General features: G+C 50.1%; 390 protein-coding genes, 4 tRNA genes and 3 pseudogenes (2 of these 397 cut by a window edge). 197 read left to right on the forward strand and 200 right to left on the reverse strand.

Annotated elements, in window-relative coordinates:
* Together DESTI_RS11340 and DESTI_RS11345 are read right to left on the reverse strand one after the other, a co-directional pair.
* Nucleotides 1-1,612, reverse strand: the 5' portion of a protein-coding gene (locus DESTI_RS11340; protein ID WP_014810101.1) for an efflux RND transporter permease subunit. 2,252 nt of this gene lie to the left of the window's left edge; only the first 1,612 of its 3,864 coding nucleotides appear in the window; its start codon is at nucleotides 1,610-1,612; its stop codon lies off the left edge, out of view.
* A complete protein-coding gene (locus tag DESTI_RS11345) occupies nucleotides 1,612-3,138 on the reverse strand; it encodes an efflux RND transporter periplasmic adaptor subunit (protein ID WP_014810102.1) in 1,527 nt (508 codons plus the stop codon). The genes DESTI_RS11340 and DESTI_RS11345 overlap by 1 nt, the downstream gene beginning before the upstream one ends.
* A gap of 898 nt (nucleotides 3,139-4,036) precedes the next feature.
* Between DESTI_RS11345 and DESTI_RS11350 the strand changes: the two genes are divergently transcribed.
* Nucleotides 4,037-4,750 carry a Stp1/IreP family PP2C-type Ser/Thr phosphatase gene (locus DESTI_RS11350; protein WP_014810104.1) on the forward strand — a complete coding sequence of 238 codons (714 nt, stop codon included), beginning with the start codon at nucleotides 4,037-4,039 and terminating at the stop codon, nucleotides 4,748-4,750.
* Nucleotides 4,751-4,808: 58 nt separating this feature from the next.
* Here DESTI_RS11350 and DESTI_RS11355 read toward each other — a convergent pair whose 3' ends face one another.
* The 3 genes from DESTI_RS11355 to DESTI_RS11365 form a co-directional block, all read right to left on the reverse strand.
* A complete protein-coding gene (locus DESTI_RS11355; protein WP_014810105.1) occupies nucleotides 4,809-6,845 on the reverse strand; it encodes a bifunctional serine/threonine-protein kinase/formylglycine-generating enzyme family protein in 2,037 nt (678 codons plus the stop codon).
* A 147-nt stretch (nucleotides 6,846-6,992) separates the two neighbouring features.
* Nucleotides 6,993-7,235 (reverse strand): hypothetical protein, encoded by a 243-nt coding sequence (locus DESTI_RS11360; RefSeq protein ID WP_014810106.1) that lies wholly within the window; start codon nucleotides 7,233-7,235, stop codon nucleotides 6,993-6,995.
* Between the two features lie 309 nt (nucleotides 7,236-7,544).
* Nucleotides 7,545-7,985, reverse strand: coding sequence for a hypothetical protein (locus DESTI_RS11365; protein ID WP_041286148.1), 441 nt, complete (start codon nucleotides 7,983-7,985; stop codon nucleotides 7,545-7,547).
* Between the two features lie 324 nt (nucleotides 7,986-8,309).
* On the opposite strand from DESTI_RS11365, the gene DESTI_RS11370 reads away from it, so the two are divergent.
* Complete coding sequence (locus DESTI_RS11370) at nucleotides 8,310-8,561, forward strand: hypothetical protein (protein WP_157212141.1); 252 nt, start codon at nucleotides 8,310-8,312, stop codon at nucleotides 8,559-8,561.
* 419 nt (nucleotides 8,562-8,980) lie between these two features.
* Nucleotides 8,981-10,006: a hypothetical protein gene (locus tag DESTI_RS11375; protein WP_014810109.1), complete on the forward strand. Its 1,026-nt coding sequence runs from the start codon at nucleotides 8,981-8,983 to the stop codon at nucleotides 10,004-10,006.
* A gap of 146 nt (nucleotides 10,007-10,152) precedes the next feature.
* Here the strand turns inward: DESTI_RS11375 and DESTI_RS11380 are convergent, their stop codons facing one another.
* The gene (locus DESTI_RS11380; RefSeq protein ID WP_014810110.1) at nucleotides 10,153-11,010 is read right to left on the reverse strand and encodes a pentapeptide repeat-containing protein; all 858 of its coding nucleotides are present in this window, start codon (nucleotides 11,008-11,010) and stop codon (nucleotides 10,153-10,155) included.
* A 268-nt stretch (nucleotides 11,011-11,278) separates the two neighbouring features.
* Here DESTI_RS11380 and DESTI_RS11385 point away from each other — a divergent pair, with 268 nt between their 5' ends.
* The 7 genes from DESTI_RS11385 (at nucleotide 11,279) to DESTI_RS11415 (ending at nucleotide 16,430) form a co-directional block, all read left to right on the forward strand.
* Nucleotides 11,279-11,845 (forward strand): cob(I)yrinic acid a,c-diamide adenosyltransferase, encoded by a 567-nt coding sequence (locus tag DESTI_RS11385; RefSeq protein ID WP_052316035.1) that lies wholly within the window; start codon nucleotides 11,279-11,281, stop codon nucleotides 11,843-11,845.
* A gap of 138 nt (nucleotides 11,846-11,983) precedes the next feature.
* On the forward strand, nucleotides 11,984-12,301 hold the full coding sequence (locus DESTI_RS11390; RefSeq protein WP_014810112.1) for a hypothetical protein: 318 nt from the start codon (nucleotides 11,984-11,986) through the stop codon (nucleotides 12,299-12,301).
* A gap of 567 nt (nucleotides 12,302-12,868) precedes the next feature.
* A complete protein-coding gene (locus DESTI_RS11395; protein ID WP_014810113.1) occupies nucleotides 12,869-13,828 on the forward strand; it encodes a GntR family transcriptional regulator in 960 nt (319 codons plus the stop codon).
* 175 nt (nucleotides 13,829-14,003) lie between these two features.
* Entirely contained in the window at nucleotides 14,004-15,086 is a 1,083-nt protein-coding gene (locus DESTI_RS11400) for a 4Fe-4S binding protein (protein ID WP_014810114.1), read from the forward strand.
* A gap of 94 nt (nucleotides 15,087-15,180) precedes the next feature.
* On the forward strand, nucleotides 15,181-15,498 hold the full coding sequence (locus tag DESTI_RS11405) for a cupin domain-containing protein (RefSeq protein ID WP_014810115.1): 318 nt from the start codon (nucleotides 15,181-15,183) through the stop codon (nucleotides 15,496-15,498).
* Nucleotides 15,499-15,846: 348 nt separating this feature from the next.
* Nucleotides 15,847-16,110 (forward strand): type II toxin-antitoxin system Phd/YefM family antitoxin, encoded by a 264-nt coding sequence (locus DESTI_RS30710; RefSeq protein WP_014810116.1) that lies wholly within the window; start codon nucleotides 15,847-15,849, stop codon nucleotides 16,108-16,110.
* The gene (locus tag DESTI_RS11415; protein ID WP_014810117.1) at nucleotides 16,110-16,430 is read left to right on the forward strand and encodes a type II toxin-antitoxin system RelE family toxin; all 321 of its coding nucleotides are present in this window, start codon (nucleotides 16,110-16,112) and stop codon (nucleotides 16,428-16,430) included. Before DESTI_RS30710 ends, DESTI_RS11415 begins: the two co-directional genes overlap by 1 nt.
* A gap of 689 nt (nucleotides 16,431-17,119) precedes the next feature.
* Here the strand turns inward: DESTI_RS11415 and DESTI_RS11420 are convergent.
* Nucleotides 17,120-17,824 (reverse strand): hypothetical protein, encoded by a 705-nt coding sequence (locus tag DESTI_RS11420; RefSeq protein WP_014810118.1) that lies wholly within the window; start codon nucleotides 17,822-17,824, stop codon nucleotides 17,120-17,122.
* A 607-nt stretch (nucleotides 17,825-18,431) separates the two neighbouring features.
* Between DESTI_RS11420 and DESTI_RS11425 the strand changes: the two genes are divergently transcribed.
* The 6 genes and pseudogenes from DESTI_RS11425 (at nucleotide 18,432) to DESTI_RS11445 (ending at nucleotide 25,938) form a co-directional block, all read left to right on the forward strand.
* Nucleotides 18,432-19,232: a type IV toxin-antitoxin system AbiEi family antitoxin domain-containing protein gene (locus DESTI_RS11425; protein ID WP_014810120.1), complete on the forward strand. Its 801-nt coding sequence runs from the start codon at nucleotides 18,432-18,434 to the stop codon at nucleotides 19,230-19,232.
* Nucleotides 19,214-19,606 (forward strand): annotated as a pseudogene (locus DESTI_RS31755) (nucleotidyl transferase AbiEii/AbiGii toxin family protein); the annotation flags it as partial. The gene DESTI_RS11425 and the pseudogene DESTI_RS31755, both read left to right, overlap by 19 nt.
* Before the next feature lie 82 nt (nucleotides 19,607-19,688).
* Nucleotides 19,689-20,195 carry a nucleotidyl transferase AbiEii/AbiGii toxin family protein gene (locus DESTI_RS31590; RefSeq protein WP_272913402.1) on the forward strand — a complete coding sequence of 169 codons (507 nt, stop codon included), beginning with the start codon at nucleotides 19,689-19,691 and terminating at the stop codon, nucleotides 20,193-20,195.
* Between the two features lie 101 nt (nucleotides 20,196-20,296).
* On the forward strand, nucleotides 20,297-20,719 hold the full coding sequence (locus tag DESTI_RS11435) for a GNAT family N-acetyltransferase (RefSeq protein WP_014810121.1): 423 nt from the start codon (nucleotides 20,297-20,299) through the stop codon (nucleotides 20,717-20,719).
* 623 nt (nucleotides 20,720-21,342) lie between these two features.
* Nucleotides 21,343-21,981, forward strand: a complete 639-nt coding sequence (locus DESTI_RS11440) for a helix-turn-helix domain-containing protein (RefSeq protein WP_014810122.1) — start codon at nucleotides 21,343-21,345, stop codon at nucleotides 21,979-21,981.
* Between the two features lie 18 nt (nucleotides 21,982-21,999).
* Nucleotides 22,000-25,938 (forward strand): phage tail tape measure protein, encoded by a 3,939-nt coding sequence (locus tag DESTI_RS11445; RefSeq protein WP_014810123.1) that lies wholly within the window; start codon nucleotides 22,000-22,002, stop codon nucleotides 25,936-25,938.
* A gap of 2 nt (nucleotides 25,939-25,940) precedes the next feature.
* Here the strand turns inward: DESTI_RS11445 and DESTI_RS31070 are convergent, their stop codons facing one another.
* From DESTI_RS31070 to DESTI_RS11460, 4 genes are all read right to left on the reverse strand, one after another.
* Nucleotides 25,941-26,108, reverse strand: a complete 168-nt coding sequence (locus DESTI_RS31070) for a hypothetical protein (RefSeq protein WP_014810124.1) — start codon at nucleotides 26,106-26,108, stop codon at nucleotides 25,941-25,943.
* Between the two features lie 65 nt (nucleotides 26,109-26,173).
* The gene (locus DESTI_RS11450) at nucleotides 26,174-26,566 is read right to left on the reverse strand and encodes a hypothetical protein (RefSeq protein WP_014810125.1); all 393 of its coding nucleotides are present in this window, start codon (nucleotides 26,564-26,566) and stop codon (nucleotides 26,174-26,176) included.
* Nucleotides 26,567-26,613: 47 nt separating this feature from the next.
* Nucleotides 26,614-27,330, reverse strand: a complete 717-nt coding sequence (locus DESTI_RS31075; protein WP_014810126.1) for a hypothetical protein — start codon at nucleotides 27,328-27,330, stop codon at nucleotides 26,614-26,616.
* A gap of 57 nt (nucleotides 27,331-27,387) precedes the next feature.
* Nucleotides 27,388-27,588 (reverse strand): hypothetical protein, encoded by a 201-nt coding sequence (locus DESTI_RS11460; RefSeq protein ID WP_014810127.1) that lies wholly within the window; start codon nucleotides 27,586-27,588, stop codon nucleotides 27,388-27,390.
* Nucleotides 27,589-28,576: 988 nt separating this feature from the next.
* Here DESTI_RS11460 and DESTI_RS11470 point away from each other — a divergent pair.
* The 4 genes from DESTI_RS11470 to DESTI_RS11485 all read left to right on the forward strand — a co-directional run bounded on the left by DESTI_RS11470 (nucleotide 28,577) and on the right by DESTI_RS11485 (nucleotide 31,114).
* A complete protein-coding gene (locus DESTI_RS11470; protein ID WP_014810129.1) occupies nucleotides 28,577-28,798 on the forward strand; it encodes a hypothetical protein in 222 nt (73 codons plus the stop codon).
* Between the two features lie 365 nt (nucleotides 28,799-29,163).
* On the forward strand, nucleotides 29,164-29,817 hold the full coding sequence (locus tag DESTI_RS11475; protein ID WP_014810130.1) for a hypothetical protein: 654 nt from the start codon (nucleotides 29,164-29,166) through the stop codon (nucleotides 29,815-29,817).
* 6 nt (nucleotides 29,818-29,823) lie between these two features.
* Nucleotides 29,824-30,210 (forward strand): helix-turn-helix domain-containing protein, encoded by a 387-nt coding sequence (locus DESTI_RS11480; protein ID WP_014810131.1) that lies wholly within the window; start codon nucleotides 29,824-29,826, stop codon nucleotides 30,208-30,210.
* Between the two features lie 133 nt (nucleotides 30,211-30,343).
* On the forward strand, nucleotides 30,344-31,114 hold the full coding sequence (locus DESTI_RS11485; RefSeq protein ID WP_014810132.1) for a recombinase family protein: 771 nt from the start codon (nucleotides 30,344-30,346) through the stop codon (nucleotides 31,112-31,114).
* A gap of 433 nt (nucleotides 31,115-31,547) precedes the next feature.
* Here DESTI_RS11485 and DESTI_RS11490 read toward each other — a convergent pair whose 3' ends face one another.
* From DESTI_RS11490 to DESTI_RS11510, 5 genes are all read right to left on the reverse strand, one after another.
* Entirely contained in the window at nucleotides 31,548-32,249 is a 702-nt protein-coding gene (locus DESTI_RS11490) for a hypothetical protein (RefSeq protein WP_014810133.1), read from the reverse strand.
* Nucleotides 32,250-32,324: 75 nt separating this feature from the next.
* Complete coding sequence (locus DESTI_RS11495) at nucleotides 32,325-32,834, reverse strand: hypothetical protein (protein ID WP_014810134.1); 510 nt, start codon at nucleotides 32,832-32,834, stop codon at nucleotides 32,325-32,327.
* Between the two features lie 310 nt (nucleotides 32,835-33,144).
* Complete coding sequence (locus DESTI_RS11500; protein ID WP_014810135.1) at nucleotides 33,145-34,707, reverse strand: DNA primase family protein; 1,563 nt, start codon at nucleotides 34,705-34,707, stop codon at nucleotides 33,145-33,147.
* Entirely contained in the window at nucleotides 34,707-35,690 is a 984-nt protein-coding gene (locus DESTI_RS11505) for a toprim domain-containing protein (protein WP_014810136.1), read from the reverse strand. Before DESTI_RS11505 ends, DESTI_RS11500 begins: the two co-directional genes overlap by 1 nt.
* A 198-nt stretch (nucleotides 35,691-35,888) precedes the next feature.
* Nucleotides 35,889-36,122, reverse strand: a complete 234-nt coding sequence (locus DESTI_RS11510; RefSeq protein ID WP_014810137.1) for a helix-turn-helix domain-containing protein — start codon at nucleotides 36,120-36,122, stop codon at nucleotides 35,889-35,891.
* 1,370 nt (nucleotides 36,123-37,492) lie between these two features.
* On the opposite strand from DESTI_RS11510, the gene DESTI_RS29955 reads away from it, so the two are divergent.
* Nucleotides 37,493-37,924 (forward strand): helix-turn-helix domain-containing protein, encoded by a 432-nt coding sequence (locus tag DESTI_RS29955; RefSeq protein ID WP_014810138.1) that lies wholly within the window; start codon nucleotides 37,493-37,495, stop codon nucleotides 37,922-37,924.
* Nucleotides 37,915-39,072, forward strand: a complete 1,158-nt coding sequence (locus DESTI_RS11530) for a tyrosine-type recombinase/integrase (protein WP_014810139.1) — start codon at nucleotides 37,915-37,917, stop codon at nucleotides 39,070-39,072. The genes DESTI_RS29955 and DESTI_RS11530 overlap by 10 nt, the downstream gene beginning before the upstream one ends.
* Before the next feature lie 96 nt (nucleotides 39,073-39,168).
* Here DESTI_RS11530 and DESTI_RS11535 read toward each other — a convergent pair.
* A tRNA-Ala gene (locus DESTI_RS11535) sits at nucleotides 39,169-39,243 on the reverse strand.
* A gap of 87 nt (nucleotides 39,244-39,330) precedes the next feature.
* On the reverse strand, nucleotides 39,331-39,831 hold the full coding sequence (locus DESTI_RS11540) for a peptidylprolyl isomerase (protein WP_014810140.1): 501 nt from the start codon (nucleotides 39,829-39,831) through the stop codon (nucleotides 39,331-39,333).
* Nucleotides 39,832-40,062: 231 nt separating this feature from the next.
* On the opposite strand from DESTI_RS11540, the gene DESTI_RS11545 reads away from it, so the two are divergent.
* Nucleotides 40,063-41,487, forward strand: coding sequence for a metallophosphoesterase (locus DESTI_RS11545; protein ID WP_014810141.1), 1,425 nt, complete (start codon nucleotides 40,063-40,065; stop codon nucleotides 41,485-41,487).
* A 154-nt stretch (nucleotides 41,488-41,641) separates the two neighbouring features.
* Complete coding sequence (locus tag DESTI_RS11550; protein ID WP_014810142.1) at nucleotides 41,642-41,911, forward strand: hypothetical protein; 270 nt, start codon at nucleotides 41,642-41,644, stop codon at nucleotides 41,909-41,911.
* 53 nt (nucleotides 41,912-41,964) lie between these two features.
* On the opposite strand, the gene DESTI_RS11555 is transcribed toward DESTI_RS11550, so the two are convergent.
* The 4 genes from DESTI_RS11555 to DESTI_RS11575 all read right to left on the reverse strand — a co-directional run bounded on the left by DESTI_RS11555 (nucleotide 41,965) and on the right by DESTI_RS11575 (nucleotide 47,765).
* Nucleotides 41,965-42,858 carry a formate dehydrogenase accessory protein FdhE gene (locus DESTI_RS11555; protein ID WP_014810143.1) on the reverse strand — a complete coding sequence of 298 codons (894 nt, stop codon included), beginning with the start codon at nucleotides 42,856-42,858 and terminating at the stop codon, nucleotides 41,965-41,967.
* A 136-nt stretch (nucleotides 42,859-42,994) separates the two neighbouring features.
* Entirely contained in the window at nucleotides 42,995-43,642 is a 648-nt protein-coding gene (locus DESTI_RS11560; protein ID WP_014810144.1) for a 4Fe-4S dicluster domain-containing protein, read from the reverse strand.
* 10 nt (nucleotides 43,643-43,652) lie between these two features.
* Entirely contained in the window at nucleotides 43,653-46,685 is a 3,033-nt protein-coding gene (fdnG, locus tag DESTI_RS11565) for a formate dehydrogenase-N subunit alpha (RefSeq protein ID WP_014810145.1), read from the reverse strand.
* A 498-nt stretch (nucleotides 46,686-47,183) separates the two neighbouring features.
* The gene (locus DESTI_RS11575) at nucleotides 47,184-47,765 is read right to left on the reverse strand and encodes a hypothetical protein (protein ID WP_014810146.1); all 582 of its coding nucleotides are present in this window, start codon (nucleotides 47,763-47,765) and stop codon (nucleotides 47,184-47,186) included.
* A 320-nt stretch (nucleotides 47,766-48,085) separates the two neighbouring features.
* Between DESTI_RS11575 and DESTI_RS11580 the strand changes: the two genes are divergently transcribed.
* The 7 genes from DESTI_RS11580 to DESTI_RS11610 all read left to right on the forward strand — a co-directional run bounded on the left by DESTI_RS11580 (nucleotide 48,086) and on the right by DESTI_RS11610 (nucleotide 52,583).
* Nucleotides 48,086-48,586 (forward strand): Spy/CpxP family protein refolding chaperone, encoded by a 501-nt coding sequence (locus DESTI_RS11580; RefSeq protein WP_014810147.1) that lies wholly within the window; start codon nucleotides 48,086-48,088, stop codon nucleotides 48,584-48,586.
* 422 nt (nucleotides 48,587-49,008) lie between these two features.
* Nucleotides 49,009-49,494: an RNA polymerase sigma factor gene (locus DESTI_RS11585; RefSeq protein WP_157212145.1), complete on the forward strand. Its 486-nt coding sequence runs from the start codon at nucleotides 49,009-49,011 to the stop codon at nucleotides 49,492-49,494.
* A gap of 2 nt (nucleotides 49,495-49,496) precedes the next feature.
* On the forward strand, nucleotides 49,497-49,754 hold the full coding sequence (locus DESTI_RS11590) for a hypothetical protein (protein WP_014810149.1): 258 nt from the start codon (nucleotides 49,497-49,499) through the stop codon (nucleotides 49,752-49,754).
* Complete coding sequence (locus tag DESTI_RS11595; protein ID WP_014810150.1) at nucleotides 49,751-50,230, forward strand: hypothetical protein; 480 nt, start codon at nucleotides 49,751-49,753, stop codon at nucleotides 50,228-50,230. The genes DESTI_RS11590 and DESTI_RS11595 overlap by 4 nt, the downstream gene beginning before the upstream one ends.
* A gap of 10 nt (nucleotides 50,231-50,240) precedes the next feature.
* Complete coding sequence (locus DESTI_RS11600; protein WP_014810151.1) at nucleotides 50,241-50,885, forward strand: TIGR04282 family arsenosugar biosynthesis glycosyltransferase; 645 nt, start codon at nucleotides 50,241-50,243, stop codon at nucleotides 50,883-50,885.
* 16 nt (nucleotides 50,886-50,901) lie between these two features.
* A complete protein-coding gene (locus DESTI_RS11605) occupies nucleotides 50,902-51,567 on the forward strand; it encodes a TIGR04283 family arsenosugar biosynthesis glycosyltransferase (protein ID WP_272913410.1) in 666 nt (221 codons plus the stop codon).
* Nucleotides 51,568-51,599: 32 nt separating this feature from the next.
* Nucleotides 51,600-52,583, forward strand: coding sequence for an NAD-dependent epimerase/dehydratase family protein (locus DESTI_RS11610; RefSeq protein WP_014810153.1), 984 nt, complete (start codon nucleotides 51,600-51,602; stop codon nucleotides 52,581-52,583).
* Nucleotides 52,584-52,598: 15 nt separating this feature from the next.
* Here DESTI_RS11610 and DESTI_RS11615 read toward each other — a convergent pair whose 3' ends face one another.
* The 5 genes from DESTI_RS11615 to DESTI_RS11635 all read right to left on the reverse strand — a co-directional run bounded on the left by DESTI_RS11615 (nucleotide 52,599) and on the right by DESTI_RS11635 (nucleotide 59,073).
* Nucleotides 52,599-53,960 carry a LutB/LldF family L-lactate oxidation iron-sulfur protein gene (locus DESTI_RS11615; protein WP_014810154.1) on the reverse strand — a complete coding sequence of 454 codons (1,362 nt, stop codon included), beginning with the start codon at nucleotides 53,958-53,960 and terminating at the stop codon, nucleotides 52,599-52,601.
* Entirely contained in the window at nucleotides 53,957-54,679 is a 723-nt protein-coding gene (locus DESTI_RS11620; RefSeq protein ID WP_014810155.1) for a (Fe-S)-binding protein, read from the reverse strand. Before DESTI_RS11620 ends, DESTI_RS11615 begins: the two co-directional genes overlap by 4 nt.
* 17 nt (nucleotides 54,680-54,696) lie before the next feature.
* Nucleotides 54,697-55,122, reverse strand: coding sequence for an HIT family protein (locus DESTI_RS11625; RefSeq protein ID WP_014810156.1), 426 nt, complete (start codon nucleotides 55,120-55,122; stop codon nucleotides 54,697-54,699).
* A 78-nt stretch (nucleotides 55,123-55,200) separates the two neighbouring features.
* Complete coding sequence (gene cysK / locus DESTI_RS11630; RefSeq protein ID WP_014810157.1) at nucleotides 55,201-56,160, reverse strand: cysteine synthase A; 960 nt, start codon at nucleotides 56,158-56,160, stop codon at nucleotides 55,201-55,203.
* A gap of 228 nt (nucleotides 56,161-56,388) precedes the next feature.
* Nucleotides 56,389-59,073, reverse strand: coding sequence for a penicillin-binding protein 1A (locus tag DESTI_RS11635; protein WP_014810158.1), 2,685 nt, complete (start codon nucleotides 59,071-59,073; stop codon nucleotides 56,389-56,391).
* 135 nt (nucleotides 59,074-59,208) lie between these two features.
* Between DESTI_RS11635 and DESTI_RS31080 the strand changes: the two genes are divergently transcribed.
* From DESTI_RS31080 to DESTI_RS31760, 3 genes and pseudogenes are all read left to right on the forward strand, one after another.
* On the forward strand, nucleotides 59,209-59,388 hold the full coding sequence (locus tag DESTI_RS31080) for a hypothetical protein (protein ID WP_041286159.1): 180 nt from the start codon (nucleotides 59,209-59,211) through the stop codon (nucleotides 59,386-59,388).
* Between the two features lie 731 nt (nucleotides 59,389-60,119).
* Nucleotides 60,120-60,395 carry a hypothetical protein gene (locus tag DESTI_RS11645; RefSeq protein ID WP_014810160.1) on the forward strand — a complete coding sequence of 92 codons (276 nt, stop codon included), beginning with the start codon at nucleotides 60,120-60,122 and terminating at the stop codon, nucleotides 60,393-60,395.
* A gap of 159 nt (nucleotides 60,396-60,554) precedes the next feature.
* Nucleotides 60,555-60,739, forward strand: a pseudogene (locus DESTI_RS31760) (hypothetical protein).
* Between the two features lie 52 nt (nucleotides 60,740-60,791).
* Here the strand turns inward: DESTI_RS31760 and DESTI_RS11650 are convergent.
* Nucleotides 60,792-61,331 carry a pentapeptide repeat-containing protein gene (locus DESTI_RS11650; protein ID WP_014810161.1) on the reverse strand — a complete coding sequence of 180 codons (540 nt, stop codon included), beginning with the start codon at nucleotides 61,329-61,331 and terminating at the stop codon, nucleotides 60,792-60,794.
* Between the two features lie 305 nt (nucleotides 61,332-61,636).
* Here DESTI_RS11650 and DESTI_RS11655 point away from each other — a divergent pair, with 305 nt between their 5' ends.
* Nucleotides 61,637-62,461 carry a DUF169 domain-containing protein gene (locus DESTI_RS11655; RefSeq protein WP_014810162.1) on the forward strand — a complete coding sequence of 275 codons (825 nt, stop codon included), beginning with the start codon at nucleotides 61,637-61,639 and terminating at the stop codon, nucleotides 62,459-62,461.
* Between the two features lie 23 nt (nucleotides 62,462-62,484).
* On the forward strand, nucleotides 62,485-63,189 hold the full coding sequence (locus DESTI_RS11660) for an HAD family hydrolase (RefSeq protein WP_014810163.1): 705 nt from the start codon (nucleotides 62,485-62,487) through the stop codon (nucleotides 63,187-63,189).
* A gap of 206 nt (nucleotides 63,190-63,395) precedes the next feature.
* Here the strand turns inward: DESTI_RS11660 and DESTI_RS11665 are convergent, their stop codons facing one another.
* From DESTI_RS11665 to DESTI_RS11685, 5 genes are all read right to left on the reverse strand, one after another.
* Nucleotides 63,396-63,701: a hypothetical protein gene (locus DESTI_RS11665; protein WP_014810164.1), complete on the reverse strand. Its 306-nt coding sequence runs from the start codon at nucleotides 63,699-63,701 to the stop codon at nucleotides 63,396-63,398.
* 101 nt (nucleotides 63,702-63,802) lie between these two features.
* The gene (locus DESTI_RS11670) at nucleotides 63,803-64,492 is read right to left on the reverse strand and encodes a pentapeptide repeat-containing protein (protein WP_014810165.1); all 690 of its coding nucleotides are present in this window, start codon (nucleotides 64,490-64,492) and stop codon (nucleotides 63,803-63,805) included.
* 380 nt (nucleotides 64,493-64,872) lie between these two features.
* A complete protein-coding gene (locus tag DESTI_RS11675) occupies nucleotides 64,873-66,813 on the reverse strand; it encodes a solute symporter family protein (RefSeq protein ID WP_014810167.1) in 1,941 nt (646 codons plus the stop codon).
* A gap of 13 nt (nucleotides 66,814-66,826) precedes the next feature.
* Nucleotides 66,827-67,177: a DUF485 domain-containing protein gene (locus tag DESTI_RS11680; RefSeq protein ID WP_211213777.1), complete on the reverse strand. Its 351-nt coding sequence runs from the start codon at nucleotides 67,175-67,177 to the stop codon at nucleotides 66,827-66,829.
* 182 nt (nucleotides 67,178-67,359) lie between these two features.
* The gene (locus tag DESTI_RS11685; RefSeq protein ID WP_014810169.1) at nucleotides 67,360-67,767 is read right to left on the reverse strand and encodes a hypothetical protein; all 408 of its coding nucleotides are present in this window, start codon (nucleotides 67,765-67,767) and stop codon (nucleotides 67,360-67,362) included.
* A 696-nt stretch (nucleotides 67,768-68,463) separates the two neighbouring features.
* Here DESTI_RS11685 and DESTI_RS11695 point away from each other — a divergent pair.
* Nucleotides 68,464-70,365 (forward strand): propionyl-CoA synthetase, encoded by a 1,902-nt coding sequence (locus DESTI_RS11695; RefSeq protein ID WP_014810170.1) that lies wholly within the window; start codon nucleotides 68,464-68,466, stop codon nucleotides 70,363-70,365.
* 239 nt (nucleotides 70,366-70,604) lie between these two features.
* Nucleotides 70,605-72,566, forward strand: coding sequence for an acetate--CoA ligase (locus DESTI_RS11700; protein WP_014810171.1), 1,962 nt, complete (start codon nucleotides 70,605-70,607; stop codon nucleotides 72,564-72,566).
* Between the two features lie 171 nt (nucleotides 72,567-72,737).
* Here the strand turns inward: DESTI_RS11700 and DESTI_RS11705 are convergent, their stop codons facing one another.
* The 3 genes from DESTI_RS11705 to DESTI_RS11715 form a co-directional block, all read right to left on the reverse strand.
* On the reverse strand, nucleotides 72,738-73,442 hold the full coding sequence (locus DESTI_RS11705; RefSeq protein WP_014810172.1) for a 3'-5' exonuclease: 705 nt from the start codon (nucleotides 73,440-73,442) through the stop codon (nucleotides 72,738-72,740).
* A gap of 217 nt (nucleotides 73,443-73,659) precedes the next feature.
* Nucleotides 73,660-75,591, reverse strand: a complete 1,932-nt coding sequence (locus tag DESTI_RS11710; protein ID WP_014810173.1) for a DUF294 nucleotidyltransferase-like domain-containing protein — start codon at nucleotides 75,589-75,591, stop codon at nucleotides 73,660-73,662.
* Between the two features lie 113 nt (nucleotides 75,592-75,704).
* Entirely contained in the window at nucleotides 75,705-77,633 is a 1,929-nt protein-coding gene (locus DESTI_RS11715; protein WP_014810174.1) for a DUF294 nucleotidyltransferase-like domain-containing protein, read from the reverse strand.
* 830 nt (nucleotides 77,634-78,463) lie between these two features.
* Between DESTI_RS11715 and acs the strand changes: the two genes are divergently transcribed.
* The 4 genes from acs (at nucleotide 78,464) to DESTI_RS11740 (ending at nucleotide 83,824) form a co-directional block, all read left to right on the forward strand.
* Nucleotides 78,464-80,428 (forward strand): acetate--CoA ligase, encoded by a 1,965-nt coding sequence (gene acs, locus DESTI_RS11725; RefSeq protein ID WP_014810175.1) that lies wholly within the window; start codon nucleotides 78,464-78,466, stop codon nucleotides 80,426-80,428.
* Nucleotides 80,429-80,497: 69 nt separating this feature from the next.
* The gene (locus DESTI_RS11730) at nucleotides 80,498-80,986 is read left to right on the forward strand and encodes a GNAT family N-acetyltransferase (RefSeq protein ID WP_014810176.1); all 489 of its coding nucleotides are present in this window, start codon (nucleotides 80,498-80,500) and stop codon (nucleotides 80,984-80,986) included.
* A 9-nt stretch (nucleotides 80,987-80,995) separates the two neighbouring features.
* Nucleotides 80,996-82,036, forward strand: coding sequence for a histone deacetylase family protein (locus tag DESTI_RS11735; RefSeq protein WP_014810177.1), 1,041 nt, complete (start codon nucleotides 80,996-80,998; stop codon nucleotides 82,034-82,036).
* Between the two features lie 66 nt (nucleotides 82,037-82,102).
* Complete coding sequence (locus DESTI_RS11740) at nucleotides 82,103-83,824, forward strand: AMP-binding protein (RefSeq protein ID WP_014810178.1); 1,722 nt, start codon at nucleotides 82,103-82,105, stop codon at nucleotides 83,822-83,824.
* 48 nt (nucleotides 83,825-83,872) lie between these two features.
* Here the strand turns inward: DESTI_RS11740 and DESTI_RS11745 are convergent, their stop codons facing one another.
* The 6 genes from DESTI_RS11745 to DESTI_RS11770 all read right to left on the reverse strand — a co-directional run bounded on the left by DESTI_RS11745 (nucleotide 83,873) and on the right by DESTI_RS11770 (nucleotide 89,719).
* Nucleotides 83,873-84,649 (reverse strand): dihydropteroate synthase, encoded by a 777-nt coding sequence (locus tag DESTI_RS11745; protein ID WP_014810179.1) that lies wholly within the window; start codon nucleotides 84,647-84,649, stop codon nucleotides 83,873-83,875.
* Nucleotides 84,650-84,881: 232 nt separating this feature from the next.
* Nucleotides 84,882-85,460, reverse strand: a complete 579-nt coding sequence (locus DESTI_RS11750) for a cyclodeaminase/cyclohydrolase family protein (protein WP_014810180.1) — start codon at nucleotides 85,458-85,460, stop codon at nucleotides 84,882-84,884.
* 28 nt (nucleotides 85,461-85,488) lie between these two features.
* Nucleotides 85,489-86,550, reverse strand: coding sequence for an SPFH domain-containing protein (locus DESTI_RS11755; RefSeq protein ID WP_014810181.1), 1,062 nt, complete (start codon nucleotides 86,548-86,550; stop codon nucleotides 85,489-85,491).
* Nucleotides 86,551-86,958: 408 nt separating this feature from the next.
* Nucleotides 86,959-87,495: a rhodanese-like domain-containing protein gene (locus DESTI_RS11760; RefSeq protein ID WP_052316038.1), complete on the reverse strand. Its 537-nt coding sequence runs from the start codon at nucleotides 87,493-87,495 to the stop codon at nucleotides 86,959-86,961.
* A gap of 243 nt (nucleotides 87,496-87,738) precedes the next feature.
* On the reverse strand, nucleotides 87,739-88,341 hold the full coding sequence (locus DESTI_RS11765; protein WP_041286165.1) for a rhodanese-like domain-containing protein: 603 nt from the start codon (nucleotides 88,339-88,341) through the stop codon (nucleotides 87,739-87,741).
* A gap of 1,291 nt (nucleotides 88,342-89,632) precedes the next feature.
* Nucleotides 89,633-89,719 (reverse strand) — tRNA-Leu (locus DESTI_RS11770).
* 288 nt (nucleotides 89,720-90,007) lie between these two features.
* Between DESTI_RS11770 and DESTI_RS11775 the strand changes: the two genes are divergently transcribed.
* From DESTI_RS11775 to DESTI_RS11785, 3 genes are all read left to right on the forward strand, one after another.
* A complete protein-coding gene (locus tag DESTI_RS11775; RefSeq protein WP_014810183.1) occupies nucleotides 90,008-92,674 on the forward strand; it encodes a CBS domain-containing protein in 2,667 nt (888 codons plus the stop codon).
* Between the two features lie 162 nt (nucleotides 92,675-92,836).
* Nucleotides 92,837-94,171 carry a pyruvate carboxylase subunit B gene (locus DESTI_RS11780; RefSeq protein ID WP_014810184.1) on the forward strand — a complete coding sequence of 445 codons (1,335 nt, stop codon included), beginning with the start codon at nucleotides 92,837-92,839 and terminating at the stop codon, nucleotides 94,169-94,171.
* Nucleotides 94,172-94,253: 82 nt separating this feature from the next.
* The gene (locus DESTI_RS11785) at nucleotides 94,254-94,715 is read left to right on the forward strand and encodes a PaaI family thioesterase (protein ID WP_014810185.1); all 462 of its coding nucleotides are present in this window, start codon (nucleotides 94,254-94,256) and stop codon (nucleotides 94,713-94,715) included.
* Nucleotides 94,716-94,773: 58 nt separating this feature from the next.
* Here the strand turns inward: DESTI_RS11785 and DESTI_RS11790 are convergent, their stop codons facing one another.
* From DESTI_RS11790 to DESTI_RS11800, 3 genes are all read right to left on the reverse strand, one after another.
* Nucleotides 94,774-95,679 (reverse strand): DMT family transporter, encoded by a 906-nt coding sequence (locus DESTI_RS11790; protein ID WP_014810186.1) that lies wholly within the window; start codon nucleotides 95,677-95,679, stop codon nucleotides 94,774-94,776.
* A gap of 92 nt (nucleotides 95,680-95,771) precedes the next feature.
* Complete coding sequence (locus tag DESTI_RS11795) at nucleotides 95,772-96,614, reverse strand: hypothetical protein (RefSeq protein WP_041286166.1); 843 nt, start codon at nucleotides 96,612-96,614, stop codon at nucleotides 95,772-95,774.
* A 77-nt stretch (nucleotides 96,615-96,691) separates the two neighbouring features.
* The gene (locus DESTI_RS11800) at nucleotides 96,692-97,831 is read right to left on the reverse strand and encodes a thermonuclease family protein (RefSeq protein ID WP_014810188.1); all 1,140 of its coding nucleotides are present in this window, start codon (nucleotides 97,829-97,831) and stop codon (nucleotides 96,692-96,694) included.
* Nucleotides 97,832-98,231: 400 nt separating this feature from the next.
* On the opposite strand from DESTI_RS11800, the gene ku reads away from it, so the two are divergent.
* Nucleotides 98,232-99,059, forward strand: a complete 828-nt coding sequence (gene ku, locus DESTI_RS11805) for a non-homologous end joining protein Ku (RefSeq protein ID WP_014810189.1) — start codon at nucleotides 98,232-98,234, stop codon at nucleotides 99,057-99,059.
* 138 nt (nucleotides 99,060-99,197) lie between these two features.
* Here ku and DESTI_RS11810 read toward each other — a convergent pair whose 3' ends face one another.
* Nucleotides 99,198-99,596, reverse strand: coding sequence for a DinB family protein (locus tag DESTI_RS11810; protein ID WP_211213779.1), 399 nt, complete (start codon nucleotides 99,594-99,596; stop codon nucleotides 99,198-99,200).
* Nucleotides 99,597-100,162: 566 nt separating this feature from the next.
* On the opposite strand from DESTI_RS11810, the gene DESTI_RS28775 reads away from it, so the two are divergent.
* Entirely contained in the window at nucleotides 100,163-100,789 is a 627-nt protein-coding gene (locus DESTI_RS28775) for an RNA polymerase sigma factor (RefSeq protein WP_157212148.1), read from the forward strand.
* Nucleotides 100,786-102,078, forward strand: a complete 1,293-nt coding sequence (locus DESTI_RS28780) for a zf-HC2 domain-containing protein (RefSeq protein ID WP_014810191.1) — start codon at nucleotides 100,786-100,788, stop codon at nucleotides 102,076-102,078. Before DESTI_RS28775 ends, DESTI_RS28780 begins: the two co-directional genes overlap by 4 nt.
* A gap of 584 nt (nucleotides 102,079-102,662) precedes the next feature.
* Here DESTI_RS28780 and DESTI_RS11820 read toward each other — a convergent pair.
* Nucleotides 102,663-104,123: an MFS transporter gene (locus DESTI_RS11820; protein ID WP_014810193.1), complete on the reverse strand. Its 1,461-nt coding sequence runs from the start codon at nucleotides 104,121-104,123 to the stop codon at nucleotides 102,663-102,665.
* Between the two features lie 455 nt (nucleotides 104,124-104,578).
* The gene (locus DESTI_RS11825) at nucleotides 104,579-105,775 is read right to left on the reverse strand and encodes a lipocalin-like domain-containing protein (RefSeq protein WP_014810194.1); all 1,197 of its coding nucleotides are present in this window, start codon (nucleotides 105,773-105,775) and stop codon (nucleotides 104,579-104,581) included.
* A gap of 279 nt (nucleotides 105,776-106,054) precedes the next feature.
* On the opposite strand from DESTI_RS11825, the gene DESTI_RS28785 reads away from it, so the two are divergent.
* From DESTI_RS28785 to DESTI_RS11845, 4 genes are all read left to right on the forward strand, one after another.
* Nucleotides 106,055-107,305 (forward strand): metallophosphoesterase family protein, encoded by a 1,251-nt coding sequence (locus DESTI_RS28785; protein ID WP_014810195.1) that lies wholly within the window; start codon nucleotides 106,055-106,057, stop codon nucleotides 107,303-107,305.
* A gap of 28 nt (nucleotides 107,306-107,333) precedes the next feature.
* Nucleotides 107,334-110,543, forward strand: coding sequence for an AAA family ATPase (locus tag DESTI_RS11835; RefSeq protein WP_014810196.1), 3,210 nt, complete (start codon nucleotides 107,334-107,336; stop codon nucleotides 110,541-110,543).
* Between the two features lie 10 nt (nucleotides 110,544-110,553).
* Nucleotides 110,554-111,564: a trypsin-like peptidase domain-containing protein gene (locus tag DESTI_RS11840; protein WP_014810197.1), complete on the forward strand. Its 1,011-nt coding sequence runs from the start codon at nucleotides 110,554-110,556 to the stop codon at nucleotides 111,562-111,564.
* A gap of 127 nt (nucleotides 111,565-111,691) precedes the next feature.
* Nucleotides 111,692-112,147: a hypothetical protein gene (locus tag DESTI_RS11845; RefSeq protein WP_041286167.1), complete on the forward strand. Its 456-nt coding sequence runs from the start codon at nucleotides 111,692-111,694 to the stop codon at nucleotides 112,145-112,147.
* 72 nt (nucleotides 112,148-112,219) lie between these two features.
* Here DESTI_RS11845 and DESTI_RS11850 read toward each other — a convergent pair whose 3' ends face one another.
* Together DESTI_RS11850 and DESTI_RS11855 are read right to left on the reverse strand one after the other, a co-directional pair.
* Nucleotides 112,220-112,786 carry a cob(I)yrinic acid a,c-diamide adenosyltransferase gene (locus tag DESTI_RS11850; RefSeq protein WP_014810198.1) on the reverse strand — a complete coding sequence of 189 codons (567 nt, stop codon included), beginning with the start codon at nucleotides 112,784-112,786 and terminating at the stop codon, nucleotides 112,220-112,222.
* Nucleotides 112,787-113,041: 255 nt separating this feature from the next.
* Nucleotides 113,042-113,407 carry a hypothetical protein gene (locus tag DESTI_RS11855; protein ID WP_014810199.1) on the reverse strand — a complete coding sequence of 122 codons (366 nt, stop codon included), beginning with the start codon at nucleotides 113,405-113,407 and terminating at the stop codon, nucleotides 113,042-113,044.
* 417 nt (nucleotides 113,408-113,824) lie between these two features.
* On the opposite strand from DESTI_RS11855, the gene DESTI_RS28790 reads away from it, so the two are divergent.
* From DESTI_RS28790 to DESTI_RS11870, 3 genes are all read left to right on the forward strand, one after another.
* Nucleotides 113,825-115,390: a response regulator gene (locus DESTI_RS28790; RefSeq protein ID WP_014810200.1), complete on the forward strand. Its 1,566-nt coding sequence runs from the start codon at nucleotides 113,825-113,827 to the stop codon at nucleotides 115,388-115,390.
* Nucleotides 115,391-115,523: 133 nt separating this feature from the next.
* Nucleotides 115,524-116,567, forward strand: a complete 1,044-nt coding sequence (locus tag DESTI_RS11865) for a type IV pilus twitching motility protein PilT (RefSeq protein WP_014810201.1) — start codon at nucleotides 115,524-115,526, stop codon at nucleotides 116,565-116,567.
* Nucleotides 116,568-116,576: 9 nt separating this feature from the next.
* Nucleotides 116,577-117,647 carry a type IV pilus twitching motility protein PilT gene (locus tag DESTI_RS11870; RefSeq protein WP_014810202.1) on the forward strand — a complete coding sequence of 357 codons (1,071 nt, stop codon included), beginning with the start codon at nucleotides 116,577-116,579 and terminating at the stop codon, nucleotides 117,645-117,647.
* 239 nt (nucleotides 117,648-117,886) lie between these two features.
* On the opposite strand, the gene DESTI_RS29965 is transcribed toward DESTI_RS11870, so the two are convergent.
* The 8 genes from DESTI_RS29965 to DESTI_RS11915 form a co-directional block, all read right to left on the reverse strand.
* Nucleotides 117,887-118,813 (reverse strand): glycyl-radical enzyme activating protein, encoded by a 927-nt coding sequence (locus tag DESTI_RS29965; protein WP_014810203.1) that lies wholly within the window; start codon nucleotides 118,811-118,813, stop codon nucleotides 117,887-117,889.
* Between the two features lie 402 nt (nucleotides 118,814-119,215).
* Nucleotides 119,216-119,662: a hypothetical protein gene (locus DESTI_RS11880; protein WP_014810204.1), complete on the reverse strand. Its 447-nt coding sequence runs from the start codon at nucleotides 119,660-119,662 to the stop codon at nucleotides 119,216-119,218.
* A 47-nt stretch (nucleotides 119,663-119,709) separates the two neighbouring features.
* Nucleotides 119,710-122,268: a pyruvate formate lyase family protein gene (locus DESTI_RS28805; RefSeq protein ID WP_014810205.1), complete on the reverse strand. Its 2,559-nt coding sequence runs from the start codon at nucleotides 122,266-122,268 to the stop codon at nucleotides 119,710-119,712.
* Nucleotides 122,269-122,853: 585 nt separating this feature from the next.
* A complete protein-coding gene (locus DESTI_RS11890) occupies nucleotides 122,854-123,732 on the reverse strand; it encodes a bifunctional 5,10-methylenetetrahydrofolate dehydrogenase/5,10-methenyltetrahydrofolate cyclohydrolase (RefSeq protein WP_014810206.1) in 879 nt (292 codons plus the stop codon).
* A gap of 114 nt (nucleotides 123,733-123,846) precedes the next feature.
* A complete protein-coding gene (locus DESTI_RS11895) occupies nucleotides 123,847-124,614 on the reverse strand; it encodes an ATP-binding protein (RefSeq protein WP_014810207.1) in 768 nt (255 codons plus the stop codon).
* 72 nt (nucleotides 124,615-124,686) lie between these two features.
* Entirely contained in the window at nucleotides 124,687-125,331 is a 645-nt protein-coding gene (locus DESTI_RS28810) for a DUF3786 domain-containing protein (protein WP_014810208.1), read from the reverse strand.
* Nucleotides 125,332-125,352: 21 nt separating this feature from the next.
* Complete coding sequence (gene serA / locus DESTI_RS11905; protein WP_014810209.1) at nucleotides 125,353-126,933, reverse strand: phosphoglycerate dehydrogenase; 1,581 nt, start codon at nucleotides 126,931-126,933, stop codon at nucleotides 125,353-125,355.
* A gap of 566 nt (nucleotides 126,934-127,499) precedes the next feature.
* On the reverse strand, nucleotides 127,500-128,483 hold the full coding sequence (locus DESTI_RS11915; RefSeq protein ID WP_014810211.1) for an AAA family ATPase: 984 nt from the start codon (nucleotides 128,481-128,483) through the stop codon (nucleotides 127,500-127,502).
* Nucleotides 128,484-128,821: 338 nt separating this feature from the next.
* On the opposite strand from DESTI_RS11915, the gene DESTI_RS11920 reads away from it, so the two are divergent.
* A complete protein-coding gene (locus tag DESTI_RS11920; protein ID WP_014810212.1) occupies nucleotides 128,822-130,558 on the forward strand; it encodes a hypothetical protein in 1,737 nt (578 codons plus the stop codon).
* 73 nt (nucleotides 130,559-130,631) lie between these two features.
* On the opposite strand, the gene DESTI_RS11925 is transcribed toward DESTI_RS11920, so the two are convergent.
* From DESTI_RS11925 to DESTI_RS11950, 6 genes are all read right to left on the reverse strand, one after another.
* Nucleotides 130,632-131,567 carry a glycosyl hydrolase gene (locus DESTI_RS11925; protein WP_014810213.1) on the reverse strand — a complete coding sequence of 312 codons (936 nt, stop codon included), beginning with the start codon at nucleotides 131,565-131,567 and terminating at the stop codon, nucleotides 130,632-130,634.
* A gap of 30 nt (nucleotides 131,568-131,597) precedes the next feature.
* Nucleotides 131,598-132,422 (reverse strand): TIGR04290 family methyltransferase, encoded by an 825-nt coding sequence (locus tag DESTI_RS11930; RefSeq protein ID WP_014810214.1) that lies wholly within the window; start codon nucleotides 132,420-132,422, stop codon nucleotides 131,598-131,600.
* A 121-nt stretch (nucleotides 132,423-132,543) separates the two neighbouring features.
* Nucleotides 132,544-133,671 carry a CgeB family protein gene (locus DESTI_RS11935; protein ID WP_014810215.1) on the reverse strand — a complete coding sequence of 376 codons (1,128 nt, stop codon included), beginning with the start codon at nucleotides 133,669-133,671 and terminating at the stop codon, nucleotides 132,544-132,546.
* 176 nt (nucleotides 133,672-133,847) lie between these two features.
* Entirely contained in the window at nucleotides 133,848-135,179 is a 1,332-nt protein-coding gene (locus DESTI_RS11940) for a TIGR04295 family B12-binding domain-containing radical SAM protein (RefSeq protein WP_014810216.1), read from the reverse strand.
* Nucleotides 135,176-136,342, reverse strand: a complete 1,167-nt coding sequence (locus DESTI_RS11945; RefSeq protein WP_014810217.1) for an NAD-dependent epimerase/dehydratase family protein — start codon at nucleotides 136,340-136,342, stop codon at nucleotides 135,176-135,178. The genes DESTI_RS11940 and DESTI_RS11945 overlap by 4 nt, the downstream gene beginning before the upstream one ends.
* 1,114 nt (nucleotides 136,343-137,456) lie before the next feature.
* On the reverse strand, nucleotides 137,457-137,660 hold the full coding sequence (locus DESTI_RS11950) for a DUF2795 domain-containing protein (RefSeq protein WP_014810218.1): 204 nt from the start codon (nucleotides 137,658-137,660) through the stop codon (nucleotides 137,457-137,459).
* A 289-nt stretch (nucleotides 137,661-137,949) separates the two neighbouring features.
* On the opposite strand from DESTI_RS11950, the gene DESTI_RS11955 reads away from it, so the two are divergent.
* Together DESTI_RS11955 and DESTI_RS11960 are read left to right on the forward strand one after the other, a co-directional pair.
* Entirely contained in the window at nucleotides 137,950-139,044 is a 1,095-nt protein-coding gene (locus DESTI_RS11955) for a CgeB family protein (RefSeq protein WP_014810219.1), read from the forward strand.
* 234 nt (nucleotides 139,045-139,278) lie between these two features.
* Nucleotides 139,279-139,887 carry a histidine phosphatase family protein gene (locus DESTI_RS11960; RefSeq protein WP_014810220.1) on the forward strand — a complete coding sequence of 203 codons (609 nt, stop codon included), beginning with the start codon at nucleotides 139,279-139,281 and terminating at the stop codon, nucleotides 139,885-139,887.
* Between the two features lie 86 nt (nucleotides 139,888-139,973).
* Here the strand turns inward: DESTI_RS11960 and DESTI_RS11965 are convergent, their stop codons facing one another.
* From DESTI_RS11965 to DESTI_RS11985, 5 genes are all read right to left on the reverse strand, one after another.
* Entirely contained in the window at nucleotides 139,974-140,453 is a 480-nt protein-coding gene (locus tag DESTI_RS11965; protein ID WP_014810221.1) for a CBS domain-containing protein, read from the reverse strand.
* Nucleotides 140,454-141,038: 585 nt separating this feature from the next.
* Nucleotides 141,039-143,450, reverse strand: a complete 2,412-nt coding sequence (locus tag DESTI_RS11970) for a xanthine dehydrogenase family protein molybdopterin-binding subunit (protein ID WP_014810222.1) — start codon at nucleotides 143,448-143,450, stop codon at nucleotides 141,039-141,041.
* 2 nt (nucleotides 143,451-143,452) lie between these two features.
* A complete protein-coding gene (locus DESTI_RS11975; protein ID WP_014810223.1) occupies nucleotides 143,453-143,950 on the reverse strand; it encodes a (2Fe-2S)-binding protein in 498 nt (165 codons plus the stop codon).
* A 28-nt stretch (nucleotides 143,951-143,978) separates the two neighbouring features.
* Nucleotides 143,979-144,848 carry an FAD binding domain-containing protein gene (locus tag DESTI_RS11980; protein WP_014810224.1) on the reverse strand — a complete coding sequence of 290 codons (870 nt, stop codon included), beginning with the start codon at nucleotides 144,846-144,848 and terminating at the stop codon, nucleotides 143,979-143,981.
* A 491-nt stretch (nucleotides 144,849-145,339) separates the two neighbouring features.
* Entirely contained in the window at nucleotides 145,340-146,770 is a 1,431-nt protein-coding gene (locus tag DESTI_RS11985) for a sigma-54 interaction domain-containing protein (RefSeq protein WP_157212149.1), read from the reverse strand.
* A 391-nt stretch (nucleotides 146,771-147,161) separates the two neighbouring features.
* On the opposite strand from DESTI_RS11985, the gene DESTI_RS11990 reads away from it, so the two are divergent.
* Complete coding sequence (locus DESTI_RS11990) at nucleotides 147,162-148,025, forward strand: methyltransferase (RefSeq protein WP_014810226.1); 864 nt, start codon at nucleotides 147,162-147,164, stop codon at nucleotides 148,023-148,025.
* A 145-nt stretch (nucleotides 148,026-148,170) separates the two neighbouring features.
* Here the strand turns inward: DESTI_RS11990 and DESTI_RS11995 are convergent.
* Nucleotides 148,171-148,246: transfer RNA gene (locus tag DESTI_RS11995), tRNA-Phe, on the reverse strand.
* Between the two features lie 157 nt (nucleotides 148,247-148,403).
* Here DESTI_RS11995 and DESTI_RS12000 point away from each other — a divergent pair.
* The 3 genes from DESTI_RS12000 to DESTI_RS12010 all read left to right on the forward strand — a co-directional run bounded on the left by DESTI_RS12000 (nucleotide 148,404) and on the right by DESTI_RS12010 (nucleotide 152,341).
* Nucleotides 148,404-150,347: a PAS domain-containing sensor histidine kinase gene (locus DESTI_RS12000; protein ID WP_014810227.1), complete on the forward strand. Its 1,944-nt coding sequence runs from the start codon at nucleotides 148,404-148,406 to the stop codon at nucleotides 150,345-150,347.
* Nucleotides 150,348-151,502 (forward strand): hybrid sensor histidine kinase/response regulator, encoded by a 1,155-nt coding sequence (locus DESTI_RS12005; protein WP_014810228.1) that lies wholly within the window; start codon nucleotides 150,348-150,350, stop codon nucleotides 151,500-151,502.
* Nucleotides 151,503-151,675: 173 nt separating this feature from the next.
* On the forward strand, nucleotides 151,676-152,341 hold the full coding sequence (locus DESTI_RS12010) for a hypothetical protein (protein WP_014810229.1): 666 nt from the start codon (nucleotides 151,676-151,678) through the stop codon (nucleotides 152,339-152,341).
* A 52-nt stretch (nucleotides 152,342-152,393) separates the two neighbouring features.
* Here DESTI_RS12010 and DESTI_RS12015 read toward each other — a convergent pair whose 3' ends face one another.
* Entirely contained in the window at nucleotides 152,394-152,690 is a 297-nt protein-coding gene (locus DESTI_RS12015) for a hypothetical protein (protein WP_014810230.1), read from the reverse strand.
* Between the two features lie 298 nt (nucleotides 152,691-152,988).
* Between DESTI_RS12015 and DESTI_RS12020 the strand changes: the two genes are divergently transcribed.
* Nucleotides 152,989-153,459: a hypothetical protein gene (locus DESTI_RS12020; protein ID WP_014810231.1), complete on the forward strand. Its 471-nt coding sequence runs from the start codon at nucleotides 152,989-152,991 to the stop codon at nucleotides 153,457-153,459.
* 91 nt (nucleotides 153,460-153,550) lie between these two features.
* Here DESTI_RS12020 and DESTI_RS30730 read toward each other — a convergent pair whose 3' ends face one another.
* Entirely contained in the window at nucleotides 153,551-153,793 is a 243-nt protein-coding gene (locus DESTI_RS30730) for a hypothetical protein (RefSeq protein WP_157212150.1), read from the reverse strand.
* Nucleotides 153,794-153,998: 205 nt separating this feature from the next.
* Here DESTI_RS30730 and DESTI_RS12025 point away from each other — a divergent pair, with 205 nt between their 5' ends.
* A complete protein-coding gene (locus tag DESTI_RS12025; RefSeq protein WP_157212151.1) occupies nucleotides 153,999-155,771 on the forward strand; it encodes a sulfatase-like hydrolase/transferase in 1,773 nt (590 codons plus the stop codon).
* Nucleotides 155,772-155,832: 61 nt separating this feature from the next.
* Here the strand turns inward: DESTI_RS12025 and DESTI_RS12030 are convergent, their stop codons facing one another.
* Both DESTI_RS12030 and DESTI_RS12035 read right to left on the reverse strand, forming a co-directional pair.
* Nucleotides 155,833-156,765: a hypothetical protein gene (locus DESTI_RS12030; RefSeq protein ID WP_014810233.1), complete on the reverse strand. Its 933-nt coding sequence runs from the start codon at nucleotides 156,763-156,765 to the stop codon at nucleotides 155,833-155,835.
* A 26-nt stretch (nucleotides 156,766-156,791) separates the two neighbouring features.
* Nucleotides 156,792-157,358 carry an OsmC family protein gene (locus DESTI_RS12035; RefSeq protein ID WP_014810234.1) on the reverse strand — a complete coding sequence of 189 codons (567 nt, stop codon included), beginning with the start codon at nucleotides 157,356-157,358 and terminating at the stop codon, nucleotides 156,792-156,794.
* Between the two features lie 201 nt (nucleotides 157,359-157,559).
* On the opposite strand from DESTI_RS12035, the gene DESTI_RS12040 reads away from it, so the two are divergent.
* Nucleotides 157,560-157,817, forward strand: coding sequence for a hypothetical protein (locus DESTI_RS12040; protein WP_014810236.1), 258 nt, complete (start codon nucleotides 157,560-157,562; stop codon nucleotides 157,815-157,817).
* A 185-nt stretch (nucleotides 157,818-158,002) separates the two neighbouring features.
* Here DESTI_RS12040 and DESTI_RS12045 read toward each other — a convergent pair whose 3' ends face one another.
* Both DESTI_RS12045 and DESTI_RS12050 read right to left on the reverse strand, forming a co-directional pair.
* Nucleotides 158,003-159,514 (reverse strand): ankyrin repeat domain-containing protein, encoded by a 1,512-nt coding sequence (locus DESTI_RS12045; protein ID WP_014810237.1) that lies wholly within the window; start codon nucleotides 159,512-159,514, stop codon nucleotides 158,003-158,005.
* Nucleotides 159,515-159,532: 18 nt separating this feature from the next.
* Nucleotides 159,533-161,131, reverse strand: coding sequence for an ArnT family glycosyltransferase (locus tag DESTI_RS12050; protein ID WP_014810238.1), 1,599 nt, complete (start codon nucleotides 161,129-161,131; stop codon nucleotides 159,533-159,535).
* Between the two features lie 135 nt (nucleotides 161,132-161,266).
* On the opposite strand from DESTI_RS12050, the gene DESTI_RS12055 reads away from it, so the two are divergent.
* Together DESTI_RS12055 and DESTI_RS28815 are read left to right on the forward strand one after the other, a co-directional pair.
* The gene (locus DESTI_RS12055) at nucleotides 161,267-161,821 is read left to right on the forward strand and encodes a PadR family transcriptional regulator (RefSeq protein ID WP_014810239.1); all 555 of its coding nucleotides are present in this window, start codon (nucleotides 161,267-161,269) and stop codon (nucleotides 161,819-161,821) included.
* A 32-nt stretch (nucleotides 161,822-161,853) separates the two neighbouring features.
* Nucleotides 161,854-162,927: an NAD(P)H-dependent oxidoreductase gene (locus DESTI_RS28815; RefSeq protein ID WP_014810240.1), complete on the forward strand. Its 1,074-nt coding sequence runs from the start codon at nucleotides 161,854-161,856 to the stop codon at nucleotides 162,925-162,927.
* 25 nt (nucleotides 162,928-162,952) lie between these two features.
* Here DESTI_RS28815 and DESTI_RS12065 read toward each other — a convergent pair whose 3' ends face one another.
* Nucleotides 162,953-163,906: a cation diffusion facilitator family transporter gene (locus DESTI_RS12065; protein ID WP_014810241.1), complete on the reverse strand. Its 954-nt coding sequence runs from the start codon at nucleotides 163,904-163,906 to the stop codon at nucleotides 162,953-162,955.
* A gap of 330 nt (nucleotides 163,907-164,236) precedes the next feature.
* Here DESTI_RS12065 and DESTI_RS12070 point away from each other — a divergent pair, with 330 nt between their 5' ends.
* The 5 genes from DESTI_RS12070 (at nucleotide 164,237) to DESTI_RS12090 (ending at nucleotide 167,600) form a co-directional block, all read left to right on the forward strand.
* Nucleotides 164,237-164,809: a manganese efflux pump MntP gene (locus DESTI_RS12070; RefSeq protein ID WP_014810242.1), complete on the forward strand. Its 573-nt coding sequence runs from the start codon at nucleotides 164,237-164,239 to the stop codon at nucleotides 164,807-164,809.
* Between the two features lie 48 nt (nucleotides 164,810-164,857).
* Entirely contained in the window at nucleotides 164,858-165,370 is a 513-nt protein-coding gene (locus tag DESTI_RS12075) for a hypothetical protein (protein WP_014810243.1), read from the forward strand.
* A gap of 326 nt (nucleotides 165,371-165,696) precedes the next feature.
* Nucleotides 165,697-166,146 carry a DUF2889 domain-containing protein gene (locus tag DESTI_RS12080; RefSeq protein WP_014810244.1) on the forward strand — a complete coding sequence of 150 codons (450 nt, stop codon included), beginning with the start codon at nucleotides 165,697-165,699 and terminating at the stop codon, nucleotides 166,144-166,146.
* A gap of 13 nt (nucleotides 166,147-166,159) precedes the next feature.
* The gene (locus tag DESTI_RS12085) at nucleotides 166,160-166,786 is read left to right on the forward strand and encodes a PHP domain-containing protein (protein ID WP_014810245.1); all 627 of its coding nucleotides are present in this window, start codon (nucleotides 166,160-166,162) and stop codon (nucleotides 166,784-166,786) included.
* A gap of 22 nt (nucleotides 166,787-166,808) precedes the next feature.
* Entirely contained in the window at nucleotides 166,809-167,600 is a 792-nt protein-coding gene (locus DESTI_RS12090; protein ID WP_014810246.1) for a DUF169 domain-containing protein, read from the forward strand.
* A gap of 75 nt (nucleotides 167,601-167,675) precedes the next feature.
* Here the strand turns inward: DESTI_RS12090 and DESTI_RS12095 are convergent, their stop codons facing one another.
* The 7 genes from DESTI_RS12095 to DESTI_RS12120 all read right to left on the reverse strand — a co-directional run bounded on the left by DESTI_RS12095 (nucleotide 167,676) and on the right by DESTI_RS12120 (nucleotide 175,926).
* The gene (locus DESTI_RS12095; protein WP_014810247.1) at nucleotides 167,676-167,978 is read right to left on the reverse strand and encodes a hypothetical protein; all 303 of its coding nucleotides are present in this window, start codon (nucleotides 167,976-167,978) and stop codon (nucleotides 167,676-167,678) included.
* Nucleotides 167,979-168,146: 168 nt separating this feature from the next.
* Nucleotides 168,147-169,127 carry a hypothetical protein gene (locus DESTI_RS12100; RefSeq protein ID WP_014810248.1) on the reverse strand — a complete coding sequence of 327 codons (981 nt, stop codon included), beginning with the start codon at nucleotides 169,125-169,127 and terminating at the stop codon, nucleotides 168,147-168,149.
* 121 nt (nucleotides 169,128-169,248) lie between these two features.
* Entirely contained in the window at nucleotides 169,249-170,664 is a 1,416-nt protein-coding gene (locus tag DESTI_RS12105) for a protein kinase domain-containing protein (protein ID WP_014810249.1), read from the reverse strand.
* Between the two features lie 182 nt (nucleotides 170,665-170,846).
* On the reverse strand, nucleotides 170,847-171,062 hold the full coding sequence (locus DESTI_RS12110; protein ID WP_157212152.1) for a hypothetical protein: 216 nt from the start codon (nucleotides 171,060-171,062) through the stop codon (nucleotides 170,847-170,849).
* 126 nt (nucleotides 171,063-171,188) lie between these two features.
* A complete protein-coding gene (locus DESTI_RS30735; RefSeq protein ID WP_014810251.1) occupies nucleotides 171,189-171,350 on the reverse strand; it encodes a hypothetical protein in 162 nt (53 codons plus the stop codon).
* Between the two features lie 124 nt (nucleotides 171,351-171,474).
* Nucleotides 171,475-174,423, reverse strand: a complete 2,949-nt coding sequence (locus DESTI_RS12115; RefSeq protein ID WP_014810252.1) for a UvrD-helicase domain-containing protein — start codon at nucleotides 174,421-174,423, stop codon at nucleotides 171,475-171,477.
* A 54-nt stretch (nucleotides 174,424-174,477) separates the two neighbouring features.
* Nucleotides 174,478-175,926, reverse strand: coding sequence for a tetratricopeptide repeat protein (locus DESTI_RS12120; protein WP_083846722.1), 1,449 nt, complete (start codon nucleotides 175,924-175,926; stop codon nucleotides 174,478-174,480).
* Between the two features lie 285 nt (nucleotides 175,927-176,211).
* On the opposite strand from DESTI_RS12120, the gene DESTI_RS12125 reads away from it, so the two are divergent.
* The 4 genes from DESTI_RS12125 to DESTI_RS12140 all read left to right on the forward strand — a co-directional run bounded on the left by DESTI_RS12125 (nucleotide 176,212) and on the right by DESTI_RS12140 (nucleotide 179,708).
* Nucleotides 176,212-177,513, forward strand: a complete 1,302-nt coding sequence (locus DESTI_RS12125) for a hypothetical protein (RefSeq protein WP_014810254.1) — start codon at nucleotides 176,212-176,214, stop codon at nucleotides 177,511-177,513.
* Nucleotides 177,510-178,085, forward strand: coding sequence for a hypothetical protein (locus tag DESTI_RS12130; protein ID WP_014810255.1), 576 nt, complete (start codon nucleotides 177,510-177,512; stop codon nucleotides 178,083-178,085). The genes DESTI_RS12125 and DESTI_RS12130 overlap by 4 nt, the downstream gene beginning before the upstream one ends.
* Before the next feature lie 26 nt (nucleotides 178,086-178,111).
* A complete protein-coding gene (locus DESTI_RS12135) occupies nucleotides 178,112-179,125 on the forward strand; it encodes a lysozyme family protein (RefSeq protein ID WP_014810256.1) in 1,014 nt (337 codons plus the stop codon).
* 205 nt (nucleotides 179,126-179,330) lie between these two features.
* The gene (locus DESTI_RS12140) at nucleotides 179,331-179,708 is read left to right on the forward strand and encodes a cereblon family protein (RefSeq protein ID WP_041286171.1); all 378 of its coding nucleotides are present in this window, start codon (nucleotides 179,331-179,333) and stop codon (nucleotides 179,706-179,708) included.
* 2 nt (nucleotides 179,709-179,710) lie between these two features.
* Here DESTI_RS12140 and DESTI_RS12145 read toward each other — a convergent pair whose 3' ends face one another.
* The 5 genes from DESTI_RS12145 to DESTI_RS28820 form a co-directional block, all read right to left on the reverse strand.
* Nucleotides 179,711-180,016: a hypothetical protein gene (locus DESTI_RS12145; protein WP_157212153.1), complete on the reverse strand. Its 306-nt coding sequence runs from the start codon at nucleotides 180,014-180,016 to the stop codon at nucleotides 179,711-179,713.
* Nucleotides 180,017-180,037: 21 nt separating this feature from the next.
* Entirely contained in the window at nucleotides 180,038-180,391 is a 354-nt protein-coding gene (locus DESTI_RS12150; protein ID WP_157212154.1) for a hypothetical protein, read from the reverse strand.
* A 72-nt stretch (nucleotides 180,392-180,463) separates the two neighbouring features.
* Nucleotides 180,464-181,876 carry an NADPH-dependent glutamate synthase gene (gene gltA / locus DESTI_RS12155; protein ID WP_014810260.1) on the reverse strand — a complete coding sequence of 471 codons (1,413 nt, stop codon included), beginning with the start codon at nucleotides 181,874-181,876 and terminating at the stop codon, nucleotides 180,464-180,466.
* Nucleotides 181,876-182,736, reverse strand: a complete 861-nt coding sequence (locus tag DESTI_RS12160) for a sulfide/dihydroorotate dehydrogenase-like FAD/NAD-binding protein (RefSeq protein WP_014810261.1) — start codon at nucleotides 182,734-182,736, stop codon at nucleotides 181,876-181,878. Before DESTI_RS12160 ends, gltA begins: the two co-directional genes overlap by 1 nt.
* Nucleotides 182,737-182,992: 256 nt before the next feature.
* Nucleotides 182,993-185,206 carry a tetratricopeptide repeat protein gene (locus DESTI_RS28820; protein WP_014810262.1) on the reverse strand — a complete coding sequence of 738 codons (2,214 nt, stop codon included), beginning with the start codon at nucleotides 185,204-185,206 and terminating at the stop codon, nucleotides 182,993-182,995.
* A 219-nt stretch (nucleotides 185,207-185,425) separates the two neighbouring features.
* Between DESTI_RS28820 and DESTI_RS12170 the strand changes: the two genes are divergently transcribed.
* The 4 genes from DESTI_RS12170 to DESTI_RS12185 all read left to right on the forward strand — a co-directional run bounded on the left by DESTI_RS12170 (nucleotide 185,426) and on the right by DESTI_RS12185 (nucleotide 187,780).
* On the forward strand, nucleotides 185,426-185,719 hold the full coding sequence (locus tag DESTI_RS12170; RefSeq protein WP_014810263.1) for an antibiotic biosynthesis monooxygenase family protein: 294 nt from the start codon (nucleotides 185,426-185,428) through the stop codon (nucleotides 185,717-185,719).
* A gap of 164 nt (nucleotides 185,720-185,883) precedes the next feature.
* A complete protein-coding gene (locus DESTI_RS12175; RefSeq protein ID WP_014810264.1) occupies nucleotides 185,884-186,276 on the forward strand; it encodes a hypothetical protein in 393 nt (130 codons plus the stop codon).
* A gap of 72 nt (nucleotides 186,277-186,348) precedes the next feature.
* Nucleotides 186,349-187,005, forward strand: coding sequence for a site-2 protease family protein (locus DESTI_RS12180; protein WP_014810265.1), 657 nt, complete (start codon nucleotides 186,349-186,351; stop codon nucleotides 187,003-187,005).
* 4 nt (nucleotides 187,006-187,009) lie between these two features.
* The gene (locus DESTI_RS12185; RefSeq protein ID WP_014810266.1) at nucleotides 187,010-187,780 is read left to right on the forward strand and encodes a segregation and condensation protein A; all 771 of its coding nucleotides are present in this window, start codon (nucleotides 187,010-187,012) and stop codon (nucleotides 187,778-187,780) included.
* A 39-nt stretch (nucleotides 187,781-187,819) separates the two neighbouring features.
* Here the strand turns inward: DESTI_RS12185 and DESTI_RS12190 are convergent, their stop codons facing one another.
* Nucleotides 187,820-188,035 carry an ATP-binding protein gene (locus tag DESTI_RS12190; protein ID WP_014810267.1) on the reverse strand — a complete coding sequence of 72 codons (216 nt, stop codon included), beginning with the start codon at nucleotides 188,033-188,035 and terminating at the stop codon, nucleotides 187,820-187,822.
* 328 nt (nucleotides 188,036-188,363) lie between these two features.
* On the opposite strand from DESTI_RS12190, the gene DESTI_RS12195 reads away from it, so the two are divergent.
* Both DESTI_RS12195 and DESTI_RS12200 read left to right on the forward strand, forming a co-directional pair.
* Nucleotides 188,364-188,897 carry a bifunctional nuclease family protein gene (locus tag DESTI_RS12195; RefSeq protein WP_014810268.1) on the forward strand — a complete coding sequence of 178 codons (534 nt, stop codon included), beginning with the start codon at nucleotides 188,364-188,366 and terminating at the stop codon, nucleotides 188,895-188,897.
* 91 nt (nucleotides 188,898-188,988) lie between these two features.
* Nucleotides 188,989-189,651 carry an endonuclease III domain-containing protein gene (locus DESTI_RS12200; RefSeq protein ID WP_041286174.1) on the forward strand — a complete coding sequence of 221 codons (663 nt, stop codon included), beginning with the start codon at nucleotides 188,989-188,991 and terminating at the stop codon, nucleotides 189,649-189,651.
* A gap of 427 nt (nucleotides 189,652-190,078) precedes the next feature.
* Here DESTI_RS12200 and DESTI_RS12205 read toward each other — a convergent pair whose 3' ends face one another.
* A complete protein-coding gene (locus DESTI_RS12205) occupies nucleotides 190,079-190,498 on the reverse strand; it encodes a secondary thiamine-phosphate synthase enzyme YjbQ (RefSeq protein WP_014810270.1) in 420 nt (139 codons plus the stop codon).
* A 94-nt stretch (nucleotides 190,499-190,592) separates the two neighbouring features.
* On the opposite strand from DESTI_RS12205, the gene DESTI_RS12210 reads away from it, so the two are divergent.
* Nucleotides 190,593-191,042: a CBS domain-containing protein gene (locus DESTI_RS12210; protein WP_014810271.1), complete on the forward strand. Its 450-nt coding sequence runs from the start codon at nucleotides 190,593-190,595 to the stop codon at nucleotides 191,040-191,042.
* A gap of 288 nt (nucleotides 191,043-191,330) precedes the next feature.
* The gene (larB, locus tag DESTI_RS12215; protein WP_014810272.1) at nucleotides 191,331-192,086 is read left to right on the forward strand and encodes a nickel pincer cofactor biosynthesis protein LarB; all 756 of its coding nucleotides are present in this window, start codon (nucleotides 191,331-191,333) and stop codon (nucleotides 192,084-192,086) included.
* Nucleotides 192,087-192,440: 354 nt separating this feature from the next.
* Here the strand turns inward: larB and DESTI_RS12220 are convergent, their stop codons facing one another.
* The gene (locus tag DESTI_RS12220) at nucleotides 192,441-193,880 is read right to left on the reverse strand and encodes an IS1182 family transposase (protein ID WP_014808019.1); all 1,440 of its coding nucleotides are present in this window, start codon (nucleotides 193,878-193,880) and stop codon (nucleotides 192,441-192,443) included.
* 552 nt (nucleotides 193,881-194,432) lie between these two features.
* A complete protein-coding gene (locus DESTI_RS12225; RefSeq protein WP_014810273.1) occupies nucleotides 194,433-194,936 on the reverse strand; it encodes a hypothetical protein in 504 nt (167 codons plus the stop codon).
* Nucleotides 194,937-195,070: 134 nt separating this feature from the next.
* On the opposite strand from DESTI_RS12225, the gene DESTI_RS30740 reads away from it, so the two are divergent.
* On the forward strand, nucleotides 195,071-195,232 hold the full coding sequence (locus tag DESTI_RS30740; RefSeq protein WP_014810274.1) for a hypothetical protein: 162 nt from the start codon (nucleotides 195,071-195,073) through the stop codon (nucleotides 195,230-195,232).
* A 43-nt stretch (nucleotides 195,233-195,275) separates the two neighbouring features.
* Here the strand turns inward: DESTI_RS30740 and DESTI_RS12230 are convergent, their stop codons facing one another.
* Nucleotides 195,276-195,689 (reverse strand): Zn-ribbon domain-containing OB-fold protein, encoded by a 414-nt coding sequence (locus DESTI_RS12230; protein WP_014810275.1) that lies wholly within the window; start codon nucleotides 195,687-195,689, stop codon nucleotides 195,276-195,278.
* Between the two features lie 37 nt (nucleotides 195,690-195,726).
* Complete coding sequence (locus DESTI_RS12235; protein WP_014810276.1) at nucleotides 195,727-196,881, reverse strand: thiolase domain-containing protein; 1,155 nt, start codon at nucleotides 196,879-196,881, stop codon at nucleotides 195,727-195,729.
* A gap of 410 nt (nucleotides 196,882-197,291) precedes the next feature.
* On the opposite strand from DESTI_RS12235, the gene DESTI_RS12240 reads away from it, so the two are divergent.
* Nucleotides 197,292-198,143, forward strand: coding sequence for a 3-hydroxybutyryl-CoA dehydrogenase (locus tag DESTI_RS12240; protein ID WP_041287068.1), 852 nt, complete (start codon nucleotides 197,292-197,294; stop codon nucleotides 198,141-198,143).
* Between the two features lie 99 nt (nucleotides 198,144-198,242).
* Nucleotides 198,243-199,415, forward strand: a complete 1,173-nt coding sequence (locus DESTI_RS12245) for an acyl-CoA dehydrogenase family protein (protein ID WP_014810278.1) — start codon at nucleotides 198,243-198,245, stop codon at nucleotides 199,413-199,415.
* 272 nt (nucleotides 199,416-199,687) lie between these two features.
* On the opposite strand, the gene DESTI_RS12250 is transcribed toward DESTI_RS12245, so the two are convergent.
* A complete protein-coding gene (locus tag DESTI_RS12250; RefSeq protein ID WP_014810279.1) occupies nucleotides 199,688-200,095 on the reverse strand; it encodes a hypothetical protein in 408 nt (135 codons plus the stop codon).
* A gap of 96 nt (nucleotides 200,096-200,191) precedes the next feature.
* Entirely contained in the window at nucleotides 200,192-201,136 is a 945-nt protein-coding gene (locus DESTI_RS12255; protein ID WP_014810280.1) for a trypsin-like serine peptidase, read from the reverse strand.
* Nucleotides 201,137-202,462: 1,326 nt separating this feature from the next.
* Here DESTI_RS12255 and DESTI_RS31595 point away from each other — a divergent pair.
* From DESTI_RS31595 to DESTI_RS12285, 7 genes are all read left to right on the forward strand, one after another.
* Nucleotides 202,463-202,597 carry a hypothetical protein gene (locus DESTI_RS31595; RefSeq protein WP_272913403.1) on the forward strand — a complete coding sequence of 45 codons (135 nt, stop codon included), beginning with the start codon at nucleotides 202,463-202,465 and terminating at the stop codon, nucleotides 202,595-202,597.
* A gap of 250 nt (nucleotides 202,598-202,847) precedes the next feature.
* Complete coding sequence (locus DESTI_RS12260; protein WP_014810281.1) at nucleotides 202,848-204,059, forward strand: radical SAM/SPASM domain-containing protein; 1,212 nt, start codon at nucleotides 202,848-202,850, stop codon at nucleotides 204,057-204,059.
* 161 nt (nucleotides 204,060-204,220) lie between these two features.
* Nucleotides 204,221-205,111, forward strand: coding sequence for an amidohydrolase family protein (locus DESTI_RS12265; RefSeq protein ID WP_014810282.1), 891 nt, complete (start codon nucleotides 204,221-204,223; stop codon nucleotides 205,109-205,111).
* A gap of 69 nt (nucleotides 205,112-205,180) precedes the next feature.
* Nucleotides 205,181-205,687 carry a hypothetical protein gene (locus tag DESTI_RS12270; RefSeq protein ID WP_014810283.1) on the forward strand — a complete coding sequence of 169 codons (507 nt, stop codon included), beginning with the start codon at nucleotides 205,181-205,183 and terminating at the stop codon, nucleotides 205,685-205,687.
* Nucleotides 205,688-205,948: 261 nt separating this feature from the next.
* A complete protein-coding gene (locus DESTI_RS12275) occupies nucleotides 205,949-207,376 on the forward strand; it encodes a mechanosensitive ion channel family protein (RefSeq protein WP_014810284.1) in 1,428 nt (475 codons plus the stop codon).
* Between the two features lie 236 nt (nucleotides 207,377-207,612).
* The gene (gene treZ, locus DESTI_RS12280) at nucleotides 207,613-209,463 is read left to right on the forward strand and encodes a malto-oligosyltrehalose trehalohydrolase (RefSeq protein ID WP_014810285.1); all 1,851 of its coding nucleotides are present in this window, start codon (nucleotides 207,613-207,615) and stop codon (nucleotides 209,461-209,463) included.
* Nucleotides 209,463-211,892: a DUF3536 domain-containing protein gene (locus tag DESTI_RS12285; protein WP_014810286.1), complete on the forward strand. Its 2,430-nt coding sequence runs from the start codon at nucleotides 209,463-209,465 to the stop codon at nucleotides 211,890-211,892. Before treZ ends, DESTI_RS12285 begins: the two co-directional genes overlap by 1 nt.
* Nucleotides 211,893-211,902: 10 nt before the next feature.
* Here DESTI_RS12285 and DESTI_RS12290 read toward each other — a convergent pair whose 3' ends face one another.
* Nucleotides 211,903-212,745, reverse strand: coding sequence for an amidohydrolase family protein (locus DESTI_RS12290; protein ID WP_014810287.1), 843 nt, complete (start codon nucleotides 212,743-212,745; stop codon nucleotides 211,903-211,905).
* A gap of 423 nt (nucleotides 212,746-213,168) precedes the next feature.
* Between DESTI_RS12290 and DESTI_RS12295 the strand changes: the two genes are divergently transcribed.
* The 8 genes from DESTI_RS12295 (at nucleotide 213,169) to DESTI_RS12330 (ending at nucleotide 222,670) form a co-directional block, all read left to right on the forward strand.
* A complete protein-coding gene (locus DESTI_RS12295) occupies nucleotides 213,169-216,585 on the forward strand; it encodes an IscS subfamily cysteine desulfurase (RefSeq protein ID WP_014810288.1) in 3,417 nt (1,138 codons plus the stop codon).
* A gap of 56 nt (nucleotides 216,586-216,641) precedes the next feature.
* Complete coding sequence (gene egtD / locus DESTI_RS12300) at nucleotides 216,642-217,646, forward strand: L-histidine N(alpha)-methyltransferase (RefSeq protein ID WP_014810289.1); 1,005 nt, start codon at nucleotides 216,642-216,644, stop codon at nucleotides 217,644-217,646.
* A gap of 419 nt (nucleotides 217,647-218,065) precedes the next feature.
* Nucleotides 218,066-219,214 (forward strand): molecular chaperone DnaJ, encoded by a 1,149-nt coding sequence (gene dnaJ, locus DESTI_RS12305; protein ID WP_014810290.1) that lies wholly within the window; start codon nucleotides 218,066-218,068, stop codon nucleotides 219,212-219,214.
* A gap of 39 nt (nucleotides 219,215-219,253) precedes the next feature.
* Complete coding sequence (locus DESTI_RS12310; protein ID WP_014810291.1) at nucleotides 219,254-219,565, forward strand: chaperone modulator CbpM; 312 nt, start codon at nucleotides 219,254-219,256, stop codon at nucleotides 219,563-219,565.
* A 55-nt stretch (nucleotides 219,566-219,620) separates the two neighbouring features.
* Nucleotides 219,621-221,213 (forward strand): tetratricopeptide repeat protein, encoded by a 1,593-nt coding sequence (locus tag DESTI_RS12315; protein ID WP_014810292.1) that lies wholly within the window; start codon nucleotides 219,621-219,623, stop codon nucleotides 221,211-221,213.
* A complete protein-coding gene (locus tag DESTI_RS12320) occupies nucleotides 221,210-222,001 on the forward strand; it encodes an HAD-IIA family hydrolase (protein ID WP_014810293.1) in 792 nt (263 codons plus the stop codon). The genes DESTI_RS12315 and DESTI_RS12320 overlap by 4 nt, the downstream gene beginning before the upstream one ends.
* 89 nt (nucleotides 222,002-222,090) lie before the next feature.
* Entirely contained in the window at nucleotides 222,091-222,345 is a 255-nt protein-coding gene (locus tag DESTI_RS12325) for a glutaredoxin family protein (protein ID WP_041287073.1), read from the forward strand.
* The gene (locus DESTI_RS12330) at nucleotides 222,338-222,670 is read left to right on the forward strand and encodes a ferredoxin-thioredoxin reductase catalytic domain-containing protein (RefSeq protein ID WP_014810295.1); all 333 of its coding nucleotides are present in this window, start codon (nucleotides 222,338-222,340) and stop codon (nucleotides 222,668-222,670) included. The genes DESTI_RS12325 and DESTI_RS12330 overlap by 8 nt, the downstream gene beginning before the upstream one ends.
* A gap of 316 nt (nucleotides 222,671-222,986) precedes the next feature.
* On the opposite strand, the gene DESTI_RS12335 is transcribed toward DESTI_RS12330, so the two are convergent.
* The 3 genes from DESTI_RS12335 to DESTI_RS12345 all read right to left on the reverse strand — a co-directional run bounded on the left by DESTI_RS12335 (nucleotide 222,987) and on the right by DESTI_RS12345 (nucleotide 224,618).
* The gene (locus DESTI_RS12335) at nucleotides 222,987-223,262 is read right to left on the reverse strand and encodes a hypothetical protein (protein WP_014810296.1); all 276 of its coding nucleotides are present in this window, start codon (nucleotides 223,260-223,262) and stop codon (nucleotides 222,987-222,989) included.
* 237 nt (nucleotides 223,263-223,499) lie between these two features.
* Entirely contained in the window at nucleotides 223,500-223,778 is a 279-nt protein-coding gene (locus DESTI_RS12340) for a hypothetical protein (protein ID WP_014810297.1), read from the reverse strand.
* Between the two features lie 30 nt (nucleotides 223,779-223,808).
* Nucleotides 223,809-224,618, reverse strand: a complete 810-nt coding sequence (locus tag DESTI_RS12345; protein WP_157212155.1) for an energy-coupling factor transporter transmembrane component T family protein — start codon at nucleotides 224,616-224,618, stop codon at nucleotides 223,809-223,811.
* 170 nt (nucleotides 224,619-224,788) lie between these two features.
* Between DESTI_RS12345 and queF the strand changes: the two genes are divergently transcribed.
* The 4 genes from queF (at nucleotide 224,789) to DESTI_RS12365 (ending at nucleotide 228,817) form a co-directional block, all read left to right on the forward strand.
* Nucleotides 224,789-225,229, forward strand: a complete 441-nt coding sequence (gene queF, locus DESTI_RS12350) for a preQ(1) synthase (RefSeq protein WP_014810299.1) — start codon at nucleotides 224,789-224,791, stop codon at nucleotides 225,227-225,229.
* 6 nt (nucleotides 225,230-225,235) lie between these two features.
* Nucleotides 225,236-225,886, forward strand: a complete 651-nt coding sequence (locus tag DESTI_RS12355) for an ABC transporter ATP-binding protein (RefSeq protein WP_014810300.1) — start codon at nucleotides 225,236-225,238, stop codon at nucleotides 225,884-225,886.
* Between the two features lie 12 nt (nucleotides 225,887-225,898).
* On the forward strand, nucleotides 225,899-226,702 hold the full coding sequence (locus tag DESTI_RS12360; protein WP_014810301.1) for an ABC transporter permease: 804 nt from the start codon (nucleotides 225,899-225,901) through the stop codon (nucleotides 226,700-226,702).
* 438 nt (nucleotides 226,703-227,140) lie between these two features.
* Nucleotides 227,141-228,817, forward strand: coding sequence for a long-chain-fatty-acid--CoA ligase (locus DESTI_RS12365; RefSeq protein ID WP_014810302.1), 1,677 nt, complete (start codon nucleotides 227,141-227,143; stop codon nucleotides 228,815-228,817).
* Nucleotides 228,818-228,834: 17 nt separating this feature from the next.
* On the opposite strand, the gene DESTI_RS12370 is transcribed toward DESTI_RS12365, so the two are convergent.
* Both DESTI_RS12370 and uvrA read right to left on the reverse strand, forming a co-directional pair.
* Entirely contained in the window at nucleotides 228,835-229,566 is a 732-nt protein-coding gene (locus DESTI_RS12370) for a DNA alkylation repair protein (protein ID WP_014810303.1), read from the reverse strand.
* An 8-nt stretch (nucleotides 229,567-229,574) separates the two neighbouring features.
* On the reverse strand, nucleotides 229,575-232,535 hold the full coding sequence (gene uvrA / locus DESTI_RS12375) for an excinuclease ABC subunit UvrA (RefSeq protein ID WP_014810304.1): 2,961 nt from the start codon (nucleotides 232,533-232,535) through the stop codon (nucleotides 229,575-229,577).
* A 371-nt stretch (nucleotides 232,536-232,906) separates the two neighbouring features.
* Here uvrA and DESTI_RS12380 point away from each other — a divergent pair, with 371 nt between their 5' ends.
* Complete coding sequence (locus DESTI_RS12380; RefSeq protein ID WP_014810305.1) at nucleotides 232,907-233,335, forward strand: hypothetical protein; 429 nt, start codon at nucleotides 232,907-232,909, stop codon at nucleotides 233,333-233,335.
* Between the two features lie 21 nt (nucleotides 233,336-233,356).
* Here DESTI_RS12380 and DESTI_RS12385 read toward each other — a convergent pair whose 3' ends face one another.
* The gene (locus DESTI_RS12385) at nucleotides 233,357-234,445 is read right to left on the reverse strand and encodes a DUF362 domain-containing protein (protein ID WP_014810306.1); all 1,089 of its coding nucleotides are present in this window, start codon (nucleotides 234,443-234,445) and stop codon (nucleotides 233,357-233,359) included.
* 16 nt (nucleotides 234,446-234,461) lie between these two features.
* The gene (locus DESTI_RS12390) at nucleotides 234,462-235,460 is read right to left on the reverse strand and encodes a zinc ribbon domain-containing protein (protein WP_014810307.1); all 999 of its coding nucleotides are present in this window, start codon (nucleotides 235,458-235,460) and stop codon (nucleotides 234,462-234,464) included.
* Nucleotides 235,461-235,837: 377 nt separating this feature from the next.
* Here DESTI_RS12390 and DESTI_RS12400 point away from each other — a divergent pair, with 377 nt between their 5' ends.
* Together DESTI_RS12400 and DESTI_RS12405 are read left to right on the forward strand one after the other, a co-directional pair.
* Nucleotides 235,838-236,392: an ankyrin repeat domain-containing protein gene (locus DESTI_RS12400; RefSeq protein ID WP_014810308.1), complete on the forward strand. Its 555-nt coding sequence runs from the start codon at nucleotides 235,838-235,840 to the stop codon at nucleotides 236,390-236,392.
* A gap of 221 nt (nucleotides 236,393-236,613) precedes the next feature.
* Nucleotides 236,614-236,689: transfer RNA gene (locus DESTI_RS12405), tRNA-Lys, on the forward strand.
* Nucleotides 236,690-237,240: 551 nt separating this feature from the next.
* On the opposite strand, the gene katG is transcribed toward DESTI_RS12405, so the two are convergent.
* The 3 genes from katG to DESTI_RS12420 form a co-directional block, all read right to left on the reverse strand.
* On the reverse strand, nucleotides 237,241-239,454 hold the full coding sequence (gene katG, locus DESTI_RS12410; protein ID WP_014810309.1) for a catalase/peroxidase HPI: 2,214 nt from the start codon (nucleotides 239,452-239,454) through the stop codon (nucleotides 237,241-237,243).
* A 218-nt stretch (nucleotides 239,455-239,672) separates the two neighbouring features.
* On the reverse strand, nucleotides 239,673-241,418 hold the full coding sequence (locus DESTI_RS12415) for a sensor histidine kinase (protein WP_041286178.1): 1,746 nt from the start codon (nucleotides 241,416-241,418) through the stop codon (nucleotides 239,673-239,675).
* A gap of 21 nt (nucleotides 241,419-241,439) precedes the next feature.
* On the reverse strand, nucleotides 241,440-242,261 hold the full coding sequence (locus DESTI_RS12420; protein WP_014810311.1) for a cytidylate kinase-like family protein: 822 nt from the start codon (nucleotides 242,259-242,261) through the stop codon (nucleotides 241,440-241,442).
* 571 nt (nucleotides 242,262-242,832) lie between these two features.
* On the opposite strand from DESTI_RS12420, the gene DESTI_RS12425 reads away from it, so the two are divergent.
* Nucleotides 242,833-243,993, forward strand: coding sequence for a M20 metallopeptidase family protein (locus DESTI_RS12425; protein ID WP_014810312.1), 1,161 nt, complete (start codon nucleotides 242,833-242,835; stop codon nucleotides 243,991-243,993).
* Between the two features lie 317 nt (nucleotides 243,994-244,310).
* Here the strand turns inward: DESTI_RS12425 and DESTI_RS12430 are convergent, their stop codons facing one another.
* The 19 genes from DESTI_RS12430 to DESTI_RS12520 form a co-directional block, all read right to left on the reverse strand.
* Entirely contained in the window at nucleotides 244,311-245,900 is a 1,590-nt protein-coding gene (locus DESTI_RS12430) for a hydrogenase iron-sulfur subunit (RefSeq protein ID WP_014810313.1), read from the reverse strand.
* Nucleotides 245,901-246,968, reverse strand: a complete 1,068-nt coding sequence (locus DESTI_RS12435) for an FAD-dependent oxidoreductase (RefSeq protein ID WP_041286179.1) — start codon at nucleotides 246,966-246,968, stop codon at nucleotides 245,901-245,903.
* Nucleotides 246,969-247,214: 246 nt separating this feature from the next.
* Nucleotides 247,215-247,895 carry a CBS and ACT domain-containing protein gene (locus DESTI_RS12440; protein WP_014810315.1) on the reverse strand — a complete coding sequence of 227 codons (681 nt, stop codon included), beginning with the start codon at nucleotides 247,893-247,895 and terminating at the stop codon, nucleotides 247,215-247,217.
* A 426-nt stretch (nucleotides 247,896-248,321) separates the two neighbouring features.
* Nucleotides 248,322-249,482 carry a hypothetical protein gene (locus tag DESTI_RS31230; protein ID WP_014810316.1) on the reverse strand — a complete coding sequence of 387 codons (1,161 nt, stop codon included), beginning with the start codon at nucleotides 249,480-249,482 and terminating at the stop codon, nucleotides 248,322-248,324.
* A 74-nt stretch (nucleotides 249,483-249,556) separates the two neighbouring features.
* Nucleotides 249,557-250,483 carry a YybH family protein gene (locus DESTI_RS12450; RefSeq protein WP_014810317.1) on the reverse strand — a complete coding sequence of 309 codons (927 nt, stop codon included), beginning with the start codon at nucleotides 250,481-250,483 and terminating at the stop codon, nucleotides 249,557-249,559.
* Between the two features lie 76 nt (nucleotides 250,484-250,559).
* The gene (locus tag DESTI_RS31235; RefSeq protein ID WP_014810318.1) at nucleotides 250,560-252,314 is read right to left on the reverse strand and encodes a mechanosensitive ion channel family protein; all 1,755 of its coding nucleotides are present in this window, start codon (nucleotides 252,312-252,314) and stop codon (nucleotides 250,560-250,562) included.
* Nucleotides 252,262-252,675 (reverse strand): hypothetical protein, encoded by a 414-nt coding sequence (locus tag DESTI_RS12460; protein ID WP_014810319.1) that lies wholly within the window; start codon nucleotides 252,673-252,675, stop codon nucleotides 252,262-252,264. Before DESTI_RS12460 ends, DESTI_RS31235 begins: the two co-directional genes overlap by 53 nt.
* Nucleotides 252,676-253,036: 361 nt before the next feature.
* On the reverse strand, nucleotides 253,037-254,458 hold the full coding sequence (locus DESTI_RS12465) for a DUF1254 domain-containing protein (protein ID WP_052316129.1): 1,422 nt from the start codon (nucleotides 254,456-254,458) through the stop codon (nucleotides 253,037-253,039).
* Between the two features lie 385 nt (nucleotides 254,459-254,843).
* Complete coding sequence (locus DESTI_RS12470) at nucleotides 254,844-255,497, reverse strand: MarC family protein (RefSeq protein WP_014810321.1); 654 nt, start codon at nucleotides 255,495-255,497, stop codon at nucleotides 254,844-254,846.
* 100 nt (nucleotides 255,498-255,597) lie between these two features.
* The gene (locus DESTI_RS12475; protein ID WP_169316380.1) at nucleotides 255,598-256,005 is read right to left on the reverse strand and encodes a hypothetical protein; all 408 of its coding nucleotides are present in this window, start codon (nucleotides 256,003-256,005) and stop codon (nucleotides 255,598-255,600) included.
* A gap of 149 nt (nucleotides 256,006-256,154) precedes the next feature.
* The gene (locus tag DESTI_RS12480; RefSeq protein WP_014810323.1) at nucleotides 256,155-256,517 is read right to left on the reverse strand and encodes a hypothetical protein; all 363 of its coding nucleotides are present in this window, start codon (nucleotides 256,515-256,517) and stop codon (nucleotides 256,155-256,157) included.
* Between the two features lie 23 nt (nucleotides 256,518-256,540).
* Complete coding sequence (locus tag DESTI_RS12485; RefSeq protein ID WP_014810324.1) at nucleotides 256,541-259,042, reverse strand: arylsulfatase; 2,502 nt, start codon at nucleotides 259,040-259,042, stop codon at nucleotides 256,541-256,543.
* An 80-nt stretch (nucleotides 259,043-259,122) separates the two neighbouring features.
* A complete protein-coding gene (locus tag DESTI_RS12490) occupies nucleotides 259,123-261,663 on the reverse strand; it encodes an arylsulfatase (protein ID WP_014810325.1) in 2,541 nt (846 codons plus the stop codon).
* A gap of 22 nt (nucleotides 261,664-261,685) precedes the next feature.
* Complete coding sequence (locus tag DESTI_RS12495; RefSeq protein WP_014810326.1) at nucleotides 261,686-262,189, reverse strand: hypothetical protein; 504 nt, start codon at nucleotides 262,187-262,189, stop codon at nucleotides 261,686-261,688.
* A 159-nt stretch (nucleotides 262,190-262,348) separates the two neighbouring features.
* Nucleotides 262,349-263,908 (reverse strand): cyclic nucleotide-binding domain-containing protein, encoded by a 1,560-nt coding sequence (locus DESTI_RS31885; RefSeq protein ID WP_435051217.1) that lies wholly within the window; start codon nucleotides 263,906-263,908, stop codon nucleotides 262,349-262,351.
* Nucleotides 263,909-265,290: 1,382 nt separating this feature from the next.
* A complete protein-coding gene (locus DESTI_RS12505) occupies nucleotides 265,291-266,982 on the reverse strand; it encodes an arylsulfatase (protein WP_014810328.1) in 1,692 nt (563 codons plus the stop codon).
* 141 nt (nucleotides 266,983-267,123) lie between these two features.
* Nucleotides 267,124-268,140, reverse strand: a complete 1,017-nt coding sequence (locus DESTI_RS12510) for an HAD family hydrolase (RefSeq protein WP_085930232.1) — start codon at nucleotides 268,138-268,140, stop codon at nucleotides 267,124-267,126.
* Nucleotides 268,141-268,247: 107 nt separating this feature from the next.
* On the reverse strand, nucleotides 268,248-269,963 hold the full coding sequence (locus DESTI_RS12515) for an arylsulfatase (RefSeq protein ID WP_014810330.1): 1,716 nt from the start codon (nucleotides 269,961-269,963) through the stop codon (nucleotides 268,248-268,250).
* Between the two features lie 168 nt (nucleotides 269,964-270,131).
* Nucleotides 270,132-272,540, reverse strand: coding sequence for a tetratricopeptide repeat protein (locus DESTI_RS12520; protein ID WP_014810331.1), 2,409 nt, complete (start codon nucleotides 272,538-272,540; stop codon nucleotides 270,132-270,134).
* Between the two features lie 466 nt (nucleotides 272,541-273,006).
* Here DESTI_RS12520 and DESTI_RS12525 point away from each other — a divergent pair, with 466 nt between their 5' ends.
* Together DESTI_RS12525 and DESTI_RS12530 are read left to right on the forward strand one after the other, a co-directional pair.
* Nucleotides 273,007-273,939 (forward strand): hypothetical protein, encoded by a 933-nt coding sequence (locus DESTI_RS12525; RefSeq protein ID WP_014810332.1) that lies wholly within the window; start codon nucleotides 273,007-273,009, stop codon nucleotides 273,937-273,939.
* 362 nt (nucleotides 273,940-274,301) lie between these two features.
* Entirely contained in the window at nucleotides 274,302-274,697 is a 396-nt protein-coding gene (locus DESTI_RS12530) for a hypothetical protein (RefSeq protein ID WP_014810333.1), read from the forward strand.
* Nucleotides 274,698-274,999: 302 nt separating this feature from the next.
* On the opposite strand, the gene DESTI_RS12535 is transcribed toward DESTI_RS12530, so the two are convergent.
* Entirely contained in the window at nucleotides 275,000-275,260 is a 261-nt protein-coding gene (locus DESTI_RS12535) for a hypothetical protein (protein ID WP_014810334.1), read from the reverse strand.
* Between the two features lie 605 nt (nucleotides 275,261-275,865).
* Between DESTI_RS12535 and DESTI_RS12540 the strand changes: the two genes are divergently transcribed.
* Nucleotides 275,866-277,296 (forward strand): hypothetical protein, encoded by a 1,431-nt coding sequence (locus DESTI_RS12540; RefSeq protein ID WP_014810335.1) that lies wholly within the window; start codon nucleotides 275,866-275,868, stop codon nucleotides 277,294-277,296.
* Nucleotides 277,297-277,310: 14 nt separating this feature from the next.
* Here the strand turns inward: DESTI_RS12540 and DESTI_RS12545 are convergent, their stop codons facing one another.
* Nucleotides 277,311-280,376 (reverse strand): DEAD/DEAH box helicase, encoded by a 3,066-nt coding sequence (locus DESTI_RS12545; RefSeq protein ID WP_014810336.1) that lies wholly within the window; start codon nucleotides 280,374-280,376, stop codon nucleotides 277,311-277,313.
* A gap of 294 nt (nucleotides 280,377-280,670) precedes the next feature.
* On the opposite strand from DESTI_RS12545, the gene DESTI_RS12550 reads away from it, so the two are divergent.
* Nucleotides 280,671-281,144 (forward strand): DUF192 domain-containing protein, encoded by a 474-nt coding sequence (locus DESTI_RS12550; RefSeq protein ID WP_014810337.1) that lies wholly within the window; start codon nucleotides 280,671-280,673, stop codon nucleotides 281,142-281,144.
* A 217-nt stretch (nucleotides 281,145-281,361) separates the two neighbouring features.
* On the opposite strand, the gene DESTI_RS12555 is transcribed toward DESTI_RS12550, so the two are convergent.
* Together DESTI_RS12555 and DESTI_RS12560 are read right to left on the reverse strand one after the other, a co-directional pair.
* The gene (locus DESTI_RS12555) at nucleotides 281,362-282,171 is read right to left on the reverse strand and encodes a TIGR02757 family protein (RefSeq protein WP_014810338.1); all 810 of its coding nucleotides are present in this window, start codon (nucleotides 282,169-282,171) and stop codon (nucleotides 281,362-281,364) included.
* Nucleotides 282,172-282,376: 205 nt separating this feature from the next.
* On the reverse strand, nucleotides 282,377-283,060 hold the full coding sequence (locus DESTI_RS12560; RefSeq protein ID WP_014810339.1) for a Crp/Fnr family transcriptional regulator: 684 nt from the start codon (nucleotides 283,058-283,060) through the stop codon (nucleotides 282,377-282,379).
* A 223-nt stretch (nucleotides 283,061-283,283) separates the two neighbouring features.
* On the opposite strand from DESTI_RS12560, the gene DESTI_RS12565 reads away from it, so the two are divergent.
* From DESTI_RS12565 to DESTI_RS12585, 5 genes are all read left to right on the forward strand, one after another.
* Nucleotides 283,284-284,114 carry a 4Fe-4S dicluster domain-containing protein gene (locus tag DESTI_RS12565; protein WP_014810340.1) on the forward strand — a complete coding sequence of 277 codons (831 nt, stop codon included), beginning with the start codon at nucleotides 283,284-283,286 and terminating at the stop codon, nucleotides 284,112-284,114.
* Nucleotides 284,115-284,241: 127 nt separating this feature from the next.
* Complete coding sequence (gene hcp, locus DESTI_RS12570; RefSeq protein ID WP_041287082.1) at nucleotides 284,242-285,870, forward strand: hydroxylamine reductase; 1,629 nt, start codon at nucleotides 284,242-284,244, stop codon at nucleotides 285,868-285,870.
* A gap of 56 nt (nucleotides 285,871-285,926) precedes the next feature.
* The gene (locus tag DESTI_RS12575; RefSeq protein WP_014810342.1) at nucleotides 285,927-286,688 is read left to right on the forward strand and encodes an HD domain-containing protein; all 762 of its coding nucleotides are present in this window, start codon (nucleotides 285,927-285,929) and stop codon (nucleotides 286,686-286,688) included.
* A 33-nt stretch (nucleotides 286,689-286,721) separates the two neighbouring features.
* Nucleotides 286,722-287,468, forward strand: a complete 747-nt coding sequence (locus DESTI_RS12580; protein ID WP_014810343.1) for an ATP-binding protein — start codon at nucleotides 286,722-286,724, stop codon at nucleotides 287,466-287,468.
* A 405-nt stretch (nucleotides 287,469-287,873) separates the two neighbouring features.
* Nucleotides 287,874-290,150, forward strand: coding sequence for a nitric-oxide reductase large subunit (locus tag DESTI_RS12585; RefSeq protein ID WP_014810344.1), 2,277 nt, complete (start codon nucleotides 287,874-287,876; stop codon nucleotides 290,148-290,150).
* A gap of 128 nt (nucleotides 290,151-290,278) precedes the next feature.
* Here the strand turns inward: DESTI_RS12585 and DESTI_RS12590 are convergent, their stop codons facing one another.
* Both DESTI_RS12590 and DESTI_RS12595 read right to left on the reverse strand, forming a co-directional pair.
* Nucleotides 290,279-292,132, reverse strand: coding sequence for a TraB/GumN family protein (locus DESTI_RS12590; protein WP_014810345.1), 1,854 nt, complete (start codon nucleotides 292,130-292,132; stop codon nucleotides 290,279-290,281).
* The gene (locus tag DESTI_RS12595; protein WP_014810346.1) at nucleotides 292,101-292,943 is read right to left on the reverse strand and encodes an AAA family ATPase; all 843 of its coding nucleotides are present in this window, start codon (nucleotides 292,941-292,943) and stop codon (nucleotides 292,101-292,103) included. The genes DESTI_RS12590 and DESTI_RS12595 overlap by 32 nt, the downstream gene beginning before the upstream one ends.
* Before the next feature lie 729 nt (nucleotides 292,944-293,672).
* On the opposite strand from DESTI_RS12595, the gene DESTI_RS12600 reads away from it, so the two are divergent.
* The 7 genes from DESTI_RS12600 (at nucleotide 293,673) to DESTI_RS12630 (ending at nucleotide 300,478) form a co-directional block, all read left to right on the forward strand.
* The gene (locus tag DESTI_RS12600; protein WP_014810347.1) at nucleotides 293,673-294,866 is read left to right on the forward strand and encodes a homocysteine biosynthesis protein; all 1,194 of its coding nucleotides are present in this window, start codon (nucleotides 293,673-293,675) and stop codon (nucleotides 294,864-294,866) included.
* A gap of 91 nt (nucleotides 294,867-294,957) precedes the next feature.
* A complete protein-coding gene (locus DESTI_RS12605; protein WP_014810348.1) occupies nucleotides 294,958-295,701 on the forward strand; it encodes a UPF0280 family protein in 744 nt (247 codons plus the stop codon).
* 39 nt (nucleotides 295,702-295,740) lie between these two features.
* Nucleotides 295,741-296,187 (forward strand): NIL domain-containing protein, encoded by a 447-nt coding sequence (locus tag DESTI_RS12610; protein ID WP_014810349.1) that lies wholly within the window; start codon nucleotides 295,741-295,743, stop codon nucleotides 296,185-296,187.
* Between the two features lie 218 nt (nucleotides 296,188-296,405).
* A complete protein-coding gene (gene coaE / locus DESTI_RS12615) occupies nucleotides 296,406-297,020 on the forward strand; it encodes a dephospho-CoA kinase (protein ID WP_014810350.1) in 615 nt (204 codons plus the stop codon).
* A gap of 115 nt (nucleotides 297,021-297,135) precedes the next feature.
* On the forward strand, nucleotides 297,136-297,636 hold the full coding sequence (locus DESTI_RS12620) for a hypothetical protein (protein WP_014810351.1): 501 nt from the start codon (nucleotides 297,136-297,138) through the stop codon (nucleotides 297,634-297,636).
* 33 nt (nucleotides 297,637-297,669) lie between these two features.
* Nucleotides 297,670-297,945, forward strand: a complete 276-nt coding sequence (locus DESTI_RS12625; RefSeq protein WP_014810352.1) for a hypothetical protein — start codon at nucleotides 297,670-297,672, stop codon at nucleotides 297,943-297,945.
* A gap of 199 nt (nucleotides 297,946-298,144) precedes the next feature.
* The gene (locus tag DESTI_RS12630) at nucleotides 298,145-300,478 is read left to right on the forward strand and encodes a GumC family protein (protein WP_014810353.1); all 2,334 of its coding nucleotides are present in this window, start codon (nucleotides 298,145-298,147) and stop codon (nucleotides 300,476-300,478) included.
* Between the two features lie 48 nt (nucleotides 300,479-300,526).
* Here the strand turns inward: DESTI_RS12630 and DESTI_RS12635 are convergent, their stop codons facing one another.
* Complete coding sequence (locus DESTI_RS12635) at nucleotides 300,527-301,759, reverse strand: acetate/propionate family kinase (RefSeq protein WP_014810354.1); 1,233 nt, start codon at nucleotides 301,757-301,759, stop codon at nucleotides 300,527-300,529.
* A 166-nt stretch (nucleotides 301,760-301,925) separates the two neighbouring features.
* On the opposite strand from DESTI_RS12635, the gene DESTI_RS12640 reads away from it, so the two are divergent.
* Together DESTI_RS12640 and DESTI_RS12645 are read left to right on the forward strand one after the other, a co-directional pair.
* A complete protein-coding gene (locus DESTI_RS12640; RefSeq protein ID WP_014810355.1) occupies nucleotides 301,926-304,655 on the forward strand; it encodes a phosphate acyltransferase in 2,730 nt (909 codons plus the stop codon).
* A 283-nt stretch (nucleotides 304,656-304,938) separates the two neighbouring features.
* Nucleotides 304,939-305,229, forward strand: a complete 291-nt coding sequence (locus tag DESTI_RS12645; protein ID WP_014810356.1) for a PxxKW family cysteine-rich protein — start codon at nucleotides 304,939-304,941, stop codon at nucleotides 305,227-305,229.
* A gap of 148 nt (nucleotides 305,230-305,377) precedes the next feature.
* Here the strand turns inward: DESTI_RS12645 and hslU are convergent, their stop codons facing one another.
* The 4 genes from hslU to DESTI_RS28835 all read right to left on the reverse strand — a co-directional run bounded on the left by hslU (nucleotide 305,378) and on the right by DESTI_RS28835 (nucleotide 310,857).
* Nucleotides 305,378-306,748, reverse strand: a complete 1,371-nt coding sequence (gene hslU / locus DESTI_RS12650; protein ID WP_014810357.1) for an ATP-dependent protease ATPase subunit HslU — start codon at nucleotides 306,746-306,748, stop codon at nucleotides 305,378-305,380.
* Nucleotides 306,749-306,769: 21 nt separating this feature from the next.
* On the reverse strand, nucleotides 306,770-307,312 hold the full coding sequence (hslV, locus tag DESTI_RS12655) for an ATP-dependent protease subunit HslV (RefSeq protein ID WP_014810358.1): 543 nt from the start codon (nucleotides 307,310-307,312) through the stop codon (nucleotides 306,770-306,772).
* A gap of 37 nt (nucleotides 307,313-307,349) precedes the next feature.
* Entirely contained in the window at nucleotides 307,350-308,300 is a 951-nt protein-coding gene (gene xerA / locus DESTI_RS12660; RefSeq protein ID WP_014810359.1) for a site-specific tyrosine recombinase/integron integrase, read from the reverse strand.
* 151 nt (nucleotides 308,301-308,451) lie between these two features.
* On the reverse strand, nucleotides 308,452-310,857 hold the full coding sequence (locus tag DESTI_RS28835) for a glycosyltransferase (protein WP_052316045.1): 2,406 nt from the start codon (nucleotides 310,855-310,857) through the stop codon (nucleotides 308,452-308,454).
* Between the two features lie 451 nt (nucleotides 310,858-311,308).
* Here DESTI_RS28835 and DESTI_RS12670 point away from each other — a divergent pair, with 451 nt between their 5' ends.
* Nucleotides 311,309-312,502 carry an ABC transporter permease gene (locus DESTI_RS12670; protein WP_014810361.1) on the forward strand — a complete coding sequence of 398 codons (1,194 nt, stop codon included), beginning with the start codon at nucleotides 311,309-311,311 and terminating at the stop codon, nucleotides 312,500-312,502.
* 122 nt (nucleotides 312,503-312,624) lie between these two features.
* Here DESTI_RS12670 and DESTI_RS12675 read toward each other — a convergent pair whose 3' ends face one another.
* The 5 genes from DESTI_RS12675 to DESTI_RS12695 all read right to left on the reverse strand — a co-directional run bounded on the left by DESTI_RS12675 (nucleotide 312,625) and on the right by DESTI_RS12695 (nucleotide 316,871).
* Nucleotides 312,625-313,536: a thiamine pyrophosphate-dependent enzyme gene (locus DESTI_RS12675; protein WP_014810362.1), complete on the reverse strand. Its 912-nt coding sequence runs from the start codon at nucleotides 313,534-313,536 to the stop codon at nucleotides 312,625-312,627.
* 191 nt (nucleotides 313,537-313,727) lie between these two features.
* Nucleotides 313,728-314,915, reverse strand: coding sequence for a transketolase C-terminal domain-containing protein (locus DESTI_RS12680; RefSeq protein ID WP_014810363.1), 1,188 nt, complete (start codon nucleotides 314,913-314,915; stop codon nucleotides 313,728-313,730).
* Complete coding sequence (locus DESTI_RS12685; RefSeq protein WP_014810364.1) at nucleotides 314,902-315,204, reverse strand: 4Fe-4S binding protein; 303 nt, start codon at nucleotides 315,202-315,204, stop codon at nucleotides 314,902-314,904. The genes DESTI_RS12680 and DESTI_RS12685 overlap by 14 nt, the downstream gene beginning before the upstream one ends.
* Nucleotides 315,205-315,380: 176 nt before the next feature.
* Entirely contained in the window at nucleotides 315,381-315,977 is a 597-nt protein-coding gene (locus DESTI_RS12690) for a 2-oxoacid:acceptor oxidoreductase family protein (RefSeq protein WP_014810365.1), read from the reverse strand.
* 171 nt (nucleotides 315,978-316,148) lie between these two features.
* Complete coding sequence (locus tag DESTI_RS12695; protein WP_272913405.1) at nucleotides 316,149-316,871, reverse strand: DNA-methyltransferase; 723 nt, start codon at nucleotides 316,869-316,871, stop codon at nucleotides 316,149-316,151.
* Between the two features lie 477 nt (nucleotides 316,872-317,348).
* Here DESTI_RS12695 and alaS point away from each other — a divergent pair, with 477 nt between their 5' ends.
* Together alaS and DESTI_RS30750 are read left to right on the forward strand one after the other, a co-directional pair.
* Nucleotides 317,349-319,976 (forward strand): alanine--tRNA ligase, encoded by a 2,628-nt coding sequence (alaS, locus tag DESTI_RS12700; protein ID WP_014810367.1) that lies wholly within the window; start codon nucleotides 317,349-317,351, stop codon nucleotides 319,974-319,976.
* 66 nt (nucleotides 319,977-320,042) lie between these two features.
* Nucleotides 320,043-320,213 carry a hypothetical protein gene (locus DESTI_RS30750; RefSeq protein ID WP_014810368.1) on the forward strand — a complete coding sequence of 57 codons (171 nt, stop codon included), beginning with the start codon at nucleotides 320,043-320,045 and terminating at the stop codon, nucleotides 320,211-320,213.
* 695 nt (nucleotides 320,214-320,908) lie between these two features.
* Here the strand turns inward: DESTI_RS30750 and DESTI_RS28840 are convergent.
* The 3 genes from DESTI_RS28840 to DESTI_RS12715 form a co-directional block, all read right to left on the reverse strand.
* Entirely contained in the window at nucleotides 320,909-323,275 is a 2,367-nt protein-coding gene (locus DESTI_RS28840; RefSeq protein WP_014810370.1) for a protein kinase domain-containing protein, read from the reverse strand.
* A 122-nt stretch (nucleotides 323,276-323,397) separates the two neighbouring features.
* A complete protein-coding gene (locus DESTI_RS12710) occupies nucleotides 323,398-325,080 on the reverse strand; it encodes a 4Fe-4S binding protein (RefSeq protein ID WP_014810371.1) in 1,683 nt (560 codons plus the stop codon).
* A complete protein-coding gene (locus tag DESTI_RS12715; RefSeq protein WP_014810372.1) occupies nucleotides 325,077-326,012 on the reverse strand; it encodes a DUF362 domain-containing protein in 936 nt (311 codons plus the stop codon). Before DESTI_RS12715 ends, DESTI_RS12710 begins: the two co-directional genes overlap by 4 nt.
* Before the next feature lie 211 nt (nucleotides 326,013-326,223).
* Here DESTI_RS12715 and DESTI_RS12720 point away from each other — a divergent pair, with 211 nt between their 5' ends.
* A complete protein-coding gene (locus DESTI_RS12720) occupies nucleotides 326,224-326,844 on the forward strand; it encodes a LemA family protein (protein WP_014810373.1) in 621 nt (206 codons plus the stop codon).
* Between the two features lie 336 nt (nucleotides 326,845-327,180).
* Here the strand turns inward: DESTI_RS12720 and DESTI_RS12725 are convergent, their stop codons facing one another.
* Nucleotides 327,181-328,182, reverse strand: a complete 1,002-nt coding sequence (locus DESTI_RS12725; protein ID WP_041286187.1) for an SH3 domain-containing protein — start codon at nucleotides 328,180-328,182, stop codon at nucleotides 327,181-327,183.
* 539 nt (nucleotides 328,183-328,721) lie between these two features.
* Between DESTI_RS12725 and glmM the strand changes: the two genes are divergently transcribed.
* The 12 genes from glmM to DESTI_RS29975 all read left to right on the forward strand — a co-directional run bounded on the left by glmM (nucleotide 328,722) and on the right by DESTI_RS29975 (nucleotide 336,249).
* Nucleotides 328,722-330,077 (forward strand): phosphoglucosamine mutase, encoded by a 1,356-nt coding sequence (gene glmM, locus DESTI_RS12730; protein WP_014810376.1) that lies wholly within the window; start codon nucleotides 328,722-328,724, stop codon nucleotides 330,075-330,077.
* On the forward strand, nucleotides 330,055-331,056 hold the full coding sequence (locus DESTI_RS12735; RefSeq protein WP_014810377.1) for a KpsF/GutQ family sugar-phosphate isomerase: 1,002 nt from the start codon (nucleotides 330,055-330,057) through the stop codon (nucleotides 331,054-331,056). The genes glmM and DESTI_RS12735 overlap by 23 nt, the downstream gene beginning before the upstream one ends.
* Before the next feature lie 110 nt (nucleotides 331,057-331,166).
* Nucleotides 331,167-331,535, forward strand: a complete 369-nt coding sequence (gene dksA, locus DESTI_RS12740) for an RNA polymerase-binding protein DksA (protein WP_041287092.1) — start codon at nucleotides 331,167-331,169, stop codon at nucleotides 331,533-331,535.
* A 229-nt stretch (nucleotides 331,536-331,764) separates the two neighbouring features.
* Nucleotides 331,765-332,457 carry a hypothetical protein gene (locus DESTI_RS12745; protein ID WP_014810379.1) on the forward strand — a complete coding sequence of 231 codons (693 nt, stop codon included), beginning with the start codon at nucleotides 331,765-331,767 and terminating at the stop codon, nucleotides 332,455-332,457.
* A gap of 69 nt (nucleotides 332,458-332,526) precedes the next feature.
* A complete protein-coding gene (locus DESTI_RS12750) occupies nucleotides 332,527-333,081 on the forward strand; it encodes a DUF4416 family protein (RefSeq protein ID WP_014810380.1) in 555 nt (184 codons plus the stop codon).
* Nucleotides 333,033-333,944 (forward strand): YicC/YloC family endoribonuclease, encoded by a 912-nt coding sequence (locus DESTI_RS12755; protein WP_014810381.1) that lies wholly within the window; start codon nucleotides 333,033-333,035, stop codon nucleotides 333,942-333,944. Before DESTI_RS12750 ends, DESTI_RS12755 begins: the two co-directional genes overlap by 49 nt.
* A gap of 11 nt (nucleotides 333,945-333,955) precedes the next feature.
* Complete coding sequence (gene rpoZ, locus DESTI_RS12760) at nucleotides 333,956-334,201, forward strand: DNA-directed RNA polymerase subunit omega (protein WP_014810382.1); 246 nt, start codon at nucleotides 333,956-333,958, stop codon at nucleotides 334,199-334,201.
* Nucleotides 334,188-334,967 (forward strand): 23S rRNA (guanosine(2251)-2'-O)-methyltransferase RlmB, encoded by a 780-nt coding sequence (rlmB, locus tag DESTI_RS12765; protein WP_014810383.1) that lies wholly within the window; start codon nucleotides 334,188-334,190, stop codon nucleotides 334,965-334,967. The genes rpoZ and rlmB overlap by 14 nt, the downstream gene beginning before the upstream one ends.
* Nucleotides 334,967-335,356 carry a hypothetical protein gene (locus tag DESTI_RS12770; RefSeq protein ID WP_014810384.1) on the forward strand — a complete coding sequence of 130 codons (390 nt, stop codon included), beginning with the start codon at nucleotides 334,967-334,969 and terminating at the stop codon, nucleotides 335,354-335,356. The genes rlmB and DESTI_RS12770 overlap by 1 nt, the downstream gene beginning before the upstream one ends.
* A 110-nt stretch (nucleotides 335,357-335,466) precedes the next feature.
* A complete protein-coding gene (locus tag DESTI_RS28845) occupies nucleotides 335,467-335,817 on the forward strand; it encodes a hypothetical protein (RefSeq protein ID WP_014810385.1) in 351 nt (116 codons plus the stop codon).
* Between the two features lie 9 nt (nucleotides 335,818-335,826).
* Nucleotides 335,827-336,015: a hypothetical protein gene (locus DESTI_RS12780; RefSeq protein ID WP_014810386.1), complete on the forward strand. Its 189-nt coding sequence runs from the start codon at nucleotides 335,827-335,829 to the stop codon at nucleotides 336,013-336,015.
* Between the two features lie 15 nt (nucleotides 336,016-336,030).
* Nucleotides 336,031-336,249 carry a hypothetical protein gene (locus DESTI_RS29975; RefSeq protein ID WP_014810387.1) on the forward strand — a complete coding sequence of 73 codons (219 nt, stop codon included), beginning with the start codon at nucleotides 336,031-336,033 and terminating at the stop codon, nucleotides 336,247-336,249.
* On the opposite strand, the gene DESTI_RS12785 is transcribed toward DESTI_RS29975, so the two are convergent.
* On the reverse strand, nucleotides 336,224-337,012 hold the full coding sequence (locus DESTI_RS12785; protein WP_014810388.1) for a LolA family protein: 789 nt from the start codon (nucleotides 337,010-337,012) through the stop codon (nucleotides 336,224-336,226). The two genes, DESTI_RS29975 and DESTI_RS12785, sit on opposite strands and share 26 nt — an antisense overlap.
* A gap of 337 nt (nucleotides 337,013-337,349) precedes the next feature.
* On the reverse strand, nucleotides 337,350-339,485 hold the full coding sequence (locus DESTI_RS30755) for a FecR domain-containing protein (protein WP_014810389.1): 2,136 nt from the start codon (nucleotides 339,483-339,485) through the stop codon (nucleotides 337,350-337,352).
* A 501-nt stretch (nucleotides 339,486-339,986) separates the two neighbouring features.
* Here DESTI_RS30755 and DESTI_RS12795 point away from each other — a divergent pair.
* From DESTI_RS12795 to DESTI_RS12805, 3 genes are all read left to right on the forward strand, one after another.
* Nucleotides 339,987-340,532, forward strand: coding sequence for a hypothetical protein (locus tag DESTI_RS12795; RefSeq protein WP_014810390.1), 546 nt, complete (start codon nucleotides 339,987-339,989; stop codon nucleotides 340,530-340,532).
* 313 nt (nucleotides 340,533-340,845) lie between these two features.
* Entirely contained in the window at nucleotides 340,846-341,997 is a 1,152-nt protein-coding gene (locus tag DESTI_RS12800; protein ID WP_014810391.1) for an exonuclease SbcCD subunit D, read from the forward strand.
* Nucleotides 341,994-345,053 carry an AAA family ATPase gene (locus DESTI_RS12805; RefSeq protein WP_014810392.1) on the forward strand — a complete coding sequence of 1,020 codons (3,060 nt, stop codon included), beginning with the start codon at nucleotides 341,994-341,996 and terminating at the stop codon, nucleotides 345,051-345,053. The genes DESTI_RS12800 and DESTI_RS12805 overlap by 4 nt, the downstream gene beginning before the upstream one ends.
* A gap of 944 nt (nucleotides 345,054-345,997) precedes the next feature.
* On the opposite strand, the gene icmF is transcribed toward DESTI_RS12805, so the two are convergent.
* Nucleotides 345,998-349,261, reverse strand: coding sequence for a fused isobutyryl-CoA mutase/GTPase IcmF (gene icmF, locus DESTI_RS12815; protein ID WP_435051218.1), 3,264 nt, complete (start codon nucleotides 349,259-349,261; stop codon nucleotides 345,998-346,000).
* A gap of 103 nt (nucleotides 349,262-349,364) precedes the next feature.
* Complete coding sequence (locus DESTI_RS30760; RefSeq protein WP_014810395.1) at nucleotides 349,365-349,631, reverse strand: hypothetical protein; 267 nt, start codon at nucleotides 349,629-349,631, stop codon at nucleotides 349,365-349,367.
* A 328-nt stretch (nucleotides 349,632-349,959) separates the two neighbouring features.
* Here DESTI_RS30760 and DESTI_RS12825 point away from each other — a divergent pair, with 328 nt between their 5' ends.
* The gene (locus DESTI_RS12825; RefSeq protein WP_014810396.1) at nucleotides 349,960-350,826 is read left to right on the forward strand and encodes a hypothetical protein; all 867 of its coding nucleotides are present in this window, start codon (nucleotides 349,960-349,962) and stop codon (nucleotides 350,824-350,826) included.
* Nucleotides 350,827-350,919: 93 nt separating this feature from the next.
* Here DESTI_RS12825 and DESTI_RS12830 read toward each other — a convergent pair whose 3' ends face one another.
* The 6 genes from DESTI_RS12830 to DESTI_RS12855 form a co-directional block, all read right to left on the reverse strand.
* Nucleotides 350,920-352,194, reverse strand: coding sequence for a competence/damage-inducible protein A (locus DESTI_RS12830; RefSeq protein ID WP_014810397.1), 1,275 nt, complete (start codon nucleotides 352,192-352,194; stop codon nucleotides 350,920-350,922).
* Nucleotides 352,194-354,860, reverse strand: a complete 2,667-nt coding sequence (gene polA, locus DESTI_RS12835) for a DNA polymerase I (RefSeq protein WP_014810398.1) — start codon at nucleotides 354,858-354,860, stop codon at nucleotides 352,194-352,196. The genes DESTI_RS12830 and polA overlap by 1 nt, the downstream gene beginning before the upstream one ends.
* An 80-nt stretch (nucleotides 354,861-354,940) precedes the next feature.
* On the reverse strand, nucleotides 354,941-357,913 hold the full coding sequence (locus DESTI_RS12840) for an AAA domain-containing protein (protein ID WP_014810399.1): 2,973 nt from the start codon (nucleotides 357,911-357,913) through the stop codon (nucleotides 354,941-354,943).
* Nucleotides 357,914-358,004: 91 nt separating this feature from the next.
* The gene (locus tag DESTI_RS28855) at nucleotides 358,005-358,748 is read right to left on the reverse strand and encodes a sugar phosphate isomerase/epimerase family protein (RefSeq protein ID WP_014810400.1); all 744 of its coding nucleotides are present in this window, start codon (nucleotides 358,746-358,748) and stop codon (nucleotides 358,005-358,007) included.
* Nucleotides 358,749-358,902: 154 nt separating this feature from the next.
* On the reverse strand, nucleotides 358,903-360,087 hold the full coding sequence (gene ahbC, locus DESTI_RS12850) for a 12,18-didecarboxysiroheme deacetylase (RefSeq protein ID WP_014810401.1): 1,185 nt from the start codon (nucleotides 360,085-360,087) through the stop codon (nucleotides 358,903-358,905).
* A gap of 186 nt (nucleotides 360,088-360,273) precedes the next feature.
* Entirely contained in the window at nucleotides 360,274-360,738 is a 465-nt protein-coding gene (locus DESTI_RS12855) for an NUDIX domain-containing protein (RefSeq protein WP_014810402.1), read from the reverse strand.
* Nucleotides 360,739-360,961: 223 nt separating this feature from the next.
* Here DESTI_RS12855 and groES point away from each other — a divergent pair, with 223 nt between their 5' ends.
* Nucleotides 360,962-361,249, forward strand: coding sequence for a co-chaperone GroES (gene groES / locus DESTI_RS12860; RefSeq protein ID WP_014810403.1), 288 nt, complete (start codon nucleotides 360,962-360,964; stop codon nucleotides 361,247-361,249).
* 68 nt (nucleotides 361,250-361,317) lie between these two features.
* The gene (gene groL / locus DESTI_RS12865; protein ID WP_014810404.1) at nucleotides 361,318-362,949 is read left to right on the forward strand and encodes a chaperonin GroEL; all 1,632 of its coding nucleotides are present in this window, start codon (nucleotides 361,318-361,320) and stop codon (nucleotides 362,947-362,949) included.
* 341 nt (nucleotides 362,950-363,290) lie between these two features.
* Here groL and DESTI_RS12870 read toward each other — a convergent pair whose 3' ends face one another.
* From DESTI_RS12870 to DESTI_RS12895, 6 genes are all read right to left on the reverse strand, one after another.
* The gene (locus DESTI_RS12870; protein ID WP_014810405.1) at nucleotides 363,291-363,779 is read right to left on the reverse strand and encodes an aspartate carbamoyltransferase regulatory subunit; all 489 of its coding nucleotides are present in this window, start codon (nucleotides 363,777-363,779) and stop codon (nucleotides 363,291-363,293) included.
* A complete protein-coding gene (gene pyrB, locus DESTI_RS12875) occupies nucleotides 363,776-364,714 on the reverse strand; it encodes an aspartate carbamoyltransferase (RefSeq protein ID WP_014810406.1) in 939 nt (312 codons plus the stop codon). Before pyrB ends, DESTI_RS12870 begins: the two co-directional genes overlap by 4 nt.
* 79 nt (nucleotides 364,715-364,793) lie before the next feature.
* Entirely contained in the window at nucleotides 364,794-366,110 is a 1,317-nt protein-coding gene (locus DESTI_RS12880) for an amidohydrolase family protein (RefSeq protein WP_014810407.1), read from the reverse strand.
* A 50-nt stretch (nucleotides 366,111-366,160) separates the two neighbouring features.
* A complete protein-coding gene (locus tag DESTI_RS12885; RefSeq protein ID WP_014810408.1) occupies nucleotides 366,161-366,685 on the reverse strand; it encodes a type 1 glutamine amidotransferase domain-containing protein in 525 nt (174 codons plus the stop codon).
* Between the two features lie 39 nt (nucleotides 366,686-366,724).
* Entirely contained in the window at nucleotides 366,725-367,081 is a 357-nt protein-coding gene (gene hypA / locus DESTI_RS12890; protein WP_014810409.1) for a hydrogenase maturation nickel metallochaperone HypA, read from the reverse strand.
* A 134-nt stretch (nucleotides 367,082-367,215) separates the two neighbouring features.
* Nucleotides 367,216-367,575, reverse strand: a complete 360-nt coding sequence (locus tag DESTI_RS12895) for a hypothetical protein (RefSeq protein WP_014810410.1) — start codon at nucleotides 367,573-367,575, stop codon at nucleotides 367,216-367,218.
* 272 nt (nucleotides 367,576-367,847) lie between these two features.
* On the opposite strand from DESTI_RS12895, the gene DESTI_RS12900 reads away from it, so the two are divergent.
* The 4 genes from DESTI_RS12900 to DESTI_RS12915 all read left to right on the forward strand — a co-directional run bounded on the left by DESTI_RS12900 (nucleotide 367,848) and on the right by DESTI_RS12915 (nucleotide 371,893).
* Complete coding sequence (locus DESTI_RS12900) at nucleotides 367,848-368,360, forward strand: DUF6125 family protein (RefSeq protein ID WP_014810411.1); 513 nt, start codon at nucleotides 367,848-367,850, stop codon at nucleotides 368,358-368,360.
* Between the two features lie 63 nt (nucleotides 368,361-368,423).
* A complete protein-coding gene (locus DESTI_RS12905; protein WP_014810412.1) occupies nucleotides 368,424-369,947 on the forward strand; it encodes a DnaB-like helicase C-terminal domain-containing protein in 1,524 nt (507 codons plus the stop codon).
* Nucleotides 369,948-369,960: 13 nt separating this feature from the next.
* A complete protein-coding gene (locus DESTI_RS12910; protein WP_014810413.1) occupies nucleotides 369,961-370,680 on the forward strand; it encodes an AAA family ATPase in 720 nt (239 codons plus the stop codon).
* A gap of 49 nt (nucleotides 370,681-370,729) precedes the next feature.
* Nucleotides 370,730-371,893 carry a two-component system sensor histidine kinase NtrB gene (locus tag DESTI_RS12915; protein ID WP_014810414.1) on the forward strand — a complete coding sequence of 388 codons (1,164 nt, stop codon included), beginning with the start codon at nucleotides 370,730-370,732 and terminating at the stop codon, nucleotides 371,891-371,893.
* A gap of 15 nt (nucleotides 371,894-371,908) precedes the next feature.
* Here DESTI_RS12915 and DESTI_RS28860 read toward each other — a convergent pair whose 3' ends face one another.
* Nucleotides 371,909-373,141: a sensor domain-containing diguanylate cyclase gene (locus tag DESTI_RS28860; RefSeq protein WP_052316047.1), complete on the reverse strand. Its 1,233-nt coding sequence runs from the start codon at nucleotides 373,139-373,141 to the stop codon at nucleotides 371,909-371,911.
* 162 nt (nucleotides 373,142-373,303) lie between these two features.
* Between DESTI_RS28860 and DESTI_RS12925 the strand changes: the two genes are divergently transcribed.
* The 5 genes from DESTI_RS12925 (at nucleotide 373,304) to cobA (ending at nucleotide 378,949) form a co-directional block, all read left to right on the forward strand.
* The gene (locus DESTI_RS12925; protein WP_014810416.1) at nucleotides 373,304-373,984 is read left to right on the forward strand and encodes a precorrin-2 dehydrogenase/sirohydrochlorin ferrochelatase family protein; all 681 of its coding nucleotides are present in this window, start codon (nucleotides 373,304-373,306) and stop codon (nucleotides 373,982-373,984) included.
* 18 nt (nucleotides 373,985-374,002) lie between these two features.
* Nucleotides 374,003-374,854, forward strand: a complete 852-nt coding sequence (gene ccsB / locus DESTI_RS12930) for a c-type cytochrome biogenesis protein CcsB (RefSeq protein WP_014810417.1) — start codon at nucleotides 374,003-374,005, stop codon at nucleotides 374,852-374,854.
* Nucleotides 374,851-376,185, forward strand: coding sequence for a glutamyl-tRNA reductase (gene hemA / locus DESTI_RS12935; protein ID WP_014810418.1), 1,335 nt, complete (start codon nucleotides 374,851-374,853; stop codon nucleotides 376,183-376,185). Before ccsB (DESTI_RS12930) ends, hemA begins: the two co-directional genes overlap by 4 nt.
* The gene (gene hemC / locus DESTI_RS12940) at nucleotides 376,151-377,107 is read left to right on the forward strand and encodes a hydroxymethylbilane synthase (RefSeq protein ID WP_014810419.1); all 957 of its coding nucleotides are present in this window, start codon (nucleotides 376,151-376,153) and stop codon (nucleotides 377,105-377,107) included. Before hemA ends, hemC begins: the two co-directional genes overlap by 35 nt.
* Before the next feature lie 243 nt (nucleotides 377,108-377,350).
* The gene (gene cobA, locus DESTI_RS12945; protein ID WP_014810420.1) at nucleotides 377,351-378,949 is read left to right on the forward strand and encodes a uroporphyrinogen-III C-methyltransferase; all 1,599 of its coding nucleotides are present in this window, start codon (nucleotides 377,351-377,353) and stop codon (nucleotides 378,947-378,949) included.
* A 169-nt stretch (nucleotides 378,950-379,118) separates the two neighbouring features.
* Here the strand turns inward: cobA and DESTI_RS12950 are convergent, their stop codons facing one another.
* The 6 genes from DESTI_RS12950 to DESTI_RS12975 form a co-directional block, all read right to left on the reverse strand.
* Nucleotides 379,119-380,558 carry an IS1182 family transposase gene (locus DESTI_RS12950; protein ID WP_014808019.1) on the reverse strand — a complete coding sequence of 480 codons (1,440 nt, stop codon included), beginning with the start codon at nucleotides 380,556-380,558 and terminating at the stop codon, nucleotides 379,119-379,121.
* A gap of 316 nt (nucleotides 380,559-380,874) precedes the next feature.
* Nucleotides 380,875-382,041: a glycosyltransferase family 4 protein gene (locus tag DESTI_RS12955; protein WP_014810423.1), complete on the reverse strand. Its 1,167-nt coding sequence runs from the start codon at nucleotides 382,039-382,041 to the stop codon at nucleotides 380,875-380,877.
* Between the two features lie 135 nt (nucleotides 382,042-382,176).
* Nucleotides 382,177-382,971, reverse strand: a complete 795-nt coding sequence (locus DESTI_RS12960) for a glycosyltransferase family 2 protein (RefSeq protein WP_014810424.1) — start codon at nucleotides 382,969-382,971, stop codon at nucleotides 382,177-382,179.
* Between the two features lie 112 nt (nucleotides 382,972-383,083).
* Nucleotides 383,084-383,455 carry an ATP-dependent Clp protease adaptor ClpS gene (locus tag DESTI_RS12965; protein ID WP_014810425.1) on the reverse strand — a complete coding sequence of 124 codons (372 nt, stop codon included), beginning with the start codon at nucleotides 383,453-383,455 and terminating at the stop codon, nucleotides 383,084-383,086.
* On the reverse strand, nucleotides 383,452-383,844 hold the full coding sequence (locus tag DESTI_RS12970) for an OsmC family protein (RefSeq protein ID WP_014810426.1): 393 nt from the start codon (nucleotides 383,842-383,844) through the stop codon (nucleotides 383,452-383,454). The genes DESTI_RS12965 and DESTI_RS12970 overlap by 4 nt, the downstream gene beginning before the upstream one ends.
* A gap of 29 nt (nucleotides 383,845-383,873) precedes the next feature.
* Nucleotides 383,874-384,368, reverse strand: a complete 495-nt coding sequence (locus tag DESTI_RS12975; RefSeq protein ID WP_014810427.1) for an ACT domain-containing protein — start codon at nucleotides 384,366-384,368, stop codon at nucleotides 383,874-383,876.
* A gap of 284 nt (nucleotides 384,369-384,652) precedes the next feature.
* Between DESTI_RS12975 and DESTI_RS12980 the strand changes: the two genes are divergently transcribed.
* The 3 genes from DESTI_RS12980 to ubiE are packed head-to-tail and all read left to right on the forward strand — an operon-like array spanning nucleotide 384,653 to nucleotide 387,968.
* Nucleotides 384,653-385,915 (forward strand): magnesium transporter MgtE N-terminal domain-containing protein, encoded by a 1,263-nt coding sequence (locus DESTI_RS12980; RefSeq protein ID WP_014810428.1) that lies wholly within the window; start codon nucleotides 384,653-384,655, stop codon nucleotides 385,913-385,915.
* Nucleotides 385,916-385,937: 22 nt separating this feature from the next.
* Nucleotides 385,938-387,218 carry an Nramp family divalent metal transporter gene (locus DESTI_RS12985; protein WP_041286191.1) on the forward strand — a complete coding sequence of 427 codons (1,281 nt, stop codon included), beginning with the start codon at nucleotides 385,938-385,940 and terminating at the stop codon, nucleotides 387,216-387,218.
* A 3-nt stretch (nucleotides 387,219-387,221) separates the two neighbouring features.
* A complete protein-coding gene (gene ubiE, locus DESTI_RS12990; RefSeq protein WP_014810430.1) occupies nucleotides 387,222-387,968 on the forward strand; it encodes a bifunctional demethylmenaquinone methyltransferase/2-methoxy-6-polyprenyl-1,4-benzoquinol methylase UbiE in 747 nt (248 codons plus the stop codon).
* A gap of 580 nt (nucleotides 387,969-388,548) precedes the next feature.
* Here ubiE and DESTI_RS12995 read toward each other — a convergent pair.
* From DESTI_RS12995 to DESTI_RS13025, 6 genes are all read right to left on the reverse strand, one after another.
* Entirely contained in the window at nucleotides 388,549-389,250 is a 702-nt protein-coding gene (locus tag DESTI_RS12995) for a succinate dehydrogenase/fumarate reductase iron-sulfur subunit (protein ID WP_014810432.1), read from the reverse strand.
* A 28-nt stretch (nucleotides 389,251-389,278) separates the two neighbouring features.
* Nucleotides 389,279-391,000 carry a succinate dehydrogenase flavoprotein subunit gene (gene sdhA / locus DESTI_RS13000; protein WP_014810433.1) on the reverse strand — a complete coding sequence of 574 codons (1,722 nt, stop codon included), beginning with the start codon at nucleotides 390,998-391,000 and terminating at the stop codon, nucleotides 389,279-389,281.
* Between the two features lie 76 nt (nucleotides 391,001-391,076).
* On the reverse strand, nucleotides 391,077-392,261 hold the full coding sequence (locus DESTI_RS13005; RefSeq protein ID WP_014810434.1) for a citrate/2-methylcitrate synthase: 1,185 nt from the start codon (nucleotides 392,259-392,261) through the stop codon (nucleotides 391,077-391,079).
* A 100-nt stretch (nucleotides 392,262-392,361) separates the two neighbouring features.
* Nucleotides 392,362-392,865: a rubrerythrin family protein gene (locus DESTI_RS13010; RefSeq protein WP_014810435.1), complete on the reverse strand. Its 504-nt coding sequence runs from the start codon at nucleotides 392,863-392,865 to the stop codon at nucleotides 392,362-392,364.
* A 167-nt stretch (nucleotides 392,866-393,032) separates the two neighbouring features.
* On the reverse strand, nucleotides 393,033-394,766 hold the full coding sequence (locus DESTI_RS13015) for an acyl-CoA carboxylase subunit beta (protein WP_014810436.1): 1,734 nt from the start codon (nucleotides 394,764-394,766) through the stop codon (nucleotides 393,033-393,035).
* 590 nt (nucleotides 394,767-395,356) lie between these two features.
* Nucleotides 395,357-396,151 carry a DUF2225 domain-containing protein gene (locus DESTI_RS13025; RefSeq protein ID WP_157212157.1) on the reverse strand — a complete coding sequence of 265 codons (795 nt, stop codon included), beginning with the start codon at nucleotides 396,149-396,151 and terminating at the stop codon, nucleotides 395,357-395,359.
* 159 nt (nucleotides 396,152-396,310) lie between these two features.
* Here DESTI_RS13025 and DESTI_RS13030 point away from each other — a divergent pair, with 159 nt between their 5' ends.
* The 4 genes from DESTI_RS13030 (at nucleotide 396,311) to DESTI_RS28870 (ending at nucleotide 403,132) form a co-directional block, all read left to right on the forward strand.
* Entirely contained in the window at nucleotides 396,311-398,239 is a 1,929-nt protein-coding gene (locus tag DESTI_RS13030) for an ATP-dependent helicase (RefSeq protein ID WP_014810438.1), read from the forward strand.
* A gap of 232 nt (nucleotides 398,240-398,471) precedes the next feature.
* A complete protein-coding gene (locus DESTI_RS13035) occupies nucleotides 398,472-401,132 on the forward strand; it encodes a cyclic nucleotide-binding domain-containing protein (protein WP_014810439.1) in 2,661 nt (886 codons plus the stop codon).
* A gap of 217 nt (nucleotides 401,133-401,349) precedes the next feature.
* Nucleotides 401,350-402,594: an HD domain-containing phosphohydrolase gene (locus tag DESTI_RS28865; protein ID WP_014810440.1), complete on the forward strand. Its 1,245-nt coding sequence runs from the start codon at nucleotides 401,350-401,352 to the stop codon at nucleotides 402,592-402,594.
* A gap of 34 nt (nucleotides 402,595-402,628) precedes the next feature.
* Nucleotides 402,629-403,132: an LUD domain-containing protein gene (locus DESTI_RS28870; protein WP_014810441.1), complete on the forward strand. Its 504-nt coding sequence runs from the start codon at nucleotides 402,629-402,631 to the stop codon at nucleotides 403,130-403,132.
* A gap of 36 nt (nucleotides 403,133-403,168) precedes the next feature.
* On the opposite strand, the gene mnmG is transcribed toward DESTI_RS28870, so the two are convergent.
* Nucleotides 403,169-405,055: a tRNA uridine-5-carboxymethylaminomethyl(34) synthesis enzyme MnmG gene (gene mnmG / locus DESTI_RS13050; protein ID WP_014810442.1), complete on the reverse strand. Its 1,887-nt coding sequence runs from the start codon at nucleotides 405,053-405,055 to the stop codon at nucleotides 403,169-403,171.
* A gap of 371 nt (nucleotides 405,056-405,426) precedes the next feature.
* On the opposite strand from mnmG, the gene DESTI_RS13055 reads away from it, so the two are divergent.
* Nucleotides 405,427-405,885: a hypothetical protein gene (locus DESTI_RS13055; RefSeq protein ID WP_014810443.1), complete on the forward strand. Its 459-nt coding sequence runs from the start codon at nucleotides 405,427-405,429 to the stop codon at nucleotides 405,883-405,885.
* A 105-nt stretch (nucleotides 405,886-405,990) separates the two neighbouring features.
* Here DESTI_RS13055 and DESTI_RS13060 read toward each other — a convergent pair whose 3' ends face one another.
* On the reverse strand, nucleotides 405,991-406,647 hold the full coding sequence (locus tag DESTI_RS13060; protein WP_014810444.1) for an LOG family protein: 657 nt from the start codon (nucleotides 406,645-406,647) through the stop codon (nucleotides 405,991-405,993).
* Nucleotides 406,648-407,013: 366 nt separating this feature from the next.
* Here DESTI_RS13060 and DESTI_RS13065 point away from each other — a divergent pair, with 366 nt between their 5' ends.
* The 4 genes from DESTI_RS13065 (at nucleotide 407,014) to nagZ (ending at nucleotide 410,914) form a co-directional block, all read left to right on the forward strand.
* Nucleotides 407,014-407,478 (forward strand): hypothetical protein, encoded by a 465-nt coding sequence (locus DESTI_RS13065; protein WP_014810445.1) that lies wholly within the window; start codon nucleotides 407,014-407,016, stop codon nucleotides 407,476-407,478.
* A 168-nt stretch (nucleotides 407,479-407,646) separates the two neighbouring features.
* Entirely contained in the window at nucleotides 407,647-408,996 is a 1,350-nt protein-coding gene (locus tag DESTI_RS13070; RefSeq protein ID WP_014810446.1) for a cytochrome c biogenesis ResB family protein, read from the forward strand.
* Between the two features lie 22 nt (nucleotides 408,997-409,018).
* A complete protein-coding gene (ccsB, locus tag DESTI_RS13075; protein ID WP_014810447.1) occupies nucleotides 409,019-409,837 on the forward strand; it encodes a c-type cytochrome biogenesis protein CcsB in 819 nt (272 codons plus the stop codon).
* A 27-nt stretch (nucleotides 409,838-409,864) separates the two neighbouring features.
* Nucleotides 409,865-410,914, forward strand: coding sequence for a beta-N-acetylhexosaminidase (nagZ, locus tag DESTI_RS13080; RefSeq protein WP_014810448.1), 1,050 nt, complete (start codon nucleotides 409,865-409,867; stop codon nucleotides 410,912-410,914).
* 18 nt (nucleotides 410,915-410,932) lie between these two features.
* Here nagZ and DESTI_RS13085 read toward each other — a convergent pair whose 3' ends face one another.
* A complete protein-coding gene (locus tag DESTI_RS13085; RefSeq protein ID WP_014810449.1) occupies nucleotides 410,933-412,801 on the reverse strand; it encodes a histidine kinase dimerization/phospho-acceptor domain-containing protein in 1,869 nt (622 codons plus the stop codon).
* A gap of 298 nt (nucleotides 412,802-413,099) precedes the next feature.
* Between DESTI_RS13085 and DESTI_RS13090 the strand changes: the two genes are divergently transcribed.
* Nucleotides 413,100-413,567 carry a hypothetical protein gene (locus DESTI_RS13090; RefSeq protein WP_041286195.1) on the forward strand — a complete coding sequence of 156 codons (468 nt, stop codon included), beginning with the start codon at nucleotides 413,100-413,102 and terminating at the stop codon, nucleotides 413,565-413,567.
* A 576-nt stretch (nucleotides 413,568-414,143) separates the two neighbouring features.
* Here DESTI_RS13090 and DESTI_RS13095 read toward each other — a convergent pair.
* From DESTI_RS13095 to DESTI_RS13115, 5 genes are read right to left on the reverse strand one after another with little or no spacing between them, the layout of a single operon-like run.
* Nucleotides 414,144-414,425 carry a hypothetical protein gene (locus DESTI_RS13095; RefSeq protein ID WP_014810450.1) on the reverse strand — a complete coding sequence of 94 codons (282 nt, stop codon included), beginning with the start codon at nucleotides 414,423-414,425 and terminating at the stop codon, nucleotides 414,144-414,146.
* Between the two features lie 52 nt (nucleotides 414,426-414,477).
* Nucleotides 414,478-416,214 carry a sensor histidine kinase gene (locus DESTI_RS28875; RefSeq protein ID WP_014810451.1) on the reverse strand — a complete coding sequence of 579 codons (1,737 nt, stop codon included), beginning with the start codon at nucleotides 416,212-416,214 and terminating at the stop codon, nucleotides 414,478-414,480.
* The gene (locus tag DESTI_RS13105; RefSeq protein WP_014810452.1) at nucleotides 416,211-417,854 is read right to left on the reverse strand and encodes an ASKHA domain-containing protein; all 1,644 of its coding nucleotides are present in this window, start codon (nucleotides 417,852-417,854) and stop codon (nucleotides 416,211-416,213) included. The genes DESTI_RS28875 and DESTI_RS13105 overlap by 4 nt, the downstream gene beginning before the upstream one ends.
* Entirely contained in the window at nucleotides 417,817-418,830 is a 1,014-nt protein-coding gene (locus tag DESTI_RS13110) for a uroporphyrinogen decarboxylase family protein (protein ID WP_014810453.1), read from the reverse strand. Before DESTI_RS13110 ends, DESTI_RS13105 begins: the two co-directional genes overlap by 38 nt.
* The gene (locus DESTI_RS13115; RefSeq protein ID WP_014810454.1) at nucleotides 418,827-419,465 is read right to left on the reverse strand and encodes a cobalamin B12-binding domain-containing protein; all 639 of its coding nucleotides are present in this window, start codon (nucleotides 419,463-419,465) and stop codon (nucleotides 418,827-418,829) included. The genes DESTI_RS13110 and DESTI_RS13115 overlap by 4 nt, the downstream gene beginning before the upstream one ends.
* On the opposite strand from DESTI_RS13115, the gene DESTI_RS30765 reads away from it, so the two are divergent.
* Nucleotides 419,464-419,610, forward strand: coding sequence for a hypothetical protein (locus tag DESTI_RS30765; protein ID WP_157212158.1), 147 nt, complete (start codon nucleotides 419,464-419,466; stop codon nucleotides 419,608-419,610). The two genes, DESTI_RS13115 and DESTI_RS30765, sit on opposite strands and share 2 nt — an antisense overlap.
* A gap of 678 nt (nucleotides 419,611-420,288) precedes the next feature.
* Entirely contained in the window at nucleotides 420,289-420,642 is a 354-nt protein-coding gene (locus tag DESTI_RS13120; protein ID WP_014810455.1) for a hypothetical protein, read from the forward strand.
* A gap of 580 nt (nucleotides 420,643-421,222) precedes the next feature.
* Here the strand turns inward: DESTI_RS13120 and DESTI_RS13125 are convergent.
* Complete coding sequence (locus DESTI_RS13125) at nucleotides 421,223-423,139, reverse strand: FAD-dependent oxidoreductase (RefSeq protein ID WP_014810458.1); 1,917 nt, start codon at nucleotides 423,137-423,139, stop codon at nucleotides 421,223-421,225.
* Between the two features lie 497 nt (nucleotides 423,140-423,636).
* Here DESTI_RS13125 and DESTI_RS13130 point away from each other — a divergent pair, with 497 nt between their 5' ends.
* From DESTI_RS13130 to DESTI_RS13145, 4 genes are all read left to right on the forward strand, one after another.
* Nucleotides 423,637-424,728 carry a polysaccharide biosynthesis/export family protein gene (locus tag DESTI_RS13130; protein WP_014810459.1) on the forward strand — a complete coding sequence of 364 codons (1,092 nt, stop codon included), beginning with the start codon at nucleotides 423,637-423,639 and terminating at the stop codon, nucleotides 424,726-424,728.
* Between the two features lie 511 nt (nucleotides 424,729-425,239).
* A complete protein-coding gene (locus tag DESTI_RS13135; RefSeq protein WP_014810461.1) occupies nucleotides 425,240-425,557 on the forward strand; it encodes a hypothetical protein in 318 nt (105 codons plus the stop codon).
* A 233-nt stretch (nucleotides 425,558-425,790) separates the two neighbouring features.
* A complete protein-coding gene (locus DESTI_RS13140; RefSeq protein WP_014810462.1) occupies nucleotides 425,791-426,024 on the forward strand; it encodes a hypothetical protein in 234 nt (77 codons plus the stop codon).
* Nucleotides 426,025-426,072: 48 nt separating this feature from the next.
* A complete protein-coding gene (locus DESTI_RS13145) occupies nucleotides 426,073-427,185 on the forward strand; it encodes an MBL fold metallo-hydrolase (protein WP_014810463.1) in 1,113 nt (370 codons plus the stop codon).
* Between the two features lie 22 nt (nucleotides 427,186-427,207).
* On the opposite strand, the gene DESTI_RS13150 is transcribed toward DESTI_RS13145, so the two are convergent.
* From DESTI_RS13150 to DESTI_RS13160, 3 genes are read right to left on the reverse strand one after another with little or no spacing between them, the layout of a single operon-like run.
* Nucleotides 427,208-429,304 carry a transglutaminase TgpA family protein gene (locus DESTI_RS13150; protein ID WP_014810464.1) on the reverse strand — a complete coding sequence of 699 codons (2,097 nt, stop codon included), beginning with the start codon at nucleotides 429,302-429,304 and terminating at the stop codon, nucleotides 427,208-427,210.
* Complete coding sequence (locus DESTI_RS13155; RefSeq protein ID WP_014810465.1) at nucleotides 429,285-430,361, reverse strand: DUF58 domain-containing protein; 1,077 nt, start codon at nucleotides 430,359-430,361, stop codon at nucleotides 429,285-429,287. The genes DESTI_RS13150 and DESTI_RS13155 overlap by 20 nt, the downstream gene beginning before the upstream one ends.
* The gene (locus DESTI_RS13160; RefSeq protein ID WP_014810466.1) at nucleotides 430,327-431,265 is read right to left on the reverse strand and encodes an AAA family ATPase; all 939 of its coding nucleotides are present in this window, start codon (nucleotides 431,263-431,265) and stop codon (nucleotides 430,327-430,329) included. Before DESTI_RS13160 ends, DESTI_RS13155 begins: the two co-directional genes overlap by 35 nt.
* 206 nt (nucleotides 431,266-431,471) lie before the next feature.
* On the opposite strand from DESTI_RS13160, the gene DESTI_RS13165 reads away from it, so the two are divergent.
* From DESTI_RS13165 to DESTI_RS13190, 6 genes are all read left to right on the forward strand, one after another.
* Nucleotides 431,472-432,089 carry a hypothetical protein gene (locus DESTI_RS13165; RefSeq protein ID WP_014810467.1) on the forward strand — a complete coding sequence of 206 codons (618 nt, stop codon included), beginning with the start codon at nucleotides 431,472-431,474 and terminating at the stop codon, nucleotides 432,087-432,089.
* 42 nt (nucleotides 432,090-432,131) lie between these two features.
* Nucleotides 432,132-433,307 (forward strand): efflux RND transporter periplasmic adaptor subunit, encoded by a 1,176-nt coding sequence (locus tag DESTI_RS13170; RefSeq protein WP_014810468.1) that lies wholly within the window; start codon nucleotides 432,132-432,134, stop codon nucleotides 433,305-433,307.
* Nucleotides 433,308-433,311: 4 nt separating this feature from the next.
* Nucleotides 433,312-436,392, forward strand: a complete 3,081-nt coding sequence (locus DESTI_RS13175) for an efflux RND transporter permease subunit (protein WP_014810469.1) — start codon at nucleotides 433,312-433,314, stop codon at nucleotides 436,390-436,392.
* Between the two features lie 174 nt (nucleotides 436,393-436,566).
* The gene (locus tag DESTI_RS13180; RefSeq protein ID WP_014810470.1) at nucleotides 436,567-436,962 is read left to right on the forward strand and encodes a guanyl-specific ribonuclease; all 396 of its coding nucleotides are present in this window, start codon (nucleotides 436,567-436,569) and stop codon (nucleotides 436,960-436,962) included.
* An 8-nt stretch (nucleotides 436,963-436,970) separates the two neighbouring features.
* Nucleotides 436,971-437,411, forward strand: a complete 441-nt coding sequence (locus DESTI_RS28880; protein WP_014810471.1) for a barstar family protein — start codon at nucleotides 436,971-436,973, stop codon at nucleotides 437,409-437,411.
* Nucleotides 437,411-438,415, forward strand: a complete 1,005-nt coding sequence (locus tag DESTI_RS13190; RefSeq protein ID WP_014810472.1) for a P1 family peptidase — start codon at nucleotides 437,411-437,413, stop codon at nucleotides 438,413-438,415. The genes DESTI_RS28880 and DESTI_RS13190 overlap by 1 nt, the downstream gene beginning before the upstream one ends.
* Nucleotides 438,416-438,631: 216 nt before the next feature.
* On the opposite strand, the gene DESTI_RS13195 is transcribed toward DESTI_RS13190, so the two are convergent.
* Nucleotides 438,632-439,012, reverse strand: a complete 381-nt coding sequence (locus tag DESTI_RS13195) for a hypothetical protein (RefSeq protein ID WP_014810473.1) — start codon at nucleotides 439,010-439,012, stop codon at nucleotides 438,632-438,634.
* Between the two features lie 505 nt (nucleotides 439,013-439,517).
* A complete protein-coding gene (locus DESTI_RS13200; RefSeq protein WP_014810474.1) occupies nucleotides 439,518-440,606 on the reverse strand; it encodes a cation diffusion facilitator family transporter in 1,089 nt (362 codons plus the stop codon).
* 228 nt (nucleotides 440,607-440,834) lie between these two features.
* Between DESTI_RS13200 and DESTI_RS13205 the strand changes: the two genes are divergently transcribed.
* Entirely contained in the window at nucleotides 440,835-441,191 is a 357-nt protein-coding gene (locus DESTI_RS13205; RefSeq protein WP_014810475.1) for a hypothetical protein, read from the forward strand.
* A gap of 36 nt (nucleotides 441,192-441,227) precedes the next feature.
* Here the strand turns inward: DESTI_RS13205 and DESTI_RS13210 are convergent, their stop codons facing one another.
* The 3 genes from DESTI_RS13210 to DESTI_RS13220 are packed head-to-tail and all read right to left on the reverse strand — an operon-like array spanning nucleotide 441,228 to nucleotide 444,309.
* Nucleotides 441,228-441,929 carry an endonuclease/exonuclease/phosphatase family protein gene (locus tag DESTI_RS13210; RefSeq protein WP_014810476.1) on the reverse strand — a complete coding sequence of 234 codons (702 nt, stop codon included), beginning with the start codon at nucleotides 441,927-441,929 and terminating at the stop codon, nucleotides 441,228-441,230.
* Between the two features lie 11 nt (nucleotides 441,930-441,940).
* Nucleotides 441,941-444,109, reverse strand: a complete 2,169-nt coding sequence (locus DESTI_RS13215) for a VTT domain-containing protein (protein WP_014810477.1) — start codon at nucleotides 444,107-444,109, stop codon at nucleotides 441,941-441,943.
* A gap of 17 nt (nucleotides 444,110-444,126) precedes the next feature.
* A complete protein-coding gene (locus DESTI_RS13220) occupies nucleotides 444,127-444,309 on the reverse strand; it encodes a hypothetical protein (protein ID WP_041286198.1) in 183 nt (60 codons plus the stop codon).
* 42 nt (nucleotides 444,310-444,351) lie between these two features.
* Here DESTI_RS13220 and DESTI_RS13225 point away from each other — a divergent pair, with 42 nt between their 5' ends.
* Together DESTI_RS13225 and DESTI_RS13230 are read left to right on the forward strand one after the other, a co-directional pair.
* Complete coding sequence (locus tag DESTI_RS13225) at nucleotides 444,352-444,756, forward strand: class II SORL domain-containing protein (RefSeq protein ID WP_014810478.1); 405 nt, start codon at nucleotides 444,352-444,354, stop codon at nucleotides 444,754-444,756.
* Between the two features lie 147 nt (nucleotides 444,757-444,903).
* A complete protein-coding gene (locus DESTI_RS13230; protein WP_014810479.1) occupies nucleotides 444,904-445,806 on the forward strand; it encodes an AMIN domain-containing protein in 903 nt (300 codons plus the stop codon).
* A 485-nt stretch (nucleotides 445,807-446,291) separates the two neighbouring features.
* Here DESTI_RS13230 and DESTI_RS13240 read toward each other — a convergent pair whose 3' ends face one another.
* The gene (locus tag DESTI_RS13240; RefSeq protein ID WP_014810481.1) at nucleotides 446,292-447,722 is read right to left on the reverse strand and encodes a DUF362 domain-containing protein; all 1,431 of its coding nucleotides are present in this window, start codon (nucleotides 447,720-447,722) and stop codon (nucleotides 446,292-446,294) included.
* A 254-nt stretch (nucleotides 447,723-447,976) separates the two neighbouring features.
* On the opposite strand from DESTI_RS13240, the gene DESTI_RS13245 reads away from it, so the two are divergent.
* The 7 genes and pseudogenes from DESTI_RS13245 (at nucleotide 447,977) to DESTI_RS13265 (ending at nucleotide 452,216) form a co-directional block, all read left to right on the forward strand.
* Nucleotides 447,977-448,252: a hypothetical protein gene (locus tag DESTI_RS13245; protein WP_014810482.1), complete on the forward strand. Its 276-nt coding sequence runs from the start codon at nucleotides 447,977-447,979 to the stop codon at nucleotides 448,250-448,252.
* Nucleotides 448,253-448,311: 59 nt separating this feature from the next.
* Nucleotides 448,312-449,466 carry a baeRF3 domain-containing protein gene (locus DESTI_RS13250; protein ID WP_014810483.1) on the forward strand — a complete coding sequence of 385 codons (1,155 nt, stop codon included), beginning with the start codon at nucleotides 448,312-448,314 and terminating at the stop codon, nucleotides 449,464-449,466.
* A 52-nt stretch (nucleotides 449,467-449,518) separates the two neighbouring features.
* The gene (locus tag DESTI_RS13255) at nucleotides 449,519-450,277 is read left to right on the forward strand and encodes a DUF72 domain-containing protein (protein ID WP_014810484.1); all 759 of its coding nucleotides are present in this window, start codon (nucleotides 449,519-449,521) and stop codon (nucleotides 450,275-450,277) included.
* A gap of 66 nt (nucleotides 450,278-450,343) precedes the next feature.
* The gene (locus tag DESTI_RS13260) at nucleotides 450,344-450,838 is read left to right on the forward strand and encodes a rhodanese-like domain-containing protein (protein WP_014810485.1); all 495 of its coding nucleotides are present in this window, start codon (nucleotides 450,344-450,346) and stop codon (nucleotides 450,836-450,838) included.
* Between the two features lie 58 nt (nucleotides 450,839-450,896).
* Nucleotides 450,897-451,058 carry a hypothetical protein gene (locus DESTI_RS30770; protein WP_157212161.1) on the forward strand — a complete coding sequence of 54 codons (162 nt, stop codon included), beginning with the start codon at nucleotides 450,897-450,899 and terminating at the stop codon, nucleotides 451,056-451,058.
* 30 nt (nucleotides 451,059-451,088) lie between these two features.
* Nucleotides 451,089-451,334: pseudogene (locus tag DESTI_RS31890) on the forward strand (HEAT repeat domain-containing protein); the annotation flags it as partial.
* Nucleotides 451,335-451,394: 60 nt separating this feature from the next.
* The gene (locus DESTI_RS13265) at nucleotides 451,395-452,216 is read left to right on the forward strand and encodes a HEAT repeat domain-containing protein (protein ID WP_435051219.1); all 822 of its coding nucleotides are present in this window, start codon (nucleotides 451,395-451,397) and stop codon (nucleotides 452,214-452,216) included.
* Nucleotides 452,217-452,730: 514 nt separating this feature from the next.
* Here the strand turns inward: DESTI_RS13265 and dsrP are convergent.
* Genes dsrP through DESTI_RS13295 form a run of 6 tightly spaced genes read right to left on the reverse strand, consistent with a single transcriptional unit; the run spans nucleotide 452,731 to nucleotide 458,296 of the window.
* Entirely contained in the window at nucleotides 452,731-453,897 is a 1,167-nt protein-coding gene (dsrP, locus tag DESTI_RS13270; protein WP_014810489.1) for a sulfate reduction electron transfer complex DsrMKJOP subunit DsrP, read from the reverse strand.
* A gap of 7 nt (nucleotides 453,898-453,904) precedes the next feature.
* On the reverse strand, nucleotides 453,905-454,696 hold the full coding sequence (gene dsrO / locus DESTI_RS13275) for a sulfate reduction electron transfer complex DsrMKJOP subunit DsrO (protein ID WP_014810490.1): 792 nt from the start codon (nucleotides 454,694-454,696) through the stop codon (nucleotides 453,905-453,907).
* Nucleotides 454,696-455,103 carry a sulfate reduction electron transfer complex DsrMKJOP subunit DsrJ gene (dsrJ, locus tag DESTI_RS13280; RefSeq protein WP_014810491.1) on the reverse strand — a complete coding sequence of 136 codons (408 nt, stop codon included), beginning with the start codon at nucleotides 455,101-455,103 and terminating at the stop codon, nucleotides 454,696-454,698. The genes dsrO and dsrJ overlap by 1 nt, the downstream gene beginning before the upstream one ends.
* Nucleotides 455,104-455,105: 2 nt before the next feature.
* On the reverse strand, nucleotides 455,106-456,719 hold the full coding sequence (gene dsrK / locus DESTI_RS13285) for a sulfate reduction electron transfer complex DsrMKJOP subunit DsrK (RefSeq protein WP_014810492.1): 1,614 nt from the start codon (nucleotides 456,717-456,719) through the stop codon (nucleotides 455,106-455,108).
* A 2-nt stretch (nucleotides 456,720-456,721) separates the two neighbouring features.
* A complete protein-coding gene (gene dsrM / locus DESTI_RS13290; RefSeq protein ID WP_014810493.1) occupies nucleotides 456,722-457,726 on the reverse strand; it encodes a sulfate reduction electron transfer complex DsrMKJOP subunit DsrM in 1,005 nt (334 codons plus the stop codon).
* Nucleotides 457,727-457,750: 24 nt separating this feature from the next.
* On the reverse strand, nucleotides 457,751-458,296 hold the full coding sequence (locus DESTI_RS13295; RefSeq protein ID WP_041286199.1) for an RsbRD N-terminal domain-containing protein: 546 nt from the start codon (nucleotides 458,294-458,296) through the stop codon (nucleotides 457,751-457,753).
* A gap of 482 nt (nucleotides 458,297-458,778) precedes the next feature.
* Between DESTI_RS13295 and DESTI_RS13300 the strand changes: the two genes are divergently transcribed.
* The 3 genes in view from DESTI_RS13300 to DESTI_RS13310 are tightly spaced (each overlapping or abutting the next) and all read left to right on the forward strand, a layout consistent with a single transcriptional unit that may run on beyond the window.
* Nucleotides 458,779-459,390, forward strand: coding sequence for a VOC family protein (locus DESTI_RS13300; RefSeq protein ID WP_014810495.1), 612 nt, complete (start codon nucleotides 458,779-458,781; stop codon nucleotides 459,388-459,390).
* On the forward strand, nucleotides 459,383-459,877 hold the full coding sequence (locus tag DESTI_RS13305) for an HD domain-containing protein (protein WP_014810496.1): 495 nt from the start codon (nucleotides 459,383-459,385) through the stop codon (nucleotides 459,875-459,877). Before DESTI_RS13300 ends, DESTI_RS13305 begins: the two co-directional genes overlap by 8 nt.
* Nucleotides 459,877-461,373, forward strand: partial view of a PD-(D/E)XK nuclease family protein gene (locus DESTI_RS13310; protein ID WP_014810497.1) — the start only. 1,638 nt of this gene lie beyond the right edge of the window; the window shows 1,497 of its 3,135 coding nt (coding positions 1-1,497); the start codon lies at nucleotides 459,877-459,879; its stop codon lies off the right edge, out of view. The genes DESTI_RS13305 and DESTI_RS13310 overlap by 1 nt, the downstream gene beginning before the upstream one ends.

Below are 461,373 nucleotides of genomic sequence, written 5' to 3' on the forward strand. Positions count from 1 at the left end.
GGGTCTTATTCTTGAAGTTTCTCTTGGTAAAGAGAATGTGAGCCAGAGGCGGGATTATTGAGAGGGCCAACAACAGAGATGCTGCAATAGCAAATGTCTTGGTGAACGCCACGGGCTTGAAAAGCTTCCCTTCAGGTCCCGTTAGAGTGAACACAGGAAGAAACGCTATGATCGTAGTGGCCGCCGACGTCATCACCGCTCCACCGACTTCGGTTGCAGCCTCATGGACTATTTGAAATCGGCTTTTTCCCTGTGGCTCATGCTCTATGTGCCTCAGAATATTCTCGCAGAGAATGATGCCCATATCGACCATTACGCCGATGGCAATGGCTATACCGGAAAGGGCCATAATATTGGCATCAACCCCGAACGTCTTCATGGTCATGAACGTCATTAGCACTGCCAAAGGCAGAATCAGCGAAATGAGGCCAGAACTCACCAAATGGTTGACCATCACCACGACGACGATAATGGCCACTAGGATTTCGTCGGTAAGAGCATTTTTCAGTGTGCCCAGGGTCTCATGGATCAGTTGAGTGCGATCGTAAAATGGGACAATTTTGACCTGAGAAACGCTTCCGTCCGGCAATGTTTTTTTAGGCAGGAAAGGAGCGACCTCTTCGATTTTTGCTTTGACATTCTTAATTACCTGAAGCGGGTTTTCGGCAAAACGAACTACTACGACCCCACCTACTGCTTCTGCCCCCGCCTTATTGAGAGCACCCTGTCTGAAAGCAGGGCCTAAAGAGACCTTGCCCACATCCTTCACATAGAGAGGAACATTGTTAGTTACCTTCACGACTGCGGTCTCGAGGTCCCCGATCGAACGGATAAATCCTAAACCACGAATCATGTAGTCCACGTTGTTCAGTTCTATGGTGCGCGCACCAACGTCCAGGTTTGATTTCTGCACTGCTCTGTACACATCCTGGAGCATAACACCGTGGGCCCTCATCGCGTTCGGATTGACATCTATCTGGTATTCTTTCACATATCCACCCACGGACGCGACTTCGCTCACGCCTCTGGCAGACTGCAAGTAGTAGCGCACGTACCAATCCTCTATGGTGCGAAGCTCCTCTCGGCTGAATCCCTTGCCTTCGACCGTGTACCAAAATACCTGCCCTACGGCTGTAGCATCCGGGCCGAGCGCAGGCTGGACCCCTACGGGCAAAACGCCGGGCTGGAGGGAGTTGAGCCGCTCCAATATTCGGGTGCGTGACCAGTAGAACTCGATGTTCTCCTCGAACACCACATATATGGTAGAGAACCCGAAGTACGAATAGCTTCTGATTGATTTGACCCCAGGGATTCCCAACAACTGCACGGTCAGAGGATAGGTAATCTGATCCTCAACGTCTCTTGGTGACCGACCGGTCCAATTGGTGAAGACAATCTGCTGATTCTCACCTATGTCCGGGATCGCGTCCACAGGTACAGGATTTCTTGGGACCAGGGGGAGCTCCCAGTCAAACGGAGCTACCGCTAGGCCAACGAACAGGAGTGTTATAAGGCCCACAAATACAAGAAGCTTTTGTGTCATCCAAAAGCGCATCATTCTCGAGAAGAATGTGTGCGTTGCAACTTCGGTTTCACTATTCTGTGTTGACATCACTGTCCCTCCTTCCCATGGGCGGAATGGGGATCTGCCTCAGGAGCCTTCTCAACGGGAGCCTTCGGCTCCTTCTCAGGTGTTCCATGGCCCGCGTGATCTTCTTGGGGTTCAGGTTCCTCAGAAATTGCCTCTCTCGCGGATGGAGTGGCTTTCTCAGGCTCAGCGGGACTCATCATGCTGGGCTGGCCGGAAATCTGAACAGAACTGTCGATCTCGAAATTCCCATTGACAACAACGCGTTCCCCTTCCTTCAGGCCGTCGGAAATCACATATTTATTTCCCGCCCTGGGCCCCAAAACTACATCCCTCTGTTCGTACGTCGGCTGATCCTGATTCGGTACTTCCACGTACACCAGGGATCGCCTTCCGGTAAAAAGTACCGCTGTCTCAGGAACCACAAGAGGAAGATGCGGATTCTCGACACCGGAATATCCGTATGCTGTAGCAGGCTGTAAAGGTTGTTTGGTTTTGGGGCAAGTTCCTGGAACGTCGCTGACTTCTTTGGGATCAAATGGGCAGATATATTTTCCAACCCATTCCGGTTTTATTACCCTGCCCTGGTCGTCTATTTCCGCTTCCAGCTCGGCATTGACGAACATATGCGGTTTCAACTCATAGTCCGGGTTTTCTGCATCAACCCTTACCTTGACCGTACGAGTCTCCATTTCTAGCACAGGCTCTATGAATATGACTTTGCCCTTGAAAGTCTTTCCAGGAAACGATGGTGTCGTAAAGGTGACCTCTTGTCCGTACCTTATCCATGGGAGGTCCGGCTCATAAGCATCCAGCTTCACCCACACATGGGACAGGTCATTGATGACGAACATGTCCTGACCTTCCTTCACGAATTGGCCAAGAACCGCCATCTTCTTCATTACGATGCCGCTGATGGGAGCTCTAAGGGTTACGTACAGCTCGGACTTCATGCTCTCTCGAATCCGCTTCACCTGCTCGTCAGTCATCCCGTATTGCTTGAGCTTCTCTTCTGCCCCGCGGATAACGCCTTCAACATCTCTGCTCCTGATGCTCTCGAACAATTCCACCTGGCTCTTGATCAGCGTCGGGCTCCATATTGTCACCATGGGATCGCCTTTGTTTACTTTTACCCCGGTAAAATCTATAAATACCTCGTCAAGCCGCCCGTCGATCCGTGCGGTCAGAGTTGCGACTCTCGTCTCAGCGTCGATGACCATCCCCACCATTCTCAACTTCTTTACGGCCTTCTCTCTCTTCACTTCCGTGGTCTGCACTTGCGCCAGCATCTTGGCTTCTTCGGACATGGCGTAGCGGACGGGGCCTCCGCCCGTGGATTCTACCCTCGCGGGCAAACCATGGGCATGTCCCCCGGAAGCAGGACTCTGTGTCTGCTGTCCCGTCTGACTGGATTTAGTCTGAGATTCAGTCGGCGCCTGCTCGTGTCCTGAGCCCTTGATCAAGTAGATCGCCAATGCGACAACGACGATCAGCGAACCCAATAAGACTCTCTTCAAAGTCTTCTTTGAAATGGACACTGTGTCATTCATGTTTTCCCCCATTGAACAGCGTTTCTTCTCTTTGGACACGTCGTGGCGAATATGCCGGCACCACTTACTCGCGAGAGTCAGTTTTCACCATTTGGTCTTAGTTACCACCGAGGAGATGAGCCCGGCTACGTGCCAAGATAATCTTCTGTACTGGAGGAATCAAGAAAGGAAAGAGCAGGTCTGTAAAAGAAGTGACACAGGTTTCTCCGGACGAGAAACGGATGTAAGCGGATTTGACCACGCAAATCTCAGAAACCGGCCGGTATTGTCAACCGCTATAGGCAGGGTCAAAACCTGGTGTTGTGTCAGAAGCGTCTCAGGTTCAGCCAGTTTCGCTGGAGTAGGGCCCTGAGCGCATCCAAAAGACGGACACCCATTGTCATGGTTTGCCACACTTTTTTGATTGCAGGAGGAACCGTGCCGATCGGTTTGACAATCATCACAGGAACACTTCATCATGTCCGGAATATCAACTGGGCAACAGCATATCGCGGACAGTCCGAAAGCTGTATTTGCCCAGAAGAATAATAGCATGATTATACCTGTAACTGGACGATTCATCCTGTAATCTCCATTTTTCCTATAATCATGGTGTTCCTTTGAAAAGTCAAGGTCTGCTCGATTCTTTATAGTAGAACTCAAAAACAACTGAGAAAAAACCGATTTCAACCCCAATCAGGCCGATTACAGTCGCAAACTGCAATTACGTGTCTGCTGAAAGACCAAGTTTCTCGAACGCCGGTTCAGGGCTTTATTCGTTGTTCACTCCGCTGCCTGACTCCATGCTACCTTGCCAAGTTGACCCTGGGGCCTATCGTATGTATATCAATAAGAAACCGTGATCAGAATGACGTGAAATCATGCCAAATCCTTTCTGAGAGCTTTGCAGGGAGTAAAAGTGAGAATCGGGCATAAGACAGTCCCAGGTAAACATAGATCGACCAATGAGGATAATCTGTTTGTGGACAGCAATGTGGGATTATTCATAGTTGCTGATGGCATGGGCGGCCACAACGCCGGGGAAGTGGCCAGCAGAATAGCCGTGGACGTGACTGTAAAGTCAGTTCTTGAAGGACTCAGCGCCGGAAAGGAAGCGGAGCAAACCGTTCGGGATGCTTTTTCAAACGCCAACAGATCAATCTACGACAAATCCCTAAATAACCCTGCGTGGGAAGAAATGGGGACCACTCTCTTGGTGGCCCTCATAAATGCTTACGAGGTGATAATCGGTCATATCGGCGACACTCGAGCCTATTTGATAAGAAACGGCAGGATAGAGCAACTCACAGACGATCATACATTCGTGTCCGAGTGGCTGAAAGAAGGGCTCATAACTAAGGAAGAGGCTCGATCGCACCATGCTCGCCACGGATTGACCGAAGCGGTAGGTATAACTGATGAGGTGGAGCCGGAGGTTGCGGTTTGGCCGTGGGATGGCAATACGTGCCTGCTTCTATGCTCCGACGGCCTGACAGACGTGCTCGAAGACAAAGAAATCCTTGCGATTGTGGAGACTTCTTCAGAACCTCAACCAGCCTGTGACTCATTAGTGAGTGCCGCCCAGCTAGGACGGGGGCAGGATGATATTACCGTCATACTCATCTGTAATTAAAGGAGGAGAGTCTCCTTTATCCGCGAGAAGAAATTGTCCGAACGGCAAGACATTTCAACTACCTGCCGCTTTCATCGATATTTTTCGCACAACGAAATCCCACGTCTTCGAAAGCCATGGACGGGTCCTGAGCAATGCCTGGAATCGGGGTCGATCCAGCCAGCATGGTGCCCCTCATCCCGCCCAGCACCACGAATTGAGGCTTTGCGTTGGGCGCCACCCCAAGTCTCACACCCCATTCACTTACGTTTCTCATCAGGCCTCTGATCCCGTCCACATTCGGTTCAAAGCTGAGCACAGGGTAGGGAATGGTCGAAGCGCCCTGGTTCTCAGACGAATCCGGCAGTCCTTCGTTCTTTGGCGAAATCGATCGACTCCGCTCTGGAGAAGCATCGCCTGAGCTGGTTTCCTCTTTGAATGCTCCTGCCCAGGCTTCCATTTCCTTTTCGAGATTGTCAGTATCGCGGGCTGGGTCAGCACTGGTTTGAGTAGGCTTCTTCAATGCATCTTCCGGCCGACTCGCTGCACGAAGCCATTCTGTTTCCGTTGGAAGTCGCTCACCATAAAATGTGGCATAGGCAGCGGCTCCAAAACCTGTAACTTTCACAACCGGATGCGAAGCTCCACCTTCATCTTGCAATAAGAATCTGCCGTTTCTGTACACGATCGGCTCGTACCCACTGTAGACAGGCCCCAGAACTAGCCATGGCTGCCCATCGACACGAACGATACCGTCCTTGACCTCGACCTTTGAAAGCACCTGGTTCAGAAATTCCACGTACTTGAAGTTGGTAACCTCCGTCTCGTCTATATAGAATGGAGGAACTTCAACAACTTTGCCTCCCTCGGCTCCAACATAACTCGGCAGCTTGACCTGGCCTGCCGGGACCAGGTGCATAATAGTGCCGTCCTTGGCTGTTAGGGTGGGGACTGCGGGCTCATATTCTGGAATTGCGCGTTCGGACGTCTTTTCCGATTCTGTGGGTTGTGTGACTTCTGGCGTCGAAACATGCGAAGGCATGGAGACTTCATGGGTCATTATAAAATGGTGGTATATATTCGACACGGCCACAATGATGAATAACACGACAATGATGGCAATTATCTGCTTGCGGTGCAGACCCCTGAATAATGGGCGCTCCGAAGCCTCCGTTTTCTCCAGAAGCCTTTCCAGAGACTCTCGTAACGCGCTAACAGAAGGAATTCTCTTTTCCTTATCCTCTGCTGTGGCCTGTTGTATGATGGGGTCCAATTCTTTCAAGAAAGGGGTGGAGGGATTTGCAAGGCACACACCCTTCAGGGGACACGCTGTTTTGCTGTCCACCATCTTCCCCTGAACCGCTTCATAGAGCATCTTGCCTAATGCGTACACATCGGCCCGACCGTCAGTCTCCGCGAGATCCATAAATTGCTCTGGTGCCATATAGGTAATAGTGCCCTCGACGTGGTGGCTTTTGGTGAGCTGCGACCACGCAGGACCCCCTGCAATTCCAAAGTCGATAATCTTTGGGGTCTGGCCATCCAGGAGAACATTTTCGGGCTTCATGTCCCGATGCACGATGCCAAGAGCATGGACTGTCTCCAGCCCATCAAATATGGGGAGAAAGTACGTTCGAATCCATTGCCGGAGATCTCGTTCATCTCTATACCCTTCAAAGGGCATTGTATGGCGGAGTGTGCGGCCGCCAGGCACGTATTCCATTACGACGTATTGGACTGTGATTTCTTCCCCATTCTTGCTTATCACCGCCGCATCCTGGTCATACACTTGAGCAACGTATGGATGCCGTATCTGGGCCATAGCCAGAGCTTCTCGATGGAACCGCTGAATTTCGGTGTTCACTTCCTCCGGATCGTCTCCGAACTCGGCCAGATACTCGACTGAGACTATTTTTACCACCACTTCTCGATTCAAATTGGTCTGTCTGGCTCTATAGACTTCTCCCTTTCCTCCCGTAGCAATGTGCTGCAGGATCTCCCATTTCTCATTAAGAACCGTCCCTACTTTCAGGAGCGGCTTTTTGGTTCTGGAACTGGTTGTAGCGCTCACCGACTCCTTCGTTCCGGAAGTGGTTCTCGTTGTCGTGGAATTCATATCAAATTCCTTCAACCAATGCTCATACGTCCAACCAATTTAGACAACAATGAAGTGGACTGAGCGACGAGAAACCACCAGCAAAATGATGGTTCCTCTCGCTCAATTTAATTCTTCGATTTCACGTTTGTTCTTGTCGCAGCCAGATTAGCGCATCGGTGACCCGGTACCGTGATGCACAGGGATTCTTTTGGTCCTTCCCGGAAAACCGGAAACTACTGCGGAGGTTTCCAACTCAAATGCCCTGAGCTTGGATAGATCCTGCCGTTCTTTCACTTGCTGAGCGTTCCACTCACTGCGTAATACGTCCCGGTTGGCATCTCTGGCCATAACGGATGGTACAGCGATAATTGAGACAAGAAAAGCCACTAGCAAGGTTACTTTTTTCATGACTTTTTCTCCTCAGCGTCCCGCGACGCTCTGTGGGAAGGATTCCAAGTTTATTACGCGGCCGCTCTTCAACCTCTTTGACCTTCTCCGGCTGCACGTGCCGAACCTTTGATGCACTAGCCTGCGGACAGACCGTGTATCGAAGAGCGACTCCGGCTGACTCAAAAAGGATCGAGGTCAAAAATGCAATAGCGTCGGCCGTTCCAACCAGCTTCTTCATCGTCTAGCCTCCACTTGTCATGGAAACAACTATGAAAAGGCACGCATGGTTTTAGAGCCACAATAACGCGATGGATTGCTGCGAAATTCTCAAATCAGGAGAATTATCGTCCGAAGAAGGGTGGTCTGGAGTCTCGGATGGACGAGAAAAGGCGGGTCTCCGCTATTGATGGCGGCCCCTATAGTTAACAATGAGGCATTCGGCAGGGTTCCAATCGTCATGCTCTTGCTTTGAGCTGACATCTTCTCCGGAGGATTGGCTATGTGGGGTCGTGGGCCTTGAACAAGAAGGGTGAGGCAATGACAACAATGGGCTGAGATTGATGCATGGTCGAGCACACCGAGACGATCGTGAGTACCTGCGGAAAGCTTCGCAGAGTCGTGCGAGCAACTGTGAGTCACATGACGCTTTTCGCCTTGCTCCCCAACCATACGGCAAGAACATCTGAGAGCCACATTTGTCACCATGAGGGCAATATACGGCACGAGTATCGCGTATCCGAGGATTCTCATTGTTGCCGATGCTCTCATCCGTCGACTCTTGTTGGCCACGTTTCCTTTACAAAAAGGATAGGAGATTATGATATTGATGTCAACTGTTACTTGAGAAAAGTTATCAAGAATAAGCGGTTCGCCCACCCTGTCGTTGCAAAAAAAGCATTCTGAGGAGCGTATTAGAAGTCGATAGTACTCAGATCTTCTCATTATGTTAGAGCGAGATTGTTTATATGATCAGTCATGAACAGTATGAATTGCGTTGACTTTTCGCTAAAAACTGGCATCCTAAAATATATTGCAAGGGGCGTCCACCTCACATGAACGTAAGGTGATTTTTGAAAGACAAAGGGGAGTATCATGATGAAACGTTTCTCAGCTAGCATTGTTCTGGTGATTCTGCTTGTGACGGTTATGCTGGTTTCCGGAACTGTCGTCCTGGCCGCGGACGTGACCGGGGAAGGGCGAACTAAGCCTCACATCAACTGCTGCTTCCAGGACGGCCAATGCCTCAAAACCAGGAAAGACAATTGCGCTCTTAAGAAAGGCATTGTCGTGCAGGATTGTAGCGAGTGCCCTGGCGTGTGGGGCAAAGGCAAGAAAGAGAAATAGACTTTCGGAAACGGATAGCAGCACGAGCAGGTGCCCTATCCGTTTTTTCTCTACCAATCCGTGATTTTTCCAATCCTGCGAGCATGCTTTCCTGGAGATGCTCGTCCGCTCGATCTTTCCCTCTAATCTTACACGTCTGATCCTGTTTGTCCCTCCTGCTTTGAACGCCGATGATCGTATAGATGATCATTGCAGCACGTGGTATTCAGGACCGTCATCAAGACGCAATGCGACGGACTCACTGGAGATTTGTTATAAAAATAGCCATATTTCAATGTATTGATAAGAATACCTCCAGTATATATAATCCTATTTCTAAGTTATAAATCTAATTATTTGAAGCAATAGTCATTTTTGCCTTGACATTCTCTGAGCCCCCTGTAAAAGGGCTGTCAGAAACTTCACTCGGGAGGGCGGGTATGTTGAGAAGGACCCAAACGCTATTGGTATGCCAAATTCTCGTGATCGCATTCGTGGCGCTGTCTGCTCACGCTGGAAACCCCACACAACCTTCTTTTCAAGCCGACGGGGGTGTTGCTCTGGTGACTTCCGCCACCTCACACGCCTCAGGCTCGCAAATCGCCTCAAAACAAATTGTGAAATGTCGTCCCGCCATTGAACAGCATTTAGCGGCCCGGCTCTTCGACAGGCACTCAAGTTCGGCAACATCAGAGCACGGGTTGGAGTGTGCCCTTCTTGAGCACCCCACGAAAGGATGGGAATTGGGTGGAGATGTTTTCTTTGCAAGAACAAAAGGCAAGGTGCGTTTCTCCAGAGGAATGACCGGGGGATATTATGGTTTGGACGATGTGGATCTTAATGCTGATATGGGGCTTGACGACCATGGTGCGATGGGTTCGTTCATGGCAATGTACAAGTTTAAATCGAAATGGGCACTTCGATATTCTGTTATGCCCATGATGATGATGGGGTCAGGACAGCCGGGAAAATCCTTTGTGTTTGGAAATTCTCAATACACAACGGGCCAAAGAGTGAACATAGAATGGGAACGTCTGGAACAACGTCTGGGACTTGTTTACGATGCTGTTCACACCCATTCCTCCAGAATTAGCCTTTTCGGTGATTACGTTAGGATAAACGACCGGATAAAGCTCATGCAAATGCAAATGGGAATGGGCGGCGACGTCATGGACAATGATTTGAACATGGCCATGGCAGGCCTGGAATTCGAGAAATGTCTGAAATCCACTCGCACAAAGGCAGTTCTCTCTTTGGCGTGCAAAGCCAGCGGGGCTTTCCTGGACGATGCCGTCGGTGGTGAGGCCGAAACCGCCTTGAAATACAGCATACCAATGAACAACGGCCGATGGGGATTCGTAAAAGGTGGTTACAGGTATGTGACATACAAGAAGAAATCTGATGATGCCCGGGTATTCGATATGGCGATGGAAGGAGGTTTTCTCCAGATGGGCCTGGTTTTCTAATCGAACCGGACAAACACCATTTATTGTTCTTTGAGGCCCCCCCTCCTTCTTAGCTCGACCGCGCTGTACCTGATTCCCAGCTCTGCAGTGGTCGGGCTTTCTTTTGGGTGCATTTTCCCGATGAATCAGCTCACAACCGGCTTCAATCACCTTTTCACCCCATCCAGTTTTGTGCCATCTAGATTGGCCCCATTCAAATTTGCTCCAGACAGGTCCGAATCCGTGATATCGGCTCCTTGCAGGTTGGCTCCAGACAGATCTGCGCCGGACAGGTCACTTCCCGGCAGGTATGCTCCTGTTAGATTAGCCGCGGATAAATTGGCTCCCGAAAGGTGGGCTCCGGATAGGTCAGTAAAGGACAGGTCCACTCTGGACAGATTAGCTCCGTTCAATCTCGCTCCGCTCAGGATTGCTCCGGATAAATCGGCTCCGGAAAGGTCTGCGCCCGAAAGATCGGCCCTGGAAAAATCCACAGCAGACAACGCTGCCTTCTTAAGCTTTGCACCAAACAGGTCTGCGCCTGAAAGATCGGCGAACGGCAGAAGCGCTTTCGAAAGATTTGCCCCCGACAGAATTGCTCTGGACAAGTCAGCCTGAGAGAGATTGGCTTTAGAAAGATCGGCACCACACAAGTTGGCTCCGCACAAGTTCGCTTGAGTGAGGTTGATCTCCACGAGTTTTGCAGCCGCTAACCTGGCGCCCAATAGACCTGCACAGGAAGCATTTGCGTTAGACAGATTGGCCCTATCCAGTTTGGCCACTGTTAGATGTGCTCGATCCAGACTGGCTCCAGACAAATTCGCCTCCGACAGGTCTGCTGAGCTCAGTTTTGCATTGGATAAATTAGCGAAGGACAAGTCTTCGCCAGACAATTGAGCCAGCGTTAGATCCACCCCAGCATCTATAGCGGATTCTATCAATTCCTTGACAGAGTTTGCCTCTCCGCTGAATATGCATTCATTCGCGCCCGCACCCAGACCCTTTATGTTAATCTTTTTGGGCATTTTCACTCCTATTGCTGTTGAACTCCGCTGACTCCGTTGTTAAACCGGTACTCGTGTGAGACATCCGGAAACATGAAAATTTCCAAGCGACTCAGCAATCAGGCAATTTAAGGTCCGCAATCGCATGTCGTTTAGGCTGCAAAAGGAATTCAAACCTGTTGATTCAATTTTTCAGGTTCTCTCGACCGTCTCTCGGCGCAATGATGGACATTTCCCGTGGCAATCCTTATGTTATCTTGAAGGAAACGTGACGAAGTGTAAGAAGAGCATGAACGAATCAGAATTGCAGATGCTGGAACCAAAGGAACAGGTAGGCCTTGTTGTGGTCATTACAGGACATGGAAAGGGTAAAACGACTTCAGCTCTCGGCACTATTGTGCGAGCTGTAGGTCATGGTTTGCGAGTATGTCTGGTACAGTTTATGAAAGGTGACATGTATGCCGGAGAAATCGACGGATTGAAAAAATTGGCTCCTTATGTGGAGCATCATCTCATTGGGAAGGGATTTGTAGGACTCAAAGGAGACCCAGTGCCGCCAGCCGAACATCGTGCTCATGCCCAAGAAGCAATTAAACTTGCCGAGGAGAAAATGTTGTCAGGGGAGTTCGATATCCTCATATGTGATGAAATCAACAATGCACTAAAACTAAAGCTTGTCGATCTTCCCCAGGTGCTGGATCTTATCCAAAATAAGCCGGCGCTGATGCACCTTGTCCTCACGGGTCGAGACGCCCATCCCAAAGTGATTCAGCGAGCGCACACAGTATCCATAGTCCAAGAAATGAAACATGCCTATCGTGAACGGATAGCACCTCAGAAAGGGATCGATTACTGACGGCCTCCCGTGCCTGTCATATTTCGTAAACATACGCTTTAAAGACCTCTCGATTGCTTTTAGACAGACGCAGTCTCACGGCGGCACTACAGGGACGACTGATGAAGCCACAGCGAAGCCGATAATTAAGGAAGACGCATGAAAGAAGTGAGTTTGAGGCTATGGCACCGTCAGTTGGGGATAATACTGGCGATTTTCATTATCATCCAAGCTGGAACCGGTTTCGTCCTGAACCTCGGGCAACTGGCTGCTCCCCACACCCATGAACAAGACGTACATGAACAGCCAAGTAGAATGAGTAACGTTGCCATCACGATCCATCACGGAGGCGGTATAATCGGCACTCTCTACCGATTATTATTGGGGGCAGGGCTTGTGATTCAGGCGTTTTTGGGGATCCTGATCTTCATCAAAATCCGGTCTCGTTCCAGGGGGCTCTCTGTACGAAACCAATGAGCCCGAACCGAAGGTTCATGACGCCATCCATTCAGATTCAGGCTTCGGTGATGCTTTTGATTTCCGCTATCCAGAAGTTTTAGGGCTAAGTACCGCTACATCCTGTGCTTGAAGACAGTCAGGAATCCATGGCCCAGAGCGTGCGAAGCATTGGCGCTTAAGAAGCCCTGGCCTCGTTTTCACGATCTGCGTCACACGTGAAAGACGAATGTCCGGCGATCGTGAAAGGACCCGGAGATTCGTGAGGCAATCCTTGGCCGTTCTTCCAAACAGAACGCCCTGCCATCAGGATAGCAACCCCGGTGGGGATTGCACAAGAGTTGTCCAAAATAAAGTCCGATTGATTTCTTCAGGGTGTCGGAGCATCCCATTCACTTCGAGCGACGCAAGGCCGTCGAATCTTCGATCACGGGATCTCCCGCCACCCTTCAAAAGACGTCGATTGTGTCAGAACTCTTTTTACAACTGCTATATCAGCCAACCTTGATTCTTGAGTGGAGCAGGTCTACGCGCGAATTCGTCTTTGGTACTTGACAACAGCATAGTGGCATAGTAGTATATTACACTATGTCAGTTGTGCTGCACAAGAAAAGCCCCTTCGGGATAAAGGACCAAATCAAGCGCCAAATTCGAATCATGGTCGATAGCGGCGAACTGTCGGTTGGGCAGTCTCTTCCTTCAGCAAGAGACATGGCCAAGACCTTGAATATAAACAGGAACACAGTGTTGGCGGCCTATCGCGAGCTAGTCACCGAAGGGATTCTCGAAACGGTAGTTGGTTCCGGGACCTTCATCAAGGAGAGGAAAGTGCAACGCGAAACGGAAGCGCTCAAACAAATCGTGGACGAAGCTTTTGAAAAGGCGCTTCACGCTGGCTTCAGTCCGGATCAAATCACTGATTTCTTGCTCAACCAGGCTACCAGTTATTTTCAAGACACGGAAGGCGCCCGGGTCCTCGTGGTGGAATGCAACAGCGACGCTCTTGATGACATCTCGACTACCTTGCGGCGAGATCTTTCCGTCCGGACGACAAACGTGTTCATTCAAGATCTGGAGTCTGATCCACGGCTGGCAGCAAATCTACTCTCCGACATAGATCTGATCGTTTGCGGGTTTAATCACGTTGAGGAGCTGAGAAACGTCATGCCATCACCCCCCGTGGAAGTGGTGGCTGTGCTCCTTAAGCCGGAAATTCGCATAATGAACGAATTGCTGCAACTTCCTCCCGGCACTTCAGTCGGTTTTACGTGCGCCACCCAACGTTCAACGGAGACTTTCTATAGAGAAGCCATTTTGTCGGCAGGCTCCTCACTCATCAAGATCTGGGCAGGTCTGGATCAAGGACCCGAACTCCAGAAACTGCTGGAGAAGTGCTCGGTGATATTCGCATCGCACTATGTGTACGATCGAATAATTCGTATGACAGATGCTGACAGGCGCGTGATCAAGGTGGAGCTGACCATCGACCGGAATAATATCGAGCTGATACGAGAGAGACTTGCTGTGAGCCGGGCACTTAGACGGTGAACGAGTCCACGCATGGCAAGCAAGAAGATCGCGTGACGCAGCAGAACCAAAGCTCTCTGGCGAAGTGGTTATAGGGCCCGGAACGCTGAATTTCGGTAAGGAAGATTCTTGTGGCTGTTACTGATTTGAGCAAGCGTGTCAGACCAAGTCTTATTTCAACCGGAGGTTAATCCCAATGGATAATTACGAAAAGCTGCGAGAAATCCTGCACAAGAACCCGATCGGCGCTCCGCCGTCAAGGGCCTTTGACGAGATTCTCCGAATTTTGTTCACGCCCGAGGAAGCGGAAGTTGCGGTTGGCATGACATTCGTGCCCCAGAGTGTCGAGCAGATCGCGAAATTTTCAGGCGTTTCAAGGGACAAGGTTGAAAGCGTTTGCGAATCGATGGCCACGAAAGGCATCGTATTTAGCCGGCAGAAGAAGGGACAAATGGGTTATTCATTGCTGCCGACGATGCCCGGCCTATTCGAGTTTCCTTTCATGGCCGGCGGCGGAACTCCGGTGCACGACCGGTTGGCCAAACTTTGGACGGCTTATCACGAGGAGGCTCTCAGCCACGAATTCGGAGGAAGCAAGACCCCGGTCATGCGCGTGATACCGATCGAGCAGACCATCAATGCCCACTCCGAAGTACTGCATTTCGAGCTTGTTTCAAAGATGCTGGAAAAGGCCGAGACGTTCGGGCTGGCTCACTGCGCGTGCCGGGTCAGTGTGGGTGCGTGTAACAAGCCCAGGGAAACGTGCCTGATGTTCGACAGCACTGCCCGATTCCTCATCCACCGCAAGTTGGCTCGCGAGATCACCAAAGAGGAGGCTATCGAGGTCCTACGGCTCTCAGAAGAGGCGGCCCTTGTCCACACGTGCACCAACAGTCAGGATCGCCTCGCTGTAATCTGCAACTGCTGCCCGTGCTGTTGCATGGTGTTGAGGGGATGGACCCGACTCAAGAATCCCAATGCGTTCGCAAAGAGCCGGTGGCACGCGTCCGTCGATGCTGAACTGTGCGCTGGTTGCGGTACGTGCCGGGACGAGCGATGCCCTGTTTCCGCAATTGAACTCATCGACGAAACAGCCCGGGTTGAGAATGAACGGTGCATCGGATGCGGTCTCTGCGTGAGCGCGTGCCCTGAACAGGCCATTAGTATGCTCCCTCGAAAGGATCCCGTCTTTCCGTCGGCTACTATCCAGGAGATGGGCGTGCGCGTGTTGACGGAAAAAGGACGCCTTGAAGATTACCTGTCGCTGAACAAGCGATAGTCGCCCCTCCGGACCACGGAGGACCGGGGAGATGATTGTCCCAACGAGAGCCGCAGGATTTCGCACTGCATGTTACGGATAGGAAGGAAAGCACATGATCGTCACATCGCAAGAGGCCAAAAGAAGAAGTTTTCTCGGAGTCGATTTTGTCGTCCTGGCTCATGGTCCGGAGACGATGGTAACAAAGATGCTCTACAAGCAGTCAGACCATGTCCCCTTTCATAAGCACCCAAATGAACAGAGTGGATACGTGATTTCCGGAAAATACAGAATAGTATTCGGAAAGAATGACCAAGTGATCGGTCCGGGCGATTCCTATTCCATTCCGCGAGATACCGACCATCGCATTGAAATAATTGAAGCAGGGGAAGTAATAGACTGCTTCAGTCCTCCAAGACAGGATTATTTGTAGTACATGACCGTCTGTGGCACCTGTCGGCAGCGCAGTTTCCGCTCATGTGCGTCGTTTCTTCTGGAGGCCGAAGATGTCAGCGAGTCAGGCGAGGTGGTCGTTTGCTTTGAGCAAGCCCGGATAGAGGTCTTAAGGGATTCCTCTGCGATTGCATCAGACCTTTGCTCTGTGGAAATTGCTTCAGCGGGCATCAGGTTCCAGGCCTATGGATTTCGGACCGAGCAAATTAGTCGTGCTTGCCGTCGCCCTGGTCATGAAACAAGAATGCCATGTTACGGCATCAACCGAAAGGCTGCACTTGCAAGATTCTGTGCTAAACTATCAGTGAAATCCTTGGAGGCGGGAACCATGCCCCACACACCAGCAACGATAGAAGAAAGCAATCTTTCTGACGCGATTGAACGGGTAAGCACTGAGAGTGAGCGGTTAATTATTGTCCGAGAGGGTAAGGGAGTTGCCGCAATAGTCCCGCTCGATGACTTGGAATCGCTGGAAGAGCTTGACGAGATACTTGACCAGGCGGACATCCCGGAGCTTGAAGTTGCTCGCAAAGAAGCCCAGGAGAAGGGCACGCTTCCATTGTCTGAATTCATGGCCAGACTCGGCCTCTGATGTCCCCGGAGCCATACCAGGTTGAACTCTCGCCGGCAGCTCAACGCCAGCTCGCAAAGCTTCCCCTTGAAGAGCAAGCCCGCCTCGGCCTTGCTATCAAACCTCTTGCAACGGACCTCCGTCCGCAAGGTTCAAAGAAGCTGAAAGGCCAGGCCAATACCTACCGACTCCGTGTAGGCAAATACCGCATTCTTTATGATGTCTATGATCGAGTGTTGTGGGTCCTGATTCTCAAAGTAGGGCATCGAAAGGAAGTCTACCGAGGCGAATCGATCAGCAAGTCCCTGAGAGACCTGATAGAGCGCAAGCTCGTGAAATAGATCATTTGTGGAAACGTGAACAAACTGGGGTCGAGTCTACTCTGGACTCATCTCCCGAGACTCGCTGCATTCGATAGCAAGCACGCCATGAGCGAAGACGAGACTTAACTCATAGGCCTTGACGAGCAACGCCGGCTTCGGTCTGCCGCGACCTTAGAGGTCGCTCTCAGACAGAACTGTCGTTCGAAGCCCACGGAGCGAAGGAATAAGGTTCGCAGGGAGCCGCAAGAAGGAAAGGGGAGATGAAAAAGTGAAAAGAGTTCAAACCTGCCCTTCACTCATGTTGCGGTGGACATACGATGGCATCTGCCTCAGAAATTTACTTCTGAGGACACTATACTCAACTGGTTTGACTTTGGCTGCTGGTGCGGACCCTCTCGCCCGAACTACACAAAGACCAAATGCTGAACAGTCGCTCCCCTGTGCTTGTTGAAAATCATGGGGTCAGATCGAATAAATCAGGATGTCAATCCAACATGCTGTCCAAGAATTCATTGGTGGAGATGAAGGAATTTTCATGAGATCGGGTATTTCCTTCTAGAGCGATTTTATAGATCGTCCTGGCAAAAGGGTTGCCTGAAGATTCACAAGAGAAAATTCTAGCCAAGAAACAAGGCAAGGTGCATTAAGTATGGTGTGCCCAGAATTACAGAATTACAGAATTAGCCGGAATTGACGGAATTGCCATTTCATTGTATTCGACACATTACAATAAACCAATGTGGCTCAATTTGTTTGTAAAGACAGTCGTATTGGCCAAATTCTTGTGGATAATTGTTCAGGGATTCTGTTATCCGGTTATAACCTGCCATGGGAGTAGTGGGGAAAGACAGATTCCTGTTAGTCACTTTGGGGACAAAAGGAATGTAGTAATATTTCTTGGAGATCAGATTACCTTCAATAGTAATTTTCTTGCCATATGTGTAGCCTAATAGGACTCCAGAAAGTTTTCTACTTTGCGCATCATAGTGCAGGTAACCACCTCTTTGAAAACATTTTGGTGACTTGCGTTTTATAATATCGATATCTCTGGAGTATGGATCGGGAGGAATCCATTGGTAGCCGTCGGCGCTCACTGAGCTGACATTAACTCTTCTCATAATCGTATTGATTTCCGGTGTAGGAATCAATGAGTTAAATTCTACGGGAACCCGTGAGTCTTGCTGATAAATCCAGACTAATCGTTCGAATTCCGTCCGATGATCCTGGAAATTTGCAATCATCTCTTCATCACTGGGAAGAGGTCTGAACAATAGCGGCAAGTCTGCAAAGGAATAGAAAGCGAGAAAGAATAACAAATAGCATGCCGTAAACAGCAAAAAGATGCTAAGTCCCAAACAAAGGAGTACTTTCAACCAAGTAAGTCTCTGTTTTGCATGCGCATCTTGACTCATATCACTATCTTTGATGCATTTGACGAAGCCTGAGGGTATATCCCGTTTTGATTTGTTAACTTGCCGGAGACCCCACAAAAACCTAGTTAGCTATTTGCTAGCTAGAACGAAAAAAGCAGGACACTTCCGAAATGGATATCCCGCTAAGTAGTGATCTTGTGGTGGAGATGAAGGGATTTGAACCCTCGACCCCCGCGTTGCGAACGCATTTCAGGGGGCAGCAGTATCAGCTACTTGTGGCAAATCCCTATAAGTGTCAACCACTGTCGTCACGTTTGGTTACGTTTCGTGACACGTCGTTTCGAAATTTGTTAGCTAATGTTAGCTGAAATTCTGACCGCCGACAAGCTAATTGGATTAGACTACCCTTACACAGACCCCTTTGATGGAACCTTGAAAGAGAGAATATAAGCTCTCCGGCGCGCACCCTCTTGTGTCCACCGCGCCAGACACGTTCGATGGACCCAGTAAATTCCCGGAATGAAGAATACGCATAGGCTATATCGGGAATGCTTATGTCTCCCACCACGAATTGACTTGACAACAGCAAGCATAACCCCTAATACGTTTAGGGGTATTGGTTAAATATGTCAAATCAGCCGTGACCATGAAACTCTTGGATTTCTTCGCCCGCCGACCGATATTCACCTACGAGGAGTTCGCTGCGTCCCTCGATGCCGATGGACCTCGAAGCATAAAGACCCGTGACTCGCTCCTTGCTCATCACATGAAAACCGGGCGCATACTCCGTGTCAAGCGGGGGTTATATGCCTCGGTTCCCTTTGGAGCCTCTCCTGATACCTTCCCTGTGGATACATTTCTCCTCGCTGGAAAAATGGCGGACGATGCCGTGATTGCCTACCACACGGCTCTTGAGTTCCACGGTAAGGCTCACTCAGTTCGGGAAGAACTCCTCTTCCTCACCGGGAAGGCGATACGTCCCTTGAGTTTCCGAGGTTACGAGTTCCGCGCGGTGCGCTTTCCCAGTGCCCTGGTGGAAGAGAAACAAGAGTCCTTTGCCGTTGATACGGCTGAAAGGGCGGGGCTTGCGGTCAGAGTCACGAGCCTGGAACGTACCCTGGTAGATGTCCTGGATCGTCCCTCGCTCGGAGGAGGATGGGAAGAGATATGGAGGTCTCTGGAAAGCGTTGAATTCTTCAACGTGGATAGGGTTTTGGACTACGCGCTCCTTCTGGCGAATGCCTCCACAGCAGCCAAGGTTGGATTCTATTTGGAACAGCACCAGAAAGAATTGATGGTGGACGACGCTCATTTGGACCGTATCCGGCGACATGTCCCAAAACAGCCCACGTATATGGCGCGGAATGCCAAGGGGCGTCTGGTGAAGCAGTGGAACCTGGTGGTTCCCTCACAAGTCGTTGACCGGGCGTGGGAGGAAATCTCTTGAAATTTTCCAGAGAATTCCTCCTTGCCGAGTCAGAGTCCACAGGGTTCCGTCCAGAGATTCTGGAGAAGGTCATTCACCTTATCGGTCTTCTGAATGGCTTCAACGTCCATCCCTTCCTCAAAGAACGGCTGGCTCTCAAGGGAGGGACGGCTTTGAACCTGTTTCTTTTTGATCTTCCCCGACTTTCCGTGGACATTGACCTCAACTACGTCGGCTCTCCCGATAAAGAGACGATGCTGTTCGACCGTCCCACAATAGAGGAGGCGATCAGGGCAGTATCGAGCAGGGAAGGCTTGAGTGTCCGCCGTGCAGCGAGCGAACACGCAGCCATCACCTTTTTTCTTCGCTACGACAGTGTTCTTGGTCAAGGCGGTGATCTGAAGGTTGACCTGAATTTCATGTTCCGGATTCCCCTTTGGCCCTTGGTCAAGATGGACTCGCTGCGGATCGGACCCTATGAGGCAGGAGGTTGTTCCTGTCCTGGACATCCACGAACTTGCCGGAGGCAAACTGGCAGCGCTGCTCGCACGAAGGGCAAGTCGCGACTTGTTCGATGTCCATGCACTTCTGACAGGGAGCGGCCTGCATCCACACCGTCTGCGTTTGGCTTTCGTTGTCTATGGAGCCATAAACCGGAAGGATTGGAGAACCGTTCAATTATCCGACGTGGATTTCACCGAGAGTGAGTTGAAGAGAGTACTGATGCCTCTATTGAGAAAAGATGCCGAGGGGTTGGAGCCCATCACTCGTTGGGCTGAACGTCTCGTGGAAGAGACGAAGAACGCTCTGGAATCGTTGCTCCCATTCACAGAGCCAGAGAAAGAATTTCTGGACAGGCTTCTGGATTATGGTGAAATCAAGCCAGCCTTGCTCACTGAGGACGAGGGTCTCGTGGAGCGGATCAGACAGCACCCCGGTCTTGAGTGGAAAGCCCTCAATGTCCGTGAGTTCAAGAGAAGGTAGTCGTCGACGATGTGCGGAAGCCAATGGTTATCATGAATAAGTGTGAATGGTAGGATCGCGACCTGGGAGTTTTTTTAAGATGAGCTAAAGGACGTTGCGAGATGGCAGAAGAGCAAGGATCAGAGTGCAAGATTCGGAAGGCCGAATCGAGAGATTTGGAGGGGATTGCGGAATTGTTGACTGTCGCTGGCTTATGCCGACGAGAAGGCCTGATCCCTCGTTTGGAATACATGTTGCGCAATAGCCCCGGCTTGTGTTTGGTTGCGGAACGGCACGACAAAGTAATCGGAACGATTCTAGGCAGCTACAACGGTTTTCATGTTCTACTAAGCCACGTAGCATCTGACAATTCCGGGTCTCGCGCCGGGATCGGAGGAAAGCTGCATCACGCTTTCGCTCAACAAGCCAGTGCGTTGGGAGCTGTGGGGATTATCGCGGACTCGTGGCTAACCGCAGCGGGATTCTTCTACAAGCTTGGCTACAGGATACCAGGGGCAGTTTTTCTAATAAAAGACCTGGCTTGATGATATCCAGAAAAGAATCCTTTTCCCGACGCAAGGTCGGAACGTAATTCTTGCAGCGGGCGCCGGGGAGGGCGCTGAGGGTCGCCTGGTCTTCTCCGGTTTCATTTCGTGGGTCATTGTGTGTATGAACTCGGTGGCGTTGAAACCGAAGACACAGATCGTTTCGAAACCTGTGAGCTATTTTGTTAGCTATACACGAAAAACAGGATATTCAACGTCGAGAATATCCTGCTAAGTAGGTGATTTTATGGTGGAGATGAAGGGATTTGAACCCTCGACCCCCGCGTTGCGAACGCGCTAAGTTGTAAAATGATTTCAACGCCTTAAACGCTTTTCCTTAGTGATTCCAGTTACCTTTTGTCTCGATTCGTCCTGTTTGGTCTTGATAAAACTGGATAGTTTCGACCAAAATGGTAACTAGATGGCAACTAATCTATGTGACACATTTTGGTCTCTTGTCACTTTAAAAAGGCGTCCTTTTTCCCCTTTTCTCCTTCCCTCGTTTCCCCGTATATGTTAGTAAACCTATTTAGTTAAGCGGCTGAAACCAGCCTCCGGCACTCATTTTTTCAATGATACAAAGACGACACGGCACACAGAAATTGATAGGACAGGCTACATACATGATAGCAGACCAGACGACAGGCGCGCAGTCTCTCACACCCACTAACACACCATCACACACACCATCTCTTCACGACCAGTTTTACGGAACAGACGTTTCCGAAAATGACCGGCTCTCATTCAGTCTACTACTTGAAAAAGTGTGCGATGGGCTCGGCCATTGGTATCTAGGGATTGACAGCGAATTCCAGAAAGACATATTGGCAGGTAGCAAGTTGTTTTGGGAGCGGCAAAGCAAACAGGCCGATGTGAAGGGTGAAACGGATAGCCGCACGACGGACACGAACGACCAGACAGCCGCTACCGTCAAAATCCAATGTGCAACAGAGCAGGTATGGACCGATCCGACACCTAATCATTTTGAAAAAATGGATGCTGGACCAGAGAAGCCGCGTTCGCGTAGACGGTCCAAAACAACGCAGAATCTCACACCGACAAGACTCAAACGTCTTCGCGAACAGATGGGTATTTCACAGTATCAGTTGGCGAATATGGCAGGGTGCATGCAACCCAGCATTTACAGGTTTGAGTATGGTCAAGTGAAAAACATTCGGAAAATAGAACCATCGGTTAGAGAGAAAATTGAACAGATTTTCAACACTCCATTTGCAGAATTGATGCAACCGTGTTCGGAATAACGGGAGGGAATTAGTATTATGGCAGATAACAATATTGGTATCAGTCTCATCATTAAAGCGGTTGACGCGGGAAGTCCTATACTTGAGAAGATCTCGGGTGCATTGGACAAGATCGGACTGAGTTCGACCAATGCGGGACAAAAAGCGGGCACGGCTGGCAATCAAATCAAGAATGCGTTTTCAGCGATCCCCGATCACCTGGACAAAATGAACAAAGCGGTTGAGAGCTTTTCAAACAAACTGGCCAGTATGGGCGCATCATTGACCGCCCTTGGCGCATCAATCACCGCGCCAATGGGTCTTGCAGTCAAAACCGCTGCTGATTTTGAAAACGAGATGAACAAGTTGCAGGCGTTTGGTGAGATTGATGTCAAGACGGACGCGGGACAGAAGGCGTTCAAGGCGTTATCTGATAAGGCGAGAGAATTAGGCGCGGCGACGCAGTTCACTGCTGCCGAAGTTGCGGCAGGTATGGGTGAGCTTGCAAAGGCGGGTTATTCTACAGAGCAGATTATCGCGTCGATAGGGCCGGCGCTCAATCTCGCATTTACTGAAGGGCGGTCCATGAAGGACACGGCCGAAGATTTGGTGAAGGTCTTGGCGTCTTTCGGTATGGGGGCGGATCAAGCGGGACGGGCTACGGATGTGTTGTCAAAGACGTCGCTTGCTACTACCACATCAATGTCAGGTCTGGTTGAAGGTCTCAAATACGTGGCATCCATGGCCAACAATGTTGGCATGAACATCGAGGAGACATCGGCGTACCTCGGCATATTCGCGCAAAACGGTGTTGATGCGTCTATGGCAGGAACCGGACTCCGGCGCATCCTGGGAGATCTATCAAACCCGACAAAAGAGGCGCGGGGCGCATTAGCAAACCTGGGAGTAGAGATCGCCAAGAATTCGGACGGGTCCGTCAATCTGACTAAGACGTTTGAACGGCTTGCAAAGAGCGGATTATCCACCGCGGACGCATTCAAAATCTTCGGCGACCAGGGCGGAAACGTTGCGATCACGGCAAGCAAGAATATCGATGCGATTAAGAAACTGACCGTTGAAAACGAAAATGCCAAGGGCAGTCTCGATAAGGTTGTCGGTATCATAAACAAAGGACTCGGCCCGGCCTGGAAGAATTTTTTGTCGGCGCTTCAAGAGGTAGCAATCGCATTGGCGGGCCCGTTTTTGGAGGCCTTAAAAGGAGCGCTTGATCAGGTATCCGCGTTTCTCAGGGGCGTGAGCGAATTTTCAAAGGCCCATCCAATCATAACACAGGCGATTACTGCCATAGTTGCGTCGTTTGGTCTGTTTGCCGCGGCTGCAGGAACTATCAGCCTGTCAATTGCTGGTGTCGGTTATGCTCTGGGTGGTCTGGGCACGGTGTTTGCGGGTAGCGGAATCTTGTCGATAGGATCCACTGTTGCATCCCTTATTCCCTCATGGGCGGGGCTTACCGCTGCAATCGGATCGTTTGTTTCAGCGCTCGGGACGGCAGGCACAGCAATCGCGGCATTCGCAAGCGGTCCTGTTGCCATTATAGCCGCGGCTGTTGCTGCGATTGTTGGTGCGGTTGCGGGCGGATATAAAATACTAAGTGACCGAGCAGAAGCAGCGGCAATCCAGGCGGAAACACTGAAGAAATCACAGGACGATTTACAACGTGCTATTGATGAAGGATTCGACCCCAAGGCTGCTATTAAAAGAGTTTCCGGAGCAGATCTGCAAAATGATCCGTATGTGGATTTAGTGGCAAAACGCAAACAGGCTGTTGCGGAATTCGTTGGTATTGGCGAACAGCTCACGCAAGCCAGAGAAAAAGACGCTCAAAGCTGGTTGCCCGGGAAATCTTCGGACACAAAGGCGGCTGAGAGAAACTTTGTCTTGGCGCGCCAAAACCTGGACGCGATTCAGGCGGAAATTAACGGGCGGATCGATCAGAAAGCGGCGGTTGAGGGGTTGGTGGTCGCTCACGAGAAGCTCGTCAATGCCCAAAAGCAAGAAGTTAAGACAAGCGAGGAACTCTTACAGCTTACCAAAAACCGATCTGAGGTTGAGTTAAAGCTCATTGGTGATTCTTTTAAGGACAAAGAGAACGCTTTCAAGTTGGAATTGGACCAGCGCAAAGTCGCTATTGAAGAGAGCACGAAGAGCACCGTTTTAACAGAACAACAGATCAATAATCTCATCACTTCAAGCTCACAGCAAAGAATACGGATTGCTGAAGCCGAGTATGCGGCAACACGTGCTGCGCGCGAGAAGAGCTTTAGCGAACAGCGTAGCATCTACGAAAACATGTTGAAAAGCGGCGAAGATGTCGCAAGTGCGAAAAAAGGCTTAGCGGAACTTGAAAAAGCGCAAACAGAAGCGCAGATTGCCGACCAGCGGCGACTCTCTGAAGCTGTGATGCAAGAAGCCCACACTCAACTCAATGCAAAATCGGACGCTATCAAAAAAATCAAGGATCTTGAAAAAGAATTGCAGTCCGAACAAGACTCCACTCAAGAAGCCCTGAAGGGGATTAGTGGAGCGTATCTCAATGAATACGGCAAAATAGAAACTAAACTTTTTGACATTAATGAAAAATTCAAACAAGCCACCAAATTAATTCCAACCATGCCTGAAAAGGCACTCGAGCTATTTAAACAAGTGAAGAGCGAAAGTGCCGGAATGGTCAATAATCTCGAGCAGTTCAATGATAAACTGCAAAAAGTCGCAAACAATACTCAGGATGCCTTGCGCCGCGTGAATCGATTTGGGGAGGAAGGGGCTGATAAATATAAACAGGCGGCCGGAGATGCCCGGTGGTTGGCAGAGCGGGCAAATCAAGCGATTGCCGGAGGAAAATTTCAGACGGCTGAGGGTTTATTCAACACACTTATGGCTACAGCAGAATCCCTACCTAGTGCCGTTAAGAAGACTGGGGATGCTGAAGTTGACAAAAGAAATCTTGAGGACGCAAAGCAAACCGCACGCGATTACATAGCCCTAGCAAGTGGCGGTTTAACAGATGTCATTAACCTTCAGAAATTACAAGCAGAAAAGACAAATGAGCAAGCGAAAAAGAACCTTGAGGCGGCTCAGAAACAAATCGAAGATCTGATTAAATCGCAAATTCAGAGTTCAAAAAACTTAATCACTGCGCTGAATGAAAATACCGCGGCACTGCGCGGGACGTCTGGAAACAACCAACAAGGCGGACAAGATGGTCCCGGGCAGGGGGGCGAGTCTGATTTACCCCCCAATTATACGCCGAGCGATTACACTCCACGTTATGACACCGGCTCGACAAACCTGGGGTACGATTACGGTTTTGGCGGCAGCTTGGGCGGCGGCTTGGGCGGTTATGATGGTTCCATGTCCGGGATGACCAAATATGCAGTGAACTCCCCCGAAGTTGGACGGTTGCTTGCTCAAACCGACAAGCTACTTGCAAAATCTCATGCGGAGAGTCAAACCATGGCAGCGCGTATGGATGCGCTAAGATACCTGGAAAGCGCCGCGAAAAATCTCGATTACAAAGAAAGAATGGGTTATTTCGGGACGTTAGGTCCGCAAGATGCGGCTGACCCTGAATTTGGTATGGGAGATAAAGACATCTCCGATGCGTTATATAGAATTTTGGGACGCGACACTTTCGATTTTGACGCAATGCGTGGGAATATAGATCGCATGTTGGGAGGCGCGTACGAGCGGGCAAAAACAACCGTTGACGGGGCGAAGGAAGCCCTTGACCCCCAAACCCAATTGAATAATCAAATCGGAGACATGACCCAAAGACTGGAAACCGTTTTTGACAATTTTAGCAACAAGTTTGAGTCAGTTATGGATGACGCTGGGGGCAGATTCGCAAGTACCACTGAACGTTCAATCGAAGACGCCTTTGGCAAGGGCATGCTCATGGAAGTCAACTTGAGCAATGACGACGGCGCCTCTCTCGGCAGTGTCCGGAGGATTATATAGGGTTAACTGAGTGTTATATCGTCTTTTACCGACTCTTTCGCTGTGTCTAACCACGCGTCAATCGTTTCAAAAAGCTCGGCGGTTTTCTGCAGCGCTTCAACCATTGTGGAGAATCCAGCGGCCATATTACGGACCAGCTCTTGCATTGCGGTAATCTCTTCGATCTTCATAAAAATACTCCGATAAGGATAATGGGGAGCGCGAAACACTCCCCTTGTTCATTTTCAACCCCACACTACCAAGCTCCGGTGAAGGTCCCGACAGGTGCATCAAATTTCTTCACGGGCTCGGATTCGGGAGAAACGTCAACACTGATTGAGCCACTCGTGAACAGACCATCAAATTTGCCCGCGATTTTCTGGAAATCGTAAGATGCTTGCTCGGATTTCGTGGTGTAAGCTGTCTCGCGGGGCGGTTCCGGTTCGGCCTGCTTCACTTCCGGCTTGACTTCCGGGAACATTGAGCTGATTCGAGTCTCAATCAACCCCAAGTCTTTACGCAGTGTCAACAATTCCGGACTCGGAAGAGGGGCGTTGCCACTCTTTTGCTTCAATTCCCGAATGCTGTCTCTTACACTCTGCATATTCTTTACTGCTGCAGACAAAGCGGTCATTATCGGGCCTTCCATGTGTATTCTCCTATCGTTTTTTACTATTTGAAAAAGACGCTGACGCACTATGCCACGTCAGCCACTAACGCTTGTTCTGTCCCGTCCACGGATGGGGAGAGGGGAGAATCAAGCGCATCATTAGCGGCGCGTTTCTCTTTGTTCCTTTTTTTTTCGGTCTCGGGTAGCCGATGTTTGCGAGGGTCCCGATTGCCGGTAATCTCGCACATCAAGTCTTCCCAAGATAGCTTCACACCACATCGATCTGTGAAAAATCTCTCGAAGACCTCGACAAATCCGCTTTTCCGACTTTCGCGGTGCGGTCGGGTGCGTTCGATTAGTTGAATATCATCAGCGCCAATGTTCCGAATGTTCGGCTGCGGATGGTCGCGTTCCCACTGTTCCAGGGATCTCACATTGAGATTGTTCATTTTCCACATTTTGAAGTCAGACGGGCGTAACATTGAAGCTGCAAAACGCTCGCGCTCAGAGCGCCACTCGACAGTCTGTTTGGAAACATCCAGCCGATGGAACTTGGAGACCTCCGCGGCAAGTTCGGCCTGGGACAACCCAAGTTCCGACCGTATTTTCTGCCAGAGACAAGGGGCCTTGGCCGTCTTTTGCGTGCAACGATGATACTGCAGACTAAAGCACGTCCCGATAACCTGTTCCAATATGGCGGGCTCCATGGCGTCACATGCGGCAAGTGCTTTGTGGAATCCCTTGTCTAATAACGCACATCGCAGCTCGTGTCTGTCTCTCGTGTATGCCAAAATACTTTCCATGTGAAATATTTCCTCTCTTACTATTGCAAAAGTGTCGTCAAGATCGTTTTCAAGTGACTACCATCCACGCAACGGGCGCCTGCGTTGTATGGCTGGCCTGTCTTGTCGATCTCCGGTAGACCGCAATCCTGCATCGATCAAATTGCGGATATACGCAGAGACTGTAATACCCCTCTGGGCGGCCAGATTGGCCAAAAGATCAGCAATGCTATTGCTCACCTTAACTGCAATGGTCTGATTGAATCCTTCGCGCTCCATAACATTTTGTCCTTGTGTGTTCGGCCTGTTTTGTAAGCAATTTGCCGGTCATCAGATATTTGAAATTGTGTCGTACCAAGCTCCCCATATATTGGGGTTCAATTCGAGAAAAGGTTTACCAAACTACGGACGGTTTGCAAACAAAAATATGCAGAATATGAGCGGATCCACGTAAGATTCCACATTCCATGATGCGCGCACAAAATCACATTGCCACACATCCACCGTTTCTTATACCCCAAAATGCCGCCAAAATGTGACAATTTACGTCAACCACTATCAACAAAGTTTACAGAACCACACGTCAAAATGTGTAAGCATAAATAGAACATATGCACCATGTGACAATAAATGTCATACTGCTGACGTCAAATGTCATTAATTGTGCCAAAGAGTGTCATAATACACATTGAGCACACATTAAACGCACAGTGAAATGTGGCCTGATACATTCTACTTAACTCTAACAACATTCATATCACACTTACCACACATTTTGGCATATCTTTTGCTCTATAAAACGACAACAGCGACACACAAATGGAAAAGGGAAGGATAGAAACAGACAAACAGAACGCAGCCAAACAGAGCAAAAAAGGACAGCGAAAGGCAGTAAGAGGCTGCCGACCCCGAAACACCGGAGAGGGAACAAAATCCCCTGGACACGGCGAGGAGAAGGGGGAAAGAGAAAACCGGACAACAATAAAAATCAGAAAGGATCTTCACCATGCGCCACACATACCATAGAGCATGGCACCTCACCGCCCCATGGAAACGAATCTCAAAGGAACACCTAACAACAGCACTGAGACAACTGTTTCCACCTCACGAAGTGCCCCACATGATAGACAAGATTGACCGCGGAGACATCCTCGAGACGCAGCACGCTTTTTATAAATGCGAAATGTGCAGATAATCACCAACACTCTATACCGGGGGGACTTCTCATACCCCCCGTTTACCCAACACATCCAAGGGAGACACACCCATGCCACACACGTTATACGCTGCAGACACCTACCGGGCCGCGCTAATGATGGACGATATACAGAACATCGTTGACTTGCTCGGCAAGGAACAAATCGACCTCGCGCGCCTGAAGTGCACCTACCACCTACGCGCAAACCTCCGGACCAATGAGCAAGATAAATACCGCAATATTGCCGCTGCAATTTGGAGCCGGGGTTATATGTGGCGGATAGCAGATTGACGGGAGAACGCGGCGCGCAAGCGCGTATGCCTGGGCATTTGAAAAGGATGGGAGAGGGGAGAGACGACAAGATCGCGCGACGTTATTCCGACTTCATAACGACTTCATAACGACTAGAGAGAAAGCTAGTCGCGCGAAATGCTTACGCTTTCAGAACGCGCCAATAAAACGAAAAGCCGGACTGGTGCTAAAAAAGCACTATGTTGGGCTTACTTATTTTTTGTCAAATCCGCTAAATTTAGTTTGACAGTGAGAACGCGCAAGAGTTACCATTTCATTAACCCCAAAACGGAATCGGGTGACTAAAAGACTGGTACTCTTTCAGTCACCCTAAGCCGCAAAACCTAACAAGGAGGCATTGCAGCATGGCCAAATCTTATTCTGCCCAAGACAAGAAATCAACAAGCGAAACAACTTATCAACAGGGGACGGGTCAGCCCGCTACCCTCGCGGAAACGTCCCCACTCACCGACCAGCTATCAACAGACGATGATATCGAGATCACGTTTGCCGACGAAACAAACCCCTCTCTTGATGATCCCACGTGCTCCGATTCTGTTTCCCTCACCATGGACACTGACAAACCCCTCACCCTGGACGATCCCGACGACGACATAACCACCCTGGACCACGAACCCCGAGATGTTCCCGACGACGAAAACGATCCCGACATCTCCATCGAATGGAACGATGAATCTTTCCCTTGGCCTACAGCCAAACCACTATCCGAACTCGAGCTTGCTGTCTGGAAAACATACCACATCCCGCTCCCCATCCTACCCGAAACAGGACTCCCCCCGTTGAACCATCTAATCGCCCCCCTCACTGAATGGGCTGGACCCGTTAAGGCCCTGATTGCGACTGCTACAGATTTGAATCTCGAAAGTATCGATTCAGACGATCTTGAAGCAGGAAAACGGGCTGAACGAGCCTTTTGCACTCTCAAAGCTGTGGAGCGGTTGTTTTCGGACCTGGACGTTTTGTTCGACGTATGGGGGAAGGCGCTGCACAAGAGGTAATCTATTATGACTGACGACGCTGCCCATGACCCCAAATATTCCACGTTCGTCAAGCGACTCGTCTCGTTTAAGAAGCGCAAGACGAACGGACAGAAAGCTGAGACTGACGAACAATTCTGCGACCGCCTGGGAATATCCATTTCCCGGTTCAGGTCTTGGCTTTACAAAGGCACTGAACCAGATATCCCAAGTCTACTGCATCTCTCGGAAACTCTCGACGTGTCTCCCGATTGGCTCTACCTAGGACGCGGCCACTCCGTCGAATATCTGAGAGACGAAGGGCTGAGAGTCACACGGATCCCAAGAGAACCGCTCGAGATTGTCGAAGAAATCGAAGCGGAAGAAGCGGCAAGAGAGACAGAGCCCCACAAAAAGAGGCGAAAAATTTCGTAGAAATTGGTGACAGGTACCCAACCACCCCATAGGGGCAACACTTTTCAAAAAAAAATGAAGCTGAACCCGGGGGGGGGTGACCATAGAAGGTCCGCTCCCCTCGGGCTTTCCACTCGAAAGGATGTGCGACAATATGAAGCGAGCTGCCATATATACTCGAGTCAGCACAGAAGATCAGGCTGAGAACGGAGTCAGTCTCGAGAACCAATCCGAGAGGATTCGGGAATATTGCTCATATAAGAATCTCGAGATTGTGGTTGAAATCGAAGATGCTGGTGTGTCTGGCGGTCTGAACAAAAGCCGTGAAGGATTCATGAAACTCCTGGATCTTGCAGAGAACGGTCAAATCGATTGCATCGTCTTCTATTCCCTGGAAAGACTCTCGAGAGACATGTTGACCATGCTTACCCTCGAGCGCCTGTTTGAAGATCATAATGTAGAGCTACATACCGTTGATGGACAGGTTGATACATCCACTCCGGACGGATTCATGCAGTTCGCAATGAAGAGTTTTCTCGGGGAAATGGAGCGCAGGCAAATCAAATACCGGACCAAGAAAGCCATGCAGCACAAGAAACAGAATGGACACGTAACAGGCGCCGTATGCTACGGTTACACTGAGAAGATCGTCAGTATCAATGGACGTGAGAAGCCGCTGAGAGTTTTACAACTGTATGAACCAGAACAGGAAATCATCCGGTCCGTCAACACGATGTATCAGACCGGGAAACGTCTGTCTCAGATCGTATGCTCATTGAACAGCAATGGAATCACGACTCGAGAAGGAAAAGGCTGGACACCACAACAGGTCAAGCGGCTCATACCTGGATATGAGAACTGCTTCAAGAAATCCAAGACACGGATTTCCGTTGCCGCTCGAGCCTTCATCGAAGCTATAGCATGATCGAAAAATAACACGGGGTGCGCCTCGTTATTTTTTTGAGACATCATGTCGAATTCCAAACAAAGAAAACCCCGTGGAGAGCGGGGTTTTTCCCATTAAGGGGAAACAAATATGGAAAGAAACTGACATCTTTCTTATCCGCTTTTCCGGTATTTTGCCAACAAATAATGAGTAATCGTGAAGAAATTCCCGCTGTTCCTGCACTCTCTCACCCGGGTCTATGCCAGGTTGTCACCCGTCTTTTACCCGACAGTCACCTGACGATCACTCCAATGCTACCCATGCCGCACTCACGTCTCACCTACCAGACACCCAAGGTCCAACAGGGGAGGTGTCACAGCAATTGGTGAGCGGGTGTCACTGTGTTACATTTACGCCAATTGCGCCACATTCACAAATAAGAATCATTACTATTTAGATATTTGTGGCACTTTTAATTAATGTGTGCCATTTCAACAGAATCGCCTTGATGATCGAACCGCCACCAAGGATCGGGTTGTTTGTTCCAATCGAATCCGTTGAGACTGAGTATTCGGAATCGATTTCTTTGGCTCAATCTCACCCATCCAGGACCGGATTGACGTTTCCACCTCGTGAAGGTGGACTCTGTGACACCGATAGGTTGTCTCCGTGAGTCATCACACACAGAATGTCGTTTCGTAACACTCACAAGGAATCGTGCCAAGTGTTCGTCTGTGAAGCACTCAATGGATTCAACACAGAGCCAGTTGGCGTTTAGTGGATCATCTCCGCACATCCACGACTCTTTTTGTGCCAGGTGAGCCATGCGAAAGACGAGATTGTTATAGATGTGTGGAGCAGGATCAATGATTGTGCGGGACGTGGACAGGTCACAGATCACAGTGCTCCACCGGTTGCGTGCCATGACACAGATGAAGGGGATTTGGTTGTCTGTGCAATACTGATAATACGTGGAGATTTCTGGAATGTCTCGGGACGTTCGATGTCCAACAATCGAATAGAGATAATCATTGTGGGTAATCGCACGTTCGATTGTTCGGCGTCCACGATAGTCCAGGTGAGTGAAGCGAGGGTCCGAATCTGCCCATCTATGAACAGGTTCGTTGCGGGCATTCAAGGGGATAGCATTCGACAAAGCCGCGTAAGTTTTCATAGTGACTCCTGGTAATAATTACGTTCAAATCCTCGAAATTCGAGGTAAGGCAATTCAAGTAATAAATTTGAAAAGTTAGCTGTTCCCTTTCTCTTCTTTGTTTTCACATCCGTTGAGCCACTCGAGCCGTTCGGGTTTGCCGGACTTCATGCAAAAATTGCCGGTCGGGACCTGGGGAGTGCGTAAGTGTGTGCAGTAGAGGCATGATGTTTGCGGGGCGTCGGGAAAGGGATTGATTCCGAGTTTTTCCATGAGCGTGAAATAGTCAATAAAGCCGAGTCTACATTTTTTTAAAAGTCCTTCTAATTCTGGTTGTTCCTCGATTCTTCGCCTTACCTCTTCCCGCCGATCTTCCGGGATAAGGAAGAGGGCGGAAGCTGGGGTTGTTTTGTGTGCGTTAATTTGGGTTGTTTTTGGATTGGGATGCTGTTGTTCTTGCTCGTTTTGGTCTGGTTTTTCTGTTTCTGTTTCCGATTCTGTCTCTATTTTTGTTTCATTTGGCACAAATTCATGTTTTGTGGCACGACCATTAGGTGCTGATTGCATGCTGCTTTTGTCTTTGAATAACTCGAATACGTTGACCATTTTAGACCTCGTTTTGGCTCGTTTCTACATTTCTACATTGAATCTACATAAGTTCCTACATGTATAAGTTACTGTAATTCCGTTGCAATTCGCTTTTTATGTAGAAATGTAGAAACACTTCTAGTTTTAAATAGGGGGGGGGTAGTTATTATTTTTGTCTCAAAAAAAAATCCGTAAAAAGAAAACTGGCATCCTTTCTACATTTCTACATAATGTCCGAATTGTGGTGTCATTGTGGTTGTTTAGGCATGTCGGAAGCCATGTAGAAAGAAAATCTCGTTCTACATTTCTACATAAACCCGCTTCTGGACTAGGCGGCAAACTTAACTCCTTTAAAAAACACGCCAAATTGGTCACGGTCTTTAACAAAGGGGCCTTTGTTGTTTTTAAGGGACTCCAGATGCTTCGACAGTGTTCGTTTTTTCACGGGGAACTTGATCCCGTTGTCTTTGCTCCAAGCCTGATAGTCGGAGTATATACTTGTTAGGCTTAGGTGTGCTCCTTCACAGTAGGATAAACGGTCTCTAGCATAAGCGGCAATGGGGTTGATGTCTTCAAGGTAATCGTCAAGTTTCTCTTGAGATGAGGCTGGTTCGGTAAATTTTTTTTGGGCTTGGAGCTTCATGAATCCTTGGATTGCCCAATTAAAGACCCCACTGAGTTCATTTTGGATTATATCCCGGTTGATGCCGATAATCTTAGGCTTCTCGTATGGGTTGTCAGGGTCCACTGAATCGGGGTCTTTAAATTTCACGCGGAAGTTTATAATGCAGAGGCGCCGGGCGAATCCGTATGAAGTGTCATTTGTTCGGGGGAGAGTGTTACAAGCAACGATCATCTTCACGAAGAGCCGGACCTTCTGGGGGTCCTTCCCTTTGCGCTCAATGACTTGGGGTTCTCCTGACACGATGTTTTTAAATTTGCCGTTTGACAGCAGGCGCCTTCCATCGTTGTCGTACGTGATATTGACCAGTTTCCCTTGAAGCTGTTCAAGGCGGAATCGCTCCGAGAGATCATCAAGGGAAAGAGCGGAGCAATTGTCCGGTCCAAGCATGTGTTCAATTATCTCGAGAATAGTGCTTTTCCCGTTTGCGCCGTCTCCGGTGAGAATTAAGCATTTTTCATAAACTGGTTTAGTGCAAAGCAGGTACCCGATGAATTCTTGCAACAACAGTCTTTGATCATTCTCGGGCAATGCTGTAGTAAGCAGTTGTAACCATTTCGGACACTCTGCGTTTGGGTCAAACCGGACATTCGCCATGATTGTGGAATAGTTCTTAGGCGAGTGTTGTTCGGTGAAATCGCCCGTTTCGAGGTTCAAGACGCCATTTTGCAGCGTAATCAGTCCAGGCTTATTCACCTTTTCGGGACGCACAAAACGGTCGATTGCCAAGAGCTTCCGGACCTCCGACACCTGGGAGAGATAGACCTCTGTGTTGAAATCCTTTTGTAACTCGGTAATGATCAGCTTATCAACTTCCTGATCGTAAAGGTGTTGATATATTTTCCCATCCCACTGATAGAATTGTTGTCCGTGGTTAATAAAAAAACCTTTGGATGTGATACGGGCAACGAATTCGAGCGGATGATACGGCGGTTTTTCGTCCCGTTTCCGGGATTCTTTCGCCTTAGCAATGGCTTGTTCAATTTTGTTTGCGGGTGGAATTTTGAATCCGAGGTTGTACCTCAAGGCCTTATCGTAAAGGACTTGAGAAAGGGTTCCCCAAGAGGAGCCTTTTCGGCGGGATATCAAATCAATGATCTTGTCGTGAAACGCTTCCTCACGCTTTGAAATGGATTCGATTGTGAGCAATTCGTTGAGCAGGGCGTCAAAAATATGCTGTCTGGGTAGTTTATCGAAAAACGGTATCATTACAGGTTCCTCTGAAAAAAGCTGTTAATATCGACCTTATCTTCATCGTCTAGTAATGGCAGCGTAATAATTTCGACATCGAATCCGGCCGCGAACAAAGCTTTTCCCTTGTCCAGGGCGGCGGCTTGTCCGGATCCACTTTGCCGGTCGGTATCCATGGCCATGATGATTTTTTCGGCCTTGGTTTTCTTGAGTTCTTTTATTCTTGCGGGCGTCAAGCCTTGCGTTCCGAATGTGGAGACGGCAGGATATCCATGTGCTTCAAGTGTCCACTTGTCTGTCACCCCCTCGACCAAATAGACCTCTGATTCGTTCCGGACGTCATCTAATCCATAAAGGGTTTGGGGCATCTCGGGATCTGTTGCGGCTGTACACATGTATTTGGGGTTAACATCGGGATTTGTGGTTCGGCCAAGGATGGAAACGATTTGATCACCGCGGACAATCGGTATTATGATGCGGCCTTTGAAAAGGAAGAATGTGTCGTTTTTATTAATCAGTCCGGCATTGCGCGACTCGTCCCAATTCGAGGGATCAGAGCCGGACGTGATATACCCCACCTTTCCTTTGATGACCGATTCGGGAATGCCACGGCCGGCGAAATACTTATGCGCTATATCTGCGTTTTTCAATGATGACCGAAACAAAAATTGATATTCTTTAGAGATTCGTTCCTGTTTGGCGACAATCTCCATTTTTGCAGGGTCCATGTTAAACTCGGGCAAGCTAAACAGTGCTGTGAATTTTTTGAGCGCTTCGGACCGGCTACATTTCAGAATTTTTTGGATAACGTCTAATTTACCGATCCACTCTCCGGGGCCATAGTCATAACAGAAGTGTTGATTAACGTGGACAGAGGGCTCTGTTTCTTCACGGTCGAATGCTGCGGTTTTATTCCCGCGAATCTGTTTTCCGAGTTTTTCCAGTAATTCAGGCATAGAGACTTCATCTAGATAGTCTATCAATTCCTTGCTTTTCGACATTGGCTATTCCTCGTATACGGCAATGCTCCGCGCAACGCTGCACGGGCAGAAAAAAATTCTCTGACTAGGGGGAAATGTAAAAAAATTCGCTTGATTTTGGGGATTGGAAAGGCTAATCATTAGACACCCTTTAAAAATTTACCACTTACCCGTTCAAAGCTTGAGGCTGACACCTCAAGTTTTGCTTTGTTGGGCCTATTACGCGACGAGTTTCAGCAATTTCTCGTGGTCCACTCCGGCCAGCAATTTCTTGATGGGCACTCCGAAAAACTCTTCCAAGCGTCGGACTGTCTCCCGTGTCAAAAATCGGTTCTCTCCGATCACCGGATTGCGTTCAACATGGCAGATGACGGCCGGGTCCAGGTCAATGAGTTTTGCAAGTTGACGTTGGTTCAAGCCCTTCGACACTCTAAGAACCCTCATGAGAATCATTGTTGTTACCTCTCTAACATGTGCTCTATTGTTGTGGTGTTCGTTTGGGTTGCTCTCATAAATACCTATTTTGATATACTAATCTATTCAATAATGTCTCTTTGGGGGGTAAGCCCCCCGTAATTGATGTTTCAGTATCACATCAAAAATTGCGTTTCAAGGAAAATGACGATATTGATGAAAATAGTTTAGAAATGGTCTGTGTGTGGCTCTGGTAGCTCTTGCACCCTCTCTTGTCGTCCGACAAAAAGTAGGCTGTAGGCTACACCCTATTTTTCTGGTTGAATTTTACAACCGTAATGTGAGTTTAAAATGACAGTCTGAGAGGCACAATATTTAAGTCTGTTGATGTCTTTTACGCGTCTGTTGGTGACAATGTGAGGTTGTTCATACATTTGGAGGGGAGTGAATATCGGCACAGCATGTGTGGACAGATTAGCGAACCTGTGGATAACTTTGCCGGGCGGCTGTGGAAGCTGGTTTGAGATTTTTTAAAGTGTGGCTTGGGTGGTTTGTATAACACATCCCTTTTGCCATACGTACGACAACAAACCCATGCAAAACTTGTGCTGAAATAAAAATACGGGCTGAACGGAAAGCGGGCGAGATGTTGGAGGTAATGGATAGACAAGGACCAACACGTCCAAAAGAAAAAGTGTCGCACGATGAAACACTTTTTACTCCAAAACTTTCAGACTTCGGAATCTCTCGCTCTTCTTCCTCCCGCTGGCAATCGGTGGCGGCGATTCCGGAAGAACGTGCAGATATTCCCCATTATCGGTCAGGTACGGGCACTCGTTTTCATCATCATCTGCGTCGGCCGTTCCGGTATAGTGGGGGCACGTGGACGGGTTGCGGGGGCAGACAGACGATGCATCTTCACTTCTTCCTGATTTCGGGAAAAGGTTGTCGTTAAGATCGTTGCGTGTTCCTTGTTGCTCTTTTGCCACTTCCCGCACAATCTCTTCGAGTTTGAGAGCCAGTTCGGCCCTTTGGAATGCCTGTAAGTTCCTTCTCCCAAACTGGTTATTGATGATCCATATTTTGGCTTCATTGCGGGTCTTGAAGCTGACCGTTGTCGTGTCGAACGGTATGTTACGGCCAATTCAGGAACTGGTTCCTGAATTATGTAAAATCAGCACCTTAACTTCCGAAAACAGTTTCGGAAGTTGAAAAAAGGTAATGATTTGTCAAATGAGGTTCCGGAACCTCATTTAAACCCATGCCGGCAAGAAACAGTTGACACCGTGTGCACGCCTTTGATACTGAACGATCAATCCCCGGCAGATTAGGTGCTTTGCACGCTACCGACAAAATGAGGAGAAGAAAATCATGTGGATCTCTGACACGTGATGTAATTCGAGGGCTAAATGCCTCGAAAAAATGGTGCTGGTCGCGATGACCGCGACTTGAGAAGAGAAGACGAACGTAATCAGTCCACCACCTCACCATCCACACAACCATTCCAGCTCTTAACGCCCGCGCAAGTTGCGGGAATGCTGCAGATCCCCGTCAAATCTGTACACGCTCTGTGTAGAGCGGGGAAGCTGGGCTATATTCGGATAGACGGCAAATCCCGGCGCTTCACCCTGGAAGATGTTGAGACATTCCTGAATGAGCGGCGAGTTTCCGGCCAATCTGCGCGAGTAACAGCAAAAAGCGGTCTCTCTTCCCATGTACGCAATCATCCTGTTGACAGATCTCCAAAACCATCCGTAGTATCCAGCAAAGGGGGCAAACAACAGGAATCAGGAAAAGCGTTTAGGGCATCTCTTCGGCGGGAGATGCAAGCATGGGAGTAGTCAAACGGAATGGATCGTTCTTTGTCTATTTCAGGCCGTTCAGGAAAGAAAAGATCGGCTTAAAACTTGATTTCTGCGATTCAAAGCGGGATGCGGAACACGTTGAGACTTTGCTGGTTCGCGCATGTCGGACGGGAGAATATGGGATATTGGACCCTGTTACAAAAGAAGTTGCTATACGGATGTTTGAAAATAGGGGCTGGCAACTTCCACCAGGCTTATGTCCACCACAAACGCCCGAAAACGATGTGACTCTCTGGGAAGCTGTTGAGATCTTCCTGAAATACCCAGAGATACGGCGGCGCTCATGCAAAGATCGTTATAAGATGTGCATTACGCATCTTGTCGAATTTTTCGGGAAGAGTCGGCCAATGAAGTCAATTCGTGTTCCTGATATAAGGCGTTATCAACTTGAGAGGACTGATGCCAAAGCTTCACCTTCAACGGTGAACTGGGAAAAAGGCACGCTCTCAAAGATTTTTCAAGCCTTATGTGAACTCGAATACGTGGAAATCAACCCTGTGAGACAGGTCAAGAATCTGTCTCAGAAGAGTGAAGAGAGGCGAGTGTATCTCTCTTATCAGGATGTGATTCGGATATCGGACGCAACGCCCGTATGGTTTAGGTCTATGATCATTGTGAGCTATTATTCTGGTTTGCGTCGCGGTGAAATCATGAATCTGTCCAGGAAACAGGTTCATCTTGCAGACCGGATGATTTATCTCGGGCCTAAAGATACTAAAGAGTTCGGGTGGAAACGTGTGCCGATCAGGCAAGAACTTGTACCTGTCTTTGAAGAGGCGCTAAAGGTCACGGCTATAAAGTCCGACCAGGTGTTTCTCTTAAAAGACAAGAGCGGAACACGTTCACTGAACCTGGAAGCAACAAAGAATCCTTGGGGGCGAGCTATCCAATCATTGGCTTTTCAAAAACCTTGGCCTCGTTTCCACGATCTGCGGCATACATGGCGAGCAAACGCCCGACGGTCTGGCATGGACCCTGCTTTGGCTGAATCTATCCTCGGGCACTGGCAACGGGGTAGAAATGTCAATGAACGATACGGGTATGTGTCTGATGAAGAACTTTTGCGGGCCGTGGATTCAATGACGTTCGACAACGGACAGACAAACATCCTTATAGCAAAGTGAAAAAGAATGGCTCTTTTGTGGGTAACTGAATGGCAACTGGAAGCGGCGCAACAAAAAAACCATGTCTTGCAACATGGTCTAAGTTATTGTTTTCTTTGGTGGAGATGAAGGGATTTGAACCCTCGACCCCCGCGTTGCGAACGCGGTGCTCTCCCGCTGAGCTACATCCCCATCCGGGGCACATTAGCACCCGTGTTACGGTCTGTCAAGGTTACAAACCACCGGGTTCGGCCCGAACGCTGAATCCGGAAAGACAGATTATTTGCTGTCCAGAATCTTGTTCCATGAGTCGAGATCACTCTTGGTCTTTGCAAACAGGTCGGTCGTATCTCCTTCGATGATCACGGATTCAATTTTGTCGCCTTGTCGTATACTATCCACTACGGCTTGATCCTGTTCGCTTACCACTTCACCGAAAACCGAATGCTTTCCGTCAAGCCAGGGAGTCGGAACGTGTGTGATGAAGAATTGACTGCCATTAGTGTTTGGCCCGGCATTGGCCATGGAAAGAATTCCCGGTTTGCTGTGCTTTAGCTGTGAAGCAAACTCGTCCCGAAATTTGTATCCAGGCCCGCCAGTGCCTGTACCAAAAGGACATCCGCCTTGTATCATGAATTCCGCGATAACTCGGTGGAATTTGAGTCCATTGTAGTAGCCCCTCTTGGCTAGATTTACAAAATTGGCCACCGTGACAGGTACGAGTTCATCAAAGAGCGTTAAATTGATGGGGCCTTTGTTGGTGTTGATCGTTGCTTTCATTGTGCGTTCTCCCGGAAAATCTTTTCACGTTTCACAAAACTAGTGATATCAGAAAATCGGGAGAGAATCGAGAGATCGGTTTGCATTGTCCGGTTTGGACGATTCCATGCAACAGTAAATTCTGTACATCGATTTGAGAACCAACCCCATCCGATTCTTTCAGTGCTGTAGCATTTTCCGCTATAATGCGAGTGCGATTTAGCCATAGCGTTTTCGGAGTCTCAGTTAAACATGAGTAAAACTTTCTTGTTTTTTGTAGCGATTTGCACATTTGCGATGCTCTGCCAATGGTTCGTTTTCAGCAGAACACGCCAGTATCTTTTTTCCAGGTATTCTCCGGTCACAAGAAAAGTAGCCTATGGAGTGCTCTTAGGGTTCGCCATCGCAAATCTGATGGGAGTGACATTCGGTCTGGATCCGGAACTGTTACCAGGAGCATTTGCACAACAGTTCGCTGTTGTCGGCTATTTTTCGTATCTCGGGATTATTCTCGGGCTCTGCATTGTTTTCCTTCTCATAGGGCTGGTTTCCACGGCACTCGATTTGCCTGCATTGCTCGTGCGAACTGCCGGGAACATGAAGCAACGCGTCATGAACTTTGGTCGAGACGAAACGGGATGCGTGCATTCCCCTTTGAAACAAGGCCTCAGAGAGTCTTCGTCGTCATCACCAACCAACGACTCTCAAGAACAGAATGCAACCACTGAAAAGGGAATGCCCCGGGGCGACTCAGACGGCCCTTCTTTGGGCAGGAGGACGTTTCTCAAGTGGTCTTCTGCCACGGGTTTTTGTCTGATTGGAGCAGGTGCGACTCACGGGATTGTGGAAGCCTATGAGGAACCTACCATAGAAGCTTTTGACGTGCTGCATCCGAAACTCGACGGCCTGTCCCAACCAATAACTGTCCTGCAGGTAACTGATTTCCATTTTGGATTGTTTCTCAACGATTCGGAACTCGAGTATCTTGTAGAAAGGCTCAATACGTTGAATGGCGATGCTGTCCTTCTCACCGGCGATCTATTCCATTCGCCTTTGACTCCGGTAAGTGTTGCCGCACCGATTCTGAGAAAATTAAAGCCCAGAAGCATAGGGAATTTCGCAGTTCTGGGAAATCATGACTTTTATGCCGGAATTTCGCGTTCGCTGGAATGCATTCATCAGAGCGGGATTACTCTCCTCCGGAATGAATGGATTACCTTTAAGAGCGGGAATGGTTTTCTTCATCTGGGGGGCATCGACGATCCGCTCGGCAACTGGATGTGGGGAACCGAATTTCCCAAGTTCAATGAACTCACAGAACAGACGCCTGACATTCCCGGATTCAAGCTCTTGCTTTCTCACAGGCCCACAGTCATGCCCTATGCTGCAGAAGGTTTTGCCGATATGGTCCTGGCGGGCCACGTTCATGGAGGTCAGATCGTTTTTCCGGCAGGAGGGCAGGGCAGAGGTGTCAGTATTGCTCGAGTCGCCTACGAATACACCCACGGATGGTACAAAAAGAACGACGTCTCCATGTATGTGAATCGAGGTGTCGGGCTGACTTTTCTCCCGTGGCGAATTAATTGCTCGCCGGAAATATTGGTACTGCATCTGAAACCATCACAAGACGGAGAATCAAAGATCGTAGATTCCAGGAATAGGGTTATTAAGATGTAATACCTATTCGCTTTTATGAACCCAATTTTGGCCGGCACGGAGGCACGGCCACTACTGGCTGATGCTAGGGTCCGGCGTCTCTGCCGGACCTCTCGGTTTTATTAAATTTATCGGGGGTTGGTATAAGGCGGAGACAGACTCGACTGGAGACAAAATGGACGCGAAGTCCATGAAAGAACTTCGAAAGAAACTCGCTGATGAAGGCTGGATCAGGAGATTCACAGCAGAAGAGCCGCGTCTCTCCGAAATGAAAGAATTGTACGAATCACTCGGATTCGAGGTTCGCGTAGAGGCCGCTTTGCCTGAAGAAAGTCAAGATTGCCGGAGTTGCTTCGATGCGGGCGAATTCAGTGGCAAGTACAAAACCATTTTCACCCGAGGAGAATCCTTTCACGACAACAAAGACGACGATCTGTACGAATAAGGGGCTGTGCGGTCGTTCGAAACCAACTTATTGCGGAAGCAGGCGGCAGCCGCTCATCCGGAAGCTAAGAGCGTGGCGGACATGGAAGCAGGGGAGAATCCTTTTTCCTGGGCCAATATATCAAGGTACACGAGTCCGAGCGATGCCACTTCCCTGACCACGTCATCAGCGAGATCTCGCAAATCGATGCTCACCAGGTATCTCATGCATTGATAGCAGAGCTCGGCGCGTTCATGTGACCGTTCCTCGGAAAAATAGAGCTCCATTTTTTCATGATCGTCAGTCTCGCAAAAAGGACATTTTGTTCTCATGAAAGTCCATTCATGGCTGCAGAATGAACACCGGAGCCATCTTCGCCCTTCCTTGCCTTCCAGAAATCCCAGCTCGGGCCAGGAACCGCAGACCGGGCAGTATCCTTTTTGCCAGCTCAGTGCATCCAGACTGACTGCGGCCATTTCCGCCTGTTTTGCGGCAAAAGGTTTTACCAATTGCAGCATGGTAAACTTGAGGATGCCGGAATCCATTTGCAGTCTCGCAGCCAGTGTTTCCAGTTCAGTATCGGTCCCTACAGGCATGACAGCCAAAGACTTCAGCAGAAAAGAGTCATTTCGACGTAGAGCCTTGTCGAGAAGCTCTAATTGCTGCTGGATTGAAGGAAACCCTTTTATCATGGCCGGTATCATCCGATCGGCAGCTTGTCGCAAGTAACTGAAATCGACCGTGAAATCTTCTTTTCTCAACAGAGGCAAACCATCCCGAAACTGTCCCGGATCTATTACGTATTCCTTCTCATTGTTATTCGGCAATATTGTCCTGAATGCTTCCTGCTCCGCGGAAAGATCCTCGAAAGCATCAAAAATCTCGGACAATTGGGGCAATTCTTTTCTCATACGGTCAATAGCGCGTCTGATACGAGTAGCCTGATCGGAAGAAGTGGAACCGGTCATTCATTTTCTCCTGTAAGTTCCTGCATGATTGTCTGGCATCATCGCATCTTAGTGAGAATTTTTCCAGTGGTTCGAAACGAAAGACCGCCCCGAAAAAAATCGGGACGGTCTCTGTTAGATCCTCGCAAGAGAAGGTTTACTTTGGAGTAGCGTATTTGAAATACTTCTTTGGATCGTCCGTGACAATATAGATTACGCGCACATCGTCGGCATTCAGAGCCTCTGCTTTGGGATAAGACTTCTTGAGCTCGTCAACCCGCGCTTTGGCCGCTGTCAGTATTTTGTCACGTTCACCGAACGCAAGGGCTCCTGTCGGACATGTCGTCACGCAGGACGGCTGCTTACCGTTCGTAATGCGGTCAAAACACATGGTACATTTGGCCATTTCTTTCGTCTTCGGATTTTGACGTGGCACGTTGTACGGACAACCTTCGAGAGTCTCTTTGAAATTCAAATCCTTTGTCTTTGGCGTGAAGAGCACTGCTCCGGTCTTTTCGTCCTGAACAATCTCTTCCTTTTCAACGGCAGCCATACAGCCGGGAGACAAGCAATGACGGCACTGCTCGCTAAAGAAATACCAGTATGGCTTTCCGTCACCGTTCTTGCCTTCCGAGAATCGCACGACCTTATACGTGTCGAACGACAGATCCGGTGGATTCTCATGTGAGCCCGAGTTCTTGGTCTCGGTCCCCGGCAGTTGATTCCACTGCTTGCATGCTACCTGACACCCCCGGCAAGCGGTGCACTTGGAGGTGTCCATAATTATTGAATATCCGTCAGCCATGTCGCACCTCCTATGCCTTCACGACGTTCACCATGAACGCCTTGGATTCAGGGATCATGGTATTGGGATCCCCCACGGTCGGGGTGAGAAGATTTGCATTATCGCCACCGTTTTTCGGAGCAACCCATCCGAAGCACCAGGGCATTCCCACCTGATGAACTGTTGTGTTCCCTATTTTGAAAGGCCGGAATCTGGTGGTTACCATGGCAACACACTCCACCTCTCCTCGGGTTGACGATACTTTGACTTTTTCACCGTTCTTGATTCCCCGTAGTTCAGCAAGCTCCTCGCTCATTTCGACGAACATCTGGGGCTCCGCTTCCACCAGCCAGGGCTGCCACCGTGTCATACACCCGGTCTGCCAGTGCTCGGTGACACGATACGTTGTACCCACAAAGGGGAACCTGGGATCGCAGGTGAGATGCTTATCCATCTCGCCTTTGAATATCTTGATCGTAGGGTTAATGTACTGTCCCGACATCAAATTATTGGGAAGAGGACACTCGAGCGGTTCATAATGCTCCGGGAACGGACCGTCGTTGAGCCCGGGGCCAAAAAGCCTGCCGAATCCTTCAGCGGTCATGATAAAGGGGTGCTTCCCTTTTTCGTCGCCGAACGGTGGGGCAGGACCATCAGGAATATCACCGACCCACTTGCCGTCTTTCCACGTAAGGAGGGCCCGCTTGGCATTGAAGGGTTGTCCGTTCTTGTCAACTGAAGCCCTGTTATAGAGAATACGTCTGTTTACAGGCCAGGCCCAGGCCCATTTGGGATAGAGGCCGAGCCCTGTCGCGTCTTCCTTTTCTCTGCGAGCCATCATATTGCCTGCGTTCGTATAGCTCGCGCTGTAAATCCAGTTACCGCAAGACGTGCTTCCGTCTGCCTGGAGCATCGGGAAAGCCGGGACAAGGTCGCCTTTCTTGAACTCTTTGTCACCGACTTTGGTATCTTTAAGGAAATACCCGTTGATCTCTTTTGCCACTTTATGCGGATCGAAATGGCCTTTTGCGTCCGTGTAGTCCCATTTGAGCTTCAGGATCGGTTCAGGGAATTTCCCGCCTTTCTTGTAAAGGCCGCGAATCTTGTCCATAAGCTCAACTGCTATATCGCCGTCAGGCTTTGCATCTCCCGGCGGATTTGCAGCTTTGTAGCGCCACTGAGCCCATCGACCGCTATTCGTGATACTCCCTTCTTTTTCAACCGAAGCGGCGCAGGGCAGCATGAATACTTCGGTCTTGATCTTCTTTGGGTCCATGCCCGGACCTTTCCAGAACGATCCTGTTTCATTGTCGAAAATATTCACGTTTACAAGCCAGTTCAGTTTTGTCAGAGCCTGTCTGGTCTTGTTCGAATTTGCGCCACTGCAGGCAGGATTCTGTCCCCAGGCAAAGAAGCCCTTGATCTTTCCGTCGTACATGGCGTCAAACAGGTTCAACCAGGAGCAGTTCTGACCTGGATCGAGTTTGGGCAGCCAGTGAAAACCGAAGTCGTTTTCAGGTGTAGCCGCATCGCCCCAGAAGGATTTTAGCAAGCTCGTTGAATACTTCGGATAGTTCGACCACCAGTTCACGGATCGAGGATCGTTCGTTTTGGGAGCCAGATCATTGTACTCTTTGAGGCTTTTCTGTCCTGCAGCCGGTGCTCTGAGGTAGCCGGGAAGCAAGTGGAACAGAAGAGCCTGGTCTGTCGACCCTTGAACGTTAGATTCACCGCGTAGAGCATTGACTCCGCCACCCGGGATACCGATATTCCCCAGGAGTAGCTGAATAATAGACATAGCACGAATGTTCTGAACTCCGACCGTATGTTGCGTCCATCCCATCGCGTACATGATGGTTCCGGCTTTGTCTTTCGCTCCGGTTGCAGAATACATTTCGTACACTTTGAGCAGGTCCGGGACAGGGGTTCCGGTGATCTCGGAAACCTTTTCCGGCGTGTAGCGAGAGTAATGCTTCTTGAGTTGCTGGAAAACACACTTCGGATTTTCAAGTGTCGGGTCTTTTTCGATTGCGCCCTTGTCGTCTTTCTTGTAAGCCCAAGCACTCTTGTCGTACGCTCTCTTTTCCTTGTCGTACCCGGCAAACAGGCCGTCTGCAAAGTCGAATTTGTCACCGATAATAAAAGAGGCGTTCGTGTAATCGACAACGTAGTCCTTGAAAATCTTGTTGTTATCGATGATGTACTTGATCATTCCGCCCAGGAAGGCGATATCAGTGCCGGATCTGAGAGGAGCATAAAGATCCGCTTTAGAGGAGGTCTGAGTGAAACGGGGATCGACGGAGATAAGCTTCCCTCCGTTATCCTTGGCTTTTTGTACCCATTTCATGGATATGGGATGGTTCGATGCAGCATTGCTGCCCATCACGAGAATGCAGTCACTGTTTCTGAGGTCGATCCAGTGATTCGTCATAGCACCGCGCCCGAACGACTCTGCCAGAGCCGCAACAGTGGCGCTGTGTCATATTCGGGCCTGATGTTCGATATAAACCAGACCCAAAGCTCTCATCATAGCCTGAAGAGGCCAGAGTTCCTCGTTATCCAGAGCAGCGCTTCCAATGTGGGCAATTGACTCCAGGCGGTTTACGGTATCGCCCTTTGCATTCTTTTCCATGAAATCGGCATCTCTGACTGCCTTGACGCGCTTCGCGATCTCGGACAAAGCCCAATCCCAGGACTTCTCCTGCCATTTGTCGCTGTTTGGAGCCCTATACAGCACTTTTTTCAGTCGATTGGGATTATTGCCGCTGGTTTGAAACAAAGAGGCGCCCTTAGCACATAATGCGCCTTCATTGACGGGATGATCGGGATCTCCTTCGATATTGATGATCTTACCCGCTTTGGTGTCCGTGCTGCAGATGAGACCGCACCCAACTGCACAATATGAGCAGATAGTTGTGGACTGCTTGGCTGTCTTCATCTTGTCAGCTTTTAATTCCGCGGCATATGCCCGGGTCGGGCCCATATCCACGCCCAAGGATGACAAAGCCAACCCTGCACCGAGGGCACCCGAGATCACGAAAAATTCTCGGCGTGTCACACTCATGACGCTTGCTCCTTTCTTAGATTAATGAGAGGTGTTTCCTAGCGACGAACAAAGAGACTCAAATCCAGTTCTGAAGAACAAAAGAAAAAACACCTATTTCAGGACCTTGCTCTCCATCTTGGATAGGTAGCGTTACCCGAATAGGGGTTTTAAATCCGGATATTATGTTCGTACTAGATCAGGAATAGGTTCAGCCGTCAATGACGATTTAATTTGTAGGAAATATAGGTGCTGGGTGTTATTACGTATAATTGCAATGAGGAATCGGATGCACCCATGTCAAACGAGACATAACGAGAAAATATTGTCGTATGTTATGCTGGGAAAGACAGTGCGACTCTTCCGATTAAGTCCTACTGTAGAACAGTAGATTGACTCCGGGTGATCAATGGCATTGGAAAATCATTCAAGTCAATCGAGATCTCGACAATACAACCAGGGACGGAGTGTACATACGAATGCTGGCCGGATTTCTCCGTCCCCGGATAGATTACGTCTTTAGGCGAGCACGCTCCAGTCCCATGGCTCGAGGTATCCTACGTAATCATACGAAGATAGATTGAATGAAGCGTATCCCCAGTTTTGAGAGTTGTCTTCAACCAGGTATCCATCATAGACCCCGGAGTAATAGTAAGTGAACGTTCCACTTTGCCAGATCCAGATATCCGGCCCAAATGTGGTATCTCCGACGTAGTACCATTCACCGACAGGCGCCCAGACTCCGGTATTGTCATCCCACTGCCATGTAGCCGCATTGATCAAGTAGATCAGCGGATCACCTCCATTATTTTCTTGCCATTCGACATAATACCAGAGTTGTTCCCCAAACCAGTCTTGATACCACCACTGGGTATCTTGATTATACCACCAGTCGGAATCCCAATCGTACCACCAACCGTTGCCGATAAACTGCCAATTTGTCAGCGGATCTACGGTGGCACCCGCTTCTGCTTGCGCATTATTTGCTGCCTCTTCAGCTAATGGCGCACCATCCAGGACGATCCTTTGCTCGAGTTCTTCGCAGAGAAAGCTTCTGTCGAAGGACCTGCCGGCGTCCATAGTTGTAGAAAGTGCATTCATATGCTCCCCCCTTTTCTTTTGTGGCCAGCAAACACCATTGACGCTGTAGACCGGCCACATCATTTTTTTGTTCCAAAAGGTAAGTCTCTTCTTTCAAGAGCAGCTCAGAATGAAGGTTTTTGCACATCAATTCTTCTAAGTAGAAGCGAGAAAAATTGTTAAGTTTTCGAAGCATCTACATTCAATGGATGGCTCGCACTATCCTTGGAAAAAATCTTCTGCAAGGTGTAACCGGGGAGTCTCTGCAAACACTTTCTGTTTAAAGAGGCAGATACGATCGATCGAGCCTGTCCTGGTTCACATGATTACTGGAGGCAAAAATGGTCAGAAAAACAATTCTTATCGCAGCAATGATGTTTTTTGCGGCAGGTCTCATGTCCATTCCGGCGCAAGCAGCCGATACACAAACGCATTCTGAGACAATCGGTGCATCTCCCCTAGGCAAGCTTATTATGGGAAAGATCGGGCGCCTACTGGTGCTCCGGTCGGAACTGAACATTACCGGCGATCAGCGCAAACAAATTGCAGCTCACCTAAAGAAGCACGCGAATGAAATCAGACCTGTTGCCAAAGATGTCTTCGACAAACGCGTGGCATTGCGAGAAACCGTCCTGAACAAGCCCGGAGATGAGCGAGCGATCATGGCTGCTGCGAATGATCTGGGGACAGCCATAGGGAAAGCCGCTGTGCTTGCATCCACAATCGTAGCGGATATCAAGCCGGTGCTGACACCTGAACAGCAGGAACACATCAAGAATTTCAAAATAGGCTCCGATCAAGCAGTTTCACAGTGGATCGACCAGATCGGCAGTCGAAAATAGATTCACGTACGTCCGAGACTTCCCCTTATGAGCAGTCTCGGACATCGGTTCGTTTCTTCCTGGTGAGTTGAGGAATAGACAACTTCTTGAGGGTCTACTAGGATAACGACAGATTCCGACGAGAGCATGCATGCAACGGCAGAATCTCAGAGTCAGAGGAACAGGTTCCACGGAACGGAGGGAATCGACTTTCGAGGCGAAGAGCTTCGCGTCTCCCAAAATAGCCGTGTGAAGACAGTGTATTAAGACAATGTATGATGAATAATGTGTGTCCCATCGGTATTGAAGAACGCTTGATCACGGATGCCGCATTACAGTAGACGGGAATCGGGGAAGACGATATCCGGCGGAGAGAGAGCACATCCCGAGATCTTGAAGACATCCGGCAGACCCTGGCTGGTGACGGCACTGCGTACGCCAGATTGGTCGAACGGCATCAGGAGAAGGTTGCAGCCCGCATGTGGCGCTTCACCCGAAATACATCCGTGCACAAAGAATTGGTCCAGGACGTGTTCGTCGAAACATTCACGAGCCTGCGAACGTACAAAGCGAAAGCTCCGTTCGAACACTGGCTCGCCAAAATTTCAACAGCAGTAGGATATCGTTACTGGCGGAAGAAAAGCCGGGAACGTGTCAACCCTACGATTCCCATCGAAGACTGGGATCAGGTCCTCGCTGTGGAACCTGATTCTCTTGATCCGGAAAAGGCGGCCGGGATTTTGCACACGCTCATGGAGCAACTTCCGCCTCGGGACAGACTGGTCCTTATGCTGCGATACATCGAGGACCGAAGTGTCGAAGAAACTGCCGAACTTACCGGATGGACTCAAACTATGGTCAAAGTTCAAGCCTGGCGGGCCAGGAGCAAGCTGAAACGGCTGTTCGAGACTTCAGGTTTGGAGGTGTAAGCATGAAACATATCGAAATCCTCCAAAAACTTGCCAAATCCGCGAGCAGAGAAGAATATCCGCAGGTAGATGTCTCACGGACAGTGATGGCGGCCATCCTGCAAACGGAAGAGCCTGACATGAAACCTTTGCTGTGGATTGCAGGTGTAGCATCTGCATGTGCGTTGACTGCATGTGTGTTGGGAGTCCAGGCATGGGATCCCTGGGTCGATCCCTCACTGATCAACCCCTTTTCTCTTGTCGCGTGGGTGATACTATGAATGATACGATGTCCAAAGAACCTGATATCACGTCGGATGTCGAATCTCCCGGACTTCCGCCGAAAAGAAGACGCTGGCGAGTAGTTCTGTTAGGAATTATTATCCTGGTGTGCGGAGTAGCCATTGGTGCCGGTGGTACTGTTGTTATCATGAGACATACGGTTCTCCATGCAATTCAGCATCCGGAAGAAGCGCCCCAGCGTATTGCAGATCGCGTTCGAAAGAAGTTGGGCATTTCCGACGAGAAAGCTGTCAGGATAGAAGAAATTCTTTCGGAGCGGCAAAAAAAGATTCAGGCATTACGACGTCAAGTACAACCTCAAATCGACGACGAGTTAAACCAAGCGCGGGAAGAGGTAGCCGCTCTCCTCAATCCCGAACAGGCCGCAAAATGGCGGGAACGATTTGATAAGCTGAGGATGTGGTTTCCAGCGCTTCCCATGGAATCCAATTCTGGCAAGACGAAAAAGAACTGATGGTTGCGCCATGCTTCAGAGAATTATCGTTTTCGCCCGCTATCCCGAGCCCGGTAAAACAAAGACTCGCTTGATTCCAGCTATCGGACCGGAAAAAGCTGCAGCTCTGCAACGATTTCTCGCGGAGCACGTATTATCGGTGATTAAGACATGGGGTGCTCGGCGGTCCGTTTCCGTCGAGGTCCGCTATGAAGGGACGGATGAGACCTGCATGACGGAATGGTTAGGCTCCGGATTCGTGTACAACGTACAGCGAGGAGCCGACATCGGTGAAAAAATGCATAATGCCTTTGAAGATGCATTCAATGAACAATTCGATCGTGTCGTCATTGTCGGCACCGATCTCCCTTTCCTCGATTCGGAAATCCTGGAATCGGCTCTTAACCTTTTGATTACACATGATTTGGTTCTTGGCCCGGCCAATGATGGTGGTTACTACCTAGTGGGTCTCAAAGCACCTGAGCCGGAGCTGTTCCGGAATGTAGCCTGGGGAACCGATCTGGTGCTCGATCAGACGGTGCATGCCGCTTCATCTCTTGGTATGACTCCCGGGTTTGTGCGGGCTCTCGATGACGTGGATCGACCGGAAGACCTGCAAAAATTAAAGTCTCTCTCCGAATTCGTGAGGAACCCTGCGTTTCAGGGTCTGTTGTGACGTCTTGACTATCTCAGTGATAATTCCCACCTTGAACGAAGCGGAATATCTGCCGCGTACCCTGGAAAGACTCGCCAATAAGGAGGATCTCGACATCATTGTCGCTGACGGGGGAAGCACCGATGGAACCAGAGAAATTGCTCGGAGTTTTACGGTGACTTTCATGGAATGTCCGAAGGGCAGGGCGCTCCAAATGAACAGTGCTGTACGATCTGCTTCGGGAACTGTCTTGCTCTTTCTTCACGCTGATACTCTTTTGCCCGACAATTGGGAAAAGGAAGTCTGTAACGTTCTTTCCCACAATACCGTCTGTGGAGGTGCATTTTCGCTGAGAATCCGGGGAAACGGCATAGGTTTACGCATAGTAGAGGCTCTTGCCGATTTCCGATCTAAAGCTTTTTCTCTTCCGTACGGCGATCAGGCGATTTTCGTAAAGAGAGAGATCTTTGACGATTTGGGAGGCTTCGCTGAAATACCCATCATGGAGGATTTCGAGTTCATGCGCCGATTGCGCATGAGAGGGAAAATTCGTATTCTGCCGGACAGTGTTATTACGTCGGGTCGTCGTTGGGAGAAACTCGGGGTACTGCAGACTACCATGATCAACCAGATGATGATTATGGGGTATTACCTGGGAGTGGCTCCGGAGAGCCTCGAGAAATTCTATCGGAAGCCTCGATAAGGGCTTCTTCCGAAAAGTGCAAGGTTTGAGCAATGAGATTCCTGGTCACAGGAGGAACCGGATTCATCGGCAGCCACATGGTGGAATTTCTGGCCGGCCGCGGTCACGAGGTGGTGTGTCCGGTTCGAGATGTCACAAAACTGCGGCATTTGAAGGGTCTTCCCGCACGAATAGTCCTCTTCAGTGAACTTGAAAAGGAAGTTGGAAGCAGTGACGGAATTGATCATGTGATACATCTAGCAGGCGCAACCAGGGCCAAAGATTTGGCTGCTTACCGATCGGCGAACGTGGAACGCACACGGGACCTCTTGATGATGTTTTCCAGTGGGTTGTGCAGGGATCGTATCAAAAAGTTCGTGCTCGTGGGATCACAGGCAGCCGCAGGCCCATCCTTGGATGGGATCACACCGACACGGGAATCCGACGTTCCCCGTCCGGTGTCTGATTATGGCCGTTCCAAGCTGGAAGCCGAGCAGTTAGTGCTGCAATTTCAGGACGTATTACCGGTTTCTGTTATCAGGCCTCCCACAGTGTTTGGCCCCAGAGATGCAGATGTCTTGGACGTATTCAGGTTGGCCAAGTACAGGATTGCGCCGTGTCTTGCCGGGCCTGACCGCTATGTGAGCATCGTATACGTAGAGGATCTGGTGGAAGGTATTTACGCTGCCTGCGTATCGCCTCGGTCCTGCTCAAATGTCTATTTCATCTGTAATGCGGAACCGGTTATCTGGAAACGCTTCGCAGTGGATGTTGCGCGAATATGCGGATATTCTGCCGTTTCTTTTCCGGTGCCGTTGCTCCTCATGAAGGTAGTGGCTGCTGCAGGAGATCTGAGAAGCAAACTTACCGGTTCCGTGCCGCTGCTCAGATCGGAAAAACTTGACGAAATGCAGCAGACAGCATGGATCTGTTCACCGGAAAAAGCATACTCGGAACTCGGCTGGCAACCGAGGACTTCTCTCGACAAAGCAATCGAGAAAACTGCCATATGGTATGCCGAGAACGGTTGGATATGATTGTCGTCCCTACCCCTACGGATTCATCTTACTTCGAAACGTCCGAATTGCCGGTTTGGGCAGCCGCTGGACAGCTCCTTTGACAAAGCGTTGGATCAAAGGCCACGAAACCCGGGCCGCAGCTTGCCCGAGTGAAAAGAGTGCAGGACTTCTCACCGCAAGGCCGTACGCTTTCATGGCCACTTGCTCTTCCTGCGGTGTAAATCCTTCGCGAACACGGCGTTCCCTCAGCTTGTAGAGTATGTCCCGAAGCGGTACTCGCACGGGGCAGACTTCATTGCATGCCCCACACAAAGTCGTTCCGTCGAGCAGCGGGTATGAGTTTTCCATTCCTTCCAGCAGCACTGTCAGAATTATCCCCATAGGTCCGGGATATACCGAACCGTATGCATGACCTCCAATGACCCTGTACACAGGACATACATTCAAACAAGCGCTGCATCTGATGCATTTCAGGATTTCACGATATTCGCTCTGATTGATCTGAGTGCGACCGTTATCGAGGAGCACAAGATGATGCTCCCGGGCTCCGGTGTTTTCTCCTTCTTTTCTCGTACCCGTAATCACCGACAAGTAGCTCGAAAGCCCCTGGCCCGTAGCCGAGCGAGGAAGCAGCCTAATGAAGGTCGGAAGATCCGCGAAGGAAGGGATGATCTTTTCCAGAGTGAATACCGATATATTGAGCGGAGGCAACGTCGTAACCATCCGGCCGTTACCTTCATTCGTGAACATGCAGATGCTGCCGGATTTCGCCAGCGCGAAATTGGCGCCGGTAATGCCCGCGTCTGCTCGGAGAAACTCTTCCCTGAGAGCGGCTCGTGCAATCTTCGTCAGGACGGTGGGATCGTCCGAATATTGGACCTTGAGCTTTTCAGCGAATAATCGTCCAATCTGGAATCGATCCTTGTGAATGGCTGGAGCCAGTATATGAGATGGAGTCTCCCCTGCCAATTGTACGATGTACTCGCCCAAATCGGTCTCGACAACTCGCATTCCCCGCTGTTCGAGATACGGATTGAGATGAATCTCCTCTGTGACCATGGACTTTGCTTTGACAATATTCTTGACCTTGTGGTCTCGGAGTATTCCGTGCACGATGTCCCTAGCGGCCTGGGCGTCATGAGCACGATGGACCGTTGCACCTGCAGCTTCCGCATTTCTCACGAACAAATCCACATAATCACTGAGATGATCCAGCACTTCCAAGCGGATTTTCGATGCCCGATCGCGCCATTCGTCCATAGGAACCGAGGCAACACCGATCGCACGTTTCGTCGTGAACGTATCGGTGGAGGTCTTTATGGCTCCTCGGAGTTGTCTATCGCGTACCGCTTCTGCGGTGTTTTCCCGAAAATGTAAACGTGATTTGCCGCTCATAAACCCTCCGCAAGCACTTGTGCAAGGTGCTTCACTTTGACCTCGCTACCGGCTCTCGTGAGTGCATCCTTGATATTCATGAGGCATCCCATGTCGCACCCGGTCACGACATCAGCTTTCGTATCGATAATGTTCTGCGCTTTCTCTTCTGCAACCGCCAAAGAGACCTCGGGTAATTTGCCCATGAAAGTACCGCCGAAACCGCAGCATCGGTCGGCGTGTGGGAGATGGACGAATTCCGCTCCGCGTAATGATTCCAGAAGAAGCAGCGGCTCCTCTTTTACTCCCAATTCGCGGGTTAGCTGGCAAGACGCGTGATAGGTTATCCGGCCCGAGGCTTCCAATCCTGCTTCGTGAACCTTCAGCACGTGAACCAGAAACTGGCTGAGCTCATAAGTTCTTGCCGCCACTTTCTGGGCTTTTGCTTTCATCTCGGGTTCATTCTCGAAAAGAGCCGGATAGTGCGTTTTGACCATCGAAGCACATGATCCCGAAGGTATCACTATCGGATCGTCAGCCTTGAACACGGAAAGAAAACGACGTGCCGCGTGCCTGCTCTCCTCTACGTATCCTGCGCTGTTGGGAGGTTTTCCGCAGCAGGTTTGGCCTCTCGGAAAGACGATTTCGACTCCAAAATGTCGCAAGAGTTTTACGACTGCCTCACCAGCCTCAGGGAAGAAAGTGTCAACGAGGCATGTACCGAATAATTGAACTCTCATATGGATATGTGACCTTCTTATTGCAGAGCGTCTTTAATTTTGGACGCGTTTTGGGAAATCTCGTTCTTGTCTCCCGGAACCGGTTCCCACGCACAGATCGTCAGCCCGTCCTCATTCCATCGAGGCACAAGATGCATGTGAACATGTGGAACCACCTGATTGCCGGCTTTACCGTTCAGTTGCAGGATGTTCAAACCGTCCGGTTTGAGACTTCGGTTGGTAGCCTTAGCAAGTATGCATACGGTCGATGCCAGCCTTCCAAAGAGCTGGGGGTCCATATCGGCTATGGTTTCAAAATGCTCTTTGGGAACGACCAAAAGATGCCCAGGGGTCAAAGGACTTATGTCCATGAACGCTAGAACGGAATCGTCTTCGAAAACTTTTGTGCTGGGAATCTCGCCGGCAACAATCCTGCAAAAAATACAGTTCTTGTCGGATCTCATCGACACACCTCCCTGGCTGTATTACTTCCGCTCGGGTATAGTAATATACCTTACCGCTTCTTCCAAACAACCCAACGATCAAGTCTGGATTCCTTCAAAAAGAGCCGAACTAAGGTAACGCTCCGCGGCACTGGGAAGCACCACCACAATAGTCTTACCTTGAAATTCCTCACGCTTCGCAAGTCTGACCGCCGCAGCTACAGCAGCTCCCGAAGAGATACCCCCGAGAATTCCTTCTTCTCTTGGCAGACGGCGCGCAAACTCCAGTGCTTCATCGCTGTGTACCTGCTGAACTTCGTCAATCAACTCCAGATCGAGAATCTCAGGAATGAAGCCTGCGCCGATTCCCTGAATTTTGTGAGGCCCGGGCATGAGTTCCTGACCCTGGAGCTTTTGGCTTATCACAGGGCTTTCTGCAGGTTCCACGGCCACAGAATACAATGACTTTCCCCTCACTGCTTCAAAATAGCGGGAGACTCCTGTAATAGTCCCGCCTGTTCCTACTCCGGATACGAGAACATCGACATTGCCATCGGTATCGTTCCAAATTTCAGGTCCGGTGGTCGATTCATGTATTTTAACATTCGCGGGATTTTGGAACTGCTGGGGCATGTAGAATTTGCCAGAGTTTTCCTCTACCATCTCTTCAGCTTTCTGCACCGCTCCCTTCATTCCCTTCGATCCTTCGGTGAGAATCAGGCGGGCACCGAGCATCTTCAGGATTTTCCGGCGCTCAAGACTCATAGTTTCAGGCATGGTTAGCGTGAGAGGATATCCGCGTAATGCGCATACATAGGCCAAAGCAATACCGGTATTACCACTCGTGGGTTCGATAATTTCAATTCCCTCATGAATCAGCCCCTGTGCTTCGCCTGCCTTTATCATCGATACCCCAATCCGGTCTTTTACCGAAAACGCAGGGTTTCTCGCTTCCATTTTGGCAAGCACCAGTGCTCGAGCATGATCGACTATCTTATTGAGCCTCACGAGCGGTGTTCGACCAACTGCTTCGATGCTGTCGGAAAAATAAGCTGTCATGCTATCCTCCCTCACAAAAATAACGTCTCACCTTTGAAAGGTAATTACCCGTGGAACCATTCGGAATGAGGTACTCTGACACTTCCCTTGGAAGATAGGAATCTGTGTACCACAAAAATGAATCAAAGAATCGAATTTTATCGTAAAGCCCGTTTTGTAGCCGTCAACTGAAACGCTGAATTTCTCGATGAATTCGTTCCATTCTATGCGATTGCGCGCTCGACGAGTTCAATAAGGCTCTTTGACAGACTTGCTCTGATTGGAAAAAAACGGGTCTGAAAAAGGATCTTCAGCAAACGATCGCCCGGACGCGGGAGGTTTCTCCATTGCCATTGGTACGGAAAATCCCGGATTGAAACTAAAACGATCCGCCTCTTCCGTGCCGTAGGAGGCTAGAGCCGCATGTTCATTCTCCTCGAGTTGCGGTTCTTCGCCTTTTCGAGCAAGATCCGGACCGGCTTCAAGGAGGTCTACTGCCGCGATCTCATGCTTTGAGTAGAATCTCTCGCGAAAAACAATCCCCTCCGGAACAGGATAAGGACTTTGAGGCTCCTGGGACAGAGTGTTCTTCATGAAGTCCATCCAAATGGGGAGAGCTGCTCTGGCTCCATATTCATTCGATCCGAGAGATACTTTCGTATCCATGCCCACCCATACTCCGGTTGAATACTTGGAGTTGAATCCGACGAACCAGGCATCTGCCGCACCATCCGTGGTCCCTGTTTTTCCGCATAGATCTTTTCTTTTCAGCTTCGTGACTGCCGAAGCAGTACCCCGTGTGCAGGTTTCGTGCATCATGCTGACCATCAGGTAGGATGTTTGAGGACTCAGGACTCGAATGGGATCGGCTCGCCGCTGTATTGCCGGCACGTACCGTTTTGTGAAACGTATTTCATCTCTGCTTATTCGGTAAAGTGCTGCTTTTTTCGCTTCGGGGGCGTGCAATTGTGCTGATGAGCCGGAAATTCCATAGTCCGCCACCACCCGTGAGATGTCGACAGGGTCGAGGGTATTGTCTTCCAACACATTGCCGTAACGATCCGTAATCTTCTTTACCAGAACAGGTTGGATCTTAAGGCCACCGTTGGGAAAGACCGAGTATGCTCCGGTCAGATCGAACAATGTTACCTCGGACGCGCCGAGAGCGAGAGACGGGCTTTTGACGAGAGGGGTTCCGATTCCCATTTTGCCGGCCAATTCTGTCACCGGTTCATAGCCTACATCCAAGAGCAGTTTCACGGCTACCGCATTCCTGGAGGCTGCAAGTGCAGTGCGCAAAATCATGGATCCGTAAAATCCTCCACCTGCCGGAGACCACCATTCCGAAGAGTCGCCTAACCAGACGGAAACCGGTCCATCGTCCACGTACGAATAGGGTGAGTACCGGCCGGTCTCCAATGCAGCGGCGTATACGAAGGGCTTGAATGCACTACCGGGCTGCCGTTGCGCTTGAACGGCGCGATTAAACGGAGAACGTTCAAAATCGGTACCTCCGATAAGCGCACGAACGTATCCTGTGTTGTTCTCCATACACACGAGAGCTCCCTGGACAGCCGGGGCATCGATGTGCTTCAGTTCAATCCGATCCTTCGACCGAGCATTGACGATCTGAAATTCCAATACGTCCCGAACCTGGTACCTGTATTCCGACGGTAATTGCGTGCGAACCTGAATATTTCCGGCTAGAGCCACCGTATATTCCTGTGTACCCGGTAATTTCGCATTCTTGGTTTGACCGTGAACCTTGGTGATCATTGCATGGATAAAATCGCCTTTTTTCAGAGCGGCTGGACTCTTTTTCTTGAAGAAAGCGGCGGATTCGGAAGACGACAACTGTTTCACCAGACCGGGCGACCGTTTGTGACGCGATTCCCACGCGCGTAATCCCCTCATAAGAGCTCCCGAAGCGTACTCCTGGAGCTTCAGATCGCATGTAGTCCAGACATGGAGTCCCTCGGTGTAAAGCTTTTCTTCTCCGTATTTTTGCAAAACGTATTGACGAACGGTCTCGGCAAAATATGGCGCTATTTCGTACGTATTCGGCAGAGATTCCCTGAACACGAGTTTTTCGGCTACTGCCATGCGATAATTCCGCGAATCGATAAATCCGTGCCGAGCCATTCGATCGAGAACAGCATCACGCCGGGACCGGGCAGTCGTTAATTCCGAGGCTTTAGAGAGCCTCGATGGATTGGATACCAGTGCGGCCAGGAAAGCACCCTCCCCAAGAGTCAGCTCGGATGCTCGTTTTCCGAAATACGTTCGAGCCGCTGCCTCGACCCCGTACGCGCCCTTGCCGAGATAGATCTCATTCAGGTAGATGTCGAGAATTTGCTCCTTCCGAAGGCCTTTTTCTATGCGAAAGGCCAGGAGTGCTTCTCGAATCTTTCGTGAGACCTTTTTCTCTCGGCTGAGGAGCAAATTGCGCGTAACCTGCTGAGTTATCGTACTGCCTCCCTGGTTGAAATCTCCAGCCTGCGCATTCTTCAGAAATGCTCTGAATATTCCGAATGCATCCACACCGTGATGCAGAAAGAATCGTACGTCTTCAGCCGCAATAAAGGCGTAAATCACGTGAACGGGAATTTCTTCAATTTTGATAGGGAAGCGTTTTTCTTTACAGAACATTCCAATAACTGTGCCGTCCTCAGCGTAAAAGAGAGATGCTGCTTTCGGGCGATATTTCAGCAGATCCGGCACTTGTGGAAGATCGACGGAAAAATACGAAACACTTCCCGCCAGGATACCTGCAGTTCCAAATAGGATGCCGCAGGCGACCAGTATCGGAATCCCGACAACGAGCCAGAGAATTGCCTTTGCAGTCTCAGAGGCCCATCCAATAATTGAACCAGCAAGTTTTTTGTTTGGGTTTAATGCATTTTTTCGAACAGAATCAATTTTCCCTGTATACAAAAAAAGTCCCCTCCGCCGCGAATCGATATCAATTGAAACAACGCATAATAGATGCTGTCATTGAGTAATGAGGCACACCCGAAGAAGGGTGTGCCCCCTTGTTATCTCCTCCCAAGGGCCAAGGGGAGCGGAGACATGAAAATCGGAGCAGGCATCGGAGGTACCGTTACTATCGGAACGGATCTCGGTACGACATTCATTGGTAAGGATGGAAACGATGTTGCGATGGAACTCGGCAAGGTCACTGTAGGAGAAAGAGGGATAGGGCTCAGTGGTCCGGACGAGGAAAGAACGAAGCTGGAAAGCTCCGAATAGGCCGGCGTAGCAGGATACGTTTCGGCCATCACCCCCGCGGCCGCAAGGCGATCTGTCAAATCCGCAAACGGCACCGAGCTCAAAGGGGAAACAGGAACGTACGACGGCCTTCCCTGAGCCTGAACCGAACGAGTCCTGTTGGCTTGCGTTTCCAGTGATTTTCCCACCGTAAGCGGCAGAGTCTCTTTCGCTAAACGGTTGTTCCCTGCTTGTAGGGGCAAACTACCGGTCTGCCCAAGTTGGAGCAAATCGTTGAATGCGGACTGAGCCACTGAAATGCTCGAGTACGGTCCCGCAAGAACGCGTGCGTCGTATGTCGGCCTGCCGCTGACAATGGCCAGACTCCCTGACGGTTGTTCAATGACGAAGTACGGGACCGCAAAAGCCGTATTCGATAGACTCATTCCAGTTAGAAGCATAATTGTAAGAAAGACTAGTGTTTTCATGCGCTGAATCCTTGCAAGGGTTACAAATTAGGAAGTTGTTCAGCTTGTCCGGTCTCACTCTAAATCTAATTCAGAATTGATTTCCGGCAATTCTTCCAGAGTCCAATTCTCTGACATTCACTCCTTATGGACAGGTATGTGCCTGCTGTTGTTCCCCGGGGGAATGCTGACCCTCCTCGATCCCTCTTTCTTTTTTATCCACAAATCACAGATGCGCCCTAACCAAGTTTGCTGCAGTTTATCGGGTGATTAATCTAGGAAAGGAATCAGGAAGGAGCGTAAATCATGAGAATCATGATAATAGGGATGCTAATAGTAGGATTCGTTTTTACCGGTATGTTTGTTCCCATGGTGAGTGCTTTGGATGGAACTCCAGGTACCGATCAACTTCAAATCAAGCCGGATAAACAGATCCCACCGAATCAAGATTCCACTCCAAAACCTAGTGACAGTACTCTGCAACCTGCCTGTCTCCTTGATTCGAGCCTATTTGACGGCCAAGAGCCGCAACCTGCGAAACCGAACGAGCCGACTTTCGGAAGTTTTGATTGCCGAACATAAACGATAGTCTTCGACGCGAGAGGTATTCACGAATGTCTCTCGCGTTGCTTCTCGTGCGTTCCCCCGTGTAAAAGGGTAGATTAGCAAACCAAAAATACCTGATCTTTACCCGTTGATGATTCCGCCCGGGACATCCAGGTTTTCTCATCCTGTCAAAAAATCGCACACGGAGGAAGAAAGAATGGCACCTTAGGCACGCGAGCCAAAACTGGTGAAAAATGTCCGGAATCAGGAATCTGGAAGGTTGTAGGAAATCCTTCGACCACTGCGCCAATAGCAAAGGGCAACATCATGCCGCCCTACAATATCAAGCAGTGACGTGGAAACTGATTCAGTATGCCTGAAAACTGTAATTACTCAGAAACGGCTTGGAAGTTGCTCTGAATATTTCATGAACTAAATCGAAGCGCTCTCCATGAGCCGTTTTTCTCCATTCATCCCCTTGGTCAAAAACGTTTCTGCGCGGGTGAGTATGGCATCGGTAAGATCTGCTCCGGTAAAATCGGCTCGAGTAAGAAATGCTGCTTTGAGATTGGCGCCTGTGAGCCGCGCATCGGTCAGGTTCGCTCCAATAAGATCTGCGCTCGCAAGGTTTGCTCGAGAGAGGTCTGCACCGATCAGCAATGCTCGATGCAAATTCGCTGACAGGAGATTGCTCCCTGCGAGTTTTGCATTCGTGAGATTTGCCTTTGACATCTTTGCGTCCGAGAGGTCTGCATCAGTCAAGAAAGCGCCGCTGAGATCGGCCCCGTATAAGTAGGCCCTGGCAAGCTTAGCATTGCGCAGATCCGCTCCGACCAAATCGGCTCTCATCAAATTTGCCTCGGAAAGATCGACCCCAGCTCGAATGGCACGCTCGACCACTTCACGCAAAGACTTGGCTTCACCTTCAAAGATGTGTTCGTACGTGAACCTGTTTATAATATCAAACCACATTTTCACCTCACCATGTGCTGAAGAGTGCATTTTTCGGTTTCAATTAAATGCGGACGAAGCACCGCAGCAATTCAAACGTCTCAATAGTATAGCACATTCAGAGTACTTGTTTCAAAAGTTTAATTTCATATGTGGACGTCAGATTATAATTTACTACATTAACGGTAATATTCTGATTATCAACTTGGTCAAAACTGTCCGCCGGCAGTGGCTCGGCTGAAGGTGCTTTACTGAAAAGCGTTGAGTGGTGCATATTACAAGAAAAGAGAAAAGACTATCTCAAAGCGGGAAGTAGGATGCACTACATGGATGCAATAAAGATTCAAAGATTTCTGGACGTCTTGGGCCTGACAGAACAACCTTTTGCAGTTCTCTACACCGACAATCCCCCTAGGGATGGCATTTCTCCGAAAGCGGGAACGCTCCCCTCTATCGAAGCCGAAGCTGAGGGCCGCGTGGACTGGCAGTCCCTCAATGCGAATTTTTCATGTGTCATCAGTCTTCTCTGGAGAGCCAGAAAGAAGGGAACATCGGCATTTTTCGATCGAGAGCATTTCGGGTGCCTGGGCGGAGCTTTTTATCTGGGCTTCCTGAAACCTCAACTGAACGGCATTGTTTATTACGTATCCAGTGGAATTCCAGGACAAATGGAAGGCGAACATTACCTGGAATCTCCCGAGGTTACCAGAAGATTTTTTGATGAAATCGATCCGAGACCTGCTCCTGCCCGGTATTGTGTGTTCAAGCCTTTGAATCTCCTCGCACCGGAAGACAATCCCGAGTTGATTGTGGTTTTCGCTCGAGCCGAAGTGATATCGGGTCTCAATCAACTGGCCTCGTTTGTTACGAATGATTTCGATGTTGTCCGCTCCCCTTTCGGAGCAGGCTGTTCCGGTATAGTCACATGGCCTTTGACATACATGGCACGGAGAGAATTCAAGGCAGTTGTAGGTGGATGGGATCCCTCGGATCGCGTGTATATGAAACCGGACGAATTAACGTTTTCCATGCCGACACAGATGTTTCAAAAAATGGTGGACAGGTGGCAGGAATCGTTCCTGACAACAAGAACCTGGGCTCAAGTGAGAAAGAGAATTGAAAGAAGCAAGAAAGCCTGGGGTGAAGCATAGTTGCTCGGCCTTTGAAGGTAACCATGAAGAAACTTATTCTTTTCGATATAGACGGAACGTTGATGGATTCTGGAGGCGCAGGAATTGCAGCCCTCAATTTGGCATTACAGGATTTGACAGGCATACGGGAAGGATTTCGCGGAATTGACTGCGCCGGCAAAACGGATATTCAAATAGTTCTTGAAGCATATGCCAAATGGGGGGTCGTATCCGGAGACGGCATGGTGCGGGCGTTCGTGGACCGATATCTTCACCATCTGCCGGAACAGGTGACCATGCGGAATGGCGGGAATGTCAAGAAGGGAGTGCACGATTTGCTCGCAGCGCTCAGCCGAGTCTCAGATTATGCGCTCGGCCTTTTGACCGGGAATGTGGAGAAAGGGGCACGAGTGAAACTCGCTCCCCATCGTCTGAACGACTATTTTCCTCTTGGTGCTTTCGGTGACGATAGTGCCGACAGAAATGAGCTTCTCCCCATTGCGCTACGACGATTCGGCCGAGTCAATGCTCGTCCGGTAGATGCGAAGGCGTGTCTTGTAATAGGAGATACGCCGAGAGATGTGGAATGTGCGCATGTTCACAGCGCTCCATGTCTCGCAGTTGCAACCGGAAGATATTCGACTCCGGAACTTGTTGCCGCAGGGGCCGATCTTGCCTTGGACGATCTCTCCGACACGACGCGCATACTCGACTGGATTGATGGGCTGGGGACTACCCGCACCCCCTAGTAAGAAAATCAACCGTAAAACTTGCCGATCGTGAAGATCGATATTGGCGTAAATGGTTTGTTCGCCGGGAGCGGTTCGCATCCCCTCTCCCGGACAAAGCGCGGCTCTATTCATTCTCTACAATGTGAAAGGACTCATTTGCATTCGGGAGTAGCAGAGGTATTGAAGCCTGTACGCTCCGGAAATATTCCAGGAATCTCGGTCGGCTACTCTTTCTCGAGATCTCTTATTTTTCTGTCATATTCTTTCCAGAACCTTCTGTCGCAATCTTCCATGCACTGAGCCAAAACGTAGTAGCCTCCCCGATAGCCGCGACCGCCTCGATAGTAGGGCGATGCTCCATATAAAGAACGGCACCGAAGCTCGCATTGCTGCTTGTCGAAACCGTCCTGAAAAAGGCTCTCGGTATCGGAACGTTCCGGCAAGAACTCCCGCGACAAGACCGAATCAGAACCGGCCAGCCCGGAAGTCAACAAAATCAAAACAGCCGACAGGATCATTATTGTTTTCATTGTGTACCTCCACATTCAATTTTCACTGAATGTAGATTCATCTTCTCCGGTTGAGATTCGGATCGAACGCAAAGAAGATGGAGGGTCTCTCTGCTCCGCCATCATTCTTCACATTCTACATCGTTGCGGAGCACATCGTCCAGTTTGGCTCCTTCCATCAGGGCATCCGTAAGGTCTGCGCCAACCATCCTGGATTCGGTCAGGTCGGCGTTGCGAAAGTTAGCCTTTTGAAGACGGGCATTGTCAAGGTTTGTCTGGAATAGACGAGCTCGCGAAAAATTCGATCTCCGAGCATCTGTTTGCGAAAGATTTGCGTTTGATAGATCCGCACCTGTTAGGACTGCATTGGCAAGGCTCGCTTCGGACAATTCCGCTCCGACCAAAATGGCTTCCGACAAATCGGCTCCGTTGAAGTTCGCACGGAAGAGCATTGCTCCGGATAGATTGCTTCGCGTACCGCGTAAGCCGGCGAGATTTGCAGAAGTCAATTCAGCCTCCGAGAGATCCACACCGTCAGTTATGGCCGTCTCGACCAAGTCTTTAATGGTCGCGGCCCTGGCAGAAAAGATAATGCTGTCGGTGAACTGGTTCTTTATGACCAAATGAGAATCGATTGAAGGAATTTTGCCACCCAGTTCCGCCGGTCCGATAGCTCCGGAAGCAATCATCTTGTCGAACAGACTTATGAGTCCTTTCATGGAGAGATTATACTTACGCATAATCTGTGAATAGTCCATTCCTGAAATTATGTCGTTTCGAGCTTCCTTCGCGTCAATGCTCTTCGTGTACACTGTCTGATCACTCCAATTCAGCTCGGTTTAGCAATGCATCTTGTGCAATCGATGGGAAACGGATGTTTTCCATTGATCGGAATATCACAGAAGTCTCCCGGTATCTACACAGTCGCCGAGGTCGAATGCGGTCTGCCTGCCCGATCTCGGTCCGGTTGATTTCGCAGGCTTGCCAACAGAATATCAAATCTTCTATTCAGTGAGCAAACCGAGTCCAATTTTTAGATCGGAGCGGAGTCTGTATGGTGACAGGACTGGAGCGCGGGACCACACTCCTCGAGCGACTCGCCTGCATATTGCCGAGGCTGTTGAGTTATGCGGAAATGGGAGAAAAGGGGGAGGCCGTTCCCTGAGGGTGAGACAACCTCCCCACGTTAAGATTAATGGCCGATTGCCTGTGCTATGCCAACTCCAGTGTTTTGACGAACATAGAGTTCGTCAAATGCATCCTCCTCGCGTTTACTCGGAAATAGCAGCGAAAAGATAATCGCTGCCAGGAATCCTGCAGGTATCGAGAAAATACCGGGGTTCTTAAGTGGGAACAGCGGCTTGTCCAAACCAAAGATGAATGACGATCCGTCCTTGTTCTTTTCGTAAATCGCTTTGGCTTTTGTCAATTCTGTTTTTTCCTGATCGGATAGAACAGCTCCAGTGGCTTGTTTCTTTTCCAGAGTGTCGACAATCTTCTGCTGACCCGCTGCGATCATTTTGGGGTACTGCATATTGGGCGATACGAGCACAAGTAATATAGAGACCGAAGTCCCGATTACCAGACCGCCCACTATGCCGGCGGTACTCATCTTACGCCAGAAGAGTGAAAGCACCACCGTAGGAAGGTTGCCCGCGGAAGCCACCGCAAAGGCCAAAGCCACGAGATGCGCAACGTTCTGGCCTTCGGCGAGAATTCCGATGATGACTGCAACCGCTCCCACGCATATGGAAGCGACTCTGGCGGCAATAACCTGCTCTCTCTGATCCGCTCTGCCGGCCTTGATAACGCTCACGTAAATATCGTGCGAGATAGCCGCTGCCGACGCAAGCACGAGGCCGGAAACAACCGCGAGGATCGTTGCAAAAGCGACCGCGCACAGGAATGCCAGAAGAATGTCACCCATCAGAGGATAAATGTCATTTCCCAACATTTGCGCAAGTAGCATGTTTGACATGTTACCGCCCTTGTCAACTCCGTATGAGACCTGCGGAGTGACATGGATCGCTGAGCCGAAACCGAGAAGAGTGGTCAAAATGTAGAATGTTCCGATGATGAACATAGCGATGATGACTGATTTTCTTGCTGCTTGGGCAGTCGGAACCGTGAAAAACCGCATGAGAATGTGCGGCATTCCGGCAGTTCCCAACACGAGTGCCATGCCCAAAGAAATCTGATCCCAGACATCTTTCAGGAGCAACCCCGGCTCAAGGAATCTCTGGCCGTAATCGAAACCTTCCTTGGGAATAGCGTCTTTGAGGAGCTGTATCCTTGTCCAGTCCTGAATCTGAGGATTCGATGCCACATCATGGAAGAATGTGACAGGATTAAATCCGGACTGATTGGCTACCAGGATGCAGAGAATTGCTGCGCCCGTCATGAGCAGTCCGGCTTTTATGATCTGAACCCAGGTCGTCGCAATCATACCACCCAAAGTGACGTACACGATCATGAGAAGACCGACGCCCGTGATCGCGTATCGGAACGGTATTCCCAGAAGGAGTTCCATCAATTTACCGGCACCGACCATCTGAGCTGTCAAATAGAAGATCGAAACGAGCACGGTAGAAAATGCTGCAGCCGCCCTGACCGGTCTGGGAGATGAGCGGAATGCCAAGACATCTCCCATCGTGTACTTCCCGGCATTACGACACGGTTCGGCAACGATGAGCAACACGGTCACGTACGCGACGAGCCACCCCACCGAGTACATGAAACCGTCATACCCGTAGAGGCAGATAAGCCCCGCAATTCCCAGAAATGAGGCAGCGGACATGTAGTCTCCCGCAATTGCCCATCCGTTCTGGGCACCGGTAATAGCTCCCCGCGCCGCATAGAAGTCTGCAGTAGTCTTGGTTCGCTGCGCAGCCCAATACACGATGTACATGGTTATCAAAACAATGATGATAAACATGGTTATGGTGATAGTCTTGTTCGCTTCGACTTTGGTTGGGGCTGGAGTCCTTTCGCCGACTTTCCCCTTTGCCGTCTGCGCCACCATAGCGTTAGCAATTATCGTATCCTGGCCTGCAAGTGCATTGCTGTGGCCCATAAAGCCTGATCCCAAGCCCAAAGTAAGGGCCAAGGCAAAGATTATCGCAACTTTCTTCATTACCCCGCTCCTCCTACTTGAGATTCAGCTCATCGAGCAGTTCTTTGGTGAGTCGATCGGAAACTTTGTTTGCCCATGATGCATAGTACATGGCAATTCCCCAGGATACGAAAAACTGGGACAAGGCAAAGAGATACCCGATATTGATGTTTCCGATTACTTTCACACTGAAGAATCCCGGAGCAGACCCAGCTCCGATAGGGAGGAGAAAGTAGTAAATGGTTGAGAATATCCACCATCCAAAGAGAAAAACTGTCTTTCTTCTATGCAGCTCTATAAATTTAGGGTTTCTAGCAATAGCCGCCCACGCTTCCGGTTTCGGAGTTTTGGCCACTTCGGGGGCCTTCTGAGATTGTTGCGCCACGTTGGTCACTCCTTCCGTGTCGATGCTGAGAGCCCGCGCATAGGTATCGGGTTCTCGGGCAATCACCTGAGACGCGAATGCCGTCAAGCCTGCCAAGAGGGGGAGTACAGGTTTTCCAGCACTTCACATCACTAAGTTGTAAGTTCTGCTCGTGTTCAGGTTAGGTCGACTGAGCGATCTCTTCAGGATCGCAACTGGTAGATCGAGACGGTCAGTGCGGGAGGCGAACGGCCTACGGCAACAACGAAAAAGACGATTCTTCCGGGAAGCTCCGGAGAATGCGCTTTTGAATAACGGCGTCGCAGCCCTCGTCCGCTGTCGCGTATCAGGTCTACGAGGCCACTGTAGAGGTATTTCAGCAAAGCTCGGCTTCTTAATGCCGCAATCAGGGGACTGGTGAGTTCAGAAGATCGTATGGACGGAATGAGAATCGACGTGAGAAGAAGTAACCTGAGATCCGGAGAGATTTCTATTGGATTGGAAGTCCCTGGAGGGAATGTAAGCCGATTCCTGGCAATATCTGAATCGTAAAAACAAAGAGCATCGTGGAATTGCCACAGACCGGAAGGATCCTCGTAACCAGGTGACATTGCCACCTGCGGTCTTCCCCTGGCCTTGACAGAGCTGTGCCTTTTGCGAGAGGGCTTTATTCTTCTTTTCTTCTTACTTTGCATCAAATCCCCGTCTTCGTGCTCCCCTTCCGATTAAATAACCTAACAAATGGGAGCTGATAGGAGATCTGCAACGCGTCGGCGGGAATCTTGAGTAAACACCGCCAAGATCAAGTCTGGATGCCTGAGACCCGCAATCAACAAAGCGTGGTCTCGGATGATGATATATACAGACTCATTGTATCGCGTGTCAACCCAAAAGTCACAAAAAAATTGCGTAATGGCTGCAGAAGCTGTTCTGAGGCAATTCCTCCTACAATTGTCGGTTTCTGAGGTGTTGCAAAATGCAGCAATTCCCCAGACGCTGAAACAGTACTTGCGAACGATCATGAAAACTGTCATCATAGAATTTCTTTTCAGCAAAGCTCGTCCTGTCAACCGAGTGGCCATGAAGCAGAAGACTTCTTGTCAATTACGTTGTTCAGTCACCTATACCGGATATCTCGTTCCCGAAAGAGTTCTTTTTTGTACGAACGAACTTTGATCGTTTTTTGAGAATTCGGACTATATCTTGAAAACCGCAAATAATGTCGAGTGTCGATCGTTTGATTACCATTCTCCGACAACACGGTGGCGGCTTTATTCCACCAAAGATACAAAACCTGGGGGTTGACTATGAAGTATCAGGAAGCGTACCGAGAATCTCTAGAAAATCCGGAATCCTTCTGGGGAAGAGCTGCTGAAGAGCTCGTGTGGGACCGAAAATGGGATAAGGTGCTGGAATTCTCGAATCCCCCTTTTTATAAGTGGTTTAAAGGCGGCATGCTGAATACCTGTTTCAATGCAGTCGACTACCACGTTCAACAGGGCCGCGGAGATCAGGTGGCGGTCATTTACGATAGCCCGGTAACTAACACCATTCAGAAAATCACTTACTCGCAGTTGCAGGACAGGGTGGCTCGTATTGCGGGTTTCTTGCAGAAATTAGGTGTTGCCAAAGGGCATACGGTTCTCATCTACATGCCCATGATCCCCGAAGCTCTCATGTCCATGCTGGCATGCGCGCGGCTCGGCGCCATTCATTCGGTCGTTTTCGGCGGATTTGCCTCCAGAGAATTGGCTATCAGAATCGACGATGCCAAGCCGAAGGTAATCTTGTCTGCGTCCTGCGGTATTGAAGTGCAGCGCGTCATCCCTTACAAGCCGCTTCTTGACGAAGCAATAGATATTGCGGACCACAAGCCCGAAACATGCGTCATCCTGCAAAGGCCGCAAGCGAAAGCAGAGTTGAAACAAACGAGAGACCTTGAGTGGGCCGATCTGGAAGGAAAAGCAGAACCTGTGGGATGCGTTTCCGTAGAAGCGACCGATCCTTTGTACATTCTTTATACTTCCGGAACCACAGGGAAGCCGAAAGGAGTCGTTCGGGACAACGGCGGACATGCAGTCGCACTGAAGTGGAGCATGAAACACATCTACGGCATCGAACCGGGAGATGTGTACTGGGCCGCTTCAGACGTGGGGTGGGTTGTGGGGCATTCTTACATCGTGTACGGTCCGTTGCTCATGGGAGCCACTACCATAGTATACGAAGGGAAGCCCGTGGGAACTCCCGATCCGGGTGCGTTCTGGCGACTTATATCTCAGCATGGTGTCAAAGCTTTGTTCACTGCCCCTACCGCAATCCGAGCCATTAAACGAGAGGACCCCAAAGGCGAGTACCTCAGGAAATATGACATATCATCGTTCGATACCCTTTTCCTTGCAGGAGAAAGACTTGACCCTGACACTTATTATTGGGCTTCCGAGCTCTTGCAGGTTCCTGTCATCGACCACTGGTGGCAAACTGAAACCGGGTGGGCGATTGCAGGCAACTTTAGAGGTCTGGAGCTATTTCCCACGAAAGCCGGCTCAGCTACCAAACCCATGCCCGGATATAATGTGAAGATCCTCGACGGAGGAACCGCCGAAGAACTGGGACCCAATCAAAACGGTGTGATTGTGGTGAAACTGCCTTTACCCCCCTGCAATCTACCAACGCTCTGGCAGGACGATCGGCGATTTGTAGAATCGTACATGAGCCCGTTTCCCGGATATTATCTTACCGGTGACGGTGGATATATCGATGAAGACGGTTACGTCTTCGTCATGGGTCGTATTGACGACGTCATAAATGTGGCAGGACACCGGCTATCTACCGGAGGCATGGAAGAAGTTCTGGCGACTCATCCGAATGTCGCTGAATGTGCGGTAGTAGGTGCTGCCGACAGCCTCAAAGGGCAGGTCCCGGTAGGATTTGTAGTACTCAAAGCCGGAGTGAGCAGGCCTCATGACGAGATAGTCGGCGAGCTTGTCCAAATGGTGCGGAAGGAAATCGGACCCATCGCCGCGTTCAAACAGGCCGCTGTCGTGAACCGTCTTCCCAAAACGCGCTCCGGAAAAGTGCTCAGGGGAACCATGCGCAAGATTGCAGACGGTGAAAGCTACAAAGTTCCCTCTACCATTGACGATCCGGCGATTCTTGAGGAAATCGGTTCCGCTGTCCTGACGATTGGATACGGAAAAAAAGCGAACTGACCGGAACTGCTTCCAGGCGGGAAACCAAAGTGTTTCCCGTCTGAAAGACCCATTTTCGGTCAACGCGGACACTTCAGGTCTCTACAAAATACTCCTTTTTATCAGTGAACTATTTGTCTTCTCAGGAGACGTGCTATAGAGAATATTTGTGCAGCGCCACATTGCCTGTGCCTGTAGTATTGAGATTCGTGAATTAGCTTCATGTCGCTGACGAGCCTGGGATTAAAGGAGACTGCTTCATGCATCATGCTTCACGCGTATATGAATCTCATTTAAGAAAATTCGCAAAAACTGCTCACGTGAAAGGTATGGAAGAGTACACGTCATTGTATCGACAGTCGATCGACAATCCCGAACTCTTCTGGTCGGAACAGGCTCGGAAACACCTACACTGGTTTAAAGACTGGGACTTTGTTGTGCGTTTCGATCCTGATGAGGCCAGGGCTGCATGGTTCGGAGGGGGAACACTGAATGCGGCGTATAATTGTCTGGACCGACATCTCGACACTCGGGGAGACAGTATTGCTATTTACTGGGAAGGTGTCGAATCGGAAGCCGACAGGACTTTGACATTCTCTCAGCTCAATGAGCTGGTGAACGCTTTTGCAGCGGTTTTTAAAGCGCGTGGACTGGGGAGGGGCGATCGAATAGCGATCCACATGCCCATGATTCCCGAATTCGCTGCGGCAATATTGGCATGTGCCCGGATAGGGGCTGTGCATTGCTGCGTATGCCTGGGATTCGGCCGAGAATCGTTAGTGTCGAGAATCAACGATACCGGAGCAAAAGTATTAGTGACAGCGGATGGATCTCGCGTGGAGGGAAATCCGATCGGCCTCAGCGGAAAAATGAGTAGATGTCTTGAAGCATGTCCCCATCTCGAATCCGTGATCGTGGTGAATCACCTCGGGCTCGATTTGAACCTGAAATCCCCTCGAACAGTATGGTTTCATGAAGTCGCTTCGGATTTGTCTCAATCGCATATAGTTCAGTCGGAGCACATGGATGCGGAAGACCCCCTGTTCGTCTTTTATACCAGTGCAGCCATCGGCAAACCGAGAGGCCTTGTTTACGCTCATGGGGGTTATCTGCTCTGGGCTGCAATGAGCACACGGTTGATCCTGGATTTACAGGATACGGACAGATATTGGTGCACTGAAGATTTTGGCTGGATGCCGGGACTTACCCTCGGTCTTTATGGAGCATTGCTCAATGGGGTAGGGACAGTGATGTTTGAAGGAGCGCCCTGGGATTCGTCAGGCAAGAGATTTTGGGAGATTATTGAAAAGCATCGGATTACCAAGTTATCTACCACTCCCACTCTTGTCCGGACCTTTGCCGCTTCCGGCTCTGCATCTTCATCGCATCCCGGGCATTCGTCACTCGAGGTGCTGAGCAATCTTTGGGAGCCCTTCTCTCCGGATACATGGGAATGGCTTTTCGAGAATGTGGGAAACGGCAACTGCCCTGTGATGAACATGTGGTGGCAAGCCGAATCCGGAGGTCCTATGATTTCTTCGTTTCCGGGAGTGACTCCGGTTAAACCGGGGTCGGTCTCTTTTCCTCTTTTCGGAGTGGAACCGATCATCTTGGACCTCGATACAGGAGAAGAGACCCGCTATCCGAATCAGGAAGGCGCTCTGCTCATTGGAAAACCCTGGCCCGGGATGGTTCGCACGATATTCGCCAATCACGACGAATATCGGGACGCATATTACGCTCCTATTCCCGGACTCTTCATTACAAGTGATGGGGCCAAGATAGACGAAGACGGCTATTATTGGATTACCGGAAGGATTGACGATGTCATTAAGGTCTCCGGCAGGTGTGTAGGTGCGTGGGAAATCGAGACTGCTCTTGGATCGCATCCTGCCGTGAGTGAGGCGACTGCCGTAGGGATTCCTCATCCGCTGAAAGGGCAGGGTATCTATCTCTTTGTTACCCTTAATCCCGGTTATGAACGGTCCGAAACTCTCAGAGAGGAATTGGCAAATCTACTCCTGGATAACATCGGTACGATGGCTCTTCCCGACATAGTCCAATGGGCAAAAGCACTTCCCAAGACTCGCAGCGGAAAAATTCTGAGACGCTTACTCCAGAAGATTGCAGCCGGGCACGTAAACGATCTCGGCGATACTGCAACGGTGGCAGATCCGGCTGTTTTGGAGACTCTGATCAAGGAAAGATTGGGGTTTCTCTAATACCGTTCTGCGTTCAAGATGCTTACTGCACTGACCTGTCTTCGCAGGTCCATGCTTCTGCCTCAGTAGGAACTATCTTGACTGCAAGTCCGCATAAAATTGTACAATTACGGTTTCGCCCTGCCCAATGTGCATAAGAACTGTGATGGATGTCTCTTTCCTGTGCTTTCATCAGAAGTGGTGCGGCCCAAGCTTTCCGGCTGTGTAAAAATCTCTGAGTCGTAGATAGCCTGCCTCTTTTAAGTTCTTAACCAGAAACAGGAAGAGATAAGCTGTCTGGAGCGCATCTTCCAGCGCATCGTGTTGAGTGAACAGCGGCAGGCCGTATTCACGGGCAAGGACCGCAAGATTGTACGATTTGCCGAGACCGGTGATTTCGACATTCGATCTGGATCGGTGGTCCTGAAACACTTCGGCCAATTTCATGGAATCGACACAGGGATTGCTCATTGTGCCTCCGAGGTGCTTTCGGAGCGCTTTGTTGAGAAAGGCCATATCAATACCCACATAATGCCCTATCAGGAGAGCCTTACCGCAAAATGCGACGAATTCCGGCAGCACTTCCCCGATTCCGGGCGCATCTTCTATTTGCTGAGGAGATATTCCATGGATGAGCGTGCTGCTCTTGGGCAGGTTTCCGGTCGGTCGAACGTACGAAAAAAAACTCTCACCCAGAACGATCCGCAGGTCCTTTATTCGGACCGCTCCTATTGAGACAATCTCATCCCGTTTCGGATTTAGTCCTGTCAGCTCGGTGTCAAATGCCACAAAATCGTATGTCTCTATGGCGGAGGTCTGATCGAATTGTGAAAAACAGGACGCGTTTTCCTGCAGAATCGGGTGCTTGGGAACTCGTGTCCAGGGCCACAATTTCACGTCGATTCACCTGTCCCGGCAATCTATTCTTGAACGTTCGCTTATCCATTCAGCTATGCGTGGGAAAAATCCCCCCTTCCCCCCTTTATAAAAGGGGGGGGAAAGAAGGCACCTGCCAATTCCCCCTTAATAAAGGGGAGTAAGGGGGGATTTTGAAAGTCAGTGGTATCATGATCACAGGAGAAGATCTTCTCCACCCTTCGTAACTGAATGGTTACTATTCGGCGACTCTGAACTCATCCTTCACATACGTCTGAATTCTACCGATTACAGCAAAGGATTCCTTGAGTGTCTGCTTTTCGAGATCCGACAACTCAGCCGGATCGATATGGTTGTGCGGTGCCTGCCCTATTTCCATCATACGCAGTTGATGAACAAGTCTGAGTTGCATTTGAAACTCGTACGCTTCTCGAGTCTCCACGTAAAGCTCCCGCGGAATATGACCGTTCTCTGAGAGCGTGTCGAGTCGATCCAGTGTATTGGTCTCCTTTACGCCATGCCTCAAGGCCATGAGACGGGCGAAATCGACGAAGGGCACCATGCCGCGAGTTTTTATGTCGAGACGGTTCTTGTATTTGCCGTCCTTTTCCACCATGAAGTTTCTGAAGAAAGTAAGTGGAGGTTTGCTCTGCAGACAATCTTTCGCGAGATGCATCAGGAAAATTCCCTTGGAAGGCGCCTGCAAAGCAAGATAATCCCTTAAACGCTCACCGAGACTTACCTGACCGTATCCAGGTCTGAAATCGAAGAAGATGGTCGCATTCAACACTTCTTCGGGTTCCGGTGCGGAAATCCATCTGTCGAAGTAACCTTTCCATACTGAATAGGGTTTGCGCCACCGAGGGTTGGAAGCCATCATTTCCCCTTTGCACAAGGGATATCCACAGGCTTCCAGGTGCTGTATCGCCCGATTCCCGAATCGGCGAAAGTACAATTTGGCAGTCTTTATCGCTTCCCAATCGTCTTCGGGAGTCTGATAGATAAGCGCATTATCCTGATCGGTCTTGAACGTTTGTTCCTTGCGTCCTTCGCTGCCGAACATTATCCAGCAGAACGGATTCGGTGCCGGTCCCATCTCTTCGTAAAGCAGAGTCAGCAGCCGGTGCACAATGTGGTCGTTTAGGACCGTAATCATACGGGTCACATTGTTGGCTTTGGCTCCTTCTTCCACAAGTGACCTGACAACGAGCGGCACCTTTTGAGACAGCGAGTACAATCCCTCGATCTGACGCTGGGCCACTATTTCACGGAAAAGGTAGAGTGGCGATGTCCCTTGGTGAACCATTATGTCGTGTGCCGTGACTACTCCGATTATCTCATTGCCGCGTTCCACCGCGAGATGATGCACCTGCTCGTTCATCATCTGCAGAAGAGCGTCAAAACAAACCACATGGGATGGTATAGTCTTCACCGGGCTTGACATGATCTCGGCAACTGGGGCATCGTAGCCCATTCCGGTGGCTACTACTTTGGTACGGAGATCTTTATCTGTGATTATCCCTGCAATTTCTCCTGCCTGGTCCTCGATGAGGAGCGAGCCTATAGCCAGTTCGGACATGTGCTTCGCTGCCTGCTGTATGCTCATGGACGCGTGGATAATCTCGGGAAGTCGCTTGATTACATCCTTGATCTCCAGACTGAACAGATAAAAAGCATCTTGAGACCGAGCTCTGAATTTTCTGCTGCGAAGCTCGTTGTATGCATTGTACACGACGTCTTCCGAAAAACGTTTCAGATAATATTGCGCAAACTTGGGATTGTTCTGGATAAGATCCAGAAAAGCTTCTTTTTCCAGAAGAAAGCAGAAGGTGTCCTCGACCGTTTCTACATTCAGATTGGCCTTCGATCCTCTGATGAGTCCAAGAGCACCGAAGTATCCTCCTTCTCCACGGAAATCTTTCAAGGTGACCGCCCCGTCGACATCCGTCAGGTACACCTTTACGCCGCCTCTGTAGATCAGGTACATGTGCGTGACTTCGCTGACGTCCTGTTGAAGCACCAGGGTATCTTTCGGAAAGAAGTCTACAGTGCAATGATTGGCAAGATCTCTTTGAGCATCGTCATCCAGCTCGTTGAATGGAATCGTTTTTCGAAGGAAATCCAGGACAACTTCCGGATCGGCCTCATGGAAAATTGATTGCTGATTCATGCAACCTCCCACGGGATGGAGAGTGGTCAAATATAGCACGTGATGAACAAAGAATGCACGTACATCCTCTGTGGCCGATCATTCGCATACCCCTGCCTCTATGAGGCAAGGCATCAGACAGCGATCGGAAACTGTTGTTTGACATGGACAAGCATCCGATTGATTACGGAAAATACCTCTTTCAGCATCTTTCTTTCCAATTCTGAAAGCTCGCCGGGGTCTATGAAATTTTCGGGCACCATACCGGATTCTACCATTTCAAGTTGCCGGACCAGGAGGAGTTGCATGAGAAATTCATATGCCTCCCGAATGTCTACATGCAACTCTTCTGAAAAGCAGCCTCTATCCATAAGTAGCTGCAACCGCCGAATCGTATTGGTTTCCGGGATGCCCTGCCGCAAAGCGAGTAATCGGGCGAAATTGACAAAAGGTGCCAATCCCCTGGTCTTCACATCCAGACGATTGCGCTGCAGCCCGTCTTTTTCTACGACAAAGTGTCTGAAAAAAGAGAGTGGAGGCCAGTTCAAGAGACACTCGCCCGCCATGTGCATCATGAATACGGTTTGACGTTCTGCCCAGGAGACGACCTGCTTCCGCAATTCCTGCCCAAGAGACACTGTTCCGGCATCAGGGCGAAAATCGAAAAATGTTACGGCAAGAGAGACCTCCTGGGGATCCGGGGTACAAATCCAGTTATTAAAGTAGTTCCTCCACACGGATACCGGCTTTCGCCAGGAAGGATTTGAGGCCATGAGACCACTCTTACATCGAGGATAACCGCAATCGAGCAGGCGATCCACCGTCAAGCGAGACAGAGTCTCAAAGTAGGCTTCGGCGGTTCGGCGCTCCCGATCGTTTGCCGGATCTCCGTACATGAGAGCGTTGTCCTGGTCGGCTTTCAGAATTTGCTCTTTGCGCCCGTTACTACCCAGCGTTATCCAGCAAAACGGGACTGGCGGCGGGCCTATTTCCTGCTGTAAGAGGTCCAGGATACCGCTCAAAATCCTGTCATTGAGAACCGTGATCATAGGAGTGATTTCGCTGGCTTTTGCCCCTTGCTCGAGTAGAGCGCGCACAAGATTCGGGATTCTCCGCGAAAGAGTGCAAAGTCCCTCGATACTCTTGGGGGCCACTGTTTCCCTGAGAAGATACGTCGGTGAAACACCCTGAAAAACCATCATGTCGTGGGTCGTCACCATGCCGATAATCTCTTGCAAGTGCTCCACCGCCAGGTGATCTACTTGCTCCTGCATCATCGTCAATAGTGCTTCGAAGCACGTTGCCTGAGCCGGGATGGTAAGTACGGGCGAAACCATAATGGACTCAAGAGTGGCATTACCGTCCAGAGCTTCAGCCACCACCTTGCTTCGCATATCTGTATCCGTGACAATGCCCGTTACCCTGTAAGAGTCGTCTCCAACCAGCAAGGACCCGATTCCCATGCGGGTCATACGCAATGCAGCGTCCTGAATCGTTGTGGAACAAGGCACTACTTGGGGCTGATTCTTGACAATATCGCGCACTTGATAACTGAAAAGATGCACAGACTTCCGGCGCCCGGGATGCATATGTTCGTCACGTAATTCGGCGTATGCGGAAGACATGAGGTCTTCAGAGATAGGATCCAAATAGAAGCGCTCAAATCGGGGATATTTCCTCACGAGATGAAGCAGATCATCCTTGGGCAGGAGAAAGCAAAACGTATCCTCCAACGTCTCGACATTGAAATCCGCTTTCCTGCCGCGAAGTATGGATGCCGCTCCAAATGTTTCTCCTTCGCAACTGTAATCCTTGAGAATCGTACCTGGACGCGATCCTGTCAGATAAGTCTTCACTGCTCCCTTTTGGATCAAATGGAGGTGCATGACATCCGTTACGCCTTCGCGCAAAATAAGAGTCCCCCGAGGAAAAAAGTCAATAATCCATTTGCGCGCGACATCTTCGAGAGTACGATTTTCCAGCTCACTGAAAGGAAGCGTGTTTCGCAAGACCTCGAAAACAACGGCAGGCGTTACAGAATAGGATAGGAGTCTTCTATTCACTGAGCCTCCTGGGCGAAATTCCGCGATCAATCGGAACTGGAACCCTGTATCAGTGATGGGTAATACGCTTTCTCGATACTGAAAATTCTAACACAGTTTACTCCAGAAAATCTCCATGTAAGCTCAGAATTTGTTTCTAAATTACGCCTCGTGGACATCCATTGTGAAACGGCCCGTATGAAAGGACAACCGTGAATCCAAGTCGCAGGAAATGCCCCAAAACTCAAACCGAGATTTTAGAAACGTACTTGACAGAGGTCTTCTCTGAGGTGTAATTCTAACAATATATAATTTGTTTGTCAGGAATCTTGATGTTTTTCCCGGAGTGCTCCAAAATCTCGCCTGGAATGAATTCTGTTCACCGATTTTCGGGCAAGAGCCGCATTAGTGTCCTCGCATTTTCCAGTATACTTTTGGCGCCGAATGGAACACTCATTATCGGGGATTCTCCTTCTGAAAAGAAGTTTTCTTCGAAGGAAGCTCATGGAGTTTGTTAACTCTCCGTTATCACATATCGCCGGAGTCCTGATAAGAATCAGGCACAGCCATTCCACATTCTTTCCTTGTATGTATTCAGTGAATCCCGGGTCTGGTAGGATTTATTGAGGCCGCTCGGGAAACTTTCGATCCTGAGAGGCTTTGGACGCAGTCATCGTAAGAAACGGACGGTTCAGGCAATTAACACTGGAGTTTCAATCCGCAACAGTCGGCAAAAGACAAATGCGAGCGATAAGTCTCGGGGAATAGAAGGGAATCAATCAAGGGGGAGTACTTTCCTCGAATTCCGAGAGACTCTGTCCTAACAACACAGAACAAGGAGGTTTGAGGCTATGGAGAATACTCCAAAATGGTACGACGCTCATCTTCAAGACTATCGCAAGGTCGCTTACATCAAGAGCAAAGAGGAATACGACGAGCTCTATAACCGATCTATTAATGATATCGACCGCTTCTGGAGCGAGCAAGCCGACAAATATCTCACCTTTGAGAAAAGATGGGATTCCGTTCTGAAGTATGATTTCAATACCGCCGACATCGAATGGTTCGGAGGCGGCATTCTCAACGCCTCTTACAATTGCCTGGATAAGCATGTTGATAAACTAAAGAATAAAGTCGCCTACTATTGGGAAGGCGACAATCCCGCAGAATCAAAAGTGGTTACCTATCTGGAACTCTATAATGAAGTCAACAAGTTTGCTGCCGTGCTCCTGGCCAACGGTGTGAAAAAAGGTGACCGTGTAATTATTTACCTCCCCATGATCGTCGAACTTCCGGTGGCGATGCTGGCGTGCGCCCGCATTGGAGCCGTGCACGGCGTGATCTTCGGAGGATTCAGCGCCGAGTCCATCGCGAGCCGTATCCAAGACTGCGGTGCAAAAATTGTCGTCACGGTGGACGGCGGCTTCAGGGCAGGTAAACCTCTGCCGCTCAAGAAGAATGTGGACGAGGCGCTCACCAGATGTCCCGAAGTCACGAAAGTGATCGTTTTCAAGCATGCCGGCATGGACCTGAAACTCGATCCCAGCAAAGAGATCTGGTGGCACGAAGCAATGGCGGACCCGAATCTGCCTTCGTACGTCAAGCCGGAGCCAATGTCATCGGAAGATCCCTTGTTCATTCTGTACACCAGTGGCAGCACCGGAAAACCCAAAGGGGTACTGCACACCCATGCCGGATACCTGCTTCACGCTGCCATGACGAATCGGCTTGTGTTCGATTTGAAGGATGATGAGACATTCTGGTGCACTGCAGACATCGGATGGATCACCGGCCATAGCTACACTGTGTACGGACCTTTGATCAATGGCTTCACAAGCGTGCTTTTCGAAGGAGTGCCCAATTACCCGGGATGGGACAGGTACTGGGAAATCGTGGCAAAACGTAAGGTAGACAAATTCTACACCGCACCGACAGTAATCAGGTCTCTTGCGCGAGAAGGTGCCGGCTGGGTAGAGAAACACGACCTGAGTTCCCTCAAACTGCTTGGGACCGTGGGAGAGCCCATCAACCCCGAGGCCTGGAGATGGTATTATCACTACGTGGGACGCGATTGGTGCCCCATAGTCGACACTTGGTGGCAGACAGAGACCGGCGGCCAGATGATTACTCCGTTGCCTGCAGTCGCACCCATAAAACCGGGTTCGTGCAGTTTTCCGTTCTTCGGGATCGATCCGGTGATTTTGGACCCTGATACAGGTGAAGAAGTCAAGTACCCCGGACAGGAAGGAGCGCTCTTCATTCGTAAGCCGTGGCCGGGAATGGCCAGAACCGTTTTCGGCGATCATCAGAGGTTCATCGATACCTATTTCAGCCGTATTCCGGGAATGTACTTTACCGGTGACGGAGCGAAACAGGACGAAGATGGTTATTTCTGGATAGCCGGTCGTATAGACGACGTTATCAACGTGTCCGGTCACCGGCTGGGCACGGCGGAAGTCGAGTCCGCCCTTGTTCTTCATCCGGATGTCGCGGAAGCTGCAGTTGTCGGTTTTCCGCATCCCATCAAAGGCCAGGGCATTTACGCTTTCGTGACCTTAAACCAGGGGGTAGCCAAGACTGACGAACTGAGGAAAGGTCTGGTGAACCTCGTGCGTCAACAGATCGGGCCTATCGCAACTCCGGATGCCATCCAGTGGGCTGATGCTTTGCCCAAAACGCGCAGCGGCAAGATCATGCGAAGGCTGCTGAGGAAGATAAGTGCCGGCCAGATAGACGATCTGGGCGACACCACAACAATTGCCGATCCCTCCGTGGTGGATACACTCGTCAAGGGACGCGTAGTTCTCAACGCTTAATCACTACAAGACGGCATCCGAGTCTTTCCAATCTTTTCGGGTGCCGTCATTGTCTCAAGACCCCTAAATATGGCTCAGGTACAGAGGCTGACGTACATCGACAAATTGGGTGATGCGTACGATATGGGACCCGCGCGGGACGAGGATCGGGCGCTGCTCATCCAAATGTACGAATGTTTCGTCCCGAAAGCTGTAACTCAGGGGCTACCTCCTGCCAACCCCGACACTCGCCTGGAATGGATCTTAGGTCTCTTGGCGGATGGAGAGAATTTCCTAGCGTGGCAGGAAGGCAAAGTAGTCGGTCACTGTTCGCTTATTCTCGATGAATCTATGACGAATGGTGAATACCTGATCTTTGTAAGCAATACACATAGAAATCGAGGACTTGGAACCGGTTTGACGGCAATGGCTGTGGAAAGGGCGCGGGAACTGGGCCTGGACACCATCTGGCTCACAGTGGAAGCGCTGAATTTCAGAGCTATCAAGCTGTACAAGAAAATTGGTTTTGTCTTCTGCGACTCGGGAGAACGAGAGCGGATAATGATTCTGCGCTTGTGAGCCGGACCTATGATTCTGAAAGTCGGCGTGGTTCGAGATGATCGGTATTTGCTGCATCAGACAGGGTTGGATCATCCTGAACGGGCAGCACGTCTGAAGACCGTGTATCGCATGCTGGACAAAGAATTCGCCGACGCCTTGATCACTATCGAGCCTGAACCAGCTACTCTCGAACATCTCGAACTGGTACATACTCCGGCATTTATTCGGAAAATCCTCAAGACCTCGGAGCACGATTTCATCAATCTGGCTCCGGACACTCCAGTGAGCTCGCAGTCGTATATCTCTGCCTGGCTTGCTGCAGGGGGATGTATTCGGGGACTTCAGGCATTGCTGTCCGGTCGATGCGATGCCGTATTTTGTCTGGTCCGTCCGCCCGGACATCACGCAACGCCCGATAAAGCAGGTGGATATTGCATTTTCAACAATATCGGAATTGCGGCCAAATATGCCATAGAGCGTCATGGCTTCAGGCGTATCCTGATACTGGACTTCGACATTCATCATGGTAACGGTATTCAGGATCTTTTTTACGAAGACGATTCGGTCCTTTATTTATCGACCCATTCTTTAGGAAGGTATCCGCACACGGGGGAATGGAGTGAAACGGGGACAGGCAGGGGACTGGGATATTCGGTGAACATTCCCGTTCCCAATGACATTTCGGACATGGATTTTCTCTATATGTATTGGAAATTGCTCGGACCGATCATGAGGTACTACAGACCAGAACTGATACTCGTTGCGGCAGGCTTCGACGGCCATCATCGCGATCCCATCGGACGAACGCAACTCACTGAACAAGCTTTTCGTTGGATAACGGAAGCAATACTGGAATTGAGAGATGCTGTGAAAAGTCCTCCGCTGCTTTTTGCTCTGGAAGGCGGCCACGATGCGGCAGCTCTCGCTGATTGCGTTAAACAGGTTCTGGATGTCCTCACCTGGAAGGAACGTCGTCCTCGGATACCTCTGTTGCTGTCGCCGAAAGGCAAGAGTCTCGTGGAACGAGCAGAGGCAGTACATCGAAAATATGGCGTCTGGATTTCTTGATTCCGTACTGACCCATCACCTTGAATTCCTTTGCTTGCAGGATGCAATTCACTGGCAGGGTTGGAGATGATCGAGACAGGAATACCGCCGGACAAAGAAGAAGCGAATCTCGAGACGTATGCTGAGAAAGGTACAAGCTTCTCCTGGGCAGAGTTGGAACGGGAATTCACGTGGTATGAATCCGGCGAGTTGAACATTGTACAGGAAGCCTTGGACAGATGGGCTCGGCTGAGAGATGAAAAATCTCGTAAAGCGCTGATTTTTGAAAAAGCCGGTAAAACCTTGGTGTTCACCTATCAAGAATTACGGGAATCATCGTGTCAGTGGGCAAACCTCCTCACAGAATATGGGTTGACTGTAGGAGATCGCGTTTTTATCTTTCTGCCGCCATGTCCCGAGATTTACTTCTTGATGCTTGCCTGTGCGCGTCTGGGTATCATTTTTTCACCACTCTTTCCCGATCTTTCGTTTGACGAACTTGCGTTTCGCCTGCAAAACGCAAGACCGCGGAGTATCGTCACTCATCCGGATCTTATCGAACGACTCCCGGACCATGCACTGTCCAGCGTCGAACGCATCTTTCTCACTGAAGGAGCCGGAGTCGGTCTCTTTCCTAACGAGTTGCCGATCAAAGACATCATCGGCACGCTCCCTAGGAAGAGCGCTATTAAATGGGTGAGGGGCACCACTCCGCTGTACTTGCTGTACACGTCAGGTTCCACCGGCCCTCCTAAAGGTGTAGTGCACGCCCATATGGATATGATCGGCCATTTGATCACCGCTCGACATGTGCTGAATGTGAAGGAGGGGACGGTGATCTGGACCGACGGAGACCCTGGTTGGGTAACCGGTACCGTGTACGGAGCGTTCGCTCCCTGGCTCTGCGGAGCTACATCAGTGATCCAAGGAGATCGATTCTCGGCATCCACCTGGTACAGAACCTTGGAACGGCACAAGGTGGAGATCTGGTACACGACGCCGCGAACCTTGACGCGGCTCGCCGAAGCTGGAGACGATCTGCCCCGGCGATACGATTTTTCCCGCTTGCGCCACATTGCGACGGTAGGTGAGATGCTCAGGCCCGATCAATTTGCTTGGACCCGGGAAACACTGAAGCTGCCGCCTCACGACACATGGTGGATGACCGAGACAGGAATGATATGCATAGCAAATTACCAGTCCATGAGTATCAAGCCGGGCAGCATGGGTAAGGTTATTCCGGGAATTGAGGCTGCAGTTCTGGACGAGAATGGCGAACCACTTCCCCCGATGACTCTCGGTGAACTTGCATTACGTCCGGATTGGCCGGCACTCATGACAGGAATCTGGCAGGATGCAGCCCGTTATCAAGATTACTTCCGGTTCCGAAATTGGTTTCTTACCGGTGACATGGTTACCATGGACGAAGACGGTTATTTCTTTCACTACGGCCGGAATGACGATCTCATTAAAATTGGCGAAAAGATTATAGGACCGTATGAAGTCGAGCAGGTCCTTGCGTTTCATCCGGCAGTTGCAGAAGCAGTAGCTATATCTGTCGGGTCTGCATCAGCAAAGACGTATGTGAAAGCGTTTGTCATGGTGAGCAAAGGCTTCACGGCCTCGGCAAGTCTGAATCATCAGATGAAAGCATTTCTGAAAGCGAATATCTCTCAGGACTTGCCGCTCGCTGATATCGAGTTTATGGAAGAATTGCCTAAAACACGATCCGGAAAGTTGCTCCGAAGAGTCTTGCGTGCACGAGAAAAGGGATTGCCTTCCGGAGATCCTGCTCGATTAAAGGAATAGATCCCTGAGATTACGATGCGCAGTGCCGTTGACGATTGCTTTGTCGGCTCAATCCGTGGTGGTAGGAACAATTTGCCTGATTAGGTCTATGGTAGGTTTCAATTCCGATTTGAGTACGTTCATGAGTGCCATGCTGAGACCTGCTCCGGCAAAAAGAGCGAGGCACGTCTCTTCTATTTTAATGGAATAACGCGTTTTCTGTCCGCTTCGCAGGTTCGATAGGCCTATCATTGTTCGAACCGGTTCAGAGAATACGGCTCCGCTTGCCAGGAGGTTCACTGCCTTCAAGCCTTCGGAGATTCTCAGGTACGCGTCATCCCAACTCAAGCTCGGCAACACAGGATCGAACACCAGATCTTCGGTTCTCAATCCCGCATTCAAACAGTGTTCCCTCAGTTCCACCGCTATCGCGATCTTTTCCTCCATAGTCGGGGGAGTAAACGATTTCGCATCCATGATCAGAAGAATCAGGGGCGTTCCATGTTCCACAGCCAACGGGAGAATTTCATTTAGTTTTTGGGGCTCCAGGGAAAGAGCATTCAGGAAAGGAGTTGCTTTGCACACCGACAGCCCTCTGGCAAGAACTCCTGCATTTGGGCTATCCAGAATGAGACGCGCCGATACGACTTCCTGGACCGCTTCCACGAGAAATGCCATGCGATCTTCTTTTCGTCTCGAGAGATAGCCCGGATTGATGTCGATGAACTGCGTCCCTTTTTGAACACACGCTTTGGCAAGTTCCTGGATGGGTTCAGGATCGAGTGATTCCATTGCTCGTGAAACAATGGGGTTCATGGCATTGATATTATCTGCAACGACAAGCATCTCACTGTCTCTCTGTGCGTTCCTTCAGAGCATAGGCGCTAACTTACCGTGTTTTTGGTCGTTTGTTCCGGAGGAACAACTGACAATAGGCCGGCGATTCATCGCCGGTTAAGGAAAAATCTAATGATTTTCGAGTCCCGGAGGGACGGCTGATACACAAATTCCCGGTAATGAATTACCGGGCTATTTTCTTTAGTCCCTGCGGGACAAGGAATTGCAGAAAAGTTAGCGCCTATGCCCCCAGGGTAGACATTGTCTGGTTGAACTGAGTCTCCACTTGATCCAACAAAGTTTGAAACCGCTGCTCATACGAGGATACGTGTCCCCGTTCTCTCATGAGCAGCAGATTGGCCGAAGTTATGTGAGATGCGCCGTATATAGCTGCGCGAGCGAATTCCGCAGCAACCTGCAAATCGGATATAAGATGTTTTCGGCACAAGGAACCCACATCCGCGATGCATTTCAGAATCCTCAACCCTGATTGCATGATGTTCAAAGGACATTCTACAGCCGATTCCATGCTCGAGATCAATTCCGAGCCGGTGATGCCTGCCTTCCGCACTCGTGCCAACTCAAGATATGCTTGCACGTCCTGTTCACACCATTGGGCACAGTCCTTTTGCAGTACGACAACGGTAGAGAGCATTCTCGTTAAGACAGATTCACTTCCTGAATTCTCGTTCCGCTGCAGCTCGATACGGACGATCTTCTCAACGATCGCCACGGAGAGGAGCGCACCGTAAGCCGATGCTGCGCCCCCACCCGGATCGGGTCTCGGCCGGGAAAGGGCTTCTAAGAATGCATCTTTCACAGACATTGCTCAGCAGAATGCGCGGTTATCATGGCAATTTAGTCCCGCACTCCTGACAAAAGCGATCCGCTGCTGCGGCTGCCTTGCCGCACTGAGGACATGATTTCTGTTGTGGCTTGCCACATTCAGGACAAAACTTGGCATCAGGTGTAACAGGTTTTCCGCATTCGCTGCAAAACCGATTGCCTGTACCTGGAGCCGAACTTGGAGCTTGCGACTGTTGCTGATTCTGAGCAACAGAACCTGCCATCTGGTTAGCCATTTGCTGGCCCATGGCAATCCCTGCTCCCATACCGACGAAATCACCCGCTCCACCTGACTTTGCCGCTTCAGGTATCGCCTGAGCAGTCTGAAATTGCGTCAGCCGATTGAGATCGCCGGCTATACCCATTTGGGAGCGAGTATCGAGCATCTTCTCAACTTCAGGCGGCAAAGAGATGTTTTCGATGACGAATCGCGACAAAGAAATACCGTACTTCAGAAACTCCGGATCCATTGACGCTCTAGCCTTTTCTCCCATACTGCGGTAATTGGACGCGAGATCCAGAGCAGCCGTATTGGAAGTCCCCAGTAGTTCGGTGAAATTCGAGACGAGCAAACTTCGCAACTGACCCTGTATTTCGTCTGTTGTGAAATTTCCGTCCGTGCCGACGATTTCTCGAATCAGCAATTCCGGGTCGGTAACACGAATTCCATACGTACCGAAGGCTCGAAGCCGTACGACTCCGAAATCGGGATCCCGCAGCATTACCGGATTCTGAGTGCCCCATTTGAGATCGAGGAAATTCCGTGTACTGACAAAATACACCTCTGCTTTGAAGGGAGATTCGAAACCGTGCCGCCACGATCTGAGGGTCGTCATAATCGGCATGTTCTGTGTCGTGAGACTGTACATACCGGGCGCAAAAATATCTGCTATTCTTCCCTCATTCACGAATACCGCAGTCTGGCCTTCTCGCACCGTAAGCTTGGCTCCCATTTTGATCTCGTTGTCTTTATCCGGGAATCTCCAGACCAGGGTGTCCCCTGTATCGTCGAGCCATGCTATTACCTCTATGAGTTCGCCTTTGATGAAATCTAAAATGCCCATTGTTCAATCCTCTCCCAGTTTCTCCTTACTGAACTATGAATGGCGGAAGATTCAGTTTCTTTGTCGTCATAATATACTACAACGAACAGTTGAAAATCCGATAGGAAAATCGAATTCTACGATACTCGGGGTGTGCTCGGATAATACTTTGAATTGGTGAGCGGAAGAGGCTTCGGAAGAAGAAAAGTCGGGCCGACGTAAGTGTTCAGTTATTCGGGGAAAAATGGGATTCCGAGCTCTGGAGGAGCGAACAAAGAGTAGCCACGGGTGAAACCCGTGGACAGAGCGTCCATAATCCCTGATAAACAACCCTGGCGGGGTCGCCCCTCCGGGGCATTCATCGAACGCCGCATGTAAAGTGAATGCTTACGGGCCGACCGAGATGATCGGCCCGACGAGGAGTAGTTGTTATTCTTCGATAGTGTATTTCTTGGGATCTTCTTTGTCGAAATCCACTTTGCATCTAAGATACTTACCATTCATTCCGGCTTTCTTGAGCACATTGTAGGCCATTTCTGCTCTCGCTCCGGTACCGCAATAGATATACACCGGTTTATCCTTGGGAAGTTCCCCCAAACGTTGTTCCAGTTCATCGAGCGGGATATTGATTGAACTCTCAATTGCACCGGCTTTGGCTTCGGCTGCAGCTCGCACATCGAGGATCACGGCTTTCTTCTGGTTGTCTCCGATTGCTTCCTTGAATAGTGCCAGTTCCACTTCTCCGGGCATGAGCTTACGAACGTACTTTATGGTGGACTCCGCAGGGCCCTTTGCCACCTGTTTACCGGCTTTTTGCCACGCATCGAAGCCTCCGGCCAGGATGCTCGTCTGCTTGTATCCCAGGTCGGAAATGGCTTTGTACGCGTTCTGTGCCGAAGCTATGCTTCCGTCTTGATTGTAAAGTATGATGGCCGCGCTTTTGTACTTCGGAAGCTGACTCTCCAAAGTTTCGATTCCCGCTTCCGGAACCGCGACCGCTTTGGGGATATGACCTTGTTCGATCTGGGATTTGGGGCGCAGATCGAGAAGTATGTACGACGCGTCATTCTTGTCGTAATTCTCTATTGCCGCAACATTCGATACAACAGGGTGACCTGCCTTTTTCCATGCGGGAAGTCCAGCATGAAATACCTTTACATTCTTGAATCCGAGCTTTTCCGCTTTCCTAGCGGCTAATGGGCTAAGAACTCAGGTGTATCCCGCACAGTAGTAGATTTGCAGGGTCTCTTTATCTTTCAGTAATTCATTGGCGAGCTTATCGAATGCAGAGAACGGCATGGAAACGGCCGTGGGTATATGACCTTCAGCATACATGTTTGGGGGCCGACTGTCTAAAAGGAGGTACTTTCCCTTTTCAGGTCCCATAGCTACCAGCTTTGCTATGTCGTCCACTTCCGCAAGCTGTTCTTTCGGGACCTCAATCCCTTTCTTTACTTCAACTTGTGTAGCTACGGTTTTTCCGTCTTTTATCGTGTACTTGATCCGCACGGATTCTTGCTTCGGAATTTCTTTGAAACTCGGAGCATTCTTGAGCACCGTAGCATCGTTAAAGTGGATGATCTCCATATCCTTGTTGATTTGAAGCTGAATGGTGTTTGCCTTGCTCGAGACATCGTAGATCTTGCCAGCGAACAGGTTGGGCGTCTTTGGGTAATCCGCATGGCAATTGATGCAACTGGCGTCGGCCTTTGAGGGGAGCTTGTCATCTTGAGCCGGCGCTGTGAGGGGGTAAGCCGCGCCGATCGCAAGAATTGCGCTCACGAGCACGGATGTGAGCACTATCCGCCACATGGGTACACTCCTTTCCTTCTTGCTTTGAGAAAATATTTGCCCCAAAGGGATATATCGCAATCAGACAATGGGGCTTCGCCTTGGACTGACTGAGTCAGTATATCATAATATATCAATAATCAAAGATCCATTTTTTTCTATATGATGACTCTTTGCAAGATCCCGTGTACAGTCCGAAAACGCCACTAATAAAGCGAAATAGCGTATCGGCAAGGCCGGAATGAACCGAGTCGGAAAAGCGCAAAAAAAAAACCAGGATCCATTCGATCCTGGTTTTCCGAAGTCAAAATTAGTTCGCCTGCAATGTGTCCAACAATTTCCACGTAAGGCGGCGCTACTAATTATCGTGTAACCGGCAACTCATTTCAAGGCGAACTCTCACCACTAATTCTTAGGATACCAATGACTGGCTTTCGGGGGATGTAATAATTGTTTTTGAATTAATGAAAACCCCCGGTCCCCTTTTGAAGAGACGTATTCGGACGCTATCGCCGCCTCACTTGTGGTCTCAATTAAGCAATATGCGTGCCAAACTCTGAGCCGGGGAAATGCTTTATCCTGTGTACCACAAAAATTTGTCACAAACGGGTTTTTGAGTAAAAAAAGCCCGTTTGGTTTTGGTTAGATTCCGGAAGTGCGCGCCGAACCAACAGTACATGCAAGAAAAAGCGATGGATGTTCGGAGAAGCCTCATCACTTCAGTTGGGCGAAATTGACCCATGACATGCTGGGCGGGTAGAATGCGCTCGTTCGAGTAAGGTTAATCAAACCAGCTAGTTGCGCTTCTTTTGGTTTCTGTTAAGGGAGTGTTTTTCTTGCGTTCAGATTAGACAGAGGATTCACGTTCACGCAAATACCCGCAAAATAGAAAGGGAACATCCGAGTGGAGTTCCTTAATGGGGCATAGGCGCTAGCTCTGTTCCAATTCTTTGTCCCAAAGGGACTAAAGAGAATAGCCCGGTAATTCATTGCCGGGAATTTATGTATCAGTCGTCCCCCGTGGGACTCGAAAATCATTATGTTTTCCCTTAACCGGCGATGAATCGCCGGCCTATTCTCACAGTTGTTCCTCACGGAACAACCAACCAAAAACACTTTAAGTTAGCGCATATGCCCTAAAGAGGTATCTGAAAAGTTTGGGGGAATTTTGGGGGTAAAAATATCTAAAAGGACAAAAATCATTACGTTTTTTAAACAAAGTCAATGTGAGTTTTGCCCCGAGATTACCTCTGAAAACCCCCCAGAACCAAATAAAGGATTCGGTAATATGCCGAATCCTTTTTGTTTTTCTTGGTGCTCGGAGTGAGAGTCGAACTCACACGACCTTGCGATCGGTGGATTTTGAGTCCACTGCGTCTGCCTATTCCGCCATCCGAGCAAAACGAGCCATTTAGTTTTAAGAGTGTTATCATAAACTGATTCCGACAAATTTTCAATTCCCAATTTTGGGGAACGAGACTATTTGCTTCCAGGAGAATCGCTTCGTCGATGAAGCCGGAACGGCAAATCAAGCCAAAAGAACCGTGGTCTTCGGATTAGAAGATGGCAGAAAACTCCGGAATGCGTCGCGCACGAAGGATGGTCCACTCTTTAAAGGTACTGCAATTCAGAAATAAATGAGTTAATTTTTCATGGTAACAAAAATATAGGCGGAAAACAGAGCGGTATGGATGTCATCACAACACATGTAAACGCGGATTTCGATGCTTTTGCGTCGATGGTAGCTGCGAAAAAGCTTTATCCCGACGCGGCGGTAGCATTCCCCGGGTCTCAAGAGAAAAACCTGCGGGATTTCTTCATGGAGTCCACTCTCTACATTTTGTCCATTGAACGCGCCAAAGACATCGATCTTGAAAACGTGCATCGTCTCATTCTGGTAGATACGCGTCAGAAAAGCCGGATCGGGCGATTCTCCACCCTGGGAAACCGGGACAACGTGGAGATCCATATTTATGACCATCATCCTGATTCGGAAGACGATATGCATGGCCACAAAGAGACTATCCGGGAAGTCGGAGCCACCGTAACCATTCTCATTGAGGAGATCCGGAAGCGCCGGATAGAGATAAATGCCGAAGAAGCTACCGTGCTTGCGCTGGGCATTTATGAGGACACAGGCTCTTTCACGTTTTCTTCCACCACGAAAGAAGATTTTGAAGCTGCAGCGTGGCTTCTGCAAAAAGGCGCTAATCTCAACATCGTTTCCAACATGATGACGAGTGATTTGAGTCGCGATCAAATTGAGGTTTTGCATCAGTTAATCGAGGAATCGGAAATCGTAAATCTGGGAGGAATCGATGTCCTGGTGACTACTGCAGGTGCAGAAGGGTATGTGGGCGATCTGGCCATTCTGGTGCACAAATATAAAGATATGGAGAACCTGGATGCAATTTTTGCGGCAGTGCGGATGGAAGATCGTGTTCATCTCATTGCACGGAGCAGTTTGGAAGAAGTGAATGTAGGTGAAATCGTCGCAGAATTTGGCGGGGGCGGGCACCCCACTGCAGCGAGTGCTTCCATCAGAAACATGACACTGTTTCAGGTGAAGGACAAGCTCATAGCAATCCTGAAAGAGAAGGTCCGTCCGAAGCAAAAAGCGCGTGAAATCATGAGCAGGCCGGCTATTGTCATTGAAGCCGATAAGACCATACTGCAGGCTTCGGAATACCTGAACCGTTATCAGATCAGCTCCCTTCCCGTGGTACAAAACGGGTCGGTGCTCGGAATTTTACATAGAAATTCAGTTGAAAAAGCGGTTCATCACGGATTATCCGCAGAGCCCGTCAATGTGTACATGAATCCGGGAGTGCTCTCCGTCACTCCGGATGATTCCATCGAAAACGTGCTGCAACTGACGGTGGAGGGACGCTTCAGGTTGGTTCCGGTGATTGAAGAAGGCAAAATCGTCGGAGTGATCAGCAGAAGCGATCTCCTGGAGCATATGAAACTTCCGCGGAGAAGCGACTCTGCCAGTCCGGACGAATACCCTCAAACCAGGCTGCGGGGGAAGAGCGTGCGGAAGCTTTTAGAAGAGCGTCTCCCCAAAAAAGTGGTGGACATCCTTCGGAAAGCCGGTCAGGTCGGTTCCGCTCGAGGCGAAGAAGTGTACCTGGTCGGAGGTGCGGTGCGAGACCTTTTGCTCAGAAACCACAACTTGGACATCGATTTGGTTATTGAAGGGCAAGGCATCCCTTTTGCCAGAGAATTGGCTGCTCAGTTCCCGGGCTGCAGAATTCGCGGTCACGAGAAATTTGGTACAGCAGTGATCTTGTTTGAAGATAACTTCAAAATTGATGTGGCCACCGCGCGACACGAGTATTATGCCCGGCCCGGAGCTCTCCCCACAGTAGAGACCAGTTCCATAAAGCGAGACCTATTCCGTAGGGATTTCACTATGAATACCCTTGCAATCAGCCTCAATACGCGAACAATCGGCCATCTCATCGATTTCTTTGGTGGATCGCGTGATATCAAAGAACGTATCATACGGGTGCTCCACAATCTCGCTTTTGTGGAAGATCCAACCAGAATTCTTCGAGCAGTCCGTTTCAGCAGCAGATTCGGCTTTGCCATAGGAAAACATACGCTCAACCTTATGAAAGCCGCAATTCGCATGAAGTTGTTCGACAAAGTCGAAGGAAAGCGGCTCTTGAATGAGTTGATCCATATGCTGGAAGAAAAGAACCCGCTTTCCCCTCTTACACTCATGGATGGATACGGGATTCCCCAGGCGCTCCATCCGGCTCTGAATTTCACCCCAAAGACTATGGAACTCGTGGAATCGACAATAGGAGTGCTGTCCTGGTGGAAGTATCTCTTTATGAAGGATCAAATAGACTCATGGTCAGTTTATTTTCTTGCTTTGACCGACAATCTCTCGGATGGTGACTTCAAAAGTGTTGTCGAACGCTTTTCCATAGTGGGAGATCTCGGACGGCACATGGCATCGGAACGAATTCTGGTGCGTCAGGCGCTCGCCCTGTTTGCACGGGGCATAATTGAAAAACCAAGTGAAATCTACTCAGTGCTGAGGAATCTTTCGCTGGAAACATTGCTCTTCATGATGGCCAAGACTATGCGCGAAGAGACGCGTATGGCAATTTCCGAATATATTATCAACTACCGGTATGTGAAACCGCTTCTGACCGGAAAAGATCTCATCCGTATGGGGTATGAACCCGGCCCCATTTTTGCTCCGATTCTGAGAACACTAAAGCAGGCTTCTTTGGACAGGGAGGTCCTTACTCGTTCAGAGGCTGAAGATCTCGTCCGTCGCATTTTTCCGATAAAGAAAAAAGAAGCCGACCGGGACACGATTTCTCTTGATTCTTGATCGCAGCCCGTTGGCTGAGACAACATTTTGTGTGAAAATGCCTTTGCAAGTAAGTCCAACTTACTCACCTACACAAAATATGAAAAATGTGGCAAAGTAGACCGGCTATACGGCGACGCACTTATGCCCATTTTTGGGAAAAAAGGAAAACCGGAGGTTTGTATGAAACCGGAGAACCCAAGACGAGTAAAAATATTCGATATTACATTACGAGACGGGTCTCAGAGCAAAGTTGCCACGAGAATAAAGCTTGAAGATCTCCTGAAAGTGGCTAGTTTGCTTGCTGATAGTGGCATTTACGGCGCTGAAACATGGGGTGGTGCGACATTCGACGTATGTGTCCGATACTTGCGGGAAGATCCCTGGGAAAGGGCTCGCAGATTAAAGGCCGCCATGCCCAATGTGCAAAATATGATGTTGATCCGGGGACAGAATTTGGTCGCGTATTCCAATTTCCCGGATGATGTTGTCAATAAATTCGTGCATGTCGCAGCGCGCAACGGAATTGACGTATTCAGAATCTTTGATGCTCTGGACGACATGCGCAACCATGAAGCTGTCATCAGAGCAGTGAAAGAAGTAGGAAAGACCGCTGAAGGTGCTGTTTGCTACACCATCAGCCCAGTCCATACAATAGAGAAATTCGTTTCCAAGGCGCGGCAGTTGGAAGACAAAGGTGTCGACCAGATAGCAATCAAAGACATGGCCGGCCTTATCGACCCTGCAACGGCTTTTGAACTTGTATCGAGCCTCAAGAAAGCTGTGAGTGTTCCCATACACCTGCATACTCATGACAATTGCGGGCTCGGCATGATGTCGGTGCTAAAAGCCGTGGAAGCCGGGTGTGACATGGTGGACTCGGTGCTCAGCCCCTTCTCTGGCGGAACCGGACATCCGTGCACGGAATCGATTGTCTTTTCTCTCCATAAATTTGGCTATGAAACCGGCTGTGATCTTGCCAAGCTCACCAAGGCAGCCGAAGAGGCAAAGAACGTTCGAGCTTTATACAGTGAATTCGAAGCTCCGTACAGCGGAGTTGACTGTAAAATGCTGGTCACTCAGATTCCCGGGGGCGTTATGTCCAACCTCTCCAGCCAGCTCAGACAACAAAACGCGCTGGATCGGATGAGCGAAATAGTTGATGAAATTCCGCGTGTTAGAGAAGACCTCGGCTGGATTCCTCTGGTGACCCCCACATCGCAGATCGTGGTATCCCAGGCTACTTTCAACGTGCTGCTCGGCCGCTATAAAATCATTGCTAACCATACGGCAAATCTGCTCAAGGGGCTTTACGGCGAAACCCCCGCCCCTGTGAACAGTGAACTCCAGAGCAGAGTCCTCAAGACTGAAAAACCTGTCACCGTGCGGCCGGCAGAACTCTTGCCGCCCATGTGGCATGAGCTGGAGGAGAAGTTTCCAGGATTGACCGAAGAGGAAATTCTCATTCACGCGATCTTTCCCCATGAAGCTCCCGGTTACTTCGAGTCCAAGAAATAGGAATGTCTTATCAAGGGAAGGCTTTTCTCGCTGAAAGTCTTCCCGTCCTCTTTCAGATAATCAGAGAAGAGAGGTCCTGCTCATGTCGGAAGGAATCCCCCTGCAGGATAGGCTGCATCTTGAAGCACCTATACGGCATTGCTATGGATGCGGCGCTGACAATCAGTTTGGTTTGCGCATCAAGAGCTTCCTGGAAGGAGACGAAGCTGTGGGAACATGGAAAGCCCAACCGCACCACTGCTCGTATCCGGGTTTTCTCAACGGCGGGGTTGCCTGCACTCTCATAGACTGTCACTCGGCCTGGACCGCCTTCGCGCTCGAATGCCGTTCTCAGGGTATCGAACTGTCTGCACATCCGGAAATCGCCTCGGGTTGGACGAGGGCCATGAATGTGGAATTCCTTAAGCCGACCCCTCTGGATAGTGAATTAACCCTGAGAAGTCGGGTAGTTAAGAAAGGCCGTACAAGCAGAACAGTCAACTGTTCGCTTTTCGCTAACGGAGAGGAAACTGTTCGAGCGGAAGTGGTAATTATTATGAAATGAGGCTGTCCGGCGCTTCAGCTCCCTTTATACCTGCCTGCTTTCATAATATCGCCCTATATCACCCTGTCTCAGGCCTGTTTACCAGATAGATTCCTATTGCTACCAATGAAAGGCCCAGCAATAGCAACGGAGAAAGGGATTCTCCGAGCATCAACCAGCTCAACAGTACGCCGAATAATGGCGCGAGAAACGTGAACGCTGCCAATCTGCTTACTTGATACCGGTGTATCATCCAGAACCACAGGACATAGCTGATCGTTGCGATAATCACCACCTGGTAAAAGAGTGAAATCAAAACCTGTGATGGAAAATGCAAGGGTCTGCCCCACTCGAGAAGCAAGGACCCTCCCACAAGCACGGGAATGGAGAAGAACAATTGAGCAAAAAGAGTCTGATAATGTGTAGCTTCCGTGCTTAAAACGAATCGTTTTATGTAAATCGTAGTGGCAGCCCACAATGCACCTGCACCGATCTCCATGAGATCGCCCACCCAGGCATTCGCGTTATATACATTCGGTCGAGAACCGAAGACCGATACAACTCCGAAAAACGCCAGTATCAGACCTGCTGTTTTCGCAAAAGTGAGCCGATCTTCAGGAATCAGAAGGTGAGCGCCAAGAGCCACCCAAAACGGATGAGTATACAAGATGATGATTGCACGAGACGCGTCCGTATATGCCGTCCCCCAGTAAAGCAGCAAGAATTCCAGACCGAACAGGGATCCTATGGCCACGCCATGCATGAGATGCCGGCGCGGAAAAAATGGATCTTCTCCCAGCAACCGCATAAACATCCACAAGAACAGGGAAGCAAACACCGACCGAACCGCGGCTGCCATGATAGGTGGTATCCCCTGATTACTTATTTTTATGGCTATCATGTTGCCGCCCCACAGAAAGCTCATGAGCACGAGGAGCAAGACGCCGCTGAGCGGAATGTGCCTGGTTTGGGTAAGTGATGACATAATGCGGACCTACTTCATACCGATAGTTAGATGTCGGTCAAAAATCGCGAGAGATTACAATATATTGAGCTTCAATTCAAAAATGCTGTGGATTAATCAGTCTCGGCTCTCAAGAGCTTGGCCAAGGCAGAGTGTATATAACGCTCATAACGAAAAGCCAAGTACGCCGCAATGGGAGTCACAACCGCAAGAATGAAAAAGAGCAGAGCAACCGATGAGAGCTTCCAATTCAGGAGATCTCTGGCTATGCGGACGAAGTCCATCTCCATGTGAGACCCTTTGGCGCCTGCATACGCTCCTCGCTCGTACCAGCTCGTCATGAGACGGTACGACATGGCAAGATTGGAGAATACCATGAAAAAACCGATAACGGCATAAAGAGGTCTTTCGGCATAATGGATGATTGCTCGACCGCTCAACGATCTATAGATGAAAAGCCCGCCAATCAGCAGTTCAGTACCATGCCCCATGGCGACCATTATCAGTACATGGTACTTGGTGAGTGTGCAAAAGATGTGCACTGCCGCTATTACCGCAATGCAGATCACTGCCGCCGTATTGCGCCTGAAGAAGAATATCAGTCCTGCCAACAAAAAGTAGATGACAACGAGCAATATGGGCGAGCGGTCGACATGCACCGTTACTCCGCCTCCCCAGATGAGGTCGAAAGCGGGGAGTGAAGGATAGCCGAACGTCCAACCGAAGATGGCATGCCCCATTTCATGTACGAGCGTGCCGAACACGGAAAGTATCCACCGCGGCCAGAACAGGAGAAAAGCCAGAAGAGCGACTGTGGGCCCGACCAGGAGCATGATCCAACCGTCCCTATCGAGTGTACGCGGCTCCAGCAAATCTGGCTCGTCAGAATCCCATTCGTCATCCTCACAGTTGACCGCCGGAGGTTCATGCAGTTTGCCCTGAATTTTCGAAAACACTACGCCGCATCGTGGACATTCCGGTCCAGAAGGCTGTTCCCATCCACATTGCGGACATTGTACGGTTTGGGGTCTTCTCATTCGTGCGCCCCGGCTGAGAACCTCTCACATTGACATGCATTATAACGATAGGTTAATCGAGACTCTTCCGATTCAAGAAGCACCTCTATTGTTGCACTCTTGCGTCCTACAATCGAGCATCTGAAACAAAGCACCAGGCCGGATTCTGTTGTACAGGTTTTGATCGCGGGACCAAGCGTCTGTTCCAATGTGGATCTGGTCTGCGTTTCTTTCTGAGCCGCCAAGCTTTTCAGATTCCCGAGCATCTTATGACAGGGTGGATCAGGCTGTGTCCGGACCGGATCGGCCGGTGATTCAGGCATAGCTTTTGTTTCTGTAGGTTCCGAATGAGTTGCTCTTTGGGGAACATTATCATTCTTTTGTTCGGTAGATGGAGCCAAAGGATGCTCCGGTTCCCGGGGCTCAGGTCCAGGAATCGGGGATGACTGCTCTGTCGAGCTCTGATCCTCCTTCCGGGAAAGTCCAGCAATTCCTTTTCGCTCATTGCCTTGGTTCATTCCGGCAATTGAACCGGACCTTGTCACCCATGGATGAACGGGTTCCCGGTCGCGGTCTGCCTTTTCAGTGATTGGCGTTTGCTGAAATTCCCAGGGTGGAACAGCATCTGCGTGTGCCCACAATCCTGTTTTGTTCTCTCTGGCAGTGTCTTCCAGGTGCTTGTACCCGCGCTCGAAAGGAACGAATGGTTTATACCACCATGCCATGCCTCGTTCGAGAAACTCTTCGCTCACGGATTTTCCATCCAGATAAACCAATCCTATGACACGCGTGTATTTCACCGTGCCTCGCTCCCAGTGGAGATCGTCATACGCACGTATTGAGGGGTAATACCAGCTTCCCTCTACACGTCCGGGCAACGGCTGTACGGTGACTTCCTTGCCCTGAAGCAAGTCTGTTGCAAACTGCATCGCCTCTTTCGCAAAGGGTTGGCCGGATTCCAGAAGAGGGCAGTCGATTCCGTACAGGCGAACGTTTACCTCGTCTCCATTGGGTCTTTTGACTCTCACTTCATCCGGTCTCACGATCTTGATGACAGTCCCTTCCCAGGAAGCAAACTCCTCAGGGCTGACAAAGGTGAGAATCACAATGAGGAGCCACCTGGCTGCTGCGAGCAGGTATCCAAGAATATAATCCAACAGCTCTTTCCTTCAACGATGCAACACTTCAACCATTTTGAACCGTCCTATGCCGGATCTTCGTTTCTGTCTTGTCGTGGAAACGAGAGCGGTCACAGGTAAGATTCGACGTTCGCTGCCAGATACTATTCAGCACTCTCCTTCGAGTCAATTGGATTATGGCGTTTCTCGGAACTCCTTCCGTAATCCGGAGAGACTCGGTTATTCATTGCATCGAAAGAAAAAAAGAAAACTTTGCTTCTCTGCGTCATGCAACAGCGGCCATTCTTCATTGTCCTAAATAAAAGAAGTTCTCAGAGAAACGTAGTAAGATCGCAGGCAGTATTACAAATTAACTGCATATTTCTCGTTACGCCTGACGATTTGAAATAAGGAAATTGAGCAAGAGTGGAGTAGGGAAATGCCCAGAGCAATGTGGAGCGGATCTATCAGCTTTGGATTGGTGAATATTCCGATAAAGATGGTTTCTGCGACGAAGAGTGTGGATATCCATTTTCATCAGATCCATGAGAAAACCCAGTGTCGAGTCAGGCAGAAACTGTACTGTCCTCAGACCGACAAAGAGGTTCCCCGGGACGAACTCGTTAAAGGATACGAGATTGCGCCCGACCAGTACGTAATCCTTTCCGACAAAGAGCTGGATGCAGCCGCGCCCAAAACCGGCAGAACCATAGAAATAAGCGAGTTCGTGGATCTCGTTTCCATAGATCCGATCTATTATGACAAGCCCTACTATCTCTTGCCGGAAGAACGAGCAGCCAAGGCCTATCAACTTCTGGTGAATGCAATGGTGAAGGCCGGAAAAGTAGCCATCGCAAAGTTCGTGATGCGAAACAAAGAGTATCTTGCCGCTCTGCGACCTCTGGGAAATGTCATCTGTCTGGAAACCATGCGGTTTACAAATGAGGTCATTCTGGCCGAGCAATTGGAAGGCATGCCCAAACCGGTTCCCGTGGATGAGCGTGAACTGAAGATGGCTCAGCAGTTGATCGATTCGCTTTCCGAAAAGTTCGAACCGGGAAAATATTCCGATGAATATTCCGGACGTCTCCAGGAGCTCATACAGAAGAAGATCGAGGGAGAAGAGATCATAACCGAAGCTCCTCCAACCGAAGCCGAAGGTCGAGTCATCAATCTTATGGCAGCCCTGGAGGAAAGCCTGGCCAGGGCAGGCAAGAAAAAGAAGGAATTCAAACAGCCGAGAAAAAGACAGAGCAGGGCAAGTTAGATGCGAGCAGCCCGAGCGCGGCTGCCCGGAACAATCAAGGTAATATTTCAAAGAGAGAAGATCTGGGAAACCCTTCTTATAAGAACAGTGTTTCCCAGATCTTCTCTCTTTGAATGCAAATCCGCAACCAGTCTTCTGCTATTCCAACTTTGTCAGATAGGCATCTCTGGTCAGCCAAAGTTCCTCCATCCTGTACATGTGCCAGTAATCATGCATCAGGACGTGTCTCACCAGAATGTACAAAGAATAGCTCTCATATTCCGGGTGTATTGCTGTCTTCTGCCATATTGAGTTATCGGCACCTTCAAGGAGATCGAGCTGTTTATGGCGGTACAGTGCGAACCGCTCCAATGCAGCATCCATATTCATGACCAGAGGGGTATTGGAAGCATCCTGGTCATCCTTGGGAATGTACGGGACAAACTCCGGGTGAGTTTCATCTATGAATCGCTGAAACCGCTCAAACAGCATTGCTTGGACTTCAGCCAGGTGGCTGACATGTTCGGCAATTGTCCAAAACCCATGACCTCTTCGCAAATGCAGTTTGCTTCCGGTATGGCTCTGACGAATTCAGATAGTATTGTCGGGGTTCGTCTCAGCCCATCCAACAGGTCTGGTATGTCATGCATCATTCTTCTCCCGCGCCTGAATCGTATCGTGCCCGCCTGCAGGATGCAACAGGAGATCGTTGCACAGGTTGTTGAGACGCGAAAACGGCGGCTGAACAGCCGCCGTAGAAAGAGAGTAGTAGATGGGCCTAAAAAATGACCCGATGATGGAAAGGACCTCTGAGCCCTGGATGGGGGGGTTATGGGGGAGGGAGGGTGTCCATCCAGGTTAGAGGTCAAAAGCTGCAAGGGCCATCGGCTCTCGCCGAATCACGCCCTCACAGCCCGGACTATAGGAGAAGCACCTTTAAAAGTCAAGAAAATACTTTAAGAAATAGATATAACATATCTAAATCACATCAGTTATATCTTGGTTAGCTGTAAAAAATACCCCGTAACGCTTCCGTCTGATTCGCGAAATATTATTTGAAATGCCTTGAATCTTTCTGGTGGCAACCCGGTCGGCTACCTCATACAATGAAAGGATTCAAGGCCTTGGAGAAATATGAAGTGAGCGGCGCCGGTTCGGATGTACGTGATCTCGTAAATGCCTGCAATCGCGGAGACAGGGACTCCTGGCAGGAGTTTTATTCGCGTTATTTGCCGCTTGTGCATTGCGCGGTCAGGCGTTTTGCCCCTTCGGACGAACTCGAAGATTTATCGCAAGAGGTATTCATACAACTTTTCAAGGCGTTACGGAGTTTTGACGAAGAGAAGTCACTTGAAGCATTTATTATGGAAATAGCGCGCCGCGTCGCGATAAGCGGGTTTCGCCGGGCAACAGCCTTCAAACGAGGGGGACCAAACCGTAACCGGCACGTGGATATTTCTCAAAATGGAGACTTACACCACGGATTGTGTTCCTCAGCTTCCGCGGAGAATCAGGAGACGCTGCTCATTCGGGCCGAAGAGATGAAGTTCTTGAGATTCGCGTTGGACGCGATTTCCGAAGCATGCAAAAAACTCCTCGGCTTTCGCTACGATCAGGGGCTTTCGTATCAGGAGATTTCAGCATTGCTAGGGACCAAAGAAGCTACTTTACGCGTCCAGGTAGCCAGATGTTTGTCAGCGCTGTCCACACACTATGGAAAGGTCGCTTCCATGGAGGACCTCGAGAAATGACCGAATCCGTAACATGCCCACAGGGATGGGAATCTTCTCAATTATTGGCTTACATCGAAGGCGATCTGGATCCTGCTACTGAAGGGGAACTGCTGCGGCACATTGATACGTGTCCAGTTTGTATGCAGGAACTGCATGCAATCAAACGCGTGGATGCACTGCTCAGAGAGTATCCCGAGAGTTTTCATCCTGGAGAAGAGGCGCTTTACAGATACGCCGTTAAGGGAAACGATCCGGAAGCAAGCATTTCCCGTCACGTCGATTCCTGCTCAGAATGCCGAAAAACTGTAGAAACTTACCGTCAAATGCACGGTTTGAAAAAGGCGGTGACGGAAACGGTTCCGTTGCCGCAGGCTCTCGAGGATGCAAGATTGAAACGAATCCCATCTGTGGGTGCAGAAGTCCCGAAGATCTGGAGCGAATCGGTCAGAGAGATCTTCTCACGCTTGTTTACGATTCCTGCACTTGCGCTGGGTTCCGCTGCCGCGGCATTATTGCTGGCAGTTCTCATAATTCCTTTGTGGCAGCACCTTCACGAAAACACACTCAGGACTCTCGCGCCGCTTCAAGGACATCCGCCTGCTCCCGGCATCGGAGAATCGGCTCCGACACCACAAGCTTTGCCAGCCGCTCCTAAACCGGCTTCGAACCAACTCCACGACGAGTCGCGTGCAGCACCGGAAAGCGCCGGGCCTGCAGTTCAGTCTCGGGAAGGTTCGCCTAAATCGTCAGTCGGGTTGAAATTACAGGGCGAGGGAAAGGCTGCCCGAGAAGCAACACCAGCCCAACAGCCTTATGGAGAGTTACATGCTCAAGCACCCCCGAAGGAAGCGCCCGCAACTGCAGAGGAACTGAAAGAAAGACTCCATCAGTTGGATACGAGGCGTTTTACGAAAAAAAGGGGGAGCGCCGATTTGATGAGCCGATCTCCTGAATTGCTCGAGAAAACGGACGGCGTCGTCGTGCGCATCGTGATTACCGATTCTGAGGGCAGGCAAATCCCTCTTTCACAGTTTCAATCACGGCAGGTACCGGAGCAAGAGAAGCAGACTGCGGTCGAAGGTGACGCTGTATCCACATCGGGCATCCCTCACTATCGAGTACATATTCGGCTTCTCGAGCGGGCAGAAGAATTTGACATCGATGCAAAGCTGTTCGATGAATCTGCGAATGAAAAAGATCCCTTGAAAACCGTCATGGAGTATCATGTAGGCAAAGAAGAACTTCCGAAGAGGATCTATATTGTTATCGATTCGCTTGTTCGGTTCTGCAAGGATCTACAAAAATAGTGTCGTTTCCTCCGGAATTTGAAGGATCGATTATGGGATTGCCAAAAATTCTGACGTTTATCCTATACTCCAATACAAGCTACTAGTGGGGATCGGCGTCCCTGCCGGCCCATTTTATCGATATCATTGATCATATTGAAGATGTGCCGGCACGGAGGCACGGCACCCACCAATATTCCTAATCTTCAATCGGACACTGATTTTGGCAATTCTTATAAAACGGGAACCTCTTGCCAGAACATGAAAACGGCCACATCCAAATGGTGACCGTCTTCGTCTCATGATCTTGCATGGCCAAATCTCCCGGGTTGGAGTAAACGGCCACACGCGGGTAAGACCGAGTAGCGATACAAGCGTAGTCGCATCCGTTAAGTAACGGACTCTCACGGTCATTGTCTCTTGCTCCGAATAAAAATGGAGCAATCGATGAGAGGGAGTTGTCAGCATACCGCCACGAGCGCTCCAAGTCAATTGAAAAACGCCAATTTTACATGAGACAGATTAGCTAATTACTTGAATTAGATTATCTTTTTATGATTTCAAAGGGAAAAAGCTTTACCCTGCGGATCGGGAGACACGACTTTTCACCGGGTTGCATTAGCGGACGTATCTCCAGGTTTTTCTTGAACTGTCTGTATTTCTCCTCTGGCGAGTGACGCAAATATTCCTGCCAAGCACAGGATTACGGAAATCACAAATGCAATTTCAATACTGGTCAGGAATTCTCTATGATAAGCATCGGTTATCTTTACTCTCCCGATAAAGATCGAGAAGATCATAGTCGTGATGCCCATGCTCGTCATCTGCCCGAGCAGCCTCATGGAAGAGACAGCTCCAGACGCAAGTCCATAGAATCGCGGTTCCACGGAGCTCATGATCGCGTTCATGTTAGGAGAGGAAAACAGCGCAAATCCCGAACCAAGCAATACGAGATTGGCGATAATGTATGCTATTGACGTTTGGTCTCCGAGAAAGATCATCCCGAAAAGCCCGGCAGCAGAAATGGCCATGCCAGAGGAAGCCACAATCCGGGGAGCCACCTTATCCGAGAGCCTCCCTGCAAACGGCGAAAGCACTGCCATGGTGACCGGCTGAAAGATGAGGACGAATCCGGCCTGTCGCGGGTCAAGCCCTTTTATGTACTGAAGGTAAAGACTGAGAAGAAAAGTCACCATGAATGTTGCGCTATAATTAATGAGTGCTGCCAGACTGGAAAAGGCGAATCCTCTGTTATTCGTAAAGAGACTCAACTCAAAAACCGGCCACCGTGAACGCTGTTCCCATCGAACAAACACAAAGAACAGAACGAGACCTGAGACAAGCTCGAGAACGCCTGTTACGTCCGGAATTGTGGAGAGCCCGAGCATGAGCAAGGTCAGAGCTATGGCATAGAGTACCGATCCAAATACATCGAGTTTTTCCCCACGCGCTCCGTACCATTCTGTTTTCAATTTCCAGATTGAAAGATATACGCTCGGAACTCCGAGAATGCCTGCGAAAAAGAATACGCTTCTCCATGTGAGATACTGTGTCAGGAATCCTCCGATTACAGGTCCTACGGAGAGCCCTATGTAAACAGCAGCCACAGTCAGTCCGATCGCTTTTCCTCTTTCCTGAGGCCGTATTGCCGAAGTGAGAATTGCCATTCCCGTCGTGAATATCATGGATGTCCCAATTCCCTGGATAATCCTGAAGGCCAACAGAGTTGCAGGATTGGGAGCAAGTCCGCACAAGACCGAGAACAGTGTGAAAATCAACATACCGGATATAAAAATGCGTTTTCTGCCGTAAATGTCCGCGATTTTGCCGAAGGGGACGAGAAACACGGCGCAGGAGAGTAGGTATGCCGTGGCAATCCATGCAAGCAGAACTGCGTCCATATGGAGATCGTTTTGTATGGCCGGAAGTGCCACCGTTATGGATGACGCCATGAATGGAGTTACAAACGAGCTGACTATAGTTACGAACAGGACTGAGTTTTTTAGTTTCGCGTCAGGGGCTTGGTCTGATGGGGCCGTCCCTTCACTTTTTGAATTATCTGTCATCTAATTCTCTTTCCTACCAAAATGTAATCTCCCGCGGCTGAACCTACATTCAGGATCTGGATTCCGGGAACCGGATCGGTCTGGAATCGTTACCGAAACATTGGTAGATTCCCATTCCCGGGATCGCTTTAAAGCGGGAGATTTCCTCTATAAGAAATGGAAAAGCCGGAAGAGATGTTAATCAACTCTTCCGGCCTTTTTTTCGGAACTCGAGCAGTAGTCTTACATTCCGGACCAGTCTCTCTTGTCCCCGAAAGCGAGCCACAAAACGGCTGCTGTAATTGATACGGCAAATAATACTTCCATGTAGTCTCACCTCCGCCGCATATCATCAGGTACATGAGTATTCTGTCCATGTCAATAGCTTTCTTACGTAAAAACTGGGTCCTCAAGCTGCTGAAACAACAATCTATTCTCGTTGTCATGTCTGTCAATGGGTATACAAAATTGTCATACTATATTTTACTGCCGAGAGATCCCGCGTACCCGGTAAGCTCAACATATCCCTTTCCGGCAATTTCGCTTCCTTTCTTCGTTCCTTTCACCCGGACTGCACCTTCCCAGTAGACCACCCCGGTGGACCGAATTGCAGCGAGTTCCTGGTCCGGTATGAAGGGCTCTATTTCCAAATTCAGGCCCAGCTCCGGAATCTCGATGGACCAGCGCGCAGGGTACACTGCGCCTGTTCTGGGACTTTTCCAGGTGCTCGATGGCTTAATGACAATCTGTTCACCGGACAAATGCATCGGCTCGCCCTGGACCGGAACAAAAGTGCCGAACGGCCGCTCTGTCGTTCCATCTGCTTTGCGCATATGAAACGCCATGAGTTCCGTGCCGTCATCCATTTGTATACTGAACCAATCCCATCCAGTCTGATCAGCGAGAAGAATACTCGAGCCGAATTCATGATCCATCCATGCGAGTCCGCTCACCTCATACGTTGAGCCCTTGAACGTAATGTGTCCCCCAGCCTTCAATCGTGTAAGAGAATAATAGTATGAAGCCTGGCTTTCTGAATCTCCTTTAAGACTGTACCCGTCTTTGCCGTGCAAGACAGTCGGCTTTTCTTGAGAAAGTAACAAGTCCAGGCGGTATTCGCCTTCTTCTGCGAACAACCGCATTCCGGATGAATCGGCTTTGACGTTCCAATCGCGTACACGCACGTCCAAGTGGCTCTCGGATGCGCGGGCAAGTCCCGGTCCCTCACGTGAAATCAGCTCGCTATGGAAGAATTCTTTGGAATCCACTTTGGTGATGGCGAAATGTGCAGGGTAAACATCTGTAACAGCCCATTGAGATCGGCGCTTTGTTTCTGCTGTCAAACCGCGACGAAAAAAGGTGAGCTGAAATCCGAACTCTCTTTTATCGGCGGTTGCGAGGTTTCCCGTGAAATACCACCACTCGGTCTTGAATTCGGGATGTTTTCCATGATCTTTCGGGAAGCTGAACACTCTATTGGGGACAGCGCTCTTGAAACCGGTATCACCAGCAGCAACAGCCAAGCTCCAAAACAGAGAAGCGACTATCAAGAATAATGCAGAAGTGCGAATCACGGCACAGGCCTTTCGAATACGTTCAATATTCAATACCTCATGTTCATACGATTTGAAAATATACCGCCCGGATCGAATTGCGACTCCGCCGGAGTTCAACTGAATTTTCTCCCTGCAAAAGCCGCTCTGTGGTATAGAAGCCGTCGAATCGGGGAGTTCCTGTGCCGTGTTGCTTTCATGTGCATGAACTGTGAGATGCGTTATACCAAAGTGCTTTCATAGAAGGAATATTGAGAAACCCGTTATTTTGCCGGTCCGGCAAATCTCCTTCTGACTTCGCTTCGGAGACATGCCGGGACCGGATTTGCTAGACGTTACTTCTTTGAACGCACATTTGTATTACGAGAGACTCCCGAAAACAGGGCCAACGGTTTCGCAATGAGATTCATCCATGCCGCAGACATTCATCTTGGGAGACAGTTTTACGGACTCACCAGATCCAGTCCCGAGTTGGGACAATTGTTCCTCCAGGCCGGTTACTCCGCGTGGAACAACATAATCGACCATGCAGTTAAACATAAGGCTGATTTTCTTACACTTGGGGGAGACATCTTTGACGCATCCAATGCTTCACTTCGTCCTCGAGTGGCTTTTCGGCAAGGACTGGAGCGACTGAGAGACGCTGGAATCCCCGTTTATGCGGTTCTGGGAAATCATGATCCACTTCAGACTTTTCCCGAATCACTCAGATCTCTTCCGGGCTTGATTCTGTTCGGAGCCGATCCCGAGCAAAAGGAGATTGTCCCGGGAGCAGTAATATACGGGGCAAGTTTTCCGGTTCCAGCGGTTAAGGAGAATCTGGTCGCTGCAATTCGGAGAGATCCCGGCCAGGAACTGGCTGTCGGCCTATTGCATACGAATGTATCCGGCGCTTCCGATCACGATGACTACGCTCCGTGCTCACCGGGAGATTTAAGGGCTTCGGGTATGGACATGTGGTGTCTCGGCCATGTCCATACTCCTACGACGGTCATGGAAAATCCCCTGGTCTTGTATTCGGGGTCGTCTCAAGGAGCACACAGGAATGAAAGCGGTCCCAGAGGATGCTTTCTCATTGACCTGGAAAGAGGGCACATAGAAACCGAATTTCTCCCCACAGCAGCAGTACGATGGGAGTATCTGAATGTGGATGTCAGCGACTGCTCGAATCCGGAAGACGTGCTTGAAGCCATTGAGCAGGGTTGCTCTGCACTGGTTTCAGACCGGAACACGCTCGAAGCCCTCGTAGCGGAAATCCGTTTCGTGGGCTCGATTCCGCAGCTTAATATTCAAGGTCTGCTTCAAGACGAGGAGTTTCGCTATGTGGTTCGCGAGCGCGTCAGTGCCCTGCCTGTGCCTGCGTTTCCATCCCGATTCGTGGATAATACATACTCGCAAGCCGATTCGTTGACCCGGGCTGACGGACTTCCGAGAGATCTCCAAAACCAGGCAAAACGTATTCTGGACGACCCTGAAGAGACGCGGAAGTTCGTGCATCAGATTCGGAATGAACTGGTCAAAGTAAATCAGGAATACTACAGAGATCTGCTGCATCCGGAGCGTTGGAATCAGCATCCCGAGGTTGCATCCGAGTTCATGAATCAGGCCGTTGCACTGGTGCTCACCATGATTTCCGAAACCGCGGATTAACCGTTCGACTGTTTGATCGACCAAAACTATGTGGATTCAAGAAATAGTAATCGAACATTTTGGAGCACTGTCCCGGATTCGCGTGTCAGACCTGAAACCTGGGCTCACGGTCATTGTAGGACGGAATGAAGCTGGGAAAACCACGCTCATGGAATTCGTTCAATCGGTATTTTTTGGATTTAGAAAAAGGAATTACCGAGGGAATCCATATGAAGCTATGAACAGCAATTTTCGGAGTGGATTCCTCGTTGTCAATGACCCACAGGCAGGTGTTCTGAGAATTTCCCGCAATGAGAAACATGGGCTGAAAGAGGGTGAGCTGTCTATAACGGACAGAAACGGTGCTCATGTCGATCCTTTCATGGTGCCCTTCTCACCGAGCGGTTTTCGGAAATATGGATACGAAAATCTGTTTGCTTTCGACCTTGACCAAATGCGTCAACTCGATCGAGAGGCCTTACGGAGCAGAATTATCACTGCTGCCCTGGGGTCGCCACGGATCAACCCGTTGAGTATTCTGGAAAAACTCAATGAACGCTCCCGCGCGTTGTGGAAGAAGCCGACTGGCGGCAGGGATTCATTGTGGAAAAACCAATCGCGCGTAGGGGAGATCAACATCAGGCTCCGGCACCTGCAGGAACGTCCCGCAGAATGTGCAACATTGAACAGGGAACTGGAAGAAGCAGGACAAAGACGCCAGGAACTGGCAGAGGTCATCAGATGCGCGGAATCCCAAATGTCCGAACTGGAGGATGTTTTACGTTTTGAATCTGACTGGGAGCAGCTCGTGTCTTTGGAACGCAAACGAGCGGAAGTTGAGGCCGCCCAACGTTTTCCGATCGACGGGATACCGCGTTATGAAAGCGCTCTCCAGAAATACGAAGAAGCCGATCAGGAGCGCAGCGAAGGAGAAGCACAATTACAGCATCTCGAGAGACAACTGGAAGCGATTGCAATAGATTCAAATATTCTCGAGCACGCAGACAAGATTCTCGCGTTGTCACGCAAGGCTGCAACTCTGGCCAATGTTCCGGATGAAATAGATCAGGGGCTCTTACTCGCGGAACGATCTCGTGCCCGACGTGCGCAGGAAATTAACGGTCTCGGGCATGGCTGGGATGCGGAACGCATCCGCGGACTAAAGCTTCCTCTTTCGCTGGAGCAGGAAATTCAGTCCTTTGTCGATACGTATCAGGATCAGCGGGAACGTATCCGAGATTTCGAGAATCGGATTGCATCCACTCAGGATATTTCGGAATCTCTGGAAGAAAAAATCTCTGCCAAGAAAAGCGAACTGCAATTGTTACTTGGTGAAAGCGCAGGGTACCTGACGCAGAAAGACCGTGCGAAGCTGTACCAGTGCAAGAATTATTTTCAGAAAATGAGCGAGCTTGCCCATAGATCCCAGGATGAACAACGCGTATTGGATGCGCTGATCCAGGAAAAAATCGAATTATCGCAAAACCTGCAAGGATTGGAGCTACAAAATCCTCGTTCCATATCTACGCCGGTTTTTTGGATGATCGCCGTCGCAACGCTCGCAATTAGCGGCGGAATTCTCCTGTCCTCAATTATGAACGGTTCCGGTTGGATGCATGGATTTGCCGGAACGGCGGCTCTTCTCATCGCTCCAATGCTCTTCGCCTGGCGTATGAAAGAAGAGAGAGCGAGAAACATGCGCATACAGAATCAACGTGAATTGCTCATTCGGAAATCGCACTTTGTCACTTCTCGTCTGACGGACACTGAAAAAAGACGCCGCACCTATCTTCAGGAAATCGACTCGATCAAACGGAGAATCCGCGACACTGCCCGGGAGGTGCTCGACACACCGTCAGTGAGTCTCGAAGAAATCGAGAGGGCAGAGCAACGTTCCATTGCTTCAGAAAGTGCTTTCCTCAGGTCTCAATTCTTAAAGACTTCTCTTGGCAACGATCTTGCGGAATTGGAAATCCAGAACACGAGTCGCGCCAAATTGGAAGCGCTCTTATCGGAAGAATTGCAGGAATTGACAAAGCATGACGAGAATTGGAAAATCTTCATTGCAGAATGTGGATTAGGTCCCGAATTATCAGCGGAAATCGCCATTGACTTTGTGAGAAACCTCAGGAAGATCGGCGAAGCAAACGAGCAGGCTCATCGAGAATCCGAGGATCTGGAACGCATACAAACGCGATGGCAGGCATTTCTTCAGGAGATCCTCGATTTGGCGAATTTGATGGGCAGGCACGTGAACGAAGATCCACTGCAGACTCTCGCCCTGTGGGAATCGGAAGAGCGCAGCGTGAGAGAACTACTCTTGCAGAAGAAAGGGTGGGAAGAAAAAGCACAGGATCTCAGGACCCGCATGGATGTATTAAACTCCCGGATCGCTCATTCCCGTCAAACTATGGAGCGACTATTTGCTGCTGCAGGAGTTGCTGACGAGGAAGCCTTCAGGAAACAACATCTTCACTTTGAACAGTTCGTCAAAATATCCGGTCAGTTGGACACCATCACGGATCGGCTGACAAAAAGCATGAAATTCGCCGACCGGGAGGCTATGCATAGTTTTTACTCTGTACTGGACTTTTCTTCTCGGAAGAAGCAGGCCGCACACTTGAGAGGTGAGATCGATAACGCCAGAATGGAATCGGAAGCGCTTCTGGAACGGATCGGTAGTATCGGCGCGAGAATAGCAGCACTTGAGGCCGAGAATGAAACAGATGTGCTTCTTGCCGAAAAACAAGAGTTGTCAGCGCGGATTCATGAAGACGTAAAGGCCTTGATAACGACCAGAATCGCACATACTCTTTTGGAAAGAAGTCTGCGCGTGTACGAATTGGAGAAGCAGCCGAAAATGCTCGAACGTGCATCAGAGATCTTAAGGAGTATTACCGGTAACAAGTTCCAACGAGTGATCATGCCACTGGAAGGAACTAAAATGAAGGTCGAACGTGAAAACGGAACCTGGATTGATGAGGAATTCCTCAGTCGGGGCACTCTGGAGCAGTTGTATCTGGCGTTGAGATTGTCAGATCTGGAACTCTACCGGAGCGATAAATACGTTCTACCCCTGATCATGGACGATGTTCTCGTGAATTTCGATTTTTTTCGTGCCGGGCTGACTGCTATGGAACTCGCGAAGTTTTCGGAAGACTCAGGAATACAGGTGCTGTTTTTCACCTGTCACCCGTCGGTTGCAGCACTTTTTCCCGAACGAGTCGCGCAGAAATCACTGGATAAGAAACTGGAGTAAAGGATTCACTATGCTCTCGAATACGCGCTCTTTTTTGACGCCCATAATGCTTCCGATCGTTATGGCTGTCGTATTCTTAATATTTTTACCATCGATCCAGCCGAAAGCAGGTGCTCAAACTGTCAACCGCAACGGACTGAGAGACCTTCAGGAAGCTTTCAGAACGGTGGTGAAAGCCGCAAAACCGGCAGTGGTTAACGTTTCCGCGGTACGAAACGTGGCGAGTAACCAATTGGATTCAAGTCTGGATCCCTTTTTTGAGAATCATCCTTTCCGCGATCTGTTCAAAGATGAGCTTTTCAGGAGATTCTTCGGAACACCGAATCCCGGAAAACAATATCGCCAGCAAGGGATGGCTTCAGGCTTCATTTTCGACCCGCGAGGGTACATTCTAACAAACCGTCACGTAATCGGCTCTGCAGATCAGATTGTCGTGACCCTGGAATCGGACAAAAAGTACAAAGCGCGCGTAATCGGAGCCGACAGCAAGACGGACGTGGCAGTCATAAAGATCGATGGAAGAGGTTTTCCTTCCGCACAATTGGGTGATTCTCGGACTCTCCAGGTCGGCGATTGGGTCCTGGCTATAGGGAATCCTTTCGGACTCATGAAAACCGTTACATCCGGTATCGTGAGTGCCACGGGACGGAGAGAAATGGGCATCCTCGATTATGAGGACTTCATACAAACCGATGCAGCAATCAATCCTGGCAATTCCGGAGGTCCTCTTGTGAACATAGAAGGTCAGGTCATTGGAATGAACACAGCCATACTTTCCCGCAGCGGCGGTAGCATGGGTATCGGTTTTGCCATTCCAATCAACATCGTGAAGAGAATTCTTGAACCTTCTATGGCAGGTAAGCTCGATCCGGGAAAACAGAAAGGAACGAGACCGGCTCAATTGGATTCCTCTGCGGACCATGTGGACTTCTTTGACAGGTTTCTCCGTTCGGGAAGTCTCAAGGGTGAACCTACAGAGAACGTATTGCGTGGTAACCGAGCTGAGCAGAGTCTTCCATGACCCGCTTCTTTAGGAGAAGATTTGGGCGTGCTCCGGACTGAAGTTTTGAGGCCGAGAGTAAATTTCCCTTTTCTATTTTGAATTAAAATAGTATTATTAGGCAATTGTTCCCCAATCGGAGGTTTTTATGAACAAGAAGACGGCCTGTTTGGCCGCGGCTATGGTCGTATGCTTTGCGATGATGGTCGGCGTGGCTCATTCAGAAGCCAAAGTTCCCGATTCGTTCAGGGACATTAAACTCGGTATGAACAAAGCTCAGGTTGTCGAGTTACTGCGGAAGAATCCTACCCATTTCTCCTTCGAAGATATGGGAGATGAGGTTGGAGAAATTATCCGCGGACATGATTTGTTCCGCTACGCCACATACCGTTTCGACAAGGCCGGCGTGCTCGTCGAAATCGGTTTGCAGATGCGGGAAATTATAGGCAGGGATAAATGCATCGAGACATTTAATCAGCAACACGGTCTCCAGTTGACCCCGCTGTCCAAAACCGTGGATTCGAATCATATAGTAGAGGTTCGCGACAACACTGTCATTCTGCGATTGGCAGCAGAGAAAGACATGCGGTCGGCTGCAAAATGACGGTATTGCGAACGGGTCCGGAGAAAGGTTTTCTCCGACCCGGCGCATTTTTTGTCGATTTCGATGCAGATATCAGAAATCTATTCCCTTCTGCGGCTCAATTCCCTCCCGATACGCATGTTTTATCTCTCTCACTTCGGACACTGTATTGCTGCGCTGCAGCACTTCAGGATGAGCGTCTCTTCCGGTAAGAACCAGGTGAAGAGATGGCGGTTTGCTCTCAATCAAGTCGAGAACCTGATCCAGATCCACCAGCTTGAGTTTTAAAGCATTATTTATTTCATCACATATGAGAACATCGAACAGACCTGAGAGCATCCTCTCTTTAGCTAATGAAATCGCATATTGCGCATTCTCGCGATGTTCCGCATGAGGATACGGATTACCTTGAATCCCGCAAAAACCTTTTCCGGTCAGATGATGTTCAACCTGTGGTGCCAGGCGTTTCAAGGCTTCAATTTCTCCGGCAAATATATCGCCTTTCATGAACTGAATCACACAGACTCTAAGTCCATGTCCTACTGACCTCAGAACGATTCCCAGGGCTGATGTTGTTTTTCCTTTGCCGTATCCGGTTATCACGACGATCAAACCAACGTGTACTTTCGGTTCCAGCTTTTGTAGCTCGGGTGTGACCATTTGCCCCTCCATTTCATCTATCATAGTAAATGTATTGTTGCCGGTTCAAAGGAGCAAAAAATGGAAAGAGGCGAGACTCGCTTCTTTGGAGTTGAAGGAGATCGAATCGACTCATGCCATTTCGCAATTATGCACATAAGATAGCGAAGGATACCTCCAGTCTCTCAGATAATGAAAAGAAAAGCGAATCTGTATCAGATGAAATATTGAGACGATTTTTCAACAACTCGGCAACAGGAACTCCAAAAAATTCAATTAGTCGTCACGAGATTCGGAAGCCTGATCTATTACGGTCTCTATTGCTTCCACCAGATAGCGAACGCCGGTATTCCCGGTGAGTATACGTTTCACTTCACGATGCTGGTACACGGTGCCCATAACCACTACGTCCGTAATGACCCCTTCTTCCTGCCGGTACGCTGCATGACTTATTGCCGCTTCGGCTCCGATGTCGTTGTATGTCGTTTTCAAGACCCATGCTTCTTTGCCAGGAACCTCTTTGAGCAGCACATTCAGGTGTATGGCACGTTCTGCCATTACCCGGCTGTTACTCGATCCCACGCGATCCAGTTCTTTTACTGCTTCTGAAATGGAACGAAATGTCAGTTTGTGAGCCTCCATTGGATCCTCCTTATGTCGTGCCGCCCCAAAGGGAATAATCCGTGGAAACGATCGGGCTCTATTCGGTATCGTGAGATACAGAGTCAAGATTGCTGAATACACAGCTCTTGTGGGCTCTTGCAGCTCTGTCTATGCCCGATGCGACCAAAATTTTGGTTGACTTTCGCGCCTTCGAGGGGGAAAATTTTTCAGACCATTCTGAATAGAATCGATTCCGAATTGAAGAGGCATTCTAACATATGAGATTGACACTTACTATGCCATTGCTTAAGATTCAGACTGGCGCGGATGCATTCCCTGGAATGCATCGTTTTACGAAAGAAGTTCAGACCTGTGCCTAGGTCGGGGAACTCATACGGATTGCAGCTTTTCATGATCCTTGAATGTAATTCATTTTGAGAGGGAGTATCTCCTCATTTGAAATCAACTTCCGTACAAGAATCTTTGGGGACCGATTCAGCGGATGAGAGCCTTCTTTCCACGGGATCTATTCTTGCCATAGATGATGACGGGGTGACTGTAGGCATACTGAAAGATCTTCTGGAGATGAGCGGGTATACTGTATTCACGGCCAATGAGGGACGTGAAGGGATAAACGTTTTCGGGCATACCCGGCCGGACCTTGTCATTACCGACATTCAGATGCCTCATATGGACGGCCTTGAGGTCTTGGCAAAGGTCAGAGAGATCGACAACACGGTTTCTGTAGTGCTTCTTACCGGACACGGCGACCTTGACAATGCGCTCCGTGCACTCCGAAGGGGTGCTCATGATTTCCTTCTCAAACCGGTCAATACGGACATCCTCTTAAATACGGTACGGCGAGGAATCGACCACTGTCGGCTTAAGCGATTTGAGCGGAATTATAAAAGACTTCTGGAAGAAGAAGTCAAAGCTCGGACTCAAGAGCTTGCCAGGACCAACGATTTCCTCAAGAGCATCCTTGATAGTTCAACAGGCGTATCGATTGTTCTGACAGGGTTCGATGAGCAAGTCCTTTTCTGGAATCGCGGAGCGGAACGAATCTTCGGCTATACCGAAGAAGAAATGATCGGAAATTCCATAACTAAACTTTATCCGGATGAGACAGTCGATCCTGAGACTATTGCACGCCTGAACAACATCATGCAAAACGTTCAAGGCACCGCTCATGCGAATGTCAGACATATTGCAAAAGACGGCCGCACACTGACGATTTCTTTGACAGTCACGCCGGTAGTCGATTCAAACGGAGATCTGCGAGGAATCCTCGGCCTGGGACAGGACGTCACCGAACAGGTTAGACTCCACGAGGAACTGCTCAAATCATTTCAGCGGATAAAGAAAATACAGGGCGCATCCATTTTTTCATTGGCCAAACTTGCAGAATCACGCGATGGAGAAACCGGTTTTCACCTCAAGAGAATACAGGCGTATTGTGACGCTCTCTGCCGGAGACTGAGCAAACGTGAACGCTATAAAGAAGTATTGACCCCCGAATTTATCGAAGACCTCGTGCAGTGTTCAGTGCTTCACGATATCGGAAAAGTGGCCATTCCGGATGCAATCTTGTTCAATCCGAAAAAATTCGGCATTGATGAATACGAACTCATGAAACAACATGCGATGTATGGCGGAAAAGCTCTCGAAGAAGCTGCCGCGGAAGCAGACGAACCTGACGGCTATCTGTCTCTCGCAAAAGACGTCGCCTATTATCATCATGAGCGATGGGACGGCAGCGGGTACCCGTTCGGTCTGAAGGGGGAGGAAATCCCTCTGGCTGCTCGTATTGTAGCGGTCATCGACGTATACGATGCACTGATCACTGAACGACGGTACAAGCGGTCCTACACCCATGAAGAAGCACGCACGGTAATAGTTCAGGGAAAGGGTACGCAGTTCGATCCCGAACTGGTTGAAGTGTTTCTTGAAATCGAGGACGAATTTCAGCGCATCAGGGATAAGGTCTCCGGCCAAGACTCTGCGCTCGAACTTGCCGGCTGATTTCGACTAGCCTTCCGTCCCCCAGTGTCCTCTCAATCATCGATCAATCTCGCGTCTGGGTGCAGAGCGGCAACCGGCCGGCGGATTGGCAGCTCACAAAGCTGTTTTTTGTGGATCCTTCGGAGGAAAAACATTGGCTCAATTAGATTCTATACTTCAGACAGCGGTTCAAGCCAAAGCTTCCGATGTGCACGTGGCAACCGGCAGTCCATATCTTGTGAGACAGTTCGGACAGTTAAGGAAACTGAAGTCTCCAAATCTTACTTCAGAAGCGGCTCGGAAGATCATCTACGAGGTTCTCACGCCTGCGCAGCAGAACATGCTGGAAAAGCAGCTTCAGATTGACTTTGCCTACGATCTAAAGGGCATCGGACGGTTTAGAGGAAATGTTATCCTGCAGCGCAAAGGTCTGAACGCGACCTTTCGCATAATTCCTTCAAAAATTCCATCTCTTTCCGAATTAGGGCTGCCTCCGGTGGTGGCCAAGTTTTGTGACTATCATCAAGGTTTGCTTGTGGTTACAGGAGCAACAGGGCAGGGGAAATCCACCACTTTGGCTGCAATGATAGATCTCATAAATTCCTCACGGCCTGTGCACATTCTCACGATAGAAGATCCTATAGAATTTATCCATCCCATAAAAAAAGGATTAGTGAATCAGCGTCAACTGGGGTTGCACACGAAATCCTTCGAGAACGCTTTACGTGCCGCTTTGAGGGAAGACCCGGATGTGATCATGGTGGGAGAATTGAGGGATCTGGAGTCCATCAGGCTCGCGATTACCGCTGCTGAAACAGGTCACTTGGTTATAGGAACCCTATCCACTTCGAGTGGCCCCAAGACCGTGGACAGATTGATAGATTCCTTCCCCCCTGACGAACAGAATCAAATACGCGCTATGCTTTCGGAAAGCCTTCGAGCAGTCATCACTCAGAAGCTGCTTCCCAATATCGACCGGAACGGGCAGGTGCTCGCAGCGGAAATCATGATAGGGACTGTTCCGTTGGCGAATCTCATACGATCCGAAAAGACGTATCAACTGCCATCCATTATGCAAACCGGCCGATCTCAGGGCATGCAATCGATGGACGACGCAATCATGCAACTGCTTCAGGCAAAGAAGATTTCACCACAGGTGGCTCTAGAGTACGCCGAGACCAAAAAACGTTTTATGTAGAGGCGCATTTTGCCCAAAATAGACAGTCTACTCACTGAGATGATTCAATCCGGGGCCTCGGACCTGCACATGGTCCCTGGAATGCCTCCTCTGTTGCGACTCAAAGGGGATTTAGTTCCTACCAAACACAAGCCGCTCTCGCACAAACTGAATGAGGCCCTCTTTTTTGAGATGATGACCAGCCAGCAGCAGAAGGTTCTGCAGACAACCCTTGAACTTGACCTTGCGCATGAAATCGTCGGCTTGGCTCGTTTCAGATGCAATTATTTCTACCAACGCAGGGGTATATCCGCGGTATTTCGCCAAATCCCCACCAGGATCAAGTCGCTTGAAGAACTTGGCATGCCGGCTGGGGTTCACAATATTCTTGGAATCAAGAAGGGATTGGTCCTGGTGACCGGTCCGACAGGATCTGGCAAGTCCACCACGCTTGCTGCCATGATTGACTACATAAACAGAAACGAAGAAAAACACATCATTACCATCGAAGATCCGCTTGAATTCGTTCACGAGAACCAAAAGTCCCTCATCACCCAGCGTGAGATAGGTGCCCACGCGAAAAGCTTTGCCGATGCTCTTCGAGTAGCGTCAAGGGAAGATCCGAACATCATTCTTGTAGGTGAGATGCGGGACCTGGAAACCATTGCGCTTGCCCTCAGCAGCGCAGAATTGGGAATTCTGGTCTTCGGCACGGTCCACACCAACTCGGCCGTAAAGACCATCGACCGGGTTATAAATGCTTTCCCTGCAAGCCAGCAGAATCAGGTTCGCACCATGTTGAGCGATTCCCTCAAGGCGGTGCTTGCTCAACAGCTTCTCAAGACTGCAGACGGCAAAGGAAGGTGTGCTGCTGTAGAAATACTGATCAGCAATTCCGCTGTGGGAAATCTCATCCGGGAAGGAAAGCTTGCTCAAATAGCTTCGATCATCCAGACAGGAAGCTTGGAAGGCATGCAGACAATGGATCAGGCGCTGCAACAGCTTGTGGATCAGAAGCGCATTACCCCCGAAGCGGCTTATTGGAAAGCAATCGATAAATCGATTTTTGCCGCCCAATGTCCAGCCGGATTCGTAGAATAAGAAGAGCCGTGCTGCCGACTATAGCAAGTGTATAAAACAGTGTTCAATTTGCGAAAAGCACTTCTCGGCAATTGGTAGGTGCCGTGCCTCCGTGCCGGCACATTTTTCAAATACAAATCAACCGGTGGGGCCGGCAGCGAAGCCGACCCCTACCGTTCATTTAGAGCACAATGTGTTCAAAAGCTCAGAAATTATGTCATTATGCTATAAAATGGGTTTTGACTCTTCAAAGACTGTGGCTACTCCTGCGTGACAGATCCGTGTAATTTGGCTTCCCGCCCGAGACATTGTCTGAAAAACTCCACGATTCTAACCTCTTCATCTCTCGTCATGAAATGTTCCGGTAAGGTTGGGGGCTCAAGATCGAGTCTCCGGAATTTGGCCAGACCTGTGGGATTGTACGGCAGGAGGACCACATGAGGTGCTCTCATATGATGCAAAAGCTCGGCGATACGCTTGAGATTCTCCGTCGTTGCCGTAGTCTCCGGGATCAAAGGTATTCTCGGAATGACTGCATCTCGTCTGTGCCGGAGAAGTTGGCGCAGATTCGAGATAATCGTCTCGTTTCCCTTCCCCGTGTATTCCCGATGCAGTCTTGAATCACCAAACTTCACATCGAAATACATGAGATCCACATGCTGCAAAAGACTGTCTGCGAATGATGAATAATCAAAGAAACCGGAGGTTTGTATTGCAACATGAATGCCCTGATCTTTCAATGCACGTGCGAGCTTTGTCAGAAATCCCATGTGCATGGTGCATTCACCACCGGAAAAGGTAACGCCTCCACCGGAAGCTGCATAATAGTTCTCGTCACGCAGAAGAATCTCCAGCAGCTCATCCACCGTATATGCATCGCCCACCTTGCGGATACCGAAGCCGGGGCACACTTCAGCGCACAAACCGCAATTATTACAGCGTTCACGGTGAATCCTGAACGGAGCAGAGAAGTCGATGGCCTCTTGCGGGCAAACCCGTCCACATTGCCCACACTGAATACAGTCCTCTTCATGGAAGGCTATACTGGGGCCTGTAGTCCAGCACTCGGGGTTGTGGCAAAAAACGCACCTGAGCGGACATCCTTTAAAGAAGACTACAGTCCTTATGCCCGGCCCGTCCTCGCGACTGCATCGTTTTATATCCGTTATGAGGGGAACGGAAATCAAATCGTTTGCTCTCTCCAAAGTCTTATAGCGATGGTCAAAGATTCTGGCATTTATCTGACACTCAAATGCAACCTATTGGTAGGGACCGGCGTCTCTGCCGGTCAATTCTATTATCCATCGTTTGGAAGATGTGCCGGCACGGAGGCCGGCACCCACCACCATTCTTATCTTTAATCGGGCATTAATTATTGCAATTCCCATAATATCTGTGAAGGGATTCCAAAAAGTCTAAGGATTATTAGCCTGTTCATTTGAGTGGACAGGCAAAGATTCCGGTATGGCAACTTCTGTCCTGCTGATCGCGGCCGATGCGGATTCTCTTGTAGGTGCCACGAAGCGTCCGACCTACGTGCCGATCAATAGGGAAGGGCAGGCACGAGACCAGCCCCTCCATCGTCTTCGCTAAGCCAAGCTGCTCACACCGAGCCTCTGGCATAGGTCGCGAACCATAAATCCGAACTTGAACAGATAGTTCAGATTCCCTTCCGTCTCCACGTCATTCTTGAATATGGCATCCATTGCATCGTGTTTCACACTCAGGAGAAATTTCCACAATGCCTGATTATCTTTGAATGTCACTTTGAGATCCCAATCATTGATGGGATCGTCAAGGACATCCATTTGGCCTCTGTGGAAAATGACTGATGTTGCAACTCCTTCCTGCGCCTGAAACAAGTACCTGCCGTTAAACGTTTCGATATGCTTTTGATATCCATCCAAAGCCGGAACGGGGTTCAACGGGCTGTTAGACATAGTAAATCCAAATCCCATGATTTTGAGGAGGAGTTCCAGGAATTCATCGGTTGCCCCGGAAAAGACCCTATCCAATATGTCGTCAAGCAGGTTCATGCTGAAATTCCTTCCAGTCGAATTGTATTCTCTCAGGCCATCTCGTCTCATGCTTCCGTATCGATATGATACGAATGCGATGTTCCTGAGGAGAGGTCGTATTCGGTACGCTCCATAATTTCTTTCTGCATCTGAGGATTCAGGTCGCGGAAGTATGCGGTATATCCGGAGACCCGTACGAGCAAATAAGGATAATTCTCGGGATGCGCCATGGCATCAAGGAAGGTCTCGTGATCCATAACGTTGAACTGGATTTCTATGCCACCCGGATCCGGCTTCTCTCCGGCAAAATACCCCTTGATCAACGGGGCAAAATGGTCGAGCATTGCCTCCTTATCCTGTTCCGGGGCGAATTTGATGTTCAATGCAACACCGCTCGATAATGCGCGGGAAGGCAGCATCGCTGCTGAATTCAATGCAGAGGTTAAGTGGGGCGCAACTCCGGATACGGGAGTTATTCCGCTGGCAAAATTTTCACCATCTTTCCGACCGTTCGGGAGTGCGCCTGTCACTTCTGACAACCCTGCATGTATGGTCATTGTCCAGTATCCGACCCGATACTTGCCGCCCCTGTAGTTGTCTTTCCCTCTGAATGCTTCATCCAACGTCGTAACAAGCCACTGAGCATTTTCATTCGCACCCGGATCGTCGTTACCGTACTTCGGCACTTTTTGGGTCGCTGCATAGAGATCTTCGAAACCCTCGAAATTAGCGCTAATCGCTTCCATCATTGTGGAAAGGGGAACCCTTCTGTGCGGAGTTGCATTAAAGCAAAGCTCTTCGATGACATTCAAGGAATCCGCAGTGTCTGCCAAAGCGATTATAGAGACTCCGGAAGAATTGATCCTGGCGCCTCCCTGTATGACGTCCAGTCCTTTATCCATCGGTCCCTCGAAAAGAGAAGACAGGATCGGAGTCGGATAGAAATCCTGATGCACCTCGCCCAACAAATTGTTGAGCCGCACAGCCCTGTCTGCAACCCATTCCAGTTGTGCCCTGTACGCATCCCGGAATTGTTCGAACGTTTGAAAACCACCTTGAGGATCGGTTTCTATGGTGAGCAGGCGAGATCCCGTGTGTCTCATGCGACCGTTGTACAACGCAAGCTCGAGGACCGCGGCAACGTTCACCAGCACAGCCGCGCAATGAGCATAAGTCCTGCCGGCGCTTACGGGTTCCACGCAGCCGACGATGCCATAATCTCTCGCGTGCTCAAGGCTGTCACCCTTGTCCTGAAGGGCGAGAATGACGGCTTTATCGTTGTGAATGGCCGGAGTCGCTCCGGTGTTGATATTCACTTCACAAAGTCTACGCAAATAGTCTTCTGAATTTATCCCCGGAAAATATCTCGCGTTCAGATTCGGATCGCGAAGCTTCATCAATTCCGTGGCTCTTAGAATGAGGTATGTGACATCGTTTACGGAATCGTTCCCCTGGCTGTCGATACCCCCTATAGTAATAGCCTGGTTTGCTCCGGTACCGCCGAAAAGCTGTTCTGCAGCCTCGGGCATCATGGGAACGTGGTCACCTATTTTCAGCCAGAAGAAGCAGAGTAATTCCAAAGCATCAGCCGGATGCAAGCGCCCCCTGTCCACATCCTGACGGTACAGGGGATACAAGACTTGATCCAGACGTCCCAGACTGAAGCCGACATTGGGATTCTCCAGATTCAACGCGGTCCAGCATACCCAGATGGTCGTCAGGGCATCTTTGAACCCGATAGCGGGATGTTCGGGAACTCTTCGGTATCTTTCGGCGATCTCAAGAAGCCGACGTTTCTTCTCTGAAATTGTTTGCAGTGGTGCCAGCAATTCCGCCGTATTCGCAAGATTTCTGGAGTAGGCGATAATGCCTTCGAGGACTTCGACTATAGCCGCGTAAAAGTCCCGTTTCGCCGGGGTATCGGCGGAAGCCATTTTCTGTTCCGCCTCATTGATGACTCCTCTGAGACCGTACTTGATCGCCCGGGAAAAATCAGGAATCGTATGGGATATGCACAGCGGTTTACTGGTCAGGAAAAGCACCAGGAGCTGCATAAGCTTCAACTCTTCAGATGATTGATGATAAGCCTCGGAATGCTGTGCGTACGATCTGACGCGAGCAATTTCCAGTATGCTCCGATCCATCCAGTGTGGAAATATTTCTAAATTGAGCTTTTCAATGTCCGGAGCGGTTATCTGGTACGGATTGTGTGCTCGTTTCGGCAGACCATGCAGTTCCGGCCATAACATAAGACCGACCAGTTCGGGGTACAACAGTACTCCTTTGAACTTGCTCGTAGTAGAACCAGCGAAAGGTGACCAATCGTCGAAGAAGAACGGGCGCGGGTCGGGATAAGGATCTGTTCCCCTCTGGTACGCCTGATTGTGCCAAACAACCGGTTTTCGATTCTCCAGGACTTTGCGGTAGACTCTTGCTTTATCCAGGATTGAAATTCTCTCCTGTTTCAAGAGATTGCTTTCCATATGAAATCTGGTTACCAGATCAGGTCGTTCGATGCAGACTTCGGGGATGGCTCTGAAATAAGCCTCCCTCAGGAGCATGAGCGGGCTGCCCTCAGGAAAACCGTATTTCTTGAGATCCAGAATCTTTGGTGATACTCCCATATTTGCCCCCTCTTGTGGTATGCATTAAGCTGACTGATGAACGGAGACTCGCAATTATAACCTCTTGCACGTCAACGTTATAGCGATGGCCAAAATTCTGACGATTATCCCATGCTCCGATACAAGATACTAGTGGTGACCGACGTCCCGAGACTGTCTCAAAAGTTAGAATTGAATCACTGATCGTAGCACGGTTTTCTCATGATCCGCTCGGCCTGGTTGTAGCTCACGTAGGATGTGGTGAGCGAAGCGAATCGCATCGATCGCGAAAGACCTCGACGGATGCTATTCCCGCTGGTCATCGCATCCTACATTGGCCACCTTGTCTGCTCTACAAGGATGGAGAATCGTGGCACGATCTGTTGTGCATCCAAGGCTTTTAAGACAGGCTCCCCCTGCCGGTCCATTCTATCGATATCATTAATCATATTGAAGATGTGCCGGCACGGAGGCACGGCACCCACCAATATTCCTATTTTCAATCGGACACTAATTTTGGCAATTGCTACAGAATAGCAATGCCTTGGAATTAGATTAAGTGGAAGAAGTTGTGAGGGCCTTTGAACGGCCCTCGTCGAAAGAAAATTATGCCTTCATGGTCTCTTTTGCGGCAGTAAGGGTATTCTTCATCAGCATGGCGATGGTCATCGGGCCCACACCACCGGGTACGGGGGTGATGGCTGCAGCCTTTTCCTTTACTGCGTCGTATTCGACATCACCAACCAACTTCCAGCCCTTTTCCGTTCCGGGAGCATCCACACGATTGATGCCGACATCGATAACAACCGCCCCTTCTTTCACCATGTCACCTTTGAGGAATTCGGGCACGCCGATTGCTGCGATGATAATGTCGGCTTCCAGGCATCTTTGTTTGAGGTTCTTCGTTTTCGTGTGGCACATGGTCACCGTGGCATTCATATCACGCTGGTCGAGCATGTTCGAGAGAGGCCGACCTACGATGTTGCTCCGTCCCAGGATTATCACGTCCTGACCCGCAGTCTGGAAGCCGCCGCGTTTGATAAGCTCGATAACGCCCGCAGGGGTGCACGGGAGGAAGCGCACTTCTCCGATGCTTATCAATCCCACGTTAAAGGGGTGGAAGCAATCCACATCCTTCTCCGGGAGAATGGATCGAAGAATCTTGGTCTCGGGAATATGTTTCGGAAGCGGAAGCTGGCAAAGTATTCCGTGAACGGATTTATCTTTGTTGTATCCATCGATCACTTCCAGGAGCTGCTCGGTTGTCGTATCCGCGGGGAGTTTGGTTTCAAGGGATCTGATGCCGATGTACTCGCAGGCTTTCTTCTTGTTCAAGACGTACACTTTGGAAGCAGGATCGTCACCCACGAGGATAACTGCGAGGCTGGGTTCAAGTCCCTGAGCCTTCAACTGCACGACTTCTTCCTTCATTTCGTCCTTGAGCTGTTGGGATACTTCGTTTCCGCTTATAACTTTAGCCGACATAAAGACCTCCTTATCGATAGAAAATTGACTTTGAGTGAAGACTTCGCCCGCGCAAGACGAAAGCCCGATTACGAAACTGCAATCGCACCCGGTGATTGAGTGCGGAGAATCAAACTAACTCGCCTCGGATTCCAGAGCCGCGGCGATTTCTGCTATGGCTTTGTGGATTTGTGGGTCGTCCAAAGAAGGCGGTCGACTTTCCAGATCCGCCCTGGCTATTTCTTCCGAAAACGGCAGAATCCCAATGAGCGGAATGCCATCAAGGCTCCTGTGCAAAAATGCCTCTTCTTCGGAGTTTCGCACTTTACTGCCTACGGCTGCCACTTTGTGCAGTCCGATATCTTTCGTCAGTTCTCGGACCTTCGCAGCGGTTTCAATGCTTCTCCGACCCGGTTCCACAACAATCAGCAGGCGATTGACCCCCTGGGCCGTACCCCGCCCGAGGTGCTCGATGCCCGCTTCCATATCCATGATCACGAGATCTTTTTCATACAGAACGAGGTGCGATACCAGAGCTTTCAGCAAGACGCTTTCAGGACATATGCACCCGCCGCCTCCTTTTTTCACCGTCCCCATGATGAGAAGGCGGACTCCATCTTTTTCGCGACCGAGAGCTTCCGGGAGATCGTCGACTTTGGGATTCATTTTGAAGAATCCACCAACCGTGCCGGGACGAAGTCCTGTTCGCTCGGTAATAAGATCCTCCATTTTTGCCACGGGCACAATGCCTGCGGTTTCGATTCCCAGTGCAGATCCCAGGTTTGCATCCGGGTCCGCATCCACTGCCAGAACTCTGTACCCGTTCCGAGCCCAGTACCTGGCCAGTAGGCTGCTCAGGGTTGTCTTTCCTACTCCACCTTTACCGGATACTGCTATTTTCATTGTAATCCTCGCTTTGCTCCGCCGAGAATGTCATGTAGAAAAAGAATGTGCATCGGCACCTTCAGGCGGAAGCTATCCACGGGACGCTCTTACCAGATCGAGAACCGACATTTCACCTGCGACGGCCATATCTTCGGCACTAAAGAAAATATCGGCAGTCTCATCAAAGAGTACTGTCGCCTCGGCCGGGAATTCCTCGTCTTCTTTCCACAAAATGCACGTAATCGGCATACAGGGAAAATAGGACAATTCAACTGCAGCATCACCGGTTTCAAGGATTTTTCCATGCAATTTTTTCCCCGCGTTTACCAGAGCAGCGGGGTCCGAACCGAAAATACTGACCAGCACGTCTTTTGTCTGGCGGTTAAATGCAGGCTCGTAGAAGTGCCCTTCTTTGAACTCTCGAAAATGTTTGAGCTTTCCGGTCGGCTGGCGGCCGTCCGCATTATTGAGGTAATGAATCGCCAAAATGGCGAGCCAAATGGGAGCTTCCTCATCAGTCTCTTTTATGGAAAAACGGTGAGTATCGGCATTCAGGATAATTTCTTTATCCAGATGGGGAATTATGACGGATCGTCCCACAAATCGGGCGGCTGCTTTCTCCGCGACTCGTCCGGGATCTCTTCGATCGAAAATCTCCAGACCGATCTTCAGGGCCTGTTCATAATTCTCCTGCTTAGGAAGCTCCAGATTTGACAAGTCTTTGATATTGAGCATAGTCCAGATCCACAAGTCAGATCAAATCGTCAACCGTCGAGCAGATTCCACGTAGTCGAGCGACCGGAGCTCATCCAGCGCAGCGTCTTCCACCCGGGAATCCGTATTCAGAAAGAGCAGCGCTTCTCCACCCGGGATTTTTCGGGCAAATTGAAAATGGGAAATGTTGACTCCTTTCGCTCCCAGAGCCGTGCCAACTTTCCCGATGACTCCGGGTTTATCATAACCCTGGAGCAGCACCAGATTGCCGGAAAGATCGAATTCGCCGCGGAAAGGTCCATACCGAACCATCCGAGGCTCGGATTTACCAAACAGCGTCCCTTCCACAAGGTGTTCTCTCCGTTCGGTAACCACGGTGAAACGAAGCAAAGACAAGAAATCCTCTCCCCTGCTGACCTTGGTCTCGGACATCAGGATTCCTCGCTCTTTGGCAACCATGGGAGCGTTTACCTGATTGACTTCATCCGCAACGATTGGGGTGAGAAGGCCCGTGAGAAAGGAGGTAGTTATGGGCTTCAACTCCATATCGGTCACAACGCCTGAATACTGGGCTTCCACGCTCTTTATTCCTGTTTGGATCGTTTGGCCGAGGAACGATCCCAATCTTCTTGCCAGATCCAGGTACGGCTTGAGGTTCTCGAGAGCTTCTCCTGCGACTGCCGGAGCATTAACCGCATTGCGGATGGTTCCATCGAGAAGATAGTCACGGATCTGAGTTGCAACGGCAACGGCAACGTTGTCCTGAGCTTCTTGCGTGGATGCTCCCAGATGCGGCGTGCAAATTACTTTGTCGTTGGAGACGAGACGGGTCAGTCCCGGCGGCTCGACAGCGTACACGTCCACTGCTGCACCGGCAACTTTGCCTGACTCAATTGCGGCTGCGAGGTCGTCTTCGTTGATCACCGGGCCTCGTGAACAATTGACGATACGAACTCCATCTTTCATGATAGAAATGTTCTTCTCACAAATCAAGTTTCTCGTCTCATCAGTGAGGGGCACGTGCAGAGTGAGGAAATCGGCTTCCTTGAAGACTTCCTGTAGCGTGCAGAGTCGGATTCCCATTTGCTTGGCCTGTTCTTCCGAGAGAAACGGGTCATACGCCACCACTCTCATGCCAAGCCCCATGGTGCGGTCGGCTACAACGGAACCAATCTTACCGAGTCCTACTATGCCGAGGGTTTTGTTGAACAGCTCTGTCCCCGAAAATTTCTTCTTTTCCCACTTTCCCTGTTTCATGGAAGATGTCGCCTGCGGAATGTTCCGTGCCAAGGCCATCATCATGGAGATCGTGTGCTCGGCTGTTGTAACGGTATTCCCTCCGGGGGTGTTCATAACGACAATACCCCGTTTTGACGCTGCAGGGATATCGACATTATCAAGTCCGGTACCGGCACGTCCGACCACTTTCAGATTGTCCGCTGCGGCAATTATGTCTGCGGTGACCTTTGTGGCACCTCGGATTGCCAAACCGTGGTATTGACCGATGATCTGCTTTAGATCGTCAGGGCTGAGTCCGACTTTGACATCAACTTCGATTCCCTCTGCCTCTCGAAAGATTTGCACTCCCAACTCGGATAGGTTATCCGAAACAAGGACCTTCACAGCCCATACCTCCTTTTTTGTGAGATTTTTGACACAAGATTTATCACTTTGAGCCCGGAACGCGACATGCCCTCATCACGAGGGCCCAGGCATACTCGTCTTTTCAAGCAATGGTGAGGGTTATGAAACAGCATTCGAATGAACAGATGAATTACGCACGAGATCCTGAAGCTTTTATCAGGAACACGAAAAAGTGTCAAGAATCGATGCAATTATCATCATTGTCGGACGGCAAAATCAGATTATAAGGCCGACGCAATTCATGAATTCCAGCAAAGTAGGAGGATCATACCCAACAAAGCAATTGCCATGAGTGCAATAGGAGGCTCTTGATGCAAGATTCGAGGGATCGGCGCCGTATTGCGCACATTCGATATCAGGGGAGCTTCCACAGAATCGAAAATTATCTCAGCCCAAGGAATATCTTCTTCTTTCAGAACGGTGACTTTCCGAACCGAGCTACTACTGGCATAGCTTCCTTCGGAAGGGCTGAATGACAGCGGGGCGGGTCTCTTTATGAATTTCTTGTAATCCGGCTTCTTCTTTTCTGGGGCTTTCAAGTCGGATCATTCCTTTCCTTTGATGATTTCTGTGAGCTCGTGCATCAAGTTTTCGAGATCGCGGCTTCCTTTGCAGGAAGGAGACAGGAGAAATACCGGCTGCCGCAGGGCATTAGCCTTGTCGAAACTCACGTCCTGGCGAATGACCGTCCGAGTTATATACTCTCCATAGCTTTCCGTCAAACCCTCCAGAATCTGTCGGCTCACAGAGTAGCTGCTATTATAGTTATTTGGAATTATGAGTATTTTTGGGATTATGTGCCTGTATGTTCCTGAGATGTCACGAATTGAATCGAAGAGATACTGTAGTCCGTAAAAGGAATTGCCATCGAGTTTCACCGGAGCAAGGAGAATGTCACAGGCCAGAAGAATATTGAGGCTGGTCAAATCGTACGATGGCGGGGAATCTATGACCATTACATCGTATTCAGCCGATTCGCGGACGGACTCCAATGCGCGGCGAAGCCTATATTCTCTCTCGGGTTGCTGGAACAGGTAGAGATTCATGGAGCACATGGACAAGTTCGCAGGAACAAGGTGCAGATTCGGCGAGAGTTTGCAGGCGACCTCGCTCAACCGGGCGATGCTCTTCTTGCCGTCGGGAACCAGCATTTGCATGAGCGTGAGGTTGAATGCTGAAGGTTCTTCTCCGAGGGAAGTCGTCATATGACCTTGAGGGTCAGCATCCATAGCGAGTGTCCGATACCCGGATTCGGCCAGTTTCCACGCGAGGTTCGAAGAAACCGTGCTCTTTCCGACCCCACCTTTCATGTTGAAGACGGCAATACAAATCGGGCGGCTTGACAGCACCGGCCTCAGATTGAATAGATCTCGGATGTTCTCAAGATCTTGAAACGTATAAATCCGATTTCCATTTTCATCCCGCTCTGTTTCAGGGATTCTTCCCTCGCGCTCGTACGAAAGCAGCGTTTCTTTTGAAATGCCGAGAATTCGAGCAGCTTCGATGGGCCTGTAACGTTTCGTTTCCAAGAGATTTCCCCTATGTTGGAGGGCTTTTCTCCAATGAGAAGCGATGATAGATCGCTTCAACTCGCGGGGCTAATATAATTGCTTGATTATACGTATAAACCAGTATTTTAACTGTAATCGCGATTTGGAGTCGCTTGTATGTTAACTCAATGGATAAGTCAAGAGCTTTTGTTGGAGTGCATTTGTCCTTCCCACTCGAACACCTGAGATTCGGCTGCAACTCACGTTGACACGTAAAAAAGCCCCACGTACTATGAACATATGTTGGTGTCCGAGTTGATGGATGGCCGACCTAATTGTTGACATTCCGGCTACCGAATTGCATGTGAGGCCGAAACATGATTGTGTACGGGGATTTGTGTGAGGACAAGAATACCGTTCAGTGCATAGATGGCCTGATGCACCTTGCTTCAACGTTCGACGCAACCCGTGAACATGAACTTGCTACGGATTTGCTTATCCAGTACGGGGAATTCGAGACTGGGGTAACCGATCGTCTGTGCAAAGATTTCGATACGCTCAATTCAGTGATCCGGCAACTCAGGAGTGGTGGAGTCATGACGGGCCGCTTGTTCGCCGGCTCATGGAGACGAAACAGGCGAATTTCAGTAGTGGATCTGGTGGACCTGCTCGATCGGTTGCGCTGTATTCCCTTGCCCGAATCAATCACGGTCAAGGTGCCGGAAGGATACGCCTTTTACGGTCTTTATCCTGAATTCTACTATGAATCTGCACTCAAATTCGTCCGCGATGTGCAGTTAACGCATGCCGTATGCATCGGAATCCGCAGTATAGGAACGAGTCTTGCTTCGGTTATTGTTGCTGCACTGGAATCGGCGGGTTGCCCGGCTACCAGTTTCACCGTGAGACCCAGAGGCGATTTTTTCGATCGGGAGATACATCTATCAGATGAACTCGCGATGGAAATAGATGGTAACGCAGGTGCATGGTTTCTCATCGCCGATGAAGGGCCGGGATTGAGCGGTTCGTCTTTTGCCTCTGTGGCCGGAGAACTTTCGCGACGAGGAATCCCTGATGAACGCATCATACTGTTCCCGAGCTGGAATCCCGATGGAAACGGATTCATCTCCCGAAAAGCGACGGAACAATGGCAAAGGCATCGGAAATTTCTGACCGAATTCGAGGAATTGTGGCTCGATTCAGGGTTATTCCGGCAATCCTGGGCTTACGACTCGGTCAGTGATATTTCGGCCGGGAAATGGAGACCGATCTTCCTTGAAGATGAATCCGAATACCCTCCCGTGTACCCTCAGAATGAACGGCGCAAGTACCTGGTTTCATCGAATGGATTTTCAGGAAACAAGAAGATCCTGATCAAGTTTGCGGGTCTGGGGCATTATGGACGAGCCACATACTCACGAGCTTTACTCCTGGCGGAACGTGGGTTCTCTCCACGAGTCTTGGGCCTGAAAAACGGATTTATCGGATATGAACTCGTTTCAGGTAAACCTCTGACGAAGGAAAACGTGTGCCGGTCATTTATGCAAACTGCAGCACGTTACCTGGCTTTTCTCAAGAGACAGTTTCCTGCCCGTGCAACGAGAACTCCGGAACAGATCAGAGAGATGATCGTTCACAATCTCACTGAAACCGCCGGCCGATATTGGGTAGAAAAGTTTGTCGAAACGTTTCCGGACATATCGGCATTGAAAGACGTCCAGGCTGTTGCCGTCGACGGTAGACTATTGCCGCACAAATGGATAAAGACCGAAGCCGGATATCTCAAAACTGACGTGACGGATCACCACGCGGACCATTTTTTCCCCTGCTGTCAGGACATAGCGTGGGATGTGGCAGGCTTATGTGTCGAGTTCGGACTCGATGACGATTCACGATCGGAATTTGTGGAGATGTACTCGAAATTATCTGAAGATTCGGATATCAGGTATCGTCTTCCGTTCTATACCATTGCTTACATCGTATACCGTTTGGGATACAGCGTTTTGTCCGGAGATATTATGCGGAACTCTCCGGAAGGATTACGCTTTAACAGAGCTATACAGTATTATTCTGTGTTATTCCAAAAAGAGATGTACAAACAGATGACTCAATAAGGATGTGGTGAGCGAAGCGAACCGCATCGGTCGCGAAAGGCCTCGACTGATGGGATTCCCGCCGGTCACCGCATCACTTCTTTGCACCCACGGCCGTGAAGATAGGCCTTTCCTGAGAATACCCGGATTCGCTGTGTACATAGCGTCTGACCACTTGTACGGCAAAATCGGCAAATTCATGAGGATCGACCGGTGGACTTGTGTGATGAGGTCGTTTTCCCTTCGATTCAGGGGTAAAGCACAGGGTAATCGTTGTATCGAATTCCCGGAGAGCCTCCATCTGGCGATCAAACCAGTCCAGTGCATGGGGACGCAGCCAATCTGCCCAACTGATCCCGGTCCTGAGCTTTTTCACGTTTAATTTCCTGAGCCAATGAATGATAGAATCGAACCGAGGGTCCTGGAAGTGAATCCATTGGCAGATGCCCATTTCAGGATTGAACTGCTGAAACGCCGGTTTCGGCGTGTTGTCCGAGCGAATCAACCCCATGTAAAAGTGACGGTAGTAAGAGCTGCCTTCACTTTCTTTGTGGCGAGTCGTGGCATCCCACGTAGGAGGTAAATCAAGCAGGCTGTACCAATACACCCGTTCGAGACGGTCAGAGAGAAGCTGGGTAGTCCGCTCGATCCCGAATACTTGAACTTCTTCTGCGCCAAATGAGGATGCTCCGACTTCGGTAATCCAGACCGGAAGATTCGCGACTTCTTCGATTTCAGAAATTTTGTCCGGCCAATCGTGAATTCTCCAGTGATTCCAATCCAAGGGAAATCCGTGGACAGCCACGGCGTCGACATATTCCAGCAAACCATATCTCTTGAGAAGATCGATGAATTTGGGGTCAATAGGAGAAATTCCCCCAAGAACTAAGGTGAGTTCCGGGGATAGACTCCGTACGGCCTGTGCCGCCAGCATCGTCATTCGAGTGTATTCTTTCCATTCAGGGTCCATCTCGAAATCCCAGTGCGAGAGATTATTCGGCTCGTTCCAGAATTTGATCGCTTCTATCATAAACATGCTCCATCAAATAATTGGATGCAGTTATTTCGTTTTCATTGAAGGACTGTTGAGCTGTGCCACGCTTTTTGCTGCAATTGAGAGCTCTTCCCGGTTCACATCCGTTTTGCACTGCTCGTCTCGACGGCAGAAATAAATTTCGTGACCCGGATTCTTTAAAGGACGGAGGCCGCACGAACGAAGCATTGCGAGAACCGCTGCATGATTGGGAGCCCACCAATTGGTGGGATCGCCTGCAAGAGATTTTTCGATAAAAGCCATTTTCGGCCATGCGGGATGCAGGAGGAGCAATCTGTCATCTATCGTCAGATCATCTTCAAAAACAAACACTTGCTCTCCAGGCATTGTCAGCGTCTGAAACACCAGAAGTTTCTCGAATTTCTCCGACACGATATCAAGAGCAAGCAATGGATGTCGCAAATGATAAAACACACCCATGAACAGTATCAGATCATAGGAGTCTTCCGTGAAAGCTAGTTCGTACACCTGCTTATGTAAGAATTGGATACGGGAACCCAATGCGAACTGCTCGGCAGCCCATCTGGCCTGATTCAAGTAGTGATCGTTAATATCTATTCCGGTAACATCGGCCCCTCGGGCTGCCAGTTGGAGCGAGTAGAATCCGGCATTGCATCCTATATCCAAAGCAGTCCAGCCGGTCATGTCCTCCGGTAGATTGGGAGATATTACACGCCATTTGTAGGTCGGAAAATCCCCGAGCGGATGTCCGGGGGCTGTCTGCGTGCCGTCCGGCAAGTGGATATTGTGAAACCACGGTCCCAGTTCGGCTATTTCATGCTCCAGAGGAGTTCGGGGTTCGGATAGGTCCGTTTGTAACGTAGTAGGCATGAGCACCCCCTGGTTTCAACGTTGCCGATCGTGTCATCAACTAATTATCAGCCACAGCATGCACTAATTGCCCAAGGAAGCCACGCACGATCACATGCTCGACAGGACGAATAGACTCCTGTTAAGGTTTTCGCCATACGGCACGTCCCCTGGAATATGCAGATTTCGACAAGGCCGGCTTCTTCAAAGCCTCTCGAGCATATTCCTCCAATTCTGCAGCTCTATGAGCGGAGGTGTGAGCACTGAGAATCTTTTTACGCGCAGCATACCCGATGGATTTGCGCTCGCTTTCCGAAGTATTGTGAAGATACACAAGAATGTCTTCCGTCGATTGAGCCACCAGGATCTCTTCACCAGGAACGAAAAAGTGATCCAACCCTTGCCACCAGTCGCTCACAATAGGTATCCCGCAAGCAGCGGCTTCGAAAAGCCTGATACTGGGAGACCAGCCGGCTCTGATCATGTCACTGCGGGTGACGTTCAGCGTGAATCGTTGTGAATTATAAAAGCTTCTATGATCCCCGGGAGGAACATGATCGATTCTGTGCACATTTTGAGACCAGACTACGGAAGAGGGGTACTGAGGACCTGCCACGACGAACTTACCATTTTCCCATTGAGATGCCGGCACATTCAAAAACTGCTCTACTTTGGGTTGTCTATCAGGGCTGTACGTTCCGAGGTATCCCAAATCCCATTTTGCAGCTCTCGTTTCCGGCCTGTAAATTGAAGGGTCTACCGAACAGTACAAAGTTCTTGCACAAGGAGAACCCATTTCATCTTCAAGGATTTTGAGCACAGGCCCGCCGGTGAATGAAAGATAAAGATCGTATTCGGGAATGAGATCTGCAGTGAGATACTGACAGGCTCCTCTGGCGATAGCCGCAAGAGTCACGGGGGTATCGATGTCGTAGAAAGCTACTACACCAGGAGAATTCTGCAGAATCCAATTGCCGATCTCTATTCCTGCGGACACGTAAGACCCGATAATAACCATGTCGGCAGATCGGATCCGCGCTAAATGGAATCTCTGTACGTCCGAGAATCGTTTGTACAGTATTATTTTGCAGCCTTGAGGATAGGGCATGTCCCGATGGGAAGCGTACCATTCCGCATCCTGTTCCAGAAAGGTCACCTTGTGCCCCAAGCGGGCGAGTTCCGCCACAAGTCCTCTGTATGTCACTGCATGCCCATTGCCCCAGGAAGAGGTAATGGACAGACCGAAAATCACAATGTTTAGTTGACTCATCTCTCCAATTTTCCGGATCCCGTTTGCCGGCACCTTCTAAAGTAACCGAGATTCATATTGCGTAGAGGTTCCCTCGTCATTCGGATTTCCAGCATCAGAGTACCCGTATGACATACGTCGCAGCAGTATTGTTCGCCATAAGCACATTTCTCGACACACATGATTAAATTCAACTGTTATTTCAGGCTAGAAAGAACATCAGATGAACAAAACATTTCGGGGCTTTTCTCAGTGACTTCATCATTGGACAACTCCACCTCTTCAAGAGACATAGGCTGTTGATTCTGAATGTCGCTGAAATGCGAATGCTCGGCCAGGTAGTATCTGTGGGCACGCTCCCAGGAACAGGAATCCGGCGATCCCCACAACTGCCGGTATGCCGGTGAACCAGGGTACGGGAACATCGGCACAGGATCGTTCGCCCAAATACCTTGCTTCTGCAAAGTTTCTCGCCACTCACGTATGTCTGCCAGATTGTCGCCGGGTACTCGAATCAGGTTGGCCTGGACAAACGGAACAAATTGTCGGGTAGTCACGAGCAAGTCAGTGATTTGTTTGGTGCTTTTTCGGCAATCTTTCTGCAGGCTATTTCGCCCATCATCGGTAATACTTTCGACACCAGCTTCGATAGAGACGCATCCGGCTTTGCCCAACAACGCAAGGGTTTCTCTGTTCCATAAATCGATTCGCGTTTGAATGCCGAATTTTATGTCCCTCAGAGCGAGTTCGTTCAACAACTCCCTTCGGGGAAAGAATGTTTCGTCAATAAAGTACAGGTACTTCACCCCCTGCGACTGCAGGCGGTCGATTTCGTCGAAGAGAATCTTCAGAGGTCGTCTTCTATACTTCGTGCGAAAGTATTCCTTCGCACAGAAGATGCACCTGAAAGGGCACCCTCTGGACGATTCCACTTCAGCCCCCGGTCCTTCCGGAACAGTCTCGAAACGATGGTGATGATGCGCGTGTCGCGCGACCCACTCATCCGGCCAGATAAGCGCAGGTATCCGGTTCAAATCCACTTCATTGGGTTGTGCTGAGTATGTGCGTCCTGGAAAATGCAGTGAAGGAATTTCTTCCCATGCCATGAAAAGCCGCGACACAACGTCTTCGCATTCTCCCCTGATCACAGCATCTATTCCGAGCTTTTCCCGTGTGCATTCAGGAGTTATCGATCCATGCGGTCCGGCCGCAATGAGCCGGCCGCCTGTTTTGCGAAGTGCACGGGCTACGATCTGCGGTTCGCGCAGTTCCGGAGGTGGACACCGCCAGAACAGGTAAGTCGGTGCCGTAAGAAGTATCGTAAAATTCGGAGCAAATTTGGAGACTGTCCTATGAAGATCGCTCAGAGCCAGGTCGAACAAGTGAGCATCGATGATTATGGCCTCATGACCCTCAGACTCCAGAATGGCCTTTGCATAGCCCAATTCGAGAGGAAAGTGAGCAGATCGACAACCAAAGTAAACGCTGGAATGAAATGTCCAGTTGGGGTTGACCAGCGCAAATTTCATCGGATTCGGATCCGCTCCATACGTGGAGTCCTAACGAGAGCAGTCTCGTGAATAAGTCCTCTACACTGAAGCTCGTAACCTGCCTGTTCACAGCGATCTACTGCTGTCTGACCGGCAACCCATTCGGCAAGCTCAGTGAGACCGTCTTCGAGTCTAACACGCGGTTCGTATCCCAGTACTCGCCTTGCAAGGGAAATATCAGCAAAACAATGGCGTATATCGCCGAATCGAAAACGTCCCGTGATCTCGGGGATCAAATGTTCTTTGCCGAGGATTTCAGCGAGACGGTATCCTATCTCCAAAATGGTGTACCTGTTTCCGCTTCCAATATTGAATATCTGACCTGCGGCTGAAGAGACTTCCAGCGCGAGACGACACGCTCTTGCCACATCGCTGACATGTACGAAATCCCTTTGCTGAAGGCCGTCTTCGTAAATCAGAGGGGATCGGTTATTGAGAATCCGACTCGCAAAAATGGCCAAAACACCAGTGTAAGGATTTGAAAGAGCCTGACGAGTGCCATACACGTTGAAAAGCCTTAGAGCCACAACCGGAATCTTGTATGCTTTACCCACGATGAAACTCATCTGTTCCTGACTGTACTTGGATAGTGCATATACGGACGAGAGGTGAGGGGGTTTGGATTCCGGGGTATAGACCGGCGTCAAATATCGCCCGAAATGATCGCTCAGCTCCCATTCGCCTTTCTCCAGATCCCGTAAGACTCTATTATGGGGAAAAGTCGGCCTGCCATCCATGTCCCTGTAGAGACCCTCACCGTAGATGCTCATAGAAGAAGCGACTATAAGCCTTCGGACCGGTCTTTCCACGAGAGCCTGCAGTAGGGTCGCCGTCCCGACGTCATTCACATCCGTGTAATCGCGAATAGCGTACATGCTTTGGCCGACACCGACCATGGCTGCCAGATGGTACACGTCATCGACATTCTTCAGAGCAGCCTTTACAGTCTCAAGGCAACAGACGTCCCCAACAATCAGCTCTGCGTCTCCGGACAGATACTGAGGGCGCTTGCAGCCGGGCCCATGCACCTGAGCGCACAGATTGTCAAGAACGCGAACCCTATATCCTGTGTGAAGCAATTCGTCAGTAAGATGTGAACCAATGAAACCTGCTCCTCCAATAATTAAGACATGACGAGCCATACTAATTCACCTCAGCCTTACAAAAGAATAATTGCCATCAAAGTGTGAATTATGGGACCAAAAACTCAGAATATGACGGACCTTAAGTTGCTGCGAGCCACATGTGCAACTTAGATGCCATTCAGCTTCTCACCTCGGTCCGAGAACGCAGAAGATTCTAATCGGTAGGGATTTGTTGAAGCCATTGCCCTGACGACTGAAACGCGTGAATCACAATCTTTAACCATATGCGCACAAAACACCCAAAGATATTTTCCTGTGGGCACAATGCGCACTGCACAGTGAAGGACGTAATACAAATTTGCATTCAAAATCCCCCCATTCCCCTTTTATAGAGGGGGTAGAGGGCATATGCGCTAACCCAGAGTGTTTTTAGTTGGTTGTTCTGGAGGAACAACTGAGAATAGGCTGGCGATTCATCGCCGGTTAAGGAAAAACATAATGATTTTCGAGTCTCGGAGGGACGACTGATACACGATTCCCGGCAATGAAGAAAGTGTCTCAAAATTCTCGAATGCGCAAAAATCGTGCCACGATTCATCATTCCTGTAGGGGCAGGTCTCGTGCCTGCCCTTCTGCAATGACCGGCACGGAGGCCGGTCACTACCGGGCACCCACGAGGGGCGCCCCTACAATAGGGCCGGGACATGATGAGAAAGTCGTGCCACGATCCAGAATAAAATCTGACTTTTGAGACAGTTTCTGAATTACCGGGCTATTTTCTTTAGTCCCTTTGGGACAAAGGATTGGAACAAAGTTAGCGCCTATGGGAGCAGGGGATTTTCGTCTAACTTTGAAAGCAAATTGGCGTTATCCGGTATCCTTTGAAGAGTGAGCAAACCGACTACATTTCTTCTCTTGTGATTAGATGAAATCGCAGAACAGGGCCTGTTGCGGGCGGGCACCAGTGTACCATAGAGCTTATCCAGGAATTTGAAAGATAATTAGTAGCGATGCCGTTTTCTTTTCTGTGCAAGCCAGGATTCGGATTTGGAGGAAGAATTGGAATTTGCGTTTACCTTAAGATTACGCCTACTGTTTTATTGCAGGGTTTTGATTCGACGGTTCTCGAACTCGTCTTGTTCGCTCGATTTTCTCGATGAGCCGGCAATTCTTACTGGATCTGACTCACACCTTTGGCAACATCCGTCGGACGCTTATACTCACTGTCCGGGAGGTTCTTGAGAACTGCCATAATGTCCTCAGGAGCGTTCTGGCCTTTCGCATGCTGGACGAGATCCTTTTTCTGAGCGGGATAGTTCATCCCTTTCAGATATTTTTGAATCTGGATCGGATTTGTTTTTTTCTGCGATGCCATGGTGTTGTACCTTATTATTTGAAATCATACCCGTATGCTGGGCTTTGTCTTTTTATGCAAACTACGTGCCAAACAAAAGACCTATCGATTTTTCCCTATGCCGAGCACAATGACGAGAATGTTCAAATGATCTGTATAAGCCATTGGTTGACAGAATTACGAAGATCAACTAACATGAACTACAAAGATGTGCTCGAATTGTTTCCGTGTATTTTGTCTGGTAGGCGGGCAGTTGAAATCCGGTGTTCTCTTAAGGGCCGATTGACTTATAACGGATTTTCGCCTGTGCATGAGTAAGATCCGCATCAAAGCGGGTGCAGACATGAAATTGACTATTTTCGGACTTACCATCAGTTCGTCATGGGGTAACGGCCATGCTACGATCTGGCGAGGCTTATGTCGCTCTTTTGCTCGTCGCGGCCATGAAGTGACATTTTTCGAACAAGACGTATCTTACTATTCTCAACATCGTGATCTGACTGAAATGCCAGGGGTGACTATTTGTTTGTACTCGGATTGGGATTCCGTCGAACCCCTGGCACGAGAGACGTTATCTCAGTCAGATGTGGCGGTGGTTACCTCTTACTGTCCGGATGGAGCTGCTGCGTCGAATGTCATGCTCGAATATCCATCCCTTATCCGAGTCTTCTACGATATGGATACCCCTGTCACTCTTCAAGCTCTGGAGCGCGGAGAAAAAGTACCTTACCTCAGTCCGCGAAGATTCAGGGATTTCGATCTAGTGCTCAGTTATACGGGTGGAGCCGTGCTCGACAGATTGAAGCGTCGTTTCGGAGCAAAACGGGTATCACCGTTGTATGGCTGCGCAGATCCTGAAGTCCATGTACCGGTACCGGCTGCGGAAGCTTATCGAGCGGATCTCTCCTATCTTGGCACGTACGCTGAAGATCGTCAGTCCATTCTGAATCAACTGCTCATCCAGGCCTCAAACGAGCTTCCGCGAAAGAAATTTCTTGTCGGCGGTGCCCTGTATCCTGCGGATTTTCCATGGAAAGAGAACATTTGGTTTATTCGTCATGTACCTCCTCCCGAGCATCCTCAGTTCTATTGTTCGTCTTTTTTTACCCTCAATATCACGAGAAGGATCATGTCCACCTGCGGGTACTGTCCTTCCGGTCGGCTGTTCGAAGCTGCGGCCTGCGGAGTTCCCGTTATAACTGATTGGTGGGAAGGCTTGGACAGCTTTTTCGATCCTGCTTCAGAGATCATAGTTGCAAAGGATACTCGTGCGGTTGTGTTCGCATTGACTATGTCCCGGGAAGAGAGAGAAGAAATAGCGCGAGCGGCCCGGAAACGTATTCTGTCCGATCATACGGCAGACCGGAGAGTCCAGGAATTGGAACGCATTCTCATGTCCTGCTGAACAAATGAAAATTGAGAACAAGAAGCGAGTGCGGCACTTGAGGAAAACGATCAGTCATACGAATGTGCGTTCAAAGAAGTAATCCCGCCACCGGCGGGAGCAAATTCGGTCCCGGCATGTCTCCGAAGCGAAGTCAGGCCGTGCCGTTCGTAGCGAAGGAGATTTGGCGGGACCGGCCAAAAACAGATCTCTCAATATTCCCTCTATGAAAGCATATTGATATCAGGGGGCTTGATGACAACTTTTCTCTTGGTACGTCACGGTAACAGCACTGCAGGAGAGAGTATTCCGGGAAGACTGAAAGGCGTGCATCTCAGCGATTCAGGCAAAGAACAGGTGAACCTTTTGGCCGAACGTCTCGCCTGTATCAACTGCGATGCAATCGTGGCCAGCCCGCTCGAACGCACGAGCGAGACTGCGGAAAAGATTGCCGAACGCATGGGCAAAACGGTGAAATACAGCGATGCTCTCCTGGAAATCGATTTTGGCGAATGGGTTGGTATGCGCTTTGACGAGTTGGAAGGGACGTCGGCTTGGCACCTTTGGCATGCGTTTCGGTCCGGTACCCGCATTCCCGGCGGAGAAATCATCGGAGAAGTTCAGGCCAGAATGGTGTCTCAGGTGGAACAATTGTGCAGACAGTACCCTGACGGAACAGTGCTTGTTGTGAGCCACGGAGATCCCATCCGATCTCTCATTGCGTATTACATTGGATTGCCGCTGGACCAAATGCTTCGCATACGCATTGACACTGCTTCCGTGAGCACTCTGATAGTCACTCATTATGGAGCAGAATTGGTCGGTCTGAACGCAAGAGGAAACGGAGTTGTGGCGTTCCCGTGATGCCTTTTCTCCTATTTGAAGCTCAATGTGCCGGATAGAGCACGTTCCGGCACATTTGAATGTGAAAATATCGACCCGAAAGACTGCTAAACAGGAATTCGTTCGCTAGCTTCAGGAGCCTTCTTTCTCTCGCGATGCATTTGGGCCCGTCCAGCTTCGGTGATGCTCTTGAATACATCAAGAAACATGTCGCTGTCTTCGGTCTTGACGGCGAGATCTCCAAGGGAGACTATCCCCACTGCTTTTTGGGAGCGGTCTGTAACGATCACTCTCCTGATCTTGTGATTTGAGAACAGTTGTGCGAGTTTCTCAACAGTGTCTTCCTTGTCGCAGGTCACCGGATTCTGCGACATGATATCCCGCACCTTCGTTTTGTTCAGATCTTTCTTCTCTGCAATACCCCGGACAACAATGTCTCGATCTGTCAGGAGACCGGAAATGGAATCTCTCGCAGTTACAACCAGAAAGCCTACATCCAATTTCTTCATTTTCTGTGCGGCTTCGGTCAGCGAAGCATTGTCATCGAGAACCAGAACTGTGGGCGTCATAATTTCCGAAATTTTCATTACCAATTCCTCCCCTGCGGTGTTAAGTCAATTGTGTCCATGCTTCAAGAATCATTAATTGAAAAGACCACAACACTTCGAGAATGTTCCGATTACGCTCATAACGGCATTGTACGGACAAGATTCTGTCTTCTGTCCGTTCCCTGTATCGATCCGATCGAGCGTTCGAGCCACGGCAATCAATGCGATAACTGCTCGCAATGGCTGCTTTCTGTAAAACCATCACTCAAAAAACAATGAAAGAATTCGGAAAGCTGGCAGTCCTTACAAACCATGCAGCGGAACAGCATCCGGTAGCACGGGTTTCGGTTGCTCATACCGATTCGCTTTTGTTTTTGTAATCTGGCAGGCTTGAGGTATCCTTCGCTTCGGACGACGCAAGGCCGTCTAATCACTCCGCTCAGAACACCTCAGCCTTCGCCATCTTATATGCATAATTGCGAAATGGTATCAGCACGTATTTTCATAGTCTTCAGGAGCAGAAGTGGGCGGGGTCCGGGTGATGTTTAAATCCGAATCACCCGGACCTGTTTCGAAAATTAATGGCTGTACAAAAAAGGCATTTCCTCAAGCGTGCCAGTCCGATCAAGCTTTGCGGATCAGTTCGTAAACGCGTTCGGCCGTCATCGGCAATTCATTGACCTTTGCGCCCAGCGCATCGGCCACGGCATTGGCAATGGCGGATGCCGGACAAACGAGGCCGCACTCACCGACGCCCTTGGCGCCATAAGGACCTGAAGGATCATTGCCTGCCACAATTATGGCATCTATCTCGGGAATATCCTCGGCCGTCGGCAGCATATAGGCGGAGAAGCTGGTGTGTGCCTGATGTCCATTGGGTTTATACAGGATCTCTTCATTCAGTGCAAAGCCGATCCCCTGGACGACGCCTCCTTCAATCTGTCCTTCTACAATCTTCGGGTTGATGGCTGTGCCGACATCATGCGCCGCAGCCATTTTGATCACCTGAACCGTCCCCAGTTCCATATCCACTTCCACTTCGGCCGCGCAGCAGTGCCAGGGAGGAGCGTTGAACGGGATAGTCCTGCCAATCCCGAGAAATTGCTTATTTCGTATGTGGGCATAATAGCTCAAGCCTTCCAGGGATATCCCTTGCTGGGCACCTGTAGTGTTCACGGGGCTGATCATTTCATGATCCACTGGCGGAGGAACAGGTGCGGCCTGGGCCTCTTCGATGGCGCCGGGCAGAGTGGCTGGATCGACTACGGTTACGTCCTCGCCTGAGGAGGTCAGCTTTTTGATGATTGAGTCTTCGATCGTCAACTCTCCAGGGGACACTTTGAATAGGGGTGCCGCATATTCCAAAATCTGCTTTCTGGCATCTTCAGCAGCCGCCTTGACCGTAATTCCCTGGGCATAAGCGCCTCGGCTCGCATGGTTGCCGATGGTGAATGGGGTGGATGCCGTATCCCCGAAAGTAAATGTCAAGTCTTCGAATTTTATCCCCAGTGTCTCAGCGCATACCTGGGGCAGACAGGTGCTGGTACCGGTGCCCATGTCACAACAGCCCACCGACAGGTTTACGGAACCGTCCTGCTGCACGGCCACATAAGCATTGTCATAATCGACGCAGAAAGGCCAAGCATTGGAAACATGAGTCCCCACCGCCATACCAAGTCCGCGTCTAATGGTACCAGAATTGTTCTTGAATTTGCCGCGGCGTTCCCAGCCGATGCTCTCTGCGCAACGTTTGATACATTCAGCCAGTTCGGAACTGCTGCATGGGTAAGGCAGGAACCAAGGCTCGCCGGCTTTCATGATATTCTTTTCGCGGAGGTCCTTGGCATCAATGTTGAGCTTCTCAGCCATCATGTCTACTACCCGTTCCAATGGAAAGTTGCCCTGGGGATTGCCAAAACCCCGCATCGCTCCTGCATGGGTGCAGTTCGTGTACACGCTGTGGCCATAATACCGAATGGCGGGAATGTTATAGATGGCTAGTGTCATAGCGCCCAGAACGCCCGGAAGCTCCGCGCCGAAAGTACAGTATGCGCCTGTGTTCGTATAACCTTTCAGATCGAGGGCAACAAAAGTACCGTCTTTCATGGCGCCCAATTTCACACGTACGATGGCACCATGCCTGGTGTCTGTGGCCAAAAAGTCTTCTTCTCTGGTGTATACGACTTTCACAGGCTTCTTGGCGGCCAGGGACAGCGCTACGGCCATAATTTCCGCTTTGGCACTCAGACCGATACGAACGCCGAAACCACCCCCGACAAAAGGCGGGTTGCTCACCCTGATCTTGCTCGCCGGAACACCGAAAACCTTTGCCAGGATTGCTCTGGCAGGATGAGGTGTCTGGGTGGTTGAAATCACATTGATTTTGCCATCAGGCTCCACCACGGCCAAGGCAGCCATAGTCTCCATCTGGCATTGCTTCACAATATTGATGTTGAACTCTTCCTCTATGATGACGTCAGCCTTCTCAAATGCTTTTTCGACGTCGTCGCTTGGCGGGCCGGGAGGTAGACGGATGATCTCCGCAACGATGTTCTTCCCTTCCGGGGTAATCTTGGGATCGTGGATCTCCGGCGCATCCTCAGCCAGTGCCTCTTGAATGTCAAATACTGCTGGTAGCACTTCATACTCGACTTTGATCAGCCTGCACGCCTCTGCAGCGATTTTTTCAGATATGGCGGCCACAGCGGCCACTTCATCTCCCACAAAGCGAACCTTCTCGGAAAATATCTGTTGATCCAACACCGGTTTCAGGTAAGGAACCGTCAGGTACATAGGGGCGGCAGTATTGAAAGGATTGTTCGGCACGTTTCCACGATGGATGACCGCCTTGACACCTGGAAGTTTCTCAGCTTCGCTGGCGTCGACTTTGAGTACTCTGGCATGAGGATGGGGGCTTCTCAGGATTTTGCCAAAAAGCATACCTGGCGCAATCATGTCACTGGCAAACGTTGCCGATCCCGTAACCTTTTGCACTCCGTCCAGTCTGTTGATGCTTTTTCCGACATATTTTCCCATGGCTACTTCCCCCCGCCTTTTACTATTGTCTCACACATGATTCGAGCGGCATGGTTGATCGCGTCTTCGATTTTGACATAACCGGTGCAACGACAGATATTTCCGCCGATGGCCTCCCGCACCGCATGCTTGTCCGGTGTCTTATTTTTGTCGAGCAGCGCTTTAGCCGACATGATGATACCCGGTGTACAGAAACCGCATTGAACTGCGCCCTTTTCGATGAAAGCCTCCTGAATGGGATGGAGTTTATCGCCATCGGCCACACCCTCAATAGTTTGGATGTTTTTGCCCATGGCTTTTGCAACCGGAATGAGACAAGAATTCACAGCTTCACCGTCCATGATGATCGTGCAGGCGCCACATTCGCCTTCGCGGCAACCGATTTTCGTTCCTGTAAGAAAAAGGTTGTCACGGATGACATCTACCAGCATCTTGTCAGGTGCGCACGATACCTCAACCGCTTCCCCGTTGATTGTAAAACTGACGGTTATGTTTTTCATTCTGTTCAATCTCCTCAGAAATGGATTGTTATGCTTTGACGCAGGCGATAGCTTCTGTAATCGCCCGTTGAGCAAGAGTGCCGATCACTGCCAATCGATAGTGTCTGGAGCCGCGCACCAGGCTGTTTCTGGGGTCACATTGATTGACAACCAGTTGGGCGGCCGCTCGCGTGTTCTCCTCTGAAATGGTGCGTCCGGACAGTCTGTTTTCCGCATCAAATGCCCGTTGCGGTCCAGGCCCTACCGGCCCCATGGCAATGGATGCCGCTTTAATGGTCTCCCCTGTCAAGACGACCTTGCAGGCGATGTTCAGGATGGGTAAAGAGAGGGCTTTGCGCTTATCAAGTCGCACGTACGAAGAGCCTTCTCCTGCCCCGTGTGCCGGCACAGTGATGAAGGTCACAATCTCTGAGGTGCTGTCGATCGTCGAAGTGGCAAAACCCTTACCATAGGCATCCAGGATATCGATGATGCGCGAGCCGCCCGCCGAGACAACCTCAACTTTCGCTCCCAATGCCACGAGAGGAACCGCTGTGTCGGCTGCAGGTTGGGCGCGAACGATATTGCCCGCTACGGTCGCTATATTTCGGATTTGCTTCGAACCCAATCTACGAGCACCTTGGTGCAATGCCGGGGCTTTTTCTTGAATCAGCTTTGAATTGACGATTTGGGTGCAAGTTACATTGGCGCCGATTTTTATGTCTCCATTCTCTTCCGTAATCCGGCCCAACTCTTTAATTTTGCCCAAATCAACAAGCTGTTCGACCACATGCCGCCCTCTTTGGATGTCCAACATGAGATCAGTGCCGCCGGCAATGATCCTTGCCATCCCATTGCTACCGTTCAAGACCGAAATAGCCTCTTTGATCGTGTCTGGACATAAGTACGCTTGCCACATTCGAGGTTTCCTCCTTGTTTGTCAGTACGAGTAGAAGCAGATCGGTAACTCTCCCGTACAGGAAATCGTTACGAAGGCTTTGGCTCACGCGGAGCCGCCCATTTGGAATCTTTAGGTGTAGAAAGGTGTGGCTGATGTAAACACTTGAATCGCTACCGATCTCCAACTGAGCCGGATGCATGTCAATATGTGTGCCAAGTGCGGTGAAGGTTAGTGTTTGAGGCAAGTAAGCGATATTACATATAAATATCACTCTGCAGTCATGCGTACAGGGGAAGAGAACGAATCGTTAATTATGATATTTCAGAAGCTGTTATGATATTTCACAAGAGACAAGACGCAAAAACATACCGGGTCAGCAGAGCAGCTATTCTCGACAAAGAGCATTTTGCGAGAATCGCGGAACGTGAAGGGGGAGCTTGTTCTTTTTGTTAAATATAATAATACGAGCCCAAGGCCCAACTCCGGGGAACGACCGAAACACCACGCCCCTATGCCAGCAACTGCTCACGTGTGATCCCAAGCCGTTTCATCTTTGAGTACAGGGTCTGAGGATTGAGACCGAGAATCTTTGCGGCACCTTTCTCACCACTCACAAGCCCATTCGTTATCTTCAACGCCTTGATAATATGGTTCCGCTCGGACTCTTCCATTGTTACCAAACCACATTCCAATGGTTCGATGCGTTTGAAAGGCAACCAGTCTCCAAATTTGAGTTGTTTCCCCCTGCAAACAATTACACCACGCTCGATGATATTCTGAAGCTCGCGAACATTTCCCGGCCAATGATAGTTCTGTAGCGCTTCCAGGGTTTTCTGCGGGATGGATTCTATCTTCTTGCCGCACTTGGCACTGTATTTAATGGCAAAATGATTGGCCAGCACAGAGATGTCTTCTTTTCGATCCCTGAGGGGCGGCAAGAAAACAGGGAACACATTCAACCGATAAAACAGATCCTCCCGAAACTCACCTGACCTTATTAGTTTTTCAATATCTCTATTGGTTGCCGCAATGACGCGAACATCCACCTTAAGCGTTTGCGATCCGCCAACCCTTTCATATTCGCCGTCTTGAAGCACACGAAGCAGCTTGCTTTGCAGTGTCTGGGGAAGTTCAGCTACTTCATCTAAAAAGACTGTTCCGCCGTGAGCCAGTTCGAAACGGCCGATACGCCGAACCGACGCTCCTGTGAAAGCCCCTTTTTCATGACCGAATAATTCGCTCTCGACAAGATTTGCAGGAAGAGCGGCACAGTTGACCTTCACCAGAGGCCGGTTTTTTCTTTTGCCGATACTGTGTATTGCTCGTGCAATCAACTCCTTGCCGGTGCCGGTTTCACCCGTGATCAGCACACTGGAATCGGTGACGGCCACGGTCTCCACATTGCTGAGCACTTTCCTGAGCGCAATGCTGCGGCCGACAATCTCGCCAAAATTGTGCTCGATATTGATCTCTTCCTGAAGGTAGATATTTTCTTGCTGGAGCTTGTCTTTCAGCCTCTTCAACTCTTCCACCGCTTGTTTGCGGATTGTGATATCACGCATAATGGCTAAGATGTTGGCAGTATTTGCAAGCTCCACAAGAGCGAGACTTACTTCTGCATCAAATAGAGTCCCATTGGGACGGCGGTGTTGCCATTCAAAGAACTGGTGACTGCCGGAGTAAGCCTCTGTGATACGTCTGTCGGCTTCCAGATCCGAACATTTACCGTTTGGCTGTAATTGAGGGGACAAATCAAAGGGGATCTTGCCAATCAGTTGATCGCGGTTACAGGCAAAGAGCGTACATGCCTTTTGGTTCAGATCGACTATTCTTCTATTTTCCAGAATAAAGATGCCGTCCCCGGCCTCCTCGAATAAGATCCGGTAACGGATTTCACTGTCCCTATGTTCAGCGAGTGTTTTGGCATTCTTCCGGGTCATTTTGGTTCGAAGCCGCTCGGTGCTATTGGCGTCATCCCTGTTGGGGATTCTGGGCGAGTTATGCCATCTCCCCTTTGTCTGTGCAAAAGGGCAAGCACCAAATATCCACATTGGTTCACTATATCGTCAAAATATAGCATCTTCCCTAACAAAAACAAAAAGAAAATGAATATTCATCCAGGCATCGTTGAAACGCCTTTTTTCTCGTTATGATTTACTTTCCTTTCTTCTTCCATTACAATGATTGTGAGAAATTCCGTATGATAACGACAAACTACTGTTTTCAACCTCTCGCGACAAAGCCTGGCTAAGGCGCAGGTGAACATTATTGCTCGGCTGATGAGTCTTGTAACTCCTTGAATTGTAATCTTGAAAGAGTTGGTGAACTCAAATGAGCCTGGGAGAATTACAGATTTGGCCGTCGATTCTCGATCTAGTTCATTCATTGATTCGTCTACGAGCCTTTCGATTGGCAATCGCAGGGTGGCACTTTCAAGTTGATGCCGTAAGCCTCGTGCATGACCACATCTGGGACGGTACTTCGCTTCTACTGCGGAAAGGGATCAGGCGTTATGCTCGGGACGGGTACAGGGTTCTTGACCTTGGAACCGGCCACTTGGGCTTGCTTGCCGTGTACTGTGCGAGAACGTACGAGGTGAGGACTGTAGCTGTAGACATCAATGATGAGTTTGTAGCCAACGCCCGGATTGTGGCAATGGCCAGCCATGTTCCGGAAATCGTTTTTAAGCAGAGCGACTGGTTTTCCAATGTTGATGGCACTTTTGATGTGATTTTCGGCAATGTCCCCTATGTCCCGACCGAGTGTTCGACGAATGCGAACTCGCGTGAACATCCGGAAATATGGCAGGGAGGCAAAGACGGGTCATCCCATGTACGTTGTATCCTCCAGCAAGTAGCCGATTATCTCAAGCCTCACGGTCTTTTGCTGCTCGGGATTAATACCCGTTACCTTCCAAGAACCTCAACCATGGGGTTGATCGAGACGTCTCAAGAACTTGAATTACGCACAATCGTGGAATCATGGATCTCCCGCAACGAGATTTACGTATTGGGGCTGAAACATCCCATCTATGAACGTCTGCATGAGACACCAGGCATAAGAGCGGAGTGTCCGGAAAGCTTTTCACGACCCCACATCTGGGATGCTCATTTTATGATCCCCACCAGTAAACCTCTTTCAGCCTGGATCAAATACTGGCCGGCTAATAGTCGCGTGCATGAGTTGAATCACTAGCTCGGGTTCAATAAATGGTTATGCAAAGAGCATTTTCGTGGGCTGATAGCGGCTAGACATCGAATGAGTTCTGTTCATGCGGTGTTCTCAAAAAGAAATCCCGTCTCGTTGCAGTTTCAGCGAGACGGGATTCTTTTTCGATTCATGGTGCCGAGGGACGGAATCGAACCATCGACACAAGGATTTTCAGTCCTCTGCTCTACCGGCTGAGCTACCTCGGCGTAAGCAAATATTTTATTCTGAATCGTGGGGCCTGTCAAATGAAATTTGCGCTAAATTTTTTGCTTTTCCGATCCTTCGTCACTTAGCCGATCTGCAAAAGCAGTCTCATAATCTAATTTCTTGACAAACTTTGTAAATACGAATAGATGATCGATCATGTTAAAGAAGTTTCTTAATCAACTTGAGAGACGCTATCCGGCCGAAGCTTTGGTGACGAACTTCCCATCACTCTTTTTGTATGATTCGGAGGGTCGGCAGTTTTCCGACGCTGCGTTTTCTGAATTGCTGTCTTTCCTGGAAAACGGGGAAGGATCCTATCAAAGCGTTGCAGTGCAAGCTGGAGTTCGATGGTGCGCCTCAGGCCAGAAGATAGTGCTCCGGAACACCATTTCGCGGCGCGGTTTTCTCACCCCATCATGTTTGTGGGCGTACCGCCAGCTCAGGGGGGGCGCCGATGTGCTCTTCAAGACGTATCCTTCTGCGGAAATGGGCTTTATGCAGATTGTGCTTTTGAAGGAAGCCGATCCTGCTCAGGCAATTCCTTTTCTGATCGAAAATTTCTTTACCCGAAAGGATGTGCAGGAAGAACTACGAGCCGTATCCAGGCTCTGTATCCTGAGATTGCTGGAAGGAGGTATTTCCCCCGACCTCCTTTCTGAGCTGAGATCCCGTTTTAAAGGTGTAGAAATCCTGTACCAGTGGCGTCCAACTCTTCCAACGAGCAATCGGGAAGCGAGCACGAGCGCTCAAGGAATCGTCGATTTTCACCAACTCCTCCGCTCCGTGCACGATATGAAGGAGTTGTCTTCACTCACGAGAATCGTGTACTTGCTCTCGCTTTTTTATGTTCCCCTCACGGAAAAGGAATGGGCATCCCTTTGGCTGAGTCGCACGGACCGATTCTTTTTTCAGAGACTGAGAACAGCAAAGATGGTGGAGGCGTCCAACGGCGGATTTCTGCTGTCTACGGAAAATGCGAAGCAAAGCTTAATCAAGACTTTTCTCTTCGAATCTTATTCCCTCGCGAAGGAGTCGGTCCACCGCAATCGGACGGAGCGACTCCGGGAAGAAAGAGAAAAGAGAGTCCGCAACAGCGAACTGGACAGGCAAGCACTGGAAATGGTCCCTGAAGGAATCATCTCCATCGACCGCACGGGCCTTCTGTATTACATGAATCCTGCTGCGGAATCGCTCCTGACCGAAAACAAACAGTTAACCGAGTTATTGTTCGGAAGAGGTTCCCTGGAAGATACCCTGAAGCGCTATTCCCGCAATGATGTCCTGTCCAGAATTACCGCGTCCGTCAAAGCAAATCGAGAATCATGCGAAATATTCGGCGACCGCATCATCGTGCATATTGGAGGAAAGCGATTCGAGGTTGAGCTGCAACCTCAAGTGGTTCTCCTCAGAGACACCACGGACCAGTTTCTCATTGATGAAGAGATCGGAAGACTCTACAGGCATGAGCTAAAAGCCGCCCTTGACGTCATGGGTATCGGCCTGGAAACGGCCAGACAACTCATCGGAGAAGGGCGAGGTGACGAGGGGACTCAGATGCTGGAACAAGTAGAGCAAAAGCGGGTGGAACTCTTCACGATGCTCGAAGAGCGTATGGATTTTATCCGCCTGCACTCCGATTCGTTTCAGATCATGCCTTCCACGGTGAATCTCAATTTTGTAGTCGACCGGTGCGTATCCAATTACAAAGAAGCTGCAGCAGGAAAGGGTGTCCGGATAATCTCGGATCATCTTCTCCAACCAGCCGTATACGTTCGCGGGGAAGAACGATTTCTGGTACGTTCCTTGGATAACCTTGTGCGCAACGCCATAAAATTCACTGACAAAGGTGGAGAAATCGAGATTTCCGTGGGAAGGGAAAAACTCGAAGCTTTCGTGAGAGTCCGGGATAACGGACCAGGCATAGCGCCGGAGCATCTGGGAAAAATATTTCAGCTTGGATTCACAACCGGCGGCACAGGAAGAGGGCTGTACCTGGCTCGAAGGATAGCTGTGGCTCATAGTGGCAGGATCGAGGTAAAAAGCGTTCCGGGTGACGGTGCATGCTTTGTGTTGCGATTACCCGTGATAACGGAGCCGTAAATGAATCGATTGCATGTTCTCGTGGCAGATGACGAGACAATCATACGTCGAAAAGTCTGTCTGATGTTGGAACCGCGTTTCCAAATCGATCAGGCGGAATCGGTCGCAAGCGTCCACAAAAAACCATTGAACTGTTACGATGCTTTTGTCCTGGACATCATGTTTCCTGACGGAAACGGAATAGATCTCTGCAGAGCAATCAAGCAGTCCAATCCTCATAGCACGGTGTTGATCAGCTCCTCGATGGAGACTGTTGATGCCTGGAATGATGCATTTGCCGCGGGTGCGGACGGATACCTGGAGAAAAGGGAGCTGCTTAACCTGAATCCCAGGAAGATAGCTCTCATGATCGAAAATCTGGTCGAACGGAACCGGCTTCGCCGCCAGGCGGAAGAACTCAATCGTCGCCAGGCGGAATTGCTTTCGGTCCTGTCGCATGATGTCAGGGCTCCCTTTCAGGCACTTCTGGGAACAATCGAGCTGATCCGGCGGACAAACGAACCTTCCTTCACTGCCGAAAAAATTGAGACACTGTACCAATGTGCCAAGGATCACCTGGGCTTCATCAATTCCCTCCTGGAACTGCTACGATTGGAATCCGGGGCGTCAGGTTTGCGCCGCATGTCGCTGGACCTCAATTTGCCGGTAAATCAATGCACTCAGTCATTGCGTGTCCTTGCCGAGGCGAAAAATATATCGATTGAAACAGATCTCCATCTGGATATCCCAAAAATACAAGGGGATCTGGGCCGCATCGCGCAGGTCCTGAACAATCTGCTGACCAATGCAATCAAGTTTACTCCGTCCGGCGGCACCGTGAAGATTGTTACTCGGTCGCATGTGGAGAACGGCATAGCTGGCGCGTACGTGCGCGTGGCAGATTCAGGTGTAGGCATCAAACCTGAGGATCTTCAGAAAATATTCCAACGCTTTTACAGGGGACGCGCTCGGGGAACGCAGGGGGAATCAGGAACAGGACTCGGCCTCGCCATCTGTAAGGAAATCATGCAGCTTCACGGCGGTTCCCTGGAAGCTGAATCTCGTGAACAACACGGAACTGTCATAACCGCCTGGTTCCCGTCGGATACCGTCGAAAAGGACTGCGGATGCGATTATTCCAAAGCCAAAAGATTGGCGACGGGTTTTGCGAATTGACTCACGAGCAGATTTAGGTTTGAATAACAGCCTGCAATGAAATCGGTTCGGAGTCAGATTCACCAATGTATCGACAATAAGGGGCTCAGGTAATCTGATGCTCCGCGAATGCGGCCGCGACCGGAAGATGAAACAATTTCCGGCAAGTCGTCGAAAGGAGCCGACCCGATTTAATGGCTGTCCGCAGCACGACCCTTTGCGTACCCTCTCACCTCGGAATCGTACCCGGTCAGATGAGATTTGTGGGGATTTTGGTGATATTGGCGGGTATCCTGGCGAGCTGCCAGTTAATCCCGAGCAAACCCGATGCCGTGTTCGTGCTCTATCGCGATCGCATGAGAAGTGAGAACCTGACGGAAGCGAGACAACTTCTGGATGCAGAGTCCCGCAAGCTCGTCACATCACTGGAATCCGAGTACAAGTTGGATCAGCCCCCGGAGGCGCTTGCTCTTCTCAACGCTCTCGATCCTACAGCCACGCCGGTTGTGATGCAAACGGAAGACAATTTGACGCTCTTGCAGATAAGAACGCTTAAAGGCGGTCAACGAATTGTACGAATAGTTCGCAAAGATTCGGGATCTCCGTGGAGTCTGGATATCAGTGCGGAGTTGAAGTCTCTTAAAGCATTTCTCGAAGCACGAAATGCTCTTGAAATGATGAGGGACCAGGCTGGTGAGTACGCGGCTGGCTGGAGAGCATTTAACGAACAAATCAAGAAGATGCCGGCACCGGCTCCGGAATCGCCGACTGCATCCCCTCCGAAACAGCACCTGCAAAAGCCGCCTGCAAAAAAGACTACCCCCAAAAAAGGAAATACAAAGAAACCCAAGCGGGACTAGCTGTGGATCGCAGCGGCTGCCCGGAAAGACGGGCAACCGCAATGAGCCTTTCTCAGTACCAAAGCACTGGCGCCTTCATAGGACCGCAGGGCATGGGACCGCACATAGGAGGAGGGCAGGGCATGGGACCACACATGGGTTGGGCTTTCACCTTGCTGATCTTCTTGGGCATCATCTGCATTCCAGCGTAAGGAGACACGGAAATGGGCGGACACCCCGTTGGCATGCACGCCCCCCCGGCACCATAAACAGTGGTTGTTCCTCGCTGACTCGTATACGCATCTCCGATGGATGTCAGAGAAAAGATCAGCGCCACAACGCCGAGAGTAATTGCTAAGGACCTGAACATACGGAACTCCTTCCTTCGTGATATAGCAACGTATCAGCCAAAACTGACAGTAAGTCCTATTTTCGGTTACCATATCAAAGTTGAAAGAATATGTCAAGAAACCATTTTGATTCCGGCATAATAAGTCTATAAACAGCAGATAAAAATGAATACGAGAGTTAATTACCTACTTTAATTGATTATTTTTGACATCCTAATACTTCTTGACCGTGGCAGATGACGCGTGGTATCGGTATATACCTGGGAAGCGTTCGTTCAAACAGCCTATCTAAGCCATCTTCGAGTTCCGGGAGGAACGATGTTTTCAAAACTGGTTAACACGCAAGAAGCCATGTATCTCCTGGATCTCCAGGATCGAACGGATTTGGATCGGGCGATCAAGTCCGGTCTTCTGAAAAAGACTCAATCCGGCAAAGCTCAACGATTCAAGATCTCGGAAATTGTGCTGTTCAAGCTGGCACAGACGCTTACCCATGTGGGGGTTGAACCCGACAAGGCTGTGAGATACGCAGAGGCAATTCTTGGTTCCCGCATAGGGGAGCACGAAAACAACGCGATGGAATGGATTGAAAACGAGGCCCAGGAACTCTTCTGTATCATTGCGGACGATCAACTGGCGAGAATATTTCTCCGGAACAGGGAAGATTCCAAAGAAGTGGACGTGGGAGCCGTCCGTCCCGTGCTTTTCCCGACTACAACCTGTGAAATAAACGTTTTTCGGGTGATTCGGCCTATTGTCTACCGCATGCGGAATCTCGAACAAGAATAAAACGCGGACTCTCACGGAAAATCCTGTTCGTGTTCGGTTCCGTTTTTTCGTCTCGTGAGGCACGGCAACGCATTGTGCAGAGCCCGATCTGTCATAATTTCTTCGGCACGACGAAATCTTCTTTGATTGCCTTTGCACTCAATACAAACCCAAATTGTTCTTTCATCACTTCGGGGTTGACTTTTTGCCTTCTACGTTGAATGATTGATCCCATTCTTTTTCTAAAAGTTGTTTCATGTAGTGTGACATTTTGTGAGAAGTTTATGGTTTTACATAACTGGCCGAATCCTATCCAAATCGGCATGACCGAAAAATCAGGATCAGACTCGAACATATCAGTATGGGCTCTCATTTATTCATTTGGTATATTCACAGCCTTTCTTTTTTTAATATTTGTTGAGTGGGAGAGGTATTCTATAGCGGCGGGAACGCAATTTGCCTCATTGAACCCAGCCGATCAGATCGCTCTTGCAATTCTGCTTCTCGCCAAAACGTTGGCTATCTTGACGCCCTCATTCCTAATATGTGAAATCCTTTTATTGTTTAAATTTACCAGAGCATCCAAAGTATTTTTCAGTTGTTCGCTAATAGTAGTCTACTACTTTATGATTTGCGATTTGGTTTTATACGGATTTGCCGGGTATCATGTATTCGATCCAATCTTCTATTTCATCGATATGTTGAGAAGTCCGGATCAGAAGATTTGGCAATGGGCCGGCGACAAACTGAACTCGGAAGTCGGCCTGGTTTTGCTTATCTTCACTATCGGCGTTCCGTTGTGCTTTCTCTGTTTTGAATACTTCTTTAAGAAGATTCCCGCTCACATTACTAATTGTCGTCTACTAAGACCTTCCTATTCTTTGGCCTTTTTGCTTTCATTTGTAGTGATCATGCCTACTGTGTGGCTCAAATGTTTCAACAACAAACCTTGCCTTGACCGGTTCTTGCGAACTCTGCCGCTATTGCCGGATTGGCGAGAGGTCCTTGAGCATATGGCTTTTGATGAAATGGTAGTAATCCCTTCGGCGCATGCTGACATCGATCGCGCCATACCAAGGCCGGATGCGTCAACCACGTGGAGGGATGATGGATCGACCTTGCGTGACGGAGCTTTTGCCCGACTATTCAACCCACTCAAAGATTCCCTGGCTATGAAAGTTTTCACGGAGACTGTCAAGCCCTCACCGGTCGATGTCCGTGCCAAAATAGAGGCCAAAGATCTCCCGAATATAGCTCTGATAATTTTCGAGAGCCTTCGTCCGGATGCGGTCTCGCCTGAAGGAATGAAAGAAATTCACATGTGGGCCGAGGGAGGCTTGAGGCTGGAAAACCATTTTTCCGGATCGAACTGCTCACATTTGGGGTTGTTTTCACTCTTTTACGGCCGGAATGCGTCAGGCTACGATCAGACCCTTGAAAACAAAATACCTCCGCAAATGCTGCATTCTTTGCGCAGATCAGGATACGAAATCACTTTCTTGACCTCAGGCGAAGTGAAGGGTTTCCGGCGAGTCGACAAGTTTCTTAACACCGAATATTGCGATAACGTCGTTGCGCATAATGAATATTTGAATGGGATGAATGACTGGCCTGATTCCGATCGACGCAAATTACGGCAGTTCGTTTCTATTATGAATGCCCGTAAAGACAGGCCACAATTCGTCTTTTTTTATCTGGTCTCATCGCATTATGGGTACGCTTTTCCTCCCGAGTTTCAGATCCATGACGAAACCCCTTCACTGTTGCACTTTTTCGATCTGCAAAGCCAGGTGCAAAATCATAAGAATCGATACGCCAATTCATTGCTTTTCCTGCAATCGGAACTCTTGAAATCCTTGAACTGTTTGGATCCAAACAAAACAGTTGTCGTCCTGACCGCGGATCATGGCGAATCTATGGGTGAAGACGGAGTTTTCACGCATGGAAGTCGAATGTCCGATGTTCAAATGCGAGTGCCGTGTATTATGGTGGGGTCCGGAATTGCACCACAAGAGATAAAAGTACCCACCACTCATGCAGACGTTTTCCCCACTCTCTTTCATGCAATCGCAGGGAAGCATGTTCCGATCGACGGATGCCAGGGGCGGGATCTGTTGGAGGCTCGTGATCGTCCCAATGAAATAGCCGTCGCACCGAGCATAGGGCCGGGATGGGAAGGGTTCATGATCATCCGGGACAATGAACGCATACTTTGCAGAACAAAGACAAAAGGCATGCGAAAACCTGTGATTGAATTTGATGGTATTATGGACGAATTCGGTCAGTACGAGCTGAAAATGGGTCTTGGCGGAACGATACGTTATGGGCAATGAAAGAATTCCATTCACGGCGCAAAGTCAGAATCCTGCACAAATTCTTCCTGCACTTGTAACGTCATCGATGCGCAAGATCGGCCAGCGCTGCTTCTAAACGCTCCCGTTGTTCGGGTGTGGTTATTTCTCCAAGGAGAGCCCGGAAACGGGAATGCTCCACCCCGGAGAAGATATATTGCCACCTGTATGCATCGAGCAGGCAGTTGCGAATTTCTTCGCGTTGAGCCTCATCAAACTTCTGTTCGCAAATCTGCAGAAAATAGTTGGCATCCAACCTGCTCTGTTCCGTAAGAATTTCATCGACAGATCCGATCAACTCTATTACTTCGTCAACAGCCTTATCCCGTTGTTCATTATTCATGCCCGCATCTATTCGTGGCCATTCCAGGGCGTCCATGATTGCATGATGACTCTCTTCTTTCCAATGGAACAGGAAAACGTCTCGATAGAGCTCTGATAAGTCAGGTTCGCGTGCCATGCTTTGGCGATAGTGCTCCTGTGTGAAGAGTTCTATCTCATAGATCAGCGCCATTACCGCCCATGTACATTTCTCAAGAATCGCTCGAGAGACCGTGTTCGGATCCCACGGGAATTTGTACCCCCCGGGCATCTCCGTTGCGATCATGACCTCAAGCCGTCGGAAAAGTTCCTGATGTTTCAACTCCTCATCCGCAAAACGGATCAACGCTTCCAGCGCAATTTGGTCTCCAAACACGTGATCCCCCGCAAGTTCGAGTATTTTTGCGGTGATAAAACGTTCTACAAAGCCGAACATGCTGGAATACGTGCGACCTTGAATCTGACTCAACCGCACCTTACCGAGATCCTCGAGAAAAGGAAGCCGATCTATCCGGGATAGTCCATCGGGCAGAAACTTCTTGGTAAAATCGAAAGTGCGATCGCGAATCACATCTTTATCAATATCCCATCGTATTCTCTTCGATCCTGCGATGCATTTGGCGTACTTTTCCGACTCAATAGGGTAACTGTTCATTGTCAATCCTTTGTGCGAAGCGCCGGTCAAGGTTCCAACTCAACCGATACGTTGACGGGGTTGGCAATGGTGTTATAAACGGGTGAATACTTCTTTGCCATTTCGATCAACTCTTTTTTCTTGTCCACGGAGACATCTGCATCTATCTTGAAATACACTCGAATATTCTCGTAACCGACTTTGACGTCTGGAGACAAACCGAGAAAACCTCGTAAATCGATGTCGCCCTCCAATCTCGATTCCACCGCTTTTACCGTGATACCCTTTGCTGCAGCGTGATAGACGAGTGAGCTCGTCAAACATCCTGCAAGAGCGGTCAACGCATATTCGACGGGATTGGGCCCGATGTCGTTTCCCAGCAAAAGCGGAGGCTCGTCCTCTTCCAATTCGAAAGGGATCTCATGGTTATGTGTTTCCTTGGCACCGTAAAAGTCGATAATAGTCGTGTGGTTATGTCCGCCATCGATCCATTTGTTCCTAGCACGAAACGCAAATTTAGCAATGTCGGGATTTTGTTTTATAGCGTCGATTGTTTCGAATAATTTCTCGACATTGACACCGTTGATTGCGCCGTGATGTGTGTGATGTGTCATATTACTCTCCCAATGGTGTCTTTTGGTACCAATTTCAAAACTAAGTTTTTAGAGTCCCCATGAATGAGGAAGGTTTCGGAATTGCCAAAAACAGTGCTCGGATTGAACCGAGTAACGATCCCAAAATGAACGATAACGGAATCCGGATATCCAACTTTTGCATCTGTTGAGTACAGCCCTCACAGGAAAGGAGATGCACCCATGAAAATACATTCTGTGCTGTTGATCGCTATACTCTATGCGCTTTCAGCAAATCTTGCTTCTGCACAATATGCAGATGTGAATCGCGGGATCACCGGTGCCGACGTGAATCGTGGAATAACGGGAGGGGATGTGAATCGCGGAATCACCGGAGCGGACGTGAACCGTGGTATTACCGGAGCAGATGTCAATAGAGGTATAACCGGCGCAGACGTAAACCGCGGAATTACGGCAGCGGATGTCAATAGACCCTACTGAATCAAGCCACCTGTTACATTTGTAATGGTGTCTTGTTTCAGAGAAGAAGTGTTTGTTCTGCCGTGGAAACGGTCAATCCTCGCAATTTGAGCCACTGAGAAGCCATTTTCGTTTCTTGGAGCGATAGCGGGGAGAGGGAAAGACTGAAAAAGTCGCTCTTTCCCTTTTGCAGGCTCATGCGACCATCACTCTTGGGCTCCGTGACGAATCAGAATCTCCGCTATTTTGTCCCGGCCTTTCATTTTTGCCAGGGTCAGAGCTGTCAACCCTGCGGTATTTCTGATATTTACATCAGCACCCTTTTCCAGGTACAATCTCACGAGATCGTCGTAGCCTTCACACGAAGCTTTCATGAGAGGAGTCACACCATTTGTCGCTTGGGCGTTCACGTCTGCCCCGTGATCAAGGAGCGGTTTGGCCATCTCGGGTTTGTGACAAAAGTGCAGTGCGGTGTATCCATCCTTGTCAGTTGCATTCGCGTCGAAGCCGCTTTGAAGGTAAAATCTGACGGCATCCGGGCAATTGCGTTGTGCGGCCTGAATCAACACGCTCCGACGATCCTCGATCGGTCTGCCGCTATTCGCACCATTCGCAATTAACAGCATAATCATGTTGGTATTACAGGCCTGAGATAACGCATCGTTACCCTTCCGATCCTGAGCATCGATTTGAGCGCCTTGAGCAATTAACAGCTTTGCCAGCGCCACATTGTCGCCATCGGAACACACCTGAATCAGAGGAGTTTGTCCTGATCCAGTGCGCGAATTGATGTCGGCACCATGCCGGATGAGAATCTCGGCGATTATCCGGTATGTATCCCAATAAAGCGAATTCTTGGCCGCCGATTGCGCCAAATGGTTCAGCGCTGTTCCCGAGGCGATACGATCGTTGACGTTTGCTCCATTGGCTATAAGTTTCTCCACGATCTCCGGATTCCTTTTTTCAATCGCCATCATCAAAGGAGTGAAGCCGTTCTGGAATTTCGCATTCGGATTTGCCTTCTTCCTCAATATCGCGGCTACTATGTCCGTGTTTTCTTGGATTATTGCGCGTCTCAAGGATTCATCCAAACCGGTGGTTTCTTCTCCTTTTCCTACGTCGCGAGCCCACCTCAATTGTTTCAATGGAGGAAAATTTCCCAAGAAAGGAAGGGTGATAATCGTGCATGCCAACGGCGTGACGATGCTCATGAGACAAGCCGTCCGGAAGAGCTTCCATCGAGAGAGAAGAGGGCCTTTGTCTGTTGCCCGCAGAAATACAATGTGAGGAATCAGTGTCACGCAAAAGCAAAACGGTATCGTCACTATGGCTGTAACAAGAAAGCTTTGTGGAGTGTATTGAAAATACCAAATGGCCAAAGTATCGGATATCCGGCCGAGAATTCCCAAAAGACGATCGTCCGCCACGAGCCAGGGACTGGCCTTAAGACACAAGGCGACGAGTATCCCTTCCAGAACCGCGATGCCCAGCAGTCTCCATCTCAGTGTAACCTTATCCGTGGATAGAGCCGTTCGTGCGATTTTCCGCTTTCCAAACGCGGCCAACAGCAGCGGCAAGATAAACAGTGCCGCTCCGCCTCCCACGAGAATTACAAACCCCAGCAAATCGGGAGTAGCATGAGCCGACGAAGGTTCGAGCAAAAATTCTAGAGTCAGAAAAATGGCAAGCAGACGGAATAGCGTGAGCGGCCTGAGCATAACTACCTCGAAATCAACTTAATCCGAATCGTAGAAGAGAGACCGCGGCCCTAATCGGCGGGGAGAAAATGGATCGAAATTCTTGCCACGATAGACGTGTATGGTGCGGATAGGCTGCCCGTGATACATGACGTGGTAGGGAGCAAGTTCTTCAACTACTTGGAAATTTTCATAAACCGTGGTTAGCACGTCTGATGAAGGCCGAAGCGGAACAGGCGAAACATAGAGAATATTGGTGCCTTTCATATCGTCAAATGATGGATTCCAAACATCAAACTGGGTCGGACGTTTCCAGGGAGCGAGATATCGCACATACGGCTGCCCGGGAATATTGAACTCCATCAATGCGCAGAGCTGATAACTGTCCCCTGCAAGAATATCCTGAGGCTCCCGCAATTCGTTAATATGACGGCCGAGACCTGCCCAACCTCGCGTCTCCCAGATGACGCGATCTTCTTTGGCGTACTTCTTTTCCAGGAAAGCGGGAATGAGCCCGATCCAGGCATGGAGAATCACGAAGACGACCGGACCTACGGCCAGAATAACGCTCCATTTGAGGAAACGACCGGTGAAGAAACTCCATACCCCGGATTTCCCCTGCTCGCGACGGGTAAAGATAATCTGCACTGCAAGAATGGCCAGAGAAGGATAGCCGATGAATCCCCAATTGGCCTCGACATGCCCTTTGAAAGCCATAATCCCGAACAAGACAACCGGAAGGCCAAAACTCAAGAGCAATGTCTCTTCTGGTCGCGGATTCCTCAAGTTCCTGACCAGTGCCACAAATGCGCCGACACATAAAGCGATATAGAACAACGGGGAGACAAGACCGAACTGAGCAAGATGATACCCGAGCCCGTCGAGCAAACGGCGTGTAATATCAGTGGCTCCGGAACCGATATAAAATATGTGCCCCAGAGAAGCCCAATCGTGTTTGATGTTCCACCACAGTATCGGTAAGCTCATGATTACCGCGATGGCTACGCCGATCCATGGTTCTTTTCGGAATACTTGCCGTCGAAACTCCCGATTCCATATAAGAAAGAGCAAAATGCTGAAGAGTACGAGCAAGCCCGTATACTTGCTCAGTATCGATGCGCCTGCAGCGAATCCCATTACATAGAACCAACGCGAATCCTGTGATCTGAGATATCTGGCAGCGGCCCACAAGGCAAGCATCCAAAAGAAGATTGAAGCATTGTCATGGATAGCCGCCGATCCCCCAAGGAGGAAGGGTGGGGTGAGATTCACCGCAACAGCACAGAAAAGCGCACGAGGTCTACTTTGAAACAGTTGATTGCTGACGCTGTACAAGAGAAACGTCGTGGCCAGAGAGAGCACAAGAAAAGGAAAGCGGACCGAAAAAACCGTCGATTCTCGGAATAGTTCGGTGGAAAGCCGGATCAAATACGCAACCATTCCGGAATTGTCGAAATACGACCAGTCCAGCCGTCTCGACCAGGTCCAGTAGCTGCATTCATCGGGAATCAGGTTGACCCAGGATGCAAACAGAATTCTCCACGTAAATACCGCGAGAAGAACGGCCAACAGCGGCATGAAAAGAGTTGCGGGTTTGCTCTCAACGATTGGATCTTGGATTTTTGGTTCCGGAATCATCGATCGACTATACAGGCAGAGAAGAAAAAACCCAATACCGAGTTATGAAGTTTGTTCCATTAAGATCCACCGGAATCGAAAAGGACTTGACATATATCGATACGATATATAGCCTATACGGCTATAGGAGGCACTGTGGATATTCAATCCATCCTGCTTGGATTTCTCATGCGTAACAGCATGACCGGCTATGATCTGAAGAAAGCTTTCTCAATCTCCTTCGCTTTCTTTTCAGGGCTGAGCTACGGTTCCATTTACCCCGCACTCAGAAAGATGGAGAAAAACGGGCTCATTACCAAGCAGGTGGAGATCCAGGATGGCGCGCCAAACCGCAAGGTGTATACGATTACCGAAACAGGGCGCACGGAATTCCTCAACTCGCTGAAATCGCCGCTGTCCCCAGAGCAACCCAAGAGCACTTTCCTGATGAGGCTTTTCTTCTTTGGTCATCTCTCTCCACAGGATCGAAAGTCCGTTGCGCAGAAGCATCTTGGGGCAATCAAGCAAATGCAGGCGCAACTGCAGTCGGTCCAACCTCAGGTGGCTGCACACGCAGACCGTTTTCAGTACTTATGCTATGAATTCGGTCTCCGTTCTCTCAGCGACCTGGCTCGCAATCTTTCCCAAGTCATCGATGCCCTCGAAGAAGAGCCCAATGTGCAGAATCAGTTCGAGAAGATACAAACCTGATAACTCCGTCAACCTTGAAAAGGAGAACCAGTATGAAAGTCATCGCTCTCAATTCCAGTGCAAGAGATGAAGGAACCAGTAAGACAAGGCTCATGCTCGAAGCGCTCGTAAAGGGCATGGTCGAGGCCGGAGCGGAGGTGGAGACTATCCATCTGCGCGATAAGAAGGTGAAACACTGTGTCGGCTGTTTCACCTGTTGGACCAAGACTCCCGGGATCTGCGTGATGAAGGACGACATGACCAATGAAATCTTTCCGAAATGGTTAGAGGCTGATGTTGCAGTATATGCTACGCCTCTGTACCACTACACGGTAAACGCAACGATGAAGGCTTTCATTGAACGAACACTCCCGGTCATAGAACCCTTCATGTACAGGGAGTCGGATCTGACACATCATCCTCTACGCCATCAACCTCCTAAGGCCGTGTTCATATCAGTAGCTGGTTTCCCCGAATCGGCAGTTTTTGACCACCTCAAATCCTACGCCAATCGTCTGTTTGGTAAGAGTCTGCTGGCAGAAATCTATCGGCCCGCGGCTGAAGGAATGGTTCAGCCCGAATTCCGGGAACAGATGAATGACATTCTGGATGCTACTGTCCAGGCGGGTCGAGAATTGGTCGAATCGATGAAGATCTCTGAACCGACTATGGAACGGATTACCCAACCTTTAGACGCCGACTTCGACTCCCAGGCGAAAATGGCAAACGCGTTCTGGAAAACCTGCATAAAAGAGGGAGTGACCCCCCGGGAGTTTACCGAAAAAGGAATGATACCGAGGCCCGATTCTATCGACACGTTCCTGATGATTATGTCCAGCGGATTCAACCCCAAATCTGCGGCCGAAATTTCTGCCGTGCTTCAATTCAATTTTTCCGGAGAAATTCAGGGTTCCTGTTATTTGGCCATTGAAAACGGCCGAGTCGAAGCTCGAGAGGGAGCGTCTCAGAAACCGGATTTGATCGTGGAGACACCTTTCGAGACCTGGATGGATATCATCACAGGAAAAGCGGATGGCCAGCAGATGTTCATGCAACAAAAGTACAAAACGATCGGCGACATTACGTTGCTTCTCAGAATGAAAGATTTGTTCGGCAAACAGGACTAGCATGAAGGGAGGAGTCTCCGAATCCTCAGGAACCGTCATCAGGGATCGCGCATATTTTGCAGGCCGTTCCTTCACTGCATACCAGGTCTTTTGTGGCGACGCGGAGTTCGTGAGTCTCCTCCAATTGTATGGTGACATGATGTATGTGAAAGCGTTCGGCTAGAACCGCGTTCAGACGTGCGAGCAATTCCGTTCTGCTCGCTCCGTCATCCGACATCACGACATGAGCAGAAAGTCCATTCACGTCCGCGCCGATAATCCAGACGTGCAGATCGTACACGCAGCAAACGCCGTGCTCGTCAACCATGGCCTTCTGGACGTCGGCAATATTCAAATCGCGGGGAACTCCTTCCATGAGCACGTGTACGGATTCCCGAATCAGTTCCCAGGAAGAGTAGAGAATCAGTAATCCCACAAGAACACTGATCGCCGGATCGAGTCTATATTCACCTGTCAACAGGATCAAGATTGCCGCGAAGATTGCTCCCAGCGAACCCAGAGCATCGGAAACGATGTGGACGTAAGCCCCTCGGAGGTTCAAACTCTCTTGCCTCGTCGAAAAGAGCAGGAACGCCATGATCGCATTTACCGCCAGACCGAGGCCCGCAACAATCAACATTCCGCCGCCCTGGACCGGCTCAGGCACAAGAAAGCGGTGCACAGCTTCGTAAAAAATCAGTGCAACTATAGCCCAGAGCGCCAGCCCATTGGCCAGAGCCGCAAGAATTTCGGTCCTTCGAAAGCCGTACGTATGTCGCTCCGTGGGAGATCTGGTTCCTACGCGTATAGCGAACCAGGAGAGTCCGAGAGCGGCAACATCGGAAAGCATGTGTCCGGCGTCCGCGAGCAATGCGAGGGAATTGAATACGAGACCTCCCACTGCTTCGACGATCATGAAAACGCCCGTCAGTAAGAATGCCACTCCCAGCCGGCTCTCAGCCCGATTATGTTTGTGGTCATGGTGGTGAGCGTGACCCATGAGGATTTTTGTCCTCCCGACGGCTTTCATTTTACAATGTGCGTTCAAAGAAGTAATCCCGCCACCGGCGGGAGCAAATCCGGTTCCGGCATGTCTCCGAAGCGAAGTCAGGCCCTGCCGTTCGTAGCGGAGGAGATTTGGCGGGACCGGCCAAAAACAGATCTCTCAATATTCCCTCTATGAAAGCACATTGGTATCACATGTACAAAACCTATGTACATAGTAAACAGCATTCCCACCGGGAATCAAAGATCCTCTTGCACACGAAGGTTGACGGGAATTGAAACCGGTTGCTACAGTATGTCCATTCGAACGGGTTAGGAATCAGGCTTGGACGCATTAACTATCCTGGGGACCGCAGTTGCACTCGGCATGGACGCGTTTGCCGTGGGAGCTGCAGTTGCAGCCGGACTCGAAAACGTGACAGGTCGCCATCTGTTCAGACTGGCATGGCATTTCGGCCTATTTCAGTTTCTCATGACTGTTGCAGGTTGGTTGGGTGGAGATGGTCTCTCGACCTTCATGGGGGGACTAAGTAACTGGATCGCGTTCGGACTCCTTTCACTACTCGGAATCAACATGATACGGACTGCTTCTCATGCGGAAGACGCGCCTGAGAGCTTCGATCCGACTCGAGGTTGGAGTCTTGTCGGTCTGTCTGTCGCAACGAGCATCGATGCGCTCGCAGTGGGGATCTCGCTCGGGTTGATCAACGTCGAGATTTGGGCCCCATCGATAATCATAGGTTGCACCGCACTGGTAATGACATTCACCGGCATGAAGCTGGGCGACAGAGTCGGAATGCATTTGGGCCAGTGGGCCGAGCGTATCGGCGGAATCGTCTTGATCGCCATAGGATTACGAATTCTCATCGAACAGCTCATGCAAAAAACCTCCCCTTAATTCGCGCTCCCTTCTTGCCGATAGCGGAGCTAAATGAGGTAATCGGCCGTGATTCTCGATTTTCAATCCAATCATCTGACTACCGTGGAAGATCTCGGACAGGGACTCTTCCGAATTTGTTCAAGAGCCGACGATGCGCTCTTTTCCGCGGAAATCCTTTTGGATGTCAAAGTTCCGGCTCTTGACATTCGAAAAGCGGATCTCGCCGTAAAGCGGGATGTGCTTGGGATTGTTCCCGATCTTGGCCCAGCTGCGGAAAAATTGATCGGAGTTCGCGTCGGTCCCGGTATGACAAAAATAGTCCGGGGATTACTCGGCGGACCTGCAGGATCGGACCGTATTGCCGAGATGGTGCTTGAAGCCATGGAAATGCTCGTGAATGCCCTGACGGTTCCTGAGTTGAAAAAAGGAATGGAATCCGGCGGCTTATCGACGAGATTGGAAATGGACGGTCCAAAGGTGTTTCTCAATGATGTGCTCATAGGGGAGCAGACTGTCGGCGTAATGGCTGATAATCCTCGTCTCAAGAATAGTTGCGCCGCCTTCTCCGATTTGGATTAATCTCAATTTGCTTTCAAAGCAGTAACATCCGGGAAACTTCTTTAAATGGATTATGTCCTTAGTTCAGCCGAGAGTCAGCCAGAAATTCTGGCAAAGTCTGTTCCTGATCCGGCGGATGAAGGCCGATGTGGAGCCGGGTAGGGGCATCCCTTGTGGGTGCCCGGTCATTCCTGGTGGGCAGGCACGAGACCTACCCCTATCCGAGGCTTTGCCCGCAATACCGGGACTCTATGTCAGTTGATAAAGCACCTGAGCTAACGACATAATGCATTTGTTAAAAAAGGTTTCCCACATCTCATCTCTTTGAATCCGTCAGGAGGCCAACAATGCTCTTGTATTCGCGCATGAAATCAATTGGCGTGCAAGTTCAGGGTCCCGAATCGCGCGTTGTCAGCGGAGTCCTGGAAGACGAGTTGTACGGTATGGAATGTCATATCCAGGTGAGCTGCCCGGATTTCACGATTACCTCCGTTCAGGCTCGGATGAAACGGTTCACGACCATCAGATGTCCGCGTGCGATGGAGGCTTTCACACGAGCCGAAGGATGGAAATTTGACGCTGAGTTGAACGGGAAAATCAAGAAAGAGATCGGACGGCTCGGCTGCCGACACATGGCCGTGCTCATGGTCGATTGTTGCAGAAGTCTTGCCAGAGCGGAATTTGCCAGAGAACTGCAGGCTGCGCAGAAAAGCGATCCCAATCTCGACAAGAAGTCCTTTATTCAGGATTTTTTCGGAAAATACCCCTCACTTTCCGGATATCTGAAGCTTCAGTAGGAGTAAAGCCTGGATGAAACTCGATCTTCACATCCATACTACCGAATTTTCTTCTTGCAGCACAATGAGTCCCGATGAGTTGATGATTGCAGCGCGGGAGAACGGACTCGACGGGGTCTGCATTACCGAGCACAATCGCATCTGGACGAAATCTCAAGCCGAAGCTCTGAGCAATAAACACGGTCTTGCTGTGTTCCGCGGCATGGAAGTGACCACAACCGGCGGTGACATTCTGGTATTCGGTTTAGAAGAAGAGCCTGACGGCATGTGGACTCCTGCGATGCTGAAATCGAAAGTAGATGCTGTTGGAGGAGCGGCCATAGCGGCTCATCCTTTCCGCGGCTTTCTCTTGTTCGGATTTGGCGATCTCAAGATGCAGGTGCAGGATGCCCTTGATAACCCTACGTTTTCTCAGGTTCATGGACTGGAGGTCTGCAACGGTCTTGTAACGGAAACCGAGAACAATCTGGCTCGTGAAGTTGCGGAGGCAGCAGGCCTTATAATGATTGGAGGCAGCGATGCCCATCGGCCGGAAGCGGTTGGAACGTGCATCACGGAATTTCATGACTTCATTGCCAATGAAAAAGAGCTTGTTCAGGCGATTCTCAGCTCCAGGTTCAGTCTTCGTAAGATAAAATGATCCGAATTCCAGGGAGGTGACAATGGAAGGCGAAAATATCAAATGGTCCGAATGGACTCGCAGCATGGAACGCCTCTTGCGGCTGAAGACGTTTCCTGTGGGGCTGAAGCTGCTGGAGAACCCCGACGATCTCACCAAGAGCCCGTGGATCCGACGATCTCCTGAACCTCTGTCTCTCTGTCAATTTATCACCATAGTCCGGACGTTCGACTGGACTGTGGGCGGGACTGCGAACGATCTGGCCACCCCGGGGTGCGCGAGTATCCTGGGATTGAGCGAGCTTCCCGAGTACGTTACCGACGGATCCATGCGCAACGTGGTCTGGCTCGAGAAAAAGGAGGACGCTGCAATATGTGAGTCGGTGATTCAGAGGATTCCGTTCGGAAAGTATAAGGCTTTTCTCCTTGCGCCTACGGCATACGATCCCTTTGTTCCGGATATTGTGCTGATCTATGGGAATCCGGCGCAAATGTCTCTCATGGTCAATGCAATCCAATACGATCGTTTCGAGCGATTAACATTCTATTCCGTAGGGGAGACTTCATGTTCCGACGTGATCGGCCGATGTTTTGTGGATGGAGTTCCGGCGCTCTCCATACCCTGTTACGGTGAGCGAAGATTCGGTCACGCAGCGGATGACGAGCTGGCAATAGGGCTTCCTGTAAAAGAATGCGCTCGTATCCTTGCGAACCTGGAAATCCTGTACAAAAAAGGAATCCGGTATCCTATTTCCCACTATGGAGCACAGGTGAGCCCGGCGGCTGCTTTGGCTGCAGTGTATAAGTTTGCCGAATTGGAGAAGAAGCAAAAATAGAGCGGTCGGAACCCCGTCTTCAAAATCCATGCGTTTGCAAGGCATGAATCGAGACTGAACCTCAGAGTAGGAGAATTATTTCTTCTGGAGAGTTTTGGGGTCTTTCTTGGCTTCTATTTCCTTTCTTGCCTGCAGGTAGAGTTCGCGGATATCATCGAGCCGGTCCGCTGAGACATCATACCGATCTCCCAGAGAAGGTGGCGGCTGGTTCATCTGATGGCTCACTCCTTGATCCCGTGTAGCGGGGCCAGTCTGGTGAGCAGTCTGGGCAATGGCTTCAAAGCCGAGGGGAAAGCAAAGAAGCAATCCTGCGAGTAATCCTGTTCCGTATAGTTTCAGCAACTGATTTATGCTTTTGTCGGCAATGCGGATCTTCATTCGAGAGTCCTCTGATTTCAACACACGGTCAGCCAAGAATCTCCATCGGGACTCGTCCCGGGGTTGTCCAGGAACATGGGATAAAACAAGCCCCTCAGTGGCTTCCCAATAGCACAGAAAATCGCCCGGATCAATGGCCGAGTGCGAGTCTCCGATACCGAGTTCGCACTATTCCACAAGTTTCTGCTGCTGGCTCTGAATGGTATGAGGCTCTTTGGTGCGGACCTCCCGAACAATGTTGTCTATCCCGAGAATAATAGTATCCAGCTCATCTGAAAGTCGCGACGTCTGTTTGTAATCCTGATCGAGACTACCAAACCAGGTTACGGTTTTTTCCAAGAGTCTGAAAAGGTCGTCAAGTTCACCTCTGAGCCGTTGGGCTTCTTCCGGGAATTTTGTTATTTCATGACCGATCCGCACTGCAGAGCTGAGAATTTCTCGCAATTTTACGTACAGATCCCCCATTTCCGATCCCGCGGCCGCTGCAGGAAGGGATTGGTCCTTGAGTCGATTTCTCAGATCAAAACCTTCTTCCATGATCGAGGCCAGCTTGGATCTGTCGTCGACGGACAAACCCTTTACCACCTCTGCATAATCTCCGGCTAGAACACGCCAGCCCTCAGAGAGCAAACCCGGTCTGGTCCCCGAAACGAGCGGTCTTCGATATTTCATCCGAAACGCTGCAACCGCGATCGGTGCAACAAGAGCAACGAGCAACAGCAGAAATGCGGTAAGTCCACCAAACAGCGGAGCTCCAATCAGGGCAGCAGCAGACAAAATAAGACCGGGATTCCAGAGTTGTTCCCAAACCTTCTTTGGTCCGCCGGGAACAATTGTTCCTTCAATGTTGATTGCTTTGAGAGCACGAATGAGGCGTTCCGCCGATTCTTCGTCAATTCCGCTTGCTAATAGGGACCTGCCCCGGAATAGCCGCGTGTCCGCCTCGAAGAGATCGACCTCAGGAAACCAGCTCCGAATAAGTGATACTGCATTGGTTCGCAGTATTTTCGAGGGCACTTCCTGAATCTCAACCGCCAGATCTCCGGAAGAAATCGATGACGGAGACAATTCTCCGCAAGCCGGGCAAAACGGGTAGCCTTGCTTTATGCTCTTTTCACATGATGTGCAGGTGTGTCCGATGGAATCCAAAGCAAAAACCTCTCCTGGAACAGATTCTTGCGTATCAACTACCGTTTTGAAAAGGCTGTGGTTCTCGCATGTGAACATCGGAGAATGCATTCATGAGCATTCGAGCTTGGGAAAGACTTTCTCAGGTGAACGATTTTCCGATGGTCACCTCCATTTGGGTGGCACTTCTCCATCGCTGAGACAACTCCTTCTCCAGGCACTTGAGAATCATAGCGTCCAGCCAGGCCGGAATTTGCCATCTGTGAACCCGAGGAGGCACAGGAAAAGTTTTCAGATGAGCGAAGCGATATTCTTCGATTTCTGCAGCTTTGAATGCGCACTTTCCTGTGGCAAGCCTGTAGAGAGTCGTTCCCAGAGCATAAATATCCGCAAAGAAATGATTTACGAACTTGCTATCCAGCACGAAGCACTCGGGGGCAAGGTTTGCCGGGTCCACTTCGGGCTCCTCAAACATGCGTCGCTTGAATCCCCGGACTTCCACAAGTGCCTTCCAAATGCCACATTCATCCAATTTCACAGTATTAGTGTCCGGGTCGAAGAGGAACTTTCTTGGGCTTAATGCTCCGTGAGGCAGTCTTCGTGCTACTCCATCAGCCCCCCGATGCATGTGGGAATATCCAACGGCATTCAGCAATTGCGGAAGCAGCTCCATGAACAGATCGAGAGAAATCCCGTCTTGGGTGGACTTGAGTAGAGACTCCAGATTGGACGGCATGTGTTCGTAAACGAGCGTTGGCTTGCCTTCCACAAATGTCTTTCCGTACACCTTCAGAATATTCGCGTCTCTCATTGCGAACTGATATGCAAACGCCTTTTCCATGAATTCGGAAACGATACCGTCCTCGGTGTCTTCGAGATGAAATACTCGCACATTGAGAAGCGGCCGTTCTCCGTCATAAGAATCAAGTGCAGAAAAAAGAGTCGATCCTGCAGAATGCTCCAGTATTTCAACAAGGTTGTATGAACCTTGCGAGATTTCTTCCGGCGTTTCGTCAGAAAATGCAACTTGCTCCAACGGAATGCCGATCATATCCTGTACTTCTTCAGGGAATGACTCTTCCGGCACGGGCTCGGACACCGGTTGCGCGGGTACTGCAGGCGGGCTCGTCATAAGAGGTTCCGGAGCAATGGCAACGGGATCTTGGGGAACTTTCTCTTTTTCGGGAATTATGACTAAAGCCGTGTCATTCGAGGATTCGGATTCCACGGCTTGGAGTCCGGGGTCGGGGATAGATTCCTTCGTAACGTCGATCCCGCACGCGGGACATATGGTGAACGCAGTAGGGTGAATATGGCTGCAGACCGGGCAATGATAGAGAGATTTCAGAAAATCCTTCTCCTGTCGAGCCTCGATTTCCTGAATGACTCTGTTTCGATCGAAATACTGATCTTTCGATATGTGACCGTCGTTTATGAGCCGTCTCACGACTCCGATCAGCTCTTTAGGATTCAGGCCATACTTGACCAGCAGATCTCTATCCTTGAGTCCTCTGCAATAATCTTTGACGAATTCTTGAATATCCAGTCTTGTGCCCATTCAGTTCCTCATCCAAAGACGTGCCGGGCAAGCGCAGGAAAATTGTAATCGACCCCATTACCGATCGACGATGCTGAGCAATATTTTCGAACTCTTACGGCTTGGCTGATAGAGAGTATACCATCAAATCTAATGGGAGGGGTAATGGAAAGACACTGTCCTTCCCGGCATGGGGTACGCTTCTAGTGTCCTCTGAGTTGATTCTCCCACCATTGAATATCAGAGTGCACCAGACCGGTCAAATCGTTGGATCTCAATATGCCTCTTATCCATCGCAATGATTTCTCGGGCGGGTGAAGATAAATATGATTCCAAGCATGGGCCCCGGCTATTCCCAGAACCAATACGGTAGCGACGGCATTTGCGAAGTCTTCCGGCACCTCTTTCGGGATATGCAATCTTCTCTCCTGGGGCATGTGAACTCTCTAGAACATAATGCGGCGGTCACCGGATTGACGCAAAAAGGCTCAACGTTTCATTGCACGCAAAACGCTCCTCTGAGCCTCAGGCTGACACCGTCGACATTACTTTAACAGATCGTTCTTCATGAAGAAACCTATGGCAATTCCGATGAATCCCAGAACCGAACCGACCCAGAAAGCCCAGGCCCAGTAAGAGAACAAAGAACCCCATTCCGTTCCATGAAAATCGGCAGCAGCAATTAAAGAATAAGCCAGATAATCCATAGTACGCTCCTCCTGACATCAATGTACACGAATCAGCTCCCGCAAGTCAAAGAGACGCTTCGATCGATAGCATGTACGGTCGAACGCAGAACCATAGAGAACGACGGAATTACCGCATCTAAAACTAGTCGAACAAGTCGCATTGATGAGGCGACCGCGGCCGTGCCTTGGATGCTGGTTTAACAAATTCACAGAGGTCCTTTCGAGTTTCGGATATGAAGCGAGAACACGGGAGTTCACGGACCTTTCCTCTGAATACCCGACGCGTGGAATAGGTCATGTAGAGCATATCTGCCGCGCGGGTCATCCCTACGTAGAGCACCCGGCGTTCTTCGTCCCAATCAGTGCAATCGGGACCGTCACCGTTTCCCACGATGTGCGGGATGATTCCGTCCTCGCATCCTGCAATAAATACTACTGGAAATTCAAGGCCTTTTGCGGCGTGTATTGTCATGAGAGCTACGGATTCCGCTCTGGGGTCGTACGCTTCCGCCTCCTCCGTTGGAGAAGATTTTCTGGCTCTCTGAAAGGGAATTCCGGATGACTTGAATTTAGCTTCCAATGCATCGCCCACTGAATTCAGGCGAAAAAGAACTGCAAAATCACGGAATCCGTAATTGCCGGAACCTTCTTCCGCCCTGCCTGAATCTTTGGAAAAAAAAGAAGTGCCGCCAATGATTGCATCGATGGTTCTGGATATGAACTCCGCCTCATAAACTTCGGTCGGCACATGCACGATTTTCGGTTTGGCTTTCCCCTGTCTGTGAGCAGTGAGATTTTCCGATAGACCTGTATGGTCAAGAACGTGTCGTGAAAACTTGAAAATCGGCGCTTTGGATCGATAATTGGTTCCCAGATTTATCTTGCAGACTGAAGGATAATCCTGCTCGAATGTGAGGAAGAATCGGCGATCCGCTCCACGAAAACCATAAATCGCCTGATCGGGATCTCCGATGGCAAAGAGCCCTGCACCGTCAGTTCCAGCGAGAGACCGTACCATGCTGTATTGCGCGAGATTCGTATCCTGAAATTCGTCAATGCACAGGTGACGAGCGTATGTTCGGGAAAAAGCTTCAGCCTGGTCGCGATGGGAGCGTAGCAGATCGGCAGGTTTCATCAGCAGATCGTCCAGATCGAGCAGTCCCTCCTTTTCAAGGTGCTGCTGGTAAAGGGAATATGCCCGCGCAAGTTCAGGGTTTTCGCACCGATCCCAACGTATGAGCTTCTGCTTGCACGAGCTGATTGTCTCAAGCATCGAACGGTGAGTACCGGGGACTTTCATTCCGGCCGATTTGATTGACTCGACAAAAAACTCGAGTGCCTGATCCCATGTGAGTATCGAATCGGGCGGCGGACAGATTCCTTGATCCGCAAAGAACTTCAGCAGCCGAATACCCAACTGATGGAACGTTCCAGCCCAGCACTGCTCGGCTTTTTCCTCTGGAAGTGCCTCTGCCAACCGATCCCGTACTTCCTGCGCGGCTTTACGAGTGAACGTCACAGCAACAGTATGTTGTGGATCGGCAATTCCGTTCTGAACGGCCTGAGTTATCCGGGCAATGAGCGTGCGGGTTTTTCCCGTGCCGGGACCGGCCTGGACGAGAACAGGCTTGTCAAACACAGATGCGGCCAAGTGCTGTTGCTCGTTCAGTTCGACCGCGGCAAGCTCCGGGGCAACACAGTCGATCTTCGGGGAAATCTTTTCACGAGGTTTCCGAGCGACCGGCTTCGATCTGGTACGAGGCGCAGGAATGGGCTTGTGTCCTGGCAGGAGTGATTCCTGTCCCAGGAGTTTTTCCCGTTCCCCCGGGGAGAAGAGTTCCACTGTACCGTATTCTCCGTCGTATCCAGGTTGGATGATAACGTTTCCGTCACGCACCTTTTTGAGTGCTTCCGCAATAAGAGGGGATTTTCGCGCCACGGTTTCGAGATCGAGAGACCACAATAAATCGAGTTCCGGCCCCAGCTTGGAAAGGATCTCCCTGTAAATTGCGTCCACTTTTTTGCTCTGACGTCCGACACCCAATGTTTGTGCGATGATTTCCGGGAGGGACAGCATCCTCCAGAAAGGTGAAAATCCGGGCCTGTCTCCCGATTCCCGGTCCGAAAGCTCGTGCACCCGGTTTACGACTCCCACAGTGACCACATGGCCGCAAACAGGGCACCTTCCGCCGGCTGCAACTGTCTGGGAAGGCTCCAATCGGACCGAACATTTTCTGTGGCCGTCCAGGTGGTACTTGCCTTCTTCGGGAAAGAACTCGATTGTTCCAATGAAACGAGCTTCGTCTCGGCCTTCGCCGGTTCGGCCGCCAGTAGCGGTTCTGATGGCTTCTCTGATGGCCTGATACCCCGCTATCCCTTCGAAGATATTGACTTCTCGCCCCAATCGTGACGGCGAGTGGGTATCCGAATTGGAGATGAGCGTGTAATTATCGAGAGAACTGACTCTCCGGTTCATCTCGGGATCTGAAGAAAGTCCGGTTTCCAGGGCAAAGATGTACGGAGATAGATCCTCGAAGCACTCCTCCACTGAATCGAATCCCGATTTGGACCCCAGGAGGGAAAACCAGGGTGTCCACACGTGAGCCGGAATCACAAAACTCTCGGGAGTGACTTCGAGCGCGATTTCCAGCAGGTTGCGGCTATCCAGCCCTAGAATCGGTCTCCCGTCCGATCGTATGTTGCCAATGCGATCCAGCCGGGCATTCAGTTTCCTCATGGAATCCTTGTCCGGCATGAAAACGAGATTATGGACTTTTCGAGTGGCTCCATGCTTTTTGTAAATCGAGCTGATTTCCACATTGAGAATGAACCGGACGTCTCCCGGGCCAAATCCGCCGGGTAATGGCGCAATGTCAGGCAAATACTCGTCCTTCAACCGAAGCAGCCCATGTTCCGCTTCCTCGAGCATTTCTTCTATTTCAGCAGACCATTGAGGATGCGTGAAATCTCCGGTTGCGAGTACACGGATCCCCTTTAAAACAGCCCAGCGGGTGAGTTCAATGAGGTTGCTGTCCCGGGAAGTGGCTATAGAGTATTTGGAGTGTATATGTAAGTCGGCAAAATAATGCACGAAGACCTCCTTTTAGGCTGATTCTTCGAAACACTCTGAAGAAGAGAGTTCATATCAAGGCTTCTGAAGCGCATCGATCTTTTTCGTCAGTGTTGTTTTGAGTGCCGGATCTTCTGCTGATTCCAGCGCAGTTGTATAGTTCGACAATGCTTTCGACGGATTTCCCGATCGTTCGAACGCCTGTCCGGTAAACAGAAGAGTTCCGGCCTTTTGATCCGGAGTCGACGATCGTTCGAATGCCTTTTTGTAGAAAGAAAGCGCTTTGTCCAGTTTTCCTTTTTCCATCCATGCGTGTCCCAGGCTGAGGAGCACTTCCCTGTCTTTCGGGGCGACCTTCAAAGCTCGTTCCAGGACGGCAATTGACTCGTCCACCTGATTGTCCTTTAAGTACACCGATGCCAGATTCACGTAAGCCAACACATGCTTGGAATCATGCTCTATCGCTTTCGTGAAATCCTGTGTGGCAGATTGAGTGTCCCCACTCATCCAGTAGATGACTCCACGATTTGTCAGTGCCTCCGCATGTTTCGGGTTCATGTGCAGGACCTGATCGAAATCGCGCCCTGCTTTTTCAGATTCCCCGAGCTTGGACAGAGAAACGCCCCTGTTATAAAAATAACGCGGCGTCTGTTCGTTGATTTCAATTGCTTTGGAAAAGGCTTCAACAGCCTCCGTGTGACGATTCAAAGCCTGCATGCAATTGCCAAGATTATAGAATCCTTCGGGATTGTTCGGATCCAGCCGAACGCTCTCGGTGCAATCCTCCAGGGCTTTATCCGGATCGTTCAATTTGAGAAGTGCAGAGCAACGATTCATGTACAGTAATGGAGTCGGCTGCCGTTTCAATGCTTCCGAATAATATGTGACCGCCTCGCTGAATCTGCTGCTCAGGAAATGTGCATCGCCGCTTCCGGCCAGCGCTTCAACTTGTTCCGGATCCCCGGTCAGGACCGTCTGGAATTCCTTAAGAGCTTTGTCAGGCAGTCCCGAAACGATATGAATCTTCCCCAGGAGAACGCGCGCTTTCTTCTGGCGTGGATCGATACGAAGAACCTGATTAATATCTTCGAGTGCTTCTTTGTTTTGATTTTGCCGAGATTTCAGTGATGCACGGTTGTAGAGCGCTGTTATGTTTTGAGGATCGCACACCAGAGCGCGGGAATAGTCCAGGAGCGCTTGCGAAAAATCTCCCTGTTCCTGATACACCATTCCCCGATTAGTGTAAGCTTCGGCATACGCGGGATCGAATTCCAGTGCACGATTGAAACTCTCCAGAGCAGCGTCCCAGTCCCTGTTCTTAGCGTGGATCACTCCTTTGTTGTTACTGATCGCCGGATTCTTGGGGTCCAATTCTTCAGCTTTATCCAGCAGTTCCATAGCCTCGGTTGTGTCACCCGACCTGATCGCTGTCTCGGCTCGCTCGAACAATTCTTCCAGGGAATCCGCAGAAGCTATTGTGCACAGACTAATTAATAAGAAGATGGATGCAATTGTCTTCATCATAGGGCTCCTTCTTTCGGTTGCAAAGAACGGCCAACACGATACAATGAATTTCGAGCCAACTTGACCTGACGGACCAGAATTGTTAAAAGCAGAATCAGTTGGTCTCCAGGTTTATGGTGCATCGATCGTATTATTGCGTACGGAGAAAAACGCTTATTCGGGAGCAAACTCAAATATTCCACTGTCTGACCGCGAGAATGGGGGTATGCATATCTGATGGTCAATCTGTTGTCAATTGTTCAAAGCCGGCGAACGATTCGGAGTCATGGAAGCAGTCGTTTTTTGATGTTTCTTTTTCTGGTTCTCCAACTTTCAGTTTCAATAACGTGCAGTGCAGATTCTTTTGACGAATCGCCACCCGTATGGGAATTCATACTGTGGGGCGGCAAGCCCAAACTGAAGCCCACTGCGGTTGCTCGAGCAGAAGGAAACGGTAGAGAATCTGAACGGCCTGCAAATCCCGTGGCAGATCCGACGCGGAAACCGGATGGGGAGTCAGTTGATTCGACGGCAGGAGAAGATGAGACTCCTCAGCGCACCATCGCCTTGAAACCTCGTATGGCCGATTCCAAGAGTGCCACCGTAGCAGTGGGAGCCCTGGGCGACGTCGGACCCGAACCTTCGCTCGCGCAGCTCCGTGTCTTGGCTCCGAAGAATATACCTCCATTGTACGTCACACCGCCCATGCCTGGAGAAGGAGTGTGGACTTCTCAGGGAATGCCGACCGATAAGGACGGGCGCCCGATCGGGTTTCGCACGAGCTATAGACCCAGCTTGGAATACCCCAATGCAGTGGCTCACATGCTCGTACTCGACATGAAACGCCTTACAATGAACCTCTACATCGGTTCAACCGAGCCCTGGGCAGGAATGGCTGCTTCATCAGTTGAACCGGATTTACGGAGCCAGATGGTATGCGTGACGAATGCGCTCTGGAAACAGAAGCACTCAGGTGAGGGTGGTGCGGTATTCCGCGGCAAAGTGCTGAAACCTCTGGCCCATGGAGTAGCGACAATTGTCACGTACAAAGACAATTCGGTGGACGTTCTCGAATGGAACGAGGGAATTCCTCTTTCCATGGTAAAAGACGCACGTCAACTCCGGCACTTAATCGTTAAAGACGGTAAGGTGGTGGATTCCATTGTAAAAGCCGGGAAGAAGTCCGATTCGGAAATAGGACTCGGTTTTCTTCTTGTGGAAGACCAGCAGCAATCTGCCGAGCAGAACTGGTGGGGCGGCTATGGCGGCGGTCAGGTGAACACCTATGGGGCCGACTGGTTCATTGCCACGAGAAGTGCTTTCGGTATCAGGCCTGACGGGAATCTGGTGTTTGCTATAGGACATCACATCAGTACGAAAGACCTTGCCAAAGCGTTGGTACTCGCAGGCTGCGATCGAGCAATTCATGCCGACGCAAATCCTCACAATGTCGTGGGTAATCTGTATTATTTCGATCCGAGCGGTGGGACCGCAAAGAAGGCTAAACTCTCGCCGGACCAGAAGAATTATACTTTGGACAGATATGATCGTAGTTACTCGAGTGATTTCTTTGGTTTCTTTCTGAGACGAGGGGGGGATGAGTCATGATTCGAACATCGAAATTGAGCATGGTTCTGGTAATTATCTGTGCATTTATTCCGGGTTATGTGTTTGCCCAAACCCTCTGTGATTCCGAACAAACCCGATGGTCGGATGCTTTCGCTTTACTCCAAAAAGATATGAACGAGCATCGCAATGCCAAGCAGGAATCGATTACCCCGAAGATTCAAGAGCTGCTTTCCGGCGCAGCCAAGATGGATATGGCTGGCGCAATTCAATATGTGCTCAAGGATCGGAAAAGTCGTCTATCAGAATTGGAAGAAGCGTGCAGGCGTTCTGCAGAAACCGAAAAAACCGCTTACGATCAGTGGCGTCGTTGCGCCGGTTCCGGCAAGAAAGGCGGTTCGGCGGCTTCCGGTCCCGGAGCCGTTGCTCGCGAACGGGAAAAACTTCTGGCCGAATTGCAGGAATTGCTTCTGGACGAGGCCTATGTCCAATATAAGAACGACCACTCCTCTTCAGGATCGTATTCTCAGGAGAGACAACAGCAGGATCGCTGGATGGGAGGCCAATACCAGAACTCATGGCCCGGGTACCAGGGCTATGGCTATTATCGATAATCCCTGAAAAGGGTACAAAGGACTCCATGTCTGAATATTTCTATCTGAAAAGGCCGCTTTCGTTAACCAGGAAATTCCTGATTCCCTTTCTATACATCGTCTCATTCTCCTTACTAACAAGTAACTTGTGCTCGGCCGCGGATCCCGGTGCATACTCCAGAGCCTCGTATGTGCTGCCTCCGGACCTTGTAAAGCGGGGATTTTCCTTCGCTGACGTGAAGATCCCGCTGGAACGCCAGGACGTCGTCTCTCGCGTCTCCGATCAGATCAACTATTTGCTGATGGATAGAAAAGCAGGGATGATGGAATGGTTCGATCGTCTCGCAGTGTACGGTCCCACAATTAAGAAGGTCCTGGCGGACGAGAAGGTTCCGGCCGATCTCATTTATCTTCCAACGCTCCTGAGCGATCTCATGCCGAATGCCCGCTCTCGGTCCGGGGGAATTGGTTGGTGGGCTCTGGGCAATGCCAAGGATAAGAAAGATTCGGCTGTTCCCTGGGTTCAAACCAATGATTGGGACGACCGCAGAGATCCTGTCCTGTCCACGAGAATTGCTTGCACGCTTCTCCAGACCTATGCTCGAAAGAACCAGTCTTCCGATTGGCTCCTGACGATATGCTCCTTCGTCGACGGGTCTGACAAAATTGAAGCGGTGGTAGCCAAATCGCCGGGTTTCGGTTACTGGGATCTGGTGATGCCACACTATTCGGAAATCCTTATCCCCAGGCTCGTTGCTTTGAAAATCATCTCCACCCATAGAGAGTTCTATGGCGTTGATGTTCCGCCTTTGCCTTCGTTGGCATACCATTTTATGGATCGTCTCAAGCTATCGAAAGAGCTTCCGCTTTACGTGGTCGCCGATTGGTGCGGAACCAATCCCAGATCCATATGGGAGATGAATCCGGGAGTCGATCCTTCCACAGGGGTACTGCCCAAACCTGATAAGAGAAGCCCGTCCGGTTTTCCTCTCAGAGTACCGAAAGGGAAAGAAACCAAGGTTCGCGAATTGCTGGTTCGTGAAGGTTACCTTGCGCCATAAGTGATTATTCTGTGATTATTGAAGTCTTCTAATCCCAATGTGCTTTCATAGAGGGAATATTGAGACACCTGTTATTTTCCGGTCTCGGCAAATCTCCTTCGCTACGAACGGCACCGCCTGACTTCGCTTCGGAGACTTGCCGGGACCGGATTTGCCAGATGTTACTTATTTGAACGCACATTGGTATGACTCACACGAGGTCCTCATGCTTGCGTATGTAAAGACGGACCGCAACGATAAGAATCGACAGTCTTTTCACTGCGCATGGTGCGGGATTTTTATCACCGATTCCGGACAATTATTCAGGATTAACGGCGCAGATTCTCATTCCTTCGTCAATCCTTCCGGCGTGCAATGCAATTTCAGAACATTTCATCATTGCGAGAACGTCATCGTTCACCACGATCTTTATTTCGAGCATTCCTGGTTTTCCGGGTTCGGGTGGCGCTTCTTGATGTGCGCCCGTTGCCTTCATCATCTTGGATGGAAATATGACAGAGGCAACGAACACATGGATATACACGGCTTTTTCGGGGTGTTACAGGAGGCTGTGGAGTCCGTATCGGCAGATGATGGAACGTGATATTAGCGGTGTAAATTCAAGAGCAATTTCTTCATGTGAGTCAGTCCGGCAATAATCCCGCTCAACCATCCTCCCACACAACCTGCAAGAAAAAGCATCGCATCCATGTCTCTGTAGTCGGTCAGCTTGAAATGGAGAAACACATAGGTGATCAAAAAGGATACGATCCCTGCGAGCAAGAACACCCGGATAAAGCTGCGTCCGGAAGTGCTCATGAACTTTCCCGCTATAAAAAAGACCAGCATCAAGGCTCCCAAAGAAAGAGCAAAACCCAGGAACCCTGCTTTCAACAACAAAAAAATGTTCATTCCCGGACCAGTTCTGAATCCTTAAATGCCTGAATCGGATTGTGTTCCCGAGACTTCCCACGGTGTTTGGAGGTAGTTTAAGCCGTAGATGACCGCACCTTCGTCTTTGTCCTTGTAGAGGACACGCACACGGTCGCCTTTAAGCGGAAGTCTTGGCGGGTCGAATCGGGCGTTCCATCTCAATAAAAACTTGCGGGGCTGTTGGGCATCACCTTTGGCAACGATCCAGACGTTTTCATCTTTCACGTCCACAATTACCCCGTCCACGATTTGAATCGGCGCCCCATTCGCGATGATGGCAATCAACATAAAAAAAGAAAGTAACAACGCTGTTCTTATTGATACGCGCATCCTGAGGGTAATCTCGTCATCCAATCGGTGATCTATGGTGAATATAAGACTGCGGTCCCCTGATTAGGTTCCCGTAGGAGACCGCAATCCAGTCGTCTATTTTATGCCGAAGGTATCGAGCATGGATAACGCAGCCTTTCTGCCGGCTCCCATAGCGAGAATGACCGTGGCGGCTCCAGTAACTATGTCACCGCCTGCCCAAACGCGATCCTTCGAGGTCTTACCGGTTTCCAGATCGGCAACAATATTTCCCCACTTGTTGGTTTCCAGATTCTTCGTGGTGCTGGGAACCAGAGGGTTCGCTCCATTGCCGATGGAGACGATTACTGTATCGCATTCGATATCGAAGAACTCATCCGTGGGCATGGGGCGTCTTCTTCCCGAATTGTCGGGCTCGCCCAGCACCATTTTCTGACAGTGCACGCCTACTGCCCAACCGGTTTCATTCCCGATGATTTCTGTCGGGGCAGTGAGCAACTGGAATTTAATCCCTTCTTCCACTGCATGATGCACTTCTTCCGCTCTGGCGGGCAGTTCTTCCATAGTTCTGCGATAGACGATGGTGACTTCTTCGGCTCCGAGGCGTAAAGCACTTCTGGCAGAGTCCATAGCCACGTTTCCGCCTCCGAATACGACGACCCTGCGGCCTTTTGCCGTTGGTGTATCGGATTGCGGAAAGAGATAGGCCTTCATGAGATTTGCACGAGTGAGAAATTCGTTCGCGGAATAGACACCGTTCAGGTTCTCTCCCGGAATCTTCAAGAAGAGGGGAGCACCCGCTCCGGTTCCGATGAACACGCCATCGAACTTCGCTTTTTCCAGCAGGTCGTCGACAGTTTCGATTCTTCCCACAACCCAGTTTGTCTTGAATTCCACTCCGAGTTTGCGCAACTCGTCGACTTCCGACTTGACGATAGCTTTCGGCAAACGGAACTCGGGGATGCCGTAGACCAGAACCCCACCAAGTTCATGAAGCGCTTCGAAAACCGTCACAGCCACGCCCTTCTTGATGAGTGCTCCAGCCAGAGTCAGACCTGCCGGTCCTGAACCCACAACTCCCACGCGTAGCCCAGTGGGTTTGGGCAATTCTGGAGTCTTGCCTTCTCCATGAACTGCTGCATAATCTGCAACGAATCGTTCCAACCGTCCGATTGCGCAGGGCTCGCCTTTTTTCCCAAGGACACACTTAGATTCGCACTGGGATTCCTGGGGACACACGCGGCCGGCAATGCGCGGCAGGCTGTTCTTCTCCTTCACTTTCCACGCAGCGCCGATAAAATCGCCTTTCTTGACCATTTCCACGAAATCGGGAATATCCACTTCCACTGGGCATCCGGCCATGCAATAGGGTTTCTTGCAATGAAGGCAGCGGCTCGCTTCCAAGAGTGCGAGATCGTTATCATACCCAAGAGCTACTTCGTAGAAATTGTGCGCCCGCTCTATAGGATTCTGTTCAGGCATCTTTTGCCTGGGAATCTTCGGTTTCTTCGGTTTTTGTTGTTCGGACATTAGGCACCTCCCGGAAATGTGCACTGGCAGCCCCGGTCTGTTTCCCGGAATTTATTCAAGGCTATCAGTTCCGGTCCTTTGTACATGGCCAGCCGTTTCATCAGAAGTTCAAAATCAACTTCATGACCATCAAATTCAGGACCATCCACGCACCCGAACATGGTCTTTCCGCCTACTTCCACACGGCATGCTCCACACATACCCGTGCCATCCACCATGATGGGGTTGAGGCTGACTACCGTGGGCAGATTAGCTGCTTTTGTCACTTTGACCACAGCTCTCATCATGGGCACAGGACCGATAGCAACACAAAGATCGATCTTCGTACCTTTGTCGATGAGACTTTGCAAAACCTGAGTGACAAAACCGTGAATACCGAAAGAGCCGTCATCTGTGGCTATGAGAAGTTCGTCACTGACTTTTCTCATGTCTTCGGTCATAATGAGGAGGCCTTCAGTGCGTGCTCCCACGATGGTTATCACGTGGTTACCGGCATCATGCATACCTTTTGTGATGGGAAACAACGGAGCGACTCCGATACCGCCGCCTATGCCAACCACGGTTCCGAATTTCTCTATGTGCGTCGGTTTGCCGAGAGGACCGCACAGATCCTGCAGTTTGTCGCCAACACACATGGTTCCCATGTAATAGGTTGTGACTCCCACTTCCTGCCAGACGAGCGTAATTGTGCCTTTATCAGCGTCTTTGTCCGCTATGGTCAGGGGAATTCTTTCACCGTCTGCATGTGTTCTGAGAATGATGAACTGGCCGGGCTTGTGAGCTCGGGCAATTTCCGGAGCAAAGATCACGGCCCTGTTGACTCCGGGGCCGATTCGCTCTTTTTCGAGGATTTCAAACATCTTAAAAAGAACCTCCTAGGGGTGTTGAAGAACTGACTTCTCCTGAGTGAACGATCAAAAGGCATGATCCGGTCTTCAGCCGATCATGCCGACAGTTCTTTTCAAAGGGCTGAACACCGACTGTTCCACCCTATGTGCCAGATCATGTGATTGCGCGGTTTCTGAGGCGACATCTTCAAGGAAATCGCAGACAAGAACCGTAGCATAATTCATTGGTTCGGATCAATCAAATTCCACGTCGGACGAGGGATTCAGATCAGCGAATTCGCTGCAAAATTCTCTCGAATTCCGGTGTACTTCGCACTGAGTGGAAGACCGGGTCGCGAGACAATTTTTCCCAATTTGAATATCCCGCATGAAGCGCGCGGTCCAGCGTGTCCAAAGCTTTTTCTGTCTTCCCGGAGATGGCGTACATACCAGCAAGATTGTAGAGAGCCGCCGAGTCGCCCGGCTCTGCATCTACCGCACGAATCATCCAGGGAACAGCCTCTTCAACTCGATCCGACATGGCAAGTGCCAAGGCATAGGGTGAGAAAAGAACCGATGCATCCGGATTCTGATCCAAAGCATTCTTAAGAAGTGCCGATGCATCCGCTATACGTCCCTGTTCAAGGTACATCATGGCGAGATTTCCATAGGCCTCGGCCAACGGTTTTTCACGATTGATCAATTTTGTATATATTCCCTCGGCATCACTGGATTTTCCCGATCTATAATATGCCACGGCAAGAGAAAACATGAGTTCGGGGTCTTCTTTGGAAAGTGCTACCGCAGTCTTGTATTCCGTGATTGCCTTTTCATGGTCTCCGTCTTCGAGATAGTAGCTGCCCAGCATTTTGTGGATTTCGATATTGTCGGGCAGGTGCTCAGTTGCCTTTTGGAGCGCAAATCGTGCTTCTTCCTTTTTGCCGGCCCATCGTAATGTCTTGGCCAGGTTGAGATCCCTGAGGCCGAAATATTCGGGTTCGAGGCTGCTCATTCCTTTGTCGTACACAACCTGAATGTCGTCCCTGGAGAGAGTCTTTGTGCTTTTGACAAATCCGTTCTTGCGGATTTCTTCAAGAATCATCTCAGCCAGGAATTGATGATTTTCAATTGTGGGATGCACGTGATCCAGGAAGCTCTCGTTTCCCGGAATTCCCGATCTGTCGCCCGATTGCGCAGCTTTCCCGTCCAGAGCATCCTTGAACGGCACGAGAACTGTCTTCGTTTCCTTCGCCACGGATAGAATCTTGTTCTCCAGGACAGACGTGCACCGCAGAGGACAGACGTCCAGATCTTTCGCTCGCACGAATGCCTGTCTTGCCGCATCGTACTGCTTGGCCTTCAGCAAGGCCCGACCGTGCAGGAAGTGCAGTTTCGCATTGAGTCGGTCTTTCTCTATAAGTTCTTGGATGGGTTGGAGCGTCGCCTGAAAATCGCCCGATTCGAAGACTTTCTCCAGTCGACCGGCGTTCGACATTATCTCTCGTTTATCTGCAGCAGATAATTCAGGCGAGCTTTCAGATTTGAACGGTGAAAAGTCTTTGAGATTCGACGCGGGGTGTACGAGAATGAGACGTACACCTGCTTTCGTACACGTAGATATGATGGCCCTGAGGTTGTGATCGAGGTGTTCTTCCACACCTTTCGCAAATACATCATCTCTGTGGTACAGCTCTAATCCTGCACTTCTATCGAGAATAGCCGAGACCTCTCCCTGGAGCACCGGTTTACGGCTGTCTTGCGATAACTTGGGACTCGGACTTGTTTTCCGGTCGGCGGACGTAAAGGGTTGAAGAAGTAGTTGGAGTGCCCGGAACGTGTGAAAGCTTTCCAACCGTGCCCCTAGAGCAAGGAATCCCGAAGGCTTATCCAGTAATCCGGAATATGTCCTTCTCTCCAGGAATTCATTCTGGCCGGTGTATACGACCATCAGATCGGGCTGGTACTTGAGCGTCTCTTCGATTATGGGGAGAATTCTGTACGAAGCGTAAGAAATTCCACCGGCATTCAACACTTCATAGGTGTGTTGAGGATCGGCAGCGTTTAACAAATCCTGGAGCCATCGTGGAAATGAGGTCCTCCCATCGAAGGGGTGACCGTACGTTGTGGAGCCGCCGAAACAGAACACCCTTACGGTGCCCGAGGGTTTGGGTACCTTAAAAGATGCTTCGTTGAAATACCTTAGCTTTTCGGGTGCCGTATGTGCGATCCCGTTTTCCACTCTGAAAAGAGGATGAATTCCGGAAAAACCTACAAACGGATCGCCACCTTCGGTTTGGGGAGGGAATCCGGCCAATCGCAGGGCACTTTCTACCAAGAAGAAGAATGCCAAACAGACAACCAGACCGAATAGCACATCGCGGAATCGAAATCCTGCATGTTGCGTTGGTTCAGTGTCCGAAATCTTCTCTTTTCTTCCGGAAATTTGTGACTGTTCGCTTTTTTGGGCTTTGCCCGGAGCTTTCTTTATCTTGCGCGATTTCATACGGGCTTTCTACGCGTGTTACGAGACGATTCCGTCACGGTATTTAGTGCTTGAATAGTATCAACCTATTGACACAGGAAAACAAGTGCGAAGGAAAGGTCGTTCTGACGGGAACTATTTCTCATTCTCTTATTTCCAAGCATACAGACTCGAGCACAGTCTTCGGATTGCGATCGATCGCGATCGATGTGTGACCTTTGAATGAAGAAGGACTGAATTATGGCTGTAACCCTGATAAATGCATTCGAAGTCCCGCCGGGCAAAGAACAGGAAGCTCTGGAATTCTGGGAGAGAGTTGCAGAATTCATGAAAAGACAGCCTGGCTATATTTCGACGCGATTGCATAGAGCAATCGTGCCATGGGCTCGCTTTCACTTGATCAACATAGCAGAGTGGCAATCGGCAGAGGATTTTCAAGCGGTGATTGGGAGCGAAGAATTCAAGGAACTCACAGAACCTTACAGCGAGATTTTTCCCCACTATCCAGGGCTGTACGAGGTTATTCGAACCTGAGGTGATATGCTTCACAATCAGGTGATACCCATGAACCAAGGATCCACGAGAGATTTCACGAGGAAACGGCGAAGCATCTCTCTGATTCTCCGGGAACACCTTGACACGTGGGGTGTTTTAAAGGTAAGGTTCTGTGTTTTACAGGGACTCTAAAGAGGTGATGCATGCCGTCGGAGACTATCGAAACCAGAAACGAGCAGAAAGCACGATTTATCCAGCAGTCGGAAGCCCGAACAGCTTTTCTGAAAGAGAAGGGGATTCCGGAACAGAAGATCGAAAAAGATCCCCTGTTGAGGAGCATAAAAGCCAGAATCAAACAAGTGGACGCTGCGATTGCACGGATTGGCTTTCTTGACGATCAAACCAAGAAACTAAAGGAACGAAAAGAGCAGCGTTTGGCGGAGAAAGAAGCCGAGAGAGTTGCTTTGATGAAAGGCGAGATCAAGAAGAGCAAGAAGAAAGCGGAAGAAGCTCCCCCCGAGCCCAAGAAGAAGGGTGGAGGCAAAGCTCCCGCTGCAGGAAAAGGCAAGCAGGAACCCAAAAAGAAATCCAAGTAGGTGCCGAATCCGCATTCAAGGAAATCGCCGAACTGAAAGTCCTGATCTCTTCAGGGCTTTCGGATAGCATACATGGACATCACAGATATTTTTAGATGGCTTCAGAGGCTGGCTCTTCTTGCTCCGGGTTTTCTCCTGGCGGTTACGGTCCACGAGTTTACCCACGGATATGTGGCGTACAGATTGGGAGACCCCACCGCGAAAGCGATGGGCAGATTGACGTTCAACCCGATCAGTCACCTTGATCTCTTTGGGACAATCGTGCTCGTGCTCACGGGAATGATCGGCTGGGCAAAACCCGTGCCCGTCGACCCCAGATATTTGCGCCATCCGCGAAGAGATATGCTCTGGATCAGCCTGGGCGGTCCCGCTGCAAATCTTGTGACCGCAATCGCTTTGTCGCTTGTTCTGTATGCTATGATCTTGGGCACGGGTGGGCAGGTCGGACCATCTGCCGCGTACATTCTGATACCGCTGGTTGGCATTCTTCAAAAGGGAATTCTGATCAATGTGGGTTTGGGAATATTTAACCTTCTTCCTGTGCCGCCACTGGACGGGGCCAAGATTCTGGAAGGGGTGCTTCCTGCGCAACAGGCGTATCAGTTTTCTAAACTGGAGCCTTACGGTTTCATAATCCTCATGATACTCATCTTCACGAGAGTCCTGGACTACATTATCATTCCTCCCATCCGTCTGATTGTGAGCTTCCTATTACCAGGCTTGAGCTGATCGCATGTCCTATGAAATCAAGCTGGAGGTTTTTGAAGGTCCCCTGGACTTGCTTCTCCATCTGATTCACAAGAATGAAGTCAGCATTACCGATATTCCCATCGCCTTGATTACCCAACAGTACCTGGAAACCATTGAGCTGATGAAATCGCTCAACCTGGATGTTGCGGGAGAATACCTCATCATGGCGGCGTATCTCACCCATATCAAATCCCAAATGCTTCTGCCTGCCGATGAATCCGAAGAAGAAGGCTCAGAACAGATTGCAGATCCGAGAGACGAGCTGGTAGCTCACCTGCTGGAATACAAGCGGTACAAGGAAGTTGCTGAAATGCTCGGCACCATGCCTCAACTGGAAAGCGACGTATTTGCACGGGAATCCGCTGAAGACTCCGAGGAAATTCCCAAGTCGCATCAACCGCTTGAAGTTCGGTTATCGGATCTCCTGTCAGCGCTCCGGGACGTTTTGGAACGTACCCCCAGGCGCGATCTCATGGAATTGCAGCCGGAAACGCTTCTCGTGAAGGACAAAATTATCGAAATATTGGATCGGCTCGGTTCCCGGCCCTGGATCACGTTTCAGTCTCTTTTCGATAAGGACGAATCTCGACGAAACGTGCTGACCACTTTCCTCGCGCTTCTCGAAATCGTAAAGCTGCAGCTCGTGCGAATCTATCAGGAGGTTCCATACGGGACTATTCTGATTTCCAGAAGGGAAGGTGAGGAGGCGAAAACAGCAGGAGATGCGGCGGAAACAATCGATTCGGCTGAATGATGACCGTGCCGACCTCTAAACGATCGGCACGGAAACAAATCAGACTTCTTTGACTGTTATTGCCTCTTCAGGGCAGACTGATACGCACGATTCGCAACCCAGACAATCTGCAGGATTGGCTACTACGGTTTCATTGTTGTCCACCACCAAAACGTCAGCCGGACAGATATCCACACATTCACCACACTGCTTACACTTTCCTTCAGCTATCTCGGGAACAAACATCCAATTCCACCTCTGATTCTTGGTATGCATGAGGCTTCTTCTCCGGGACGTGTGATGTCAGTCCCAGGTACCTACCGCTGATGCCAGGGAATTTGTCCGGCTCAGAGCCTCATTGGTCGTGACCTGTAATTCTACATCAAAGAAGTACCAAGTCAATGAACAACCTGCCGCGCAAATGCTAAATTCTAAGTAACAATCGTACGGAAGCTTTTTTCATCTTGATCGAGCTTCTAACCCACTCTGCGGAGCGAACCGTTCCCGCAACTCATTGACAAAAGAAGATTCACGATGTTACCTTTTGATGAAGGCACAGACATGAGGCGTAATCGTTCTACTTTCCCCAAGATTGAAGGTAAATATGAAAAATGAAAAGAATTTTAAAGAGATGTCAATCACAGGAATCGCCTCGGACACACGTAATATGCAACCCGTTGTAGTTCTCAAAGAAAAAAACGGAGACCGAGAGTTGTATATCTGGATTGGGCCGGTCGAAGCCATGGCACTGCAAAGAGCAATTAACAAGGAAGTCTATCAGCGCCCGCTCACGCATGAACTCTTGAGATCTATAATAGACAAGACCGGCACCCGAATCGAGCACATAGAAATAGACGATCTCCGGGATCATACGTATTACGCTACCATCTATTTAAAGAACGCTGAATCCAAATTGGTTACGGTTGATGCTCGACCGTCCGATTCACTGGTTCTGGCAACATGGATGGGAGTTCCCATATTCGTTAGTGAAAAAGTGATCGAAGGAATGACACAGGCTGAGCAAGAAGAGGCCCCCAAGCACAAGATCATCTTCACCCAGGAAGACATTGAGCAAACTGACGAGGAACTGACTAAAATCCTCGAGAGAATCAACCCTGACGATCTGGGGAACGCTTGACGTCTGTTTACAATCTCAGTTGCCAACAGAACCGGGGATAATCTCCGGTTTTTTTTATCTTTTGTCTGTAATTCCCATGAATCGCGATCGCATGAAAAAACTGCTCTTGAGTATGTACCGACAATTGGTCGCTGTTTTCGGGAAAAGGAACTGGTGGCCTGCCGGTTCTCCTTTTGAAGTATGCGTTGGAGCGATTCTTACGCAGAATACTGCTTGGGCAAATGTGGCTAAGGCCATAGCAAACCTGAAAGAGGCCTCTGCGTTGGATCCATTGGCGATTTATCATTCGTCTCACGAGCAATTAGCTGCATGGATAAGACCGGCCGGTTACTACAACATAAAGGCAGTACGACTCAGGAATTTCATCAATTATCTTGTGGAACGCCATTCCGGCAGCCTGGATTCGCTGTTTTCTGACGATGTTCAGGTCTTGCGAACAAATCTCCTGAGTATCAAGGGTATCGGAAAAGAGACTGCAGATAGCATGATTCTTTACGCTGCACATAAGCCGATCTTCGTCATTGATGCATACACGGGGAGAGTAATGAAACGACACGGAATCGTACCTTATTCTGCAAATTACGATGTCATGCAGGAGCTCTTCCATGAAAATCTGCCGGTGGATGTTGAACTGTACAATGACTTCCACGCGCAATTTGTGGCGCTGGGCCACCATTACTGCAAGAAGGTGCCTTTATGTCACTTCTGCCCGCTGGAATCTTCTTTGCCCAACGGAAATCCCGTGATCGGCTAGAAACGGAATAAGGGGGCGCGAGTGGCGCAGCGAAGCAATCTCCCAATGAGGACCACGGTACAGACAATGGGGCCCCACCTGCTCATAAGCCTTAAGATAAGAGCATCCACTCCCAGCTTTCCTGGTGGGGGTCGGCGTCTCTGCCGACCCACGTTGATGGAAAACGCCCGCGAACAGCGAGGAATCCACCATTCAGCAACTAACTTAATCCTTGTCATTGCGAGGAGCGCAGCGACGTGGCAATCGCCTGGGACTCAGGTGCTTAATTTCAGGCGATTGCTTCGCTTCGCTCGCAATGACAGTCATTCAGGCATCTTGGCAAAAGGATGCGGTTCGCTTTGGTCATCACATCCTACGCCGGATTCTTATTTTTTGCCTGATTTCCCAATCTCTTGTTAATCTGTCATTCTTACGACCTGCGGCATTCTTATTCTCCAATGATTTTCACCAACACTCGTTTCCGCCGACCTCCATCAAACTCACCGTAAAAGATCTGCTCCCAGGGGCCGAAATCGAGCTTTCCTTCAGTGATCGCGACAACAACTTCTCTTCCCATAATCTGTCTTTTCAGGTGCGCGTCGCCATTGTCTTCTCCGGTCCGGTTATGAAGGTACTTGCTCACAGGTGCATGGGGCGCCAATTCTTCCAACCATCGGTCATAATCCTGATGCAGACCGGATTCATCATCATTGATAAACACCGATGCAGTTATGTGCATAGCATTCACAAGGACCAGACCTTCCCTCACCCCACTGTCATGGAGCGCGCCTTCCACCTGGGGCGTAATGTTTATAAATCCTCTTCTCTTAGGAATATTGAACCAAAGTTCCTTGCGATAGCTTTTCATGGAATCCTCCGTTAGTATAGGATGCTTGTATTATCCTATTTTCAGAGCGCGGAACAACCCTGCGCAACGTGCACACGAATGCAGGAGGAGCAATATGGCTAAGATTGCAGATATCATGACCCGTGAAGTCATCACCGTCACTCCGGACACTCCCATCCGTGAACTGGCGAGAATACTTGCAGAAAAGCGCATCAACGGCGTCCCGGTGGTAGATGAAGATGGAACGGTCCTCGGAGTAGTATGTGAATCCGACCTCATCGAGCAGGGCAGACCTCTGCATATTCCTACCGTCTTCGTGATCCTGGATTCCTTCATCCCCCTGGAAAATCCGTGGAGACTGCAGAAAGAGTTCAAAAGAATCACCGCAACCAAGGTTGAAGAAATCTACTCCAGGCCCGCTGTTTGCGTATCTCCTGAATCGGACGTATCCGAAGCGGCAAAGCTCATGAGCGAAAAAAAGTACTATACGATACCGGTTTGCGATGATGCAGACAGACTGGTGGGGGTATTGGGGAAGGTGGACGTAATAAGGGGACTCGCGTGATAACATCAATTAAATTAAATATATACGTTATTTTTTTAAATAGATTGTTTTGGTATTTAGGATATTTTTTAGAATATGCTTTAAAATATATTGACAACTATCTGGAATCATGGTTTAAGCGATCTCACACAGCGGGAGGCGTAGCCCGCTGCCAAACATACCTTTTCCCCATGCGAAGCCCCGGTTCTCATCCTCCTTTCCGGGGCTTTCCTTTGTACGTTTTCTTTCCCTTCGCTGCCATATTCCTCAACAGGGTTCAAATTCCCGCGAATTTCGAGAGGCAAGCAATTGGATCGTGATCGACTGAAGAAGATAATGGAAGATGTCCGTGACGGATTGCTCCCCTGTGAAGAAGCCTGCAGAATATTTCAAGATCTCCAAACAGAGGATCTGGGTTTTGCAGCAATCGATCATCATCGAGCCGTGAGACTCGGTTTCCCGGAGGTTATTTTCGGACAAGGTAAGACAGCTCAGCAGATCGTCGGTATTGCGACGAGTCTGATGTCCAGGCAGGACGTTGTCCTCATCACGAGAGTTGACGAAGAAAAAGCAGCGGCAATTCTCAAGGAAATTCCCGAGCTTGACTACAACTCTCTGGCCGGAACACTTCTTTTCACCCGAGGCGAAATGAGGAACAGGGGAAAAGGCGAGATTTTGGTGGTGGCTGCCGGAAGTTCGGATTTGAGCGTTGCCGAGGAGGCCAAAGTAACTGCTGTATCGATGGGGAACAGTGTAGGGACGCTGTACGATGTTGGTGTGGCGGGTATTCACCGGCTCTTGACGAATAATCGAAGACTCAGGGATGCTGCCGTGGTCATCGCTGTTGCAGGCATGGAAGGTGCCTTACCGAGTGTAATCGGAGGATTGGTCGATCGGCCGGTCATAGCCGTACCTACCTCTGTCGGATATGGTGCAGCCTTCGGCGGAATAACCGCGCTGCTTGCGATGCTGAACTCCTGCGCGCCGGGAATCGTAGTGGTCAACATCGACAATGGATTCGGAGCAGCCTATGCAGCGACGTTGATGAACAGGATAGCGGAATGAGTGCAACCATTTGTATGTAGATAAGGAGGTCTATGGATATCAGTCGTTTATGTAGTTGAGTTTATATAATATCCCCTCGGGCAGTAAGTTACTCTTTTCATTGATGGTTGTGGCCGCTTCGGCCATGGATGTTCAGTTATGAGCTGGCACTAAGAATTCTGCGCCCTGGAAGGGCGGCCCAATACTAGCCACGGGTGTCAGAAAGCGTCTCAAAACCTGCGCACTGCGGCGAATCACGCAAGCCGGACGGGAGGACCTGCTTCTGGGAAAAAAGCAGTCCCGTCAAGTGAAGATCAGGCGAGGTTCGATCCGAGTGTACTGTCCGTTATAAGGTCATGGTCTCCCTCCGGCTGCTTACGTGAATGCCACCTCGCCGGATACCCAATGGTGGTAGAGCTTCCTGAGATTTATGGTCGTGCAAATAAGGTCCCACTGGGCCTTTACGTTGTCGATTCCGGCCACGGTCCATCGCCGAAAGCTTAATGCGCTCTTGATCCAGGCAAACGGTGGCTCGATAATCTTCTTTCGAGTCTTCAGGCGCTCTTTGTTCTCTGGTTTTTCCCTCTTGCTGCGGTGTCGTTCTAGGGCCGCCTCGTAAACGCTGAGGTCTATGAGGCGTCCGTTCTTGCTCTTGGAGCATTTCCAGCGATTGGGACACGTTAGAAAATCCTTGCAGTGATACCTGCGAACCTCATTGTGGTTCTTGCCGTTAATTTTCCGCTGATGAAAAGGCAACAAGCGCCCTTCAGGGCATATGAAGCAATCACGCTCCTGATCAAAGACGAACCGGGATCGGTGATAGAGATCCTCATCCGCACCTCTCTCGGAAACAATTTCCCCTGACGATTTCCCGATAAGAATGCCGTATTCTCGCTCATGGGCCAGACCTATCTGCCCTGAGGAAAAATATCCCCCGTCCGCCACATTTTCCTCTGCCACAGCGCCCAGATTCTCTTTCACCTTGTCGAGCATGGGGACCAATTGCCCGTTGTCGGCCCCATCCGTGACCACATCTGCGGCCACGATAAGGCCGCTCTTTTGGTCGGCAACCGCCTGAGCGTTGTACGACAAGTCTTTGGTCCGGCGATTCTTCATAAAGCGAGCTTCCGGTTCCGAAGGGTGAACTGACTTCTTGTCCGATTCATCCAACTCCTTCAGAGCCTCTTGTATCCGCTGTTTCCGTTTCAATCCGTCTTGCATGGACTGCGGAAGGCGATACTCACCGGTCTCTTCCCGCTCGGCTCTCTCTATCTCAGTCATCGCATCGGCAATCGTGCGGTCCAATCTCTCCGAAACACTTTCCAGAAACCTCTCCAGGTGCTCACGACCCCGAGCCTTGTCGTTGGATGAGACGGCTTGGATCTTGGTCCCGTCCACGGCATGAAGAGCTAGACCGATCAGATCGGCCTTCAGAGCAACACGAATCGACTGTCTGAACAGATGCCTCAATGATTTCTTGTTCGCCTTGAAGAATCGCCATAAGGAATTATGATCCGGAGCATTCATCCCCGTCAGCCAAATCAGCCCCATATTCTCAAGGCAACCCTTTTCAAGCTTACGGGTACTCCTGATCCGATTGAAGTATCCGAAAAGCCACACCTTCAACAGAAGATCTGGCGCATACGGAGGACGTCCTGTATCGCTGTCGGGAACCTCGATTCCCAACTCGGACAGATCCAAGGAATCCACGAAATCTCGGATAAAGCGCGCCGGGTGATCCTTAGCCACCCAGTCTTCCACTGACGGCGGAAACATCAAGATCTGTTCGTAATCGGCCCGGATCTGTTTGCCCATGACAGCCTCGTGGTTGTTGAATTCCTCTCCTTTCTAGTACATCTCTTGGCAAATCGCGAGCCCAAAATGGAGTTTTGAGACAGTTTCGTCAACCCGTGGACAGCGCCATGCCCATAAGCATGGTTCAACGCCCCTGAAAGGGTCGACCGACCAGACAATGATTCCCAAATGTCATTGGTGGACCCTTTCAGGGTCATGAAGACAAAGGATTTGCCGTTCCGCTTCCGTGGGTTTGCGAAACTGGCTCAAAAATCTTGAATGCACAACACATCGTGCCACGATTCATCATCCTTGTAGGGGCAGGTCTCGTGCCTGCCCTCCCGCAATGACCGGCACGGAGGCCGGTCACTACCGGGCACCCACAAGGGGCGCCCCTACAATCAGGCCGTGAAGATGATGAGAATTTCGTGCCACGATCTGGGACAAATTTCGACTTCTGAGACAGTCTCTTGCACCCACGGCTACTGTTGGGCAGCCCCTATGGGGCTGTAGAAAGCTCCTCCCCGCGCAACTGAACAGATGCGACTGAGTCCTAGTAACAAAGCAACAAAGCTATTGCTGCTGTTTTCGGATGCTTCTGGGAGATTTTCGGGCAGGATTCAGAAACACCATAAAACAATAGATGCTCAATGCCCCCGAGAGAACAGATCCGACAAGGTTTTCACCCTCCAGTTGGACGAACTGTTCGAGTTCACCGGGGATATCTCCCAACGCGTACATGAAGTGAAACAGGTCCCAAGCCTGATAGAAGAACCATCCGCTGAGCAACGCCAGGAGTCCGCAAAAATAAAGATATGCCCATTTTCTCCCCTCGATACTCTTCTGGGACCAGAGAAAGGCACGAATCGCCTGGACCGCAATGTAAGGTGAGACTACTTTGAAGAGCATGCCCCATATGGAGCCCATGGGACCGCCCCCGGACACAATATAGCGGAACACGAATATCAATCCGGTGTCCACAGCTTCCCCATGCAAGAGCACCAGCAGAACCGCGACGGGAAATAATGACAAGGAAAGAATGAGAATTATAAGTTCACGAATGACGATGTACCACATGCTTTTAGTATAACATGCCTTTGAGGGGAATGTCCGGCAAGAACCACCGATAGAAAGGTGATCATGACGAGACGCATCTTTCTCATGGCAAAAAAGGGACTAATCTTTGACAAATACTTCAGGAATGGCAAAAAATGAGTGATGAGACTGCATACAAGCTGGAATTACGAAGAATCGCCACATTGTCCGGAATTCGGATCCCGCGAGTTCGGGAGAGAATACGAACAATATACGGCGTTCATGTGAATGAGGCAGCGGGGGCGGGAAGTTCTCCGGAAATCTTGTTAGGATGGTGACGAATTTCCCGGGAGAGCCGTATCGACCTCCCGGGATAGAGGCTTATGCTGCGGTAAGCTGATAGCTCAAACGATCGCCTTCCAAACTGACCACCTGAAGCTTGACTTTCATTCCTGCTTTCACCGCATCATCGGGGAGTGATTTATCCAATCTGCCGAATACTTTTATCCCGTCTGCGAATTCTGCCACACCGAGAAGATAAGGGACGTCCTTTTCGAAACCTGCGGGTGCATACATGGCTTTGGTAAAGGTGATAAGGGTACCCTCTCCGGAGATACCAAACCAATCCATGTCATTCGACAGGCATTTGTCACAATCGCTTCGCGGAGGAAAAAACTTGGCGCCGCAGCTCTTGCAAACGGTTCCGCGCAGTTCATTATTCTTGAGGAACTCGACGAATTGCTCCGCTTTGGTCACTCCGGTGAAGCTTATAATTCCGAATTGTTCGAATCCCATTTTTCCTTTCTCTCCTTTTGCCGTGGGGGAATCTGGATCATTCTACGCCGAAGATGCTCACGTTACCGTAAATTCCCACGCCGCCAATATTGTGAACAAGCCCGATCTTTGCCCCGGGGACCTGCATCGGTCCAGCTTCATCTCTGAGTTGGAGCACGATTGTCCTGATTTGCGATCCGCCCGTTGCGCCAATGGGGTGTCCCTTGGAAAGCAGCCCCCCATCGACGTTAACCGGTATCTTTCCTTCTTTGTACGTTTCTTTGTTTCGGATCAGTTGAGGCCCTTCACCTTGTCGAGCAAACCCGAGATCTTCATATGCCATCATTTCGGCAATGGTGAAACAATCGTGAACCTCGGCAACATTCACGTCCGACGGGCTGATGCCAGCCATTTCATAGGCGCGTTTGGCCGCGAGCTGAGCACATTTCAGTCCGCTGAAGGAATCCCTTCCGGCCATATTGATCGGTGCTGTGGCCATTCCCAAACCCTTTATCCATACGGGTTTGCTGCACAGGTCCTTGGCTTTTTCCTCGGATGCCACTATGACACAGGAAGAACCGTCCGCGTTGGCACAGCAATCCATCATTTTCAGGGGAGTAGCGATATATTTGGGTTCAAGGATTTTCTCGAGGGTCAGTGATTTTCTGAACACGGCTTTCTCGTTAATGACACCGTACGTAGATGATTTTAGTCTAATGAGCCCGAGGTCCTCTTCGGTTGTTCCGTACTTTTCAAAGTGTCCCCGCGCGTACATTGCATAATACGCGGGCATCATGGTTCCAAAAGGAGCTTCCCACTGAATGTCCGCACCGCGACCCATTCGCTCCTGAGATTCGGCAGAGGATATTTCCGACATTTTCTGAAAACCCAGAACCATAACCACATCGTGAAGCCCGGATGCAACCAGCGCGTACGCTGTTCTGAGTCCGCTCGAGCTCGATGAGCAGACGCTTTCGACATAGAACGTGGGTTGAGGATTCAATCCCAGATATTCGGCCATCAGGCCGGCGGGTGTTCGCTGTTTATCGTATTCGGGTGCAGAACATATAACCGATGCATCAATCTGCTCCGGTTTAATTCCTGCGTCACGCATTGCATCTTTGTAAGCCTCGAAGGCCAATTCGCGAATGGAGCCCGGATACGCCCTCACAAATGCACTTTGTCCGACGCCGATCACCGCGACTTTTGCCATCTATTCCTCCTTGTCAGCAGACTGTATGCTTTTCCTGAGTCGAGATCAAAATAATATCATAGACCGAATTTCCGATCAATGAATGTGAAGCGGTCCTTTTTTGTGGTAAATATTTTATCTGATACGTCCAGAGTGTTTGCAGAAGTTCACAATAGTGGACTCCTGACCCGACCTGGAGTTCTTTTTTTCCTCAAGAAGGACCGTACTTCGGAAGTCCTTGATCCTAGCCCCATTGTTCTGATATTTATGTTGTTTATTGGTTAGTGTGGTTCACCAGTTTTTTCCTTCGCCAACACGAAAAAAAAGTGTGATTTCAAGTTGCCGGATCCGGTGCGGTGCTCTGCATGTGCCATGCGGTTTGCACGGGTCCATATACATGCTGCAATTAAGAAATGGAGATCAGTATGGAAATCAAAAGAATCGGAGTTATAGGCGCGGGGCTCATGGGTGCAGGCATCGCTCAAGTGGCGGCCCAAAGTGGGTTCGACGTTACCCTTATGGATGTGGAGACCAGATTCCTGGACAAAGGACTATCCACTATAGAGAAAAACCTCAAGCGCACCGTCGAGAAGGGCAAACTTAGCCAACCAGATGCGGACGCCATTCGAGGGAGGATACATGGCGTACTGTCTCTGGCCGAGGCAGCTAACGGAGTTGACGTCATAATCGAAGCCGTCATTGAAAAAATGGCACTCAAGAAAGACGTGTACAGTGAGCTGGATCAGCATGCTCCGGCTCATGCGATCTTCGCCAGCAATACTTCCGCATTGAGTGTTACGGAAATGGCCGCAGTCACCACCAGGCCGGAAAAATTCATCGGGATGCATTTTTTCAATCCGGTGCCGGTCATGAAACTGGTGGAAGTGATTAGCGGAATAGCCACAAGCAACGAAACGGTAGCGGCGATTAAAGAGCTTTCCAACAAGATGGGAAAGACTGCCATTGAGGTGCAGGAAGCTCCTGGATTTGTCGTGAATCGTATCCTGGTGCCCATGATCACGGAGGCCATATTTGTGCTTCAGGAAGGGCTTGCCAGTGCTTCGGAAATCGATGAAGGCATGAAGCTGGGGGCGAACCATCCCATGGGACCGCTTGCTCTGGCAGATCTGGTGGGACTGGATACACTGCTTAATGTGCAACAGCACCTCTACGAAGAGTTCGGCGATCCCAAGTACAGACCGCCCGGATTGCTCAAGAAGATGGTAAGGGCAGGCAGATTGGGCCGGAAATCAGGACGAGGCTTCTACGATTACGGTTCGTAAAAGGACGACAGTCATTGAGATAGAAATATCTAAACTGCAGCGGCTTTCGAGTCCGGAAGAATGCCGCTCTCCCCGAGAAGGATATTAACTGGAGGAACTATGCAGCAGAAGGAAAGGTTCGGGTTGACAGAAGAAGAACAGATGCTTCGGGACATGGTCCGGCGGCTTGCCAAAGAAAAGATAGCTGCTGGAGCCGAAGAACGAGATAGGGTAGGCGAATATCCGTACGACATGCTGGAGCTTATGAAGGAAAACGGCCTCATGGGCGTCGATTTTCCCGAGAAATACGACGGCATGGAGGCAGGCCTGCTGGCCCACTGCATCGTCGTTGAGGAACTGGCGAAAGTGGACGCTTCCGTGGCTTTGATCCCGTCCTGCCAGGAACTCGGGAGTCTTCCCATCATTCTTGCCGGAAATCATGAGCAAAAAGAGAAATACCTGAAACCTCTGTCCACAGGTGAAACGTTAGCTGCATTCGGTCTTACAGAGGCAAAAGGGGGGTCGGACGTAGCCGCTCTGAGAACTCGTGCTGTACGCAAAGGGGACAAGTACATCATTAACGGCACAAAGACTTTCATTACCAATGGTGGTGTTGCCGACACCTATTCCGTTTACGCGATCACCGATCCGGATTTGCCTTCTCACAAGGGAGCCAGCGTGTTCATCATGGAAAAAGGGATGCCTGGTTTCACCGTAGGCAAGAAAGAACACAAATTGGGTATTCGCTGTTCGGATACCAGGGAGTTGATTTTCGAGGACGTTGAAGTGCCCGTAGAAAACCGACTGGGGGAAGAAGGAGAAGGTTTTCACATCATGATGAAAACGCTGGATTTCTCCCGCCCGTCCGTTGCAGCTCAGGCGCTTGGTATCGCCGCCGGAGCCTTCGAGTATGCCACGCAGTACGCGAAAGAGCGGGAGACCTTCGGGAAGCCGATCATTCGGCATCAGGCTATTGCCTTCAAGCTTGCCGACATGGCCATGAAGATAACAGCAGCCCGGCAGCTTTTGTACAAAACCTGCGATCTCTTACAGGCACATGTGGGAAAGGATCTCTCCCGAGTTCCTGCCGAAATCATCCGCCATTCCTCTATGTCAAAAGCATTCTGCTCCGACACCGCAATGGCCACGACCATTGAAGCCGTACAAGTGCTCGGCGGATACGGCTACATCTCGGAATACCCCGTTGAACGCATGATGCGGGACGCCAAGATCACCCAGATCTACGAAGGCACTAACGAGATACAGAGGATCGTGATAGCATCGACGTTGTAGAAAAATCTTCAATGTGGGGGGCCTTACTGCCCCCCACTTCTTCACTTTGCGATTCTTACTGCAATTCAAAATCTGAATCGCAGTGTTATATCTGCGATGCACATATTGGTAAATCGGCTGTAGGAGCTATTGGCTCACCGGCAAACGACTAATGTGGTCTCAATTGTTTATCGCTAATAACCCTTGTCGTTTTAGCGCTCATACTTGGATGTAACCTGATCTTTTTTCCTTATTTTTCTATTTCCTTCCTTGCACACTACTTAACTCAATGCCTAGCAAACACCCTCACAAAGCAACTTCGATAACGCTGCTCCTTTTAATCCACCAATTGCAGCCGCTGCAACGGTTGGTGTAATTCCAAATTTAGCTGCTATGTACGATGCCGCAGCCCCCGACGAAGCTATTGATGGTGCTAAGGCAACACAGGCAGCCGTAATAGCCGCTGACAATCCCATATTGATTGCAACACATCTAGCGCATTTCCATCGATCGAATGGGCTTTCAACACCTATGGAGGGGATTTCTCCTCCAAAAAGCTGTTTTAATTCTCTCTCATAAACCTCGTCTGGAGGAAACATAGATTCTAATTCCGACACAGCTTGGTCGAGTTCTTCCGGTTTTCCGAACGCCTGAAAAGGTCTTTCTTCCATTGTCTCCAGAAGCATTTTTCTAAAATCCATTTAAGAAACCTCCCGTAGAGAAAAGATTAGACTTAATTCGTGCAAGACACGAATTCTTAGTGACCCCGAATTTCTTAAAACTAAGAATTCTTCTAGTCAAAGAAACTCCTTTAATATTTCCGCTACCTTGGAACTCGAAACAGCCCAGTTGCCCTCAAGATATATCCCTCCAAAATGCAAACCGACTGCTTTTCCACTATTTATATCGAGAACAACTGATCCCGAGTTTCCTCCTAATGTTGAACAATCATGCTTCAAAATTGAGTCTTGATCAGACAAAGAAATTTTTCCAGGAGCCAGGCGTTTCACATCATAAATACTGCCAAAAATGCGTTCCATTTCTTCAAAATCACTTCTGCTGTCCTTAGCAGGATATCCAATTACAACAACATCTGTTCCGTTTTTGGGTGCTTTATCGGCCAATTCTATTGGAGTGAGTTTTTCATCGGAGTCAATTACTACTTGCAGCAAGGCGATATCGTAGTCATTATTAGAAACATACAAAATCTTGGAAATATCTAATTCAATTTGATCTGGAAGATTGTACTCTTCGCGCATATCTATCCAAGCCTTCATTTCACGATTTCTAAAATTTCGGCGAAAAACGAAGTCCTCACCATTTCTTACCGAGAACTCCTCGGCAATATGACGATTTGTCACTATTATGTTCTCCGCCACAAACCAACCAGTACCTAGCCATTGATATCTCGGATGTTCTCGAAGTTCGATTCTTCCGACAGAACTGATGGCTTTTTCAATTGTGGGACGGTTTGCCTCTAATTTGGAATTCCATTCTGACGACAGAGGTAATTCATACGTGCCATGTCGTATTTTCAGAACCGGCCTCCCTACTAGAAGTACTATCTGTTCCAAAGTTAAATTTGCTGGCAATTCCTTATCAAAATCACCTCTTTTCAGCAGCTCGTAAACCTCTTCAATTTTGTTTCCAAATATCTCTTTTAGCTCTCCAGATCTGAGGCTTCTTATTATGTCATTAATCATACTCGGCTCAGCCAATATTTCACGAACTAACCTTTTCATTGCAAAAACTCCTTTCCACAGCTTTTTTGTGACAGTCTGCGTTAATCATTACACTTCTTAACAACGGCAAATCTTACAGAAAATCGAGGACCTGAAAGAATCTGTGGTTATGACAAGCTTGAACCGGATGACAAACAGATTTTGGACATTAAAAAAGATCGGCCAGTTACTCTCGCCCTAACGCCTCCCCCGACACATCATTAATCCGATACCTGCCAATATAATCTGGCTCTCAGCCACTTTCTTTGCTTCCGCTGTATACCCTCCGGAAGCAATTCGCCATTTTTCTCGATTCCTACTTCTCTTTATTCGCTCACTTCGCCCTTAACTTTTCGTTCAAATAGGTTTTCTCAACCGCAATACTGTACGTCTTTAGCGCCCAATGATTGAAAGGGTTTCACGCTTAACCGCTTCCCAAGACTGTCACGATCCACAACCGGATGCTTCTTCAGTCTGATTGCCTCGTTCTGTACTGACCTAAATTGTCCCTTCATATTCCCCCATCCCAAAAGGCATTTAGTTTGATTATTGCTCCTTCTTTTTCAGGACGTATAAAGACAAATTACCCGCTAACATCTGGGGCTCTGGAGACAGCGCTGTAAATAATTTGATCGTATGGCATGGCTGATGAATATCCCCACCAAGTGAAGCATCCAACATAATTTCTTGGCCCGATCAGCGGTATTATCGAGCATCGGAGACAGCCTTTTGCAGTGTGATCAAATTCATCGCACTGCCAGGAATTAGACTTCGCAGCAAGATTTTAGCGTACACTTTTGCATAAAGAAATTAGAAGTCAATTTCTAAAATTGGGTATTGTTGGTGGTATAATTTTAGCCTCTCGCATATTTGAGACAGTCACTGATGAATACTTTGCAATACTATCTAATTTGGAATGAAGTAAACTGATTGGATAAAAGAAAGGATCGGTTTGGCGCGTATCTCAAACTATCGAGTGGATAGACAGATCAGTTCCCTTATGAATGATGATTCCACCCATTTCTGTCACTTTTTTGCAGGACACATCCAGCCCGATAGTGAGCACCGTCCAAATTTAAACGTGTCCACCTCAGTAAATGCGTATGAACTCCGGCGGTTATCTCTGTGTGGACACCAGATACCTCTTCTGGCTATATGGGGTATTATCCAATAGAAGAAAAAGCACTGTATGATGAAGTGCGCTAAGAAATTCTGAGGGAGGGATACCCCGCAGAAGGTGTCTAGGTTGCAGTTAAATGACCCCCGGCAAAGCCGGGGGCATATTCCTGTTAGCCCCTCAAAGGGGCATGTTCATGTGACAAACCGGTTGCTGTAAAATGGGGTAGGATGGCGTATGAAATTGTTCGTGATAAAGAAAAACTCGCAGACGGAAAATTTGAGTGCGAATTCAAAGCAATTCTTGATGCTGACGATTCGGAATGGTGCGGATACTTCGCCCTGGAAATGCTGTGTTTTGGATGATATTTGGATTGCTCGCTTGTACGGGCACTTAGTTTGACGCTGCGACAAACAGAGAGGCGTACATAATCGCTTCTCTGTTGTTCTTTGGCCCAGGTAAAACCGGACTCTCTAATCCCTCCTCAGAGTAAAATCTCCATGTCGCTCAGCTATGTAGAGTAAGAACACGATCTTTCCACAATGCGGTGCTTGCCCGCGAGTGCCGCTCCGTGTATGATAGCTGACTCAAAATTCGTAGAAATCCGAGATAACCATGAGCCAAAGCTGGGTACCCATATCGACCATTCTGAAGACCGCTCCCAAACTCCTGGAACGGCCTGCGTACGCGAAAAACGTGACAATGATCCAGGTGGACAAGTTCCTCCGAAACATCTTCCCCCGTGCCGAGGAAGGCACAGCTCAGCAGATCCGCCAATGCAGCATCAGAATTACGGATTTGTGCAACCTCCGATGCCACACCTGCGGGCAATGGGGAGACCACGGATTCCTCAGGTCGTGTTCCATTAAAGAATTGAGAAGCCGTGAAGTGACCCCGGAACGGTACATAGAATTGCTCCATGACCTGAAATCCCACGGCCACACCCCGTCAGTCTATCTATGGGGTGGGGAACCCATGCTGTACAAAGGGTCCGTGGAAATCATAGAAGAAGCCGCGCGTCTTGGAATGGCACCGAGTATTGCCACAAACGGAACAGGGCTTTCGGAGCAGGCGGAGCGTCTCGTAGACGCGCCCATGTTCGTGGTGCAGATCAGTGTGGACGGTCCGGATGCGGCAACTCACAATGCGAGTCGGCCCGGTTCCAGCCCAAGCATCGATAATTTCGCGACTATTACGCGTGCAATCGACCGCATCACGGAACTGAGAAAAGATCGGAAGCAGCGCCTGCCTCTCATTGCTGCGCTCACCACAATCAACAACGTAAACTACAATCGTCTTGTGGATATTTATGAGGTATTCAAAGACAAGGTGGATGTGTGCGTGTTCTATCTCGCATGGTGGATTGATGAAGCATCAGCGGAAAAGCACACGAAAGATTTCGCTGAACGTTTCGGATTTCAACCTGAAAAGCATTTCGGTTGGATCGGGAGCTGGCGCCCACCGGACTATCAGGTGCTTTCGGATCAGCTAAAAAAGCTGAACGGCTATGCCGCCCGCTTTGACGGCCCTGCAGTAATCATTATGCCTCCACTCACGGAAGTCCCACAGTTGGAGCAATACTATACCGATCATGACAGCACATTCGGGTTCGATCGATGCGTTTCCATATTCAGTGCGGTGGAAATCAACTCCAACGGGGATATGTCCCCGTGCAGGGATTACCATGACTTTGTCGTGGGCAACGTGAAAGAGAACACCATAACAGAGCTGTGGAATTCCGAGCGCTATAAAGTTTTCCGGAAGAGTCTGTCAGAAAAAGGGCTCATGCCGGTGTGCACGCGATGTTGCGGACTCATGGGGTATTGATCCTCCAAGGCACCGATTATCTTGTGTTTCATTGTTTGGTCTGACTAACCGAAGCCTCGAAGGCACTATCCAATAGCAGTCGGCAGATTCTCTGTCTTTCACGCAAAGCAGCGCGATCGAGTTTGTTTTTGTATTCGCGTGTGCTGAAAGGAAATCTTTCAATGGATCCGTTCATGGGAAATCTCCCGGCAGATAACGGACCGGAGGGGGCGCGCGTTCCCGATAATCTTCCGGAGATCGTGGATGCTCATGTTCATCTGTTTCCGGATGAGCTCTTTGAAGCCATTTGGACCTGGTTCGACAATTTCGCCTGGCCGATCCGATACAAAATGCGGTCTGAGGAAGTTGTTGAGTTCATGCTGTCCAGAGGCGTACAACGCATAGTCGGGCTGCATTATGCTCATAGGCCCGGAATTGCTCGGGATTTGAACCTGTACATGGCTGGTCTGTGCAGAGAATATCCCGAAGTCATCGGCTCTGCCACTGTGTTTCCCGGAGAATCCGGAACCCGCGAAATATTGAAAAGTGCATTCGACATGGGATTATCCGCAGTGAAACTTCATGCTCACGTTCAATACTTTTCTCTCGATAGCCCGGGGATGCATGAGATCTACCAGGTCTGTGCCGAACACGGAAAGCCTCTGGTCATGCACGTAGGCAAGGCACCGAAGAACCCGGTGTTCCCATACAAGATCGACCCGGATGAGATCTGTGGGGCTAAACACGTGGAGCCCGTCCTGAGACAATATCCCGAACTCAAGGTTCTCGTGCCCCATCTGGGCGCAGATGAATTCGACCCGTTTCAGAGGCTTACCGAACAGTATGACAATCTGTGGCTTGACGTGGCGATGGCAATAGCCGATTATTTACCTGTAAAGACATTTCCGCAGCTTCAGGAAATGCGCCTTGACAGAATTTTGTACGGCACGGATTTTCCCCATCTGCCGTACGCTTGGGATAGGGAACTGAAATATATCTGTACGCTCGATCTTTCAGAAAAAGATCTTCAGGCTGTTCTTGGAGGCAATGCGCTGGGCCTCTTCTCCGGATGAATTATTCTCGGAGAACGGAGGGCTTCTGTCACCTCATGAGAGTGAATTCGCAAAGGGGGAGGTAATACCATGAGATATTTTGTATTTTTGGCCTGTCTTCTCGCAATATGGACCGTTGCGGTCGATGCTCAAGAGACCGAGTTGAAACATTATCCTCTGGATGATGTCTCAGGCCTTATTACGCAATCAGACGTCTCAATAGATAAAGATGTAACATCTGACGGTAAGGGGTCTCTCAAAGCAACAGCATCACAGCCCCGTGTAGTGCGCCTGTTCGAGACCGGAGATCTCGGGGTTGACAATGCTCGTCTCATTTACAGGGCTCGTCTCAAAACTGAAGACTTGAAGGGTCAGGCGTATCTCGAAATGTGGTGCCATTTTCCGGGAAAAGGAGAGTTCTTCTCACGAGGGCTGCAGAATCCCCTCTCGGGAACGAATAACTGGGTTACCGAAGAGACACCGTTCTTCTTACAAAAAGGTGAAAAACCGGACAATGTCAAACTCAATCTGGTCATCAACGGGACAGGAACAGTCTGGATTGATGATATACGAATCCTCAGGGCGCCTCTTAAATAACATGCAATGTTTTAGCTTCGGAACAATCTGAGCTTCTTTCCTGGAGTCGGGGAAATACTGTGACTCCAGGAGCACCCGCTAGTTTGTCTCGTCAGGTCTGCCCCTTTTGACTGCAATATGAACGTTTAGATTTCTGTGAACGATGAACTGTAGCCATGACGTGATTGTCTGCATCACTATCCACTGAATTTTTTGATGATTCCGGTTACGAACAGCAGCTTGCGAGGCCGGGAATCGCATTGCCGAATGGAAAGGAGCCACATGGGTAGGGTAATTTATAGAACGGTCGCTTGCATTGCCATAGTAACACTTCTTTCAGTCATTCTTTTCCCGATATGTTTTGTTGCGTATTCTTCTGATGAGGAAATTGCAGCTTCCGCGCTCCAGGGGGAGAAAAAGAATCAAAAAAAGCCTACGGATGCCGCTGCTCTTCCGGAAAAGATAGTATCCATACATACGGAAAAGATAGACGATACCGCCGCGAATCTCGAAAACTCGGTTAATGGCGCAAAGAAGTTTGCCACTTCTATTTTGGGCAATTGGATAAACAAGCCGGTGATCTTCGGGATTACTCTCTGGAAAGTGGCGGCTATGGCCGTGATAATCGTCTGCGTGATCATAGTTCAAGCTCTTGCGCGAACAATGCGGAAGAACCTGAAGGAGCGCTGGTCCAGAAAAAACGGTGCGTGGAAAGCTGCAATCTTTGACGCGATGCAGGCTCCTCTCTCCCTCCTCATTTGGGTATACGGGCTTTATGCTGCATTTCTTCCGATTTCTTCCGTGTTCCGTTCGGCAAACGGCACGAATGTCGTGCATTCGGCAGTCCGAAACGTAACTGATGTTCTTGCGACAATAGCGTTGATCTGGTTTCTGTACGGCCTTGTTAACTTGACCGAATTGCGTGCAAAGAGATGGCTGCTCATTTCAGATAAGCGAATTCCCCCGACACTTGTGGGAGTGACCTTTAAGATCATGCGATTCCTCGTGATAGCCGTTGCGGTTCTCATAATGGTGCGCAATCTTACGGGACTCGATGTAGCTCCGCTCATTGCATCTCTCGGACTCGGTGGTTTGGCGGTGGCTCTCGCAGCGAAAGATTCGGTAGCAAACTTCTTTGGTACTTTGACAATAGTCTTCGATAAACCTTTTCAAGTGGGCGAAAGAATTGTTATTGAGAATTATGACGGCACGGTCGAATCGGTGGGATTCAGGAGCACTCGTCTGCGCTCTTCATCGGAAAACACGCTCATAACGATTCCGAATCAAAAGATCATAAATGCTGCAGTCAATAACATGGACCAGCGGCCGTTTCTCCATTGGACTACTCAGCTTCCTCTTTCGCTGCATTCGACTCCGGCACAAATCGAGAAAGCAATCGACATCATCCGAAGCATTCTCGAGAATCATGAAGGTCTGAACTCGAACATGCCTCCCAGAGTCTTCTTTCAAGGACTCAAAGACGCGGGAATGATCATTGACGTGCATGCCTGGTACCATCCTGCCCAATGGTGGGACTATCAGGCTTGGGTTCATCGGACGTACCTGGAAATTCTCAAGCGCTTCGAAGCTGAAGGAATAACATTTGCTGTGTCTCCAAAGACCGTGTATTTGGCAGATCGAGACTACTTGGTGCAGAATATGTTGAACATAAGTAAATCGAGCACTGAGGCCAGAATTCCGTCCGAATAGAGCATGCGGGCAAGATTGACACCGATTTGTGCCGATGTTAACCTAAATACGAAGTTATTGAAGTGAATCGGATTTAGCTTGATAGCTGTTCAGAGCGCATAATCCCAATTATTTCTTCTGAATTGTTGGATACCAAAAGACTTATTGTGATGTGAAAATCATGGGAAAACTACATTCGATGAATGTCGCCATTTGTTTTTATGTAACGAAAAGAAGATGCCGCTCCGGGGGGACCTGTGGCAAGTGAGACTATTCCGGTAGCCCGTTATGAAGGTAATGGAAAATGCAGGTTTTGTGTTTGGGCTCCCATCAGAAATGCCGTAGAACTGCACATTGTATCGGCACAGGAACGCTTCATCACGTTAGACCGAGACGATCGGGGCTATTATTCCGCGACTGCAACGGATGTACATCCTGGTGACCTCTATTTTTATCGCCTCGATCGTGAAGAAGAGTTTCCCGACCCCGCTTCACGGTTCCAACCCCAGGGGGTGCACGGGCCTTCGCAAGTTATGAGTTCCGAATATGCGTGGAAGAACGATGCTTGGCGCGGAATTCCGTTGAAGGAATACATTTTGTACGAATTGCACGTTGGAAGCTTCACTCCCGAAGGAACATTCGATGGTGTAGAAAAAAGAGTTGCGGAACTGAGAGATCTCGGAGTCACAGCACTGGAAATTATGCCTGTGGCACAATTTCCGGGGGAACGAAATTGGGGATATGACGGTGTTTACCCATTTGCGGTTCAAAATTCCTACGGTGGACCTGAAGGCCTTAAAAGGCTTGTTGATGCATGTCATGGTGCAGGTTTGGCCGCAGTTCTGGATGTGGTTTACAATCACCTGGGACCCGAAGGAAGTTATCTGAGTAAATTCGGGCCTTATTTTACTTCGCGCTATCATACTCCGTGGGGCGACGCCGTAAATTTTGACGGCCCATACAGTGATGAGGTCAGGCGTTACTTCATACAAAATGCTTTATATTGGCTCGAAGAATTTCGATTCGATGCTCTCCGCCTTGATGCCATTCACGGCATTCTCGATTTTTCGGCTAAACCATTTCTTGAAGAACTGTCGAGTGCAGTACATGACCTGAGAGAGCGTACCAATCGCCACATTTACTTGATCGCTGAATGTGACCGAAACGATTCTCGTGTGACTCTGCCCGGAGCTTGCGGTGGATACGGAATCGATGCCCAGTGGAACGATGATTTTCATCATGCATTACACGTTCTGCTCACCAGTGAGAATCAAGGTTACTATGCGGATTTTGGAAGCCTCACCCATATGGCGAAAGCCTACAGGGAAGGATTCGTCTATTCGGGACAATACTCGATTTTCAGGCAACGCAGTCACGGAATACCATCAACCATGCTAACAGGGGAACAGTTGGTCGTATGCAGTCAGAACCACGATCAGGTGGGCAACAGGCTTCTGGGCGATCGGCTGACATCTCTTGTACCCGAAGATGCTTTGAGGCTTGCGGCCGGTGCCGTGATCCTCTCTCCTTTCATTCCTCTCCTTTTCATGGGGGAAGAATATGGCGAGAAAGCTCCATTCCAATATTTTGTAAGCCATTCAGATCCCGATCTCGTGCGTGCAGTCAGGGAAGGGAGAAAAATGGAATTTGAGGCTTTCAGGTGGCAGGGGGAATGTCCGGATCCTCAATCACAAGCCATTTTCCAGACTGCGCAACTTACCCCATCCCTGAAAGAAGCTGCTCCTCATGACAAAATGTATGCGTATTATCGGAAACTCATCGATCTACGCAAGACAGTGCAGTCCTTGGCCGACCTTGATAAAGAGAGTATGGAAGTCACTGAATATGAAGCTCAAAACGTGCTTGTCTTAAGGCGCTGGGCACTGGACGACGAAGTAATTGAGATCCTTCATTTCAGTGCAAGTTCTTCTTCAATTACGCTGCAGATTCCTTCCGGAACATGGAATACGATATTAGATTCAGGCGATCCGGTCTGGGGGGGGCATGGGATCAGCCTGGACGATGAATTCATATCCAGGGGAGAAATAGTGACACGTGTCCATCCATATGCGTTCATAGTCTTGAGAAAGATGAGGTCTGCAGTGTAATGGAAAAATTTGTGTGCATTCACGGCCATTTTTATCAGCCGCCCCGAGAGAATCCTTGGCTTGAAGCAATTGAAGTGCAAGATTCCGCTTATCCTTATCATGACTGGAATGAACGGATAACTGCCGAATGTTACGGACCCAATGGGACTGCCCGCATTTTTGACATGGAAGGCAGAATTGTAGACATCACAAATAACTATTCGAAAATGAGCTTCAACTTCGGTCCGACTCTCCTCGATTGGATGCAAAAGGAACGACCGAGACCGTATGAGTCCATTATCGAAGCGGATCGTTTGAGCATGGAACGTTTTGGCGGCCATGGGTCGGCCATGGCTCAAGTTTACAATCACATGATCCTGCCGTTGGGCAATACTGCAGACAAATACACGCAAATACGGTGGGGCGTGCGCGATTTCGAGACGAGATTCGGGCGCAAACCTGAAGGCATGTGGCTCGCGGAAACGGCCGTGGATCTCGAGAGCCTCGATCTGATGGCCGAGCAAGGCCTGAAGTTCACCATATTGGCACCTAACCAGGCCAGCAGAGTTCGTCACCTGCAAAGTGATGACTGGCAGGACGTCAGTGGAAGCACAATAGACCCCACAACAGCGTATAAGATCGTACTCCCGTCCGGACGAGAGATAGCTTTATTCTTTTATGACGGTCCCATCTCCAGGGCCATTGCTTTCGAACGACTCCTCATAAAAGGGGAAATTCTGGCTGACAGACTGATGGGAGCATTTTCAGAAGAAAGGCAGCGGCCTCAACTCGTAAACATAGCCACTGATGGGGAAAGTTATGGGCATCACCACAAGTATGGGGACATGGCCCTTGCCTATGCCATGAAGGCGCTCGAGGAGAATCCTTCCGTTCAGCTCACCAATTACAGCAAGTTTCTTGCCGAGAATCCTCCGGAGTACCAGGTCGAGATTTATGAGAACTCCTCATGGAGCTGCGTGCACGGAGTCGAACGCTGGCGTTCCGATTGCGGATGCAACTCGGGGGGATATCCTTCCTGGAATCAGAGCTGGAGAACCCCACTTCGAGAAGCTTTGGACTGGCTGAGAGATGCAGTTGCAGGTCCATTCGAAAAGACTGCAGGTAAACTGTTGAAAGACCCCACCGCTGCGAGAAATGACTATATCGACATTATCCTGGATCGTTCGGACGACAGTGTGAATGAATTCCTCAGCCGTCATGCCAAATCGGATTTCAGTTACGAGAATAGAGTGAATTTCTTCAAACTGATGGAGCTTCAGAGACATGCGATGCTCATGTACACGAGCTGTGGATGGTTTTTCGACGAATTATCCGGCATAGAAACGGTCCAGGTGATTCAGTACGCCGGTCGAGTGGTTCAGCTTGCTACGGAGCTATTTGGGGATTCTTTCAGAGATCCATTTCTCGATCTCTTGGAACAAGCCAAAAGCAACATACCCGAACACGCCGATGGGAAGAATATCTATCTAGAATGGGTCGAACCCACAATTCTGGATCTCGGCAAGGTTGCGGCTCACTACGCGATAAGCTCGATTTTTGAGGAGTTCGGCGAAGAAACGTCAATAAACGCGTATTCGGCAACTCGTCAACATTTCAACATGTCTCAAGCAGGCAGAGCGAAATTGGCGGTCGGTGAAGTGGAAGTCACTTCCAAGATTACCGCCGAGTCGGACAAATTCTGTTTTGGAGTGGTCCACCTCGGAGATCACAATATTAGCTGCGGCATAGAGCAATGCATACAGGGACCGGCATTCGACCAATTGGTTGAGGAGATCATCAATCCGTTCAGTGCTGCCGATTTCCCGGAGACCATTCGCATACTTGACAAGAATTTTGGAGATTCCCCTTTTTCTCTCACATCTCTGTTCCGTGATGAACAACGGAAAGTCTTGAAACTCATTCTTCAGCCGACTCTGGACGAAGCGCATGCAGCCTATTCGGCGCTTTACGAGCACCATGCGCTTCTGATGCGTTTCCTGCACGGTTCGGGAACTCCGCAACCCAAAGAACTGGTCATGATGACAAATATCGTTCTGAACACTCGCCTGAGAGCGGCGCTGGAAAACGATCGACTCGACATTCAGAATATAGAGTTGCTCCTCGAAGAGGCACGGCTTGCCGGCGTGCAACCTGATGCTCCAACATTGGCGTACGTACTCGGGGATACGATGGAATCCCTCGCTGATGCACTCTTGGAAGAACCCGAAAATCTGGAGACTGCGGAGAAACTGGAAAATGCCGCAACAGCATTGCGTGTTTTGCCATTTGAGGTCAACACCTGGAAAATCCAGAACACCTGCTTCACAATACTCAAGGAGCATTACTCCGGCATGCTCGACAAAGCCAAGAAAGGAGATGAAGAAGCACAGGAGTGGGTGCGCCTGCTGTGTTCGGTTGCGGAAAAACTCCTGATCAGGGTGCCCCAATAACGGAAAAAGCTTAATGGCGACGGATAAGTCGGGAGAAGTTCTCGCCAAGAATTGCCTTTCGCACGTCTTCACCGATTCCCGATTGTTCTATGTGTTTCACGTAACGGACAACGGAAAGCAAAGGAAAATCGCTGCCGAACAGTATCTTGTCAGGTCCCAGTATTTTTGTTGCTATGTCATACACGCGAGCGTCATACAAGTACGGTGAAGCGGCAGTATCAAAGTATGTTCTTGCGAGCACGCCGGCTACTTCCGGCATGAGACCGTACACGAAAATTCCTCCGCCGAAATGCGCGAGAATGAAAGTTACCTCCGGATTGGCTGCTATGACCTGTAACAAACCTTGAAAATCCACTGATATTTTACCAGGATACTCGTGTCCCACCGGTTCGTTGACATGAAGCATTACGGGAATCCCGGCCGATCGGGCCATTCCGAGACAAGGGGCCAGAGCCTCGAAACCCGCTGTGCTCCACCCTCCATGGTACATGGCAAGCTCGCCGATTCCTGCAAATCCGGCTTTGATGATTCTCTCCGTCTCCAGATACGCGCGGTCACCCGCTGCAGGGGAAAGCACCGCAAATGGATAGATCCTCGCAGGATTGCGCTGAGCAAACTCCCAGACCTCGTCATTGTTCTTGCTGATAAGGTCATGCGATTCCCAGGGAAAACCGAAAACCACGGCCTTTTCGATTCCCGAGTTATCCATGTAGGAGATTATATCTTCTTCCGATGCGAGCCTGGCTTTGGGCGAGGAATACAGACTTCCAAAGGCTTCGTCCGAGTGAACGTACATGGTGCGGTCGCTGCGCACTTCTTTTGGCAAAAGGTGTACATGGCAATCTACAATCATAGAACCAACCTCCGTGAGTTTGGAGCCATCAGCATTAAGGGAAAGAATACAATAAGAGCGACAAGATTCAATCATTTTACCAGGCGATAGGACAACGATGGATTTTCGGATGTCTTAATTCCTCAACATTACTTTGGTGGAATGATTGCAATACGGGAGCCGCTGCAATATATTTTTGTCTGCATCTATCTCCGACATGAGGTGTCTCAAAATTACAATGCCCAGATGCTACGAATATTGTAGGAGACGATTCAATGCGGTGGAAACGCATAGTACGATACTACACCCCGATTCACAAAAATTATTGCAGGCAGTGAATAACTTAATTTGAAGGTAAATGACTACGCAATCCTGGAACCTCCAGGTATCGATGAACAGATGCTTGGCCGGGAAACGTCACAATAGATCACGGGATAGGTAGATATGCAGTGTTCAAATAGACCTCAGGAAGGGATCTTTCGTCGGGCCATGTGCGGAATTTGCCCTGCAGGGTGCTGGGTAGAAGTAAGGTACGACGATTCCGGCCGCATCGTCGAAGTCCGCGAGGATTCCCAATCGGATTACGGAATGATCTGCACGCTTGGCAGGCATTCCCCTGAGATCGTCTATTCTCCCGATCGCTTGCTGCATCCGATGCGGAGAGTCGGCCCCAAAGGAACGTATGCATTTGAACGAATCTCCTGGGAAAATGCATATGATGTCATTGCAGACCGGCTCACATCCATAAAACAGGAGTACGGTCCCGAGGCGAACGCAATCTACACCGGACGCGGCAGTTTCGAACTGGCTGAATGCGACGTGTATCAACCCCGCGGAGTTGCAGTATCCAGCGCATCAAGTGTGCTGTTTCCCTTCGATTCACCGAACACTCTCGGAGTAGGAGCACTTTGTTACGTTTCATTTGCCATGATAGCTCCCCATGTGACCATGGGGGGAATGCTGATCGACATGTTTTCCGATCTGGAGAATGCAGAACTGATCGTGGTATGGGGCGCAAACCCTGCCACGGACTCCCCTCCTCTCGATTTCAACCGCATCCAGAAGGCTCGGAGTCGAGGAACTGAGGTCGTTGTGATCGATCCCCGGCGCACGGGCACGGCTGAAGCAACGGAAGCTGAATGGATTCCCATTCGCCCCGGTACAGACGGTGCTTTAGCGCTTGGAATGTGCAATGTGTTGATCGATGAGGATCTGTTCGATGAAGCATTCGTGGATGAATGGACGGTCGGATTTGAACAGTTCTCTCAGCATGTTCAGCATTTTCAGCCCGAGGTGGTGCAGAAGATTACCGGAGTGCCTGCCGAAAAGGTCCGCTCGTTGGCTCGTCGAATCGTGTCAGCACGCGGTGCTGCCCCGGTCATGTACAGCGGTCTGGAATACAGCGATGGAGGAACTCAATCGATTCGAGCTACATTCGTGCTCTGGGCTCTCGCAGGGCAATTGGATGTCCCCGGAGGACGTTGCTTTTCCATGTCAACCAATGAATTCCCCATGAACAGGGAAGGGCATCTCCCCAACCCTGATGTACGAAAAGCACTCGGTCGAGATCGTTTCCCCATTTATAGCCTCTATCGCGGCGAATCCCATGCAATTGCACTTCCGGAAGCGGTGTTGAAAGCTCAACCGTATCCTATCAAATCGCTGATTGTCGTTGGGGGTTCCATCATCACTGCGTGGCCGCAGCCGGCAATCTGGCGGGACACGCTTCAGGCATTGGATTTCCTCGTATGCGTGGACCGCTTTCTCACGGCAGATGCTGCATATGCGGACATCGTTCTTCCTGCCGCCACGTACTATGAAGCTACATCATACATGCGGTACGGCCCGGTATTTCGTATCAGGGAAAAAGTCATCGAACCACTCGGTGAATCCCGCCACGGCTTCTTCATCATGGCGCAGTTGGCAGCTCGCCTTGGGTACGGGCATTTGTATCCCCAGAGCGAAGAGGAACTTATCGAGCATGCACTCGAAGGGTCAGGATTCAGCCTCGAAGAAGTTCGGGCCTCCGGCGGAACCGTTCAGTTGCAGCCCGAAATGATGCAATACAAGAAGTGGCAAAAAGGATTGCTCCGCAAAGACGGAGCTCCCGGTTTCGCGACTCCTACCGGAAAATTTGAAATCGCCTCCACTGTTCTCGAAGAGCACGGATACGATGCTCTTCCCATTTACACGGAGCCTTCCGAAAGTCCATTATCCCGACCGGATCTCACGGGCGAATTTCCTCTGGTCTTCACTTCAGGTTCCCGCGTCCGGACCGATTTCCGGTCACAGTTTCACAACGTGCCCGGGCTCATGAAAAAACGGCCTGAACCCACGGTGATGATGAACACTTTGGATGCCGAGTCGCGAGGTATTGTCAACGGAGATCTGGTGGAGATCGTGACTCAGCGGGGTCGCGTTCGGTATCGAGCACAGGTTACGGATGGAATTATGCAGGGAGTGGTGGACGCAGACATGGGCGGCGGCGGACCGCTCGGACCGCAAGCATGGCAGGACTGCAATGTCAATGAGCTTACCGATCTGGGCAAATACGATCCGATTTCGGGTTTTCCCGTGTACAAAGCTCTCCTCTGCAATGTGTCCAAAGTAAAAGATGGCGACAGAGCAGTTGTCCCTGAAACGATCGATCCCGAGATCGAAACCGTCAGAAGACAATCCAGCGCAAAGAACTCGACCGGTCGGCGAATTATCTATCTCGATCACAATGCGACTACTCCCATGCATGCTGAAGTTCTGGATGAGATGCTGGAGCATTTGAGAAAAACCGGGGGCAATCCCTCGAGCATACATGGTCCCGGGAATCATGCGCGTGAAGCAGTTGAAGCAGCACGAAGGAAAGTGGCTCGTCTCCTGAACTGCACGGCCCGGAGGATCGTTTTCACGGGGGGAGGTTCGGAGGCGGACAATTTGGCGATTAAAGGAGTGGCTCTCGCGTCAGGAATCAACGGGAACCGCATTATAACGTCTTCGGTCGAACACCCTGCGGTCCTCGGGACATGCAAATGGTTGGAGACCCTGGGGGTTCAGGTAACGTATCTCGGTGTGGACAGTGAAGGAAGAGTCAGTCCGGATGATTTGAGAAAGGCCTTCACTCCAAATACTGTTCTTGTAAGCATTATGATGGCAAACAATGAAACCGGAACGCTCCAGCCTATCAAGGAATTGGCCGAAGAAGCTCATTCTCGCGGAGTCCTCTTCCACACCGATGCGGTTCAGGCGGTCGGCAAAATTCCTGTCGACATCGAAGAACTGCAGGTGGACCTCCTGACGCTGTCTGCTCACAAGATTCAGGGGCCCAAGGGAATAGGAGCAATTTTCATCCGCAAGGGCTGCTCTCTTGCGCCCCTTGTGCACGGGGGAAAACAGGAATACGGACTGCGTGCGGGAACCGAGAACGTCCCGGCAATTGCGGGTCTGGGCAAAGCAGCGGAAATTGCCGTGAAGCGGTTGCCCGAAATGGAGAACGTTCGCAGACTGAGAGACAGGCTGGAAAGCGGAATATTTGAAATAATTCCAACCGCAAGACGAAACGGGCCTCTTCTGGACAGACTCCCTAACACTCTGAATATGACTTTACCGGGACTGCGTGGAGAATCCGTCGTTATGACCCTGGACACGCGGGGCATCGCACTTTCGTCCGGCTCGGCATGTCGCGCCGGTTCACCTGAACCCTCTCATGCTTTGTTGGCAATGGGCATGTCTGAAGAGAGTGCTCACTGTGCTGTCCGTTTCTCTCTCGGTCCTGACAATACAGAAGAAGAGATCGATGCCACGCTCGAGAGTATTCGATGGATGATTGTGAATATGTCCGAAGGGGTTCGGTTTGCGCCATGTCGATAGCATCTAATCAATGTATCCGTCCGAAAGGGCGGAAGTTTCAAAGGAGAGAGTCTCCGATGTTTCAGCTTTCCCCACAAATACCATCCGGTTTCAGGAAATACGATCATCTGAAAACCCGTATGGCCAGAGCCATTGCAGAAGACGTCGCAACAGGGCTGAGTGCGTCTCAGAAATCTATTCCGAGCAAGTACTTCTATGATGAACGCGGATCAATGCTGTTCGAAGAAATCTGTCGATTACCGGAGTATTATCCTGCCAGGACTGAAATATCGTTATTGCGGCAGAATTCCCCGTCAATCGTCCGGAGCTTCGGCCACGGCTATCTCGTGGAATTGGGGTCTGGCGCCAATTGGAAAATCAGGTATCTCATTGATGCCCTTGGGCCGGAGAAACGGTCAAAGACGTGCTACGTACCGGTTGACGTCAGCAGCAGCGCTCTGGAGGCTTCGGCAATGGAACTGCTCAGAATGTATCCAGGGTTCTGTGTTCAGGGACTGGTTGCCGACTTCACCACCGATCTGCATCTGTTACCCGATGACCGGCGGAAGTTGATCCTGTTCCTCGGGAGCACCATCGGAAATTTCGACGATGCGCAAACCGAATTATTCTTACGTGCTCTGTCCAATACGATGCAGAATGAGGACAGATTTCTGCTTGGACTCGATCTTGTAAAACCCGTTGAAATTCTTGAAGCTGCATACAATGATTCGCGACAGATAACTGCCGAATTCAACAAAAATATTCTCCATGTGGTCAATCGTGAACTGGATGCAGATTTCAACCAGAACGATTTCGAACATCTCGCGATGTACATTGAGGCAAAGAACGAAATTCAAATGCATCTCAAAGCAGTTCGACCGGTGGAGGTTCACATCGGCAAGCTGCACATGACAGTCTTTTTTGAAGAAGGGGAGACGATACTCACGGAAATATCGAGAAAATTCACCTTTGAATCGGCTGAAAAAATGCTTCATGCAGCAGACCTGGAGATTACAGACTGGCGTACAGATGCCGCAGGATGGTTTGCTCACGCAGAAATCGTCCACAGGAATGGGGGATAGTACCGATTCACATTCGCAACACTTAATCGGGAAAATCACCTTCAAGAAGAATTTTTTCTCGGCCCCCTTGAAACTTCTTGTGTGTCAGCGCAGCGACCCTGCGCCCTCGCTCATCGCACTATCCGGGTCGCTGAGAAGAGTCAAGGAAATTAGGGCCTCAGGCATGATCTGGTAAACCTCTGGACATGCATCCTATTGAGATGCATCCAATGAGTCTTCTGACGACCTTCGTATACCACTCCCGCTTGACAACCCCGGATCAGTACTTAATTATTCAGCATCGGGACCGATTACTCCAGATACTAAGATGCCATTCGCTTTTGGCCGGCAAGGGAGCCGGGCCATGCGGTTGAGTACATCTACTAACGAACTGGTATGAGATGATCTTGTTCCTGATTCGGTTCCCTGGAGGGTAAAGCATGGCCGAAAAAGATCTCTACGCCGCTCTTGGCGTGAAAAGAGACGCGACCACCGAACAGATAAAAAAGACTTACCGTAAGCTCGCTCGCAAATATCACCCGGACGTCAACCCTGGAAACAAAGAAGCCGAAGACAAATTCAAACAGATTTCGGAAGCTTATGAAGTCCTTTCAGACCCCGAAAAACGAAAAACGTATGATGAATTCGGGGAAGAGGGGTTGCGTGCCGGATTCGATCCTGACCAGGCCAGACAGTTTCGTCAATGGCAGCAGACAGGAGGATTCCGCAGGGGCGCTCGACCGGCAGGCGCAGGTGCCGAATCGTTCACCGACCAGGGTGGATTCCGTTATGGAGGCTTTGAGGATATTTTCGGCGAAATCTTTGGCGGAGGTGCTCCTCGAGGTCCTGCCAAAGGAAGAGATATCGAAAGTGAGCTCGAGATCGATTTTCTTACTGCGATACGAGGCGGAACCACACGGGTTACCTTTCAAAAGCCCTCTGCGTGTTCGCGATGCGGTGGAACCGGTAGAATCTCTACAGGAACCGATTCCGTTTGTGCAACATGCAAAGGAACCGGCAAAACCAGAGTCGCTCAAGGGCCTTTTAATTTTACCCAGACGTGTCCGGAATGCCAGGGAACGGGCCGCAGCGGTGAAGTCTGTCCCCAGTGCGGAGGCACCGGAAGCGTGCTGACCACGGAGACCATCGATGTGAATATTCCTGCCGGTGTGGACGACGGATCACGTATCAGGCTTGCGGGCAAAGGAGGCCCGGGCCAGGACGGAGGCCCTCCAGGTGATATGTTCATTGTCATGCGAGTAAGACCCCATACGGTGTTCAAACGGGAAGGTGACAATTTGAATCTGGACCTGCCCGTGACTGTTTCGGAAGCACTCAACGGAGCACAAGTTACCGTTCCGACACCCACCGGCACAGTAGACCTGAAAATACCGCCCGGCACAAAATCAGGCCAACGCCTTCGTCTGAAGGGCAAGGGTGTACCCAATTTGAAGACAAAAGTTCCTGGAGATCTTTTTGTTACTGTCAGGATACAAATACCTGTAACCCAGGACCCGGAAGCCCGTCAGGCCGCAGCGGTTCTTGACCGCTTTTACCAGGGAAACGTACGGCAGGAAATTCGGCTTTAACGGCTTCGGAAATTTCTCGAATACAGCAGGGAACCGGACATGACCCAGCGATATTACTTCAAGAGAGAAATCATAGAAGAATTCGGATTTGACGAGCATCTTCTCATCAAACTGGAATCGGAGGAGTTGGTCCACTCTGTTGAAGTGGAATCAGAACCCGAAAGAGTGTATCCCCTTGACCAGTATGACCGTCTCAGAGTGATCTGCAATTTAATGAATGAACTCGAGGTGAATTTACCCGGAGTGGAAGTCATTTTGGAAATGCGGGAGAACATGATACGCATGCAGCAGCAATTCGATGAAATTCTTGAAATCCTCGTTCGGGAGCTGAAAATGAGGCTATCGAAGTGAGATCTTCGAATCACAGATATTCGGACAATCTCTCTGATTCAAAGGAACCCCCCGTTTGAAACGCATCAGCAAATTATGCTTCCTCTCCACTGCGATCGTCTTGGCACTCCTTGTCGTCTTTCCAGCCCATGCCTCGGAAAAAGCTCTCCGTCTCTTGAAACAGGCAAAATCCGAAGAAGATCCCTTGCGGAAGATTGAGATCCTGGATCAAGCACTGGAAGATCATTCTTTAAAAGGCGATTTGCTGTCGAGTCTTTTCCTTGAGCGGGCCTTTGCGTACAAAGCGCATAAGGATTGTTTTCGAGCCATACAGGATTTGGATTCATCCATGGCACATTCCCGCAAATCCTCTCCGGCTCTTTTGGAGAAGGTACACTGCCTCATTCTCTTGGACCAACTGGATGAAGCGAACCGTGTTCTGGAACCCGTGCTCTTTGCCGGTCCCGGCAATGCGAAGGCATATGTTCTGAAAGGGATGATTTACGAAAAAGAGGGATTTCTTTCAAAAGCGGAAGACGAGTATGCCAGAGCGCTTCAGTATGAGCCGAACTCTATCCTTGCATTGGACATGCATTCCAAGGCCTTGTTGAAAGCTGGAAAACCGCAGCAGGCCCTGGAGGATGTCAATATCTTAACCAAACTGTCGGCCAAGGACCCGGAAATATTCATGACCCGGGCCAGAATCCATACCAAACTGAAGAATTACTCTGCTGCTTTGGCTGACTATGCCCTTGTGGAAAATCTCCTGCCTGGAGACGATCGCGTTCTGAAAGAGAAGATTCTGGTTTACTTCAGGTCCGATCAGGCGCACAAGGCATTGGAAGCTCTCTCCATTGCCACGAAGAAAAGACCTGACGATGTCGAATTACTCGTATTACAGGCCAGGGCTTATATTCTTCTCAAGAATGCGGCCAATGCTCAGACGGTGTTGAAGCAGGCTCTCAAGAAGAACACGGCGTATGCGCCCGCGTATCTCTACCAGGGGCTCGTGCTCCGCACAGAAGACCCGGATACGGCACTGGCAAATCTCAACAGAGCCCTTGAACTGGATGGATCGTTGGTCGACGCATACAAGGAACGGGCTCGTATTTTCATCGATCTCAACGAGCCGGTCCGAGCAGCATCCGATCTTACCATGGCATCCCGACTGGATCCCGGTGACGGCGAAATATTTGCACTGAGAGGTCTCACGTGTATGCGGAGAATGTTGTACGATGCTGCAATTGCGGATTTCACCCGGGCTCTGGAGTGTTTGCCTGAGGACAGCCGTATCCTTTACGACAGAGCTGTTACCCATTTCCTCAAAGACGATCTGCAACAATCGAGCGCTGATGTGAACAGGATCTTACAAACAAAACCGGATGCTGCACGCGCATTGAGCCTCAGGGGAATACTCAACGTGCACTTCGGAAACAATGTTCAGGCACGGGCGGATTTCGACAAGTCCGTGTCTGTGAGTCCTCACGATCCGGTCGTGAGAAACAATCGAGGATTCTTCTTGTTCAAAATGGGGGATTATCGATCCGCTGCGGCAGACTTCAAGCGGGCTTCGACTTTGGATCCCGATTACGCCACAGCCCGATATAATCTCGGTCTGGCTAACAGCAGAGAAGAATCTCTTAATTCCCGGGAACAAGTCTCACCATGAAATTCAAGTTCAGAGCAATTCTCGCCGATCTTGACGGCACGATCAACCGAGGAAACCGATTGATCCCCGGAGCGGATCATGTGTACCGAAAGCTATCGGCTAATGGTTTTCAGTGGGTGTTCATATCCAATAATGCCATGCGCAAGGCCTCGGAAATCGCACAGAAGATCAGATTCCTCGGGCTCCCGATACAAGACAGTCAGGTGGTAACTTCCGCTTCGGCTCTCTTCCACACACTCTCGAAATATCACCGCGGCGCCAGCATCATGGCTATAGCTGAAGAAAGCCTCATCGCGGGAATTCAAGATTCCGGATGCACGATTACGACGGATCCTTTCGATACAGCCATAGTAGTCGTCGCTCGCGATTCGAGACTCACGTATGAAAAGATCGAAAACGCGTTTTTTGCAATTCAAAACGGAGCTCTCTTTTGGGCGACAAACACGGACCCGACATTCCCTGTTCCAGGCGGTTTCGTACCCGGAGCGGGATGCATGGTTGCCGCAGTTGCCGCCCCAGTAGGACGCCCTCCCGATCGCGTCTTCGGCAAACCGTTTTCCGATATAGCCGAAATTGTGATCGACCAGCTTGGGGTTCCCAGGGAGACTTGCCTGGTTGTGGGCGATAGAATGGACACGGATATTCTGTTTGCCAGGAACTCCGGATTCAAAAGCGCCCTGGTCCTGACGGGAGCCACGTCTAGAGAAGATTTGTCCCAATATACATATGCCCCTGACTTCGTGCTGGAAAGTATCGGAGACATAGAGAAAATATTGCCCCCGAAATGAGCCGGTCTTTTGTGTCCACAGCGAACCGGTGGTATAATTTAGGTAGCCGTAATTTCTATCCATTGCTGAAGATAGGAAAAGGTGCTCACATGGCTAAACGGGTGAAGATGTATGGAATTAGTACGTGCACCCATAGCAGGTGTGCGAAAGAATTTCTTAGCTTTCTCGGGGTAGAATTCGAGTGTACCGATCTGGATCTGATCTCCAAGGAGATGGCAGGTCTGCTCATGGAAGAAGTGAAGCGACTAAACGGTAGATGCTCGTTTCCAACGATCCTCATAGGTGACAAAGTCGTGGTCGGTTGTAGGAAAGAACTCATTCAGGAGGCGCTTGAGAATGACTGAAGCCGAAAAGCTCTATGATATGCTCAAGAAATATCAGGAGCAGAAAGGTTACTGTTTCAACGATGATAAGGAGAAGGTCCTGGAATTACTGGAGGCTCTTCTCGTGAACAAGAAGCGATACGGATATATGAGTTGCCCGTGTCGATTGGCCAAGAACGATCGACAGCAAGATAAAGACATCATCTGCCCATGCGTCTATCGCGAGCCGGATGTAGAAGAATATGGGAGTTGTTACTGCAACTTGTACGTATCCAGCGAATGGAATCGGAAAGAAATTCCTCAGGAGTATGTTCCCGAAAGGCGTCCCCTCGAATTGATGTTCTAATACACGTCCATCGGATTCCACATCGTATGACTCACTAGTAAGTGAGCCCTTCGGAGTGTCCGCCGGGTCTAAGGGATACGTCACTGCTCCTCATATACAAAGTGTGTAAACGGTGTCCAATTGCGAAAAGCACTTCTCCACAATTGGTGGGTGCCGTGCCTCCGTGCCGGCACATTTTCAAATACAAATCAACCAGTTCGGACCGGCAGGGATGTCGGCTCTAACCGTTCTTTTAAAGAACAATGTGTTCAAAAGGTCAGAGATATCAACTGCTACAGAATGAGGTCACCGAGGCAACGAGACGCGTTCTGCCTGCCTATTTCTTAACACAGCCTCTCACGTCTATGGCTCTCATAACTGAATCCAACTCTTTCCGGACGGCTCCCCTCCTCAGCTTATAGTTCTTGATACGGTCCATGTTTCCTGCTTCAACTGCTGAGCCGTACACGGCATCAATGGCCCTCAAATCATGCTGAAAATTCTCAGCCATGCGAATCAGTTCCGGACAGCTTTTTACAAGTAAATCTTCTGCCTGGCAATTACTGGAAAACGCGACGAACACGCAAACAAGTGCAAGACAAAGGCTTCGCATTTTCGGTCTCCTTTTCAAATGGCGCGAGGTGACTCCGCCTTATCTAGGAAGCGTTATATATCACAGTTTTCCAGATGTTACAAAATACTTATCAACCTAAATGAAGAAAATTGATACAATACCTTAAAATAAGTCAATGTTGAGGATAATGATACCATCGGTGCAAAGCGGTCCCCATCCGGAAATCGGGTCAGCGAATGCGGAAGAATTACTCGGCGATGAGAATAAGAGTTCCCATCAATCGTACGGGTCGAGACTGGTATTTACATCCGGGAATTTCAGGCCGCGAAACTCTCCACTGTCCAACCTCAGACAAACACTGCGGGGCCGGCCTTTTCCTTTGGCGAATTCTCTGAGTTGAGGATCCACCCACTCCCATGCTGTCTGCAGTGATTTCAGGGCTCCGGCAGGGGCAGGGATGGTGACTATCTCTCCATCGTCCCAGGCAAAGGTAACTGCTCCGGGGTGCATTTTTTCTATGATCTTGGTATCCCACTTGGATTCAGGGGTGCTCATATTTGTCTCCCTATCTGGTGAAGGTTTCAATCAAGATTGCGATGCCAGGATGATCTGTCCGGCCGCGTATACAGCGATGAAGACGCCGGCGTACATGTCCAAAGCTGAAAAACGGAGAGGCCTGAATTCAGAACGGGGCCGTCCCGGCTCAAAACCCCGTGCTGTCATGGCAAGTGCCACCGTGTCTGCTCTCCTGAAGGATGCAGAGAGTGCCGGAACCAGCACTGCAGCTAAATTTGAAGCTCGCGAAACCAGTCGTCCCCGGCCGAACTCTACTCCCCGCGCTTTTTGTGCTTCCACAATGGTGCGCACTTCCTGCTGCAGCAAAGGTATGAAACGCATAGCCAACAGCAGCACAATGCCGATGTCATCCACGGGAAACCGGTTGCGAAATCGGCGAGTAGCGGTGCTGAATCCCTTAGTTATGTCCAGCGGAGAAGTAGTCAGCGTGAAGCTCATAGACAAGACTATCGCCGCAGTGAGTTGGATGGTAAGTACAGCCGCTCTCTCCAAACCATCATATGTGAAAGGCAACCCCACGTTTCCTGGCGTTACAGGAGCACCTTCACGAACGAAAAGAATGTTGAGTATCAGCACGAGAAAAAGCATCCATTTGAACCGCCTCAGTGTTACCATCCACACGCCGTAACCCGCTTTGGATGAAACGGCCATTCCTACAGCACAAACGAGTGACACTGCAACATTCGTTGCGCTTGTCAGCGAGAACACCACAGTGAGTAAAACCAGCAGGCCTGCCAGTTTTGTTCTGGGATCCAGTCTGTGAAGGACTGATGTACCTGGAACAAAGCTGCCAATGAAGATGTCGTACGATCTCGTCACGGTTCTGCCCACTGCGTTAGATTGCCGATCTCGGGAGACTACACATGGAAATTATGGAGCGGCGTCTTGAGGTTATCCGCTTTTGCTGGTAACGTTTCCAGGGAAATTTCGATTTCCTCTGACTGCCAGTTTCTTGAAAGTCCGAATATCCAGCGAATGAGAACGATATCATGTCCGACAAAACAATTGAAGGTCTGACTTTACTGCAAAAGAGTTGCACGACTGTTTATCGTGACAGTCCGGAAGACGCCATTTTAGAGACTTTTCCGAACAAGTACCCGCACCGCAATTATGTTATCGAATTCGATTGTCCCGAGTTCACGAGTCTATGTCCGATAACGGGACAGCCGGATTTCGCCAAGATAAAGATTACCTATATCCCGGATCTCAAGTGTGTCGAATCCAAGTCCTTAAAGATATACCTCTTCTCGTTTCGCAACTGCGGAATGTTTCATGAAGAGATAACCAATAGAATCCTCGACGATCTCATTGCCGCATGCGATCCGCGCTGGATATCGGTAAGAGGAATGATGAATCCCCGGGGAGGCATCGGTATCGACGTGACGGCTGAGTATTGCCGCCCCGGTTTTGAAGGACCTACGAGCAAGTAGCCATTTATGAACTCCGTAGCTCCCGCACTGTTCAGTGCTACCGGCCTGAAATTCCGGATTGGATTTCAGAATGTATCCCCTGGCACGACTTTTGTACTGAACCAGGGCAAGACAGTGTGGATCTCCGGCCCTTCAGGCAAAGGAAAAAGCACGCTGCTTCGCACCATCGCAAGGCTTGCCGAACCTGCAGGCGGGGATATGTTCCTCCAGGGGATTTCCTGGCAAAATATTGCCGCTTTATCGTGGCGAATGCGAATAGTATATATTCAACAAAAGCCTGTTCTTTTCAGGGGCACGGTCTGTGAGAACCTGAGAAAGGCATTTTCCTTCCGTTGCAGATCTTCAGCCGTTTTTGATGAAAAAACCGCACAGTCCCTGTTATCAAGGCTTCTATTGCCTTCGGACATTATGGACAGAGATGCCATATCGCTTTCCGTGGGGGAGGGCGCTCGAGTCACTCTGGTGCGGGCTTTACTGGTGGATCCGGAGATTCTTCTCATAGACGAAATTACCGCCGCGTTGGACCGGGAAAGTCGTGATGAAGTGATATCGCTCATTCAGGAATGGTTGCTTGCCGATGGTCGAGGAGTCGTCGCAGTCTCTCATGACGATCGGCTTAAAGAATTATTGCCGGGCACTGAGATTGTTTTGGAATGAAGGTGTGGAGTCATGGAACCCTCGCACGTTATACCGATTTCGGACGCGCAGCTTGCCTTCAGCGCTCTCTTGGTCATTATTTCTGCGGGAGTATCCGCTGTCTTTCGCCTTGGATTAGTCACATCCTTACTCTGGGGCGCTATTCGCTGTTTTGTTCAGCTTACGGTCATGGGGTTTTTGTTGACCTGGATCTTCGCAACTCAAAACCCATTGGTGGTGATGATTGTCGTCGCTGTTATGTGCGGCATAGCGTCTCGGACTGCCACGAGAAGGACTCCCAACGTAATGGATTTCCCGGCTTTTTTGGCGTTCGTCTCGCTTGCGTCCAGTACATATCTGGTACTGGTAATCGTGTCTGCGGTAATTATCCGTGCGGACCCCTGGTATACTCCGCGAATTGCCATACCTATTGCAGGGATGATTCTTGGAAATGCCGCAAACGGGATAGCTCTGTCCATTGACAGGCTCTATGCTGAAGTCAGATCCAGGCGCGATGAGGTGGAAGCCTTTCTTACTCTGGGAGCAACGCGCTGGGAGGCAGTACAGGACTGCGTACGCGAGGCACTTCGAGCGGGAATGACTCCTGCCATCAACAGCCTTATGCTCGTAGGGCTTGTAAGTATTCCAGGAATGATGACAGGTCAAATTCTGGGAGGGGCTAATCCTGCGGAGGCAGCGCGATATCAGATCGTTGTAATGTTGATGATCTCTGCTGCTGTAGCTTTCGGCAGCATGATGCTCGTCGGAATCTCGTATATTCGCCTTTTTACCCGGGATGATGCATTACGTCCTGAACTCTCGACCAGCAAACACTAACGTTGTGTTATTTTTTTCGTTGATTGAGAAATCAGTAAAAATCGATCTTGTTCCCATATACAGCCATTTTTTGCTTGGGAATCCAGGTCTAATGGTGTAAGAATTCTGTGAGCACTTCCGGGTGTGTCAGTTTCATTTTGAAACTCGACCTGGAGAACCGACAAGCGATGCGGCCACGCAACTGAGTAGTGTCATAAAGGGGGGATACCGGTTCACCGAGGAATGTCCGAATAGCTGTTGCTGTATGGATGTTGGCACTCGTACAGACAAGGTTTATCCCTTTGATATACCGACAGCGACTGAAGAAGTGAGATCGGGGAAACGCTTCTTAACAAAGTGGAGCATCCCAAATCCTGCTGGTGGAAGCGCTTGGTACGAGACGGTTCGGCACGTCAGTCTTTCAGGTTCTAACACGCGATTCAATTCAAGGAGCGGTCCATGGAAAAGATTTGGCTGAAATCATATGCTCCGGGAGTACCCCCTGAAATCAAGTTTGACGAGATCCCCCTGGGCGAGGCTCTTGCGAAATCTGCCAAGAGGTTCCCGAACAATCCAGCCCTCCTGTTTCAGGGCACCACAATTACCTTCAAGCAGCTCGATGATATGGTTTCTCGTTTCGCTGCAGGGCTCAAAGGCCTGGGAGTGAAACCCGGCGACACCGTTGCCATGCTCCTCCCGAATCTCGTGCAGATGGTGGTCGCAACGTATGGAGCATTTAGAGCAGGAGCTGCAGTGGCATTGAATAATCCGTTGTATACGGATCGAGAGCTGGAGCATCAATACAATGATTCCGGCTCCACTATGCTCGTGTGCCTTGATGTGTTGATGCCGCGGATGATCAATCTCAGGCCGAAGACAAAGATCAAACAGTTGATCTCCTGCCACATCAGGGACTATTTGCCGTTTATAAAGAAGCAGCTCTTTCCCTTCGTGAGGAAAGGTATGCATCTGAATACCCCTGCCGGTCCGGATATTTATGAGTTCACCGATCTTGTCAAGAACAATGCTCCTATAAAGGAGCCTCACAAATCGAAGATGCAGGACACGGCGGCACTGATTTACACTGGAGGCACAACGGGAGTATCCAAAGGAGTGCAACTGACCCACGGTAATCTGTCGTACAATGTGCAGCAATGCCTCGCCTGGTTCCCCGGTTTCGAACAGGGAGGAGAAATAGCAATCGGTTGCCTGCCGTTTTTCCATTCATTCGGTCTCACGACTGCAATGAACATGTCCATCTACAATGGATGGGCTATCGTTTTGATCCCCAAACCCGAGCCACAGTCGATCCTGGAGGGTATCAGCAAGAGCAAAGCCACGTATATGCCTGCAGTGCCGACATTGTACAACGGTATGATCAATTTCCCGGATCTCAAGAAATACGATATTACATCACTAAAGGGATGCTTCTCCGGGGGGGCTCCACTCCCGCTAGAAACTATTAAGAATTTTGAGGCGCTCACGGGTGCGCAGATTTGTGAAGGTTACGGTTTGACCGAGTCTTCTCCTGTCACACATATCAACCCATTCGGCGCCAGAACAAAACCAGGAACCATCGGACTTCCCATTTCCAATACCAACGCCAAGATTGTGGATGTGGACGATTATACGAAAGAAATTACCGAACAGGGCCAGCCGGGAGAATTGTGCCTGAAAGGGCCGCAAATCATGACAGGATACATTAACAGGCCTGATGAAACATCTGCCACATTGAAAGAAGGCTGGCTCCTCACCGGCGACATCGCTATTTGCGATGAAGATGGTTTTTACAGCATTGTGGATCGAAAAAAGGATATGATCATCTCAGGGGGATTCAATATCTATCCTCGTGACGTGGACGAAGTCCTATTCACGCATCCCAAGGTCATGGAAGCATGCGTCATCGGCGTACCGGATGCCTATTCGGGAGAACGCATCAAAGCGTTCGTCGTGCTGAAGCCTGGTGAAAATGCGACACCGGAAGAAATTATCGAATTCTGCAAGAAGAATCTGGTGAAGTACAAAGTGCCCAAGTATGTCGAGTTCGTGGAAGAACTCCCCAAGAGTGCGGTAGGAAAGATTCTGCGAAAAGAGTTGCGACGCCTCGATCAGGCAAAATCTGCCAAATCATCATAAAGAATCGGGAGACCTTCTCATCGCAGAGAAGGTCTCCTGACTTCCGGTATCCTTCTCTGAACAGCTTCGCTCGTTAATTCCCGCAGAGCATCCGCTGCTATCCATCGAGCCGCTTTGGAATCCATGTTCCGGATTCGTTCCGCGCATTCTATGGCTGCCCGGTTCAAAACCACATTACGTTTTCCGATTTGCCTGAGTGCCCAGTTTACCGCTTTTCTTACGAAGTTCCTCTCGTCTGAAGATTCCCGTTTTATGATGGAAAAGAATCGCACGAAACGTTCATCCGGCTCTTTGTTCTCATGTACGGCCAAAGTCGCCATAAGAACGAATCCGGCTCTTTTCACCAATTCTTCCTGCTGTCTGCTCCATTCCAGAGCCTTGTCCCAGGCAAACGGAGTCTTGCGGAAAAAATTGTTGCAGCACTGATCGCAGACATCCCAGGAATCCAAATCTCTCACCCAGGAATCCATCTGCTCTTCAGTAAGCTCCGAGGGGACTGCAATCATAGAAGCGAGTATGCGTGCCTCATGAATGCCTGAATCCCATAACAAAATCGCCAACTGATGATTTCTTCTGACTTCACGAGCGATCTTTCGCAGGCGGGGAATGGAGATTCCGTATGTTTTCTCAGGACTGATACCGTAACGAGCCATTCCCAGGACTGCCTCCGGATTTCGGCATGACTCGAATGTCGCAAGAATCCATTCCATGAGCTCTTTGTTGCTGCGGTTTGGTAGTGATTTCTTCAAAATTTGCCTCAGTTCAGTCGCGAGGCTGATTTTCGGACGCCGGGTTTGGCGGCCTTGCGACGTTCCCGAGTGGGAGTCGTATTGTTCTGATGGCTAAGCACAACAGTTGCCACCTGTTCCGTATCAATGGAAAAAGGTTGATATCCTTTGTCGTTTTCCAGGACCTCTTTTAAGTAAAGCCCGGTATACGATCCGGGCGTCGCAGAGACTTGCTCGGGAGTCCCCTGAGCTATGATGGTGCCTCCTTCGTCTCCGCCTTCAGGTCCCAGATCGATGATGTGATCCGCAACTTTGATGACATCCATATTGTGCTCGATAACAACGACGGTGTTGCCGGCATCCACAAGGCTCATGAGAACATCCAGAAGCTTCCGCACGTCTGCGAAGTGCAAACCTGTAGTGGGTTCGTCGAGTATATACAGCGTTCTGCCTGTACTTCGTTTCGAAAGTTCACGGGAAAGCTTTATGCGCTGTGCCTCTCCTCCGGAGAGAGTCGTCGCGGCCTGACCGAGCTTGATATATCCGAGTCCTACTGCCTGAATTGTTTGTAATTTGTTGAACACGGAAGGAATATTGGCCATGAATTCTGCAGCCTGATTCACCGTCATATCCAATACTTCGGATATATTTTTGCCCTTGTAGCGAATGTCGAGCGTCTCTCGGTTGTATCGTTTCCCTTTACAGACCTCACATTTTACGTACACGTCCGGAAGAAAATGCATTTCTATCTTGATGATGCCATCACCTCTGCACGCTTCACACCTTCCACCTTTCACGTTGAAACTGTAGCGGCCCGGCTTGTAACCACGGACCTTGGATTCCGGTAGATTTGCGAATAACTCTCTGATGAAGGTAAACACGCCGGTATACGTGGCCGGATTCGATCGAGGAGTGCGACCGATGGGGCTCTGGTCTATATCTATTACTTTGTCCACCAGGGACATTCCTTCAATGGAATCGATCTCTCCGGCTTTATCTTTGCTCTTATAGAGTCGTTGTGCCAGTGCTCGGTAGAGAATATCCATGACCAGCGTGCTTTTTCCAGATCCCGAGACCCCGGTTATGCAATTAAACACACCTAAAGGAATCGCCACTTCAATATTCTTGAGATTATTTGCACGTGCACCTCGAATCGTAATCTTCTTTTTCCCTTTGGAACGTCTCTTCTTTGGTACCGGGATAAACTCGCGGCCAGAAAGGTACTTTCCCGTGAGCGAATCTTCGCTCTTGAGAATATCAGCCGGTTTCCCGGAGAAGACAATTTCACCTCCCATGCGACCCGCACCGGGCCCCATATCGATTACATGATCGGCATTCAGGATTGTCTCGGGGTCGTGCTCAACGACAAGAACGGAATTGCCCTGATCCCGTAAGTCCATTAACGTGGAGAGCAACCGACGGTTGTCACGCTGGTGCAATCCTATGCTCGGTTCGTCGAGGATATAGAGCACACCTACCAGAGACGATCCTACCTGCGTGGCCAATCGTATACGCTGCGATTCCCCCCCGGACAAAGTGGCCGAGGACCTGTCCAGAGTAAGATATCCCAGGCCCACTTTCTCCAGAAAACCGAGGCGGTCCCTTATTTCCTTAATGATACGTCTTCCGATTTCAGTTCGGCGGGCATCCAGCTTGAGATTTTCGACAAAACGAACAGTCTCCCTCACGGAGAGAGCAGTCAACTTGTGGATCGGCATATCTTCTATGAGTACGAACCGGGCCTCTTTCTTGAGCCTGGCCCCTTCGCAGGTCGGACAGGGAATGGAGCTCATGAATCGAGTGAATTCCTCGTCCAGCTCGTCTCTTTCGGATTCACGATATCGTCGTTCCAGGTTCGGTAAGACTCCCTCGAAACTCTTGCGAAAATAGTGTTTCCGGCCGTCACGTTCATAGGAGAAATCGATCTCTTCGTGTCCGGATCCGTGGAGAATGACTCCCTGCACTTTTTCGGAAAGCTTGCGGAACGGTGTATCCGAATTAAAACCATAGTGCTGTGCCAGAGCTTCAATCATCTGATAAAAGAAGATGGAGCCCCGTTTTTCCCAGGGTGCGATTGCCCCTTTTTTCAGAGAAAGATCCGGATCGGGAATCACAAGGTCAGGATCGAATCGTATCTTTACGCCGAGCCCCCCGCAGGTCTCACATGCGCCAAAAGGGTTGTTGAACGAAAACAGACGAGGTGACATTTCTCCCAGAGACACCCCGTGCTCCGGACAGGCGAACTTCTCACTGAACAGATGAACAGGTCCCCCCAACTCTTCGACCATGACGATGCCTTGACCGAGCTTCACAGCTTGTTCCATGGAATCAGTGAGGCGTTTCTCCACACCTTCTTTGATTACTAGCCGATCTACCACCACCTCAATAGAATGTTTCTTATTCTTCTCCAGTTGTATCTCATCCGAAAGACCCCGGAGTTGCCCGTCAATTTTCACCCTCGCATAGCCTTCCCGCTGCAGGTGCTGTAATTCCTTTTGATACTCTCCCTTCCTGCCGGTAACTATGGGAGCCAACAAATGCACTCGAGTCCCCGAGGGAAAACCGAGAACCTGATCGACCATCTGTTGGACTGTCATTGAACTGATGGGCCGTCCGCATTCCCAGCAATGAGGAACTCCGATTCGTGCGTACAAAAGACGCAGATAATCGTAGATTTCAGTGACCGTACCTACTGTAGAGCGAGGATTCTTGGAAGTAGTCTTCTGCTCGATGCTTATTGCAGGGGAGAGTCCTTCTATTAGATCGACGTCAGGCTTATCCATCATCTCCAGAAATTGCCTTGCGTATGCAGATAACGACTCCACATAGCGCCTTTGACCTTCTGCATAGATGGTGTCAAAAGCGAGAGTGGATTTTCCTGAGCCGGAAAGACCTGTTATTACGACGAGCTTGTCGCGAGGAATGTTAATATCGATATTCTTGAGGTTATGCTCCCGCGCACCCTTGATGATAATTTCTTTTGCTCCCACGATAAACCGAGTTCCCTGATCCGAGTCGATTCAACCCGAAAAATTGGGGCGAACACGCGTCCGCCGCTGTTTTTTCGTGCAACATTGCCGGCCTGTCGATTAATCGGGGGACATCCAATTTCCCCCGAAAGGCCTGGTAAGAATTAACAGCATGTGGCGGCTGGTGTAAAGGGGAGGGCCTCGGAACGCGCCGGAAACGGTCTTTCCCAGTGCTGAACTAACATTTTTACTATTTCTTCGGGAAGATGCACGAAAACTATAAACTATTGCTTGACTAACCCAGGGGGGCGTGTTATTTCGCCAGTGTTTCCGAGAGTCAGGCACGTCGGACCTCTCTCGGGTGTCTCACCTTTCCGCTAGGAGGTATGGTTATGTTGTTTTCTTTTTCCAATCCGGCCGATGGAGTCTCCGAACCTCCCGGTGACTTCAAAAGCAATTACCGCCACCTCAAACAAATCATTAACAAGGCCCTTAAAGAGGGGACGCCACTGGAGGAACTGAATCTTATCCCCAAAAACCGCTCCGGTAAACCGCAACGCCAACTATCGAGAGACGATCTTCTCAAACTTCTCCACGTGATCAGGAGAATCAAGACCAAGTATCAGAGGCTGTTGCAATCACCCGTGCCCAAGGAACTGGAACGAGATATCCTGGTAAAAGATCCTGCAGCGCGGCTTCCATGGGAAGAAGAAGCACTGGAAAAGATCGAGCAGTGGCGAAAAGACCTGAAATCGGTACAGGCTCAGGTCAGGAAAGAACTGAATGATCACCTCACTAGTCAGTTCTTCCGGGACATTTAAGACGAGGCCTTCCTTTTTCCGCTAGGCCGGATACAGGTCAAAGAGCTTTCCCCATTTGCTGGTCTTCTTGAAGGCCTCCATTTGGGGTTTTGCTTTTAGAGGCCAGTAAACGAAATCGTGATAGAAAAAAGATCCGAACACGAAAGCGTATACGAGCGGGGTCCTGAAGAACAGCTTCTGCACGGATCTGAGCGGTCCGAACCAGATGAATCTGCCTACCAGCGAAGCGGCATTATTCCCAACTGTAAAACCCCAACTTTCTTGTGAAATGTCCGTTCCGACGATCTCGATATCCCTGAGGTCTCCCTGTCCCAGGCCCGATTCGTGGGCAATCCGGATGAAATTCAGATCTAACGGATTGAACCCCATCAGCTTCGCTGCCACAGCGTCGATAGCTGTACAGTCGCCTGCTGCGAGCATCAGATCCTTTTCCACCGGAATCATAGTCCGGGGGCCCGGGCCGTTTCCGCAAATCGTTCCATCCATGACAGTGAAGATCCCGGCGTGAATCTCTTTCTGAATTGCCAGCAGATCGTTCAGCGTTTCGTGAATGACTGAGTGGGTATAATGTCTCCGGGTGGTGAGCAATCCTCCGAACGCATTCTTCATGGACCCGGTGGTGCCCGTGTAAATGTGGCATTTTACCGTGGGAAGATGCACGATATTCTTGCCTATGAAATATTCCGGAATTGTTATCCCTTCCGGGTAAATATCGTCGAGCACCCGCATTTTTGCTTTGGGAATGTACCGAATCCAGCGCATATCTTCCTTACGGAAATTATAGAGTACCGGTATGTTGTACTTCTTGAAGATCGGAACGTACTTATTGAGCTGTTCCCCTTTGAATGCATCTGTCACCACCGTCTCGTTCTGAACGCAGACAATATCGTTGTATCCGGCATCTTTCAGAGTGAGGATCACTCCTTCCAGTTGCCATGGTGTAGTATTTGCCCCGAGAAAGGGAAAGTGCCAGGAAATATTGTCTTTGAGGATTACCGGGGCTGCCGGATCCAGATAATCTCTGAACCTCGCGTTTTCCATGGCTGTTCTGACATCTTCAAGTATTGTCTCAGGCGTTGCTCTTTGCACCGCAACAATCGATTTTTCCATATATTTCCTCGCAGTTTTACCTTTTCAACAAATCCCAGACCCACCCGACGATGTCCGCGGTGTAAAGAGCTCCCTGTGCTCCCGGATAGTTGTCCCAGGAATCCGATGTTCCGCGTCCGGAGATTTGCATGTTCTTGATTTTTTGCATTTTCTCTTCAGCCTTGAGGCGTTCCAGTTCTTCTATTTTGGCTTTCTGGAGCCCGCCTCTAGCTACGAAATCCATGATCTTCTCGACCTCACCCGGATCGAACCACATGCCGTGGCCCTTGCAGGAATCTATGATAATTCCCGAGATACGAGCAAAATTCATTCGATTCATCACATTTCGGCAAACTGGGCACCTCACGTATCGAATTGCCATATCACTCTGGGCGGGAGCGCGTTTGCCTCCATCAATCGAAACCACGACACGTTGCGAGTTCTCTTGCATCATCTCGAAAGTTTCCTCCGGGATGAAGCTTCCCGTACACTTCTCGCAATGCATTACAGAGAAGTCTCCAATTTTCCTTGCACGCATAGGAAGTTCGCAACGGGGACACAAACGGTCTTCCAGAACAAGCCCATCTTTTATCAGACCTTTCACGGTCTTTGCGCATTTTATGCAGAAGCGGCTGTCAGCCGGAATTTCAGCGAAACAATGCGGGCAGTTGATCGTTTTTCCCTTGAGTGAAAAATCCAGAGGTGCCGAGCAGTACTCGCATCTTTGAGCATCTCGTTTTACTGCCGCGCCACAGGATGGGCAATGCAGCACCAGGCCGGTATTGAGATCCACTGCCAGCGATTCTTCCGAATCGCGCGGGCCTTGCGGGCTGCCGAATCGAATCTTCAGATTGTTTTCTCGCTCCCGCGCTATTTCCGCTGTGAGTTGCCCTCTTTCCTTGAGGACTCCCACCAGCCTGCTCAATTGCGAATGAGTGAGGCCGAATTTTTCTCGGAGTTCCTGATCCGAAGCCCCTCTCGAGAAATCATCGAGAAAACTGCTGACGTTGACTCTTTTTCTGCCGTCCTCAGACACGTTTCGCTCCCTGGTGAAAATAGCTGTGCCGGAAAGACTCTCCGGGTCGGCGGATATATAGAATAGAGTACCAGAAGGCAAACGAAAAGAGGTAACTGCTTCGTTGTTCAATGAAGAATGGCTTCAGCATGCTGGTGAGTTCGCCAGGGATTGTTCTTATGCTCGATTGGTGCAATCAACCTCAAAGCCAGTTTTCGATAGCGAAAATCAACCAATGCCACCCGGCCAAAGATTGTCATTGCGTGGAGCGTACCCGCGTGGCACTCTCCCATAAAGAGAGGCTTGCTCACATTGAGGGAAATTGTTTCGTGCCCGCCCTCATGATGATAGACACATGCATCGAACCGGTTTGACAAATGAATGATGGGAGATTCACCATGCAAAAATCAAAGATTAGCGTGTTGGGAATAATGATTTGTACGGTATTGCTTATTTGTTCCACATCGTTTTCTGACCAGAATTTGGAGCTTATTGAAGCGGCTCAAAAGGGAGACTTGAAACGAGTGCAAGATCTTTTGAACAAGGGCTGCGATGTAGAGACTAAGAATAGGGATGGGATTACGGCCCTAATGGCTGCTGCATTCAACAATCATCTCGAGATCATGAAACTGCTTTTGGAATGGGAAGCCAACGTCAATGTCATGGCCAATGGCGTATCTCTACTGATGGTGAGTTCCACCATGGGGCAAACCCCGGTTGTACAACTACTTTTGGAATGGGAAGCTGATGCCAACGCCAAGGATAGTAGCGGTGTTACGTCCCTCATGGCAGCCTCATACGAAGGTCATTTCGATATTGTAAAACTGCTCATCGAAAATAGAGCCGATATCCATGCAAAGAGCAAAGACGGAGATACCGCATTATTGGCAGCTACCACAAAGGGTCACACCAAGATAATGGAATTGCTCAAGGCTCACGGAGCCAAAGAGTAAAGGCTGACTGGCGAGTTCTTGACGGCAAGAACAGGAAGTACACTTGAGTCGAGCTAACGCGATTGCCGAATTTGCAGCTTCCTCTGGGCGAGCGTGCATTTTTGCGGATTACGCACAGATAAACAGTCGTTCAACTACCACCCGAAACTGAATCTCTATCATGATCCGGCTATGGGCCTTGACAAATGAACCGGTTGGGGGTAATTTAGCAAATTCAAAAAGGGCCGTTAGCTCAACTGGTAGAGCAACTGACTCTTAATCAGTAGGTTTGGGGTTCGAGCCCCCGACGGCCCACCAGAGAAAACAAGAGGTTAGCCAATTTCTGGCTGGCCTTTTTTGTTGAGGGATACTCAGGGATAATCATTCTGCCAGAAATGCCTCCTGCAGAAAACCATGCAGGCGCTATTTCAAATTCAGATAATCTCTTATACATCCTTAGTTATCGCTTGTTATAGTCAGCGCCAAAAATTTTGTCGTTTGTCCCGCGTGTGAATTACAGGATATTGGTAGCGACCGGCGTCCCTGCCGGTCCATTCAATCGATATCATTAATCATATTAAAGAGTGTGCCGGCACGGAGGCACGGCACCTACCAATACCCCCCTGTCCCTAATCGGACATTAGTTTTGGCAATTCGTGTGTGTGTTTGGGCTCCAGTTTCCGTGACCGACAGACTGCAAGGGCTTAAAGAAACGACGGCGTTTCAGATTGTATTGAAACGCCGCCCTCATATATTGCCAATAGCCTCCTTGAGCATTTCAAAACACCATCAATTCGTGGCGGCTATCGCTTCCCGATCATCCGATCTGCAGTTCAGACGTGCTTCAGAAGCCTTCGAAGACGTTTATGCTACGATCGGACGAGATCGAAGCGGTCAAGGTTCATTACCTTGTTCCACACCGCTACAAAGTCGTGCACAAACTTCTCCTGTGAGTCCTCGCATCCGTAGACCTCCGCCACGGCCCGGAGTTGGGAGTTCGAACCGAAGACGAGGTCGACACGGGTACCTGTCCACTTGAGTTCGCCCGTTGCGCGATCACGCCCCTCGAACGCATCTTCGCCTTCCGAGGTTGTCTTCCACGAGGTTCTCATGTCGAGCAGATTCACGAAGAAATCATTGGTGAGGGTCTCCGGCCGCTTGGTGAAAACACCGTGCTTGGACTGTCCGAAGTTGGCATTCAAGACGCGCATACCACCAACGAGAACCGTCATCTCAGGTGCGGTCAGCGTCAGCAGTTGCGCACGATCGACCAGCAATTCTTCTTCCGATACGGCGTACTTGGTTTTGAGGTAGTTACGGAACCCGTCTGCAACCGGTTCGAGTACGGCGAACGACTCCACGTCGGTTTGCTCCTGCAAGGCATCCGTGCGTCCGGGCGTGAAGGGAACGGTCACATCGTGACCGGCATTCCTCGCAGCTTGCTCGACACCTGCGCATCCACCCAGGACAATCAGGTCGGCGAGAGACACCTTCTTCCCGCCTGACTGCGCACTGTTGAACTCCTCCTGGATTCCCTCGAAGGCCTGCAGAACAGTCTTCAGTCGGGCAGGCTGGTTAACCTCCCAATCCTTTTGCGGTGCGAGACGAATTCGCGCGCCGTTCGCACCGCCGCGCTTGTCGGAGCCACGGAACGTGGATGCCGACGCCCAGGCCGTCGAGACCAGTTCCGAGACGGACAGGCCGGAAGCAAGGATCTTGACCTTAAGGTCTGCAATGTCCAGAGCGTCGACCAGCTCATGATCGACTGCAGGCACAGGGTCTTGCCAGATCAGCTCCTCGGCCGGGACCTCCGCACCGAGATAGCGCGAGCGGGGCCCCATGTCGCGGTGTGTCAGCTTGAACCACGCCCGGGCGAAGGCGTCTGCCAACTGGTCCGGGTTCTCGTAGAAGCGCCTTGAAATCTTTTCATAGATAGGGTCGACCTTCAAGGCAATGTCCGTGGTCAGCATGCCCGGGGCGTGACGCTTCGACGGGTCGTGGGCATCCGGCACCGTGCCGGCGCCGGCGTCACCCTTCGGTCGCCACTGATGCGCACCGGCAGGGCTCTTCGTCAATTCCCATTCGTAGGTGAACAGGTTTCTGAAGAAGTTGTTGCTCCACTTCGTTGGCGTTTGGGTCCAAGTGATCTCTATGCCGCTGGTGATCGTGTCGCCGGCTTTGCCCGTGCCGAAGCTGCTCTTCCAGCCGAGGCCCTGTTCCTCGATGGAGGCGGCTTCGGGCTCAGGACCGACATGCGCCGCATCACCGGCGCCGTGCGTCTTGCCGAACGCGTGGCCGCCCGCTATGAGCGCCACCGTCTCTTCGTCGTTCATCGCCATGCGAGCGAAGATCTCACGGATATCCTTGGCCGCCAAGAGAGGATCCGGGTTGCCGTCCGGCCCTTCCGGGTTGACGTAGATCAGGCCCATCTGTACGGCCGCCAGAGGGTTTTCCAGATCCCGGTCGCCGGTGTAACGGCTGTCAGGCTTGTCACTTGTAGCCAGCCATTCTTTTTCGGCACCCCAGGAGGTTTCATCCGGCTCCCAGACATCCTCGCGCCCGCCGCCGAAGCCGAAGGTTTTGAAGCCCATCGACTCAAGCGCACAATTGCCGGCGAGGATCATAAGGTCGGCCCAGGAGATCTTGCGGCCGTATTTCCGCTTAATCGGCCAGAGCAGACGGCGCGCCTTGTCGAGGTTCGCGTTGTCGGGCCAGCTATTGAGAGGCGCAAAGCGTTGGGTGCCGGACCCCGCGCCCCCGCGGCCGTCGCCGATCCGGTAGGTGCCCGCGCTGTGCCACGCCATGCGGATGAAGAGTCCCCCGTAGTGACCGAAATCGGCCGGCCACCAGTCCTGCGAGTCGGTCATCAGCGCATAGAGATCCTTCTTCACGGCCTTCAGGTCGAGTTTTTTGAATTCTTCAGCGTAGTTGAACTCCTTGCCCATGGGATTGCTCATGGGACAGTTCTGGTTAAGAATCTTCAGGTTCAACTCGTTCGGCCACCAGTCCCGGTTCGTCGTGCCTTTGCCGAAAGCGGGTTGCTTGGCTCCGCCCACTACCGGGGACTTGCTATCTTCATTCATAACTTTCCTCCTTCGGTTGTCTTGTTAACGTTCTGCACGAGAATTGTTATCTCTCAATAACCGTTATCTCTTTTTGGCCAAGGAAATTTCTGTGTCACGTATCCTCTTGACATTTCCGACATAAACCAAAGAAGTCCAAGCGATGATTGTAAATTCTAAAGCCCGTCTTTTTGGAAAAGCACATGAAGAAATTCTGGTGCTGTAGGCGTAATCTTTAATTATACAACAGGGAAGAACAGATGAAACGTGGTTCCCTGTCCTGTTTCACTGGTAACGGTTATGTCACCTCTCAATTTCTTCATAATACCGTAGCAAATAGCAAGTCCGAGACCGGTACCTTTTCCCACAGGCTTTGTGGTAAAGAACGGATCGAAAACCTTGGTCAGATGCTCTTTCGGGATTCCAGGGCCGTTATCCGATACATCAACAACAACGTAATGTCCGTGAAGCCTGGTTGTGATCGCGATGCTCCCCGCACCGTGTTCCATGGCATCCAAGCTATTATTGATAAGATTAACCAGTATTTGTTCCACTTCGGAAGGAGAAACCTGCACTTTCGGAAGATCGGGCGCAAGTACGGTCGTAAAGGTAAGGTCGCCGCCTTGCGATCTGTGTGAATAGAGTTCCACGACATTCTCGAGAATGCTGTTTAGTTGGATGACTTCGGCCCTATGGTCCACCGGGCGTGCAAAACTCAAGAGTTTGTGCGTGATGCCCCGGCATCGTTTCCCGTGTGCCTGGATCCGGGACAATGCGACTCTGAATTCAGGTATGTTCTCCCGGATCTCGTCCGTTCCATCGTCCAGTAGATCTTGCATCCAGCCGGCTTCCTGAACCATGACGGCCAGTGGGTTGTTTATCTCGTGGGCTATTCCGGCTGCCATCTCTCCCAGGGAGGCAAGCTTCGCCGTTTGCATGAGTTGCTCATTCATGAGCTGTCTTTCCTGATCCATGTGTGCTACGTGATGGGCCAGACGTCGCGACACAAACGCAGCAACCAGCCCTAAAATAAGTGCTCCCAGGAAAACGGCTGCTATCGACGAACGGCGCGCATCGTAGATTGCTGCATAAGCGTGGTCTTTTTCTTCGAAAAGTGTCAGCATCCAAGGGGTATTCGTGATTCTTATCTTCAGACAAATAGTAGAACCCTCAGGGCTTTCGTTAATTTCCGGTACAGCACAATCCTCCTGTCCGGCCATTCGTTCATCGTAGGCTACTTTTTCCGGAAGTGCAGCATCAGCCGGAAATGCTACCTGAACCTCCCCTGTTCTGTTGACGATGAAAATTCTGGCTGCCGGCTCCAGATCGAGCCCGCCGAGCACCCGGGTTAGAGGATCGGTGCTGAATGCTGCAAGAAGGACCCATTTTTTCCGATCGTGTTCCACAGGAAGAGCAATCGTGAAACTGTTCCCTCGGGTCTTATCCGTTGCAACATCAGTAATATACAGTCCTCTTTCATTGGTCCGCTGGAGGAACGGGAAAATCGAAGAATCGGACGGAGTATCCTCGACGGTATCTGGGGACCATGCGACCTGCTTCCCCTGGGAGTCCAATAGAACCAGCGACTGGACAGTGTCTCCGAATATTGACTTCAGGACCTGGAAATTCTCGGAGACAGCGGATTTCGTTCCAAATGAGGCGGAAGGATTCTGAGCCAGCACTCGAAGGGCTATAATCCGGGCTTGGATAATATTCTCCAACTGTGCCTGTCCGTTCAGAATGATTTCCTTCAAACGCTGCTGTACCTCAACTTTATAAGAGGAGATAAAATAGTATCTGGCCACAGCTCCTAATATGAGAAGAGGTATGATGGACACCGCAAAGGTGGTGAGGAACATCTTTGAGGCAAGAGAGCGATACTGAAATCTGTATTGACTGACCGTCACGTCCATCAGATGACGCCTTTTCTTGGATATTAATGCGACGTGATCCTGAAGCCCTAAGCTCAGGATCGATTCGACCAAGAGACATTTCCAGTCCTAAGGTCATTCGGGAGCAAAGACAACTCCGTTGGTTCCTCTAATGTACACTTCTTTGACGACGGGAATACGCTGAGCCATCTCCGTCAACCACCGAACCGTTTCCACCGAACGCTTTCCCGATGAAAGTTCTAATTCTACTAAGATTATCACAGTCCCCTGCTGAGCAGTCACTTTGGCAGTCGGATAGTTTGCGACAATTTCGGCCTTGATTCTCGCTGCTAAGGTGAGGTCGTCCACAGCGCTCTGAGATTCGACAGTCGTTCTGAAACTAGCCATTCCTGCTGTACGGACTATCAGTTCCACCGCATCGTCCACGGAGATTTTCCGAATGTGCAGGACCATATCGTACAATGCCGGATCGCTTGTATCAATGCCGAAAAGCTTAAGGCTCCATTGCCTCCGCTCTTCATCGTCCTTCTTTAGGATGTACGCTGCTTCATCACGCGAAATCCCTTCGCGTTCCATCTCGAAGTGAACGCGATCTTCAAAATCCGCGAGAATCCTCACATTCAGGACATGACCGATATTCTGGAGATAGAAATGGCCAGCCAAGCCGTGATATACGAGGTTATCCTTCTGAGCCTTCTCAAGAAGAGCCGAGGCAAAATAGGCCAAATACTTCTCTCTGCCATGTGAAAATCGTTCCAGTATCGTTGGTGCGTCGTGCAGGGCTCGTATCAGCTTGATTTCAGGAGTGTTGAATTGTTCTGAAGCCTCGACGAGCAGATCTCTGGAGATACAAGTGTAGCCCAGCTTGAGCGCTACCTTTTCGGCCACCTCTTTTCCCTTACTGTATGATCCTCGTGAGATGGTAATTATTGCCACCTCTCCTCCTTCAGGTCGAAGTTTTCTCCGTTCGCCTGTCTTCCTGAGTTGATGCAGCCTCCGCCACGGCATTCAATGGGCCTGAGGGCTGGTTTATCGAAGCATGTATCACGTGCCCATCTCGAGGTATAGCACGTTTCTTCTCATTCTCAGAGCCAAGGGACCGTTGCATGACACATCTTTCCTTCTCGTAATCCAACAACCCCAGAAAGACGTCCTATCGGACAACCCGGACATCCCGCCCCCATCAAAGTCACCGCCCCTTAATAGCCGGCATTCTCCAGCCGAGACGATACCGATTACTGTCTAATAATAGTGTTTATCACCATTTAGTATCACGATATATTTCCTTTGTGATGATTTCCGTACAGGCTGCAGGATATCGGAGTATACTTCTGCCGTGCTTCATTCATCTGCTTTATGGGAAAAGCGCTCCATGATCGATTCGATTGACATGCTTCTTGGCATCGGGTTTATTTGGTCACCATGTTATTAACAGATTGTCTAAGCTTGGCGAGCTTCACTCCTTGGCATGGGGACAGATGGCTTACCAATGCAGTGAGGACATGTGATGGTTCTTATCCCCGGAATAGTTGCAATACACGATGAAATGATTGGATGGCGCCATGAGTTTCACCGGCACCCTGAAATCAGTTTTCACGAGCACAGGACAGCAGCCAAGGTTGCGGAATTGCTCAGGTCCTTCGGGTTAGACGAGATAGTGGAAGGCGTGGGAAGCACAGGAGTGCTTGGAATTCTAAAGAACGACGAAGGTCCTGTGATAGCATTGAGAGCCGACATGGACGCTCTTGCCTTTTCCGATCAGGGTCAACACGACCATAAATCCACAGCAGACGGCGTTACACATGCGTGCGGACACGACGGACATGTTGCGATGCTCCTCGGTTCGGCAAAGTATCTTTCATTTTCCCGCAGGTTCAGAGGAACCGTGGTGTTCGTGTTTCAGCCTGCCGAAGAAGTCACCGGCGGAGCGAAGCACTTGCTCGAACAGGGATTCCTCGAACGTTATGGAGTCCAGTCCATTTTTGCAGTTCACAGCTTCCCCGGGTTGGCAGCCGGACGCATAAGCATCACACCCGGAACCGCATTGGCTGCCGTGGACAATTTCAAGATCACCATCACCGGCCGCAGTGGTCACGCGGGCGCTCCGCATTTGGCGCGAGATCCTATTGCAGCGGCTGGTGCAATGATTTCGCGACTTCAGACAATAGCGACGCGTACCGTAGATCCCATCGATTCGGTAGTGGTTGCAGTAACGAGCATTCAGTCCAGTTCCAACTTGCACAACGTCATTCCCGAAAGCGTTCGGCTCAAGGGGACGGTTCGTTATCTGAACCCCGCTTATGGAAAACCTGTTCCGATGGAGATGAAGGCGATTGTCGACGGTGTGGCCGCTGCACATGGGGTGATAGCATCCATCGAATATAAACGGAGCACTCCTCCGCTGATCAACGCTTCACCTGCATGCGAATTCGCAACCAATGTTGCAAAAAGTCTGCTCGGCGATGATGGCGTGGTTCAACTCCCTCCAATGATGGGAGGCGAAGACTTTGCGTACTACCTCCAAAGAATTCCGGGAGTCTTCGCGTTCATTGGAAATGGCGAGGACTCTGCTTCTCTTCACAACGCAGCCTTTGATTTCAACGACAAAGCGCTGCCGGTAGGTGCGAGCTATTTCGTGCGCATGGTCGAGACCAGCTTGCCCCTGTAGAGAATCCGGGGAACAAAATTAGAGAAAGTCTTTATTTACCGGTCTTTGCTTGCAGATGAACCTTCGGCAGTCGATCTATAGCTGTTATCGAAAGTCTTGACGGAATCCAATGCCTGCAATGGGAAGAATCAGTAGCGCCGGCGTCCCTGTCGGCGATAACTTATTGCTTTGTTTGGTGAATTGTTCGCCGGCACGGAGGCCGGCGCTACCAATTGCTGGGAACTGCTCTTCACAATCCGTGATTACTTTCGAGAATCGATCTATCCCTGTAAATACAAGTCCAACTTGATAAAGGACTGGGAATCGAGCCCAAAGGCTTAGTCTTCAATCTGCAAGAATTCACTCAACAGGCGTTGAAAGCGAGCATACTCATTCGGAGCGACGGTAAAATAGCCGATTTTCGGATTACCATCAAAGATCCCGATGCTCCGTGCTTGCTCGACTCGTGCTGCGGCCAAGTTCGTGCCGACATGAGAATGGCAATTCCCGTCATGACATCCCACTACGAGTACGCCTTTTGCCCCGGCGGCTAATGCTGACCAAATAGAATGTTCCGACACGCTGCCGGCACACGGAACTTCCAAGAAACGAGCATTCTCAGGCATCTCCATCGATTTGGCCATCATCGCTGCCGATCGTTTACAGCCAAACACGAACGTCGTCTTGGGCAGGTCGGAAGGGCTCACGTCGTTGATAAAGGCATTGATGGATTCCTGGGGGCAAGCGGTCAGTGTAATTGCGGCAGCCGGACACACTGAAGCGCATATCCCGCATTCGACGCAGAACGAGGATAACGGCTGGATGCGTGAACGAGAAGTGTTTACCTGTAAAGACAACGCACCGTGCGGGCATACCCTGTAGCATGTCAGGCACCGAACGCATGTCGTATCAATTGAAAGAGTCTCTTTATTTCTTTTAAGGAGGGAGTTCTCTATCCATGCCTTCGCTTCAGCGGCAGCAGCGTAAGCTTGAGCCGTGGAACCAATGTAGTCCAGGTTACCTGTTGCTCCTCCCACCACGAATACGCCGCTTTGCAAAGATCGACCTACACTCGAATCGATACTGTCGGATAACATGTATCCCCGGCCGTCGAAATCGCCTTTGATAATTTTCTGTGCCCATCCCGGAATTGACGAAGCATCCGGCCCGGTAGCAACTATCAGTCGGTCAGATTCCCAGACGAATTCATTTCCACTGTCAATGACGTCTTCCGTCGCCACCTGAAAGTGTTTTCGCCCTTCCTTGTCACCGGAAACCTGAATCTCAGGTAATTTCTCTCCGAAACGGACAAAACGCACCCCAGCTTTTCTTGCAGCTTGATACAGTGTTTCTCCGAAAACATGTAGCACTGGGGCATGTTTGAAACAGATGAGAGCCTCTCCTCCATTGCGTACGTGATCGGTAGCAACACGGATTGCAGACATCCCCACGGCAGGCGCGGTCAACTCGGCATAATCCAGCAAAAAGGCTACCCGCTCGCTGGGGAGTACCCCGGTTTGTGCAGTGAAAAGCTCGGTTCCTTGAGGAAGACGTTCGGGGACCGGTTTCAGTGCAACGCCTGGAGACAAGAAGATACAATCGTTTGTTGATTCCGTCTTGTCCTCGAAAACGGCTCTGAACATACTCTCAGTTCGCTCGATGACAGGTATTTGCGTGACATCAATTATCTCGATCTCACCCGGCAGGGCTGCCAGATCCTTCACGAAATCGTCAGAACGAGAAGGATAGGGGACATAGACATTCTCAGAGATGTCTTGGATTCTCGCAAACGTTACCTGCAGGCCTGTGTTTTTGAGAGCTTGAGCCGCTATAGCAGCCGAAATGCCGCCTCCTAGTATCAGAACCCGCGGGTTTGTTTCGCCATCGGGTACGGTTTGCAGTGCCTCTTTGGAATGCCTCAAGCTCATCTAAATTCCTTTCCTTCGAAGATCCGCCATAATTGCTTCGGCAGTCTGACCTGCGTGCGACACGGTATTCTCAATGTTTTTCGGCCCACAGCAGGTTCCTGCCACATACACATCGGCGACGGAGGTTCGACTGCTGTCCAGCGTGTCTTTCGATTGTATGAATCCGAAATCATCTGCAGAAAGGCCCAACTGCTCTACAAATGACTCCAATGCGTTCGGCCTTTGCCCTATGGAGAGGATTGCTCGGTCAAAAGTCTCATGCAGGTTTTGACCTTGCGATTCTATAATAACTTCCAGAGAGTCGTTCGAATTTCTGATTTCGCCCGGTACACCTTGGAGCAGGCGAACACCCTTGTCTTGGGCTGCCTTCAACAGTGCTCCGCCATATTTACCGGCCAACTGCAAATCAATGTAGAAAAGGGTGACAGCAATCCGGGGATCTTCATGGATCAGTTTAAGAGCCATCCTCAACGCAGCCTGACAGCAATATTGCGAGCAGTAATTTCCACCGGAGCTGGCGTCCCTGGATCCCACACATTGAAAGAAGGCAACTTTGAGCCCATCCCTATCGCCAGTAAACAGGGACAGCTTGTCTGTTCGCAAGAGTGAGTCAACTTCAGCCAACGTGAACACCTGGTCCAAGCGACCGTGTCCCAACAGAATCTTCTCAGCAGGATTGTACGGTTGAAATCCGGTGGTAATGACCAGAGCTTCAGCCTGTTCAATCTCTTCTCTGGCCGTTCCGGTCTGCTTCAGTAGTGCTTCCTTGGCAATTCCCGCGGACGGAGAAAACGATGCCAGTTCCCAGCCGGTACGCACTTCGATCATGTCGGATGTAAGCGCGTAATTCACCATTTCTTCAACGGAACAGCAATGACACCTGAGACACGTATCCGTCGCCATGCAAGCCCATTGGCCGACGTGCCCTCCGAGGTTGTTTTCTCGTTCCACTACGATGCTCTTGATGCCATTCCCGGCCAATAATCTGGCGACCGTGAGACCGGCAACTCCGCCTCCAACGATAACGATTGGTCTATCCATCAGTTTGGGAACCTCAGTCCTGCTCAAGAATTTTCTTCCGGGATTTAAAGTAATGTACGGTCTGCGCCCTGGTTCGACGGCTTGGAATTTCATTCGGGGATACAGTTAATGGAACCCACGAGAGGAAAACTCCTTGAATGAACAAGCCGCAGATTGGGAGGCATTATAGCAGATAATAGTGAGATCGACTACCGCCTGATGATGTCGAAACTCGATAAAAAACTAGGAGGTATCTTCTCGAAATGCTCGAAGCCGAGAAAATGAACAGGTTCTTTAATCGTACATCTCTTGAATTCCCTTGCTTCGGTCTATAACCAGAATGAGCTTTGCGGTGTTCGCCAGTTCATCGCGGAGTTCCTGGATGGATCTGTTATCGATGTGAAAACATCGGATATAGAGAAATTTGTGACCTTCGGGAGCATTCGCGTACAGGCTCATGATGGCCATGAGACGAGCATCATGTCTATGAAGCACCTTGAGAACGTCATTGATACAATCTTCCCGATCTTCCACCAAGAACCCGAAAAGGATCCCCATCGATGTCACTCCGCTTGCTTCCGTAAAGGCTTTGAGGCAATCCTTTTTGGTTATGATTCCCACTATCTCTCCATTATGATCCAGCACAGGGCATCCGGGAATTCTTCGTTCCAGAAGAAGCTGTGAGGCCTCTTCTACCGTGTACTCAGGTGGCACAGCTATAATCGATCTGCACATGATCGTATCCACCTTCTGCTGTAGCACTGCCTCCGGAATATTCCGCATATCAGGCTTGGAGCCTTTGGTGTCTCTCAGCTTGCGCAGGTCGCGATGTGTAATCAGTCCCACAACCTTGCCGTCATGTTCGACCGGTAAGATGCTGGAATTGTGCTGCATGAGCAGGCTTATTGCCTCTTGAACGCTGTCGTTAATGTTTACGGTAATTACTTTAGTACTCATCCAATTTCTTACTATCATTTACTTTTCCCTCCGCGGAACCCGCAAAGTCTCAAATTGCACGCGAATGAGAGAGGAAGAAGCAGTGAGAATTCCCCAATCGTACCACATCCAACTATCATTGAATTTATGGTCTCAGCCCCCGATACGCAATTCTCCGGCCAGATCGTGGGAAGATTCTGCCGTGAGCAAACACACCTTATCGGTTAAGGCACCGGGGAAGGCTGTCAAGCCCGTTCATCGGAGGGGTAAAAGACGACGTTCACAGTAACACTGATAACAGCACAAAACAAGTCGTCAATGTGTTTCCGTCCGGGTGATTGGAGGACCGATCCGGATCGCTTGAACAGTTTGCCTTTTGAACTCCGACGGATCGATCTAACACAGCAGTTCAAATATGAACCCTGAGTCTGCGAACCGCCGGAATCGAGCCATCCAGTCGATTTGTTAATCGCTCTTAGCCTGATCTTTGCTCGTAAGACGAACCATTAACCACTCCTGGGTTTTATCTTTCCCAAAGTGGACAAGCACACCGGCCTGATCCTTTGTAAGGTTGTACAAGCCCGTGTCAAAGACCGTATTTTTGTTATCCCCCGCGGTCCACGCGACACGTTGCGTTTGCTTATCTACTGCTCCCTGAATAGGCACGTTGATTTCAGAAATTACGTAATAACAGTTGCCTCGTATGACCCCTTGATGGTTTACGGCCAACTGAACGATCATGGTCGGATCGGTTTGCTGGCCTTGGACCATTCCGAACACGCCCAGAGGCAACCAGTTCGCGTCATCATCCTTCTTGTCTTGACCGGAAGTTGCGAGCGAGCTGGCCTGGTCGTAGTATTGTTCGTCAGATCCCGCAGACTGACCTTCCACATACACATCGCCGCCCTGATACAGCACTGTGCTGCCATAATCGTAGTCCTCGGGCATCTGGTCGCATCCCACCCAGTTGGCAGCACTCGACCATGTTGCAGCCGTCCAGGCGGAAGCCGCTATACCGGCGCCAACCCAGGCTCCAGGATGACGTCGCCACCAATCGGGATTGAAGACATGATGTCCGTCAAAATTATGCCGTACGTTCCACGCCTGAGCCCTCCGATCGTCAGGCGGAATATACGGGACATGGGTTCGGGATACGACGTTCGCTGAAAGGCTGCGAGATGTGACATCCAGTCGCCCGGCTTCTCCGCTGAGATGGCCGATACCTGCGTCAGTGGGCATGCCAAGGAAATTGTCCAGGCGGGTTCGAGATGTCCCTGCGAAATCACGATCCGGAAGCGATCCCCATCTGTTTCTGTCTCGGTCCAAGCGCTGTCCTTCTCTGTCACGGAATGCATCCGCGTGTTCCGAGCGAAACCGACCGGCATCTCCCTGGAAGTCACGGCGGAATCCCTCCTGCCTGAATCCACCCCAATCGCCTCCCCCGAAACTCCGGTCACGGAATCCACCACCAAAATCGCCTCGGTCGAATCCACCACCAAAACTTCCCCGGTCGAATCCGCCGCCGAAGCCACCTCGAAAGCCTCCAAAGCCGCGAGCGAAGACTTCCTCCATCGGAAGGGTTGCAACCAACATTGCCGCCAGCAGTATCCCTATGAGATTATTCATGATCGGCCTCACGTTCGAAGTTGAGTTTCATCGATAATTTGCTGTTCGATCCGTTCCTGATGCGATGAGTCCGGCTATTGAGCCTTCCTTTTCAGCACAACGGGTTCACTGTCATTTAGTCGCTGTCCTGCTACGGTTCTGTTGACTGACTGCCACCGAATACTGTTGTCGTCCATCCTGGACAGGATGTCGGTGGAAGCAGTGGAGGCACCGTCAGGGAGTGTTCCGCTGGATTCGACCATCAACCCTTTCTTGAGGAGCTTCCAAAGCCCTCGACCGTAGCCTCCGTTGGAATCGAAGCTCCAGGAAACCACTTCGCCTGAAGAAGGATCGATGCCTATCACCTGAATTCCGGACCGGGTTGGCAGCGATCCTTGGTCCCAAGCGGAGTATGAGAGTTCGATGAACTTTTTGTCGGCAATCCACCGGTAAACGAATTGCAGCTTCTTGGAGTCCTTGGCCGCTGTCCAGGTTCCGATGAGCCAGTCGAGGTTCCTGAAGTTCGGTCGTGCTGCCGGTACGGGCAAGGGGTATTCGCGGACGCTTGCCATCAACCATTTTCCACCTTCCTTCAGAAGAAAAGCGGTATAGGAGGCCCTCGAGACCGGTGAGTTGTCAGCTTTCCTCAGAACGGACGTTCCATCCTCAATGGCTGCATGAGCGTTCAGGAACTTCATGGACGAAACTGTTGTCTCCAACTTCAGATTCGGATGCCGAGCGAAAAATGCGGCATATTCCTTCTCGATAGACTCTCGTCCCCGGAATGCCCGACCGTTTTCGTCCACATATTCCCCATCGGCAGTCCAAAGATTGCCGACAGCTTTGGCGTCACCCCTGTTGAACGCTGTGACGAATTCCTTCGCTGAAGAGCGAGCAGCCAGAAGGCTCTCTGATTGAGCTAAGAGTGAGGCCCTGTCCGCTCCCTTCTCGCCCTCTGCCGCGAAACCGGCCGCGGGGCTTATACTCACAACGAGTACCATCAGTAGAATTGCACTTCTCATACAGCGCCTTCCTTTCCTTACATGCCCGCTAACTGCGGAGTAACTGGATTCTGCAGCGAGCTTTCAAACAGCCAAGCTACCGGTCCGTACGAATATGGATGTCCCGCTGCGGAAAAGGAATCTCGATTCCTTGTTTCCGGAATTCTTCATGGATGGCCCAGCTTAGTTGATGAATTATTCTACCCCTGAGTTCCGGCGGATCGATCCAGCACAACAGCTCAAGATCAAGGGCTGAATCACCGAAACGCCGAAATCGAATTCTCGGAGCCGGATGAGACAAGACAAGTTCGTTTTGCTGCACGATCTTCAGCCATACCTCCTCTACCTTTGCCAGATCCGAACCATAGGCTACTCCGATTTTAACCCGAATTCGAGACGCTGGAACAGGAGCACTCTCATTGATCATCTTGGCATTAGCTATTACTGAGTTGGGAATCGATATCAGGATGTCGTCTCGTGTTCGAATGCGAGTGCTCCGGAGGCCCACTTCGGTAACCTCTCCTCGTTCCCCTTCTCCGAGAACAATGTAGTCCCCCAACTTAAACGGACGGTCCAGAATGATCATCACTGTGCCGATGACATTGGACAGCGCTTCACGACCTGCCAGTGCCACGGCGAGACCGCCGATTCCCAGTCCCGTGATGAGAGAGTACGTGGGCAGTCCCAATCTGGCACCCAGATTGACCATCATCACGCCGACAATGATCACCGACAGAGCTTGAAAGCCGAGGCGAACCAGTTGATCGTCCACTCCTCCTCGTACAATTCCGCCCACGAACACAAAGATCGCAGCAATTCGATTGAGTACCGCACCGATCAACCATATCCGAGCGCCATAGGATATGAGCAAAAAGACAAATGCTATCGGCATATAGACGTCGGCATTGAGGAAGCGCAATCCGTAGATGATAAACCAGAGGCCGACGTGCGAAAAAAGAATCAGAGTTACAGGTAGAATAAGGCCGCCCACCGAGTGCTTCACGCCCCATTGGAACTTCTCATCCAACATGCCGAGGAGTCCACCGCCCCCCTTGTATAGCAACAGAATCGTTCCGGCAGCGATCCCAAAATAGATGATAAGTCCTATCCATTGCCACGTTGCCTCACCGAAGATCTCTGTTCGAGCCCAGTTTGGCAACCGCTCTACAAGAGATTTTGGCACAATCAGACTGCCCGTGTCCTTGAGCTGGTCCAGGAGCGCTCCGCCTCCGGACTGAGGCGTATATGGCAGGTCTTTTACCTTCTCGTAATATGATTCCGCATTTCTGACCGTATCGCTCGAAAAGAGGAACCGTTCGGTGGAAGATCCCTCGCTCACGAGCGCAATGGAGATCTCCGTGTAAGGGATGGTCCAACTGGTCATCTTTTCCGTTCGGACGGCTTTGGCATCAGGAATTTCATCATAGGGTGGTATTTCAATTCGATCCAGAGTCTCCTTGAGATACAGGGTCATATAGAACCCCATTACGTGTCTCAGTGCGGGTGGTTCTTTCTCCAGATTCAGGCATCGAGCCGCTCGTTCGGCGAGTGCAACGGCCTTGTGTTCGTGCCCCGCCTTGTATGCCTGAGTAGCATCGTTCATGGTGTCAAGAAAAGTCTTGAGAGTGGCTCTCGGGCTGGAAACGTTCGGAGGAGCAAGAGGATGCAGATCCACGGCTGCTTCGGCTCCGTTTGTCCAAAAAAAACACAGAAACAGTACCGTAAGCTGGAGACCGTAGCGCAATGACCCCATAATCCTGTACGGTGCAGCGTTCCTTGCATATCTAAGCGGAGTGGTATTATTGGCCATTCTCAACGGTGTCCTCAGCTCCAGCAGTTTTTTGCACTCCATTCATGAGATACTTCCTGGTAGCCATGAGTGCAGCGAAAGCGGCTACTCCCAGTGGAATCTCCCAGAAAAGAATTTGCGGTTCGAGCATTCTTCTCGCTATGACAAAAGACATCAAATTTATGAGTGAAGACAGCTCGTGCGAGATAAGAGTCCGCACCAACTCGAGACCTATGGTCATCAGGAGAATTCTCTGACTAATCTCGTGCAGAGTGGCCAGAGATTTCCAGTCAAGATCCAAGGCCATCCTCAGTGTTGCTAAGAAGAAACTGAGCACCCCGACAAGAAGAGCCAGGGCTATGATACGCTCACACCAGCCGACCAGTTCTTGATTGATTGCGGAGATCCGATCGCCCAAATTCATGGAAATCTCTTTCTTGAGAAAGACTCAGTTCAATGAGGTGCCCGTCCTCTTATCATGAGATGTAGTCGATTGACAGATTTACCTCTTTCGTTTAAGCGAGGGCGGAAACAAGGAGCGTAATTGAGACCGCCCTCTGTCGAGTCCCTACTGACCACATTGGCGCTGACTTTTCTGAAATTCTTTGTCCCGCAGGGACTAAAGAAAATAGCCAGGTAATTCATTGCCGGGAATTCAGTATCAGCCGCCCCTCCGGGAGTCGAGAATCATTGTATTTTTCCTTAACCGGCGATGAATCGCCGGCCTATTGTCAGTTGTTCCTCTGGAACAAACGGCCAAAAAGACACCAAGTTAGCGCCTATGCCTACTGGCCGCCCGTCACGCTGGGGAGTTTCTGCACCTTAACGATCGGCGGCGGATTCCACTTGCCGACGAGAACTTCCTGTTTCGGCGCATACAGGCGCATGGTCAAGTTGAAAGGTCCTTTTGGTGCCGGTAGCCAGTTCGCTTCCCTGTTTTTGCCGGGACTTTCATTCTGGAAATAGAGGTCAAGAGAACCGTCCGGGTTGTAAGTAAACGGCATCCAGCTACTGACAGCGAACCGATCCAGGCTGTTCGCGACCTGGAACCCTTCCTGATCGTAAAGAGTGATCGACCAGAAGGCACTCACAGGCGGCAATAATCCCTTATCGAAGTGAATCGTATAATTGTTCGCACCGTCAAGAGGCTTGCCTGTCTCATCTCCGAGATTCAGAGGATAGATGGCATCTCCGGGCAGGTTGGCACCGAGACCGAGTTGGGAAACGATGGCGCGCTTGAGATAGTAGTTGCCATAAACCCCCATTGTATCCGTGTTCATCGACCAGTCGTTGACGACGCGAGCGAGCGAGGGTATTTTCCATTCCATGAGCTTCTGGGCGCTTTCCGGCACTGTCGCGAGCGCTTTTTGAACGGACGGATCGAGTTTGGTGAAGTCGAAGCTCCGCCCCACTTCGATGCCGATGTGTTTCATGCGCGCAACGATCGGCTCATCGGTGGTGTGCGGCGGTATGACTTTCAGCAGCTCGGCGGCGTAAGCGAAGAATTTGTCCGCAGACATAGTGTCCACCTGAACTTTCGGTGGCGTCTTCATGTCAACCGTGGGATCGATTTTCACTGGGACAGGCTCCGGCGTCTTGCCCCAACGCGAGAGCGGCGTGACTTTGAAGCCTGCCTGGATCTTGTGAACAGCGTCATAGTCTTTTGGGCCGTCAGTCTTGGTGCGGCCGATGACCCACACATAGGGTGTTGGAGCATCAATTAGTTGTGTGTTTTTGGGGAGTTTAAATTCCTCGATGAACCGATCTCTTAAATCAGGACGCCAGCAAGAAGGAACCACGAGAAAATTTATTGCCTGAGTGCCGGTCGTACGCCAACCCGGAGAAGCGAAGACGTCCGTCCACATATCGAGCATCGGCAACAGGTAATACCGTCCACCCGTATCCGGAGCGGAGACGACCACAGGTTCCGTCGTGAGATCCAGCCACGCGATGGAATACAGGGTATCGAAATTCGGCCTTACAACCGTCCTCATGGTGGCGGGCGGATACTCCGGAATATTGACGAACATGTTCATCGGCCCTTTGCCGAACTCTTTTCCGGGCTCGATGTTCGTTGATTGCTTCCGGGTGATATCCATTGTCACCAACGAATAGAAGTAGAGGTACGCTTCGATACCGATGGCGTGGGCCTCGTCCTCTGCTATTTTCATCTTTTCGGCGTGGGCGGTCATGGGCAACAGTAGCATTGCTGAAACAGCGATAATCGCGAAGAGACCGCCTCTCGGTCGAAACCTCATATTATTCTTGTTCATGTTCTTATATTCCTTTACTCCTTGAATCGAATATTTTGCGACGATTAGCACTCCGAAGTAGCTTTTCACGGAATCAGCAGACGGAGCACCGTTCACGTGTCATCACCGGGCCGAACGTTCGATAGTCCTTTTCTTGCCTAAGGACTGGTTCCGAAGGACATCCTGTCCGGTAACCAGTTTGACAACACTTCAACAAAGGCGTTCATGCATCATAGGTATTGCAGACAACGATCTGCTTCCAGTTGAGGAATCACAGCCGCCAATAGTACAAATCCCCGGACCTTTAAAAGCGATGTTCGTGCCAGTCTCATTTTGGCAGCTACAAATGCACGATACCGTATTGCCGTAAGGCCTGCACAACCCCATGAAACACAAGCCCCATCCCCATGGAAGCCACGAAAAAGCCTACTATCCGGGTAGCTGCATCCACCCCTTTGATCCCTATCCAGCTATAGATCTTTCTTGCGTACAAGAGAGATAAATAGGTAACAAACATAGTTGCCACGATGGCAAGAACGACAGACGCTATAATTCCGCTGCCAGGATGTTCTACCAGTGAACTCATGCCCAGAACGGTAGCAATAGCTCCCGGACCAACCATTATTGGCATAGCCAGAGGGACGAAGGCGACATCCAGTGGCTTTTCGGTGGAATCTGCGCCAGAACCGGGTATCATTCCACCATTTGGAGAGGGAGAGAACAACTCGAAACCGAGTCGCATGAGAATAATGCCCCCCACAATGCGAACCATGCTCAGCGGGATAGAGAAAATCCACAAAACCAGATTTCCGAACACCAGAAAGAATACTAATAAGAGCGTTGCATATAAACAGGATTGGCGTGAGACTTCGAGACGGACACTGTCTTCTCGACCCGCTGTGAGCTGGAGGAATACGGGAATTGCTTCAAACGGATTAATAATTGCCAGCAAAGTAGTGAACGTTCCCACAAATAATGTGACAGCGTGTTCCATTCGAAACCTCTACATTTGATGATATCGCACCAACCAGAAAAAGAACCAGGATCGATAAAGCATGAACAGGTGACCAATCCAATCCTGTCTTCAGGAGATGTCACAATTGAGGAAGCGCCAAGCTGGGGCAAACATTCTGGAGCATCCCCCACGCTTTCCAGAGCACCTGGTCGTCTTGAAAATCACGCGTCTGCCAGGTTGCCAACATTTGTCTTTTCCAGATTTCCGCAGTTGCCATCAACTCATTTATGGCGACACTGCCGCGGGAATCGTCTTCAGCCAGACTGTTTGCCAAATTCTGAAGTTTCATTCTAAAATTCACGTCAATCTGAGCCCACTGATCCCACGCTACCGGTTCGGTGGCGTTGTTCAGGAAGAGAGATACTGATGTAACAAAATCTTGAAGAATAGGGCACAGTTGGCCCATAACCGAGTCTTGCGGATAAGCATCCGCGACCATGCAACAAAGGAAAGTTACCGTCATCAAAGCACACAACAGTCTCATCATGCCCCCAAGAGTGCGAACCCTCGCAATCGTGAATTGCTGCTAAGGCAGTGTATGGAATGAAGCGAATCCGAATCCAGCCGCTGCTTTTTTTTTACCGATGAAAAGACTCTCCTGTCTTCGTGAATGAACAGATACGGGCAGCCAACCCTTTAGCTACCTGATTCTTTCCTGCGAGCTGTTTTTCGCCATCCTATGAGAAGAAGCGCGGTCAGATTGGCATGCACCAGGACCGCCGGCCACAACAGCGGCCCGGCCCATTCTCCACAGATGCCCATGTAGGCGAGAAAGACCGTTACCAAGGCGCTGTAGGTCAACATGCCAAGCAATGCCAATCCCGGTAAGCATGCGATACCTAAAGCAATCAGTGCAATGCCGGCCACACGAGCTACCGGAATCGAAGCTCCGGTAAGCTCGGTGCCGAGCAATAACCACCCGACGAGAGCCGGGACAACCAGCAGTGCCAAACCCGTGGTCGCTTCGGCTACTGCGGCAAGGGTCAGCAGTTTTTTCATTCGTCGAACTGACTTCAGTCTCGCTACCGGGCGACAGTCCCAGTGGCTTGTTTGTCTCCCGTTTCGGTGTGCCGCTCCGGTTCGAGCTGAACCGTAAGCTTATTGATCTTCCCTGTGAATTTGAAGGGAACATCGTAGCGATACTCCAGCATCGCGACCCCGGTGCGGGTGTCCTGACCGATGTCGAAGGTTTCGTCTTCCGGGAACGTGATCGGGGTGGTGTGTTCCATGGAATTCCGGGCCACCTCCTTACCGTCAACGTACAACACGCCCGTGCCTCCCTTGCCCAAGCCCGGACCATCGGACTTGAAGTCGAAGACGATAGTGTGCTTCCCGGCTTTCAACTCAGGCCCTTCCCACGTCGTGCGCTTGAGGTCGAGCAGGTTGTATAAGAACACCACCTTGCCCCGGCCGAATCCAAACTCGCCCTTGGTCAGGAACAGGCCGTAGCCACCGAAGCGTCCGCCATCGGTGACGATCATGCCTTCCGCTCCACCTTCAGGAATTTCAACTTCGGCAGTAATGCTGTACGATTTATTCAGGATGTTCGGAGCACCACTGTTGGGTACACCGGTCAGTGTACCCGAATACGTGAAGACCGATCTTCCCGCTGTGAGGTTCGGCCGCGGCGTGTTCCAGCGAGCGAGCGTCGAATTGTCGAGCGGCAGCACGTCATACTTCTGCGCTTCCAGATAGAATAGGGCCTGCATCTGTTTGAGCTTCTCGGGCATCTTGGCTGCCATGTCGTTGAACTGGGTGGGATCCTCCTGGACGTTGTAGAGTTCCCAGTTGTATCCGGTGATCACATCTGGGGGCGGCTTGGTACTGAGTTCCCATGGGAGCGTCACCGGAGTTGTGCACGCCACCCAGCCGTCGTGGTAGATGGCGCGATTGCCGAGCATCTCGAAGTATTGTGTGGTGTGCCGGGTAGGAGCATTTGCGTTGGCCTTTTCCCAGGTGTAGACCATGCTCACGCCTTCGATGGGCCGCTGCTTGATGCCGTCGATAGTCTCGGGCGCCTGGATGCCTGTCGCTTCGAGGATGGTCGGCACGATGTCGATTATATGGTGGAACTGGCGGCGAATGCCGCCAACATCGTTAATGTGGCCGGGCCAGGACATGGCCACGCCTTGTGCGGTTCCGCCAAAGTGCGATGCCACCTGCTTCATCCACTTGAACGGCGTGCTCATGGCCCACGCCCAACCTGCCGCAAAGTGCGGAAACGTGCGTTCCGAGCCCCAGAACTCATACCAGAGAAACTGGTCCTTGACCGGCACTGAGACGCCATTGAACGTGGTGAACTCGTTCGGGGTTCCGTTGAGCATGCCTTCCGCGCTAGCCCCGTTGTCACCGGCGATGTAGACGATCAGAGTGTTGTCGAGTTCGCCCAGGTCTTCGACTGCCTGGATGACGCGGCCGATCTCGTGGTCCGTGTAGGCAAGATAGGCTCCGAAGACATCGGCTTGTTTGATAAAGAGTTTCTTCTCGTCCCAGCTAAGAGTATCCCACTCCGGCAGTTCCTTCGGCCACGGAGTTAGCTTGGCGTTCTCGGGCATGATACCCAGGCGCTTCTGGTTAGCGAAGATGGTCTCGCGCAATTTGTTCCAGCCTTGGTCGAAGAGGTGCATGTCGCTGATCTTCTTGATCCATTCCTGGGTTGGATGGTGTGGAGCATGGGTGCCGCCCGGTACGTAGTAGACAAAAAACGGCTTGTCGGGCGCGATCTCCTTGAGCTCCTTCATGTATTGGATTGCCTCGTCCGCCATGGCCGTGGTCAGGTTCCAGCCTGGATTACCCTGAAAAGGATAGATGGCCGTCGTGTTGCGGAACAGGTTCGGTTGCCACTGGCTGGCGTCACCACCGACAAAGCCGTAGAAATACTCGAAGCCCAATCCGTTCGGCCACTGATCGAACGGTCCTGCCTGAGTTGCCTGATAAAAAGGTGTGTTGTGGTTCTTGCCGAACCATGAAGTTGCATAACCGTTGTCTCTCAGGATGGTGCCGATAGTTCCGCACTCCTTGCGGATGATCGAGTCGTATCCTGGAAATCCCGTAGCGATTTCGCCCACTACCCCGAAGCCTGCTACGTGATGGTTGCGGCCTGTGACGATCGCCGCACGGGTGGGCGAGCACAGCGACGTCGAGTGAAAATTCGTGTACCGCAGCCCGCTCTTAGCGATTCGATCCAGTGCGGGGGAGGGGACGACACCGCCGAACGTGCTCGGAGCACCGAACCCGCTATCGTCAGTCATGATGAGCAGCACGTTCGGCGCGCCTTTCGGCGGCACGACGCGTGGCGCCCACCATGCCTTCGACTCCGAGGCCTTCTCTTTGATCACTCCGCCGAATTTCGGATCAGTCGGCGGCAATTGCTTACCATCAATGGTCGTTGTTGCGCTAGGCGAGCCCGGCACTCCGGTGATCTGTTCGGCTGCAACCGGCAAGGCCGACAGCACTGAGATTAAGCATGCCAGGAATAGTCTGTGGAAACTTAGATTCCGAATGTGTTTCCGCGAGACAGACATGAATACGCTCCTTTCATTTTCAATCGCGTAGAGGGGGCTCGCGAGGCTAACCTGATTATGCTTGCCGGCCTTTTGCAGAACTAATTCGGTCCGCGCTGCATATGCTTCGCTGCGCCGTCGGCTGCCTTGGCTTCACCTTCCTTCAGCTTCTTCAGGTCCTCAGGTGTGAGCTTAGGCGGTTCGACCGAGATCGTCAGCTTGTTGATCGTGCCCGTCAACTTGAACGGCACCTGGTAGTCGCTGTCGGCAACCGGAGTGCCTGTATCCGATCCGATGTCGAAGGTTTCGTCCCACGGTAAGGTCAAAGGGACTGTGTGGTCCAGTTTTTGGGTGGCCACCACCTTCCCATCGACCTTGAAGGTTCCCGTGCCCGGGCGACCGAGTCCGCTGACGTTGTTGAAGGCCAGCGTCGCAAAGCCCAGGCCGTCGTACTTGAAATCGAACTCGAGCGTGTGCCTACCGGGAGTGAGGGCATCCTTACCTTCCCAGCGGACTCGTTTAAGATCGAGCAGGTTCCACAGGAACACCGGCTTGCTCTTCAAGAGATACAGCCCATAGCCGCCGAATCGGCCGCCGTCGGTCACGATCATGCCCTCGGCGCCTCCTTGCGGCACCTCAATGTCAGCGGTGATCGTGTAGGACGTGTTCAGAACGCTCGGAGCCGTACCTCGGGGTATTCCGGTGACCGGGTTGCCGGAATACGTAAACACCGACCGCCCAGCCGACAACGACGGCCGAGGGGTGACCATACGGGTCGCCACAGAGGCATCGAGCGGCAGCACCTGATATTTCGCGAATTCGGCGAACATCAGGTCCCGCATTTCTCGCATCTTACCCGGATTTGCGTCGGCGACGTCGGTGAACTGGGTCCAGTCGTTGCGGACGTCGTACAGCTCGAACTTGAACGCGCTGGCCGGGTCCAGGATGGCGGATCCAAGCAGTTGCCAGGGCGGACGGATCGGGACTGCGCTCAGCATCCAGCCGTCGTTGTACAGGCCCTGCACCCCCATCATCTCGAAGTACTGCGTCTTATGTGTCGACGGCGCGTTTACGTTGGCCTTGTCGAAAGTATAGGCCATACTCACACCTTCGATCGGCTTCTGGGCCACACCGTCCACCATCACCGGCGCTGGGATGCCGGTCACTTCCAGAAGAGTCGGCACAATGTCGATGACGTGGTGGAACTGGTGGCGGATGCCGCCTTTGTCCTTGATCGCCTTCGGCCAGGAGATCGCCATGCCCTGGCGCGTGCCGCCGAAGAAAGACGGAATCTGCTTTGTCCATTTGAATGGAGTGTCAAAAGCCCAGGTCCATGCGACCGCCATATGGTTGTAGGTCAGGTCGGAACCCCAAACGTCGTACCACTTCATCTGCTCGGCAACCGGCAGCTCTATCCCGTTGAATTGGAGCACTTCGCTGGGAGTGCCGTTGGGCGAACCTTCAGCGCTGGAGCCGTTGTCCCCGCTGATATAGATGATCAACGTGTTGTCGAGCTTGCCCAGATCCTCCACCGCCTGAATCACACGGCCGATCTCGTGGTCGGTATACGCTAGATAAGCGGCGTAGACGTCGGCCTGGCGGATGAAGAGCTTCTTCTCTTCAGCCGTGAGGGAATCCCACTTCTTCAGGAGGTCATCCGGCCAGGGAGTCAGCTTGGCATCCTGGGGAATCACGCCGAGCTTTTTCTGGTTTTCAAAGATCTGATCGCGCAGGGCATTCCAACCCTTGTCGAACAGATGCATGTCACTGATCTTTTTGATCCACTCCGGCGTCGCGTGGTGCGGAGCGTGGGTAGCGCCGGGGACATAGTGGAGAAAGAACGGCATCGACGGATCGATGTCGTTGAGTTCATTCAACCAGTGGATAGCATCATCGGCCATCGCTGTGATCAGGTTCCATTTCGGATTGCCCACGTAGGGATAGATCGCCGTCGTGTTGCGGAAAAGGTTCGGTTGCCACTGGCTGGTGTCACCACCGACGAAGCCGTAGAAGTACTCGAAGCCCATGCCGGTCGGCCACTGGTCGAACGGTCCGGCCTGACTCGCAGTCCACTCCGGCGTATTATGGTCCTTGCCGAACCAGGAGGTGCGATAGCCATTGTCCAGCAGAATGCGCCCAATCGTTGCGTTGTCCTTGCCAATATAGCTGTTATAGCCAGGGAAGCCGCTTGCGCCCTCGGAGACGACGCCGAATCCCGCCGAGTGGTGGTTGCGCCCGGTGATGAGTGCGGCACGCGTGGGGGAGCACAGCGATGTGGAATGGAAATTGGTGTAGCGCAGGCCGTTGTTGGCGATGCGATCGAGAGCCGGCGTCGGAATCACACCTCCAAAGGTGCTCGGTGCGCTGAACCCGCAGTCGTCGGTCATGATCAGCAGGATATTCGGCGCACCCTTTGGGGGCACCACCCGCATCGGCCAAGCCGGCTTTGACTGTGCTGCGTTCAACTCGATCCGGCCCCTGAACGGCTGGGGCGGTGACGGCAAGTACCGGCCGTCGATCGTCGTAGTGGCGTCGGGCGAGCCGGGCGTCCCGGTAATTTGCTGTGCAGTGGAGAGTCCGACTGATAGCATTGATGTCATGATAACCGCTAGAATTGCCGATAACAGTCTTCTTTCGTTCATGTTTTCCCCCCCCCGATTTCATTTATTGCGCCAGCACACCCTTGGATTCAGGATGCGTAGCCGATCGTGAAGCCACAAGGCAATCGAATAGGCATCGCACGCGACAATCAGTACTCTCACCACATTTGCCCTTGCATTGGGACCAGCATGGAGAGATTAACGAGCTAGGCATGATTATCACCTGCGGGACTCCCATAGATTCACCATCGGGCGTGACGATCCTCACGTCCCATAAATCCGTCGCAGTGTCCTGACCGACTTCAAGCACATGCCGTGTAACAGAGCCTTTTCGGTCGACGAGCAACACAGCTCTCTGTATTACATCCGGATCTCTTTCAATCTTGATTATTTTGCCGCCCAAACGAGATTCTATATAATCTCTCGGAGTCTGAACTCGTTCAGGAGTCGAAGAAGACTCTTTTCCTCTGTTACCTTCAGCTAAGGGTTTGTCGATTGCCAATCCCTGAGCGCAAACCAATGTGCTCAACAAGGCAAAGGAAATATATGTTAAGACACGCATCGGCATATTTTGGACTCCCAAAGTGTAAGCATCTCTGCGCCACTCAAGCAACACATGATGTGTGACTACATAGATCTATTGATAAATGATGGTGCCAATTTGTTTCAGTTCTTTTCTCCACATCTCTCCTTTGAAGCCTTCAACGGAGAACTGACATTCTTCTACCTACGCAGTAAACCCCATCTGTCTGAACTGGAGAGCAGCCATTTTCAAGAGATTGAGCCCGATTTGAGGATAAACTCTCATTATCTCATGGAATTGACTTTGAGGCAGAACAAGAATTTCCGCATCCTGAGTTACGACCGACGTATTTGCCGGAGATAAATTAGTAAACATAGGCACGAAATTGAGATACCCGTTTTCTTCTGCAGTCCTGAGCTCCTTCTGGTCGGCTGTCCCGTAATCCTCATATGTGGTTATCTGTCCGGAAAGTATCAAGTAGATCGAGGGGTTCTCCTCACCAGCCCGGAGAACAATCTCCCCCTTGTCTAGTTTGCCCGATTTTGTAATGGAAGCAACGGCATGGAGTTCTCGCGTACCCAGGCCTTGAAAAAGTGGAAAAGTCTTGAGTTTGTTGATGATGTCTATGATTTCCGGCATGTGTGCCTCCCTTCCCGAAGCTATCGCTGAAGCATATTCCGCAACCTGGCGTACTAAAGGATCATCGTCTTCCAGGCGTGATTCCGTTACTGGAATCAAGGCTTGATTCGGCATAAGATCCGCCACGGCGTACACAGCCAACATCCTGGTAAGACTGTCCTCCGACTGGGCCAATAGAGCCAAAAGACGCTCCGGTGAATCGCGGGCCACGAGACTGAACATTTTGCGCCCTTTCTCGATCTTTTCGTCCAATGGCAGATCATCGATGAGGGGAACCAGATATGGAAGATTCTGCCCTCTTATGGAAGTCTCGACCATTTCGACGGCCACTGATGCATTTTCGGATTTGAGCGCCTGATACATGAGCCGCATGTCCGCGTGATACACCCACAACGCGTAGAAGAGGAGTCCGAGGATTTCATCGTTTCGAGACAAAAGATGCTCTTTGAGCATCTGCGTCCCGTGACGTTGTTCCAGCCTGTGCAACATGCGGATAACTATGAGATTTCCGTATGCCTCTTCGACGAGTGTTTCGAAAAGATGCGCCATTTCAAAGTCGTTGATCTTCGAAGACAATCGGATGACCTCCAGGATCGCCTGTTTGCCACGTACATTCGCTTGCAGGAATGACGCTTCTAAAATAGGCAGGATATCGGGAGGATAAGAAATCAAAGCCTCTATTGCGGCTGTGCGGAGTTCTTCATCGGGTCCTTCCAGACAGCGAATCAGTTTTCTCGCAGCCCTCATGTCCGGTTTGATGGCGAAGGCAAGGGCGGCCTCGGTGCGGACTTGTGGGCTTGGGTCATCAATGAGTCTGAGAGCCACCTCCGGTGCCAAGATCCGAGGTTTCTCTTCTTTGCTGGCTTCTTCACCGGGGAGCATCTCGGTTACAGCGGATTCCAAGCCCATGGGAGCGCCCCCCGCCTCAAAAGCGCTGCCGGCCTCAACCCGGTCGAAATCGATCTTGTCGACGACGATCACTTGCTTGAGAATACGCTTGTACTCCTTACGAAAGACCAGGGTTTCAAAGCCCCAATAAGCAGCGAGAACTACCGCTATGTACGCAAAATCATGAGGCTCCATTACCGGTTTCAGAAGGATCATGAGAAGAGACCCGGCCAACATGCCGACCTTCAGCAGAGTGCCTCGGATGAAGGTACGGCTCCATGGCACCAGGGCTTTCGGAATCACGTTGAAAAGGATCTTGTTTACCGGACCGGCGATCGCCCGCTGGATAAGGATCAGCGTAAACTGGCCGTACGCTGCGACGTAAACGTTGAAAAAGGTTGTGAGTGCTCCAAAAACAATGGTGAAATTAACCGGCTGGACCAGGGATGCGTTTGGTAATCCCATTGCCGAGTACAACCGTCCTGCGAATAAGAGAATAACGAATGTAACTGACGTCGTTGCGCCGCGGAACACGCTGAGGAACGTTATCAGGCTCTGTTCCGACGCGAAATTGTTGTTGGCAATCACGCTGAACTGGTAAGAGAAGATGGGCAGCAAGATATTGGGTATGAGACCGCAAACGATCAAAAAGCGAATTATCGGGAATTCTTTCATGATACCGGGAATTTCGCTTAGGCGCTTTGTTTCCGGCGCTTTCTGTGTCACAACCGCTTCAGGTTTTGTTTCTCCCACGATGTTCCGGGCCGTGATCGTCATGAACATCGCGACGAGCATAAAGACCAGTGCGAACACCAGCAGTGCGGCGTCTTCGCCGATGCCATAGGTGATTGGACGAGTCAAAAAGCTTCCAACCGTGGTCCCCAAAACCTGTGCTGCGGTCACTAGCGGAAAGATTCGCTTGCCCTGGCGTGCATCGAACAGATCCCCGGCAATGTTCCAGAGGTACACGAGTTGGATGGCATCCAGCAGACCCATGAGTTGATACAGCGCCGGATAGACGATGGACAACTTGGACTTGACCATAAGCCAGCAGAGAGTCGCCGCAGCAGCATACCCTCCAAAGACGAGGATCATGAGATACGTGTCGGAGAAGCGTTTTGCTATCCTATCGGCATAAGCGAGAACCACCATCGTGAGCACTGCGCTGATGACGAGCATCCACGGGATATAGTCCGGTCCATATCGTTTCAGAAAGGCAGTATCCACGTAGTTGCGGAAGATCGCTGTCACGAAGAATACCGCAAAGAAGATCACGGCAAGCCATGTGAATCGGGCGATCTCGTGTTCGTAGATTTTGAGACTTTTTTCCAGGAAACGTTTCATACACCCCTCTGATGTCATTGCATTTCAGATGAAAAGCTCAACTTCCGACCGTTTTTCAGGTCTGCTACACCAGCCTTTCTCCGCTGTGATTTATCATCAGCGGCCTGGGCCCCTTTAGCACGGAAATATTTGTATTCCTCTCGCTGGCTTCTCGCAAGCATAGTCGAACAGGAGGAACGGAGGCGAGGGCTCTTCAAAGCGGTCACTTCCATGGGTAGGAAAGGCCATGATAAATGGGCGCCCTTTAAGAGCGCCCTTCATGTGGAGAGTTTCGACTATTGGCCTCGTTGATTCCTGAGTGCTTCCTCGATCTTCTTCTTTATAGCTTCAAGATTGAAACTCGCCGGATCCTGCATCGGTGGATACTCGAGAGCCGTTTTCGCGAGCTTCCCGACATATTCCTGAACCATCACGAATCGCCAGAACTCCCGTGCATAGAAATCGTTGATGTAGCCGCCGCCGAGGTCGTTCAGGCTTTGACCGCCGATTGCCGGGGTCCGCTCGAATGGATCCTGGCGGATGTTCACGATGGTGGGCATGTCTGTTGTGACCTTCGGCCCGGGCCAGCCAAGCGGCTGTTGGAAAAACTGGAACTTGAGATCATCGATACGGATTGCCCCCAGGTGGGGACCTCCGAAGTAGAAGATCTCGTGACGAACTGACGGCCCCTTGCCAGTGAGAAGGTCCATCTGATTGTACCCGTCGAGATGATTCTTGTACGTTCGGTCGCCGAGCTTCACGCCCTTCAAGAGCTGGTCCTTTATGTTGGGATTGCCGGCGGCCGCCATGAGGGTAGGGAACCAATCCAGCCCCGAGAAGATGCCATTTTCGATTGTGCCTGGTTTGACCTTGCCCGGCCAACGGATGATTGCGGGAACTCGGAACCCTCCTTCAAAGACGGTGCCCTTGGTTGCTTTGAACGGCGTCATGCCACCGTCCGGCCACGTGAATACCTCCGCCCCGTTGTCGGTGGTGAAGACGACGATCGTGTTATCGGCCTCGCCGATCTCCTCCAGGTGCTTCAGGAGAGCGCCGATGCTATCATCCATTTGGGCCATACCCGCCTCTTCCAGACCATAATTACTTTTGAAATTCATAAGCGCCTGGTACTTCGGGGAGAGAAAGGTGAAGACATGCATACGCGTCGTATTGTGCCAGACGAAGAACGGCTTTCCATCCTTCTTGGCCTTGTCTATGAACCCCTTGGTTCTCTCGACCAGCACTTCATCAAAAGTCTCCATATTGTACTTGGCCTTGCGGCCCTCCTGCCAGTTTTGGCGGCCGGCCATGTTTGGGAACGGCGCCAAGGGTCCTTCGTCCACGATCTTCTGTTTTCCGACTTTTCCCCAACGAGGCATTTCGGTGGGATCATCCACATCCGTTGCCCAGGAGTGCACAAGATTGCGCGGCCCGTACTTGTCCACCCAGTCCTGAGGATAGTCGAACCAGTACGGATCGGACATCGCGTCGAGGTGGTACAGGTATCCGAAGAACTCGTCAAAACCATGCACTGTTGGCAGGTATTTGTTCAGATCGCCCAAGTGGTTCTTGCCGAATTGCCCGGTGGCATAGCCAAGTGACTTGAGTGCAGTGGCGAGCGTGCATGCCTCAGCAGGGATGCCGACGTCTGCCCCGGCCTGGCCCACCGTCGTCAAGCCTGTACGGATCGGCAGTTCGCCGGTGATGAAGTTTGCTCGGCCAGCGGTGCAGCTTGCTTCAGCGTAGTAGTCGGTGAATACCATGCCCTCGGCTGCAAGCTTGTCCAGATTTGGCGTCTTGCCGGACATGATGCCGCGATGGTAAGCACCAACGTTGAACCAACCTATGTCATCACCCATGATGAACAGAATGTTGGGCTTCTTCGCATCAGACTTTTTGGATTCCTGCGAATGAGCTGCACCGGCGAAAGTAATCGCCAGTACGATTGTCAGCAGCAGAATCCTTGTCTTCATTGTCATCACTTTCATGATAATCCCCCAAGACAATCAAATGAGTTCATTTCCGGTCGTAGGAATGTGCGATTTTTGTCATTACGTTCAGGTTGGTGACGCCTCCCTTTTCTGTCCCCGTGTCGGTTACAATGTGAGGACAAATGCTGCCTGTCAGCACTACGGCTCGAATGCGAAGAGTCGCTTCCAGTCGTTCTTCATGCTGATAACGGTCCAGCCGTTCTTCTTCGCCTCGTCGTACAGCGCCTGCGTGAAAGTACCGACCTTGGTGTTTGGCAGCCGCTCGGCCGGTCCGTACGCGTACTCGCGTTCCCCATCATCGTGCAGCACGAGCATAGACAACCTCGTTCCTTCACCGGCTTTCGTGTATTCAAGCATCTGCCGGTCGCCGGTGGAGTTGCCGAAGGCAGCGCAGGGCCGGCGACCTATCATTAGGTGAATGCCTTCGGGCTTACCCGCGTTGTTGTCGTTGAGCAGAAGCTTGGGCTCCTTGGTCAGGAAGGGCTTGCCGTCCTTGGCATAGCCGTACCTTGTACCGCCTGCGGTGCCCACCACCTGCTCGGGCGGTATACCGTAGACTCGTTCGGAATATTGGCGCACGAAGTCCTGGCCGCCGCCGGTGACGATGTAAGTCTTGTAGCCGTTGGCACGCAGGTATTGCATTACTTCCAGCATCGGCTGATAGACCAGCTCGGTGTAGGGACGATTCCAGCGCGGATGCGTGGCTGTCGCGATCCACTTTTTCACTTCCGCGTTGAACTCATCCACGGTCATGCCGGTGAGCGTGGCCATGAGGATCTTCTCGAGATCCTTCATCGAAAGCTTCGCCATTGCCTCCCGATTGCCCGACAGCACGGTCTTGAACGGCTGGACCTTGGATAGCCTCGGTTTCGCCTTCACGACCGCCGGGACCCGCTCCAGGCAGTACATGACCTGAGTGTACATCGGGTGCTCGACCCACAGAGTGCCATCCTGGTCGAACGTTGCGATGCGCTCCTCAGGCGGCACGAATTTCGGACCGGCCTGGTTGGTGGTTTCCTTCACGAAGGCAATGATTGCTTGCTTGGCAGGACCGTCATTCCACGAAGGAAGCGGATCGTCCGCGGCAAAAACCGGAACGCTGATTCCTACCCATAAGATCGCGGCGATTATTGATACGCTCAATAATCGCTTCATAATGGCATTCACCGGTATTCCCCCTTGCGCAAGTTCACTCGGTCTGCAAACTGTTATTCAGCCAACGGGCGGCCTTAGGCCGCCCGCATCATCCACGAGAATCCGGGCTACTGGCTCGGGTGCGCCTGTAGCTTCTTGAGCTGCTCCATGACCTGAGTCAGGTTGAAGCTCTCCGGAGACTGAAGGGGGGGGAACTTGATGTAGGTCTCGAGCTCGTGGAGCCACATCACCTGGCCCATGGGCAGTATGTTGAAGTCGTATATCCAAGCCGTAAGCGGCCCGCCGAGCGCGCCGCTGAACCAGAAAGCCGACTTTCTCCACTCGCCCATCGTCGTCTCGAACGGATCGCGCTTGAGATTGACCACCCCGGCCGCGAACTGCTGCTGGACTCCCGGGACGTTGAAGCCCGTCGCGGTTTCGGGCGCGATCGCGAAATACATCTTCCAATTCTTGTAGCGCACCGCCGACGGGTGCGGGCCTGAATAGTAGAAAAAGGTGTCGCGGGCCGACTTGTCCGATTTGCCGGTCAGGTAGCCGATCTGGTTGACACCGTCGAGCATGGTCTTGACGATGCCGGGATACTTACCGGCCTGGATCTGCTTGTTAAGCTCGTCGCCCTTGGGACCGCCCGCGATTTCGACAAAGGTCGGCAGCCAGTCGAGCGACGCGAAGATGTCGTTGAAGACCGTTCCCGGCTTAATGTGCCCCGGCCACCGAATAACACACGGAGCGCGCATGCCGCCTTCCCAGGTGTTCATCTTCGAGCCCTTGAATGGCGTGGTGCCGCCGTCGGGGAAGCTCCACGTCTCGGCGCCGTTGTCGGTGGTGAAGACGACGATTGTGTTGTCGAGCTGGCCCATGTCCTCCAGCTTCTTCAGGACCAGGCCGATGTTGTCGTCCATCTGCTTCATGCCGGCTTCGTTGACGCCCCAGTCCCTGCCGCCGGGCTCGCCCACCATCGCCATGTACTTATCCGACAGCACGGTCGTGACGTGCATACGCGCCGGATTGTAGTAGACGAAGAACGGCTTGTTCGTCTTCTTGGGGTCGTTGCGGTCGAGGAAGTCGATCACCTTGGCCGAGATTTCCTCGTCCACCGTCTTGGACCGCTCGAGCGTAAGCGGCCCCTCGTCCTTGCACGTCTGGTTCTTCGTGGTTCCGTCGGAGGACTTGCACCAGAGGACCGGTCGGGGAGGCGTCAGGCATGTGGCGGTCTGGGGATCCAACGCTCCCGGCACTTCGGGGACGCCCGGAATCGGCGTGTTCTTGCAGGGCGGCGCAATGCCCTGGGTGGTCGGGTTCTTGTTGATGTCGGGGAAGCTCGTCTGCTGCATCGCATCGAGGTGATAGAGATAGCCCCAGAACTCCTGGAAGCCGTGTGCGGTCGGCAGCGAATCGGTGTGATCGCCGAGATGGTTCTTGCCGAACTGGCCCGTGTTGTAGCCGAGATCGAGCAGGAATTTGCCGATCGACGGCGTGCCGGGCCGCAGATAGGACGGGCTGCCCGGGAGCTGCGGCGGGATCATCCCGGTGCGCAGCGGATTCATGCCGGTGACGAAGGCGTTGCGCCCGGCAGTGCAGCTCTGCTCGGCGTAATAGTCCGTGAACATCGCGCCCTCCCGCCCGATGCGGTCGATGTTGGGTGTCTCTCCGACCATCAACCCGCGATGGTAGATGCTCGGCTGCATCCAGCCGATGTCGTCTCCCATGATGAACAAAATGTTGGGTTTCTTGTCCTGCGCATACGAGGCAGTCGCGATTAGAAACATAATGAGACAAATTGCGACAAAGATCGTCGGAATCGGCATTTTTCTTAGTATCATTTTTATCTCCCCCCATTTAGCAACTTTGCTCAAAAACAAAGTCCGAGATATCAATTTCCTGCTATCCTCAACATTCAAGCATTTCTCTATAATTGTGTCTTCTTTGTACTTGTTGCTCCTTTCCACCCCCCCCCTTATGTCCGCTCTACTCTCTTCAAATCAAACAAGTCATTTTTCTTGCACATCCGGAGAGGTACCTTTCAAGGCTTCCAGGCGAACCTTCATACGAATCCTGTGCCGGTCTGGTAGACCTTCTACAGCTAGTCCCTTGCTGTACACTGCTTCAGCCTCCGCCTTTCTCCCCTGTTTCTCATAGATTCCGCCCAGGAGCACATAAGCATCGGCATGAGCGGGGTATTTGGCAATGAGGCCATCCAGTACGTCTGCTGCGCCGGCAAGGTCCCCTTTCTGTTGGCGAAAAAAAGCCAGCGTATAAGCGTACCTGGGCTGGTCCGGCCTTATTTCAGCAGCATTCCTGCAGAAATCCACCGCCTCGTCGAGACGGTCCTTCGAAAGAATTACCGAGAGGTTGTAAGCTGCCTGAGCCATCTGAGGGTCGGCCTTGAAAGCAGCCCTAAGGTGTTTCTCCGCAGCGATGAGATTATTCTCCTCGGCCTTGAGCAAGCCCATGTTAAAATTCGCGGCGGCATTGTCGGGAGCTACTTTCAATGCCTTCTGTAAGGTCTCATTGACCTTTTGGCTTTCACCCATACGGGCATACGCCATTGCTTCGTTGACCATGGCGAGGACCGCGCGCGGTTCCATCTTCAGGGCCGTTTCATATGACGCTACTGCCTGTTGCATATCACCGCGATCGAGGTAGTAGTTGCCTAAATTGTAATGCGATTCCCACTGGTCCTGTCGTGACAGGACGGAAGCCAAGTACTCCTTGTTTGCGGCTTCGACCTTTCCCTTGTCTGCTTCCGTCAGAGCGATATTCCGGTAACCGGCAAGCGACGCTGCCGCTCGCACCCGAACAAGGCGGTAGCCGTCCCCCGTCGCCTCTATCCGAGCTTGCACAGATTCTTTCGTGGGTATGGTTTGCAGGGCCGTTGCAGCCGCAGCACGCATGAGCGGGGACGGATCTTTGATCGCCCGGAGCAAGGCTGGTACCACTCGCGAGTCCTCCGAAGCAGGCACAAGGCGGAGAAGCGACGTTGCAAAAATTACGTCACGATCTTTGCTTGTCATATAGTCAAGCATCTCCGTGAGCTTGTTCCAGTCACGTTTTCGCGCTGAATCAATCAATCCCGCCCGGTGGAGCACTGCCGCCTGATAATCTCGTTTACGCCAGATCCTAACCGTCTCATCAGCCCATTGAGGAGTCTTGTCCTTATGGCATGCATTGCACGCATTGGGAGACTTGAAGGCGATGGTTGCGGCAGGGGTAGGGGGCAGCATCGAGTGGTCGCTCCTATGCATTCGCGCAAATTCCGTCATGGGCATGTGGCAGGAAATGCACCTATTTCCCGGGCTGTCGGCCTTGTGGTGCGTATGTTCAGTGGGATTGTCGATCTTCTCTTTATGGCAGGGCATGCAAGCCTGATTGGCTTTGTCCTCACTCTTGAATTTGTACCGGCCGCTGGATGTGTGGCAATGGAGACAATCGAGTTTTCCCGATTTCACGCAGGGGCTCATGAGCCAGGAAGTGTATGTGTAGTTCTCTCCAAGGTCACGGCCATCGGGGTAATAGTCGGAGTTTTCGAGAGTTACCAGACCGAAATGATCGAAAAACCTGTCCCCGGGTTGGAAGGTGTCCGTCAGCACAACCGCCTTGGCATGACATGTGGAGCATGTCGCATTGTTCTGCTCCTTGGAAAAGTCACGACCGCCGCGCGTTATCTTCAGGTCTTTCGGAACGGTTCCCTTGGGTGCGGCCTCGCAGACACGAATGTGCTCATCAGCGGGACCGTGGCAAGTCTCGCAATTGATGCCCGGCTCTTTCCAGACCGTATTGTACGTGTCAGTCTTCAGATCGTAATTCGTGGAGACTTGGCTCACGTGACACCCGTAACAGGCGGTGTTGAAAGTGTATTGCCAGTCCTTCCAGTGTATCGGCTCGTCCGTCTGACCCGGAACGTGCCGCACCCCGCTCGCTGCCATGTCAAACCATTCTTTCTTGTTCACGTCGTATGCTACGGGAAGAGTCTGGAGTCGCCCGCGATCCAGAGAAGTAAGAAAATAGTAAACGTTCTTCCCCCCCATGACGTGATCGATCCAATACTTCTTCTCGCCTTCAGGACCTCGTTCAATGACCCAACCGGTCTCTCCAGTTATATCGACACGGTATCGAAAGTCCCCGACGACGATCTCCTCTGTCTGAGGGGAGAGCTTATTGAGCGCCAAATCCACGGTATATGGCTGCATGGCCAGTCCGTGATGAGAAGGGGCCCACAATTGGTAGAATTTCTCGTGACATTTGCGGCAGCTCACCGAACCGGTGTAGGGGAGCGCAGGTGATCCGACACTATCGGCCATTCCATGCCCCATAGGAGGAAATGATTGTGAGACTACCCAGTTTCCCAGAATAACAACAAACAGTGCTACGACGGGCATACCAATTTTAGATGCTTTCACAGTCTCCCCTAGAGAGCGTAGTACCGCGGATGTAACTCTGACAGTGATAATGTTACTCCGCTTCACGAAGCAATATGTACATTACCATAATACCTGAAAGTGAAAACCTTTGAAAGCATGGGTACGTATTGTTAGAGATGTCCGAACATTCATCGCGTTTCTTCTTGAAAGGTACTGTGCATCAGAGAACGAGCAATTGCCTTAAGAAAGGGCCTGTTGAAAAGGCCGCTTACGTATTTGAAGACACGTTATTTTTCGGTTGCCTTAAGATCGATTTCATGAGATTGTGAATCCACCGCGTGACAAGTTTAAGATCGGGGATTGCTTGGCGAAAATCCGAAAACTCCGGTTCTAACTTATCGGTGTTTTCTCCGGGCACACCGGTTCACAGCATTCGCTGGATTAACGGTAGCAGTGGATATCGGTCTTTGTACCAATGCGGTTTCCTTGAAGAAAGGACTGGAGCATGAAAAGGGTTTGGGTCGGTCTGCTTGTCGTTGTCTTCTGCATTCCTGCAAGTGTGTTCGGTCAGGATTTGCCGTCTGTAGGATTCCCCACTCTGTCGTCCCTCACTGAAAACGTTAAGGTGAACCCATACGCGCAAGTAGGGTTCCAATGGGTTGGCTCCAACCTGAATCTTCCGGTACAGAACGAGCCTCTTCCGGTCCTTCCACTCAATATCGGGAGTCTGGATATCTCTTTGAAGGATGCCAATTTTTGGACGGGCATTGCAGGAATTACCATTATAGCTAATGACAAATACAGCCTTTTCGGAACTGCCGGAGGGTTCCTCAATCGACCGTTCATCACGTCCGGAACTGTCCCTGTGAGTCTCGATCTCATCAGTACGTCGGCCACACTTGAATTCGACAATACCAATGTTGAGAGCTGGTTTATTCAGACCGGTATCGGCCTTGGGCCGGTGCTGTTCGGACTCTACTGGGATCATTTCGCGTTTGTATTGGGGGAACCGCGAAACCAGAACGGACCCATTGCAAATCAAACCTTAAGAGGTGACATCCTTACCAGGACGTTCGCCCCCTTTATCGGCTTAACCCTCCCGGTGTCCGGCGCAATGCTCACGGTAACGTACAGCCCGTTTGCCTATTCCAATACGGCTCTGGCTCTCATGAACTCGCAGAACAATCTTTCAGAGCTGCGTTATACGTGGAAAAAGCCGGGAGACTTACTGAATGCCTCGTTGCAGTACAACACGCCAATTGCTTCAACGTATCAATTCGGCATATGGTGCAACTATAGCTGGATGAGGTTGCGCCGGAATGCGGAGCTAGAATTCCAGAACACTCCCGCGCCCGCCATCTCTCGAACCAGAGATGTTACTGCGACTATGACAAAGTATATTCTTGGCGGAGGAGTGAATGTAGGGATCAACTTCTAAACTGCATCTGAATTGGACATCCATAATTAAATCGTCTCCATATCGCTTTATCCCGCACGGCGTCTAAATCCTTTTAGAACTCCTGATATTACTCGTGCTTACCTTTTTCTCATTTGGTCACCTCGCTGATATTGGACGCGAAGATCTTCCCCATAGCTTCGTGCAAAAGGGTCGCGAAAAGAGGGAATGCGTTTAGATCTTTATACAGCCATTTCTTCTGTTGCAGATTGATTTATCCTTTGATCCTAGACAATTGTTGTCTATCAAAACAAAACTCCGCTCGGCAAATGTCTTATAATACACTGTACAATTCTCTTGGACTGGAATTGAAAAATGAATGGAGATCCCAGGGAGAGTATGCAATGGAAATCGTAAAAATATACGATCCCGTAATTTTGGCGGGAGGGTACACCAGTTTGTACGTGATCCCCATCGAGTTTTCTCGCTCGCTCGATCCGATTTGGGTGGAAAAACTGAAAGAGAAATATGATGAACTGTCTCTGGGCAGTTCGGAAAGCATTGTGTTTGAGCCGGTTGAAGACTCGCCGTTACTTGACTGGTCAGCCGGAAGAGTTGATTCGGACAGGCTGTTATTTGTTGTTCTCAATCAGCAGATCCTTGCAGATGGGATTCATGTGAAGCCAGACCCCGAGAGAGCCCGGGAATGGATCATCGATGCTGTCGATTTCGCCAACCAATCGAGCAGAGATGTTGCGACAGAAACAAAAGTTCAGGAAATACAACAACACGCGGAATAAAGCTTCTCCGCTACAGGAAACGTTGCACATGGCATGGTTTTGAAAGAAATGCGCGGGGGACGAATCGGCTGAAGAAATTGAATGAGAGCACAACCTGCATTAATCTAATGATTGATTGATAGTTCTGTAGTTCTGGCTTCATTCAGGATGCAGTAATCCTTTGCATCAGGGATTAAGCCAGTTTTTTTTTGTGGAAGCTTTGTATGCTGAACTGAAGAAGATGAGAATTGTTTCGATCTTGTCCGGTGTTGCTGCCCAGCAGTCGTCGAAACGATGTACTGCGCAGCAACGCAGTCGTGCGATCAGGGGGCCATCAGCGGAGGCGGAAGGTGAGGGTGTGGCATGAATCCATATCCGTCCACAAAAGGACCGGGAGACCATATTCTCACGCCATCCCATGGCCCCTGATGAATGGGGGCGCACAGGAGCGGCGGAAGCCCGATGGGAGCAGGGGCAACCACACTGTCGAAGGGCACGACAACAGGGGGATTCCACCATGCAGCCCCGGGAGTCGCAGTTAAGATCAGGCAACCAAGTGCTATCACAACCACAATTTTGCTCATGACACTCTCCTTCGGAACCTAGTACGATCGGTTAAGAAAGTACTTAAAATGCTTCATTTAGCTTATTGATTTACCACGATAAATTATATCAGATTACAGGGGGAACATCAAGAAGGATTCTGAGATGCACATGGTAAGTCTCCTCGAGTGAATCACCGCTTGTACAGCTAAGATTCTGAGCCAGATAACACCATTTCGCAATTATACACATACCATAGCGAAGGCAGGGGTGTCCTGAGCAGAGTGATTAGACGGCTTTGCGTCGTCCGGAGCGAAAGATACCTCCAGCCTCCCAGATTAAGAGAAGAAAACTGAATCAGTATAAGTTTCTTAAATCTCGGGGAAAAGATAGTCGAAATGTACCGGGCAGGATAGGGCGCTGTGAACGGATCTGCGGCCCCAAAATGAAATAGAGCGGCTTGTTTCCAATATATAAACTGAATTCTAGAGTTTTAGACAAACATATCGGAACTATTAAGATATTCGTTGACTACAAATTTTCAATGTGATATAAGACTGTCAGTCTTGATGGTTTTTAGAAAAACCGGATCTTTAACGGAGTTTCTTCTCCAGAAAAGTCTTGTAGGACTTAGCAAGGATTGCACATGAATCGCCGCAACCATACAGCCCCTGTCACATGCCTGCTGGCGGTCGTATTGTTCATCGTGTTCGAGAGTGCCGCACTGGCCCAGGCTTTTATGCCGCCTCCTCCAACGTTCCCTGGAAGGCCTTGTCTAGTGGCCGGAAGGTTTTACTTCGCAGGTGGTGCGCAGTACCGGAACATACAGAGGTTTGGCTTTGAGAGAAAGACAAGCCCGATCATCTACCAGTTCCAGCCAGGCGTGCCTCCATTCGGTCCCAATGTAGCCGGGGAGTTTGGAACAGGAACCGGGAATGTCGGTTACCCCAATGACGTTGATGCGGGATTGCCTACCGGCAATTCAGCCGATCCTCCTTCTATTTCCGGTATCTGGAACTATCTCAATGGAACGATCAATCCGGTCGGGGATTCGACCACTTGGCCCGTTTCTCCTTTTGGAGGCGCGCCGACCCTGGCTGGCCTGGGCCAGTATGCCACTACCTTGGGCACCCCGATAAATGTGGGAAGTTTCACTGTTGCCGCTCCCAACAAGCAGGTGGGGGTCTCCTCAGGTACTATTGGCTTTAGCCTCACAGATCCTCCCCCTTTCAACGAAACTTACACCATTACCTGGGAACGGCTCCTGGATGACACCGTCGTGGCCGAAGGCGGCGTGGAAAGTATCATCTACCGATACGATACTCAGGAAATCAACACCGAATTTTCCGAAGGGATCTGGACGCCTGCTCTTGAGCTCGGATTCCAGTGGACGAATTTCTTCGATATCTTCGGTGCCTTCTCCTGGTACGACATTTCGGACAAAGTGAGCAGAGACTGGGCGGCTACTTCCGGTTTAATGAGAAGGGGATTCCGGGATACCTTCCCGTTCAGCTCGGATAATTCGGCGAACTGGATTGTGGGCTTCTGGACGAGTTCCACAGTGGTGGAGACTGCAAACGTGAACAACCAGATTCTGGCTGATTCTCCTGGCCCCTTCGGTATGCCCAGACGCGAATTCTACTTGATGAATGTCAGTTCCACCGGCGGTGTGCCTGTCACAGAGCATCTGAACCTGGAAACCACGGTAAGAGTCTACGAAACGAAGGTCGGTGCGCGCAGTTGGATTCCCCTCTATGGGCTGGGAAGGTTCGGTATCACACTGGGACCTCTCATGAATATCCTCAATTACAGTGCCAGCACGCACAATGTGTACACTTTTGCCACGGTGCCGGGTCCACAGAGTGTTGAGTATGCCAGTCTTAACAAGGGAACATTACTGAGTTTCGGAGTCTTCAGCGGTGCAGATCTGGAATTAGCCTACGGTCAATTCTTCGGAAGGCTTACAGGCCAATATACGGTTACAGAGCAGAAGCAGATCGTCAACGATGATGCAACGTATACCAATGTAAATCTCAGCGGTTTTAGTACAATAATCGCCGGCGGCGTTCGGTGGTAATTTAGATCCAAGTCCTACTTCGTCAAGGGACCGGAGGCCCAGTTCATTGGAATCTGGCAAATCCTCCGGTCCTTTCGTTTGTACAGCAGGTACCCCTTCTCAAGTCCGTATTTGTACAGATCCCTGGTCAGGCACACGTCATCTCTGCAATACTTTTCTATAAGGTCCAGCCGTCCTTCTCGAAACCATGTTACCGCTTCAGTGCCATGGCCTGATTTGTTCCGGCCCAGAGTGACTTCGGAGAGATGGTCCAGGGGTAGGCGGAACCCGAGAGTGGATTCAACACACTGCAGAATATCCAGATTTGGGAGCGCTCTCAGGTTTTCTCTGGTATAGGCGCTTAACACCTCATAATCAAAGCGTATATGGTTGAATCCCACAATGAGAGGGGCACTCAAGAGGAGATCGATCAGGTCCTGCGTCTGTTCCTCCCGAAACGTGAGAAAGCCGAAATTTTCGCAGTATGCAACGGCAAGGGCCACCTTCATTTTTCTGACGTTTCGCCATCCACCCACTTCGTTGGCCAATTTTTGCGTTTCAATATCAAAAACCACCAGACCGGGGCTGCACTGGATCCGGGATCGCGAAACAGGAACAGAATCTGATTCCCGTTCCGCAGCGCATGAAGTGGAAAGAGATGTCCTGCATGATAGTCGGACAGGTTCTACAGGCTTCTTACAGGATGCGACCCTGTCATCCAATTCAGGAAAAATACGTGCTTTCGTTTTCTTTTGGAGGGTTTCTTTCTTCAACAGACCGGTTTTTCCCTCTCCCTTTGGCGAGGAATCGCGTGGTCTTTCGGAGGCCTTTCGCAATTTCGTGACCGGCTTCTTGAAAGCAGTATCAGGATCTAGGAGCAGCTTGAGGGTGAGAATACACGCCTGTTTGTCCAGCGGCTTATTCCCCGATCCGCATTTTGGGGAATGTATACAGGAGGGGCATCCGTCTTCGCAGGGGCAGGTCTCGACGAGCACGAGGGTTTTTCGAAGCAACTCGTCTATGATGTCAAAGGCCCGATGCGACAGGCCTACACCTCCGGGATGTCCGTCATAGATAAACACTGCAGGTTTGCATACCTGGGGATGGTCGGGAGTGCTTATCCCTCCAATATCGTCACGGTCGCAGAGGGCAAAAAGAGGGAACATGGATATGGCTGCATGTTCCATGGCATGAATCCCACCCATGAAGCTAAAACCGCGATCCTGAATGAACGTTCTCACGGTTTCCGGGATCTCGATCCAGATTCCTACTGTCTCGAAGTGCAAGGGAGGCAGTTCGAGATCCGTTACAGAAATAAGCTCCTGGGAGGACACTCTGCGTTTTTCGTACGAGTGGATCCTTTCAGTTACCTTCAGATTCGCCTCTCGGACTATGTACCCGGGGAATTCGTTCGATCGTAAAGGCGCACGGAGTATTTCCGTATCCTTCTCGGATAATGCACGCGTGTAATAGTTGAGCCTTTCAGGTTTGACGAGGATAATCTTGCGCTCCAGGTCGAGCCTGGTAACCAGGTATTCCCGAGCTTTGTGAAGATAGACAGCGCCTTCGTGACATTCCGTAAATACGCGTTTACCGGCGGAATTCCCAATGAGAGATTTGGTGCCATCGAGAAAGATCGGAAATGATGTGCCTATTCCCCGGAGGTCTACCGTGCGGTGAGGGCGTTTTGCCGAAGAGAACCAGGGGCCTTCTGCATGAGGCCGGTAGAGAATTCCTTCGTCTTCCAGTTCGTCAAGCACGTTCCTTATTTCATCAAGTCCGATCCATTCTTCCTGGGGAGAAATCGGATTTTCTGAAGCCGCACAAGGGATATGCTTTTTCAAAACCTCCTTGTTGTACGGATCGAGAATCGCTTCCTCGCAATTTCTTCTGAACAGGTCAGTGGGATTGCGAAGGAAATATTTGTCCAGAGCGTCGTGTCCGGCAAGAAGGACGATCGCGCTCGGGCGGCCCGCACGTCCTACTCTTCCGCCTCGTTGCCAGGTATTGATAATGGTCCCCGGATAGCCCACCAGGATGCAGAGATCCAATCCACCCACGTCAATTCCCATTTCCAGAGCTGACGTCGAGATCACTCCATCCATTTCTCCGGAAAAGAGCTTCGATTCGATCTCTCGTCGTTCTTCGGGCAGAAAACCTGCTCTATAAGAGCTTATGCGAGACTTGAGGTGAGGATTGCTTTGCAGTACCCAGCGCGTAATCAGTTCCGTGATTTTGCGAGCCTTTGTGAAAACAATGGTTTTCAGGCCGCATTTCAAAGCCGCTGCGAACATTTCCGCTGCAGCCGTGTACGGACTGGATACGGGATCGACGAGCAAGAAATGTCGGTCGGATGATGGAGCTCCGGAAACGTCAACAACGCGAAAATCTCGACCGGTGAGCCTGTTCATGAGGACTGCCGGGTTCGCTATGGTTGCAGAACAGGTAAAGAATAAGGGGTTTGAACCGTACAGGCGGCAGACCCTCAGGACTCTCAACAGGACCTGGGAAATATGGCTGCCGAAAATACCCTTGTACGTGTGCACTTCGTCCAGCACAATATGGGTCAGATTGCCGAAGAATTCTTTCCATGTCTCATGAAAAGCAAGCAAACCAAGGTGGAGCATGTCCGGGTTCGTAATGAGCACACGGGGAGGTTGCATTCTGATTTTGCGACGCTCCGCTTCAGGGGTGTCGCCATCGTATACCCCTGCGCTAAGGCCCGAATCTTTGGCTATGCTCAGGAATGAATCTTTCTGATCCCGCTCGAGTGCTTTCAACGGAAAGAGGAATAAGCTGCGGGCGTCAGGATTTCTCACGAGCGTGTCGAGTATGGGAATCTGGTAGGAAAGGGTTTTCCCGCTTGCCGTGCTGGTACACAGAACTACGTCCTGTTTCTGGAGAGCCAACGAAACAGATTCGGCCTGATGGCTGTACAGCTTTGTAAAGCCGGAACTTTTCAGGAGACGAATTACATCAGGATGTATTCCTTCAAGTATCGGACGCAGGTCAGGCTTTTTCTCGGGGATGATCTCGTGGTGGCAGAGGGACCAGAGGAATCCGGGTGGATTGCTCAACCATGTCAGAAATTGGGCGAGCACGATTCAACCGTTCATAAGAGAATTGCCCTGCGGCGGTTCAGACTATACGATTCTGTTCCTCTTTTCGTCAACCCACTCTTCGGATAACGGCGGAATTCCGGAATTATTTGCAGAGTAACGAACATCCATATGACATGTACTCCGTCTCCGCGAATCTTCCTTTTCGCAAAAGCCATTGAATCGACCGAGCAACAAGTGTTTTGTCCAGTCACCACAACGATATGGAATGTACGGATTCTGGAAAAGAGTGCTATATATGAATTGCATAACGGTCACATAGGCGAGCAGTGTACAATGAAATCTTATTCCGGTTGTCTGATGTATTTCGCTCCAGGTTTGGCAGTGCTTGCTTTTGTCTTGCTCTACCTGTGCAGTTTTCCAAACGTCTCAGCAGAAAGCTCGAGCCCCAAAATGGCGACCATAGACTTCAACGGCAAGACTATCCGCGCGGTGATTGCGGATACTCCGAAATCCCGGATTCAAGGACTTCTGGGGTGGAGTTCCATTGAGGAACACACGGGGATGCTGCTGGATTTTCTTACGGATTCCACTGGAGCAATACATATGGAAGGAATGAAATTTCCCATCGACGCATTATGGATTGACTCCACCGGAGAAATACGTACCGTGTACGATTCCATTCAACCCGATAAGGGGCTCATCTACCCGTCGATATTCCCCTGCAGGTACTGTCTGGAAGTTCAGGCGGGATTCTGCAAGAAATACGATATCAAGATAGGACGGAAAGTCCAATTTAGGGCTGATTAATAGCAATTGCCGAAATTAATGTCCGATTGATAGGAGTATTGGTGGGTACCGTGCCTCCGTGCCGGCATATCTTCAATTTGATCAATGATATCGATAGAATGGACCGACAGGGACGCCGATCCTCACTAATATCTTGTATTGAAGCATGGGATAAGGTCAGAATTTTGGGCAATCGTTCTAATAGCTATGCGGTTCCAAGGCAGAACAATTTGCCGTTTTACCCACCGCATGTGCGAAGAAACTCTTCGGGGTTCATATCATCCCGTATGCCGAGACGTGTTAGTGCAAAATCATATCGCACAGGATCTTCAGGCTCGATCTTCCGAAACGCGGCGGTAATCTCGCAGGCGGTCCGCAAATTTGCCTGCTTTCGAAGAGTGAGTCCCATCCACTGACTTATTCTGAACATGTGCACATCCAGCGGGATCAACAGATGTCTCGGCGAAATGCTGTCCCATCCGCCGGGATCTACTCTGTCTCTGCGCACCATCCATCTGAGGTACAGATTAAGCCTTTTGCACGCACTACCGAGTTCCGGCGATGGCAGGAGACTGCGGGGTCTTCCTTGGAAAGGCCGCGAAAGTTCTCGAACCAGATAAGTCAGCGCAGGAATCACCGTTTCATGCTGGCTTTCCATTCCTTGAACAAAGCAGCCTCCAAGAGATCCGTACGTCTCTATGACACGTTTTGCTCCCAGGAGCATGGTCGCAAGCTCCTCTCCGGTGGTAAAGCGATGCTTGAAATCCCGGAACTCTCTGCACAGAGAAGATTGCGTAGCAATGCCGAGATAGTCCCTCGGCGATTCTCCCATGCGCTGCAAAACGGTCCTGACGCTCCGCAGTATCTGGCGGACTGCACCATATGCAAGTGACGAAGCGATGAGTCCGACAATTTCTCTGTCTCTCAGGTCTGGATAATCGTACAAGAATTCAAGAGGGTCCGGATGCACGTATTCTCTGCGATTCAGTTTTTCGTACAGCTCGCAGAGATTTCGTGCCTGATCCGTGTTGAGGCGCAGCCTTTCCATGAATGTGTTCGTCTCGTTTCTAACGGGGGCTTTACAGCATAAGAGCTAATTTACCAGACTATTCCCCCCTTTTGTAAAGGGGGCCAGGGGGAATTTTGATCTAAACCACTGAAATCCCCCTTTAGAAAAGGGGGACATTGATGGCCTTCTTGACGCTCGGTGCCCATTCAAGTAACTGCGACCCTAAGTTAGCGCATATGAGGCTTTACAGCCTGGTGCTTCCTTCGGCAAGATCTATCAGGCCTTGTCGATCTTTTATCGTGATGGACCGGCCGTCGATGGCGATCAATTCCTGTTTGGACATCTTGGCGAGAATCCTGGAGAGCGTCTCCGGGATAGTCCCCAGCAGCCCTGCCAATTGGCCTTTTGGCATTTCCAGTTCAATATCGTCCTTGCCCTGTTGCTGATTGCTCAAATAAAGCAGATGAGCGGCAAGTCTGCCGGGAACCTCCTTCAATGAGAGATCGTCAACGAGAACGGTGAATCTCCGGAGCCTGCGAGAAAGCACTGCCAGCATATTCAGAGCCAGGGAAGGATTATTCTTGATCAACTCTACAAAAGCCGTCCTCGGGAAAAAGATAAACCTGCTGTCCGCCAATGCTGTTGCATGCGCGGGGAACGGTCTTCCTTCGAATACCGGCACTTCACCAAAAGGCTCGCCCGGTCCGAAGAGATGGAGGATTTGTTCTTTACCGTCCGGCGAAATTTTAAAGATTTTGACTTTGCCGGATGTCACAATAAAAAAGCCATGTGCTGACTGGCCTTCGGAGAAAACTACCCGGCCTCGTTCGAAGGATTTTTCCAGGGCTATTCCCGCAAGATCCTTTAACTGATCCGGCGGTAATCCTTCAAAGAGCGGTATCTTGGAGATCTTTTGAATCAGTTCCACCTTGACTCCTCATGAAAAATTTTCCGGTCAGCATTTGACTTACGTCAAAGACGTAGCTCTCAGGAATGCCTATATTTTAGTTTGATCGACCCTTTGCTCATAAGGGAACGTCACCCTAAGAAATATAGCTCAACTCGAGCTTCAAAAAAACTCGTAACCGTGAATTCGCAATCATTGCAGATCGAGGTCCCTGGAATGGGGAACACTAATCGGAGAAGCAGGTATGAAATGGAATGAAGATGCAGAGACCGCAATAGCGAAAGTGCCGTTCTTTGTCCGGCGCCGCGTTCGGAAACGGGTCGAAGAAGAAGCTGCTCGTCGCGGTTCCGATCGCGTGACTATGGATCATGTTACCGCGTGCAAACGGAAGTACCTGGAAAACATGGATGAAGAAGTAAAGGGATTTCAAGTTGAATCCTGCTTCGGCCCAAGTGGTTGCCCAAACAGAGTTTTGCAGGAAGACGGCCTCGGGAATGAACTCGAGAAGCTCTTCTCGGATGAAAAGATGAGGGATTTCCTGAAATCCAAAGTGAGCGGCCCCCTCAAATTGCATCACGAATTCCGCGCATGTTTGTCGGACTGTCCCAACGCGTGTTCGCGACCGCAGATTGCAGATCTGGGGATTATCGCCGCAGCGCGGCCATCGATTGTGAGCTTTCATTGTACCGGATGTGCAGCGTGTGTGGCAGTTTGCAAGGAAAGAGCCATAGAATTGGATTCTCTCACCGGGGAAGCGCGCATTGACTTCGATAAATGTCTATCTTGCGGCCAATGCGTGAAAGTCTGCCCTGCCGGCGCGCTTGAAACGGATGTGAAAGGTTACCGCATATTGCTTGGGGGAAAGCTTGGCCGACATCCGCAATTGGCGCAAGAAATAGAAGGAATATGGTCAAAAGAACAAGTGGTGCGCGTAGTGAAGAAATGTATCGAACACTATAAAACTCACAATTCCGAGGGGGAACGTTTTGGAGAAGTGCTGAACGCGACAGGCTTGGATTTCCTGTCAGATCGGGATTCCGATCCAGAAGAACAAGCGAAAGTGAAAAAAATCTGAATTGTTGACTTAAGTCAAAGCAAGCAAATCGACAAGAATTTATTCTTTAGAAAAAGACAACGGAGTTTCTGAACTTCAACCGGGTTGCCGGACACATCGCCAGGAGGGAAACAAAATGAAAGAAGACATGTTTTGCTATCAATGTGAACAAACAGCTTTCGGAACGGGATGCACCAAGGTCGGCGTTTGCGGAAAATCGGCCGAAGTCGCCAATCTCCACGATTTACTCACCTATGCCCTGCAAGGGCTCTCGTTGTATGCCGTCGAGGGGCGCAAAGTGGGAGTTGTGGATCGAGAAGCGAACGTGTTTACCGTGCAAGCTATGTTTTCCACGCTGACCAATGTGGATTTCGACGAAGATCGTTTCGTGCCTCTTGTCAGACAGGCGGTTGCCTTAAGAGAATCCCTCAAGGAGAAGGTGAGAGCAGCCGGAGGTAAAGTCGATTTTTCCGAAGATGCGGCAACGTTTCAACCCGCCGGAGACAAAGCCGGAATGATCGCGCAGGGACAACAGGTGGGATTTCGCGATGACGGCAAAGAGAATCCCGATATACGCTCTCTGAAACACATCCTCATCCTCGGCCTCAGAGGAGTTTCGGCATATGCCGATCACGCACAGATTCTCGGACAGGAAGACGATGCAGTGTATGCATTCGTTCACGAGGGACTGGCTGCTACGCTTCGGCACGATCTTGGCCTGGAGGACTGGGTAGGGCTGGTTCTCAAGTGTGGAGAGATCAATCTCAGGGCGATGGAACTGCTGGATGCAGGCAACACCGGGATTTACGGACATCCTGTACCGACCAAAGTCCCGCTCGGCCATCGTAAAGGTAAAGCGATCCTCGTTTCCGGGCACGATCTGAAAGATCTGGAAATGCTGCTCCGGCAGACTGAAGGAAAAGGAATCACGATCTACACCCACGGAGAAATGCTTCCGACCCACGGCTATCCGGAACTGAAGAAATATCAGCATTTCTATGGGCATTACGGAACAGCGTGGCAGAACCAGAGAAAAGAGTTTGCCGAATTTCCCGGCGCGATTCTCATGACCACAAACTGTATCCAGAGACCCAAAGAAACCTATATGGATAACATCTTTACCACAGGGCTGGTTGGCTGGCCCGGTGCAAAGCACATTGGAGATAAGGATTTTTCACCGGTGATCCAAAAGGCTCTCGAAATGCCGGGTTTCAGCGACGACGTGAATGGAAAAGCAGTCACCTGCGGTTTCGGGAGGAATGCTGTCATGTCCGTGGCAGGCGCTGTAATCGATGCAGTGAAACAGGGAGCCATTCGGCACTTCTTCCTTGTCGCAGGCTGTGATGGCGCAAAACCGGGAAGAAACTACTATACCGAATTCGTGGAGAAAGTTCCCCAGGATTGCGTGGTGCTCACCCTCGCATGTGGAAAATTCCGTTTCTTCGACAAAGACCTGGGAGATATCGGAGGCATTCCACGGCTCCTGGATGTCGGGCAGTGCAATGACTCGTACTCGGCAATTCAGATAGCCGTTGCTCTCGCCAATGCGTTTAACGTAGGCGTCAATGAACTGCCTCTCTCCATGGTCCTGTCGTGGTACGAGCAGAAAGCAGTCGCGATTCTTCTGACCCTGCTACACCTGGGAATCAAGGGAATCCGTCTCGGACCGAGCCTGCCTGCGTTTATTAGCCCGAATGTGCTGGATGTGCTCGTGAAGAATTTTGACATCAAACCTATCAGCACCCCGGATGAGGATTTGAAGGCGATCCTGGGGTGAGTCGGTATGGGGCGGCGATCAGTCGCCCCTCTTCAAAGGGAAGGGAGGACGAGACCATGAAGTGCCCGGGCCAAGATCCCAGATTCTGGAAGTTCGATGCAATATTCGATGCAGAGTGTCCGAAGTGCGGTTCCACGGTGGAATTCTTCAAAGATGAAACCCGACGCAGATGCAAGAAATGCGGGCACCAGGTGTTGAACCCCAAGATGGATTTCGGCTGCGCGACGCACTGCAAATTCGCCGAGCACTGCTTCGGAGATCTTCCTCCCGAATTGGTGAAGCAAAAAGAGGATCTCTTCAAAGACCGCGTCGCCGTCGAGATGAAGATGTATTTCAAGAACGATTTCAAGCGTATCGGACATTCTGCCAAGGTGGCTCGCTATGCCGAACGCCTTGTCCAGGAAGAAAAGGGAGATCCGGCAATAACACTCTCAGCGGCTTACTTGCATGATATCGGAGCTCGTCAGGCTCAGGAGAAATACAAAAGCGCAGACGCTGAGTATCAGGAGCTTGAGGGACCCCCCGTTGCCAGGGAAATACTCTCCAAACTGGACGCCGCTGAGCCTCTTATTGAGGAAGTGTGTGACATCATTGGACATCATCACCATCCGAGGCCGAATGAATCAACAAATTTCAAGATAGTGTACGACGCGGATCTCATTGCCAATCTGGAAGAGAAACAGAAGAAATCCTCTCTGGGGCCGGATCGACTCATGGAACAGTTCGATTCGCAATTTCTAACCAAAAGCGGACGGGAACTCGCCCGCAGCATCCTCTTCAATGAGGGAAACGGCAACGCTCCATCGAATCAGGCGTGACCTCGACGAAGCAATCCGAAAGGAGACTCCACAATGAAAGTAAAACGTAAGATAATAGAGATAGATCAAGAACTGTGTAATGGCTGCGGCCAGTGTATTACTTCCTGTGCCGAGGGCGCCTTGAAAATAGAGGATGGAAAAGCGAAGCTCGTAGCGGAAAAATATTGTGACGGACTCGGAGCCTGCCTGGGAGAATGCCCCACCGGCGCTCTACAGGTGATCGAACGGGAATCGGAGGATTTTGACGAAGCAGCGGTGCACGAACACTTGGAAAAGATGAAATCAAAGGCTCAGCCGGAGGAAAATCTTGCATGCGGCTGCCCGTCTGCAGCACTCATGAGCTTTTCAAAAGTCTGCGCGAGCACAGAGGAAACCACAGGAAACGTCAGTGCTGTTTCAGCCCTGAGCCATTGGCCGGTGCAAATTCGTCTCGTTCCGCCAACAGCTCCGTTTCTCAAGAATGCCGATCTCCTGGTGGCAGCAGACTGCACTCCTGTGGCCTATCCCATGTTTCATAGAGATTTCCTCGCGGGAAAAACCGTCATGATCGGATGCCCCAAATTCGATGATGCTCAAGCCTACGTTGAGAAATTTGCTCAGGTGTTTCAGGCTAACAACATTAGAAGCATCACCGTGGTTGTAATGGAAGTCCCCTGTTGTTCCGGATTGCCTCTTATTGTTCGTAAAGGGATGCAAATGGCCGGAAAAGATATTCCAATGGAACAAATTGTGATCAGTGCAAGAGGTCAAGTGATCAGAAAACAAAAACTCGTTGCCTAATAGAAAGAATACTAATTCTTACGAAGATTATAGCAAATGACAGAATTTTTGTCCGATTGCGAAAAGTGCTTCTTAAAAATTGGTGGGTGTCGGCCTCCGTGCCGGCACATTTTTAAAAACAAATCAACCAGTTCGGTCCGGCAGGGGACGCCGGCCCCTACCGTTCCTCACAACGGGTAGGGTGTTCAAAAGGTCAGAAATTATGTCAACTGCTATAGTATTGTCGGTGAGGGAAGAGAAGAAAACGTACTAGACCTTTTCAATTAATGCGTTCGGCTGTCATGCACATTAGCGGAAATCACTGTCCGATATGCCCGTCGACTACCAATGTTCCCCGTCAGGAATTTGGTCTGCTCGACGGGTTTTTTGTTTATGCTCGTACCAGTTGATCCGGGAGGGGTGCTTATGAACATGAATGCTTTGAAGTGGGCGGCTATTCTCACCTTTGTCATATCTCTCATCGTTCTCATTTTGGGAGGGGTCTTCACGCAAGGAGAGCTTCCCCCATATCCGGGAAAGGTCGTCGGACCGAATGGAGAAGTCCTGTTTACCAAGAAGGATATTTTGGCCGGTCAGGATGTTTTCCAGCAAAGGGGGCTGATGGATCACGGGAGTGTCTGGGGGCACGGTTCTCAGAGGGGACCCGAATTCTCTGCGACCAGTCTGCGACTCGAAAGTGAGGTCGTCAGAGATTATGTGAGCAAACAGGATTACGGAAAAGGATATGCCGAACTCGACGATCTCCAGAAAGAGATTGTGGACTTGAAGACTGTCAGGGAAATACGAACCAATCGATACGATCCAGCCACGAATACTTTGACTCTGACGGAATCCCAAGTCCTTGCTCTTCAGAAAGTCGTCGAATTCTGGAACACCATGTTCGAGAAAGGAGAAGTACGATACGGATTTCTCCCGAACACCATATCGTCACCCCAGGATAGACTGGAAATAGGCCGATTCTTTTTCTGGACAGCGTGGGTTGCATCTACGAATCGGCCGGGGAAAACGTATTCTTTTACCAATAATTGGCCGGCAGACAGGACCGTAGGCAATGTTCCCACAGCAGAGACCTATCTGTGGAGTCTGGGGGGCATTCTGGCGTTGTTTATCTCGCTGGGCATTTTCATCTTCATGGTACATCACTACGGTATCTGGTACGGGCCTGCACGAGGAGTAGAACTCGGCCAGAGACTCATCGACATGCCCCTTACTTCCAGCCAGCGGAAAGCAGCGAAGTTTTTTCTCGTGGTTATCCTGCTGTTTTTGATGCAGACGAATTTCGGCGGTCTCCTGGCTCATTACACCATTCACCCGGCAAGTTTCTATTTCCAGTTTATCGCGGACTGGATACCTTACAGTTGGGCCAAAACATGGCACCTGCAGCTCGCCGTATTTTGGATAATGACGACATGGATTGCTTCGGCCATCTACATCGCGCCCATTATGGGAGGCATAGAGCCGAAAAAACAGGGATTAACGGTCGAATTGCTGTTCATTGCAGTCCTTCTGGTTGCAGGAGGGAGTCTCATTGGAGAAGTGGCCGGAATTAAAGGCTATCTTGGAGATATGTGGTTCTGGTTCGGCCATCAGGGATGGGAATTCCTGGAGCTTGGAAGGGTCTGGCAGCTTCTACTCTTCTTTGGATTAATTGCATGGCTGATCATTGTGTACAGGCCGATTTCCAACCATATCAGATTGAAGCACCGAGATGAGTTTACCTCGCTCCTTATCTTTTACGTCATCAGTTCGGTGCTCATCGTATTATTCTTCGGCTTCGGATTGCTGTACGGCAAGGGCACACATTTGAGTGTTGCAGATTATTGGCGATGGTTCGTGATACACATCTGGGTGGAAAGCATTTTCGAATTTTTCGGGATCGCCGTGATTTCGTTGCTTCTCGTCAGTCTGGGTCTTGCCTCCGCCAGAGGCGCTCTCATGGTGGCATACTTTACTGCAGCCATCACTTTTCTCAGTGGAATTCTCGGAACCGCACACCATTTCTTCTGGTTCGGGCAGCCTTCTTTTTGGCTCGCGGTTGGATCGGTTTTCTCTTCTCTCGAACCGATCCCGCTCTTCGGTCTGGTCGTGAGAGGTCTCCTGGAATACAGATCTATCACTAAAGAAGGGGTTGATTTTCCCTACAAGTGGCCGCTGTATTTCCTTGTGGCATCATCTTTCTGGAATTTCATGGGGGCTGCGGTGTTCGGGTTCTTGATCAATCTCCCGGTGGTCAATTATTTCGAACATGGGACGTACCTGACCATGAATCACGGACATGCTGCGCTGTTTGGCGTTTTCGGCATGCTCTCCATAGCTCTCTTGCTTTTCTCCTGGCGAGGCATGGTAGATAAAGCTCACTGGAACGACAAAATACTCAAGGTGAGTTTCTGGGGTTTCAACGGCGGCCTTGGACTCCTCACATTCGGCACGTTGTTTCCGGTAGGAATTCTCCAGACCTGGACGAGCTACAGCCAAGCGCTTTGGGTCGCAAGGGACGCATCATTCTTCGAGAGACCGTTTGTTCAAGTCGTGGGGACGTTACGAGTGATACCCGATCTGATCATCATCCTGGTGGGGGTTGTACCGCTCTTCTATTTTCTCTTCACAACCTATCCGTACCTCAAAGCAGTGGGAATCAAGGAGGGTGAATCTGTGTGGGAACGTCTGGGAATGGAATTGTGAATCCACGAAGGAATTTCCGCAAAGGAGGATATTACACGGACTTGCGATCAAGATAGTTCTCATTATGACGACAGCACTGACCTGCGCAGTCAGGTCAGTACTGTTAGCACCTTGAATGCAAAATCATATTAGTCCTTTTTCATGTACTCGTGTGCGATGTTCCGCAGCCCCTTATTCTGGAGCATATGAAAGGTTCTCATACGTCTGACGTGCAGAGGATTCAACGAGCCAAGCGGAATGTAGATAATTTTTCTTCCCATACTCTTGGCGAGCTTTTTCCATTTTGCGGCAGGCGGAGATTTGGCCACATATACAATTCCGGGTTTCTCGGAATACGCTATTCCTGCCACCAGCAACCGTTCATGCCGCGTTTCCACGAAATCGAATGCAGGATCTCGCCAGACATCATACATTCGGAGAGGCGGGTACGACAGAGTGAAACCACCGTGCTCCATGCGGCTAATACCTGGACCGACCACGTCAGTACCGGGAGGAGTGGAATAAAAGGCCATGTCCGATTCCTGAGAATGCTCACCCAGCCATGTCATCTGAAACGGATAGCGGACCGACCGTTCATCCGAATCGAAGATCACCACCACAGATCCGAACTCAAGCCCGCCCTGTTCGCCGGTTTTCACGTAAATGCGGTTTTCATAATGTCTTCGGAGCATTTCACGGATATCCGGGCCATTGCCGAAGTCAGCAACAAACGGCTCGACTTCGACTTGTGAAGTTTGCAGCAGGTGTGCGGCATGTTTTATCAGAGCAGTGCCCCATTTTTCGACTTCCACGTCCTCGGGTGGATACGAACAGATATCCACTTCGTCCGGGTTCGCTGAATCCCAGGTGCGCTTGAGATGCTCTTTCCATTTCGTGGAAGTTACCGCTTTCATGCGGTACTTCCGTGAGGATGGAAAAAGGGTTCTCAGTTTCTTGTGGAGGATGATCTTATGCCCGTGAAACAGCAGGTTGTCTTCGTCCAGTAGCACTGCAGAAGGGTCCAGTGGATCGTTCGACCACGTATAATCAGCGAGGAACTCGTGCACATGGTATGCAAAATCCTCATCCATAGCTGAACGAGCCGAGGAAACGAGATGGTAGAGATCCGGAAGCACTTTGGCTCGAAAGGCAAGCCATTTGCGGAGGAACTTGACCCAGGTCAGGTAAACGTATTCGGGCACTTCCTGACGGGTTTGTGCTTCGAAATAATCTGCAGCAGCACGCATCAGTTGGATGATCAGCTCGTGCCTGTTTTCCGGCCGCGATTCACCCGGATCTTGGCGCCATCGCTCGAATACTTCCGTAATCTTCGGAATTTCAGTAAAGCCTTTTTTCAGGGAATCCGGATGAACAGGAGCAAGCACAGCAGCGGAGATGCCGGTCTTCATAAGAGGAAATGCCTGGGGTTTCGTAAGTAGTTTCAATATACCCGGAATATGAGCAAAACCGCCGACATAAAGGATATTTTCGTGCTCCTTTGCCGCTTCCTGGAGACGTGCGGCAATGTACGCTTCCCGGCGGGAGTTCTCCGGATCTTCTTCTTGCAGACCTGGGGAGAGCTTCAGTGTCTCCAGAAAAGTGCGCTGTCCCAGCACATCCACGACATACGCATCAGGAAGGTTGTCCATGAACAGAGGATAGCGAAGCGTCAGCGGGTCTATGAAACGGATAGGGATGTCCAATTCGAGTCCGGATCGAACAGCTTCCTGAACTCCATCGGAACCTTCCAGCATCAGTACGGCATTCTCTTTACCGGCAGTTTCGTACAGGATTACCGAATGATAAGGAAACCCCCGGACCCCGGAAGCGATTTCGTGACGCAAACCGTGTGGAAGCTCCACGCAAATACAGTCCGGCTTCAGATCGCGAATCAAGAGATGCGCCAGGACCGCAAATTCGATCCTGTAATGCATTACTCCCAAGAAAGTAATATTCTCGAACCGGATCGTATCAGACCAGTTTTGGGCCATTAAGTGAGCCAAAGGTTTCTCCGGTGATCTGGGTCAACGATTGATCCAAAGCTTTGCGTTCATCGAAATCGGGCTTGAACTTGAGAAGACGATAAGCATACCGAGCGATATTAAGTCCGTCTCTCACGCTCAGATCCTCATCACGAGCATGAGATTGTTGAAGCATTTCAACTACTTCCCGAATAAGCTCGTCCGAAGGGCCATCCAATTTTCCGCGTAAAATGCGGTATTCTTCTTCCCGTGTCGGAAAATCCATGTGAATGGCAGGCTGGAGCCGAGAATGAATGTACTCGGGAACCTCAAAGGTAGAGGCGTCTTCGTTCATGGTGACGCAAATCCTGAATTCGGGTTTTGCAGTTATTTCCACACCTGCCACAATTGAGTACACGCTCCGGCGCATGTCCAGCAGAGGTGCAATTGAAGCCCAGCTTTTCTCACTCATCCGGTTTCCCTCGTCAAGAAGGCAGATACCGCCTCTCACCATGGCAGAAACCAGCGGGGATGCGACGTACCGAATCTTGCCATTATCAGCTATAACAGGAGAAATGATGAGGTCTTCGGGTTTCGTATCTACTGTACACTGCGTGATATACAGCTTCTGCTTCATTGCCTTTGCTGCAGTGATCGCGAGCGATGTTTTTCCCACACCAGGCTTGCCCAGTATTCTCGGTTGCATGGGTGGGTCCAAACCGTCATCGGACCAGGCTGCCAGGAGTTGAGTCAGCGGCTCTTGCATACCGACCCATTCTACGTCCAACTCCGGAGGATCCATCAGGTGGATCTCGACTCCTTTTATAGTGATCTTTTCAAGATACTCGGCCATTGTGTTTCCATTCTGCCAATATTTACGGGAATGTGGAGAAAAGCCGTATTACACCACCCCATAGTGATTCTAAGCAAGCAGATGGGTAGTGTCAACTGAAGGGCTGAATACCGCTTACACCAAGGCGCTTTCCAAAGCAGCAGGTTTTGGCAAACTTTCTTGCTTTGTTGCAATTCTTCGTCCCGCAGGGACCAAAGAAAATAGCCCGGTAATTCAGAGGCTGTCTCAAGAGTCAAAAACGATCCTTGATCGTGGCACGAATTTCTCATCATCTTTCCGACATAATTATAGCTCCCGTAGGATGTGATGAGCGAAGCGAATCGAGACTGTCGCAAAATCATCTAGAGTAATATAATCGTGCCACGATTCACGATCCTTGTAGAGCAGGCCTCGTGCCCGCCCTTTCCCGAATGACCGGCACGGAGGCCGGTCACTACCGGGCACCCACGAGGGGCGCCCCTACAATCAGGCCGGGAAGATGGGGAAACATCGTGCCACGAATCAGGACAAATCTCGACTTTTGAGACAGTCTCGAATCGCATCGGTCCCGAAAGACCTCGACTGATGCGGTGAATCCGCGCGGATCGCGGATTCACCGCATCCTACGCTGGCGATCAGGAAACCCTGCTGCCGCGGGAAACCTTGAACATTCTTGACCAACCGACTCAAAAAGATTAAATTGACTTCTTGTGATTTACCTGAGGAAATGCGCATCCGGGAGGTTGCCTAATGTCTGTATTTAAAGTGAACAAAACTTTTCAAGAGATAAACGAAAAGATACGGAATGGAAAAGCTGTTGTTGTCACTGCAGAGGAAATGATCGATGTTGTCAAAGAAAACGGTCACTTAGAGGCTGCCCAAAAAGTGGATGTAGTGACTACCGGCACATTCGGGATCATGTGTTCTTCTGGCGCTTTTCTCAATACGGGCCATACCAAACCCAGAATTCGAACCAGCAAAATATACCTGAACGGAGTCGAGGCATATGCCGGGATTGCGGCAGTGGATTGCTATATAGGCGCCACTCAGACGCGTGAAGACGATCCCTTGAACAAGGTTTTTCCCGGTCGCTTTCGTTATGGAGGCGGCCATGTCATTGAGGATTTGGTCGCGGGTCGTGAAATTATTGTAAAAGCATCTTCATACGGCACGGATTGTTATCCCAACAAGGGCTTCACGAAAAAGATGACGTTGAACGATATTCCGGATGCCGTCCTCTTAAACCCGAGAAATGGGTATCAAAATTATAATTGCGGCATAAATCTCTCGAAGAAAACGATTTATACGTACATGGGAATCTTGCGCCCGGAGTGCATGAATGCGAATTTCTCCACTTCCGGGCAGTTGAGTCCGCTCCTCAACGATCCATTCTACAGAACCATCGGTGTCGGCACGCGTATATTCCTCGGTGGAGGAATAGGGTATGTGATCGGCCCCGGAACTCAACACAATCCTGGAGTGAAAAGATCGGAGAATGGCGTCGTGATGGGAGGCGCCGGTACCATTTCGGTACGTGGCAATTTGAAAGGCATGTCGCCCAGATTTTTGAGAGGCGCATCTTTGACCGGTTACGGCTGCTCGTTGAATGTTGGAATCGGCATACCCATTCCCATTTTGAACGAGGATATGGCCCGGTTCACCTCCGTATCGGATGACGAGATTCTCGTCCCTGTGGTGGATTACGGCTTGAACTATCCTTCAGGGGAAGCATCGCAGCCTCTCTGTCACGTATCGTACGCTCAGCTTCGCAGCGGAGAAATCGAAGTAGACGGAAAGAAAGTCACAACCGCCCCCCTGTCCAGTTATGCGGCAGCCCGGGAAATTGCCTCCATCCTGAAGGAATGGATAACTTCAGGCAAATTCCTGTTAGGTGAACCCCAGGAAGTCCTCCCTTCAGTTCCTTTTGAAGGATTTCAGAACTGAAGGACTTTCGATGAATTACTCTTTTGCCTGACAAGAGTGATGAAGAAACACTCTTCCGAATCGCTGCGATTCGTGTGCCGAGTCAATTAAGATGACAGTTCCAATCGTGTACGAACCGCGAACTTATCGGGATTTCGGCAGCCATGATCGTTTCGTCTCATTTAGAGTGGTTATCGAAACATCTGACCTGTATGTAAAGGCTCATTCGCTTTTGGAGCGTGAAACCAAAGCACTGATCCTCAAAGCACGGTCTCAGGTGGAAGCTGCGATTGCAAGACGACCGGAGTTTCTGACGAGTCTCCTTCCGGTCGGCGAAGACTCACAGGATTCTCCGCTGGTCCTTAGCATGATACGTGCAGGGAAGAAGGCGAATACAGGTCCCATGGCCGCTGTCGCGGGAGCAATAGCAGAATTTGTCGGCAGAGAACTGATAGGAATGTCTCCGGAAGTAATCGTAGAGAATGGAGGAGACATCTTCCTGCACGTAGATTCTCCAGTCACAGTAGGGCTTTATGCAGGAAGCTCACCGTTCAGCGGACGCATCGGATTAAGGCTGGACGCAACTCCCATTCCGGTAGGAATCTGCACATCATCGGCCAAAGTCGGTCCTTCGCTGAGTCTCGGCAAGGCAGATGCAGCCACGGTGGTTTCCCCGGACACGTCTCTAGCAGATGCCGTTGCCACTGCAATGGGAAATCGAGTCCAGAAGGCATCGGATATCAAAGCGTCGGTTGAATGGGCAATGTCCATTCCCGGAATCACCGGTGCTCTTGCAATTCTTGGCGACAAGATTGCCGCGGTAGGGGATTTGGAATTGGTCTCAATTCCTTTGTGAGACCACGCACGCAAACGACCAAACGAAATGAGGTTTTCAATGGCTTCTCGTAACGTACTACTCATATTCAAATCCAATATAATGTACAAACCCGTGATTTATAGACTCGCACGGGATTTCGATTTAGTTTTCAACATCTTGGAAGCTAAAATCCTGCCGCGACGCGAAGGACGTATTCTGCTGGAGCTTCGGGGTGATGATGAAACCATCCAGAAAGGGATATCGTTTCTGGAGCAGCATCAGGTCGTGGTGGAACATCTCGCGGACAAAGTATGGCGAGAAGAAGAGTTATGCGTCCATTGCGGGGCTTGCACCGGACTCTGTCCCACTGAAGCCCTCAGCGTCAATAAACTCGATCAGAAGGTGGTTTTTGACGTAGAAAAATGCGTTGCGTGCGGAATGTGCGGACTTGTCTGCCCGTTCGGAGCCATGAAAGATGTCACATTGTTCGATCCTTTCGCTGAAGGACGTACAGGCGAGAAATAGCCCAAAGAACTTCGGGCAGCGCGCAAGCGTTGCCCGCACCAGCCATTCACCGGCAGCAATCATCTCATTCGCACACCTCTTCAAATTCCATTTGCCAAGGGCTTCTCAGCCGTGGTACCCTTTATTATGCGCACATGGGGATGAAAACCTGAATCATTCTCCACAGGCATAAGACAATCCAACTCATTACGACTAATTCGATGGCACAAGGTAATCATATGCTCGTAGTCGGATTAACGGGAGGCATAGCCTCGGGCAAGAGCACTATAGCCAAAATGTTCACCGACAAAGGAATACCTCTCATCTGTGCAGACGAACTTGCACGCAAAGCGGTAGAACCGGGATCTTCAGGACTCGAGGAAATAGAGAGGGTTTTTGGCAACCAGGTGCTTGACCGTGAAGGCAGGCTCGACCGCGAGGCGATGGCGGAAATCGTATTCCGAGATCCCTCTGCTCGGAAGCGTCTGGAGTCAATAATCCACCCTTTTGTGGCCAGCGAAAAAGAACGCATTATTCGTGAACTTGAAGCTCTGGGACACTCCATGGTGCTTGTCGATGTTCCGCTACTCTACGAAAGCGGCTGGGAAGGGAGTTTCGATCTTATTGTCGTCGCCTATGTGCCGCGTCAGCTCCAGGCGGGTCGATTGGTGCAGCGCGATAAGCTGTCCCTCGATCAGGCTGAGGCACGACTTGCTGCACAAATGGATATTGAGGACAAGAAAAAGCGAGCTGACATAGTGATTGACAACACTGGAGATCTGGAACATACCTGCCGACAGGTGACTGCTGTACTGAAAAAATTGGAGGCTGTTGTCATCGAGCGAGAATCATGAAAGAATCCGATTAGATGTTTTCTTCAGGGGGCTTACACTTTCTCTCTTCACGGCATATAATAGGGACGCGGCTTTTACGGCATTGAATCTTCGTTATCAGGGCGAGCGCCAAAGCATGGAAATCATAATAGGCATAACTATTTGGATTGTGATCTTTCTCATCTGGTATTTTAGGAACTACCCCCAGAAGCTCAAGGGTTTTCTACCAACTCACGGATTCCGAATAAAATGGCCGTCCAGAAGGCGAACGGCACCTTCAGCCAAGCAACCGGTTGATACTCGGCATTCGGATTTCAAGTCACTTGTGGAAGTGATCGAATCCGTGTGTGCTGCTGACAAAATGGGGTCTTCCGATGCCGCAACCATGGTAGATGCGGTCAAGAAACTTATGGAGATCGAACCTTCAAGCGGACAGATCTGGGAGGCATACGCTCTGGATTCGCTTGAAAGCGCTGATATCACCTGCGATGATTGCGGTGTTCGGGTCGACAAGTCGGTCCGAAAAACAGGCGTTAAGATATACTGCAAAAGATGTGGTAAGTGGCTTGCGCTCAAGAATTCAAAGGTGACGGTTATAGACCCGAGCCGTCGCGATCTTGAAGACTGGGAGCATTAAGCTCGTCGGTCCAGGTTTTCCAAGGAGGTTAATGTGAAATCGTTGTCTGTCGGACTTGCCATATTCCTCCTGGTGGTCTTTGCAGGAGGGTATTTTACGGTAAAAGGGGAACCTTTGTTCAGTAGGATTGACTCGGCGCTCCACACGGATGTTCTGATGGATCTTCATCATGGCATTTTCTTCTTTGTATACCGTGGTAAAGACAAAATTCGCGCAACTGAAGAAGGGTTGTCGACGTTTCAGGAAGCGCCTCTCGGTTTCGATAAGAAAAAGCAGTACAGGAGAATTGAAGACGCTTCCAAGTATTAGAGTCTGATAATCGACAAAATACCAGAAATTCCGTGTGCACGCTGCAGGATTCATAGATATAACTTGAAATTAAAAAATGATCCTGATATGGTGTATGAGGAAGAAGTGTAACCGTTGCATGCGGATGCAAAGTTTCGTCAGGATTTTCCTTCTTTATTTTCTTCCATTGTAATAGCAAAAATCACAGGACATCAAGGGTATGGATCCAAAAAATCGCCGTACGGATGATCCCATCACCGTAACTCTGGGACAGGACGAGATTCCTGTGGAATACCGGCCGAGAGCTGCTTCTGAGAACCATCATTCCAGGGGCTTTCATATTCAGGAGTTTGATGAGCAACCTGAAAAGAGTCTCAAAGATTACATTCAGATTATCGTCAAGCGACGACGAGCCATTTTGATTGTCTTCTTGGCCGTTGTCTCTTTGACTGCTGCTTACACTTTCACACGTGTACCCATCTATAGAGCTTCCGCTACGCTCGAATTCGAGAAAGAGGCATCCAACTCAATCAACACTCTTGGAGAAAGTCTTGCCCCGAATTGGGCTCAGGCAGAATTCTTCGCCACCCAGTCAGGCATTCTGAAGAGCCGGTCACTAGCAGAAGCCCTCATCGACAAGATGAACCTTACCAAATCTCAGGAATTCAAACCGGCCGAACCCGGTACACTCGACAAAATTGCAGGCTGGTTTGTTTCTTTCTTTTCTTCGGACGTTCCGCAACCGGAAGGGGATCAAGTCGGAAGAGAAAGTCTTGCACGAGCGGTAACAGATAGAGTCTTTGTGAAAAGAGAGAGCAACAGCCGTTTGCTCACTCTCTCCATGGAAGCGAAAGATCCTGAGTTTGCGAAGAAAACGCTCGACACATATATCCAACTATACCTCGACCAGAACTTGCGAAAAAGAAGAATCATCAGTTCCGAAGCCGTAACATGGCTAAAAGGGGAGCAAACCCGCGCAGAAGACAAACTGGTAAAATCGATGGCTGCACTTGTGAACTTCACGAATCAGCACGGGATCGTTTCTCTGGAAGATACTTCGAATCATGTGCTCAGGTTCTTCAACAGCAGCGCTGAAGGGCTCGTGAAATCCAAGGAACATCGTGTGCAATTGGAAGCCCTCCAGAAAGAGGGAACCCAGAGCCTGGCCGTGTTACCGCCCGACCTCAAGCCCAGCGATCTCCAAAGCCTGAAGGAAAAACTCGCGCTTTTTGAAGCAGAATACATGCAACTGCGGGAGATCTATGCTGAAGAATATCCCAAGGTGCTCATGCTGAAAAAGCAGATTGCTTTTCTCAAGAACAAGCTTGCAGAAACCGAAGAAAAAGCAATCACCTCGGCTTTGGAGACGGCACGTTCTCAGGAGTCGATGCAGCAACAGGCTTTTGAGCAGGCTCGTAAAGAAGCGATGAACAACAATTCTTTGGGTGTGCAATATGCTGTCCTGAAAAAAGAAGTGGAGACGAACGAACAGATTTATAAGATCCTTCTCCAGAAATCCAAGGAGATGGAACTCAATATCCAAATTATCGGAAACAATATCAGCGTGATCGATCCTCCAACCACTCCAGTCGGATCGGTAAAACCCAACAAGAAACTTAATCTGTTGATAGGGGCTTTTCTGGGGCTCTTGGCCGGAGTCTTCGCCGCGTTCGTGCTGGAGCAGATGGACAATTCCATTCATTCAACCGAGGATGTGGAAAAGTACCTCAACCTTCCCAGCCTGGGAGCAGTACCGGATATCAACAAACACCGCAGAATTCACGGTTTGAACGGGAACACTTCAGGATACGAGTTCATAGCTCATAATTCTCCCAAAGCCCCTGTCTCGGAAGCCATCAAGAACATAAAAACATCGATTTTTCTTTCCATACCTGCCTCCTCCATGCGTACAATTGCTGTATCAAGCGCTGTTCCGCGGGAAGGAAAAACATTTATCAGCGTCTCGATTGCGTCAGTTTTGTGCTCGAGCACGAAAAGAGTGCTGCTTGTGGATGCAGACCTCCGTAGACCGAGAGTAGGGGAGGTCTTCAACCAGCCTGATACTGTTCCGGGACTTACCACGTATCTCACTCAGGATGATGTCAAGTTCCAGAAAATATTACACAAATCAAGAATTCCCGGCCTCTATTACGTGTGCGCCGGTCCCCTCCCGCCTAATCCGGTTGCCCTCCTGGAATCGGATCGTATGAGAGATTTTATTGATAGATGCAGCAGTGTGTTCGATTTCGTGATCCTTGATTCGCCTCCTGTAGGAGGATTCTCGGATGCTCGTATATTGGCGAGCAAAGTGGATGGAGTAATTATGGTCGTACGGGAAGGAACGGCCCCCGTAGATCTTGTGCGCCAGACAAAGATGATGATTACTTCGGCCAACAGCAGGATTCTTGGAGTAGTTCTCAATATGGCAAACGGCAGATCTTCCCTTTATGGGTCCGGGTATGGTGGGTATTACGGTTACTACGGGAACTATTACAGCAAATCCGCACGGTCGGTTGTGGCGCTCGATGAGTCTGCCACAACCGGGAAGAATTGATTTCACAACCAAGTAGCGTTGTTTACTCCAGTGTTGTTCGGATAAATGCTACGAGCATCTCCCGCCGCAAGAATGCTGGCGGTACACGCTCAAGCACTCCCTGGCCATCATGATCTCTTCGAATGTCCTGACCACGAGGATTTTCACACGCGAATCCGGGTGGGAAATGTCCATAACCGGTTTATCCGCGGTGGAACGGTCAGGACCGATATTCAAGGATTCATCGATCATGAATCCCAAACCTGCCATTCCCTCGACCACACGGGACCGTACTGCATGGCTGTTACGACCGATTCCGCCTGTGAAAATAAGAACATCGCACCCACCCATGACGGCCATCATGGCTCCGATATATCTCTTAACCTTATAACAGAAGGCATCGAAACTCAGTGAGGCTCGTTCATTGCCGGCTCGGGCTGCTGTTTCCACTTCTCTCATATCCGGGCTGATCCCGCTGATTCCCAGGAGACCAGATTCTCTGGAAAGCATGTGGATCGTTTGATCCGGTGTTAAGGAATCCTCCTTCATGATTATTGGAAGCAGTCCCGGATCGACATCGCCGGACCTTGTCCCCATGATTAGTCCTTCCAAAGCGGTCATCCCCAGAGTCGTATCGATGGATCGTCCCCCCTGGATGGCTGTTATGCTAGCTCCATTCCCGAGATGGCAGGAAACAATATTGAGGTCTTCGATAGGTGTCGAGAGGAATTCCGCAGCCTTTGAAGAGACGTAGTCGTGAGAGTGACCGTGGAAACCTGTCTTGCGATATCCGCGTTCTCCAAAGTAGTGGTACGGCAACCCGTAAATGGCAGCGTGGTCGGGAATCGTCCTGTGAAAACTCGTGTCGAACACTGCCACATGAAGCGCATTGGGCATTCGTATCATCGATTCCTCTATTTCCTTGAGCATGGCAGGATGATGCAACGGAATCATGGGGGTCATTCTCCGAATTTCCTGCTTGACGCCTTCATCAACAGGAGTTGCCACTTTGTACTTTCCTCCGTGCCCCACACGATGCGCGACTGCAGAAATCTCCTCCATTCGGTGCAGCCCACTTTTGAAGAGCGTTTCCAGCATCATGTCGAGCGCTTGCCCTTGGTTTTCGATGTGCACACTCGCATTTTGTGTCGTGGCACTCGATTCATCCCGAAAAGAGTGAGTGCCTTGATTCAAGCCGATTCTTTCAATTGAGCCCGAGAAGAGCTCTGTTTCAGATGTCATCTCGAAAAGCGTGTATTTCAAGGATGAGCTTCCGCTATTTATTACAAGTATCTTCACCATTTCTCCATACCTGGATTGTTTTTATCCGACGAGGCTGTTCACCTCGCGATCACACGTACGTGACACTTGATTATATTCCATGAAACATATTATATGAAACTAGTACTACCAACAGGGGTGCAAAAACCCTCAAAGTAGCCACAACCGAAATTGGGAGCCATTCATTATGGAAGCGAACAATGACGTAGTTCAGATAATAAATGGGATGAAAGACGCGTTGACGAACTCCGGGCTGTATTCACGTAGTGTATTTGACCCAAATGCACCAAAAGAAGAAGACCAGATTCCTAAACTTCAAAGTGCTATACAATCTGCAGCCCCCATCCACGAAGAACTCAAAAAGATGGCAGAGTTCATCCGCACTGCAGTCATAGATCCTGTGCACAAAATCGACAGCAACGGCAGAACTGCCCAAGATTTTGATCCTCTTAACGATTTTCTCAAAAAACTTGTAGCTGCATCGGAAAACTTTGGAAAAGAAGTTGAACTAGTTCCGCTGTACGGAGACTTGCTTTCGCTTTACATTTTGGCGTTATATCGATCAGGCGGACCCGGGAAGAAAAGTCCCATTATCAACATGATCATAAACAATATTGTGCGCAGAAAAGCCATTGAAACAGATCACGGCAAACTGCGGGCAGGGATGGACGGCCTGAAGAACAAGATTTGTGTTGCGATAATCGCCAAGAGGTATGCAGTTTACGTTCTCGCAACAAGGGGATTCGAGGTTTTGTTCAGAAGTGAAATAGAATTTCGCCTGTTCGGGACCTCTCCTGAGGCTTTGGCGCTTCAAATAACCAACCTGTTTCTCAAACAGGGAATTAAACTAGCCGATATCACGGATATCGTTTGTGGCGGAGGAGACATCGGGACTCTCCCTGACGGGACGTATGTTCTGAGTGAAAAAGTGCGAGACGAATCCTGGAAACGCCTTCACAACAGCTCTCTCAACAGAGGGGCTTTGGTAGCATGGGAACTCAGACAACTCCTGAGGCATCAAGGACGAGGGGAGGGCATCAACGCGTCGTTGTGCAGTCCTCTTTCATTTTCAACCCTGGATTTTCATGCAGTGAGCTCTCTTTTCAAAGAAGACTCAAGGGAATTGCGGCAGAGCCTCAAAGGGTACGTCAAAGTCACCCCTTTGAAATCGCTTGCAGCATTATTATCAGAAATTCAAGACATTAATCCGGAGAATTTCAACCTGCTGGTCATGACCCTCGATGAACTGTTTGCATCTGTTGCCAGAAAAATAGGGCCTCGAATCGTACGTGAACTGGCAGCTCAAGAAGCGAATAAGACTCTCATAAGTTTCGATTTCGGAAAAATAGTCGATTGGCTGAGACAAGAGAATTTCGTGATTCCACCGAATTTTCGTCTCACTGCGCGGGAAATCGGCACAGGCGTCAAAGAAATTTGCGAAATCCTGATGATAATCGAATCAGGAAAAGTGTCAGCGGCACTGGAACGTAGTCTGAATCACGTAGTCGATTCCTATGCTCGACAGGTAGCAATGGTGCTTGAGATGGCCGCCGCAGGAGATCCGTCGGAACGTCCGAATTTCATTGTTATCAGCAGCATGATGGCACTCGATCCCTATTTTCAGAAACTGTTCCAAAAGATCCGGGAGCGTATCGACAGCCCCTTTACGCCGATCATGTGCCTGGATTCTCTGGAGCACGATTATCTGGTGGCAAATCATCTCTTCGAGATGTACCTCAACCCTGCCAAAGGCGATCGCAGACTGCATTATTCCGTTGAAGAAAAAAGCATGAAACAGGCGCTTCAAGTGCTTGGCGCTTCAGGTGGAGGCCTGGAGACTTTTTCTTTCTCACGTCTGCTTGATGAGGTCTCCGGCGACATTAGTGACGGAAAACTGTCTCAGGTGAACATCGTGCTCGTTGGTGCCGATAACGAAGACGCTTTGTTGGCCGTTTCGAACGCCAAGGATTATGGCCTCCTGAACAGGATTGCCCTCATTGGCGACCCTGAAGAAATCATGAATGCAATTCAGCGATCCAAAGCGTCGTTGCTTCCCAATCAGGACCCCAGGGTAGAGATTATTCCCATCAATCCGCTTATCGTGGGTTTCGAGCAGAAGCAGAAGGCCATGGCCGAGGTTTTTCACGATTTTCTCGAAAAAAGCAGAGATTATGTCGTCATGAAAGGAAGCGTGGATACTCCGGGGCTCTTGAAGGAAGCCCTCTCAATTTACAAGAATGAGGAACCGGTCGACGGCGTTAAGCCAAAGAAGAAAATGGCTTCCCATACGGCACTCTTCGTCCTTCCGGACGGACGTTTCTTTGCACTTTCCGATGCCGCTGTCAATCCGGGCTTCAGAAATGTGGATCAGCTCCTCAATACTGTCGGCAACCAGTTGAACGTAGTCAGGCCCGTGGTATCCAAAGACCAGATGCTCAAGGTTGCAATCATCACAGCAGTGGAAAAAGAAACTGCAGCGATTCCCTCCACTCTGCTTGCTGCGGAGGCGGAACAGCGTTCAAAAGAACTCGAAGAGTTGTACGGTCCGATGGTCCTGGAAGGTCCTTTGTCCTTCGACCTGGCTACCGATCCCGAGGTGGCTTTGGAGAAGAATTATCACGGACAGATCATGGGCGATGCCAATTGTCTCGTGGCAACTGACATCAACACTGCAAACGTTCTGTACAAACTGCTCTCCAAAACAATGGGCAGCCTCGGATTACTCGTCGATTCAGGTGGAATCATCACTGCAGGCCCGGGAACAGTCCCGATAATTCTCACATCCCGGGGAGATACCTCGCAGACCAAGTTCAATTCCATTCTCCTGGCTTTGGCATATTCGTCGACTTTGAAATCGGAAAAAACACAGGAGAAGCAAACCGGAAAACTAAAGGTCGTCGCAGGTAGCTCAAGATAATTGTCCGTGAATGGAAGGCATTAGCTCGCCTTCGCACGGCTTCAGGAGGCTTTGCGGTAGAACACTACCGCAAGGCCCCATCTTCTCGCGACGACATCCAAATTTCAGGATATATAGCTGGTGCGTCTCGCGTGTCTGATTTCGGTAAATACGAAATAAAGTCCACAAAAATTTGCGATCTCTGGAGAATTTGTCTTGCGCGCGAGATCCGGGATGTTATAATTATGGTTTAACACAAAGGAATTATGGGTTCTCCTGATTCCAATATAACCGGAGGAAAACAATGCAGTGCGTAACCTTGAAAAAGGGAGTCGAATGTGCATTTATGACCCGAAAAGGGTGCAATTTCAACGGCGGCCGGTGCCATTCGGTCGTCGATTCTTGCCAGGGCTGTTCCCGAGCCGCCTCCTTCGAGGAAGGCACATTCTGCACGGTAGCCCCTAACCCCGCCGTCAAATGGGCACGCGGATCCTGTAATTTCGCAACCCATCTCGAACGCAAAGCCGTTGAACAAACGCAAAAAATTAACCCCTTGAAAGCATCCAAGAGAGCCGCGGCTTCAAAGAAAAAGTAAGACCGTTTGCCTCTCTCTCACATTCCCATGCCGCCTTATTGCTGGATGGATGCAGGGTAGGATCGGTCTTCTACCCGGGAAGACGGATGCGAAAGTAGTTCGGTGAGCACGGGGGGGCTGCCTCACTCAAAGACAGGTCCCCCCGCGTTTACAGGATGTAACGGCTCAGGTCCTCACTTTTCACGATATCTTGTAGTCTTTCCCTGACTATTGCGGGACTAATACGTACCGTAACGCCCCACATATCCGGAGCCTCGAAAGAGATTTCTTCCAGGAGTTTCTCCATTATGGTGTGAAGACGGCGAGCGCCGATGTTTTCCGCACGTTCGTTGACTTCCTCTGCCAGTAAAGCGATTTCCTGGATGGCGTCGGTTTCTATCTCGAGAGTCACTCCTTCAGTCTTGAGGAGCTCCTGATATTGCTTCGTTAAAGCATTCCGGGGTTCGGTCAAAATGCGGACGAAGTCTTCCCGGGTGAGAGCGGATAATTCCGCGCGCAACGGAAAACGACCCTGTATTTCAGGAATCAGGTCTGAAGGCTTCGAAACGTGAAATGCACCGGCGGCTATGAAAAGGATGTGATCCGTCCTTACTACTCCATGCTTGGTATTGACGGTGCTGCCCTCGATAATGGGAAGCAGATCTCTTTGGACTCCTTCCCGTGAAACATCCGGGCCTCCGGCATGGGAATGACTTCCGGCAATCTTGTCCATTTCGTCGATAAACACGATTCCGGTTTGTTCCACACGCTCCTTCGCCATCTTGGTCACTTTGTCATTGTCGATAAGCCTGCCCAATTCTTCTTGCACGAGAATTTGCAGTGCTTCAGGAACCTTGACCTTTCTCCGTTTGGTTTTCCCCGGAAATATGTTCGAGAACATGTCCTTGAGGTTGATGTCCATTTCCTCCATGCCTGCGGGAGAGAAAACCTCTACGACAGGGATCGCATTCATCTGAGTTTCTATTTCCACTTCCCTGTCGGCCAATCTGCCTGAACGAAGCATTCTCTTGAATTTTTCGCGGGTTCTTTGAGCGACCTCCATGTCCTCGCCGGACTCAACAGCGACCGGCCCCGTGCCCGGTCTTCTGGGTCTACGTGAAGATCTCACCGGCAGCAGAATATCGAGAAGTCTCTCTTCCGCCAATTCTTCCGCTTTCGGGCGAAGCGTTTCGTACTCTTCTTGTCTCACCATGTTGATCCCAATTTCCATGAGATCTCTGATCATGGATTCGACGTCCCGTCCAACGTACCCTACCTCCGTGAATTTTGAGGCTTCGACCTTGAGGAAAGGCGATTGAGCGAGTTTTGCCAATCTTCGTGCTATTTCGGTTTTTCCGACACCCGTCGGGCCGATCATAATGATATTCTTGGGGGCGATCTCATCCTGGAGATCCTCAGGAACCTGCCTTCGTCTCCATCGGTTTCGCAGGGCTATTGCCACCATACGTTTGGCGCGATCCTGTCCGATGATGTACTTGTCGAGTTCGGCAACAATTTGGCGTGGAGTGAACGTTTCCATCAAACCTCACAATGGGGAACCTCAAAGTTCCTCCAATACTATCTCCTCATTTGTGTAAACGCAAATCCGAGCGGCAATACCCATGGAAAGCGCGGCAATTTCCTTTGGCTCCAAATCCGTATTTTGGAGCAGCGCCCTTGCTGCAGCCAGTGCAAAGTTTCCGCCCGATCCTATGGCTACGATACCGTCATCAGGTTCTACCACATCGCCGTTGCCTGAGAGAAGGAATGTTTTGTCCGCATCCGCCACTATAAGCAGCGCTTCCAATCTTCTCAAAAGCCGATCTGTTCGCCATTCTTTGGCCAACTCTACAGCCGCGCGGGTCAGGTTATTGGAATACTTTTCCAGCATTTGTTCGAATTTTTCCAGCAACGTGAGTGCGTCCGCCGTGGAACCGGCAAATCCTGCCAAAATATTCATGCCTTTTCCAAGTCTCCGAACCTTTTTGGCAGAGTGTTTGACAACCGTATCTCCGAATGACACCTGGCCGTCACCGGCCATTACCACTTTGGTGCCTTTCCGGATACAAAGAATAGTGGTCGATCTCACTTTTGTATTTTTCATCCTGATGGTCCTCTTGTCGGACAGTATACCCTTGGGTTTAGTCTCCGGATGCTTTTTGTTTTGTTTTTCGTCCGGAGGGATGCTCCACTCCGCTGCGCGGATGGGACTGGTCGTATATTTCCATGAGTTTTGCCAGATCTGCTTTCGTATACCTCTGGGTTGTGGAAAGACTGGAATGTCCCAATAACTCTTGTATAGATCTCAAATCTGCACCCCCGTGAAGCATGTGGGTGGCGAAGGAATGGCGGAAAGCGTGAGGGGAAACATTTTTTGCGATACCAGCCACCAGAGCGCATTGCTTAACAAAACGCGCTACACTTCTTGCAGAAAGGCGTCCTCCGTGAGAATTCAGGAATAGAGCTTCAGTAAATATCTTTGCTTTGGACTGAATCTCCGAACGGAGTGGCAGATATTGTCTCAATGCCTTTACCGCACCCGTTCCAACAGGAACATACCTTTCTTTGCGCCCTTTTCCTATTACCCTCAACCACCCATTGTCGAAATCGAGATCGTGGACATTCAAAGACGTCAACTCACTGACGCGTAATCCGGATGAATACAGCAACTCAAACAGTGCCATGTCCCGCATCCCGCATTCCGTATTCCTGCTGAAGAATCGTTCCATTTCATCGACCGAGAGAGCTTTCGGAAGAGGCTTTTCGGTCTTCGGCGCACGGATTCCTGCTGCAGGGCTGAGGTCAAGGTATTTTTCGCGAACGAGAAATCGGAAGAAACTCCGTAATGCGGCGAGTTTTCGCCCGACAGAGGTTTTTCTTAGTCGGCCGAATCCTCCGGCAAGATAACCTCTGATATGAAATTGGTCTACCTTGGAGACATCTTCTATCTCTCCGAATTTTTTCCCGTCCATCAGGTACCTGCAGAAGTCTCGCAGATCCGTAACGTATGCGCGGACCGTTTCGGGAGAACGCATCTTTTCTGTTTCAAGATGCCTGACAAACAGGATCAAAGCATGTTCGTAGGTCAACACAGTTCTCTTCCCGCGATTCCATACAAAAACGGTTGATTAGCAGGAGCTCTTCCCGCACAGAGTACGACTACCGGGTAACCATACTATAGTATGTGAGAAAATTCAATGAAGTAGCGGGATGTTAGAAGAATTTATTAAGAAGATAAGTGAATTAATTCCGGGATCGATCTGTGAGATGCTCACGTCGAGGCAATCCCGAATATTTGTTCATATATTTGAACATGCTTACAAGGTGCGTAATGAAAAAGCTCATTTGACTATGGCTGCGCTTCTGCTCATCATGAAGGCAGACGAGCTTCGGGAAAAAAACCACGGAAAAGCCTGCCTGCCATGCTTTCGTGCACAGATCGACATCCTCGAAGTACAGAAAAAATCGCTCGTCAAAGGAGAGTGGATGCGGAAAGAGAGAATTTCTGAACAACATGGCAGCTCCGCAGCCCCAATCAATTTCAAAAGGATCCGATCTGTTCCGGTCAATATAGAGATGCTGCTTAAGAAACTCCGGCGGACGATTCTTAAACCAGGGCATTCTCGAAGCAATAAGAGTCTTTAGGGTATAAAATTTGCGACAGGAATAGGTGGGACGGAATCTCGGATCGACCAGGGTTGGAATAAGACAACTTACCTCGGGGTTTTGCGTGAGGTATTCGATAGCTTCCAGCATCGCTTCCGGGTTGATGATCGTGACATCCGGATTGCACAGAAGAGTAATTGCGTTCGGTTCCGAAATCTCCTCCAGGCCCCTGTTCAGACCTGCTCCATATCCTTTGTTTTCCTGATGGATAATCTGGATCGGGAACGATGCCACGGGATTCCCAACACTCTCGGGACTGGAATGGTTAACAATGATGAGCTTTTTGAGATATTTGAACGGTTCCAGAGATACGATGAGACGGCGCAATTCTTCAAAATTGTTGTGGTTGACAGTTACTACGTAAAAAGGGACGGGAGAATGCACGAGATAATCCTGTATGGCGGAATTCTGCACGTGATTGGAAAATTCAGCCTGTTGTGAACTGAGAATGCTCCTGACATATCTCTGTTCTGTGAGCCATTCATACAATTGAGATCCGTCGGAAAACGATTGGAGCCGTTCTTCCAGCTCGTTAAGGACTCTGTACCATGTAAGGAGAAGATACTTGTGATATGTTTCGCTTTCATGAATGGGGAATGCCCATCGTACGTGAAATCGCACTCCATGGAAGGTCCTTTCGGCTTCTGTCCTCGGAGCTCCCTCATGTAGCTTCTGCTGAACCATCCATTTCCTGACCGTATTCTGACCGTAGTAGACCTCGACAAAATCGCAGCCTAAATCCCGTACTCCCGATTCCAACAAGGAGATCAGTTCTTCAAAGGAACGGGCTCGATGTATCCTGCGACTCATAAACGAATGATAGCTCGAAAGGAACTGGAAATGAGGCCTATTTTCAATGGTCTTGGAAAGAGTTTCAATACGGTAAAGCCTGAGCATCGAGACGACGACGAAGAGCAGGATCATCCCCGATCCGAGAATGAAGCTCACGCTCCACATGGATCTTGGCCCCAGGACGAGCACGAGAGTCATGGCCGCGAGGAGTGCGCTGAAGAAATAGATGATGGCGGCAACTTTTCTGGGTTCACCAAATTTTTCCATCAGACGATGATGCAAGTGATCGGAATCAGCGAGAAATATTCTTCTTCCTGTTACCCACCTCCGTATTATTGCCAGTAGCACGTCCAGGAGTGCAATGCCGAAAGGAAGGAATGGTATCAGTATCATCCCCATAGTGCCGGAACGCTGGCCCGGAGAAATTGCGGCTGAGCTGGTCGCCAGAGTACCAAGCACGAATCCGAGCATGAGGCTTCCGCCGTCTCCCAGGTAGATGGAAGCAGGTGGAAAATTATGACAAAGGAATCCAAGAAGACTGCCCGAAATGGTAAAGGCTATGCTGGCAACGAACAGGTCCCCCTTGAACAACCCGATTATGCCACTGGTAATTGCGGCAAAAAAACAGATTCCCCCAGCCAAACCGTCGAGTCCGTCTATGAGGTTGATGCCGTTTACAATGGCCAGAATGGATACCAGGAACACAGGACCGCCTAACCAGCCGAAATTTACAAGTCCAACAAAGGGAATAGTGGCAGTGGTAATGGTGTGGCCGCCCAACAGCAGGATTCCGACCGCACAAAATTGTCCGGCAAGTTTCCTTGTCCAATGCAAACCGATGATATCGTCGTAAGTGCCTAAAATATGGATAGTGGTTGCGCCTAAGAAAAGGGAAAGCATCTGACTGCTCGCCACTTTTCCGAATGGAAGTCTCCCGGACACCTCCAAAAAATAGAAAACGAAGAAAGCGACGGTAAAAGGGATGTAAATCGCTACTCCACCCAGGAGCGGCGTAGGTTTTTCATGATTTCTGCGTCCACCTGGATAGGAAAGGATCTGATGTTTGAATGCGGATTTCTTCAGAACCGGAATTAAGACCAGCGTGGCAATCAACCCAAGACAACCTGCAGTAATTGCAAGAATAACGCTTTCGTATGAAACCAACTTGATTACCTCTGGTTCAAAAAACAATTGCCGCTTTTCCGGAATCTCAGTCAGGCTTCATGATTGCCTGAACTCCCGTTTTGCACAGACGTACCAATTCGGCTCCTCCCAAAAAGATACCGATTCATCCTGCATACGCGAGCACTGTCAATCTAACATATTACCTTGAGAAATCAACCCCCCTGAAAAATACTGTCTTAAATAAGATGAATAAAAACAGGAAACTAAATTCAAAAATGCGCCTTTTTGAGCCAATCCTCACGATGTTTGGACAAGGACAAGACACGATACAAACTTGACGATCACTAAGCCCTCATGTAGTCTAGGGATAGGTGCACGAACCAAAACTGCGGATGCAGATCATCTCATAAAATCCGAAGGTACTCTGTCTGGTTCGTCACAAATTGGGGGCGGCACCTAATTAACTACCATCGCCAATCCGAGTACCCCAGAAGAATGAGACATTTATAGGCAAACAATGCTCATTTATGACCTGACGAGAATCTCACTCAAGCAAATCTACAGAAACAAACGACGCTATAAGAGCGTGATTATTGGTATTTCTCTTGGGATTGCCGGTCTCGTGACCATAATCACCATGGGGCAGTCCGTTGAGAGCGATTTGAGCCGAAATCTGGAATTACTCGGCAGTACCACTATTATCAAAGCCACATGGGATACGGAAAAGATGACCCAGTGGCACAATGGTCAGTATTACCAGAATGATGTTGACGAATTGCGGCAACTGCCCGGATGCCGGTTCGTTTCGCCGATCGTATGGACCTGGGCTTATACGTTCTCCCGCGACCGGACCAAAATTCAGGGTAGACTCATGGGAGTGGAATCGAATTTCTTCGATGCAGTCCACCTTCCCGTGGAAACAGGACGGATAATCGGCGACAACGATCTGAGGAGAATGTCCAGCGTCTGTGTACTTGGAAAACGGATCAAGAATTCTCTGTTCAAGCCTGAAGAAAATCCTTTGGGATCGACCATATTTATTGACGGTAACATGTTCACCGTGATCGGTATTCTTGGAGGCATGGAAGACCCACTTTTTGATGAGACCATCCTCATTCCTTTTACGGTTGCCAGGTCCCGGTTTGCATATATGTACGAAATCAAAGACATATATGTGCGAGCGGTAAACTGGGATATAGTCGGCCAGTTGCAGCAACAGATCTATGAACTGCTTCTGCGTAACAGGCCGGCGTTCGCCGATTCCGTGGAAGTGCGCTCTTTTCCGGAACGCATTCAGACAGTCCAAAGAGCAGTTCTTCTGGTAAAGGTTTTCCTGTACTTTGCGCTGATGGTGACGCTTGTGCTGGGTGGGCTCGGTATTACCAACGTTATGCTTGCCGCAGTTCAGGAGAGGACAACCGAAATCGGCTTACGAAAAGCCGTAGGCGCAACCGATAAGATGATTATGTCTCAATTTCTTCTGGAATCCGTGTGCATCAGCTTTACAGGAGCGATTATAGGAATATTTTCCGGATACCTGCTGGTCGAATGGTTAATCCGCATTTTTCAGACCATGCCGGATCAGGAAGTATTCTATGCCAGTCTTGCCGGCGGCGTGCTGTTCAGTGTGATCCTCGGAATTACTTCAGGATTATTGCCGGCACGGCGGGCAAGCCAATTAGATGCAGCGGAAGCCATGAGTTTTGAATAGGTGAAGGTGTCAAGTCGGTTGAACTTGTGGTCAGCCCATTCCGGATAAAAAAGTCCCGTCAAAAACAACTATTGGCTTCAGCCCCCCCCTTTACCCCCATTACGGTCCAAATTCCAGGTTTTTCACCGGCCTTTGGCGTGTCTCTCCAGAAATTCATTCCATCGAATGTCCGCGAAATCCTGCAACTGTTGGATCTGCTCTTCCGTAATTCTCCTGAACCGGGTCTGTCCTTTGACATAACTCGCTACGGTCTTCTTCCGTCCTTTTTCCGCAAGCTGCAATGATTTTGAGGTAAGCCTGAACGCACCGTCACGTATTTCGTAAAGAACGTGAATACCCGTATCTACTGCCAATTTTCCGGTTTTTATCAAATCCTTATTGGGGAAACCCCATCCCGGAGGACACGGTGCGTGTACTTCAATATACCTGGAGCCAGCGGTTTCCTTGGCCGAGCGGACTTTGTCGTAAAGGTCCAGAGGATACGCAGGAGAGGCAGAGGCAACATAAGGAATACGGTGTGCCTCCACGATCTTCAACATATCCTTCTTATGCTGCAGCTTCGCGAGTATGGGAGTGGTGGTGGTTACGGCTCCGGCAGGGCTGGCACTGGATCGTTGGGTGCCCGTATTCATATATCCTTCATTATCGTAGCAGATATAAATGAAATCGGTTCCCCTCTCCATGGCTCCTGAAAGGGACTGAATGCCGATATCGTATGTTCCGCCGTCTCCTGCAAAGGCAACAACGGTGTAATCCGTTTTTCCCGTAGCCCGTAGTCCGGCAACTATGCCCGATGCGGCAGCTCCTGTGGCAGCAAAGGGATTATTTACGCAGATCACTTTCACGGGAGTAATGGGATAAACTCCGTGAAGAACCGTCATGCAACTGGCAGGAACAGCCACAATAGTCTTTCCGGGGTCGAGAGCTTTCAAGGCATGGCGATACGTGAGCATGAGACCGCAAGCTGCGCAAGAACGCGTTCCCGGGAGAATGAATTCTTCTTTTGGTAAAGACTTAACCGCCTTCGTGGTCATTTAGCTACCTCTCGAGCTTGCGAGTGTCGAAACTCGTCAGCTCATTCATGACAAAATCGCGAACGCTTTTATGCCAATTTGCATTCAAAATCCCCCCATTCCCCCCTTTATAAAGGGGGGTTAGAGGGGATTTTTGTCCAACTTTGAAGCAAATTGGTATTAGATCTTCTCAAATCCCTGTTTTTTCAACGTCACCCGCGGATATCTATCCATTTGTGGGTTGGCTTCTTGGTTATGGTCTCCATAGTCGCTTCCACGAGCTGTTCCGGTCTGACGTCACGACCTCCCAGACCGGCTACAAACGACGAAAAATTCGGTCTAAGATTCTTATCGAACAGCGCTGCTTTCAGATCTGTTGCCAAGGCTCCTCGATAACCGTAACTCACGTCCTTTTCAAAAACAGCTATCGATTGGATCTTTTGAAGATTTTCGGCAAGAGCATCCGCGGGAAACGGTCGATAGGTCCGAACACCCAATACTCCGGCACGAATCCCTTTCTTCCGTAAAGCATCGGCTCCCACGGTACATTCCGAAGCGAGCGATCCCATACTGACGAGAGCATGTTCCGCGTCATCCATTCCGTACGACCACACAAGACCGCCCCAAGATCGCCCGACAATTTTGCCGAATGTGCGGTCCGTTTCGCCAATGGTATCCAGAGCTGAAACGAGATCCTCCTGGAGCCTGAACCTCAGATCCATGTACCCGGGTCTCAAGTCTCCATCAACATCCTGTCGAGGTTCACTCAGAATGAGAGGATTCAGGTTCATGTAAGTACCGTGAACAATTCCTGAAGAATTGGAGCAGCCATCGAGAAATTTGTCTACGCTGGCTGTGGGCGGCACTTCTACGGGGGTACTGGCATGGGACAAGGTAAACCCATCGTAACAGACCATTACTGGGATCGAGACGGTCTCGGCGATGCGGTATGCCTGGATAAGGGTATCCAGGACTTCCTGGCTGTTTCGGCAATACAGTTGAATCCAGCCGGTGTCCCTTTGTGATATGGAATCCTGCTGATCGTTAAGGATCGTCCAAGGAGCTCCAACTCCGCGATTCACGCAAGCCATAACCACAGGGACTCTGCTTCCTGCAGCCCAGTGCAGCATCTCATGCATGTAGAGCAACCCGTTGGCACTGCTCGCCGTGAATACGCGAGCACCCATTTGGGATGCCGCAACCATTGATGCCATGGCCGAGTGCTCACTCTCTACAGTCAGATACTCGGCTTGAAGCTCGTCTCGTTCCACCATCGCCGCCAGTTCTTCGGTCACCGGAGTCTGCGGAGTAATAGGATACGCGGCAATGACCTGTACCCGACACAGGGCAGCCGCTATCGCAGCAGCGGTATTGGCCGTGATTATCCTAACGTCTTTCATCCGGGTCTCCTTCGATCTGCCTTCCTTCCACCATGGTAATGGCTTTACGAGGACATTCTTCTGCACAAATACCGCAGCCTTTGCAGTATTCCAGGTCTATCTCCAGAGGAAATTCTCTCGAAATCACCCCGTCCGGACAGTACAACCAGCACAAAAGACAGGTCTCTTTTTGAGAGCACTTTTCATGATCGATTCGGGGAGTGTGGGATCTCCAGTCTCCAGTACGACCCGCTTCTCCGGGCGCCGGTTTTGACGCGGCAATCGTAGTTTCTCTTATCTTGTCAGCCATATACATCCTCGGAAGAATCTGTAGACAATTCGTTTCTTGTATCCAACACTATGCTCAACGTAACCGATTGGGGGAATACATCAGGTTACCGATTCAGCAGTTGAAACCACGTCTCACTGGTTCCTGAACTGATCGGCTTTCGCTGGAAAGGCCCCTGAATAAGATCGGGAATCGGTCTAGCCGGCAGAAGCAGCCGATAGTTCATATCTAAGAACACGCGTATTCTGAAATGCGTAATCCAGTGCGGCAAAATTTCGCTCGCGTGCGCCGCCCCTGAACTTCTTGCTCACTGCCATACGTATATTCTCGAGATTAACCAGATCGGATGCAGCCGCAAAGGGACCAAGAATGGAGGTGGAAATGAGCACGTTTCCTTCAACTATGAGACCGGCCGCTTCAGAAGAGTGAAAAGCATCTGCAACTGCTATGGTGTACGGCCCTTCAATACCGAGTTCTTCGGGGGAGCGAGCGGAGTTGACCACCAGTGTCCCGCCATTCTTCAGGTTGGCAGTCACATTGATCATATCGAGCAAATTATCATCCAGAACCACAGCTATATCCGGTAAAAGAACATTGGAAAAAGTCCGAATAGGCTCTCGGGAGATTCTTGTATGAACACTGACCGGCGCGCCTCTCCGTTCCGAGAAATACGTCGGTTTTGCACTGACGCCTTTGAAGCCCTGATAATAAGCCGCCTCTGTCAGGATTTTTGCAGCGGTTACCGCTCCCTGACCTCCACGACCGTGCCAAACGATTTCATAGGTGAAACTCATTATCTACTGCCCCCTGTTACTTAACCAAACTAGATTAACCCGATGTATCCTGTTCGTCAATAATGAACTACTAAGGTCTCGTAGCCCGGGTTCGAATAAACCGATTGAAAATCGAGGCGTGCGATTCCTTACAAAAAAAGAGGGCTAATTTTTTCTTACAAAAATGGGCTGTCAGGCAGACAAAGATTGTCCTGTCAGGCGAGAGACGCGTTCCATGCACAGGGACACGTACGCCGGTTCCACTTCATATCCTACAAAATGGCGATTCGTCCGTACCGCGGCCACAGCGCTGGATCCACTTCCCATGAATGGATCGAGGATTACTTCTTCCTCGAAGGTATACAATTGAATGAGTCTCTCTACCAAAGTCGTTGGGAAAGGCGCCGGATGTTTCACTCGTCGGGCAGACTCCGCGGGAATGTACCACACGCTCGTAGTGGCTGCCATGAATTCGTCCCGTGAAATCGTCGATTTTCCCCGTGTAGTACGATCGAAACGGTCTTTGCAGAAGATCAAGACGTACTCGTGCAAGTCCCGCAGCGTGGGGTTTCCGGCAGACATCCATGAACCCCAGGCACAGGAACCGGTCGATCCTTTTCCCTTCACCCATATGATCTCGCCTCGCATGAGAAATCCTATATCCGAGGCGATGGAAGCAATATGACCGTTGAGCGGGATATAGGGCTTTCGCCCGATATTGGCCACATTGAATGCAACTCTGCCGCCCGGTACCAGCACTCGATGGGTTTCTTTCAGCACCTGTGAGATGAAATCGAGGTACTCTCTGAGACTCAGGTCCCGATCGTATTCCTTGCCGACATTATAAGGCGGAGACGTGACCATGAGAGAAATCGAATTATCCGGTAGTTCCTCCATAACTTCTGATGAATGCATAAAAACCCTGTCCAGGTTGTGAGGAGGAACAGTATTGATCCTGGATGTAGTATTGCTCGCTCCGATGGCGGTGAATATCTTTCTGTCGTAGAAGGAAGAAGAGTCGTGACTCTCCCTTTTTCCCGTTCCAAATGTTCTTGTTTTGGTTCTTTTTTGCACGGCACTCTATGGGATTTGGTGAGATATGTGCTTGGGCACGGGAGAGCGTTTATCATCGGACAGAAGTATTGTCAAAGAAAAAGGATGCTTATCATGATTTTTTAAAGTTAATTATAGGATTATTTTGTCATTCTGCGAATTATATTTCTTTAATAAGAAATTATGGGATCCGATCCAGCCGAGCCCGCTTGCGAAAAAAAGCACACCTGTGATATGCTAACATGTGAGAATCTATGGCCGAGCCACGATCCTACTTACCTCATATCTCTTGATAATGAGCTTCCGCACAGGCGGTGAACTTTTTTCTCCGGAGGAGACATGACCGGTGCCGAGTTACGTGAAAAATTTCTGCATTACTTTGAACAAAGGGGGCACGCGAGAGTCCAGAGTTCATCGTTAGTTCCTTCGGGTGACGCTACTCTGCTGTTTGTCAATGCAGGAATGGTTCAGTTCAAGAGTGTTTTTACCGGTGCGGAAACACGTGCCTACAAAAGGGCAACCACTGCTCAAAAATGCCTCAGAGTCAGCGGGAAGCACAATGACCTTGAAAATGTGGGTCATACGGCGCGGCATCACACGTTTTTCGAGATGCTGGGGAATTTTTCTTTTGGGGATTATTTCAAAGAGGATGCTATCGCCTTCGCATGGGAGTTTTTGACTCGTGATGTCGGATTGCCCAAAAAGGATCTGCACGTAACCATTTATAAGGATGATGACGAAGCCGAACTCATTTGGAAGAAAATTCTCGGTCCCGGATCCAATCCGATAATAAGACTCGGGGAAAAAGACAACTTCTGGAGCATGGGAGACACTGGACCATGCGGTCCCTGTTCCGAAATTCATATCGATCAGGGCGATCGGCTGGCATGCGGAGATCCCCAGTGCGGGCCTGAGTGCGAGTGCGACCGTTTTCTCGAATTGTGGAATCTCGTATTCATGCAATACGATAGAGATGCGTCAGGAAAAATGTCTCCTTTGCCGCGACCCTCTATAGACACGGGGCTCGGCCTCGAAAGACTCGCGGCGGTCGTGCAGGGGGTCGATTCAAATTGGGAATCCGACCTTTTCAGGCCTATTATCCATTACGTAGAGGAGCTTTCGGGTAAAGAATGCCGTGGCAATGACAGAGATTCCATAGCTATCCGAGTCATTGCAGATCACAGCAGGGCGGCCGCGTTCCTCATTTCTGACGGCATCTTCCCGTCGAATGAGGGAAGGGGATACGTCTTGAGACGCATATTGCGCCGGGCCCTGCGTTACGGCAAGTACATCGGACTGAATGAGCCTTTTCTGTACAGTTCCGCTGACGTTGTGGTGAACCTCATGTCAGATGCATACCCGGAATTGGAATCATCTCGGAGCCTCATTTCCAAGGTGATCCGCAATGAGGAAAATCGGTTTCTGGAGACCTTGGCCAGAGGACTTTTGCTCTTCGAAGAAGAAGCGGGCAAAGTTCTGAGCGGCTCCAGCCGCGTACTTTCCGGCCAAGTGGCTTTCCGTCTCTACGATACATTTGGATTTCCCCCCGATCTCACGGGAGATCTTGCCAAAGAGGCCGGGCTTACGGTGGATCAAGCCGGTTTCGACACGGAAATGACCAAACAAAGGGAAATGGCGAGACAGTCCTGGGAGGGAATGGCCGGAGAAGATCTGGCGGCTCTTCGGGAAATTCTGGAAGAAGGTATCACTACCGAGTTCACGGGATATGAGACTCTGGAGGATGAAGCTGCAGTCTCGGCAATCATAAAGGAAGGTCGGCGTGTGCAAGAAGCCGGTCCCGGTGAACATGTGGAAATAATCGCAGAACGGACCCCTTTCTACGGAGAATCCGGTGGACAGGTGGGCGATCACGGGACGATAGTTTCGGATGCTGCCCAGTTTGACGTCATGGACACAACGCGGCCGTTTCCTAATCTTATTGTGCATAAAGGTCTCGTCACGTCGGGTACCGTGAAGGTCGGCGACCGGACAACATTGAAAGTGAACACCGGGATGCGTAGGTCCATTATGGCCAATCATTCTGCTACCCATCTTTTGCAGTGGGCACTCAGGGAAGTCCTGGGAGATCACGTCAAGCAGAGCGGTTCTCTCGTGGAGGGGCAGCGGCTTCGATTCGATTTCACCCATTTTTCGGCCATAACATCGGAAGAACTAAAAAGGATTGAAGAACTGGTAAACGATAAAATCCAGGAGAATCTTGAAGTCAAAGTCGAATTGCAGCCGATTGAAGAGGCGATGAAACGCGGCGCCACGGCCCTTTTTGGAGAAAAGTATTCCGATACGGTTCGTGTCGTATCCATGGGAGACTTCAGCATGGAACTGTGCGGCGGCACTCATGCGAGACGTACCGGCGACATGGGACTCTTCAAAATTCTCACTGAAGGCGGCATTGCATCCGGAGTGCGCAGAATCGAAGCAGTGACCGGCAAGGGAGCCTTGAATTATGTTCGATCCATGGAGGAAGAAATTCGATCTATTTCCGAGAAATTGAAGACTTCCAGGGGAGAGTTGGCAAAGAAGATCGATAAGCTCCTTGAAGAGAAGAAATCGAAAGAACGTGAAGCAGAATTGCTCAAGACCAAATTGGCCGGCAAGCAGACGTCAGACATTCTGGAAGGTGTCCGAGATGTTGGCGGAGTAAAAGTCCTGGTAAGACTCATCGAGGATGTTGCTACGCCAAAGGATCTCAGGGATTACGCCGATCGCGTGAAAGACAGACTCGGTTCGGGCATCGCACTTCTCGGCGCGAAGGCCGATGGCAAGGCGCTGCTGCTGGCTGTAGTCACGAAAGACCTCACGAATCGTTTTCACGCGGGCAACATTGTCAAGAAAGCTGCTGAGGCCGTAGGCGGCTCCGGCGGAGGACGCCCTGACATGGCACAGGCAGGCGGTCCCAATGTTGCCGAGTTGCCTCAGGCTCTCAAATCTATTGAGGATTTTCTGTAAGATTTTCACAATTATTCTTCCCACGGGGAACAGTTTACTCTAGGCGAGATCGCAATCGAGGACGATATGAACATAAATGAGAGCAATGAGATTTATGGCAGAATAACGCGGGTAATCAACGAGCTTAAGATGTCAAGGCAATCTGTCACTATATTCAAAGTGTCGGAACTAACGGGCCTGGAACCGTTTGTCGTGTTTCAGTATTTCTATGAAAAGGGCCTGTTGAGAGGTAAGTAGTATCGCAGTTATGCACATAAGATAGAGAAGGCTGGGGTATCTTGAGCGGAGTGATTAGGCGGCTTTGTGTCGTCCGGAGCGAAGGATACCCCAGCCTCCCAGATTATGAGAAGAAAAGCGAATCAGTATAAAACAAAAAGGGACGGGGTTGTCCCGTCCCGCGTTCCAGTTTCCGGCGCCCGGTTCTCGATTACAATTTCCCTCGTGGGACGCTCCAATCCAAACCTGTCGTGGCCCGTTTACTAAGTGAGAACCTATCGACTACCAGAACCAAAATCCCCAATGAGGATCGTGCGGGTTTGACAGACTCGCGGGATATGCATACCCTTCAGGCCATGTAGAATACCATTCATTGTACCAACCCGGATATGTCCACCAGCCCACCACAAAAATAACTAATAAAATAACTTTTGCATTTCGGTATATTGAAAACATCATCAAATCCTCCGGATTACACTTTCACTCGAATCGGCTTAAATTGTGGTAATTATATCTTACTGCTCGATAAGATGTCAAGAAATTTGGATAGGATTTTGTAATTACTTACAATACAAAGCCTGAAAATGGTGTCAGAGCACGACACGAGCGACCTCGGAACAATCTTTTGCTCGATACACACCTTATGAAGACTACCGGGATAAATGCTAGCAAGATATCTGAGTGCGGATACTCGGCTTGAAGCGATAGAACGATCTTCAATCGTTTCGATTGGAATCGGACGAGGATTTCTTAATACCAAGACGTTCGAGAATCCCTTTGCGGGAAGAAGTGTTCTTTGACTGCACGGGAGGCGGAGGAACCAGGATTTCCTGACGGAGCGCCTCGAGTTGCGCCAACAACTCCGAGCAGGTGGCGTATCGTTTGGCTGGGTCTTTTTCCGTCATGACCTGCAACACCCGAAACACGGAATCGGGAATCGGCGGATCGACAGCCTTGAAAGGGGGTAAAGCTTCGTGAACGTGCTTTTGGAAAATCACGTACGCGGATTCGCCGGTAAAAGGTGGTGTGCCGTTCAGTAGATGAAACAGCGTTATTCCCAATGAGTAAATGTCGGATCGAATGTCTAGATTCGGCGCTCCTTTGGCCTGTTCGGGAGAGAAGTAAAGGGGAGTGCCGCAGGCAATTCCGGTTTGAGTAATTCCGGTATCCTGAGTATCCATATAGCTTTTGGCAAGCCCGAGGTCAGCCAGCATGGCTTGCCCCTTGTTCGTAAACAGTATGTTCGCAGGCTTGATATCCCTGTGGAGCACACCGTTCTCCTCTGCAACAATGAGCGCATGTGTAATGTCGATAGCGATGCGGAGCACTTTTTCAACGGGATATCTGCCTATACGGGCAAGCATTGCCGCAGCATTGCCGCCGCCCACAAAAGGCATTACGAGAAAATGGACACCATTCTCGTATCCGACATTCATTACACCGACAATGTTGGGATGCTGCAGTCGAGCTGCGGCCCGGGCCTCACGAATGAAGCGTTTTATAAAAACAGGGTCTTTTTCAGCCAAATGAGCATGGAGGATCTTTACTGCCACGGGGATGTCGAGGGCAATGTGGTGTCCCTTGAAAACTCCCCCCATTCCTCCTCCGCCGATTTTGTACAACAGTCTGCATCCGCCGACCACCTGACCGATGACTTGCTGCAAGAGCCCATCGGGCCTCATGTCTACAGCGGGTACAGTCATGGCTTTCCCACAGCTACCACATTTTCCTTTCCGCCCGAGTGTCGTGAGCGGGACAGAATGAACCTGTCCGCACTCGCATGCAAACCGAATTTTCGGTTTTTCCTCTGCCTCGGGCAAAGGTCCGGTTGCAACGGCCTTCTCTTCAGTTTCAACCTTCCTATCGTCGGTTTCAATGAGAACGGTATCGTTATCGAGTTCCGGGAGAATATTTGCTTCCAGAGCTTTGATAGCTTCTGCTTCAAGCGACGCGAAGACCTCCGTGGATTCATTCCGACGGAGATTCTTCGCAATTGCGAGATCCGATGCAATAAGTGAAGGATTTTGGACTACATCGTCCATGAACGATTTGAGCAGTCCTTCACCTCCAGGCAAAAATGAAACGAATTTGACTTTGGTGCCGGCAGCAGAGGATTCTTGACTTGCAGCGACATGTTTGGCCACTCTGGAAATCACCCAAACCGGTTCTCCACTTCCCGTCGGAAGATGTAACTGCAGAACCAGGGATTCACCGGGATCCACTTCTTCCGGCAAATGCACAAGAGCCCATTCGGCGGAAAGTCTTGAGGCAACACCGTCTCGCCATACTTTATTGTCAAGGGAGTAACTGACCGGTGCTTTGACAGGGATGGACAATTCATCCGGGTACAGTGTTTTTGAAACGTTTTCTGCATAAGCAATGTGCGTGTCTGAGTGTATTGCCGAGCCATCACCGGCGTATTCCGAATCGGCCGTATCCTGAGTGAGGTCTTCTTCTCTTTCAGGCTCCAGTTCTATCTCGAATACGGAAGCCCCTTTTTCCGATATCAGTTTGGCAATACGATCCAAATCCCGCATTGCTTCTTTTTGATCCTCGGAAATTTGCGAGAAAAGATCCCAAGCCTCTTTCCAGAGTCCGTTGCGAAGATAGAGTTCAATGCAATCAGCGAGGATATCACCTTTTTCTGCCAGGGTCAGGGAACGATCGTTGAGGAGTTGCTCGATCGTGTCCCGGGCTTCTTCCACTTTATCCAGCCGGATCAGGCACATAGCCATGAAGCGGAGGATTTCTGTTCCGAAGATGGGGGACGGTTTTAGAGCTTTCCTGAACTCGTCGAGTGCTTCTGCATACAAATGCATTTCCATGTATGCGATTCCAAGATCCAAAGTGAGCCGAGGCGATAGTTTGTCTGTATCTGAAGATCTGGAAGCGGTTGTCTCTTCCATTTTTTTCGCGAACTGCACCTGAACGATCTTGGCCTGTGCTTTGCGATTATGGGGTTCCCTGGAGAAGATGGTTTGATACAAAGAAAGAGCATGATCGTACAGACCTTGATTCTCATAGAGTTCGGCTTCCTGCCAAAGCCTATCCATTTCAGTCTTATTTTCGCGGGATTCGATCATACCACTTGCATTCCGGTCCGTGGCACAGGTGCCTTAGTAAACTAAACGAAAAACGCCCCCAAGGAATCCGAACCGAACGATGTTAAAAAAATTATAACAAACCACCCCTCCATCTGTCAGCTTTATTTCAAATCAAACCCAGGGGGCAATTCGCTTTGTGAATCTTCTGCACCAACAGGAGATTCAGCTTTACCACGAGACTCCTCCGTGAAATCGAAAACACCGGGAGAGAGTCCACCCTCCTTCTTCTTCTCTCTGAATTTGAATCCGTATTCTTCCGCTTTCTGAATGTAAGAACCCGATGCCAGCCGTACTTCCCCGATAATGTTAACACGAATAGCGGCTGCGCCCTGAACAGGGCAACGCGTTTCGCACCATCCGCACCCTAAACACTTGTTTTCATCCACAAATGGAGCGGCATTCTTCAATCCGGGAACCGGCTTACATGCCACCGCACCGTATGGACATATTTCGTCACACACAAGACATTTTTTGTCCTGCTCCCATACCAGACAATTCTGCCGCACGACCCAGGCGGTACCAAGTTTTGCATGGTTCTTTTCCTGTAAAGGAATATTACGGATTGCTCCAGTGGGGCAGACTTTGCCACACGCGTTGCAAGCCACCACACAAGCTGCAATCCTCGGTACCAGAATCGGTGAAAAAACGCCTTCCAGGCCGGCTTTGAGCCAAACCGGTTGCAAAGTATTGCTGGGACACGCTTTCATGCACTCCCCGCAACGAATGCACCGTGACAGGAACTCTGCCTCCGGCATGGATCCGGGAGGACGTATCAACTCAGGGTCCACGTACGATCGTTCCGCGCTTTGGAGTCTCGGCTGATGAATTCCGGTGTGCATGAGACCCGCCGAGACCAGTCCTGTCCCCACCCCCAGCAACAGTGCCCGGCGTCCGGGTTCAGCAATGGCCACATCCCCCGTCATCGCTCCTTGAAGACCGAATGATATCGCGGAGGTAGGGCATAGCTCCATACATCGCAAGCAAACAATACACTCAGAATGTACGGCCACAGTGGGGTCTTCACGTATGGCTCCGGTGGGGCACTCTCGCGCACAGCGGCCGCATCCGGTACATGACTCCGAGACTCGCCGCCTCAGTAGAGGACGAAAAGAAAAAAGCGCCATGAGCGCACCAGCAGGACAGAGATTTCTGCACCAGAACCGGGGAGTGATAAAGGCCAAATAGAAGAGTAGGGCAAACGCCGCCGCAATGAAAGCATTGGTAGAAAATACACGATGAGGGATTTGGACGTACTCCAAGCTCGCGAGAGATCCACTCGGAATGACGGCGAGCAGTTGTTGAAAACCCAGATCGCCTGCAAGGAGGGCAAGAGGGTGAATCACTATTCCATAGAATCGCGTAATCAGAGAAAGAGGGCTCCCCAGATGTATCAGAGAGACGCCTCCCACTGCCGCAGCGGCAATTACTGCCAAAAAGAGGTACTTCCATGTTCGATACGCAGAAGATGACTCAGAAGAAGCTTGTTTTCCGATCTTCTTACGGCCGACCAGCCCGGTCCACAAATCCAGGGTAGTTCCCATGGGACAAACGTGGCCGCAGAAAACCCGACCCAATAGCAGGGCACTAACGAGAACCAGGAGTGCGGGAACCACGTACCATTCCAGTATCCTCGACGTCAGAGGAGTAATCACCCCGACCAACGGGTCCATCTGGAGAAAAAGATCTACTCTCAGCCCCTCTACCACAGGATAAGCCGCGAAATACAGTAAACAGAGAAATATGACGAGGCTTATGGTTTGGGCTACTCTTTGAAATCTGATCACGCTTCGATATTCTTTATATTGAGTTGGTCGAGATTCATCCGGCCGAGTCCTCGTTCAGCCGCTAGACGAATATGTTTGACATTCTTGGGTTCCAATTTGCTGCCGTACCACGTGCCCAACGCAACCATCTGTGCGTCGGCTGCAACCATGTCCGTGGAAGCGATCACCAGATTCAGCGGAATGACTTTTCCGGGACCACCTGGACCGCCTGTGGTGAGAATTCGGGTGCCGTCAACAACCACCAGATGAGGTTTCAACACTGTCACCATATCCACAATGGCTTCATGTAAGTCATGTCGGCCATGAAAGCTTCCCCGGTCGTAAATGACCCCCATCATGCCTTTCATGGAAAGACTCACCCCCGAAGAAGAGTGATGTTTTCCGACAGGCACAGCTATGAGCACGTCTGCCTCAACGACATCATTGAGCACTTCCATGCTCTTCAGTTGCTTGCCTTTAGGCACACTCACTTCCTTGAAGAGCCTCTTGGCTTTGGCATGATTGACATACGTATTCGGCACAGAGCTGCACAATTCGGGTATCTTGGACATCTTTAAACAATCGTCGGGATTGCGCAGAGTATTATCCACTATTGAAATCTTCGCGGCTCCGGCTTCCGCGCACATACGCGCTATTTCGCGAACGACGACGGGGTCCGTATTGGATGCCATTTCAGGTCCGCTTGAAAAACTCATATTGGGTTTGATGAATACTTTGTTTCCGGGTTTGACGAATTTTTCCATTCCTCCGAGGGCTTTCACCGCAGAACGGGTAATGGCTGCCGCATCCCTGCCGTGACAAACCACGAGATCCGGGACTGTATCTGCAAACGTGTTCAAAGGATCGAGAATACCTGATCCCGCAGTTAAGATTGCGGCAGTGGACACGAGTCCGTTTTTCAAGAATTCTCTACGATCGGTTTTAATGAACATCTACTACGTCTCCGTTCTTATTCATGATTGTTTAGCCAGGATCTGTATGACTATTAGAAAGCGAGGAACTACAAAAGTCAACACGCCAAAATTGTCGGGTAAAGGACGGCTGACAAAAAGGATTTGACATCAATGATATCGGCGTATATTTACTTGACCGACAAAGTTAATCGTTATTGCTCGCATTACGATTTAACAATCCGGAAGTACGATGGAAAACATGGTCAGCCGGACGGCCCTGATATTACCTCCAGATGGTTGTGTGCACGTGCGAACTTCACGTCTCATTGAATTTTCAAGCTGTCTCCTCATAGCATTTCTGATACTTGCTACGATTTCGTTTCTCACCCTGAGACCGGTTTTGAAAGAAGTGAGATTTGATGCGAGAGCCGAGTGGGACGGCTTCATGCGAGCAGTCAAAGAGCGAAACGATCTCCTACCCGGACTGGTGGAAGGCCTGAAAGGGTTCGAGCAAGGCCATACAAAATTGGCGGAAAACCTGCTTGAAGCCCGGCTCATCTGTATCAGATCGACCGATCCCGCGGGAATCGTCGGATCGGTGGACAACATAGAAAGGTACTTAACTCAGATTGAGCATCTGGCTCGAACGAGACCAGGACTGGAACAATATCCGCCTTTTGCGGGCCATTGGCGCAAGGTGATACGTATATCCTCGCGAATTTCGTCCACCCGTACCTCGTACAATATCAACGCAAGACTTTACAATAGACTGCTCTCGCCATTCCCGCAAAATCTCCTTACCACCGCGTTCGGATTCGTTCCGCTCACGGATTATCCCCTCCCGCAGAGCATTTCCGATACGGATCGTTAGACGCGATTGCCAAGAATTCTGACGTTTATCTCATGCTTCAATACAAGATATAGTGGGAACCGGCGAACTGCTGGTGCTTTATATTGATATCATTGATTATATCAAAGATGTGCCGGCACGGAGAGACTGTCTCAGAATATCGATCCAAGATTTATATGTTCATGGCGTCGTCGTGACTGCTAGGCATTGGGGCACGCGCACGCGTGTTCGCAAAGAATATCGGGATTGTCCATTCAGTCATTCCATTAAATGCTGTCATTGCGAGGAGCGCAGCAACCATGAGGAACCTGCGGTTCGAGGTAAATATGATGAACTCCATTCCGCGTCTCTATCGATCTAATGGAGCTCTGATGGGTCAGGAATTTCTTCTTCGCTTGCCTTCTTAATCGTGCCTTTCGAGAATACGAAACTCGCCAGAACCAGTTTGTCCTTCTTGGAGGGATGAAGGTAGCGCACACTGAATCCAGGTTTACCCTCAGCCTGGTAACTGGTGATAGGCAATACGCCATTCAGTCTTAATTGCCAGCTAATTACTCTCCTTTTCAACTTGGTGGACCAGCTCACGAAATACAAGCGCGTGTAATCGCAACCAGAGTCCTTTCCGATGGGAGCATAGGCGGCAATGAAATTATTCTTTGCACCTCTGTCCGGATCGTCGGTGCTGTTCACGGTTCTCCACGCAACCATTCTCATGAACGGAACAGTTCGGGCAATATCCTCAGGCGGGGTGAGTTTCATATTGTGGCTGAAGACGTATCCGACCCTCGAATCCTCCAGCTTCACCTTGTACCAGACATCTTTCTTGAATTGATCCGAGGACGGGTCATCTGCAGCGGCTGCATCTTCAAGCGACTGTCCCTGGGGACCGGATTTTCCTCTCGTGGAAGACGCGAGAGGACGTTTCAAGGTTACCACTCTCTCGTACATTTCGAATTTCTTGCCCGGCTCCAGTGTTTCCATTATGTCAGGATCACGGCCGGGTTCCAGGCGAAAATGGGCTTTGGTCTTAAGAACACCTTCGGCCTGCACAGGCATTCCCTCTATGGAACGCCTCAATTCGTTCATTTTGACAATAGTCTCTTGACCGCCTACCACCTTCTGATCGACGTACCCTTCTCGGCCGTCACGAACACGAACACGATACCAATTCTCTCCGACTCTATCGACGAGGTGCACAGGTGTCTCAGCAGGTATCTTGATGAGCACTTCAGAATTTCCGTTGGCCGTCTGGTGAACATTACAGGCTCGAAGAGTAATCCCTTCCCGCGGAGTGAACGTTTGTCTCGGTCGAACGTTACCCTTCAACTTCTTGAGTATCTCGCGTTGAAGCGTCTCCACTTCCTGACATCCTGAAAGCGGCAGGCAAAGAACACTCAAGCAGAGGCATAGAAATATAGATAAACGGTTAAGGCTCAGTTTATTACTGCACTGCATCTCCACGAATCTCCAGGGGTCCCTCCCGAAGACGCAGCTTATATCGGTTCATGGGAGAAATCAACATAGTATCTTGTGAATTCGTTGCTTGTTTTTGCTGCCGAACCGGGCTTTTGGTACGAATTGCAAGGAGGCAGACTCAACATTTGAGCGGCATCGAAGTCTGCAGCAGTCTTTTACGAGGATCCGAGAGTTGTTCCTTACCGGCATTCAAACTGCATCCATGCGGTTCCACACAATTCACTTGTGAATGTGAACAAAGCATGTTAGTTTCAAAGATTATTTTGTGAAAGCTATTACAGCCCCATTTCCGAATAGTTGGGCAGCTTCACAAGCTATTCAAGAAATCGCCGTCATATTTTCTCTGGAGTCCGATTTCGCGTGCGCTTTGTGGCATTGGACAAAATGAATGGGCTTCGGCCCCTCATCCGATTGGGAAAAACATGTCGAGAAGGCTCTTCGGAACAGATGGAGTAAGAGGCATTGCCAATATCGAGCCCATGACTGCCGAGACCGCGCTTAAACTCGGACGGGCCGTAGCATATTTGGCTAGCACAACCCCAGACAGACAACGGCATCGAATACTCGTGGGAAAAGATACCCGTATCTCGTGCTACATGTTGGAAACCGCTCTTACTGCAGGAATATGCTCAATGGGGGTCGACGTCCTCCTGGTCGGCCCGATACCGACTCCAGGCATAGCTTTCTTGACTGCCAATATGAGATGTGACGCAGGAGCGGTCATTTCCGCCTCACACAATCCTTTCCAAGACAATGGCATAAAATTTTTCTCACGAGATGGATTCAAGCTTTCTGATGACGTGGAAGCTGAAATCGAAAAGCTGATGTTTTCAGATTTTCTGGATGAAGTCAGGCCTACTGCAGACAAAATCGGCAAAGCCCAACGGATAGAAGATGCACTGGGAAGGTACGTAGTGTTCGTCAAGAATTCGTTTCCCAGACATCTGAATCTCGAAGGCATCAATCTGGTGCTGGATTGTGCAAACGGGGCAGCCTACAAAGCAGGCCCTCTGGTCTTCGAGGAATTGGGAGCAAAGGTTCATCTGACCGGTGCAAATCCAAACGGGCAAAATATTAATCTAAACTGCGGTTCTCTCTATCCGCAAGTGATGTGCGACGCAGTTCGGTCCACTGGGGCTCACGTTGGAATCGCTCTTGACGGAGATGCGGACAGAGTTATCTTTGCGGACGAAAAAGGCAATGAAATTAATGGAGATCAAATCATGGGAATCATTGCCGCCGATATGATCGAACGGAACGCATTGCAAAAGCACACGGTGGTGGCCACAGTGATGAGCAATGTGGGTCTGGAGATAGCTTTGCGTGAAATGGGAGGACATCTGGTCCGTACCGCAGTGGGCGATCGATACGTTGTCGAGTCTATGCTGAGAGATGGGTACAACTTTGGTGGCGAACAATCCGGCCATTTGATTTTCCTGGATCATAATACTTCCGGTGACGGCATTCTTTCAGCTCTCCAAGTGCTAAGAATTATGAAGAAATCTGAGAAGCCTCTTTCTGAATTGGCTGCACGGGTGACACTCTTTCCCCAGTACCTCAAAAACGTTGAAGTGCGGAGCAAAAGAAATCTGGACGAGATTCCGCAAATCAAAGCCGTGATTCAAGAGTGTGAAGAAAAATTCAGAGATAAGGGGAGGATTTTGATCCGATATTCTGGTACTCAGCTCATGTGCAGAGTCATGGCTGAAGGGGAGAACGAGAGCGAAGTCCAACAGGTGGTGGAAAGAATAGCAGATGCAATCTCCACTTATTTGTGATGAAACGCTACCTGCCCTGGAAATTGCCAGGCGGGTGCTTCAGACGGAAATTGAAGGAATAATGGCAGTTCTGGAGCGTCTGGACAGGACGTTCGAGCTGTGTGTCGATCTTCTCTATTCTCTCCGGGGCCGTATTATCATCACTGGAGTTGGTAAGTCAGGCCTGATAGCCAGAAAGATAGCGGCAACTCTGACGAGCACAGGATCTCCGGCAATTTTTGTGCACCCGGTAGAAGGTTTGCATGGCGATCTGGGCATAGTGAATCGGGACGATGCTCTTATTGCTCTCTCCAACAGTGGGGAAACCACCGAGATTACCTCTCTGGTAGCTACTATTAAGAAGCGAGGCCCGCTGGTCATCGCCCTGACCGGGGTAGTCTCTTCAACTTTGGCACGAATGGCCGATCAGGTACTTGATTGCCGGGTTCCCCGGGAGGCTTGTCCGCTCAATATGGCTCCTACGGCCAGCACGACTGCGGTTCTTGCCCTGGGGGATGCTTTAGCTGTTGCGCTCATGATAAGGAGAGGATTTCGCAAAGAAGACTTTCTCCGTCATCATCCGGCAGGAAGCCTTGGCGAACGTTTGAACCTGAAGGTCGCGGATATAATGCTTCGCAGGCCTGCAGCTCCTGAAGTAAATCAATATGCATCCCTCCAAGACGTTCTCTGTTCGATAAACAAGCAGAATCTCGGGTTCGCACTTGTAACTGAAGGAGCGAAACTCTTGGGCATCATTACGGATGGAGATCTCAGGCGAGCGCTGTCGGAGAACTGCGGTATCTATGATTCTGTGGCCGGCAAACTGATGACTCCCAATCCGTTGACCATAGACGAAGGCAGGACTGCAGCGGAAGCGCTGGAGATCATGGAAAGAAAGCTTATCACAGCATTGGCCGTATTGGACCAAGATGGGAATCTCACCGGAATCATCCACCTTCACGATTTACTGGGCAAAGGAGAAGTCCGTTTTTCGCCCTGACCAGCGATTCCGGTAGCTTGAAAGATGCTCTGCGCAGCACATGATCTGTACAAAAGATGGTGTCTCGTCCCGCTTTCGCGGACGCATACATTGGAGGATTGATGATGAAGATGAAGAAAGAGGATTTGGAATATTTCCAGGGTATACTGCAGAAACAATTAGACGATTTGGTTCGCGGAGCAGGCAGAACTGTGGACGATATGACCGAAATCGAATCCAAAAGTTCATTCCCGGACCCTACCGACCGAGCAGCCCTCGAATCGGACCGTAACTTCGAATTGCGCATTCGCGATAGGGAGAGAAAGCTTATAAATAAAATACGTAAGGCTTTGGACAAGATTGAAGATGGCTCATTCGGTTTTTGCGAAGTCTGCGGCGAGCCCATTGAATTTAAGCGATTGGAAGCACGACCGGTCACAACTCATTGTATAGAGTGCAAGACAACTGCGGAAGAAGAAGAGAAGATCCGACGATTATAGGCAATATCCGATCATGCTCAGGAAAATATGTAGCGAGCTTCTACAACGAAGAGGATAATAATGCAGCAATGTGCGCGTTTGTAACTCCTTCCATAGACATATTCGTTCTCGCGTTAGAAATTTCTTTTTGAAAAAAACCGGGAATTTCTGAAACTTGTCATTGAAAAACCTTTTGATACGCGCTATATTTTTAGAACACCTATACATTCAGTGAAAAGGATTTGATGTCATGAGAAGAGGCAAGAACCTTATGGGGCCAAGCGAATTTATTGGCGAAATGCCTCGAGAGCAAATCGTTGATTCGGCAAATGTGGATACTCGTTGTACGTGCGATGCAGGAAGTGAATTGTTTCCAAGGTCATATATGAGCAGAAAAACTACTGCAAAAGATGAAGAAGTAAGAGACGATCCCACTGAAACCGATCGTTTTCAGGAACCCACAGTTGCCCAGCAATCGGTTTCCAGAAAAGCGTTGAAATCGAAAGTTCCCAGTTTAAGAAAAACGAAAATAACATTGCATGGTCGTATATCAGAATTGTTTTCCGGAAAACTGACGACCAAATCACCTGCGGTTTCTGAAACTCCGGAGACTTTACAATTGGATACAGTCGAAACGGTTGATGCAACAACAGACATTCGTGAAGAAAAAGTCATTAGCGAAAGTGCATCCCAACAAATCGCTGCAGAACCAAAACCAGCGGCAATACCCATTACAGAGACCGTGATAATTCCGACTCCTGTAAAAAGGCGACGCATTCCAAAAGAAGAATTGGCTGCAGAACCGGCCAAGCCTTTGAAGATTATTCGACGCAGGCGAGAAGAAGAACCAAAGGTTTTTGAGACTTCCCGTCATGGTGTGCCCAAATCCATGTTGGAAGGAACAACGATTGGATTAGATGAGGAATTGGAACCTGCCAGATAATGCTCAATCCCGATTTTCTCTGTTCAAAGTCCTCTTCTCAACCATCCTGGCATCCCCAAAGAGAATTGCATGAGTACCCCCGTCGTTCCCGAATTTGCAAGGCTCGTACTAAGCGTATTGTGCCCCGACGAAAACATACTTCCGGTGATTAAGCCGCTCTTGGAGAGAGAGCTCGGGCCCGTTGAGGAAGAAATCGGGCCGTTGGAATTTCCTTTTACGTCTTACTATGACCGTGAGATGGGGCCCGGAATCCGACGTTGGTTGTGGGTGTTCGAGCATCTTTTGGATCGAAGTCGTCTTGCGCCTGTCAAGTGCTTGACGAATCGAATAGAACAGACGTATACCATTGACGGCAAGCGAACATTCAATCTCGATCCGGGATTCATGACCCTCGGGAATTTCGTCTTGGCCACAGGCAAGAACAATGCCCATAGAATATATCTAAAAGACGGCATATTTGCGGATCTTACTCTCATTTACAGATCGGGATCTTACCACCCTCTGGAATGGACATATCCTGATTATGCCGACAACGGGTTGATTTCGATTCTCAACCAGTTGAGGGAGCAATACAAATGCAGGTTAACGGAGCCGGCATGCGCACGCGCCCCATTAAGAGCATGACCGGGTTCGGCCGGGGCCGCTCGGCTTCCGGCGAAGTTGAAATCATCACGGAAATCCGCGCGGTAAACCACCGTTTTCTCGATCTCTCCGTCAAGCTCCCGAGAGCATTTAACGTGTTCGAGCCGGCAATTCGGAAAACCGTTACAGATAGTGTGCACCGCGGAAAATTCGATATAATGGTTACTCGTAGTGCCGGGAAAAACGGCCTTGTCGAGGTGACTCTGGACGAATCGCTTGCGACCGGCTATTTCAACTGTTTGAAGCGAATACAAGAAAAATTCAATCTTACAGCGGAGATAAAGGCAAGCGACATTATCGGGCTGAAAGATGTAGTCGTTCCAGTCGAACGGGACGATCTCGTGGAAAGCGAATGGCCGCTTCTGGAAGAGAGCCTCGGGACTGCAATGAGAGCACTGGATGAAATGAGATGCGCTGAGGGCGCAACCTTGTGGAATGATATCGAAAACAGATTGCTCTCAATCAAAGAAACCGCTTCCCGGATTTCGCCGCTGGTCCAACAGGTAGTGGTTGCGGCTAAAGAACGTTTGGAGAGGCGGATCAAAGAACTTACAGGCGGCATGGAATTGGACCCGGACCGGCTTACTCAAGAAGTTGCGATTATTGCGGATAAGTCGGACGTGACAGAGGAATTGATCCGGCTGAACAGTCATCTGGAGCAGTTCATGGGATTCTTCTCCGAAGGTTCGCCCCTGGGAAGAAAACTGGATTTTCTGCTTCAGGAAATCAACCGGGAAGTCAATACGTTGGGATCGAAATCAGCATCTACGGAAATTTCATCGCACGTTGTTTATATGAAATCGGAACTGGAGAAGATCCGGGAACAAACACAAAATATAGAATAAGTGAGACACAAATGGCGAGAGTAACAGTTGAAGATTGTCTGGAGAAGGTGGAGAATCGTTTTGCTCTGGTGATCCTTGCATCCAAGAGAACGAAAGAATTAAAAAGAGGGGCGCCTCTGACGGTGCGCGACAGAGACAACCGAGAGGTTGTCATGGCTTTGAGAGAAATAGCGGCATCCAAAGTGTTGGCGAAAATGCCGACGGCTGAAGAATCCCTGGACAAAAAAGAAGCACCTATATCGATTGAAAAGGACTAAATCCTCAACCAAGACTGTTCTTTATGGGGTTCATCCGGTCCTGGAAAATTTCAGGGCAAGAAAACGCTTGATAGAAGAAGTCTTTATTTCCCGAGACAGCAGACTGGACTCATTGACTGCCCAGTTTGAACTCGCCGGAATCCCCATAAACAAGATGAATCCCAAAGATCTCGCTGCGTTTTGCGGATCTCAGCATCATCAGGGCATTGCAGCATCTGTGGGACCGTTTCCCTATGCGGATTTGAGTGATTTGACGTCCCAAGAGGCAGAAGGTTTGCTGGTAATCCTCGATGAGATTCAGGACCCATCGAACCTGGGCACAATACTGAGGAGTTGCCACTGTTTGGGAGCTTCGGGCGTCGTTCTCACGAAGGATCGTGCCGTTCCTGTGACTCCTGCTGTAGAAAAGGCCGCTGCGGGCGCTTCTGCTCATGTCCTGGTTGCGAGAATCGTAAATTTGGCTCGGGAAATTGACGGATTAAAAGATCTGGGATTCTGGATTTACGCTGCCGACGCGCGCGCGAGTTCCTCAGTGTACGCCATGGATCTTACCGAAAAGATCGCAGTTGTGTTCGGTTCCGAATTCAGCGGTATCCGAAGACTCGTCCGTGAAAAATGCGATGGCACAATTTCGATTCCCATGTTGGGCACGATAGATTCTCTCAATGTGGCCCAGACAGCAACGGTGATTCTTGCCGAATCACTCCGGCAACGGCTCGTGAAAAAGCCTGAACTCCTTCTGCATGCTTCTCACGGTTCTAAGTAATGCGGTTGACAATTAGTCCGAATCCGGATTTTGCTCTACTCGACATGGAATTGGATCTGGTTATCGCACTATACGAAGAAAGAAGTCCGGAGATATTCTTGCAGAGTGGGACACCCCGCCCGGATCGGCATTTTCTTCTTGGAATGGCTCAAACCATCGTGGTTGCCGTCGAAGAATCGGACAAAGATTCCGTGCTCTTTCTTGAATCGGGCGCTGCTGAACTTCAAGACTCGGGCGAATTGAGAACACTTCATTCAAGCTTACTGATAGTGCGCAGCATTGAAGGGAGGTTCTCGGCGATTGTCTTCGGAGATCCGCGCCAAGCCAGACGTCTGGCACGTCGTGCAGAACGTTGGTTTACCGGAACGGTTCGTTTGGACATACCATGAGTCTCGATCCTGCCGAGTAGTACCATTGTTGATAGTGGGACAAATTTGGGAACAAGTTATCGGTGCCGGTATCTAAACGAAAAAAGTTTCCGGCAACGTTGGAGGTTTCAATGTATGGAAAATCTGCTGCTCTTGTGACTGTGATGATTCTGCTCTTGACCGTTACCGCGTTCGCTCAGAGGGACATATCGGGAAACTATGAGGCCTCAGTCATGGGATCGACAATACGGGCCAATATAGAACAGAACGGCAGCAACATTCAGGGAGTGGCACACGTGTATTCGGCTGGAAAGAAAAACACTTACCATTTCTCGGGCGTCACGGATGGAAATCGGTTTCAGGCAAGCCATTATAGTGGACATGTCTTTTCCGGGAATGTCACGCCCCAGGGGGATCTTGTGGGTGTTTTGAGGACAAAAGGCGGACACAAAGTCTCCGTTCATGCCTCCCGCCGTAACTGAGAGGGTTCAATGCAGAAGTCGACCGCTGCCAAAATACGCACGTTGTGGTTCCTGACAGCAATGATCCCCTTGATGATGATAGCTGGACTTGTGGGCGTTCTTTCATTGCTGCTTACATCTCCTCTCATGGTGTACGGAGGAATGTGCAAAAAACATATTAAGAGTCCGTGGCGCAAGTCATTGATGTCACCTCGATAACCGAGCGTCCGTTACATGATCGACAGGAGATATTACCGGATTAGAGGTCAAAAATGGGAGGCGCGTTTCTTTCAAAAAGGAGAACGTTTTCCCGATACAGCCATTGACGTACCCAAACAGGGCGTATGGGCTTGCCCGGAACTCCAGGGATGGGACCAAGCCCGTTTTCTCGGGAATTCATGGCGCTTCATCAATTTGGATATAGATGTCAGTTACCTTCCGGAAAATAGGTAGGCATTCTCTGCGCCAGTGAAGAATCAACAACTCCTTTGTCTTCGTCTTCTTCCTGATTTTCGCGCCCTTTTATATCCTGAGCTTCATAGCGCTGATTCTCGCTGATTTGATTCAGTCTTTGATTCAATGAAAGTATTTGCGGGTCATCTTGAGCGAGCAGCGACCAGGAAGCAAACTCAGTCTCATCAACATCACCATTCTTAAATTTTATAGCCACTTTTTTGATTTCGCCGGATTCCATAATCGCCAGGTTGACTGATTGTATGCGCTCGAACTCGTTCTGGTTTGAAGGAACGATTTCCGTGGTCAGCACGTCATCATGCTGTTCGCTTTTCATCACAGAGAACTTCCGGAGACTACCGTTGCCGACACTCTGTATGAGAAGCATTAGAGGATCCGCAAATTTGGAAAGATCTCGCTCACCGTGAATTTTGAAGACTTCCACATCCGAGCCGTCGTGGGTCATCGTGATTATTTTCCCGTTTGACAGAATCTCGACGTTAATGTCTCCGGTGAGGGTAAGCTGAAATTTATTCGGCTTCTGAAAAAGGAGAACACCTTTGGCTTTCATCTCGCGATTAAAAACCGAATTGCGCCGCGTCTTAACGAATTCCGTTCGAAATTGCTTTATAAGACTGGATTTCTTCTCAGCCTCGTTGATTACGTCTCCCAGTTCAAGGTTCTTGGTAAGATGCTTGGAACCGCAGCCGTTCAGGAGTATGGCCACAGACAATGTACATGCAATAATTAAAAGTATGCGCAAAATTGCCTCTCTGCTGAGATGTCCCCATTCATTACACTGTCACTTTTCGTCTTATTTTGTTCAAAAAAAGCGCTCTGCGCAACCCCTTTTGGATTTTCCAAAGGAAGAAATTCGATTGAGAGCGCCCACCTATACCGATTCTCGAAAGTAATCACGGATTGTCAAGAGCAGTTCCCAGCAATTGGTAGCGCCGGCCTCCGTGCCGGCGAACAATTCACCGAACAAATCAATAAGTTCTCGCCGGCAGGGACGCCGGCGCTACTGATTCTTCCCATAGCAGGCATTGGATTCCATCAAGACTTTCGATAACCGCTATAAGAGCGCTCTCACGCAGTTCCTAATCACGATCCTCCGGTTTTTGCCCGGGTCTATGAGGAGGCCCCGGTCTGGGAGGCTCCGGTCGAACTTGTTGTTGTGGCTGAGGCCGTTCCTGTCGTTGTGGTTCCGGTCTGACCTGAGGTTGTGGTTGAGGCCGTTCCTCTCGACGTGGTTCGGGCCGAACCTGGGGTTGCGGCTGAGGCCGCTCTTGCTTTGTTTCCGGTGCTCTTTCGGGTCTTCCGGGAGGTTCCGGTCTTTGCGGTCTCATTTCCGGTGTCCGCTCAGGTCGGGACGGCCGTTCCGGTCTTTCAGGTCTGACCTCCGGCTTTTCAGGAACTCCAGGGCGTTCCGGCCTTTCAGGCCGTTCGGGTTTCACTTCAGGCACCCGTCCAGGCATTCCGGGGCGTTCCGGTTTCACTTCAGGTCTCTCAGGTCTTTCCGGACGCGGACGTTCAGGTCTCACCTCTGGAGGTCTTTCAGGTCTTCCGGGCCGCTCCGGGCGCTCTGGGCGCTCTGGTCTTTCAGGTCTGACCTCCGGCTTTTCAGGAACTCCAGGGCGTTCAGGCCTTTCAGGGCGTTCCGGTGTCACTTCAGGTATCCTTCCGGGTCTTCCTGGACGTTCAGGTCTTTCAGGTCTTTCGGGTCTCCCCGGAAGCACACCGGGCGGCAATGGCGGCCTCTCGGGTCCAGGGCGCTCAACATCGGGAGGACCGGGTCGCCTGGTGCAACGGCCTTCGAGACAGGTCAGCCCCAGGGATTCGCACGAAACACAATTCGAGCCGCGCCTTTCCTGACAAGCTCCACAGGGCCGGTGCACGCAACGGCCTCCTACGCAGGTCATGCCGAGTTCTCCGCAGGACACGCAACGGCTGCCATTCCAGAAAGTGCATTGATCGCATTCTCTGCGCGGAACGCATCTACCGCCTCTGCAGACTCTGCCCATTTCTTCACAGGGCACACATCGTTGCCCGTTCCAGAATGAGCAACTCGGGCAATCTTTCCGGACACACCTGCCGTTTTGACATACAAGGCCGAGTTCTGCGCAGGGGATGCAGCGATTATTGCGGAAGACCGTGCACTCACGACATGATTTTTGGACACATCGACCGCGTTCGCAGTCCAGTCCGAGCTCTCTACAGGGTACACAGCGTCTTCCGTTCCACACAGTGCATTCGCGACAACGGGACGGAACACATCGACCGTCCACACATTCTCTTCCTACGTCCCGGCATGGAAGGCATCGTCTGCCATCCCAGACAGTGCATCTGCGACAGTTCTTCCGCACGCATCTTCCGCCGATGCATTCCATGCCAATCCAATCGCATGGCACGCAACGATCTCCATTCCAAACTTCACAGCCTCGGCATGGTCTCACTGGAACCCACGGAACTGCAGGCGGATAATAGACGTCAACCCCGACCTCCGGGACAGCTCCGTAGGAAGGCGGCTGTATGATGTAGGTTTCTTCACAAGAAGGTACGTCTTGAGGGAGGGTTCCGGGGATAGTGGTCTGGTCGATAAGATCCTTCATCGTCTGCGATGAAACTGTTACCGGTTTTGTAGGCTCCTTGCGCTCATCGATATCGGATCGCTGGCAGGATGTCAGGAGCTGCTCTGCCGGCAATTCGTCCAGAATGTTCTTCACTCGAACACGGCCCCAAATCACAGTCACCGTAGTCTGCTTCGGATTGTACACGTTCACCACGAAGTCCACAGGCCGATCTGTCGGTTCCACATTGATGAGGGCTGTGGGGGTTACGATCGTATAAGATGAAGGAGGATCCGAGTTGGGCAGCTTGTGGACAAACCGGATAATTCCTTCGGTCATATCTGCGCTGAAGTGGCTCGTCTGCCCTGATTTTTCCAGATCGTAGAAGTAGATTTCAGACAACTGTCCCATGGAAGTATGACTGTTGTTAACGAATGACACCAGCCCTTTACTGTCTTTGTCGCTTTGAAACGTATCTCCAATTGCTACGGGGTCACCTTTATTTGCCTGTCGGAACTCCGACTCATCGGAGTGCCGCATGTAAACGCCTCCTTCCACCGCCTGAACCGAACCTATCTGTTGAGCAAATGCTGGAATTATCCATACACCGGCGACCAACAGATTTGTCAAAAAGGCTGTGAGAATCCGGCGATATGCGGTTTTCATACTATCCTCCTCCGAGTGTGAACGAAAAAAAGGTGATTTCCCCCAATTTGCGGTTCTTTTCAAGGGTCATTACTCATATGAAATACCGACAAAGAATACTAATTTCAGGTTAGGGACAATCAAACAGGAACTCCGTTTCTATCGGGACATTATCGAAAAATATTAATTGAAGGTAATTCCGAACAAAGAGAACTTGACGCCACGGAAAGTACCTTTGTTTTAGGTTTACAAAACCTACTCTCGCTGTCAAGATCTTGCATCTCCGAAGTGCTCCACATCTTATTGAGAATTTTCGGGAAAAGTCGCTTGTTATAAATCTGTATCAGCGGGGACTTGTGTATGAAAAAAATGAAAATAAAATGGGATATGAGAGAATACAGGAAACTCTGGACTGCGCGAGTCGGGACAATCGAGGAAACCGGATTGCATGAAAGACAATGCCGATGATTCAACGTTATTCAGGGTTGCGATATTTCAGCAAAAGCTCGTTTGGGATGAAACATGGAAAAATTCGATACGCTTGATTTGACCCGAAAAAAGAGAGCTCCAGAATACGAGAAAAAGGTAAGAGAAGACGATACCGTCAGTACTCCGAGTCGATTGGATGTGTCGACGCAGACGGAACAAGCCCATATGCGGCATCTCGTAGAAGATCATCTGGAAGAAAAGGCGCGCAAGGCTTCTCGAAGAAAATGGGGAGGTCGCGGTTTGATCGCTCTCGGCTGTATGCTCCTCTTCACGTCTTGTCCATTGTATGCGTTTACCTTGATCGGTCCGGAGACAGTGCTCACCGCACTGGCCATGATCGCGGGAGGGAGCGCGCTTCTCGCGTGGCGTCCACGTCTCAAAGATACCAATGAAGCCATTATCGTCGCGGCGAAATACGGTAACTGTCTTACGGCGACACGCTTGGCCCTTGAACTCGACGTCACTCTCGACAGAGCGGAAAGAATCATCCAGGAACTTGTGAAGAGCGGAATAGCGGAAATCGACCTCATGCACAAGGATTCAACGAATTCAATTGTGTACAAGATCAGGGGACTCTAGTGCCGAGTCCGTATTGAGATGACAACTAACCCGATCGAGAACTTCTTATACTGATTCGCTTCTCTTTTGATGATCTGGGAGGCTGGAGTATCCCTCGCTCCGGACGACGCAGAGCCGTCTAATCATTCCGCTCAGGACACCCCAGCCTTCGCTATCTTATGTGCACAACTGCGAAATGGTATTACATCTGTCTCCTGCAATTCTAAGTCCTGACCTGCATCAGTTTTCTTCAATGAGAGAAAAATTACTCGAAACACTTCTCAACTCACCCCGTATTGGAGTATAAAGTTCGCCTCAGAGATCGAGAGGATTCATGAGATTCGTACATACCGCAGATTGGCACCTGGGGCGGATTCTGCATGGGCAACGACTCATAGAGGATCAGGCCCATGCGCTAGGGCAGCTAGCGCTCTTCATCAGGGACTGTAATCCGGATGCTCTGCTAATTTGCGGAGACGTTTATGACAGGGCAGTTCCTCCTCCGGATGCAGTGGAATTGCTCGATGAATTCCTGTCAGAGATGGTTACGGATCTGAACCTGACAGTGATCGCTATAGCCGGAAATCATGACAGCCCTATTCGTATGGATTTCGGGGCCAAGGTCTTTTCCCGGCAAGGACTGCACGTATTCGGCTCGGTCACTGAAAAATTTCTTCCGGTTATTCTCCACGACGCACACGGAGCGGTGAGCTTTTATAGCCTTCCCTATGCAGAACCTGCCCTGGTGAGAGAAAAGCTCTCGTGTGAGGAACTGACGGGTCATGAATCCGCTATAAAGGCCATGTTGGACACCCGGTCGCGAACCCCGGGAGAACGGTCAGTACTCCTTGCTCATGCATTTATCTCAGGATGTGAAGAGGCAGAATCAGAGCGTCCTCTCAGTATAGGCGGCGTTGACTGCGTCAACGCTTCCGTTTTCTCGGATTTCCATTACGTTGCTCTGGGACATTTGCACAGGCCTCAGACCGCAGGAGGGTCTCAGATCCGTTATTCAGGTTCTCTGCTCAAGTATTCTTTCTCGGAGGCGGACCACAAGAAGGTTGTGCACCTGGTTGAGTTCGACCGTGACGGCACGTGTCAGGTGGACAGCGTTGCTCTGACCGTCAGACGGGACGTTCGTCGCATCTCCGGATTTCTCACCGACATTCTTCAAGGACCGGCAAATGGCGAAAGTCGCGACGATTACCTACTTGTATCCCTTTTGGATCAGACTCCCATCCTTGATGTAATGGGCAAGATCAGGGAAATCTATCCCAATACTCTGCATATCGAACGGCCTCATCTGGAAGCAGGAGGGGGAAGCGGCCGAGCCCCCGGCGATCACCGAAAACTGAGCGATGCCGATTTATTTGCTGCGTTCTATCAAGAAGTTACCGGAAACGAGCTGTCGCAGGAGCAGGCTCAGGCTTATGACACCATCGTGAGCGCTTTGAGACAGAAGGACCGGGAGTCGGCAATCCCATGAAACCGTTGAAATTAGTAGTGAAGGCATTCGGCCCTTATCCGGACGAACAGATATTCGATTTTCGGACGTTGCGTAATCGTATGCTCTTCCTGATTCATGGGCCTACAGGATCCGGAAAAACAAGTGTCCTGGATGCCATGTGTTTCGCTTTGTATGGCGTCTGCTCAGGAATGCACAGGGAACCCAAACAAGTGCGCAGCGATCATGCTTCTTCTGACGTGCAAACCGAAGTGCAGTTTGATTTCAGCCTCGGGCCTGATGTGTACCGGGTGTACCGAAAACCCGAACAAACGCGTCCCGGCAAAGGAGGCAAGACATCGATAGTAAGACCGGAAGCAATCCTCCACAAACGTACCGGCCTGGAATCCGATGAGATTGAAGGCACTGTTGTAGCGACTCAATGGAAACGCGTCACAGAAGAAATCGAGCGGCTGGTCGGTTTTCGTAGCGACCAGTTCCGGCAGGTCGTGATGCTGCCACAGGGCGAGTTTCGGCGTTTATTGTTGGCCGATTCAAAGGAAAAACAGGCCATTCTGGAAGTCTTGTTCAGAACGGAATTCTATCGACGAATCGAAGAAGCGCTGAAGCAAGCCGCAAGAGATTTGGAACTGCAGATCAAAGATGCCCAGACTAAGCTCGGATTCCTTTTAGGTCAGGCAGATGCCACATCCGCGGATGAATTAAGAGAGCGGAGATCCGCATTGGAGCATCGATGTTCCGAATTCCGGCAAAAATTGAAGCATTTAAAGCGTTCTGAAGAACAAACCCGAGATCAGTTGAACGAGGGAAGGGCAGCTAGAGAAAAGCTCGATGAGCTGAATGCGGCAAGAAAGGCGCTCCAAAACCTGGAACTGAAGACCGAAGCCTACGACGCACAAAAGAATGTTTTGGCTGCAGCTCACAAGGCCGCGGCAGTAATTCCTCAGGCTAACATGCTCACCTTGCGGACTCAGGAATCGGATGAGGCAAACCGTCGGCTCGATCAAGCGAGGAAAGATCTTCAGGGCGCAGCAGAACAGAAAGAAAGCGCCTCGCAGGCTCTTGCAGCGGAGGAAGAAAAGGCACCGGTCGTCGAGAAGTACAAACAGAGATTCGCCCAATTGGAAAATCTCACTCCGCAGGTAAAACAACTGCAAACTGTGCGGCAGGAGTTATCTCGAGCGACAAAAGAGTTCCAACAAAGAGAAGCAGATCTGCAAAAGACAAGAGAAGCCTTGGAGAAGTGTAAATCGCAGATGGCGGAAATTCTGCCCGAACAGGAACGAGCTGAGAAGGCCGCCGCACGCGAGGAGTTCTACAGCCTCAAGATTGCTGAAATCGAGCAAGCATACGCAATTTTCAAGAAACTGGAATCCCTGAATGCCTCCGAAAATATCGAGTCGAAGTCTCTCCATGGAATATCGGATGAGCTCTCCCAAGCCGAAGCGCATTTAGCGAAGGCACTTGTCGAGTACGATCACCTTGAACAAGAGTGGATACGCGGGCAAGCAGCCTTATTGGCCTCTAGTCTCTCAGAGGGCGTTCCCTGTCCGGTATGTGGTTCAAAAGAACACCCGGCTCCTGCTCCTCTGGACCTGAAGACACCGGATCTGACTCGAATCAAACGAAAGAAGGCCCAAATAGATCAGTTCCGCTCCAAAGTAGAGGAATGCCATCGAGAAAAGACTCAACGGGAGCTTGCCCTCATGCAAATACGTTCAGAGGCTGAAGCCCGCAAGGAAGCGCTTGGTTCTCATGGAAACAAGGAGCCTCTCGAGCTGCAGGCCGAGCTCAAAAATTTAAAGCTTGAATTGAAGAAATCACAACAGGCGCGAAAAGTAGCGGCTCTTCTCGCAGAACAGGCCGAAAATCTTGAGCGTTCCATATCCGGATGTGAAGATACGTTTTCAAAAGCGGAAGTTCGACGAACCGAATCTCTATCTCGCTTGCAGACTATTCAGGCACAGTGTGCCGCTCTGAAAGAGCAACTTCCGGAACATATGCAGGAACCGGAGAAGTTCGAACGTGAAAAAACCTCCGTGAAAAAGAAGATTGCGGCCATGGAAGCCGATTTGAACAAAGCGCGAAACGCGGCATTGCATGCCAATGAGCTTTTCCACGGATTTCAGGCCGGCCGGAAAGCCGCTGAAGATACGGCTGCAGTTGCATCGAGCCGACTGCTTATCCAGAGAGAAGAATTTCACAGGAGTCTGAAAGAAGCTCAATTTCCTGACGAGAAAGCGTTCCTTGCAGCAAAAAGAACCTCTGAAGAAATCAGACTCATGGAAACGCGCATTCGGGAATTCGAGGGCAACTTAAGAGCAGCCAAGGACAGGGTTCATCGAGCCGATGCGAATGCCGAAAATCTTGCGGAACCCGATATGGGGACGCTGCAAAAGGCCGCGCAGGAAGCTCGAAAGTCGCTCGAAGAAGCATTACGGGAAGAAGTGAAGCTCAATGAGGAGCTTCAGCGAGTGACGCGCTTTCTCTCCGATCATTCGACAATCGGCAAACAGCTTGTCACATTGGAATCGCAATATTCCCTCACAGGCTCCATATCTCAGGCGGCAAACGGAACGAACCGGGACAGGATTACGTTTCAGCGGTTTGTTCTTGCCGCTCTCCTTGACGATGTTCTCGCTGCGGCTTCCAAACGACTCAAGATAATGAGCAACAGCCGGTTTCACCTGCATCGAGTGACGACGCAAGCGGATCGCAGAGTTCCGGGTGGACTGGATTTAGAAGTGCACGACACATTCACCGGGACTTCAAGACCTGTGTACACTCTATCCGGAGGGGAGAGTTTCCTCGCATCTCTGGCCCTGGCGTTAGGGCTTGCGGATACTGTGCAGGCTTATGCCGGAGGAATCCACCTGGACACGATTTTCGTCGACGAAGGATTCGGCAGCTTGGACCCGGAGGCTCTGGACCTCGCCTTACGCGCGCTGATGGAGCTGAAGCAGGAAGGCAGACTGGTGGGAGTAATCTCTCACGTGCCCGAGCTCACAGAACGAATCGATGCTAGGCTGGAAATCATACCGGGTAAGAGAGGGAGTTCAGCTCGATTTGTAGTCTAAAGCGCTTCTCAAGAAGCGATCAACCGCTCACCGTTATTGAAAGGCATCACCGCTCACCCGGTTTTTCCTCAACGTCATTTTATTCGGTCAGCCATATCAAAAAGTTGAAAGCAAGAACATACATCTAACAGAATCTCAAAAAATGTGAGTTAATCGAGAACCGAGACGGAACATACCTACAATCACCATTAGCCAGGAGGCTAAATTCAAAATAGATACATACCTTGGCACTATTCCTGCGTCCTGTGGTGCTTTCAGAAATTCTGTAGGGGCATCTAGACCTGACTTCTTGTACGCATTGCAGGTCAGATGTCTGGTAACAACAAGTCCAATGACTCCTCCCACAACCAAGATCACTCCTTGGGCAATATTCATCTGTTTATGACCTCAAGCATCAATTAGCAGTAGTCTGTTTCAAAAACTATCAACTACGTCTTAACTCTTCTCGCAACTATTCAGTTACGCATGGGAGAGATATCTTCGGCCCCGAAGGGGCTACGTAACAAGAAACAATAGCCGTGGGTGCAAGCCCACGGAAGCGATACGGCAAATCCTTTGTTCTCGGGACCCTGAAAAGGGTCCATCAATCACATTTGGGAATCATTGCCTGTTGGTAGACCCTTTCAGGGTCGTTGAACCATACTTGTGGATATCGCACTGTCCACGGGTTGACCAAACTGTCTCAAAATTCTCGAATGCACAACACATCGTGCCACGATTCATCATCCTTGTAGGGGCAGGTCTCGTGCCTGCCCTTCCGCAATGACCGGCACGGAGGCCGGTCACTACCGGGCACCCACGAGGGGCGCCCCTACAATCAGGCCGTGAAGATGATGAGAATTTCGTGCCACGATTTGGGATGAATTTCGACTTTTGAGACAGCTTCTGACACCCGTGACTATTATTGGACCGCCCTTCCAGGGCGCAGATTGCCTGCTGCTCGGCTACATGCTCCTCCTGTACTGTCCGCCTGCCTGAAACAAGGCTCGGGATATCTGTCCCAACGAACAGTATTTGACTGTCTCCATGAGTTCTTCAAAAATGTTTCCGCCCGTCTGAGCCACTCTGAAAAGTCTGTTCAGAGAAATATCGCACATGGCTTTGTTTCTTTCCTGGAATTCCTGTAACCGCGTAAGCTGCGATTTTTTCTCATCCTCGGTGGCTCTGGCCAACTCGACTTTACATAGATCCTCGTAATCCGCGTAAGGGTTGATGAAGGTGTTTACTCCGATAATGGGGTATTCGCCGGTTGATTTCAGGTTTTCATAGTAGAGCGATTCATCCTGGATCTTGGTGCGCTGATATCCGGTTTCCATTGCTCCGAGAACGCCGCCCCTCTGGGATATGCGATCGAATTCCTGAAGCACCGCTTCTTCGACAAGGTCCGTCAATTCCTCGATGACAAAGCTTCCTTGATTGATATTATCGATTCTGCTGATGCCCCATTCTTTATTAATGATTAGTTGAATGGCCAGCGCGCGGCGAACCGATTCCTCTGTGGGAGTCGTGATTGCCTCATCATAGGAATTGGTGTGCAGAGAATTGCAGTTGTCGTAGATGGCGATAAGCCCCTGCAACGTAGTCCGAATGTCGTTGAACTGAATGTCCTGCGCGTGCAGCGATCGTCCGCTGGTCTGGACATGATATTTGAGCATCTGGGAACGTTCGTTCGCACCGTATTTTTCTCTCATGGCGATTGCCCAGATGCGCCGAGCCACCCGGCCGATAACGCTGTATTCAGGTTCCAGTCCGTTGGAGAAAAAGAACGACAGATTGGGAGCGAACGCGTCTATGCGCATGCCACGGGATAAATAGTATTCGACGTACGTGAAACCGTTGGCCAGAGTCAGGGCCAGTTGCGTAATCGGATTAGCCCCGGCCTCGGCAATGTGATATCCGGAAATAGAAACGGAATAGAAGTTGCGCACTTCATTTTGGATGAAATATTCCTGGATATCCCCCATCATTTTCAGCGAGAAATCTGTGGAGAAAATGCAGGTGTTCTGTCCTTGATCCTCCTTGAGTATGTCAGCCTGCACGGTGCCTCTGACATTCATCAGGACGTCAGCCTTGATTTTCGCTGCTTGATCCGGAGCCGGTTCCCCGTGCTGGGCCCTGTATTCGTCCAATTTCTGATCTATGGCAGTGTTCAGGAACATTGCCAACATGATGGGGGCAGGTCCGTTAATCGTCATGGAAACGGACGTATTGGGAGAGGCAAGATCGAAGCCTCGATAGAGTTCCTTGACATCGTCCAGGGTGCATACCGATACTCCGGAAGTTCCAACCTTCCCATAAATATCAGGACGTTCCTCCGGGTCCATACCGTAGAGAGTTACGCTGTCGAATGCCGTGGATAGTCTCTTGGCTTCGTAGTTTTCCGATAAGTACTTGAATCGTCTGTTTGTCCTGAACGGATCTCCTTCTCCGGCAAACATGCGTGTAGGATCTTCATCCTGGCGCTTGAACGGGTAAACTCCGGACGTGTAAGGAAACATTCCCGGCAGGTTTTCTCGGAGTCTCCATCTAAGAATCTCGCCGCGATCCTGGAATTTCGGAAGCACGATTCTGGGCAAAGACGTCCCGCTCAGGGTTTGGAAGCGGAGAGGAACATGGATTTCTTTCCCCCGAACCTTGAATACATATTCCTTCCCGGAATATGCATGCTTCATTTCCTCCCATTCGCCAACAAGACGCAGGGCCCTCGGATCGAGCCTTCTTTCTATGCTTTCCTGCAGGTGCTTTATCGATTCGAGCGCGTCCGAGTGCTCTTCTATACCTTCTTCTCTCAACGCTTTTGCCGCTGCGTCGAGTTGCCAAATTCTTCGGACAAGGTTCTCCTGCTCCTTTCCCCATTCATGGTATCTTCTGATGACTGCCGCAATTTCGGACAAATACCGAGTTCGTTCCGGGGGAATGATGATGGTCTTTGAAGACGATTTCTTATCAGGCCTGGCCTTGTAGCTCGTTACCCAATTAACTCCGGTTTTACGGTTTATTTCCTCAACAATGCCGACATAGAGACTGGTCACTCCGTCATCGTTGAAACGTGATGCAATAGTTCCATAGACCGGGAATTCCTCGAGAGACGAACCGAATGAGATTTTGTTACGCTGAATTTGTTTTCGAACATCGTGTATGGCGTCTTCCGACCCTTGCCTGTCGTATTTGTTGACAGCAACGAGATCCGCGAAATCCAGCATGTCTATTTTTTCGAGCTGGCTTTGGGCTCCGAATTCTGATGTCATTACATACAGAGCCACATCCACAAGCGGTACAATTGCTGCGTCACCCTGGCCGATACCGGCTGTTTCCACAATAATCAGATCGAATCCTGCAGCTTTGAGAACCTCGATGGATTCTTCCATATGTGCCGGAATTTCCATGCCGATGTTGCGCGTGGCGAGGGAACGATAGTACACCCGGTCGTTGTAAATGCAGTTCATTCTGATCCGGTCTCCCAACAGCGCTCCTCCAGTTTTGCGGCGAGTCGGGTCGACGGAAATTATCCCCACAGTCTTCTCTTTTTGATCGTTCAGAAAACGGAGCACTATTTCGTCTGTGAGCGAAGATTTCCCTGCTCCACCTGTTCCGGTTATTCCAAGAACGGGTACCTTCTTATCACCCACTTTGCTGTGGAGAGCATCTCTTATTGCCGGTAAGTTTCCGTTCCCGCATTCCTTTGCTACTTCTACGGCAGTGATGGATCGAGCTATGAGTCGCCACTGCAAAGGCGCGAGTTCTTCGACATCTCCGTCCATGTTGCCGTCCGTCGTGGAAAAATCACTGAGTTCAAGGAAATGGTTTATCATGCCCTGCAGGCCAAGTCGGCGGCCGTCATCCGGACTGTAGATCTTGGCCACGCCGTACGTTTCCAGTTCACGAATCTCTTCCGGAACGATTACACCGCCTCCGCCTCCGAAGACTTTGATGTGAGGCGCTCCTTTTTCCGCCAGGAAATCCACAAGATATTTGAAGAATTCAACATGGCCGCCCTGATAGCAGCTTACTCCTATGGCCTGAGCGTCCTCTTGTATTGCTGCTGTCACAATTTCCAGGACCGATCGGTTGTGTCCCAGGTGAATCACTTCCGCGCCGGAAGCCTGGAGAATTCTCCGCATAATATTAATGGCTGCGTCATGGCCGTCGAAAAGAGAAGCTGCCGTAACAACGCGAACGTGATTTTTCGGCAGATATGGAGAAGGCACCGACATGTTTACCCCCTGGAGCGGCTTAAGCATTCAAACAGTCTATGATGAATTAGCGGGCGTCTCGATCCAAGCCACCCGGAACCTTTCGGGAGCACTCGCCTCATATGATAAGGGCACGATCGCGACGAAAAACAAGATCACCCACAAGAATCACGACATCACGAATTCCATCTCGTTCAGACAATGCAAAGCAGTTATGGTAAAGAGATTTGTACGGTGACGATAACCTTGTACCTTTACTGAAGCCGTCGCCTACGGCTTCAGATCGACTATTTTTCCGAGTATGGGCGATGACAGCCGGATAGGGGACCAGTCCGGCCGGACCGCATTGAGAGATTACATTTTCAGGGATAGTTCGAAAAGCCACTTTCACCTCCGAAAAGGTCGAAAGCACTGAAAGGGGGAACTCACTGTTACTTACCATAGTATATCACGACGAGGTACTCAACAGGAATAGCGGTAAAAGAGCATTTGCACTATGCGGAGTACTGTCCGTCGACTGTTATTTCGGAGTCGAGCATAGAAGATTGTTGACCGCTCCCGTTGACCTCATTTCAGTGCAACTACAAAATGTTGAGAATGTCCGATCTGTCGAGAGTAATTCCTTGACAGCCAGCTTGGGTGTGATATATATTCGCTTGTGATCATATAATGTTATGTTTATTTCTTTATTGCCTCGGAAAAAGAGGTATGGATTGAAGATCTATAGGCAAATCACTCCGCGGATACTTCTGTCGGCCGTGCTGACACTCCTCTTATTGTGCCCCGGAATCTCCGGTGCTCAGGATGCGTCATGGTGGGGTTCATCGTCCTGGTTCGACTGGTCGGACTTCAGAGGGTCTGCCAATGTCAGGCTGTTCTTTGCCCGGCTCTCGTCAGCAAATGCAACCATCAACGGTCAAGATGTGGACTTGAAGGAAAGATTCGACATCTCGGGCGATCCGGAGGTAATGAAAGAGGCGTGGTTTCAGCTCAATATCGATAGGTTAGGTTTAAGATTACATATAGAAGATCATAAATTCCAGGGTTCCCCTGTTTTGTTGCCACCACCATTGCCGCCCATAGTATTTGGAGAACTGGATTTCGGCGCGATCCGTGCAGGTGTCGATCTTGATGTAATTCGGTACCCATTTCTTAGATTGGGAGCCAATTTCGATTACGGATTCGAAGTCCCGAAATTCGTCGATGACCGGACCGGCCGCGTGGAGTACAAGACTTCCAATCCGGTTACCATCGGACTTCATGGATATGCAATTCCCGGCCGCATTCGGGATATTCCGATTTTTGCTCAAGCACGTGCGCGATTCCCGATTCCTTTGGTTAAACAGAATCCTGACATCAAGATAACGGACTGGGAAGTGTCAGGGGGAGTGCGCCCGTCAATCTGGCAAACAAGTCTCTACGGATTTTCGACCTTTGCCGTCAGCCTGGAGGGCGGTTTTAGATGGGTCAATCTGAATATGGATGCTACTCCTGATCGTATTCAGACAGCGCAACCCATTCAAGCCAATTTGAAAGCACAGTGGCAAGGCGCGTTTGTTCAATTGGGACTGATCTTCTAGAAATAAGCTAGCTTGGCAGCAATCCTGTCGATTTCTCACGCGCAGAAAAACTCACTTCCTCTTCTCAAGCAAAACAGGTCTGGAAAATCCCAATTACTCTTCGGTTCCGTGAAGTCTGAATCCTAGAAGGTACCTTCTCAAGATGTCGAGCCCCTGCATTGCGGCAAGGGTGCGTACCCAGTCGCGTATTCCCGGCATCAAGAAGCCTCTGGACAGCGTAGTTTGCTCAGTGGCAAGGCCAACATAGAAAGTGCCTACCGGTTTTTCCGGGGTGCCACCCGAGGGACCGGCGATACCTGTTACAGATACGCCAATATCTGCCTTTCCAACTACCCTGGCTCCTTCAGCCATTTCTCGGGCACACTGATGAGATACTGCTCCGTACGTGCTGAGCGTTTCTCCAGACACGTTCAACAGCGCTGATTTCATTTCATTCGAGTAACTGACGACAGACCCCATAAACACGGAAGAAGAACCGGGAACCCGTGTGATCATGTCTCCTATCATTCCACCGGTTATGGATTCGGCGAGTGAGAGCTTCAGATTACGCGCCTTCATAAGACCCAGAACCACTTCTTCGATGGAACTCCCATCCTCAGAGATAATATTCTGTTCGAGCCGTTCTCTAATGACATTGAGCTTCGTACCGAGAATGTGGTCGGCAAGCTCTTGCGTTGTTCCCCGAGCGTCCAGTCTCAATCTGATTATGGGAAATCGCGGGAGGAACGCCAGGTGGTAGCTGTCTTCGTCTTGAGCGACATCCGCCAGGATTTCCCCGAGTTTGGATTCTGAAAAGCCATACACAATAAGGGTACGTGTTCTGAAAACGTCCCGAGAAACCCCGAAACGTTCGGCTATCCTGGGGAGTCCTTGCTCTCTCAACATCCTGATCAATTCGCGAGGCACACCGGGGAAGAACAGAGCAACGCGGCCGTTCTTCTCGATCATAAATCCGGGTGCCGTCCCATGATCGTTGGGAATCGGAGTCGATCCGGCAGGCAACATGGCTTGTTTTGTATTGGACGGTGCCATGGGCCGTTGCCATTGCCTGAATCGGTCTTCGATGCGAGCCAGTTGCTCTTTATCAAGCTTGAGATCCACTCCCAGAAACGAGGCTGCCGATGCTGCAGTCTTGTCGTCTTCAGTAGGTCCCAGCCCCCCGGATACAATAGTGATCGACGCCCTTGCCATCGCATTTTCCAGTGCATCGGCTATGAGCGCCGGGTCGTCTCCAACGGAAGACATACCTTTCACCGTAATGCCGGCGGTTCGCAGCTCACGGGTAATGGTTTCCCGATTTGTGTCGGTAATCACCCCGTTAACGATTTCGTTTCCGATCGTGAGTATCCATGCGTCCAAGTTATCCATTAGTGAGCCTCGTCCCAATTTTTTCCGATGGCGGTATCCACTACAAGTGGTATGGACAGCGGATATACGTGTTCCATCTCCCTCTTGAGAAGGGTTTGCGCTTCCCGAGCAACGTCTTCCCTGACTTCCAAAACAAGTTCGTCGTGTACCTGAAGGATCATTCGAGCCGGAAGGCCGGTCTTTTTCAATGCATCGTGGACACGAATCATCGCAAGTTTCATGAGATCCGCGGCGCTTCCCTGAATGGTAGTATTCACCGCCATCCTTTTCGCAGCCTGCTGAGCGATCTTGTTGGGATTGTTCAAGTCCGGCAAGAAACGTTTGCGGCCGAGTATGGTTGTCACATACCCATCCCGTTTGGCTCTTTCAGGCACTTCCTCCATGTACTGGCGAACTCCCGCGTACGTCCGATAATAGTCTTCCAGATATTGTTTGGCCATTTTAAGCCCCACACCGATTCTGCCTGCGAGCTTGAAGGGACCCATTCCATATATGATACCGAAATTGATCTCTTTTGCTCTGCGTCGCATCTCCGGCACGACCTCGGCAAGCGAACATCCGAATACGTCCGCGGCTGTAATCGCGTGAATATCTTCACCGGCAATAAAAGCTTGTTTGAGCCGCTCATCTCCGGAAATATGTGCAACAAGGCGCAATTCGATCTGTGAATAATCCGCGGCCACGTACGCGTACCCGTCATCGGGAATAAAAGCTGCTCTGATTTTACGACCTTCAGTGCTGCGAATCGGAATATTCTGGAGATTGGGATCTGAAGAAGAGAGGCGACCCGTTGCCGTAACCGCTTGATTATAAGAGGTATGAATGCGCCCGGTCTCAGGATTCACCAGGTTTACGAGGGAGTCCACGTACGTGGATTTCAATTTGTAAATCGAACGGTATCCCAGAATCAGCCGAGGAAGCTCGTGTTCCAGTGCGAGTTCCTCAAGAACTTCAAGCGATGTGGAAAGACCGGTCTTGGTTTTCTTCACACCTTTTAATCCCAGTCTCTTGAATAATATCTCCCCAAGTTGCTTGGGCGAATTGATGTTGAAAGGCTCTCCAGCCATTTCGTAGATGGCTTCTTCCGAAGATTTGAGCATCTCCCCGAATTCTTCTGATAGAGTTCTCAGATACGGAATATCTATTCTGACACCGGCGATCTCCATATCCACGAGAACGGGAATAAGCGGGAGTTCCACCTCGTTCATAAGCTTCGTGAGGCCTTCGGTTTCCAACCGGGGACACAGTATTTCAGCAACTCTACAGGTCACTTCAGCGTCTTCACACGCGTATTTCGTGGCATTTTCAATATCGACTTCAGAGAACAGGATCTGATTCTTGCCTGTACCAATGAGTTCCGTAATTCTGATGGTGCGGTGCTCGAGACAACTTTCAGCCAGATCGTCCAGGGAATGCCCGCGCCGCGAAGGGTCCAAAAGGTAGGACGCCAACATAGTATCACACGTGATTCCCTTTACCGTAATTCCTTCCCGTTTGAGAACGATCATGTCGTACTTTATGTTCTGACCGAATTTGAAAATCGTCTCGTCTTCCAGAACCGGTCGCAGTACTGTCAGGACTTCATCCTTTTTCAGTTGACTGCCCTGAGTATGTCCCACAGGCAGATAACAGGCTTTTCCACTCTCTGCGCAAAAAGAAAGCCCCGCAAGTTTTGCTCGCATGGGTTCCGTACTGGTGGTCTCGAGATCGACTGCAAATCTTCGAACCCGCCTGAACGTTTCTACCCATTCAAGCAGTTCTTCCATAGTGGAAATAGTGCAGTACCCGGAAAAATCGAGACACCTTCTGGCCGGTAATTCCTCCAGAAGCTTCTTGAACTCCAATTCCTTGAAAATCTCTCTGAGCGCCTCTGAATCCTGTTCCTGAACAACAAGATCTTCAGGCTGAACAGGGAGCGGCACTTCAAACCTGAGTTCCGCAAGTTTTCTGCTCAAGAACGCGTTATCCTTGTTTCCGACCAGCTTCTCCTTCACACTTTTTTGAGCCACTCTGTCGATATTTGTGTATATGCCCTCCAATGAGCCGAATTCCTGGAGAAGCGCTATAGCTCTTTTCGGACCGATACCCGGCACACCGGGTATGTTGTCGGACGAATCTCCGACCAATGCCAGGAAATCCAACATTTGCTCGGGAAAAACCCCGAATTTCTTGGAGACCCCTTCGCGATCGTACGTGACGTCCCGTTGAGGATCCCACATGCTGATGCCATCGCTAACGAGTTGCGTCAGGTCCTTATCTCCAGAGACAATCGTGACTTTCCAGCCTTTGTCCGCAGCCAGCCGACTCAGAGCGGCAATAATGTCGTCAGCCTCGAAGCCGGGTACAGAGATACTCGGGATTCGATACGCTTCGACTATTTCATGGATTCTTGGGATCTGAATCTGCAAATCGTCCGGTGTCGGTGGTCTGTTTGCCTTGTATGCCGGGTAGATTTCATACCTGAAATTGGGACCCTTGGCGTCGAAGATTACGGCGATTCGTTTCGGAGCCCGTTCACGCATGGTCTTTGCCAGCATGTTGCAGAATCCGAATATCGCGTTCGTCGGAAATCCCTTGGAATTCGACAGGCCGCCCATGGCGTGGTATGCGCGATAAATGTAAGAACTTCCGTCTATTAGATATATCTCTTCATTTTTCTTTGTCATTAAAAGCCTCTTGTAACGAGCAGGGAGATGAGTTGAGCGGGCGGCGTTCTTGAAACGTCTTTTTTCCTGGCATCACGTCATCACATCTTCACACGTTCCAATCCCTGCAGAAGTTCGGCAAAAAGCGGATGCTCCCGGAGAACCGGTCCATGGCCCAGCAGGATGAGTTTGGATCTGGCTCTACTCAGTGATACGTTCAGGCGCTTTTTGTCCGCGAGAAACGTCGTGACACTGTCCGAACGAGCCAAGGATAATATTATAACCTCGCGTTCACCACCTTGAAAGCTATCCACAGTGTCGGCAGAAAGAGAAGAAATGTGACTTCCTCCGGAAGCCAATTTTCGTCTGATGAGCGACTGCTGCGCACGATAGGGCGTGATTATCCCTATTTCATGGGGAGCCATTCCCGAGTTGACAAGAGTCTCGGTTATCCGGCACGCAATCTCCGCTTCTTCAGGGCGAGCCTTGGAATTCTCTGCACCATCGATGTCGACGAAGACCACCGGACGTTCAGGATCGATAATGCGGTTCACGCGAGGATCGCGAGAATTTGTGAGATCCAATTTCAGACGACGAGTTGCCGCTTCCTGCGAGGGCTTCAGCAATCCCTGGTAAAAGAGACGTGACGGGATATTCTGGATTTCCGTGTTCATCCTGTACTGGATCTCCAGAGAGGATACTCTCTGGCGGTCGGCTTCATCGAACAGACGTTCGAATAACGAGCGTTCGAGCAAAGCGCCTTCCGAAGTAGGATCCTGATTCTGCACCTTTACCACCGGCGGTAACTGAAGATGGTCACCTCCGAGAATAAACTTTGGTGCCATGGAGATCGGCCCCAGAGTTGAAGGCTCATCCAGTTGGCCTGCTTCGTCCACCACAACTCTATCGAATTTCTGCCTCAGAAATACAGGATGTGCTGTGCATTGATACGCTGTTGCTCCTACAAGCTGAGTTTCAGTCACCCGTTTCTTGAACGCTTTGAAATCGTGTTCTTTTGACGCCAGTTCCTGAAAGAGCGCGGTAGTATTGTGAGTCAGTTCCAATGCCCGTACGAATTCTTTGGATACGTTGAAGCGACCGCCGATTCTGAGGAAATTTCTTACGTCCAGATCGATAAGCGCCAAAAGAAGACGGTCCAGGGCAACATTGGTGGGACATGCCACCAGTACCCGCTCGCCTCGTTCCAGGCATTTTCGGATCAGACGCGCAAGGACTCTGGTTTTTCCGGTGCCGGGGGGGCCGTGGATGAGATGAAATGTCTGACAACCAAGCGCTTCCTGGACTGCAGATTCCTGACGTTCGTTTAAACTCCACGAGATGTTTTCTGGAGAAATGGTACTTTCATGCTGAACGTTATCATGTGTATGGACTTTATTTTTGTTGGCCTTTGCTTGTCTTATCTCAGGCTTTATCTCCTCCGATCCGTCATGCACCACACTCGCTATGACTTCCTTGTCTGCTTTATCGAAAAAGCTGAAGAGAGCATGGCGTGCAACTTCACGCCCGCGGGAGAATGGAATTCGGTCGAGAAACCAGCCCTCGGACCGGTTGGTGACGCAATTGCACCATGCCCCGGGCTCTTTCCGATTATTCCAAAAGATGGGGATCCTCACCCGTACCGTTGTTTTTTCGTCAGCACACTCTTTTACTCTGCAACGAAAGGCTTCGGGTCCACATGGATCTCCTCTGTGGACTATGATTTCCTCTCCGGGCAACAAATCCGCGGACGATTCGGAAAGCACCAGTTCTTTCAGCAGGGTTCCGCTCTGGCCGTTTTCCGACGGAAAAGGATCTTCGCCGGAAGAATTGTCATCCTGATCGTTGATACCGTTTTCGGAATCGATTCGTTCGGGGGATCTCACCTCCTGAATTTCCAGGGTGATGCCCTCGCTCACACGGTCCTTCAGGGTTGCAGCATCGAGAATACGTGCAAATTCGGCTTCCTGAGCCCAGGCATCAGCGGAAAGCACGCGAAACCATCGATCATAGTAGCGCCGCTCCGATTCGTTCGGAAAAAATGCCTCAGCAGCATTCCCGAATAGACGGTTACAATGAAATCTTGAGAAGCATTTGCCGTTCCTTCCGCACACCATGTCCCCTGACACGCTCTGGTTCACGGTGTAGGAGTGTTTCAGGAACAAAATCCTGTTGCGTCCGGAAAGAACGAGATTTTTCTTCTCATTTTCCAGTTCCTTCAAACGCTCGGCTTTTCCGGTGGCTGAATAGAGGATGTACCCTTCCGAATTCCGGGGTGAATTCTCCGAGAAAATGAGCGAATAGGCACACAACTGCAAAAGATGGTCGTCGACGGGTACTTTTCCGGATTTCAGTTCCAAAACCGTTGAGTTGTCTTCCCGTCTGAGTATGGCATCCGCACGTCCTTTTAATCCCCATCGGACGGACATCCGATCCATTTCCACTTCAGCATAATCGAAGCTGGGACTGTTTCGTTTCAGCCATGACTTGATATTGGAAAAATGTGTGCGAGCCTCTGCTTCCAGCGATTTCAAGTGGATTTTAATATCGGAACCGGGAAGCACCGAGACGAGGGAAGGTAAAGCCTTGCGAAAGGCCTCCTGAAATGTGCGTTCCGACGGTTCTCCCAGACGAGCCAGAAGATGTTCGAAAAGGGTGTGGATCAGCTTTCCTTTTGCCATCCAAAACGGTTCTTCGGGTCCAACCCGAAACCTCACATCCGCAGAGCGAATGCAAGCGGCAGCCTCAACCGCTTCTGTCACACTGACTACTCGACATGGTTCCAGCACGAGATCGGAGGTTGGCGTCACTCCATAAATGTATGAACCATCATCAAGCCGGTTGTTCAGTTCGAGACCGAAGCAGACTACTTGAGCGCCTTCCCAGCAGAGCAGAGGAAACTCATACAAATCCTCACGGACGAAATCCGGAAAAATTACGAATACTCGGGACGAATCGTCATCAGTCGACAGCTCGATACCGCGAAAAAGATAACCGCCTTTTGGTGCGGTCCTCGGTTCCGAAGAAATTCGTTCTATTTTGCCGGTTATTGAATGGTCTTTTTCACAAACGGGCATGAACCTTAATGTAGCACAGCCGGTCAGGCGAGACACAAGGAATTGTCGGCACTGAAGGAAAGTGCTTGAAAGAATTTGTTTCGCTGCTACTCTAGAGATTATCCAAAAAACGTTGCACCGTCCGTCTTCCTTCCTCGAGCGAGTGTCGTTCCAATTCGAGAGTCATTGTTCCGTCATATCTTCGGTGCTTCAGCAACCCCAGAATACCATGAAAATCGATTACACCTTCTCCGATGGGCAGGTGAAGATCGTCTTCAACACCTTTTCCACCGCGATTGTCATGCAAGTGGACATGCCTGATGAACGGCCCCAATCTCTCGATGATTTCGAATGAAGTATTTGTCTTCGCGAGCAGTTGACCATGTCCCACGTCTAATGTGAGAACAAGGTCGGGAACCACTGCAAGAACCGCCTCTATATCCGCGGCGCTCTCGGACAGATTTTCCAGACTAACGGACACATTTCGCTGTCGTCCGAAATCGACCACCTGTCGTAATGCGTTCTTTTTCTCCTCAATTATGGTGCGCTTCACAAACCGATGATCCACCCACATGTGAATCGTCAACAGAGTAATGTTCATGCCGTGCGCGATATCGATGGTTTCTATAAGGGCAGGGACGTATATGTTCCACAAATTCTTCGGATCGTTTGGAGGTCCCTCGTGCGGGCCGTGAGCGAGAAGAAAGAAAGTGTCATTTCCCATGTTGCGCACATTCGATTCCGACCACAGAGCCCTCGAAGCTTTGTCACGAATAACGACTTCTCCAAAGTCGAATTCGAGCGCCTGGAGAAAATCGATATCCTCGGGATGTCGCACATGGCCGCCGAAAAACATGAGGAACAACGAGTCCTGAGAAGAAGCCGAAAGCCAGCCCGTTAGCTGCGCAACCCTCTTTCAGAACAATTCTTTCATAAGATAGAGATTACCCTGCAGGAGTGTCTCCAAAAGCAAGGCAAAAAGCAACCAAAACTATCGACAGGACATGTTCCTATTTCAACCCGATTTCCTCGTCACTCAGATAACAGGCAGGATCGGGTGCCCAGACGTCTCCATGAACTGCTTCAGCTCGTACCCGGAAATTTCCACCGCATACGGACAGCCACGTGCATTGCGAGCATCTCCCTTTCACGTGATTTTTCTTATCCTTTAATTTCATGAGGAAATCATCGTGTGTGTCTGTCCAGATTTCGCTGAATCTCTTCTCCCGAACATTGCCGAACGTATGGTGTCTCCAGAACTGGTCAGCATGGACACTTCCGTCCCAGGAGACACATCCGATACCTCTCCCTGAATTATTCCCTTCATTCATCTGGAGCAGTTTCAAGACCTCCCGGGCACGTTCCGGATCTTCTCTTTTGAGCCGAAGATAGAGGTACGGACCGTCTGCATGATTATCCACGGTGAGAACCTCCACAGGAAATCCTTTATCGTGGAGCATTTTTGTCCGGTCCATGATCAGGTCCACTACATAGCGGGTCTGTTCGTGATCGAGATCCTCTTTCATCAAATCCGTGCCGCGCCCAGCGTACACCAAATGATAGAAACATATTCTCGGAATGGCCAGGTCTTCCACAAGGTCAAAAATGCCGGGAATATCTTCATAATTTCTTTTGTTGATCGTGAACCTCAGTCCCACTTTGAGGCCGACAGCCTGACAATTCTTTATGGCAGATGCAACTCTCCGGAAAGTACCGGGTACGCCGCGGAATGCATCATGCACTTGTTCCAGACCGTCCAGGCTAATCCCTACATATGAAAGCCCGATTTCCTGAAGCTTTTCCGCCATTCGCTCGTTGATCAGGGTTCCATTGGTCGATACTACGGCTCTGCGGCCCAAGTTAACCGCGTACTGGATCAATTCCAGGATGTCCGGCCTGATGAGCGGTTCGCCTCCGGAAAAGAGCACCACGGGCGAGCCGAATTGAGCGAGATCCTCGATGAGGGATTTTCCTTCATCCAGGGACAGCTCACCGCCATAATTCCGGTCTTCTGAATGCGAATAGCAATGGACGCATTTGAGATTACATCGGCGGGTTACGTTCCACACAACGACCGGCTTCTTGTCGGCCGAAAACTGGAGCAAATGGGAAGGCAGTTCTCCCGAACGGCGTCCGTAGCGCAAGGGATCCGATGCTTCTACCGCGCCGCAGTACAACTTGGATATTCCGATCATTCCTGAGTCCTCGAGTCAAATTCTGGGTAAGCTGAAAGCCTATCTTGGTTGTCATGCCGTAGCATTTTTCCCGAGTCGATTCTTGCTGAGAGACAACTGGCTATTTCAAGAAAAGGCTTGTGAATTCTTCATAAAACCACTTTAGAAGATAACCTCTCTTTCGATACAACGCAATAACCACGCGATTTACGATACACAACAAGAACCGGGAGAAGATTTCAACAGTGAAAAATAATCCTGGAGTATGGTGGCGTGATCGAACGCGAGTTGTGAGGGAAGAGTTTCATAGGTAAAGACTCCCAGTTCCCGGGCATCATCACCGGCAACGGGAATGCCATCCGACTCGGCTGTGAATACGACGCTCAGTGTATGGAATCTCGGATCTCGATCCGGCGCCGAATAGACTCCCAGGAGCTTCAGGTTCGATATTTTGAGAGATGTCTCTTCTTCCGCTTCGCGTATGGCTGCATGTTCAGCGCTTTCACCGTAGTCGATAAAACCTCCCGGAATGGCCCATCCGTACGGGGGATTCTTGCGTTTTATCAATATTATTCCGCCAAAAGTGCGGATGATTATGTCCACCGTAGGTATGGGATTTTTGTACACGGATACTGTCTGTCCACAGTTTGAACAAACGATCAGATTCTGCATGACACACTCCCGGAACTATTTCAGACCAGAATAGCGTCGTGATTGATGGGACGTCAAGAACGCTTCCAATCGTGGCTTCCTCGGTACACGATGACTCGTGTCGCAAGATTAAAAATGTTTTTTTTCGGTGAAGGGGTTGACAACTGCACCCGATATTGGCACTCACTAATACAGAGCGCTAACAACGCGACTCGTACATGATATTATTGCCTGGAGGTAGACCATGAAATTTCGTCCTCTACATGATCGAATTCTTGTGGAGAGAGTAGAATCCGAAGAAAAGACCGCAGGCGGGATCATACTCCCCGATACCGCCAAAGAAAAGCCCCAACAAGGAAAAGTTATTGCTGTAGGTCCCGGCAAGAAAACCGAAGACGGCAAGCTGGTTCCCATGGACGTGAAAACCGGCGATACCATCCTGTTCGGAAAATATTCGGGAAGTGAAATTAAGATCGATGGTAATGAGTACCTCATAATGCGAGAAGATGACGTACTGGGGATCGTAGAATAACTTGTTGCGCTGAAATTCCACAAGAAAACAATTCTGAAAACTGACACATTTAAAAAGGAGTTACATACATGGCCGCTAAGATCATTATGTTCGAGCAACAGGCAAGAGACAAGATACTCAAAGGCGTTAACATCATGGCTGACGCCGTAAAATCAACTCTGGGGCCCAAAGGCCGCAACGCCATCCTGGAGAAATCCTGGGGATCTCCGACAGTTACCAAGGACGGCGTGACGGTGGCCAAAGAAATCGAGTTGGAAGACAAATTCGAGAATCTCGGCGCCCAAATGCTCAAGGAAGTTGCTTCGAAAACTTCCGACGTAGCAGGTGACGGCACCACTACTGCTACAGTATTGGCTCAGGCCATCTATAGGGAAGGTGTCAAAATGGTTGCTGCCGGCGCTTCCCCTATGGATCTGAAGAGAGGTATCGATGCGGCCGTTGAAGCTGTTATAGCCAAACTGAAGAGCCTGTCCAAACCCACCAAGGACAAGAAAGAAATCGCTCAGGTCGGCACCATTTCCGCCAACAATGACCTCACCATCGGCAACATCATCGCCGAGGCAATGGAAAAGGTTGGTAAAGAAGGTGTCATCACCGTAGAAGAAGCAAAAGCGATGGAAACTTCTCTGGACGTGGTCGAAGGCATGCAGTTCGATCGCGGATACCTTTCCCCTTACTTCGTTACCGATCCGGAGCGTATGGTAGCTTCTTTGGACGAGCCGTACATTCTCATTCACGAGAAGAAAATCTCCAATATGCGCGACATGCTTCCCCTCTTGGAGCAGGTTGCCAAAATGGGACGTCCCTTGCTGATCCTTGCAGAGGACGTGGAAGGTGAAGCTCTCGCCACGCTGGTCGTCAACAAACTCAGAGGAACACTGAACGCATGTGCGGTGAAAGCCCCCGGATTCGGCGACCGCAGAAAAGCCATGCTCGAGGACATAGCGATCCTCACCGGTGGACAGGTTATTTCCGAGGATCTCGGCCTGAAGCTGGAGCATGTCAGCCTCAACGATCTGGGCCGCTGCAAACGCGTATCCATCGACAAAGACAACACCACCATAGTTGACGGCGCAGGCGCCAAGGAAAAGATCGAGGGCAGGGTACGGCAGATCCGCACTCAGATCGAAGAAACCACTTCGGATTACGATCGGGAAAAACTGCAGGAGCGTTTGGCAAAATTGGTTGGCGGCGTGGCCGTGATTAACGTTGGCGCTGCAACCGAAACGGAAATGAAAGAGAAAAAAGCCCGCGTGGAAGACGCCCTCAATGCGACCCGCGCTGCAGTAGAGGAAGGAATCGTACCCGGCGGCGGTGTCGCGTACCTGAGGTGCCTGAACTCCATCACGGATCTCAGTCTGTCCGGTGACCAGCTTGTGGGTTCCAAGATTGTCCTCAGAGCATTGGAAGAGCCCATTCGTCAGATAGCGGCAAATGCCGGCCATGATGGTTCCATCGTTGTGGACAAGATCAAGCAAAAAGAAGGATCTTACGGTTTCAACGCTCAGAAAGAGGAGTACGAGGACCTGATCGAAAACGGTATTATCGATCCGACCAAGGTTGCTCGACTTGCTCTTATGAATGCTGCTTCGGTTGCCAGCCTTATGCTGACTACAGAAGTAATGGTCGCAGAGAAACCGAAAGAGGAAAAAGCTCCGGCAATGCCTGGTGGCGGTATGCCCGGCGGCGGAATGTACTAAGGTAAATTTTCCAAGAACTGGATGGTGCAGAGAGAAACTATCTCAGAATTCTCGAATGCAGAACAATCGTGCCACGATTCTCCATCCGAGTAGGGGCAGACCTGTGTGTCTGCCCTTATTTGGGCGGACTCGCAGGTCCGCCCCTACAATCAGGCCGGGAAGATGATGAGAATACGTGCCACGGTCTGGGATAAATTTCGATTTTCGAGACTCCGGACCAAACCACGAGCCGGTAGTGGCCGTGCCTCCGTGCCGGCCAAGACAGCTTTGTGGAATCCATGATTCTGACAGAAGTTACAAGCTACATTGAGAAAAGGGAGCCATTTGTGAGCTCCCTTTTCTTATCTGGTAGACAGCTCTTTTTCTTTGTACTTGATAAGAGGACCAAAGAACTCAGTTTCACAGTAATAACATCGCAAGGTTATGGGGTCTTCGCGTACGACGAGGAATTTTCCCGGAACTTCCTCGTGATTGGTTATGCAGAACCTGTCAGGGCAGATCACGATATCTCCGACCCGCTTGGGAATCTCGACTTTGTGTTTTTCAATGACAGAGCCGTTATAAATACGGGTGATAGTTGCGTGGGGAGCTATTAGCGAAACGACATTGAGCATGTCTCGGGTGAGACTCAGGTTCTCAACCTTGATGATGTCTTTTCTCTTCATGGAAGGGGATTCGAAATTGATACCGATGGCAACGATATCTCCTGTTTCTCTTGCCAATCTGTTCAATCCCAGCAACTGGGAAATCAACAAGGCTTTGCCTTCAGGTATGTGATCTATAACAATTCCTCGTTCGATTTTGGCAATGGTGACGGTTCTTTCCTTCATGCGACTGCCCCCAGTATCAAAGCAAGAAGCGTTTCCCGGACAAACAGCCCGTTACGGGCCTGCTGGAAATAATAAGCATGTTTGGTGTGGTCCACATCAGGTGCGATTTCGGTGACACGAGGCAAAGGATGCATGACCTTCATACTCGGCTTGGCATCTTTTAGCATTCCTGCTTCCAACCGATAAATGCTTCTGAACTTTTCAGCCAACGCTGTCTTCTCTTCCAGACGCTCTTTCTGAATTCTTGTCATATAGAGGATATCTACTTCCCCTATATAGTCTTCAATTCTCCGTGCCTCGCTAAAAGTGACTCCCCGATCTGCTGCGGCCTTGCATTTATCCAGGAGAAAACCCGGCATTGCGAGGTCCCTGGGAGAAATAAAGATGAGATTGCATTTATCGTATTTGAGCAGCGCTTCAGTTAAGGAATGCACTGTCCTGCCGTTTGCCAGATCTCCGACCATGGCCACGGTGATCCCGTCGAGAGTGCCCTGAGTTTCTTTTATCGAATAGAGATCCAGCAGGGTCTGAGTGGGATGCTGGTTCGGGCCGTCTCCTGCATTGATGACCGGAATGTCTGCGGCTTCTGCAGCTAATCTGGCAGCGCCTTTCAACGGATGACGAATAACCATTACGTCAAAGCCGTAGCCATCGTGCATTTTCACTGTGTCCCAAAGAGACTCTTCTTTTACCGCGGACGTGTAACTTGCATCGTAAAAACCTCCGACCCTTCCGCCAAGGTTCCTCATCGCCACTTCAAAACTGGTTCGGGTTCGGGTGGAAGGTTCGAAAAAGAGCATGGCAGAGACTTTGTCGCTGCACAGTGTCTTTTTCAGAGGATGCTCTCGAACCGTTTTGACTTTGCCGAGAATTTCGTCAATTTCCGCGCGAGTCAAATCGTTCATGGAGATGATATCCTTGCCTTTAAAGTTCATTCCTGAACACCTCTTCCTTCTATGGCCGCGGTTCGCAACACTCACGTACGCGCTCGTAGTTGAAACCAGTGAAAATCTGTCAGAGCGAATCTTCGTAGAAAGTATAACCTTGTCCCCGGACAATCGTCTTCATTACGGTACCCGGGAATCGATACCCCGTGAAAGGAGACCATCCGCAACGAGTTCGGAAAAGGCCGCGTCCCTGGATGCCGACGCGGTCGACAGATACCTTTGCGTGCAGATCCAGGATCGTGAATGACGCTGCAAACCCCGGTTTAATGTGCCCCTGTGCGATAGCCAGATTCGGCGCGAATAGTTCGGAAGGGACCACTGAAAGCGCTTCCGCGACGCGTTGGGGAGTGAATCCCTGTTTTTTGAGCAACCAGCAGACGAATTGTCCTACCGTGTCCAGATGCGGCATTCCCGGAGCACCAGCGAGCTTGTCTTGAATCGTATGCGGCGCATGGTCGGTGGCGAGAATGTCAACCTGGCCCGTCTTGAGAGCCTCCATGAGAAATGCTCGATCTGTTTCACTCCTGAGAGGCGGATTACTCTCGAGCAAATTTACATTGGGAATTTCCCGCCATCCGGGAGCAGAGACTTTTCCGTTGTTGACGTGGAAGAACAGATGATGAGGCGATGCTTCCGACGTTACTCTGGTGCTTGCATTCCGATTGTACTCCTGGATAGTCGTCACGGCCTCTTGCGTCGATACATGGCAGATATGAGTTTTCAGACCGAATTTGGTTGTCAGATCCAGAATTCTGCGCACAGCGTTGCTTTCGGCTTCCGGTGGTCTCGTTTTCCAGCGAGGTCCTTTCCCTGCGTTTTTCTGCAAAATCTCCGGGTCTTCGGCATGAAAGAAAAGCCTTCTGCCCCTGTATCGCTCCAGGGTTTCTTCCAGATCGGACCAGGAATCAAAAGCCACAGTAGAGGGAGTTGAATCAAGGTACACTTTGTAAGGGATGTCTCCCCATGGTTCGGAATTCCTTGTTACGCACGCGAACAGCACGACAGGGCAGGGGGACGATTCTGAGATTCTGAGTTTTGCCTCGTAACCTTCAGGGTTATCCGGAGGGGACGGATCGTTCGGCATGGCGCCAATTGCTGTAACCCCGCCGTTTATTGCCGCATTTCCCGCGCTGGTGAATATTTCTTTCTTGCAGGCAGATTGCCACTTCTCCCACTCAACTGAACCTGGCTCAGTCGGCTCAGGGTACTCGCGGGCATGCACGTGAGCATCGACGAATCCGGGGAAGATCAACTTATCTGCAGGTACCGAGTTCCGGGAGTCCTCAACGGAAACAACAACACCGGATCCCGGATCGATACCGATCCGAGCCGGTCGAACACCTTCGGGAAATACGGTCTGCCCTGTGATGGAATAGGCGTCCATAAGTCCTCTTTTGCCTGTTACTTCTGAATCCTGAGGGAAAATCCGGATCGTTACGCTTCTTGCATTGCCTGAATCAGAGCCCTGCAAAATGCAGGCAAGTCTTCAGGCTTACGCGAGGTAATGAGATTTCCATCTCTGACCAATTCGGCGTCTTCCCAACGAGCACCTGCATTGATCATGTCGTCTTTGATTCCAATGTAAGAGGTGGTCTTCTTATCTTTGAGAATGCCGGCACTTGCGAGCATCCATCCTCCGTGGCAGATAGAGGCAACAACCTTTCCTTTGTTGAACATGTCTTTGACAAGGCCGACCATTTCCGGATGAATGCGCATTTTGTCCGGCGCGTAACCGCCGGGAATAACGATGGCATCGAAATCATCGAATTGCACCTGGGAGGCATTTATGTCCGGGCGGATGGGAATTCCGTATTTTCCGTGGTACTCCGAAGCCGAACCCGATCCCACTACCACTACTTCGACTCCTTCTTCTTTGAGCCGGTAATAGGGGATCCACACCTCAAATTCGTTGTAAATATCCTCCACTAAAATGATAGCTTTCTTGCCGGTCAATTTCATGAATCAATTCCTTTCGTCAGGTCTGGTGTAGAAAAGAACTTAGCTTGAACCATCTTCAATTTCCAGTGAAGCTATTCTCATTTCATCGCGTCCCTGAATTATGTGAACCGACGTGGAAGAACATACGGGACACATCGGCTGGTAATCTTCCAGAGTGACTTCTTTCTTACAATCAAAACAATAGAGCTTTATTGGTATGATATGAATGTCCAGTGCGGCGCCTTCTGCAATTCCCCCCTTCGAGAGGACTTCGAAACCGAATTCTATCGAAGCAGGCATGACTCCCGTCAGCGCGCCGAATTCCAGACTTACCCTGACAATTTTTTTTGCATTATGGAGTGTCGCTTGCTGTTCGAGGATTTCCATGATGCTCTGAACAATCGCCATTTCGTGCATGTATCACTCTTTTCATCAAATGCATGAGAATACTTGTGGTCTCTTTCTTACAAGAAGTCTAATCATTTTTGCAGGTTGCTCAAGGGCACTGGAATGATACGGAATATGCCTGTTTTGTAAATTTTACAAAACTCTCACCTTGCCCAAGCAGGCAGTTGCCACTGGGCCGATCTGTTGACCTCCTGAAAAAGCCCCTGTCCGGCGAGATCCATAAATAAGCGATACGTGCCCTGTATATCATTGTTCATGTGCGAGCTGAAAGCGACTCTTTTGCCCCTGTAAGAATAAATTGTTATCATTTCACCGGAAGGCGCTGCATAGAAATCCATGGTGGTTTCTTTTCCCGGAATATCGGCAGCATGATCGGATGTTGAGGTGGTAAGGTGTTTCAGGGTACTCAGATCGGGTAACCGATATCCTTGTTGCGTTTTTCCCTCATCCGGATAGAACAGGGAAAGGAGAAGCGCGAAAACAATGGTAACAACTATTCGCATGGATAACTCCTTCTCGATCCTGTATGCTGGACCGAAATCTATATCAAAGAAGTATGTTATCGACAACCCGAACGCGGCCGTTTCTCAAAGACCGCGCAGGTCAGCTTCTTTCCGCCACGATTTGACGGCAGCGCTCTGAGACGGTGCATCTGCTCTCGACGCATTTCATCCGAGATGTCGATGGCGGAAAAAAACGCAATATCGTACATCTTGAACCAAAACTCGTATATAATGATTTCGCGCAAATGGCCTTGTCACATATGGAGTGTTCAATGCTTTTCGATCGGATGGAAAAGGAAGAACTCAGGCGGTACCTGGATTTCTTGATGTGGCATTATCGGGTCATGGATGCATTTTGGTACCTGAATCTCGAAGAAGCATACGATTCAAAAACAGCCGACCACTTCAATGAAAAAGTGTGGGGTCGCGTGGCTGGGCTTGCCGCCAGAGACATCCTTCAACGGTTCAACATAGAAGAAAGAGGACTTGAAGGTTTCGTCAAGGCTCTCCAGTATTTTCCCTGGAGTATTATCGTCGGCTATGACATTGAACAGAAGCCGGGAGAACTCATCATTTCAGTCCCCGAGTGCCCGACCCAGACCGCACGGATGAAGAGGAATCTGGGCGAATACAGTTGTAAAGAGATGCACAAACGTGAGTTCACGAGTTTTGCGCAGCAAGTGGATCCTGCCATCAGAGTGGAATGCGTCCATGCACCTCCTGATCCCCATCCTTCTGAGCGAATCTGCAGGTGGCGATTCACTGTACATGAAGATCGTGTCTGAAAATCTCAGCCCATTTGCCTGAATTGTTCTCCAGGGGCATGGGCTTCTTAATGGTGTGAAACAATGTCGAAAGAGCTCGAAGCAAAAGTTCTGGTAGCCCTTCTCAGCGATCGGTACCTACTCAGCAGAGTGATGTCCGACGGCTTTAGCCCGGATATCTTTGCGGACCCTAATTACAAAATAATTTTCAAAACTGCATACGAGATGAGTCAGCTTCCGGGCCAGGTGGTGGATTGGATCACCATTGAATCCAACCTCAAGAACAGGAACTGGTTGACTCCGGAACTGATTCAGGCAATTTCGGTGTTGAAAACCGATGTCGTCCCCGAAGCCGATCAGATGATGGCGTACGTGGAGATTCTCAAAGACCGGGGACTTCGCGAGAAAACGCTGAAATTGTCCCAGGTTATGGCAAACTACGCCCTGGGAAAAGGACAATACCAGGACCAGGATTTCCTCGACTTCAGCTCCAGAATTATCCAGACACTCATCGAGCTGCAAAAGCAGAAGGTAAAGAAGCGTATCACTCCTCTGAAAGAGACAATCAGAGAGATCAACGAGACCACCAACCGTCCGAGGGTCGAGAAAAAGCTTCTGGGGTTTTCCATATATCCTCATGAGCGGCTGGAGCACTTGTTATCGGGTATTCGGAAAGGCTTTTACTACGGCATAGCCGGTCCTCCCAGAAGGGGAAAGACAACCTTCGCTCTGGATCTTGCATCGAGACTGGCCGAAAAAAACAGGTTTCCTGTTCTTTTCTACACCTGGGAACAGACGCGTAAGACCCTGGCAGCACGCCTTTTGGGCCGCGAATGTTATATCAACCCGGTCAAGCTGCTCACGGAAGTCAACCCGGAAGAGCAGCAGAGACATGCCCTGGTTCAGAAAGTGATCGAACGCTCCCAGGCATACAGCAATCATCTTTTTGTCATTGAAGCGGGCCGGCAGGACACGATTGAACGTATAAAAGCTCAGGCGTACAACGTGATGCATGAATTCAGAACCAACCACATTTCCATTTTTTTCGACTACTTGCAGAAAATTCCCCTGGGCAGGCAGTACGAGGACATTCGCGGCCAGGTGAATGAAGCCTCAGCCCAACTTGCGGACTTAAGCCTTGAGCTGGAATGCCCGGTTTTCGCTATCTCGGCGATGGACAAAGAGGGTTGCAAGCTGGACGAAAAGCCACCGTCCTATGACGAATTTTCCACCACTCTCTATGCCCGACCGACTATGCACAATTGCGTGGGCGGGGGAGACTTGGAGTATGACCTGGATGTTGCGATGGTCCTATCCAAGGATTGGATAGCGACAAAAAACCTTCATGACCGACTGAGCATTAAAGGCAAGGAAGCAAAGATGCCGGATCTGCCTCAAATCGATATCATCAACCTGCACATTGACAAGAACCGGGATTCGGCCGGTGAGTCATCGCCGACCATACAATATGCGTTTTTCATTAATATTAATAAATTCGTGGAAGTGGGCTATAAGACAGAAGAGGAATACACCAAAGAATTCAAAGGATTCGCAAAAGCTGAAGATATGTTCGGCACTTTGTTGGATACCGGCATTTTCAAACTCTAGCAAGAAGAACACTATGTACCTGCAGTCAATCACCATAGAACGCGATCGGTTTCCGGCAACCGATGTGTTCCCGTTCAATGTTGCGGCCTTTCTGAATACCGAACGCATCGAGTTTTCATCCAATATCGTCTTTTTCGTGGGCCGGAACGGCTCGGGTAAATCTTCGCTCCTGGATGCAATTGCCCGTAGAAGAGGACTCCTTCCCTGGGGTGGGACTAAAACGCACAAAGTGCACAAGAATCCTTATGAAACCGGATTAGCGAACTTTATAAATTTGAACATGCTTCGCAGAAACCCTTACGGCTTTCACTTCAGAGCGGAGACGTTTTTTAATTTTGCAGCATCGCTGGACGACATCATCATGGATGATCCGGCCAGGGATACTTATTTTGGTGGTTCGTCTTTGCACACCTTGTCTCATGGAGAATCCTTTCTCGCATTCTTCCGCGGGTACAGTTTTCAACTGGATGGACTCTATCTCCTGGATGAACCCGAAGCGGCTCTATCGCCCGAAAACCAGGCGGAATTTGCGAGAATAATAAAGACATGTGCGGGAGACGCGAATAAACAATATGTTATTGCAACTCATTCTCCTATCATCTTGGGCTGTCCGGGTGCTCAGATACTGAGTTTCGACATGCAATCGATCGAAGCGGTTTCATACGAGCAAACAGGATCGTATCGATTCTACAAAAATTTCCTTAAGAATCCTCGCGAGTTTTTCGATTCTTAATATTAGAGATCAATTGCCTCGTTTATGGTAGAGGAGGAATCCGGAGACCATGACAATACAATCGGACCGTGTGGCATCACCTCCTACCGATGGCCTGGACAGCATTCTCATACATAACATTCTGGAAAGTATGGGCGATTCGCTTCTCGTTTTGGGCGAACACGGGCAAGTCCTGTACGCAAATAGGGCCACAAAAGACATCCTCGGATACTCCTTGGACGATCTCAAGACAAAGGGATTAAAGGAACTTTTCTTTGTCGATCCCAGTAATTTCGATTTCAACCAGGTTTTTCTGGACGCTATTTGGAAGAAGTGTATCAACTCCTATAGTGAGGTCGATTATCATCATCCTGATGGTTCCGTTCGGCGACTGGCCGCCACCACGTCTTATTTTCTGGCAGACGGGGAACACGAAAGCTTTTTTATAGGATTTATCGCATTATTCAAGGATGTGACGGAAGTATTCCGATTACGGCGAATAGAAAAGGAGCTTACCGAAGAGAAGGAGCGAATTGCCAAAGAGAAGATATCAAGCCTGCAGAAACTGGCTATGGGAGTGGCTCACGAAATTCGAAATCCCGTGGTGACCATGGGCGGCTTTGCTGCAAGAATTCTCCGGGATTTGCGAAATCCCGAAGAAACGCGCCAGTATGCAAAGAATATTCTGGAAGACGCCCGAACCCTTGAAAAAATCGTCGATCACGTTCAGTTGTACTGCAATTTGCCTCCCGTTAACATTCGGGAGACCAATCCGACAGAAGCGGTGCTTGCGGCTATCTCGGCACTCTCTTCGTCTGCGGAATCCGAAAACGTGACGTTAATGTTCAGGGATCTCATTCACCAGAAACGTACGGTATGTCTCGATCCGGACCTTGTTCAAATGGCAGTGGAAAATCTCCTGGAGAACGCCATCCACTTTTCGCCCAAAGATTCTACCGTGGAAATCGGAACGTACGCTCATGACGATGAGTTCACAATCCAAGTGCAAGACTCCGGCTCAGGAATAGAGGAAAAGGATAAGAGCTTCATATTCGATCCCTTTTACTCTACGAGACGGCGCGGTCCCGGTATGGGGCTCGCGATCGTCGAACGAATTGTGAGCGAACATGGAGGTCGATTAGAAGTGGAGTCCGCTCCTGGAATCGGAACTGTTGTACGGATTATTCTGCCTCAAAAATCGATTCCGCGTATCGATGAATCAGAAACAAACTGAAATTGCAGTGGCGGCCTAACCGATGGCTTGTTCAGAGATAGCTTGGGCACTGCGTACACAGTTTCTTCCTGCTTTCTTTGCATCGTAAAGGGCGGCATCTGCCACACGAATGACCTCGTCCATATTCGCGAATGCCGATCTTCGAAAAACCGCAATTCCAAGGCTGACGGTTACGGCGATTTTGCCATCGTTGGTGGAAATCTCTCTGCTGCCTATTGCCGATCGGATTCTTTCGGCAAAGCTGAAAGCGCCAGACTCATCGCAAGCGGGAAGTCCGATGAGGATCTCTTCGCCTCCGTACCTGCCAACCACGTCATAAGGCCTTACGGAGTCGGAAATCCTGTCTGCTACCTCTTTGAGAACCGCGTCTCCTGCGAGATGTCCGTGATTATCATTGATCTTCTTGAAATGATCGAGATCGGCCATGATTATGGCCAACGCCTTATCCTCCCGATTACACCGTGCGATTTCTCTTTCTAGCGAATCGAAAAGCGCTGCACGGTTCAACAACCCTGTGAGAGCATCGTGAGTGGCTTTAAAATGGAGAGCCTCTCTTGTATGCATAAGGTCGGTGATAAGTTCTTCCCGTTCCTTATCGGCGCGCTTGCGCTCGCTTATATCTGACACATTACCCATATTGGCAGGGGTGCCTCGATAATCGAGCACCGTCGCGAGAACTTCCACCCAGGTGATCGTGCCGTCCCTGCAAATGAAGCGGAATTCGTACTGAGATACCACCGGTTGACCGTTCACACGGGCGATATCGCGTTCCCTCACCATGTTTCTGTCGTCTTGATAGACATGCTGCCAAAAGCTGGTGCCGACAAGCTCGTCATGAAGATAGCCGGTAATTTCGCAAAACCTTTCGTTCACATACACCAGCAATCCCTCAATGTGAATGTAAATGCCTGTAAGGGAATTCTGAGCGAGAAGTCGGTATCGTTCTTCACTCTCTGCCAGATCTCTTTCCGCTCTCCTGATTTCGGAGGATATTTTCGTAATGTACACTGCATAACTCAAGAAACAGATCACCCACACAATCGGCACGAGAGCCTTATGGGATGCAATGATGTTCAAGCCCGGATCAAGATTAGGATTTTCAAGAAAAAGAAAATGGTTGATCCCCCATTCAAGAAACCATAAGGCCATGCCAAGAACGAGCAGAAATGCTGTGGCACGGAATTCTCGTTGCCTTAGATTTTTGCGTTCGGTTTTCTTTTGAATCTCGGGACCACTCGGCGTTTGCATGTACCCTCGCGCCAGTGCATAGTAATCTTCGCAAGTGTATAGCAACTGGGTACTGATGAGAAACAAAGATTGGCCCTTCGTGAAATGTTTCTCGGCAACACGAAGAATTGACCGCGAATGAGTGCTCGTGTACAATTGTATACTTTGTTCAGGAGGAGATATGTGAAGCCCTATCCCGTAATGATGAATCTCGAACAGCGAAAGGTCCTGGTGATTGGCGGTGGGCGAGTTGCCCGTCGTAAGGTGGGAAGTCTCTTGGACAGCGGCGCTTCAGTGGTCATCATATCTCCTGAACTGGACCTTGAGCTACGGAACCTTGCAGATAAAGCAGCGATAGAATGGGTCCGTGCAGAATTTGACGAATCGCTGATGGATGCCCATTCCGATGCTATCCTGGTATTCGGCACCACAGACAATCGCGAGGTAAACGTTCGAGTTTATAGGGCGTGTGTTGCGAGAAAAATTCCGTGTAATATAGCTGATGTGCCTGATCTGTGCACATTCATCGTGCCCGCGGTCATCACTCAGGGAGACCTGATGATTGCGGTGAGCACAGGAGGATCGTCCCCCGCGTTAGCGAGAAAAATCCGCGAAGACCTGGAGCAGCGTTTCGGGCCGGAATATGCGGAAATGACCAGAGTCATGGGGGAACTCAGAAAACTCATCCTTGCTGAAGGCAAGTCTTCGGACCAAAACAAACTTCTTTTTACTGAAATCGTGGATTCGGGAATTCTTGACGCGTTGAAAGAAAACGACCGCGATCGGGTGATCCAAATTCTTCGATCCATATTGCCGACTGACGTAAATCCTGAATCTGCAGTGAAGAATTCCCCGGAAAATTGATACGGGAAGGGTGATGTGATGGACCTGATTTTTTTCAAAATTGCCATCGTCCTCTATCTCGGTGCCTCACTGGGCTATTTGCTATTTCTTCTGCTCAGTTCCGATACCCGCGCACGAGTGGGTCTTTGGTTTGCGGTGGCTGGATTTGTATGTCATTCACTCTCGATTCTTCACAGGGCAATTTTTTCCGGTTTTTTCCCTTTGGCCACTCCCTTTGACGCACTTTCCTTTTTTGCCTGGATCATCGTCTTGTTGTTCCTGATTATGTATTACCGGGACCACAGTCCCATTTTCGGGTCAATAGGCGTTCCTCTGGCTCTGGTATTGATGCTTTTCGGCTCCACACTGTCTTACCAGATCAACGAACCCATTGTGCCGATCCTGAAAAGTTGGTGGCTGCCGATTCACGTTTTATTGGCACTTGCCGGAAATGGGATTTTTTCCATAGTAGCCATCGGCGGCCTCATGTACATTTTTCAGGAACGCTTGATAAAAACCAAGAAGATAGGGAGGATGCACAAACTGCTTCCTTCTTTGAATACCCTGGACACAATCAATCGGCACGGATTGCCCCTCGGCTTTTTCCTCCTTACTTTAGGAATAATTTCGGGAGCATTATGGGCTGGAAGTGTTTGGGGCTTTTATTGGAGCTGGGATCCGAAAGAGACCTGGAGCTTGATTACATGGTTTGCGTACGCCGCCATGGTGCACCTGAGGATTGCACTCGGTTGGAGAGGTAAGAAAGCCGCATTACTGGCAATCGCAGGCTTTGCGCTGGTCATGTTCACGTTTGTCGGGGTGAGCGCCCTTATTGGCGGACACCATGCTTTCGGGCCGGAAGCTTTCAGAATCAGGACCCGCGGGCTATGAGCATACTCGTCATAGGATTGAATCACGCTACCGCACCGGTTGAGATCCGGGAAAAAGTGACATTCCCCGGAGACTCCGAGGGCCATAGTACGCGCTTTTTCTCCGGTTTGGACGGTGTGGAAGAGGTCATGATTCTCTCCACCTGCAACAGGGCGGAGGTGTTCGTCGTTGCCGATGATGCGGAAGCCCGCAAAGAAGCGATTGTCCAGGGAATAGGGCAGGTTCACGGCATCGATCCCGAGCCTATCAGAGATTTTCTTTATATCAAGACCGAAGCCGAAGCTGTTCGGCACGTCTTCCGCGTAGCCTCCAGCCTGGATTCGATGGTTATCGGTGAGCCTCAGATTCTGGGCCAGGTAAAAGAGAGCTTTAGAAAAGCAACTAAGGTCAACGCTACAGGACCTATACTCAATCGATTGATGCACCGCTCTTTTTTCTCGGCCAAGCGAGTTCGAACGGAGACGGAGATCGGGTCTGCAGCAGTATCCGTTGCGTATGTGGCTGTGGAACTGGCCAGAAAAATTCTCGGAGAGTTGGCGGATAAGGCGGTTCTCCTTGTAGGCGCAGGAGAAATGGCCGAACTTGCCGCCCGGCATCTCATTGCGCAAGTAACGCGACCCATTGTCGTAGTGAATCGTACATTCGAAAATGCATGCTCCCTTGCCGTAGATTTACGAGGACTTGCATTACGTATGGAGAAACTGGAAGACGGGCTGATCGATGCGGATGTCGCGATCACTTCCACGGGAAGCTGCGAACCGCTTATTACGAAAGACCGCATGAATCGCGTCATGCGCAAGAGACGGTACCGTCCGATCTTTATCATAGATATCGCCATCCCCAGGGACGTAGAACCGCAGGTCAACGACATCGATGGAGTGTACCTTTACAATATCGATGACTTACAGGCAGTGGTCAGTGAAAACCTGGGAGAGCGAAAACAAGAGGCTCTCAAAGGTGAGAGAATCGTGGAAGAAGAGGTCGGCAAATTCATGAACTGGAAGAGTTCATTGGGCTGTACTCCCACCATTATCGCTCTTCGCGAGAAACTGGAGACGATCCGAACCGGCGAGCTCACGCGAATGAACGGAAAACTCTCGCGACTGAGCCCTGCCGAAAGAGAAATTGTAGAGCTGATATCCAAATCCATCATCAACAAGATTGCACACGATCCCATACTGTTCCTGAAGAAGGCGGGAGGCAGAACCAGGGAATCTTTTTACCTGGATACCGCCCAGAGAATGTTTGGGCTCGACGCGAATCGGCTTGAAGAACACCGTACGGAAGAATCATCCATTGAAGAAGAAATTGACGATAGGTACCAGGGGTAGTGCTCTCGCACTGTGGCAGGCCCGCTATGTTGCCTCGGTCATCGAGGAACGCGATCCGGCAATCCAGGTGGAACTGAAGATCATCAAGACCCGAGGAGACAAAATCCTCGATGCTCCGCTGGCACTAATCGGCGGAAAAGGATTATTCACAAAAGAGATAGAAGACGCTCTTCTCGAAAGATCTGTCGATCTTGCCGTGCATTCCATGAAGGATGTTCCTACCGAGCTACCGGACGGTTTGCGCATTGCTGCAGTCATGGAACGCGAGGATCCGCGGGATGTATTCATTTCCGCAAACGGACAAGATCTTGAGAAACTACCCCAGGGCTCTCGAATCGGAACTTCAAGCCTCAGAAGGAAAGCCTTCCTGTTAAACAGATTTCCCGGTTTGGACATCATCTCTATCCGGGGAAATGTGGATACCCGATTGAGAAAAATAGAGACCGAGCATCTCGCGGGAATAATTCTGGCTGCTGCCGGAGTGCTGCGGTTGGGATTCCAACAGAGGATAACTTCGTTCCTCGACACGGGATTCATGATTCCCGCAATCGGGCAGGGAGCACTGGCAATAGAAACCCGCATGAATGACCCGGAAGTGGAATCTGTCGTTCGCTCTCTGAATCACGCAGATACGGAACTGTGCGTGAGAATCGAACGAGCTTTCCTTCTCCGGATGGGAGGCGGGTGCCAGGTCCCCATGGCTGCTCATTGTACGAAAAAAGACGGAGCAGTTCACGTTAACGCGGCAGTTGTGCATCCTGATGGAAGTCCGCTGCTGAAGGAAACTTTTTCGGGAAAAGTCGAAAATGGAAGTATCGGGGTTGAACTCGCTGACACGCTCATTCAGAGAGGTGCAGACGCTATTCTCAAGACTGTCCTCTCGGATGATTGGGAGCCCGGACCAGCCATGGACATCGTTTAACAGCAAAAGAACAGCAGAGCAGGATTGACAAGTAACCATTCAGTTACGAGGTGTAGAGAAGATCTTCTCCTGTGATCATGATACCACTGACTTTCAAAATCCCCCCTAACCCCCCTTTATTAAGGGGGGATTGGCACGTGCTTTCTTCCCCCCCTTTATAAAGGGGGAAGGGGGATTTTTCCCACGCATAACTGAATGGAAACATTGACAATAAGAGTATCTGCTTCTCTGCAGGATGAAGAAATGATTGAGAACAAAGACAAACGAACCCCGGGAACAGTGTATTTGGTGGGCGCAGGCCCCGGCGATCCCGGCCTGATCACGGTGAAGGGACTTGAAAAGATACGATCTGCGGATGTACTCGTGTATGACTATCTGGCTGGGGCTGCGATTATTGCTGAAGCCAAACCGGAAGCGGAACTGCTCTATGTAGGGAAAAAAGGGAAAAACCACACCCTCGAACAGGTGGATATTAACGAACTTCTGATAAAAAAGTCCCGAGAAGGCAAGACCGTCGTTCGCCTGAAAGGCGGAGACCCTTATGTATTTGGCAGGGGCGGTGAAGAAGCGGAAGAACTCTTCGCTGCGGGAATTCCTTTCGAAGTTGTCCCTGGAGTGACTTCAGCAGTTGCAGCTCCCGCATATGCAGGCATTCCGGTTACTCACCGGGATCACGCCTCCATGGTGACGTTCATAACCGGACATGAAAACCCTGAAAAAGAGGAATCCGCAATAGACTGGGATGTGCTGGCCAGAAATCCGGGAACCCTGGTTTTTCTCATGGGAGTCAAGAATCTGCCGAATATCTCCGAATCCCTCATCAGCTACGGCAAGGCTCCGACCACTCCGGCAGCTCTTATTCGGTGGGGAACCTTGCCGGAACAGGTCTCGCTCATTTCGACGCTGTCAGAGATTCCCCGGGAAGCGGAGCGCCGAGGAATCCAAGCTCCCGCGGTCCTTGTCGTAGGTACCTCTGTGACCTTGCATGATACCTTGGGCTGGTTCGAAAAGAAGCCGCTTTTCGGAAAACGCATTCTCGTTACCCGCGGCAGCGAACAATCACGCAAAATGGTGCAGGCAATTTCCACATGCGGTGGGGAAGCGGTGCTTTTTCCCACAATAAAGTTCGTTCCACCAACAGATTACGAACCGCTGGATTCTGCAATCAAGAACATTTCCGCATATGATTGGATCGTCTTTACCTCCGTTAATGGTGTGGAGAAATTCTTCCAGCGTTTTTTCGAAATCTCGGACGATATCCGCACATTGGCAGGACCAAGGATCGGGGCAATCGGGCCGGTTACAGCGGAATCCATACGGAAGCATCGGCTGAGAGTGGATCTCTTGGCAAAAGAGTTCATCGCCGAAGGTGTCCTGGACATGCTTCCCGAAGGAGAGGTTCGAGGAAAGCGTTTCTTGATTCCCAGGGCAGAAAAAGCGAGGGAAGCGCTACCAGACGGTCTCAGAAATATGGGCGGCCTTGTGGACGTGGTTACTGTGTACAGGACTGTTTTGCCCGAAGACACTGATGTTGCCCGCATCAAGTCAATGTTTGCAGACAAGAAAGTGCACGCGGCAACTTTCACGTCGTCATCCACAGTGAGCCATTTCATTGAGATGATGGGAAGCGAAGATTTAAGCACGCTCTTGAACGGTACCCTGATCGCCTCCATAGGACCGATAACCTCGGCAACACTTACGGAAAAGGGCCTGCCGGTTCACGTGGAAGCGAAAGAATACACCATTCCCGGCCTCGTAAGCGCCCTCGTGGAATTTTATCAAAGCGATAGGCAAAAGTTACATGCGGAATGCGATGAATGCCCCGAAGGGGCAGCCCAATGATAGCCGTGGGTGTCAGAAAGCGTCTCAAAACCTGCGCACTGCGGCGAATCACGCAAGCCGGACGGGAGGACCTGCTTCTGGGAAAAAAGCAGTCCCGTCAAGTGAAGATCAGGCGAGGTTCGATCCGAGTGTACTGTCCGTTATAAGGTCATGGTCTCCCTCCGGCTGCTTACGTGAATGCCACCTCGCCGGATACCCAATGGTGGTAGAGCTTCCTGAGATTTATGGTCGTGCAAATAAGGTCCCACTGGGCCTTTACGTTGTCGATTCCGGCCACGGTCCATCGCCGAAAGCTTAATGCGCTCTTGATCCAGGCAAACGGTGGCTCGATAATCTTCTTTCGAGTCTTCAGGCGCTCTTTGTTCTCTGGTTTTTCCCTCTTGCTGCGGTGTCGTTCTAGGGCCGCCTCGTAAACGCTGAGGTCTATGAGGCGTCCGTTCTTGCTCTTGGAGCATTTCCAGCGATTGGGACACGTTAGAAAATCCTTGCAGTGATACCTGCGAACCTCATTGTGGTTCTTGCCGTTAATTTTCCGCTGATGAAAAGGCAACAAGCGCCCTTCAGGGCATATGAAGCAATCACGCTCCTGATCAAAGACGAACCGGGATCGGTGATAGAGATCCTCATCCGCACCTCTCTCGGAAACAATTTCCCCTGACGATTTCCCGATAAGAATGCCGTATTCTCGCTCATGGGCCAGACCTATCTGCCCTGAGGAAAAATATCCCCCGTCCGCCACATTTTCCTCTGCCACAGCGCCCAGATTCTCTTTCACCTTGTCGAGCATGGGGACCAATTGCCCGTTGTCGGCCCCATCCGTGACCACATCTGCGGCCACGATAAGGCCGCTCTTTTGGTCGGCAACCGCCTGAGCGTTGTACGACAAGTCTTTGGTCCGGCGATTCTTCATAAAGCGAGCTTCCGGTTCCGAAGGGTGAACTGACTTCTTGTCCGATTCATCCAACTCCTTCAGAGCCTCTTGTATCCGCTGTTTCCGTTTCAATCCGTCTTGCATGGACTGCGGAAGGCGATACTCACCGGTCTCTTCCCGCTCGGCTCTCTCTATCTCAGTCATCGCATCGGCAATCGTGCGGTCCAATCTCTCCGAAACACTTTCCAGAAACCTCTCCAGGTGCTCACGACCCCGAGCCTTGTCGTTGGATGAGACGGCTTGGATCTTGGTCCCGTCCACGGCATGAAGAGCTAGACCGATCAGATCGGCCTTCAGAGCAACACGAATCGACTGTCTGAACAGATGCCTCAATGATTTCTTGTTCGCCTTGAAGAATCGCCATAAGGAATTATGATCCGGAGCATTCATCCCCGTCAGCCAAATCAGCCCCATATTCTCAAGGCAACCCTTCTCAAGCTTACGGGTACTCCTGATCCGATTGAAGTATCCGAAAAGCCACACCTTCAACAGAAGATCTGGCGCATACGGAGGACGTCCTGTATCGCTGTCGGGAACCTCGATTCCCAACTCGGACAGATCCAAGGAATCCACGAAATCTCGGATAAAGCGCGCCGGGTGATCCTTAGCCACCCAGTCTTCCACTGACGGCGGAAACATCAAGATCTGTTCGTAATCGGCCCGGATCTGTTTGCCCATGACAGCCTCGTGGTTGTTGAATTCCTCTCCTTTCTAGTACATCTCTTGGCAAATCGCGAGCCCAAAATGGAGTTTTGAGACAGTTTCGTCAACCCACGGAAACGATGTATCAAGATCTCGTTATTGCCGACCCTGGAAGGGTCTTCCCAATTATGTTCATGGAATTGTTGCGTTCTTGGGCGACCCCGCTAGGGTCGTCTGCCAAGGATTGTGGCATGCTGTTCCACGGGTTGCACCCGTGGCTACTGTTCCCGCCCCTCCGGGGCTTGAGCCCCTTCTTCCCCCCGATCACTGAATGCATACTGGACAAATCCTTTCAATCCTTTGTGGCTGCCTCGCGGAATATTTCCAGCATTTTTCGGTGGTTCTCGGCCAATGAATAATTTGCCGCAGTATTCCTCGCCGCGGCCGAAGCAGCACGTAAATTCCCAGAATCTAAGAAAAACTCCATAGCATCCGCCAATTCTTTCACATCGCCGGCCTTTTGCAGGACAGCACCGTCAACCCCATCGGTAATTATACCGGCTGCACCGTTCCAAACCGTTGTGATCGCAGGTAGTCCTGAAGCCATTGCCTCGAACACGACGAGAGAGCATGCATCGTAAAACGTGGGTAAGACAAACACGTCGCACGCGTCGTAAAAGGCTTCCGGCTCTTTGGTGGGGCCGGGGAATCTCACCGCTTCGACCAGCCCGAGTCTTTCAACAAGACGCGTAAGCGCAGGTGTCGGCTGGTTGCCTGCTATGACGAGTCCGAATTTTCCCGGACCGATGTTCCGCTGCAGCAATCCTGCGGATTCGATGAGATAGCGCACTCCTTTTTTCCGGAAATCGTATGCCATGAAAAGGAAAAGAATTTCCTCGTCGCCAAAGCCCAATTTTCTTCTGAATTCCGATCTGCCCGGAAAATTCGCCGATCCGAAACGATTGAGGTCGATTCCATTGTACACGAGCCGAATATCCGAAGGATCCATGTGGAAATAGGACGCAATGTCGTCTCGCACCATGTGGGAAATGGCAACGATCGTGGGCCGCGGATTCAATCTGAATGGCGCGGATTCGATCCAGGCTCGGGCATGATACTTGGGACTGAGAAGAGCAGTCGCATGCTTCAGAAACCGTACAAGAGGACTTTCAATTGCCAGAAGCTTTCTTTTCGTGGTTAAAGCGTGAACTCCACCGTGGCTCTGGTATACATTCATGGTGATGGTGTTTCCGAACCCGAGAATTACGTCAAAATTCTCCGAAGACACCATGCTTTTATGGCGAAGTGCGAAATCGATTATCCGCACAGACGGGGGCACCCATTTGGGCAATCTCCTGATTTCGTGAAATATTGCCGTCTTCGGTGCGCCGTCCCAGGAATGGCCGTACAGGTGAACTTCCCATCCCGCGCGGACCAGGGTTTCCGCAAGCTGAACCGCATAGGATTCCGCTCCGCCGCCGTACCGGCTGAAATTCTCGATTGCGAGCGCTGCTTTCATGTCTGACTGAGCCGTGGATAGAAAAGGAAAGAAAAAATCATTTCTTGATATGCCTTGAATCCTTGTTATACCGATCCGCTATCAAAGAAGGAAGATTCGGGGAAACCCTTCTTGTAAGAAGTGTTTCCCCGAATCTTACTCCTTTGAATGTGCATTAGTATCAGGCAAGCTTTTCTCCCAGGCTTTGGCATGTTTGAGAAACACGTAAAACGAACTGTTGACAGCGATAATAAACCCGGGAATTCCATCGAGAATGCCGAGTTTCCAGATGGCACATTCGAGAAACTTTCCTGCCGCGTGGAACAGTCCGAACAGAATATGGATCGGTCCTGCAGGTCTCCTGTGATCCGCGTGGACAGTGGAAAACCGATTTATGGTGTCGATCTGATCGCTGATATCTCTGTACACATAATGGAGAATGGGACACTGTAACTTATTGATAATACCGGAAACTTCCAGTTTCTCGTGAAGTCCGTCTCCGGTCCATGTTCCGAATCCTTTCTGTACAAGCCGAATCTTGCGGTCCGGATACCATCCTCCGTGCCGTATCCAGCGATTGAGATATCGACTCAAACGAGGTAATGAGAATCCGTGAACCTCATGGCCACACGATCGGATTGCTGCCGTAATCTCATTGGCACTTTCAGGAGAAATGGCCTCATCTGCATCGAGCGATAATACCCATTGACCTGAGGCTGAATCCATAGCGAACTGCTTCTGGGCAGCGTAGCCCATCCAATCCTGGTGAATGACTCGAGCCCCCAAAGACCGACACAATTCCACAGTTTCGTCGGTACTGCCGGAATCCACGACGAGTACTTCATCGGCAAATTTGACGCTGTCGAGGAGCGCACGGATACGATCCGCTTCGTTCTTTGCGATAACGGCAACGCTGAGCAATGGCTGTTGTGAATCCGGGGATTGCGTCATGGCAGGGGATCATAAGGAGAGGATGCGTTCATGTCAATGCGTTCCGAGCACAACACACGAGTTAACATAATATATCTTATCGGACATAGCGGGCAGGTGGTACGGCCTGGCATCAGTGTTTCCGAGGATCTATCGGGTTGACCTGAACCTCTATGCCGATAACCCGAATGATCCGGGCCAATTCTTCTGCATCTTCTTTGTGTGCATGAGCTACGACACAGGACCCAAGGTGATCCACTTCCCAGGCTATGGAGAATGCCTGTTCCTCGGTTACTCCCAATGCGATCATGGTGATGTCCATGACCTCACGGTACGTGTTGTGATCGTTGTCGATTATCCGGATCTCGAACAGTTCTTCATCAGGAGTCTGCGAATCGCGGGGATTCCGAGTTTTTGTGACCGGATCGAAGCCGCGTTTTGTATAACAATGAATGACCGGAGAATTCGGGTTCTCAGCCACAAAATGTTCAAAGATGTTGTTCATTCCACTTTCAAGGTGGTATCCGGCTGTATTTTGAGGGTTTTTGTTACCGCGCATCCTTGAGCGATGGCTGTGAAAGCTCTGATGTTTTCGTCCAACTGGTCGGCAGCATTGCGGATCGTTACGTCGATCTTGGAGATCCTTTCAGGTCTTTCCTCGTATTCCCATTGGACTTCCGCCTCAAGTCCCTTCAATTCGATGTCATGGCGTCTTGACGCCCAGACCACCCCGGTGAGCATCTCGCATGAAGCCACCGCAGCGGCAAAGAGTTCCGACGGATTCGGTCCCGAGTTTTCTCCTCCAAATTCTTCCTTGAGGTCAACGATGAAACTCCAGTTATCGGTGATTACCTCTACTTTGCGCGGACCGGTTTGCTTGAGCAGGAGCTTCATGATCCGAACCGTTCCTTCCTAAGAATGCTTCAAATCGTATTGTTCGGGAAAAGTTCCAGCGCTTTTTGCAGGTCTGACACCTTGAATATGAACAATGCCGATTTGCTGTCCGCAAACCCTGATCCATACGTGTAGGAAATGTTTATGCCGGCATCCCCGAAGGCCTTGGAAATACGGCAGAGGATTCCGGGTTTGTTTTCCAGCACCAAGCCGATTACATCGCGCATTTTTACCTGATACCCTTCTTTATTCAGCATTTCTACAGCCTTTTCCGGATTATCGGTTATCAGGCGGATCATGGAATATTTGGCAGACTCTTTCAGGATTGCTTCATAATAATCTCTGGGAGCGACTCTTCTCCCGGTTTGTCCGCGTACTTCATAGAGAGCCAGCAAGTACTCGTTGGCATCTTGGATGCTCATGGCCTCTATGTTGATATGCTCATCCTTGAGTATCCCGGTGAACTTTGCCAGTTCTCCGGGAGCGTCTGCAAGCATTACTTCCAATTGCTTTCTAATAGACATGACAAACTCCGGTTTCGCTGTAGGATGAACACCAATTATGCCTCAAAAACAAAAAGCCTCAATAGAAATTTGTGCTTCTTGGCGATTTGCATAGATTTGCAAGCTTTTACAGCCAAATGAACGAAAGATGATCCAACTTGTCCTTTCCATATGGGCGAAATGGGCCTATACTTCGTTCACGGCTTAGATCCCTGCGGAGCGGCTCTGAGAATCATAGGCCCTGCCCAGAGTAATCGCCCTCTCGATCCAAAACCTTTCACTCTCGTCGTAACCGGAGGTCCTTTTTGGAAGCCCCACGCCTGGAGCACACCTATTTGAGCAATCTGCTGAATCAGCGGGTGACTTCTGCGGACGGCAAAATCCTGGGGAAAGTTCAGGATCTGGTTATTGATGCGGATCTTCCACAGCCCGAAGTGAAAATGTTGGTCTTCAGGTACGGTTGGGACCGGAAATTTTTCTCTGTGCCCTGGGAATCCGTCGCCAACATCCAGGAATACGGAATAACTCTCAAGAGCGATGCGATTCCCGAGTCTCCGCAGTTACAGCCATTGCCCGAATCTCATATTCATCTGAAAGACTTTCTCCTCGACAAACAGATCGTTGATGTTCACGGCGCAAAAGTCGAACGGGTAAACGACCTTCAATTCTTCATATCCGACGGCCGATTGTTCCTTCTTGCAGTGGATGTAGGATTACGCGGTCTTTTGCGACGACTCGGATTTGAAGACGCGGTATTGCGTTTCTTCCTCTGGTTTTTTGATTACAATCTGAAAGAAAAATTTATCGCGTGGAATTACGTTCAGCCACTCTCAGATCCGGATCGACTCAGACTTGAGGTGCCTCAAAGCAAGCTTGCAGACCTGCATCCCGCGGATCTGGCAGACATTATCGAAGATATGGATGTCCATGAACGTGCAGCGTTCGTCGAGTCTCTTGACGAAGAAGTTGTCGCTGATGTGATGGAAGAAATGGACCCCAAGGTCCAGGTATCCATTATCCGGGGCCTTGGGCCGGAGAAAGCCGCTGACATTCTGGAGGAAATGTCCCCTGATGAAGCTGCCGACTTGATAGCCGACCTGCCCCAGGAGACTGCTGATGACATTTTCGAGGAAATGGACGATGCGTACGAGGAACAGGTCAAAGATCTTCTTTCCCACGAGGAGGATGAGGCCGGCGGTCTCATGACCACACAATTTCTCGCATTGCCCCCGGACAAGACCATTGTCGATGCTCTTGCGCATATACGTCTGCACGCGGATGAGGTAGATGTCATCTATTACTTGTACGTGGTTGACGCGGAATCCAGATTATTGGGCGTCACCAATTTGAGAGAACTGCTGTCTTATGAAATTTTCACTCCTCTCGAGAGGATTATGACAACGCGGCTCATTACCGCGAAAATCGATGCCGAAGCCGAAGACCTGGCAGACCTGTTCGCAAAGTACGGTTTTCGTGCTGTTCCCGTTGTAGACGATGACAACCACATCAAAGGGGTTATCAGATTCAAGACCCTTTTGGAAATACTAGCCCCGCATTTGGGAAAGTGATCTGGAGCGCATTGTGTCAACCATGCAAGACAATGCGGTTTCTCGGTCTTTCGGAAGTCTCCTCCGGAGTCGACTCGTATCGTTATGGGGAATTCTCATTCTTATGGGGCCCGGCATCATAACGTCCAATGTGGATAACGATGCGGGTGGCATCACGACATACTCTCTGGCAGGCGCCGAATTCGGCCTGAGTCTTCTCTGGTCATTTATCCCTATCACCCTGGTGTTGATTGTGGTGCAGGAAATGGGTGCGCGAATGGGCGTTGTATCGGGTAAGGGCCTGTCCGATCTCATTCGCGAGCGGTTTGGTGTCAAGATTACGTTTTATCTCATGATTTTGCTTGTCATCACCAATCTCGGAAATACTCTGGCTGAATTTGCAGGAATTGCAGCGTCTCTGGAGATTTTCGGAATGTCTCGTTATCTCACGATTCCGCTCAGCATTCTGTTTCTCATGTGGCTTCCGGTAAAAGGCACGTATAGATCGGTGGAAAAAATCTTTCTCACCGCGTGTGTATTTTATATTGCATATGTAATTACCGGTTTTCTCGTGCAACCCGATTGGGCGGAAGTCATTCACTCCACTGCCGCACCAACATTGAGAACCGATACCGCTTTCCTGGTGATGCTCGTCGGACTCGTGGGTACGACCATCGCTCCCTGGATGCAGTTTTACTTGCAGGCATCGGTAGTAGATAAAGGTCTCAGTGCAAAGGACCTGAAAGCAGTTCGCATCGACGTAGTCGTTGGGTCGGTGCTCGTAAGCGTGGTTGCTTTCTTTATTGTCCTTGCCTGTGCCTCGACCCTCTATAAAGCGGGCATCAAGGTGGATTCCGCGGAGCAAGCTGCTCTTGCGCTGAAGCCGCTGGCAGGGGAATACTGTACATGGTTGTTCGCTTTCGGCTTATTCAATGCTTCCATGTTTGCCGCTGCTATTCTGCCGCTTTCCACTGCATACACGGTGTGTGAAGCCTTCGGCTGGGAATCCAGCCTGGATAAGAAATTTTCCGAAGCACCTCAGTTCTATGGTCTGTATTGTTTCATCATATTCTTTTCAGGCCTTTTCATCCTCATTCCAAGTCTCCCGCTGATTTCCATCATGTTTGTTTCCCAGGTTATAAACGGACTGGTTTTGCCAGTTGTTCTCGTGTTCATGCTGTTACTCATCAACGATCCGGCAGTAATGCGCAAGAGCACCAACAGTACCCTCATGAACATCATTTGCTGGGCTTCGACCATAGGACTTGCAGCACTGAGCGGTTTCACCGTGTGGTCCGGTCTGATTGCTCTGCTAGGATTTTAATGCATGAAATATTCAGGACCTGATCCTCAAAGACGTCACGATTCTCTGATTTCCGCGGATGAAGGCCTCTCGATGTTCAACGAGATCGCCGGTTTCTATGACCGCACCAATAAAATTCTCTCATTGGGACTGGACGGATACTGGAGAAGAGTCGCAGTGAGGACTCTCGATCCGCAACCCGGTCGTGTGTACCTGGATGTGGGGTGTGGCACCGGAGACGTTTCGCTGGCCATCGCAACACATTCCCACGCGATGGGCCGGGTGATCGGCATAGATCCTTCCGAAGGAATGCTGCGCAGAGGAATCGAAAAGGTTGCTCGGAAAGGATTGCAGGAAAGCATTTCCATGCTGCGGGGAGATGTGCTGAACCTGCAATTTCCCGACGCCTCATTTGACGGTGCCATAGCAGCCTTTTGCATACGAAACGTAACGGATCGCAAAAGAGCGCTTTCCGAGATACATCGAGTGCTTCGGCCGGGTGGATTGTTCGTAATCCTGGAGTTGATCGAGCCTGACGGACCGCTGATGAAGCCGCTGTTCAGATTGTATTCCAAAGTGGTGATGCCGATTATTACCGGATTGATGTCTTCGATTCCTGCGTACCGCTACTTGAGTGATTCAATGGCGGAATTTCCCAGACCTGGAGTCTGGGCACAATTGATGTCCGATGCAGGCTTTTCTGAAACCGGTTCAAGACCTCTGACCGGCGGGATTGCAAGAATTTTTACCGGAAAGGTTCCGATCGCCTGAGATCCGAAATAGGCATTTGTTCGTTGGAATTATTTGTTCTAGGCGGTATCCGCCACCGTAGAGTCAACAACAGCGCCAACAGAATAATCCTTTGTCTATATGTATCCATTCAGCTATTCGTGGGAAAAATCCCCCCTTCCCCCCTTTATAAAGGGGGGTTAAGGGCATAGGCGTCAAAATAAGGATGTCCAAGCTCAACCTTCCTGGTGGGGAGCGGCACTCTGCCCGCATGGGGATGGAAAACCTGCACGAGCAGCATGGGAATCCACCATTCAGCAACGAACTCTACGCTTGTCATTGCGAGGAGCGGAGCGACGTGGCAATCGCCTGACGCCCCTCCCAGAATAGAAGAAGTTGCTTCGGGTTGCTCGCATGAGAGCATCAACGTCCACGAACGATGCGGTTCGCTTCGCTCACCAGCATCCTACGTAAGTCTTCATGAGCCGGCGTCATGCAACAAAGGCTGATCAACCGCGAGCTTATTCTAACGCTTATGGAGGTTAGGGGATTTACAATGTTAGAGAGATCGTGATCGCAGGAAAAGATTCTCTCTACCCCGTTTGACTGAACGGTTACTTGTCTATGATGATTTCGTTTTCTGAATTTCTCCCTTGATTATATTGATGGATTTGGTGACCGGGATTTCCTTGGGACAAACCCGAGTGCATTCGAAGTAGTTGACGCATCCCCAAACTCCATCGGGATAATCCAACTGCTTTAACCGTTGCTCATATTCCAGATCCCTCGAATCGAAGATACGACGAAACGCTTGGACCAGTGCGGCAGGACCGAGATACTGCTCGTTCTCGTTCGACACGGGACAAGCCCCCACACAACACGCGCACAAAATACATCGGATAACTTCATCAACTTTCTTCCGATCTTCAGGAGTCTGTAGCCGCTCTTTCTCGGGTACGTCACCCGCGATGATGAAAGGCCGCACCCATGCCACTCTGTCAAAGAACACTGTCAGATCGACTATGAGATCCTTCAAAACCGGAAACGTGGGTAATGGCTCGATCAACACTTCCGATTCAGCGTAGTCTTTCACCAATTTTTGACAGGCAAGAGCACATCTGCCGTTAATCTTCATGGCGTCAGATCCGCATACACCGTGAGCACAGGACATCCTGTACGACAGCGTTCCATCCTGTTCCCATTTGATTCTATTCAAGCAATCAAGGAGCCGCTCCCAGGGCTCTGCTTCTACCGTGTAATCTTGGAAATACGGTTCCGCATCCTTTTGGGGATCGAACCTGAATATCTTGAATTTCATCTGCATTGGGGAATCCTCGGCAACATAACGAATTTTAATAGACCCTGGCTTTAGGCTGAAAACGGGTAATCGTCACCGGCTTGAACGAGATCTCCGGTCGGCCGTCTTTCTTCTGAACTAAGGTGTGTTTGAGCCAGTTCTTGTCATCCCGATCCGGGTAGTCTTCCCGAAAATGGGAACCGCGGCTCTCGGTTCTGGTCAGAGCGGAAACTACCGTGACTTCGGCCAGTCCCAGAAGACATCCCAGTTCCACAGCTTCCGTCAAATCCGTATTGAAAAGTTTCCCTCGATCATCGATGGAAACCTGAGAGTATCGTTCCCTGAGCTGCTGCAATTCATCGAGTGCTTGGCGTAATCCCTGCTCATGACGAAATACCGAACATTCGAGAGACATAACTTGCTGCACCAATTCTCGAATTTTGACGGCCTTTTCCCCGTTTGCCCGGTTCAGTATACTGTCGATTTTCGCGCGACTGTTGTCCGTTGCATCTTTCATGAGTGTCGACCGGTCCAGTTGTCGAACGTCCTTGCTTATAGCCTGCCCTGCCCGCCTGCCAAAAACCACGAGATCCAGCAGTGAGTTACATCCGAGCCGATTCGCTCCATGCACGGAAATGCACGCACATTCACCTGCTGCATAGAGGCCGGAAATAGGGTTGTTCTCTGCATCGAGAACTCGTCCGTCCAGATCCGTGGGAATTCCCCCCATCATGTAATGGCACGTAGGAGCTACGGGAAGAGGCTCAGTCGCCACGTCCACTCCCACATAGATTTTGGCAAACGATGAAATGTCCGAGAGTTTTTGCTGCAGAAGATCCTTGCCCAGATGAGTTAAATCCAGATGCACGAAATCTCGACCGTCAATTCCGCGATCGTTCCGAATCTCCGTGACAATTGCTCTGGAAACGACATCTCTTGCTGCAAGGTCTTTTATCGTCGGTGCATACTCCTCCATGAATCGCGCGCCATAACGATTTCGCAGCACCCCGCCTTCGCCTCTTGCAGCCTCGCTGATGAGGACCCCGAGTCCATAGATTCCCGTTGGATGGAATTGCACGAATTCCATATCTTCCAACGGAATGCCTGCTTCATATGCGAGATACACTCCGTCGCCGGTGTTTGCGAAACAGTTGGAACTCGTCTTGTAGAGCTTTCCGTATCCGCCGGTAGCAAGCAGAATGGCCTGTGCATGAAAAACGTGCAATTCTCCGGTGGCCAGTTCATAGGCTGTCAGGCCGACTGCCCTTCCCTTTTCCATCAGTAATTCAATTATATGGAATTCCGAATACGTCTTTACACGCCGCCTGAAAGCTTCCGAATACAGTGTATCCAGGATAACGCGGCCTGTTCTATCTGCCGCATAACATGCTCTTTTGACTGGACCTTCTCCGAAATTCCTGGTGTGACCTCCGAACGCACGCTGCGCGATGCGGCCGTCAGGAGTACGGCTGAAAGGCACTCCTATGTGCTCCAGCTCGTAAATGGCCCTGACAGAATCCAGAGCGAGTACTTCTGCTGCATCCTGATCCGTCAGGTAATCACCGCCTTTCACGGTGTCATACATATGCCATTCCCAGGAATCAGGCTCCTCGTTGCCGAGAACGGCTACTATTCCACCCTGTGCGGCTCCGGAATGCGACCTTGTTGGATACACTTTGGTTATGACCGCTACATCGGCATGTTCTCCGATTTCAAGAGCTGCACGAAGACCTGCAAGACCGGAACCGACGATTATCACATCGTGTTTAAAAATCATGTTTCCTTCCGAGTAGTTAGAGCAATGCGTATCAGTATGTTCTCGATGAATGCAGGAAAACAGACTACAGACGTTTCTATCTTCTGGAGTCCACAGGTTCGTATACGCACCCCATGAGTCCACAGTACTGCCCCACGTATTCGGCTTGAGGTCTGTACAGCATGGGTTTATCTTGAGCCTCTGCGAATTTCTCCTCGATTATATGGCTGCACCAACCGGCAATACGGGATATGGCAAATATCGGAGTGAAAAGATCCCGGGGAATACCCATCATGTGATACACGGGTGCGCTGAAGAAATCCACGTTCGGTCTGATTTCACTTTTCCCGCGTCTATCGAACTCCCGGACTGCCACTCGTTCCACTGTCTTGGAGAGGTAATCCCATTTTTCCTGGCCCGTTTTTTTGCCGAGTCGGGTAGCCATCTCTTTCAGGTAAACTGCCCTGGGATCTATTGTTTTGTACACGGCATGCCCCATGCCCATGATGCGATTGCCGTGATCGATCTGATCTTTAACCCATTGTTCGACGTCCGGCACGTCAGCGAGCTCAAGAAGCATGCCCATGACGCGAGTATTCGCGCCTCCATGCAGACTTCCTGAAAGTGCGCCGATTCCGGCAGTTACCGCGGCATACATATGGGCGCGAGTAGAAGCAACTTCTCGGCATGCAAATGTGGACGCATTGAAGGTGTGATCCGCATGCAGCACAAGGCAGACATCGAGGTCCTTCGCTATTTCGGGATCTGGCTTTTCACCTTTGAGTTGCCAGAGAAAATTCTCCGCGTGCGCGAGATTGGTGTCAGGTGGCAGCGGTTCCAGGCCGTTTCTAATCCTGTTCCAGGCAGCAGCGACAGCGGGCATGCGTGCAATCAGGCGAATCGCCATGTTCACGTTGGCATTCCTACCTGCACCCTGCAAGTCGGGATCGTCTGGGGCCAACATGGGCACCGAGGCTTGTAGGACGTCCATGGGATCGGCGGTTTTGGGCATTGCTTTTAATGCAGTAATAACGTGCTGCGGTAATTCTCGGCCGGCCTTCACTTTCTCTTCAAATCGGCTCAACTCTTCTTTGGAAGGCAAATTCCCTTCCAGCAGCAGATACGCTACTTCCAAAAAGGTCGACCTTTCCGCGAGTTCCTCGATTCTATAGCCTCGATAGATGAGAACTCCCTTTTGGCCGTCGATAAAGCTGATTTTTGTATCGGCTACCGCAACCCCCCTCAGGCCGATATTCTTTACGGATACTATTTCTGCTGACATGCTCCCCTCGTATGACGGTCTCGGATGGCCTTGACCCAATGATGCATTATTTACAGCAAACCACGGCGTGGTTCGATTGTACCGGTCATCATGATATATTCTAGCCTACTCTGAAGAACAAGTCCCGTTTCGCTCCACATACAGGACACTTTTCAGGAGCAATTTCTTTCGAAGTATAACCACACCGATCACACACATAATAGTACACTTCAGGAACGTTTTGACCTGATTCGAGCAATTGGATGGCTTCCTGATACAAAGTTCCATGCACTTTTTCCACTTCATTGGCCCAGTGAAACGATCCACTCGCTTTACCGAATTTCTGTTGCTTCGATTGAGCAAGGAATTTGGGATACATTTGGGTGAATTCGTAATGCTCTCCATCGTATGCAGCCTTGAGGTTTTCGATTGTAGATTTAATTTCCTGGAGCACGGATAGATGATTGCGAGCATGAACAGTCTCGGCAGCCGCAGCAGCCCTGAACAAATTTGCTACCCCTTTTTGTCCCTCCTGTTCTGCTTGGCGCGCGAATGCCAGATATTTGCAGGATGCTTGCGACTCCCCCAAAAACGCGTCCTTTACGTTTTGTTTAGTATCGTTCATGGCTCTCCTTCGCGAGTACTATTTCTCTACCTGTAATTCAATACACTAAGAGCAAACTAAATTATGAACAATATATTATCACGGAGAATCGATAACGGCAATTGGCGGGAAGAATAGCTGCGGGACCTGCATTCGGCTAAAGCGGGTCCCGCAACAGAAACACAGGGTTATCCTTTAATGATTCTGGGAAGCATCATCTGATGGTGAGGACAGATTGAATCGGGATTCTGATAGGCGCCGCCAATGAATGATGTCATGTACTTACGCATCAGCGTAAATGGAATCACCTCATCCACGAATCCCCTCTTGGCGCAATATATCGGTCTTGAATTCTCGTAATACTGCCGTGCAAGTTCATTCATTTTGTCGATGACAGGTTGCAGAGGTCTTCCTGCATCTTTTTCTTTGACCAGACGGCGTGCAAACGATGCGGCCGACGCTGTTTCACCATGCATGACGTAAATCTCGGAGGTGGGAGTTCCCAAAGAAAACGTGCAGTGATTGTTTGCGGTAGGTCCGCCCATGATGTAATGAGCGGCAGCCGTTCCTTTCCGAAGCACGACGAGAAGCATCGGCACATTGGTCTGTTCTATGGAATAGATGAGGGACTGTCCGAGACCCAAGAGTTCCGCCTTCTCGGCAATGTCTCCCACATCGATTCCGGAAGTATCCTGGAACCATACGATAGGAACCCGGTCTCTGCCGCACAATGTCACGAACTCATTCATCTTGATGAGACCCTGCCTGTACAGCTTACCACCTATTCCCGGATAGGGGGCGTACTCAGGATAGTCATTTCCCAGGAAACCCTGTTTATTCGCGATGATTCCGGCAAGAAATCCATCCAGCTTGACCAGACCGGTGTATACTTCCGGGCCGTACTTCGGTTTGAATTCCATGTGTTCGCTGTTATCGGAAAGGCGAGCCAGGATATCCTCAAAGCTGTAGACCATTTTCTGGTTCATAGGAATGATGTTATTGAGATCTTCCTGATCGAACTTCGGCTCAGCCGGTGCAGCCACCCTGAAAAATTTCGGATCGAATGCAGGCACACCCTTCATGTATTCCTTGATTGTGTCGAGAACGGCTTCTTCGGTCTCGAAAACGGCCCGGAAGAATCCCGTAGCATCATAATGAACGGAAACGCTCCCGGGAGGGACTTCCCTGAAGTGGCGCGTGGCTTCGATAAGCTGCTCTGCCCCTTCTTCATCGAAGTACCCCTTGGGGCTCATTCCGCTCACGATTCCTCCCCCACCGACTGCGATGTTGCAGTCTTTATGAGCAAGGAGAATAGTGGGACTGATTCCGTGATACCCTCCGCCTGCAGGGTTCGTTCCGTAGATTCCCGCTATAACCGGAATTCCCAGTTTCTCGAGTTCCGCGTGACGGAAGAATGTCGTGCCGCCTCCTCTGCGATCGGGATACACTTCCTCCTGTTCCGTGAGTTTCACGCCCGAGCAGTTAACTAACCATACGAGTGGCAGCCTTAGTCTTTTTGCGATATCGGTTACGCGCAAGACGTTTTCCGATTGTCCGGCAATCCAGGCCCCTGCCATCACTTTGTTGTCGAATCCGATAATCACGGCCCACTTGCCGCTGATCTTTCCGAGACCGTCTACAACGTTGGTAGTTCCTTCTTCATTATTTGCAGGATTGAAGATGGAATGAAGAGGACACCAGGTTCCGGGGTCCACCAGGTATTCCAGTCTTTGCCAAATCGTGAGCTGTCCTCTCTGATTGATCTTCTCGGTCGGCAGCCCGGCTGACTTGACTTTCTCAATCTCTTTTTGCAGTTCTTCTTCAATTTTCTTGATTTGCGCGACGTTTTCTTCAGTCTGCTTTTTCTTGGAAGCGCTCAGCGGTTTGCCTATTTCGGCCATTTTCTCGAAGTACGGTCTCATAAACCCTTTCCTCCCTCAGCCCTCTTTAAATCGTGGAATTCTTTCAGACAAAGTAGAATATCAAGTTGATATATTGTTTTCAATGCAAGAATGCTCGACGGAGCGTTAGATAATTCGGTAACCCGACCGTTTAAGCAAGCATGGCAGCGCATCTCACGCCATGAGATCCTGTAACATCTATTCGCTTTCAAGCAGCAAATACTGGGGAAACCCTTCTTGTATAGCGGTTATCGAAAGTCTTGACGGAATCCAATGCCTGCAATGGGAAGAATCAGTAGCGCCGGCGTCCCTGCCGACGAGAACTGATTGATTTGTTTGGTGAATTGTTCGCCGGCACGGAGGCCGGCGCTACCAAGTGCTGGGAACTGCTCTTCACAATCCGTGATTACTTTCGAGAATCGGTATTTAACCCCGCGTCTGGCGGGGCCCAAGCCCCTTCTTAAGAACTTTTAGCATTTGGTTCAAATAACGGTTTTTTCTATTGAAAAAACTGTTGTTTAAACAAGTGTTAAAAGTTTTTTGGAGGAGTTTGAGGAACCTTTTTTACAGAAAAGGTTCCTCAAGTATTACTGCTTGAAAGCGAATAGGTGTTAGAAGCGTTGGCGGTCGTCGTCAGGTTGTTCTGATTGTTCCCGGAGTTCATCCGGGGAATAATCGATTTTTTTCGGTGGAATGCTGCGTAAGGCAGGGAAAAGACCTTTGAATCTGGGGGAAAACTGTTCCATTTGGTCGGGAGCATAATGAGACCAGTATGGTGTCGAATCCTCCTCCTCGATCAGAACGGTCAGCAGCAAAGCGGGATATCGATACCGTGGATTATTGCCGAGAAACGTCAGCATCTCCTTACCTCTGAGAAACTCGGCCTTCCTGCGGTTAATTTCTCCCAGCAGGTATATAACCATTCCCGGATCTCCTTTGGTAAGCCCGCGGCGAAGCGCATCGTCCAGGAAACGGTCTGCTTTGGTCAGGAGTTCTTCTTCTGCGTCGAGCGCTCCGATTTCCCGGGCAAACCACGAGCCCCTGAGTGCCAGTAAGCCCAAGTCTCGGGGGTTGAGGCCTTTTGCACGGAAGATCGAAGTAAGAGCCAGCCAACTACGCGCGCATTGCTCTTCCTCGGATTCGTGTTCAAAAAGTTCCAGATAATCTTGGGACTTGACCAGTTCCTTCACGTGTCCGGGGACTCGTTGATGGAAATCTTGTACTAAGCTCGTATAATGGCAGTGGGGACAGGTTGCTACGTCCGAGGATCGATTGCAGTCTTTAGGAACAACGCGAAAATCCAAACCATATCCGAAAGGAGACGTGTTCATGCCCTCGACGGTTCGACAATGAGAAAAGTGATTCATGCACAGAGGGCAACTCACTACGAGCACTGAATTGTTCACGCAATCCTCCTTGAGATCCATAACTGAATTGCACCTCCCCGAAAACCCGCGACAGCGATACCATATCATAGGTGATGGCTTTTAGCCAAGCGTTTCTTGAACACGAACTTTCTTTCTGGAGACAAACTCACCAGAATGATTAAATTATCTGAGTGAAATATGAAAAAAACCGGTTATTCAAACATCGCATACGAACAGGATTTGAACTCCGCGCAGCTTGAGGCTGTAACGGCTCCAGAAGGACCTCTGCTCATCATTGCCGGGGCCGGTTCGGGAAAGACCAGGACCATCGTGTACCGCGTTGCCTGGCTTGTGGAACAAGGGATAGAACCCGAATCCATCTTGCTGCTGACCTTCACGCGAAAGGCAGCCGAAGAGATGCTCTCGCGAGCATCGCAGCTCCTGGGTCTCAGGCTGACCGCCATTGCCGGAGGTACATTTCATTCCACGGGCAACATGTTGCTCAGAAGGTATGCGGCCCTTCTCGGATTCGATTCATCCTTTTCCATTATGGATCAGGGCGATTCCGTGGAAGCCATCGACCATGTGAAGAAGAACCTTGTTCCTCCTTTGACCGATCCAAAAGGATTCCCGAAGACCAGAACCATTGCGGAAATAATAAGCAGAGCAGTCGGATGTGCATGCAGTGTGAATGAAGCAATAGAAAAGCGTTGTCCTCATTTCGGCGAATTTGCCCCGGAGATCGACATTATCAAAGTCAAGTATGAGGAACATAAAAAGAATAATAATCTTATGGATTATGATGATTTACTCGTGAACACGATTAAGCTTTTGGAGGAACATCCGAGGATCAGGACGGAAATATCTGAAAAATGGAGATATGTGCTCGTAGACGAATACCAAGACACGAACCGGCTTCAGGCTCGCATTGTGCAACTACTCGCCTTTACTCACGATAACGTCATGGTTGTGGGAGACGATTCGCAAAGCATTTACTCGTTCCGGGGCGCTGATTTTACGAATATCGTAGAATTTCCGAATCTGTTTCCCGGAACGCGCATTATCCGACTGGAGGAGAATTACCGCAGCACCGCGCCCATCTTGAGTGTGACCAACAGCATCATTCAGCGGGCTGCTGCAGGTTACTCAAAGCGGCTTTTCACTCAGAAAACCGGAGGACCTCTCCCCATAAGCGCCCGTTCATCTACGGAACGCCAACAGAGTAAATTTGTCGTCCAGTGCGTGCGGGAATTAAACGAGCATGGCGTGGAACTGAACGAAATAGCCGTGCTTTTTCGAGCAGGGTTCCATTCCTTCGATTTGGAAAGCGAACTGACGCGCAATAATATCGCTTTCGTGAAATACGGCGGATTCAAGTTCCTGGAAAGTCAGCACATAAAGGATGTGCTTGCGCATCTCAAAGTGATCCACAATCCTGCAGACCGTTTGAGCTGGATTCGTATTCTCAAGCTTCTGCCGGGCGTCGGCGACAAGACCGCCCTTCAACTGGCCGGCACTATCTGCCAGGACGGCATACCCCGTTCCACTGCCCAGATCGTATCCAAGCCCCCGAAATATGGCAAAGATCTGGACCGGTTGCTTGAACTTGTTTTCCAACTCAAAAATGAGACAAATCCCATATCGCAGAAAGTGGAACTCATAAATGCCTATTACTTCCCCGTGCTCAAGGAAAAGTACGACAACTATCCCAAAAGAATGCGCGATCTGGAGTACCTGGCGGATTTGACTTCGAGTTACAAGAGCCTGAATAGATTTCTCAATGACATGGCTCTCGAGCCTCCGGATGAGGAGAGAAGCTCCGAAAGGGAGAGACAGGACAGCCTGGTGCTCTCCACCATACACTCGGCAAAAGGTCTGGAATGGCACACGGTGATCCTCATCTGGGCGGCGGAAGGCCGCATCCCCTCCCCGATGGCTCTCGTATCTCCCGATGATCTGGAGGAAGAACGCCGACTTATGTATGTGGCAACCACAAGGGCCAAACACAATCTCGTTATTGTGGCTCCGCATACTGCACTGGATCGAACCCGGGGACAGGTCCCGGTGAAGCTCTCCAGATTTGTCGAGGAGATTCCGCAGGATTATTTTCGCACCTATTCCGTTTGACCCTCTCGAGCGGTTTTACGAATAAGGCTTGTTTTATAGCCAGCAGAAACATTGATTATCCTTGATGCTTCCCTACTCTTTCTCTATAATCTGGCCTGTTTTGCTCAGGCTCCGAGCAAATCCCTTCAGAGAGCCGCATCTGCTGCACAGGAGAAAGAAAACAGCCTTATTCGGTCCCCCATGTATTTTGGGGATCAGGGGAACTGAAATCCACGCGATCCAGTGAATCCGTATGAAGCAGTTTCTGGAAAAACACCTCAAAGTATATCTTCACGAAGCCTCCAAGTTCATCTGGATTGCATGGATATGCTTCGCAATTTTTCTCGTAACGGCAATCTTCAGAAACTATGTCGATACTGCATTTCTGAAGAGGTACGGCCCCAATTACATCCCCTATATGCTGGTGATAAACGCTATCCTGACGTTCTTCGTCATGGGGGTCATAGATCGACTGGGACGGAAATTTAGCGATTATATACTCCTATCAGCGTTCCTGGGGTTGTACGGTGTTCTCGTCACACTTCTCTTCTTTACCGTCAAAGCCGATCTGAGCATCTCATACCCGATACTTTACCAGTTGCTCTACTTGCTGGATTCAGTTCTGCTCGTTTACCTGTGGAATATTGCAGGAGATCTCTTCGATGCCCGCCAAGGCAAGAGAATATTTCCCCTCATTACCGCAGGACAGGTGCTCGGGACCACTGTGGGGAGTTTTCTCACCCGACCTCTGACCGTCTTGTTGAGGGGCGAAGATCCGGTTCTCCTCGTGTTTGCGGGAATCTCGCTCGCAATTGCGGTGTACATGTGGCGCACCGGGAGCGGATTTCTTTCCCATGTCAAACCGAAAATCCAGACTGTTCGCGGAGTAGCAAAAACTATCGGGCTGACCGAAGTTCCCCGATTGATCAAAGAATACCCAATTGTGCGCTATCTGGTCGTTACCGGATTAATACCCAACATTTTGCTTCCCATTTTCTTCTTTCAATTCAGTGTGGTGGCCAACAGCACGTTTCATTCGGAACAATCATTGATCTCATTTTTGAGCATATTCCGTGGGACAACAACATTAGTTACCTTTGTCCTGCTCTTTTTCATGGGGAGAATGTACTCCTCAATCGGGCTGGCCAACTCATCTATTGTTCAGCCATTGAATTTCGCGGTGCTCTTCGGATCCTTGCCTCTGTTCTTCAATATCTTTGTTGCTGCATACGGCCAGTTTTCCACAATACTCATTCAGAGAGCTATAGCCGGGCCTGTGAACAAGATTTTGTACAGCATTATCCCGTCTGACCTTCAGGCCTGGAGCAGAACGTTTATCCGAGGCAGTGTGTTGAAAGTAGGTATGCTTTCAGGCTCCCTCACCATGATATTTCTCAAGCCCTATCTTGCTCCCAAAAGTCTGTCGTATATCGCTTTTGTTCTCGCTCTTTACTGGCTTGTGGAGACACTGAATTTCCGAAAGCATTACACGAGAATACTGAAACAGGTTATTGCAGAAAAGCAGGTTGATTTCGAACAGATAGAAGCAGTACGGCCGTTCGAGGGAGCGGGAGCGACGGCAGAACTGGGGTCCGCTACTGTTGCCAATCGGGTAGAAGAGTCCGTTGAAATGCCGGAACGAGCTGCTCCGGTTATGGACCCCGAGATCGCTCTAAAACTCCTTGATGACGAGAACTCTCTCACGAGAGCGGAAGCAGCGGCTTCGTTTGCTCAATCAAAAGATATGCGTGCAGTGCGGAAGCTCATTCAGCTTCTGGAAGACACTGATGACGACGTGAGGCAAGCCGCGATTGAAGCGCTCATGGGGTACGGCGAACTCATTCTCCCATTCCTTGAAGTTTCCCTGTTGGAAGCGCCGCCTCGCACAAAGCAGGCTATTCTCGAAGTCATACGGCTTTCGGGATTGACGGAATTTGAAATAGTGCCGTTTCTCGGTAAAGAACTTGCTCAAGCGTACTGGCATCTCATAGCAGTCAGAGATCTCGACCGAATAGAAGGTATGAGCGTGAAAATGCTCAAGGATCACCTTCTAGCGGCAAATGAGGAACACCTGAGTCTGATTTTCTATGCGTTATGGGTCTATCATACCGACATGAGACTCATGTACCAGGCACTTAAGTCCGAGTCCGCTTCTATTGCGGTCGAACTGGTAGAGAACTCCATACAAAAGGAATTGAGTCCGTATCTCATTCCGCTTATTGAAGACATTCCCTTAAATGAAAAAATCGAGGAAGGCAGAAAGCTCTTTCCGCTTGTGCGCAAAGAAACTCCTGAAAGAGTTGTTACTTTTCTGGTGGAATCGGACGATCCAATTACCCGTATGCTGGCGCTCTTCGTGATTGCCGAGCAGATGCCCGAATACTCCTTCTTGCCGGTTGTTGAATCCAGGCTCAGCGACGACCAACCCCATGTTCGCGATATTGCTGATTACGCTTTGAAGCGCATTCTCCACGAGGACATAACCATGCCCGACATAATCGACAAAATCAATAAACTCAGGACTTTCACTATTTTTGAAGGGATGGGTGTTCGCGAACTGCATGCGATCTCCTCGGTGATTTCCGTTGAGACGTTCTCACCGGGAGAAGTCCTTATCAAGCAAGGAGAAGAGAACTCCTCCATCTATCTTATTGTTTCCGGACAGATAACTATCTACGAGAAATACGGCACAGACGAACAGAAGGCGAAAGCCACAGTTGGCGAAGGAGCATTCCTTGGAGAATTAAGCCTGTTCACCCGCATGCCTCCGAACGCAACGTGCGTGGCGGATGTCGTTACCGAAGCATATGTGTTGCGACATCATCAATTCCAGGAAATCATGAAAGTTTATCCGCAAATCGGAATAAATCTGTGCAGATTCTTTACTATGAAGCTCCGGCAGGTTGCTTATTGAGCCTTTTGGATTTCCGGAATCGCTAATTTCCACCAGCTTGCGTTCAACCGTGCCGAAATCCGATAGTTTTTCTTGCATTCCTCCTCTGCTCTACCATTCCTTTGGAATTTTGGTCTTCTTTTTAAACTTGTCTTTCGTACAAAATTCCATCAATGTACGTTGAACAAACGTATCCGGACCAAACATTCCCTTTCAAGAAATTCACGCGGAGAAGTGCATGGATCGGCACAATTCCAAGGAAGAGCTTGTACAGGAGATTCGCGCTTTACGGCGAAAGATAAACGAACTCGAGAATCAGATAGCATCTACGCTTATACCGGGCAAGCACGAGGTCGGCCCGCAACCGGCGACGGAATTCGGGCGAAAATTTCTGGAAGCGATCCGCACAAAAGATTTTCTCCAGGGAATTCTCGATAGCTCGACACTCGTATCAATAGTGCTCACGGATTTGGATCAAAACGTGCTCTTCTGGAATACGGGCGCGCAGAACATCTTCGGATATTCATCAGATGAGATGATAGGGAGCAAGATCACTCGTTTGTACCCTCCCGATGCTCTTAGCACAGAAACCGTGGAACAGCTTCGCACTGTGATCCGTACCAAGAGCGGAGCAGTACACGGAAACATGCAGCAACTCACCAAAGACGGCCGCACCCTTATCATCTCACTGGCACTGTCCCCGATGATCGACACGGACGGTGAAGTTCAGGGCATTCTCGGTGTGGGATTGGACGTTACTGAAGAAATTCTCCGGCAAGAGGAAATCCTCAAGCTCCTGGAGCAAGTCCAGACGACCCAGGATATGGCGGTCTTTTCTTTGGCCAAATTGGCCGAATCCAGAGATGCCGAAACCGGCTCGCATCTGATTCGCATTCAGAAATACTGCAGAATTCTCTGTAATCGGCTTTCCGACATGCATCAATACCGCGATATCGTTACCGATCACTATACTACCGACCTGATACGCTCCGCTGTGCTCCACGACATCGGGAAAGTGGCCATGCCGGATTCTATCCTGTTGTCGCATGAGCTGTTCACGGTGACGGAACGAGAGATAATGAAACGCCACACTCTTCTCGGAGGCAAAGCTCTGGAAGAAGCAGTCACGACACTAGGCGAAAAAAGCTTCCTGTCGTTAGGCATGGAGGTCGCCTATTACCATCACGAAAAATGGGATGGTACCGGCTATCCGTATGGATTGAAGGGAGAGGAAATACCTCTTTCAGCCAGAATCGTGTCGCTCGTCGATGTATATGATGCCCTAACCTCGGAGAGACGGTACAAGAGACCTTTCAGCCACGAAGAAGCCAGCCTGATCATTCAGGAGGGCCGGGCAAATCATTTCGATCCCGGATTGGTGGACGCTTTTTCCGATGTACAGCAGGAGTTCCACATTATTCGCGACGCAATAGCGGGACCGTTGACAGGATCCGATTTCTCGGAGACTATGGCCTCAATATAGTTGCAATGAAAACCGACCCAAGGCGAGGCACATCGTGACCGAATACCTGGTAAAAATCTTCACGGAAACCGCAGCCAATACGGCCGCCGACCCCGTGGTTGTGAACAGCTACGAAGAATTAAACAATATCATTGCACAGCTTGTTGAAAATGACGGACCGGTCTATTGTCCGAGGATCACGGAAAAAGAAAAGGCCGTATCGATTCCTCAGGATCGCTTGACTGATAATTATCGCGAAGCATCGGTATGCATTGAAGAGGTTCGCGGAGCTATCGCCGAAACCGGAAGCCTGATTTGTACTAGTGAAAACGGCTCGACCGTACAGGCTGGATTGCTCCCGGCACACCATATTGCCATGGTCTCGTCACGTAATATTTACCATAAACTAGATGACTTCTTTGGCGCAGGCAGCTCACCCTTGCCCACAAACATCACCCTGGAAACCGGTCCCAGTCGTACTGCAGATATCGAATTGACTCTTACCATCGGTGTTCACGGCCCCGAGCGACTGAGCATTATCGTGTTTAACGAGGATTGAGCCCAAGGACTCCACACTCAAAACGTTGAAGATTCTTCATACGGCCTCTCGATTCTGTACGGTACTTCTCTGTTTTATCCTCACCATAAGAGCGGTCAATGCTGCTGGTGTCACCCCCGGAACACGGGAAATCTGCCCAAGGGATCTGGGCTGCACGGATTTCAGTTTTTCCTGGAGTTCGCGAGAAAGTCCGGGGATGGCTTCATAGTCCATGTCTTCCGGGACGAGCACCTTTTCCATTCGCCTGAATTGCGCGGCTTCCCTGTTCTGCCGCTCGATATATCCTTGATATTTTATTTGAATCTCAATCTGTTTGGCTACTCGAACATCGATGACAAGAGGAAGGATTCCCAGATTCATCAGATCCTCGAGCATTATTTCGGGCCGTTTCAACAGCTTGTTTCCTGAGATCGTTTCCCGGAGTTCTTTTCCTCCCCTGGACATAATGAGATCGTTGATCTGTCCACCGGGCGTCACTCGCACGCTGTCCAGGAATTCGATGCGAGACTCCACCTCACGCATTCGCTCATCCAGCTCGTTGCCCATGAATTCAGGGATCAGCCCCAGTGAGACTCCCTTCTTCATAAGCCTTTCCGAAGCATTGTCTTCCCGCAAAAGCAGGCGATATTCAGATCGGGAGGTGAACATTCTGTACGGTTCATTTACGCCTCGGGTAACTAAATCGTCCACCATAACGGCCATGTACGATTCGGACCTGTCCAGAAGAAAAGGCTCTCGTCCCAGCACGGAATGAGCAGCGTTGATTCCGGCCCACAATCCCTGTGCTGCAGCTTCCTCGTACCCGGAAGTTCCATTGATCTGGCCGGCGAGATACAGGCCCTGGATGAGTTTGGTCTCGAGCGTAGATTTTAGCGCAGTCGGATGAATATAATCGTATTCTATGGCGTACGCGGGCCTGACGATTTCCGCGTTCTCCAATCCCGGAACCGACCGGACCAGGTCTACTTGGATTTCCGGCGGTAAGGAATTTCCCAACCCCTTTAAATACACTTCCGACGTGTGGAGTCCTTCAGGTTCCACTACAATAGGATGTCTCTCGCGATGAGGAAATCGCGCGACCTTGTCCTCCAGGGAAGGACAATACCGAGCCGGAGTTCCTTGAATAATCCCCGAATACAACGGTGATTTCAGAAGATTTCCAGCTACGATCTCGTGGGTCCTGGGTGAAGTATAGGTCTTGTAACAAGACCGTCTGGGCCTGTCGATCCGGGCTGTACGGAGAGAAAAAGGACTGAAATGTTCATCTCCCGAGTCCTTCTCCATAGCCGCAAAATCTATTGTGGAACCTTTGGCTCGAGGCGGCGTGCCTGTCTTGAAACGTCCATGGGGCAGTCCAAGGCTTTGCAGGTGCAACGCGAGTTCCCTCGCCGGGAATTCGCCGGAACGTCCTGCACCGTACGATACGTTTCCCACGTGGATGGTTCCGTCCAGAAATGTCCCGGTCGCGAGGATCACCACACGTGAAGTTACTTCGTATCCGGACCTTTCGATTATGCCTATGCATCGATTGTCCCGGACGAGCAATCGTTCAACCATTTCCTGCCGTATCAAAAGATTCGATTCTCGTTCGACTGCCGATTTCATCGCCAGGGAGTAATCGAGTCGATCGCATTGCATCCGGGATCCCTGCACCGCAGGACCTTTACTGGTACCGAGGATCTTATATTGAATACAAGAGGCGTCTGCCGCCCTGCCCATTTCTCCGCCGAGTGCATCGATCTCCTTGACCAGGTGTCCTTTTCCCAGCCCTCCAATAGATGGATTACAGGGCATCAGCCCCACGGTATCGGCATTGAGGGTGTACATCCATACGGAAAGCCCAATCCGGGCGCACGCCAGAGCCGCCTCGCACCCGGCATGACCGGCTCCCACGACAATGATATCTACATCCTGAGCACACATGAAATGTCCTCGCACCATGAACCATTCGAGAATTGAGGTACAAGTATACGGTATCATGCGCCAGGATCAAGTGGACAAAATAGAGGCTGGGCAAGTGGAGAGCGCGCTGCTCGTGGAGCCGTCAAATAGTTAATAAACTACTTTAGCATATTGATACAAGTTGCCATATGCATTAAATTATTTTTGTATCAAACACAACAAAGCTTAAAGTTGATGTCGAAATCGAACTCATGTTTTTTATCACTTAAACGAATTATCCTCCCAGATTCAGGCTCCTTTGTATTGACCACTTACCTCAAAAATGATAATGTAGGTTTATAAAGTTTGAAAACAGATTGGTTTATTTATCTTTTTTTCAAAGGAGTATGGGTATGGTTTACAGACTCATATGCGTTGGTCTTGTGTTGGTGTTCCCGTTCCTCATAATAGCTTCTGCTCAGGCATCCTATTGTGGCCCGGGAGTGTGTCCGCCACCATTGAAAGTGCCTGTTTACGGAAATGCGGCTCCGGGCATGATGCCTCCAATGGCGGGTCCTGCTATGGCTGGTCCGCGGCCCATGGCGGGCTGTTTCCCTCAGCCCTGTCCTCCGCCTTCATGCGGACCTGAGGAAGGTTTCAACCCGATTGCAAAATTGTTCTCTGTTATCACGTTTCCTTTCAGAATGATTGGCAGCGCTTTTTCCAAGAAACAGTGCGAGCAGAATTTCTGTGCACCTCAGGGATGTATGCCCCTGGCACCTCCGTGCGGTCCGCCTCCGGTGACCAAATGCAAACCTGGTCCTATGCAGAAAGCACCGGCCTTCGGATACGGTCCCATGGGATACAATTGAGATCTGATTTGGGGGAATAGTAATTCAGTGCGGAGGGAACCTCTGGTTTCCTCCGAATTCTTCATACCACCTGCCCTACTCTGCACAATTTCTCCTTACAATCCCTCACAATATGACGATACGTTTTATAGCTGCAACTGCAGCGGCAGGATCGTCAACACACTGAAGCAGTTCCATGTCGTCAGGGCAGATCATACGATGCTTCATTAACATGGTTTTCTTGATCCATGAGATGAGATCCTTCCAGTAATCCTTTCCTAATAGAATTACCGGAAACGGCTTTATGCGATTCGTTTGAATCAAAGTGAGAGCTTCGAACATCTCATCCATAGTTCCGAATCCTCCGGGAAGAATAATGTATGCGACCGCATACTTGACAAACATAACCTTCCGCACAAAGAAGTACCGGAAATCGATGCTGATGCTCGTGTAGGGATTCGCTGTTTGTTCTCTGGGGAGTTGGATATTGAGACCGACCGATTTACCTTTGGCCTCGAATGCGCCTCGATTGACAGCCTCCATAGCGCCGGGACCTCCTCCCGTTACTACGGAGAAGCCGCTTTCCGCCAGCAGGCGACCGACTTTTCTCCCCAATTCGTATACAGGGCTGGATTCGGTGATGGAGGCAGAGCCGAACACGGAAACCGCCGGATATATTTCCTGCAAGTGCTCTATCCCGTCGACAAATTCCGAAATTATCCTGAAAATGCGCCAGCTTTCGTTGGCGCTGAGATCGTCGATGACGTATTGCTTATCGTTCATGAATACCTTCTTTTTGCAGGGGCTTGTGTAATAAAGAGAGGGAAGACTTGAGAAATCACCGAGTCGATTCTAGAATCGTCCTCGGGGCTTGTCAACCTTTAAAGGCTGGAATTACGAGAGCTTTCATAAATCCGCGTTCACCGTTTCAGGCGCATTTCCCTATGTGTCGGGTGGCGAACGCATCCATTCAGATCACCAGTGTTCCGTTAGCACCGGTTCCTTCTACCTCGATAGTCGATATCTGCGAATGCTTGCAGATATCTCGGTATTGATGTATGAGGAGTGATACTGACCGGCCACATGTTTTGCCGTCTGGAACGGGGAAATCTCTTCCGTACCAAAGTACGGTGGGAAAGAGGCTTATGCATGGATCTGACGGAATACACTCGGGAAACCCTTCACGGGCTGGAGGGGGTATTCGTAATCGTCGAAACATTGAAAGCCGATATAGAAGCTGACGGTCTGACCGCAAACGACCTTAAGTCTCTTGTGGAATCGAAGCTTTCTGCCACAGACATAAAGATCCTGACTGATGAAGAATGGCGTGCCTCGGCGGATCACCCCTGGCTTTACGTAAGCATCAATACGATAAAGTTTCTCGCCGGTCATTTTTATTCTCTCGATTTACAGTTGAGACAAGAGGTCTCAATTGTTCGCGAGGCTACTGTCTCCACGAGTGCAGCGACCTGGGAACTCGGGTCCGTAGGATTTTCCGTAATTACGGAAGTGCCCGGTCGTGTACGTGCTGTCCTTGAAGGGTTCCTCGACAGGTTTATCCAGGACCATACTTTGGTGAACACCCGGCAGGAGGAATCGTCCATACCCCGGTAACATGGTTAATCGTCATTTTCTGCACGTTTCATAGGGTGTGAAGGTTTGTTGTGTTCGGACAAAAGTGATATAACTTCAGGGAGTAAAGCCGCGCGCTCATAAAAATGCAAAAGGGCGTTGCAGTTCCGAAAGTAAACGAATTCATCCGTTAGGGGAGACGATCCATATATGAAGGGAAGAGTTGCGGGGAATTCTTCTTCCACTGAGGAGAAGGGTTCCATCATATCCAGTATCGGCGGGTTCTTCACATCCGCCCGGACCACTATTGTTCTTCTTTTTCTCCTTGCAGCAGGCTCGGTTGTCGGAACCATTGTTCCTCAGACACATGAGATAGGTCCGGTTACTTCATTCTCGTCCAGACTGATTGTGATATTGGACTTGAACAATGTGTACAGGAGCTGGTGGTTCTCTTTCTTGCTGGTTCTCCTGTCTTTAAACCTCCTCGGGTGCTTAATTGAGAGACTCCCGGCAATCCCTGGTGAGTGGAAAGGAAGATCCCGAAGAAGTACCTTTAGCCTTAAGCTAGCTGATACCAGGTCCCCTGCGAAGCTCATCGAAATTCTGCTTCCCAAACTGAATACATTCATGAATCGTGAGCCGGAGCGCTCGGCAAAAAGCGATGAATTCGTGTGGATTAAAGATCGAATATATCTCCTTGGATTTCCCCTTATCCACATAGCTATAATTGTGATCCTCTTGGGTGGTGTCATAGGTCTTTTTTACGGATACCGCGGACATGTTTTGATAAAGGAAGGCTCATCCGCACAGCAATTCTCGCTGAATTCGGGAGAAACCAAAACACTTCCCTTTGCCATCTCTGTGACGGCCTTTTCTCTGACCCGGTATCCCAGCGGAGAACCCAAAGAGTTCAGAAGTGACGTAAGAATATTAGAAAACGGCAAAGAAGTGCGCAGTGGATCCATTCTCGTGAATCATCCTCTCACCTACAAAGGGATTTCCCTCTTTCAATCCGATTACCGGGTTGTCGATGTGAAAGAAGTGAGACTGACCGTTACGGGACCGGACTCGAACAAGTCCGATCTGCTGCTTCGTCCTCAAAGTACCCAGACGATTCCCGGGACAGACTACGAAGCTCGTCTGATGAGCCTCGACCCGGGGACCACGCAGCGCGGAGCCGGAGTGGATTTGGCGGTGAATAAGCAAGGAGAAAATCCTCGTTCCCTCCGTGTATACAAGAAGACCGGTCCGGTGCAACTTGGAGACGTCCAGCTAGCTTTTGCCGATTACACCCCGTTGTATGCGACGGGGCTTCAGGTAGGGTACGATCCGGGTACACTCGTTGTATGGATTGGATGTGGATTACTCGTTATAGGATTTTTCCTTACGCTGTTCACGAATTTTCGCCGAATCAACCTCACTCTTACGAGAGAGGAAACTCGTACTGCTATCCGCGTTTCCTGCAGAAGTAGAAGTATGAGAAAAGAATTCCGAAAGTCCGTAGAGGAAATCATACGAGGAACTCTGCAGTCTCGCTCTCCGCAGACCAAAATGAAATAGGAGACTCTTGCTGGAATCAACTATGAAGAGTATCGAACTGATTACGTACGTTACTTTCGGATACTTGGCCTGTTCGGTCCTGTATCTCATTGCTCAAGTGTCCGGATCGCAAACAAAGACAATAAAAAGGTATCTTTTAGGGGCGCTGATCTTTGTATTCGCACTTCATACCGGGGCCATAGGCCTCAGGTGGATTGAGTCCTACCAAATGGGTATCGGCCATGCGCCTCTCTCGAATCTTTACGAGTCTCTGGTATTTTTTGCGTGGTGCATAGCGCTTGCTCTCATCGTCGCACGTTTCAGATTCGATATGGACCTGCTGGTCTTGCTGGGATTGCCCCTGGTCACCCTGGTGCTTGCATCCACTTCTCTCATGGACCCCAGTATTAAGCCCCTGATCCCAGCGCTGCAGTCAAACTGGTTGATTGCTCACGTGATCACCTGTTTTCTGGGGTATGCGGGCTTTGCCGTTTCCTTTGTGGCTGCGATTCTGCTGTTAATGGCAAGAGAATCTGATTTTTTTGCCAGGCACCTGCCAAGGCGGCAGACGCTCGATGAGATAGTGTATAGGTCAATTCTTGCAGGATTTCCCATGCTTACCATTGGAATTATCACCGGTGCCGCTTGGGCGGATTATGCCTGGGGAAGCTACTGGCAATGGGATCCCAAAGAAACGTGGTCGCTCATCACATGGCTCGTGTATTCCGCATTTCTCCATGCTCGTCTGACGAGAGGTTGGACAGGACGCAAGACCGCATTATTGTCGATTATTGGATTCGGTGCAGTCTTATTCACGTATTTCGGCGTAAATTACCTCCCCGGTTTACACAGTTATTTCTGATGTAAAGCTCCGGTGAAGACAGGTCTCATGAACCTTAGAGATATCGGCAGACTCTTCATTCTCGGTTTCAGAGGAACTGAGTTTTCTCGCGAACTCCAGTCGTTTCTGAAAGACCTCAACCCCTCGGGAGTAGTTCTCTTCTCCCGCAACATCAAGTCTCCCATGCAGGTAGCGCAACTGAATCACGACCTCCAGGTTTTCGGGCGCGCCTCGAATGGCCTTTTCATAGGAGTGGATCAGGAGGGGGGCCGTGTTCGCCGCCTGAAAGAGGGATTCACAGAATTTCCGCCTGCCCTCGAACTCTCTTCGCGTCCCGATCCGGAAGCTTCGGTGCGTCATTTCGCTCGCAGAACGGCTGAAGAGCTGACGCTTACAGGATTCAATCTTGACTTCGCTCCTGTGATGGACGTGATCGGCAGTCCCGAAAACCTGACTTCATCGGTCATCGGAGACAGATCCTTCGGATTCGATCCCGACAAAGTGGCTCGTTTGGGGACTACTGTTATTCATGAGTTCCGTTCCAAAGGGATTATCCCGTGTTGCAAGCATTTTCCCGGACATGGCGGGACGCTTGTCGATTCACATGTGGACCTGCCCATGGACACGAGGGAATTTGAATCGATTGAGCGCCTGGATCTGGTTCCGTTCCGCTCCGCCGCGAAAATGCAGGTTGAGATGATGATGACTGCCCATGTACTGTATCCATCAATGGATAAGCTCTTGCCTGCGACCCTGTCCGGTGCGATCCTAAACGGACTGCTCAGAGAGAGACTCTCCTATGGCGGGATCGTGATTACTGACGATCTTGACATGGGAGCCGTTGCAGACCGCTATTCCGTTGAAGATGCATGTACTATGGCCTTTACTGCAGGAGCGGATTTGCTTCTCATCTGCAACAATCCTGAGAAAGCTTTTCGTGCTCGTCAACGTATATTCGAAGCTCTGCAATCCGGAGAGATTCCCGAGTCGAGGCTGATGGATTCGATTACCCGTATAGAAAAACTCAAATCAGCATATATGAGTTCCCTCGTACCATGCGACATGTCCGCAGCAAGGAATCAGTTCGGACGTTCCTAAACCGTACAATGAAAGTGTTCAAAGACTGCGGGAATCTCCACGCGATCGTTCCTGATGCAAAGGATTCATGGGAAGCCAAACCGTAACCAGTGTCCCGGTTGCGTCCGAAGTAAGAGAAATAGATCCACGATGATCCTCGATGCTCTTCTTGGCCAGAGCGAATCCGACTGCACCTCGAATACCTTCTGTCGTAACAAAAGGATCGAACGCCTTTTCCAGATCCGTCGAACAAATCGGCTCGCCTTTATTGTGTATCTTTAGTTGGAAATAGGATTTGGATTCCAATTCTCCAGTGCGCTGCGCTTTCTCGCCGGGAGTTGTTACCCTCGTGCTGATATGAATCAACTCATGGGGAGGAGAAGCTTCCAACGAGCTTGCCAGTAGATTCCGGACCATGTCTTCGAATTTCTCCGGGTCCAGCAGTAACTGCCCCAAATCCTCTTCGAGGTCCAGCTCCACCAACAGGTTCTTCTCTCGTATTATCCATGTGTTAATTCCTACAACGTATTCTATCAGCTTATTCGGATTCACTTTCCGGAGACTGACTGCATCATGTTTTGTGAAATCTATGAGTCTCCTCAGAATTTTCTCCAACCTCGCAACTTCTTTGATAATGATCTGAAAATTGTCGCTGTTCATTACCGGATCGAACCTGCCGGTTGCGGACTCCTTTGCCATTCGTCGAGCAAATCCTCCGATTATGGTCAAAGGCTGACGCAATTCGTGTGCCACCCTTGCAGTATGTTCCGCAAGCACTTTTGCCTCTCGGGATTGAACGATGTGTTCGTACAGCTCGTCAATCGTCCTGATCTTCTCCACCAGTTCTGCCTGGACTCGTTTGCGTTCCGAGATGTCCTGTTTCATCACCCAAAACCTGACCAGCCCTTTTTCCTGAAAACTTGCTACCAGGGTGTTTTCGAAATACCTGACTGTGTTGTCAGGACCTGTCTCTGCAGTCTCGAACGATTTGACCGCAAATTGTTGCTCGATCCAAGTTTCCAGATAATGCACGTGATCTCGGGGTAGTATTGTATTCAGGGATATTCCCTTCAGTTCCTCACCATTCTGCAATCCATAGAATGTGGCAAATGTTCCGTTCGCTTCAGTAATTTTGGCACGTAACACAAGATCGAGCAGTTCATCCTCTTTGTGGTCAGGCTTGACCTGACGCCCCAGCGCGAATTCTGCTATTCCTATCGGGAATATGTCTACAAGAGCTCGATATTTCTTATTCAGAATGAGTTCGTGCTTCACTGCAGTCAAATCTTCGAGCAACACAAGAATTGTCCGCTGATGCCCGAACCTCATCGATCTCAGATGCATTCTGCCCCAGAGTTTGCTTTCTCCTTTGCCAATCAGGCCTTCTCGGAACTGAGGTCTTCTTTCGGTCAAGAGTCTGATGAACATGTCTCTTACTGCATCCGAATCTTCTGCAAAGAGCGAAAAGAAAGATCGCGGCTTGTCAGAGACGAGACAGAGTTTCAGGAATGCATTATTGGCGAATTCTATGGTCCCGAATTCATCCACCAGTAAAATCGGCATGGGTATTACTTGAATGAGCTTCCCGAAAGAAGCCATCGTGATCCACCTGACGTCGAAACTTCCCGTTTCCGTCACGCTTTTGCGTTGGGGTTCATCCGATTCAGGGGCAGAAATCGTTGAAGCGTTCGGGAAAGGCACTGGCAACTGTTCGTCCTGACCCGCTTCATCGAGAACCGGGACTTGTTCATCCGGGTCCCAAACCAGCTCGGTCGTTCGCTGTGGATCCGGAACATGAGTCGGGACGGCGGACTGATCCCCTGCAGCGGCTTCCAATTTTGTCAATCGTCGGCGGATATCCCGGAGTTCTCGAATTAACTGATCTTTTGTTTTTTCTTCGTCTTTCATGATGTCGTCGAGCAAAGGCTCAGCCCCTAAATCGCATGTCTATGAAGGCTAGGGTGGAACATTTTTGAACCAAATCCGAAATCGATTTTGATATAGTGTTCATTATAGTGCGGACGGGTTCGGAGGCATACCAAAAGTTACGCTGTCTTCTCGATCGAATAAGGGGTTTTTGAATGCATGCCCATGTGAAAGAGAACCTCAACTCGTCGAGGAACACCACTATCGCGGGAAAATTGCACAACTTCCGACTTTCTAATCCTGAAAGTACATGAGCACGACCCCGAATCGGAGGAAATCCATGCTTAAGATGAAAATCTCCAGGGCGATCTTGTGTTCGATCGCTGTAATCCTTTTTTTCGGCGAACTTTCTCAAGCATCATCCATTCTATTCGTAAGAGTGCCAGAAGACAGAATCAACCGCGAATACGTGGCAAAATCCCGTCAGATCACCGATTCTCTTTATGCCAACTGGCAGCAGAGCAAATTCGAACCGCTATCGAGTGAATTCACGCCCGAAATGCAGAAGGGATTGACTCCCCAGATGCAACGTCAAGCTTTCGAGCAGATCAGGTCGATTTTCGGTGATTATCGAGGAATGGAACTTGTGGAAGTCTTGAAGCCACGCTTTTTGTTCCCAAGAGGAACGATTTACCGTTTCAAAGGAGTTTACTCAAAATCTCAACAGCCGGAAATACGGGTTGTTTTCGACTCCTCGGGCAAGGTATCGGGAATGTGGTTGAAATTCTGGAAAGACGAATTGCAGTAAGAATTCTGAATTCTGAGATCCGTACAGAGAAACTCATACCTATGTGCAATCAAGGTAGGAAGATCGGTCAGGAAAGCTTCTCGTAACAGCATTTCGCATTTATAGTAAATGCCAAAATTAGTATCCGATTGAAGATTAGGAATATTGGTGGGTGCCGTGCCCCCGTGCCGGCACATCTTCAATATGATCAATGATATCGATAGAATGGACCGGCAGAGACGCCGGTCCCTACCAATATCCCGTAATTCACACGCGGGATAAGCGACAGAATTTTTAGCACTGACTATATGCACATAAAATAAGAACATCCTGCTCATCTTGATGGGACTGGCCCTAGGCCTGACCGAAGATGCATTTACGAACTCACAGGCATAAACCATCAAAGAAAACAGATGATTGTCATTGCAAGGAGCGCAGCGACGTGGCAATCGCCTGGGACTCAGGCGCTTAATTTCACGCGATTGCTTCGCTTAGCTCCCGCCAGGAACTCCACCAGTTGCACCACCTGCGCCGCCGCCACTTCCGGGACGATCAAAGACAAACCAAGGGAGAGGAATAAATCTTCTCTCTCTTACTTCAGAATCCGCCCCGACGCCAGCCTCTTCCATAGTAACCTCTACCATGTGCGCCGTAATGTCCCGGATACCCGTACCAGCCGTATGAGCCATAGCCCCCGTATCCGTCGTAACCACCGTATGCGCCGTATGCGGTATTTCCAGGCATGGCGGAACCAGGACCGAACACGGTATTCGGTATACCGGGAACCGGCCACTTGCTAGCCGTGTAAGCCCAACACGTGCAAGCACCAAATGCCAGCATGGCAAGAACTGCAAAAATCATGATGGATTTCTTGATCATACTCTCATCCTCCTGTCCACTGGGACCATTCTCATTCATGAACTTGTTTCTATCATCTTTCCATACGATCGGGAATAGTAAAGTAAAAGGTGGAACCGGTCCCAACTTCGGATTCCACCCAAACCCGCCCGTGATGGCGTTCCACAATTTTCTTAACTACTGCCAGTCCTATTCCCGTCCCATGAAAAGGCCCCTTCTTGCTTAACTGCTGAAAAATGACGAAGATCCGTTCAAAGTACTTTTGTTGAATTCCTATCCCGTTGTCTTTTACCGAAAATATCCATTCGTTTCCATTTTGTTGTGCGGACACATGGACCTTCGGCGATATGGCAGGTCCGAATTTCAAGGCGTTTCCGATAAGATTCTGCAGAAGCTGAATCAGTTGAATCGGATCGCCCATAAGTATTGGCATATGATTGCAGGTTATTTCCGCACCTTTCTCCTCTATGAGACTTCTCAAATTCTTTATAGACTGGTTCAAGACTTCCTTCATATCCACAGGTCCAAACGCCTGCCCCCGAGTGTTAAGGCGGGAATATGCCAGAAGATCTTGTATCAGGGCCCTCATCCTTCTTGCGCCATCAACAGCAAAGTCGATCAGTTGATCGGAGTCTTTGTCGAATTTCCCTCTATGCTTTTTCTCAAACAGTTGCAGAGCGCTCGCTACAGTTCGCAAAGGTTCCTGTAAATCGTGAGAAGCCACATAAGCGAATTGCTGAAGGTCCTCATTCGACCTGCTCAGTTCCGCGAGTGTCTGTTTGAGAGCATCTTCTACTCGCTTGCGTTCGGTGATGTCGATATTGACCTCAAGGACGAGGACGGAGCCGTCGGTGTCTACAAAGGGGAAGTCGTAGGCATCCATAATGGAGCCTTCCGGACCTATGAATTCCCAGTGATGAGGCTCGCCGGTTTTCAGCACGTTGAAAGATTCGCAAAACTCACAGGGCTCTTTCCGGCCAAAACGATAATCAAAGCACCGACGTCCGCGATCCTCGCCGAATTTCTCACGGGAACCGCGGTTGGCAAACGCGACTTGATAATCCGGTTTCAACAGGCACACCATGACAGGCATCGTTTCCAGGATGTCGAATAATTTTTGCCGCTCGGTCGCTACAGCTTCCTTCGCGTTCTCCAGTTCCGCAGTCCGCTTCTGAACTCGAACCTCCAATTCGTCATGGGCTTTTTGGAGTGCCTCCTCTGCCCGATGCCGATGGATGATCTCGCTCTGGAGTTGTTCGTTGGCCTTTGTCAATCTGGCAGTGCGTTCTCGGACCAACTCTTCGAGGTGCTGGCGGTGTTTCCTGAGTTCCGCTTCCGATGCCAGGCGCTCGGCTGTCGTTCCCACAAGACCGGCGAGAGCCAAGTAGATATTGAGCAGATCCTTCGGAAATAACCCGGAGGACCTATGCCCCACAAGCAACACTCTCGTGACCTGGTTTTCCAGGGAGATGGGCAAAAAGGCTATTACAAGGGGTTCCGGTGTTGACGAAACGAATCGCCAGCTAAGGAAACCACTGTCAAGGACCTCGGCGATTTCTTCGTTCACCTCTGCTGCAAGGTCCATTCTTTCGCGAAGTTCAGTGGAGAACGTCCAATGGCAAACTGCTATTTCCCCGTTTGAGCGGCGGTCTCCGAAACCGCCCAGATCCGCGCCCCAAAAATTGACCAGAAGTTTGCTCGTCTCGCTCCACACATCCTGATGGATCGTCAAACGAGCGAGATACTGGGCAGTCTTGATGAAGGCATCCAGATAATTCGCTTGTCCGGGAAATATGGTTTTCGTCGTCACTCTCCTTGCGATGGCTGGAGGTACAAATGCTCCAAGAAGATGTCGTCAAAATTAGGACACTGGGATAGATTAACAATCTTTAGACTATTTCTGAGGAGCGCCAGATGTCGAGCAGCAATATCTGATAGCATAACGTCCGCGCACCCGGCTAATGCCGTGTTTCCACAGAGTTCGACAAGCTCTGGTTGTATTTTGGGCAATAACCCTATCTGCTGGGCATTGGCAATATTTAGGAAACTGCCGAAAGCCCCACCAACACAAAGGCGCCGCAAATCTTTGTAATCCATGTTCGCCCGCTCAAGCAAGACATGTATTCCCGTCCCAATCGCGGCTTTGGCTCGCTGAAAAACATCTACTCCATTTTTTGTCAGAAAGATACCCGGCTTGTCTCCCACGAGCGCAAATCCAGTTCCAGGAATAGACGATGTGAACCGGCCCATGTTGGTTAATCTGTCCGTCTTCACCAGGTTGGCAATAAGGTCTACCAATCCCGAACCGCAGATGCCACGCGCTTGACCGTCGCCGATGACTGCAAAATCAAATATTCCATCTTGTTGTTCATCTACGCGATAAATGGCCCCGGATTCCGCGGGAAGTCCGCATTCAATGCCACTTCCCTCGAACGCAGGCCCTCCGGCGGCAGAAGTCACCCACAAGGCTTGACCGTCCCATAACGCTATCTCGGAATTGGTACCAAAATCAATGAAAAGGCAACCGGCTCCGTTTTCGGTGAGACGGGTCGTCACAACGCCCGCCAGTAAATCAGACCCTACAAAGCCACCCAACGGCGGTATGACCTCTATCCTCGCGTTGGGATGAACGTTCCAAGCCACAGCCCAGGCATCCGTATGGCTGGGCAAACAATCAATGGCTCTCGTCCAGTGGCTTGGCTGAAGCAACTGACTGTAATTTCGCCCCGATAGCAGCGCCAGCATCGCTGTGTTTCCCACCAGGACAATACTCTTGACCCGTTGAAGGTCGATTCCTTCTCTGGAGGAGATGTCCCACAGTGCCTCCCCTATGGCTTTGACGATTTGTCGGCTCATAACTTCCGCCTGCTCGGAGGACTCGGACGCGGTGATCAGCCGGGTCATAACGTCCGAACCAAAAAGCATCTGCGGATTGGGGCCATAACGCCCCGCCAGGCATTCACCGTTGGCAAGGTCAAGTAAAGAGAGACTGATGTGAGTTGTTCCCAGATCCACTGCCAGGCCGTAAGTATCTTTTTCCTTCTCTCTCAAAGGGAAAGCAGCGAAACGCGCGGTACATCGTCCTTCTCTAGAGGAAAGGCTTCTCCAGTCTGATTCAGGAGCGGGAGAAAGGATTACAATCTGCAAATCTTGCCTGGGAATTACCTGGCAGGCCAACCGAACGCCTTCGGTAAGTTGTTCTTCATTGAGATATGTACTCTCATTTGGCTTGGGTTCGTCCACATGACCTGCTTCAACCCGCACGAGGCACAGACCGCACGCCCCCGTCCCTCTGCATCCCGCACGAACCCGAACATCGGCCCCGTCCAAGATCTCTCGCAGGGACTGACCCGGGCTGAATGGGATTCGTCGCTCCTCTTTTTCCGATTTGACGGTCAGCGTCGGCAGAGAATCACCTTCTCTCTCTCGTTGCCGCAACCATAGCGGCAATGTTTTCCGGCCTCGATTCCAGAGGAATTTCACAGCCGGATGACAAGATAAAGCCCCTTCGATCAGCAAAAAGGCCGATCAATCTGGACGACTCGGCAGCAATTGCGTCAGGATTAGCCTGAACGAAGTCAAGGCACTTTATGTTGCCATCGAGGCAAGTCTGAGGGAGGGCGCTCCGAGCATCCAGCAGATTAACCTCGCAGTCAATATTCGCGATGTCCACTCCGGCCTGTGGATAAAAGGGTAAGATGCCATGGGTCGGCCCGGCAATATGGAGCCAGTTGGCTACAGCCCCCGCCTGTTTGAAGGTTTGGAACACTCTCTGGAGACGAGGGAGTACCATGTCGCGGAAGAACTGGTACGGAATGACCGCTTCCGAAGAGGACGGGTCGAAAACCAGAGGCAGATGTGCACCTGCTTCGATCTGTGAAATCCCGAACTGAAGGGCGACCTCCGTGGCATAGTCCAGCAAACGGGAAAATCGTTCAGGCTCATCCACCGCCAGGTACAGGGCTGCTTCGATACCAAGCAATTGGGTCGCCACGGTCATCGGTCCCACCACGCAACCGACTACCAACACGTCATCTCCTACCTCTTGCCGCATAATGCCCAACGCTTTCAGCAGATCCGGCATGCGCCCCGCTCGGCGAGGATCGGGTACCGAGAGCCGTTCAAGGTCAGTCCCATCAGAAAGAGCGTAGGTCCTGACTATTGGATACTGGTCTGCTCGATAGGTCAGGACAGAACCCGCGGCCTCAGTCTCAACACTTGCATCCATCAAAGCAAAGACAGCGTCGTAATCGTAGCGTTTCAGCGCTTGAATCTGACATCGCGCCAGCAGTTCCCCACTCCGGACATATTCGCCCACAGGGACTCCTGCCAGGACAGCAGCATGACCGAAAACCTGACCGATCACCGGCACGCGATCCGGAGGTTGGAAATTCACCGCCGCCTTGATTCGTTCGATGCTGTTCATTGTTCACCTTCGACAACGCGATCAAGATATCGTGCGCCATCGAAAGCGGTTTGGGCGACGAAATCAACGTTCAGGCTCTCGGCGGAGGCTTGCTTCAACGCTGCCCCGCCCGCCATCACCTTAATATGACCGAGTCCCTGGCTGCGCATTTCATCCCTGATCTGTCTCACCTGAGGGATCAGGCTGGATATCAAACCGCTGACCGCAACAGCACGTGCGCCTTCTCGCTCCGCGATTTCGATCAGTCTGTCTGTGGGGCAATCCTTGCCACAGTCCACGACATGGTATGCTTTTGCCATCAACAAGACTTTCAGGATATTCTTCCCCAGGTCGTGTACGTCCCCCTCCGGACTCGCCATTACAACAGTTCCCTTTGTTCGAAGTGAAGTAGCGCCGGCAGGATACAGCTCTTTCATGACTCCCATCACTGCCCTTCCGGTAAGCATGATTTCCAGCAAGTTGAACTGCTCCATTGTGCACTTACCGTCCAATTGCTGCATCGCCGCTTCCATCCCCTCAGTGACTATCCGCTCGTCTTCGACTCCTGTGCCACGAAGTCTTCTAGCTTCGGCAATCGCCTGAACCTGGTCGCCGTCAAGCAAAGCCTTCACCAGTTGGTCCATCGGTGTTTTCATGGTCACTCATCCTGCCCATAACGGCCCGGAATTGGGCGAAATCGAGCCGTTCTTCCGGAAATGCGGGCCGGTCGGTCATTGCATGGTTGCCCTTTCACACAAAGAACCCGCTGCCACTCCCCGACAAGGCGTCACAGGGGACTAAATACGTCGAAGCACGCTTGAAGAGCCACTTGTGAAGGTCCAAATTTAACTCACCAATGTACATTGGTCAAGTAAAGTAGAAGCCCATTTCCGGTAGACACCTGACCCACGTACGTTTTTCGGTTTGAATGGTTCTTTAGAAAAGCGAGAAGAGGGTTTGGGAGCAGACGTTAGACGCGTTGTCCGGTTGACGTCGGTATTCCGGGTCTGCATTCTCAATACTGCAGCAAATAAGTATTTCGCAATACTAAACAGTCACTTAGGGCAGTGTTTCACAACATTCCGAGAAATGTTCCAGCACTTTCATAGGAAAATCAGAAGGGCAGTTTTTGCCCATATCCCGGCCTACTTCCCTTTCATCCGTACACAAAAAGGCCTTTTTGTTGATAACCATTTGATTTGACTTGCTTTAATTGTTTTGACTTTTGGTGTGGAGATGTTATACTGAGTTGACAATTTTTGTCTTTATTTTTTTGTTTCTTTGATTTATTGTTGTTGACAATTCCTAGTCCCTACAAATCTTGACCGTTTCTCTCAACATGCCTTAACGGGATCTGGTACAGATCGCGGGACTGATTAATTACTCCAAGAAATGCCAGTCGCAGTGTTCTGACTCAAACGAGTCCGGTTCTTTCGTGAGGGTCGGTGCAGAAGTCGCTGTTTATCAAAAGGAGATAAAATGCTCAGATATTTTCTCGTGCTGGTCATTGTGTTAAGTTTGTGTGGAGCGGCTGAGGCTTCTGCAACGTGCACGGGGTATGTGACTTCGCTGGACGAGATTCACGCGAAGATCGATGAATTGAAGGATGTAATCTTCCTTAATTATCAAAAGTCAGGATTCACTCTGTGGGTGCCGTTTTATTACTGGGCATGTGGTGGTGGGGAACAAATTTTCTACTGTTATACGATTCTGCCATTGGGAACGCGAGACGCGAATTTTATCGACAGCGTGAGCAAATCCTGTTTGGATTGCATTTCGGAGCCCGTCTATGTTCCCATACGAATTAACAGAGGTAGCATAGCTCGATCCTGACCGCGGTTCGTTTCAACACGGTCAGGTATCGGCTCGTTGCCCAAACAACGGAGACACCGATGCTTGCAGCACTACATACCTTTGATGGATTCATTCTTGGATTCGTCGCAGGAATGCTCTTCATGTATATGATGATTTTTAACCGCTTCTAATAACCATTCACAGGAACCCACCGGATCGACAATTGTGACGCATCCCGTTCCAAGAACGACTGATACCGATTCGCTTTTCTTTTTGTAATCTGGCAGGCTGGAGGTATCCTTCGCTCCGGACGACGCAAAGCCGTCTAATCACTCCGCTCAGAACACCTCAGCCTGCGCCATCTCATATGCATAATTGCGAAATGGTATGAGTTACCTGATTTGGATCGGCTCTCCTCAAATGGTCCGATGTACAGCAATTCCTATAAAATCAGTGTCCGATTGAAGATTAGGAATTTTGGTGGGTGCCGTGCCTCCGTGCCGGCACATCTCCAATATTAATGAATGATATCCATAGGATGGACCGACTGGGACGGCGGTCCCAACTAATATCTTATATTCGAGCGCAGGATAAGGACCGGGCAATCGCTCTAAGCGCATTATTCTTGAGCTGCTGCGCCGGACATTCTCAGTCCGTGCCGTACCCTTTTGCAGTCGGAGCAGAAACGTTCGTTGTGGTCATATTCGGGCAATTGGATTCTCTTACCAATCTGTTTAAGGAATACTTTAGGGGCAAAAAACTTTCCGCATCCCTCGCACTCCTGCATCCTCACTCTGTTGATGATGGTTCCCGCCATCAGCAACAGGCGTTCGCCGCCATGTTCTTCCATTTGGAGAGCACCGGTCGGACAGATGTTGACGCACGTGCCGCATCCGATGCAATGGGGTAGACCGTGAACGTAGTCCTTAAGAATGAGAGAATTCTCACCTGCATGATAAAATCTGATCGCAGGTTCCCTGAGAACCTCCGCACATACTTCGACGCACTTTCCGCAACGTTCGCACACATCACAGCGCATACACCGCTTTGCTTCCTGCTGTGCAGCGGTCTCATCCAGACCGAGCTCGACACGATCGAAAGAAGTCATCCTGCGGTACAAGTTTATGAGCGGTATTTCCTGGCGCTGAATGAAAGCTTTGTCCTGATACGTCATACGTATGGGAGCAACCATACGGCGAGGACGAGGAACAGTCCGTAGCGGGAGCGATTCGCCTCTGAGAAAACAATGAATGGCTTGTGCAGCCTTCTTGCCGGCTCCGATTGCCTGAACGACAGTAGCTGGACCGGTCACGGCATCTCCACCGGCGAACACGTCGCGAATACTGGTCTGAAGGGAATACGGCATTGCCTTGATCGTTTGTCCTCTGGATAATTCCAGATTGCCCAATCCGGGAAGGTCTGCCACATGCGGTCTCTGACCTATGGCAGATATCACCGCATCCACCGGAATGTCGTATTCCGAATCGGGCAGAGGTACAGGTCTTCTACGGCCTGTTTCGTCAGGTTCCCCGAGTCCTGCCATGATGCATTCGATTGCTTTCACCATTCCGTTTGTACCAACTATTGCAGTTGGGATAGTGAGCTGATGAAAATGCACTCCTTCCTCGGCCGCCTGCACTATTTCCTCAAAATGGGCCGGCATCTCCGATCGTGTTCTTCTGTACAGAACGTTCACCGAAGAGCACCCCAGTCGCACACAGGTTCTCGCTGCGTCAATTGCAGCGTTTCCTCCGCCGATAATTGCAACTCTGTCCCCCGGCTTCACTTTCCGGCCGAAAGAAACGTCCCTGAGAAACGTCAACACATCGATCACTTGAGGAAATTCCTGTTCTCCACGGATCCCGAGTCGGCTGCTTTCCCATGCTCCGATACCCAGGAAGAAGGCATTGAATCCTTCTTTTCTCAAGTGGTCCAAAGTCAAGTCGCCTCCAACAGGGGTGTTGACTCGTATCTCCACTCCCATTGCTTTTATCGCGTCGATCTCGCGATTGACCAGATCTCGGGGCAATCGATATTCCGGGATACCTGTCACCATCATACCGCCGGGATGTTGAAGTGCCTCAAAAATGGTTACTCCATATCCCTCTATGGCAAGATAATAGGCGGCTGTTAAACCGGCAGGACCAGATCCTATGACAGCAATTTTTTCTTTGAAGCGATTCTTTGGCTCGGGATTCTTGTACTGACCCCCCGCCAAAACCATTTTGGCAGCGAGTCCTTTAAGATCCTTGATGCAGAGCGCTTTGTCGAGATAGCGTCTTTGGCACCAGGATTCACAGGGATTGGGGCAAACGAGTCCACATACCCAGGGGAACGGATTGTCTTCACGTATAATTTCTATAGCTTCCTCGTATTTGCCCTGACCTATGAGGGCAATGTACGAGGGAATATCGATACCTGCGGGGCAATTCAGTTGACATGGTGCTGATGATTCATGCTTCAGCCCATCAGCTTCATACACTATCCTCGTTCTGTCCGCTCCCGGACCTGGAGGGAACAATAAATGTGAGCTCATGTATTTCTTCCCAGGAATGGAGTTCAAACCGGCAGACCGCTGTTTCTGAGCGAGACCTAACCAGACCGACGGTTTAGCCACTGAGAGTGATTTCTGTCTCGAAGCGGTATTCTGTTCGCGCCATCGTCAAAACGTAACGCGCAGAGGGGCGAATTGTGCCGATCGCCCTTCCGCATTCCGAGACAATATAATAGGATACAGGGCCCATGAAGTCAACTGTTCGACCATAGGACTTTGTAATGACTGTAGCTATATTCCAGTGACAACGTTCGAAAAGTCCTTGACTTTAAGGTACTTTCCCATGTATTATCAAGTGGCGTAGAGTGACGAACTTACTTGTATGAATTTAGGTCTTTAATCGCATTAAAGATTTTTCGTGTTGCATTTTGTTAGCAAGTATGGAAGCACTGCGCACTTTTATGGAGGATCGTGAAGAAGGACATCCGAAGCCAGAATCCTCCATTTTTTGTGTAATGGGTTAAGGATACTTTTCTTAAATGTATAATTACAAGAGGTTATCACGAATTACTCATGTTGCGATGGTAGGCATCCTTTGCATTCTGCTGTCGAGTTGCATCGGTCTCATGCCATCGCCATTCAGACCTTCCCCGGGCCCACAAAAGACTCCCCAAGTAACCGATCTCGCAGAAGCGTTTGATATTGTATGCAGAAATTATCGGCTCGGACCGGACGATCAACTATCACTTCTCTTTCAGCCGCAATGGAGTGTTCCACCCGGAAGCTTCAAACTGGACACACTGGATCAGATCAAAGTTAAGTTCATTTTGGACCCGCAACTGAATGAAGATGTGATTATTCGACCTGACGGCATGATCACTCTTCAAGCCATAGGAGATGTTCGCGCAGCAGGGCTGTCGCCCCAGGAACTGGCAAAACGCATTGAAGAGAAGTTTCTGGAAACCAATATTTTTAGCAAGGACGATGCCCGAGGAGAACTCAAGGATTATCAGCTCGTGACCGTCCATGTGGTGAGTTTCTATGAAAAAGTGAATAAGCTGGTTCAATCGCTTACTACTCTCACAGCCGGCAGTCAAAAGCAGATTGTAGTCAAACCTGATGGAACCATTGATTTGCCTCTCCTGAAGGATCGGGTGATGTGTGCAGGTTACACTGTCAGGGAAGTCGAGAATACGGTAAATCGTCTGTACAGGGAGAGTGTCCTGGAACACGCCGTTGCATCTCTTTCTCTTCAGCAGGCAAATTCGAGACGGGTGTACATCATGGGTGAAGTCCGTAACCCCGGTGCTTATCAGGTTACTCAGCCGATCACTGCGCTCCATGCTTTGGCTCTTGCAGGGGGGCATATTTCGGATTCAGCCGATCTCACCAGCGTAATCCTTATTTCAAAGAATATATATGGCAAGCCAATTGGAAGGCGTCTCGATTTAAAGAAAATTCTTGATGTCGGCGATATGAGTTCGGCAATTTTGGTTAAGCCGTACGATGTGCTCTTTGTTCCAAAGACGTATGTTCGAGACCTGCGTATCTTCATGGAACAGTATATCACAACGATTTCAGAGTTCACTAATCTTGTGAATACCTTAGGCGGTACCAGTACAAGCAATTGATCTCCCTGTCACCCCGTGGACTTCCCGGATGATCTGAATCGCTGTATTAATATTACTCTCTTTACCTGTGGCGCAACAATCGGTGATCCCCCCGGGTCTAAGCGTACCATGGGAAGAACCTCTTTGTTTTTCGACAGCGATCTGTTGCCATGCCCAGCACCAATACCAGAAACATTATTATCATCATCAAGGAAAGTACGACTCCGAGAACAACTCATCATGGAACCGACCTCCGGTGGGCCTCTAGACTGGGAGAGCAACAGAGATGGTCAAGATGTTGAGTAACGGAGTAGAAGAATTCTCGCTGGGACTTTTTATATTCCAGTTTCTCATACCAAGAGAGGGAGGATCGCAAAACACCAGCGAATCTATGTAGCTGGAAAATTAGGTCATTCTGTACCCAGCGATTCTTGTCACGTCTTTCTTACAGAACCGGGGTTTACTTCTGATGGAAGATCTGATAGTTTAGTTTTACTTACAGTACAGCACTTCTATTAGTGAGGTTAAAACAATGACCGGACTGGTTGTGACCACGATAGAGGAGCTTAAGGCCATCCAGAAGAACCGGCCGCATCCCGCTATCATTATCGAATCCGAACTGGCCAACAACCTCCTTGTTTCCGGAGTCATCACGCCATTGGAAAACGGCGGAGGCTCGCAAAGGCAGATCACCAAGCTCAGAAAAGAGAACAGATCTTTCCCCATGTCAGAAGTCATGGAAGTGCTACACGATCTCAGCACGTACAATGAATTCGAGCTGATACATGGACCTCATGGCAAGCAGATAAGGATTTACCCCAAAGCCTGCACTCGAAGAGAAGGCAACTAAAATTTCGGGGTCGGGCTTCTTCGGAGTCCGACTCCTCCCGTCACGTGAATCGACTCGCTTGCACCTTCAGAAATATGCCGGTTTGCTCGGCTCAGCATCCCCACGACAAAAAAACTTCGGAATCACCGGTCGTCTTTTCGCATCTTTTTCTGTAAAGCACTGTCAAAGAGGACGTAGGCTCACGGCTTGAACCGCTGCTGACAACGTTCATTTATAGGAAAGAGAGAGAGTCCATGAAATGCCAATCTGACTACGGTCCTCCCGAAGATGTTTTGATGCAGAGCGATGAATGCATAGAACCCTGGTGGGAGTCTGAGGCCGAACCGCCTCAGTCGATGGTTCCAGAAGCCCCGAAGAGTCCAGCGGAAACCATAATCGAACATGAGGCGCTGCGCAGAGGTTTGGTGAAGGTGGATGAAAACGGGGAACCGTGCATGTCTTGTCCCGATCAAGAAGAGAATCCGTAGCACGGATCTACACGGTCTCCTCCAGTTTCGATTCAGAGAATCGCTGCAGTGGTAATCAGAGGAAATAAAGAAGATTCCTTGCTGCTGCAGATGTCCTTGTTTGGCAAGAGAATGGAAATAAAGGCTTATTTGATATGCATGCTTGGCATAGCGATGGTATCGGGCATCGGTTTGGATTCAGATGCAGAATCCGGATACTTGCGGTCTCATCACACGGAGAACGGGTTCAGAAACATCGACAGCGGAAATTCCAGGGGGTTCATTGATTTCTTGAAATGGCAATGGGAACGATTCAGATCGAATCGCCCCAATCGGGAACCACCTCAATTTCAATTGTATCGTAATAATCCTGCTTCGCTGAAATCCAATAACACGAGACCGTCTATCACCTGGATAGGTCACGCCACAGTCCTGATGCAATTAAACGGAAAGAATATCCTTACCGATCCTCAATTCTCCGAACGCGCTTCTCCGGTGCAATTTGCCGGCCCCAAAAGGGTGATTCAACCGGGGATTGCACTGGAGGATCTACCTCCTATAGATTTTGTTCTCATTTCCCACGATCATTACGATTCTCTCGATACTGAATCGGTGAAACGCCTTCGCCGGAGACACAACGGTGCAGACACAGTGTTCTTTGTGCCCCTGGGCCTCAAGAAATGGTTTCATGATGTGGGAGTGACGAACGTCATAGAGATGGATTGGTGGGACACGCGAATCGTGGATCATCTCGAGATCATTTGCGTTCCGGTTCACCACTGGAGCCAGCGAGTTCCTTTCGTGCGAAATAAAACACTTTGGTCGGGCTGGGTTGTGAGAGATGAAAGTTTCAAGTTTCTCTTTTCAGGCGATTCAGGGTACACGCCTTTGTTCAAAGAAATAGGCAAGAGACTCGGCCCTTTCGATCTGGCTGCAATTCCCATAGGAGCGTACGAACCTCGTTGGTTCATGGGGCCTCACCATATTTCTCCTGAAGAGGCTGTACAGGTACACCAGGATGTGAGATCCAAGAAGTCTGTGGGAATTCACTGGGGTACGTTTGTGCTCAGCGACGAGCCCCTGGATGAGCCGCCTCGAAAATTAGAGGAAGCCAAGAAAGAAAAAGGAATCAGATCCGACGAATTCATCGTGTTACAGCATGGAGAAACCTTGTGGTTATAAATAATTCCAGGACCTTCTGTCTTCACGACGCGTTCATCTTTACAGATTTCGCTGATATTCTCTTGAGATCCGAGACCATTTTTTTCCGGGCATGTTCCAGGCGACCGATGGAAAAGGTTTTCTTGCCGAATCGTTCGTCAAAGTAGGTGCGCATAAACTCCGCCAGCGTTTCAGCAACATGTGGAGCGTTTTCCGAGACTTCCATAGCGTTGAGTTCGTGCCACTGGTGCACCTTATCCAGGAAGCCTGCCCGAACGAGATCCTGCATAGCTGAAAGATAAACTGAAGAAGGTGGGCGACGGTTCCTGCGAACCGTGTACGCTCCCAGGAATAGAGATAAAGCCCCCACCGCCCCGCAAAGCGCGACAACAAAATATGGCCGAAGAATTGAGCGGATCTCCTCGAATTCTATGTCAGAATCGAACAATTCCTGGATTACCGAATAGATTCGTCGTTGATCTCCCCTGTCGAAATACACCACATATTTCGTCCACTTTTTCTCAATAGTGTCATAGAGATCCGTTGCAAACTGCCGAAGATAACTCTGTGTTTCCAATCGAGAGGCAGGAGTGGGTTCGAGCAGCGTCCACTGGTCGTCTCCCAAACCGGCTTCAACCCATGCGTGGGCATGTGCGAATCGTACCGTGTATTCACCGGGTTCCGATGAGCGTTCCATACCGGAGAAGCCTTCTACAACGCGGGCAGGAATCCCTTCAGCCCTGAGAAGCAAGCACAACGCGCCTGCAAAATATTCACAGTGTCCCGAGCGGCTCTGAAATAAGAAATGTTCTATCGGATGAGCATCCGGAGGTGGAGGAGAAGGCTCAAATTCATACCGAAAATGGTCCCTCAAACCGGAAACCAGTCGCTTGGCTTTTTCGGACGGCAGAGTCGCTCCTGCAGAGAGTTGCCGGGCAAATTCCGCAATTTTCGGTGTGATTCCCGTCCTGTCCAGATTAACGATCTCGGATCTTCGACCCATAGGAAAAGGTCTGTTCAGGACAGTAACTTCATAGGAATCCGAGAATAGGAATGGAGAATCGACGAGGATTTCTCCAGTCGGATCTATGTACAGGGGGTGCCGCATCCGACCGAATGCACTGATGGGAAGACCGCTGGCATAAATGGTATTTGTCTGAAGCTTGTACGGGATGAACTGATAGACAGTGGCAATAGAGTAATCTACAGGTACGGGTCTGCCGGCTGCTTTCCTGCCCTCGGCAGCCGTCCAATTCTTGCCGTCAAACTTCTCCAGGGCTCTTCCTCGCCAGTAGGGTTCTTTGGAAAGAGTCCCCCCTTCGAGCTTCACCAGAAAGGCAATACGCTGCCTATCACTCATGCCCATCATTTCCCGATAAGAAATCCGTTGGGCCATGCTGCTCAATTCCCCGCTTCCCGACATGGCCATTCTAAATCCCGGCATAGAAAAAAACGGACGCGGCAGAAGCACAAAAGACAACAATGTACCGGCTACCACCACAATCGTGTACTTCGCCAGGCGTCCTGCAGGAACATTCTCAGGTTCCCGTCTTCCGGTTACCCGGTCATCCTGAGCGAGTCTACCCTTTCGGGCCGCATGAAATAGCAGAAGACTTGTCATAAACAAGAACAGATAGAGAGGGAGCAGAAGACCGAACAAAATGTGGTTCGTAATGATGCAGTTGATGAGTATCAGTCCCAAACTTAGAAGAAACACCTGCTCGACATTACGATCGGTTAAGACATTCAGCACTCGGACCATGAGGATTCCGAAAGAGAAATGAACAATCAGAGAAGGGAGTGAGAGTCGACCCCGAAAAACAACAGCGAAGCACACGAGGAGTACAAGATATATGCCAAAAAGAACGAATCCGGTCCGTTCGGATACGAGAAAAGGTGAGCCGTAATCGCGTCGCAGCAGTGCAAGAACAATCAGCGGAAGCAACAGGAGGAAGAGCGGGTGAAGTCCGCTCTCTATGCACGTAGAAGCGATGGAGACTGCAACCATAGCAGACAGAGACCATCGAAAAGCGCGATACCGATCCGGAGCAATGGAGACGAAAAAAAAGCCTCCGGGAAATTCTTTCTTTCTCCCGAAAAAACTGCTCAAAAATGGAAGACTAGCGAGCCAGGATCGCATGATCTTCTCCGTACCGGCTCCAGGTCAGATTTCCCGATTCATCGACTTCCACCAGAATACCATCTGCTTCTTGGCAAACGGTATTCCGGTCCCTATTCGTGTCCCACAACGCAAGGATAGTCAGCAACTCTCGGACAAATTGCTTGCCCATACCCGGCCCAATGTTCAATCCGGGCCCTTGAAGACGTAAGGGAGCACGTGTTCGCGAGAAATGAACAATGAGAGAAGCCGCCTTGGATAAGGCTTGTTCAGACGCATTTCGTGAAATTCGCACGATCACTTCGAGCGCATCCTCTTCAGCCGGCACTTTTGTTATCAGTGTTCCGGTACGGGCGGTTTTTTTCCATTCAATATGCTTGTAAGAATCGCCAGGGACATAATCGCGAAGCAAAAACGGCACAGTTCCAAAGAGGTTAACCCGCTCGACTCCTTTTCCCATGCTTCCATACCAGTAAGGCATCTCATCGTGCACCGGTTGGATTTTCGGGAAAACCAGCACATCGCTAGCTTCGCAGATTGTCTTTGAATACCAGGCCAATCCGAAAGGAAATGAAGATTTAACCGTTGCCGAGCCGATCCGGATATTCCCTCTGTTTGGTGTGGAGCACACAAGCCGGCAGGTTTGTTTTTCATTGTGCTTGAGTTCGGGAACGGTTACCCCTTCAGATCCGCAGATCAACGGATCGTTCTCTCTGATCGTCAGTAATGCAGAATGGGTCTCACCTTGTACCGTGAAAATATACTCCACAGAAAAATGCGATTGCGCAAACACCTCCTCCGGAAAACGACGGACTGCTCGTATATTCCGAAGATTCTTACGTGCCATGACATGAGAAACAGCAGCAAATCCAATTGCCAGAGAAAACATTACGATAAGAAAGTTGTTAGCCGTTCCTATTGCTGAAATAGGCAACCAAACGAGGAGAAACACCAGAACCCAACCGTATGGGGTCAATCTTATACGAATCTTCTCTTGAGCTCTGTCGACAATGGGTATTTTCACTGGAGCAAGTCTGAATCGATCAGATCGGTCCGTTGACCGATTGGAGTACGTCATTCAAAATGGTTTTCTTCATTTCTCTCACACTGCCTTCCACCGGCCCAGTAATGAGCACTCTGTGCAAGGCAACGGACACGAATATTCTCCGCAGGTCTGATGGTATCACATAATCCCTGTCTTCCATGAGTGCAAGCGCCTGCATGGCTCGTTTGAGATGAAGGGCGCCTCGGGATGAAAGTCCGAGTTTGATTTGCGGATGAAATCTCGTTGCATGAACGATATCCAGAACATAGTCCATCACCGACGCATCGATATGGACCTCACGGACGCGTTCCTGGAGCACCGCTAAACCTTCCGGATCGGTCACGGCCTCAATGCGTTCAGCAAAATTATGCTCGATATCTCTCTCCAGAATCTCCCTCTCATGCTTCCGATCGGGATACCCGAGAGTGATTGTGAGCATAAAGCGATCCAACTGGCTCTCGGGAAGATCGAAAGAACCGAATCGTTCCACCGGGTTCATGGTCGCTAACACGAAGAATGATGGGGGTAACTTGCGAGTGATCCCGTCTACCGATACTTTTCCTTCCGCCATCGCTTCCAACAATGCGGACTGAGTCCTGGGTGTAGTCCGGTTTATCTCATCAGCAAGAAGAACCTCAGTAAAGATCGGTCCCTCTTTGAATTCAAATTCGGATGTCTTGGGATCGAATACATTCACCCCGACTACGTCGGATGGCAATGTATCGCTCGTGAACTGGATCCGTCGAAAACGCACCCCCATAGCCCGAGCTGCTGCCAAAGCCAGGAGAGTCTTTCCGACTCCGGGAATATCTTCAATCAGGACGTGTCCTCGTGCAAGCAGCCCTATAAGGACGTTTCTAATTTCTCTTTCCTTGCCGACAAGGACTCCGCAAATCGCATGTACCAGTTGATTGATTGTTTCGGACGGCCTTTTCATACCACGCCTCTGCACACAGCCCCGGAAGGGGATACTTCTAAGATAAGAATATTCCATTGTCGGGACGACACTGTCAACAGGCACAGAGATTACCTTGCTCATAGTTCCTTCGGATGATCGAAGACTTCGGCATTTTCCCTGAACTTGTGTTATAATTTGCGAAACCTAGCCAGAGTTAAACTTGCCAAAATCTGAGAGGTCCGCCAGTGGTGTACAGCATGCAGTCAAATCCGCTTATAGAAGCAGCATTCCCATCTCCGGTTTACTTGAGCTTTATCGAGATTCTCCAGGAAGGGTTCATGCTTCCTGCTATGACAGGAACAAGCATCAGGGAAGTCCTCTGCAGTCAATGGGGAGTGGAAAACGACTATTTGGATCATAGGATTAATACGGTCTTCCTGGACGGCAAACCAGTGGACAACGTAGATTCCGCAATCATCGTCGACGGCAGCGTGCTTGCGCTTTCTGCATCAATGCCCGGATTCGTGGGGGCGGCGCTGAGGAAAGGCGGATTCTATGCACCAATGCGCAGCGGGATAACCTACACCGAATCGATGACAACCGACGTCCATACCCGCTGTATCTTCACGTTGAAACTGTTCAATCTGGTAGCAGAAGAATTGGGCTCCAGTTTCCTCGTGAAAGGTGTTTGGTTGCCGAGCGCTTCTTTTCGCGAGTTTCTCTCCAGGCACGAGAAGAGCCTGTCAGATCGATGTTCGCGCTGGAATCTGGACGATCGAAATCTGAATCTGGCGGATCTGCTTAAATCGCCCATATGGAAAGACTCGGAATTCGTTCACTTTCGTGTTTCCGTTTCAGACTGAACGTACACACATTTTTGCGTTTACAACAGGAAACGAGCTACCATGAATCCTAAAGGGTTGAAAGAGATTCGGCTGCTCTGCCGGCTGGTCCTTCTTCTGAGTCTGTGCTCGAGCTTTTCAGCTTGTAGCAGATCCGATATGCAAGCCCACAAAGAACCGCCCCCGGTTCCCGTTTCCATTGCTGAAACGGTGCAGCAGGACACTCCCTTTTTTCTGGATGCAATCGGGAACGTTGCCGCGTTGAATACAGTTGACGTGAAATCGAGAGTCACCGGAGAACTCATCAGGAGCTTCTTCAAAGCGGGGGATTATCTTACGGCAGGACAGGAGATGTTTACCATCGATCCTGCTCCCTTCGAAGCAAAAGTAAAGGAAGCGCAAGCGAAGCTCAACCAATCAAGGGTACAATATGAGCAAGCCCGGCGCGAATACGCGCGGTTTCAGGTACTCTATTCTGAAAAAGCAGTGAGTCAGGAGCAGCTTGAGACAAAACAGGTTGATATGAATTCCAAATTGTACCAGATGGAGCTTATTCAGGCTGAACTTGAAACAGCCCGTCTCAATCTGGGCTACTGCTTCATAAAATGTCCTTTGGATGGAGAATCAGGCGAAATCTTCATAGATAATTTCAACATTGTGAATGCCAATCAAGATCGCCTGGTAACTCTGAAGCAAATCAAACCGATCAAGGTAAAATTTTCCGTGCCTGGAAAATACCTCGACCAATTGAGGAAGTATCATGCAGAGGGAAACGTTACGGTGTACGTTTCCGGCACCAGTACGGAAGACCTCACCGCCGGGCGCCTCACTTTGATTGACAATGCCATTAACCTCAAAACGGGCATGATTCCTCTTGAAGCGACGTTCGAAAATACAGATGGAAAGTTGTGGCCCGGCCAGTTCGTGCGTGTGCGGTTGGAACTCACGGTCAGCAAGAATGCCATTCTGGTCCCCCAAAGATCGGTGAACGAAGGACCCCAGGGACAATATGTGTGGGTGATGAACTCGGATAGCACCGTAGCAATAAAACCCGTGAAGATTGACCGAAGAAACGGAGAAATGGTTGTGCTCGCCGGAGGATTGGGTGCGGGAGAAAGAGTAATAACGGACGGGCAGCTCCTGTTGCGTCCGGGAGCGAAAGTCCTCGTCAGATCCGAGACGCAGCTCAAGCAGGTCGAGAAGACTCCTAATATGAAGACTTCGGAAAGCGGTTCATAGCCGCATGGGTATCATCGAGCTTTTCGTACGACGTCCGGTCCTGACCATCACGATCATGGTGGCTATGATATTCTTTGGCATATTAGGATATGTCAAACTTCCTGTGGCCGCCCTCCCGCAAGTCGATTTTCCAACACTTTCCGTATCCGCTTCTCTGCCCGGGGCGGACCCTGAAACCATGGCATCCAGCGTCGCCACTCCTCTGGAAAAGCAGTTTTCTTCGATAGAAGGACTCCGGACGATGAACTCGTCCAGCAGCCAGGGAACAACCACGATAAATCTGCAATTCGATCTTTCGCGTCGAATAGATGCTGCTGCCATGGATGTCCAGGCAGCGATAAGCAGGGCCAGCGGATTACTCCCACCGAATATGCCGAGTCCGCCTACCTTTTACAAGATCAACCCGGCGGAACATCCGATTTACTACATGGTCATCCATTCGGATGCCATGCCCCTGTACAAAGTGAACGATTATGCCGAGACAATCGTCTCCAATTCACTTGCAGTCGTCCCCGGGGTTGCCCAAGTAATCAACTATAGCCAGCAAAAATTCACGGTAAGGATACGTGTCAATCCGGATCTCCTCGCTGCCAAACATATTAGTGTAGACGAAATAACAAATGCTGTCTCCTCGCAGAATGTGAACCTGCCGCTGGGGACTCTCGACGGGAAGCATCAGACCCGCACGTTGAAGGCCTCCGGCCAACTCATGAACGCAAAGGCGTACGAACCGATTATTGTCTCGTATGTAGAGGGCCAGCCGGTTCGTTTGGACGAAGTGGCGACTGTAGAGGACAGCATTTACGCGGACAAGATCGCATGCTATTACGCAGGTAAGAAATGTGTTGCTCTGGCAATTCAGCGACAGCCCGGATCGAACACCATAAGTATCGTCGATGAGATCGAACGGGTGATGCCTTCCATTCGAGCCGCATTGCCGCCTACGGTTCAACTGGAAGTGGTGTACGACATGTCGGAATCCATACGGGCTTCTGTGGATGACGTCAAACTGACACTCGTACTCGCGATCGTTCTTGTGGTCCTGGTAGTCTTCATTTTCTTGCGCAATGTGTCCGCCACAATTATTGCGAGCATCGCTATTCCGCTTTCTATTGTCAGCACGTTCATCGTTATGTACCTGTCCGGGTTTTCGCTTGATAACCTTTCACTTATGGCGCTCGTATTGTCCGTAGGGTTTGTCGTGGACGATGCAATAGTGGTGCTCGAGAACATTGTCCGACATCTTGAAATGGGGAAGAAACCGTTTCAAGCGGCATTGGACGGTGCGAAAGAAATTGTCTTCACTATTGTCTCCATGACCTCCAGTCTCGCAGTTGTGTTCACTCCAATTATGTTTATGGCAGGCATATATGGGCGTGTTCTCAACGAATTTGCAGTGACCATAACCGTTGCGATTCTGGTCTCCGGGGTCGTAGCGCTGATGGCGAGTCCTATGCTCAGCAGCAGATTGCTTCGGCCGCAGACGAGACTTGCCGAATCAGACCCTATATTCGGGACCATGCTGAAGTATTATACGAAGACCCTCGGCATGGCCATTCATCACAGGCGCATTACACTGGGTTTGGCCGTAGCAATGCTTTTCGCCACAGGCTATCTCTTCTACATTATGCCGAAGGGTTTCATCCCTGCAGTCGATATGAATTATCTGATCGGTTTCTGCATCGGTGACCAAGGAGTCTCACCGGATGAAATGGAGAACAAACTGAAGGAATTGGCCCCGGCTATTCAAGCAAATCCTCAGGTGAGATCCGTTCTTACTGTTTCGGGGTATCCTCAAAGAAACCAGGGATTTTCCATAGCATTTCTTAAAGACCGTCCGCCGAGAACAGTTTCCGCGCAAAAGGTGATGGCTCAACTTGCTCCCGTGGTGAATTCGTTTCCGAGCCTTCTTGCATTCTATTCCGTGCCGCCTCTCATTGAAATCAGCACGGAAGTATCTGCAAGCCCTTATCTTTTTATCCTGCAATCTCCGGACACGAAAACTCTCTTTCAGAGCGCGGAAGCCCTGACGCATGCTATGTACGGCCTGCCACAGATCACTGGAGTCAACTCCAATCTGTACGTCAAGAATCCCGAAGCATTCATTCAAATTGATAGAGACAAAGCGAGTTCCGTGGGCATTACTGCCCGGAATCTGGAAGAAACCGCTTTTTCCTCCTATGGTCAACGGGAAATCTCGAACATTTATGGAACAACCGACACGTACAAAGTGGTCATAGAAGTTGAAAAAGATCTCCAGCGTTATCCTGAACAACTGACTGCTCTTTACATGAAGAACGACAACGGTGAAATGGTCAGGTTGGATGCAGTTGCAGATGTACTTCCTCAAATCGGTCCGCTCACCGTGAATCATTACGGACAGCTTCCGTCGGTGACTGTTTCTTTCGATACAGCTCCCGGTTTTGCATTGGGCCAGGCCACGGAAGCTTTAAGAGAACTTGCAGCTCAAACACTCCCCAGTTCGGTGAGCTACAGATTCGGTGGAACAGCGGAAGCTTTCGAGCAGTCCATCGGCAGTCTGACTGTTCTGCTTTTCATAGCAATCGTCATAATCTACATGATACTTGCCTGTTTGTACGAGAGCTTTCTTCATCCGTTGACCATCATTGCCGGCCTACCTTCCGCTGCATTCGGAGGACTCCTGGTGTTGTGGCTGTTCGGGATGGAGTTGAATCTTTACGGTTTTGTCGGACTTTTCATGTTAATCGGCATAGTTAAGAAGAATGCAATCATGGTTGTCGACTTTGCTATAGAAGCCGAGCGGCATGGCAAATCCCCTTTGGACGCGGCGGTGGAGGGTTCTATAGTCCGTTTCAGGCCGATTATGATGACGACTATCGCAGCCATAGCGGGTATGGCTCCAATTGCATGGGGTTATGGTGCAGGAGGCGATTCCAGGCAGCCACTCGGTCTTGCAGTTGTGGGTGGCCTTCTGCTTTCACAGGTGGTGACGCTTTATCTGACGCCGGTTGTGTACTCGTATCTCGCTGCTTTTCAGGAGTATTTGCGAAAACGCAATGCTGCCAAAAGAGAGCTTCTGGGTATTCCAGATGAACGTATCTAATGCCATTTCGCAATTATGTATATAAGATGACGAAGGCCGAGGTGTTCTGAGCGGAGTGATCAGACGGCCTTGCGTCGTCCGGAGCGAAGGATACCTCGAGCCTGCCAGATTACAAAAACAAAAGCGAATCGATATAACAGACTGTTCTCAGTCTGCTTGGTTCGGAGGTGGTGAGTGTCTTGCGTAAAATACTGGATTCTTCTGCTAGCTCTTACCATCGCCTGTGCTCTCCCCTTCACAGCACAAGCGGACTCGGTTTCGATCTTCACTGCCGATTCTCACCACAGTACCCAAGCCATTATAAAAGCAGGAGATCTGCCGCACCAAGCGCAGAATACTCTGGCACTGATCAAGAGAGGCGGCCCCTTCTCGCATCCCGAAAAAGACGGCACCGTTTTCGGCAACCGAGAAGGTAGGCTTCCACACAAACCGAGAGGCTATTATCGGGAGTACACAGTGCCAACTCCGGGGGTCCGCGGAAGAGGGGCTCGTCGCATTGTGGCTGGTTCTTGCGGTGAGTTTTATTATACCGACGATCATTACACAACGTTCAGACGAATCCTGGAGTGAAGATCTTGATGAAATTAGGTGAGCTCCTGAAGAAAACTGAAGCATCCGGGGTTTATCTTCTGGATGAAGCAATACCTGCCTCAGAAGTAGAACATCTCGTCCGTGGTCTCGATTTCACGTTTTTTCATCTTCAGGGCAGCCGAATTCTCTCAAAAACGGATTTCCTCATAGAGATTGCCGCGACTTTACGTTTCCCCGATTACTTCGGTTATAACTGGGATGCTCTGGCGGATTGCATGACTGACATTACCGGCGGAGATGAGAACAGCCGAGTTATCCTTTTCGACAGATTCGATCTCTTTGCGGAGAATTCTCCCGCTGAATTTGCTACAGCTCTGGAAATTTTTGGCGAGTCGGCAATTTTTCTCTCCCAGAGAGGAATCGGCTGCTTCGTACTGCTCCAGGGAAGAAGATCTGCCGCTCCGGAACTCCCCAAAGTGGAGAACTAATGGGAAAAACAGGCAAAGAGAATTACCTTACCGATGTACAAGGAATCCTGATAGGACATTTCACGTCCTTGGAGTCAGCTTCCGGAGTGACCGTCGTGCTCTGTCCGAAGGGGGCCACTGCTGGAGTCGATGTTCGTGGAGCTGCACCCGGGACCCGGGAAACAGACCTGCTTGCACCGCTGAATCTGGTGGAACAAGTACAAGCCGTGGTGCTATCCGGAGGATCCGTGTACGGACTTTCAGCTTCAGACGGTGTGGTGCGATGGCTGTCTGAACAGGGTATGGGCTTTCCGCTGCCGGATAGAAAAGCCGTACCGATCGTACCTGCGGCTGTATTGTTCGATCTCGGCCGAGGCAAGGATTTTGTTCCGCCCGTGGGTCCGGAGTGGGGACGGATCGCCTGCGAAAACGCAGTTTCAAAGTATAACGGTCTCGGATGCCTTGGAGCTGGAACCGGTGCGGTGTCCGGAGCCATAAAGGGTGGCTTGGGATCGGCGAGCGAAGTCCTGGCATCAGGCATTACGGTAGCTGCAATAGTCGCAGTGAACTCGCTGGGATCGGTGATCGACTCGAGAACCGGCCTCGCGTGGGAACTGGAAACGGAGATTGATGACGAGTTCGGCCCGATTGCGAGACGCCGGGTCAAATTGCCTCAACCTGAACCACCGGCTGCAGCCGCCAACACTACAATCGGGTTGATAGCGACCGATGCGGTACTCACGAAGGCGCAAGCTATGAAAATTGCTCAAATGGCCCATGATGGTCTGGCTCGGGCAATCAGGCCTTGTCACACCATGTTTGACGGAGACACGATCTTTTGTGTTGCCACCGGCATCCACGATCTGCCGGACACTCCGGGCTTCTTTGTGGCTCCCAAAGCGGTCGCCCTGAATGACATCGGAAGATCTGCAGCAGACTGCATGAGTAGGGCAATTATCAGAGGAATTGTGGAAACCCACAGTCTGGGAACAGCGGTCGCCCTGAGAGATCTGGAGGCATTCTGAATCTGCACGAGGAACACATTTCCTGCTTCGTACCCGTTCGACACATTGATCCGGTTGTTCTTCCGAGAAGCGTGCTTGCAGAGAGTTCTGGAGTCCCTGATTAGAAATTTGAAAATCCCGGGGGGACTCACGTGGTTCCCCCGGTTTTTGGAACGTGGCAGGCGGTATCTACGGTCTTTTTATGCTAACCAGTGCTCTTCGCGGCCGCGAACGACATCAGGCTTGATAATGGGGCTGATCTCTGTGGCCCCTCTTGGCTTCTTCTTCGCTTATGATGTTCTTGACATTCGACAGGAATTCTTTGGTTTTTTCTTCCTGGGTCTCTTGAGCTTCCTTCATACTTTCCCAGGCATGTTTTTGGTACTCGGAACTCTGTTGGTACGATTTGAGGAAAATGCTCATGTTCTGTTCGAGCATTCGGTTGGCGGTCGATACTCCCGTTTCATAGCTCATGCGCATCGCTTGCAGCATTTGACTCATGGAGTCTTGCATAAGGCTTTGCCATTGTTTCATCCAGGGCGTCATCATTTCCAAATAGATCTTGTCCCACAATTCGATAGAATCTTTGTTTAATTTGCTCATCTGCTCATGAAGCATACTTTCTCCCCTTTCAATTCTCTTAACACGTGTTCAAAATCGCAAGAAAAAACAAGGAGGCAATTTGCAGGACGATACAACAATTACGAGACGATTCAACTTGATCCACCTGCTCGACACTATGCGCAATAGTTGCCTTCTTGCTTTACCGACGAGAACGTGCTCCTGCAAAAGTACAAGCATGTTCGTACTCGAGAAGAGCAAATCCTGTGCCGTTACTGGAGATGCAAGAAAACTTCAATATAATTAGTGATTCTTATTCGCATTGAGTCCGCCTGCCTTAGAATAGGGGCGAAAATCATCCACGTTCAAACGAGACGATCCATTTTTCCGGTTGTTCTCAATAGGTTAGCCCGTTTCTTGCCGAGGGGGAATTTTCGGCCGTCGTCCTCTGGATCTACCGTCTACTCTCCCGGGAAGGACTTGTTCCACACGGATAAAAGACCATTTACTTGATGGGGACTTACTGCCCATCCCGTACGCCCCGTTCCGTCAAATATTCGTACTAACCGATTCGTTTATGGCTGGGGGCGTCGCCGATGAGATTTTTCCTGTGCCATTCTTTTTCTTGAGTAGGGTCTTCCTGACGATGATCGCAGATCCTATTCGCGCATACGGGACAATCGGGGTCCAAACAGGGGTCCAGATGAACCAGGATATCCGGCGCTTTGTAGTGTTTCGTGAAAAGTCCCTCTATGAGCTTCACCTCTGAATGGGCCTCCTCCAATGGAAGATCCCGGGGTAAGATCAAATGGAAATCGATGTGGACTCTCTGCCCCGATCTCCAGGCCCGGAGCCGGTGAACATCTATCCACTTGTTTTTCTTATGCTCTGCCAGAATGGCGCAGACTTCATCGAGAAGCTCGGGATCGGCCTTGTGCATCAAACCGCCAAAGGCCCTTCTGACCAGCGTTGTTCCCCAGAAAATTATGTTTGCTCCGGCAACACATGCGATGATCCCGTCCAGTCTGAACCAGCCGGTATAGTGAACGGCCCCGAGGCCCACAAACACCGCTGAGGAGGTAAACACGTCACTCATGAGATGTTTGCCATCCGCCTCGAGAACCAGCGAGCCGGTTCTTCTTGCGATTTTGAGCAGCACCATAGCGAGAATGAGATTACCGACAGCAGCCGTAACGAGAAACAAGAGTCCTGGCCCAAGGTTAGGGAGTTCCAGCGGATAGAAGATCTGCCTCAAGCCCTCATAAAAGACCCCTCCCGCAGCTAACATAATGAGAGCGCCTTCAAATCCCGCTGAAAAGAATTCTATTTGACCATGTCCATATGGATGGCTCTCATCAGCAGGTTTGTGAGAAACAATGACACTGACGAATCCGAAAGCTGCAGCAACAACATTGATGATTGATTCCAGGGCGTCCGACAATATTGCCGATGAACCGGTGATCCAAAAACCATAAAATTTGAGCCCCGTTAACAAGGCACCTACAATGAGTGCGGCAAGCATGGCTCGCGTGTCTGACCTGAAGTCACCTGTCCCGGATTGAGAGTTGTGCTGTTGCCAATCTTCGCCTTTCGAGGTACATGCGGTCAGGGGATCGTCTTTATTCACCGTCTTCTCCGGATCATAGCTCATCGCAACATACTCTAGTATCACAGTCTTTGCTCGGGGAAAAGCGATCCAAGATGTATAGCTTGCGTCTGCACTGTCATCATCTTAAGACATCCACGAGAACGCAATAGACGATTTTTTGTCTAATTTAAAGAATGTGGAAGAAATCGTGGATACATCAATTTACTTGAAGTACGCGACAGCCTGATACAACCATTTAATTACCCGGACACGACAGAACAGGAGCAATTGATGAACAAGGTCAAACTGATCGCACTGGCTGCGGTCATCGTGATATTCACGGGGGCAACTGTAATGGCCCAGTATAGAGGTCCCAGCAGTCAAGCTCCGGCATCGGGCAGAATATACTACTATTATGGTCCCTATGACCAGCCGTATTCGGATTGGGGACTGCCCTCGGGGAGTGGCGCCGATACCAGTCTGTGGGGACAGGGTTCGCCCTCCGGACAGTCGGGCGGTTCCCCTTCCGCTCAGTACCAGACCAGTGGCCGCGGTATTGGAGCGGCTGACGGATCTGTTTCCGGTGCCGCCTCTCCGTCAGGTCAATCCGGAGGATCTCCTTCGGCACAATACAGGACCAGTTGGTGACGAGAATAGGGTCTACCCGCGAAAAGGGGCAGACCCTCAACCCAATTCGAGAACAGCCTTTATAGGTAAATGATCGGAGGCAATCTTCGCAGTGACACTTTTATGCACCGTGAATTCCTTGAGAATTTTTTTCGGACGCACAAAAATTCTGTCAAGAGCAAATAGAGGGAACATAGTAGGATAAGTGGCTAGTGTTGGTCCTTTTCCCAGACGTTTTGTCAAACGGTGCTTCGCTGGACTAAGCGGCGACCATATGTTGAAATCCCCCATGACAACAGTGTACTGAACATGACCGATAGAGAGGGATTCCAACAAGATGTCGACTTGTGCCCTGCGTTCCGATGCTCGTAATCCCAGGTGTGTTGCCACCACTCGAAGGATGGTTCCATTCACATCGAGGTCCACGTCCAATGCTCCTCTCGGCTCCCTCGATCTGACGCTCAAATCCAATCGCCGAAGCCTGGACACGGGATATCTCGTTAACAGCACATTCCCAAAGTTTTCACCGTTTCTACAGAAGGTCGGTCCTGCAATAAGCTCGAGACCCGTAGTCTTCGTAATGTCCTGCATCAAACGACTGAACGCTTCATTTTCGGGAAAGCAGGCTTCCTGAAGCGCTATCACGTCTGCCTTCAATTCATCGAGCACCTGGATGATGCGCCGCGGATTGTACGAACGATCCATGCCGTTCCACGCGTGCACATTATAGCTTGCTATCGAAATGCGACTGCCTCTCACTTGTGCATCCTTCAAGCAGCACCATGTCGCTTTGCTGATGAGAGAGGTCCTCGCTGCCACCTCTTTCTGACAAGAAAGATGGTTGCTGCGGATACAGCCGCTATAGCGAGGACAACAATAAGACTTTTGAAATTTGGATTCTCCCACGCCGATTTCAGACTCCCTGCAAAGAGAGAGATAATGACGATACCCGGCAACAATCCCAGAAGCGTTCCTGTCACGTAGTTCACGAATTTCACCCGGGAAGCACCCATGACGAGATTTACCAGCGGAAAAGGCGCAATAGGCAGAAGGCGAATGGCTGCTATAGTAAGAGAATTCTGTTGAGCAAGGCGTTTGCTTATTTTGTTCACCCTGTTGCCTGCAATGTTTCGAATGGTGTCTCGACCGACGAGACGGCCTATACCGTACGATACCGTAGCTGCTCCGAGACAACCGATAACTGCATAAAGAAAACTTAGCCAAGGCTCGAAGATCAGTGCTGTCGCAGCTATGAGGAGCGTTATCGGAACCATTACAAGCGTTCCGGCGACGTACGCAAGGGTCACCAGCAACGGAGCCGCATCGTTTTGACGTAGCCCGCCCCCCCAAATAGCGAGACTGTCGGCAGTGATCAGCTCTCTCAGAGGTCCCCATTTCCACAGGACAGATAATCCGGCGATTACGAGGATCATTGCTGCCAGTTTCCACAGCGTCGGTCCATGGGACATTTTGAGATCTTCAGGAACGAAGTCATCAATCATCTTTTCAAGGTTTACCGGCCTTTCCGGATCGACCACATTCAAGGTCGGTGCAATCGCCTCGATCCATTCCGGCACCTGAGGAGACAAACGCTTCAGGCTTCGTTCCGAATTCCTCAAATGCTCGATAGTCTTCACCAGTGATTGAGAACGAGCCAAATTTGGTTCGATAATTTCGGGGGATGAACCCAGGTGTTCTGCCAGAAGTTTGTTTCTCAGTCCGCCTATTTTTTTTCGAATGCGGTCCTCTCCCGATGATTCCAGAGCGACATCACATTCCGTGTCTAATCCCATAGATCGATTGCTCAAGTTTGACGATCCAATCCTTACCAGGTCATCGTCTACAACCATGACCTTAGAATGAATAACCATGTCCCCTGTTTCCATACCTGGTAATACGGGATAATAAACGCCCAGCCTGTCGAACGCATCCGCTTGCAAAAGACGCTTGAGGGCAAGAGCCCGGAGCGCGTCCATGGTCCCTTCTTCTAGCCAACCGGCACTCTTGTGCGGAAGAATTAGAACGATTTCCGGTCCGTAAGAATCTGTCAGACGATCGGCGAGAGCGTGAATGACACTATCTGAAGTAAGATATTGATTTTCAATATAAATGAATTTGCTCGCGCTGGCAATGGCATCTCTGTACAAATGCTCGATTTCATGAACCGGCGGTGGTTTCACATAACCAGGATCCGTCCTCGCAATTGCGACTGTGACATCTTCCAGGTCCGGTGCATTTTCTGCAGGCCAGTAATAATCATCATGCGGAAGTGGTGGAACAAGCCGGATTCCGGAAGCCCTGTACCATCTTCGCCTGAACACATCGCCAAGTGCTTGCGCAACATCTCCATCCAAGAGAATCTGAACGTCATGAAATGGATTATGTATGTTTCCATCGGGCTCCATCCTTCGCGGATCGTTCACGATGTGTTCCGACGTGTCCCAACGGCCTTTTCCGAAGTCCATCCCTCCGACAAAAGCAATACTGTCGTCGATCACCACTATCTTCTCGTGGTGTGACGCTCCAAGAGGATGCCTGTCATCGAGCATGAATTGAACACGTGAATGGGTCTGCCATCCTAGCTTGAATACCGGCATAAATTCTCTGTCCAACATAAAGAGGCTCGAAAAATCCCAGAGCAGAATGTAAGCTCGAAGATCGGGTTTGCCGGCAACTACCCTGTCGAGAAAGCGGCCGAACCTGCTTGATTCGATTTCCGTACTGTTCCTCCGCAATAAGGAAACTCGACTGTCAATATCCCAACCGGCAATGTAAATTGTCGATTTCGCCTGCTCGACCGCTCGCACGAATGCAGTAAAATACGAAGCGCCATCAATGAGAAACGAGACATTGCGAGCCTTCCTCTTGCTGGAGCAATTTCTTCCTTCTATGAGAACTCCTTCGTGTTTCTTATTTCGGAATACCATTTCTTTTTCCATCGTCTGACCGAAGCTCCTCATAACGCAACAATTGTCTGTTCAAGCTCGAAACCGTGTTCTCTCCCTATGACTTCTTCATCAATTTCCGGGTTCTCTTCATATACTAATGCTGCTTCAGCCCAGAGTTTTATTCTGAACCAGAAGCCGGATCTGACCTGCTTGAACACGCCTGCAAAACCGGTTACCATCTGTACAAACAATATGTATGTTCATCCGATTGATACTGAAAAGGAGGAATTGACATGGCAAGAATTGGCGAACTCTATCAGGCTGCGGATTGGAAAACTGAAAAACATGTACCGGTGATCGAGTGTGCCGACGAGGTGGCTGCGGAAGAAATGTTCGATGTCTCGGTGTCCCTCGGGAAAGAAATAGCGCATCCGAACACCACAGAACACCATATTATGTGGATCAAGGTACATTTCAAGCCGAATGAAGACAAGTTTTCGTACGATCTGGGTAGTTTTGAATTCAGTGCCCATGGAGCATCCGTTGAAGGGCCGAATACAGGGCCGGCCTATACCAACCATTCGGTAGTATGCAGAATCAAGCTGAAGAAATCCGGAGTTCTTTTCGCTAGCGCGTACTGCAATATTCATGGTCTTTGGGAGAATTCGAAGCCGATAAACGTGCGTCAGCAACTTTAATACTTAGGTTTAATTTAATATTTTAACCATTTGATTTTATTTGACACATTGAGATCACTGTGATATTGTCTTCCTGCGCTCTCCTCTTCGTTCGAATTTCAAAAAAGCATGTTTTTGAGCAGGGCGAGTTCATAGAGGTTTGAGGATATGAAGACATTATCACGGTTGATCTTGGTGTTCTTACTGGTTGTTGTGGTTGTCGGCACAGCCTTTGCGGATCCCACCACTTTGACAGCAGTTCAATTATCTCCTGATCTCAGAGTATTGACTGTAACCTTTCAAGGACAGCCCGGGAAGCACTCCGCATTTGTGATCGAGAATCCTTCCCGTCTGGTGATAGATTTCGATGAGACTGCACTCGCACGGATTACCACCAGAGTCCCAGTTCACCGAGAACCTGTCGACATGATACGAATTGGACAAGAGAACGGCCGTGCCAGAGTGGTGGTCGATTTTGGAAACCACCCAGTGCCGCCTTTCAAGCTTGACCGCCGACATGATTCAGTCGTGGTACACCTCGGGAGTGGTTCAATCGGAGGTAGACCCGCCCCTCCGAAACAGCAACAAGCTCAGGCTGTCAAACCGAAACCTCCGACCGCGAGAGAATCCCGTTTGAACTCTCCGCCGGCTAAACGAAACGATCTGAACGTGAAATCAGCAGGCATTGCAGAAAACTTGATCTACGTAGAAGTTACGGATGAAAAAGACCCCAAACGCGCGTATCGGCTGGTTTTCGATCTGGATAAGACTGATTTCAGTGTTCGAGGTGCCACAGTGAGCGATCCCACGGGCAGTGTGAGACGCTTCCATCTCGTTTCCAGTGAATCCACCCCTCAGGCCAAGGTTGATTCTCTTGAGAAAAAAGAGACTCCTCCTGCCGTCGAGTCTTCTCCGTCCGGAAAGGGCAAGTTCAAATGGGGACTCCAGAGTGGACCTCAGACCGGACTTCAGTCTGATGACGAGTTTACAGAACAGGAAAGCATGACGAGGGGACCGCTCAAGATGGAGCGATTCCAGTTGAAACCGCGCCAATCCGCACAGACGAACTGATTACCAATTTGCTCTCAAAGTTGGACGAAAATCCCCTCTACCCCCCCTTTATAAGGGGGGGTAGAGGCATAGGCGTTAAAATAACGTGCTTGATTCACCAAAATCCCCCTAACCCCCTTTAGAAAAGGGGGCGGAAAGCCAACTTCTGCTCCCCCCTTTGGTAAAGGGGGGCGAGGGGGGATTTTTCTAACCCATTGATTTTGATATGGCTCCATTCTTATTTTAACGCCTATGGGGGTTAGAGGGGATTTTGAATGCAAATTGGTATGACATTGTTTCGTTGCTTCATACTGCACGTGTGGCCGGCACGGAGGCCGGTCCCCTACCGGGCACCCATCCCGCGTTTCGCGGGACATCTCCCCGATCCGCATTGTCCCCGTCAGTGACATCCGCACGAGCTTCCTGACAAAGAATATCCAGCAAGATTATCGGAATGGCCGGCGTCGCAGCCGGCCTATCTACAAATCAAGTACAATGACAGTCAGTCACAGAAAGCGATTCATGAAGCGATGGAATCGCATGTTCCAATAAGCGACGTTGATCGGAATCAGATTTCTGGGATCGAAATTGACATTGGGGATCCTTCCTATGGAGGACAAATAATTCACGTGTGCAGCAACTGAAACGGGACATCCTTTGGCGTGAATGTACCTCGAAGAGGTGTTTGCATAGCACTCCAGCAATGAACCGAATATTTTTAGCAGCATATCGTTTGAAGGTGTCCGGTTCTCATCAACCTCTTTAGTGCTCCTGTATTTACCTTCTATTTTGACGTGCTTCCCATCCAGTGTTCCTTCCCAGCGCGTGCAATCTCCGGCAAAAATTACTCGCTCGTCCGGCGCAAGGTCCAATGGTCCTTCAACTTGGCCGACCACATATCTGACTTTTCTCATGCGTTGAAGGACATCCGGATAGTACATCTTAAATATGTGGATGGCTTCCTGAAGAGCGCCGGGGCATCCTCCCCAACAGTAATCCGCTGAATGCGATTCAGGAAAAGTGCCGACAGTACAGGAGAGATTCCCGGTATCCTTGAAATAGCTATCGATATGTTCCATGCAGAACTCAAACCCGCGGTTTCTGTCCTGAACTTCGCGGAGAGGCAAATCACCGCCGATATCAATGAGTTCCATGTCGATGGGACCAAATCCGCGTTCCGCCGCGAGCCGCAAATGGACAATCGTGTTGGGATCCACGTTAACCATATGGCTGCAGATCGTATCCACCGCACAGGGGTTGATGCCCATGATTATAGCTCCCATGGGAAACGGTGTGGGGGTGAGCATCATCTTCTGGCCCGCTACTATGGCGTCTACAGCGATAAAATCCGTTTGTATCGTTTCCTGAAGGTCTGCGATTTTGTGTTCCAGAAAGCTATTGTGATCGACGAGCCTATGTCGGTCGTCCTGAATCCCGATCAGATTCTTGAGGCTCAGAGTTAACCGTGTCCAGGGATGAGCTTTGAATTTGGGAAGATTGATGAAGCAATCGCATTGGGTAACCGGCTTTGGAATAAACATGGAATCGCGCAGGCGGTAGGGATTGGAGAGTTTGACTGAAATTTGTTTTTCTTCATCAAAATAGCAGGGCTTCGCATGATTTCGAGATAAGACTTCCTCGTACCCGGCGTTCTTGTATGAAAATCTTGTAGGTACGGTAATTCCGGAGCGTTCTCCAACGAGGATTTCCTCTATTCCGTCCCCTGCCCTTTCTTTCAGCGCTCGAATCACTCCATCGATGAATTCCGCCCGGGTATATGCATGCGGAAACACCTCATGGGCTATTACACAGTTGGGTTTAAGCAAGATCTTTCCGCGCGGCGTGACACCCAATTCTTGCATGCCTTCTTTTACGATGGCAGCAATTGAAGCAGGCTCGTAATTCTCGCATCTATAGATAAGGACTTTCTGTTTCATGATACTTCCGTGTCCCGGATTTTAGGATACCAATTTTCAACCTACCAGGTTTTGGAGTGGTCGGAAATATCTAAAAGCACTTTTGAATGAGCAGTCGTGACTTACTGTTTAACCCTTGACAATACGAGGCGTTCGCAACAGAGAGGAAACAGTTCTGATATGAGAGTGGATCTCTGAATCCTGACTGCAAAGCACCGCAAAAGTGAAACTTCATGCGGGCAATCGGTTACTTATAATAGAAAGGGGACAATTTCATGGAAAATTTATCTGATTACGAAGCAAAAGTTGAGAGACTCGTCCGGGAATGGGACGAGCGAATCGAAAATCTCCGGGATGAATCCAGTCACGCGATCGATACGCATAAAAAAAGAATAGATGAAGAAATAAGCCAACTCATTATGAAAAGAGAGGCTGTGCGACGAGGGTTGTTGCGAGTGGGCGGTTCGGAAGATGAACTGTGTCTCACGTGCAAAGAGCCGGACGAAACCCTTGGCTCTGTTTTCACAAAAGAAGGCAACGAGAAGGCATAACACATATGGTTTGCGAAAACCGTCGGAAAAACGGGCAGATTCCGAGGAGAGGTGTCTGAATGAACACATTTACCCTGGAAGATTTAAAGACTCTCTTGGAATGCCAAGGAGGACCCTGTATATCAATATACCTTCCGACTCACAAAAAGGGGGGAGATACCCAACAAGATCCGATCAAGCTCAAGAATCTTCTCAAAACGGCAGAAGAGCGGCTCATGCAAAGGGAAATGCGGACCGTTTCCGCAAAGGAATTGCTGGCTCCAGCCCAGGATCTAATTTCCGACACACGTTTCTGGTCGTACCAATCCGACGGTCTAGCTATTTTCATCTCTGAAGGACAGTTTATCCTCCACAATGTACCTCTCTCATTTGAGGAACTTGTGGTAGTGAGCGAACGTTATCATACAAAGCCTTTGCTTCAGCTACTAACGGGGGATGGGCGATTCTATGTTCTTGCGCTGAGTCAAAATAAAGTGAGACTTCTCGAAGGCACAAAGTTCAGTGTGAATGAAATAGAGCTAGAGAACGTTCCTTTAAGCAAGCAAGAGGCACTCGGATATGATAATTTCGAGAGACAATTAAAGTGGCGTGGACAGAAACCTCCCACGTCAGCCGGAAAACAAGCCGGAATTTTCCACGGACATGGAGAAGGAACTGAAGAGAGCAAAGATCAAATTTTGCTTTTCTTCCGAGCCGTTGACAAGGGTCTGAGAGATATCGTGCATTGCGACGGTAATCCGATGATCCTTGCCGGAGTCGATTATCTGATTCCCATTTACAAGGATGCCAATACGTGTCCCAAGCTGATTGACGGATGGATCAGCGGAAACCCGGAAAGTCTCAGTGCGGAACAGATCCATGAACAGGCCTGGAAAATAATAGAACCGCATTTCGCACTCGCTCAGAAACAAGCGGTAGAACTGTACTACAGTCTGGCGGGTACGGGAAAGACAAGTCCACACCTTGATACCGTGATAAGAGCAGCATATTCAGGAAGGGTGGATACGCTGTTTGTCCCTGTGGGCGTCCAAAGATGGGGGAAGGTAAACCCGGACGATTTCAGTTCGGAACCACATGATGAGCAAATGCCTGGAGATGAGGATCTGCTGGACGCAGCGGCAATACAGACCATTCTGAATGGAGGCACTGTCTATGCCGTGCAACCGGATCAGGTTCCCGACAATCGATATATCGCGGCGATTTTGAGGTATTGATGAAGGAGTATATTTTCCGTGAGCCACAAATCCAAGCATATCCTTTTTCACCATGAATAAGCGTCCAAGCGTCAATATCGGGACTTCCGGGTGGCACTACAATCATTGGATCGGGCCGTTCTACCCGGAAGATCTTCCAAAGAGAAATTTCTTTCAGCATTATGCAAAAAAGTTTATGACCGTAGAGATCAACAACTCTTTCTATATGCTTCCTCAGACAAAGACTTTTGAATCATGGAAAGACCAATCTCCGGCCGGTTTTCTCTACGCGGTTAAAGCAAGCAGGTTCATCACGCATATGAAGCGGCTCAAGGACCCGGACCGCTCTCTCCCGGAATTCTTTCGGAGAGTGGAAATCCTGGAAACGAAACTGGGGCCGATTCTCTTTCAATTGCCGCCTCACTGGAAGTACAATGAGGAACGATTTCAACAATTTCTTGCTGCATTGCCACGTTCGCACAGGTACGCTTTTGAATTCCGGGACCAGAGCTGGATCAACGATAATGCCTTGGCACTCCTGAAAAGGTACGGCGCTGCCCTGGTTTTGTACGATTTCGGAGAGCTTTCCGTCCCAAAACAGGCTACAGCGGATTTCGTATATGTGCGGCTTCATGGTCCCGGAGGACCGTACGAAGGCAGCTATTCACTCGAAGAGCTGAGAACCTGGTCTGATGCCATTGCTGCCTGGAGTGACGACGGACTGGATGTTTTCTGTTACTTCGATAACGACCAGTGCGGCTATGCCCCGAAAAATGCAATCCAGTTGATGGAGCTTGTTCAATCTGCTAGGAAAGGTTCAAGACGGAAATGAAACAGGTATAATGCGCAACAGGTCGATCGCGACCACTATTCTCATCAGAGCAGAGCATTCGATTTCATGAAAAATTTTCTCAATATAGCGATCAGGGCACTGATCATCGCCGTGGTATTCAGTCTGGTGGGGCTGGGACTAAACGCGGTATCTCCCACCGGTGTCCCGCTGATTTATACTCCCCCCGAGAAATTGGTTGTGAGCGGAGTCTCAATACCTCTCATCAATGAGGTTGAAGCGCGCCGATTTCTTGAAGATCCCTCTTCAGTCTTCGTCGACACGCGGAATGAAGAAGATTTCTCGGAACGCCACGTGAAAGGCGCTGTGTTTCTCCATCCCAACTCCGTAGAGGAACGTTTTCCTGAAGTACAGCCGCTGATCCCTGAAGAAAGCCGCGTCATTCTCTACTGTTACGGTCCCGAATGTGATATGGCTGAACGCGTCGCGGAGTTTCTGGCACAGTTGGGTTATAAGAACATGATGATCATGTCTGCCGGGTTCAAAAGCTGGGAAAAAGCCGGTTTTCCTTCAGAGTCCTCGAAACGAAGAGAACGCTCCTGATCGGGACCTGTTTTCAAATTTACTCGGTCCCTAAGGTAGACACATTCCAGGCGAGGTTATGATAATGGACAAATGGTTCAGGATAGCGCTCTTTTTCGTGCTCGCCGTTTTTAGTGCTCAGCTTGTATTCGCTCGGGAGGGAAGACTTCCCGACCGACCGGCCGACAACATTGAGACGACAAAAAGCATAAAAGTGGCTACGAAACCGGCTTCCGGCTGACAACGAACATCGAGATCGGGCAGATCTCTCGTTGACATGCTCAAAGATCCGAATGCACGCGTACGCCAACAAGCAGCCGAAGCCATAGTCGGCACCTCCAGTTGTCCTGACGATTTATTGCAGCCTCTCCTCGAACTGCTCAATGATGAGGATCCGAAGGTCGTCCAAGCTGCAATTGTTGCCCTGGGTCGCGTCGGGAAAGGTAAGTCCGAAGTGGAAGAGTCACTTCTCAGATTCACCAGTGATTCGAATCCTCTCCTGAAAGAGTCTGCCGTAATTGCACTTGCCCGGCTGGGACGCGTCGATGACCAAACCATTTCCATACTCCTGAAAACATTGGAATCTTCAGATGACTCATTAAGAACCTCGGGAGTCGCTGCAATCGGAATGGCTGATGAATCTCAAGCCGTCAGACTCATTCCTGAATTGATCCGGAACCTGGAGACCGGACAAGAAAGGGCATTCGGGAGTTCGCGTGCCGCCCTGTTGCTGATGAAGGATCGTTGCCGTCAATCTCTTGACCGGATAGTCGCTGTTTATGAGAAGGTGCCTCACGAGCGAAAGCCCGATATACTCAAAATACTTATTCAGCTTGATTCTACGGGCGAGCATTCTCTTCCGGTTCTGACGGCAGCATTGAAAGATTCAAATCTTGAGATGAGAAAGATTGCGCTTTACGGAATGATCAGAACCACCAAAGACGGAGATGTTCTCAAGCCGTATCTCGAAACCGCGTTGAACGATGCAGACCGGGAAATACAGATCGCTGCATTGAGATACCTGCACGCACATGCAGACAAAATGCCTGATCTGTTCCCGAAAGTGCTTGCTTTGACAAAGCACGATAAGCCACAGGTCAGAATGGCTGCCGTCAATGCTCTCGTGCCTTTTAAGGCACAGTCATCGGAAAGCTTCAAAGTTCTGAATGATATAGTACAACACGACAGCGATCCCCAGGTTCGAGCGAACACCTGTGCTGCTCTCGCCCGTATGGATCTGGATTGGGCACCGAAAATTCTGCCTTTACTGGAGCATGTTTCCCAGACCGAAGAAGATGCAAAGCCGAAGGACTCCGCAAAAGCTGCTCTAAAAAGCCTGCGTCGTCGTCTGGCTTTGGACCGGGACACCATGATTCCCGGAGAAGAATTGGGACGATAACGTTTTCGTCATTGCCTCGAATATCTCTCCCCAATAGCCCCATAAGCGTTAACTTTGTATCCCAATCTCTTCGTCCCTCTGGGACGAACGGAAATAGCCCGGCGATGAATCGCCGGGAAAACCAATCAAACAAACTTCGTAGTCCTGCAGGGAGGATTGCCGGGTCGGATGTCCTGTAAGGAATCAACCGTCCTTCCAGGACTCAAAACAGCGATGAATGCTCGTCAACCGGCGATAATCACCGGCCTATTATCAGCCGGTCCTCCGGAACAAAAGGGAAGCAAAGACTAAGCTAACGCATACTCCCACATGGCCCCCTAGAGGCGGCCTCCACCAACACTCCTCTCGGACATTGATTGCGGCAATTTCTGTAGGCACTCGTCCCATATTTCTAGGACGTTCGGGAGAATCTATCTGCATTATCTCCCTTCTCAATTTCCGTGAGGATCCGCGTCGAGTCATAAAAAAAGGGAGTCCGTCGGGACTCCCTTTTTTTTACTGGATTGTGACCTGATCAGTGAGGGATTTCTACAGCCTTTTCCTTCACCGTGATAGCAACTCTGTAGAGTACGGACAAGATGAAGAATCCCAGCGCCCACACTCCCAAGGTGATTGCCATTTCCGTTGCCGTTGGACTGTAATCGGTTATCGTCTCCAGGGGCGAGGGAATGTAACCGGTGAGGACCAGGGTCACACCCTTTTCGATCCAGAGACAGATGAAAACCGACGCACAGGCTATGGTCAACGTAGTTTCGTTGTTACGGGTCTTCGGATTGATCAGGAGCGCTATGGCAACAAACGCCAACACTACGGCCGTCCACATCCACGGGACGAGGAATGCGTGTCCATGGAATCCGGTGAACAGGAACGTGAAGTGATTCATGTGCTCGGGAATCTGACTGTAAAATACGGTAAAGAGTTCACAGAGCACGAAGAACACACTGATAATCATCGCGTACGTGATAATCTTGGCAAGAGTCTGGATTGCTTCCCAACCCGCATCAAATTTTGTGTACCTTCTGAGGAAAAGACAGAAGAGAATCAGAAGCGAAGGACCGGAAGCAAATGCGGATGCCAAGAATCTCGGTGCCATGATTGCAGTCAACCAGAAGCCGCGGCCAGGCAGACCGGCATACAGAAACGCTGTGACTGTATGAATACTGACTGCCCAGGGAATGGAAAGATAGATCAATGGTTTGACCCAGGAAGGAGGCGGTGCGCCTTTGCGTTCGGCACCGAGAATCGTCCAACCAATTACGATGTTCAGGAGCAGATAGCCGTTGAGGACCACCATGTCCCAGAAGAGGACCGAATTGGGTGTCGGGTGCAACAACACGTTAAACGCACGCGAAGGTTGACCGAGGTCGACTATGATGAAGGAGAGACACATGGTTACTGCAGCAACGGCCAGGAATTCTCCGAGGATAGTGATCTTGCCGAATACCTTATAATTATGCAGGTAATAAGGCAGGACCAACATGACGGCAGATGCCGCGACACCGACCAAAAACGTGAACTGGCCGATGTACACACCCCAGGATACGTCCCTGCTCATGCCGGTGATTCCCAAACCGTAGCCAAGCTGTCGCAGGTACGCCGCGAAGCCTATTCCCACGAGAGCCAGGAGTATCAGTAGCCAAGTAAAGTATCCTCTAGTTCCAGTTAGAGCCTTTTCGAGCATGGGTACCTCACAATATGTAGTAAACCTGGGGTTGTGTGCCGAGCTGAGGTTTGCGCCGAATCGTCGGATTCTTCCTGAGAACTTCCCGAATTTCGGAATTCGGATCTTCCAGGTCGCCGAAGATCAGCCCCTTATCTTTGCAGGCCTCCACACATGCGGGGATCTGCCCCTTTGCCAGTCGTTCAAAACAGAAATTGCATTTTTCCACAACACCCCGGCAACGGGTGGGGTATTCCGGATTGAGTTCCGTCTTGATGAACGGTCGCGGATCGCGCCAATTCAGGCTCCGAGCTCCGTATGGACAAGCTGCCATACAGAAACGGCAGCCGATGCACCTGTGGTAGTCCATCATGACGATTCCATCCGAGCGCTTGAATGTCGCCTGCACAGGGCAGACCCGAACGCACGGAGGATTATCGCAGTGATTGCAGAGTACCGGGAACGGCAATCCTTTCAGACCTTCTTTGAGATACGTGTCGAGATAATGATTCTCTTCACCGGGGAACGCATGTTGAAAGCCGGTTAACCAGATCCATTTCACTTCGTCTTTCTTATTGTCGAAATCCGGGACATTATGCACTTTGTGGCATGCGAGCACGCAATCCCTACAGTTTTCCTTGGCTTTCAAACATTTCTTCATGTCTACAACCATGGCCCAACGCTTTCCCTTCAGGGCATTCGGACCAGGTTGGAACTTTGCCTCTGGGCTACCTGCCACCGCATCCAGGGTTGGTTTTGCGCCTATACCCAGCACGGAGAGGCCGGCGATTTTTAGAAAAAATCTTCTTGTGCTGTCCATCAGTTACTCCTTGCGGCCTGTTGCTGAGATGTTTCCTTAGGCGGGATATGGCAATCCCAACACTTGGGCGCGGCGTCCACATAGTTGTGGCACCGATCGCAGAATTGTTCTTTCTTCGAATGGCACTTAGTACAGGTGTTCTGGAGACTCATGTCATACTGTTTTCCGGTGGAGCTGACGTATATCCGCTTTCCATTGCGGACCACTTCGTCTCTCCACTGGTCCAGAAGCTGCATATGTGAAGATTTCATGAATGCCGTGGGCTCTACACACTGTTTTTCAGTGGTTCCGACTTCCAGTTTCGGGGGAGTCGCTTTCGCTCCCATCCCCGCGTTGTACCAGAAGGGAAACGCTACGAGCCCGAGAAAGATGACTATTCCAACTATGATTTTTCCGGCGTCATACATTCTCACTCATCCTCCTCGTCTAGAGGTTCGCCACGAAGATCTTCGGTCCGCTCTTGCTCTCCATCCATGATCAGAGCGTTCGCCACCAGTTCGTGGATTCCTCCCACGGTTACATCGGGAGCCCAGTAATGCATGAGGGCCGTCAGGGTTGCCCTGTCGATTGCACACATGCACAAGAGACGATTCACATCATGATACTTTTGAACGTGTTGAACAGCGTTCGCTCGCGGGAATCCGCCTCTCATTCTCATTTCCAGGTTTTCGTCATTACCGAGTCCTGCCCCGCCACCGCAACAGAATGTCTGCTCGCGAATGGTGTTTTCAGGCATTTCATGGAAGTTCTCGCACACGTTCTGGATGATATATCTTGGCTCATCCATGAGTCCGGCTGCTCGTGCGGGGTTGCAGGAGTCGTGATATGTGGCCCGGATCTTTCGGTTTCTGCTGGGATCCAGTTTCAACTTGCCGTGTTTGATAAGATCCGCGGTAAATTCAGTGATGTGGACCATCTTTGACTGCTTGGCATTCTCGAACCTGGTTCCTGTAATGGGAGAAACCGGTGCTTCGAGGAAGTCTGCAGGACCGTTCATGGTTTCCATATACTGGTGGATCACCCGCCACATATGACCGCATTCGCCACCGAGGATCCATTTGACGCCGAGTCTTTTCGCTTCAGCGTAGATTTTTGCGTTGAGTCTTTTTATAAGCTCGTGAGACGAGAAAAGACCGAAATTCCCGCCTTCCGATGCGTAGGTACTCCATGTGTAATCCAGTCCGAGTTCATGGAACAGCATCAGGTAACCCATACATGTGTAGGTTCCCGGATCTGCGAAGTAGTCGCCGGATGGGGTGACAAAGAGTATTTCGGCGCCCTTCTTATTGATTGGAAGATCGACTCTGATTCCGGTAATGCCTTCGATATCGTCAACCATGAATTCCCACATGTCTTTGACACCGTGGGGCGGGATGCCAAGGTGGTTTCCCGTACGAAAACAGTTGGATACCGGTTCCATTACCCAGTTGATGTTCAGACCCACCAGATTCAGGAGTTCCCTCCCGATCATGGTCACTTCGGCGGTATCAATGCCGTAAGGACAGAACACCGAACACCGGCGGCATTCCGTGCACTGAAAGAAGTAATAGAACCATTCTTTGAGCACATCGACGGTCAATTCACGTGCGCCGCCGAATCGTCCCATCAAACGGCCGAGGGTCGTGAAGTCGTTGCGGTACACAGATCGAATCAGCTCAGCCCTGAGAACCGGCATGTTCTTCGGGTCGCCGGATCCGATGAAGAAATGGCATTTGTCGGCACATGCACCGCATCTCACACAGATATCCATGAAGAGTCTGAAAGAACGAAATTTGTCGAGGCGTTCCTTGAAGCCTTTCAGAATAATTTCCTGCCAGTTGTCAGGGAGCTTCCAATCTTCATCCGTGGGGCTCCATTCGCGAGGGTTGGGAAGGCCCAGTCGTTTGAGATTCTTGCCCGCTGCCGGATAGCTGTACGTTCCATCCCGAAAATTAACGGGCGTGTCCATCCACGGCGTTTCAGGAGTCTTGTTCAGATCGATATTCATCAAGTCCTGAGGCTTGGGAAGGTTATGCAGTTCCATATTTACTCCTTGTCAACCGGAATTCCGGCCTCTTTCATCTTGGCACGGAATTCGTCCTCGTATTCTTCGTACGTGTGGACTTTGACCGGGTAATTCCAGGGGTTCACATACCGCTCACTCCGATTCACGTTTGCCAGATTTCTCGTCGGGCTCAGGAAAACCCCGCCTGCGTGCATGAGTTTGCTAAAGGGAAAGTAAGCGAATAACACGCTTACCAGGAACAGATGCACGTAGAATATAGGATTGATCCCTGCGGGCACAACCGGATGTAAGGTAAAAAGTCCCATGGCAAGCTGTTTGACGCTCAACAGATCGACTTTCCACACATTTCTCATGAGCACCCCCGAAATGCCGATGCCCAGGATGAGAAGAAGAGGAAAGTAATCCGCAGGCAGAGAAATATATCTCATCTGCGGAACCAAGACCCTCCGGAGGAACAGGTATGTTACTGCAGCGAGAAACGCTATGTCGGTCAGGAACAGGGTCGGAACGAGAATCTGGAAAAACCCGTCAAGTGAAGAAAGGATTTCCACAAACGAAGGAATAGGCTCCACAAAAAAACGAATATGCCGAATCACTATCGTAAGAAAGGCATAGTGAAACGCAATACCGCCGAGCCAAAGCCATTTGGCCGATCCGTATACCACGTTCGGCCCTTCCCTCAGTTCGGCTTTCGTGTTTCTGAAAAGCGACCGGAAAAGGAGCACTTCGAGTGCCATGCGTCCAATGAGGCCCCACATATTGTACGGGCTCTCGAGATTATCCGCTTTGATCCAGGGCAAGGATTTGCCTTGGCCGCAGGTGGTCGGGATACGAAACGGCACGGGCACTCTCGCCCAGTCGATAATGCGATACACGATCCCGACAACAAATACGGCAGACGCTATGTAGGGGATTACTACCCCAAAAAGCGTATCCAGGCCTATCGCCCCTACCCCGAATAGAGCGATAAGCACGAGGGCTATCACTGCAATTAGGGACGCGAATAGGGAAGTCCATGAGTTCATCTGCCATCACCTCGATATGTTGCGCTATGATTTAGTGTCAGGGGAGTCCGCCCACTCGTGCGGCATCCCATATTTTTGGCAAGCTCTGTCTATCAGTCTGGAAGTCCTATTTCTAATCTCACTGGCTTTTATCTCGAAAAGTGTCTCTCGACACTGCATATATATATTGAAGGCTAGGAGAGCGAGACCGTCCAGTCTCTCTTCGAACTCCAGCAATTCCTCATATAACCCGCGTTCCCGAATCGTCTTGCCGAGAACTTCTCTCACGGCATCCTTCAAGAGGAATACAAATCCGACTGCGGATGATGGAGCAAATCCCTGGACCGCCCTCACCCGGATAATCCGATCGAGGCTTTCCGAAAAGAAAGCCGTTTCAGCTTCACCTTCTTGTATGAGCCCGTTATAGAGACCTTCCAATCCATCTTCGATGGAACTTCCGACCGGATTTGCAAAACGATTTTTCTGAGTTTTTAAAAAACGTTGAGTTTCCGAAGGGTAAGTTCCAACCAGAAGGTCCTTCCACTTGCTGACTATTGCTTCTTTTTCTTTTATGAGTAGATCTTCCAACATAATCCTGTCACTGTTTTTCCGGACCTGCTTACGGGTGCGAAAATTCCCTCACCTTCGCCGTTGCTATTATTACCCAACCCTGCCCAGGTAATTCAGCGAGATGTTTTTCTCAGCGACATTCGTCGCTCTTTGCTAATACGGAGGAACCGTCCTGATTGCATTGAACCGTGCAGTGTGTAAACGTCGCTCCCTCACGCGATTCTATCTGTTGGACCCGACTGAAACTGGTGATTCGGCGATCAGACGGCAAGAAATTCAAAGACTTAAAACTAGCCGAACTGATGAAAATTGTCAAGGATTTTAGGGCTAAACCGTGGAAAAAATCTAAAAACGAAGATCCTTGTCCCGGGCGTAAATAATCTTCCTGTCAATTTTTTATCGGCATCTTGCGAATCCATTGACATGCGAAACTCTTTGGCTGATTAGTGCATTCGCGACCACGGTGCTGTATAGTTGAACCATCTGACTTTACCGAGGTTCGCATGGTAACCTTCCGTGGAATTAACCACTTGGCTCTAGTTACTCCCGATATGGACGAAACCATCAGATTCTGGAGAGATCTCCTGGGAATGAGACTCGTCGCCGGACTGGGGCACCCGGGTTATCGCCACTATTTCTTCGAGATTTCTCCGGGCAGCATGATTGCATTTTTTGAATGGCCCGGAACACTACCTGCTCCGGAAAAAGATCACGGCGCGCCGGTAACCGGTCCCGTCGCATTTGACCATGTATCGTTCAATGTGGATTCCCATCAGGATCTCTGGGATCTGAAGGACAAGCTTGAAGCAGCAGGATTCTGGGCTTCCGAGGTGGTGGATCACGGGTTCATTCACTCGCTGTATTCGTTTGATCCCAACAATATACCGATTGAATTCAGTTTCGGAATTCGTATGGCCGAAATTTCGGACAACCCTGTTATGGCTGATTCAGATCCTTCATCAATCACCCTGGAAGGCTCCCAGCCACAGCCGGAAAAGTGGCCTCCTGTTGAAGAGCCTACATCTCCGGAAGACCGGAAAATCTATCCGGGTCTCGGAAGCGAACTGTTCCACGGGACCGATGATGGAAAAAGGAGCTCCGATTCCGATGACTGACAACGGCATCATTACACCCGATCTGATTCGGGTCATTCAACAGGGATATGCAATCAACTGGAACGGGATTCATGGGATATCTCATTTCCAAAGGGTGCGGGAGAATGGGCTGAAACTGAGCGGGTTGACGGGAGCGAATCCATCTGTGGTGGAACTCTTCGCTTTTTTTCACGATTCCAAAAGAATCAACGATGCAGGGGATCCGGGTCACGGCTCACGTGCTGCAGAATTCGTACGGAAACTCAACGGCTCTGCCTTCTTTTTGGAGCGGGACGAGCTTGAGCTCCTTGCGTTTGCATGCGAACACCATACCGACGGCTTAACCGAAGGAGATATTACCGTTCAAACCTGCTGGGATTCCGACCGCTTGGACCTATGGAGGGCTTCCATATGGCCGGACCGAGACCGCATGTGCACCGAGGCTGCACGATCTGAAGAATTGATCCGATGGGCCTCGTCGAGAATACGATTACAGAGTCCGGGTTGATGAAAGGCCGAATTGATATGCATGGCGTGAAATTGAACCGTTTCATTTACGGCTTGGCACGAATCTGCAGAGACCATCTGTTGCAAGAAAAATGGCTGATCGCTCCTTCATTGCGGGTCGGTTACCAGTGGTTGGACACCGTAACGAGGTCAGGACAGGCCACAATCAATGTCCGGGTTAAGACCCTGAAAGGTATGGTCCTTGACATCGCTGCTCCTGAAATGGCCAGAAAAGGAATGAGACTTGTCTCGAACCGGGGGGGGGCGATTCTGGTGGATCGCATTCTGAATCGCCTCAGGAAAACGTCGCCCTCCTATTTGACCTCTCTTCCTATCAGTCCAGCGCTCTCCCAGACGGTGTATTCATCTCTTAAAGAAATGAGATCCGCTGCTATCAGACCTGAGGATCTCGGAATCGACCGTTTCGAGCATCCTGAAAAGGGGGCGGAGCTTTCCCTTATCCTCGGACAATTTCTGGAAGACATCCGAAAGGCCGATCTGATTGATTACACGGATGCTCTCGATATTGCCCGAAAGAGCCTCCCCGCCTTTCTTCCTTCACTGACGCACACATTGCTTCTTATTCCTGAGGCTGAAGATATGTCGCCTTTGGAGAATGCGCTGATTCAGGAGATACCCTCAGAAATCGTGCATTGGATTCCTGTAGACCGACCACTGGCCGAACCGGAGGATATTTCCGGTCCGCTTACGAACGCTGAAATGCTCAGGTGGATAGAACAGCCACTTGCGGCTCCTCCCGCGAGGGAGAATGACGAAAGCGTTTCCATTATTTCCGCGACGGGCGAAGTGAACGAGATCAGAGAAGTGTTCCGCACATGCATCAGTAAAGGAATATCACTGGATGACGTAGAACTTGTGCACACAGACAGCAGCACGTACCTGCCGCTGACGTACGAGGTTTGTAGAAGAATACAGGCGGATTTGCCTGATACGGCCGAACCGTTGGTCACGTTTGCAGAGGGCATTTCTGCAACATACTCCAGACCGGGCAGATGTCTCAAAGCATGGGTGTCCTGGGTAAGAAGCGATTTTAGTCAATCCATTTTATCAAGCATGATCGATGCCAGACTGATCTCTGTTCCTGACATGGAATCGGACGGCCCCAGCCTTGAAACGCTCTCGGCACTGTTCCGTCGGCTCGGCATCGGATTCGGACGAGACCGGTACCTTGAAAAAATTGATGAGCTGATCTCAGGGCTGGAAAAACAGGGTAATCGGGATGCTCCATCTTTGGGACATGACGATCCTGCTGCCAACCGTTTGGAATTACAGCTCAAGACAGCTCGAGTCCTGAGAGTTTTTTTGCAAGGACTCCTTTCTATTATGCCGAACGGCGATGCAGATTCCCATAACATACTTGAATCAGCCAAGAAACTGATTACTACGCATGCGACAAATGTCGATGAGTTCGACGCCTATGCTTCTCGGGCCATTCTGGAAGAAATGACCGACATGCAACGGTATGTTGGGGTCGAA

Origin of the sequence: Desulfomonile tiedjei DSM 6799 (assembly GCF_000266945.1) — a bacterium.
Classification (GTDB): domain Bacteria; phylum Desulfobacterota; class Desulfomonilia; order Desulfomonilales; family Desulfomonilaceae; genus Desulfomonile; species Desulfomonile tiedjei.

Coding starts and splice junctions, on each gene's coding strand:
- DESTI_RS11445 (WP_014810123.1), top strand. CDS start 22,000: ATGGCAGATAACAATATTGGTATCAGTCTCATCATTAAAGCGGTTGAC.
- DESTI_RS12040 (WP_014810236.1), top strand. CDS start 157,560: ATGAAAATACATTCTGTGCTGTTGATCGCTATACTCTATGCGCTTTCA.
- DESTI_RS29975 (WP_014810387.1), top strand. CDS start 336,031: ATGATCGACAGGAGATATTACCGGATTAGAGGTCAAAAATGGGAGGCG.
- DESTI_RS12555 (WP_014810338.1), bottom strand. CDS start 282,171: ATGGAAAGGCTGCGCCTCAACACGGATCAGGCACGAAATCTCTGCGAG.
- DESTI_RS30750 (WP_014810368.1), top strand. CDS start 320,043: ATGAACATAAATGAGAGCAATGAGATTTATGGCAGAATAACGCGGGTA.
- DESTI_RS12905 (WP_014810412.1), top strand. CDS start 368,424: ATGTCGAAAGAGCTCGAAGCAAAAGTTCTGGTAGCCCTTCTCAGCGAT.
- DESTI_RS12430 (WP_014810313.1), bottom strand. CDS start 245,900: ATGAGCTTGAGGCATTCCAAAGAGGCACTGCAAACCGTACCCGATGGC.
- DESTI_RS11665 (WP_014810164.1), bottom strand. CDS start 63,701: ATGAAAACAATAATGATCCTGTCGGCTGTTTTGATTTTGTTGACTTCC.
- DESTI_RS12950 (WP_014808019.1), bottom strand. CDS start 380,558: ATGGGCAAACAGATCCGGGCCGATTACGAACAGATCTTGATGTTTCCG.
- DESTI_RS13015 (WP_014810436.1), bottom strand. CDS start 394,766: ATGAGACCGTACTTCGAGAAAATGGCCGAAATAGGCAAACCGCTGAGC.
- DESTI_RS13130 (WP_014810459.1), top strand. CDS start 423,637: ATGTATAATTACAAGAGGTTATCACGAATTACTCATGTTGCGATGGTA.
- DESTI_RS12235 (WP_014810276.1), bottom strand. CDS start 196,881: ATGGCAAAAGTCGCGGTGATCGGCGTCGGACAAAGTGCATTTGTGAGG.
- DESTI_RS28840 (WP_014810370.1), bottom strand. CDS start 323,275: ATGATCGAATCCCGCGAAAATAAGACTGAAATGGATAGGCTTTGGCAG.
- DESTI_RS11610 (WP_014810153.1), top strand. CDS start 51,600: ATGAGATTCCTGGTCACAGGAGGAACCGGATTCATCGGCAGCCACATG.
- DESTI_RS12580 (WP_014810343.1), top strand. CDS start 286,722: ATGAAAGTAAAACGTAAGATAATAGAGATAGATCAAGAACTGTGTAAT.
- DESTI_RS12260 (WP_014810281.1), top strand. CDS start 202,848: ATGAGCCAAAGCTGGGTACCCATATCGACCATTCTGAAGACCGCTCCC.
- DESTI_RS11620 (WP_014810155.1), bottom strand. CDS start 54,679: ATGAGAGTTCAATTATTCGGTACATGCCTCGTTGACACTTTCTTCCCT.
- DESTI_RS28780 (WP_014810191.1), top strand. CDS start 100,786: ATGACCGAATCCGTAACATGCCCACAGGGATGGGAATCTTCTCAATTA.
- DESTI_RS28845 (WP_014810385.1), top strand. CDS start 335,467: ATGTATGGAAAATCTGCTGCTCTTGTGACTGTGATGATTCTGCTCTTG.
- DESTI_RS11395 (WP_014810113.1), top strand. CDS start 12,869: ATGTCAGTTGTGCTGCACAAGAAAAGCCCCTTCGGGATAAAGGACCAA.
- dnaJ (WP_014810290.1), top strand. CDS start 218,066: ATGGCCGAAAAAGATCTCTACGCCGCTCTTGGCGTGAAAAGAGACGCG.
- DESTI_RS12840 (WP_014810399.1), bottom strand. CDS start 357,913: ATGCCCGTTTGTGAAAAAGACCATTCAATAACCGGCAAAATAGAACGA.
- DESTI_RS11375 (WP_014810109.1), top strand. CDS start 8,981: ATGTTGAGAAGGACCCAAACGCTATTGGTATGCCAAATTCTCGTGATC.
- DESTI_RS12995 (WP_014810432.1), bottom strand. CDS start 389,250: ATGCAGATGAAATTCAAGATATTCAGGTTCGATCCCCAAAAGGATGCG.
- DESTI_RS13115 (WP_014810454.1), bottom strand. CDS start 419,465: ATGAAAACACCGATGGACCAACTGGTGAAGGCTTTGCTTGACGGCGAC.
- DESTI_RS12565 (WP_014810340.1), top strand. CDS start 283,284: ATGAAATGGAATGAAGATGCAGAGACCGCAATAGCGAAAGTGCCGTTC.
- DESTI_RS11740 (WP_014810178.1), top strand. CDS start 82,103: ATGATCGAGACAGGAATACCGCCGGACAAAGAAGAAGCGAATCTCGAG.
- DESTI_RS13205 (WP_014810475.1), top strand. CDS start 440,835: ATGAACAAGGTCAAACTGATCGCACTGGCTGCGGTCATCGTGATATTC.
- DESTI_RS12270 (WP_014810283.1), top strand. CDS start 205,181: ATGAGATATTTTGTATTTTTGGCCTGTCTTCTCGCAATATGGACCGTT.
- DESTI_RS11370 (WP_157212141.1), top strand. CDS start 8,310: ATGATGAAACGTTTCTCAGCTAGCATTGTTCTGGTGATTCTGCTTGTG.
- DESTI_RS11510 (WP_014810137.1), bottom strand. CDS start 36,122: ATGATTCTCATGAGGGTTCTTAGAGTGTCGAAGGGCTTGAACCAACGT.
- DESTI_RS12915 (WP_014810414.1), top strand. CDS start 370,730: ATGACAATACAATCGGACCGTGTGGCATCACCTCCTACCGATGGCCTG.
- DESTI_RS12330 (WP_014810295.1), top strand. CDS start 222,338: ATGACTGAAGCCGAAAAGCTCTATGATATGCTCAAGAAATATCAGGAG.
- DESTI_RS12595 (WP_014810346.1), bottom strand. CDS start 292,943: ATGGCCGAGTATCTTGAAAAGATCACTATAAAAGGAGTCGAGATCCAC.
- DESTI_RS28860 (WP_052316047.1), bottom strand. CDS start 373,141: ATGCAAACGCCGAGTGGTCCCGAGATTCAAAAGAAAACCGAACGCAAA.
- DESTI_RS11970 (WP_014810222.1), bottom strand. CDS start 143,450: ATGGGAAAATATGTCGGAAAAAGCATCAACAGACTGGACGGAGTGCAA.
- DESTI_RS12295 (WP_014810288.1), top strand. CDS start 213,169: ATGCAGTGTTCAAATAGACCTCAGGAAGGGATCTTTCGTCGGGCCATG.
- DESTI_RS12755 (WP_014810381.1), top strand. CDS start 333,033: ATGCAGGTTAACGGAGCCGGCATGCGCACGCGCCCCATTAAGAGCATG.
- DESTI_RS12480 (WP_014810323.1), bottom strand. CDS start 256,517: ATGAAAAAACTGCTGACCCTTGCCGCAGTAGCCGAAGCGACCACGGGT.
- DESTI_RS11540 (WP_014810140.1), bottom strand. CDS start 39,831: ATGAAAGCAACGATCAACACCAACAAAGGCCCCATCAATTTAACGCTC.
- DESTI_RS12505 (WP_014810328.1), bottom strand. CDS start 266,982: ATGAAAGTGATGACAATGAAGACAAGGATTCTGCTGCTGACAATCGTA.
- DESTI_RS11645 (WP_014810160.1), top strand. CDS start 60,120: ATGAGAATCATGATAATAGGGATGCTAATAGTAGGATTCGTTTTTACC.
- DESTI_RS11710 (WP_014810173.1), bottom strand. CDS start 75,591: ATGAATCAGCAATCAATTTTCCATGAGGCCGATCCGGAAGTTGTCCTG.
- DESTI_RS12130 (WP_014810255.1), top strand. CDS start 177,510: ATGATTCGAACATCGAAATTGAGCATGGTTCTGGTAATTATCTGTGCA.
- dsrO (WP_014810490.1), bottom strand. CDS start 454,696: ATGGACAGCACAAGAAGATTTTTTCTAAAAATCGCCGGCCTCTCCGTG.
- DESTI_RS11785 (WP_014810185.1), top strand. CDS start 94,254: ATGTCGGAAGGAATCCCCCTGCAGGATAGGCTGCATCTTGAAGCACCT.
- DESTI_RS12385 (WP_014810306.1), bottom strand. CDS start 234,445: ATGGAAAAATCGATTGTTGCGGTGCAAAGAGCAACGCCTGAGACAATA.
- DESTI_RS12515 (WP_014810330.1), bottom strand. CDS start 269,963: ATGATACTAAGAAAAATGCCGATTCCGACGATCTTTGTCGCAATTTGT.
- DESTI_RS11735 (WP_014810177.1), top strand. CDS start 80,996: ATGATTCTGAAAGTCGGCGTGGTTCGAGATGATCGGTATTTGCTGCAT.
- DESTI_RS12000 (WP_014810227.1), top strand. CDS start 148,404: ATGTTAAAGAAGTTTCTTAATCAACTTGAGAGACGCTATCCGGCCGAA.
- DESTI_RS28815 (WP_014810240.1), top strand. CDS start 161,854: ATGAAAGTCATCGCTCTCAATTCCAGTGCAAGAGATGAAGGAACCAGT.
- DESTI_RS12090 (WP_014810246.1), top strand. CDS start 166,809: ATGGAAGGCGAAAATATCAAATGGTCCGAATGGACTCGCAGCATGGAA.
- DESTI_RS13140 (WP_014810462.1), top strand. CDS start 425,791: ATGAAATGCCAATCTGACTACGGTCCTCCCGAAGATGTTTTGATGCAG.
- DESTI_RS12230 (WP_014810275.1), bottom strand. CDS start 195,689: ATGGGATTCGAACAATTCGGAATTATAAGCTTCACCGGAGTGACCAAA.
- DESTI_RS13190 (WP_014810472.1), top strand. CDS start 437,411: ATGGGAAAAACAGGCAAAGAGAATTACCTTACCGATGTACAAGGAATC.
- DESTI_RS12255 (WP_014810280.1), bottom strand. CDS start 201,136: ATGAAAAGGTTAGTTCGTGAAATATTGGCTGAGCCGAGTATGATTAAT.
- DESTI_RS12365 (WP_014810302.1), top strand. CDS start 227,141: ATGGAAAAGATTTGGCTGAAATCATATGCTCCGGGAGTACCCCCTGAA.
- katG (WP_014810309.1), bottom strand. CDS start 239,454: ATGAATGAAGATAGCAAGTCCCCGGTAGTGGGCGGAGCCAAGCAACCC.
- DESTI_RS13175 (WP_014810469.1), top strand. CDS start 433,312: ATGGGTATCATCGAGCTTTTCGTACGACGTCCGGTCCTGACCATCACG.
- DESTI_RS12690 (WP_014810365.1), bottom strand. CDS start 315,977: ATGAGTTTCACCTATGAAATCGTTTGGCACGGTCGTGGAGGTCAGGGA.
- DESTI_RS13230 (WP_014810479.1), top strand. CDS start 444,904: ATGAAGACATTATCACGGTTGATCTTGGTGTTCTTACTGGTTGTTGTG.
- ubiE (WP_014810430.1), top strand. CDS start 387,222: ATGAAATATTCAGGACCTGATCCTCAAAGACGTCACGATTCTCTGATT.
- DESTI_RS13095 (WP_014810450.1), bottom strand. CDS start 414,425: ATGATCAAGAAATCCATCATGATTTTTGCAGTTCTTGCCATGCTGGCA.
- DESTI_RS30770 (WP_157212161.1), top strand. CDS start 450,897: ATGATAATGGACAAATGGTTCAGGATAGCGCTCTTTTTCGTGCTCGCC.
- DESTI_RS12285 (WP_014810286.1), top strand. CDS start 209,463: ATGGAAAAATTTGTGTGCATTCACGGCCATTTTTATCAGCCGCCCCGA.
- DESTI_RS12380 (WP_014810305.1), top strand. CDS start 232,907: ATGTTGTTTTCTTTTTCCAATCCGGCCGATGGAGTCTCCGAACCTCCC.
- DESTI_RS31070 (WP_014810124.1), bottom strand. CDS start 26,108: ATGAAGATCGAAGAGATTACCGCAATGCAAGAGCTGGTCCGTAATATG.
- sdhA (WP_014810433.1), bottom strand. CDS start 391,000: ATGATTTTTAAACACGATGTGATAATCGTCGGTTCCGGTCTTGCAGGT.
- DESTI_RS12225 (WP_014810273.1), bottom strand. CDS start 194,936: ATGTGGTACATCGTCATTCGTGAACTTATAATTCTCATTCTTTCCTTG.
- DESTI_RS11840 (WP_014810197.1), top strand. CDS start 110,554: ATGCTCTCGAATACGCGCTCTTTTTTGACGCCCATAATGCTTCCGATC.
- DESTI_RS11880 (WP_014810204.1), bottom strand. CDS start 119,662: ATGAACCTGCTTGACGACATATTGGATAGGGTCTTTTCCGGGGCAACC.
- queF (WP_014810299.1), top strand. CDS start 224,789: ATGTCCGACAAAACAATTGAAGGTCTGACTTTACTGCAAAAGAGTTGC.
- dsrM (WP_014810493.1), bottom strand. CDS start 457,726: ATGAACTCATGGACTTCCCTATTCGCGTCCCTAATTGCAGTGATAGCC.
- DESTI_RS11755 (WP_014810181.1), bottom strand. CDS start 86,550: ATGGGCATTTTAGATTTCATCAAAGGCGAACTCATAGAGGTAATAGCA.
- DESTI_RS11980 (WP_014810224.1), bottom strand. CDS start 144,848: ATGTGGCAAGCGTACTTATGTCCAGACACGATCAAAGAGGCTATTTCG.
- DESTI_RS13155 (WP_014810465.1), bottom strand. CDS start 430,361: ATGACGTACTCCAATCGGTCAACGGACCGATCTGATCGATTCAGACTT.
- DESTI_RS12680 (WP_014810363.1), bottom strand. CDS start 314,915: ATGAAAGACGTTAGGATAATCACGGCCAATACCGCTGCTGCGATAGCG.
- DESTI_RS13065 (WP_014810445.1), top strand. CDS start 407,014: ATGGATCTGACGGAATACACTCGGGAAACCCTTCACGGGCTGGAGGGG.
- DESTI_RS11835 (WP_014810196.1), top strand. CDS start 107,334: ATGTGGATTCAAGAAATAGTAATCGAACATTTTGGAGCACTGTCCCGG.
- ku (WP_014810189.1), top strand. CDS start 98,232: ATGCCCAGAGCAATGTGGAGCGGATCTATCAGCTTTGGATTGGTGAAT.
- DESTI_RS28855 (WP_014810400.1), bottom strand. CDS start 358,748: ATGTTTTTCGGCGGCCATGTGCGACATCCCGAGGATATCGATTTTCTC.
- DESTI_RS12170 (WP_014810263.1), top strand. CDS start 185,426: ATGGCTGTAACCCTGATAAATGCATTCGAAGTCCCGCCGGGCAAAGAA.
- DESTI_RS12325 (WP_041287073.1), top strand. CDS start 222,091: ATGGCTAAACGGGTGAAGATGTATGGAATTAGTACGTGCACCCATAGC.
- DESTI_RS12485 (WP_014810324.1), bottom strand. CDS start 259,042: ATGTCTGTCTCGCGGAAACACATTCGGAATCTAAGTTTCCACAGACTA.
- DESTI_RS11450 (WP_014810125.1), bottom strand. CDS start 26,566: ATGGAAGGCCCGATAATGACCGCTTTGTCTGCAGCAGTAAAGAATATG.
- DESTI_RS12970 (WP_014810426.1), bottom strand. CDS start 383,844: ATGAAGCTCCTGCTCAAGCAAACCGGTCCGCGCAAAGTAGAGGTAATC.
- DESTI_RS12745 (WP_014810379.1), top strand. CDS start 331,765: ATGAGAAGAGGCAAGAACCTTATGGGGCCAAGCGAATTTATTGGCGAA.
- DESTI_RS28810 (WP_014810208.1), bottom strand. CDS start 125,331: ATGCTCAATATCAAAGACTTGTCAAATCTGGAGCTTCCTAAGCAGGAG.
- DESTI_RS12355 (WP_014810300.1), top strand. CDS start 225,236: ATGAACTCCGTAGCTCCCGCACTGTTCAGTGCTACCGGCCTGAAATTC.
- DESTI_RS11470 (WP_014810129.1), top strand. CDS start 28,577: ATGCCACACACGTTATACGCTGCAGACACCTACCGGGCCGCGCTAATG.
- DESTI_RS11955 (WP_014810219.1), top strand. CDS start 137,950: ATGAGTAAGATCCGCATCAAAGCGGGTGCAGACATGAAATTGACTATT.
- ahbC (WP_014810401.1), bottom strand. CDS start 360,087: ATGATCGGAATATCCAAGTTGTACTGCGGCGCGGTAGAAGCATCGGAT.
- DESTI_RS13125 (WP_014810458.1), bottom strand. CDS start 423,139: ATGAGCTCACATTTATTGTTCCCTCCAGGTCCGGGAGCGGACAGAACG.
- DESTI_RS12105 (WP_014810249.1), bottom strand. CDS start 170,664: ATGGGCACAAGACTGGATATTCAAGAATTCGTCAAAGATTATTGCAGA.
- DESTI_RS11360 (WP_014810106.1), bottom strand. CDS start 7,235: ATGAAAAAAGTAACCTTGCTAGTGGCTTTTCTTGTCTCAATTATCGCT.
- glmM (WP_014810376.1), top strand. CDS start 328,722: ATGTCGAGAAGGCTCTTCGGAACAGATGGAGTAAGAGGCATTGCCAAT.
- DESTI_RS11530 (WP_014810139.1), top strand. CDS start 37,915: ATGGGAGTAGTCAAACGGAATGGATCGTTCTTTGTCTATTTCAGGCCG.
- DESTI_RS12780 (WP_014810386.1), top strand. CDS start 335,827: ATGCAGAAGTCGACCGCTGCCAAAATACGCACGTTGTGGTTCCTGACA.
- DESTI_RS12190 (WP_014810267.1), bottom strand. CDS start 188,035: ATGCATACCAAGAATCAGAGGTGGAATTGGATGTTTGTTCCCGAGATA.
- DESTI_RS11940 (WP_014810216.1), bottom strand. CDS start 135,179: ATGAAATTTGCGCTGGTCAACCCCAACTGGACATTTCATTCCAGCGTT.
- DESTI_RS12205 (WP_014810270.1), bottom strand. CDS start 190,498: ATGAAAAGCTATCGCAAGGAACTTTGGTTCAATATTCCTAAGAGAAGA.
- DESTI_RS12020 (WP_014810231.1), top strand. CDS start 152,989: ATGTTTTCAAAACTGGTTAACACGCAAGAAGCCATGTATCTCCTGGAT.
- DESTI_RS12630 (WP_014810353.1), top strand. CDS start 298,145: ATGGATCCAAAAAATCGCCGTACGGATGATCCCATCACCGTAACTCTG.
- DESTI_RS12210 (WP_014810271.1), top strand. CDS start 190,593: ATGGCTAAGATTGCAGATATCATGACCCGTGAAGTCATCACCGTCACT.
- DESTI_RS12360 (WP_014810301.1), top strand. CDS start 225,899: ATGGAACCCTCGCACGTTATACCGATTTCGGACGCGCAGCTTGCCTTC.
- DESTI_RS11675 (WP_014810167.1), bottom strand. CDS start 66,813: ATGAAGAAAGTTGCGATAATCTTTGCCTTGGCCCTTACTTTGGGCTTG.
- DESTI_RS11405 (WP_014810115.1), top strand. CDS start 15,181: ATGATCGTCACATCGCAAGAGGCCAAAAGAAGAAGTTTTCTCGGAGTC.
- DESTI_RS31230 (WP_014810316.1), bottom strand. CDS start 249,482: ATGAATAATCTCATAGGGATACTGCTGGCGGCAATGTTGGTTGCAACC.
- DESTI_RS12975 (WP_014810427.1), bottom strand. CDS start 384,368: ATGTCTATTAGAAAGCAATTGGAAGTAATGCTTGCAGACGCTCCCGGA.
- DESTI_RS11480 (WP_014810131.1), top strand. CDS start 29,824: ATGACTGACGACGCTGCCCATGACCCCAAATATTCCACGTTCGTCAAG.
- DESTI_RS11920 (WP_014810212.1), top strand. CDS start 128,822: ATGATTGTGTACGGGGATTTGTGTGAGGACAAGAATACCGTTCAGTGC.
- DESTI_RS13120 (WP_014810455.1), top strand. CDS start 420,289: ATGCTCAGATATTTTCTCGTGCTGGTCATTGTGTTAAGTTTGTGTGGA.
- DESTI_RS12475 (WP_169316380.1), bottom strand. CDS start 256,005: ATGATGAGACTGTTGTGTGCTTTGATGACGGTAACTTTCCTTTGTTGC.
- DESTI_RS28785 (WP_014810195.1), top strand. CDS start 106,055: ATGAGATTCATCCATGCCGCAGACATTCATCTTGGGAGACAGTTTTAC.
- DESTI_RS13245 (WP_014810482.1), top strand. CDS start 447,977: ATGGAAAATTTATCTGATTACGAAGCAAAAGTTGAGAGACTCGTCCGG.
- DESTI_RS11660 (WP_014810163.1), top strand. CDS start 62,485: ATGAAGAAACTTATTCTTTTCGATATAGACGGAACGTTGATGGATTCT.
- DESTI_RS12175 (WP_014810264.1), top strand. CDS start 185,884: ATGCCGTCGGAGACTATCGAAACCAGAAACGAGCAGAAAGCACGATTT.
- DESTI_RS12715 (WP_014810372.1), bottom strand. CDS start 326,012: ATGTTCATTAAAACCGATCGTAGAGAATTCTTGAAAAACGGACTCGTG.
- DESTI_RS12160 (WP_014810261.1), bottom strand. CDS start 182,736: ATGTTTGAAATCCTCGAAAAAGAGCGAATCGGCCCCGGAGTCAACAGG.
- DESTI_RS13200 (WP_014810474.1), bottom strand. CDS start 440,606: ATGAGCTATGATCCGGAGAAGACGGTGAATAAAGACGATCCCCTGACC.
- DESTI_RS12585 (WP_014810344.1), top strand. CDS start 287,874: ATGAACATGAATGCTTTGAAGTGGGCGGCTATTCTCACCTTTGTCATA.
- rpoZ (WP_014810382.1), top strand. CDS start 333,956: ATGGCGAGAGTAACAGTTGAAGATTGTCTGGAGAAGGTGGAGAATCGT.
- DESTI_RS11850 (WP_014810198.1), bottom strand. CDS start 112,786: ATGGTCACACCCGAGCTACAAAAGCTGGAACCGAAAGTACACGTTGGT.
- polA (WP_014810398.1), bottom strand. CDS start 354,860: ATGACAAAGAAAAATGAAGAGATATATCTAATAGACGGAAGTTCTTAC.
- DESTI_RS12465 (WP_052316129.1), bottom strand. CDS start 254,458: ATGCTACTGTTGCCCATGACCGCCCACGCCGAAAAGATGAAAATAGCA.
- DESTI_RS12870 (WP_014810405.1), bottom strand. CDS start 363,779: ATGAAGGAAAGAACCGTCACCATTGCCAAAATCGAACGAGGAATTGTT.
- coaE (WP_014810350.1), top strand. CDS start 296,406: ATGCTCGTAGTCGGATTAACGGGAGGCATAGCCTCGGGCAAGAGCACT.
- DESTI_RS11895 (WP_014810207.1), bottom strand. CDS start 124,614: ATGAAAATAGCAGTATCCGGTAAAGGTGGAGTAGGAAAGACAACCCTG.
- DESTI_RS13160 (WP_014810466.1), bottom strand. CDS start 431,265: ATGAAAAGGCCGTCCGAAACAATCAATCAACTGGTACATGCGATTTGC.
- DESTI_RS11555 (WP_014810143.1), bottom strand. CDS start 42,858: ATGACCGGTTCCACTTCTTCCGATCAGGCTACTCGTATCAGACGCGCT.
- DESTI_RS13030 (WP_014810438.1), top strand. CDS start 396,311: ATGAAAAAAACCGGTTATTCAAACATCGCATACGAACAGGATTTGAAC.
- DESTI_RS12470 (WP_014810321.1), bottom strand. CDS start 255,497: ATGGAACACGCTGTCACATTATTTGTGGGAACGTTCACTACTTTGCTG.
- DESTI_RS12460 (WP_014810319.1), bottom strand. CDS start 252,675: ATGAATTTGGGCGATCGGATCTCCGCAATCAATCAAGAACTGGTCGGC.
- hypA (WP_014810409.1), bottom strand. CDS start 367,081: ATGCACGAAATGGCGATTGTTCAGAGCATCATGGAAATCCTCGAACAG.
- DESTI_RS11695 (WP_014810170.1), top strand. CDS start 68,464: ATGAAGTATCAGGAAGCGTACCGAGAATCTCTAGAAAATCCGGAATCC.
- DESTI_RS12800 (WP_014810391.1), top strand. CDS start 340,846: ATGAGATTCGTACATACCGCAGATTGGCACCTGGGGCGGATTCTGCAT.
- nagZ (WP_014810448.1), top strand. CDS start 409,865: ATGAACCTTAGAGATATCGGCAGACTCTTCATTCTCGGTTTCAGAGGA.
- egtD (WP_014810289.1), top strand. CDS start 216,642: ATGTTTCAGCTTTCCCCACAAATACCATCCGGTTTCAGGAAATACGAT.
- DESTI_RS13110 (WP_014810453.1), bottom strand. CDS start 418,830: ATGAACAGCATCGAACGAATCAAGGCGGCGGTGAATTTCCAACCTCCG.
- DESTI_RS12610 (WP_014810349.1), top strand. CDS start 295,741: ATGGCTTCTCGTAACGTACTACTCATATTCAAATCCAATATAATGTAC.
- DESTI_RS11945 (WP_014810217.1), bottom strand. CDS start 136,342: ATGGCTCGTCATGTCTTAATTATTGGAGGAGCAGGTTTCATTGGTTCA.
- DESTI_RS12535 (WP_014810334.1), bottom strand. CDS start 275,260: ATGAGCAAAATTGTGGTTGTGATAGCACTTGGTTGCCTGATCTTAACT.
- DESTI_RS12400 (WP_014810308.1), top strand. CDS start 235,838: ATGCAAAAATCAAAGATTAGCGTGTTGGGAATAATGATTTGTACGGTA.
- DESTI_RS12900 (WP_014810411.1), top strand. CDS start 367,848: ATGCTTTTCGATCGGATGGAAAAGGAAGAACTCAGGCGGTACCTGGAT.
- DESTI_RS12045 (WP_014810237.1), bottom strand. CDS start 159,514: ATGCTCAGGCCGCTCACGCTATTCCGTCTGCTTGCCATTTTTCTGACT.
- DESTI_RS11950 (WP_014810218.1), bottom strand. CDS start 137,660: ATGGCATCGCAGAAAAAAACAAATCCGATCCAGATTCAAAAATATCTG.
- DESTI_RS28805 (WP_014810205.1), bottom strand. CDS start 122,268: ATGGGAGTATCACCAAAGATTCTGGATCTCAAGAAATACGGTTTTCCT.
- DESTI_RS12985 (WP_041286191.1), top strand. CDS start 385,938: ATGCAAGACAATGCGGTTTCTCGGTCTTTCGGAAGTCTCCTCCGGAGT.
- DESTI_RS12220 (WP_014808019.1), bottom strand. CDS start 193,880: ATGGGCAAACAGATCCGGGCCGATTACGAACAGATCTTGATGTTTCCG.
- DESTI_RS13215 (WP_014810477.1), bottom strand. CDS start 444,109: ATGGAAAAAGAAATGGTATTCCGAAATAAGAAACACGAAGGAGTTCTC.
- DESTI_RS11700 (WP_014810171.1), top strand. CDS start 70,605: ATGCATCATGCTTCACGCGTATATGAATCTCATTTAAGAAAATTCGCA.
- DESTI_RS13260 (WP_014810485.1), top strand. CDS start 450,344: ATGAAAAATTTTCTCAATATAGCGATCAGGGCACTGATCATCGCCGTG.
- DESTI_RS12645 (WP_014810356.1), top strand. CDS start 304,939: ATGCAGTGCGTAACCTTGAAAAAGGGAGTCGAATGTGCATTTATGACC.
- DESTI_RS11655 (WP_014810162.1), top strand. CDS start 61,637: ATGGATGCAATAAAGATTCAAAGATTTCTGGACGTCTTGGGCCTGACA.
- DESTI_RS11365 (WP_041286148.1), bottom strand. CDS start 7,985: ATGAGAGCATCGGCAACAATGAGAATCCTCGGATACGCGATACTCGTG.
- DESTI_RS13060 (WP_014810444.1), bottom strand. CDS start 406,647: ATGAACGATAAGCAATACGTCATCGACGATCTCAGCGCCAACGAAAGC.
- DESTI_RS31235 (WP_014810318.1), bottom strand. CDS start 252,314: ATGGAGTGCAAAAAACTGCTGGAGCTGAGGACACCGTTGAGAATGGCC.
- DESTI_RS11625 (WP_014810156.1), bottom strand. CDS start 55,122: ATGAGATCCGACAAGAACTGTATTTTTTGCAGGATTGTTGCCGGCGAG.
- DESTI_RS11440 (WP_014810122.1), top strand. CDS start 21,343: ATGATAGCAGACCAGACGACAGGCGCGCAGTCTCTCACACCCACTAAC.
- DESTI_RS11550 (WP_014810142.1), top strand. CDS start 41,642: ATGGACGCGAAGTCCATGAAAGAACTTCGAAAGAAACTCGCTGATGAA.
- DESTI_RS11380 (WP_014810110.1), bottom strand. CDS start 11,010: ATGCCCAAAAAGATTAACATAAAGGGTCTGGGTGCGGGCGCGAATGAA.
- DESTI_RS31885 (WP_435051217.1), bottom strand. CDS start 263,908: ATGTTGGCCGGGTCTCTTCTCATGATCCTTCTGAAACCGGTAATGGAG.
- DESTI_RS12195 (WP_014810268.1), top strand. CDS start 188,364: ATGAAAAATGAAAAGAATTTTAAAGAGATGTCAATCACAGGAATCGCC.
- DESTI_RS11925 (WP_014810213.1), bottom strand. CDS start 131,567: ATGATAGAAGCGATCAAATTCTGGAACGAGCCGAATAATCTCTCGCAC.
- DESTI_RS11685 (WP_014810169.1), bottom strand. CDS start 67,767: ATGTCACCTGGTTACGAGGATCCTTCCGGTCTGTGGCAATTCCACGAT.
- DESTI_RS12830 (WP_014810397.1), bottom strand. CDS start 352,194: ATGGATAACTTGGACGCATGGATACTCACGATCGGAAACGAAATCGTT.
- DESTI_RS12425 (WP_014810312.1), top strand. CDS start 242,833: ATGGTTCTTATCCCCGGAATAGTTGCAATACACGATGAAATGATTGGA.
- DESTI_RS11345 (WP_014810102.1), bottom strand. CDS start 3,138: ATGAATGACACAGTGTCCATTTCAAAGAAGACTTTGAAGAGAGTCTTA.
- DESTI_RS12695 (WP_272913405.1), bottom strand. CDS start 316,871: ATGCATTCATCAGAAGTTATGGAGGAACTACCGGATAATTCGATTTCT.
- DESTI_RS11965 (WP_014810221.1), bottom strand. CDS start 140,453: ATGAAAATTTCGGAAATTATGACGCCCACAGTTCTGGTTCTCGATGAC.
- DESTI_RS13240 (WP_014810481.1), bottom strand. CDS start 447,722: ATGAAACAGAAAGTCCTTATCTATAGATGCGAGAATTACGAGCCTGCT.
- acs (WP_014810175.1), top strand. CDS start 78,464: ATGGAGAATACTCCAAAATGGTACGACGCTCATCTTCAAGACTATCGC.
- DESTI_RS11385 (WP_052316035.1), top strand. CDS start 11,279: ATGAACGAATCAGAATTGCAGATGCTGGAACCAAAGGAACAGGTAGGC.
- DESTI_RS30710 (WP_014810116.1), top strand. CDS start 15,847: ATGCCCCACACACCAGCAACGATAGAAGAAAGCAATCTTTCTGACGCG.
- DESTI_RS13005 (WP_014810434.1), bottom strand. CDS start 392,261: ATGTCAGCAGAAATAGTATCCGTAAAGAATATCGGCCTGAGGGGGGTT.
- DESTI_RS12675 (WP_014810362.1), bottom strand. CDS start 313,536: ATGACCACGAAGGCGGTTAAGTCTTTACCAAAAGAAGAATTCATTCTC.
- DESTI_RS11820 (WP_014810193.1), bottom strand. CDS start 104,123: ATGACAGATAATTCAAAAAGTGAAGGGACGGCCCCATCAGACCAAGCC.
- DESTI_RS13085 (WP_014810449.1), bottom strand. CDS start 412,801: ATGAAAGACGAAGAAAAAACAAAAGATCAGTTAATTCGAGAACTCCGG.
- DESTI_RS12275 (WP_014810284.1), top strand. CDS start 205,949: ATGGGTAGGGTAATTTATAGAACGGTCGCTTGCATTGCCATAGTAACA.
- DESTI_RS13250 (WP_014810483.1), top strand. CDS start 448,312: ATGAACACATTTACCCTGGAAGATTTAAAGACTCTCTTGGAATGCCAA.
- pyrB (WP_014810406.1), bottom strand. CDS start 364,714: ATGAACTTTAAAGGCAAGGATATCATCTCCATGAACGATTTGACTCGC.
- DESTI_RS11650 (WP_014810161.1), bottom strand. CDS start 61,331: ATGTGGTTTGATATTATAAACAGGTTCACGTACGAACACATCTTTGAA.
- DESTI_RS13195 (WP_014810473.1), bottom strand. CDS start 439,012: ATGCTTCATGAGCAGATGAGCAAATTAAACAAAGATTCTATCGAATTG.
- DESTI_RS12015 (WP_014810230.1), bottom strand. CDS start 152,690: ATGTTCAGGTCCTTAGCAATTACTCTCGGCGTTGTGGCGCTGATCTTT.
- cysK (WP_014810157.1), bottom strand. CDS start 56,160: ATGACAGCTTATTTTTCCGACAGCATCGAAGCAGTTGGTCGAACACCG.
- DESTI_RS28880 (WP_014810471.1), top strand. CDS start 436,971: ATGAAATTAGGTGAGCTCCTGAAGAAAACTGAAGCATCCGGGGTTTAT.
- DESTI_RS11390 (WP_014810112.1), top strand. CDS start 11,984: ATGAAAGAAGTGAGTTTGAGGCTATGGCACCGTCAGTTGGGGATAATA.
- DESTI_RS11420 (WP_014810118.1), bottom strand. CDS start 17,824: ATGAGTCAAGATGCGCATGCAAAACAGAGACTTACTTGGTTGAAAGTA.
- DESTI_RS11485 (WP_014810132.1), top strand. CDS start 30,344: ATGAAGCGAGCTGCCATATATACTCGAGTCAGCACAGAAGATCAGGCT.
- DESTI_RS11490 (WP_014810133.1), bottom strand. CDS start 32,249: ATGAAAACTTACGCGGCTTTGTCGAATGCTATCCCCTTGAATGCCCGC.
- cobA (WP_014810420.1), top strand. CDS start 377,351: ATGATTGAGAACAAAGACAAACGAACCCCGGGAACAGTGTATTTGGTG.
- DESTI_RS11495 (WP_014810134.1), bottom strand. CDS start 32,834: ATGGTCAACGTATTCGAGTTATTCAAAGACAAAAGCAGCATGCAATCA.
- DESTI_RS11355 (WP_014810105.1), bottom strand. CDS start 6,845: ATGAATTCCACGACAACGAGAACCACTTCCGGAACGAAGGAGTCGGTG.
- DESTI_RS12080 (WP_014810244.1), top strand. CDS start 165,697: ATGCTCTTGTATTCGCGCATGAAATCAATTGGCGTGCAAGTTCAGGGT.
- hcp (WP_041287082.1), top strand. CDS start 284,242: ATGTTTTGCTATCAATGTGAACAAACAGCTTTCGGAACGGGATGCACC.
- DESTI_RS31590 (WP_272913402.1), top strand. CDS start 19,689: ATGAGGCAGGAGGTTGTTCCTGTCCTGGACATCCACGAACTTGCCGGA.
- DESTI_RS12895 (WP_014810410.1), bottom strand. CDS start 367,575: ATGCGAATAGTTGTTACCATTGTTTTCGCGCTTCTCCTTTCCCTGTTC.
- DESTI_RS12135 (WP_014810256.1), top strand. CDS start 178,112: ATGTCTGAATATTTCTATCTGAAAAGGCCGCTTTCGTTAACCAGGAAA.
- DESTI_RS12735 (WP_014810377.1), top strand. CDS start 330,055: ATGCAATCTCCACTTATTTGTGATGAAACGCTACCTGCCCTGGAAATT.
- DESTI_RS11545 (WP_014810141.1), top strand. CDS start 40,063: ATGAGTAAAACTTTCTTGTTTTTTGTAGCGATTTGCACATTTGCGATG.
- mnmG (WP_014810442.1), bottom strand. CDS start 405,055: ATGTGTGCTCAGGATGTAGATATCATTGTCGTGGGAGCCGGTCATGCC.
- DESTI_RS11985 (WP_157212149.1), bottom strand. CDS start 146,770: ATGACCCGGAAGAATGCCAAAACACTCGCTGAACATAGGGACAGTGAA.
- DESTI_RS31080 (WP_041286159.1), top strand. CDS start 59,209: ATGAAAATCGGAGCAGGCATCGGAGGTACCGTTACTATCGGAACGGAT.
- DESTI_RS12805 (WP_014810392.1), top strand. CDS start 341,994: ATGAAACCGTTGAAATTAGTAGTGAAGGCATTCGGCCCTTATCCGGAC.
- DESTI_RS13305 (WP_014810496.1), top strand. CDS start 459,383: ATGACTGACAACGGCATCATTACACCCGATCTGATTCGGGTCATTCAA.
- DESTI_RS30765 (WP_157212158.1), top strand. CDS start 419,464: ATGGTCACTCATCCTGCCCATAACGGCCCGGAATTGGGCGAAATCGAG.
- DESTI_RS12185 (WP_014810266.1), top strand. CDS start 187,010: ATGTCCTATGAAATCAAGCTGGAGGTTTTTGAAGGTCCCCTGGACTTG.
- DESTI_RS11400 (WP_014810114.1), top strand. CDS start 14,004: ATGGATAATTACGAAAAGCTGCGAGAAATCCTGCACAAGAACCCGATC.
- DESTI_RS11745 (WP_014810179.1), bottom strand. CDS start 84,649: ATGCTTGTCGTTGCAGATAATATCAATGCCATGAACCCCATTGTTTCA.
- groES (WP_014810403.1), top strand. CDS start 360,962: ATGAAATTTCGTCCTCTACATGATCGAATTCTTGTGGAGAGAGTAGAA.
- DESTI_RS12120 (WP_083846722.1), bottom strand. CDS start 175,926: ATGATGAAGACAATTGCATCCATCTTCTTATTAATTAGTCTGTGCACA.
- alaS (WP_014810367.1), top strand. CDS start 317,349: ATGACCGGTGCCGAGTTACGTGAAAAATTTCTGCATTACTTTGAACAA.
- DESTI_RS12245 (WP_014810278.1), top strand. CDS start 198,243: ATGCAGCAGAAGGAAAGGTTCGGGTTGACAGAAGAAGAACAGATGCTT.
- DESTI_RS28820 (WP_014810262.1), bottom strand. CDS start 185,206: ATGAAATCGCGCAAGATAAAGAAAGCTCCGGGCAAAGCCCAAAAAAGC.
- DESTI_RS12770 (WP_014810384.1), top strand. CDS start 334,967: ATGCGGTTGACAATTAGTCCGAATCCGGATTTTGCTCTACTCGACATG.
- DESTI_RS11505 (WP_014810136.1), bottom strand. CDS start 35,690: ATGTCGAAAAGCAAGGAATTGATAGACTATCTAGATGAAGTCTCTATG.
- dksA (WP_041287092.1), top strand. CDS start 331,167: ATGAAGAAAGAGGATTTGGAATATTTCCAGGGTATACTGCAGAAACAA.
- DESTI_RS12180 (WP_014810265.1), top strand. CDS start 186,349: ATGGACATCACAGATATTTTTAGATGGCTTCAGAGGCTGGCTCTTCTT.
- DESTI_RS31075 (WP_014810126.1), bottom strand. CDS start 27,330: ATGGAAAGTATTTTGGCATACACGAGAGACAGACACGAGCTGCGATGT.
- DESTI_RS11560 (WP_014810144.1), bottom strand. CDS start 43,642: ATGGCTGACGGATATTCAATAATTATGGACACCTCCAAGTGCACCGCT.
- DESTI_RS12200 (WP_041286174.1), top strand. CDS start 188,989: ATGAAAAAACTGCTCTTGAGTATGTACCGACAATTGGTCGCTGTTTTC.
- DESTI_RS12550 (WP_014810337.1), top strand. CDS start 280,671: ATGAAATCTTATTCCGGTTGTCTGATGTATTTCGCTCCAGGTTTGGCA.
- DESTI_RS12140 (WP_041286171.1), top strand. CDS start 179,331: ATGCTTGCGTATGTAAAGACGGACCGCAACGATAAGAATCGACAGTCT.
- ccsB (WP_014810417.1), top strand. CDS start 374,003: ATGGACCTGATTTTTTTCAAAATTGCCATCGTCCTCTATCTCGGTGCC.
- DESTI_RS12095 (WP_014810247.1), bottom strand. CDS start 167,978: ATGAAGATCCGCATTGCCGACAAAAGCATAAATCAGTTGCTGAAACTA.
- DESTI_RS13295 (WP_041286199.1), bottom strand. CDS start 458,296: ATGTTGGAAGATCTACTCATAAAAGAAAAAGAAGCAATAGTCAGCAAG.
- DESTI_RS12030 (WP_014810233.1), bottom strand. CDS start 156,765: ATGAACAGTTACCCTATTGAGTCGGAAAAGTACGCCAAATGCATCGCA.
- DESTI_RS30730 (WP_157212150.1), bottom strand. CDS start 153,793: ATGTTCGAGTCTGATCCTGATTTTTCGGTCATGCCGATTTGGATAGGA.
- DESTI_RS11575 (WP_014810146.1), bottom strand. CDS start 47,765: ATGAATGCACTTTCTACAACTATGGACGCCGGCAGGTCCTTCGACAGA.
- DESTI_RS11580 (WP_014810147.1), top strand. CDS start 48,086: ATGGTCAGAAAAACAATTCTTATCGCAGCAATGATGTTTTTTGCGGCA.
- DESTI_RS12885 (WP_014810408.1), bottom strand. CDS start 366,685: ATGAAATTGACCGGCAAGAAAGCTATCATTTTAGTGGAGGATATTTAC.
- DESTI_RS12855 (WP_014810402.1), bottom strand. CDS start 360,738: ATGCAGAATCTGATCGTTTGTTCAAACTGTGGACAGACAGTATCCGTG.
- DESTI_RS11765 (WP_041286165.1), bottom strand. CDS start 88,341: ATGTGGCGGATAGTGCTCACATCCGTGCTCGTGAGCGCAATTCTTGCG.
- DESTI_RS12065 (WP_014810241.1), bottom strand. CDS start 163,906: ATGGGTCACGCTCACCACCATGACCACAAACATAATCGGGCTGAGAGC.
- DESTI_RS11790 (WP_014810186.1), bottom strand. CDS start 95,679: ATGTCATCACTTACCCAAACCAGGCACATTCCGCTCAGCGGCGTCTTG.
- DESTI_RS11890 (WP_014810206.1), bottom strand. CDS start 123,732: ATGTCGGCTAAAGTTATAAGCGGAAACGAAGTATCCCAACAGCTCAAG.
- DESTI_RS11595 (WP_014810150.1), top strand. CDS start 49,751: ATGAATGATACGATGTCCAAAGAACCTGATATCACGTCGGATGTCGAA.
- DESTI_RS12050 (WP_014810238.1), bottom strand. CDS start 161,131: ATGATTCCGGAACCAAAAATCCAAGATCCAATCGTTGAGAGCAAACCC.
- DESTI_RS12005 (WP_014810228.1), top strand. CDS start 150,348: ATGAATCGATTGCATGTTCTCGTGGCAGATGACGAGACAATCATACGT.
- hemA (WP_014810418.1), top strand. CDS start 374,851: ATGAGCATACTCGTCATAGGATTGAATCACGCTACCGCACCGGTTGAG.
- hslU (WP_014810357.1), bottom strand. CDS start 306,748: ATGGAAACGTTCACTCCACGCCAAATTGTTGCCGAACTCGACAAGTAC.
- DESTI_RS29955 (WP_014810138.1), top strand. CDS start 37,493: ATGCCTCGAAAAAATGGTGCTGGTCGCGATGACCGCGACTTGAGAAGA.
- DESTI_RS13135 (WP_014810461.1), top strand. CDS start 425,240: ATGACCGGACTGGTTGTGACCACGATAGAGGAGCTTAAGGCCATCCAG.
- DESTI_RS11415 (WP_014810117.1), top strand. CDS start 16,110: ATGTCCCCGGAGCCATACCAGGTTGAACTCTCGCCGGCAGCTCAACGC.
- DESTI_RS13070 (WP_014810446.1), top strand. CDS start 407,647: ATGAAGGGAAGAGTTGCGGGGAATTCTTCTTCCACTGAGGAGAAGGGT.
- DESTI_RS12290 (WP_014810287.1), bottom strand. CDS start 212,745: ATGATTGTAGATTGCCATGTACACCTTTTGCCAAAAGAAGTGCGCAGC.
- DESTI_RS12250 (WP_014810279.1), bottom strand. CDS start 200,095: ATGGATTTTAGAAAAATGCTTCTGGAGACAATGGAAGAAAGACCTTTT.
- DESTI_RS12955 (WP_014810423.1), bottom strand. CDS start 382,041: ATGAAAGCAGCGCTCGCAATCGAGAATTTCAGCCGGTACGGCGGCGGA.
- DESTI_RS12145 (WP_157212153.1), bottom strand. CDS start 180,016: ATGAACATTTTTTTGTTGTTGAAAGCAGGGTTCCTGGGTTTTGCTCTT.
- ccsB (WP_014810447.1), top strand. CDS start 409,019: ATGAAGAGTATCGAACTGATTACGTACGTTACTTTCGGATACTTGGCC.
- DESTI_RS31595 (WP_272913403.1), top strand. CDS start 202,463: ATGGCGTATGAAATTGTTCGTGATAAAGAAAAACTCGCAGACGGAAAA.
- dsrK (WP_014810492.1), bottom strand. CDS start 456,719: ATGGAACTGCATAACCTTCCCAAGCCTCAGGACTTGATGAATATCGAT.
- DESTI_RS11435 (WP_014810121.1), top strand. CDS start 20,297: ATGGCAGAAGAGCAAGGATCAGAGTGCAAGATTCGGAAGGCCGAATCG.
- DESTI_RS12525 (WP_014810332.1), top strand. CDS start 273,007: ATGAAAAGGGTTTGGGTCGGTCTGCTTGTCGTTGTCTTCTGCATTCCT.
- DESTI_RS11990 (WP_014810226.1), top strand. CDS start 147,162: ATGAGCCTGGGAGAATTACAGATTTGGCCGTCGATTCTCGATCTAGTT.
- DESTI_RS12125 (WP_014810254.1), top strand. CDS start 176,212: ATGTTTCTTTTTCTGGTTCTCCAACTTTCAGTTTCAATAACGTGCAGT.
- DESTI_RS11975 (WP_014810223.1), bottom strand. CDS start 143,950: ATGAAAAACATAACCGTCAGTTTTACAATCAACGGGGAAGCGGTTGAG.
- DESTI_RS13035 (WP_014810439.1), top strand. CDS start 398,472: ATGAAGCAGTTTCTGGAAAAACACCTCAAAGTATATCTTCACGAAGCC.
- hslV (WP_014810358.1), bottom strand. CDS start 307,312: ATGAAAAATACAAAAGTGAGATCGACCACTATTCTTTGTATCCGGAAA.
- DESTI_RS12085 (WP_014810245.1), top strand. CDS start 166,160: ATGAAACTCGATCTTCACATCCATACTACCGAATTTTCTTCTTGCAGC.
- DESTI_RS12880 (WP_014810407.1), bottom strand. CDS start 366,110: ATGGACGCCTATTCCATCACAGGGCAGACCGTATTTCCCGAAGGTGTT.
- dsrJ (WP_014810491.1), bottom strand. CDS start 455,103: ATGTATGACGCCGGAAAAATCATAGTTGGAATAGTCATCTTTCTCGGG.
- DESTI_RS12035 (WP_014810234.1), bottom strand. CDS start 157,358: ATGACACATCACACACATCACGGCGCAATCAACGGTGTCAATGTCGAG.
- DESTI_RS12575 (WP_014810342.1), top strand. CDS start 285,927: ATGAAGTGCCCGGGCCAAGATCCCAGATTCTGGAAGTTCGATGCAATA.
- DESTI_RS12530 (WP_014810333.1), top strand. CDS start 274,302: ATGGAAATCGTAAAAATATACGATCCCGTAATTTTGGCGGGAGGGTAC.
- DESTI_RS13055 (WP_014810443.1), top strand. CDS start 405,427: ATGGTTTACAGACTCATATGCGTTGGTCTTGTGTTGGTGTTCCCGTTC.
- DESTI_RS30755 (WP_014810389.1), bottom strand. CDS start 339,485: ATGAAAACCGCATATCGCCGGATTCTCACAGCCTTTTTGACAAATCTG.
- DESTI_RS12720 (WP_014810373.1), top strand. CDS start 326,224: ATGGAAAACATGGTCAGCCGGACGGCCCTGATATTACCTCCAGATGGT.
- DESTI_RS12310 (WP_014810291.1), top strand. CDS start 219,254: ATGACCCAGCGATATTACTTCAAGAGAGAAATCATAGAAGAATTCGGA.
- DESTI_RS11425 (WP_014810120.1), top strand. CDS start 18,432: ATGAAACTCTTGGATTTCTTCGCCCGCCGACCGATATTCACCTACGAG.
- DESTI_RS11935 (WP_014810215.1), bottom strand. CDS start 133,671: ATGAGTCAACTAAACATTGTGATTTTCGGTCTGTCCATTACCTCTTCC.
- DESTI_RS11475 (WP_014810130.1), top strand. CDS start 29,164: ATGGCCAAATCTTATTCTGCCCAAGACAAGAAATCAACAAGCGAAACA.
- groL (WP_014810404.1), top strand. CDS start 361,318: ATGGCCGCTAAGATCATTATGTTCGAGCAACAGGCAAGAGACAAGATA.
- DESTI_RS12685 (WP_014810364.1), bottom strand. CDS start 315,204: ATGGCTGACAAGATAAGAGAAACTACGATTGCCGCGTCAAAACCGGCG.
- DESTI_RS11960 (WP_014810220.1), top strand. CDS start 139,279: ATGACAACTTTTCTCTTGGTACGTCACGGTAACAGCACTGCAGGAGAG.
- DESTI_RS12510 (WP_085930232.1), bottom strand. CDS start 268,140: ATGAAGCGATTATTGAGCGTATCAATAATCGCCGCGATCTTATGGGTA.
- DESTI_RS12605 (WP_014810348.1), top strand. CDS start 294,958: ATGACAGTTCCAATCGTGTACGAACCGCGAACTTATCGGGATTTCGGC.
- DESTI_RS12320 (WP_014810293.1), top strand. CDS start 221,210: ATGAAATTCAAGTTCAGAGCAATTCTCGCCGATCTTGACGGCACGATC.
- DESTI_RS13150 (WP_014810464.1), bottom strand. CDS start 429,304: ATGCGATCCTGGCTCGCTAGTCTTCCATTTTTGAGCAGTTTTTTCGGG.
- DESTI_RS12635 (WP_014810354.1), bottom strand. CDS start 301,759: ATGGTGAAGATACTTGTAATAAATAGCGGAAGCTCATCCTTGAAATAC.
- DESTI_RS12440 (WP_014810315.1), bottom strand. CDS start 247,895: ATGATAGTAAGAAATTGGATGAGTACTAAAGTAATTACCGTAAACATT.
- DESTI_RS11500 (WP_014810135.1), bottom strand. CDS start 34,707: ATGATACCGTTTTTCGATAAACTACCCAGACAGCATATTTTTGACGCC.
- DESTI_RS30735 (WP_014810251.1), bottom strand. CDS start 171,350: ATGGATTATCTGGCTTATTCTTTAATTGCTGCTGCCGATTTTCATGGA.
- DESTI_RS13170 (WP_014810468.1), top strand. CDS start 432,132: ATGAATCCTAAAGGGTTGAAAGAGATTCGGCTGCTCTGCCGGCTGGTC.
- DESTI_RS12490 (WP_014810325.1), bottom strand. CDS start 261,663: ATGAACGAAAGAAGACTGTTATCGGCAATTCTAGCGGTTATCATGACA.
- DESTI_RS13090 (WP_041286195.1), top strand. CDS start 413,100: ATGCTTAAGATGAAAATCTCCAGGGCGATCTTGTGTTCGATCGCTGTA.
- DESTI_RS12010 (WP_014810229.1), top strand. CDS start 151,676: ATGGCTGTCCGCAGCACGACCCTTTGCGTACCCTCTCACCTCGGAATC.
- DESTI_RS13300 (WP_014810495.1), top strand. CDS start 458,779: ATGGTAACCTTCCGTGGAATTAACCACTTGGCTCTAGTTACTCCCGAT.
- DESTI_RS12965 (WP_014810425.1), bottom strand. CDS start 383,455: ATGAACAACATCTTTGAACATTTTGTGGCTGAGAACCCGAATTCTCCG.
- DESTI_RS28865 (WP_014810440.1), top strand. CDS start 401,350: ATGGATCGGCACAATTCCAAGGAAGAGCTTGTACAGGAGATTCGCGCT.
- DESTI_RS11780 (WP_014810184.1), top strand. CDS start 92,837: ATGAAACCGGAGAACCCAAGACGAGTAAAAATATTCGATATTACATTA.
- DESTI_RS12540 (WP_014810335.1), top strand. CDS start 275,866: ATGAATCGCCGCAACCATACAGCCCCTGTCACATGCCTGCTGGCGGTC.
- DESTI_RS11615 (WP_014810154.1), bottom strand. CDS start 53,960: ATGAGCGGCAAATCACGTTTACATTTTCGGGAAAACACCGCAGAAGCG.
- DESTI_RS13225 (WP_014810478.1), top strand. CDS start 444,352: ATGGCAAGAATTGGCGAACTCTATCAGGCTGCGGATTGGAAAACTGAA.
- DESTI_RS30740 (WP_014810274.1), top strand. CDS start 195,071: ATGAGTGATGAGACTGCATACAAGCTGGAATTACGAAGAATCGCCACA.
- DESTI_RS12335 (WP_014810296.1), bottom strand. CDS start 223,262: ATGCGAAGCCTTTGTCTTGCACTTGTTTGCGTGTTCGTCGCGTTTTCC.
- DESTI_RS11730 (WP_014810176.1), top strand. CDS start 80,498: ATGGCTCAGGTACAGAGGCTGACGTACATCGACAAATTGGGTGATGCG.
- DESTI_RS12910 (WP_014810413.1), top strand. CDS start 369,961: ATGTACCTGCAGTCAATCACCATAGAACGCGATCGGTTTCCGGCAACC.
- DESTI_RS11590 (WP_014810149.1), top strand. CDS start 49,497: ATGAAACATATCGAAATCCTCCAAAAACTTGCCAAATCCGCGAGCAGA.
- DESTI_RS12750 (WP_014810380.1), top strand. CDS start 332,527: ATGAGTACCCCCGTCGTTCCCGAATTTGCAAGGCTCGTACTAAGCGTA.
- DESTI_RS12960 (WP_014810424.1), bottom strand. CDS start 382,971: ATGACGCAATCCCCGGATTCACAACAGCCATTGCTCAGCGTTGCCGTT.
- DESTI_RS12450 (WP_014810317.1), bottom strand. CDS start 250,483: ATGAGAAGTGCAATTCTACTGATGGTACTCGTTGTGAGTATAAGCCCC.
- DESTI_RS12265 (WP_014810282.1), top strand. CDS start 204,221: ATGGATCCGTTCATGGGAAATCTCCCGGCAGATAACGGACCGGAGGGG.
- DESTI_RS12670 (WP_014810361.1), top strand. CDS start 311,309: ATGCTCATTTATGACCTGACGAGAATCTCACTCAAGCAAATCTACAGA.
- DESTI_RS12600 (WP_014810347.1), top strand. CDS start 293,673: ATGTCTGTATTTAAAGTGAACAAAACTTTTCAAGAGATAAACGAAAAG.
- DESTI_RS13255 (WP_014810484.1), top strand. CDS start 449,519: ATGAATAAGCGTCCAAGCGTCAATATCGGGACTTCCGGGTGGCACTAC.
- DESTI_RS11460 (WP_014810127.1), bottom strand. CDS start 27,588: ATGGAGCGCGAAGGATTCAATCAGACCATTGCAGTTAAGGTGAGCAAT.
- gltA (WP_014810260.1), bottom strand. CDS start 181,876: ATGTCCGAACAACAAAAACCGAAGAAACCGAAGATTCCCAGGCAAAAG.
- DESTI_RS11845 (WP_041286167.1), top strand. CDS start 111,692: ATGAACAAGAAGACGGCCTGTTTGGCCGCGGCTATGGTCGTATGCTTT.
- DESTI_RS11775 (WP_014810183.1), top strand. CDS start 90,008: ATGGATGTCATCACAACACATGTAAACGCGGATTTCGATGCTTTTGCG.
- DESTI_RS12340 (WP_014810297.1), bottom strand. CDS start 223,778: ATGAGCACCCCTGAATCCAAGTGGGATACCAAGATCATAGAAAAAATG.
- DESTI_RS11855 (WP_014810199.1), bottom strand. CDS start 113,407: ATGGAGGCTCACAAACTGACATTTCGTTCCATTTCAGAAGCAGTAAAA.
- DESTI_RS13010 (WP_014810435.1), bottom strand. CDS start 392,865: ATGAACGATACTAAACAAAACGTAAAGGACGCGTTTTTGGGGGAGTCG.
- dsrP (WP_014810489.1), bottom strand. CDS start 453,897: ATGCTCGAAAAGGCTCTAACTGGAACTAGAGGATACTTTACTTGGCTA.
- DESTI_RS11600 (WP_014810151.1), top strand. CDS start 50,241: ATGCTTCAGAGAATTATCGTTTTCGCCCGCTATCCCGAGCCCGGTAAA.
- DESTI_RS12620 (WP_014810351.1), top strand. CDS start 297,136: ATGGAAATCATAATAGGCATAACTATTTGGATTGTGATCTTTCTCATC.
- DESTI_RS11930 (WP_014810214.1), bottom strand. CDS start 132,422: ATGCCTACTACGTTACAAACGGACCTATCCGAACCCCGAACTCCTCTG.
- DESTI_RS12795 (WP_014810390.1), top strand. CDS start 339,987: ATGGAAAAATTCGATACGCTTGATTTGACCCGAAAAAAGAGAGCTCCA.
- DESTI_RS12640 (WP_014810355.1), top strand. CDS start 301,926: ATGGAAGCGAACAATGACGTAGTTCAGATAATAAATGGGATGAAAGAC.
- DESTI_RS12495 (WP_014810326.1), bottom strand. CDS start 262,189: ATGCCGATGCGTGTCTTAACATATATTTCCTTTGCCTTGTTGAGCACA.